This window comes from Pseudomonas sp. NFACC10-1, from assembly GCF_900119195.1.
Classification (GTDB): domain Bacteria; phylum Pseudomonadota; class Gammaproteobacteria; order Pseudomonadales; family Pseudomonadaceae; genus Aquipseudomonas; species Aquipseudomonas cerasi.
In genome coordinates this window covers 57,672-415,860 of sequence record NZ_FPJB01000006.1, presented here as the reverse complement: position 1 = coordinate 415,860, position 358,189 = coordinate 57,672, and the positions used below count along the sequence as shown (strand labels likewise).

The 358,189-nt window shown below is 59.9% G+C and carries 258 protein-coding genes, 2 tRNA genes and 4 pseudogenes (1 of these 264 running past the window's edge); 107 read left to right on the top strand and 157 right to left on the bottom strand.

Translation table 11 applies throughout. The features are described from left to right. From syrE to adeC, 3 genes are all read left to right on the top strand, one after another. A partial coding sequence (gene syrE, locus BT119_RS19035) for a syringomycin E biosynthesis non-ribosomal peptide synthetase SyrE (protein WP_072366644.1) occupies window positions 1-22,569 on the top strand: 22,569 nt, incomplete at its 5' end. A gap of 224 nt (window positions 22,570-22,793) precedes the next feature. Beyond that, complete coding sequence (locus tag BT119_RS19030) at window positions 22,794-23,624, top strand: helix-turn-helix transcriptional regulator (protein WP_058417193.1); 831 nt, start codon at window positions 22,794-22,796, stop codon at window positions 23,622-23,624. Then, a complete protein-coding gene (gene adeC / locus BT119_RS19025) occupies window positions 23,621-25,039 on the top strand; it encodes an AdeC/AdeK/OprM family multidrug efflux complex outer membrane factor (protein WP_058417192.1) in 1,419 nt (472 codons plus the stop codon). Before BT119_RS19030 ends, adeC begins: the two co-directional genes overlap by 4 nt. Before the next feature lie 334 nt (window positions 25,040-25,373). Here adeC and BT119_RS19015 read toward each other — a convergent pair. From BT119_RS19015 to BT119_RS19005, 3 genes and pseudogenes are all read right to left on the bottom strand, one after another. Continuing rightward, window positions 25,374-25,992, bottom strand: a pseudogene (locus tag BT119_RS19015) (helix-turn-helix domain-containing protein); the annotation flags it as partial. Window positions 25,993-26,090: 98 nt separating this feature from the next. Continuing rightward, window positions 26,091-26,696, bottom strand: coding sequence for a LysE family translocator (locus BT119_RS19010; protein WP_003372924.1), 606 nt, complete (start codon window positions 26,694-26,696; stop codon window positions 26,091-26,093). Between the two features lie 256 nt (window positions 26,697-26,952). After that, window positions 26,953-28,128 (bottom strand): efflux RND transporter periplasmic adaptor subunit, encoded by a 1,176-nt coding sequence (locus BT119_RS19005; RefSeq protein WP_003433923.1) that lies wholly within the window; start codon window positions 28,126-28,128, stop codon window positions 26,953-26,955. A gap of 681 nt (window positions 28,129-28,809) precedes the next feature. On the opposite strand from BT119_RS19005, the gene BT119_RS18995 reads away from it, so the two are divergent. Then, entirely contained in the window at window positions 28,810-29,583 is a 774-nt protein-coding gene (locus tag BT119_RS18995; RefSeq protein WP_003433924.1) for a helix-turn-helix transcriptional regulator, read from the top strand. A gap of 1,041 nt (window positions 29,584-30,624) precedes the next feature. Further along, the gene (locus tag BT119_RS18990) at window positions 30,625-31,479 is read left to right on the top strand and encodes a helix-turn-helix transcriptional regulator (RefSeq protein ID WP_003372919.1); all 855 of its coding nucleotides are present in this window, start codon (window positions 30,625-30,627) and stop codon (window positions 31,477-31,479) included. Window positions 31,480-31,910: 431 nt separating this feature from the next. On the opposite strand, the gene BT119_RS18985 is transcribed toward BT119_RS18990, so the two are convergent. Together BT119_RS18985 and BT119_RS18980 are read right to left on the bottom strand one after the other, a co-directional pair. After that, window positions 31,911-32,933, bottom strand: a complete 1,023-nt coding sequence (locus tag BT119_RS18985; protein ID WP_044308095.1) for a zinc-dependent alcohol dehydrogenase family protein — start codon at window positions 32,931-32,933, stop codon at window positions 31,911-31,913. A gap of 234 nt (window positions 32,934-33,167) precedes the next feature. Beyond that, the gene (locus tag BT119_RS18980; protein WP_003372915.1) at window positions 33,168-33,845 is read right to left on the bottom strand and encodes an RraA family protein; all 678 of its coding nucleotides are present in this window, start codon (window positions 33,843-33,845) and stop codon (window positions 33,168-33,170) included. Between the two features lie 237 nt (window positions 33,846-34,082). On the opposite strand from BT119_RS18980, the gene BT119_RS18975 reads away from it, so the two are divergent. Beyond that, window positions 34,083-35,060 carry a hydroxyacid dehydrogenase gene (locus tag BT119_RS18975; protein ID WP_054081400.1) on the top strand — a complete coding sequence of 326 codons (978 nt, stop codon included), beginning with the start codon at window positions 34,083-34,085 and terminating at the stop codon, window positions 35,058-35,060. A gap of 78 nt (window positions 35,061-35,138) precedes the next feature. Next, window positions 35,139-36,473, top strand: coding sequence for an MFS transporter (locus tag BT119_RS18970; protein WP_003433932.1), 1,335 nt, complete (start codon window positions 35,139-35,141; stop codon window positions 36,471-36,473). 82 nt (window positions 36,474-36,555) lie between these two features. Here BT119_RS18970 and BT119_RS18965 read toward each other — a convergent pair whose 3' ends face one another. The 3 genes from BT119_RS18965 to BT119_RS18955 all read right to left on the bottom strand — a co-directional run bounded on the left by BT119_RS18965 (window position 36,556) and on the right by BT119_RS18955 (window position 39,697). Further along, window positions 36,556-37,296, bottom strand: a complete 741-nt coding sequence (locus BT119_RS18965; protein WP_042931175.1) for an IclR family transcriptional regulator — start codon at window positions 37,294-37,296, stop codon at window positions 36,556-36,558. A 140-nt stretch (window positions 37,297-37,436) separates the two neighbouring features. Then, on the bottom strand, window positions 37,437-38,288 hold the full coding sequence (locus BT119_RS18960) for an SDR family oxidoreductase (protein ID WP_072366640.1): 852 nt from the start codon (window positions 38,286-38,288) through the stop codon (window positions 37,437-37,439). Then, complete coding sequence (locus BT119_RS18955) at window positions 38,285-39,697, bottom strand: flavin-containing monooxygenase (protein ID WP_072366638.1); 1,413 nt, start codon at window positions 39,695-39,697, stop codon at window positions 38,285-38,287. The genes BT119_RS18960 and BT119_RS18955 overlap by 4 nt, the downstream gene beginning before the upstream one ends. Window positions 39,698-39,916: 219 nt before the next feature. Between BT119_RS18955 and BT119_RS18950 the strand changes: the two genes are divergently transcribed. From BT119_RS18950 to BT119_RS18940, 3 genes are all read left to right on the top strand, one after another. Beyond that, window positions 39,917-40,984, top strand: a complete 1,068-nt coding sequence (locus BT119_RS18950; protein ID WP_003372903.1) for an AraC family transcriptional regulator — start codon at window positions 39,917-39,919, stop codon at window positions 40,982-40,984. A gap of 146 nt (window positions 40,985-41,130) precedes the next feature. Next, the gene (locus tag BT119_RS18945) at window positions 41,131-42,198 is read left to right on the top strand and encodes an NAD-dependent epimerase/dehydratase family protein (RefSeq protein ID WP_072366635.1); all 1,068 of its coding nucleotides are present in this window, start codon (window positions 41,131-41,133) and stop codon (window positions 42,196-42,198) included. A 72-nt stretch (window positions 42,199-42,270) separates the two neighbouring features. Beyond that, entirely contained in the window at window positions 42,271-43,188 is a 918-nt protein-coding gene (locus BT119_RS18940; protein ID WP_042931183.1) for a LysR substrate-binding domain-containing protein, read from the top strand. On the opposite strand, the gene BT119_RS18935 is transcribed toward BT119_RS18940, so the two are convergent. Genes BT119_RS18935 through BT119_RS18920 form a run of 4 tightly spaced genes read right to left on the bottom strand, consistent with a single transcriptional unit; the run spans window position 43,161 to window position 47,187 of the window. Further along, entirely contained in the window at window positions 43,161-44,387 is a 1,227-nt protein-coding gene (locus BT119_RS18935) for an aminotransferase class III-fold pyridoxal phosphate-dependent enzyme (protein WP_044308104.1), read from the bottom strand. The two genes, BT119_RS18940 and BT119_RS18935, sit on opposite strands and share 28 nt — an antisense overlap. Window positions 44,388-44,412: 25 nt before the next feature. Next, entirely contained in the window at window positions 44,413-45,699 is a 1,287-nt protein-coding gene (locus BT119_RS18930; protein WP_054081406.1) for a TRAP transporter large permease, read from the bottom strand. Beyond that, the gene (locus tag BT119_RS18925) at window positions 45,696-46,190 is read right to left on the bottom strand and encodes a TRAP transporter small permease (protein ID WP_003372892.1); all 495 of its coding nucleotides are present in this window, start codon (window positions 46,188-46,190) and stop codon (window positions 45,696-45,698) included. The genes BT119_RS18930 and BT119_RS18925 overlap by 4 nt, the downstream gene beginning before the upstream one ends. Window positions 46,191-46,194: 4 nt before the next feature. Next, on the bottom strand, window positions 46,195-47,187 hold the full coding sequence (locus BT119_RS18920; protein WP_072366633.1) for a TRAP transporter substrate-binding protein: 993 nt from the start codon (window positions 47,185-47,187) through the stop codon (window positions 46,195-46,197). A 256-nt stretch (window positions 47,188-47,443) separates the two neighbouring features. Here BT119_RS18920 and BT119_RS18915 point away from each other — a divergent pair, with 256 nt between their 5' ends. The 4 genes and pseudogenes from BT119_RS18915 to BT119_RS18900 all read left to right on the top strand — a co-directional run bounded on the left by BT119_RS18915 (window position 47,444) and on the right by BT119_RS18900 (window position 50,090). Next, entirely contained in the window at window positions 47,444-48,436 is a 993-nt protein-coding gene (locus tag BT119_RS18915; protein ID WP_072366630.1) for a SphA family protein, read from the top strand. Window positions 48,437-48,486: 50 nt separating this feature from the next. Further along, window positions 48,487-48,702 (top strand): annotated as a pseudogene (locus tag BT119_RS18910) (helix-turn-helix domain-containing protein); the annotation flags it as partial. A 45-nt stretch (window positions 48,703-48,747) separates the two neighbouring features. Continuing rightward, complete coding sequence (locus tag BT119_RS18905) at window positions 48,748-48,972, top strand: hypothetical protein (RefSeq protein WP_054081409.1); 225 nt, start codon at window positions 48,748-48,750, stop codon at window positions 48,970-48,972. Next, entirely contained in the window at window positions 48,972-50,090 is a 1,119-nt protein-coding gene (locus tag BT119_RS18900) for a metallophosphoesterase (protein WP_003372883.1), read from the top strand. The genes BT119_RS18905 and BT119_RS18900 overlap by 1 nt, the downstream gene beginning before the upstream one ends. A gap of 7 nt (window positions 50,091-50,097) precedes the next feature. Here the strand turns inward: BT119_RS18900 and BT119_RS18895 are convergent, their stop codons facing one another. The 27 genes and pseudogenes from BT119_RS18895 to BT119_RS18770 form a co-directional block, all read right to left on the bottom strand. Next, window positions 50,098-55,299, bottom strand: a complete 5,202-nt coding sequence (locus tag BT119_RS18895) for a DUF4011 domain-containing protein (RefSeq protein WP_072366628.1) — start codon at window positions 55,297-55,299, stop codon at window positions 50,098-50,100. 306 nt (window positions 55,300-55,605) lie between these two features. Next, entirely contained in the window at window positions 55,606-57,210 is a 1,605-nt protein-coding gene (locus BT119_RS18890; protein ID WP_072366626.1) for a putative bifunctional diguanylate cyclase/phosphodiesterase, read from the bottom strand. Between the two features lie 273 nt (window positions 57,211-57,483). After that, window positions 57,484-57,912, bottom strand: a pseudogene (locus BT119_RS27930) (methyl-accepting chemotaxis protein); the annotation flags it as partial. Between the two features lie 111 nt (window positions 57,913-58,023). Beyond that, window positions 58,024-58,746 (bottom strand): annotated as a pseudogene (locus BT119_RS27925) (PAS domain-containing protein); the annotation flags it as partial. Between the two features lie 196 nt (window positions 58,747-58,942). Continuing rightward, window positions 58,943-59,593, bottom strand: coding sequence for an RraA family protein (locus tag BT119_RS18880; protein WP_003433962.1), 651 nt, complete (start codon window positions 59,591-59,593; stop codon window positions 58,943-58,945). After that, the gene (locus tag BT119_RS18875) at window positions 59,584-60,363 is read right to left on the bottom strand and encodes an IucA/IucC family C-terminal-domain containing protein (protein ID WP_003433964.1); all 780 of its coding nucleotides are present in this window, start codon (window positions 60,361-60,363) and stop codon (window positions 59,584-59,586) included. Before BT119_RS18875 ends, BT119_RS18880 begins: the two co-directional genes overlap by 10 nt. Further along, window positions 60,360-61,151 (bottom strand): ABC transporter ATP-binding protein, encoded by a 792-nt coding sequence (locus BT119_RS18870; protein ID WP_003372869.1) that lies wholly within the window; start codon window positions 61,149-61,151, stop codon window positions 60,360-60,362. Before BT119_RS18870 ends, BT119_RS18875 begins: the two co-directional genes overlap by 4 nt. 10 nt (window positions 61,152-61,161) lie before the next feature. Beyond that, on the bottom strand, window positions 61,162-62,193 hold the full coding sequence (locus BT119_RS18865; RefSeq protein ID WP_003433965.1) for a FecCD family ABC transporter permease: 1,032 nt from the start codon (window positions 62,191-62,193) through the stop codon (window positions 61,162-61,164). Continuing rightward, window positions 62,186-63,175, bottom strand: a complete 990-nt coding sequence (locus BT119_RS18860; RefSeq protein ID WP_054081417.1) for a FecCD family ABC transporter permease — start codon at window positions 63,173-63,175, stop codon at window positions 62,186-62,188. Before BT119_RS18860 ends, BT119_RS18865 begins: the two co-directional genes overlap by 8 nt. Then, the gene (locus tag BT119_RS18855) at window positions 63,172-64,077 is read right to left on the bottom strand and encodes an ABC transporter substrate-binding protein (protein WP_054081418.1); all 906 of its coding nucleotides are present in this window, start codon (window positions 64,075-64,077) and stop codon (window positions 63,172-63,174) included. Before BT119_RS18855 ends, BT119_RS18860 begins: the two co-directional genes overlap by 4 nt. After that, window positions 64,067-65,950 carry an IucA/IucC family protein gene (locus tag BT119_RS18850; RefSeq protein ID WP_003433969.1) on the bottom strand — a complete coding sequence of 628 codons (1,884 nt, stop codon included), beginning with the start codon at window positions 65,948-65,950 and terminating at the stop codon, window positions 64,067-64,069. The genes BT119_RS18855 and BT119_RS18850 overlap by 11 nt, the downstream gene beginning before the upstream one ends. A gap of 3 nt (window positions 65,951-65,953) precedes the next feature. Beyond that, window positions 65,954-66,727 carry an HpcH/HpaI aldolase family protein gene (locus BT119_RS18845; RefSeq protein WP_003433971.1) on the bottom strand — a complete coding sequence of 258 codons (774 nt, stop codon included), beginning with the start codon at window positions 66,725-66,727 and terminating at the stop codon, window positions 65,954-65,956. Next, entirely contained in the window at window positions 66,727-68,592 is a 1,866-nt protein-coding gene (locus BT119_RS18840) for an IucA/IucC family protein (protein WP_072366620.1), read from the bottom strand. The genes BT119_RS18845 and BT119_RS18840 overlap by 1 nt, the downstream gene beginning before the upstream one ends. Window positions 68,593-68,613: 21 nt before the next feature. Continuing rightward, on the bottom strand, window positions 68,614-70,020 hold the full coding sequence (locus tag BT119_RS18835) for a DHA2 family efflux MFS transporter permease subunit (protein WP_072366618.1): 1,407 nt from the start codon (window positions 70,018-70,020) through the stop codon (window positions 68,614-68,616). Beyond that, entirely contained in the window at window positions 70,017-71,225 is a 1,209-nt protein-coding gene (locus BT119_RS18830) for a type III PLP-dependent enzyme (RefSeq protein WP_054081422.1), read from the bottom strand. Before BT119_RS18830 ends, BT119_RS18835 begins: the two co-directional genes overlap by 4 nt. Then, a complete protein-coding gene (locus BT119_RS18825; protein WP_044308133.1) occupies window positions 71,218-73,002 on the bottom strand; it encodes an IucA/IucC family protein in 1,785 nt (594 codons plus the stop codon). The genes BT119_RS18830 and BT119_RS18825 overlap by 8 nt, the downstream gene beginning before the upstream one ends. A 195-nt stretch (window positions 73,003-73,197) precedes the next feature. After that, entirely contained in the window at window positions 73,198-74,574 is a 1,377-nt protein-coding gene (locus tag BT119_RS18820) for a diaminobutyrate--2-oxoglutarate transaminase (RefSeq protein WP_072366616.1), read from the bottom strand. Between the two features lie 348 nt (window positions 74,575-74,922). Then, entirely contained in the window at window positions 74,923-77,331 is a 2,409-nt protein-coding gene (locus BT119_RS18815; protein ID WP_072366614.1) for a TonB-dependent receptor, read from the bottom strand. Between the two features lie 69 nt (window positions 77,332-77,400). Beyond that, window positions 77,401-78,366: a FecR domain-containing protein gene (locus BT119_RS18810; protein WP_058396923.1), complete on the bottom strand. Its 966-nt coding sequence runs from the start codon at window positions 78,364-78,366 to the stop codon at window positions 77,401-77,403. Next, on the bottom strand, window positions 78,363-78,872 hold the full coding sequence (locus BT119_RS18805) for a sigma-70 family RNA polymerase sigma factor (protein ID WP_003318943.1): 510 nt from the start codon (window positions 78,870-78,872) through the stop codon (window positions 78,363-78,365). The genes BT119_RS18810 and BT119_RS18805 overlap by 4 nt, the downstream gene beginning before the upstream one ends. A 280-nt stretch (window positions 78,873-79,152) precedes the next feature. Continuing rightward, the gene (locus BT119_RS18800; protein ID WP_003433988.1) at window positions 79,153-80,328 is read right to left on the bottom strand and encodes an MFS transporter; all 1,176 of its coding nucleotides are present in this window, start codon (window positions 80,326-80,328) and stop codon (window positions 79,153-79,155) included. A gap of 22 nt (window positions 80,329-80,350) precedes the next feature. Continuing rightward, window positions 80,351-80,971 carry a hypothetical protein gene (locus BT119_RS18795; protein ID WP_003372840.1) on the bottom strand — a complete coding sequence of 207 codons (621 nt, stop codon included), beginning with the start codon at window positions 80,969-80,971 and terminating at the stop codon, window positions 80,351-80,353. A 10-nt stretch (window positions 80,972-80,981) separates the two neighbouring features. Further along, window positions 80,982-82,463, bottom strand: coding sequence for an aspartate aminotransferase family protein (locus tag BT119_RS18790; protein ID WP_072366611.1), 1,482 nt, complete (start codon window positions 82,461-82,463; stop codon window positions 80,982-80,984). Then, on the bottom strand, window positions 82,460-83,143 hold the full coding sequence (locus BT119_RS18785) for a class II aldolase/adducin family protein (RefSeq protein WP_003372838.1): 684 nt from the start codon (window positions 83,141-83,143) through the stop codon (window positions 82,460-82,462). Before BT119_RS18785 ends, BT119_RS18790 begins: the two co-directional genes overlap by 4 nt. Beyond that, window positions 83,140-84,768 carry a xylulokinase gene (locus BT119_RS18780; protein WP_072366609.1) on the bottom strand — a complete coding sequence of 543 codons (1,629 nt, stop codon included), beginning with the start codon at window positions 84,766-84,768 and terminating at the stop codon, window positions 83,140-83,142. The genes BT119_RS18785 and BT119_RS18780 overlap by 4 nt, the downstream gene beginning before the upstream one ends. A 10-nt stretch (window positions 84,769-84,778) precedes the next feature. Beyond that, on the bottom strand, window positions 84,779-85,660 hold the full coding sequence (locus BT119_RS18775; RefSeq protein WP_003433995.1) for a TorF family putative porin: 882 nt from the start codon (window positions 85,658-85,660) through the stop codon (window positions 84,779-84,781). A 28-nt stretch (window positions 85,661-85,688) separates the two neighbouring features. Then, a complete protein-coding gene (locus BT119_RS18770; protein ID WP_072366607.1) occupies window positions 85,689-86,114 on the bottom strand; it encodes a DUF2147 domain-containing protein in 426 nt (141 codons plus the stop codon). Between the two features lie 161 nt (window positions 86,115-86,275). On the opposite strand from BT119_RS18770, the gene BT119_RS18765 reads away from it, so the two are divergent. The 3 genes from BT119_RS18765 (at window position 86,276) to BT119_RS18755 (ending at window position 89,604) form a co-directional block, all read left to right on the top strand. Continuing rightward, window positions 86,276-86,959, top strand: coding sequence for a TetR/AcrR family transcriptional regulator (locus BT119_RS18765; RefSeq protein WP_003433998.1), 684 nt, complete (start codon window positions 86,276-86,278; stop codon window positions 86,957-86,959). A 181-nt stretch (window positions 86,960-87,140) separates the two neighbouring features. Next, window positions 87,141-88,577, top strand: coding sequence for a coniferyl aldehyde dehydrogenase (locus BT119_RS18760; protein ID WP_072366605.1), 1,437 nt, complete (start codon window positions 87,141-87,143; stop codon window positions 88,575-88,577). 358 nt (window positions 88,578-88,935) lie between these two features. Further along, window positions 88,936-89,604 (top strand): helix-turn-helix transcriptional regulator, encoded by a 669-nt coding sequence (locus BT119_RS18755; RefSeq protein ID WP_003434001.1) that lies wholly within the window; start codon window positions 88,936-88,938, stop codon window positions 89,602-89,604. 117 nt (window positions 89,605-89,721) lie between these two features. Here the strand turns inward: BT119_RS18755 and BT119_RS18750 are convergent, their stop codons facing one another. Both BT119_RS18750 and BT119_RS18745 read right to left on the bottom strand, forming a co-directional pair. After that, a complete protein-coding gene (locus tag BT119_RS18750; RefSeq protein ID WP_072366603.1) occupies window positions 89,722-107,502 on the bottom strand; it encodes a non-ribosomal peptide synthetase in 17,781 nt (5,926 codons plus the stop codon). Continuing rightward, entirely contained in the window at window positions 107,499-116,996 is a 9,498-nt protein-coding gene (locus BT119_RS18745) for a non-ribosomal peptide synthetase (RefSeq protein WP_072366601.1), read from the bottom strand. Before BT119_RS18745 ends, BT119_RS18750 begins: the two co-directional genes overlap by 4 nt. A gap of 289 nt (window positions 116,997-117,285) precedes the next feature. Between BT119_RS18745 and BT119_RS18740 the strand changes: the two genes are divergently transcribed. Further along, entirely contained in the window at window positions 117,286-118,059 is a 774-nt protein-coding gene (locus BT119_RS18740; RefSeq protein WP_003369600.1) for a helix-turn-helix transcriptional regulator, read from the top strand. Window positions 118,060-118,148: 89 nt separating this feature from the next. On the opposite strand, the gene BT119_RS18735 is transcribed toward BT119_RS18740, so the two are convergent. From BT119_RS18735 to rpiB, 3 genes are all read right to left on the bottom strand, one after another. Further along, on the bottom strand, window positions 118,149-120,524 hold the full coding sequence (locus BT119_RS18735) for a glucose/quinate/shikimate family membrane-bound PQQ-dependent dehydrogenase (RefSeq protein ID WP_072366599.1): 2,376 nt from the start codon (window positions 120,522-120,524) through the stop codon (window positions 118,149-118,151). 69 nt (window positions 120,525-120,593) lie between these two features. Next, window positions 120,594-121,574, bottom strand: coding sequence for a sugar-binding transcriptional regulator (locus BT119_RS18730; RefSeq protein WP_003369595.1), 981 nt, complete (start codon window positions 121,572-121,574; stop codon window positions 120,594-120,596). Window positions 121,575-121,641: 67 nt separating this feature from the next. Further along, window positions 121,642-122,103 (bottom strand): ribose 5-phosphate isomerase B, encoded by a 462-nt coding sequence (gene rpiB / locus BT119_RS18725; protein ID WP_003434010.1) that lies wholly within the window; start codon window positions 122,101-122,103, stop codon window positions 121,642-121,644. A gap of 278 nt (window positions 122,104-122,381) precedes the next feature. On the opposite strand from rpiB, the gene BT119_RS18720 reads away from it, so the two are divergent. The 7 genes from BT119_RS18720 to dhaL all read left to right on the top strand — a co-directional run bounded on the left by BT119_RS18720 (window position 122,382) and on the right by dhaL (window position 129,701). Then, window positions 122,382-123,869: a sugar ABC transporter ATP-binding protein gene (locus BT119_RS18720; RefSeq protein ID WP_003434011.1), complete on the top strand. Its 1,488-nt coding sequence runs from the start codon at window positions 122,382-122,384 to the stop codon at window positions 123,867-123,869. Beyond that, entirely contained in the window at window positions 123,866-124,843 is a 978-nt protein-coding gene (locus tag BT119_RS18715) for an ABC transporter permease (protein ID WP_003369589.1), read from the top strand. The genes BT119_RS18720 and BT119_RS18715 overlap by 4 nt, the downstream gene beginning before the upstream one ends. A 43-nt stretch (window positions 124,844-124,886) precedes the next feature. Beyond that, on the top strand, window positions 124,887-125,897 hold the full coding sequence (locus BT119_RS18710; protein WP_054081434.1) for a substrate-binding domain-containing protein: 1,011 nt from the start codon (window positions 124,887-124,889) through the stop codon (window positions 125,895-125,897). A 208-nt stretch (window positions 125,898-126,105) separates the two neighbouring features. Continuing rightward, window positions 126,106-126,861: an SDR family oxidoreductase gene (locus tag BT119_RS18705; RefSeq protein ID WP_003434013.1), complete on the top strand. Its 756-nt coding sequence runs from the start codon at window positions 126,106-126,108 to the stop codon at window positions 126,859-126,861. Window positions 126,862-126,889: 28 nt separating this feature from the next. Then, complete coding sequence (locus BT119_RS18700) at window positions 126,890-128,005, top strand: erythritol/L-threitol dehydrogenase (protein WP_003369582.1); 1,116 nt, start codon at window positions 126,890-126,892, stop codon at window positions 128,003-128,005. A 40-nt stretch (window positions 128,006-128,045) separates the two neighbouring features. Then, window positions 128,046-129,047 carry a dihydroxyacetone kinase subunit DhaK gene (locus BT119_RS18695; RefSeq protein ID WP_010202455.1) on the top strand — a complete coding sequence of 334 codons (1,002 nt, stop codon included), beginning with the start codon at window positions 128,046-128,048 and terminating at the stop codon, window positions 129,045-129,047. Between the two features lie 3 nt (window positions 129,048-129,050). After that, window positions 129,051-129,701, top strand: a complete 651-nt coding sequence (gene dhaL / locus BT119_RS18690; RefSeq protein WP_003434015.1) for a dihydroxyacetone kinase subunit DhaL — start codon at window positions 129,051-129,053, stop codon at window positions 129,699-129,701. 12 nt (window positions 129,702-129,713) lie between these two features. Here the strand turns inward: dhaL and BT119_RS18685 are convergent, their stop codons facing one another. Genes BT119_RS18685 through BT119_RS18675 form a run of 3 tightly spaced genes read right to left on the bottom strand, consistent with a single transcriptional unit; the run spans window position 129,714 to window position 133,317 of the window. Next, window positions 129,714-130,799, bottom strand: a complete 1,086-nt coding sequence (locus tag BT119_RS18685; protein WP_003434017.1) for an aromatic ring-hydroxylating oxygenase subunit alpha — start codon at window positions 130,797-130,799, stop codon at window positions 129,714-129,716. Continuing rightward, a complete protein-coding gene (locus BT119_RS18680; protein ID WP_003434019.1) occupies window positions 130,784-132,400 on the bottom strand; it encodes a GH3 family acyl-acid amido synthetase in 1,617 nt (538 codons plus the stop codon). Before BT119_RS18680 ends, BT119_RS18685 begins: the two co-directional genes overlap by 16 nt. Then, window positions 132,400-133,317, bottom strand: coding sequence for a fatty acid desaturase family protein (locus tag BT119_RS18675; protein WP_003434020.1), 918 nt, complete (start codon window positions 133,315-133,317; stop codon window positions 132,400-132,402). The genes BT119_RS18680 and BT119_RS18675 overlap by 1 nt, the downstream gene beginning before the upstream one ends. A gap of 137 nt (window positions 133,318-133,454) precedes the next feature. Here BT119_RS18675 and BT119_RS18670 point away from each other — a divergent pair, with 137 nt between their 5' ends. Beyond that, complete coding sequence (locus tag BT119_RS18670; RefSeq protein ID WP_175550593.1) at window positions 133,455-134,321, top strand: metal-dependent hydrolase; 867 nt, start codon at window positions 133,455-133,457, stop codon at window positions 134,319-134,321. 24 nt (window positions 134,322-134,345) lie between these two features. Beyond that, window positions 134,346-135,293, top strand: coding sequence for a hypothetical protein (locus BT119_RS18665; protein ID WP_003434024.1), 948 nt, complete (start codon window positions 134,346-134,348; stop codon window positions 135,291-135,293). Here the strand turns inward: BT119_RS18665 and BT119_RS18660 are convergent. Together BT119_RS18660 and BT119_RS18655 are read right to left on the bottom strand one after the other, a co-directional pair. Beyond that, the gene (locus BT119_RS18660) at window positions 135,241-136,356 is read right to left on the bottom strand and encodes a hypothetical protein (protein WP_003434026.1); all 1,116 of its coding nucleotides are present in this window, start codon (window positions 136,354-136,356) and stop codon (window positions 135,241-135,243) included. The genes BT119_RS18665 and BT119_RS18660 overlap by 53 nt on opposite strands. Further along, window positions 136,350-137,015, bottom strand: a complete 666-nt coding sequence (locus tag BT119_RS18655; protein WP_003434027.1) for a hypothetical protein — start codon at window positions 137,013-137,015, stop codon at window positions 136,350-136,352. Before BT119_RS18655 ends, BT119_RS18660 begins: the two co-directional genes overlap by 7 nt. Before the next feature lie 232 nt (window positions 137,016-137,247). Here BT119_RS18655 and BT119_RS18650 point away from each other — a divergent pair, with 232 nt between their 5' ends. Continuing rightward, complete coding sequence (locus tag BT119_RS18650) at window positions 137,248-138,696, top strand: fatty acid desaturase (protein ID WP_072366596.1); 1,449 nt, start codon at window positions 137,248-137,250, stop codon at window positions 138,694-138,696. Between the two features lie 320 nt (window positions 138,697-139,016). Here the strand turns inward: BT119_RS18650 and BT119_RS18645 are convergent, their stop codons facing one another. Next, window positions 139,017-139,430 (bottom strand): (R)-mandelonitrile lyase, encoded by a 414-nt coding sequence (locus BT119_RS18645; RefSeq protein ID WP_003434032.1) that lies wholly within the window; start codon window positions 139,428-139,430, stop codon window positions 139,017-139,019. 102 nt (window positions 139,431-139,532) lie between these two features. Between BT119_RS18645 and BT119_RS18640 the strand changes: the two genes are divergently transcribed. Next, window positions 139,533-140,423, top strand: a complete 891-nt coding sequence (locus BT119_RS18640) for a LysR family transcriptional regulator (RefSeq protein ID WP_054081437.1) — start codon at window positions 139,533-139,535, stop codon at window positions 140,421-140,423. An 82-nt stretch (window positions 140,424-140,505) separates the two neighbouring features. Here BT119_RS18640 and BT119_RS18635 read toward each other — a convergent pair whose 3' ends face one another. The 11 genes from BT119_RS18635 to BT119_RS18585 all read right to left on the bottom strand — a co-directional run bounded on the left by BT119_RS18635 (window position 140,506) and on the right by BT119_RS18585 (window position 152,016). Further along, window positions 140,506-141,303: a phosphodiesterase gene (locus BT119_RS18635; protein WP_072366594.1), complete on the bottom strand. Its 798-nt coding sequence runs from the start codon at window positions 141,301-141,303 to the stop codon at window positions 140,506-140,508. Between the two features lie 120 nt (window positions 141,304-141,423). Beyond that, the gene (locus BT119_RS18630; RefSeq protein ID WP_072366592.1) at window positions 141,424-142,011 is read right to left on the bottom strand and encodes a peroxidase-related enzyme; all 588 of its coding nucleotides are present in this window, start codon (window positions 142,009-142,011) and stop codon (window positions 141,424-141,426) included. Continuing rightward, a complete protein-coding gene (locus BT119_RS18625; protein ID WP_072366590.1) occupies window positions 142,011-142,538 on the bottom strand; it encodes a CMD domain-containing protein in 528 nt (175 codons plus the stop codon). Before BT119_RS18625 ends, BT119_RS18630 begins: the two co-directional genes overlap by 1 nt. A 70-nt stretch (window positions 142,539-142,608) precedes the next feature. Next, complete coding sequence (locus BT119_RS18620) at window positions 142,609-144,174, bottom strand: ABC transporter substrate-binding protein (protein ID WP_065349859.1); 1,566 nt, start codon at window positions 144,172-144,174, stop codon at window positions 142,609-142,611. Window positions 144,175-144,225: 51 nt separating this feature from the next. Further along, on the bottom strand, window positions 144,226-145,239 hold the full coding sequence (locus BT119_RS18615; protein ID WP_003434043.1) for an ABC transporter ATP-binding protein: 1,014 nt from the start codon (window positions 145,237-145,239) through the stop codon (window positions 144,226-144,228). Further along, complete coding sequence (locus BT119_RS18610; RefSeq protein ID WP_003369566.1) at window positions 145,229-146,242, bottom strand: ABC transporter ATP-binding protein; 1,014 nt, start codon at window positions 146,240-146,242, stop codon at window positions 145,229-145,231. The genes BT119_RS18615 and BT119_RS18610 overlap by 11 nt, the downstream gene beginning before the upstream one ends. Further along, the gene (locus BT119_RS18605) at window positions 146,239-147,159 is read right to left on the bottom strand and encodes an ABC transporter permease (protein ID WP_058417146.1); all 921 of its coding nucleotides are present in this window, start codon (window positions 147,157-147,159) and stop codon (window positions 146,239-146,241) included. The genes BT119_RS18610 and BT119_RS18605 overlap by 4 nt, the downstream gene beginning before the upstream one ends. Further along, window positions 147,156-148,130 carry an ABC transporter permease gene (locus BT119_RS18600; RefSeq protein WP_003369562.1) on the bottom strand — a complete coding sequence of 325 codons (975 nt, stop codon included), beginning with the start codon at window positions 148,128-148,130 and terminating at the stop codon, window positions 147,156-147,158. Before BT119_RS18600 ends, BT119_RS18605 begins: the two co-directional genes overlap by 4 nt. Continuing rightward, window positions 148,127-149,587 carry an NAD(P)-binding domain-containing protein gene (locus tag BT119_RS18595; RefSeq protein ID WP_058396949.1) on the bottom strand — a complete coding sequence of 487 codons (1,461 nt, stop codon included), beginning with the start codon at window positions 149,585-149,587 and terminating at the stop codon, window positions 148,127-148,129. Before BT119_RS18595 ends, BT119_RS18600 begins: the two co-directional genes overlap by 4 nt. 315 nt (window positions 149,588-149,902) lie before the next feature. Beyond that, window positions 149,903-150,853: a LysR family transcriptional regulator gene (locus tag BT119_RS18590; RefSeq protein ID WP_072366588.1), complete on the bottom strand. Its 951-nt coding sequence runs from the start codon at window positions 150,851-150,853 to the stop codon at window positions 149,903-149,905. A 107-nt stretch (window positions 150,854-150,960) separates the two neighbouring features. Next, the gene (locus tag BT119_RS18585; protein ID WP_054081446.1) at window positions 150,961-152,016 is read right to left on the bottom strand and encodes a GGDEF domain-containing protein; all 1,056 of its coding nucleotides are present in this window, start codon (window positions 152,014-152,016) and stop codon (window positions 150,961-150,963) included. Window positions 152,017-152,418: 402 nt separating this feature from the next. Between BT119_RS18585 and yghX the strand changes: the two genes are divergently transcribed. Then, complete coding sequence (gene yghX, locus BT119_RS18580) at window positions 152,419-153,306, top strand: YghX family hydrolase (protein ID WP_003416575.1); 888 nt, start codon at window positions 152,419-152,421, stop codon at window positions 153,304-153,306. Between the two features lie 145 nt (window positions 153,307-153,451). Here yghX and BT119_RS18575 read toward each other — a convergent pair whose 3' ends face one another. Next, a complete protein-coding gene (locus tag BT119_RS18575; protein WP_072366586.1) occupies window positions 153,452-156,499 on the bottom strand; it encodes a D-2-hydroxyglutarate dehydrogenase YdiJ in 3,048 nt (1,015 codons plus the stop codon). A gap of 151 nt (window positions 156,500-156,650) precedes the next feature. Here BT119_RS18575 and BT119_RS18570 point away from each other — a divergent pair, with 151 nt between their 5' ends. The 4 genes from BT119_RS18570 (at window position 156,651) to BT119_RS18555 (ending at window position 161,247) form a co-directional block, all read left to right on the top strand. Beyond that, the gene (locus BT119_RS18570; RefSeq protein WP_003369550.1) at window positions 156,651-157,556 is read left to right on the top strand and encodes a LysR substrate-binding domain-containing protein; all 906 of its coding nucleotides are present in this window, start codon (window positions 156,651-156,653) and stop codon (window positions 157,554-157,556) included. Between the two features lie 24 nt (window positions 157,557-157,580). Continuing rightward, entirely contained in the window at window positions 157,581-158,492 is a 912-nt protein-coding gene (locus BT119_RS18565) for a LysR substrate-binding domain-containing protein (RefSeq protein WP_072366584.1), read from the top strand. Window positions 158,493-158,680: 188 nt separating this feature from the next. After that, window positions 158,681-159,991, top strand: a complete 1,311-nt coding sequence (locus BT119_RS18560; RefSeq protein ID WP_072366582.1) for an MFS transporter — start codon at window positions 158,681-158,683, stop codon at window positions 159,989-159,991. Beyond that, window positions 159,988-161,247 (top strand): metal-dependent hydrolase family protein, encoded by a 1,260-nt coding sequence (locus BT119_RS18555; RefSeq protein ID WP_072366580.1) that lies wholly within the window; start codon window positions 159,988-159,990, stop codon window positions 161,245-161,247. The genes BT119_RS18560 and BT119_RS18555 overlap by 4 nt, the downstream gene beginning before the upstream one ends. Window positions 161,248-161,254: 7 nt before the next feature. Here the strand turns inward: BT119_RS18555 and BT119_RS18550 are convergent, their stop codons facing one another. After that, a complete protein-coding gene (locus tag BT119_RS18550; RefSeq protein WP_072366578.1) occupies window positions 161,255-162,157 on the bottom strand; it encodes a polysaccharide deacetylase family protein in 903 nt (300 codons plus the stop codon). After that, window positions 162,154-163,302, bottom strand: a complete 1,149-nt coding sequence (locus tag BT119_RS18545) for a GNAT family N-acetyltransferase/peptidase C39 family protein (RefSeq protein ID WP_003434063.1) — start codon at window positions 163,300-163,302, stop codon at window positions 162,154-162,156. Before BT119_RS18545 ends, BT119_RS18550 begins: the two co-directional genes overlap by 4 nt. A 93-nt stretch (window positions 163,303-163,395) precedes the next feature. Between BT119_RS18545 and BT119_RS18540 the strand changes: the two genes are divergently transcribed. Beyond that, window positions 163,396-164,982: a RimK family alpha-L-glutamate ligase gene (locus BT119_RS18540; protein WP_003369538.1), complete on the top strand. Its 1,587-nt coding sequence runs from the start codon at window positions 163,396-163,398 to the stop codon at window positions 164,980-164,982. Window positions 164,983-164,986: 4 nt separating this feature from the next. Further along, window positions 164,987-165,916 (top strand): magnesium transporter CorA family protein, encoded by a 930-nt coding sequence (locus BT119_RS18535; RefSeq protein WP_003369536.1) that lies wholly within the window; start codon window positions 164,987-164,989, stop codon window positions 165,914-165,916. Between the two features lie 4 nt (window positions 165,917-165,920). Here BT119_RS18535 and BT119_RS18530 read toward each other — a convergent pair whose 3' ends face one another. The 5 genes from BT119_RS18530 to lexA are packed head-to-tail and all read right to left on the bottom strand — an operon-like array spanning window position 165,921 to window position 172,580. Next, the gene (locus BT119_RS18530) at window positions 165,921-166,772 is read right to left on the bottom strand and encodes an urea carboxylase-associated family protein (RefSeq protein ID WP_003369534.1); all 852 of its coding nucleotides are present in this window, start codon (window positions 166,770-166,772) and stop codon (window positions 165,921-165,923) included. A gap of 55 nt (window positions 166,773-166,827) precedes the next feature. Further along, window positions 166,828-169,923, bottom strand: coding sequence for an error-prone DNA polymerase (locus tag BT119_RS18525; RefSeq protein WP_072366576.1), 3,096 nt, complete (start codon window positions 169,921-169,923; stop codon window positions 166,828-166,830). Then, complete coding sequence (locus BT119_RS18520) at window positions 169,920-171,335, bottom strand: Y-family DNA polymerase (RefSeq protein WP_072366573.1); 1,416 nt, start codon at window positions 171,333-171,335, stop codon at window positions 169,920-169,922. The genes BT119_RS18525 and BT119_RS18520 overlap by 4 nt, the downstream gene beginning before the upstream one ends. Window positions 171,336-171,342: 7 nt before the next feature. Next, complete coding sequence (gene imuA / locus BT119_RS18515; RefSeq protein ID WP_044308242.1) at window positions 171,343-171,963, bottom strand: translesion DNA synthesis-associated protein ImuA; 621 nt, start codon at window positions 171,961-171,963, stop codon at window positions 171,343-171,345. Then, window positions 171,963-172,580, bottom strand: a complete 618-nt coding sequence (gene lexA / locus BT119_RS18510) for a transcriptional repressor LexA (protein WP_044308171.1) — start codon at window positions 172,578-172,580, stop codon at window positions 171,963-171,965. Before lexA ends, imuA begins: the two co-directional genes overlap by 1 nt. A 204-nt stretch (window positions 172,581-172,784) precedes the next feature. Between lexA and BT119_RS18505 the strand changes: the two genes are divergently transcribed. Next, on the top strand, window positions 172,785-173,780 hold the full coding sequence (locus BT119_RS18505) for an aldo/keto reductase (RefSeq protein WP_072366571.1): 996 nt from the start codon (window positions 172,785-172,787) through the stop codon (window positions 173,778-173,780). Window positions 173,781-173,796: 16 nt separating this feature from the next. Here the strand turns inward: BT119_RS18505 and BT119_RS18500 are convergent, their stop codons facing one another. Further along, window positions 173,797-174,483, bottom strand: a complete 687-nt coding sequence (locus BT119_RS18500; protein WP_032609586.1) for a hypothetical protein — start codon at window positions 174,481-174,483, stop codon at window positions 173,797-173,799. A gap of 474 nt (window positions 174,484-174,957) precedes the next feature. Here BT119_RS18500 and BT119_RS18490 point away from each other — a divergent pair, with 474 nt between their 5' ends. Genes BT119_RS18490 through BT119_RS18480 form a run of 3 tightly spaced genes read left to right on the top strand, consistent with a single transcriptional unit; the run spans window position 174,958 to window position 177,527 of the window. Next, window positions 174,958-175,968, top strand: a complete 1,011-nt coding sequence (locus tag BT119_RS18490; RefSeq protein ID WP_058396959.1) for an aliphatic sulfonate ABC transporter substrate-binding protein — start codon at window positions 174,958-174,960, stop codon at window positions 175,966-175,968. Continuing rightward, a complete protein-coding gene (locus tag BT119_RS18485) occupies window positions 175,965-176,810 on the top strand; it encodes an ABC transporter permease (protein WP_003369517.1) in 846 nt (281 codons plus the stop codon). Before BT119_RS18490 ends, BT119_RS18485 begins: the two co-directional genes overlap by 4 nt. A gap of 3 nt (window positions 176,811-176,813) precedes the next feature. Then, a complete protein-coding gene (locus tag BT119_RS18480; protein WP_072366569.1) occupies window positions 176,814-177,527 on the top strand; it encodes an ABC transporter ATP-binding protein in 714 nt (237 codons plus the stop codon). 6 nt (window positions 177,528-177,533) lie between these two features. Here BT119_RS18480 and BT119_RS18475 read toward each other — a convergent pair whose 3' ends face one another. Further along, window positions 177,534-178,613, bottom strand: a complete 1,080-nt coding sequence (locus tag BT119_RS18475) for a polyamine ABC transporter substrate-binding protein (protein ID WP_003434083.1) — start codon at window positions 178,611-178,613, stop codon at window positions 177,534-177,536. 389 nt (window positions 178,614-179,002) lie between these two features. On the opposite strand from BT119_RS18475, the gene BT119_RS18470 reads away from it, so the two are divergent. Then, on the top strand, window positions 179,003-179,269 hold the full coding sequence (locus BT119_RS18470) for a DUF1652 domain-containing protein (protein ID WP_003420677.1): 267 nt from the start codon (window positions 179,003-179,005) through the stop codon (window positions 179,267-179,269). A 10-nt stretch (window positions 179,270-179,279) separates the two neighbouring features. Here the strand turns inward: BT119_RS18470 and BT119_RS18465 are convergent, their stop codons facing one another. From BT119_RS18465 to BT119_RS18395, 15 genes are all read right to left on the bottom strand, one after another. Then, a complete protein-coding gene (locus BT119_RS18465) occupies window positions 179,280-181,772 on the bottom strand; it encodes a UvrD-helicase domain-containing protein (protein WP_058417135.1) in 2,493 nt (830 codons plus the stop codon). Between the two features lie 129 nt (window positions 181,773-181,901). Then, the gene (locus BT119_RS18460) at window positions 181,902-182,825 is read right to left on the bottom strand and encodes a 2-dehydro-3-deoxygluconokinase (protein ID WP_054081459.1); all 924 of its coding nucleotides are present in this window, start codon (window positions 182,823-182,825) and stop codon (window positions 181,902-181,904) included. Between the two features lie 27 nt (window positions 182,826-182,852). After that, window positions 182,853-184,055, bottom strand: a complete 1,203-nt coding sequence (locus tag BT119_RS18455; protein ID WP_072366567.1) for an amino acid deaminase — start codon at window positions 184,053-184,055, stop codon at window positions 182,853-182,855. Window positions 184,056-184,071: 16 nt separating this feature from the next. Then, window positions 184,072-184,836, bottom strand: coding sequence for an IclR family transcriptional regulator (locus BT119_RS18450; protein WP_044308177.1), 765 nt, complete (start codon window positions 184,834-184,836; stop codon window positions 184,072-184,074). Window positions 184,837-184,918: 82 nt separating this feature from the next. Continuing rightward, window positions 184,919-185,305 (bottom strand): RidA family protein, encoded by a 387-nt coding sequence (locus tag BT119_RS18445; protein WP_003369497.1) that lies wholly within the window; start codon window positions 185,303-185,305, stop codon window positions 184,919-184,921. 40 nt (window positions 185,306-185,345) lie between these two features. Next, window positions 185,346-186,131, bottom strand: a complete 786-nt coding sequence (locus BT119_RS18440; protein WP_072366565.1) for an amino acid ABC transporter ATP-binding protein — start codon at window positions 186,129-186,131, stop codon at window positions 185,346-185,348. Further along, window positions 186,128-186,790: an amino acid ABC transporter permease gene (locus BT119_RS18435; protein WP_003434088.1), complete on the bottom strand. Its 663-nt coding sequence runs from the start codon at window positions 186,788-186,790 to the stop codon at window positions 186,128-186,130. The genes BT119_RS18440 and BT119_RS18435 overlap by 4 nt, the downstream gene beginning before the upstream one ends. 9 nt (window positions 186,791-186,799) lie before the next feature. Next, window positions 186,800-187,462, bottom strand: coding sequence for an amino acid ABC transporter permease (locus BT119_RS18430; protein ID WP_003345502.1), 663 nt, complete (start codon window positions 187,460-187,462; stop codon window positions 186,800-186,802). Between the two features lie 63 nt (window positions 187,463-187,525). Beyond that, window positions 187,526-188,377, bottom strand: a complete 852-nt coding sequence (locus BT119_RS18425; protein WP_003416527.1) for a transporter substrate-binding domain-containing protein — start codon at window positions 188,375-188,377, stop codon at window positions 187,526-187,528. Between the two features lie 359 nt (window positions 188,378-188,736). Further along, entirely contained in the window at window positions 188,737-189,096 is a 360-nt protein-coding gene (locus BT119_RS27545; RefSeq protein ID WP_072366563.1) for a 2-oxoacid ferredoxin oxidoreductase, read from the bottom strand. 48 nt (window positions 189,097-189,144) lie between these two features. Beyond that, window positions 189,145-189,588, bottom strand: coding sequence for a hemerythrin domain-containing protein (locus tag BT119_RS18415; RefSeq protein WP_003369485.1), 444 nt, complete (start codon window positions 189,586-189,588; stop codon window positions 189,145-189,147). A 115-nt stretch (window positions 189,589-189,703) separates the two neighbouring features. Beyond that, complete coding sequence (locus BT119_RS18410; protein WP_003369482.1) at window positions 189,704-190,129, bottom strand: DUF3830 family protein; 426 nt, start codon at window positions 190,127-190,129, stop codon at window positions 189,704-189,706. A 70-nt stretch (window positions 190,130-190,199) separates the two neighbouring features. Continuing rightward, window positions 190,200-190,823 carry a glutathione S-transferase family protein gene (locus tag BT119_RS18405; protein WP_003369480.1) on the bottom strand — a complete coding sequence of 208 codons (624 nt, stop codon included), beginning with the start codon at window positions 190,821-190,823 and terminating at the stop codon, window positions 190,200-190,202. A gap of 30 nt (window positions 190,824-190,853) precedes the next feature. After that, window positions 190,854-191,399 (bottom strand): GNAT family N-acetyltransferase, encoded by a 546-nt coding sequence (locus tag BT119_RS18400; RefSeq protein ID WP_032609627.1) that lies wholly within the window; start codon window positions 191,397-191,399, stop codon window positions 190,854-190,856. A 109-nt stretch (window positions 191,400-191,508) separates the two neighbouring features. Further along, window positions 191,509-192,210: a DUF3053 domain-containing protein gene (locus tag BT119_RS18395; protein WP_003369473.1), complete on the bottom strand. Its 702-nt coding sequence runs from the start codon at window positions 192,208-192,210 to the stop codon at window positions 191,509-191,511. A gap of 458 nt (window positions 192,211-192,668) precedes the next feature. Between BT119_RS18395 and BT119_RS18390 the strand changes: the two genes are divergently transcribed. The 3 genes from BT119_RS18390 (at window position 192,669) to BT119_RS18375 (ending at window position 196,021) form a co-directional block, all read left to right on the top strand. Then, on the top strand, window positions 192,669-192,806 hold the full coding sequence (locus BT119_RS18390) for a hypothetical protein (protein WP_003369471.1): 138 nt from the start codon (window positions 192,669-192,671) through the stop codon (window positions 192,804-192,806). A 414-nt stretch (window positions 192,807-193,220) separates the two neighbouring features. After that, window positions 193,221-194,057 carry a lipopolysaccharide biosynthesis protein gene (locus tag BT119_RS18385; RefSeq protein WP_072366559.1) on the top strand — a complete coding sequence of 279 codons (837 nt, stop codon included), beginning with the start codon at window positions 193,221-193,223 and terminating at the stop codon, window positions 194,055-194,057. A gap of 374 nt (window positions 194,058-194,431) precedes the next feature. Beyond that, window positions 194,432-196,021: an ABC-F family ATPase gene (locus BT119_RS18375; RefSeq protein WP_003434092.1), complete on the top strand. Its 1,590-nt coding sequence runs from the start codon at window positions 194,432-194,434 to the stop codon at window positions 196,019-196,021. Between the two features lie 63 nt (window positions 196,022-196,084). Here BT119_RS18375 and BT119_RS18370 read toward each other — a convergent pair whose 3' ends face one another. Then, window positions 196,085-197,224 (bottom strand): lactonase family protein, encoded by a 1,140-nt coding sequence (locus tag BT119_RS18370; RefSeq protein WP_072366555.1) that lies wholly within the window; start codon window positions 197,222-197,224, stop codon window positions 196,085-196,087. A 163-nt stretch (window positions 197,225-197,387) separates the two neighbouring features. On the opposite strand from BT119_RS18370, the gene BT119_RS18365 reads away from it, so the two are divergent. Together BT119_RS18365 and BT119_RS18360 are read left to right on the top strand one after the other, a co-directional pair. Next, entirely contained in the window at window positions 197,388-198,572 is a 1,185-nt protein-coding gene (locus tag BT119_RS18365; RefSeq protein ID WP_175550592.1) for an MFS transporter, read from the top strand. 267 nt (window positions 198,573-198,839) lie between these two features. After that, window positions 198,840-201,530: an autotransporter family protein gene (locus BT119_RS18360; protein ID WP_054081463.1), complete on the top strand. Its 2,691-nt coding sequence runs from the start codon at window positions 198,840-198,842 to the stop codon at window positions 201,528-201,530. A 30-nt stretch (window positions 201,531-201,560) separates the two neighbouring features. Here BT119_RS18360 and glgB read toward each other — a convergent pair whose 3' ends face one another. Genes glgB through BT119_RS18345 form a run of 3 tightly spaced genes read right to left on the bottom strand, consistent with a single transcriptional unit; the run spans window position 201,561 to window position 209,147 of the window. Next, window positions 201,561-203,786, bottom strand: a complete 2,226-nt coding sequence (gene glgB / locus BT119_RS18355; RefSeq protein ID WP_003434097.1) for a 1,4-alpha-glucan branching protein GlgB — start codon at window positions 203,784-203,786, stop codon at window positions 201,561-201,563. Then, a complete protein-coding gene (gene treS, locus BT119_RS18350; RefSeq protein WP_003434099.1) occupies window positions 203,783-207,109 on the bottom strand; it encodes a maltose alpha-D-glucosyltransferase in 3,327 nt (1,108 codons plus the stop codon). Before treS ends, glgB begins: the two co-directional genes overlap by 4 nt. 19 nt (window positions 207,110-207,128) lie before the next feature. Further along, the gene (locus tag BT119_RS18345) at window positions 207,129-209,147 is read right to left on the bottom strand and encodes an alpha-1,4-glucan--maltose-1-phosphate maltosyltransferase (protein WP_003434101.1); all 2,019 of its coding nucleotides are present in this window, start codon (window positions 209,145-209,147) and stop codon (window positions 207,129-207,131) included. A gap of 294 nt (window positions 209,148-209,441) precedes the next feature. Between BT119_RS18345 and BT119_RS18340 the strand changes: the two genes are divergently transcribed. Beyond that, the gene (locus BT119_RS18340; protein ID WP_072366551.1) at window positions 209,442-209,600 is read left to right on the top strand and encodes a hypothetical protein; all 159 of its coding nucleotides are present in this window, start codon (window positions 209,442-209,444) and stop codon (window positions 209,598-209,600) included. A gap of 48 nt (window positions 209,601-209,648) precedes the next feature. Here BT119_RS18340 and BT119_RS18335 read toward each other — a convergent pair whose 3' ends face one another. From BT119_RS18335 to BT119_RS18285, 11 genes are all read right to left on the bottom strand, one after another. Beyond that, complete coding sequence (locus BT119_RS18335) at window positions 209,649-210,395, bottom strand: SDR family oxidoreductase (RefSeq protein WP_072366550.1); 747 nt, start codon at window positions 210,393-210,395, stop codon at window positions 209,649-209,651. A 112-nt stretch (window positions 210,396-210,507) separates the two neighbouring features. Then, on the bottom strand, window positions 210,508-212,619 hold the full coding sequence (locus tag BT119_RS18330) for a putative bifunctional diguanylate cyclase/phosphodiesterase (RefSeq protein WP_054081466.1): 2,112 nt from the start codon (window positions 212,617-212,619) through the stop codon (window positions 210,508-210,510). 167 nt (window positions 212,620-212,786) lie between these two features. Continuing rightward, on the bottom strand, window positions 212,787-214,250 hold the full coding sequence (locus BT119_RS18325; RefSeq protein ID WP_003369448.1) for an efflux transporter outer membrane subunit: 1,464 nt from the start codon (window positions 214,248-214,250) through the stop codon (window positions 212,787-212,789). Next, a complete protein-coding gene (locus tag BT119_RS18320) occupies window positions 214,247-217,354 on the bottom strand; it encodes an efflux RND transporter permease subunit (RefSeq protein ID WP_003369446.1) in 3,108 nt (1,035 codons plus the stop codon). The genes BT119_RS18325 and BT119_RS18320 overlap by 4 nt, the downstream gene beginning before the upstream one ends. Next, window positions 217,351-220,461: an MdtB/MuxB family multidrug efflux RND transporter permease subunit gene (locus tag BT119_RS18315; RefSeq protein WP_072366548.1), complete on the bottom strand. Its 3,111-nt coding sequence runs from the start codon at window positions 220,459-220,461 to the stop codon at window positions 217,351-217,353. The genes BT119_RS18320 and BT119_RS18315 overlap by 4 nt, the downstream gene beginning before the upstream one ends. Next, window positions 220,458-221,762, bottom strand: coding sequence for an MdtA/MuxA family multidrug efflux RND transporter periplasmic adaptor subunit (locus tag BT119_RS18310; RefSeq protein WP_054081468.1), 1,305 nt, complete (start codon window positions 221,760-221,762; stop codon window positions 220,458-220,460). Before BT119_RS18310 ends, BT119_RS18315 begins: the two co-directional genes overlap by 4 nt. A 153-nt stretch (window positions 221,763-221,915) precedes the next feature. Next, window positions 221,916-222,416 carry a thiol peroxidase gene (tpx, locus tag BT119_RS18305; protein ID WP_003369437.1) on the bottom strand — a complete coding sequence of 167 codons (501 nt, stop codon included), beginning with the start codon at window positions 222,414-222,416 and terminating at the stop codon, window positions 221,916-221,918. Window positions 222,417-222,505: 89 nt separating this feature from the next. After that, window positions 222,506-223,423, bottom strand: a complete 918-nt coding sequence (locus BT119_RS18300) for a LysR family transcriptional regulator (protein ID WP_003434111.1) — start codon at window positions 223,421-223,423, stop codon at window positions 222,506-222,508. A gap of 119 nt (window positions 223,424-223,542) precedes the next feature. Further along, entirely contained in the window at window positions 223,543-227,232 is a 3,690-nt protein-coding gene (locus BT119_RS18295; protein WP_072366546.1) for a translocation/assembly module TamB domain-containing protein, read from the bottom strand. Then, window positions 227,229-228,953, bottom strand: a complete 1,725-nt coding sequence (locus BT119_RS18290; RefSeq protein ID WP_003369431.1) for an autotransporter assembly complex protein TamA — start codon at window positions 228,951-228,953, stop codon at window positions 227,229-227,231. Before BT119_RS18290 ends, BT119_RS18295 begins: the two co-directional genes overlap by 4 nt. 59 nt (window positions 228,954-229,012) lie before the next feature. Further along, a complete protein-coding gene (locus BT119_RS18285) occupies window positions 229,013-229,684 on the bottom strand; it encodes a GNAT family N-acetyltransferase (RefSeq protein WP_003345438.1) in 672 nt (223 codons plus the stop codon). Window positions 229,685-229,876: 192 nt separating this feature from the next. Between BT119_RS18285 and xthA the strand changes: the two genes are divergently transcribed. Further along, window positions 229,877-230,689 carry an exodeoxyribonuclease III gene (xthA, locus tag BT119_RS18280; protein WP_003369429.1) on the top strand — a complete coding sequence of 271 codons (813 nt, stop codon included), beginning with the start codon at window positions 229,877-229,879 and terminating at the stop codon, window positions 230,687-230,689. Window positions 230,690-230,843: 154 nt separating this feature from the next. Beyond that, window positions 230,844-232,187 carry a substrate-binding domain-containing protein gene (locus tag BT119_RS18275; RefSeq protein WP_072366544.1) on the top strand — a complete coding sequence of 448 codons (1,344 nt, stop codon included), beginning with the start codon at window positions 230,844-230,846 and terminating at the stop codon, window positions 232,185-232,187. Between the two features lie 11 nt (window positions 232,188-232,198). On the opposite strand, the gene BT119_RS18270 is transcribed toward BT119_RS18275, so the two are convergent. Next, complete coding sequence (locus tag BT119_RS18270) at window positions 232,199-233,428, bottom strand: acyl-CoA dehydrogenase (protein WP_058396970.1); 1,230 nt, start codon at window positions 233,426-233,428, stop codon at window positions 232,199-232,201. A 184-nt stretch (window positions 233,429-233,612) separates the two neighbouring features. On the opposite strand from BT119_RS18270, the gene BT119_RS18265 reads away from it, so the two are divergent. The 3 genes from BT119_RS18265 to BT119_RS18255 all read left to right on the top strand — a co-directional run bounded on the left by BT119_RS18265 (window position 233,613) and on the right by BT119_RS18255 (window position 236,028). Continuing rightward, window positions 233,613-234,542 (top strand): LysR family transcriptional regulator, encoded by a 930-nt coding sequence (locus tag BT119_RS18265; RefSeq protein WP_003434117.1) that lies wholly within the window; start codon window positions 233,613-233,615, stop codon window positions 234,540-234,542. A gap of 164 nt (window positions 234,543-234,706) precedes the next feature. Continuing rightward, window positions 234,707-235,099 (top strand): MerR family transcriptional regulator, encoded by a 393-nt coding sequence (locus BT119_RS18260; protein ID WP_042930746.1) that lies wholly within the window; start codon window positions 234,707-234,709, stop codon window positions 235,097-235,099. A 29-nt stretch (window positions 235,100-235,128) separates the two neighbouring features. Beyond that, on the top strand, window positions 235,129-236,028 hold the full coding sequence (locus tag BT119_RS18255) for a hydroxymethylglutaryl-CoA lyase (protein ID WP_058396971.1): 900 nt from the start codon (window positions 235,129-235,131) through the stop codon (window positions 236,026-236,028). A gap of 285 nt (window positions 236,029-236,313) precedes the next feature. Here BT119_RS18255 and BT119_RS18250 read toward each other — a convergent pair whose 3' ends face one another. Continuing rightward, window positions 236,314-236,571 (bottom strand): hypothetical protein, encoded by a 258-nt coding sequence (locus tag BT119_RS18250; protein ID WP_003369416.1) that lies wholly within the window; start codon window positions 236,569-236,571, stop codon window positions 236,314-236,316. A gap of 216 nt (window positions 236,572-236,787) precedes the next feature. Between BT119_RS18250 and BT119_RS18245 the strand changes: the two genes are divergently transcribed. The 4 genes from BT119_RS18245 to BT119_RS18230 are packed head-to-tail and all read left to right on the top strand — an operon-like array spanning window position 236,788 to window position 242,408. Continuing rightward, window positions 236,788-237,951, top strand: coding sequence for an isovaleryl-CoA dehydrogenase (locus BT119_RS18245; protein WP_003434122.1), 1,164 nt, complete (start codon window positions 236,788-236,790; stop codon window positions 237,949-237,951). Between the two features lie 13 nt (window positions 237,952-237,964). Further along, window positions 237,965-239,572, top strand: a complete 1,608-nt coding sequence (locus BT119_RS18240; protein WP_072366542.1) for a carboxyl transferase domain-containing protein — start codon at window positions 237,965-237,967, stop codon at window positions 239,570-239,572. A 14-nt stretch (window positions 239,573-239,586) separates the two neighbouring features. After that, the gene (locus BT119_RS18235; protein ID WP_058397038.1) at window positions 239,587-240,462 is read left to right on the top strand and encodes a gamma-carboxygeranoyl-CoA hydratase; all 876 of its coding nucleotides are present in this window, start codon (window positions 239,587-239,589) and stop codon (window positions 240,460-240,462) included. Next, window positions 240,459-242,408, top strand: a complete 1,950-nt coding sequence (locus tag BT119_RS18230; RefSeq protein WP_072366541.1) for an acetyl-CoA carboxylase biotin carboxylase subunit — start codon at window positions 240,459-240,461, stop codon at window positions 242,406-242,408. The genes BT119_RS18235 and BT119_RS18230 overlap by 4 nt, the downstream gene beginning before the upstream one ends. An 82-nt stretch (window positions 242,409-242,490) precedes the next feature. On the opposite strand, the gene nfuA is transcribed toward BT119_RS18230, so the two are convergent. The 3 genes from nfuA to BT119_RS18215 all read right to left on the bottom strand — a co-directional run bounded on the left by nfuA (window position 242,491) and on the right by BT119_RS18215 (window position 246,670). Continuing rightward, window positions 242,491-243,084, bottom strand: a complete 594-nt coding sequence (gene nfuA, locus BT119_RS18225; RefSeq protein WP_002553665.1) for a Fe-S biogenesis protein NfuA — start codon at window positions 243,082-243,084, stop codon at window positions 242,491-242,493. A 70-nt stretch (window positions 243,085-243,154) separates the two neighbouring features. Continuing rightward, a complete protein-coding gene (locus tag BT119_RS18220) occupies window positions 243,155-244,177 on the bottom strand; it encodes an acyltransferase family protein (RefSeq protein WP_003369396.1) in 1,023 nt (340 codons plus the stop codon). A gap of 180 nt (window positions 244,178-244,357) precedes the next feature. Next, the gene (locus tag BT119_RS18215; RefSeq protein ID WP_072366539.1) at window positions 244,358-246,670 is read right to left on the bottom strand and encodes a fatty acid cis/trans isomerase; all 2,313 of its coding nucleotides are present in this window, start codon (window positions 246,668-246,670) and stop codon (window positions 244,358-244,360) included. Window positions 246,671-246,827: 157 nt separating this feature from the next. Here BT119_RS18215 and metH point away from each other — a divergent pair, with 157 nt between their 5' ends. Next, entirely contained in the window at window positions 246,828-250,547 is a 3,720-nt protein-coding gene (gene metH, locus BT119_RS18210) for a methionine synthase (RefSeq protein WP_072366537.1), read from the top strand. A gap of 11 nt (window positions 250,548-250,558) precedes the next feature. On the opposite strand, the gene BT119_RS18205 is transcribed toward metH, so the two are convergent. Then, window positions 250,559-251,659 carry an ABC transporter substrate-binding protein gene (locus BT119_RS18205; RefSeq protein ID WP_003434136.1) on the bottom strand — a complete coding sequence of 367 codons (1,101 nt, stop codon included), beginning with the start codon at window positions 251,657-251,659 and terminating at the stop codon, window positions 250,559-250,561. 553 nt (window positions 251,660-252,212) lie between these two features. On the opposite strand from BT119_RS18205, the gene BT119_RS18200 reads away from it, so the two are divergent. Next, window positions 252,213-253,871 carry a nitrite/sulfite reductase gene (locus tag BT119_RS18200; protein WP_060707711.1) on the top strand — a complete coding sequence of 553 codons (1,659 nt, stop codon included), beginning with the start codon at window positions 252,213-252,215 and terminating at the stop codon, window positions 253,869-253,871. Continuing rightward, window positions 253,855-254,349 (top strand): DUF934 domain-containing protein, encoded by a 495-nt coding sequence (locus BT119_RS18195; protein WP_003369387.1) that lies wholly within the window; start codon window positions 253,855-253,857, stop codon window positions 254,347-254,349. The genes BT119_RS18200 and BT119_RS18195 overlap by 17 nt, the downstream gene beginning before the upstream one ends. 463 nt (window positions 254,350-254,812) lie before the next feature. Here the strand turns inward: BT119_RS18195 and sohB are convergent, their stop codons facing one another. After that, a complete protein-coding gene (gene sohB / locus BT119_RS18190; protein WP_060707710.1) occupies window positions 254,813-255,835 on the bottom strand; it encodes a protease SohB in 1,023 nt (340 codons plus the stop codon). Window positions 255,836-256,040: 205 nt separating this feature from the next. Here sohB and BT119_RS18185 point away from each other — a divergent pair, with 205 nt between their 5' ends. The 6 genes from BT119_RS18185 to BT119_RS18160 all read left to right on the top strand — a co-directional run bounded on the left by BT119_RS18185 (window position 256,041) and on the right by BT119_RS18160 (window position 261,326). Continuing rightward, complete coding sequence (locus BT119_RS18185; protein WP_046719451.1) at window positions 256,041-256,751, top strand: histidine phosphatase family protein; 711 nt, start codon at window positions 256,041-256,043, stop codon at window positions 256,749-256,751. A gap of 55 nt (window positions 256,752-256,806) precedes the next feature. After that, on the top strand, window positions 256,807-257,124 hold the full coding sequence (locus BT119_RS18180) for an SCP2 sterol-binding domain-containing protein (RefSeq protein ID WP_003369381.1): 318 nt from the start codon (window positions 256,807-256,809) through the stop codon (window positions 257,122-257,124). Window positions 257,125-257,338: 214 nt separating this feature from the next. Continuing rightward, a complete protein-coding gene (locus tag BT119_RS18175) occupies window positions 257,339-258,406 on the top strand; it encodes a phosphotransferase family protein (protein ID WP_044308207.1) in 1,068 nt (355 codons plus the stop codon). Between the two features lie 27 nt (window positions 258,407-258,433). Beyond that, entirely contained in the window at window positions 258,434-259,201 is a 768-nt protein-coding gene (locus BT119_RS18170; RefSeq protein ID WP_003434139.1) for an SDR family oxidoreductase, read from the top strand. 104 nt (window positions 259,202-259,305) lie between these two features. Continuing rightward, window positions 259,306-260,454: a Gfo/Idh/MocA family protein gene (locus BT119_RS18165; RefSeq protein ID WP_058396976.1), complete on the top strand. Its 1,149-nt coding sequence runs from the start codon at window positions 259,306-259,308 to the stop codon at window positions 260,452-260,454. A 92-nt stretch (window positions 260,455-260,546) separates the two neighbouring features. Beyond that, window positions 260,547-261,326, top strand: a complete 780-nt coding sequence (locus tag BT119_RS18160) for a TSUP family transporter (RefSeq protein WP_003434141.1) — start codon at window positions 260,547-260,549, stop codon at window positions 261,324-261,326. On the opposite strand, the gene nudC is transcribed toward BT119_RS18160, so the two are convergent. Both nudC and BT119_RS18150 read right to left on the bottom strand, forming a co-directional pair. After that, window positions 261,294-262,130 (bottom strand): NAD(+) diphosphatase, encoded by an 837-nt coding sequence (gene nudC / locus BT119_RS18155; RefSeq protein ID WP_003369368.1) that lies wholly within the window; start codon window positions 262,128-262,130, stop codon window positions 261,294-261,296. The genes BT119_RS18160 and nudC overlap by 33 nt on opposite strands. Window positions 262,131-262,168: 38 nt before the next feature. Then, window positions 262,169-262,981 carry a crotonase/enoyl-CoA hydratase family protein gene (locus tag BT119_RS18150; RefSeq protein WP_003369367.1) on the bottom strand — a complete coding sequence of 271 codons (813 nt, stop codon included), beginning with the start codon at window positions 262,979-262,981 and terminating at the stop codon, window positions 262,169-262,171. A gap of 220 nt (window positions 262,982-263,201) precedes the next feature. Here BT119_RS18150 and BT119_RS18145 point away from each other — a divergent pair, with 220 nt between their 5' ends. Both BT119_RS18145 and BT119_RS18140 read left to right on the top strand, forming a co-directional pair. Beyond that, window positions 263,202-264,686 carry an ATPase domain-containing protein gene (locus BT119_RS18145; RefSeq protein WP_032609592.1) on the top strand — a complete coding sequence of 495 codons (1,485 nt, stop codon included), beginning with the start codon at window positions 263,202-263,204 and terminating at the stop codon, window positions 264,684-264,686. Next, window positions 264,683-266,707 carry a response regulator gene (locus BT119_RS18140; RefSeq protein WP_072366535.1) on the top strand — a complete coding sequence of 675 codons (2,025 nt, stop codon included), beginning with the start codon at window positions 264,683-264,685 and terminating at the stop codon, window positions 266,705-266,707. The genes BT119_RS18145 and BT119_RS18140 overlap by 4 nt, the downstream gene beginning before the upstream one ends. Before the next feature lie 69 nt (window positions 266,708-266,776). On the opposite strand, the gene BT119_RS18135 is transcribed toward BT119_RS18140, so the two are convergent. The 5 genes from BT119_RS18135 to BT119_RS18115 form a co-directional block, all read right to left on the bottom strand. Next, window positions 266,777-267,154, bottom strand: coding sequence for a response regulator (locus tag BT119_RS18135; RefSeq protein ID WP_003318062.1), 378 nt, complete (start codon window positions 267,152-267,154; stop codon window positions 266,777-266,779). Between the two features lie 101 nt (window positions 267,155-267,255). Beyond that, window positions 267,256-268,437: a hybrid sensor histidine kinase/response regulator gene (locus tag BT119_RS18130; RefSeq protein WP_003434146.1), complete on the bottom strand. Its 1,182-nt coding sequence runs from the start codon at window positions 268,435-268,437 to the stop codon at window positions 267,256-267,258. Then, entirely contained in the window at window positions 268,431-269,045 is a 615-nt protein-coding gene (locus BT119_RS18125; protein WP_003369357.1) for a chemotaxis protein CheB, read from the bottom strand. The genes BT119_RS18130 and BT119_RS18125 overlap by 7 nt, the downstream gene beginning before the upstream one ends. Then, a complete protein-coding gene (locus BT119_RS18120) occupies window positions 269,042-269,863 on the bottom strand; it encodes a CheR family methyltransferase (protein ID WP_003369355.1) in 822 nt (273 codons plus the stop codon). The genes BT119_RS18125 and BT119_RS18120 overlap by 4 nt, the downstream gene beginning before the upstream one ends. Window positions 269,864-269,912: 49 nt before the next feature. Beyond that, complete coding sequence (locus BT119_RS18115) at window positions 269,913-273,431, bottom strand: response regulator (protein WP_072366531.1); 3,519 nt, start codon at window positions 273,429-273,431, stop codon at window positions 269,913-269,915. A gap of 332 nt (window positions 273,432-273,763) precedes the next feature. On the opposite strand from BT119_RS18115, the gene BT119_RS18110 reads away from it, so the two are divergent. Continuing rightward, window positions 273,764-274,135 carry a response regulator gene (locus BT119_RS18110; protein ID WP_003369350.1) on the top strand — a complete coding sequence of 124 codons (372 nt, stop codon included), beginning with the start codon at window positions 273,764-273,766 and terminating at the stop codon, window positions 274,133-274,135. Next, window positions 274,128-275,462, top strand: coding sequence for a glycosyltransferase (locus BT119_RS18105; RefSeq protein WP_003369348.1), 1,335 nt, complete (start codon window positions 274,128-274,130; stop codon window positions 275,460-275,462). Before BT119_RS18110 ends, BT119_RS18105 begins: the two co-directional genes overlap by 8 nt. Here BT119_RS18105 and cobF read toward each other — a convergent pair. Further along, complete coding sequence (gene cobF / locus BT119_RS18100) at window positions 275,459-276,217, bottom strand: precorrin-6A synthase (deacetylating) (RefSeq protein WP_044308244.1); 759 nt, start codon at window positions 276,215-276,217, stop codon at window positions 275,459-275,461. The two genes, BT119_RS18105 and cobF, sit on opposite strands and share 4 nt — an antisense overlap. A gap of 119 nt (window positions 276,218-276,336) precedes the next feature. Between cobF and BT119_RS18095 the strand changes: the two genes are divergently transcribed. The 8 genes from BT119_RS18095 to BT119_RS18060 all read left to right on the top strand — a co-directional run bounded on the left by BT119_RS18095 (window position 276,337) and on the right by BT119_RS18060 (window position 285,758). Further along, window positions 276,337-277,242 (top strand): AraC family transcriptional regulator, encoded by a 906-nt coding sequence (locus BT119_RS18095; RefSeq protein WP_003434154.1) that lies wholly within the window; start codon window positions 276,337-276,339, stop codon window positions 277,240-277,242. Between the two features lie 240 nt (window positions 277,243-277,482). Continuing rightward, on the top strand, window positions 277,483-278,805 hold the full coding sequence (locus BT119_RS18090) for an ABC transporter substrate-binding protein (protein WP_003369339.1): 1,323 nt from the start codon (window positions 277,483-277,485) through the stop codon (window positions 278,803-278,805). A gap of 87 nt (window positions 278,806-278,892) precedes the next feature. Continuing rightward, window positions 278,893-279,825, top strand: a complete 933-nt coding sequence (locus BT119_RS18085; RefSeq protein ID WP_003369337.1) for a carbohydrate ABC transporter permease — start codon at window positions 278,893-278,895, stop codon at window positions 279,823-279,825. 10 nt (window positions 279,826-279,835) lie between these two features. After that, complete coding sequence (locus BT119_RS18080) at window positions 279,836-280,669, top strand: carbohydrate ABC transporter permease (protein ID WP_003369336.1); 834 nt, start codon at window positions 279,836-279,838, stop codon at window positions 280,667-280,669. 30 nt (window positions 280,670-280,699) lie between these two features. Then, window positions 280,700-281,806, top strand: a complete 1,107-nt coding sequence (locus BT119_RS18075) for an ABC transporter ATP-binding protein (protein ID WP_003434157.1) — start codon at window positions 280,700-280,702, stop codon at window positions 281,804-281,806. A 17-nt stretch (window positions 281,807-281,823) separates the two neighbouring features. Further along, window positions 281,824-283,305, top strand: coding sequence for a mannitol dehydrogenase family protein (locus BT119_RS18070; protein WP_003434160.1), 1,482 nt, complete (start codon window positions 281,824-281,826; stop codon window positions 283,303-283,305). Between the two features lie 10 nt (window positions 283,306-283,315). After that, window positions 283,316-284,797 (top strand): xylulokinase, encoded by a 1,482-nt coding sequence (gene xylB / locus BT119_RS18065; RefSeq protein WP_072366529.1) that lies wholly within the window; start codon window positions 283,316-283,318, stop codon window positions 284,795-284,797. 22 nt (window positions 284,798-284,819) lie between these two features. Beyond that, entirely contained in the window at window positions 284,820-285,758 is a 939-nt protein-coding gene (locus BT119_RS18060) for a carbohydrate kinase family protein (RefSeq protein ID WP_003369326.1), read from the top strand. A 100-nt stretch (window positions 285,759-285,858) separates the two neighbouring features. Here BT119_RS18060 and BT119_RS18055 read toward each other — a convergent pair whose 3' ends face one another. Then, complete coding sequence (locus BT119_RS18055) at window positions 285,859-286,413, bottom strand: hypothetical protein (RefSeq protein WP_003369324.1); 555 nt, start codon at window positions 286,411-286,413, stop codon at window positions 285,859-285,861. Window positions 286,414-286,580: 167 nt separating this feature from the next. Then, the gene (locus BT119_RS18050; RefSeq protein WP_371857182.1) at window positions 286,581-289,472 is read right to left on the bottom strand and encodes a bifunctional diguanylate cyclase/phosphodiesterase; all 2,892 of its coding nucleotides are present in this window, start codon (window positions 289,470-289,472) and stop codon (window positions 286,581-286,583) included. Window positions 289,473-289,720: 248 nt separating this feature from the next. Between BT119_RS18050 and BT119_RS18045 the strand changes: the two genes are divergently transcribed. From BT119_RS18045 to BT119_RS18035, 3 genes are all read left to right on the top strand, one after another. Beyond that, window positions 289,721-290,797, top strand: a complete 1,077-nt coding sequence (locus BT119_RS18045; RefSeq protein ID WP_003434168.1) for an NAD(P)-dependent alcohol dehydrogenase — start codon at window positions 289,721-289,723, stop codon at window positions 290,795-290,797. Window positions 290,798-291,101: 304 nt separating this feature from the next. Continuing rightward, entirely contained in the window at window positions 291,102-291,500 is a 399-nt protein-coding gene (locus BT119_RS18040) for an NUDIX hydrolase (protein ID WP_003369317.1), read from the top strand. A gap of 89 nt (window positions 291,501-291,589) precedes the next feature. Next, window positions 291,590-292,651: an SDR family oxidoreductase gene (locus BT119_RS18035; protein ID WP_003434169.1), complete on the top strand. Its 1,062-nt coding sequence runs from the start codon at window positions 291,590-291,592 to the stop codon at window positions 292,649-292,651. A gap of 135 nt (window positions 292,652-292,786) precedes the next feature. Here the strand turns inward: BT119_RS18035 and BT119_RS18030 are convergent. Then, window positions 292,787-292,863: transfer RNA gene (locus tag BT119_RS18030), tRNA-Val, on the bottom strand. A gap of 660 nt (window positions 292,864-293,523) precedes the next feature. Then, window positions 293,524-293,600, bottom strand: a tRNA-Val gene (locus BT119_RS18020). A gap of 182 nt (window positions 293,601-293,782) precedes the next feature. Here BT119_RS18020 and BT119_RS18015 point away from each other — a divergent pair. Continuing rightward, window positions 293,783-295,066, top strand: coding sequence for an NAD(P)/FAD-dependent oxidoreductase (locus tag BT119_RS18015; protein ID WP_003369311.1), 1,284 nt, complete (start codon window positions 293,783-293,785; stop codon window positions 295,064-295,066). A 59-nt stretch (window positions 295,067-295,125) separates the two neighbouring features. On the opposite strand, the gene BT119_RS18010 is transcribed toward BT119_RS18015, so the two are convergent. Then, complete coding sequence (locus tag BT119_RS18010) at window positions 295,126-295,821, bottom strand: hypothetical protein (protein WP_003434171.1); 696 nt, start codon at window positions 295,819-295,821, stop codon at window positions 295,126-295,128. 220 nt (window positions 295,822-296,041) lie between these two features. Here BT119_RS18010 and BT119_RS18005 point away from each other — a divergent pair, with 220 nt between their 5' ends. After that, the gene (locus BT119_RS18005; RefSeq protein ID WP_044309624.1) at window positions 296,042-296,224 is read left to right on the top strand and encodes a hypothetical protein; all 183 of its coding nucleotides are present in this window, start codon (window positions 296,042-296,044) and stop codon (window positions 296,222-296,224) included. Between the two features lie 120 nt (window positions 296,225-296,344). On the opposite strand, the gene BT119_RS18000 is transcribed toward BT119_RS18005, so the two are convergent. After that, window positions 296,345-297,103, bottom strand: coding sequence for a TerC family protein (locus BT119_RS18000; RefSeq protein ID WP_003369306.1), 759 nt, complete (start codon window positions 297,101-297,103; stop codon window positions 296,345-296,347). 34 nt (window positions 297,104-297,137) lie between these two features. After that, a complete protein-coding gene (locus BT119_RS17995) occupies window positions 297,138-297,380 on the bottom strand; it encodes a hypothetical protein (RefSeq protein WP_003369303.1) in 243 nt (80 codons plus the stop codon). Between the two features lie 131 nt (window positions 297,381-297,511). On the opposite strand from BT119_RS17995, the gene nhaR reads away from it, so the two are divergent. After that, the gene (gene nhaR, locus BT119_RS17990) at window positions 297,512-298,414 is read left to right on the top strand and encodes a transcriptional activator NhaR (RefSeq protein WP_003369301.1); all 903 of its coding nucleotides are present in this window, start codon (window positions 297,512-297,514) and stop codon (window positions 298,412-298,414) included. On the opposite strand, the gene BT119_RS17985 is transcribed toward nhaR, so the two are convergent. Continuing rightward, complete coding sequence (locus BT119_RS17985; RefSeq protein WP_003434173.1) at window positions 298,411-299,565, bottom strand: MFS transporter; 1,155 nt, start codon at window positions 299,563-299,565, stop codon at window positions 298,411-298,413. The two genes, nhaR and BT119_RS17985, sit on opposite strands and share 4 nt — an antisense overlap. Window positions 299,566-299,997: 432 nt before the next feature. Next, on the bottom strand, window positions 299,998-300,507 hold the full coding sequence (locus tag BT119_RS17980) for a DUF1993 domain-containing protein (protein WP_003369297.1): 510 nt from the start codon (window positions 300,505-300,507) through the stop codon (window positions 299,998-300,000). 153 nt (window positions 300,508-300,660) lie between these two features. Here BT119_RS17980 and BT119_RS17975 point away from each other — a divergent pair, with 153 nt between their 5' ends. After that, window positions 300,661-301,335 (top strand): YceH family protein, encoded by a 675-nt coding sequence (locus BT119_RS17975; RefSeq protein ID WP_003369295.1) that lies wholly within the window; start codon window positions 300,661-300,663, stop codon window positions 301,333-301,335. 22 nt (window positions 301,336-301,357) lie between these two features. On the opposite strand, the gene BT119_RS17970 is transcribed toward BT119_RS17975, so the two are convergent. After that, window positions 301,358-302,173, bottom strand: a complete 816-nt coding sequence (locus BT119_RS17970) for a shikimate 5-dehydrogenase (protein WP_054081494.1) — start codon at window positions 302,171-302,173, stop codon at window positions 301,358-301,360. Between the two features lie 211 nt (window positions 302,174-302,384). Here BT119_RS17970 and BT119_RS17965 point away from each other — a divergent pair, with 211 nt between their 5' ends. Both BT119_RS17965 and BT119_RS17960 read left to right on the top strand, forming a co-directional pair. Next, window positions 302,385-302,741, top strand: coding sequence for a hypothetical protein (locus BT119_RS17965; protein ID WP_003410180.1), 357 nt, complete (start codon window positions 302,385-302,387; stop codon window positions 302,739-302,741). Window positions 302,742-302,913: 172 nt separating this feature from the next. Next, window positions 302,914-303,096, top strand: coding sequence for a hypothetical protein (locus BT119_RS17960; protein ID WP_003434175.1), 183 nt, complete (start codon window positions 302,914-302,916; stop codon window positions 303,094-303,096). Window positions 303,097-303,192: 96 nt separating this feature from the next. On the opposite strand, the gene BT119_RS17955 is transcribed toward BT119_RS17960, so the two are convergent. Beyond that, entirely contained in the window at window positions 303,193-303,753 is a 561-nt protein-coding gene (locus BT119_RS17955) for a hypothetical protein (RefSeq protein WP_003369287.1), read from the bottom strand. Window positions 303,754-304,021: 268 nt separating this feature from the next. Here BT119_RS17955 and pbpG point away from each other — a divergent pair, with 268 nt between their 5' ends. After that, the gene (gene pbpG, locus BT119_RS17950; RefSeq protein WP_003369285.1) at window positions 304,022-304,957 is read left to right on the top strand and encodes a D-alanyl-D-alanine endopeptidase; all 936 of its coding nucleotides are present in this window, start codon (window positions 304,022-304,024) and stop codon (window positions 304,955-304,957) included. Between the two features lie 71 nt (window positions 304,958-305,028). Here pbpG and BT119_RS17945 read toward each other — a convergent pair whose 3' ends face one another. Further along, complete coding sequence (locus tag BT119_RS17945; protein WP_054081495.1) at window positions 305,029-306,459, bottom strand: NAD-dependent succinate-semialdehyde dehydrogenase; 1,431 nt, start codon at window positions 306,457-306,459, stop codon at window positions 305,029-305,031. Window positions 306,460-306,709: 250 nt separating this feature from the next. Here BT119_RS17945 and BT119_RS17940 point away from each other — a divergent pair, with 250 nt between their 5' ends. After that, complete coding sequence (locus tag BT119_RS17940; protein ID WP_072366522.1) at window positions 306,710-309,481, top strand: RHS repeat domain-containing protein; 2,772 nt, start codon at window positions 306,710-306,712, stop codon at window positions 309,479-309,481. 107 nt (window positions 309,482-309,588) lie between these two features. On the opposite strand, the gene BT119_RS17935 is transcribed toward BT119_RS17940, so the two are convergent. Together BT119_RS17935 and BT119_RS17930 are read right to left on the bottom strand one after the other, a co-directional pair. Next, window positions 309,589-310,449, bottom strand: a complete 861-nt coding sequence (locus BT119_RS17935; protein WP_010411343.1) for an SDR family oxidoreductase — start codon at window positions 310,447-310,449, stop codon at window positions 309,589-309,591. Window positions 310,450-310,561: 112 nt separating this feature from the next. Next, on the bottom strand, window positions 310,562-311,701 hold the full coding sequence (locus BT119_RS17930) for a glutathione-independent formaldehyde dehydrogenase (RefSeq protein ID WP_003318011.1): 1,140 nt from the start codon (window positions 311,699-311,701) through the stop codon (window positions 310,562-310,564). Between the two features lie 271 nt (window positions 311,702-311,972). Between BT119_RS17930 and BT119_RS17925 the strand changes: the two genes are divergently transcribed. The 6 genes from BT119_RS17925 to BT119_RS17900 all read left to right on the top strand — a co-directional run bounded on the left by BT119_RS17925 (window position 311,973) and on the right by BT119_RS17900 (window position 316,935). Continuing rightward, the gene (locus tag BT119_RS17925; RefSeq protein ID WP_005757904.1) at window positions 311,973-312,563 is read left to right on the top strand and encodes an amino acid synthesis family protein; all 591 of its coding nucleotides are present in this window, start codon (window positions 311,973-311,975) and stop codon (window positions 312,561-312,563) included. A gap of 53 nt (window positions 312,564-312,616) precedes the next feature. Continuing rightward, window positions 312,617-313,465 (top strand): alpha/beta fold hydrolase, encoded by an 849-nt coding sequence (locus tag BT119_RS17920; protein ID WP_046719465.1) that lies wholly within the window; start codon window positions 312,617-312,619, stop codon window positions 313,463-313,465. Beyond that, window positions 313,462-314,943, top strand: coding sequence for an aldehyde dehydrogenase (locus BT119_RS17915; protein ID WP_072366520.1), 1,482 nt, complete (start codon window positions 313,462-313,464; stop codon window positions 314,941-314,943). The genes BT119_RS17920 and BT119_RS17915 overlap by 4 nt, the downstream gene beginning before the upstream one ends. Before the next feature lie 13 nt (window positions 314,944-314,956). After that, window positions 314,957-315,442, top strand: coding sequence for a flavin reductase family protein (locus tag BT119_RS17910; RefSeq protein ID WP_003434184.1), 486 nt, complete (start codon window positions 314,957-314,959; stop codon window positions 315,440-315,442). 175 nt (window positions 315,443-315,617) lie between these two features. Continuing rightward, window positions 315,618-316,370 carry a GntR family transcriptional regulator gene (locus tag BT119_RS17905; RefSeq protein ID WP_003369267.1) on the top strand — a complete coding sequence of 251 codons (753 nt, stop codon included), beginning with the start codon at window positions 315,618-315,620 and terminating at the stop codon, window positions 316,368-316,370. A 1-nt stretch (window position 316,371) separates the two neighbouring features. Next, window positions 316,372-316,935, top strand: coding sequence for an NUDIX hydrolase (locus tag BT119_RS17900; RefSeq protein ID WP_003369265.1), 564 nt, complete (start codon window positions 316,372-316,374; stop codon window positions 316,933-316,935). Window positions 316,936-316,967: 32 nt separating this feature from the next. Here the strand turns inward: BT119_RS17900 and BT119_RS17895 are convergent, their stop codons facing one another. Further along, a complete protein-coding gene (locus tag BT119_RS17895; protein WP_003434186.1) occupies window positions 316,968-317,258 on the bottom strand; it encodes a DUF1330 domain-containing protein in 291 nt (96 codons plus the stop codon). 94 nt (window positions 317,259-317,352) lie between these two features. On the opposite strand from BT119_RS17895, the gene ribBA reads away from it, so the two are divergent. From ribBA to BT119_RS17870, 5 genes are all read left to right on the top strand, one after another. Continuing rightward, on the top strand, window positions 317,353-318,462 hold the full coding sequence (gene ribBA, locus BT119_RS17890) for a bifunctional 3,4-dihydroxy-2-butanone-4-phosphate synthase/GTP cyclohydrolase II (protein WP_058416163.1): 1,110 nt from the start codon (window positions 317,353-317,355) through the stop codon (window positions 318,460-318,462). Window positions 318,463-318,752: 290 nt separating this feature from the next. Next, window positions 318,753-319,778: an ABC transporter substrate-binding protein gene (locus BT119_RS17885; RefSeq protein WP_058416162.1), complete on the top strand. Its 1,026-nt coding sequence runs from the start codon at window positions 318,753-318,755 to the stop codon at window positions 319,776-319,778. Next, on the top strand, window positions 319,763-320,719 hold the full coding sequence (locus BT119_RS17880) for an ABC transporter permease (protein ID WP_072366517.1): 957 nt from the start codon (window positions 319,763-319,765) through the stop codon (window positions 320,717-320,719). Before BT119_RS17885 ends, BT119_RS17880 begins: the two co-directional genes overlap by 16 nt. A gap of 6 nt (window positions 320,720-320,725) precedes the next feature. After that, window positions 320,726-321,541: an ABC transporter permease gene (locus tag BT119_RS17875; RefSeq protein WP_003369256.1), complete on the top strand. Its 816-nt coding sequence runs from the start codon at window positions 320,726-320,728 to the stop codon at window positions 321,539-321,541. Next, window positions 321,538-322,692: an ABC transporter ATP-binding protein gene (locus BT119_RS17870; RefSeq protein ID WP_072366515.1), complete on the top strand. Its 1,155-nt coding sequence runs from the start codon at window positions 321,538-321,540 to the stop codon at window positions 322,690-322,692. The genes BT119_RS17875 and BT119_RS17870 overlap by 4 nt, the downstream gene beginning before the upstream one ends. A 16-nt stretch (window positions 322,693-322,708) precedes the next feature. Here BT119_RS17870 and BT119_RS17865 read toward each other — a convergent pair whose 3' ends face one another. After that, complete coding sequence (locus BT119_RS17865; RefSeq protein ID WP_032609599.1) at window positions 322,709-323,623, bottom strand: LysR substrate-binding domain-containing protein; 915 nt, start codon at window positions 323,621-323,623, stop codon at window positions 322,709-322,711. Window positions 323,624-323,747: 124 nt separating this feature from the next. Here BT119_RS17865 and BT119_RS17860 point away from each other — a divergent pair, with 124 nt between their 5' ends. Beyond that, window positions 323,748-324,842 carry a tartrate dehydrogenase gene (locus tag BT119_RS17860; protein ID WP_175550591.1) on the top strand — a complete coding sequence of 365 codons (1,095 nt, stop codon included), beginning with the start codon at window positions 323,748-323,750 and terminating at the stop codon, window positions 324,840-324,842. On the opposite strand, the gene BT119_RS17855 is transcribed toward BT119_RS17860, so the two are convergent. Continuing rightward, window positions 324,839-325,714: a putrescine utilization regulator PtrR gene (locus BT119_RS17855; protein ID WP_003434195.1), complete on the bottom strand. Its 876-nt coding sequence runs from the start codon at window positions 325,712-325,714 to the stop codon at window positions 324,839-324,841. The genes BT119_RS17860 and BT119_RS17855 overlap by 4 nt on opposite strands. Before the next feature lie 101 nt (window positions 325,715-325,815). On the opposite strand from BT119_RS17855, the gene BT119_RS17850 reads away from it, so the two are divergent. Next, complete coding sequence (locus BT119_RS17850; RefSeq protein WP_003434197.1) at window positions 325,816-327,207, top strand: aldehyde dehydrogenase family protein; 1,392 nt, start codon at window positions 325,816-325,818, stop codon at window positions 327,205-327,207. A gap of 397 nt (window positions 327,208-327,604) precedes the next feature. On the opposite strand, the gene BT119_RS17845 is transcribed toward BT119_RS17850, so the two are convergent. Next, on the bottom strand, window positions 327,605-328,189 hold the full coding sequence (locus tag BT119_RS17845) for a flavin reductase family protein (protein WP_003369242.1): 585 nt from the start codon (window positions 328,187-328,189) through the stop codon (window positions 327,605-327,607). Window positions 328,190-328,329: 140 nt separating this feature from the next. Between BT119_RS17845 and BT119_RS17840 the strand changes: the two genes are divergently transcribed. Next, window positions 328,330-328,953 carry a nucleotidyltransferase family protein gene (locus BT119_RS17840; RefSeq protein ID WP_072366511.1) on the top strand — a complete coding sequence of 208 codons (624 nt, stop codon included), beginning with the start codon at window positions 328,330-328,332 and terminating at the stop codon, window positions 328,951-328,953. Here BT119_RS17840 and BT119_RS17835 read toward each other — a convergent pair. The 4 genes from BT119_RS17835 to BT119_RS17820 are packed head-to-tail and all read right to left on the bottom strand — an operon-like array spanning window position 328,934 to window position 333,794. Then, a complete protein-coding gene (locus BT119_RS17835; protein WP_003434200.1) occupies window positions 328,934-329,902 on the bottom strand; it encodes an XdhC family protein in 969 nt (322 codons plus the stop codon). The two genes, BT119_RS17840 and BT119_RS17835, sit on opposite strands and share 20 nt — an antisense overlap. Before the next feature lie 2 nt (window positions 329,903-329,904). Continuing rightward, a complete protein-coding gene (locus tag BT119_RS17830; RefSeq protein ID WP_003434203.1) occupies window positions 329,905-332,121 on the bottom strand; it encodes a xanthine dehydrogenase family protein molybdopterin-binding subunit in 2,217 nt (738 codons plus the stop codon). Between the two features lie 9 nt (window positions 332,122-332,130). Then, window positions 332,131-333,114 (bottom strand): FAD binding domain-containing protein, encoded by a 984-nt coding sequence (locus BT119_RS17825; RefSeq protein ID WP_003369235.1) that lies wholly within the window; start codon window positions 333,112-333,114, stop codon window positions 332,131-332,133. Next, a complete protein-coding gene (locus tag BT119_RS17820) occupies window positions 333,114-333,794 on the bottom strand; it encodes a (2Fe-2S)-binding protein (protein WP_003369233.1) in 681 nt (226 codons plus the stop codon). The genes BT119_RS17825 and BT119_RS17820 overlap by 1 nt, the downstream gene beginning before the upstream one ends. 888 nt (window positions 333,795-334,682) lie before the next feature. On the opposite strand from BT119_RS17820, the gene mqo reads away from it, so the two are divergent. The 3 genes from mqo (at window position 334,683) to BT119_RS17805 (ending at window position 337,633) form a co-directional block, all read left to right on the top strand. After that, entirely contained in the window at window positions 334,683-336,326 is a 1,644-nt protein-coding gene (gene mqo / locus BT119_RS17815; protein ID WP_003369230.1) for a malate dehydrogenase (quinone), read from the top strand. A 156-nt stretch (window positions 336,327-336,482) separates the two neighbouring features. After that, a complete protein-coding gene (locus tag BT119_RS17810) occupies window positions 336,483-336,719 on the top strand; it encodes a hypothetical protein (protein WP_003369228.1) in 237 nt (78 codons plus the stop codon). A 536-nt stretch (window positions 336,720-337,255) separates the two neighbouring features. After that, a complete protein-coding gene (locus tag BT119_RS17805; protein ID WP_003434210.1) occupies window positions 337,256-337,633 on the top strand; it encodes a response regulator in 378 nt (125 codons plus the stop codon). Window positions 337,634-337,692: 59 nt separating this feature from the next. Here BT119_RS17805 and BT119_RS17800 read toward each other — a convergent pair whose 3' ends face one another. The 3 genes from BT119_RS17800 to BT119_RS17790 form a co-directional block, all read right to left on the bottom strand. Beyond that, a complete protein-coding gene (locus tag BT119_RS17800; protein WP_058397004.1) occupies window positions 337,693-341,013 on the bottom strand; it encodes a type III effector HrpK domain-containing protein in 3,321 nt (1,106 codons plus the stop codon). A gap of 248 nt (window positions 341,014-341,261) precedes the next feature. After that, window positions 341,262-341,996, bottom strand: coding sequence for a DUF72 domain-containing protein (locus tag BT119_RS17795; protein WP_058416156.1), 735 nt, complete (start codon window positions 341,994-341,996; stop codon window positions 341,262-341,264). Beyond that, window positions 341,993-342,424 (bottom strand): hypothetical protein, encoded by a 432-nt coding sequence (locus BT119_RS17790; protein WP_060707697.1) that lies wholly within the window; start codon window positions 342,422-342,424, stop codon window positions 341,993-341,995. The genes BT119_RS17795 and BT119_RS17790 overlap by 4 nt, the downstream gene beginning before the upstream one ends. Window positions 342,425-342,843: 419 nt before the next feature. On the opposite strand from BT119_RS17790, the gene BT119_RS17785 reads away from it, so the two are divergent. After that, the gene (locus BT119_RS17785) at window positions 342,844-345,663 is read left to right on the top strand and encodes an ATP-binding protein (protein WP_058416154.1); all 2,820 of its coding nucleotides are present in this window, start codon (window positions 342,844-342,846) and stop codon (window positions 345,661-345,663) included. Between the two features lie 142 nt (window positions 345,664-345,805). Here BT119_RS17785 and BT119_RS17780 read toward each other — a convergent pair whose 3' ends face one another. The 13 genes from BT119_RS17780 to BT119_RS17720 form a co-directional block, all read right to left on the bottom strand. Further along, complete coding sequence (locus BT119_RS17780) at window positions 345,806-346,852, bottom strand: EscU/YscU/HrcU family type III secretion system export apparatus switch protein (RefSeq protein WP_003434215.1); 1,047 nt, start codon at window positions 346,850-346,852, stop codon at window positions 345,806-345,808. Beyond that, on the bottom strand, window positions 346,852-347,667 hold the full coding sequence (sctT, locus tag BT119_RS17775) for a type III secretion system export apparatus subunit SctT (RefSeq protein ID WP_003369214.1): 816 nt from the start codon (window positions 347,665-347,667) through the stop codon (window positions 346,852-346,854). The genes BT119_RS17780 and sctT overlap by 1 nt, the downstream gene beginning before the upstream one ends. A 6-nt stretch (window positions 347,668-347,673) precedes the next feature. Beyond that, window positions 347,674-347,943, bottom strand: a complete 270-nt coding sequence (locus tag BT119_RS17770) for an EscS/YscS/HrcS family type III secretion system export apparatus protein (RefSeq protein ID WP_003369212.1) — start codon at window positions 347,941-347,943, stop codon at window positions 347,674-347,676. 4 nt (window positions 347,944-347,947) lie between these two features. Beyond that, the gene (sctR, locus tag BT119_RS17765; protein WP_003369210.1) at window positions 347,948-348,604 is read right to left on the bottom strand and encodes a type III secretion system export apparatus subunit SctR; all 657 of its coding nucleotides are present in this window, start codon (window positions 348,602-348,604) and stop codon (window positions 347,948-347,950) included. Further along, window positions 348,601-349,659, bottom strand: coding sequence for a type III secretion system cytoplasmic ring protein SctQ (gene sctQ / locus BT119_RS17760; RefSeq protein ID WP_058397006.1), 1,059 nt, complete (start codon window positions 349,657-349,659; stop codon window positions 348,601-348,603). The genes sctR and sctQ overlap by 4 nt, the downstream gene beginning before the upstream one ends. Then, window positions 349,656-350,165, bottom strand: a complete 510-nt coding sequence (locus tag BT119_RS17755; protein ID WP_003369203.1) for a hypothetical protein — start codon at window positions 350,163-350,165, stop codon at window positions 349,656-349,658. Before BT119_RS17755 ends, sctQ begins: the two co-directional genes overlap by 4 nt. Before the next feature lie 102 nt (window positions 350,166-350,267). Next, window positions 350,268-351,596, bottom strand: coding sequence for a FliI/YscN family ATPase (locus BT119_RS17750; protein ID WP_054081506.1), 1,329 nt, complete (start codon window positions 351,594-351,596; stop codon window positions 350,268-350,270). Continuing rightward, window positions 351,593-352,189 (bottom strand): FliH/SctL family protein, encoded by a 597-nt coding sequence (locus BT119_RS17745; RefSeq protein WP_003369199.1) that lies wholly within the window; start codon window positions 352,187-352,189, stop codon window positions 351,593-351,595. Before BT119_RS17745 ends, BT119_RS17750 begins: the two co-directional genes overlap by 4 nt. Beyond that, window positions 352,182-352,805, bottom strand: a complete 624-nt coding sequence (locus tag BT119_RS17740; RefSeq protein ID WP_072366507.1) for a type III secretion protein — start codon at window positions 352,803-352,805, stop codon at window positions 352,182-352,184. Before BT119_RS17740 ends, BT119_RS17745 begins: the two co-directional genes overlap by 8 nt. Then, window positions 352,802-353,581: a type III secretion system inner membrane ring lipoprotein SctJ gene (gene sctJ, locus BT119_RS17735; RefSeq protein ID WP_058416151.1), complete on the bottom strand. Its 780-nt coding sequence runs from the start codon at window positions 353,579-353,581 to the stop codon at window positions 352,802-352,804. The genes BT119_RS17740 and sctJ overlap by 4 nt, the downstream gene beginning before the upstream one ends. A gap of 3 nt (window positions 353,582-353,584) precedes the next feature. Beyond that, window positions 353,585-354,016, bottom strand: coding sequence for a hypothetical protein (locus BT119_RS17730; RefSeq protein ID WP_032609606.1), 432 nt, complete (start codon window positions 354,014-354,016; stop codon window positions 353,585-353,587). A gap of 9 nt (window positions 354,017-354,025) precedes the next feature. Then, entirely contained in the window at window positions 354,026-354,244 is a 219-nt protein-coding gene (locus BT119_RS17725) for a hypothetical protein (protein ID WP_003369190.1), read from the bottom strand. 20 nt (window positions 354,245-354,264) lie between these two features. Beyond that, window positions 354,265-354,876: a hypothetical protein gene (locus BT119_RS17720; protein WP_003369189.1), complete on the bottom strand. Its 612-nt coding sequence runs from the start codon at window positions 354,874-354,876 to the stop codon at window positions 354,265-354,267. 175 nt (window positions 354,877-355,051) lie between these two features. Between BT119_RS17720 and BT119_RS17715 the strand changes: the two genes are divergently transcribed. Continuing rightward, entirely contained in the window at window positions 355,052-355,834 is a 783-nt protein-coding gene (locus tag BT119_RS17715; protein WP_042930740.1) for a tetratricopeptide repeat protein, read from the top strand. A 2-nt stretch (window positions 355,835-355,836) separates the two neighbouring features. Here the strand turns inward: BT119_RS17715 and BT119_RS17710 are convergent, their stop codons facing one another. The 3 genes in view from BT119_RS17710 to sctV are tightly spaced (at most 12 nt apart) and all read right to left on the bottom strand, a layout consistent with a single transcriptional unit that may run on beyond the window. Continuing rightward, window positions 355,837-356,253 carry a hypothetical protein gene (locus BT119_RS17710; RefSeq protein WP_003369187.1) on the bottom strand — a complete coding sequence of 139 codons (417 nt, stop codon included), beginning with the start codon at window positions 356,251-356,253 and terminating at the stop codon, window positions 355,837-355,839. Between the two features lie 12 nt (window positions 356,254-356,265). After that, complete coding sequence (locus BT119_RS17705; RefSeq protein WP_003369185.1) at window positions 356,266-357,582, bottom strand: type II and III secretion system protein family protein; 1,317 nt, start codon at window positions 357,580-357,582, stop codon at window positions 356,266-356,268. Next, a protein-coding gene (gene sctV / locus BT119_RS17700; RefSeq protein ID WP_072366505.1) for a type III secretion system export apparatus subunit SctV crosses the window boundary here: on the bottom strand, window positions 357,579-358,189 show its final stretch. Its footprint extends 1,537 nt past the window's final position; 611 of the gene's 2,148 nt are visible here — the last part of the coding sequence; the start codon falls outside the window, past its right edge; the stop codon is at window positions 357,579-357,581. The genes BT119_RS17705 and sctV overlap by 4 nt, the downstream gene beginning before the upstream one ends.

Sequence of the window (358,189 nt, the reverse complement as noted above, 5' to 3'; positions counted from 1 at the left end):
GACCCGTTTTCCAGCGATCCGCAGGCCCGCCTGTACAAAACCGGCGACGTGGGTCGCTGGCTGGCCAATGGTGCGCTGGAATACCTGGGCCGTAATGACTTCCAGGTGAAGATCCGCGGCTTGCGTATCGAGATCGGTGAAATCGAGGCCGCTCTGGCCAAACACCCGGCGGTTCATGAAGCGGTGGTCACGGCTCGTGAAGATGTCCCGGGCGATAAACGTCTGGTGGCTTATTACACCCTGATCGCAGAGCATGCTTCGGTAGACATCGAAAACTTGCGCGACTGGCTGCAGGAACAACTGCCGGCTTATATGATCCCGATGGCCTATGTGCTGCTCGAGTCAATGCCATTGACGCCGAACGGCAAGCTGGACCGCAAAGCCTTGCCAGCCCCACAAGCCGATGCACTGATCAGCCGTGCCTATGAAGCCCCGCAAGGCGAAACCGAAACGCAGATCGCGGCTATCTGGCAAGACCTGCTGGGCATCGAGCAGGTAAGCCGTCACGACCATTTCTTCGAACTGGGTGGCCACTCACTGCTGGCCGTCTCGCTGATCGACCGTCTGCGCAAGCAGGGCCTGAATCTCAGCGTAAACACTGTATTCACTGCGCCCAGCGTGCGTGAAATGGCTCTGGCTATCAGCCAGGACAAACAACCCCTGTTCCAGGCACCGGCCAATCGCATTCCTGCCCACTGCACGCAATTAACGCCAGACATGTTGCCGCTGGTGGAACTGAGCGTTGATGAGATTGAACTGATTACCTCGGCCGTTCCGGGAGGAGCCGCCAATATCCAGGACGTCTATCCGCTGGCACCGCTTCAGGAAGGCATCCTGTTTCATTACCTGCTGAATCATGAACGCGACGCCTACCTTGTGCGCTCGACGATCGAGTTCGACAGCCGTGCACGTCTTGACGCCTTTCTTGAGAGCCTGCAAACGGTTATCGACCGCCATGATGTCCTGCGCAGTTCGGTGCATTGGACCGGCCTGCCGCAAGCGGTGCAAGTGGTGCACCGCCAGGCGCAATTGCCGGTACATACGCTCACCCTGACGCCCGATGAAGATGCATTCAGCCAGATGGATCGTCTAAGTGATCCCAGTCGTCTGCGTCTGGACCTGCGCCAGGCACCGCTATTGCTCGCCTACATTGCTGGCGATCCAAACTCGGATCGTTGGCTACTGGCGCTGATTGATCACCATATGATCAGCGACCACGTCACCCTGGAACTCATACTCGAAGAAATTCGCCTGCTGATGCGCGGCCAGAGCGCAGACCTGCTGCCACCGCAGCCTTACCGGGAGTTTGTCGCGCAGACCCTCGCCAGCCCTTCAAGTGCCCACGAAGCCTACTTCACCCGCCGCCTGGCTGATGTTGATTCACCCACCGCTCCGTTCGAACTGCTGGAAGTTCAGGGTGACGGTAATGACGTCGAAGAGGCCGAACTGGCATTGAGCAGTGACCTCTGCGCACGTATCCGGACTCAGGCCCGGGAGCTCGGCATGTCCCCGGCGGTGCTGTTCCATGTCGCCTGGGCCCAGGTGCTGGCCCGTTGTACCGGTCGCGATGATGTGGTGTTCGGCACGGCGGTCACCGGCCGCCTGCAAGGTACGATAGGCGCCGAGCGAGCCATGGGCATGTTCATGAACACCCTGCCGGTTCGCGTGCAACTGGCCACGCAAGGCGCCCACGAACTGGTCATGGCCACCCACCGTGATCTCAGCGAGTTACTGAGCCACGAGCAGGCATCATTGGCCCTGGCTCAGCGTTGCAGTAGCGTGGCCGCGGGAGTGCCGTTGTTCTCCAGCCTGCTCAACTACCGGCACCAGAGTGAGGACAGCCAGTTGCAATGGCCGGGCCTGCGCCTGCTCGACAGCTCCGAGCGCACCAATTACCCGTTATGCCTGTCAGTCAATGATTACGGCAGTGACCTCAGCCTGATGATACACGGCGTTCAGCCCGCGGATCCGCAACGTCTGGGCGCCATGATGCAGTGTGCGCTGGAGCAATTGACCGACGCACTGGCGCACACACCACAGATGGACGTTACGCAGCTGGATGTGCTGCCCGCCGCCGAGCGCAACCTGCTGCTGGAGACCTTCAACCAGACCCGCCAGGACTACCCGACGGACCTGTGCATTCAGCACCTGTTTGAGGCACAGGTACGCACGCAACCTGACGCCATCGCCGTGGCTTCCAAGGGTCAGCGCCTGAGCTATGACGAATTGAACCGTCAGGCCAACCGCCTGGCTCATCACCTGATCGGCCTGGGTATCGGCCCGGATGACCGGGTAGCGATCTGCGTCGAGCGCGGTGTGGAAATGATGGTCGGCCTGCTCGGTGTGCTCAAGGCCGGTGCTGCTTATGTACCTCTTGACCCGGCCTACCCGGCTGAGCGCCTGGCCTACATGATCGAAGACAGTACGCCGTCGGCGTTGCTGACACAGAGCCACTTGCAGGAGTATCTGCCGACTCTGACCTTGCCACTGGTATTGCTCGACGACGATCAGCACAGCACGTTTACCGAGCGTGACGACAACCCGGTGGTTGAAGCCCTCGACGTGCGCAATCTGGCCTATGTGATCTACACCTCGGGCTCCACCGGTAATCCGAAGGGCGTGATGATCGAGCATCGCGGCCTGGTCAACTACAGCGTCGATGCGGCGCGGCTGTTTGACTTGTCCCCCACCGACACCGTGCTGCAGCAGAACACCCTGAATTTCGACCTGTCGGTGGAGGAAATCTTCCCGGCCTTGCTGGCGGGTGCCACTCTGGCCCCGAGCCGCGAGATCTTCGGCAGCGAAGGGACTGAAGATTACGGTATTCATCCGACTGTCCTGCACCTCACCGCCGCGCACTGGCACACGCTGGTTGGCGAGTGGCACAAGCAACCGCAGGTGGCGGCTCAGCGCCTGCAACAGGTGCGTCTGATCAACGTCACTGGCGATGCGCTATCAGCACAGAAGCTCAAGCTCTGGGACGAGATGCGCCCGGCGCACACTCGCCTGATCAATACCTATGGCCCTACCGAAGCGACAGTGTCCTGCACCGCCGCTTATGTCAGCCATGACGCCGTGGCTGGCAGCGAAGGCAGCGGCAACGCGACCATCGGCAAGCCGATGGCCAACACCCGCATCTACCTGCTTGATGCCCGTCAACAACCGGTTCCGTATGGCGTGGCCGGTGAAATTTTCGTCGGTGGCGACGGCGTGGCCCGCGGTTACCTGAACCTTGCAGAGGTCAACGCCGAACGCTTCCTGGCGGATCCGTTCAGCAGCAGCCCTGATGCCAGGATGTACAAAACCGGAGACCTGGCACGTTACATGGCTGACGGCCGTATTGAATACCTGGGCCGTAACGACTTCCAGGTCAAAGTACGCGGTTTCCGTATCGAACTGGGCGAAATCGAAGCCCGCCTGGGCAATTGCACCGGGGTCAAGGAAGCGGTGGTGGTCGCCCGGGAAGATAATCCGGGAGACAAACGCCTGGTGGCCTATGTGGTTGGCCAGCCGCAAAGCCAGCTTACAGCTGCTGAACTGCGTGCCGAACTGGCGCCGCAACTGGCCGAGTACATGCTGCCGAGCGCATTCATGATCCTCGACGCCTTGCCGTTGACGCCGAACCGCAAGCTCGACCGCAAGGCCTTGCCAGCCCCGGACGCTGATGCACTGATCAGCCGTGGCTATGAAGCCCCACAAGGCGAAACCGAAGAGCGGATCGTGGCTATCTGGCAAGACCTGCTGGGCATCGAGCAGGTCGGGCGTCACGACCATTTCTTCGAACTGGGTGGCCACTCACTGCTGGCCGTCTCGCTGATCGAACGTCTGCGCAAGCAGGGCCTGAATCTCAACGTAAAGACTGTATTCACTGCCCCCAGCGTGCGTGAAATGGCCCTGGCTATCAGCCAGGACAAACAACCCCTGTTCCAGGCACCGGCCAACCGTATTCCGGCCCACTGCACGCAATTAACGCCGGACATGTTGTCGCTGGTAGAACTGAGCGTCGATCAGATTGAACTGATCACCTCGGCCGTTCCCGGCGGAGCCGCCAATATCCAGGACATCTACCCGCTGGCACCGCTTCAGGAAGGCATCCTGTTCCATCACCTGCTGAATCTTGAGCGCGACGCCTACCTGATGCGCTCGATGATCGAGTTCGACAGCCGCGCGCGTCTTGACGCCTTTCTTGGGGGCCTGCAAACGGTTATCGACCGCCATGATGTCCTGCGCACTTCGGTGCATTGGCTCGGCCTGCCGCAAGCGGTGCAAGTGGTGCATCGCCAGGCGCAATTCCCGATACATACCCTCACCCTGACACCGGATGAAGACGCACTCAGCCAGGTGGATCGTCTCACTGATCCCAATCGTCTGAGCCTGGACCTGCGACAGGCCCCGCTGCTGCTCGCCTACATTGCTGGTGACCCCAACTCGGATCGTTGGCTACTGGCGCTGCTTGATCACCACATGGTCAGCGACCACGTCACTCTGGAGCTCATACTCGAAGAAATTCGCCTGCTGATGCAAGGCCAGGGCGCAGACCTGCTGCCACCGCAGCCTTACCGGGATTTTGTCGCGCAGACCCTCGCCAGCCCTTCAAGTGCCCACGAAGCCTACTTCACCCGCCGCCTGGCTGATGTCGATTCCCCCACCGTTCCGTTCGACCTGCTGGAAGTTCAGGGCAACGGCAATGACGTCGAAGAGTTCGAACTGGCATTGAGCAGTGACCTCTGCGCATGTATCCGGACTCAGGCCCGGGAACGCGGTATGTCCCCGGCGGTGCTGTTCCATGTCGCCTGGGCCCAGGTGCTGGCCCGTTGTACCGGTCGCGATGATGTGGTATTTGGCACCGTGGTCACCGGCCGCCTGCAAGGTACGGTCGGCGCCGAGCGGGCCATGGGCATGTTCATGAACACCCTGCCGGTTCGCGTGCAACTGGCCACGCAAGGCATCCACGAGCTGGTCATGGAAACCCACCGTGATCTCAGCGAATTACTGAGCCACGAGCAGGCGTCATTGGCTCTGGCCCAACGTTGCAGTAGCGTGGCCACGGCGCTGCCGTTGTTCTCCAGCCTGCTCAACTATCGGCACCAGGGGCAGGACAGTCAGTTGCAATGGCCGGGCCTGCGCCTGCTCGACAGCTCCGAGCGCACCAACTACCCGTTGTGCCTGTCGGTCGACGACTACGGCAATGACCTCAGCCTGATGATACACAGCGTGCAGCCCGCGGATCCGCAACGCCTGGGCGCCATGATGCAGTGCGCGCTGGAGCAATTGACCGATGCGCTGGCGCACACACCGCAGATCGCCGTTACGCAGCTGGATGTGTTGCCCGCCGTCGAGCGCAACCTGCTGCTGGAGACCCTCAACCAGACCCGCCAGGACTACCCGACGGACCTGTGCATTCAGCACCTGTTTGAGGCACAGGTACGCACGCAACCTGACGCCAGCGCCGTGACTTTCCACGGGCAGCGCCTGAGCTATGCCGACCTGAATCGTCAGGCCAACCGTCTGGCTCATCATCTGATCGGCCTGGGCATTAGTCCGGATGACCGGGTGGCGATCTGCGTCGAACGCGGTGTGGAAATGGTGGTCGGTCTGCTCGGTGTGCTCAAGGCCGGTGCTGCTTATATGCCACTGGACCCGGCGTATCCGGTCGAGCGTCTTGCTTACATGATCAATGACAGCCAGCCAGCGGCGCTGCTCACTCAGCGCGGCTTGCAGGAGCGTTTGCCCACACTGTCGATGCCGCTGGTATTGCTCGATGCCGATCATTGCCAGGACCTCACCGAGTGTGATGACAACCCGGTGGTACCGACACTTGGCGTGCGCAACCTGGCGTATGTGATCTATACCTCCGGCTCCACCGGCAATCCAAAGGGCGTGATGATCGAACATCGCGGCCTGGTCAACTACAGCGTCGATGCGGCGCGGCTGTTTGACTTGTCCCCCACCGACACCGTGCTGCAGCAGAACACCCTGAATTTCGACCTGTCGGTGGAGGAAATCTTCCCGGCCTTGCTGGCGGGTGCCACTCTGGCGCCGAGCCGCGAGATCTTCGGCAGCGAAGGAACTGAAGATTACGGCATTCATCCAACTGTCCTGCACCTCACCGCCGCGCACTGGCACACGCTGGTAGCCGAATGGCACAAACAGCCGCAGGTGGCAAAGCGACGTCTGCAGCATGTGCGCTTGATCAACGTCACTGGCGACGCATTGTCGGCGCAGAAGCTCAAGCTCTGGGACGAGATGCGCCCGGCGCACACTCGCCTGATCAATACCTATGGTCCTACCGAGGCGACAGTGTCCTGCACCGCCGCGTATGTCAACCATGACACCGTGGCTGGCAGCGAAGGCAGTGGCAACGCGACCATCGGCAAACCGATGGCCAACACGCGCATTTACCTGCTCGACGATCATCAGCAGCCAGTGCCCTATGGCGTGGCCGGTGAGATTTTCATCGGTGGCGACGGCGTGGCACGCGGTTACCTGAACCTTGAAGCGGTCAACGCCGAGCGCTTTCTCGCTGATCCGTTCAGCAACAGCCCTGATGCCCGGATGTACAAGACCGGCGACCTGGCGCGCTACATGGCCGACGGCCGTATCGAATACCTGGGCCGTAATGACTTCCAGGTCAAAGTGCGCGGTTTCCGTATCGAACTGGGCGAAATCGAAGCCCGTCTGGGTAATTGCAAAGGGGTCAAGGAAGCGGTGGTGGTCGCTCGGGAAGATAACCCGGGAGATAAACGCCTGGTGGCCTATGTGGTTGCCCAGCCGCAAAGCCAGCTTACAACCGCTGAACTGCGTGCCGAACTGGCACCGCAACTGGCCGAGTACATGCTGCCGAGCGCATTCGTGATCCTCGACGCCTTGCCGTTGACGCCGAACCGCAAGCTGGATCGCAACGCCTTGCCGGCTCCGGAAGCCAATGCCTTTGCCAGCCGCGAACACGTGGAGCCGCAAGGTGAAACCGAGATTGCGCTGGCGCAGATCTGGCAAAACCTGCTCGATCTGGAACAAGTGGGCCGTCATGATCAGTTCTTTGAACTGGGTGGCCACTCCTTGCTGGCGATGCGTCTGATTTCCCAGGTGCGCCATCAATTGGGCGTCGAACTGGGTCTGGCCGCGCTGTTCGCCCACCCCGAACTGAGTACCCTGGCCGTAGCCATCGCTCAGGCCGGGCGCAGCAACTTGCCGGACATCGTGCCGGTGGCACGCGATCAGGCGTGGCCATTGTCATTCGGCCAGCAACGTCTGTGGTTCCTCGCTCAGATGGAAGGCGCCAGCGCGGCCTACCACATACCTGCCGGTCTGAGCCTGCATGGCGAACTGGACCTCAAGGCAATGCAACGGGCGCTGGAGCGCCTGGTTGCACGCCACGAAGGCTTACGCACCACATTCATTCAGGGTGATGACGGACAGCCGGTACAACGCATCAGCCCGGCGGATGCCGCTTTCAACCTGCAACTGCACGATCTGCAAGGGCTGGCGGATGCCGAGGAACAACTTCAGGCGCTGGCCAGCGAAGAGTCGCTGCAAAGCTTCGACCTGCAACAGGGCCCGCTGATTCGTGGCCGCCTGATTCGCATGGCCGAGGACCATCACGTCCTGTTGCTGACCATGCACCATATCGTGTCCGATGGCTGGTCGGTTGATGTGTTGACCCGCGAATTGTCTGCTCTCTATGCAGCATTCAGGCAGGGCCAGGACGACCCGCTGGCGCCACTGGAGCTGCAATACCTGGACTACGCCGTGTGGCAACGTCGCTGGCTGAGTGGCGATCTGCTGCAACAGCAAAGCGACTACTGGCAACAAACCCTTGCAGACGCTCCGGCGTTGTTGATGTTGCCCACCGATCGTGCGCGTCCGGCGTTGCAGGATTACGCCGGCGCAGCACTGCCTGTCATTTTCGACAAAGACCTTACCCATAGCCTCAAGGCGTTGAGCCAACGTCGCGGCAGTACCCTGTTCATGACGGTCATGGCCGCTTGGGCCGGGCTGCTGGGACGCTTGGCGGGTCAGGAAGATGTGGTCATCGGTACGCCAGTGGCCAACCGCACACGCAGTGAAGTCGAAGGGCTGGTGGGCCTGTTCGTCAACACCCTGGCCATCCGCGTTGACCTCAGTGGCAAGCCTACCGCAGAGACTCTGCTGGCGCGGGTCAAACGGCAGACTCTCGATGCACAGGCGCATCAGGACTTGCCGTTCGAACAAGTCGTGGAAGCCATCAATCCGCTACGCAGCCTCTCCCACAGCCCGATTTTCCAGGCCATGTTGTCGTGGGAGAACAACGAGGCGTCTGATCTGACGCTCGGCGACATGACGCTGAAAAGCGTCGAATTGGCCGCTGATACCGCTCAATTCGACCTGACGCTGGACATGGCCGAGGTGGATGAGCAACTGGTCGGCACGCTGGAGTACGCCACAGCGTTGTTCGACGAGAGCACCATGCGGCGGTATCTGGGCTACTTCCAGCGTGTGCTGGAGGCCATGGTCGCCGACGATCAACAGGTGCTGGAACACGTGACCTTGTTGGGGGGCGATGAACGTGAACATCTGCTGGCAGGCCTCAACGCAACAGAGGCGCCCTACCCGCAGGACTGCGCGATTCATCAGCTGTTTGAGGAAAGGGTTCAGGCGCAGCCCGACGCCATCGCCGTGGCCTGCGGGGCGCAGCGCTTGAGTTATGCGGAGTTGAACCGCCAGGCCAACGGTCTGGCGCATCATCTCATCAGCCTGGGCATCAGCCCGGATGATCGAGTGGCGATCTGCGTAGAACGCGGCGTGGAAATGATCATCGGCGTGCTCGGTGTACTCAAGGCTGGTGCCGCCTATGTACCACTGGACCCGGCCTACCCTGCTGAGCGTCTGGCCTACATGATCGAAGACAGTACGCCGTCGGCACTGCTGACCCAGCGTGGTGTGCAGGAGCGTCTGCCGACGCTTGACGTGCCGCTGGTGCTACTCGATGACGATCAACGCGATACCTTCTCCGAGCGTGACCACAACCCGGTTGTGGAAACCCTCGGCGGGCACAATCTGGCGTATGTCATCTACACCTCGGGCTCCACCGGCGTGCCGAAAGGCGTAATGGTCGAGCATCGCGGATTGCTCGCCGTCAGCGCGGCGTGGAAGCAATTGTATCCGTTACACGCGCCACTCAATCACTTGCAGATGGCCGGGTTTTCCTTCGATGTGTTCAGCGCCGACCTGATCCGCTCACTGGGTTTCGGCGGCACACTGGTGCTGTGCCCACGCGAGACCCTGATGGACCCGCCTGCGCTTTACCGCCTGCTGAGCGAGGAGTCGATCGGTTTTGCGGATTTCGTGCCGGCCGTGCTCAATGCGTTGCTGGCCTGGGTGGAAGAGACGGGTAACGACCTGTCGTTCATGCGCACCGTGGTCTGTGGTTCGGATATCTGGACCGCGCACAGCGCCCGGCAACTGCGCAAGTTTTGTGGCGATCACGTGCAGATCGTCCAGGCTTACGGTGTCACTGAAGCCAGCATCGACAGCACCTGTTTCGAGTTCGAGGCAAGCAGCCAGGTCGACGGGGTCTTGCCGATTGGCCGTGCATTGGCCAACACACGGATTTATCTGCTCGATGAGCTTGGCCAGCCGGTTCCGCCGGGCGTTGCGGGCGAGCTGTATATCGGCGGCGCAGGTATTGCACGCGGCTATCTGAACTTGCCGCAACTCACCGCCGAACGCTTCATGGACAGCCCCTTCGTGGCGGGCGAACGGCTTTACCGCAGCGGCGATATGGCGCGCTACCGGGCTGATGGCAATATTGAATTCCTCGGCCGCAACGACTCCCAGGCCAAGCTGCGCGGGCTGCGTCTGGAGCTGGGCGAAATCGAAGCACGTCTGGCCGAGGTCGCGGGTATACGCGAAAGCCTGGTCGTAATTCGCGAGGACAGCAGCGGCACGCCGAAACTGGTTGCGTATTTCGTGGAATATGCCACCCGCGAACCTGCCGGCCCTGCCCTTACCCCGCGCGCGCTTCGCCAGCACCTGCAACTCAACCTGCCGGAATACATGATCCCGGCAGCGTTCGTGCGCATGGACGCATTGCCGCTGAGTGCCAATGGCAAGCTGGATCGCAGAGCGTTGCCCGAACCGGACGCCGCAGCCTTCGATCAGCATGATTTCGAAGCAGCCGATGGCCCGCTGGAGACGGCAGTCGCCGCAATCTGGGCCGATGTGCTGGGCGTCGCGCAAGTCGGTCGGCATGATGACTTTTTCGCGCTCGGCGGTCATTCATTGCTGGTCATGCGTGTGCTGGCCCAGGTTCGTCAGCAATTGAATCTGGAGGTTTCACCGTCAGCGTTTTTCGCAGCGCCGGTTCTGCGGCAGTTCGCAGAGCGGCTGAGCAACACGCAGGGCAACGCTCGCCTGGCGATCACGCCTGTGCAACGTTCGGGTGCGCTACCGTTGTCGTTTGCCCAACAGCGCCTGTGGTTCCTCGCGCAACTGGAAGGTGGCAGCGCCGCTTACCATATTCCAGTTGGGTTACGTCTGCGCGGCAGCCTTGATCAGGCGTCGCTGCAACGCGCACTGGACCGTATCGTGGCCCGCCATGAGGCGCTGCGCACGACCTTTGTACAAGAGCAGGGACAGCCTGCGGAGCAGCGTATCTCTGCCACTGAAACAGGTTTCAGACTGCAACTGCAGGTACTGGCCGGGCAGACCGATGCCGAAGACAAGCTGCTCGCCATCGCTGCACAAGAGGCCAGCGAGCACTTCGACCTCGTCAATGGCCCGTTGGTGCGCGGGCGTCTGGTGCGCATGGCCGATGACGACCACGTGTTGCTGGTGACCATGCACCACATCGTCTCCGATGGCTGGTCAACCGGGGTGTTGAACCGCGAGCTGGGCGCGCTCTATGCAGCCTTCAGTGAGGGGGCGGAGGATCCGCTGCCGGCGTTGCCGGTGCAGTACGTCGACTACGCACTGTGGCAACGTGACTGGTTGAGTGGCGACGTGCTGCAACAACAGCGTCAGTACTGGCAGCAGGCACTGGCCGGTGCGCCAGCCTTGCTGACCCTGCCGACCGATCGGCCACGTCCGGCGCAACAGGACTACAGCGGGCAGACGCTGGAGCTGGTGCTGGATACGCAATTGACCCATGGCCTCAAGGCTTTGGGCCAACGATATGGCAGCAGCCTGTTCATGACCGTGATGGGTGCCTGGGCCGCGCTGTTGGGACGGCTGTCCGGTCAGGACGACGTGGTGATCGGTACGCCGGTTGCCAACCGAATGAGCGCCGAGGTGGAGAACCTGATCGGGTTCTTCGTCAACACCCTTGCTGTACGGATCGACCTCTCGGGGGCGCCAAGCGTCGAAGCGCTTATGCTGCAGGTCAAACAGCAGACCCTGGCTGCTCAGGCAAATCAGGACCTGCCGTTCGAACAAGTGGTTGAAGTGGTTCGACCACAACGCAGCCTGTCTCACAGCCCGATTTTTCAGGCGATGCTGTCATGGCGAGACAATGAGGACGACGCCCTGGTGCTCGGCGACATAAGCCTGCAAGGCGTTGCAGTGCCCGGTGATGCATCAAAATTCGACCTGGCGCTGGACATCGGTGAGGTAGACGGACAACTGATCGGCACGCTGGAGTACGCTACGGCGCTGTTCGACGAAAGCACCATGCGACGTTATCTGGGCTACTTCCAGCGTGTGCTGGAAGCCATGGTGGCCGACGATCGGCAAGTGCTGGAGCAGGTGCCGTTGCTCGACACGGCGGAGCGCGAGTACCTGCTGACGGATATCAATGCCACAGAGCGCGCCTACCCGCTCGGTCAGTTGATGCATCGCTTGTTCGAGGCCCATGCCGAAGCTGCACCGCAGGCAATTGCAGTCCGCCAGGGTGAGCAGACACTGACCTACGCCGAGCTCGACAGCCGCGCCAACGCCTTGGCTCAGCAACTTCGCCAGCACGGCGTGGTGTCTGGAACCCGGGTGGCGATCCTGCTGGATCGTTCGGTGGAGTTGCTGGTCAGCATGCTGGCCATTCTCAAGTGCGGTGCGGCGTATCTGGCGCTGGACCGCCTGGCCCCTGAAGAACGCCTGCGCTTCATGCTCGAGGACAGCGAAGCCATCATGCTGCTGAGCCGCAGCGACCTGACGGCACCTGAAATGACGCCAAGACTGGATCTGGACAGGCTGGATCTGTCAGCGCTGAGCCAAGGGCCAGTCGTGCTTGCAGATGACGTCGCAGGCGAGACCCCCGCGTGCATCATTTACACCTCTGGCTCCACCGGTCAGCCCAAGGGCGTGATCGTGACCCACAACGGCATTGTGCGTCTGGTTCAGGACAACGGTTACTACGACTTCTCGGCTGAAGACCGTGTGGCGTTTTCGTCCAACCCGGCATTTGACGCCAGTACTCCGGAAATCTGGGGTGCGTTGCTCAATGGTGGCCAGTCGGTGATTATCGAGCCCCATGTGCTGCTCGAGCCGGTGGCGTTCGCCGCCCTTCTGAAACGCCATGGTGTAACAGCCATGATCAGCTCGACCGCCCTCTTCAACCTGTATGCCGGGTTGATTCCAGAGGCCCTGGCAGGCTTGCGCATGATCATGTGTGGTGGCGAGCGCGCTGATCCGGCCTCGTTCCGTCGGGTCCGTGAACATTCCGCTCAGATACGCCTGTTCAACGGCTACGGCCCGACCGAGGGCACCACCTGTGCCACCAGCTACGAAATTTTCGAGGTACTGCCTGACACCCTGAGTCTGCCGATTGGCAAGCCCAATGCCAACGTGCGGGTCTATGTGCTTGATGCCCGGCGCGAACCGGTGCCGATGGGGGTGGTCGGCGAGATCTACATCGGTGGTACTGGCGTTGCACTCGGCTACCTGAACCGTCCCGAGCTGACCGCCGAACGCTTCAGTGACGACCCGTTCACTCGGCAGCCAGGCGCGAGACTCTATCGCACCGGCGATCTCGCGCGCTGGTTGCCGGACGGTAACCTTGAATACGTGGCGCGTAACGATGGGCAGGTCAAGGTCCGCGGCTTCCGCGTCGAGCTGGGCGAAATCGAAAGCGTCCTGCACTTGTGCGACGGCGTGCGCAACTCCGTGGTGGTGGCGCACGAAGCCAGCCCGGGTGACACCCGTCTGGTCGCCTATTACACCGTGCATGCGGGCGTTGAAGCACCTGACCCGGAGGATCTGCGTACGCAATTGAGTGGCGGTTTGGCGGAATACATGGTGCCGAGTGTGTTCATGCGTCTGGATACCTTGCCGCTGACACTCAATGGCAAGGTCGACCTGAAAGCACTGCCGGCACCGGACCTGAATGCCATGTCCGAGCGAATCTACGTTGCGCCGGAGAGCGCCACCGAACAGGCCCTCGCGGAGATATTCCAGGAATTGCTGAGCCTCGAAAGAGTGGGTCGCCATGACGGCTTCTTCGAGCTTGGCGGCCACTCGCTGCTGGCTGCACAACTGGTTTCCCGGGTGCGTCAGCAACTGAACGGCGACATGGCGCTGCGCCAGCTGTTCAGTCATCCGACCGTGGCCGAACTGGCGAAGGTGGTCGATGGCCTGCAAGCGGTCGATTCCGATAGCATCGAACCCATCGGGCGTAACGCGCCGCTGGCACTGTCCTTTTCCCAGCAGCGCCTGTGGTTTCTCGACAGGCTCGACCCTGGCGCCAGCAGCGCCTACCACATGCCGATGTCGCTGCTGCTGCGCGGCGAGCTTGATCACAGCGCGCTCAAGGCTGCGCTCGACCGTCTGGTCGCGCGTCATGAAAGCCTGCGCACTACGTTCGAGTTGCACGGCGAACAGCCGGTGCAGGTCATCGCAGCGGCGGATAGCGGTTTCGCCCTGGCAGAACAGGACTTGCGCTCGCAGCCTTACGAACAGGCCAGCCTCAGCGCTTCACGCATCGCCGACAGCGAGGACGCTGCACCGTTTGACCTGCGCCAGGGCCCGCTGATTCGCGGGCATCTGCTGCGCCTGACCGATAACGAGCACATGCTGTTGATCACCCAGCACCACATCATCTCCGACGGCTGGTCGGTGGGTGTACTGGTCAACGAGTTCGCCGCCCTCTACCAGGCCTTCAGTCAGCATCGGCCTGACCCGTTACCTGCCCTGTCAATCCAGTACGCCGACTACGCCGCCTGGCAACGCCGCACCTTTACCGGCGAGCGCCTTGCCGAGCAGGCCGACTTCTGGCGTGAGCACCTGGGTGGTGCACCGACGCTGATGTCGCTGCCTACTGATCGGCCACGTCCGGCGGTGCAAAGCTACCGCGGCGGCGCTGTGCCATTGACAATCGATGCAGCGCTTCATCAACGTCTGGAGCGCTTCTGCCAGACCCACAACGTCACCCTGTTCATGGGGCTGCTCAGCGCCTGGTCGGTCCTTATGGCGCGGCTAAGCAACGAGCGCGATGTGGTGATAGGCGTGCCGAGCGCCAACCGTGGCCGCACCGAAACCGAGAATCTGATCGGTTTCTTCGTCAACACCCTGGCGCTGCGCGTCGATCTGGCGCAGAACCCGAGCGTGGCGCAGCTGCTGGAACAGGTCCGCCAGACCACGCTGGCGGCCCATGAGCATCAGGACATTCCGTTCGAGCAAGTGATCGAAGCCTTGCAGCCGCCACGCTCGATGAGCCATAGCCCGCTGTGTCAGGTCGCCCTGTCGCTGGATAACACCAGCGTTGGTGGCGAGTTGAGCCTGCCGGGCCTTAGCCTGCATCCGATGTTGCAGGCCCATGAAACCGCGCAATTCGACCTGATGCTGATGCTGGGTAGCGAAAACGGCAGGCTGACCTGGATGATCGAATACGCCAGCGACCTGTTCGACCACGCGACCGTCGAGCGTTTTGCCGAGCATTTTCACACGCTACTGGAGGCGATGGTCGAGGATGTCGCGCAACCTGTGCTCAGCCTGCCGTTGCTCAGCCAGGCGCAGCGCCTGGCCTCGCCAGCGCTATTGCAGCCCAAGGCGGTATTCGCATCGGGTCTGATGGTGCATCAGCGCTTCGAACAGTTCGCCGCCGCCCACCCGCAGGACATCGCACTGGTCTTTGGCGGGCATGAGGTGAGTTACCAGGCGCTCAATCGCCGAGCCAACCGTCTGGCCCATGAACTGCTCGCCCAAGGCGTGCGCCCCGATGACCGGGTAGCGATCCTCGCAGAGCGAGGCACACAGATGGTCTGCGCGGTGCTGGCCGTGCTCAAGGCCGGTGCAGCCTATGTACCGCTGGATCCGACTTACCCCACCGAGCGTCTCGGCTACCTGCTGGCAGACAGTGCGCCGGTAGCGTTGCTGGCCCAGTCGGCCTGCCTCGACGTGCTGCCGGTACACAGCGTGCCGGTACTGACCCTCGGCGCGGACAACGACAGTGCCGATTTGGCAGATGAATCGCTGGACTGCAACCCTGAGCCTGCTGCTCTGGGTCTGTCTCGCGAGCACCTGGCTTATGTCATTTATACCTCAGGGTCTACAGGCCTGCCCAAAGGTGTACTGGTGGAGCACGGCAACGTTGCACGCCTTTTCGACGCCACCGCCAGGCAATTCAACTTCGGCCGTGAGGATGTCTGGACGCTGTTCCACTCCTTTGCCTTCGACTTCTCGGTCTGGGAAATCTGGGGCGCGCTGTGCTACGGCGGCAAACTGGTCATCGTCCCGAGTGAGGTGGCGCGTTCGCCGGATGACTTCTATGCGCTGGTCTGCGAGCAGCAGGTCACCGTTCTGAACCAGACGCCAAGCGCTTTCCGCCAGTTCATCCAGGCCCGCGAACGCAGCCCACAGGAGCATGCGCTGCGTGAAGTGGTATTCGGGGGTGAGGCTTTGGACTTCCGCAGCCTGCAGCCCTGGACCGCACGCACACCGCTGTCGCGTACCCGTCTGGTGAACATGTACGGGATCACGGAAATCACTGTGCATGCCACTTACTACCCGATCAGCCAGGCAGAAATCGACACAGCCATGCCAAGTCTGATCGGTCCGGCACTTGATGACCTGTGCCTGCGTATCCTCGACGACTATCAGCAGCCGGTGCCGGTGGGCGTCAATGGCGAGATTTACATCGGCGGTGCCGGTGTTGCCCGGCATTACCTGAACCGCACGGAACTGAATGCCGAACGTTTTATTGCCGACCCCTATGCGTTGCAAAGCGGCGCACGGCTCTATCGCACCGGCGACGTTGCGCACTACCGCAGCGACGGCGGCGTGGTCTACGTCGGCCGCAATGACTCGCAAATCAAGATTCGCGGCTTTCGTATCGAGTTGGGCGAGATCGAGGCGCAATTGCTCGCCTGCCCCGATGTCCGTGAAGCGATGGTCATCGTGCGTGAGGATCGCCCCGGCGACAAACGCCTGGTCGCGTACCTGATTGCCGAGGAAGGCGCCGCTCCCGAGTCAGCGCTCCTGCGCAACCAACTGGCCAGCGTGCTGGCCGAACACATGCTGCCCAGTGCCTTTGTGACCCTCGAAAGCTGGCCGTTGACCACCAACGGCAAGCTGGACCGTGCCGCCCTGCCCGCGCCGGACCAGTTCGCGACGGTGAGTCGTGACTACGAAGCACCGCTAGGCGCTATCGAAACGACCCTGGCCGCTGCCTGGCAGGAATTGCTCGGGGTCGAACGTGTCGGTCGCCAGGATCACTTCTTCGAACTGGGTGGTCACTCTTTCCTCGTGATTAACCTGATAGAGCGCTTGCGTCAGATCGGCTTGGTACTGGATGTGAGCACGGTGTTCTCGGCGCCAACCCTACAAGCCATGGCCGCGGTCCTGGCGGGCGGCACTGCGGCGGAACGGGTCGCCCCGGCGAACCTGATTCCCGTCGATTGCACGGCGTTGACCCCGGACATGCTGCCGTTGGTGAAACTGACCCGGCAGGAACTGGAGCATATCGTTGCCGATGTGCCAGGCGGCGTCGCCAATGTTCAGGATATCTACCCACTGTCGTCGTTGCAGGAAGGCATCCTGTTTCACCATCTGTTGCAGTCAGAAGGTGATGCCTACCTGATGCGCACCATAGCGACCTTCGACAGCCGTGCGTTGCTCGACAAGTTCCTCGGCGCGCTGCAAGTGGTCATCAACCGCCACGACATCATGCGCAGCTCCCTGCGCTGGCAAGGTCTGCCGCAACCGGTACAGGTGGTGCATCGCCAGGCAACGTTGCCAGTCATTGAACTCGACACCGCGCCGGGTGAAGACGCCTTGCAGATGCTGCGCGACCGCACCAATACCTACCATATGCGCCTGGACCTGCAACAGGCACCGCTGATAGCCGCGTATATCACGTACGATACCCGGCAGGAAAAGTGGCTGATGGCGTTGCTGGACCATCACCTCATCAGCGACAACGTCACCCTGCGCCTGATCATGGGCGAGATCCAGGCAGTGATGGACGGACGCGCCGACGCCCTGCCGCCATCCCAGCCGTACCGCAACTTCATCGCTCAGGCCGCATGTGTTTCCCAGGCCGAACATGAAGCCTACTTCCGTCAACTGCTGGGGGATGTCGATACCACCACTGCGCCCTATGGCGTGCTCGATGTGCGTGGCGGCGATGCAACAATCCTGCGTTCGGTGCAGGATCTGAGCGACGATCTCAGCGCGCGGATCCACAGCACCGCTCGGGCCCAGGGCGTACCAACCTCGGTGCTGTTCCACGCCGCATGGGGCTTGGTGGTGGCCGCCACCAGCGGCCGCGACGACGGGATTTTCGGTACCGTGCTTTCGGGACGCTCCCAGGGCACATCCGGCGCCAACCATGCGCTGGGGATGTTCATCAATACCTTGCCGATGCGTATTCGCCTGCAACAAAACAGCGTGCGCGATATCGTTCAGGACGCCTACCAACAGCTCAGCGGCCTGCTGACCCACGAGCAGGCGCCTCTGGCCCTGGCGCAGCGCTGCAGTGCAGTGGATGCATCGCTGCCGATGTTCACCGTGATCCTCAACTGTCGTCACGGTGATCTGGTGAACACTGCCGGGGAAAACATCGAGGACATGGGCGAGGAGCAGGAAGGGGTTCATTTCCTGGGCTCCGAAACCCGTACCAACTACCCGATCGAAATTGCCGTAGCCAATGAGGCCAATGGTTTTTCGCTGACTGCGCAGTCTATAGATGGCATCGACCCGCACCGGATTGCCGCCTACCTCGGTCAGGCGGTCGCCGAGCTGGTCAATGCCCTCGAGCAGGATCCGCAACGTCTGGCAAGCAGCCTGGAAGTGGTCCCGGAGGACGAGCGGCAACGGCTGCTCAATGACTTCAACGACACCGCCAGTGAATTCGCTCCGGCAGTGCCGATCCATGCCTTGTTCGAACACCAGGTCCGCTGCAACCCCGAGGCTGTAGCGCTGGTCTACGAAGACCGCCAACTGAGCTATCGCCAGCTCAACCGCCGTGCGAACCACGTGGCCCGGCAGCTGCTGCAACTCGGTGTGCAGCCGGACGAGCGCGTGGCCATCTGCGCCGAACGCAGTCTGGACATGATTGTCGGCCTGCTGGGCGTGCTCAAGTCCGGCGCTGCTTACGTGCCGATCGATCCTGCCCACCCGGCTGACCGCATGGCCTTCATGTTGCAGGACAGCCAGCCGCGTGCGCTGCTGACCCAGAGCGCACTCAGTCTGCCGGCTGGCGACATACCGCCGATGTTGCTCGACAGCGCTGAATCGCTGCTGGCAGCGGACGATCAGGCGTTCGACGCCAATCCAGTGGTCGACGGCCTGACGGCGGAAAACCTGGCCTACGTGATCTATACGTCAGGCTCCACTGGCCAGTCAAAAGGTGTCATGGTCGAGCACCGCTCGGTGTTCAACTTCTGGAACGTGCTGACCCGCACCACCCATCAGCATTGTCCGACACCGGCCACCGTGGCGCTGAACGCCGGCTTCTTCTTCGACATGTCGATCAAAGGCATCTCGCAATTGTTCTCCGGCCACACGCTGGTGATCATCCCGCAACTCATTCGTGCCAACGGCAGCGAACTGCTGGACTTCCTCGAAGCCCATCAGGTTCATGCCTTCGACTCAACACCATCGCAGCTCGACACCCTGCTTTCCGCCGGTTTGCTGGAACGCAGCAGTTACCAGCCGGTCAGCGTGCTGTTGGGTGGCGAGGCGATCAACGCCAGCACCTGGGAAAAGCTGCGCAACTGCCAGACCATCCGCTTCTACAACATGTATGGCCCGACCGAATGCACAGTGGACGCGACCATTGACCTGATCCGCGACCTGGGTGAAAAACCAAGCATCGGCCGACCCATCGCCAACGTTCAGGTGCATGTTCTGGACGCGCGTGGCGAGCCTGCACCACTGGGCGTCGCCGGGGAAATTCACATCGGCGGTAGCGGTGTGGCTCGTGGCTACCTCAACCGTGACGAGCTGAGTGCCGAACGTTTCATTGCTGACAGGTTCTCCAGTAACGCCAACGCCCGCCTTTACAAAACCGGCGATCTGGGTCGCTGGCTGGCGGACGGCACGCTGGAATACATGGGCCGTAACGACTTCCAGGTGAAGGTTCGCGGTTTCCGTATCGAGCTGGGTGAAATCGAAAACGTTCTGCTGGCCGTACCAGGCATCCGCGAGGCGGTGGTGATTGCCCGCAACGACAGCCAGGGTGATTCGGACAGTCAGCGCTTGGTCGCTTATGTCTGTGGTGAATCGGTTGCGGCCGAGCATTTGCGTAGCGAGCTGCTCAAGCATCTGCCGGAATACATGGTGCCCAGTGCCTTCGTCCATCTAGATGCCCTGCCGCTGACTTCAAACGGCAAGCTCGACCGCCGAGCGCTGCCGGCACCTGGTCAGGATGCGTTGGCCAGCAAGGCTTACGAGGCGCCGCAAGGCGAAACCGAAGAGGCCATCGCCGAAATATGGAAAGCCCTGCTGCATCTGGATCAGGTCGGCCGCAACGACGGCTTCCTTGAACTGGGCGGCCATTCGTTGCTCGCCGTGCAATTGCTGTCGCGACTGCGACGCAAGCTCGGTACACGAATCACCTTGCGTGAACTGTTCGACGCACCGACCGTGCGTGGCCTGGCCTCATTGGTCAACGCCACGGCGCCAAGTGAAGCGCAATCAATTCCAAGGGCGGATCGCTCGGGCCGTCTGCCACTGTCATTCTCCCAGCAACGCCTGTGGTTCCTCGATCATCTGGATCATGCTGCCGGTGCGGCCTATCACTTGCCGATGGCCTTGCGCCTGACAGGGGCACTGGACACGGCTGCCTTGCAGGCGACGCTTGATCGTCTGGTTGCACGCCACGAAACCCTGCGCACGCGCTTTGAGTTGGTTGACGGTGAACCGGTGCAGAAGATCGCCCCGGCCGATACCTGCTTTCCTCTGTTGCAACAGGATCTGCGCGGACTTTCCAGTGAGGAGCGCACGGCGACCCTGGCCCGTCTGGGTCAGGAAAATGCCACGCAACTGTTCGACCTGACTCAGGGGCCTATGCTGCGCGGGCATCTGCTGCAGGTGGCGGATGCCGAACATGTGCTGTTGATTACGTTGCATCACATCGTCTCCGACGGCTGGTCCAACAGTGTTCTGGCCCAGGAAGTGAGTGTGCTTTACAGCGCTTTCAGTCAAGGCCAAAAGGACCCGCTGCCAGCGCTGCCGCTTCAATACGTGGACTACGCCGCCTGGCAACGGAAATCCCTTGACGGTCCTGCGCTGCAAGCTCAGGTCGACTTCTGGCGTACGCATCTGGAAGGCGCGCCAAGCCTGCTGAACCTGCCACTGGACCGTCCGCGTCCAGCTATCCAGAGCTACACCGGCGGGATGATCGAGTATGTGTTCTCGCCAGAGCTGAGTGCCGACGTGCGCGCGTTCAGCCAGGCTCAGGGCAGCACACTGTTCATGGTTCTGCTGGCAGGCTGGTCGATGCTCATGAGTCACCTCAGCGAGCAGAATGATGTGGTGGTCGGTACGCCTGTCGCCAACCGTCAACGCCCGGAACTGGAGCCATTGATCGGCTTCTTCGCCAATACACTGGCATTGCGTGTGGCAACCTGCCGAGAGACCCGAGTGAGTGATGTACTCGGCCGGATCAAAGACATCACGCTGTCTGCCTACAGTCATCAGGATCTACCGTTCGAGCAAGTGGTAAGCGCCTTGCAGCCAACCCGCAGCATGAGCCACAGCCCGTTGTTCCAAGTGATGCTGAGCCTGGACAACACGCCCCCTTCGCTGTTGCAACTGCCCGGTCTGGAAGTCGAGTCGCTGGACAGCGCTCATATCACCACTCAGTTTGACCTGTCTTTGTCACTCACCGATACCGGCGAAAGCCTGAGCGGCGGTCTGCAATACTCCAGCGACCTGTTCGACAAAACCACTGTGCAGGCCATCATGCAGTTGTTTGCCACAGTTCTGGAGAACATGGTGACTGATGCACAGCAGTCGATCGGTCAGGTGCTGAACAACACGCCGGCGCTGCCGCGCTCGGCGCATACCGCGACTATCACTGCGACGGCCGAAAGCGAACAGCCTGAAGACCTGCCGTACGAAGCGCCCGAAGGCGACACCGAGATCGCCCTCGCCAACCTCTGGAAGGAGTTGCTCAAGCTGGACAAGGTCAGTCGCCATGACGACTTCTTCAAGTTGGGTGGCATTTCGCTGATGGCGGTGCAGATGGCCTCGCGCCTGCGCAAGGTGCTCGGCAAACCGATCGCGGTCCGCGATCTGTTCATCGAACCGACCATTGCCGGTTTTGCCAGAACCCTGGACGGCCAGGCACGTCCCGGCAAGCACAGCAATCTGGTGCCTGTCCGTCGCACTGGCTCGCAAACCCCGTTGTTCCTGGTCCACCCGCTGGGCGGCGAAGTGCAATACGTGCGCGATCTGGCCGCGGCAATCGACCCACAGGTGCCGCTCTACGGCTTGGCCGCCAGCGGCCTGGCAGCTGGAGAGAAGCCGTTGTCTGACGTGCCGGCCATGGCCGCGCGTTACCTGGCAGCGATTCGCCAGGTACAACCAAAAGGGCCTTACCGGATCGGCGGCTGGTCTGCAGGTGGTCTTATTGCTTATGAAATGGCCCGCCAGCTGCAATCCAATGGTGAACAGCTGGAGTTCCTCGGCATCATCGACACCTCCGCGCGTCTTGAGCAGCAAACGCCTCAGGCATTGAGCGAAGGTCAATTCCTGATGAGCTGGCTACCCGAGCAGTTCGACCCCGAGGTGTTCCGGCAACTCACCGAGCTGGCCAGCACGGATGCCGTCGATGAAATGCTCGCACTGTGCATTGCACACCGCCTGCTTCCGGAGGAGCTGCCACAGGACGTCGATGCCACCTTGTTACGCAGCCATCTCGCGGTGGCCTATGCAACCAATAGGGCAATCGACGCCTATGTCAGCCCACCCGCTCCGCTCTCGGTGACGCTGTTTACGGCCAGCGGGCAGGAGCGCAACGATCCGCTGCTGGGGTGGAGTGAGTTGCTAGAGACCCCGGTGAGCATGACAGCGCTTCCCGGGACCCACGAGACCCTGGTCCGGGCGCCTCATGTCAGCGCACTGGGCCAGGCGATCTCCCGGGCGCTGAACAAGGAGCCGGCCCACAAGACCTTCAAAGCCGAGGTTTCACGTTCGATAACAGCGTCAGCTGAGTAGTAACCGCTCGGTTGCGCAGGATGTCCCGGTATCCCGTGACAGACTTTTCCTGCGCAACTCAGCTTAATGGGAACCTCGAGCTGAATCGTTTTTTGTGAAGACATTCACGCGTGATACCGGATTCGATTGATGTCAAGGGGCAAAGGATTTGAGCGTGCGGAGGACGGAACTCACAGTCTGATCGACAGCATTGCACGCAACTTCTGATCTGCAGGAATAGACATATGAACCGACAAGCGAATGCCAAAGATGAAGTGAAATCGCACATTTATCTGGAACTCGGGAAGTTGGTGGCCAGCGTCGGAAATGACATGTTTCTGAGCAACATGCACCAGTTCATCAATACATCGCTGGCCGTCAGCCGTGTCGAATTGAGCGAGTGGACCGTTGACGACAATCAGTCGTCGGTGACAGATGTGCAGTTGTTGGGCTATGCGGGCACTGAGTTGAATCCGCAGTTGCAGACGTTGTGTCCGACACACGCCAGGCACCGCCACGACCACCCGTTGGTCAAGCGGGTGCTGGAGGTGGATGACGACCTGCTGATTCACCTGAATGCCCGGATGAAAAACGAAAAAGGCAATGACTTTGTCGGTACCTCGCACCAGTGCAGCATGATCTCGCGCAAGGCCAATCGCTGTTGTGTGATCTCGTTGCACCGCCCGCAAGCCGACAAAGATTACTCGTTGCAAGAGCTGTCTTTTTTGAAATACCTCTCGGAGACCCTGCTGCCTTTATCGGAGCGACACGCACGTGCCCATCGCCAATCCGGTATGAAAAGTGCTGGACGCACACTGTCGCACGGCCCGCTTTCCGATGAGTACAAGCACCTGCAAAGCGAGTTTAACGAACGCTTGCGTGCCTGCGACGTTTCGCTCTCCGCACGGGAGAAAGAGGCCTGCCTGGAGTTCCTCGCGGGCGGCACAGTTCCCGAGATCGCAGAGAAACTTTGCGTCAAGAGCAGTTCTGTCGAAACCTACCTCAAACGTTCCGCCGCCAAGCTGGGTATCAGCGGTCGACATGGGTTGGCCAAGTGGATGGTAGGCGCAGAATGAACAAATTCCTTGGCCCCTGGCTGTTTGCTGCGCTGTCCCTGAGCGGCTGCTCGTTGATTCCTGATTATCAGCGCCCGGCAGCACCGGTTCCCGCACACTACCCACAATCTTCCAGCTACGCGCCAGCACTCTCAGGACCGCTGGCGGCGGATATGGGATGGCGTGACCTGTTCCGCGACCCGACGCTGCAACAGCTTATCGAAAGCGCCCTGCTCAACAATCGTGACTTGCGTGTGGCAGCGCTCAACGTCGAGGCCTATCAGGCGCAATATCGCATTCAGCGCGCCGATCTGTTCCCCGCGATCAGCGCCACGGGCAGCGGTACCCGGCAGCGCCAGCCGGCCAGTATCACGCAGACCGGCGCCCCGGTGACCAGTGGTAGTTATTCGGCGACGTTGGGTATCAGCTCCTACGAGCTGGATTTGTTCGGACGCATACGCAGCCTCAGCGACCAGGCATCGCTCACCTATTTGTCCAGCGAAGAGGCCCGGCGCAGCACTCAACTGAGCCTGGTGGCGAGTGTCGCAACTGCCTACCTGACCTGGCGTGCCGACCAGGAACTGTTGGCCTTGACTCAGGACACGCTGATGTCCTACGAAAAGAGCCTGAAGCTGACCACTCGCAGCCAGCAAGTGGGCGCTTCTTCGTCACTGGACCTGGCCCAGTCGCGCACGTCGGTGGAGAGCGCACGGGCAAGTCTGGCGACGTTCCAGCGCCAGGTCGCGCAGGATCTCAACAACCTGACCTTGCTGGTGGGCACCACGGTTGCGGACAGCGCGCCCGACCGCCCGTTGTCTTCGGAATGGCTCGCCGAAGTGCCTGCGGGGCTGCCTTCTGACCTGCTGCAACGACGCCCTGACATTCTCGAGGCCGAATACCAGTTGCAGTCGGCCAACGCCAGCATCGGTGCTGCGCGAGCGGCATTCTTCCCGAGCATTACCCTGACGGCCAATGCCGGTACATCCAGCACCGAGCTGTCCGGCCTGTTTAAAGCCGGCTCTGGAGGCTGGGTGTTTTCGCCGCAGATCGATATCCCGATTTTCAACGCCGGCAGTCTGCGGGCAAGCCTGGATTACTCGAAGATCCAGAAGGATATAAGCGTTTCAAAGTACGAAAAATCGATACAGACCGCCTTTCAGGAGGTCTCCGATGGCCTGGCTGCGCGTCAGACCTACAAGCGTCAGTTGAAGGCGCAGAGCGACCTTGTACAGGCAAACCAGAAGTACTACCGCCTTGCCGAACGTCGTTACCGTATCGGCGTCGACAACAGCCTGACATTTCTCGACGCCCAACGCTCTTTATTCAGCGCTCAACAAAACCTGATCACCGACCGATTGTCGCAACTGACCGCCGAAGTCAATCTCTACAAGGCGTTGGGCGGCGGCTGGACGGAGCGGACATCAAAACCCTTGTGAGGAGGAACTGAAGATGGGCACATTCGAACCTGGAGCACATGTACGCCTTCGCTCGGGCGGCAAAATCATGGTGGTCAAGCATGAACCCGCGATTATCCCTCTCCCGGACACTCTGCTTGTGATGTGCGAGTACCGGTCAAAGAATCGCCTGGTGCAGGGTTTTTATTCGCCGCGTGATCTGATACATGCGCGCCGCGAGCCAATGGCCAATCATGGCTGAAAGCAACCCGGCGCAGCGGGCTGCGTCTCATCAGTAATCCTGTGCGCGCCGGTATTCAGTTCAGGCATTTCAGCCAAGGCGGATACCGGCTTTCACTTGATCTGATCCAGCGTCCTGCAGGTAATTCAGTTTGCCATGCGGTACCGGATCGGACAGGTGCTCCCTCGAGAGCCGTGGTCGGGTGTGCTCCAAAGCCTGTACCTGGCGTTGCTCATCACAACGGAACACCAACGCCTTATTCGGGCGTTTCGGATATACCTCCGCCAGTCTCCCCGGATTCATCTTCAATACCCGAATCGCTGGATAGTTTTGACGCGTGTGTCAGGTGCGGCTTTATGTCATGGGCGGCCCAGATGCGCTGGACGCTGGCCGGCGATATACCGACGAGTTTCGCCATGCTTCGACAGCTCCATCGGGCGTGGCCGATACATGGCTGGGTGACTTGATCAAGGATTTGTTTCAACGCCTCGGCTGGCAGGGATGCCTTGCGACCTCGTCCAGGAAGATCCACCAGGCCTGGCAGACGCAGTTCTCGAAAACGCTTGCACCAGCGTGTGACTGAAACAACCGATAGCCCGGTCAACCTGGCAATCTCGTTACGAGAACAGCCTTGTGCAGCGAGCAAAATCACCTGCGCCCGGCGGCCTTCGCGAGGGCTGATCGTCGCTGAACTCACACGTTGGCTCAACTCGATTTCTTCCTCGTCGCTGAGCACGATGTCTCGATAGCTCACCTGACTACTCCAACATTTACTAAGCACATAAGCACAATCAACGTTAGATACATCGTTAAGAGATGGCGCAGTGACGGAGCACCACCGGGGTGGGAAGTTCAGGTGAACATCGTTGTAGCAGCGACGTTATACAACGCAATAATCGCGAACAGTCCTATCACCAATGACACTAATCGGTTGACTCGATTGCCCGATATTATCGACGGTAGTTTTCGACCAAATACAGCACCCAGCGCAACCCATGTCATACCGACAGGAAGAACGACCAGGGAAAAAACCGTCATGAATGAAAGATAGCTTTCCACGTGCAAAAACGTCCCGGCGGGGGCTACGAGCGTGGCGAAAAACAGCCCTTTCGGATTATTGAGTGTTGCCAAAAACAACGCGGAGACCGAAATCGGCGATGGCTTTCCGTCGGGGTCCTGGTGAATCGAAAACCACAGTTTCAGAGAAATGTAGAACAGGAACATCACGGCCAGAACCTTGGTCGTCACCACCACCCAACCATAGTGTTCGATCAGCGCATCAATGGATAAGCCCCACGCGCTGATCTGAATCACATAAGCCGCCCATTCGGCCGCGACCAGCTTCAGCGAATACAGGCTCAGCCCGCGACTGATCCCTGACTGCAGCAACAGCGAATTGGTCGGCCCTGGCACGAGCAGCACGGTGAGCATTGCAATTGCAACGTAATACATGGCCATACCTAACACTCCAGAATAGGTTTATTTTCAAGCCCGCCTGGTTTCCAGGAATGAAAACGACTGGCGAATGAGCAAACGCTGACGGCGTCAGGAAAGTACTGACGCAGGCGTCGCCTGTTAATCCACTGTTGACCTGACTTTTGAAACACACGCCCAATTCATTAATCAGACGCCAGCAACGTGCCCGTTATCGATTTAACGTCGGCTTACAACTGTGCTGGATGTTCTTATTCTCCAGCACCTCCTTGTCATACGCTCAAACACCTTCCACACCGCCCCGCTCTCCGATGACAACCCTGTCGCCTGCTTGAAGCCCCGAACGTATTTCGACCCTGACCTTATTATTGATACCCGGCTCTACGTACGCTGTTCTGACCTCGGTACCTTCGCCCAGCACTCTTACGCTGTAGGTGCCGTCTTCCCGCCGATCACCCAGTGCGGCAACAGGAATCGTCAACACGCCTTTCTTTGCCTCGAGCACAATTCGCACGTTAGCGGTCATGTTGATGTAGAAGCGGTTTTCAAGGTTGGGGACATCGAAAAGAGCGTTGTAGAAGACGGCTTTGCTGTTTTCGCCTGTGGTGCCAGACGGGCTTGCGGCGTCCACAGGGCCCGGCTCGATCGCCTTGAGGGTGGCGTCATGGTGTCTGTCAGGATCGCCCGGGATAGTGAAGTAAACCGGAAGACCGGATTGGATCTTGAGCACATCGGCTTCGGAAATCTGTGCTTTCACGATCATGGTGTCGAGTTGTGCCATCTTCAGAATGACAGGTGCCATTTGGTCTGCGATGACCGTCTGGCCCTCCTGAGTAACGATGGCGAGGACCTGACCGTCCATTGGCGCGAAGATTCGTGTGTAATCGAGCTTGATGCGCGCAGCTTCTTCCTTCACATGGGCCGTGTGTAATTGTGCGGTAAGCGATACCAGGTTGGCGCGTTGGGTCTCCAGTTCGAACCGGGCCTTGTCCTGATCCGCTTTGGAAACCGCCTCCGTGGAGCCAAGCTCCTGATATCTGCGATCATTCGACTCGGCAAGTTTCAATTTATGCAGCGTCGCGTCTCGCTCCGCATTGAGTTGTTCGACTTTGACAACCGCCTGGCGCAAAGCGTTTTTGGCGGGCAGTGGATCGATCTCTGCCAATAGCTGGTTTCTTTTGACCTTGTCACCTGGTTTGACTTTCAGGGACTGCAATTGCCCGGAAACCTGGGCTCCCACGTCCACTTGATTGCGGCCCTGAAGCACGCCCTGTGCCGATACGGCGTACTCAATGTCCGTCACTTCTGCTGCGGCTGAGAGAAAGACCGTCTCTTCTTCCCCGCTGGCGCCCCTATACAAGGCATAGCCAGCCAGCGACACCGCCAGATCGATCAATACGATCCTCAAAAGGATTTTGCGGATATTCAATTTCCGGAAAAAGCCGACAATGCTCACTGTATTCCCCGCTCAATGGGCGTCACGGATCTCGGATGAATCAGCGGCTCAACACTGAAATAAAGGGCGTGCATGAGAATCTCTACTTCTCCACGACGACGATCCTGCGAGGCAGGTATTCATCCTGCAGCCATGTAGTAATGGAAACATCAGGACCCGTGTGCGTCTGTCCCCGCATTCAGGGACATTTTCGCGGAGACCTCACCGCGTCTGGAGCGCAAAACGGAAATATATTTTGAGCACCCTAAAGCGACGGCGTCAGGCCATGCACTCGGCGGTATGAAGAACCTTATTTTCGAGACAACTGGCCAGCCGGTTTTCGCTATAAACCTTATTTCTGGTTAGTTACAACACGGCGATTTTCCGAAACGGTGAGCCGCTAAAGGATCCTTTATTCCGAGACATCACACTGGGTTGGCCCTTATAGGATTATCCGGTGCTATCGGACACTGTCAGCCCTGGTGCACTGGCGTGTAGCGAGACGTTTGTCCCCCTTTTCCCCGACAGACTGGGAATAGCCCCTATGTGTACATTCTTTAATGCGCCAGTAATATTGTCCTACAATCAGACATTATGCTCATTACTAGGCATCGAGAGGGCTGCCCTGTATGCGAGGTTGCTTTTGGTTGGGCTGGAGACTAACGCCATGGGGGCAAATGTGTAATGGAAGCCAATCTACAAATGACGGGAAATCAGTCAGCGTATTTTCTGGAATTGGGAAAGTTAATCGCAAGCGTGGGTGATACAGGATTTGCCGCGAACATGTACCAGATCATCGCGGCCACCGTCCCCATCGATTTACTTGACCTGAGTGAATGGACGATCGACGAGAACGAAGGAAACGTGATCAGCATTCAGCCCCTCGGGCAAGAGAATGCGGACCAGAAGCCGTTCAGTCTGAGTGTCTCGCAGAACCAGGAGATGCTGCTCGCTCGAATGCTCAATGTGGACGATTTTCTGCTCGTTCATCTCAAGCCACCCTGCAGCATGGGTTCTTCCGGGACCTATCACTGCAATCTCGTGTCGCGCAAGTCGAACAGGCGCTGCGTCATTTCCTTGCACCGCGATCATCACCAACGTGACTTTTCACTTCACGAATTATCGTTCTTGAAAAACTTTTCAGAGGCCCTGTTGCCCCTGCTGGAGCGACATGCCCAGACGACCCGTACCTTGTGCACTGCGCATGCTGACAACGAAGCCGTTACACAGGGCGGCCACCAGCTTCAACGTGAATTCAACGAGAAGCTGAGTCGATCCGAGGTCCGGCTGTCGTTGCGGGAAAAAGAAATATGCCTTGGCATATTGGCTGGCGCGACGGTTCCAGAGCTGGCCGACAAGCTTCACGTCAAGAACAGCTCCATCGAGACCTATCTGAAGCGGGCCGGAGCGAAGCTTGGCGTGAAGGGGCGACACGGTCTGGTCAAGTGGATGACGGGCGTATCCCAGACAGGGTGACCACCCTGTGCTGCAGAAGGTTACCTGTTTGCTCGTCTCACCCGGCGGGCGGCCGAAGCTAACCGGCATCATGCGCTCGACGAGGCTGTCCGTGCTGCACGGTCAACCAGCCATCCATCGGCTAAACCGAGCGAACCTACTGTTGTGCGGCGAATAGAATTATAAAATGCCTGTCGAGCAACCAGCAGAACGTAAAATAAAAATAAGCGTGCCCTGATGAGGGGTGTTGTTAGGCGCATTTGCTGTGCACTAACGTACCGATGAGTACTCATTCACTTGCTATCAAGCCCGATAAATAGTAAAGCGGCTGGCCGAAGCGTCATGCGCTTCTTCCCGCTGCGCAGCGTATCCGGTAATACTGCGTCGAATGCCCCCGTCCCAGCGATGTCGCTGTGCATAGTGTGAAATCTATCGCGTGTTGATTAAACTTTTTTTATTGCAATTGGAGCGTGAAACATGAACTATATGGTTAGTTTTCGGTCACACCGGTCAGTTGGAGTTTATTAAAGCTCTTTGCAATGTATATGATCACCTTAATATAAACACGCCAGTGCTGCACGACCCGTATCGCCACGCCCTGTGCGTATGCGTTAACAACATGGATAGGGACAGGAGTTGAACGTCATGCCAACGTTACTGGATACCTCTGCACTTTCAACACAGGCCAGGCGCTGCTGCGCTGTGGTAAGACGATCGTCTGCCGGCCTTTCAAGTATTCAGAGTGATTCGCATTTACCCCCTGTCCCACAGGGAGCGTCAGACTCAATAAACATCGATAAAAAAGTTGCTGCTATTAAAGAGTGCCTTGCTTAGGGTTAGCGTTCTCGCTTCTCGTAACACGATTGACTTTTTACTACTGCAAGCTCTCGGGCGTCGTTGTCGCCTAACTTTCAAACTCCTGTTCAGCCCGCTTGAATGTTGTATTGCGGTCTACATATAACCTGTCTGACCGCAGGAATCGAAGAAACAGAAGACTTACTTAATTGCTGAATCAAGGCTGCGCCTTGGCGTGTCTCTCTATAAACGGAAAAAGGAACCCCGATGAACATGCAACAGCTCTTTCCGCATCTCGGCAAAGTGATCTCCGGTATCGGAAGCCGCCAGTTCGCCCGCTTGCTCCACGAGATGATCACCGCTTCGCTGCCCGTGGATGCGACTCATGTCATTCAGGGACTCAGTCGATCCACGAATGAAGTAACCGGCACTCACGCCGTTGGTGCCTTTGGTGGACATCTGCACCAGGTGCTCAACCCGGGGATCGACAGCAGACGTCTGGAGCCTGTTCTGTTGAGCCCGACAGAACTGGCAGACACTCGCGTCGACAGATCCATCAGGTTTGAGTCGCCCTCCTACAACGCACAGGAAAAGCCAGGTCATCTGCTTCCTCACGCGTCTTTCCCCCAGGTACACCTCGCTTACCCAGGCAAGGGGGAGTATGTGCTGTCGGTTTATCGATCCCCTTCTGCCAAGGCATTCACCAGTCAGGAGCGCGCCCGGCTCAAGGATCTGTCCTGGGTGGTGTTGCCCATCGTAAAGCAGCATATTGCGACTGTGACGCCTACCCTTGTTTCTACAATCCCCTCGCCTGTCACAAAAAGCCTTAAAAACAAAGATGCCATGGAAGGCCTGCGCCAGCGCTTCCTGGGTCGCCTGGAAGCCTCGGCACTGAGCCTGTCTTCGCGCGAGACCGAAGTGTGCGTCGGGCTGCTGGCCGGTCTCACTGTGCCTCAACTGGCGGACAGGCTTGATCTGAAAGTCAGCACGGTGGAAAGCTACTTCAAGCGCGCGGCAGTAAAAATGGGCATCGCGGGTCGCAGTGCGCTACTTCGCTGGTTGCATGCCGAGCATAGCGTGCAGCACCCCACCCCTGTAGAAATGTTTCAGGCGGCAGTCTGAGCCGAGGGCAGTTTCATTGTTGTTCCATATTCAGGGATTTTCCCGCCATGCAGCGGTGCGGTCTGTGGATCGGTTGATGTCCGTCTAGACCGCTACCGCCGCGCCATCCGGCATACGTCGTACATCCCCAGCGCGGCGCTCGACTGATCAACGTCGAGGGTAAACGACCAACCGGTTCAGACGATGTGCGCATTGCGCCATTTCTTGCGCCCATAAAAAAACCCGCCGAAGCGGGTCGTTTTTCTATCAATACCATTCCAACATCCTGTCAGTAGCCATCCCGGCAATGGTGATCATCCCTGACCTCCGAAGCGCCTCCTGCGCAACGGTTGATGGGTATAGATTGCTACTTCGCGAGCATGTCGTACAGGGCTGATTCACCTCGGCGTGTGTAAGCCTTTCGCTATATGTTCAGCTAAGGCGCGGTAACCTCACCCCTGTTCAAACTCGATCAGTACCTTGCCAATGTGCCGCGCGGCGGCGAAATATGCGTAGGCTTCGGGGGCATCGGCGAATTTGAATGTCCTGGCGACTACCGTTTCAATTCCATTGGCCTCGATGGCTCGAATAAGGTCGACAAACATCTCGCGGCTGCCGTTGGCGATGCCTCTGATTGTGACGTTTTTGAGGATCAGCGACAGGTAGTCGGGAATCGGCGAGTGCTGACCTGGCGTCACGCCTATCACGGCAATACGGCCGTTGACGGCAGCCGCCGCGATCGATTGTCCCAAGGTGTCCTGCCCTCCTGTCTCGATAATGATGTCGGCACCGGCGTTATCACTGAGCGCCATGACTTGCGCCGCCCAGTCCGGGTGCGTGCGGTAATTGATCGTGATGTCGGCGCCAAGCTGACGCGCGATGTCCAGCTTCTCGTCACTCGATGAGGTGATCGCCACGCGTGCGCCGTGAAGCCTGGCCAGTTTCAACGCGGCCAGCGCCACTCCGCCGGTCCCCAGACACAGGACGAGTTCACCCGGTTTGACCTTGCAGACCTCCATCAGCGCGTTCCAGGCTGTCAGACCGGCAGATGCCAGTGCGGCAACGTCCTTGTCAGCCAACGCGTCCGGTACGTGAATCAAGGCAGCGGCGGGCAATACGACTTTTTCAGCCAGCCAGCCGTCATGGGTTACACCGACATCGTGGGCGAACACGCTGGTGCGAAATTCGCCCTGCAGCCAGCCGGGAAAGTGACCGCAGATGACCCGGTCGCCCGGTTTGACCTGGCTGACGCCCTCGCCTACGGCGATGACTTCACCCACGCCTTCGGACATGGGAATGCGCTCTGGTAATTGTCGGGGGCCGTATGTACCACGCAGGATTTGAACATCCCGGCTGATAAGGCTCACCAGGCGAGGCGCCACGATGGCCTGCCCCGGCCCGGCGATCGGCTCGGGCCGAGTGGTCGCGGTCAGCGCGTCCAGGCCTTGTTGAGATCCGATCTGAAAAGCTTTCATGAACATAATCCTTGTGCCGTCAGCGCCATGAGGTCTCTGCATCGCGCCTTGAAAATATCGTGTCGCCCGGTTCAGGGCCGCGGGTTTTTCAACGTGTCGCCTACACGATACCTGCTCAGCGCTGAGCATCAAGTCCGGCACTCGCATCCCGGCCGTCTTGGTCTGCTGCCTGGCGTGGCGTAACGGCACGGCGCAGCGTTGCGCCACGGCCGTGCTTACGCCTGATGTACCGAGTTATTGTGGTAGCTGGCAGCCCTTTTTCTTCAAGGATTCCAGGACCCAGGAGCGATCGTTTTCTCCCCTGGCGATCTGTTCCAGTTGCTTTTGTTCGGCATGGTGCTTGGCCGCGGCTCGATCATAGACGTCGGCGACATGCTCGTACGGTACGCACAGCAAGCCATCCTCGTCGCCTATGACCAGATCACCCGGTTCGATCACCATACCGTCGATCGCAATGGCCACGTTGATCTCACCCGGTCCGTCCTTGTAGGGGCCCCGGTGGGAAATGCCTGCTGCAAACATCGGGAATGTCCCTGCAGCAATGCTCCCTGCGTCCCGAATCGCGCCGTTGATGACGATGCCCGCCACGCCACGCTTCACCGCATAGGCCACCATCATCTCGCCGATGAGCGCGTTACTCAGGTCTCCCCCCGCATCCACCACGATCACATCGCCCGGTTCGGCGATATCAATGGCGTAATGCAACATGAGGTTGTCACCGGGCCGGGCTTTCACGGTCAGAGCAGGTCCGGCCAGCACGCCTTCGCGGTGCATCGGACGCAGGCGAGCGCCGCTTGCGGTCATTCTATTCATCGAATCGCTGACATTTGCGACGGGTACGTCGCGATAACGTGATACCCACTCAGCGCTGACTTTGCGGGCTGCTTCGAGGACTCGGAATCCAATCGTCATGGGGCATGGCTCTCTTGAAATTATGGGTTGCCGCCGAAAGGCTGGGAGAAGAATTTTCAGAATCACATTTCATTTTGTATCAATCAAGCGGTAAAAAATAATTAATAAACTTTTTTAGTCCGATAAAAATCATGATAGTGAAATGGCATTTCATTATGGTAGGGTTTGGATAGCGGGTTGAAGTCGCTGCCCGGTCGCACACCAAACGCGACGCAAACAAGAACAAGGTACGCATCCATGACCCGCAAGATTTTGCTGACGGGCCCCGCCCTGGCACACAACGCGATGAGCTATGCGAATGATCTGGGCATTCAGATTTTCCCCACCACCCCCTATCTGCCGGCTGAAGAGCTCACTTCGCTCATCCGCGACGTGCAGCCCGACGCGATCATCGTCAGGCAAGGCAAGCTCACGCGAGAAATGATCGAAGCGTCCCCCAGGCTCAAGGCGGTCGCCAAGCATGGGGTCGGCTACGACACCATCGATATTCAGGCGGCGGCAGAGAAAGGTGTCCCTGTCATGATCGCCCTCGGGGCGAACGCGCAATCCGTGGCCGAACATGCCTTTGCGCTCATGTTCAGCGTGGCTCGGCAAATTGCCTGGCTGGATGCCCGTACACGTCAGGGGCATTGGGACAAGGCCACCGCCAACGGCATCGAGTTGTCCGGCAAGACATTGGGGTTGGTTGGCCTTGGGGCGATCGGCAGCATCCTGATGGATCTGGTTGCGCCCTTGCAGATGAAGGTCAAGGTGTTCGACCCTTACCTCAAAACGCTACCCGAACGTTCAAACGTCGAGCGTGAAACCGACTTTGACCGCCTGATCGAATCCAGCGATATCATCAGCCTGCATTGCCCGCTGACTGACGAAAATCGCAACCTGATCAGTACCGCGCAACTGAACCGCATGCGCTCCAACTGCATCCTGATCAATACTGCCCGTGGTGAACTGGTCGACACCCAGGCGCTTATCCAGGCGCTGCAAGCCAACAGAATCGCAGGTGCGGGGCTGGATACGTTCAATCCGGAGCCACCGTCTGCCGACAGCGCGCTGTGGCAGCTGCCAAATCTCGTTGCTACACCGCATACGGGTGCCAATACCACCGAATCCCGTGATCGCGTGGGACTGCTGGCCGTTCAACAGATCGTGAAAGTGTGGGGAGGCGACGCGCTTGATCCTCGCTGCGTCGTGAATCGCCAATTGCTCGATAGCTGATCCGGCTTGCGCCCCGCTGCCTGGCCGGCGGGGCGAACATCTACCGTTTCTCCACAAAAATAAACACAGGAGAGCACCATGGCCCGCCCCCAAGCGACTCAACCGGTCACCGAACTCGAGCGCACTACCATGCGCAAAGTTGCATGGCGACTGCTTCCATTCCTTATCCTCTGTTACCTGATTGCGATCATCGACCGCGGCAACATCGGCATGGCATCGCTGCAGATGAATCATGACCTGGGCCTCAGCCCGACGATCTTCGGTTTCGCGAGCAGCCTGTTCTTTGTTTCCTACTTTCTGGTCGAGGTGCCGAGCAACCTGGCACTGCAGAAATTCGGCGCGCGCATCTGGATTGCACGCATCATGATCACCTGGGGGCTGATTTCCGCAGGTACGGCTTTTGTACAGGGCGCCAACTCGCTATACGTCATGCGCTTTCTGCTGGGCGCTGCCGAGGCAGGTTTTTTCCCGGGGGTGCTGCTGTACATGACTTACTGGTTGCCGTCAGCCTATCGAGCACGCATGGTGGCGATCTTCATGGTCGCTATTCCAGGTGCAAACTTTCTGGGCTCGCCGCTTTCGGGCTACCTGCTAACACTGGACGGCTGGATGGGCATGAGGGGCTGGCACTGGCTGTTCATTCTTGAGGGGATCCCCGCGGTACTGCTGGGAATTGCCTGCCTTTTCATTCTCACGGATCGTCCCGCTCAGGCTCGCTGGCTGAATGACGCGCAGCGCACCTGGCTGGTCAACAAGCTGGACGAAGAGCGCAAGCTCAAGACCAATATCGGCCATATCTCGCTGTGGAAGCTGCTCAAGCACAAGGACATATGGGTCATGGCGCTTATCTATTCAGGCGCGTCTGCAGCAGGCAGCACCATGAGCGTATGGGCACCGCAACTGTTGAAAAGCTTTGGCCTGAGCAATCTGGAGATCGGCTTCGTCAATGCCATTCCCTACGGTATTGCATCGGTTGCCATGATCGTCTGGGGGCGCAGCTCGGACCGCAGCAATGAACGTCGCTGGCACACCTCCGCCACGTTGTTTTTGATCACGGCAGGTCTGCTGCTGGCGCTGGTCACATCCTCTCTACCCGCCACTGTGATGATGCTGACCATGGTGCTCATCGGCGCCTACTCGATGAAAGGTCCGTTCTGGGCACTGGTGTCCAACTGGCTTTCGAGCAGCACGGCAGCTGCCGGACTGGCGGCCATCGGCGCTCTGGCGAATCTGATCGGAGGCGGGATCATGGTCAACGCTTATGGCGCTATCCATCAGGCCACGGGAAGTTATGCGATCGCTCTGTTGCCTCTGGCCGCGCTGTGCACAGCCGGTGCAATCGCCGTGCTTGTGATGGGCAGAAGCCGCAAGCGTGAAGCGCTTGAGGATGCCAAATCCGTAGAGGTCAGTTGAGGCGCGGCAATAACGATTTGAAACGCTGCCTGACGCAGCGCTTCAAGTCGGCTGTTTATGGAAGTGGCTACTGACGCCGGCTTCAGACCGCTTCGTCTACCGCCGTCGCGCGGTGTGTGACCTTCTCCTCGCCGAAGCTTTTCCCTCCGAGGCTGCGCGTCAGGTCGTCAGCCACCTCGATGAAGATCGACCGGATCGCTTTTGCGTAGTCAGCGGTCAGTCGCATGGACGGGCCCGAAAGTACCAGTGCTCCGATGTTTTCATGCAGCGGGCCAAAAATGGGCAAAGCCATCGAGGCAGCATGCGGGTCAGTCGCACCGCTGGAGTAAAAAGGCTCCAGCCCATCCTTCGCACGGGCATACGGGGTACGCAATGCTTCGGCACTCGCCGCACCGTCCATGGGGCGCATGTCTCCAGGCTGCATATGCAATCGCAGCCGGTGAGGAGAGTTGACCCGGTACTGGCACAACCGATAGGCGCCGTGTTTCACATAAAAAGAGGCCGTCTCGCCGGTTTCACCGGTCAACTTGTGCAGTCTTGGCAACACATGCCGCTCAAGATCCAGAGCATCCTGGTACACCGCATTGAGGCGCATGACCTCGCTCGCGAGCATATAGCGACCGTCTGCAAGACGATTGACGAAGCCATAGGTTTCCAGGGAAACCATCAAACGCATGATCGTGCTTTTGATCAGTCCGGTGCGCTCGACCAGTTCCACAAGGCTCAAGGCCGAGTCTCCGATCTGAAACGAAGACAGAACGGTGAGCACTCTATCCGCTGATGCGACTCCATTCACGGCGGGACGTGGACGCGTTTTGACCATCATTATCTCCTGTGCGGCAGATTGCAGCATGAACCTCGAACTCGCAGCATTATCCGTTAGCTGAAAACGGATAGCCATGAAACCCTTGGTATCAGCCGCGCTGCAAAGGTCAAAAAAACGCCGCCGGCCCAATGTCGGGTTTACTGCTTCAAACGCCAGACACCTTCCACCTGGTGCGCCAGACCTCGCTCGCCCAATGATTCGATATATTTCTGCATGCCCTTTTCGCCACGTTTTTGTAGCAGGCGGATGGCCCGCGGCAATAGATTGGGGAACAACATGGCCAGACTGGACGCCCAGGATTCACTCGGTTTCGGTGATCGCTCCAGGCAGGGCTTGTCGAGCATGAGCATTACCTGACGTGCGACGTCATCCGGCGATTGCGGCGGCGCGATGAACTGCAAGGCGTTGCCGCCCTCAATCGCTTCCTTGCGCAACATTTGTGTGTCTGTCGCAGTGGGCAGGATCGAGCCGACCTTGATGCCCTTCTCTGCCAGATCCAGCCCGATCGACAGCATGGCGCCACGCAGGCCGAACTTGCTGGCGCAATAGATGGGTGATTCCGGCGTGGGAAATACACCGCCCAGCGAAACCGTGGAGATTATCCGGGCGTCAGCCGAGCGCTTGAGCAATGGGATGGCGAGGCGCGTAAGAATCAGGGGTGCAACGAGATTGATATTGAGCTCTCGGCTGATGCTGTCCACCGAGCGTGTATCGAACGCCTCGACCACCGCGATGGCGGCATTATTGATCAGCACGTCCAGTCGGCCAAACTCTGCTTCTATATAGGCCATCAAATCAGCCAGGGCTTGCTGATCGGTCAGATCAACCACATAGGGATAAGCGCCTTCCCCCAGTTTTTCTGCCAGCGAACACAATTGTTTTTCGTCGATATCAGCCAGGACCAGTTGCATCCCCCTTCGGATCAGCTGGGCACAGATGGCCTGGCCTATGCCACCGGCCGCACCGGTAATCAGGACCACCGTTTTCATGAGCACGTCTCCTGAATGGCGGCCGTTTGCTGGAGCAGCGGCGCAGCCACATAGCCGGCACCTCTGCGCAGGTTCTTGTAGTAGCCTTCCTCGACCATTGGCCAGCCCAGCCCATGAGACAACTTGCGCAGGTATTTCTTGAGCGTATGAGCCTCCAGGTACACCTCATGGCGTTGGGATTTGACGAACGTGATCCCCCCGGAAAGATCCGGATCGTCAGACGCAATCAACCGATCAAATTGACGAGCTCTGGCTTTTTGCTGCAATTGGTCGCGCAAGTAACAGGCCACCGCGTGGGCCTCGCTGTCGAACAGCTTGTAGGCGCTGGAGTTGGTTTCAACGTAACCGATGCCAAACAGGTTGTGGTGCTCGCGGCTGAAAATCGACAGGTATAACCGGGGCCGACCGCCCTTCCACTCGAAATAGTTTGCGGCGTATTTGCAGCTCCATTTATAACCGGTGGCGTAAAGCACCAGATCCAGCGCCTCGCGTGTGCCATCCTTGAACACCACGTACTGCCCCTCATAGTGCGAGACATCCGCTTTGACCTGAATATCACCGTGCTGCAAACAGTGCAGCAACTGGGTATTGAGCAACGGGTGGCTTTCAAACAGCTTGTGGTCAGGTCTGGGTAAGCCAAAACGGCGCGTGTCGCCATTGATCACGCGCAGAATCGCCTGAAATATCGGCCGCGCCAGCCATATTGGCAGTTGCGGCCCCTTTTCGCCGAACTCATCAACCGGCATTCCGAACAGATGCTTGGGGATGAAGTGATAGCCGCGGCGCATGCTGATAAAGGCTTTATCCGCATGCCTGGCGGCGTCACAGGCAATATCTGCACCGGAGTTGCCCGCACCGATGACCATTACCCGTTTGCCCTTGAATTCGTCGGCATGCTTGTAGGTTACCGAGTGCCTGATGGTGCCTTCGAACTGACCTTTCACCTCGGGCATGTTCGGGTCCCAGTTGCACCCTGTGGCGCACACAACCGCGCGATAGCGGCGTCGTTCACCGTTGGCCAGTGTCACCAGCCAGCGGCCGTTTTCTTCCTTTTCGACATTGTCGACGGCGGTGTTGAAGCGGATTTTGCCGTACAGGTCGAACGCCATTGCAAAGGAGCGGACGTACTCGAAAATCTGCCGATTGCTCGGGTAGTCGGGAAAGTGCGCGGGCATCGGGTAATCAATGAAGCCAGACTGATCGCGCGAAGAGATAAAGTGCGCCGAATGGTACATCGGCGTTCCGGGGTTATTGATATCCCAGACACCACCCACTTCACTGTGTCGCTCGAATTGTTCGTAATCGAGTCCCTGGCGCTTGAGCGCCCTGGCCATGCAAAGCCCGCCAGGCCCGCTTCCGATAATGCACACCGCGTCGGCGCAATCGTGAATCTTGTTGTCGTTGCTCACTTTGTATTCCTCGGGTTCTACAGCGAGAACCCTAAGTTAGCCAAGGAGCCGTAGCGCTAGCAGGGGGTTTATGGACGTTAAAGGGGGTGATAACGGACTTGTCCGACAGGCACTTCAAGCCGATAAAAATGAACGTTTACACGGATGTTTCAGCTGTTTTTTCAGGCATGCTGTGATTCGATGGGACAAAAATACCTGCACGTGAAGGTCTGGATCAATATGAAGCTCATTGCCGACCCACTGTTCTCCGAAGCCTCTGCCCCGCCACAGGTATCGCGTATGCTTCTGCAGTACGCGACCGATCGTGGCGTCAATACCCAGTGGCTGTGCCGTGGCCTGGGTTTCGCGCCTGATGACCTGAAGAAATCGGGTTATTTACTGTCGCACCGGCAAAGCAACCTGCTGGTGCGCCGGACCCTTTCGGAGTTGGGCGATGATGGCTTGGGGTTGTCGGTCGGCCAGCGCCAGACGGCCGTGTCATGGGGTATCGTCGGATTGGGCATGCAGGCCAGCCCGACGCTGGGCGATGCGCTCAATCTGGCCATCCGCTATCAGAAACACGCCGGCGCCCTGCTCTCCCACCGTATGGAGTTTCACGAGGGGCGTTGCCTGACGTATATCGTGCCGCAGTTCTTCGACCCCGATGTAATCGGTTTCTATCTGGAAGAGGCGTTCGCCAGCGCGATGGCGATCGTTCGGCACCTGAGTGGCCGTCATGATCTGGTTCCCAGTCGTGTGGAACTTGAATACCCGGAGCCCGAGCACGCGCATCGGTACAAGGAAGTGTTCCGCTGCCCGGTGGTATTCGCCGGTACGCATAATCTGATCGAGTTCGACGCCCGTTGGCTGGAAACGCCATTAGTCACGCGTGACGATTTCGTCGCGGCCGAAGTGGCCGAGTTGTTGGACAGCGCAAACTGGGAAGATAAAGGCACGTCTGATCTTGTCGAAACCGTGCAACGGGAAATACGCAAGCGGCTCTGCGCGCCGCCGTCACTCAATGAACTCGCGCAGCAACTCAATATAGGCGAGCGCACCTTGAGGCGGCGTCTGGATGAAGCCGGACAGTCTTATCAGGGCGTCATCGATTCACTGCGCCGGGCAAAGGCACTGTCACTGCTGAGTCACCGCGAAACGAAGCTGATCGACGTGGCCAGCGAAACCGGCTTCAGTGATATTCGTGATTTTCGCCGGGCATTCAAGCGCTGGACCGGGGTAACGCCGCGAGAGGCCAGGCACGAGATGCAGCAGTTCCGCAAAGATATCCAGCGCCCGACATCGCCCTGATGTTTCGCGTGATCCGCAGTCTACAGCGTATTGACGGAAGTCCATCGCCGCCCCCTTTCGCGTCCGGTTCAGCCCTGATCGTTCTGTAAACGATTGTTTAACGTAGCCCTGCTCTGCATAACCAATCAAACAAGAGATGGGCTGCCATGACCGATCGAGTTCTTGTTACCGGAGGTGGCGGGTTCGTTGCCTGCCACCTTATTCAGCAATTGCTCGCCAGCGGTATTACCGTCAATACCACCGTGCGCAATCTCGCCAACGAGGCAAAAGTGCTGCCTTTGCGGACGCTGCAAAAGCAGTATCCGGGCAGGCTTTATCTGTTCGAGGCGGACCTTCTGGCAGAGGGCGCATTTGATGCGCCCATGCGCGACTGCAGCGTGGTCCATCATGTGGCGTCACCTTTCCTGTTGCCCGATAAAATAAAAGACGGTCGCCGGGAGATGCTTGAGCCCGCACTGCAGGGCACTCGGAATGTCCTGCAGAGCGTCGATAAAACCCCCAGCGTGATGCGCGTGGTCATGACCTCCACGGTCGGGGCAATCTTTGGTGACTACATCGATGTGCTGCAGATGAGCAACAAGACCCTCACCGAGGAGTATTTCAATACCAGCAGCACACTCAAGACCAATCCCTACCATTACGCCAAGGTCGAAGCCGAGAAAGAGGCGTGGCGAATCTGCGAAGCGCAGAGCCGCTGGAGCCTGGTGACGATCAATCCCGGCATGATTCTGGGCCCGTCTCTGACACCCGCCTCGGAGTCCGGAAGCCTCTTCCTGCTGGATGAGATGTTCCGTGGCTACTTCTTTTGCGGGATGCCCGACCTGAGCCTTACGACGGTCGACGTCCGGGATGTGGCGACAGCCCATATCACCGCGGCCAACAAGGCTGACGCTCATGGACGTTACATCCTTGCCGAACAACGAATGATCTCTTTCGTGGAGATCGCCGGCATTGTGCGACGTCTGCATCGACGTCCCTGGCTGCTGCCCCGCTATCAGATCCCCAATGTGCTCGTGCGCTTGATCGGTCCGATGTTCGGGCTCACTCAGGCTTACCTGAGCAAGCATCTGGGCATCCGTTTCAGCGTGGATAACCAGCGCAGCGTGAATGATCTGGGAGTCAGGTATCGCTCGATCACCGAAACGCTGACCGACCACTATCAGTGCTGGGAAGCGCAGCGCCAGCTGAAAGGTCAGGCGGCCCGAAACCGTTAGGTTGCCCCATCTGTGTAAACGGAATGGAACATGCATGGTTATCTGCCATCACGTTTCACCCGAGGTCTTCCCATGCGCCATCTCGATACCGATTGCCTTGCCGCTTTTGTTGCTGTCATCGACTGCGGCGGGTTTACCAACGCCGGTGAGCGTATCGGCAAGACCCAGGCAGCGGTAAGTCTGATGCTGGGACGACTGGAAGCCAGGGTCGGGCGCAAGCTGCTGGAGCGCTCTCGCCGTGGCGTCACGTTGACGGAGCATGGCGAAAGGCTGATCGGCTATGCCCGGCGCATCCAGATGCTTGAGGATGAAGCGCTTGCCGCGCTGGATTGCGGGCAGGAGGCTGCCCGCGTCCGTATCGGCATGCCGGATGACTACCTGGAGTCACTGGGGTGCGAGCTGATGCAGGCGTTCGCCCTGCGCCACCCGCATCTGCAGGTGGAAATCATCTGTGATTTTTCTTCTCGCCTCGAGGCGATGATTACGGAAGGTAGCATCGACCTGGCGATCATCACCCGCGCCAACACCAAGGTACAGGGTGAGTTACTCCGGTGCGAGCCGATGTTGTGGTGCGCAGCGCCGGGGCATTTTCCCGAGCAACAGAAGGTTGTGCCGCTGTCATTGTTTACCGACAGCTGCCGGGCGCGTCCGCAGATCATCGAGGCGCTGGATCTGCTAGGCACGCCCTGGCGAGTGGTCAGTTCGTCATCCCATCTCCCGGGCGTCATGCATTCGGTTCGATTGGGCACCTCGGTGACGGTATTACCCGCTTCGGTCGTGCCGTCCGGCTGGCGCATTCTGCACTGCGAGCAATTGCCCGAGCTGCCGAGCATCGAGCTGGAGCTTGTAGTGCCCGAACATGCCCTGCTGAACACGCGCCGCCTGGCACATTTCGTTCGCGACTGCTTCAAGGCCGAAAGCCTCTCGGAAAACAGCTCACAAGTCACTTCTAAAGGCACGATTCAAAGCGAGGCGATGGCCGCCTTGTAGCCTTCCAGCAAGGCCTGCAATGCCTGCTCCTGATGGGCAAAGGTCAGGTAGGTGCGGCCGAAAGCAAACGGCATGCTCATGACCCTCTGCCGACGCAGCGCCTTGTGCAAGGCCAGCGTCCAGCGACTGTCAGCCATTTGCGCTGCATCAGCGTAGTCTTTGGGCGGGACTGCCGACGGCCATAAGGTGAACACCGACCCGTAACCCGTGCTGCTTACCGCCATGCCCTTGTTGGCAAAGGCTGCCACCAGTTGCGCGCGCAACTGATCGCCGCGTCTCAGCAGTGCGGGATAGTCCGCAGTGGCCAGTTGCTTGAGGGTTGCCAGTACTGCGGCGCAGGCCGGCGGCGCTCCGCTGTAAGTACCGGCACGGACGATTTTCCCCTGTTCGAACAAACCCATGTATTCGGGCTTTCCGACCAGTGCAGCGACGGGAATACCACTGCCGATGGCCTTGCCGACCGTGGCGAGGTCGGCCTCGGCACCCAGCAACGTGCCGGTCAGCCCCGGGCACAGGCGCAGCCCCATCAGCACTTCATCCAGAATAATGAGCGCGCCGTTGCGGTGGGCCAGATCGCTGAGGTATTTCAAGTACCCGGCTGCAGGTTCGATGCAACCCGCATTGGCCAGCACTGGTTCCAGCACCAGAGCGGCAATGTCGTGGTAGTCGCGAAACAGCTGCTCGGCGTCGGCAAAATCGTTGTAGCGCAGCAGCAGTACACCGTCCCTTTCCGGACGCTGCGTACCGGCCATCAGGGCCGATGCCTGTCCGGCGTTGCCAAAGGCGACCGAGTCGTACCAGCCGTCATAGCCGGCAGCGAACTTGACGATACGCTGGCGGCCCGTCGCGACGCGGGCAGTCCGGCAGGCCAGGTGCACCGCTTCGCTTCCGGTATTGACGAATATCACTTGGCTGAGATCGCCGGTGAACGCTGCCAACGCCGCCGCCGCAGCCTCCTCGTCTGCGTGGGCGAAGGACGGCATCGGGCCATTGATCATCGCAGCACTGGCTGCAGCCATGACCTGCGTCTGGGCATGACCGAGCATGGTTGCACCGAAGCCCATTGCCGTGTCCACGTAGCGAATCCCCTCGCTGTCCCACAGCCATGGGCCACTGGAACGCGTGACATTGAAGACCTGGCCATCGATTTCAGGCAAAGCGCGGCCGCCGCTGGAAATTCCACCGATCAAATGTTTCATCTTTTTTCTCAGGAAATGGGAGGGATCAATAGCCCATGACGCGGGGCAACCATTGGGTCAGATTCGGGAAAAACACGAGCAAGGCGATGGCAAATGCCGTAGCGATCCAGAACGGTATCAATCGTCGTGAGACGGAGCCGATATCAATACGCCCGACATTGCACACCACAAAGATGTTGGTTCCGATAGGCGGAGTGAACAGCCCCCAGCCCAGGGTCATGGTGAAGATCAGACCGATCTGGTAGGGCTCGAAACCTGCCGCCTTGGCAACGGGAACCAGAATGGGGGCCAGGATAATCATCGCCGGGCCCAGGTCCAGCCAGAAGCCAACGACCTTGAGCACCAGAATTACCAGCAATATGGTGATCAGCGGTCCGGTATGCAGGCCGACGATCCAGGTCGCTACGGTATGCGGTACCAGTTCGAAGGTCAGAATCCAGCCGAACGGCATCGCCACGGCCATGATGATCATTACCGAGCCAGTTGTGGTGACCGCTTCGGTCACGGCCGGGAACAGGTCACGCCAGCGCAATTGGCGGTAGACGATGGTGCCGACGAACAGCGCGTAAAGAACCGACAAAGAGGCTGCTTCAGTGGCCGTGGCAAAGCCGGTCACTATCGTTCCCAACACCATGAACGGCATCAGCAATGCTGGTAGCGCGCCGGCGGTATCACGCAGGAACAGGCCCCAGTCCATCTTGCCTTCGGCTTTTGGAAAGCCCTCGCGAACCCCTACTATATAAGCGGTCAGCATGAAGACTGCGGCGAGCATCAGGCCGGGGATCACGCCGGCCATGAACAGACCGCCGATAGACGTATTGGTCAGCACGCCGAACATGATCAGGATGACACTCGGTGGCACGATAATACCCAGCGTTCCGGAAGCAGCGGTGACTGCCGCGGCGAAGGCACGAGGGTAGCCTCGCGCTTCCATCACCGGAATCATGACCTTGGCAACGGTGCCGGTATCGGCCGTGGCCGAGCCGGTCAGGCCGCCATAAACGAACGCAGTGGCCACGTTCACCAGTCCGAGTCCACCACGCAAACGTCCGAAGCAATGCTCTGCAACGCGCATGATGCGCAGCGTGAGGCCGCCACGGTTCATCAATTCTCCGGCCAGCAGAAACAACGGAATCGAGGCCAGGGTGGATGAGTCCGCACCGCGCAGTGTCTGCTGGGCGAGCCAGGCCAGCGGCATGTGCAGATCGCCCCATAGCAAAGCCGCGATACTGCCACCGGCCATCGCCCAGACGACGGGCAGGCCAGCCATCAACAAACAGAAAAACGCCAGAAAGAGAATCAGCACGGTCATGGGCGTACTCCGTTGCGAATCAGCCGTGCCAGGCGCACAACGGCCAGTATCGCGAGCATTGCGGCAGCGCTGATCAGCGCCAGTGAACTCAGTCCTGCCGGCCAGCGCAGCACCGGGGTCGGCATCCAGCCTGTGCGTGAAATAAATGCCACACCGCTGCTCAGCAGCCACGCGCTGATTCCCAGCAAAGCCACGCTCGCAAAGGCATCCAGGGCCTTTTGCAGAGCGGCCGGCAGCATGCCTGCCAAGCCTTGGAATCGCACGTTCTCCTGCCTCATTTCAGCGATCACCGCGCCAGTAAACGTCACCCAGATAAACCCGATGGTGGCGATCTCGAACGACCATTCGAAGCCATGCAGGTTCAGGTAGCGGGAGAAGACGCCCGCCAGAATGGACAGAAAGGTGACGGCGAACATCAACGCGCCGAATACAGCAAGGCAGCGTTCAGCCAGGCTGCTGGGTGGTTGGTCGGGATGCGGGCTGATAGACATGGCGTCACTCGCCTTGCGCGTCGTGTCGCAGCTGGCTGACGAAGTCTTCGCCCCAGATCTTGCCGAACTGCGTATAGACCGGATTGCTCAGCTCGCGAAACGGCCGAGGGTTGACGTCGTTGAACTTCACGCCCTTGCTCTGCATTTCCTGCTGGATTTTGCTGTACACCGCTTCCAGCTGTGAGCGATACCAGGCGGTGGTGTCGACCACCGCCTTGTCGAGAGCCGCCCGCTCCGTTGTGCTCAGGCTTTCATACTTATCCTTGTTGATGAACCAGAAGTTTGCCGACCACACGTAGTTCGAGAGCGAGACATACTTGGCGACCTCGTACCACTTCTGATCATGAAAGTCGCGCAGTTCAGGCTCGACCCCGTCCACTACACCCGATTGCAGCGAGGTATAGACCTCGCCAAACGGAATCGACTGCCCCAGCCCGCCCAATTGCTTGATGGTTGCCAGAATGACCGGGTTGGGCGGCGTGCGTATTTTCAGGCCGCTAAGGTCCGCTGGTTGCAATATCGGGTGTTTGCTGTTGGCGAACTGACGAAAACCCGAGTCCAGTGCCGAGAGCATGACGAAACCGTGGTCCTGGCCCATGCTCAGAAATTTCTTGCCGGCTTCGCTATCGAGGTAGGCATGCACGGCGACAGAATCTTCGAACAGAAATGGCAGTGACAATGCATTCAGGCGTGGATCGATGCCGTCGGTCGAGCCGCCCAGGCCAATGTCGATGGCACCGGCGCCGACCGAGTCGACGATAGGCGCTTCGTCGCCCAGTTGGCCGTCCGGATAGACCTGTACGTTCAATTCACCTTTCGTCTCGGCGCTGACCTCGGCGGCAAAACGCGTCATCGCCTGGTTGATCAGACTGTCGGAGCTGGAGGCATGGGCCAGACGCAAGGTCTGCCCGGCCATTGCCAGGTTGGTACCCACGAGAAACGCCAGACCGGCGATGGCCTGAAGTACTACGGTTTTACGAGACAGGGATCTGAGCATGGCGGCGAACTCTCGTTGATAGCGTTGAAGCTATTAACCATGAGCCGCTGCTGCAGCGTCAATTGAGAGATGGCTTTTTGCGATTAAGATGCGTAATACATCCATACATATATTTATTTATGGGCACCCTCTCCGCCATCCTGGCGCTCTCAGTCAACTCTGGCCGCCCCACTCAAGTATTGCGATAACCCGGTGATTACAGTCGAGGTGCCAAGCGAAGCCTTCTGCTCACAACTCCAAAAATAGAGCCGCGCCGATGACACTGAAAATATCCTTGCCAGCCTGCCTGGTGCTTAGCTTCATGCCGTTCGTTGCCCACGCAGCAGATGGCCCTCCTCCGCCCTCGGTCAGCCAGCCCAGTGGTATCAATCTGGGCGGCACGAGCTTTTACGACGGTTTTGCCGGACCGCCTGGCCTGACGCATCAGACCTATCTGAAGTTCAGCACGGCAAGCAGCATCAGAACCAACGGCGGCAAAGACAACAGCGCCTTCGAAGACCCGAAGATCAATGTTGTCACGATGATCAATCAGTTGAGCTATTACTCGCCAGAGAGCATTGGTGGTGGTGCGCACCTGGGCTGGAGTCTGCTGGTGCCGGTGGTCTCTCTGGACGGTGACTTCGGTGACAACGGTGCCACACTCAAAGACAACGGCGCGGGGCTGGGCGACGTTACGGTCGGGCCTCAGGTGCAGTTCGACCCAATAATCAACGCCCACGGAAGGCCGGTTTTCGTCCAGCGTGTGGCTTTCGATACCATCGTGCCCACGGGCAAATACGACAAGCACAAAGACCTGAACCCTGGCTCTAATCATTTCTCGCTGAACCCCTACTGGGCGGCCACCTGGATGCCTGCGCCGCGCTGGGAAATGAGTTGGCGCCTCAACTACCTGTACAACTTCAAGAACGACGACCCGGCGAGCAGTTGGCAACAGTTTTTCGACGGACAGTCAGTGCGCAACACCCAATCCGGCCAGTCGGCGTGGGCCAACTTCACCGCGTCGTATGAAGTGTTCCCCAAGGTTTCCGTCGGCATCAACGGCTACTACTTCAGGCAGATATCGGATGATCAGGTCAATGGCAGCCGCTTGAGTGACTCCCGGGAAAAAGTACTCGGCATCGGACCTGGCCTGTTCTGGAAAATAAGCGAACCGCAGGCGTTCTGGCTGAACACCTACAAAGAAACCGGCGTCGAGAACCGCTCACGCGCAGATTACATGGTGCAGGTTCGTTACGTTCATACGTTCTGACCGATGTCTGTGTCCGCCCGTGCACGGTGGGCGGCCCCTTTGTAGAGGTAATGAGTGAATATATCTGGCAACGACGCCTGTCGCGTTGCGCCGAAGAGTTGCGCAGCAATGAGCATGCCCATCGTTCACTGACCGATATCGCCTATGCCTGGGGCTACGGCAGCAGTTCGCATTTCAGCAGGCAGTTCAAATCGACATTCGGTATGTCGCCCAGGCTGTTTCGAGAGATGGCTCGCGGCAGGGATAAGCCGTCGAGTGCCGCCTGACAGCTGCAATCAAGCGACGGTTTCAGACCGGTTTCGAGCCGTGCAATGCCGGCAAAAGCACGTCAGCTCGACAATCGGCGCGCGTTGCAAGAAACTTGGCAGCACGGTCTGCTCGTATCGGCATTCCGCCTCGGCACCATGACCTCCAGCATCCCTGCTCACCAATACGCTGCAACGGGCGGCGTTCGGCAGGACCAGATCGACCTCATTACTGCCCGTGCCGTTGACGCAGTTATCCACTTCATCGATATCGCCAACGGAGCACGTTAATGTTTCATGTCATGTTCAGCATGCCCTGCCTGTACGTCATCGCCCGATTCCTATGGCCGATGCCATGGGCGTTATCGGCGAAAATCGCCGTTGCGGTGCTGCTTGTCCTTGCCTCGCAATATCATCTGTATTGCCGGTTTTCCTCCGGCAGCGTGTTCTCGCCGGAATTTCCACGCTACATCGTGATGCTGTTCAACTGGGCGTTCGGCGCGATCCTGTTGCTTGCGGTACTGCAAATCATCGTCGACATCGGCACATTGCTGACGATGCTGGTGCGCCGGCAGACGCTGAGCATTCCGGCCAATCTGCGTTATTTCATCGGTATGGCTGCCTTGGTGCTGGCGGCCATCGGCGTCCAGCAGGCCGTGCGCGTGCCGCCAGTGAAAGACATCCAGATCGCGATTAAAAACCTGCCTCCGCAATTCGAGGGCTACAAGGTATTGCAACTGACGGACATGCACATCAGCCGCCTGTTCGATGCGCCCTGGACCCGGGCTGTGGTGCAGCAGTCCAATGCGCTGGGGGTTGACCTGATCGTCATCACCGGCGATCTCATCGACGGCTCGCTCAACGACCGGAAGCAGGATATCGAGGCGCTGCGCGATTTGCGTGCGCCGGATGGCGTGTACGTCATCCCCGGCAACCATGAGTACTTTTTCGATAACCAGGCGTGGATGCAGCACTTCGTCTCGCTGGGCATGATCCCTCTCGCCAACAGCCACACGCTGATCGAGCACGACGGTGCACGCATCGCTCTGGCCGGCGTCACCGATGTCACGGCGCCGAAAACCGGCTTCCCTGCGCCAGACCTGCAGAAAGCCATAGCAGGCATCGCGAAAGACACACCGATCATCCTGCTCGACCACCAACCCAGAAACGCCGAGGAAACAGCGACTCACGGCATAGCGCTGCAACTCTCCGGGCATACCCATGGCGGCATGATCTTCGGTCTACACCGGCTGCTGGCCCTGGCCAACGGCGGATTCGTATCCGGGCTTTATGATGTGGGCGGGATGCAACTGTACGTCAACAACGGCACCGCACTCTGGCCCGGGTTTGCCATTCGTCTTGGCAAACCTTCGGAATTGACCCGGATTACGCTTCGGCGGGCGCTTTAGCGTTCCATCAGTGGGGCGTTGGCTGTTCGTTTAGTGGGTCTGCTGTCTCCTTCCGGGATTGAGCCAAAAGATCGTTCAACGCTGCATTCAGCCTCTGCAATGCTCCCTCTTTGTCTACCCACCATTCCGTGGACCATAGCCGCACCAGATTCCAGCCGAGACCGCTGAGAATTGCTCCGCGGACCTTGTCCCGATCCCGAGCAGTGGCAGCGCTGTGATAGGTAGCACCATCGCATTCGACGCCAGCCAGATAGTCACCCGGACGATCGGGATGAACAATTCCCAGATCAATGCGGAAACGAGAGACTCCGATCTGCGGAATCACTTGCCACCCAAGACGCCTCAGGCCCTGAGCGACTGCCTCCTCGAACGGCGAGTCGTAACCACCGACCGAGCCTTGTACCGCCTCGGCCAAAGCTTTTGGTCCGCGCTGGGCAAACTCTATGAAATGCTTCAAGTCACGGACTGCGCGGGCATTGGTGCGGTTCAGGTCGATCATTGAAGGATCAAAGGATGAGAACACCAACATTTCTCGGCGAGACCGGGTGATCGCCACGTTAAGCCTGCGCCAGCCGCCGTCCTTGTTGAGGGGACCGAAGTTCATGGACATAACCTGCGCGCCGGGCTCGGTAGGACCGTAGCCTATCCCGAGCATAATCAGGTCGCGCTCATCGCCCTGGACTGTCTCCAGATTCTTGACGACAACCGGCTCGGTCTGTGTGTCCTGAAAAAACGGCTCGATCTGCGGGTACTGCTTGCGGGCATTGTCCAACAGATCATTGATCAGTTTTTGCTGATCGGAGTTGAGCGTGATAATACCGATCGAATGGCCAGCAGCCACGAACGCGGGATCGGTAAGGCGCCTGACTGTCTCGCTGACAATGGCTTCGGCTTCAGCCTGGTTGTAGCGCCCTTTGCCTTTTGCATAAACACCGTCAACCCTGCGCCACTCGACGGCACTCGCGCGAGTCTCTGCTGCCGGAAAGGTAATGAGATTACTGTCGTAGTAACGATGATTGGAGAAGGCAATCAGGCTTTCATGGCGACTCCGGTAGTGCCAGCTCAGACTGTGGCTCGGCACCCCTGCTCCCAGGCATTCGTCCAGAATGCTTTCCATGTCTTCCGCGGTATCGTCGTCGCTGGCATTCGGGCCACGGTTGAAAAAGTTCGTCGGCGGCATTTGACGCGGGTCACCCGCGATAACCACTTGCCTGCCGCGAGCTATCGAACCGATTGCGTCCCATGGAGCAATCTGCGAAGCCTCGTCGAAAATGACCAGATCGAAAGGCGGTTGATCGGCGGGCAGGAATTGCGCAATCGACAGCGGGCTCATCAGCATGCAAGGCGCCAGGCGATTCAGCGCGTCGCCCATTTCGACAGCCAGTTGCCTGACAGGTTTGTGCCGGCGAGACTTCTGCAATTCATGTTTGAGAATGGCAAAGCCGCTGCTCTTGGGTATGTCATTTTTGGAGGGGATCAAGCCACACAGTTTGGCCCGGATGTAACGCACCGTCAGTTTCGCCATTTCGTCGTCCAGACGAACGAAAGCCGCAATATCACTCATGTGCTCGGCAGCCACAAAATTCCGCAACAGAGGTTCGCCGTCTATACCCTGCGTAGCGAACCAATGGGCATAGGCCGTGATGAAGGTTTCCTCGCTTGCTGCAGGTGACAGACTCCCTGCCTCGAGCGCACGCGCCAGACTGGCTAACCCAGCCTCACCAGCCTGCTCGCGAACCCGGCACCAATCGCACCATGCCTTGAGCTGCTCTTCTTGTTGCTGGATTGAGAGCGAAGTAGCCCTCAACACGCCAACGCTCGGTTGTGTATCTGTACCGGCTGCAGATAATTCGGCAAACAGTCGAGCGGCGTCTTCATAGCGAGACAACGCCTGTTGCAAGGCTGATAACGCTACGCCGATTTGCCCGCCCGGCGCCAACATTTCGTTCGCCTCAACGACCAGTCGCGCGACGGCACCGTGTAGCGAAACGAGGTGGTCCGGTGATTGGGCCAGACCGCTTATCAGCCCGCGCAGACGTTCAGCCATTGAGGCTGCACGAAATATCTGTGACACGTCACTGGTCAGGCCCTGCCAGCCCGGGATCGATTGCAGGCTGCCGGCCAATGTATCCAGTTCGTTCAGTTGCGCGTGCAGGCGCTCGAAAATCGCCAGGTCGCCAAGCGTGTCCGGCAGGCCTGCTGCGCCACCTGAAGAGGCCAGCTTCTTCGCGACCTTTTTCTTGGCGAAAGTCGCCAGGAACCAGAACTTTCCTTCGGCATCTCGCCATTCGCTGCGCATCGCCTCAACGGGAATGCGACGGCAGGCTTCGTCCGCATAATCCAGCGACAGACCTTCCTCAAGCTCTCGATAGCTTTCGATTAACTGGCACGCGCGCCGGGCGGCTTCAATACGCGCGACGGCGTCGGGTGCAAAAGCGAATGAGAGGTTCAGTCCATAGGACTCCACGACCAGAGTCGCCAATTCGCCAAGGTGCTGAACCTGCGCCACTTCGGCTACAGGCAAGTCAAGGTGCGTCAGGACAAGAAGCCTTTCACTCGCCGCATTCAGCGCGTCAAGGGCCTGCGGCAGCTCACGTGCGGCATTCGCAATGTGTGCCTGCCAGGCGTTCGACCACTGAGTCTGCGCCAGAGCGCCGAATTTGCCTGACAAATTACGTGCGGCATCACCGTTCAGGCCTAACCGGCGCGACAGATCCAGCAACTGGCTGTACTCGGCAGCATCATGCTGCGTGTCTGATGGCCAGGTCAGCCTGGGTGTTTGAGGGCCATGATCACGAACCACACGACCAATCGCCTGATGCAGGGAGAGCCCGTTGCTCCAGCGTCGGTGCAGTACCGCGACCAGCTCGTTGAGTCGCGAACGCAGTGTCTGCAAACGAGTGGCTTCACGCTCCCATTCGTCGGCGCTCAATGCGTCGCTGACGTCCCAGGCGCGGTCCAGTTGTTTGAGTACTTCAACTTTAGAGGCCTTGCTTGAATGCAGTTCCAGGCAAAACTCGCCCAGCCCCTGTTCTGCCAGGCGACGGTAAACCACGTCCAGTGCCGCGCGCTTCTCTGCCACGAACAGTACGCGGCGGCCCAAGGCCAGATTGTGGGCAATCATGTTGGCAATGGTTTGCGACTTGCCGGTTCCCGGAGGCCCATCCATGACGAAACTATGAGTACCGGCAGATGCCACCACGGCAGATAACTGTGAAGAGTCGGCCGGCAACGGGGCGAAAAGCGTGGCGGGCGTTACTGACGAGTCCAGATGCTCTGGTCTGGGAAACTCGTCTGAGCCGGAGAAGCCCTCATCGCCCTCAGCGGGGTCCAGCAAATGCTTGACCAAAGGGCTTTGCAGCAGCTGTGCTGCGTTGGCATTCAGGTCTTTCCACATCAGGTATTTGGCAAATGAGAAGGTTCCCAACACAAGTTCGGTACTCACCTCGAAACCCGGCACGTCACGCACTGCTCGCCGCACCATGTTCCAGATACCCGTCACATCAATGCCACTTTCATCGCTGGGCAGTTCGCCGTCCAGTCCGGGAATTACCAACTCGAAGTCATGGCGCAGCAGTTCAAGCAGCGTCAGATTGAAACGTGGTTCCTCATCAAGCAGGCTTAGCGTTACCCCGGACAAGGCACTTTTACGTTCAAGTTTTACTGGCAGCAAGATCAGGGGCGCGGAGTAAGTTTTCGGGTCGTCGGCACTCTTCTTCCATTTGAGAAAGCCGATGGCCAGAAACAGTGTGTTTGCACCGCCCTCTTCCAGATCGCTACGCGCCTTTCGGAACAGATCAATCAGGGTGGCTTCAAGTTTGACGTTTTCCAGCCCGGCGAGCACTTCACCACGAGCAAGAGCCTGACGAGCAACTTCGTCGACCAGGTTTTCATTATTCTGCTGTTCGTACAGCGCCACATCCCGGCCACTGCTTTTCAGGTCAGGCATCGGCAGCACGCGAATTCGCTGACCACTGGAGAGAAGGTCTTCAACCGCTGCCGGATCGGGGCACAACAGGCGTACGCCTTTTGCGCTGTCCGGGAGGTGCAGGAGACGGTTGCGGGTCGTCAGATCGAGGAGTTTGCGTTGCCACAGCGTCAGTTTGCCGGCAGGACCTTCGCTGTCGGTATTTATTTCGACATCGAACCCCGGGAGTGCCGGCGCCTCCTCCAGTCCTTCAATAGTGGGCGGAGCATCGGCTGTCGCATCAGATCCTTCTGTTACTGATATGAGCGCCATCGGACGAATCTTCTGCATCCGGGCACGGTGCAAATCGATGGCCATGATGAACTGCTCATCATCGAGTTGCCGCTCGGCAGCTGCAATGGCCTGGGAGAACCCCGGCGCAGGTGTCTGGGTAGAAAGGGTGGTTTCGAAGACCACCATTTCCTTCAGATCCAGGCGTTTACGTACTGCCGACGCCTCATCGGTCAAGAATTGGGAAAACTCTTGAGGCTGCAACCATACGCCTGCAAATGCATGTCCCTTGGTCATGATCAGCAGAGCATTCAAGCCCGCCTGCTCCAACGCCGCAGCAAACAGCAATGCAGTGTCCAGACAGGTCGCCACGCCGTTTTCCAGAACCACACTCGGAGGCCTGACTTTTTGGCCCTGCTGCTCAAAACTGGCCGGAGGTAATGCATAGCTCAACTGAAAGCTGCACACTCCTGACCAAATGGCAGAGGCAAGCTCCCAGGTTCGCGTACGCGACTTGCTTTCATAGCCGTCAATGCCATCTTTCTTGCCTGCGCGCCGTAATACCTGTGAAGCTGCCTTGAGTACGCGATCTACCGCGGGATCATTGGGCATGCAGAAAGCTGCAAGCAACTCCGGCATTGCGCTCAAGCCGCCCCATTCTGTTCGCGCCAGGAGTTCTATAGGGAAGCGCTGCTCGACGAGCACGTTGTCGCCCTGGGACAAGCGCATCACCACGTCTGCGCTGAGGCTTTCAGTCAGCCCGGCCAAATAACCCGCATTAAGCTTGATATCGCGCTCGGAGATGTTGAGGCGATCACCTGCATGGATGCGATCTATATGCCAAGTCCGGCTTTCTACGAAATCGGGGTCGGTGCTTAAACTCAGGGTCAGGTTTTCAAAACCGGTTTCTTCCTGGTTCCAGATACTTAGTTCACGTACCAGCGGTACGGCGTTCTGGTGAGAGGCGAAACCGATCTTCCGGGCGATCAGCGCCTCAATCTCGATGTTCATTCACGGGCTCCTGAAGCTGCGAGCGCTTGCCTCATAGAGGCAGCCAAAATGCGCATATACTCCATGAGTCATCGACAATAAGGAATGCTTATATGTGAATGGAACGCCTTATTCGCAGCAGCACCTCACGTTGACGCGATCGGCGCCAATCCCGATCACAGTTCCAAGAGGGTGCCGCAGCTCGCTGTACTGGCAGAAAGCCGCAGGGTTTATTGAGCGCCAAGCACTAGAGAACTCTCATCGTCTCTGGTGAATCCAAAGTTCCGCATTGAAGTTCGAGAGCGCCTGACTTGAAGCACATCCCCCTTATTTTCCAGGAACCGCCAACGCCCTGACCGGCCCTTTAGTCTCACTCATTGTCAGCAGCTCTGTTACCTGAGCCAACGGTAAGGGCCGTCCGAACAGGTAACCTTGGGCAAAGTCGCACTCATGAGTGGCAAGCCAGTCAGCCAGTCGCTCGTGCTCAACACCCTCGGCGGTGATTTTCATCCGCAGGCTTTTCCCCAGAGCGAGGATGGCCTTGACCATCTCGTTCTGGTTCTCGAGCGTCGTGTCGAAGAACGATCTGTCGATCTTGATCTTATCGATGGCAAGTTTGGTCAGGTGGTAAAGCCCTGAATAGCCGGTCCCGAAATCGTCCAGGGCGACGCTCACGCCCATCGCGCGCAGACGTTCGAGATTCAGGCGGGCACTGTCGACATTGGCGACGAGAGCGTTTTCCGTCACTTCCACTTCAAGCCGACTCAGCGGGAATTTTCCTTCGCTGGCCAACTGTTCCAGCCAGTCCGGAAAGTCGGGACTTTCGATCATCAGTGAGGTGACATTGATTGCCAGCGTGAAGTCGCTTGGCCAAGCGCGTGCCTGATCGAAGGCCTGAAGCAAAAGGGTCGCGGTGAGTGGCTTGATCAGCCCCAACTGTTCTGCCACGGGTATGAAGTCAAGCGGCAGAATGATTCCACGCTCCGGATGCAGCCATCGCGCCAACAGTTCGAACCCGGACAGGCGCTGCTCGGGAAGGCTGACAATGGGCTGATAGAACGGTTGAATATCCTTCTCTTCGATAGCCAGGGTGAGTTCCCGCGCGAACTGCTCCTGCAGGCGCTGCTCGCGCTCGAAGCTGACTTCATAGAAATGAAATGTGGCTCGGCCACCGGTCTTGCCGCGGTACATGGCGCTGTCAGCACGTTGCAGCAAGAGGTCGGCGTCTGAGCCGTCCATTGGCGCAATGGCAATGCCGAGGGTTGCACTCAGGACCACACGCGGCAGGCCAACGCTGGATGCCGCGATTTTGGCCAGAATGTTTTCAGCGAGCGGCCCCAGTTCGGCATGGCTGAAGTCACCGCTGACCGCCAGGCCAAACTCGTCGCCACCCAGTCGCGCAACGGAAGCCTGCCACCCGACAGTGGCGTCGCGCAGGCTTTCGGCAACGGCGCAGATCGCCGCGTCTCCCGCCGCATGCCCGTGGGTATCGTTGATGAGCTTGAATTTATCCAGGTCGATCAGAAAAACCGCAGTGTGTGTCGCTGGCTGCCGTAAGCGTGCAACCAGTTGCTCGTGAAACACACGCCGATTGAGCAAGCCGGACAAAGGATCGTGGCGGGCCAGAGATTCGCTGAGCGCCTGTGACTCGAGCAAATCGTTGTAGCTGCTATGGAGCCGTTGCATCAGGCGTTTCAGAAGAATGAACGGTATAACCATCGATAACACTGCAAAGCCTGTCGAGGTCAATACAAAACGCCAACGCTCGGCGTTTTCGAAGTCCTGGTCGTAGGGTAAGCCCATTGCGACCATGGCGACGGATTCAAGTTCGAATTCCCACGCGATGGCCAACAGGAAAATAGAGAACACGTAAAACCACAACAAGGTGTAAAGGTACTTACGAACCATGTGTGGGCTGCGCAGGAAAGTCATAATAACGATGCTCGAAATGACGGCGGGTGCAACGGTTATAAGCAGGGTATCGGTAGCCGGCTATCAGTCTTGAGGCAGTAGCACAGTGATTCCGATAGTGGGCGCCTTGCGCGAGTGCTGTCCCATCGATTTAATAAAACACACTCATTTAAAACTTTTATACGCAGGTGGCTCTGCACAGATCAGTACACTTCCTTTCCTGTTTAACTGCGCAGTGAGTGACTCAGGGCAGCACACCTTTAGTGTCCCCTGAGTCGACCCGACTGTTCACACTTAACTGGAGCGCTGGTCCACAAACCGGCTGACTGCCCGCACTACCGTGTTGGCACCTTGCTGGATTTCCTGGATCACACGGTCTGCGTCGTTGGCCAATACCAGCGCCTCGGAAGCCTGTTCGGTGCTGCGCACAATGACGCCTACTGCGTCTGAAGCCAGGCTTTGGTTGGTCTTCACGACGTTTACGATTTCTTCCGCGGCTTTTGTCGTGCGGGAGGCCAGCTGGCGCACCTCATCGGCCACTACGGCGAACCCCCTGCCCTGTTCGCCAGCCCTGGCGGCTTCAATCGCTGCGTTCAGCGCGAGCAAGTTGGTTTGTTCGGCAATACCGCTGATGGTTTTAATGATTGTCCCAATCACCTGACTTTGCGAATCCAGTGCTTCGATACCTCGTGTAGCCTCTGCCATCGAAATGGTCAGCTGGCCGAGCATATGCAGCGTGTCCTTGATGACTTTTCGGCCTTGCTGCGCGCTGCTGTCAGTATCGATAGATGTTTGATAAGCCATTTCCGATGCTTCGGCGACGGCTTTCTCGCGCTCGACCTGTTCAGTGATGACCGTCGCGAACTTGGCAATTTTATAGAGTTTGCCGTTGGCGTCGGTAATCGGGTTATAAGACGCCTCCAGCCATACATCACGACCACCTTTGTCAACTCGACGAAAACGATCGACGATAAACTCACCTCGGCGCAGTCTTTCCCAGAACTGGGTATACGCGTCAGAAGCGGATTCTTCAGGCAGGCAGAAAATCTTGTGATGTTTGCCCTTTATCTGATTGAGTTCGTAACCCATCGCCTTCAGAAAGTTGTCATTGGCGCCTATGACAATGCCATCGAGGGTGAAATCGATAACGGCGGTGGAGCGCTGCAGTGCGTTGACCAGGGCCTCGTTCTCACGCGAGGCTTCAATGGTTCGCGTCAGAACACTCGAGTACAGGGTGATCTGCTCGACGCCGCCGGTTTCATTTTTATAAGGAACGACAATGGTTCTCAGCCACACCCTCGATCCGGCCTTGCTGACTAGGCGCAACGTGCCGCTGAAATGCTTGCCGTCGCGAATCGCGGTCAACGCGCGTTTCTGGTGAACGTCACCGCTCAGTTCCGGCGGGCTCAGTTCAGACAGGTTGCGTCCGACAAGCTCTGCTTGGGCGTAGCTCATCTCCGTCTCGAACAACGCGTTGACGGTCTGTACCTTGCCCGTGCCATCCAGAACGACGGCGACTGTCTCCAGATTGAGGATTTGCCCTGCTTGCTCAAGCATGGCGAGGCGGCGCTCCAATGCCTTATTGGTATTTTTCAAATGCGAATTGAACATTGCGGCTATCCGGGACAGTTTGGGTTTGCAATCTGCATCGGTCATCGAACCGCAATCTTGAGCAGTGCCGGCGAACTTAATACGTAAATGGCCTGCCTATTGTCTGATTGTCGATATTAGGATCCAAATATTAAACATATTGTCATTGCCGACTTCTGATTTCCGGCTGCTGCCCCTTAAGTCTGTCGAGCAACTCCGCCCGTCTTTTTCTGTCCGCACTCTCCTTGCCAAGCAACTCGGGTAACAGTTCGTTCGCCTGTTGCGGACTCAGGATAAACACCCCGTCATCATCCCCGACTGCGATATCCCCCGGCTTTACATCCACGCCGCCTACATTGATCAGCCCATTGAGCTCGCCGCTTTCCCCGAGACTGCGCGTCGTCATTGCGCTGACTCCCCGGCTGAACACGGGCAGACGATGTTCGCGCAAGGCGGCGACGTCGGTAACCGTACCCGAGATGATGACGCCGGCAAGCCCCTTGATGAGCGCGGCCAGGGTGCGCAGTTCGCCCCAGCAGGCACAATGCTCGTCGCCGACGCATTCAATCACCAGCACATCCCCGGGCAGGCTGTTCAGCAAAGCGTCGCGCAGGATGCTGCCGTCGGGCAGCTGCAGTTTGACCGTGACAACGTTGCCGACCAGTCTGGCACCCTCGAACAGCGGTCTGATCCCACGCAGGTAACCCACGTCGGTCAGATGGCCAATGGTTGACGCGGCAACATCACGGTATTGCTCTATGACCGCGTCGCTGAGCTGTTGCTGGCGGTGGGCGATCTGCTTGTTCATCGACATTTTTTGGGCCTCAGTAACGGGCAGGTCGAGCAATACTCGACAGGGTTGCTGGCGTCATAATAGAAGCAGCAGGTACGCCGAAAACGGACGCTTTTGCCTTCGCCTTCGAGCACAATCGGTGGACGGCGGAAGTGTTTGAGCGGGTTGTAGGTCAGGCCGAACAGCGCCGGATCGGCCTGATGCAGCAGCCAGTCGAAATCGGCTTCACAGCGCTGCCGGATCACCAGGTCTTCAACCGTGTCCATGCGCTTGTCGTACAGCGAATAGACACGTACTGCGGTGTTTTCCCACAAAATGCGTCGGGAAATGCCAGTGACACGGTTGAAGGTTTCCCACAGCGGCTGAAGCAGGTCGCGGAACAGGGTGGCGACGAGCACATCACGCCACGCCTCACGAGCCCCCGGTGCGTAACCCACAGGCGTTGTATCGAGCAAGGGCATTGAAGAGGTCCAAAGGCCGTTATCGTGCGCGTATTCAACCACGCTATTGTCCAGCGACAGGGCCAGGCCCTTGTCGTAGACCGACATCGCGTACAGACAGGCACCGGTGCTGAGGAAGGAAAAGCGCTTGGCCAGCAATGACGCGGTGATTGCCTGGGTCGGAGAACCGATCACCGGCCCCAGCACGCCGAGCAATTGCTCGCAGACGGCGTCGTCCAGCAGCGCTCGGGCCGGGAGTGAGCGCGGATCGTGTTCACCTGCCGGCCTGAGCCGCAGCGCCCCGGACAGCAACGCCCACTCGGACTCGCTGAACGCCTGCGCCAGACTCATTGCGGCAGTTCCCGGCCAAAGGGAATGCACAGCGGCGTACCAAAGAATGGATCGGCGATGATCCGGCAGTTGAGGCCGAAGACCTGCTTGACCAGCGCCTCGCTGAGGATGTCCGCCGGACGTCCCTGGGCAAAGGCGCTGCGTTCGTGGACAGCGACCATGTGATCGGCGTAACGGCAGGCCAGATTCAGGTCATGCAGGACCATCACGATGGTCTTGCCCTCTTGCCGATTCAGGTCGCGCAAGAGGTCCAGCACTTCGATCTGATGAGCCAGATCGAGAAAGGTCGTCGGTTCGTCCAGCAATACAATGTCGGTATCCTGCGCCAGGGTCATGGCGATCCATGCGCGCTGACGCTGACCACCTGACAGGGCATCGACAGGTCTGTCGGCCAGTTCCTGCATGCCGGTCTGCGCCAGAGCCCGTGCGACCATGGCTTCATCCTCGGCGGACCATTGCTGCATCCAGTTCTGATAGGGATAACGCCCCAACGCCACCAATTGCCGTACGCTGATGCCTTCCGGTGCGCTGGGCATCTGCGGCAGAATCGCCAGTTCACGCGCGACAGTCGCAGTGGACTTCTGGTGAATGTCGGCACCGTTGAGTACGACGGTGCCTTGCTGGGGTTTGAGCAGGCGCGCCAGGGATTTGAGCAAGGTGCTTTTGCCGCAACCGTTACTGCCGATCAGCACGGTCACCTGGCCTGCGGGTAGCTGCAGATCAAGGCTGTCGATGATCACCTGCCGCTGGTAACTCAGGGTCAGGTCGTGGGTTGCGATTGACGCCATCCGTAATTCCTTAATGCCGCTGGTTGATCAATAGGTACAGAAAAAACGGTGTGCCCAGCACCGCGACAAAAATCCCTGCGGGCAGATCCAGCGGCAGGAACAGCGTGCGTCCGGCCAGATCGGCAAGCATCACCAGATTGGCACCGATCAGCGCCGCCATCAGCGCCTGACCGACGAACCCCGGCGGCATCAGGCGTTTGGCGATATGAGGCGCTATCAGCCCGACAAAGGCAATCGCCCCGCCCCAGGCGACCGCCAGGCCGGCCAGCGCCACGCTCACCAGCAGCAAACCGGCACGCAACCATTGCACGCGCACGCCGATGCCCTGGGCCAGCGCGTCATCCAGTTGCTGCATGCGCACCTGACGGGCGAGCAGCGCCAGCAGCGGCAACGTCAACAATAGCCAGCCGGCCAGCGCGCGGGGCTCCGGCCAACTGGCACCATACACGCTACCGGTCAGCCAGACATAAGCCGACAAGGTGGTGGTCAACGGGCTGAACACCAGAATGAACGTGGTGACCGCAGCCAGCAAAGCCGACACCCCTACCCCGATCAACACCATACGCAAGGGTGAAGCGCCCTGATTCCAGGCCAGCAGATAAATGACCAGCGCCGCGAGGCCTGCGCCGGAGATCGCCGCCAGGGGCAGAAACTGCGCGCCCAGTGCAGCCGAGAAGAATGACAGGTACAACACGGCGGCGGCGCTGGCACCGCTGGTGATGCCTAACAGATCCGGTGAGGCCAGCGGGTTGCGAATGATGCTTTGCAGGATCAGCCCGGACACCGCCAGGGCCGCACCGACCAGTGCGGCCAGTGCGAGCCGGGGCATGCGCAGTTGTTCAACGATGAACACCAGGCTGGCGTCCGCCTGGCCGGTAAAAACACTCAGCAGGGTCGTGGGCGACAGGTTGATCTTGCCCACCGCCAGCGAGATCAAGGCAACCAGCAGCGTCAGCGCCAGACCCGTAAGCAAACGCGTCAACACTGTCAGGCTGAACTGCCGGGAAAAGCTCCGGTAGCGCACGGTGACATGCTTATCCATAGCGCGCCCCCCGCCGAACCAGCGCAATGAAAAACGGCGCACCAAACAGCGCAGTCATTACACCCACCGGCACTTCCTGAGGGACAATCACCACTCGTGCCAGGGTGTCGGCCAGCAACAACAGCGTCGCGCCCAGCAACGCACAGCCGGGCAGCAGCCAGCGATGGTCGATGGACAGCGTCTTGCGCACCATGTGCGGCACCAGCAGACCGATGAAGCCGATACTGCCCGCCAGCGCCACGGCGCTGCCTGCCAGGGCAATGATCACCACGCTCATCATCAGGCGAATCAGCCCCGTACGCTGTCCCAAAGCCGTCGCGATGGATTCCCCGGTGTTGAGCACATTGACCTGCCCAGCCAGCACCAGTGCGCCGACAAGCCCCATGACCACGCAGAAGAGCAGCGGCGCAGCAGTGCTCAGTTCGCGCTCCGACAAGGAGCCAGCCAACCAGAACAGCACGGTATCCAGACCGTCCTGATTGACCACCAGCAAGGCCTGACTGAATGCGGTAAACAAGGCAGTGATCGCTGCGCCAGCCAATACGATGCGCAATGGATTGAGGCTGCCCTGCCCCCGGTTGCCGATGACCCAGACGATCGTGCCCGCCACCGCAGCGCCGATGAACGCGCACCACAGCCATTGGCTCATGGACGACAGTGAAAGCAGCGACGAACAGGCGATGATGGCAAACGTCGCGCCGGCATTGATGCCGAACAGGCCAGGCGATGCCAGCGGATTGCGCGTCAGCGCCTGCATCAGCGCCCCGGCAACCGCCAGACTAGAGCCCACTGCGACGGCCATCAGGGTGCGTGTCAGCCGTGTGTCGAGCAGCACGTGCTCGATAGCGCTCAGCGCATCGGGCTGCCAGGCACTTCGCACAATGGCAGCGGGCGATATCCAGGTGGCCCCGGTGGCCAGACTCAGCCCCATGCACGCTACCAGTACCAACAGCCCCAGGCCCAGTTTTACCGCAGCCGTCATGAGGCGCTATCCGCCAGCGCCACGCGAGCGATTTCATCAAGCATGCGGTTGGCGCCCAGAATGCCGCCGGACAGACTCCAGGCGACGGCATCGACGCGCCATACCTGAACGTCGCGTACTGCCCGCAACTGTTGCCAGAACGGGTTCTGTACCAGCTTGTCGTAAGTGTGTTGCGCGGCGGTGCTGTCCGCGCGCTGAAAGACGAAGAACAGGTCCGCATCGACCACAGGCAAACTCTCTTTACTGCTGAGTTTAAGGGACACGCCCGTGGCTTGGCGGGCCGCGGGCGTCCAGGCAAAGCCCAGTTCACTGAGCACCGAGCCAGCAAAGCTGGCCGGCAGATAGCTACGGATATGGTCTTCGCGAATGTCGAGCACCGACACGGTGATTGGCCAGCGTCCGGTGAACTTCGCCTGCAACTGGCCACGCAGCGCTGCCACACGCTGTTGCCATTGCCCGAGCAGCGCGATGGCCAGTTGTTGACGCTGCAGGGCCGCACCCATCATCGCCAGGGTGCGCTTGAATTCGAACACCTCTTCAAGCATCAGTACCGTACTGATCTGTTCCAGCAACGGTGCAATGCGCTGATGACGAAAGCGTGAGGCGACGATCAGGTCCGGCTTGAGCAGCACGATATCTTCAAGGCTCGGCTGGGTTTCCAGACCCACATGCGGTACCGCCGCCAGCGCCGGGCGCAGGTAGCGATACATCGGTTTTTCGCTCCACGAATCCACCACGCCGCAAGGCGTCACGCCCAGAGCCACGGCAGTATCGGACGCCCCCTGAAACAGGGTGACAACGCGTAGCGGCGCTGCCCGGGCAATGCCAGGCAGCGCCAGTAACCCCAGCGAAAGGCGCAACACTGTGCGCCGCGAAGGATGCAGGGTTCGGTCAGGTTGCACGGCGTAACCTGTGGAACGGGTTGACCACTTCGCCCTTGCCGAACGGCATGCTGCCCGGACCGCCCGCGCGCTCGATCATGGGTGTCAGCAGAAGTTTCTGCGGCCAGTTGGGGGCTTCGAACAGTTGTTGCCTGATCATGCCACGCGCCTCGTCGTCAAATTCGATGGTTGTGATCAGATTATCCAGAACATCACGCAATACGGTCCACAGCGCTGTGACAGGCACGTCATACACCTGCGCCAGCGTATCCATGATTGCCCGCACGTTTACCTGAATACCCAGTGTCTGCAGCCAGAACAGCAAGTCCTCGGGACGGTCATGATAAAGCGTATTGGCATGACCTTTCTTGATGCGATACTCCGGGTCGTGCATGCCGTTGCGCTCCAGCCAGGGCACGAAAATACGCAACGAGTCGTGGTCACGCAACAACAGCCCTTGCGCCTGTCCGGCTTTCCAGACCATGACCGCGTTCTGGCCATGCACTTCGCCGAGCATCCCCAGGCGGAACATGCGCAGGTTGATGTCGAAGAAACTGTGGCTCAACTCGCGAAACAGTGTCAGTACCGAAGCCTGATTGCGCGGCAGGTCGCGATAGTCCATCCACTCGTCGAAGAAATGCCGATTGCTCCCCGGTAGCGGTGTGCCCAGTGCCGCCATGGGCAGCAGGCGGCACTCCGGATCATCGAGCAAGGCGGCCGGATAGCCGCGCACCATCGCCGAAAGATGCCGAGGCCCTTCGTCGAACAACGTGGCTTGCGGCGGCATGAATGCCCACCATTTGCGCTCGTCGCACAAGTGCAGCGAACGGCCCAGGGTTTGATCCTTGTCGACCACCTGGCGCAGCAGTTTTTCGCTCAGCCCGCCGTTGATCATTTTGACCGCTGGCAGGTAACGCGAAGCGCCGAGCGAATAAATTGCCATGGGCAGCTTCAGGTAGTCAGCGCTGTTGAAGCACGGTGTCATCGAACGCAGCGACGAAGTGGCGTGGACCTGCGCCTGATTGAAGTCAAGCCGCTGGCAATCGCCCTTGGCGAACGCATCGCCCAGCTGGGCCTGCAGAACATGCTCGAACTGCCACGGGTGAACCGGCAGCGCAACATGGCTGCCGGCAATGCCACGCGTCTGCATCTCCTGGTCAAGCTCCGCTTGCAGGTGCTCGGGCAGCAGATAGCGGGCCGGAAACGATGCGTTCAAGTCCTCTACGCCGTCGCCGCATTGCAGCAAGGTCTTGTCGACCGCCACCCAGTTCAGCGCTACCGGCCGGGCGAACTCGGCCTGATAGTGTAAGTATTCCTGTTCATTCAAGCCTTGTTTGGCCTTGGCCAGCGGGTGATACGGGCGATCACGCAGCGACGCCCACTGCTCCATGGTCCTGAAGAACGTTGCGCCGTCCTGAGCCATCAGGTTCTGCTCGTCGACTTTGTGGTCCAGCGACAGCGCGGTCTGCCAGACACTGATACGCAATACCTCGAGAAACAGCGCGATACCCTTTTCGTTGTCCTGGCGCTCGCTGTCCTGAAGCAGCGTTGCCTTGCCGGCGAACACCCACTTCATGAAGTCTTCCGGCGACAACTGCGTCCAGCGCTCGTCCTGTCGCCCCAGTACCGGCGTACCGGGTACTTTTTCCCATTGCTGGGTAATACCGGCGCGCAACGCGATGCTGATAAAGCGCTGCTCCGAATCATCGCAGCACCATTCCCAGATTTGCTGCGCACTGCCCTGCTCCACCAGTTGCGGAGCCTGTGGATGGCGCAGTTGCCATTGGCTGCTGTCCTGCAGGCGCAATGGCTCGCGACCAAAGAAATCTTCAGCCAGCAGGCAATCGACCAAATCCTGCATGACCAGGTCAGCGGCGAGTGAAGTGAAGTTCATGGTTTATTTTCCTTCTGCTGAATGTTGAGCCAGGCGGGCCTGAAGCGCGCGAAAGGCAATGCCGCGCTCATCCCCGAGGACAAAGGTGTTGACCCCGCGAGCCTGCCAGCGGGCAGCGTCACCGGGTTGACGAGGGATCGCGCAATAAGCGATGCCCGCCGCGTCGGCGGCTTGCCAGGTTGCAAGCAGCGCGTTTTGTACATCTGGTTGATCGATCTGCCAGGGCATGCCCAGTGACTGCGACAGGTCTGCCGCGCCTTCAAGAATCATGTCCAGCCCCGGCACGCTGGCGATCTCGGCGGCACGTCGCACGCCTTCGGCGCTTTCGATCATCGCCACCACCATGATCTGTTGATTGGCGGCCTCCACGTACTGCGCCAGGCTGTGCTTGCCGAAAGAGCCGGGACGTCCGGCATTGAGGCTGCGACGACCCAGCGGGTAGTACTTGCAGGCGGCAATCGCATCTGCCAATTGCTCAGGGCTCTCGATCATCGGCAAGACGATGCCCTGCGCGCCGCCATCGAGCAGGCGCAGCAGGGTTTTCGGGTTGAGATCGGCGACCCGCACCAATGGTGTAAGGCCGTAGCTCTCTGCCACACGGATCATGTTTTCCACGGTTTCCGGGTTGATCAGGACGTGCTCCATGTCGATGATCACGAAGTCGAACCCGGCTTCAGCGATCAACTCGATGGCGGCCGGGGCCGGAATCGAACTGATCACCCCGTGTGCCGGCTGTCCGTCCGCAACTCTGCTTTTGAGCGCATTGGTCCTCAGCATCATTGCGGCCTGTAGGTATGCAGTGGGTTAGGTACCGAGCGGAAGCGGCGCTCGCCATCTCCCAACAGGCGGCGCTTGGTCAGCTCTTCGACTTCGTACGAGGGCGCAAACACGTCAAACAGCCCGAAACGGTCGCGGTGCTGCGGGTGAGCCTGCTGATAGTCAAGAATGACGTCGGCGGTCATCTGCCAGAACAGTGCTTCGTCCAGCTGGTATTGCTGGCGCAGGAAAATCGCCATTTCGGCCAGGCAGATGAAGAAGAAACAATCGCAGGAAAAGTCGCGCACCGCGTTGACGTCGTCGGTAATGATGAACGAGTTGCGGTTGAGCTTTGCGTGGCTGGCGGGCAGCGGCACTAGCTCCGGGCACAGTTCGGGACGCCCGAGGTGCTCAGGTGAATAACGCACGCCGTCATGGAAGTCCTTGAGGGCGATGCGCTGCGGCCAGCCCTGCTTGACGATCAGCACGATGTTCTGGCCGTGGGACTCCATGCCGATGCCTTCGGCATAGAGCATGTGAATGATCGGCGGCACCGTGACCTGCAGCAGTTGCCGGGTCCATTCCTTGAGCCCGTACTGGCTGACCCATGCGTCTATGAAAGGCGTCTGCTGGCCATCACCGTAACGATTTTCCACATGGCTGAGGCCGTTGAATGGCACCGCCTGCTCGTCGTCCCGGAGGTATTGATGCAGGCTTTCCCGCCAAATCGCACCCAGCGTGCCGTAGGTCTGCGCCGAACGTGATTCCGGCAGATGGCGGTAATCGAAACTCACCCCCGCCACCTCACCGAGAATCACGAAATCCAGCGCGCGAGCGGTGCTGTCGGTTGCGATCAACTGGTGCAGCCAATCGGTGATGATCGGGCCGTTCAACACCGTGTGACGCGCCAGAATCCGCGTGCTGGAGGTATTAGTCATGCTCATCGCCAGCTTGACGTATGGGCGCTGTGGCTGACTGGCGTTGGCCAGCGTGCGAATCGACTGCTGAGCCTTGTAGCGATCGGTCGAGGTGCCCAGATAAATCAGCTCGCCGCTGGCCAGTTCCGGGTAGAAAGTCGACACCGTGACGTTGTCCCACTGCCACGGATGCACCGGCATCAGTTGATAGTCGTCGATGGACTTGCCCTGCGCAGCCAGTTCTCGAGTTATTTCCTGCCAGCGTTGTGTACCCAGCTCCTGACGGATGAACGCCTGAAAATCCATGCTCCGCGAGTGGCCGACCGAGGCGCTGGACTTCGCCACGGCCAGCCAGACCACCGCGAAAGGCGTGGCAAATTCTGGCCCGTAGTGGCGGTTGTCAGCCAGGGAAAAGCCGATCCGCGACTTGTAGCACGGGTGATAGCTGTGGGCATCCATGAAGTGCTGCTCCAGCGCATCGACATCCAGCTGATGCGCAGGCCTGGCGGACTGATACCCCTGATTACGGGCCTGCAGGTCCTTGAGCTGGGTCTGTTCGATTTCCTGGATGAAGCGCGTCAGGTGCGGGCTGTCCTTGAACGGGCTCAGCAGCTCGGTCAACGCCAGATGCAGATCCGGCACGCTGCGTTCGCCGGTACTGTCCACCCGCTCAAGCGTGGCGTGATCGAGGCGGATCAGCTCGAAGCTGGTGCTCAGCAGACCGTCGCAGTGGTATTCCACACCGCCACTGACGGCCACGGCAAAACGATGCCGATGATCATCCAGCGGCTCACAGCGGTAAGGCAGCGCCGCCTCGTACAGCAGGGTTTGCAGCAACTGGCCGATCACGCGGCGTTGCACTTGCTGATAGCGCTCGGCGCTGACGTGGGCCAGCCAGGCACCCGTACCCGTCGTTGTATTTGTCGTTGTCGAAGCGGCGTTACGTTGCAGCGGTAAAGGGGTAGCCATGTTCATACCTCGAACGAAAAATTATCGGGATTCGACCGCGTCGGGCTGGGCCTCGGCGCGCTCGTCGTTAAGGGGGAAACGCCAGGCACAGGGCAGTGCCAGCAGGATCAGCAGGCCGGTGGCGATGAACACTTCACTGATGGCCGAGGGCGTGGCGGCCGGTCCCGCGGTGTTGAAGCGGAACTCCAGCCACAGCGACGCAATGACGATGGCCAGCGACGCGACCAGACGGCGGGAAATGTTGTTCATCGCGGCGCCCTGAGTGACCATCGGCTCGGGCAAGGCATTGAGCCCCGCCGTGGTCACCGGCATGTAGGAGAGCCCGAGACCGGCGCCACGAATCATCATCAGCACGAACACCACGCCGATTGCGGCATCGGCCTTGAGTATGCCCAGCGCCAGGGTCGAAACGCCGGTCAACAGCAGGCCGACGGCGACGACGGTGCGCGGGCCATGGCGGTCCAGTGCCTTGCCGCCCCACTGCCCGAACAGGCTCGCGAAGCTGGCGGTACACAGCAGCGCCAGGCCGGTCCAGATCGGGTTGTAGCCCAGCACGCTCTGCACCAGCAGCGGCAACAGCACCAGACACTCGAACATGCCGACCGATTGCACCACGGCGATGATCACGCTCAGACGATAACCGCGCAGGTTGAACAGGCGCAGATTCAGCAGCGGTGCCTGGCGACTCAACTCGACGCGGACGAACGCCAGCAGACAAGCCACCGCGACCAGCACCATGGCCTGATTGACTGGGTCGAGCAGCGCCTGAGCATGGTGCATGCGGCTGATGGCGATCATCAGCAAGCCAATGCCCGACGCCACCAGCAGGTAGCCGATCAGGTCGAACGGCTTGCGCTCGGCAGGCTCGGAGTCCGGCAGCACGCCGACGCCCAGCAACAGTGCCAGCAGACCAATGGGCACATTCATCAGGAACAGTGAGCGCCAGCTGAACCACTCCAGCATCAGGCTGCCACACAGCGGACCAAGCGCCGGTGCGAGCATTACTGCTGCGCTCCAGAGCCCGGTCACCCTGCCCCGTTCGTGCTTTTCATACACCGAGAAGATGATCGCCAGCGACAACGGGATCATCAGCCCGCTGGCAATGCCCTGTACCACCCGTGCGGTGATCACCAGTGCGATGGAGTCGGCCAGCGCGCCCAACAGCGAACCGCCGATGAACAGCGCCACACCCCACAGATACAGGCGTTTGCGTCCGATGCGCTGACTGAGGAAGCTGGTCAGCGGCATGGTCATGCCCATGCTGGTCATGAACCCGGCGACAATCCAGGTGGCCAGCAGAGGGCCGATCCTGAACGCATCCATAAAGGTCGGCAGCGCCGGGTTAAGCGAACTGTTGCTCAGGCTGACCGTCAGCGTACCGAGCAGCACGTTGAACACCACCCAGCGGCGTGGGACGTTGAAACTCATTGGCGAACCCGTTCACCGTTGCGCACGAAGTGCTGTGACGGTCGTGGATGGCAGAGAAAGTCGGCGTGGGAGATGTTGTAGCCATAGGCTCCCGCCAGCGGCAGGACCAACAGGTCACCAATGTTCACACCTTTGAGTGGCTGGCGACGGCTCAGCACATCCTTGGGCGTGCACAGCTGCCCGACAATGGTGTAAGCCTGCTCTGACGACTCAGTGCTCTGCGGTGCATTCGGCAGGTGGATCACCGGATGGTCATGGCTTTGCGCGACCGGCAGGCGAAACTGGTGAGTACCGCCTCGACAGACCAGAAAATGCTCGCCGTGGCTGGTTTTGCTGTCCAGCACCTCAATGGCGTAATAGCCGCAATAGGCACTGATGAAGCGTCCCGGCTCGAAGCGCAGGATCGGCGCGTCGTGCTGCTCGCCCAGGCGTTTTTCCAGATAACGGCACAGCCGCTGCCAGTCGAACTGCTGACTGTTGAGGTAATCGACGCCAATACCGCCGCCGACGTTGAAATGGGTGAGTTGGCTCGGATCGCGGGCCAGAGCCTTCCATTCCTGCCAGCGCTGCAGGTAGAAATCGAGCAGTTGCTCATGACGTTCAACCGACATCTGATGCGACATGGCGTGTACGTGGAAGCCCTTGAGCGTCAGGTGACTGGCGTTGTCCACGCGTCTGACCGCCTCGGCCAGATCAGCTTCGTCAATCCCGAACGGTGTCGCGGTCCCGGCCATCGCCAGCCTGCTCGATTGCGCAGCGGGCAGTTGCGGGTTGATGCGCAGGAACACCGGCTGCACGCGCCCCGCTTGTTCTGCCAACTGTTGCAGACGCGCGATTTCGTTGAGGCTCTCCAGGTGGATGGCTTCAACCTTGTTCAGCAACGCCGAACGCAGATCGGAATCAAGTTTGCCTGGGCCCGAGAACACGTAGGGCTTGCGTGTCGGACAGGCCATCACCCGCTCGATCTCGCCCCCAGAGGAAATTTCAAAGCCACTGACCAGCGGGGCCAGGGTTTCCAGCATCAGCGCTTCGCTGTTGGCCTTGATCGCGTAATACAGCTCGACACCGGCGGGCAGCGCCGCCATGACTTCACTGACATGCTGCTGCAGCGCGTCCAGATCGTAGACAAAGGCCGCCAGCGGATCGGCTTCCAGCGCCCGAGCCTCCTTGATGGCCGCCAGTACGGTTTCCGGCACCTTATGCATAACGTGCCTCCGTGGCCCACGGCGACGCAAGACGCACATAGTTGGCTTCGCGGTCGGCCTTGGCGGCGAGCCGGACCTTGAGGTTGGTTTTGCAGGCAATCGACTGGCCTGCGATCAGCGCGTCCAGCTCGGGCGCAGGCAGCACCAGTTCGTCACGGATACGCTGCAATTGCCGCTCGACGCGCTGCCACATCAGTGGTGCCAGGTGCGGACGCTCCCAGCTCAAGGCCAGCACGGCTTCGGACAGGTTGTTGATCAGCAGGCAATAGGTAATGCGGTTCCAGCCCTGTTCGCGGCTGTAGAGCAGCGACTGGCGAATTCTCGGGTGCAACCCCACCTGAATCGCCTTGATGCCCAGCTCTTCGGTCAGCTTGACGCCTTCAAAGTCGCGCAACAGCAGCTGTTGCGGGCGTCCGTTGTCGTGAATCAGCACCGCATTCTGCAAGTGCGGCTCCATCACGATGCCGTGATTGAAGAACAACGCCATGACCGGGTTCAGCAGCAAGGCCTGGTACTCATCGAACCAGTCCAGCAGATGCTGGTCCTCAAGCTCCCCGCCATTGAAACGCTGGAGGAAGTCGTGCACCAGTGGGCGTGAACGCAGATCACGAGCGAACAGTGTGCCCGCCATCACGCTGCTGTCGGCGCCGGAGCGGCGGCAGAAGTTTTCCCGCAGAATGGCGCCGGTCTGCTCGCGGAACCAGTGACCGTCAGCCTCGCTCGCACCTTTGGGCGCCCAGCTCATCGAACCGGGTTCGGCGACTGTGGACAGCCCACCGAGGGTTTCCGGACGAGTCTGCTGCAGGCGCTGAAACAGTTCGTCGATGATCAGCGTGCTCTCCAGTTCATACCATGCGTTTTTCCTCACACAGTTGGTGATGCGCACATTCAGCGAACCCTTGATGAAGTAGTCGTGCCCCTCGATGTACCAAGTGCGCATCGACGCCGTCGGGCTGGCCAGCAGCCCACTGGCACCCAGGTCCGAGATATCCCCCAGCTCAAGCAGCCTTTGCACGCGGCGGTCCTGCATGAACAGTTGCGCCTGTACCGGATGCATGCAGATCAGCGCATGCCCGGGCCGGGCCCGCGATTGGTCCGCGAAGCCTGACATCACCTCGGCTTCGCTCAAGCCATTGGAGGTGATTCGTAGCCCTTCCAGCGGCACTTCGAACAGATGCAGCGCGGTCTGCGCCTGAAACTCCGGGGCGTAGGTCTCCTGCGCCAGATGCTCAGGCCACAGGCGTGCCTTGGGTGCCGGATGGTTGGGGTGGCCGAACCACAAACCCTGCTCACTGGCCAGATAGCCGCTGAGCGGTGCCGGATGCTGACCGGTCATGTTGTGCGCAACGATGGCAGCAGTCAGGTGCTGGCTTTGCAGGACCTGATCCAGCAGTTCGTCATTGCTGGCACGGGTCATGTGCTCACAGGCGGTCAGCAGTTGCCGGGCGAATTCGGCGAACGCCAGGCAGCGCCAGGTGCCCTGCCCCTGACGAGCGTAGACATCGGAAAGGTAGCGATGGCTGCCCAGGTGGTCGCGGCGGTCCACCAGAACAAAGAACTGCTGCTGATTGGGCAGGCTGATGGTGAGCGGAATGCCCTTCCATTGCCCGCCATCGACGAAACTGCCTGGCGCTATGCCTTGCATGCCTTCAGGCCAGGTGTAATGCAGGCACTCTTCCGGCAGTGCGAATTCCTTGATCAGGCAATTGAGTAACGCGCGAGTGGTTGCCAACTCGCTCACCATGTTTGATAAGACGGTGCGATCGGTATTAGTCATGTCTGCTCCACAGTCGCCTTTACGCTGACCGTTCAAATGACGTCGCAACAAACGTTGATTTATCGCTTGCGGCACAACAATCGAGCTGTCGAGGGGCGATAAGTTCGCCCAGCCAAACGTTGTGTGCGGTGTTGTTTCAATCGTGATATCAGTGCCACGATGATGGGCTGTTTATGCCTTGCTTATTACAAACTTTTATTTACGTAGCTGGGACAGTGCCGCCTTGAGCGCTTGTTCAAAACGCTGGATCACCAATTGGCATTGTTCTTCGGTAATGATCAACGGAGGCAATAAGCGAATGACGTTGCCATTGCGACCACCGCGTTCAAGTAACAACCCCTGTTTGAAACAATGCTGCTGAATGGCGACAGCCAGGTCCGGGTCCATCGGCAGGCTGCCGAGGCGGTCAGCCGCTTTGCGCTCATCGACAATCTCGATGCCCAGCATCAGGCCGCGGCCGCGCACATTGCCGATCGCCGGATAGCGTTGCTGCAACAGACCGAGCTGTTCCTTGAGCCAGTCGCCACGTTTTGCGGCCTGGCCAGCGAGGTTCTGTCGCTGCAGCACTTCAAGGGTCGCCAGGCCGGTGGCCATGGCCATCTGGTTGCCACGAAAGGTGCCGGCATGATTGCCCGGAGACCAGGCGTCGAACTCGCGTTTGAAACCCAGCACTGCCAACGGCAGACCGCCGCCGACCGCCTTGGACATGACGATGACGTCGGGTTCGATCCCCGCGTGTTCGAAGGCAAACATCTTGCCGGTACGGCCAAAACCGGCCTGCACTTCATCCAGAATCAGCAGAATGCCGTGCTTGCGGGTGACTTCGCGAATCTGGCGCAGCCATGCCGCAGGTGCCGGATTGACACCGCCCTCGCCCTGCACCGCTTCCAGAATTACCGCGGCCGGGAGCGACACACCACTTTCCACGTCTTCGATGAACTGGGTGAAGTAATAACTCAGTGCTTCAGTGCCGGCCTCGCCGCCAATGCCCAGCGGGCAACGGTATTCGTGGGGATACGGCAGGAACTGCACACCGGGCATCAGGTTAGCGACAGCGTTTTTTGGCGCCGTGTTGCCGGTCAGCGCCAGGGCGCCGTGGGTCATGCCATGGTAGGCGCCGGAAAAGCTGATGATGTTATGGCGGCCGGTGGCGGTCTTGGCCAGTTTGATCGCGGCTTCGACGGCGTCGGCCCCGGACGGACCACAGAATTGCAGGCAGTAATCACGCCCCTGCCCTGGCAGCAGACTCAGCAGCGTTTCGCTGAAGGCGTCCTTGACCGCAGTGGTCAGGTCAAGGGTGTGCATCGGCATGCCCGAGGTCAGGAAGCCGTCGAGACTGGCCATGATAGCTTCGTGATTGTGTCCCAGTGCCAATGTTCCGGCGCCGGCCAGGCAGTCCAGATACGTGGTGCCTTCGACATCCGTGACCCATACGCCATGTGCCTTGGCTATCGCCAATGGCAACTTGCGCGGGTAACTCCTTACATTCGATTCAAACTTGCTCTGCCTGTCCAGATAGTTGGCATTGGTTTTCTGCGACGTTGTAGAGTGCAATAAGCCATTATTCAACATCTGTAAGTCCTCGCTGGATTTCTGGATGCAAATTATTATCATTTACCTAAAAGTGCAACCCATTATTTCGAAAACAAAGATGAAATTTAAATGAACGTTTCTGCGCGCCTGACAATGAATAAGGCACGCAGTTATACCGACAGAATTAATCGGTATAACTCAATGTGCCACTATTGAAAGTGGCCATTTGTTATTCTGGCATATGACAAAGCAGTCTATTTAAATAACAAACTGTGGTGTCGCCGTGTTGAGGTTGATTATTTAATACTGCACACAGGTTATCCCTCGATGAGGACTGCCGGTCGTTCGCTATACACGTGAGCCCTTCCCTGGGCGTCGCGTATCCACTCAGAAACCGATGGTGGCCGACAACAGATAGGTGCGCGGTGTCGACAGGGTCAGCCCCGGCTCGCTGTCATCCGACGCGCCGGCCGAGCTCCAGTAGTACTTGTTCATCACGTTCTCGACGTTGGCCCGCAGTGTGATGTCCTTCTGATCGACCTTGAAAGCATACCGCGCACCGACGTCGAAACGCTCCGATGAGTCGATGCTTTTGCTGTTGGCCTGATCCAGATACTGCGAGCCGGTGTAGATGCCCCGTCCGGTCAGGGTCAGACCGTTTACGCCCGGAACGTCCCACTCGGCCCCCAGATTGACGTTGTATTTGGGGGTAGCCGGTGCGCGGTTGCCGTCGAATGTGCCATTGACGGTGTTGGTCAGATCGCTGTCGATGTACATCACCCCGCCCAGCAGACGGAAGCCCTTCATCGGCTCACCGAACATGGTCAGCTCGACACCGTCGTTACGGCGCTTGCCGTTCGGGCCGAACACACGGGAGGTGGTATTGGTCTCGTAGGCCGGTTGTTTGATACGGAATACGCTGGCGGTGAAGGCGAATGACCCCAGGTCATATTTGGCGCCGACCTCGACCTGACGACTGACGAACGGCGGGAAGATCTGGTCTTCGTTCACCGAGGTCGACGGAGCGATCTTGCCCTGGCTCAGGCCTTCCATGTAGTTGGCGTACACCGAAAAGTCGTCGGTCACCTTGTACAGGATGCCGCCTGATGGTGAGACTTTTTCCTCATCGTAGGCGGTGTCGCCTTTCACGCCATCGGTCCAGTCATCAACCTTGACACGCTGCCAGCGGGCGCCGAGTGTCAGCAGCAGACGGTCCTCGAAAAACCCTAGCGTGTCAGTCAGCGCCACACCGCTGAAACGGTTCTCGGTGTAAACCTTGGAGTCGGCCCGCGTGGGATTCGAGGGTGTCGGCGTGTCGACCGGGTTGTAAAGATTGCTCGGCGCTGCCGCATAGCGTGCACCACCGTTTTCAAAGTCCATATAGAAATAGCTGGCAGCCAGGTTGACCTCGTGGCTGACCGGCCCGGTAGTGAACCAGCTGCGCGCGCCGGCAGTGGCTGTGCGCACATTTTCGTCACGGGTGAAATCGCGTGGTTGAACGCTGAAGTCGCCTGCATCGTTGGTGACCGGTACCGCATGGCGCAGGAAGTCATGGTTACTTTTGCGCGCGCCGACACCGCCGTAGAGCATCACCGAGTCGCTGAGGTCATATTCGGCATTCACTGCGCCGAACGTATCCTTGGTGCGCGCCTTGCTCCAGGACTGCGCATAGTTGTCACGCACATCGTTGGCGTTGGGCACCTTCGCGTTGGCACCGACCTGCACGCGTTCCTGCGGAGCATCGGTGTCGCGTTCGGTGTGCCCGATGTCCGTCGACAGACGCAGGCGATCACCACGGAAATCCAGGCCCAAAACGGCCATGTCGCGATCAACGCTCTGGTGATCCCATTCAGTGTCGCCGGACTGCTTCACGCCGTTGAAACGAATCCCGAACTTGTCGTCTTCGCCAAACCGACGGGCTACATCGACTGCAGCACCCACCTGCCCCTTGGAGGCATAGCTGGTGGTGAGCTCGGTGATCGGTTTATCCGTCGCGCGCTTGGGGACCACGTTGATCCCGCCGCCGACACTGCCTCGCGGCGAAATGCCGTTGATCAACTGGCTCGGCCCCTTGAGGATATCCACCCGTTCGGCCATTTCCATGTCGATCGTGTAAGTGGGCAGAATGCCGTACAGGCCGTTGTAGGAAACGTCGCTGTTGAACAGGCTGAAGCCGCGAATCGTGAACTGCTCGTAACGCCCGCCTGCGGGGTTGGTGGCACGCACTGACGGGTCACTGGCGATCAGGTCGCCCAAGGTTCGGGCCTGCTGGTTTTTCACCGCGTCCTTGGTGTAGGTGGTCATGCTGAACGGCGTTTCCATGAAGTCGCGCGAACCCAGCATGCCTTGCGAGCCTTTGCGTGCCACTTGGCCGCCTGCGTATTCCTGGCCATCCGTAGAGCCGCTGTCACCGACAATCGAGGTGGGTGCAAGTTGCAGGCCTGCGCTGGCGCTGTCAGGTGCCGGGATCAGCGTGTAGGCCTGCTCCCCGACGGGCATCAGTTGCAGGCCGGAACCTTGCAGCAGGCGCGCAAAGCCTTCCTCGACCGCGAACTCGCCGGACAACCCCGAACTGTTCCGTCCATTCACCAGCGCAGGGTCTACCGACAGGTTGACCCCGGCCTGCCCGGCAAAACGGGTGAGCGCAGCGCTCAGGCTGCCGGCCGGCACCTCATAGGCGCGTCTGCCCGATGTGTCGGCCCAACTGGTCGAGACCAATAACGGACTGGAACTCAACGTCAGCAACAGGCTGAAATGCAAAAGTGGACGCAAACGGTAGGAAGACACTGCGGACATAGAGGGAAGCTCTCGTATTTTTTGTGCACTTACCTGGAATGACCAGCGAGACAAAAAAAAGGGACAGCATTACGCACTATTTTTTGTCGAAATGTTTTTTCGAGGCACCAGGGTCACCCAATAACGCGTGCGCATCTGCACGTCCACCGGCAGACTGGCCGCCAGCAAGGACAGCACGCGGTCGGTATTGTCGAGCCTGAAACTGCCCGTCACTCGCAGGTTTTCCAGTTCAGGTTCCCAGCGCAGCAGGCCCGGACGGTAACGACTCAGCTCGCGAAGGAAATCGCCCAGTGACTGGTTCTGCGCGCTCAGCACATCGTCGCGCCAGCCAGGCAGCAAGGCGTCGAAGGCACTGACAGGACCGATGCCGCTCTGCTTCAGCGTGACCTGCTGCTGCGCATTCAAGGCCAGCACCGGCCCGCGCAGGGGATAAAGCTGCACCGTGCCGCTGACGACCGAGACCCTGCAATCGCTGGCGTTGAGACGCACACAGACTTCACTCCGGCCAACCACGATGCGCCCGTAAGGACCGTTGATGGTCAGCGGCGCGCTGCCAGGCACCTTGAGGGCTATTTCGCCCCGTACAAGGGTGATTGCCCGGGCGCCCATATCCACGTTCACCGCACTGTCGGTATTCAGTTGCAACATGCTGCCATCGGCCAGCGACAGGCGCTTGTGCTCGCCGACTGCGGTTTGCAGGTCGGCACGCCAGACATCCAGCGGCAATTGACGCCCCAGCAGCCAGACTGCAGGGACCAGTGTCACGGCCCCCAACGCTCTTTTTAGCGTCGCACGCCTGGCCTTGTCAGGACGATCCAGCGTCGCCATGGCGAGGTTGGCAGGCAGACCGAAAAAACGCTGACGCAGCTGTTGGGCCTTTTGCCAGGCGCGTTCGTGACTGGCGGAGCTGTCACGCCAGTGTTGCAGCATGGCGTGATCTTCATCGCTGGCACCACCGGATTCCAGAAGCGCCAGCCACTGCGCCGCTTTGCGTACTACCTCGCGTTCTTCGGTAGAAGGTGCCGGGCGAATCACCAGTCCACCAGCAAACAGTGCTCGTAGGCTTGTGCCATATAGCGTTTGACGGTGCGTTCGGAAACACTCAGGCGTTCAGCGATTTCCCGATAGCCCAGCCCCTCAAGCTGACTCCAGAGAAACGCCCGCCGCACCACTGCCGACAGACCATCGAGCAGCTCGTCCAGCGCCTGCAGGGTTTCCAGAAGCAACCAGCGCTGCTCCGGCGACGGCACGCTTTCTTCGGGCAACTGCGCCAGCGCTTCCAGATAAGCCTGTTCAAGGCTGCGGCGAGTGTAGAAATTACTCAGCAGGCGCTTGCCCACGGTCAGCAGGTAGGCACGCGGCTCCTGCATATCGGCGATCTGCTGGGAGCTGGAGAGCACGCGCAGGAACGTATCCTGACTCAGGTCAGCCGCATCCCAGGCATTGCCCATGCGTCTGCGCAGCCAGCTTTCCAGCCAGCCATGATGATCGCGGTACAGGGAATGCAAGGTCTGCTGTGATAGCGTCGCTGCTTGAGTCATGTCAAAAGCCTTGAGCGATGGGATGCGCCAAATGAGACTGATTCTAATTAGTGTTATATCCCGAGTCCACGCTCTTTTTTTCAAAAAGCCCATCGCCACTGCGTGAAATCGGGGCTGTCAGCCCGCAACACGTTGATCCGCGCTGCATCCGGGCGATTGACCTGCACGACAAATTAGCGCTGAAAAAGCGCCCCTTGTGTCCTGTTTGTACGTTTTCCGAGACAATGCCTGCCGGGATGGGTGAATCGGCTACTCCCATTACTGTTAAGTACGCCGCCAATCAAACCCCGCCCACAACCCCGACCCTTCTATCAACTGCCCGCCGGTGCAGCAGCGCTATCAGGCACAAAGCCGATACCGACAGCCAGACGCTGACCAGCAGTACCGGTTGAGCATTGTCGCCAGACACCCATTGCGACGCCAGCAGCGGTCCGAATGCGCAGCCCAGCAGTTGCATGCCGGGAATGAGCCCGGCGATGCGTCCCGAGGGGTCTATCTGCAGCGCAATGCGCACCTGAAACGGGGTCAGCATCAGGTAGATCAGGGCAAACAGCGCGCACAGGCCCAGAAATACGTTTACCCCCTGATCGGCTGTTATGTACATGCCCAATGCAATGCCGGCCAGAAGAAACGCGGCGGTAGCCAACATCGAGTAATCAGGCACCCTGCGTACCAGCAGAATGCCCAGGCAGCCGCCCAGAACCTGCATGAATAACATCGCGGACACCAGCAATTGCGCCGCATGAGCGCCCAGCCCTGCGTGGATGCCCAGCGGCTCCAGATACGCCCACAACCCGCCAACGGCCGAGAGCTGCATGAACACCAGCATCAGCAGCAGCACTTGCTTCAAATTCCATCTGAAACCTGATGTATCCAGCTGTCTGTCAGGCTGCTGCGGCAAGCGTCCTGGTAACCAGACAACGAACAGCACTGAGCTTGCGGTCAGCATTCCCAGAAACACGAACCCTGCATGCACGCTACGATCAGGCAGTATCAGGTACGCAAGCGCTGCGGCCATCAGTGCCTGAGCCAGGGTCTGGACGACCATGAACACGCCTGCCACCCGGTCTGGCGCAGGCCCCTGAACGATAAGGCTGACGGCGCCCCAGAGCAGTAGGCCCTCGGCCAGCCCCGCCAGCGCGCGTGCAGCGGTCAACGGCCCGTCGCCGGTGACATTGGCCGTGACCAGATCCATTCCGGCAGCGCACAGGATGGCGATGACCGTCAGCAGGCGCAGGTTGAGCATCGAACGCAGCAGGTCGCCCAGCACCACACCGAGCCCCAGCGCGACGATTTCACCCATTGCGACCAGCCCGACACCTTCCAGTGATACGTGGTCTTGCGCCAGTAACTCGCCAAGAAGCAATGGTTGCAGCCCTACCATCAGCACCGCGACAGAGCCCAGTGCCAAGGCGGCACTCAGGTGCCTGCGAGTTACAGCGGACGACGTTTGCATGGCATGCGCCTCTTCGGAAGTTTCAGTAACCGCGGGTTTCAGGCGGAATACGGCCTTCGGCAAAACACTGCGCCGCCCGCTTCTCGTCTTTCATCAGCCTTCCGTTGGCCACCAGCACCACCCACCAGGGCAGTAACGTAAGGTGCGTGCCACATGCCTTGGCCAGCGTATAGGCCTTGGCGCATTTTTCGAACAACTCTGCATTGAGGACCATTCGCGCCCCTGTAGTACCCATCACCACCGGTGTGCTGTCGATCACCGCAGCATTTCCCCCACGCTTCAACAGTCGCGCCAGTGGTTGCTCGGAACTGGCAGGCGTAGCCATATGGCCTATATGGCGTGCCTGCTCATCAAATAGAATCGGCAGGACTCCGCCAAAATCCACCAGGCTTTTGGCGAAGGCACCGCCGCCGAGCAGAACGGCGCCGACGTCAGCTCGGGCGCGGTAGATCGCCGCGTGCGTCTGGCCGTCGCCCGCTGCCGAGTCGTTGCAATCAACCACCTGCGGCGCCAGGTCGTCGAGCTTGCCCAGCCACATGCTCTGTTCGCCCGGCAATCGCAACGACACACTGCTGTGTGAGTCCACCTGCCCCATCAGGCGTTCACGCAGATCAAACCACTGTTTTCGAAGTGAATCGCGCATGCTGCTCACCTCACACCAACTGAAAGACAGCGTCGAAGCGTTCGAGCGCGTCGTCGATGACATCGTCGGTGTCAGCCAGGCTGGTGTACAAGCGGCTCCCGGCCAGCGTGATCAGGCCGTGAGCGGTATACGCGGCGCCCATCTCTTCCATCATGTGCTTGCGAGTCTTGGCTTCATTGCGCGCCCTCAGCAGCTTGAGCGGGTTGCCGGTATCGAGCAGCAGGACGCCGGACGTCTGCAGGTGAACGATGGAGCCCATGTTGTACGCCACGTAGGGCAAGCCGCGCCGATTGATGATCTCTTCCAGTCCTGCGCGCATACGGTCGCCCGCCCTTCCCGCCAGCGCCGGCGCGTTCAGGCGGCGGGCTTCGATTAGCGCGTAATAACCAGCGACGCATGACAACGGATTGGCCGACAGCGTGCCGCCGACGAACGCCCGTCGCGAGGATGTGCCGATGCCACCGGCAAGCAGTTGCATCACGTCCCGGCGCCCGCCAATGGCACCCGCCATCGGATAGCCCCCGGTCAGGCATTTGCCCAGTACCGTGATGTCCGGCATGACATTGAAATAAGCCTGTGCGCCGCCCAGACCGGCACGGAATCCGGTGACCACTTCGTCGAAGATCAGCAGGGCATCGAATTCGTTGCACAGCGCACGCAGCTGTCGGTTGAAGTCGGCGTGCACCGGACGCGTGCCACTTTCCGGGCCAAAAGGTTCGACCATAATGGCTGCGGTGCCACCACGCAGACGATTGATTTGCAGCCTGCGACGCAACGCATCGAGATTGTTGGGTGGGCTCTCCTGAGTGTTTGCGGTGGCGCCTCGCGGGATTCCCACTGCCTCCATGCGCCCGGTGCCCGGCAAGCGCATGCCATAGACCAACTGGTCGCTCCAGCCGTGGTAGGCGCCGCCGATCTTGATCACCCATTTCTTGCGGGTATAGGCACGGGCCAGGCGAACCGCGGCCATGACCGCCTCGGTGCCCGAGCCCAGCAAGCGCAGCATGTCGACGCCCGGCATCGATTGGCAGACCAGTTCCGCCAGTTTGACTTCATATTCATGCAGCAAGCCGGTCACCGGCCCGCACTCATCGAGAATCCGGTCAACCTGTTCGCGAATGGCCGGATGGTTGGAGCCCAGCAACGTCGGGCCGCCTGCCTGCAGGAAGTCGGTGTAGCGATTGCCATCGACATCGGTCAGGTGCGCACCGTTAGCCTGGGCGAAGGCCAGCGGAAACGGATAGTTGAACGCCAGGTTATGTTGCACGCCTCCCGGTATGACCTTTTTCGCCGCCTCGGAAAGCCGCTTCGAGCCTTGGCAGCGCTCGTCGAAATAGCCCATGATCTTGTTCATCGCGTCGCGCTTGATCGGGCGAATCGGCTGTTTCACCAGCTCATCGAAGCGGCGATACAGTGAATCGACATCGGGCCATTGCGACACGGCCGATGCGGGAATGTCAGGGATGTTGGCAGGATCGAGAGGTCTGTTCATGATTGAGTCTCTGAAAAAGTCTGAGGGCTGAGGGCATGCGAGCCGGCACTGGTCAGGGCGTCGATCAGGCGTGCTATTGCAACGCGTGATTCGGGTTTGCCACGGCTGTTGGCTTTGATCTGGTTGAGAAGATGGTCACGACAGAATGTTTCCAGGTCCTCCAGGCGCTTCAGGGTGGCTTCTATGTCCGGGCCACAGCACAGAACGCCGTGATTGCGCATCAGGTAGGCGTTTTGGTCAGGCCGGATGGTCTTTTCCAGCTTGCCCGCCAGCCAACCGGAACCGGACGGCGCATAACCCACCAGCTGAATTCGCCGGCCCAGCGATTGCCACAGCGGCGGGTATGGCACTTCCAGCGATTTGCCGAACAATGTGCAGGCGCTGGCCAATGGTTGATGGGTATGAATGCTGCAATTGACGTCCGGGCGACTGCGCAGGACTTTCGCGTGCAGCTCGCTTTCAACCGAGGGCGAACGTTCACCCGACAGCTGCTTTAGGTCCTTGAGTCGCAATACGCAGACGTCCTCTGGCCGCATGCTGAAGTAGTCGGTGGCCGACGGAGTGACCGCGATGTGCAATGCGTCGATACGCAGCGCAAGGTTGCCGCCGGTTGCGGCAAAGAAGCCGCGGCGTGACAGATGCCGCGACAGGTCGACGATCTGCTGTTGAACATTGCTCATGGTGCCGTCTCCTGCGATGGGTTCAACCTGCGATAGAGCGGCGCCAGACGTTTGCGGACTTCCTTGAACGTGGCGAAGCGGTCGTCATACAGGTTTCGGGTTGATTCGGAGGGTTCGTACAGCCGATGCGGCCGTTGCAGGGCCGGCAGATCGTTGAACTGCAGTTTTTCGAGCGCTACTGCAGCAATGAAGGCCGCACCGCGTGCGTTGGTCTGAATCGGGTTATGCGGTTGCTGAATGACTCGCCCGCAGACATCGGCCATGATCTGGCACCACACATCCGATTGCGCTCCGCCTCCGGTGGCGACGATGACTCCGCGCGACTGGCCGATAAATTGCGAGAACGGTTCCAGCATCCAGCGCGTGTTGTGCGCGACGCCCTCCATGAAGGCCCGGATGATGTCTTCCCGCGAGTGCTCGAGTTTCAGGTTGATCAGGCCGGCACGCAGGCTCGGATCACCTACCGGAGAGCGCTCGCCACACAGCCATGGCGTGTAGATCAGCCCCCTCGAACCCGGTGGCACTCGGGCGGCGATACGGTCCAGCAAGGCGTACACGTCCGGCTGCTGCTCATCGCTCAGCAACTCGTCCGGGTGATACAGCACCTTGTCGCGCAGAAACGACAGATTGGCGCCCGCCGCCGATTGCATGGCCATTGCCAGATACCGGCCCTTGACCGCACTGGGTACCGCAGCAATGTGGTGGCGAACACTGGATTTCTTGAACGGCACGTGAGCGCCGACCCACGACGAGGTGCCCAGATAAAGATGCGGAGCGAAGTCGCGCACGGTGGCGCCAACGGCCACCGCCGAGGTGTCCACAGCACCCGCCACCACAGGTGTGGATCGAAGCAGCCCCAAAGCATCGGCGAGCTCGGGCTTCAAGGTGCCGATGACTTCCGTCGAGCCCACCAGCTCAGGCAGCTTGCCTGCGTCGATACCCAGAGCCCTGATCAGGCTGGCGTCGTAACGGATGTGATGAGGATCGCGATTGTCGGTTACCCAGGCGGTCAGCATCGAGTCACCTGTGGCGCAGAAACGCCCAGACAAGCGCATGTTCATATAGTCGAGCACATTCAGAAACTTGTGCGTCTGGTCATACCTTGCCGGATCGTGGTCAAGGATATAGGCCATGTGCCCGGCCGAATCCATGCCCGACAGCGACGCTACCCCGCCGGTCAGTCGCAGCGATTTCCAGAGTTTGAGCGGCCCGTAGCCGCCCAGATTGCACCAGCCTCCGCCCATGCGTTTTTTGATCGAGTCGGCGCCGCGTTTGTCCAGCCACAGCAGCGCCCGGCCAATCGCGGTCCCGTCGCGATCGACACAGACCGTGCCTTCGCTTTGCGTCGAGCAACACACGGCCACCACCTGACGACGCCTGAGCGGGTCGGCTGCCAGCAATTCGTGGGCACCAAGCAGAAACGCGTTCCACCAGTCCTCGGGTTCCTGCTCGGCACTCAGACCACTGACGTGCAGCGGTACACCGTGAAACGCCCAGGCGCGGATGTCTCCCTCCATGGAGACCAGCGCGCACTTGCAGCCGGACGTTCCCAGGTCGATCGCGAGGACGAGTTGCTCCAGGCCGGTAGCCGCCTCAGGCGTCCGGGAAATGAAAAGCGAAGTCATAAAGGTCTACTCAGAATGTGCGGGAAATCGACGCTACCCAGCGACTGCCGTCCGTGGTGCGCACATGTCCGTCGTCCTCGGCCATATACAGCTCGCGCGCCCTGGTCTTGGTCGTCACCCAGTCAAGCCCCCAGTCGAAGCCCCACCAGTGGTGGACCAGACCTGCGCCATAATCGGCAAAGTCGGCTTCCGAGAAGTTTTCGATCTGTTGATAGCCGGCGTGCAGCTTCAGGTTGGTGTTGATGCCCAGCGCGTATTTGTAATCGAGGTCATAGAGCATGCTGCCCCGGGAGTTGCGGTCACCCTTGGCATAGCAATCGAGGCCTTTGGTCGGGTCATCGCGGAACTGCAATTGCGCGCCGCATACCCCGCCACTGTTGGCACCCCGGTAGTTTTTCGAGAGCACCCGGGCGATTCGCCCTTCGAGCGCGCCGTAACCGATTTCAAGCACGGCGAACTGGCTGTTGTAATTGGTCGAGTGCTCTTCACCTGGCGTGAACGTTTCGAAATCGAACCGGTTGGGTGCCTTGAACTGAGCCCCTGGAAACATCTCGGCCGCCAGCCCGACGCCATAGTGCCAGGCATCCGGATCGCCGAAGCGATAACCGCCCGCCAGCAATACACCTGCACCGTCGCCGTCGAGGAACTGTTTCTTGCTGACCGTGGTAAATTCGGCAAGCGCCACCAGGCCTGTTTCATGGGCGACCTGGAGGGTCACCTTGGCCCCGGGCCGATTCAGAGAATCGGAAATCCCGCGGGTACGAATGTCCGAGCTGACCTTGGCGGTAACATCCACTGCGTAGCTCGACATTTCATCGGCGATGGCAAGAGTCGGGCCTGCTGCGCAGCACAGGGCTGCAGCCATTACATAACGGGTTGTATACGTGCGCATGATTCTCTCCCACGCTAAAGGGCCGGATTTACGATTTGCAAACCGGGGCAGGAGGCAGTGTTGCGATTCGCTCGAATTGCTCTGTCTTGCCGAGAACTTCGGTGCCGACAAAAGCCCTTACATTGAGGCGTCCATCCTTGACTCGAACGGCGCCCTTATATTTTTTCTGATCACGGGGGTCATACACCCAGCCATCGCGCCAGGCGTCCTGTTCGTAGCGGGTCAGCTGCAGAATCTGTACGCCGCAGTCACTCGACGTCGAAGCAGCATCCTTGACCCAGACAATCTGGCCGCAGATAGCGCCGGTCTTTTCTGCGCAGTCGTCAAGCCTGACTACCGCGTCCTTTTCCGCCGTCAGCCAAAGGCCCTTGGCCTCAAGCGGACCGGCAGCAGCATGAATGCCGGTGGAGCACATCAGAACCGAAGAGAGGAAAAGCCACTGCCGTACGTTCATAGCGTCACCTTTTTTTATTTTTTGTTTTGACAGACCGTCACAATAACGACGCTTCAGTTATGATAGTCATCGCTACACGATAGTTATAACTATCATTTTATCGTGCAGCAACTGTTTTTTTGATCGTCATGCTGGCGCCCCATTCTTCTTGACAGGTACTTATGGCCAGGCTGAAAACCGAAACCCTTCCCGAGCAGATCGCCGGGAAAAGCGTTGAACGCAAGAAGTTGCCCGCGCAGCAGCGTGCTACCGAAACCTACGAACGCATTCTGGTCGCCACGGCAAACACCCTGTGCGAGGTCGGCATAGAACGTTTGTCGACCAATCTGGTATGCGAACGGGCCGGCCTTACGCCGCCCGCGTTGTATCGCTATTTCCCCAATAAGTACGCGCTGTTGACGGTGCTGGGCGAACGTCTGCTCGAGAAACAGAACGAGCGGATCGATCACTGGATCACCCCCGAGCTGATCGCAGGTCCGCCTCAGGCGCTTGAGCAGGCGCTCGCCGAGCTTATTCTGGATACGTACCGGGTCACCGATGCCACGCTGGGCGGCATGTGGACGCTCAAGGCACTGAGGGCGGTTCCCGCGCTGGAGCATGTGCGGCTCGACTCCCACCGCAGGGTTTCCAAGGCTCAGGCCGCCATCATCGGCAGTGCTTTTCCAGACGCGGCGTCCGAGGACATCGCCATGGTTGCCCGCGTTGCGGTGGAAATGATTCACGCGACCATTGAGTTGTTGTTCGATGAACCGCTGGAGCCCGCGAAAACCTGCGCGATGGTGGCAGCGATGATTGTCAGTCATCTGGATCGCCTGGCGCCCGAACCTGTGCATGGCGAGCAATGATTGCAATACAGGTTGGCCGTTCCAGCCACTTTAACCGGCCGGATCGCCCCTCCATTGGCTTTGCAGTGTCCTATACGGTTAGGTGAGCCAGGACATCGACACATTACCGCTGACACGCCTGCACTTGCGGCAGGTTCGGTCGCAGTGACTATAAAAAACACGCAGCCACAGGAGCAGCGTCATGAATCAACCCGCCAGGGTTCCGCCAGGTACCACGTTCCACGCTGCCGGGCTAACCGAGCTGTTCGAGGCACAGCAGGCTGCATTCCGTGCTCAGGGCGCACCTTCCTACGATCAACGAATCGCAGACCTCAACGCCGTCCTGCGTATGGTCAGCGATAATCAGGACAGGTTGCTCGAGGCGGTCAGCGCAGACTTCGGCAACCGTTCGTTCGACGAAACCCGGCTCGGTGAATTGATGCCGGTGGTCAACGGCATCAAGCACATCCGCTCGCACCTCAAAGCGTGGATGCGTCCGTCCCGGCGCAAGGCGGGTGTTGTCTTCAGGCCCGCCGCAGCACGGGTGGTTTATCAGCCGCTGGGCGTCGTCGGCATTCTCGCTCCGTGGAACTACCCGCTGACGCTGACGCTGGTGCCCTTGATAGAGGCGCTGGCTGCAGGTAACCGGGCGATGATCAAACCTTCGGAACTGACACCCCGAACCTCCGAGCTGCTCAGGCAGTTGCTCGGCGAAACGTTTCCCGCCGAGCAGGTTGTCGTGGTCACTGGCGACGCCACGCTGGCGGGCCAGTTCAGTGAGCTGCCTTTTGACCATCTGCTGTTTACCGGCTCGACCCACGTGGGCCGCCAGGTCATGGCGGCGGCGGCACGCCATCTGACACCGGTCACACTGGAGCTGGGCGGCAAGTCGCCAGTCGTGGTCTGCGACGACTTTTCGATCACGAAAGCCGCTCGGATGATCGCTATCGGCAAACTGTTCAACGCCGGTCAGACCTGCGTAGCACCTGACTATGTCCTCGTCCCGCGCGAACAGGTGGACAGCTTTGCCAGCGAGTGGCTGGCTGCGGCAAAAAAACTTTACCCGACCCTCGATGGCAATCCGGACTACACCTCAATCATCTCCCAGCGCCACTACGACCGGCTTATGGCGATGGCCAGTCAGGCCGTCGCGACGGGGGCGAAGGCGTGGCAACACAATGCGCCTGCAACGGCGGGCGAACGCAAGATTGCACCAATGGCACTCACTCAGGTGTCCCTGAACGCAGATGTCATGGGCGAAGAGATTTTCGGCCCGCTGCTGCCGGTGCTCGCGTATGACTCTCTGGATGAAGCCATCGCCTTTATCAATGCTCGTCCGGCACCGCTGGCCCTTTATTGCTTTTCCAACGTTCAAACGTCTGTGGACAGGGTGCTGAACCGCACGCAGTCCGGCGGCGTGACCATCAATGGCACCATGCTGCACGCAACCCAGGATGACCTGCCCTTTGGCGGTGTCGGCGACAGTGGCACCGGGGCCTATCACGGCTACGAAGGCTTCGTTCGCCTGTCCCATGCCCGCGGCGTTCTCAAGCTCGGTCGTTTCAACATGTCCGACAAGGTCTCGGCACCTTACGGACGGCTTACGCGTCTGGTCACCCGACTCATGATCGGGAAGTAGGCGCCTGCCGAACGATGTTACCCCGCCATATCACGACGTTTACATGCATATGCGCGGGGGGTTTATTCACTTTCTACTTCCCGTCACAACATCAGGCAGCATGAGCTAACGCCGGCCAGCCCGCCCCACTTCTGCGACGCCATTGTCCGCGGTCCGACCGCTGACCATCACTCTTTCTGATAGTGAAGTATTTAGGTAACCTCAGGACGATACTCTTTGCTGTACTCCACTAGAGATGCTCTAGTGGGCATCTAACGCTGATCTCGCGCCGAAAACGCCAGCGACTAAGTTGATGTGACTGCGCCATGCTTACAGCGTCTATAACATTGTCAGCAGTTCTAAACTCATGGATGACTAAATGCCTCACACACTACTTCCGCAGATTGGCAGGGCCATCGCCAGCATCGGTAGCGGGAATTTTTCCAGCATGTTCCACAAGCTGATCGATACTCAGCTTGCCGTAGATGCCACGCACCTCTCATCACTGCCGCAGCCCTGGCAAACGCCGCCTGCCTCTGCACCAACGGTCTTTAACGAGACCGTCACATCATCGCGGGGCACGCTGTTGCTCAGTGACTCCATTCATCTTTACCCTGATCAGGCCTCGGAAAGCTTTAGTTGTAAAATAACGGTATTTCGGGCGCTTCCCGCGCACGAATTCTCAGAAAAGGAACGCCGGCAGCTGGGCGACATTTCCCCTCTGCTGTTTTCGATACTTGAAAAACATGTCAATGCTCTGCAATCGGCAATGCCCGGCATCGAGCATAAAAAGCCCGAAAGCATTGAGAAGCGCTTCCAGGAACGACTGCGCGAAACGGGTCTGACGTTGTCCGAACGCGAAACCCAGGTGTGCCTTGGGCTGCTCGCCGGTCATACCGCGCTTGAGCAGGCCGAGCGGCTCGCACTCAAGGTCAATACCGTGGGCAGTTACCAGCGCCGTGCGGCGATCAAACTGGGCATCAGCGGTCGTAATTCACTGATGCGCTGGATGTATGGCTCATCAGCGGGCGTTTTTTCAACCTGCTGACCGCCAGTCGATGCAACGGACGGGGCGATACCGATCGCCCCTCCCGGATCCACCCTCACCGCCTCCGATGCAAGACCTCCCTGCGCCTGCAATCACGCTTTATCAATACCCACCAAGTCATTGCGTTTCCCCCACACCGACTGTCAATCCGTCATACCACCAGGCCGCCAGGCTGTAGACGTCCGGAGCTTTCAGGACGCTGAAGTGGTTACCCGGCCCCTCCCAGAGCGAAAGTTGCGGCAGCAAATGCTGCCATTGGCTTGCGCAAGCGGCATGTTCGAGTTGATTGTCCAGCGCATCCAGATGCGGGTCATTCACCAGTACCAGACTTGCCCTGCCGCTGTAGCCTCCCGGCTCAGGTCGATAGACCGTGCGCAAGGCGCTGGCAAACGTGCGGACGATCCCTTGCAGGGCCTGTGCCGCCAGACGTGGCGGCAATAACCCGACGCGCACCATGGCCTGCTGAAGCAGGTGCATTTGCGCGACCGTGTCGCTGTCGGCAAACGCCAGTGGGTCGAGCTCCAGGCTTCTTCCACTGGACAGCTGCAGCGCCTCGATCAGGCGTTCCAGCACGGCGGTGGCGGTATAAGGCTTGCTGCTCAGACCCTCGCCGCCAGGCGCCTCGCTGTCGATCAAGGTCAACGAGACAACCTCGCGGCCTCGGGCCTGAAGCTTGACCGCCATGGCGTGCGCCGCCCAGCCTCCGAACGAATGCCCAACCAGATGCAGCGGGCCTTTCGGATACAGCGCTTCGATGGCTTGCACATGGCTCTGCGCTGCCGCTTCCACCCTGCTGTGCGGAACACTGCGACCGTCCAGGCCGCGCGGTTGCAGGCCGTGGATCGGCCAGTCCGGCCCCAGCGCCTCTGCCAGGCCAATGAAGCTGGTGACGCTGTCACCGGCGCCCGGTACACAAAACACTGGCGCATGCCCGTCACGCCCGCTCTGGATCGCCAGCAGCGACTGATGAGCCGGTGCCGGCGGTGGCGTGGCGGGCACGCTGTGCAACGCCTGAACGATGCTCCGACCGAGCACGGCCACGTGCGGTGCCTGCATCATCGTCATGTGGTCCCCCGGGACATCGACGCACTGCAGTTGATTTCTGGAGAGAATCTCACCCCAGCCCAGGGTCGAACTGCTTCCGATCGGCGCCATTGGACGCTGTTCGGCGCGGAACAAATGGATCGGCAGGCTGAGCGGTTCCAGCTGGTAATGCGCCAGGGCCTGACCATGCGCCACTTCCCGGTCCAGGTAATGGTGCAACTGCTGATCGCTCGCCAGCGCCAGCTCCTCGTACAACAGACCTTCGTCGCGGCACAGTTGCAACAGCGTCGCGAAGTCCGGCAGCGGTGCTTGCTCGCTCAATGAGGTGAGGCGCGCCAACCTGGCGGCACCCTCACCCGCCTGGGCTTGCCAGTGCGCAGTGCAGTGCGAGAGCAATTGCCGCTCAAGCAAGTCAGGTCCCTGCCAGCGTGCCTTGCCCTGATCGGTCAGGCGTGGCACATAGCTGTCGATCAGGCCGAGGAATGTGACGGCCTCGTCCATGCCCAGCAGTTGAGTAGCCACTTCGTAGGCCATAACCCCACCAAACGACCAGCCGGCCAACCGATACGGACCGCGCGGCTGGACCTGACGAATGCGCTCCACCATCCGCGCAGCCAGGCACTCCATGGTGCGTAATTGCTGCTGCCCAAGGCCAATGCCCGGCAAGCCGTAAATCGGAAAGTCGCCCTGAAGATGTTGCCCAAGCACAGGGAAATAAGCATCCAGCCCTGTGAAATCGTGGAGCAGAAACAACGGTGACTCGCTGCCACCGGCACGCACTGTGATCACCTCACGAGCTTCGTCCGGTGATCCTGGACGCTGGTCGAGCAACCCTGCCAGTGCTGCGACGCTAGGGTGCTGAAACAGCTCGGCCAGCGTCAGTGACACGCCTGCTTTTTGCAGCAGGCTGACCAGACGGATGGCCGATAGCGAATGGCCGCCCAATTCGAAGAAGCTGTCGTGCCTGCCTATTTTTCCGACTTCAAGAACCTCGGCCCACACCTCCGCCAGACGCTCTTCCAGCGCTGTCGAAGGCGCTTGGTAGGCGAGGTTCGCAAGAGCGGCCAGGTCCGGCGCAGGCAACGCCTTGCGGTCGACCTTGCCGTTCTGGGTCAATGGCAGCGTATCAAGACCTACAAATACCGCAGGCACCATGTATTCCGGGAGCTGCCCCAACAGATGCGCACGCAAGGCGGCACTGTCGAGCGATGCATCGCGACGGGTGAAGTAGCCCACCAGACGCAACGAACCATCGTCCAGACGCTGGGTGGTCACCACCGCTTCGCCGACGCCCGGGCATTGCGCCAGGTGCTGTTCGATCTCTCCCGGCTCGATACGCACGCCACGGATCTTCACCTGATCATCGTTGCGGCCCAGGTATTCAAGCGTCCCGTCGGACAGCCAGCGCACCAGATCGCCGGAGCGATACATTCGGGCGCCGGGGCTGTCGCTGAACGGATCGTCGAGGAAGCGTTCTGCGGTCAGGTCCGCACGGTTCAGATAGCCGCGAGCCACGCCTGTGCCGCCGATGTACAACTCGCCGGGCACCCCGAGTGGCACTGGCTGTCCACGCGAATCCAGTACGTACAGTCGGGCATGAAAAACCGGCTTGCCAATGTGCAGCACCTTGCCCGGCTGCATCCGGCCAGAGCTGGCCACCACCGTGGTCTCTGTCGGGCCATAGTTGTTGACCACGGCGAAACCCGGATCACGGTTGAAATGGCGTAAACGATCACCGCCAATCAACAAAGTCTGCAGCGTAGGATGGTGTAATTCACGGCTGAAGGCGTATTCGGCCACCGGGGTCGGCAGAAACGCCACCTGCAGCGGCTGAGCCAGCCACCAGTCGAGCAGCACATCGAGCTGTTCGTTGCCAATCTCAGCTGGCGGCAGGTGCAGCACCGCACCGGCACACAGCGCAGGCCAGACTTCCCAGGCCATGGCGTCGAAACCAAACCCGGCAACGCTGGCGGTATGACTGCCGGCACGCAGGTTGAACGCTTCACAGTGCCAATCCACCAGATTGTTCAGCGTGCGGTGCTCGACCATCACGCCCTTGGGCAGCCCGGTGGACCCCGAGGTGTAAATCACGTAAGCCAGATGGTGCGTGGTCATTTCCGGCACGGACGGGTTGTCGGTGCGCTGTGACCAGTCCGGGCGATCAAGCGCGATCACCGGCACCTGCAGTTCGGGCAGACGCGTCAGCAGGTCGAATTGAGCCAACACCACCACGGGCGCGCTGTTCTCCAGCAGATAGCTGATGCGTTCATCCGGGTGGGCCGGATCGACCGGTACGTAGCTCGCCCCGGCTTTCAGCACTGCCAGCAGCCCCGTCAGCGTCTCCAGACCGCGCCGCGCGACCACCGCCACCCGGTCGTCAGGACGTACGCCCAGTCCGATCAGATGATGGGCCAATGCGTTGGCACGGGCATTCAACTCGCCGTAGCTCAAATGCTGGTCGCCCGCCTGAGCAGCCAGTGCGTTCGGCTGGTCAAGCGCCTGCTGTTCGATACGTAGGTGAACGGGCAGCGGGTACTCCGCCGTAAGGCGATCGGCATTGAAGCCATTGAGCAGTTCGGTTCGCTCGGTGCCGGGCAGAATATTCAGGGTTTGAATCGGTTCCGCCGGTGACTGCTCGAGGGCATCGACCAGCCCGTTCACGGCACTGGAAAGGTACGCACAAATACGTCGGGCATCGATACCTGTCGAGGTCAGCGCCGTCAGGTCGAACGCTTCGCCCAGATCATCGACGCTGAGCGTCAACGGATAGCTGCTGCGCTCGCCGGACTGCAACAGCTCGATACCCTGCCAGGCCTCGCCGGCAGCCTCGTTTACCTCACTGGGCACCGCGCTGTGGCGGTAATTCAACAGCGCACTGAACAGCGGTACGCCCGCAGGCAAGGCGCTGCAACGCTGAGCGATTGCCAGAGAAGCCTGTTCGTGGGCAAGCAATCCGGTCAGGCGGCGGTGAGTCTGGGACAGAGCATCGCGTGCACTCTGATCGGCCAGGTCGATGCGCAGCGGCAAGGTGTTGATGAACACCCCGAGTGTACGTTCTGCACCCTCGCTGCCATTCAAGCGACCCAGCAGTACGGTGCCGAACACCACGCTGTCACGCCCGGACAATCGGCCCAGTACCTGCGCCCACGCCAGGTGCATCAGGCTGGCAGGACTGACACCCAGCTGCCGCACCTGATGGCGTAGCCGCCTGCTCAGGTCCGCATCCAGACGCACTCGGGCCTCGCCTGCAACCTCCGGCCCTGGCAACCAGGTCTGAGCGTACGCCAGGGTCGGCTCATCCAGATCGCCCAATTGCTCGCGGAAGAACGCTTCGTGCGTGTCGTCCCCCGCCCCCAGCAAGGTCTGCGCGATGTAGTTGCGGTAAGGCACTGGCGCAGGCAGTTGCGCTGCCTGATCGAGCAGTACCGCCTGCAATTCCTGGCTCAGCAGGTCCAGGGCAACGTGGTCCATGATCAGGTGATGGAACAGCAGGACCGCGACGATACGCCCGTTTTCCGGGTCATCGGCATGAACCAGACGCAACAGCGGTGCACGCACGAGCTCCAGCGGCTCGGGCGCATCCAGCGCCGCCAGCGGCACCTCGATCACCGGCAGATCGGCATGCCGCCAAACCACTTGCACAGGCGTTTCCAGACCTTCCCAGCACAGCGAAGTCCGCAACACGTCGTTGCGGGCGATGACCTGTTGCAGCGCCTGGCTGAAGGCATCCAGTCGCGAGCGGTCGGCAAAGGCGAAGCGTGCCTGCAAGCGATAGGGATCATCCTCAGCGGCGGACAGGTAGTGATAGAAAATGCCCGCCTGCAGAGGCCCCAGCGGGTAGATGTCCTGAATATTGCTCGCCCCCCCGGTAACGCTCGCGACAATGCGATCAATCCCTGCCTGATCCAGTTTCACCAGCGGCAACAGGTCCGGGGTGATTGATGTGCAATCCACACCGATCAGGTTGGCCGGAATCTTCACCTGAGCGCCGCTGCCGACGGCACGCGCCAGGGCGGCCAGGGTCGGCTGGGCAAACAACACGCGGATATCGGCATCCATGCCACGGCGACGCATACGCGCGATCAGGGTAACGGCGAGCAGTGAATGGCCGCCGAGTTCGAAGAAATGATCGTTGCGCCCTATTTGCTCGACTTGCAGCAGATCGCTCCAGATGTCGGCCAGGGCCATTTCCAGCTCGCCTTGCGGCGGCTCGTATTCGCGCCCTGGCATGGCGTCGCGATCCGGCACTGGCAAAGCACGTCGATCGACCTTGCCGTTGGCGGTCAGTGGCCACGCATCAAGGCGCACGAATGCACTCGGCACCATGTAGCCCGGCAGGCGGTCCAGCATGTCGGCACGCAGCCTGGCGATATCAAGCGCCGGGCGCGGGCCTTGTTCAATGAAATACGCCACCAGACGTGACTGTCCAGGTTCGTCCTCGCGCGCCACCACCAGCGATTCCTCGATACCCGGCAACGAGGTCAGTTGCGCCTCGATTTCGCCCAGTTCGATGCGCATACCACGGATTTTCACCTGATCGTCGTTACGCCCCAGATAGTCCAGCGTGCCGTCGGCATTCCAGCGTGCCAGATCACCGGTGCGGTACATGCGCGCCTGCGGGTGCTCACAGAACGGATCGCTGAGGAAGCGCTCGGCAGTGAGTTGCGGCTGATTCAGATAACCGCGCGCTACGCCTTCTCCGCCGATGTACAACTCGCCAGCAACACCGGTCGGCACCAGTTGCTGGTGCTCATCCAGCAGGTACACGCGGGTGTTGGCGATCGGCTTGCCGATGTCGAGGCTGCCGTCAGTCAACAGACGACCGGAAGTGGCGACCACCGTGGTTTCGGTCGGGCCATAGTTGTTGATCACAGCGAAACCTGGCTCGCGGTGGAACTGCCGCAGGCGGTCGCCACCGATCAGCAGCGTGTGCAGCGTTGGGTGATAGAGCTCGCGGCTGAACGCATATTCAGCCACCGGTGTCGGCAGAAACGCCACGTGCAGCGGCTGCGTGAGCCACCAGTCGAGCAGCAGATCGAGCTGTTCATTGCTGATCTCGGCGGGCGGGATATGCAGCGTTGCCCCTGCACACAGCGCCGGCCAGACTTCCCAGGCCATGGCATCAAAGCCGAAACCGGCCACCGTGGCCGTGTGACTGCCGACGTGCAAAGCGAACGCCTGGCAATGCCAGTGGACGAGATTGGCCAGCGTGCGGTGTTCGACCATCACGCCTTTCGGTTGCCCGGTCGAGCCGGAGGTGTAAATCACATACGCCAGATCGCCGGGCGTCAGCCCCGACACCAGCGGATTTGCCGGTTGCTCAGGCCATTGAGGTCGATCAAGCGCGAGCAGCGGCACTGTCAGTGCAGGCAGGCGCGCCATGAACGCCTGTTCCGCGAGCACCACTGCTGGCGCGCTGTCGGTCAGCAGGTAGCTTATGCGCTCATCGGGGTGCGCCGGATCCACCGGCACATAGCAGGCACCGGACTTGAGCACGGCCAGCAGGCTCACCAGCGTGTCCAGCCCACGACGCGCCACCACCGCGACGCGATCATCCGGGAGCACGCCCAGGCTGATCAGATGATGGGCAAGGCTGTTGGCCTGACGGTTCATCTGCGCGTAGCTCAGTGACTGCTCGCCGACCCTGGCGGCAACGGCTTCGGGTGTGCCTTCGGCGCGTGCTTCTATCAGGGCATGAATGGTCTGACCTTGCGGCAGATTCACCTCGCTGGCGTTGAGGCTTTCGAGCAGATACTCGCGTTCCTGCTGGCCCACCAGCGGGATATCAGCAAGCACCACCTGCTGGTTATTCACTAGCGTGCGCAGCAACTGTTCGAAATAACCGCAGTAACGCTGCACTGTTGCCTCGTCGAACAGCGCAGTGGCGTAGTCCAGCGTGCCGAACAAGGCATCACCCTGCTCGCCGAGGTTAAGCGACAGATCGAACTTGGAGACCTGACTCTGCTGCTCGACCGTCGTCAGCAACAGCCCGTCCATCTCCGGTAACGTCGTTTCCCCGGCCAGCCAGTTCAGCGTCGTTTGGAACAATGGACCGTGGGCCAGACTGCGTGTCGGGCGGACGATTTCCACGACCTGCTCGAACGGCAGGTCCTGATGGTCCTGAGCCTCCAGTACTCGCGTCCTGACCTGTGCCAGCAGCGCCTCACCGGTGGGTGCCGATGCCGTGTCGATGCGTATGGCCAGCGTATTGACGAACAGACCGATCAGCCCTTCCAGCTCGGCCCGACCACGGCCCGCGATCGGGCTGCCGATCACCACCTCGGCCTGACCGGAAAGACGCGACAGCAGTGCGCCCCACGCAGTCAGCAAGGTCATGTACAGCGTGACACCTTGCCGCTGTGCCAGCGCACGCAGACCTGCGGTCAGTTGCCCATCCAGCCGCACGTTGAGGCTGGCACCGGCGAAATCCTGCTGCGCCGGACGCGGCCGGTCTGCAGGCAGGGTCAGCAGTGTCGGTGCGCCTTCCAGCGCCTGCCGCCAATAGGCAGCCTGATGTTGCAGACGTTCGCCGCTCATCCAGCCCTGCTGCCAGACCGCATAGTCGGCGTACTGGATGCTCAGCGCTGGCAGTGGATCGGCCTCGCCGCGACGCAGCGCCGGGTACAACGCCAGTAATTCGCGGGTCAGAACTCCCATCGACCAACCATCGGAGACGATGTGGTGCACGGTCAGCAACAACACGTGCCGCTCGTCTTCCACCTGTAGCAGGCAGCCACGGATCAGCGGCCCACGCGTCAGATCGAACGCTGCGGTGGCCTCTGTTACGACGCGTTCGGTCAGGGTGTGCGGGTGTTGACGCAGGTCTTCGATAGGCAGGAACGACATGGCCGTCGCAGCTGTAAACACCACTTCGGCACCCTCCTCGCGGGCGATGAAGCGGCTGCGCAGGGTTTCGTGGCGCTCGACGATCCGCCCAAGCGCGGCCGTCAACGCTGCCACATCCAGCGATCCTTGCAGACTGAGGGCCAGCGGGATGTTGTAGGCCTGATTGCCACCCTCCATTTGTGCCAGAAACCACAAACGCTGCTGGGCAAACGACAGCGGTAGCGACTGATCACGCGGCGCAGGCAGGATCAGTGACAATTCACTGCGTCCGGTACCAGCCAGCGCACTGGCCACGGCTGCCAGTTCGCCCAGCGCGAAGAGTTCGCCCAATGGCAATTCCATCCCCATCTGCTGACGCACCTGCGACACCATGCGCATGGCCAGCAGGGAGTGCCCGCCCAGATCGAAAAAGTGATCATGGCGACCGACCCGCTCGAGCTGCAGAACTTCAGCCCAGATCTGCGCCAGGGCGATTTCAATCTCTCCCTGCGGTGGCTCGTAGGCCAGCCCCAACAGCGACGAATGATCCGGTTTGGGCAGTGCACGGCTGTCCAGCTTGCCGTTGGCCGTCAGCGGCAGAGCGGTCAGCTCGACAAAGGCTCCAGGCACCATGTATTCCGGCAGGTTGGCCTGCAAGTGAGCCCGCATTTGCTCTGGTGCAGGCGCTTCGGTGTCCAGTCGGCTGGTGAAATAGGCAACCAGACGCACATTGCCCGGCTCATCCTCGCGCGCCAGAACCACAGCCTCCCTGATGCCCGGCAACTGGTGCAGGCAGTTGACGATCTCGCCCAGCTCGATACGGAAACCGCGGATTTTCACTTGATCGTCGTTGCGTCCCAGACATTCCAGCTGGCCGTCCTCCAGCCAGCAGCCCAGATCGCCGGTGCGGTACATCACCGCGCCGGGCTGATCGCTGAACGGGTCGGCGATAAACTTCTCTGCGGTCAGGTCCGGACGATTCAGATAGCCCAGCGCTACACCGTCACCACCAATATAAAGCTCGCCAATCGCGCCCAACGGCGTCAGGTGCTGATGAGCATCGAGTACGTAGACCGTCGTGTTACCGATAGGCCTGCCGATCGGTATTGATTCGGCATTATCGCCCAGCGTTCGTACATCGCTGGCGGTCGCGAAGGTAGTCGTTTCTGTGGGGCCATACACATTCAACAAGTGCAGGCCCGGAGCCTGGGCAAGCAGCGTGCGGAAGCTCGCCGTGTCGGCACGCTCACCGCCGGAAAGCAACAGCCGAAGGCCGCCGAGTGCCTCGGGGATCAGTTGCACGTACTGGTTGAACAGCGCGCTGGTCAAAAACAGCACGCTGACATTGCCCTGACGCAGGGCTGCACTGAAACGCGTCGGGTCGATCAGCGTGGTGTGTTCGATCACCAACAGTTGCCCGCCGTTGAGTAAGGCACCCCAGACTTCCATGGTGCTGGCATCGAATGCCGGGTTGGAGGCAAAGGCGATGCTGTCCTGCTCGTTGAAGTCGGCATAACCGTTGTTCAATACCAGCCTGGCAATGCCGCGATGGGCCACGCGGACGCCTTTCGGGGCGCCCGTCGAACCGGAGGTATACATGACGTAAGCCGCTGTGTCGGACGCCTGTGGCAGGCCCGGGTCATGCGCAGGCTGGTCATCAAGGTTCAACCGGTCCAGATCGATGCGCTGCACCGTCGAGCCCATCGAGATGGCGCTCTGTGTCAGCACACATTTCGCCTGGCAGTCATCGAGCATGTAATGCTGGCGCTCGGCAGGCGCGTTGACGTCCAGCGGCACGTAGGTCGCTGCGCACTTGCAGATCGCCAACTGGCTGATGAGCAGCTCCAGCGAGCGCGGCAGCAGGATTGCCACGTGTTCGTTCGGCCGCACACCTTGTCCCAGCAGGTAGTGAGCCAAGTGGTTGGCGCGTTCGTTCAACTCACCGTAAGTGAGTGAACGACGGCCATGTACGGCAGCCACTGCATGCGGGTGAAGTGCAGCGCGGCGTTCGAACAGAAGGTGCACGGGCTGTTCGCGGGGGTAGTCACGCCGGGTATCGTTGAACGTTACCGACAGACGCTCGCGTTCTGCCTGCGGCACCACTGACGATTCGATCAGGGCCGCTGCCGATTGCTGCTCCAGGGCCTGCACCAGGTGGACAAGGGCTTGTTGTACGTAGACGCAAATCCGTTGCGGATCAATGCCCGGCGCAGCCTGGGCTGTCAGGCTGAAACCATCGCCGAAGTCATCGATACTCAAGGTCAGCGGGTAGTTGCTGCGCTCCTCTGCATGCACCACCTCAATCCCCTGCCATGCCGTGTTGTTCGCCTGGTCATCGACCTCAGGCACAGCGCTGTGGCGGTAATTGAGCAGCGTATTGAACAGTGGCGCGCCAGCCGGCAAGGCACTGCAGCGCTGGGTCAGAGCCAACTGAGCGTGCTCGTGGGCAAGCATCCCGACCAGACGACCATGAAGGTCGAGCACCGCACTGCGCGCGCAATGCCCGCCCAGATCCATGCGCAATGGCAAGGTATTGATGAACACACCCAGGGCGCGCTCACCGCCTTCACCGCCGCGTAACCGTCCAAGCAGCACGGTGCCGAATACCACGCTGTCACGCCCGGACAACTGGCCCAGTACCTTCGCCCAGGCAAGGTGCATCAACGTGGCAGCGCTGACCCCCAACTGCCTTGCCTGGTCGCGAACCTGACGGCACAGGCCGCCGTCCAGCGTGAGACGGGCTTCGCCAGGAATCTGCTCTGCGGATGCCGTTAACAGGCCGTAAGGCAAGGTCGGCTCATCGATATCGCCTAACTGCTCGCGGAAGAACGCTTCATGAGCGTCGTCGCCAGGCCCTTGCACAACGTGGGCGATGTAGTTCCGGTAAGGCACGGGCGCTGCGAGCTGAGCTTCGTTGTCCAGCAGTATGGCCTGCAACTCATGGCTCAATATATCGAGGCCGATATGGTCCATGATCACATGGTGGTAGCGCAGCACTGCTGCGATCCTTTTGTTGGCTGGATCATGGGCATAAACCAGCTGCAACAGCGGCGCCTGCGTCAGGTCCACGCGTGGTGCATTGAAAAGGTCCTGCAAGGCGGTCTCTTCAACCCGCAATGGCGCCTGACGCCAGACCACCTGCACCGGCGCTTGCAAACCCTCCCAGAACAACCCGGTGCGCAGGATATCGTTGCGCTCGATCACGCGCTGCAAGGCATGGCAAAAAGCGTCGAGACGCGAGGCGTCGGCAAAGGCGAACTGCGGCTGCAGCAGATAAGGATCGCGGTCCCCGGCTGTCAGGTGGTGATAAAGAATACCGGTCTGCAACGGGCCCAGCGGGTAGATATCCTGCACATTCGCAGCACCGCCCGGCACCCGCGCCACGATACGGTCGATAGCGGGCTGATCCAGCGCCACCAGCGGCAGCAGTTCAGGAGTGATGCGCTGACAGTGCGCATCGATCAGGTTGGCTGGCACATTGATTTCAGTGTCGCAACCTACGGCCGCAGCCAGCGCCGCCAGCGTAGGCTGGACAAACAGAACGCGAATGTCCGCACGCATGTCCAGACGACGCATGCGCGCAATCAGGGTCACGGCCAGCAACGAGTGGCCGCCCAGTTCAAAGAAATTATCCTGACGACCGACCTGCTCCACATGCAGCAGCTCGGCCCAGAGGCTCGCCAGGGCGGTTTCGATCGCCCCTTGCGGCGCTTCATAGGCGCGGCTGGCAATGCTGTCGCGATCCGGTGCCGGCAGGCTCTTGCGGTCCAGTTTGCCGTTCGCCGTCACCGGCAGGCTGGCCAGCCGTACATAGGCCGCAGGCACCATGTAATCGGGGAGCAGGCCCGACAGCCAGGCACGCAACTGTTCGATATCCAGCCCGGGTTTACCTTCACCCGAGGTGTAATAGCCAACCAGTCGTTTGTCACCCGGCACATCCTCGCGCGCCACCACCACAGCGTCGATAACATCTGGATGATCGTTCAGGCGAGCGGCGATCTCACCCAGTTCGATACGAAAACCACGAATCTTGACCTGTTCGTCATTACGGCCCATGTATTCCAGGCTGCCATCGGCCAGCCAGCGGGCCAGGTCACCGGTACGGTACATACGCGCATCAGGGGCGTGGCTGAACGGATTGTCGAGGAAACGTTCGGCCGTCAGTGCTTCACGGTTCAGGTAGCCGCGTGCCACACCGGCGCCGCCGACATACAGCTCGCCAACCACGCCCATCGGCACCGGCTCGCCGCGGGCATCGAGGACATACAGCTGCAAGTCGGGAATGCGCCTGCCAATCGGGCTGGCGCCAAGGCGCTGAGCGTCTTCGGGCTGCAACGGGTAATAGGTCACATGCACGGTGGTTTCAGTGATGCCGTACATGTTCACCAGTTGTGTGCCGGCATTCACGTTGCGGGCATACCACGGCTTGAGTATGACTGTGTCCAGCGCTTCACCGCCAAAGATCACCTTGCGCAACGCATGCGCCTGGCCGTTCTCGCCCTGTGCAGCAATCAGCTGACGGAACGCACTCGGCGTCTGGTTGAGCACCGTCACCCCGGCGCGGCACAGCAACGTATAGAAGTCTTCGGGCGAGCGGCTGACCAGTTGCGGCACGATCACCAAATGCCCGCCATGCAGCAACGCGCCCCAGATTTCCCAGACCGAAAAGTCGAAGGCGAACGAATGGAACAGCGCCCAGACATCCTGCTGGTTGAAACCGAACCATGCTTCGGTGGCCGAGAACAGCCGCGCAACGTTGCGGTGTTCGATCATCACGCCTTTGGGCTTACCGGTGGAACCGGAGGTGTAGATCACATAAGCCAGGTTGCCGGGCTTTACCAGCACCTGCGGATTGCAGACGGATTCGTCCTGCAAGTCGTCGTCGAGACTGATTACCGGCACTTCCGAGACCGGCAAGGTGCCCTGCACTGACCGCTGACTCAACAACGCCACCGGTGCGCTGTCCTCGAGGGTATAAGCCAGACGTTCAAGCGGATAAGCCGGGTCCAGCGGCACGTAGGCGGCACCGGCTTTGAGGATCCCCAGCAGGCCGGCGATCATCTGCAGGCCGCGAGGCGTGCAGATGGCGACTCGGTCGTCCGCACCAATGCCCATGCCAATCAGGCGATGCGCGATCCTGTTGGCCTGGGCGTTAAGTGTCGCGTAGCTCCAAGACTCCTCTTCATAGCTGACGGCAATCGCTTCCGGCGTGCGCTGCGCTTGCGCTTCAAACTGACTGTGCAGCGTCTGCTCTTGCGGATAAACCGCATCGGGTGCATTGAAACCTTCGGTCAATTGCAGACGCTCGGCCTCCGACAGCAGCGGAATGTGGCTCACAACCGTCTGGCTGTCAGCCACCATGGCGCGCAGTATCGCCTCCAGATACCCCAGATAGCGTTCGATGGTGCCCTGGTCAAACAAAGCCGTGGCATATTCCACGATGCAGCGGAAATGGTCGGGGCCATCGCTGACGCTCAGCGCCAGGTCGAATTTCGCAAAAGCGGCCTGTTCATCCAGCGGTTCGAGCTGCATATCGCCCAGTTGCAATTCCAGCCCCTGGCTGCCGTCCCAGGTCAGCGATGCCTGGAATAACGGGCTGTGCGCGAGGCTGCGCGGCGGCCGCAGGCGCTCTACCACTTGTTCGAAAGGCAGGTCCTGATGGTCCTGCGCTTCCACCACGCGGGCCTTGATGCGCTCCAGCAGCGTCACCACATCCGGCTCGCCCGACGTGTCGACACGCACGGCCAGGGTGTTGACGAACAGACCGATCAAGCCTTCGATTTCAGCACGACGGCGGTTGGCAACCGGCATGCCGACGACCACCTCTTCCTGTCCGGACAGCCGCGCCAGCAATACGGCCCATGCGCCCATGAACAGCATGAACGGTGTCATCGACTGTGCCTGGCAGAAGGCTCTGAGGTCGTTGCTCAGACGCGGATCGAGATCCAGCGCGACGCTGGCCCCGGTGTAGTCCTGATGCGCAGGACGTGGACGGTCGGTGGGCAGGGTCAGCAATACCGGCGCCCCCGTCAGGGTCTGCTGCCAATAATCGGCCTGATGACTCAACCGCTCGTCGTCCAGCCAGTTGCGTTGCCACACGGCGTAATCGCCATATTGCAGCGCCAGCGCGGGCAGTGAATCGTCCTGCCCTTGACTGAACGCCTGGTAGAGCGCGGTCAGCTCGCGGGTCAGTACGCCCAGCGACCAGCCGTCAGCAACGATGTGATGCACGGTCAGCAACAAGACGTGACGGTCTTTAGCCAGACACAGCAAACGGCCACGGATCGGCAGGTCGTGTTGCAGGTCGAAGGGCTGCGCGGCCTCTTCCCTGATCACTGCCTGCAGCGCTTGCGGGTCCTGATCGCGTAAATCCTGCCAGCAGATGCGCGGCACTTCATTCACCGGCGCTGCCTGTACCCAGGCATTGTCGTCTTCCTGGCTGAAGCGGCTGCGCAGGCTGTCGTGGCGGGCCACAATACGTTCCAGCGCACGCGTCAATGCTCGACTGTCCAGCGGACCGCTCAGTTTCAGGCCCAGCGAGATGTTGTAGGCGCTGTTGGCATCTTCCATTTGCGCCATGAACCAGATGCGCTGTTGAGCAGAAGACAAAGGTACAGGACCATTGCGTGGCTGCACTTCGATGACCGGCAACTGACTGCGCGCGGCAGCGGTCAGGCAGTGTGCGACCGCGATCAGCGAACTGTCGGCAAACAGGTCGCCAAGGGCCAGTTCCAGTGACAGGCGCTGACGTACCTGAGAAACCATGCGCATGGCCAGCAGCGAATGACCGCCCAGCTCGAAGAAACGGTCATGACGCCCTACTCGCTCGACCTGCAGCAATTCGCTCCAGATCAGGGCCAGTGCGCTCTCCAGATCGCCTTGCGGGGCCTGGTATTCGCCGGTCGACAGCGCGGCGCGGTCGGGTACCGGCAAGGCACGGCGGTCAACCTTGCCATTGGCCGTCAACGGCCAGCTGTCCAGGCGCACCAATGCACCGGGCACCATATAACCCGGCAGACGGGCCAGCAGCGCGGTACGCAATTGTTCCACGCTGCTGGCGACAGCGCCTGCACGCTCGGTGAAGTAGCCCACCAGCCGTGGTTGCCCCGGTTCGTCTTCACGAGCCAGTACCAGTGCTTCCTCGATACCCGGCAACTGGCTGAACTGGTTTTCGATTTCTCCCAGCTCGATGCGCACCCCGCGAATTTTCACCTGATCGTCATTACGACCCAGATATTCCAGGGTGCCATCAGCATTCCAGCGCGCCAGATCCCCAGTGCGGTACATGCGCGCCTGTGGTTGCCCGGCGAACGGGTCATGCATAAAGCGTTCTGCTGTCAGTTGCGGTTGATTCAGATAACCGCGGGCGACACTGTCGCCGCCGATATACAGCTCGCCCGGTACCCCGAGCGGGACCAACTGTTGGCGTTCATCAAGCAGGTAAATCGAGGTGTTGGCGACCGGTTTGCCGATGTCCAGGCTGCCGTCGGGTAGTAAGCGACCGGAGGTGGCGACCACCGTGGTTTCGGTGGGGCCATAATTGTTGATCACCGCAAAGCCGGGATCGCGATGGAACTGGCGTAGCCGGTCACCGCCGATCAGCAGCGTGCGCAGGGTTGGATGACGCAGATTGCGACTGAAAGCGTATTCGGCCACCGGAGTGGGCAGAAAAGCGACCTGCAGTGGCTGGGCGATCCACCAGTCAAGCAGCGCATCGAGCTGCTCATTGCCGATTTCGGCCGGTGGCAGGTGCAGCGTCGCCCCGGCGCACAAGGCCGGCCAGATTTCCCAGGCCATGGCGTCGAAACCGAAGCCCGCCACACTGGCGGTATGACTGCCCGCGTGCAGATCGAAGGCCTCACGGTGCCAGTCGATCAGATTGTTCAGCGAGCGGTGTTCGACCATCACGCCCTTGGGTTGGCCGGTCGAGCCCGAGGTGTAGATCACATAGGCGAGATGGGTCGCATCGAGCGTGGCGATATGAGGATTGTCTTGCTGCTCCGGCCAGTTTGCCAGGTCCAGCTCGATCAGCGGGGTGTTCAATCCCGCCAGGCCCAACCCTTGCAGGCGTTCGACAAACGCCGGTTGAGCCAATACCGCAACCGGCGCGCTGTCGCCGAGCAGATAGGCAATGCGCTCATCCGGGTGCGCCGGATCGACCGGCACATAGCCCGCACCGGCCTTGAGCACCGCCAGCAAGCCGACCAGCGTCTCCAGGCTGCGCCGCGCTACCACCGCCACACGGTCATCGGATTGTACGCCAAGACTGAGCAAATGATTGGCGAGCGCATTGGCCCGCGCGTTCAGCTCGCGGTAGCTCAGGTGTTGTGCACCTACCCGTGCGGCAATGGCGTCAGGCTGCTGCTCTGCCAGCTGTTCGATACGCTGATGAATCGTCAGCCTGCGTTCGTAGTCGGCACGTCGGTCATTGAAGTCCAGCAACAACCGCGCACGCTCGCTGGCAGGCACGATATCAAGCTGTTCGACCGGCATCTGCGGCGTCTGCTCCAGCGCATCGACCACGCTTTCCATGGTCCATTGCATATAGGCGCAAATGCTTTGCGGGTCGATGCCTGCGGTGGCTTGTGCCGTCAAGCCAAAGGCTTCACCCAGATCATCGACGCTCAGTACCAGCGGATAATTGCTGCGCTCCTGAGCCTGTAGCACTTCAATGCCTTGCCATGTTTCACCGGACGCCTGCGCCGGCGCACTGTGGCGGTAGTTGAGCAACGCGTTGAACAACGGCGTCGGCGCCTTTACCCCACTGCAGCGCTGCGCCAGTGCCAGCGGTGCGTGTTCGTGGCGCATCAGCGCGGTCAGGCGCTGATGGGTGGCGCGCACTGCGGCTTGCACGCCCTGCTCAGCCAGATCGAGGCGCAGCGGCAATGTGTTGATGAAGATGCCCAGCGCCCGCTCTGTGGCTTCGGCACCCAGCAGGCGTCCCATCAGCACGGTGCCGAATACCACCTGCGATTGTCCGGCGAGGCCCGCCAGCACCCGTGCCCAGCCCAGATGGAACAGGCTGGCGACACTGATGCCCAGGGTTCGCGACTGAGCGCGCAGGCGCTGACACAACTGCTGATCGAGCGTGACGCTGTGCTCTTCGATGGCATCTCCCTCACCGCTCAAATCCTGCAGGCCGTAGGCCAGTGTCGGTTCGTCGAGATCACCCAGCATTTCGCGAAAAAACGCTTCATGCTGAGCTTCGCTGACGCCCAGCAGCGCCTGTCCGACATAGTTGCGAAACGGTACCGGTACGCCCAGCATTTCGGCTTGCCCTGACAGGCAGGCCTGTATTTCATGGCGCACCACCTCAAGGGCACTGTGGTCCATGGCAATGTGGTGGAACAGCAGCGTAGCTTCGACCCGTTGCCCTGCCGCAGGGGCATGGCAGACCAGGCGCATCAGCGGCGCCTGGCCCAGGTCCATCGTCAGGTCTGCCGCGAGCGGCGAGCGGTCGACCTTCAGTTCAGCGTGGCGCCAGACCACCTGCACCGGGGTTTCCAGCCCCTTCCAGTGCACCGACGTACGCAGAATGTCATGCCGGGTAATGACGGTTTGCAACGCCTCGGCGAACGCGTTCAGACGTGCCTGATCGGAAAAGGCGAATTGCACCTGCATGACATAGGGATCGCCCTGGGTGGCGGTGACGTGGTGGTAAAGAATGCCCTGCTGCAGCGGCGCCAGCGGGTAGATGTCCTGGACATTCGCGGCACCTCCCGGTATCGCGTCCATCAACAGGTCGATAGCCGCCTGATCAAGGTCCACCAGCGTCACCATTGCGGGGGTGATTAGCTCGCAACCCTGTTCGATGCCGTTGGCTGGCAATGCCGGTGCGCCGCGCTTGCCGTTCTGATAATCGCCCTGTTCGATGAGCTCGATCAGCGCCGGCTTATGCTCACGCAGATGTTCAAGTAGCCCGTTCTCGGTCAAGGCACGGCGATTGCCCTGTACCACCAATTGACCGTCCTTGACCGTCAGGTGGATTTCGTGAGCTTTGAGTGTCGCCAAGAGTTCGTTGATGCTCACAGGGTAATCTCCATGTTCTCTGTGATGGCTGCGTAGCCCGCCAGCGTAGGTTGTTCGAAAAGCGCCCGTACATCGGCCTCGATGCCTTCCTGGCGCAGGCGCGCAGTCAGACTCACCGCCAGCAGCGAATGACCGCCCAGCTCGAAAAAGTTGTCATGACGGCCGACCTGCCCAACCCCGAGCAGTTCGCTCCAGAGCCTGGCCAGCAAGGCTTCGGTTTCGCCTTGCGGTGCTTCATAAGGGCGGGTCAGGAGCGCATCCTGCCCGGGCGCAGGCAGCGCCTTGCGATCCAGCTTGCCGTTGGGGCTCAGGGGCATGGCATCCAGATGCACGAACAGTGCGGGCACCATGTAATCCGGCAACTGCGCGCGCAGCACCTCACGCAAGGTCTCGACCGGCAGCTGTGTGCCGGTGTAATAGGCCACCAGCCGCTGCCCGCCCGGTTGCTCGTCGCGCACCAGAACGATTGCCTGTTCGATACGCGGATGGTTGATCAGGCAGGCCTGAATGTCGCCCGGTTCGATACGCAATCCGTGGATCTTCACCTGATCGTCGTTGCGGCCAAGGAACTCGAGGTTACCGTCTGCCCGCTGGCGTACCAGATCGCCACTGCGGTACAGGCGATCACCCGTCACGAAGGGGCTGTCGATAAAACGCTCGGCGTCGGTCTTTGGCAGGTTCAGGTAGCCACGCGTCACCCCGGCACCGCCGATATGCAGCTGGCCGATAACCCCCTGCGGTACGGGCTGGTCATGGGCATCGAGCACGTAAAGCCGCGTGTTGCTGATCGGACGCCCGATAGGCAAGGCGCTGTCCGGCACAGCTTCGTTGGGTCGCAGCGTCCAGACACTGCAATCGACGGTGGTTTCGGTCGGGCCGTACACGTTGTGCAGGCGTACCTCTGGCAAACGTTTGCGTAGCTGCGCGGCCATCTCCACGGTCAGCTCACCGCCCCCGCAGACCACGTCGGTCAGGCTGCTGCACGCGCTGCTCTGCGGCAGATCGAGGAACTGCTGTAACAGCGCAGGAACGAACTGCACCACGCTGACCTGGCGTTCCTGAATCACTTGCGCCAGGTAGGCAGGATCGCGCTGGCCGTCAGGACGCGCGAGCACCAGCGCAATACCACTGCTCAGTGGCCAGAAGATCTCCCAGACCGAGGCGTCGAAGCTGATCGGGGTCTTTTGCAGCAAGACGGTGTCCGAGCTGGGTGGGCACAATACCGAGCTCCACTGCACCAGGTTGCTGACGTTGCGGTGCTCGACCATCACTCCTTTCGGCGTGCCGGTGGAGCCCGAGGTGTAGATCACATACGCCAGATGCTCCGCGGTCAGGCCGGTAACGCGCGGATTCTGATTACGCTGTGCGTCCCAGGTCACGCTGTCCAGATCGATCCGCAGGGCGTGCTCGTCGTCGAGCAGATCGCGGGTGCCGGCTTGTACCAGCAAGGCGACCGGTGTGCTGTCCTTGACCATGTACTGCAAACGCTCGCGCGGGTAGCTGGGGTCCAGTGGTACGTAAGCGCCACCGGCCTTGAGGATCGCCAGCAGACCGATCACCATCGACAGGCCGCGCTCGACGCAGATCGCGACCCGTTGATCGGGCCGCACGCCCAGATCGATCAGGTGATGAGCCAGGCTGTTGGCCTGTTCATTGAGCTGGCGATAGCTCAATTGTGCACGTCCGGCGCGCAGGGCTATCGCCTGCGGCGTACGCACCGCCTGGGCTTCGAACAGCCCGTGCAGGGTTTGCTGAAGATCGTGGTGGATCGCCGTGGCGTTGAAGTCGACCAGCGAACGCTGCCGCTCTTCAGCGCCGAGTACCGACAGGTGCTGCACCGGTAGATCCGGCTGGCCTTCAAGGGCGTCAAGCATGGTCACCAGCGTCTGCTGCACATAAGCACAGATACGTTGCGCCCCTACCCGGGGTGGCACGGTAACGCTCAGACGCAGGCTGTCGCCCAGATCGTCGACGTTGAGGCTCAACGGGTAGTTGGTGTGCTTCTCGCTGGTCAGAATCTCCAGGCCTTGCCATGCATCGAGCTGCGCATCCTGGCGCGCCTGGCCTGCTGCGTGTCGATAGTTGAGGATTGCACTGAACAACGGCAATGGCGCTGCCACCCCGCTCCAGCGCTGTGCCTGAGCCAGGGATGCGTGCTCATGGCCAAGCAGTGCCGCCAGTCGGGCATGCGTGGCACGTGCGCCGTCGCGCACACTGAGGTTGCCCAGATCGACCCGCAACGGCAGCGTATTGATGAACATGCCCATACCACGGTCGGCACCCGCACCGCCCTGCAAACGACCCAGCAGCACAGTGCCGAATACCACGCGGTCATTGCCGGTGGCCGCGCCCAGAACCCGCGCCCAGGCCAGATGCAACAGGCTGGCGACGCTGACACCCAGTTGCCGTGCCTGACTGCGAAGGCGCTGTAGCAACGCATCGGGCAGCACCTGCTGGGCTTCCTCGATGCAACAGCCGTCACCCTGCACATCGCGCAGATCGAATGGCAACGTCGGCTCGTCTATATCGCCCAGTTGTTCGCGGAAATATGCCTCATGCTCCGCCTCGCTGACACCCAGGCGTGCCTGAGCCACATAGTTGCGATACGGCACAGCGGGCTGAGTCGGGCCCGGCTCGCCGCGCAGATGGGCGAGCATTTCTTCGCGCATGACTTCGAGTGCAGTGGCGTCCACCACAATGTGATGGAAGCGCAGCGTTGCCGACAGGCCTGGGCCTTCCGCGTCCGGGCAGTAGGCCAGGCGGATCAGCGGCGCACAGCTCAAGTCCATACGCGCCGCGCCCGCCGGGGTGTCGATTTGCGCCATTGTCACACGCTCGACAAGCAGATCCGCCTGGCGCCAGACCACCTGTTGCGGCGTTTCCAGGCCTTCCCAGACGATCGCCGTGCGCAGACTGTCGTGCCGCGCGATGACCTTGCGCAAGGCAGCGGCCACTGCCTCCAGACGCTCCGGGCTGTCGACGTTCATGCGCAATTGCAGCAAGTACGGGTCGCCCTGCTCGGCAGTCAGGTGGTGATAGAGGATGCCTTCCTGCAGGGGCGCCAGCGGGTAGATTTCCTGAATATTGGCCGCACCGCCAGGCACCGTGGCGACAATGCGCTCGATGGTCGTCTGGTCGAGCTGTGACAGGCTCAGCAGCTCTGGCGTGATGTGGGTGCAACCGGCCGGAACGCGATTGAGCGGCGTCGGGACTTCACGCCCTTTACCCACGGATGCGGCCAGCGCGGCGACGGTCGGCTGGCCGAGCAGGACACGTACATCGACGCTGAGTCCGGCGTTGCGCAGGCGCTCGACCAGACTGACCGCCAGCAGCGAGTGGCCGCCCAGTTCAAAGAAGTTGTCATGCCTGCCGACTTTTTCCAGGCCAAGCACGTGCGCCCAGAGATCAGCCATAAGGATCTCCGTTGCACCCACGGGTGCCTCGTAGGCCTGACTGGTCAGCGCTTCCAGCTCCGGGTCCGGCAAGGCACGGCGGTCAAGCTTGCCATGGCTGGTCAGCGGCAGCGCGTCCAGGCGTGTGAAGGCCAGCGGCACCATGTGCGCGGGAAGACGTGCACGCAACGCTTCGCGCAGCGCTTCGGGTTCGACAGGAGCGTTTTCGGTGAACCAGGCCAGCAAACGTTCACCGCGCACCAGCACCACAGCGTCCTGCACCTCGGCCTGACTGGCCAGCGCCGACTCGATTTCGCCCAGCTCGATGCGCATGCCGCGAATTTTCACCTGGTCGTCGTTACGCCCCAGGTAGTCGAGGCTGCCATCGGCATTCCAGCGCACCAGATCGCCGCTGCGATACAGGCGCGCCTGCGTTGCGGCACTGAACGGGTCGGCAATAAAACGCTCTTCGGTCATTTGCGGACGATTCAGATAGCCACGGGCAACCCCCGCGCCACCGATATACAGCTCGCCGACGACACCCACCGGCACCGGCTGCAACTGCTCGTCCAGCACATACACGCGAGTGTTGGTGATCGGGCCGCCGATATGCAACGGGCCGCCCGGCTGCACGGCACCAGAGGTCGCCACCACAGTGGTTTCAGTCGGGCCGTAATTGTTGATCACGGCGAAGCCAGGGTCGCTGTCGAACTGGCGCAGACGGTCGCCGCCGATCAGCAACGTGCGCAGCGTCGGGTGCTGGCGCGGGCGTCTGAAGGCCTGCTCGGCCACCGGGGTGGGCAGGAAACCGACCTGAAGTGGCTGTTCCAGCCACCAGTCGAGCAGTTCATCGACGTGCTCGTTGCCGACTTCGGCCGGTGGCAGATGCAGCACTGCACCGGCACACAGCGCCGGCCACACTTCCCAGGCCATGGCGTCGAAGCCGAAACCGGCCACGCTCGCCGTATGACTGCCAGCCTGCAGAGCGAACGCCTGACAGTGCCAGTGCACCAGATTGACCAGCGTGCAGTGCTCGACCATGACGCCCTTGGGCTGACCGGTGGAGCCGGAGGTGTAGATGACGTACGCCAGTTTTTGCGCATCAAGGTCCGCAACGCAGGGGTTATTGCCGGAAGAGCCAGGCCAGTCAGCCTGCTCGATGTTCACCCGGGCAGTATCGCCGGCCAGATCATGAGTCAAGTTTTCAGTCAGAACCACGCGGGGCGCGCTGTCCTGTAGGAGGTAGGCAATACGCTCAGCCGGATAGACCGGGTCGACCGGCACGTAGGCCGCACCGGCCTTGAGCACCGCCAACATGGCAACCAGGCGTTCGGGACCACGGTGCAGGCACAGGGCAACGCGTTCATCGGTTTTGACGCCCAGCCCCATCAGATGGTGGGCCAGGCGATTGGCGCGCTGGTTGAGCTGAGCGTAGGTCAGGACATGGCCGCCCTGAATCACCGCTGGGCTGTCTGGCTGGCTGGCAGCCTGCGCTTCGATCAACGCATTCACGGTGCAGTCCTGCGGGAACGGCTGCTCGCTGCCATTGAAATCGAGCAACAAATGGTTGCGCTCTGCCGCATCGAGAATCGCTACGTTCTCCAGCCGCAGCGGCAGCGCCTGTTCCAGAGTGTCCAGCAGATGCTCCAGCGTGTTGAGCACCCAGCCAGCGATACGCTCGGCTCCCATACCCTGCTGCGCCAGCATATGCAGGTCGAAACCTTCGCCCAGATCGTCCACGCAGAGGGTCAGCGGGTAGTTGCTGCGTACATCGCCACCGAGCACCCGCACGCCTTGCCAGAGCCCTTCGCCGTCCTGCGGTTTTACCTCCCCGCTGTGGCGATAATTGAGCAAGGCACTGAACAGCGGGGAACCTGATGCCACCGCACTGCAGCCTTGGGCGAGTACCAGTGAAGCCTGCTCGTGAGCGATCAGCGCAGACAGCTTCGTGTGGACCGCTTTGACGGCTGAACGAGTGTCCTGCGCCGTATCCACGCGCAGCGGCAAGGTATTGATAAACACACCGAGTGCCCGATCAGCGCCCTCACCGCCCATGCGTCCCAGCAACACAGTGCCGAACACCACGTCGCGACGATTGGCGAGCACGCCCAGAACCCGCGCCCATACGACGTGCATCAGACTTGCAGCGCTCACCCCGAGCTGGCGTGCCTGTTCGCGCAGCCGCAGCGCCAGCTCAGGGTCGAGGGCCCGTCGCTCCTCCTCGATGCCACTGCCATCGGCGTGTACGTCCTGTATGCCAAAAGGCAGGGTTGGCTCATCGACGTCACCGAGCATTTCAGTGAAAAACGCTGTGTGGCTTGCCTCATCATTGGCCAGGCGTACTTGCGCGACGTAGTTGCGATACGGCACTGGCGTTTTCAAGTCATAGCGGTGGCCGAACAGCAACGCTTGCATCTCGCGGCTGACGATCTCCATCGCCGTGTTATCCAGCACCAGATGGTGGAAGAGCAGAATGGCGACGGTTTCGCCGCTCGACGATTGCTGGGCATGCACCAGACGCATCAAGGGGGCCTGGGTCAGATCCAGTCGATGATGACGAGCGTCGAACTGGCGTTGCAGACGGTCGATGACAGCCGTTTCGGGGTCTTCGGCCTCGAACTCGATGGCTTGTACTGTCAGCTCGGCATTGCGCCAGACCACCTGTTGCGGGCTTTCCAGGCCTTGCCATACCACTGAGGTGCGCAGGATATCGTGGCGGTCGATAACCTCCTGCAAGGCCGCGGCCCAACTATACAGGCGCTCCGGCGTGTCGAACGCCAGGCGCCATTGCAGCAGATAGGTATCGCCGTGCTCTGCGATCAGGTGGTGATAGAGAATGCCTTCCTGCAGCGGTGCCAGCGGGTAGATATCCTGCACATTGGCAGCACCGCCCGGTACGCTGGCGACGATGCGGTCAATGGCTGACTGTTCGAGCGCCACCAGACTCAACATGCCCGGAGTGATCTGCTTGCAGCCTGCCGGAATAAGGTTTGCCGGCACTTTGAAGGTGTTGACGTCCGTCTGAGATGCCGCCAGAGCGGCCAGTGTCGGCTGGCTGAGCAGCACATGCACATCCGCCTTGAGTCCGGCCTTGCGCAGTTGCTCTACCAGACTGACGGCCAGCAGTGAATGGCCGCCCAGTTCGAAAAAGTTGTCGTGCCGCCCTACGCGCTCGATGCCCAGCACTTGTGCCCAGATGACCGCCATGGCGATTTCCACTTCGCCCTGTGGTGCTTCATAAGCGTTGCCGAGCAGGTACGCCGGGTCGGGATCGGGCATCGCACGACGGTCAAGTTTGCCGTTGGCCGTCAATGGCAGCGACGCCAGCCGGGTAAAGGCACGCGGCACCATGTAGCCCGGCAGACGTGCGCGCATTGCCGCTGACAGCGTGTCGGTGTCGACCGTGGCGGTTTCGGTGAACCAGGCAAGCAGATGGAGATCGCGAACCAGCACGACTGCGTCTTTCACACCGTCCAGACTGGCCAGCACCGACTCGATTTCGCCCAGCTCAATGCGCATGCCTCGAATCTTCACCTGGTCGTCGTTACGGCCCAGGTAATCCAGAGTCCCGTCGCCGTTCCAGCGTACAAGATCGCCACTACGGTACATACGTGCCTGCGCGACATCGCTGAACGGGTCGGCAACAAAGCGCTCGTCGGTGAGTTGCGGCTGGTTCAGATAGCCCCGCGCAACACCCTCACCGCCAATGTAAAGCTCACCGGGTACTCCGACGGGCATCGCTTGCAAGTGCTTGTCGAGTACGTAAACACGGGTGTTGGCGATGGGGCCGCCAATGTGCAGCGCGCCATTGGCCTGCACCTGACCGGAGGTGGCGACAACGGTGGTTTCGGTCGGACCATAGTTGTTGACGACGGCATAACGGCGGTTGTGAGTGAACTGGCGCAGACGATCGCCGCCGATCAGCAGCGTACGCAAGGTCGGATGGTCGTGATTCTGGCTGAAGGCGTACTCGGCCACCGGGGTGGGAAGAAAGCTCACGTCCAGCGGTTGCGCGCGCCACCAGTCGAGCATGGCTTCAATGTCCTCACCACCGTCCTGGACCGGCGCCAGATGCAGGGTTGCACCAGCACACAGGGTCGGCCAGACCTCCCAGGCCATCGCGTCAAAACCGAAGCCGGCCAGGCAAGAAGTATGACTACCCGCCTTCACATCGAAAGCCTGACAGTGCCAGTCAACCAGATTGGCCAGGGTTCGATGCTCTACCATCACGCCTTTGGGCTGGCCTGTGGAGCCGGATGTGTAAATGACGTAGACCAGATTGTCGCTGCCCAGCCCCGCTACCTGCGGATTATTCTCGGCACCCTGGCCGCCGGTGCAATGGTCCAGCTCAATCAGCGGCATTGCCAGCGGCGGCAGACGCTCGGCCAGCGAAGACAGGGTCAGCACCACCACCGGCGCGCTGTCACTGAGCAGATAATGCAGGCGTTCACGCGGGTGCGACGGGTCGATGGGCACATAAGCCGCCCCCGCCTTGAGGATGGCCAACAGCCCTACCAGGGTTTCCAGGCCACGGCGCGAAACGATTGCCACGCGATCGTCAGGGCGTACGCCCTGGTAGATCAGGCGCTGAGCCAGGGCATTGGCCTGCCGGTTGAGTTGCGCGTAGGTCAGGTGTTGCCCCTGGAATATCGCCGCCACGGCATAGGGGCGAGTACGGGCCTGCTGTTCGATGCGTCGATGAATCAGTTGCTCGTCGCCCACAGCCGTTTCAGTCTGATTCCAGGTCTGCAGTTGCAATTGCTCGGCACGTGCAGACAGGTGGAAGTCCTGAATCTTCAAAGCCGGGTTTTCCAGCCCCTGTTCCAGAACGTGCAGCAAACGTCCGGCAATCGACGAGGCCTCGTCGTCATCGATCCAGGCACGGTGGTGAACCAGGTGCAGCGAGGCATCGTCGTTGCAACTGTTGCTGCGCAAGTGGATGGCCAGCGGCGTCGCCTCGTAACCATTGGACACTTTTACCGTCCGCGCCTGCGCATCGGTGTAGCAATAACCGTGGTCCTCCAGCTCGTAGGACACCGAAACTTCGAACAGTTGCGCCCGTCCCTCACGCGACAATTCGAGGCTGCGATTGAGCTCGCTCAAGGGGAAGCGCTGATGACGGAAGTCACGTTTCAGTGCGTCACGCACCTCGACCACCAAGGCAGCGAAGTCCAGCCCGTCGTCGAAAGCCATGCGCACGGCACTGACCTGAGCGAAGTGACCCAGCGTCGCCTTGAAGCGCGCGCCGCTGCGGTTGAGCAGCGGCAGCCCGACAATCCACTCGTCGCGTTGCGCAGTGCGCGTGAAATAGACATGCAGAACCGCCAGCAGTACATGAAACGCAGAGGCGTTGTGGTGCTCGGCAAATTGTTTCATGCGCGCATGTAAGGTGCCGGGAAGCGGCTGCACCCAGGCATGGGACGGCGCCGGGTCAGTCGCCCGGCGGTTGTGATAGCGCGACACCAGCAACGGCTCCGGCAAATCGCGGTATTTCTCCAGCCAATAGGCCCTGTCCAGCGAATAGCGTTCTGACGCCTGATACCGGGCATCGTCTGCAATGAAGTCGCTGTACCCCGGTGCAACCAGTTCGAGGTCTTTACCTGCCATCAATGCGCTGTAAAGCTCACCCAGGGACTTGAACAACTGTGCGAAACCCCAGCCATCGAGAATCAGGTGGTGGGCCTGGCCTGCCAGCCAGTGGCGATCATCCGCCAGACGGATGAGGCAAAAGTCGAGTAGCGGGCTGCCGTCGAGCACGTACGGGCGGCGCATGTTGTCGTTGATCAGTGCTCGCGCTGCCTGCTCCGGCTCGGGGTGGCTGCCGAGGTCGTAAAATGGCAGTGACACCGGCATGGAGGCCGCATAAGTCTGAAGCGGCACGCCATCCGCTCCGGCACCCGGCATCAGCACCGTGCGCAGCGCCTCATGTGCACCAACCAGTTGCTCCAGCGCCTTGTGCAGGGTTGCCGGGTCAACCGCTCCGGACAGTTGCAGATAGCCGCCAATGTTATAAAGCGGAGAGTCACCGCGGCTGATCTGATCAAGCCAGACGTCGCGCTGAGCAGCAGTCAATGGGAATGTTGCGGCGCTGGAGGCGAGCATGACTCAAGGTCCTTCTTGGCAGGTAGGCAGCGGATTAAGCACTGCCGTCCCAGCTGTGTATGGCCCCTTAAACCCGGACAGTGCCGTACGGCCAAATGCCAGCGCAGATACACTTTCGGCGGATTGCAATCCTGTCCCTGTTTTTTGTTACAGACGCAGGATGAAAGCTTAGGCTGAATACCCAAAGACCAAGTGCCATCATCAGGCTTATCAGTAAGTGCAATCAGTAGTTGCCGCGCAGCAGTCGACATGGTCCGTCTTTGCGCGGTCGGAATCAGGAAAGCTCAAGATGAACACGGCGCAACATTTCGAGTACAACGACGACCCACGCTTTTATCTGCAACTGGCCAAGCTGGTATCCAGTACAGGCGACGACACTTTTGCCGGGCACATGCTGCAATTGGTGGATTCGCTGGTGCCCATTCACGGGCTTGGCCTCAGTGAATGGACGCTGGACCTGCGCGAGAGCAGTATCAGTCGTATCAATCTGCTGGGCAGCGCGGGCCTGCAGCATGATCCTCCCCACAGCGAGGACACCGGCCATCCTCTGCTCTCGAGCATTCTGAACATGCAGGACCCGCTGCTTGTCCAGCTCAGGACCCCGCTGAGCGCGCAACACCCTCAGCACAACACCCACCAGTGCAATCTGGTGTCCAGCCACGGTGAACGTCGACTGATCATCTGCTTTTATCGGCTGACCGCGCTGCGGGCGTTTTCCCTGACTGAGCTGTCCTTGCTCAAGAGTCTCTCCGACACGCTGCTGCCACTGGTCGAGCATCACGCACAGAGTCTTGCTCAGTCCAGCAGCAACGCCGCGCGGCTCGAGCCGGAACCTGGTTCGCTGGATCAGGCCTTCAGTGGCAGGCTGGCACAGGACTCGGTCACACTTTCAGCACGCGAGCAGGAAGTCTGCCTGGGCTTGCTGACCGGCGGCACCGTGGCGGAAATGGCACAGCGCCTCAAGGTCAAGAACAGTTCGGTGGAGACCTACCTCAAGCGCGCTACCGCCAAACTGGGCGTCAGCGGACGACATGGTCTGGCACGCTGGATGGCGGGTGATTGAAGCTCGCATGTTCTGGTGCCTGACCGGCAGCGATACGCCCCACGAAAAAAGGGCCATTAGAGGCCCTTCTCGCGCATACGCCTCTGCCTTCAATCAATCCGAAAGGCAATCACGCTGTCGCCCAATGTCGTACCGAGCGATCCGTGACCGCCGGCAGCAATGACCACGTACTGCTTGCCGTCGTTGCCGGTATACGTCGAAGGAATGGATTGTCCGCCTGCGGGCAACTCATGCTCCCAGAGCATTTCGCCATTATTGACGTCATAGGCGCGGAAAAAGTTATCCGCCGTTGCACCGTGAAAGGCCAATCCGCCTGCTGTCACCATCGGACCGCCATGGGCGACCATGCCCATTGGAAAGCCAACCGGGAAACGCTCCTGCATGAAGCTGGTCTTGAGGTTTTTGGTCGTGCCGACCCGGCGCATCCATTGGGTCTTGCCGGTCGTGAGATCGACCCCGGCCATGGTTCCCCACGGTGGCGCTGTGCACGGGATGCCAAGGCTTGAGGCGAATCTGGAAATACGGATGGCATAGTCCCCGTCGAAGTTCTCGTTCCAGTAGGGTTTGCCTTCCTGAGTGAACAGACGTTTTTCCTGGGCCTGCTCGGGGCGCTTGATCAGGTTGTAGACATACGCCAGACGTACCGGTGCGGCGATCAGCACCTGGCGGTCAGGATCGACGGCCACCGAGCCCCAGTTGAACACGCCTATGTTGCCGGGATAGATCAATGATCCCGACTCGGTGGCCGGTGTCCACGGATTGCCGTCATAACGAAGTCTGTTGTAGGCGATCCGGCAAGCCATCTGGTCAAAAGGCGTAACCCCCCACATGGACTTCTCGGTCAGTACGGGAGGAATGAAGTTAAGTCGCGAGACCGGCTGGGTGGGTGCAAAGCGCTCGCCGTCGACACCACCCTCGGTGCGCACACTGACCTGATCGACAGGCACGATCGGCTCGCCGGTCAGTCGGTCAAGCACGAAAATATTGCCGACTTTGGTCGGTAATACCACCGCGGGCTGGCGGTTGCCGTCCTTTCCCAGGTCCAGCAGTGAGGGCTGTGATGGGTTATCGCGATCCCAGAGGTCGTTGTTCGAAGTCTGGAATCTCCAGCGCAGCGCACCGGTTTTCAGGTCAAGAGCCACCAGCGCATCGCGAAACTGCTCGGTATTGCTGTCAGGGTTACGCCGAGTGCCGGTTTCGTCGGGCGAAGCGTTGCCGAACGGGACGTACACCAGACCGTTTTTGACATCGGCGCTCAGGGTTGCCCAGGCGACCGGCGTGTCCTGCGGATAGCTCTGGTCAGCCGCTATGGGTTGGGTGTTTTTCGGATTTTGCGGATCGAAATTCCACACCAGCCTGCCAGTGATGACGTCGTAGGCGCGAATCACTCCGGACGGGTTGCCGTCGTTATAACCGTTATCCATGATCGAACTGCCGATCACGATCAGTTCGCCCGCAATCAGTGGCGCGGAGGTCTGCATGAGCGCGTGCGGGCGGATGGTGCCCATGTTGACGCTCAAGTCGATCACACCGCCGCTGCCGAAGTCGCTGCACAGGTTGCCGGTGTCGGCATCAAGCGCTACCAGTCTGGCGTCTGCGGTGGCGGTAATGATGCGTTTGGCGCATTGAGCAGGCTGTTGTGGCTGGCCAGCCGGGCTGGAGGCCGCAGAATAGTAGCTGACGCCGCGGCAGGTCTGGTGCTGCTGCAGGTACGAGCGTTTTTTCTCGGGGGTGTATTTCCAGGCCAGTTGCCCGGTCTGCGGGTTCAGTGCATGCACTTCGTTATGAGGCGTGCACACGTACACCCGATCGTTGATCTTGAGCGGCGTGGCTTCAAAGGTGTACTCACCGGCGTCCTTGTCCTCATCACGCAGGTCGCCGGTATGGTATTCCCAGGCCACCGACAGCTTGCCGACGTTGTCCGGGGTGATCTGATTGAGGCTGGAGAAACGCTGGCCCGCGTTGCTTCCGCCATACGCGGCCCAATCACTGCCTGCCGAGTCGGCGCTGCGGGTGGTCGCCACGTTGTCGATCCTCCCCTGCTGCGGGTACGGATCGTGAAACATCAGCGCAATCACGATCAGCAGCATTGCGCAAAGCGTTCCGCCAAGCAACGGGTGAAAACGACGGTTATCGGTACTTGAGCGCGCCTGATAAAGCGGCCGCACTACCCAAGGCATGGCCAGCCACAGGCCGATCAGTCCAAACAGATCGCCGCGAGGAATCCACTGCCATTTGTCGAGGCCGACTTCGTAGATGATCCAGATCAGAATCCCCCACATCATCACGGCATACAGGGTAAGCGCCGATTTTCTTTTCAGGAATACCAGGGTTGCTGTGGCCAGCAAACCCAGGGCAATCACCGAGTAGGCCGGTGAACCGCCAGCAGCCACCAATTGCGCGCCCATTAACAGCAGAATGAGGCTGAGTATCGCGATCACGATACCGGTCACTTTGAGAATCATCTTCCTTGCCCTTTATTGTTATTCAATCTTGCGCCGCGACATTTTCGACCACGGATTTCGTCCGTAGTGTCAGTTTTTGCGTGTCGCGTCATCCAGGGCAAGGATGGTGTGGGCGTTGGTGACGGTGGTTGCCAGGGTGTTGATCACGCCTGAACGCAAGGCGCCCAGCGTGGCGGCGGCCTTGGTGTTTTCGCTGGCAATGGCCACTACATCGGGGATACGAAACAATTCCTGCACGGTAAGGCCGATTACCCTGCCCTGTATGGCATTGACCGCAGGCTGGCCGTGAATGTCGATGAAGTCATAGCCCATCATGTCGCCCACCGTGCCGGACAGCCTGGCCTGAGCGATTTCCTGCGGAGAGAACCAGCCCATGCGCACCATGTTGCTGTTTTCGCTCATGTCACCAATGCCGATCAGCGCCATGTCGGCACGCCGTGCGCGGTCAAGCGTCGAGCGCACAGTGTCGTTGCTGATCAGAATACTGCGCAGCTCAGGGTTGGCGACCAGCGCCGGAGCGTACAGGCTTTCGCTTTCGCCACCGAACCGCAGCGCCAGACGGCGGCAAATGTGGTCGGGGTTCATGTACTCGCCCGCCTTGAGCGAGCCGCCAATAGCACAGACAAATGTGCAGTTGCGCGTCACCGGCAGGAACACGTTGTCCGCGACCGCACCCACATTGCGGCCCATGCCCACGGCGACGATCATGCCGTCACCAAGGGTCTTGTTGAGGTAGTTGGCAACCAGACTGGCGACCGCCGAGCGCTGAGTATCCGGGTCACTGTGGTCGACTGCAATCAACGCCCTGTCCAGCTGAAACCGTTCGACCAGCGCCAGTTCCAGCTCGTTGTTCATCGCCGGGTGCTGCAGCACCCGTACTTCGACAATCCCTTCATCGCGTGCGCGTTTGAGCAGTCGGCTGACTTTTGCGCGCGACAGGTCAAAGCGTTTGGCGATGGCTTCCTGAGTGACGTTCTCAAGGTAATAGAGCATCGCGACTTCAGTCATCAGATCGATGTCGCTGGCCATGCGCTGGGTACTGTCACTCATGTGGACGGGCTTCCGTTTCGGCGTCAAAGGCACATTCTCCCTACTCGCGCCCTGTCCCGTCCACTGACTATTGATGCCCGTCACGCTCTATCGCGTTGATGCGCTCGACCTTGGCGCCGGAGCGCGCGGCTTCGAACTCCGACTCCAGGAACGATTTGACGATGCTTTTCGCCAGTTCCGCGCCGATCACCCGTGCACCGATGGAAAGAATTTGCGCATCGTTGCTCTTGCGCGCCCGCTCAGCCGAGTAGGTGTCGTGGGCCTGGGCCGCACGAATGCCTAAGACCTTGTTGGCGGAGATGGCCATGCCTATTCCGGTCCCGCAGACCAGCACGCCAAGCCGCTGCTGCCCGGCATTAATGGCTGTGGCCACGGCCAGGGCGATGTCCGGGTAAAGCACCGGTGCCGTGGAATGAGTACCGAAATCGGTCACCGGATAACCCAGCGACTCGATATGGCGCTTCAACAATTCCTTGAGTTCATAACCCGCTTCATCACATCCGATAGCCACCGGGAAAGGTGTGTTCATGGCATCAGGCTCCGCTGCCGAGGTCTTATTATCTGACCAAATGTTCAATCGGTGAAATTCCGATCAGTCATTTCTGAAACATTAGCCTGGTTCTGTCAAGCAAGTTTTCCAACAAATCCTGAACAAAAGCTCAGAACTGCCGCAGGATTGCCTTTAAACGAACACTTGAAAACTTTTACAGGAAACAGATTGACTGATCAGAATTTCATTTGGTACACATATGCTCACTGAGCAACGCATCAGCACCTAATAAGAATTCACAGCACGAGGACACGCCAATGGCCAAGCCATTACTGCTCCAGGCTGAACACGTCACCAAGGCTTACGCTGGCATCCCCGCCTTGCGTGACGGGCGTCTCTCATTGCGAGCCGGAAGCGTGCACGCCCTGTGCGGCGGCAATGGCGCGGGCAAGTCCACTTTTCTGAGCATTCTGATGGGCATCACCCAGCGCGATGCCGGGACCATCCTGCTCAACGGCGAGCCAGTGCAGTTCAATCGCCCCGGCGATGCCCTGGCTGCCGGGATTGCGATGATCACCCAAGAGCTGGAACCCATCCCCTTCATGACCGTCGCCGAGAACATCTGGCTGGGCCGCGAGCCGCGTCGGGCCGGGTGCATTGTCGACAGCAAGGAACTGAACCGACGCACCCGTGCACTGCTGGACGAACTGGAATTCGACGTCGACGCCACCAGCCCCATGCATTTGCTGAGTGTGGCGCAGATACAACTGGTGGAAATCGCCAAGGCCTTCAGCCATGACTGTTCGGTAATGATCATGGACGAGCCCACTTCGGCCATCGGCGAGCGTGAGGCGCAAACACTGTTCAAGGCCATCCGCCGGCTTGCCGCCCGGGGCGCGGGCATCATCTATGTTTCCCACCGCCTCAGCGAACTGGCACAGATTGCCGACGATTACAGCATCTTTCGAGACGGCGCCTTTGTCGAAAGCGGACGCATGGCCGATATCGACCGGGCCCACCTGGTGCGCGGCATCGTCGGCCAGGAATTGCAGCGTATAGATCACAAGGTCGGCCGAGAATGCGCGGTCGAATGCTGCCTGAAGGTCGAGGGCCTGAGCCGCAACGGCGAGTTCGAAGACATCAGCCTGCAAGTGCGTCACGGCGAAATTCTCGGTATTTACGGGCTGATGGGCTCGGGTCGCAGCGAGTTCCTCAACTGCCTGTACGGCCTGACCACCCCTGACGCCGGCAGCGTCACCCTGCAAGGCAAGCCAATGCCGGTCGGACTGCCCAAAGCGACCATTCGCGCGGGCGTCTCACTGGTTACCGAAGACCGCAAGGACAGCGGCCTGGTACTCAGTGGCAGCATCCTGTCCAACATCGCGCTGTCGGCTTACCGGCAGCTGTCGAACTGGTCGCTGATCGATGCCCGCAAGGAACACAAGCTGGCCGAAGACATGGTCAAGCGCCTGCAGATCAAGACGACGTCGCTGGATCTGCCCGTCGCGTCGATGAGCGGCGGCAACCAACAGAAGGTCGTCCTCGCCAAATGCCTGTCGACCGAACCGGTGTGCCTGCTCTGCGACGAGCCGACCCGGGGCATCGACGAAGGTGCCAAGCAGGAAATCTATCACCTGCTGGATCAGTTCGTACGCGCTGGCGGAGCCGCCATCGTGGTCTCTTCAGAAGCGCCGGAACTGCTGCGCCTGAGTGACCGAATCGCCGTGTTCAAGGGTGGCAGGCTGGTGACTATCAGCAGCGATGCCGATCTTTCCCAGGAAGTCCTGTTGAGTCTTGCCTCATGAATGCCAAAACCATCATTGCCCCAGCCTCCACGTCTCCACGCAGCCGCCTGCGCCTGTCTCTCGACCGTTTCGGGCTGCCGCTGGTGTTCATTCTGTTGTGCCTGGTACTGGCGTTTGCCAGCGAATATTTCATGACCTGGCGCAACTGGATGGACATCCTGCGCCAGACCTCGATCAACGGCATTCTCGCGGTCGGCATGACCTACGTGATCCTGACCAAGGGCATCGACCTTTCGGTCGGTTCGATTCTGGCGTTCGCTGGATTGTGCAGCGCCTTGGTCGCCACCCAGGGCTATGGTTTGCTGGCAGCAGTCAGTGCGGGCATGTTCGCCGGCGCCATGCTCGGCGTGGTCAATGGCTTCATGGTTGCCAATCTTTCGATTCCACCGTTTGTAGCCACCCTGGGCATGCTCAGTATTGCCCGCGGCATGACCTTCATCCTCAACGACGGCAGCCCGGTGACCGACCTGCCCGAAGAATACCTGGCGCTGGGTATCGGCCGCGTCGGCCCGATTGGTGTGCCGATCATTATCTTCGCGGTGGTCGCGCTGATTTTCTGGATGGTACTGCGCTACACCACCTACGGCCGTTACGTGTACGCCGTCGGCGGCAACGAAAAGAGCGCACGCACCTCTGGTATCGGCGTACGCAAGGTGATGTTTTCGGTGTACGTGGTTTCCGGGCTGCTCGCCGGACTGGCAGGTGTAGTGCTGTCCGCCAGAACCACCTCCGCCCTGCCCCAGGCTGGCATGTCCTACGAGCTTGACGCCATCGCAGCAGTGGTCATCGGCGGCACCAGTCTGTCCGGAGGCACCGGCAGCATCGTCGGCACGCTGTTCGGCGCACTGCTGATCGGCGTAATCAACAACGGCCTGAACCTGCTCGGCGTGTCCTCCTATTACCAGCAGGTCGCCAAGGGCCTGATCATCGTGTTTGCAGTGTTGATTGATGTGTGGCGCAAGAAAAAACGCTAAACCGGCATGAACGACTGACTACAACAATAACGAGGTTCTCATCATGAAATTCGGTACATCCCTGGCCGCGGTCGCGGCGTTCTCCCTGCTTGCCAGCAGTATCTCCATGGCCGCCGATGGCAAGACCTACAAGATCGGCGCGGCGGTGTATGGCCTCAAGGGCCAGTTCATGCAGAACTGGGTGCGTGAGCTCAAGGAGCATCCGGCGGTCAAGGATGGCACCGTGAAAATCACCGTGTTCGACGGTAACTACGATGCGCTGACCCAGAACAATCAAATAGAGACCATGATCACCCAGCATTACGATGCGATCATTTTCGTGCCCATCGACACCAAGGCCGGCGTCGGCACTGTGGCCAGGGCAATGGAAAACGACATTCCGGTCATCGCGTCGAACACCCGGGTTGCCGGCAACAAGGTGCCTTATGTCGGCAACGACGATGTCGAGGGTGGTCGGCTGCAGGCGCAGGCCATGGTCGACAAGCTCAAGGGCAAAGGCAATGTGGTGATCATCCAGGGACCGATTGGCCAATCGGCGCAAATTGATCGGGAAAAAGGCGAACTGGAGGTCCTGAGCAAACACCCGGACATGAAGATCATCGAGAAGAAGACCGCCAACTGGTCCCGGGCCGAAGCCCAGACCCTGACTGAAGACTGGCTCAACGCGCATCAGAACGGCGGCATTTCCGGGATCATTTCGCAAAACGACGACATGGCTCTCGGCGCCCTGCAAGCGGTGAAATCCCGCAATCTAAAGCCTTCCGATGTGCCGATCACCTCCATTGACGGCATGCCTGACGCCATCCAGGCGGCGAAGAAAAACGAAATCACGACCTTCCTGCAAGACGCCCAGGCCCAGTCCCAGGGTGCCCTCGATGTCGCGCTTCGCACCCTGGCCGGGAAGGATTACAAGCCGCAGTCAGTGATCTGGGAGCGCTATGCCAAGGACGTCAAATGGGGCGATGGCACCGACAAGAACTACATCCTGCCCTGGGTGCCAGTCACCGATGCCAACGCCGACGCGCTGTACAAGCAGGTCAGCGGCGGCAAGTAACCGGTCTGAGATTCCCGCTTCTGCCCGAAGGGTGTGGGAGCGAACCGGGCGACGCTTCGCTTGTTCGCGAAGACAGTATTTCAAACGACGCATTTTCGGCGGTCATACCGGCCTCTTCGCGAACAAGTTCGCTCCCACGGCCTTCGGCCAGAATCAAAAGCTAACGTGTTTGAATCTTCAAAAAAACAGCGCTACAGGAGTCATCTTCATGTCTGAATTCTGGAACAAGGCGTTCGATCTCAATGGCCGTTGTGCGGTCATCACCGGCGGAGCAGCCGGGATTGGCCTTGCCTGTGCCAGCCTGCTGGTCGCACGCGGGGCGCGGGTCGCACTGCTGGACCGTGATCCGGCAGTGGCCGAGGTTGCCGCCGGCCTGGGCAGCGGGCACCTCGGTATTGCCGTCGACCTGCGCCGGATCGATCAGGTCAACAGCACCATCGACAGCGTCTTCGAGCATTTCAAGCGCATCGATTATCTGGTCAACAGTGCCGGAGTTGCCCTGCTGGACAAGGCTGTCGACGTCAGCGAAGAGGCCTGGGACACGACGCTGGACATCAACCTCAAGGCCAGTTTCTTCGTCGCCCAGGCCTGTGCGCGACACATGCTCGGCCAAGGCAGCGGACGCATCGTCAACCTTGCCTCGCAGGCCGCGGTCATTGGCCTGGACAGGCACGTCGCCTACTGCGCGAGCAAGGCCGCAGTGGTCGGCATGACCAAAGTCCTGGCCATGGAGTGGGCGCCGCACATCAACGTCAACGCCATCTCGCCCACCATCGTCGAGACCGCGCTGGGCAAAAAAGCCTGGGCGGGCGAAGTCGGAGAACGGGCCAAAACGCAGATCCCGGCGGGCCGCTTCGCCCAGCCGGAGGAAATAGCCGGGCTGGCCCTGTACCTGCTCAGCGACGCCGCCAGCATGATCACCGGCGAAAACGTAGTGATCGACGGCGGCTATAGCATCCAGTAATTCATTTTCTGTCGTGAGGTTCATCGTCATGTCCACCGTCACCGAACGCACTGCCGAACAACTTTCACCGGTCATCCCGAAAACCATGCAGGCCGTGGTCTGCCACGGTCCGGAAGACTACCGGTTGGAAACCGTGGATGTGCCGACTCCCGGCCCCGACGAAATCCTGACCAAGGTCGAGCTGTGTGGCATCTGCATGGGCGACATCAAGACCTATCGCGGCGCACCCTCGTTCTGGGGCGATGCCGAGCAGCCTCGCTACGTCAAACCACCGATGATTCCCGGCCATGAATTCGTCTGTCGCGTGGTGGCGCTCGGCCCTGGTGCCGAAAAGCGTGGCGTGCAGATCGGCGACCGGGTGATCTCCGAACAGATCGTGCCGTGCTGGGGCTGCCGCTTCTGTAACCACGGACAGTACTGGATGTGCCAGAAGCACGACCTTTACGGCTTTCAGAACAACGTGCAGGGTGCCATGGCCCAGTACATGATTTTTACCAGGGAAGGCATCATTCACAAGGTGCCCGACTCGATCGCCCCGGACGAAGCCATTCTCATCGAACCTCTGGCCTGCTCGTTGCACGCAGCCGAACGGGCCGATGTCGACTTCGACGACATTGTAGTCGTCGCCGGTGCCGGCACACTGGGCCTCGGGATCATTGGCGCAGTACGCATGCGCAACCCGAAAAAGCTCATCGTTCTCGACATGAAGCCCGAGCGCGCTGCCCTCGCCCTGCGCATGGGCGCCGATGAGGTGTGGAACCCGGCCGAGGTCGACGTGCAGGCGAAAATCCGCGAGATAACCGACGGCTACGGCTGCGACATCTATATAGAGGCCACCGGACACCACAAGGCCGTCAATCAGGGCCTGGCGATGCTGCGCAAACTCGGACGCTTTGTCGAGTTCAGCGTATTCAACGATGAAGCCACGGTGGACTGGTCGATCATCGGTGACCGCAAGGAACTGGACGTACTCGGCTCTCACCTCGGCCCCTACATGTACCCGCGCGCCATTGATTTTATTGGCAACCGCAAGATCGACATGCGCGACGTCGTCACGCACAAATTTCCCCTGGCGGAGTTCAAGGAGGCGTTTGCCGTCATGGAGCGCGGCGATAAATCATTGAAGGTGGTTCTGGAACCCTGATCCGCCCGATCCTTATAAAAAGAACACAGGAAATCGCGTTATGAACCGAGTGATAAACGATCCGGACCAGGTGGTCGAGGACATGCTGCGCGGCATTCTGGTAGCGCACCCCGAACTGTCGCAAAGTGACGGTAATCCACGGGTCATCAGCAAAACCCGGCCTTCGGAGCAAGGGCGCGTCGGTATCGTTACCGGCGGCGGCTCGGGTCATGAACCGGCCTTTCTCGGCTATGTCGGTCCAGGGCTGGTAGATGCGGTAGCGGTCGGCGAGATTTTTTCCTCGCCTACTGCCAAGAGCTTTTTCGACGCCTTTCGCGCGGCCGATCACGGGGCAGGCATCGCCTGCCTGTACGGCAATTACGCGGGCGACAATATGAACGTGAAGCTGGCGATGAAAATGGCCGCCAGCAAAGACCTGCAAGTGCGCACCGTGGTAGCCAACGACGATGTGGCCTCGGCGCCGAAAGCCGATATCGCCAAGCGACGCGGAGTGGCCGGGGAAATTTTCATGTGGAAGGTCGGCGGCGCTGCGGCCGCGCACGGTTACGATCTGGACGGTGTGATCCGTGTCGCGCAAAAGGCCGTGGATCAATGCCGATCCATCGGTATCGGCCTGACGCCCTGCACCATCGCGGCGGTCGGCAAACCCAACTTTCAGATCCCCGACGGCAAAATGGAGCTGGGCATCGGTCACCATGGCGAACCGGGTATCGAAGTCATCGACATCGAGTCTGCGGCGGCCATGGCAGAACGCATGCTCGCGCCGATTCTGGCCGACCGGGATTTCAGCGTGGACGACAGCGTAGTCGTGCTGGTTTCAGGCCTCGGAGCAACACCGGTAATGGAACTCTACGTGTTCTACGCCGAAGTGGAGCGTCTGCTGAAGGCTCGGGGCTTGAAAATCCATCGTTGCTACGTGGGCAATTACTTCACGTCGCTGGAGATGATGGGGGTAACCCTGACGCTGCTTGGCCTGGACGCCGAACTGAAAACCCTGATCGACCACCCTTGCCGTTCCATCGGAATGACCCAGGCGGAGTGAACCATGAGCGAGCAATTCTCTACCCAACATGGCACTGCCATCGTTGCCGACCTGGTGAGCGTGATCGTCGCCAACCGCGAATACCTCAGCGAAGTGGATGGCGCGATCGGTGACGGCGACCATGGCATCAATATGGCCAAGGGCTTCGCCCACTGCGGCCGTACCATCGAAGACCGCCAATTGAGCCTCGCCGAGGCGCTGGATGAGCTGACCCTGAGCCTGATGGAAGGCATCGGCGGATCCATGGGCCCGCTGTATGGCAGCCTGTTTATCGGCATGGCCGATCAGGTACGCGGCTGCGAGGAGATCGATGCCGCGGCCTTCGCCAAACTGCTGCGTGGCGGCCTCACTTCACTGCAGGACATCACCGAAGCCGGCGTCGGCGATAAATGCCTGATGGATACACTGATTCCGGCCGTCGAAGCCTTCGAGCAGGCCCACGCCCGGGGTGAATCATTCAGTGCAGCGCTCGATGCAATGAAAAGCGCAGCATCACAAGGGCGCGATTCCACCCGCGATCTGATCGCGAAGATAGGCCGGGCGAGTCGCCTCGGCGAACGCTCGCTCGGCGTGCTGGATGCAGGCGCGGTGTCGTGCTGCCTGATACTGACGCAACTGGCGGATTCAGTGCAGCCGAGGCTGAAAGACCGTTAAAACACCGCACTATCAAAGCTCGAATCGAATCCGCCGCTCGCGGCGCTGTGCTTCCGGCAGCGCCTCGCCGCGCCGGACCGCAGCAAGCAGTTGCTCGACGCCCACATGGATTGCATCGGCAGGCACATTGCACGGCTTGAAACCAGACGCATTGTCGAGCCCTTCGCGATGCGCCCGAATGATTCTGACGTCCTGTTGAATCACAATGTGCGTGTACAGATGGATAAAAGGACGCAATATCCTCAGCACCCAGGCTGGAATCGGAAAACGATAGGCAATGTAGGTGTAGACGCGCGACTGGCGATCATCGACAGGCGTGATCTGGCTCACGATCAGGAAGCCTGAGCGCACTCCCCACAGGTAATCACAAAACGTCACGTTAGGCGCCAGAAAACGATCCGTATGCACAAGCGGCTCGGCGTCCGGGTTGGTCAGCCATTGCATCATCCCTATCTCGTCGACTTCGTCGTGATAGACAACCTCGATGCTCTGAGCCTTACAGGAGAGCGTCGCTTCCATGGCTCGACCACTGCTGGAGCGAAAAATACCCTCGTGAACGAACACCGTGTGCGGCACGTCCAGAAAATTCTGCACTAGACTGCCGACATCGGCGTCGAAGGTGTTGATCATGAAATAGGATTGCCACGGCCGTTCGCCATAAGCAGGCAGCCGGAATATCGGTGTTTGGCGAGCATCGCGCGCGCCGGTGTAAACCCAGACCAGGCCATCCTGTTCGCAGACGGCAAAATGGCGCTGTCGGTAGCGATACTCAGGCGACTTCGCTGCGCCCTGCTTGGCGTCTACGCTGGGAATATGCACCACCTGACCGTTCGCGTCATAGCGCCAGCCATGATACGGGCACACCAGACAATCATCGGTGATTTTGCCAGCTGACAGCCTTGTGCCACGGTGCACACACTGGTCCAGCAATGCAGCGGGCTGCCCGTCGCGCTGGCGAAACAGAACGATATTCAGGCCGAGTATCCTGGCCCTGTATGGCTTGCCTTTGCGCAACTGTTTCTGCGTGCACGCCACATACCACTGCTCACGCGTGCCGTCGTCACGGGTATCGGTTTCACTGATCAAGGTTGCGGGCATTCAGATTCTTCCGTGATTGCAAGAAGCGCGTCAGCCGTGTCCAGACGGCTGATCAATGCACGCGGCTTGACGTCGCCTGCACGAATACCCGTCGACTCCGCAGCGCGCTGCAGCAATTCTGCGAGTTTTTGCGCCCCCCCACAGACAAAACGCAGACGCACCGGGCCCAACTGACCCAGCGTGCGCGCATGTGCATAGTGAAAGGAGCGCTGCAGGACCATTTCAATATTGTTGGCCAACGCATTGCGGCAAATGCTTGCCAGTGTCGTCGTTGAGGTACACAGCAGCACCACATAATGCGGCAGTGTACTGCTGGAGTCGGGTATCAGGCATGCGCTGTCGGCTACGTCTATGCATTGCGCAAGGGCTCGCTCGACCAGTTGCTCATCGAGCTTCTCGCCCACCAGGTCACAGGCACTTGCGCAACGCCCGACAAATTCCACACGCGGCGTCCCGGCGAGCTTACCGACTACGCGCACCCGATCACCCAATGCATACCGGTAAAGACCTGCACCGGTAGTCAGCAGCACTTGCGCGGTTTCACCCATGCGCAGGGAGTGAGCCTCTTTTGACAGCCCGTCGTCCCCGATGAATTCCAGATAATGACTGCCTATCGCCAACGGGCAGCCAGCCCCTTCGCCAAACGGGAGGCTGACCACGCCTTCGGTCGCGAACAATCCTTTGGCTAACCAGCGTGCCTGAGGGAAAAGCGAAGCCAGTTGCTGGGCGTATACTCGACTCGGCCCGTCCATCCAGCAACTTACCGCCGCCAGACCAGGCCACAACTCGGTGAATACTCCGTGAGTAAGGGCGTGACGCAAGGCTTTCTGGCGATTTGCCGGCAACCTTTTTTCAAGCCAAGCAACTATCTGCCGACTTTTAGGCGATTCAGTGTCGAGCAGTGGCTGTAGCAGGCTGGTCAGAAACGTCGGGCTCCACACGCTGATAAAGCTCAGCCCGGCATCTGCAATCAGGGCGAGCAGCGTTTGTCTGCGCCAGTGCGCCACGTCGCTGGCCAGTTCAGGAATCAGCAATGTGCCGGCCAGCCCGGCGATTGCGCTGCCTTGCAGATATTGCAGATCGCTGACACTGCCGATCGGTATGCCATTGGCCGTCATTGCCGGCTGCTGCATGGGCGGCGACATGGACCAATACCCGCTGCCGTGGCTAATTTCCGGGACCTGGCGGTACATATCGGCCAGCCATACCGTCAGGGAAGCCTGCAATTGGCCAAGGAATTCCTGCGTATAAGGGATGTGTTTCTGCAGTGCACTATTGCCGCTGCTGCGCTCGAAGAATAACGGCGCACTGGCGGTCAGTATCGGCCCTTGTTGATGCTGCGCACGCTCGATCCAGGGTTGCAATTGGGCATAGCTGTGTAGCGGCACCCGCTTGCGAAACTCTTCGGCATCGCGGATTCCGGCAAAATCATGGGCTTGGCCGAAGGCGCAGTCACGGTTAGCCGACAGCATACGCAGCAGTAAACGCTGCTGAGACTCCTCAGGCTGCTCGAACAGACGCTGCCAGTGATCGAGCGTGGCGTTAGCACTGCCCATGAACGAGCGCCACAAGGCCCTTTTCACATCATCACCCACAAGCATCAAAAGTAGGTCTTGTCGAGCTGGGTCAGGTCATCGGGCAGTCGCTGCGGAGGCATGAACACCTGCAGCCAGCCGAACCACAGAGGTCGGGTTTCCTTTGGATTGGATGCCGCATGCATGTGCTGCCAATGCATCTGTGAATGGCGGTGGTGAGTCAGGTTGTAATTGAAGTTGAGGAAAGCCCAGCGGACCATGCGCGGCGCGCGCATGTTGTAGGCACCTTCCACGACATCTATCGGGGTGCGCATGTGATAGACCCATTGCAGCGATGACCAGGAAAAACCGAACGCGATATAGGCAATCAGAACCACTTCCCAAGACCAGCCAAACAGGTAAGCACACGTCAACCAGACGATAATGCCGATGATGACTTCCTTACGGATGCGCCGAAAGTCGCTGATCGAGAAATCCCTGAATGCTGCGGCGTAAGTATTGACCTCACCGCTCTGCGACCATCGATCAGCTATACGTGGCGGCAGCAAAGGCAGCAGCAGGCTGCCGACGAACGCCGCCAACCAGATACCACCGAGCACCGCAAAATAGTATTCCAAACGTTTACGCAGCAGCGATTCATCCGGCATCGCAAAATCGGCCAGTTCGGCACGTGTGCGGTTGCGTGAGTGGTGCCCGAGGTGATTGATGTGGATCAGCGTCGCGGATGCCCCAAACAGGGTCGAGGCCCACCACATCATCAGGTAATTGACAGTTTTGTCGCTGTGCGCAAGGCTGTGAAATGCCTCGTGCATCATCGAGAACACACCCTGCATGACCAGACAGAACGGAATCAGGATCAGCCATTTCCATGGACCTGCGCCGGTGTTGGACAGCCAGGTAAGCGTAGTGCCCCAGAACAGCGTCTGCAGCGCCAGCACAGCCAGGTTGGCCTTGTCGAAACGGCGTGCCGGGTGAATATCCATATATAACTGCGCCTGAATGACCACATTCGAAAGCACGGAAGTATACCTGCCCTAGCGCCAGTATGGTTATTCGGCAGTTTCAAGCCTGCCGGAGTCTGGCACACTGTGCACCTTGATATCACGGTAAGCCGAGCCCCATGTCGCTCTTCAAACGCATCCTGTCCAGGCGCTCGGCGGCCATGCTCTCCCCGCAGGCGATCAGGCACCGATCAATACGCTTCACCTTCGATGACAGTATCCCGCGCTACTGGCATGGCGGCCGGACGCATACCACGCGCTTTTTCGATTGTCTGTCGTTCATGTTTCCTCAGGGGGAAAAAATCTTCATCGAGAGTGTGGTGCACTTTCGCCACAAGCTCGACAAAGGCAGCGTTCTGGATAAGGCCGTCGACGATTTCGTCTATCAGGAGGCGTCGCACATCCGCGAACACCGTGCCTATAACCTGCTTCTGGGCGCACAAGGCGCGCCGGTCGAAAAACTGGAACGCATGCTGCTGCGACGCAGAAAGGAAAGCGAGCGATTACCGGCCAGCTTTCGTCTGGCGTTGACGGCCAGCCTTGAACACATCACCGCAATACTGTCCGAGCAGATTTTGCGAAACCCGGCATTCATGGCAGGCGCCGACCCGACGATGGCGCGCCTGTGGCGCTGGCACGCAATGGAGGAGATCGAGCACAAGGCGGTCGCCTATGACGTGCTGTGCAAAGTGGAACGTAACCCGCTACGGCGTTACCTGCTTCGTTGGGTGGCGATGACGAGCCTTTCGGTGTATTTCACTTTCGACCTTACTTACTTTACCTATTACCTCGTGCGCGGGGACCGGCAACACCGCAACTGGCGCGAATGGCTGCGCCTGCAGTGGTGGTTGTTCGTCAATCCCGGCCTGCTTTCGCGCATCGTGCCTGCCGGGCTGTTCTGGTTCGTGCCTGGCTTCCATCCTGACCGAATCGACACACGCGAACTGCTCGACAACGCTCGCCAGGCACTTGATGAACAGCGCTGAAGGCAGCTTTCGGGGCCGGCTCGCATGAGGACGATCTGGAAACCCGAGGGCTTCGAGGAATGGCAAAGGCATTTCCCGGCTACTGCGTTCGTGCGTCATCCTGCGGAGCTGGACTGGACCGATCTGTTCCTGCAGCGCTGGCAAGCGCCCTTGCCCGCTCTGCCAAAGGACACCCTGGTCGTGCTGGTTGCAGGTCTCTACTCGGAATTCATCCTCTACTGCAATCGCGCCTGCGCCCGGTCCCTCACCTCTGCGGGCCACGATGTCCTGCGTATGCCGGTGCGTTCCTCTCGCGGTGTGATCGCGCAAGGCAGGCACATCGCGACCCTACTCGGCAACCGACTCAAACCAGGACAGCGTTTTGTGGTGCTGGCTCATAGCAAGGGTGGCCTGGATACACTGGCAGCGCTGTCACAGAACAAGCATCTGCTCGACGCCTGTGACGGCATCGCTCTGGTGCAGCCGCCCGCTGGGCCATCGCCGATCATCGATGCGCTGCTGGGTCACGGCGCCGCTGGCGCTGGCCGAGGCTATCGCATGGACAGGTTCCGTCAAGTGATGATCAACAGCGCTCCGCTGGCTGCGGGTACCCGGGACATCAGCAGCCGCCGCGACCCACAGGTTGCCAAAATGCTCTCCGCCCTGCCCGACACGCTGCACTGCCTGCATGTCGTCAGTTGGTCCGCTGCGCGGCGCTCACATTTCGATACTCATCATCAGCGCCTGAATGCATTGCGTCCCGGGCATGCACATGACGGTCAGTTCTACATGGAACACCTGGCATTGCCAGGCGTCCCGCAGGTCTGCCTGCCGGACCTGGATCATGGTCAGCCAATACTGGGCGGCCCCGGCTTTGACCCGGCGAGATTCTGGCGGACATTGCTCGACATCCTTCACCAGACACGTGCGCCAGAAGGCTCTACACCAGATAGATTTCGAAGCCCGGAATACTCGCCGCACAAGCCTCGGTAAACTCGGCTGCGTGGCCACCGCAGGGTGCCGTGTAAAGGTCCATCGGCAAGGAAAAGGCGTGATACCGATGCATTGCCTTCCACAGCGGGTCCTGATCGTACAGGCATAATTGCATCAGCGAGTAGTCGTTGCGTACCTGCTTCCAGGCAATATCCATCAGTGCGCAAAATACCTCGGGGTCACGCTGGCGAACCTGCAGGTGGGTCAGGTAGATATCCCGCAGTGCCTGGCCAGGCGCGGCGATACCCGGTCGGCCTGCCAGAGGGGCGAGCGCATTGTAGCCAAGGCGCAGTAACTGCTGCGTCAGGGGCATCTGTTCGACGACGATACGTTTTATCTTCCCGGCGTCCCAAGGCGCGACGCAGCCAAGCAGGTTGTCGCGGTCATCGACAGCCAGCAGAAACGAGTCAATGCCGAAATCCGGCCACTGGCTGAGCCTGCGCTCAAATTCCGCCTCGGTGAACACACAGCCGAACGATTGTCGGGATGACTCGCTATCGAGAAACGCCCTCAGCGCATCCAGATACCGGGGAGCTGCCCGTACCACCCTCACCTTGGCGCTCGTACGGGGAACGCTACTCAAGCCACGCTGGCCGTACACTGAGACATTACTGTAGCCACGCCAGTGTGCGAGTTTCAGCGGGTTTGCTCGTCGTCTTCCCAACAGTGACTGGGTTGCCAGAGCGTTATTGCGGATGATGCAGCAATAGGCATGCTGTGCGCCTGTTTCACGGGAAAGATCCGCCAGACGCGCCTCTACCTCAGCCATCCATGACCGGGACAACCTGCGATCGGGCGTCAGTCGGAGATCGCCCAGATACGCGACCGGCTCGACACCACCGTGCAGGTAACCATCACGTACCACCAGACTGGCCGAGCCGCGCAGCTCGCCCTCCGGACCTTCTGCGATCCAGGTGCGCTGATCGTCGGCATGACAGCGATGCAGGGCGAAATAGTCCGGGCTACGATCAAAACGCAGCGGCATGCTCCCGCGCATCGTGTGCCGCCGTTGAAAGTCGAGAAGTTGCGAATTGTCCGCCGCACCGGCCCGACGAATCAGCACGTCGAATACTGCTCGCTCACAAACAGCCGTCGAGCCAGCGGTCGCAGGTTTTCGGGGTCAAGACGACACAGGCAAACCAGTTCGTCGCCCTCGGCGTAACCAGGGTTCTTTTGCAGGAAGTACTCGACTTCCGGCAGCTTCGCGTGATTTTCCGAGATCAGTGCAAGCTCCGCGCTGAGGCGCCCCTGCGGTGACTTGAATGACAGCACGCCGGTGGCCGGGTCGTAGGCATCGCCAAAACGCGCATGTGCCAAGTGATCCATCAGGGCCTGAACACGAGGCGCTGTCGAATGACCCGCACGCGGTGCGTAATCCAGTACCATTGCCCGCAGATAGCGATAGGTTCGATGCCCCTTGCAGATCAGAAACCAGTACAGGGGGACATCGGGAGACTGACGCCACAGGTCGCCCACCAGTCGTGACCAGGCGAAGGCGAGTTGTTGGCTGCCCCAGTGTTCAGGGGTGATGATAGTGTCTCCGGAAAAGACGAATTTGCAGGGCTGGTTGTCCCAGCTCATTTCAAACAGTTTCAGCGTCGTGAAGCCCATGATCGTGTCATGGGTGTCACGCAAAACGACACAATGCGTTTTGTCATCCAGATCCTGCTCGAATCGAACCCGGCAGGTATCCTGATAGCAGGCAGAATAAATCTCGAACATCCGATCGATATCGACCGATCGTAAATCGGGGCGCCCAACGGCGGTCGCGCACAAACTCATGGAGGCCTTCGATGTATGGAAACACAATGACCGGATTCTGAATCGCCGGGCCGCCAAGGGCAACCAGTCTCTCGGCACAATGTCCCGATTCTTCTGAAAACATCGCTGCGCATAGTCTGGCCTGTCCGGGTGTTCGCTTGCGCACGTATCGAATGAACCAGGCTTCGCACCCATGTATCCTCATCACTGCGCCACGTCCAGCACTGATCGTCCCGTCACGTGGCTGTTGGCCTACCTGCTGGTCACCGGCCTGCTGTACTTTCTGGTCACACACGTTCCAATGGGCGCTGTAAGACTCGTCGAGCCTGGCATTGTCGACGCTCATATGCCCTTGCTGCCGTTCACGCTGCCGCTGTATCTCAGCTATACGCTGGTGATGCCAGTGCTTGTGTACATGGGGCGCCAGTCATCATGGCTGTTGCCGGTGTTTTTCGCTGGTGCCCTGGCCGCCGGGCTGTGCCTGGTCAGCCACCTGTTCTGGCCGACCATGATCCTGCGTCCTGAAACCGGTTCCGCGTGGCTCGACAGGCTGTACCGGCTCGATGCGCCACTGGCGGCCTCACCCAGCGGGCATGTGGCGTTACCTGTTGCAATCAGCATGGTCATGGGCGGGTTGCGGCTGCGATCGGCCTGGGTATTTGTCCTCTGGAGTGCAGTGCTCATGCTGACGGTGATGACCACCGGGCAGCATGTCTTCACCGACATGGTCTCAGGCTTGGTCATTGGCGTGGCCTGCGGTATCACGACTCTGGTCCTCAGGCACTGTGCGGTGGACATGCGCACTCTATCGGCACTGCTGCTCGAATGGCTGTGCATACTGGTCACGATTCGTGTCGCGATTTACCTCGCAGACTGGCGCTTTTATCTGCTGGCTGTGCTCGTCGTGGCAGCAAGGCAGCACGCGTTGTTCGTTCTGTATCACGATGCGACCCATTACCACCTGACTCGACAGCGCAGTACCAATGACTTCCTGATCAACCTGGCTATCGGTGTCCCGGGCCTGGTGCCGATCGAATTCTACCGCCCCCTGCACCTGGACCATCACCAGCACGCGGGTACCGAACAGGACCCGGAACGACGCTTTCTCTATTACCGCCAGCCTTGGCATTTCCGGCCGTTAACCACGAAGCTGCTGGCCAGACAACTGCTGGGCGACTTGCTGCTGATCAATACGCTGCGCAATATTGCCGCCTACAAGGCCGCAGGAGGCGCGCCGCCAGCGATCACCCGCCCGCTGATTTCGGCAGCGCTGGTCTGGCTGGTGATTGTCGCCGCGCTCATCTGGCAATGCTCGGCGCAAACGTTCTGTTTGGTGGCGATGCTGTGGTTTCTGCCCCTGATAACGGTCGGCACCCTGCTACAGAAAATTCGCAGCATGGCCGAGCACAGCGGCGGCCCCGGCGTCACGCCTGGCTGGGAAGATTGGACATACGCCTGGCGCATCGGCTGGCTGGGACGATTTTTCATCTGGCCCTACCACATCAACCTGCACTTGCAGCACCACCGAACCGCCAGCATACCGTGGCATGCCCTGCCCTCTGCAGTTCGAGCCGAGGAACAGCTCATGGCATCCCGCTCGCTTGCCTCGCTGATGTGGTCGAGGCTCAAGCAGAAATACTGATGCCTGATTGTATGGACGTCCTCTTCAATGTTTACTCATGAGCTGAATTCATGAGCCTATCCGATCACGCTCTATTGTTGACGAAATGACAGGCCTATAAGGTAATCCGGTCATCACGAGGCGGATTTGCACATGCGGATTCGCTCGAGTTTTACCGAGAAACTGTTCATGCGAAACCCGAAAAAATTATCTTGGTCATCGGTGCAGGCTCCACAGGGCAAGCCATCGCCCGCGGTGTCAGCGCGGGCAGACCGTTGGCGAAGTGATCGCCGAAGGCGATTCGGGCCTCGTATTGATATGGCGACCTGGCCCCGGCATGGTTACTCGCCGTTATTGGCGGCGTGGTAGTCGACATCCGAGACCTGCTCCATCCAATCAACCACCTCGCCTTCCAGCACCTCAGCAATGGCGATGTGGGTCATGGCCGTCGTTGCGGTTGCGCCATGCCAATGCTTGACGTTGGGCGCGATCCACACAGTATCGCCGGGCTTGATCATACGAACCGGCTGGCCTTTTTCCTGCACCAGCCCCGCGCCTGCTGTGACAATCAGCGTCTGCCCCAAGGGATGGGTATGCCAGGCCGTGCGTGCGCCAGGTTCGAAGGTGACGGTAGCACCGCTGATTCTGGCGTCTTGCGACCCCTTGAATGGCGCATCAACACGCACGGTGCCGGTGAAGTAATCGGCCGGGCCGCTGGCTGATGGCTGTGAGCCGCTGGAATTGATGACAATCATGGCAAATCCTTAAGCGTTATTGGAGAGTGCTCCAATCTACCCACCGAGAACTATTGCGACTATCCACTACAATTCGAAAATACTTATCGACAGGACTCATCAATGCTTCGGGAAAACGCCGCCGATCTGCTTGCCTTCCTCGCAGTCGCTAAAGAGCGAAGCTTTACCAAGGCAGCTGCCAAACTGGGTGTTTCACAATCAGCATTGAGTCATACCGTTCGCAGCCTGGAAGCGCGCCTTGGCCTGCGTCTGCTGACACGTACGACGCGTAGCGTATCGCCCACGGAGGCTGGCGAACGCCTGATCCAGAAAGTCGGCCCGCACTTCGATGAAATTGAAATCGAGCTGGCAGGACTGAGCGACTTGCGCGACACCCCTGCCGGCAAGATCCGTATCAACGCGATGGATCACTCACTGGACCTCATCATCCGGCCAGTGCTCAACACCTTTCTGCCCAAGTACCCTGACATCAGTGTTGAAGTGTATTGCGACTACAGCTTCGTCGACATCGCCGCCGAGGGGTTTGATGCGGGGGTGCGGCTGGGTGAAGCCGTAGCAGACGGAATGATCGCCACCCGCATAGGCCCGGACATGCGTCTGTCGGTAGTCGGCTCTCCAGCCTACTTCGAAGGCCGCACGAAACCCGAGACGCCCAGAGACCTTACAGCCCATCGTTGCAATAATCTGCGACTGCCTACCAACGGCGGGCTGTACGCCTGGGAGTTCGCCAAGGATGGTGAGAGCCTGAACGTGCGTGTCACCGGTCAGGTCACGTTCAACGGGGTCTATCCACTGCTGGATGCTGCACTCGATGGCTTCGGCCTGAGTTACATCCCGCATGACCTTGTCGCCCAGCATATCGAAGCCGGACGCCTGATTCAGGTGCTGGAAGACTGGTCACCGACCTTTGCCGGCCTCCACCTCTACTACCCGAGCAGACGCCAGGCATCACCCGCATTTGCCCTTTTGCTGGAGGCATTGCGCTACCGGTGATTGATTGCGGCCGTCATTCTGTTCAATCTCATTAACGACCAAGTGGCCTGACGGCGCTTGGCTGCCAGGCTGATGCGGCGGCTCAGGCGAAGGCGAACGGTCCTTCAAATCGGCCTATCGGCACCCAGTGGGTAATAAGGCCGGTGTCGGCCTTCCAGTGGTGCAGCAACAGCGCGGGAGGCTCGACATAGGAAGCGTCGGCAGCATCCGGGCGCAGTTGCAAGGCAATGGCCGTCGTCGTGCTCGGGGCCGTGCACATCAGCGTGCCGCCAAAGCGCAGCTGCATGAAACGATGAATATGACCGCAGACGATTCGCTCGACAGCCGGGTATCTGGAGACCACCTCGGCCAGCCGCTCGCCCCTTTCACAGCGATAGGCGTCGATGCAGTGAATGCCACTTGAAAACGGCGGCTGATGCATCATGATCAACGTCGGTTTGTCAGGCTCCAGCGCCAGTGTACGATCCAGCCATTGGGTGGCGGTATCGGTCATGTCGCCGTGGTGCTGGTCGGGCACGCTGATATCCAGCCCGATGATGCGCATCGGCGCGGAACCCGAGTCGACGAAGCTGCAGTTTTCCTCATTGATGAAGTAATCGTGCTCCGGGAAGGCACTACGCAGGTTCTGCCGATGATCATGGTTGCCCGGTATCATCAAAAACCTCTGGCGCAGCGGCTGCAGCAGCTCTCGGGCCATTGCGTACTCCTCGGGTCGCCCCTCGTCCACCAGATCACCGCTGAACAGGATCAGATCAGGCGCCGGATCCAGGGCGTTTATCGTTTCGACGGCAGCCGCCAGCATTGCATTCGAATCGACAACGCCTTGATAGAGTAGCCCTCTGGGTCGTACATGCGTGTCAGAAATGTGCGCTATCAGCATTCCATTACCTCAATCGTGACCAGGTCGCTTATCCACTAGTACAGCGAACCTGCAACGACCGGGCCAGACTTCGCCCCGGCCATTACTGAAGCGCGGCAGCGATTGAGAACACCGCAGTCTTTAAACCTCTGGAAACACTGGTTCTCCCAGATTGAGCATCAGCCGGTTCGCCCACGCAAATATCGAGATGGCGTGAATCAGGTCCAGCACCTGCGCATCGTCCAGCCCTTGCTCGCGCAGTGCATTGATGTGCCCGGCGTTGAGCGAGTCCGGTTCGAGCGTCAGGTCGATGGCGAACTGCACGATGGCTTTTTCACGCGCGGTCGTACCTGCCGTATGGGGGTCGGCAAATACCTGGGCGATAACATCATTGCGCTTGGCCAGTTGTTCGAAGCGTTGCGCGTGCACTGACGCGCAGTACACGCAGCGGTTGATCCGCGACACGACAGTGCTCGCCAGCTCCCGCTCGGCGCGCGACAGGCCACCCGGTGCGTACATGATCGCGTTGAACGCCTGTGAGCGCTGACGAAGGATGTCAGGGTGATGTGCCAGGGTCAGATAGTAATCCGAGGTCTTGGCCTGCGGGTGGCTTTCTTCAAGCACAGCGACCTGCTCGGCGCTTGCGCTGTCGAGGTCCACGGTGGGCAGCCAGGCTTTCCAGCCCAGTACCTGATTGGTGAAACCTTCAATTTCAATCAGTTCGCTCATCAGGCTGCTCCGGCAGACTTTAACGCATCCAGCCCTGCGGCCAGACGCACTTGATAGGACAGGAATGCGATCAGTTGTGCCAGCACTACGATTTCAGCGGTGCTCAGGCCCTGATGTTGCAGCGCCTGCAACGCGCTTTGATCGCCGTGTACCGGAGACTCGATCAAGGTCCGCGTGAAGCGCAGGATCGCCGCCAGACGTGGGTCTTCCAGCAGATCGATTCGGCTGGCGTCCACATCGGCCAGCACATTTGCCTCGGCGCCTGCCGTCTGCAACTGCGACAGGTAATACCCGCTCAGAGTCGGCTGCGCGCTCAGCAGCGTTGCGTAATACGCCACCCAAAGGCGTTCGCTCAGTGACAGGTTGTGCGCCAGTGCCGGGTCGAAAAACAAGTCCTGACTGCCCTGGGTTGCCAGGGCCACCTTGTCCCGCGCATGACGAACCGCGTGCAGCGGGCTGTCGGGTGCAATGCCCAACAGGCTATCGAGGGTGTCCGGAGTCGTTGAATGTTCAGTGGTCGATGTCATGACAGGTCCTGCAATGCTGTGGTTGCATTCGCGCAGCCGCTGGCAAAAGCGGCGCGTTCATGAAAGAGAATCAAGGCTGCTCGGTGACCATGGTCGCTGCAGTGCGGTCGCTGACCAGCGGCTCGACCTTGAGGCCTTTGCGCGCGGCCCAGATGTTCTGGTAATGGAACAGCGGGATGATGCCGACGTCGTCACTGACAATCTGCACCGAGTCCTGGAGAATCTTGCGGCGCTTGGCCTCGTCGAACTCAGCGGTCGAATCAGCCAGGGCCTTGTCCACCAGCGGATTGCTGTAATGCCCCCAGTTGGAAGCGCCCTGCCCTTTGCTGCTGTCGACCGTGGTCAGAATATTGGTCAGGGCATACGCCGCCTCGCCGGTGCCATTGCCCCAGGCAATCACGCTGATCGCCAGTTCATTCTTGTTGGCCTTGCCCGCGTACACCGCCCACGGCAATACCTCCAGCTGGACCTTGACGCCGATCCGCGTCCAGAACTGCGCCACTGCCTGCATGACTTCCGGCGCTTGCGGGTAACGGTCGCCCGGTACGTGAACGGTCATTTGAAAGCCTTCGGGAAAGCCTGCCTGCGCCAACAGATCCTTGGCCTGTTTGACGTCATAGGGAATGTTCTTGATCTGCGGGTTGTAACCGAACGTATTGGCCGGCATCCATTGATTGGCCTCGGTGACGGTACCCTGCATGATGCGTTCATTGATGGCCGGGCGGTTGATCGCCAGGGACAGCGCCTTGCGCACCCGCACATCCAGCAGCGGGTTTTCGGCCAGCGGCTTGCCCGCGTTGTCGCGAATGAACTCGTTCGGGCCGGCGCGGAAACTCGGCTGAATGATCAGCGCACGCAGCCCCTGATAGGCGAAGACATTGACGTTCGGCGTTTTGCGCAGGCGCTCCACATCAGTAGGCGATACCTTGTCGATCACGTCGACATCGCCCGCCAGCAAGGCTGCAGTACGGTTGGCGGCGTTGGCGATGAAACGGAAATCAACCTTGTCCCAGGTCGGTTTGCCACCCCAGTAACTGTCATTGCGAGCGAATATCGTGCGATCACCCGGCACGAACGAGACAAACCGGTAAGGTCCGGTGCCAATCATCGCCTTGCCCGAGTTGTAATCGGCGCTGCTGGCTGCCGCACCGGCGTGGCGACTGACGATATAGATCGAATCGACGTCCGGCAGCAGATTGGCGTTGGGCGAACGGGTCTTGATGATCAGTGTGTGATCGTCCTTGGCCTTGACCGATTCCACGGTACGCATGGCCCCTGCGTAAGAGGCCACGCTGCCGGGTACGTTTCGCGCGCGCTCGAAGGAGAAGACCAGATCATCGGCGGTCAGCGGCGTGCCATCCTGCCATTTGACGTCATCACGCAGGGCGAACTCCCAGGTGGTGTCGTCCACGACCTTCCAGCTCTTGGCCAAGCCTGGCAGGGTCTTGTCATCACGGCGGCTGACCAGCGATTCGAAGGCATGCAACGCTACCGAACGGTCTCCGGCATAGTTATTGAGCTGTGGATCGAGGGACGAGACCGGGTCGGCATAGCCGATGCGCAAGTCCTGTGCCGTGACACTGCCGGCGGCCAGCAGCAGGGCCGACGCTAACAACGAACGAACGAGTGGTTTCATGGGTGATTCCTTGTACGCAATGGCAGAAGGTGACGGGTTTGAGGTGCCCGTTCAGCGTTGGTCATTCAGGTGACAGGCGCTCTGGTGATTCGGCGAAACCTCCCGCAGCGCTGGAACTTCCTCGCGACAGCGCGCCATGGCGTGCGGGCAGCGAGGGTGGAAATGACACCCGGCAGGCGGGTTAAGCGGGCTGGGGATTTCCCCTTGGATCGCGTCATAACGGGTACTGCGAATATCGAAGCGCGGGATCTGCGCCAGCAAAGCCTGGGTGTACGGGTGATTGGCCCGCGCGAACAGGTCATCGACCGATGCTGTCTCGACCACACGACCCAGGTACATCACGACGACGCGGTCGCAGAGGTGCTCGACGACGCCCAGGTCATGGCTGATAAACAGATAGGTCAGGCCCAGTTCGTCGCGCAGGTCCATGAACAGATTGAGGATCTGCGCCTGAATCGACACGTCCAGCGCCGCCACCGACTCGTCGCACACCAGCAGTTCCGGTTGCACCGCCAGCGCACGGGCAATCCCGATGCGCTGACGCTGGCCACCGCTGAACTGATGCGGATAGCGCTGACGCAATTGCGGGCTGAGCCCGGCACGCTGCAATTGCGCACTGACGTAATCATCTGCGCCCTTGCGGTCGGTCAAGCCGTGCAACAGCGCACCTTCGCCAACGATCCGGTCGACCCGCAGACGCGGGTTGAGGCTCGACGACGGGTCCTGAAAAATCATCTGCACTTTCAGGCGCAGCGCCTTGCGCTCACGTGTGGTCAGGCTGTCCAGCGGCCTGCCGTCCACCGACGTGGTGCCTGAAGAGACCGGCAGCAGCCCGGCAACCATGCGCCCCAGGGTCGATTTGCCACAGCCTGACTCGCCCACCAGCCCGACCACTTCACCGCGCATGATGCGCAGATCGACACGATCCACCGCATGGGTCAGCGGTTTTGCACGGGTAAGGTGCAGCCGTTGCAGGAGCCCCTGAAGGGAGCGCTTATCCACGGCTTTGCCGAAAGTCTTGCTGACCTGATGCAGCTCGATGAGGGGAATCTGATCACTGGGCATCGGCCGCTCCTGGGTGAAAACAGCGAACCATCTGGCCCGGTCGTGCCTCGTGGGGTTGAGGCTCCTGCGCACAGACCTGCGAGGCTCTGGGGCAACGCGCCGCGAAAGCACAACCGACCGGCATCGACAGCAGGTCGGGTGCCATGCCCGGGATCTGCCGCAGGCGCTGGCCGCGCTGGTTGCGACTTGGCAGGCTGTCGATCAGCCCTTGTGTGTAGGGGTGTTGCGGGCGATCCAGTACATCGGCGACCGAACCCTGCTCGACGATGCGTCCGGCATACATCACCGCCACATCGTCAGCCAGCCCCGCGATCACGGAAAGATCATGGGTGATCCAGATCAGCGAGGTGCCCTGCTCGCGCACCAGCTTCTGCACTTCACTGAGAATCTGCGCCTGAATGGTCACATCCAGCGCCGTGGTCGGCTCATCGGCAATGATCAGGTCCGGCGCATGCAGCAGCGCGATGGCAATCGCCACCCGCTGGCGCATACCGCCAGACAACTGATGCGGATAGGCGCGCAGACGTTCTTCCGGGCTGGCGATGCCCATCAGCGCCAGCGTGCGGCTGGCATGTTCGCGGGCCTCGCGCTTGCTCAGCGGGCTGTGCGCACGTACGGCCTCGATCATTTGCGTGTCGACCCGCAGCACCGGATTGAGGGTCATCATCGGGTCCTGAAAGATCATCGCTACCCGGTTGCCCTGAATGTCACGCAGTTGCGAGGCAGACAGCCTGGTCAGATCGCGCCCCTTGAACAGCACCTGGCCGCCGCTGATGCGCCCAGGTTCATCGACAAGACCGAGGATCGAAAAGCCGGTGACCGACTTGCCCGAACCGGACTCACCCACCAGGCCCAGAATGCGTCCCGGCTGTACCCGCAGCGAAACGTTGCGCACCGCTGGCAGCACACCGGCGCGGGTATGAAACGAAGTGCACAGGTCGCGCACATCGAGGGTCGGCTGTTGGGCTGCGTCAGGTGCAGGCGACATTTCAGGCACGCTCATCGCTGTAACCTCGGGTTCAGGACATCGCGCAAACGGTCACCGACCAGATTGATCGCAACGATAGTGATCAACAGCGCCAAGCCCGGAAACAGGCTGATCCAGTATTCATTGCTGAGCATGTATTGAAAGCCGTTGGCAATCAGCAGCCCCAGAGACGGCTCGGTGACCGGTACGCCCAGGCCGAGAAACGACAGGGTTGCTTCCAGCGTGATGGCGCGGGCGATCTGCAAGGCGCCGATCACGATCAGCGGTGGCAGGCAATTGGGCAAAATGTGGCCAACCACAATACGCAGCGGCCCCACGCCCTGCCCGCGCGCCGCATCGACGTATTCACGGCGGCTTTCGGTCAGCGCCTGACCGCGTGCGGTGCGCGCGTAATAGGCCCATTCAAGCATTATCAGAGTCAGCATCACGTTGCCGACGCCCTTGCCCAGCCAGGCAAGAATCATCAGCGCCATGAGAATCACCGGGAACGACAGCAGCAGGTCGACCAGACGCATCAGCAAAGCATCGAGCCAACCGCCGACATACGCAGACACCAGCCCGAGCAGCGTACCGATCACTGCCGCAATCAACGCCGAGCCAATGCCTACCCACAGACTGATGCGCAGGCCATAGATAATCGCCGAGACCAGATCGCGGCCCTGCCCGTCGGTACCCAGCCAATAGATGTAACCGCTGTCCCCATTGAGGCTGCCAGGCGGCATGCGCGCGTCCATGACGTTGAGCTGCATCAGGTCGTAGGGGTTCTGCACCACAATCCACGGCGCCAGGGCTGCAACCAGCACAATGAGCAGCAGGACCACCAGGCCCGTCACCGCAGTGGGCGAGCTGAAGAACTCGGTCAGCACTCGTCGCCAGGGTGACTGGGCCTGCAACAGCGTGCTGCCGATCGGGGCTTTTTCAATGACATTCATCGGGAGGCCTCGATGCGTACACGTGGGTCCAGCAAGTAATACAAGCCGTCGACGATCAGGTTGAGCACCACGAAAATCACCACGACCACCATCAGGTAAGCGACCACCACAGGGCGGTCAAGCATGTTGATGCTGTCGAGAATCAGCTTGCCGGCACCCGGCCAGGCGAAAATGCTTTCAGTCACTACGGCATAGGCGATGGTCGAGCCCAGTTCCATGGCCAGCACCGTCACCACCGGAATCATGGTGTTGCGCATGACGTGCATGCACATCACGCGCATCGGTGACAGGCCCTTGGCGCGGGCGAATTTGACGAATTCCTGGGGCAACACTTCGCGCACACCGGCTCGGGTCAGGCGCAGCACCAGGGAAATCTTGAACAACGCCAGGTTCAGCGCTGGCAACAGCAGGTGCTGCAAGCCGTCCAGCGTCAGCCATGACCATTGCACGCCCAGCCACTCACGGGTCTCGCCCCGACCGCTGGCCGGTAGCCAGCCCAAGGTGATGGAGAAGAGCATGATCATCATCAATGCGACCCAGAAGGCTGGTAGCGAGAAGCCGACAATGCTGGCGGCCATCATCAGCCGGGACAGCGGATGCTCGGGGTACATGCCGGCAAACATTCCCAGCGGCACACCGATGACCACTGCCAGAAACAGGGCGCTGAACGCCAGTTCGAAGGTTGCAGGCAAACGCTGCAGAATCAGGCGCATGGCGTCCTCGTGATACACGAAGCTTTGCCCCAGATTGCCGTGAACCGCACCCTTGAGAAAAATCAGGTACTGCTGCCACAGCGGCTGGTCCAGCCCCAAATGCGCGATGGCCTGCAGACGCTCGGCCTGATTGAGGTCTTCACCCACCAGAATGTCCATTGGGTTGCCGATGGCATTGAGGCCGACGAACACCACCAGCGTCATCAACAGGATGACCAGCAATGATTGAGTCAGCCGACGCAGCGCCCAGCCGATCATTGGCGCAGCTCTGCAGCGCCTGGCTGGCTGGCGACCCACTCATCGCCCAGCAGCTCTGGCTCGGCGTAATCGAGCATGGTGTCGAAATGCAGGGCGATGTCCTCGTTGAACAACTGCCCGACCAGGGCATGGGCCAGACGTTTGGAGCCCTCGCTGATAGCAGGAATGTCACCGGACACCGCGCCGTAGCTCAATGCTGCTGGATAACTGAAGCAGTGAATGTGGTTCAGCCCCGGGCAGGCGCCTGGGGTCTTCTCCTGAAATTCGAAGCAGTTGCCCAGATCCGGCAGCGCAGCCAGTTCGGCATCGGTTTCGCCGCTCGGTGCCTGGAAGCGATCCTGCCAGACGCGGATCTGCGCAGAGAATGGCGCAAATTCCGGGCGCTGCCGGAAGTCGGTGCGAAACCCGGTGGCAAATACCACGAAATCTGCTTCGATACGGGCCTTCGGCGTATTCAGCCAGACGCCTCCAGCAGCGCTCTCCTCGACGGAAAGCACCGGACTGTCGAGCATGAACCGCGCCTTGCCGGAAGCGGACACTCTGAGGGTACTGCCGCGCGGCGGTGGGACCTGCTGGGTATTGAGGTAGTGGCGAATGCGCCATTTCCAGACGTCGGGCAGGCGCCAGTAGCCATGGACCATACCGGGATTGCCGACGCCCTTGCCTTTGTTGATGCGCGGCAGCTCGGCACGCCGGATCAGCAGATCGACCCGCGTTGCGCCAGCCTCCAGCGCCGTGGCAGCGCTGTCCATCGCCGAGGCGCCACCACCGATGACCGCAACGCGTCTACCGGCGAACCAGCTGTCCTGCAAACCCGCCGCCGAGTGTGTCCACAAGTGCTGCGGCAACTGCCGGGCAAAATCCGGCACCCAAGGACCGCCCAGACCGTCCCGACCCGTGGCGAGCACCACATGGCGGGCCAGCAGGAATTGCGTCTGCACCGGCGTGACGACATCCAGCTCAATCAGACCGTCCGTTCTGGGCGCTACCCGGCTTATGCGGTGCTCATTGCGTACGTCCAGGGCCAGCACCTTGCGATACCAGCGCAGGTACTCGGCCCATTGCAGACGTGGAATCTTGTCCAGCAACGCCCAGCCGTCGACACCGAATTGCGCTTCGTACCAGGCGCGAAATGTCAGCGCTGGCAAGCCCAGCGCCGGCCCGGTCAACTGCTTTGGCGAGCGCAGGGTCTCCATCCGTGCGGTGGTGGCCCAGGGGCCTTCGAAACCTGCTGGTGACTGATCGAAAATGACCGCCGCTACGCCGAGGTTGCGCAGCTCTGCGGACAGCGCAAGACCGGCCATGCCTCCGCCGATGATCGCTACGTCGAGCACGGCCTGCCCTGCGCTGATCCTGGGCTTGACCCATGGCTTGGCGGGCAGATCCAGCCAGGCCAGATCCTGCTGCAAGCGAGCTTCCAGAGCGGCCAGGCCAGTGGGTGCGTTCACATCGGACATTGATCGGTACTCGAAAAAATGATCGGGCTACAAGCCCGAGCTTGATTCAAAGCACTTCAAGAATCATTCCAATATTGTTTTAAATGAATTCTTAAAGCCTTTGAATGCTTAATTCGAATAGTAAAAGCCGATTTATATTCTCGCAACGCGCAAAAAAGCATATTTATATTCCAAAATGGAATTTGGGCGAGCTTTGCGTACCGAGAAACAAGGCGTTACGGAGGCTATTCATGGACGCGCTGCGTCCGGCTTTCAGTCTTGTGCGACGACAGGCGTTATCAGCAACCGGGCCTGAATGCTGCCTGCATGGCCCGCTCACTCGGCATAAATGCTCTGTAACAGGGCATCGTGCGCGCTGGCTTCGTGCATGATCATTTCCGGCAGCAGGATTTTTGCGCTGTCGGCAATTTCATCGATCAGCGCGCTCGCCACATCCGACAACGGGCTGGCGAAGGCTGAAATCAGCCCGAAGAAAAACGGAATGTTGCAGGCGATCGGTCTGACGACCAGGCCTTGTACCGGCACCCCCAGCGCTGTGAACGGATCGACCAGTGCAACGCCCAGCCCGACCCTGGCCATCTGCATGGCAATCAGCGACGTATTGGTGTCCAGCATGCGCGGCGGCTGACCACCCGCCTCCTGAAACGCCTTGTCGATGCGTCGACGAAAGCGATACGGGTTGGCCATGGTGATCAGCGTTTGCTGACGCAGCAGCTCCATCGACAGCACCTCATGAGCGGCCAGCGCCGAATCGGCTGGCAATACCGCCACACAAGGCGCCTCGCCGATCCAGTGGATTTCCAGACCACGATGCTCAAGCGGCAGGCTGACCGCGCCCAGGTCCATGGTTTTCGACAGGACAGCCTGAACCACGTTCTCCGGAGACATGCTATGCAGCTGAATATGTTGCGGACGCAGGTGCGCGGGCAGGCGCGACAATGCAGCAGGCAGCAGGCCAGCCGCCAGGGCCGAGATCGCCACCAGCTTGATCTGATGGTTCTCCTCCTGGGCAATGTGCTGCGCGCGCTGGCGGATGTTGCGCACCCCCAGCAGCGCACTCTCCACTTCGCCATACATCATGAATGCCTTGTGGGTAGGCGTGACCTTTGGCCCGCTGCGCTCGAACAACGCAAAGCCCAGTTCCTGCTCGAGCTCCTGAATGGCCCGGGTGACCGAGGGCTGAGATCGGCCGAGCATTTTCCCTGCCGCCGTGACACTGCCTGCCGACATGACTGCCGCGAAGGCTTCGAGCTGACGCAAATCCATAAGCATGCCTTGATCGATACACTGCCGATGAGAAAGCACGACGCTGTGCTCCCCGGTTCAAAGCGCGAAAGTCTACACGCTGGTAGCGCCTGACGTGAGCCAGCACCTCATCCGGCGATCATTACCCGGTTTCGGCCCTGCTGTTTGCCCATGTACAGCGACGTGTCGGCGCGATTGAGGGCCAACTGAAACGCCTCGCCCGTGGCGATGGTCGCCACAGCGACTGTGGCGCTGACGGCGATAATGCGCTCGTTGATCAGACCGGCCTCTTCGGCGATACGCCGCCAGATACGTTCTGCCGCGCGCAGTGCGTCTTCGGGCGTAGTGTCAGGCATGAGCACCAAAAATTCCTCGCCGCCCCAGCGCGCTGCCATATCACTGCTGCGCACGCTCGAACCGATGATCTCGGCGACCCGTTGCAGAACCACATCGCCGGTTTCATGCCCGTGGATATCATTGATCTGTTTGAAATGATCGATGTCGAGCAGGATCAACGAAGCCGACAGCCCCTGCCGTCGGCCTTCCAGCTCGCGTATGCGATGCAGCACTCGTCTGCGCGTATAAAGATTGGTCAGGCTGTCGCGGTTGGCGATATGAAACAGGCTCAGTTGCATCGACGAGGTGAAACGTACCGACAGTGCAGTGGCGTAAATCGACAGAGTGGTCGCAGAGAGTACGTTGACGATACCGAACGCATCGAGCACGTTCTGGCTGAGACCGGATCCCTGCCCCGTGTATCGGCGAAAGGCAAAGCAGCCCACCAGCGACAGCAGAATCGCCACGCTGTAGGCAATGCGTCTGATGACGTTCAGTTGAAACGTGAAGGCAATGACGGGAATCACGCAGAATATGTAGAAACTGAAGTTGCTTTCCCAGCCCAGCTGCCACGTCGCGAGCACGGCATGGCCGATGATCTCCAGGCACATCAGTTGTCCGGCTTGTCGATGCCGACGCCTGCGGATCAAGTAGATGCAGTTGACGTAAACCAGCGTGCTGACGATGTTCGCCATCCACATGATCTTCATGCCCAACCCCAGGAACACTGTCAGCCACACACAGTGAATGCCCAGAGCGACATAAACGATCGGGGTGATGTGTTTCCAGAACTGGATAGCCGTGTCCTTGAACAGCTGGGTGCGGTCTTCCGTCGGAAGGCTCATCATCACGTTATCTCGAAATGCAGGTGGAATATGACCATCAGCGTAGGGGCGAGATCATGATGTATTGTCGGCCTGAACCGACGCCGCTTTATACAGCGACTGGATAATATATTTGTCTGCAGCGCCCGAACCCCGTGAATGCCGGAAGGACTCAAATGGACATCATTGAGACCGTGTAGTGCAATCCCGTGCCTGAATTTTCATAGTCAGCTGGCCGTCGGCAGCGTCCGGCAATATGCAGTGAGCTTGCACTCCGGGCAGCGTATGGCGGTTTTTCGTCGCTTTACGGTAGCGATCCTGATGCTCCGGAAATACTATCGGGAGCGGACCTTGTGTTGATCACGTATTGCTCGTCAGCCCGCCAAGATGCAGGCAGCCCTGAATGATTCGGAAGGAAGCTTACCGATGGAACGTCTCACCGCAAAAGACTTTGCTCCTGAACTGCTTGAGCTTTATGACTACTACGCACACGGCAGGATCAATCGGCGCGAGTTTCTCGATCGTGCAGCGCTGTTCACCTTTGGCGGCCTGACCGCCAGTGCGCTGCTTGCCTCGCTGAGCCCCAACTATGCGCTGGCCGAACAGGTGGAATTCACCGACCCGGACATCATTGCCGAGTATGTCTCCTATCCTTCGCCCAAGGGGCATGGTCAGGTTCGCGGCTATCTGGTACGTCCGGCCAAAGCCGCCGGAAAAGTACCCGCAGTGGTTGTGGCACACGAGAATCGCGGCTTGAACCCTTACATCGAAGACGTGGCGCGCCGCGTTGCCAAAGCCGGTTTCATTGCGTTGGCACCTGACGGGCTGTCGTCGGTCGGCGGCTATCCGGGCAACGATGACAAGGGCCGTGAGCTGCAACAGACGGTCAACCCGGAAAAGCTCATGAACGACTTCTTTGCCGCCATCGAGTGGCTGATGAAGCATGACGCGACCACCGGCAAGGTCGGCATCACCGGTTTCTGCTACGGCGGCGGTGTGGCCAATGCTGCGGCGGTTGCGTACCCGGAGCTGGGCGCTGCGGTGTCGTTCTACGGGCGTCAGCCCAATGCCGAAGACGTGGTGAAGATCAAGGCGCCGGTGATGATTCACTACGGCGAACTGGATACCCGCATCAACGAAGGCTGGCCGGCCTATGAAAAAGCCTTGAAAGCTGCGGGCAAGACGTACGAAACGTACATTTATCCGGGCGCCAATCATGGTTTCCACAACGACTCCACCCCACGTTACGACGAAGCCGCGGCCAAACTGGCCTGGGACCGCACATTGGGATGGTTCAACAAGTACCTGGTCTAAGTTCTGGCCGAACGGCGCGGCACAGATCTGTGACGCGCAGCATCACGCAAGGCATTCCCACGCAGGAGCGTGAGGAACGATAGTCCTGTAACTATCGTGCCCATGCTCCGCGCGGGCATGCCGTTCTGGACGCTCTGCGTCCTCTCTATAGTGCCCTCACCCGTTCCAGCAGTACCTGTAGTGGATGCTGCACCACTTTGCCATCCTGGCGCTTGACCTGGCTGCGGCATGAGTAGCCATCGGCGACCAGTCGACCTTCACCGCCATGCCGCGCCACCAGTGGCTGCCAGGACTGACGATAGATGATGTCGCTGGTTTTCGCGTTTCGGGTTTCATGCCCATAGGTGCCGGACATGCCGCAGCAGCCGCTGGCCAGCACTTCCAGCTTGAGCCCGGCGCGGGCGAAGGCTTTCTGCCAGAGGCCGACACTGGCGGGCTCGTTGGTCTTTTCAGTGCAATGCGGCAGGAAGTAGTACGTCTCTTCCGATGCCCCATCACGACCTTCCTCGACCGTGGACGCCAGCCATTCCTGCGGCAGCATGACCTCGGGTACATTCTCGCTGCCCAGCGTCTTGCTGTACTCCTGGCGGTAAACCAGGGTCATGGCCGGGTCCAGACCGATCAGCGGGATGCCGTACCCGGCCAGCTTGCCCAGCGACTGGCTGTTGAAACCGGCAGCCCTCTCGAACGCCTGCAGAAAACCCTGCACCTGCAGCGGCTTGCCATTGGGCGCAAACGGTGCGAGGTAGACCTGATAACCGAGACGCGAAATCAGCTCCAGCCAGTCTGCCGCCAACGGGGTTTCGAAGTATCGGGTGAATGCATCCTGAACCAGCACCACCGTGCGCTTGCGCTCCTCCTCGCTCAACGCGGCCAGGCGCTGCGGCGTAGCGATGCCGACATTCCAGCGAGCGCAGGCCGCGCGGAAGTCGGTCAGGCTCAATAACGGGCTGTCGACCATGCCTGCCACATGCTCAAGCAGGTAACGCACCAGCCTTGCGCCCATGATCGCGTTATACAGCTTCGGAAAGCGCGCCAGGTGCGGGATGCTGAACTCCAGCGAGCCAATCAGGTAATCCTTGATCGGGCGCAGGTAGCGGCTGTGGTACAGCTCGAGAAAGCGCGAACGGAACTCGGGCACGTTGACCTTCACCGGGCACTGTCCCGCGCAGGACTTGCAGGCCAGGCAACCGGCCATGGCGTCGTAGACTTCATGGGAGAAATCCTTCTGCCCCGCAACTCTGGCGACGCTGTTGACGGTTCTCTCGGCAAGACTTTTCAGCACATTGGCACTGCGCGCCCTGGCGCTGGCGGTGAGGACATTGACGTCCTGCTCGCCTTGCAGACGCAGCCATTCCCTGACCAGCGAAGCGCGGCCCTTGGGTGAGTGAATACGGTCACGGGTGGCTTTCCACGACGGGCACATGGCATCGTCGGTGTCATAGTTGTAACAGGCGCCGTTGCCATTGCAGTGCAGCGCGCTGTCGTAGCTTTGCCAGACGCGTTCATCGATCGTGCGATCCAGGTCACCACGCAGTGTCACTTCATCCACCAGCGTCAAGCGTGATTCCGGCACCGTCGCAGGCGTGGCGATCTTGCCGGGGTTGAGCTGGTTGAACGGGTCGCAGGCGGCTTTGAGGGCCTGCAATGCGGGATATAACTCGCCGAAATATTCAGGCACGTATTGCGAACGCAAGCCCTTGCCATGCTCGCCCCAGAGCAGCCCGCCATAGCGTTTAGTCAGCGCGGCGACGGCGTCGGAGATTGGCCGAATCAACGCCGCCTGCGCGGGGTCCTTCATGTCTAGAATCGGTCGCACGTGGAGCACGCCGGCATCCACATGGCCAAACATGCCGTATTGCAGCCCGTAGCTGTCCAGCAGCGCACGGAACTCCTGAATGTAGTCGGCGAGATTTTCCGGAGGCACGGCAGTGTCTTCGACGAACGGCTGCGGCCTCGCTTCACCCTTGACGTTGCCGAGCAGCCCCACCGAGCGCTTGCGCATGGTGTAGACGCGGTTCACCGCTGCACTGCCAGCCGCCAACGTGTGGCCGAGGCGCACCACCGATGTGTCAGTCTGCAAGTGCGCAACGAACGCATGAACGCGCTGTTCCACCTCACTCAACTCATCGCCGCTGAATTCGATCAGGTTGATGCCCAGCGTCGGCGTCGCAGGGTCCTGGGGGAAATACTCGGCGACGCCATGCCAGACGATATCCTGCATGGCCAGCATCAGCACCTTGGAGTCCACGGTCTCGATGGACAGCGGTTTGTGCGCCATCAGCGCCTTGGCGTCCCGCAGGGCGTCCATGAAACCGGCATAGCGAACATTGACCAGAATCGAATGTTTGGGGATCGGCAGGACGTTGAGTCGGGCCTCGACGATAAACCCCAGTGAACCTTCGGAACCGCAAAGTACGCTGTTGAGGTTGAAACGCCCGTCTTCCTCGCGCAAGTGCGCCAGATCGTAGCCGGTCAGGCAGCGGTTAAGCGGCGGAAAGACATCCTTGATCAGTTGTGCCTGCGTATCGGCGATCTGCTGCGCGCAACGATAAACGTCGCCCGCGCGGTCGACGCGTGCCTGCTCGCTGGCCAGTTGTTCGACATTCAGCGCATGGCTGTTGACGTACGAACCGCCCAGCAACACCGTGGACAGCTCAAGGACGTGGTCACGGGTCTTGCCGTAGGTGCAACTGCCCTGCCCGCTGGCATCGGTGTTGATCATGCCGCCAATCGTGGCGCGGTTAGAAGTCGACAGTTCCGGCGCGAAAAACAGCCCGTGCGGCTTGAGCGCGGCATTGAGCTGGTCCTTGACCACACCGGTCTGCACGCGCACCCAACGTTCCTCGACGTTGATCTCAAGAATAGCGTTCATGTGCCGCGACAGGTCGACCACCACGCCGTCGGTCAGCGACTGCCCGTTGGTCCCGGTGCCGCCGCCACGCGGGGTCAACACCACCTGTTTGTGCTCGGGCCGCGCCGCCAGCCGGGCGACGATTGCGACGTCATGGCTGTCCATCGGGAACACGGCAGCCTGCGGCAGGCGCTGGTAGATGGAGTTGTCAGTGGCCAGCACTGTGCGCGCACCGTGGTCACGGGCTATTTCGCCACGAAAGCCGCCCTCCGCCAGGGCATTGAGGAAACGGTCATAGTGACCGACCTGCTCGGAAGTCGGTTTCAACAGCGCAATCATGGGTGGTGTTCCTCGCTAGGCGTTTTATATGCAAAGCACGTATGCTTCGAAACGCTCGAATGCATGGCGTTATCAACGGTTAGCGTGATTCTCCGGCCTGTCATGCTTCAGTGCAAACGTAAAACCTGCCGTTTTTCCATGAGCTTTATGAATGAACACCCGAAGACTGACGCCCTCCATGTCGCTGCTGCTTGCCTTCGAGGCGGCCGCCCGGCATGGCAGCTTCACCAAGGCCGCAGATGAACTGGCCCTGACCCAGAGCGCCGTCAGCCGGCAGGTGCAGGCGCTGGAGGCACAACTGGAAGTCGAGTTGTTCAAGCGCGATGGCAGACGCATCGAGCTGACCACCGCAGGCGCGCTGTATCAGCATGAGCTGGCTGCCGCACTGGGCCGCATCCGCAGTGCAACCCTGCAAACCATCGCGCACAAGGCCGAAGGCGGCACGCTGCATCTGGCCGTGCTGCCCACCTTCGGCTCGAAGTGGCTGCTGCCACGCATGAATGACTTTTACACCCGGCATCCGGGCTATGTGGTGCACATCCATTCACGCATCGTGCATGCCGACCTGACGCCCGCGGCCAGCGAAATGAACGCGATCATCTGTGCCGGCAACGGCAACTGGCCCGGTTACATCGCTCATCCGCTGGTCAGTGAAAAACTGGTGGTCATTGCCAGCCCGGCAGCCCTTGCCGGCTACCAGTCGATGACTCCGGCGCAGGTGGCCCAGCATGCGTTGCTGAGCGTTGTGTCGCGGCCCAATGCCTGGTCGGACTGGTTCGACAGTAATCGGCTGGACCACCACATCATGCGCCCCGGCCCGAGTTTCGAACTGACCTCGCACCTGATCCAGGCCGTCGCGGCCGGCATTGGTATCGCACTGGTGCCGCGCATTCTGGTGCAGGACGAAATCCACAGCGGCGAACTGGTCACCCTGTTCGAGCCTCTGGACAGCGGACGCAATTACTATCTGGCCTACGCGACGCGCTTTCAGAACCTGCCCTCGCTGTGTGTGTTCAGGGACTGGCTGCTGGCGACGCCGTTTCCCGACCCTTTGTAAAACCTGCCCGCAACAGGAGCCACTGTGCGTATCGAGCCCCTTCCGCCGCTGCAGAACCTGATCGCTTTCGAAGCTGCCGTCCGGCATGGCAGCTTCACGCGTGCCGCCATCGAACTGAACCTGACTCAGAGCGCGATCAGCCGTCAGGTCGCGCAACTGGAGGAATTTCTCGGCCGCGCGCTGTTTCGTCGCGAGCACAAGCGCATTCATCTGACGGTCGCCGGACAGATTTACGCCGAGCAGATCCAGCGCGTACTGACCCTGTGCGCCGAAGCCACCGCACAGGTGATCACTCACAGCGGTGATCAGCAACTGACCCTGGCCTGCTCCAGTGGCGTGGCGGCCTTGTGGCTGGGGCCTTTGCTGGGACGTTATCGCGATGCCTTTCCGGCCGTGGATATCCGACTGCGCGTGGTCGATGGGCTGGATTCGCTGATTCGCGCCGAATTCGATCTGGCGCTGTATTTTCTGCGTGAAGTCTCACCGGCAGGTCTCGACAGCCGTCTGCTGTTCGCCGAATCGGTCAACGCCTATTGCTCGCCCGACTACCTCGGCGGGCGCCTGCTGGAGCCCGCGCAACTGCTGGATCATTGCCTGCTGATGCTCGAAGACGGCCAGCGTCAATGGCTGTCCTGGGGTGACTGGTTCGGCCGCCAGGGTGTCGATGCCTCGCTGATCCGCAAGCGCATGACCGTGAACCTGTATCCGGTGCTGGTCGATCTGGCGGTCGCCGGGCATGGCATCGTGCTCGGCTGGCAGCCGATGATCGACCGCCACCTACAGTCCGGCGCGCTGGTGCCCGCGTGCCGCAAAAGCGTCGGCGCGGTAGGCGGCTATTATCTGCTGACACCCAACGACAAGACGCCTCGGCGTGCCGCGCGTGCCTTCGAGAAATGGCTGGCAGACGAAATAGCCACACTGGCTCCACCGCTCTGAATCCTGCATGCGTTTGGCGCATGCAAATCTGCGTAATAAGCGTTTTGTTAAAATCGGCCCAGCGCCTACTCTCGACTGAAACGGGCAAAAAGACCTGACTCGGCCGCACTCACACACACCCTGCCCCTCAATCAATGCAACCGATGCAGGGGGTTTCCCTGCGTGTATCGCATGCAGGAGCCTATCCAGTGAGCACATCACAATCCTCTGCTTCACGCCCCCATGAACAAAAGGCACGCCGCGCGGTGGTTGCCACGGTCATCGGCAATGGCCTTGAATGGTTTGACTTCACGGTCTACAGCTTCTTCTCGGTGATCATCGCCAAGGTGTTCTTCCCCACCGGCAGCGAACTGACCTCTTATCTGCTGGCGCTGGCGACCTTCGGGGTCGGCTTCTTCATGCGTCCGGTGGGTGGCATTGTGCTGGGCATCTACAGCGACAAGCGCGGGCGCAAGGCGGCATTGTCGCTGACCATCCTGCTGATGGCGCTGGGGACACTGATCATCGGGCTGACACCCGGCTTTGCGCAGATCGGCTATCTGGCACCCCTGCTGATTGTCCTGGCGCGTCTGCTGCAAGGCTTCTCTGCCGGTGGCGAGATGGGCAGCGCCACGGCGTTTCTCACCGAGCATGCGCCTGAGGGCAAAAAAGCCTTCTACTCCAGCTGGATTCAGGCCAGCATCGGCGTCGCGGTCCTGCTGGGTTCCGCGCTGGGCGCGGTGCTGTCCAGTTACCTGACCCAGGCACAGCTCGAAAGCTGGGGCTGGCGGGTGCCGTTTCTGATCGGCACGCTGATCGGGCCGGTCGGCTTCTATATTCGCAGCCGGGTTGACGAGACACCTGCCTACAAGGCTGCAAAACCGGTCGAATCGCCGCTGCGCGAAGTGATCAAGACCTACCCGCGACAGACCCTGATCAGCTTTTCGCTGGTCGTGCTGTGGACCGTCTGCACCTATGCCATCCTGTTTTACATCCCCTCCTACGCCCAGCGCGTGCTCGGCCTGCCGTCATGGATAGGCTTCAGCGCCGGCATGATGGGCGGCGCGGTACTGATCGTCGCCACACCGATTGTCGGCGCCCTGGCCGACCGCAGCGGGCATCGCACGTGGCTGCTGGGCTCGGCCATTGCCATCTTCCTCAGCGCCTACCCGATGTTTCTGTTCATCAACCAGATGCCGGGGCTGTTTTCACTGTTGATCTTCGAGCTGGTGCTCGGCCTGCTGATTTCCGCTTACATCGGCTCGATCCTCGCAGCCTTCGGTGAATTGCTGCCAACCCACGTGCTGTCCACCGGGCTTTCGGTGGCCTACAACTTCGCCGTCACGATCTTCGGCGGGTTTGCCACCTTTACCATCACCTGGCTGATTGCCTCGACCGGCAGCAACCTGGCGCCGGCCTTTTACATCATGTTCGCTGCCATCGTCAGCGGTATTGGCGCACTGCTTTATCGCGACCGTGCGCCCGCGGCTCACCCCCCCTTGTCTGGAGCTTACCAATGAGTACCACTGAAGCCACACGCCTGATCCTGCGCAACGGCCGCCTGCTGGACGTGCAACGCGGGCAATTGATTTCGGGCCAGGAGGTCGTGATCGAGGGTGAGCGCATTGTCGAAGTACGTGCCGAGGGTGAACCGGCCCCGGCTGGCGCTCAGGTCATCGATCTGGGTGGCAGAACACTGATGCCCGGCCTGATCGACTGCCATGTGCACGTGCTGGCTTCCAACGCCAATCTGGGCATGAACGCCCTGCAACCCAACGCAATCATCATGTACCGCGCCTTGCCGATTCTGGCGGCGATGCTCGACCGTGGTTTTACCACCGTGCGCGATGCCGGGGGCGCTGACTGGGCACTGGCCCGTTCGATTCAGATGGGGCTGATTCCCGGCCCGCGCATCTTCGCATCGGGCAAGGCACTGTCGCAGACCGGCGGCCATGGCGACATGCGCGCACGCGGCGAATTGCTGCTCAACGAGCCCTGCTCCTGTTGCTTCCGCGCCGGGGCCATCGCCCGCGTGGTGGATGGCGTTGACAATGTGCGCCTGGCGGTGCGCGAGGAGCTGCAGCAAGGCGCCAACCAGATCAAGATCATGGCCTCGGGCGGTGTGTCCTCGCCAACCGACCCGATTGCCAACACCCAATACAGCGAAGCTGAAATCCGCGCCATCGTCGACGAGGCCGCCGCCGCGAACACCTACGTCATGGCGCATGCCTACACCGCTCGGGCGATTCGCCGTGCCATCGAGTGCGGTGTCAGAACCATCGAACATGGCAACCTGGTCGATGCCGACACCGCGCGGCTGATGGCCGAAAAAGGTGTATTTGCGGTGCCCACCCAGGTCACTTACGAAATGCTCGCTGAATACGGCGAACGCTTCGGGCTGCCAGCTGACTCGGTCGCCAAGATCGAGGATGTGCGTCAGGCCGGGCGCAATGCCCTGCTGCTGTTCGCTGAAGCGGGTGTACCGATGGGCTATGGCTCGGATTTGCTGGGGGAAATGCATGAGTACCAGACTCATGAATTGAAGATTCGCGCCGAACTGCTGGGTAATCTGGCAGCGCTGCGCAGTGCCACAAGCGTGGCAGCGCAGATCCTTCAGCGCGAAGGCGAACTGGGCTGTATCGCCGCCGGCGCGATCGCCGATCTGCTGGTGGTGGATGGCGACCCGCTGAGCGATATCAGTTGCCTGGTCGGTCAGGGCGAACATCTGGCAATGATTGTCCAGGGCGGTCATGTGCGCAAGAACACCCTGGTCTGACGCCTGGTCAGTGCGCGTTGTGGTCCCAGATCCAGTTCCACACACCGGGCAAGCTGACAAGCTCGCCCGCCTCCTTGACCGTCCTGGCCAGTGCTGCGCGCTGCAACTGCGTACTGTCGTCGTAGAACGGCTTGTCGGCGAGCCTTACGCCAGTCTGCCCGGCACTGTCGACCAGAATCTGCAGGTACTCCCGCGCATGCCGCGCGGTGTAGCGGTTCAGGTCGTGGAAGGTCACCACCACCGGAATCACGCCATCCACCGCAGGCAGCTCTCCGGCGGCAATGCGTTCGCGCACTTGCGAGAGCTGGCTGACCATGTTGGAACGGCGGCGCAGGCTGAAGTTATAGCCCCAGATCTTGCCGTCATTGGCACTCAGGTCAGTGAGCAGTACCTGCAGATGGTGGCGCTGATAGGCGCTGAACGTGCGTTTGTCGTAGTTCCAGAACGGCGGACGCAACAAGGTGGTCGGCACACCGGTGATAGAGGCGATGATCGCGCAGCCCTGGGTCAGGGATTGCTCCAGTTCCTCATCGCTCAGTGAACGGTGGTTGGTGTGGTGCGGCGTGGCAGTGTGAAAGCCCAGCAGGTGCCCTTCTTCATGCTGACGGCGCATGATCGCCCGGCCCTGATCACTGTTACCCGCACCGGTTGCGCCGGTCTGCACGAAGAACACCGCCTTGATGCCCGGCTGCAGCGGATTGTCGGCCAGGCTGTCGAGCACGGTGATGCTGGGGTTGTAGAACGTCGAGGCGCTCGGGCCATCGTCGAAGGTCAGCAGAAAGCGCACCGGTGGCTGTTGCTGCAGCTGCGCGGCGGTTTTCGCGGTCAGCGGGATCGGCGCGCTGATGCAGGCCGACAGGCTTGCAGCGATGGCCAGTACGCAAAAAGCCTTGAGCACGAACTTAATCACGATGGGGAATCCTGTGGCCGGTCTGCTGAAGCGCCCGCATCATCATCCACAGGCGCGGCAAACACAATCACTGCCGCCCGAAGTTTATCGGCACCGAAACAACTCATGCGATTGAAATCGGCATGGCTTACCGGCATATGCTGGCAGTCGATGGCCTGCCGATGCAGGCTGTGATCAATATCGGGATCGTGCAGGTAGACGAAATCGCTGTCGCAATCGGTGACCATCACCCAGTGCGGTGCCTTGGAACGGGTCAGACGGTAACTGCTGATCAGCACCAGCGGCTTGCCGCCCTCGGCCAGTAAGCGCGGCAGGTTCAATGAGCGGTTGGGCAGCGTCTCTACACCGCAGGTTCGCAGCTCATGACAGAACTGCTCATGAACCAGGCGAATCACCTGTTTCTTGTTGTCGCTGCGCACGCCGCCCAGAAACAGCGGGCCCGAGACCGACACCAGCAACTTCACGGCAAAGCCCCGTCGCCGGGCAGCCAGCGCCAGCCCCTGAGGACTGCAGCCGCCGTGGCCGGAGGTCATAAACACGGTGGTCGCCTCGCGCCAGATCTGCAGCTCTTCGGCACGCCCCATCGAACGCGCAGGTTGCAGGGCTTTCATGGCCATCAACAGACAGGCCGGGCCGCAGGTGAACTCCAAAGTCTGCTGGTAGTAAGGCACTGAGCGACTGTCCAGCCGGGCGTGCTCAACGATACGTTTCTCGTAGCGCAAGGCCGGGGCATGGTCCTGGTAATAGTCGTCGACCTGAGCGAAACGCCGGTAACCATTACGTTCGTACAGCCCAATAGCCGCGTGGTTATCAGGGCGCACCTCAAGGCGCAGGTAAGCGCAGTCGCGGCCCACGGCCTTCTGCTCGGCACGTTGCAACAACTGCTTGCCCAGCCCCTTGCCCCGCGCCGCATCGGCAATCGCCAGCGAATACAAACGCCCCAGCGAGGTGCCCCGATGAAACAGCACCAGCGCATAGCCGGTGAGCTGTCCGGCCTGCTCGGCGACGATCAGGCTGGCATTGGCGCGGCGAATCATCCAGTGAAAGCTGCGCTCGGTCAGACGGTCGCCGTCAAAACACTGGTTCTCCAGAAGCAGCAAATCATCGACATCGGTTTCAACTGCATCTCGAAATATAAAGTCCATCTCCACCGCCGTAAAAGTTGTGTAACGAAACGGGACATTTCAAAAAGCACATGCTTAATAGAAAGGACTTGTTTCCCATCGGATCGATTACACATGTCAGCGGCACAGGTGAAGATGAACGAAGTATCTGCGCAACTTGCGCTTTCAGCAACAACCCGACGAGCAGACCCCACAACACTCTTTGCAGCGCAGAGGCAACTGGTGATTATTGTCGAACGGCTCGAAGACTGGGCATCGTACTTCCCCAGCGAAGACTTGATCAGCGCCCAGGACTATCTGGAAAAACCGCTGAAAGCCACGGCAGGCAAGCGTGTGCAAGTCATCAACCTGTGCCGCAGCTACAAATACCTGGGCCATGGTTATTACTGTTCCCTGCTGGCCGAAGCGCGCCAGCACAATGTCATTCCCTCGGTAAAGACCATCAGCGAATTGACCCGAAAGTCACTCTACGGCCTGGCACTCGATGACCTGGACAAGTTGCTGGAGACCGCACTTGAGGACCATCCCTATGACGACACCGAAGGGTTTACCCTGACACTGTACTTCGGTCAGACCACACTTGAGCCGTTGAAGGATCTCGCCCGTCAATTGTTTGAAGTCTTCCCCTGCCCGATCCTGATGGTGGAGTTTCGCAAGCGCGACAATTGGCACATTGCCGGTATCAAGGCCGGAGCTCTGCCGCGTCTGCGCGAGGATCAGCAGGATGAGTTCGCCACGGCGCTGGAGGGCTTCAGCCGCAACGTCTGGCGCCAGCCCAGTTCGCGGCGAATGGCCCGCTACGACCTGGCGATTCTGCATGATCCGCAGGAACAGCTGCCGCCCTCCAACCCTGAGGCGCTGGCCAATTTCATCCGCGTCGGTCAGCGCCTGGGCATCGATGTCGAGCTGATCGAAAAGAAAGACTACGCCCGACTGGCCGAGTACGACGCGCTGCTGATTCGTGAAACCACCAGCGTTGACAACCACACCTATCGCTTTGCCAAGAAAGCCGAAAGCGAGGGGCTGGTGGTCATGGATGACTCAACCTCGATCCTGCGCTGCACCAACAAGGTGTACCTGACCGACCTGCTCAAAAGCCATGATCTGGGCATGCCGCGAACGGAAATCCTCTACAAGGACCGCCCGGAAGAACTGCAACACGTGGCCACACGCCTGGGTTTCCCGCTGGTATTGAAGATTCCCGATGGCTGTTTTTCCAGAGGCGTGATCAAGGTCAGCACACCCGAGGAAATGCACACGGCAACGACCCAGCTGTTCGAGCACTCGGTATTGCTGCTGGCTCAGGAGTTTTTCTACACCGAGTACGACTGGCGCATCGGTATTCTCAATCGCAAACCGATATTCGCCTGCCAGTACTTCATGTCCAAGGGGCATTGGCAGATCTACAACCACAAGGCGATCGGTGCCGAGGTGATTGGCGAATGCCGCACGCTGGCGGTGCACGAAGCGCCGCGCGCCGTGGTCGAACTGGCGCTCAAGACCGCCAACCTGATTGGTGACGGCTTGTATGGCGTGGACCTGAAACAGTCAGGCGATCACGTGGTGGTGATCGAGGTCAACGACAACCCGAACCTGGATGCCGGCATCGAAGACGCTTATCTGCAGGATGATCTTTACAGCCTGGTGCTGGAAGAGTTCGTCCGCCGTCTGGAGCTCAAGCGCCTCGGTCAGGCATGGTGAAACGATGATTCAGGGCCTGAAACTCGACAACAACCAGTTGCTGGCATGTGATCCGCAAAAGGCTCAGGTGCTGTGGTTCAGCAAACCCGATGCCGGGGAACGCAGATTATTGCTGGAGCGATTTCACCTTGATGAGCATGCCGTTGCCTCGGCACTCGACCCGGACGAAATTTCGCGCATCGAGTTTCACCCTGATGCGTTGTTCGTCATCTGGAAACGTCCCGAGAACTATTCGGGCAAGGACAGCTTCTCGTTCGACGTTTCGTCCTTTGGCGTGCTGTTGAGCCGGGACCAGTTGGTGCTGATCTGCGATGACGAGCAACCCTTGAGCGCGCTGGGGGCTCACCGCCCGTTGGACCAGCCGCTGGATATCCTTCTGGAGCTGCTGTTCAACAATATTCATCACTATCTGGGCCATTTGAAAGTCATCAAGATGGTCGCCCGGGAATTGCAGCAGAAATTCAACTCTTCCCTGGAAAACCGCCATTTGCTGCAGATGTTCAACCTCAGCGAAAGTCTGGTGTATTACATCAATGCCATCCACAGCAACGGTGCGGTCCTGACGCGTCTGCGCAACCATGCGCAAGGCCGGCAATACGCAGCCGACAGCCTGGCGCTGATCGACGACATGATCATCGAGAACGATCAGTGCTACAAACAGGCCGAGATCTATTCCACGGTGTTCGCCGGGTTGATGGATGCGCGCGGCAATCTGGTCAACAACAGCACCAACACCCTGCTGCGCAAACTGACCTTGATCAATGTGGTGTTTCTGCCCCTGAACCTGATTGCCGGGATCGGCGGCATGTCGGAATTCAGCATGATGACCGCCCCGCTGCACTGGTGGGTGGCTTACCCGGCACTGCTGCTGGCGATGCTCGGGATGGGGGCGGTGATGGTCTGGGGACTGCGCAGAATGGCGCGCGCAGCCTGAGCGGTTATTGCTCCCACTCGGCCTTGGCGATCTGCAGACCATGCAGGCCGTTGTAAGCTGCGCGCTCGGGGGACTGCCAGCCGTCCAGCAGCGACGCATCGAGGTCATAGATCTCGACGCCCAGCGGTCGGCAGACGCTCAACGGGTCCTGCGCATCAGGCCCCCACATCGGCAATGACAGGTCGCCACCCGGACACGTCGACAAGGCGCATAGCAGGTCGATTTCCGCGAAGAACTCCAGATAGTCGCCCTTCTGCGCCGGGCAGGCTTTCATGAAATACAGGTCGTCATGGTTCAGGCCGGTGCACTGGAAGATGTTCAGCACATCGTGCACATCGAACTCGGTCAGCCCGTGCGGCAGCACTGCGCGGGTCAGGTTGGAATGGCAGTGATGGTGAAAGTCTTCGCCGGTCAGCATCTTGTTGACGTAGGGATCGCAACGCGTGCCGAGCAGGTCATGCAGGCGGCCGCCGTGTTCGTCAGTTCCGTAACTGGCCAGACTGTCATCGGTGATGGTGACCAGCGGCCGTAAAAACGGCAGGTTCGACCACAGCCGGTCATGGGTGCTGACATGCGCGCCCTGCAATTGCCGCGTGCGCGCAGCCCACAGACGCTCGCGGGGGTCGTTGGCGTTCCACACATTGAAATCACCCACCTGCGGGCCCACCGGTGTGGTGACCCGAAACACCTGACCGGCCTTGACCTTCCAGGCCCGCCCGGTACGAATCGGTACTTCGAACTGTTCGACGAGGGTGCGTTGCTGCGCATTCGTGCGGATGCGCTCATAAAAGGCAGTGGCCACTTGCAGCGCCGCGCCTTTGCTGACCTGGTAAGCGGCTGGATAGTCTTTGTACATACAGGGCTTCTCGGTGGCAGGATGTACCGATTGCTACTGCAAATTACAGGCCCGATTACTGGAAGTCCCGACTGCGCACATCCAGTCCGGTCAACAGCGGCGTCAGGTCATACAGCCGCTGGGCGATCAGGTGCCGTACGCCGCTTTTTGATTCCAGGCGCCCGAACACCTGCAGCAGTTGCGAGCCCACCAGCACCTTGCGCTGACGCTCGGCCAGGTCGCGCCAGACCACGACGTTGACCATGCCGAATTCGTCTTCCAGCGTCACGAAGGTCACGCCACTGGCGGTGCCCGGTCGTTGACGGCCAATGACCAGCCCCGCCACGCTGAGGGTCCGGTCGTTTTCCAGGTGTAACAAGTCTTGTGAGCTGCGAAAGCGCTTGGCAGCCAGTTGCCGGCGCAGCAAGGCCAGCGGGTGCGGGCCCAGGGTAGTGCCCAGCGTTGTGTAGTCGGCCACCAGGTCTTCGGCCACAGTCGGCAGTGGCAAGATCACTTGGGTTTCTTCGCTGGGCAGGTCGTCGAACAGCGGGCGCTGGGCCTCAACCCCGGCCACTTCCCAGCGCGCCCGGTGCCGATGGCCGATCAGGCCGCGCAAGGCACCGGAATCCGCCAGTGCTTCGGCGGCGCGCGAGTCCAGTTCGGCGCGCAACGTCAGGTCCGTGGCATCGACAAACGAGCGTTTCGCGCGCGCGACTTCGATGCGCAAGGCATCTTCCTCACGAAAGCCACGGACCATGCGCAGCCCGAGGCGAATCGCCAGGTTGCGTGTGCGGTCGGGATGATCGAGCGGCTCCAGCGAACAATCCCAGTCGCTGTAGCGCACATCCACTGGGCGGATTTCAATGTGGTGGCGACGTGCGTCTTGTAACAATTGATCCGGGCTGTAAAACCCCATCGGCCAACTGTTGATCAGCGCACAGGTGAACGCCGCCGGCTCGTGGCATTTGAGCCAGCAACTGGCGTAGGTCAGCAAGGCGAAACTGGCGGCATGGGATTCGGGAAAACCATAACTGCCAAAGCCCTTGATCTGTTCGAAGATCCGGTCGGCAAAGTCCGCTTCATAGCCGTTTTTCAGCATGCCCGTACGCAGCCGTTCGCGATGTGGCTCCAGCCCGCCGTGACGTTTCCATGCGGCCATCGCGCGGCGCAACTCGTCCGCTTCGCCCGGCGTGTAGTCGGCAGCGATGATCGCCACTTCCATGACCTGCTCCTGGAACAGCGGCACACCCAGGGTGCGCTTGAATACGGATTCAAGCTTGGGCGGATAGGTGACTGCCTCTTCGCCATTGCGCCGCCGCAGGTACGGGTGAACCATATCGCCCTGGATCGGCCCTGGCCGGACAATGGCGACTTCGATGACCAGGTCGTAGAATTTTTCCGGTCTGAGGCGCGGCAGCATGGCCATCTGCGCACGCGACTCGATCTGAAACACGCCGATGGTGTCGGCGCGGCTGATCATTTCGTAGGTTTTCCGGTCGTCGCCCGGCAGACTTGCCAGGGCCCAGCGTTTGCCCCGGTGCAGATGCACCAGATCGAACGTGCGGCGCAAGGCACTGAGCATGCCCAGCGCAAGAATGTCGACTTTCAGCAGGCCGACCAGGTCCAGGTCGTCCTTGTCCCACTGGATGATGGTGCGGTCGGCCATCGCGGCGTTCTCCACCGGCACCAAGGTCTCCAGTGGGTGTTCGGAAATCACGAAGCCACCCGGGTGTTGCGACAGGTGCCGGGGAAAACCGATCAGTTCGCCGGTCAGCGCCAGCACGCGCTTGAGGATCGGCGTGTCGGCATCGAAGCCGTATTCGCGCAAGCGTTCAGGCGACGGCAATGAATCGCTCCAGCGGCTGAAGGCTTCGGCCAGGGCATTGATCTGGTCTGGCGGCAAGCCCAGCACCTTGGCCACGTCACGCATCGCGCCGGAGCCGTGATAAGTGCTAGCGACAGCAGTCAGCGCCGCCCGGCCCCGGCCATAGCGCCGAAAGATGTACTGAATGACTTCTTCGCGGCGGTCATGCTCGAAATCCACGTCGATGTCCGGTGGCTCGTTGCGCTCTCTGGAGATGAAGCGCTCGAACAGCAGATTGCTCTTTTCCGGATTCAGCTCGGTGATCCCCAGCGCATAACATACTGCCGAGTTGGCAGCCGAGCCGCGTCCCTGACAAAGGATGTGCTGGCTGCGGGCAAACTCGACGATGTCATGCACGGTCAGAAAGTAGCTGTCGAACTTCTTTTCCGCGATCAGCGCCAGTTCCTTCTCGACCTGCGCACGGGTGGCTGGCGTCAGCCCCTTCGGCCAGCGTTTTCGGACACCGCGCTCGGTCAGTTCACGCAGCCACGACGTAGGTGTCTGGCCTTTGGGGACCAGCTCGTGCGGGTATTCATATTTCAATTGTTTGAGATCAAACGTGCAGCGCCGGGCAATACGCACCGATTCGGCCAGCAGCCAGTCCGGGTAATGCTCGGCAAGCGCATCCAGTGGCCGTAAATGGCGCTCGCCGTTGGCAAACAACAAGTGCCCTGCTTCGGCCACGGTCGTGTGATGGCGAATGGCAGTCATGGTGTCCTGCAGGGCACGCCGGCCGCGTGCGTGCATGTGCACATCACCACTGGCTACTGCCGGGATACCCAATAATTGAGCCAGCGCCAGCAAGTCGGCCAGACGCTGCTCGTCATCCGCGCCGCGATGTAACTCCACGCCGAGCCAGAGGCGCTCGGCAAAGCGCTCACGTAACCAGCGTCCATGCGCCAGACAGGCTTGCGCGTCGCCTTCGATATCCGGCAGCCATATGGCCAGCAACCCGTCCGGCGCAGGCTCGAAATCTTCACGCAACAACCGGTATTCACCTTTTCTGGCTCTGCGGCGTGCCACCGTGATCAATTTGCACAGCGCCTCATAGCCTGTCTGGCTTTCCACCAGCAGCACGGCTTTCGGCCCGTTCTCGATGTGCATTTCGCTGCCGATGATCAATGGCAGGCCGGTGCTGATGGACGCCTGCCAGGCACGTACGATACCGGCCAGCGTGCACTCGTCAGTGATGGCCAGCGCCTGGTAGCCGTGGCGCAAGGCTCGTTCGAACAGCTCACGGGCGCTTGAGGCGCCGCGCTGAAAACTGAAGTTGGACAGGCAATGCAGCTCGGCGTATTCGCTTGTCATGCGAACCAGCCATGCAGCAGCAGTTCACCCTGCTCGCCCACGCTGCGATAGGCCCAGGCGCGCTGGCCGCTGGAGGTTTCGACCAGATAGTAGTCGCGACGTACATCGCCGCCGTCCCACCAGCCTGATTCGATTCGCTCGGGCCCCGCCACGATGCGCGTGGCATGAAGTGGCAGCGGCTGGGGTTCTCGCAGCAACCAGCCCGGGCGCGTACAACCCTTGCTCGGCAAGACCGGTTTGCTTGTGCTGTGCGGTTGCCAGGCGCATTCAGGGCGGTGATCGGCCTGAGCGCGTAAGCCATTGACCGACTCGTCGCCCAGACGCGCCCGCAGGCGCTCGCGCAGTTGCTCCCAGGGCAAGGTTTGCTGCACGCGCTCATCGAACAACTGACGGTGCGCCGGGACAAAATCCGGCAAGTCTCGCGCCAGCAGGCGCACGGCACGTACCGGCGACGCGACCAGCACCTGCTCCAGCCTGCCGCGGGCCAGTTCGAACAGCATCGAAGCATCGCGCTCGGCACTCAGCAGTCCGACGGGTACCACAGTCTCCGGACCTTCAACATGCTCCAGATGCAGGGAAAATCGCTGCACACCGCTGTCGCGTCCGGCGAGGAACAAGGCCAGATCGGCGATCAGCCGCTTGAGCGGAAACAACAGGGCCTGATGGGACTCGACATCGAAATTCAGCTCGATGCGTACATCGAAAAAATCCGGCGGCGTGTAGCATTCCAGCGCCACGGGGCGCTCGCCGAGCAAGGTGTCGAAGTGCTGCAGCACGCTGGCCGGAAACCGCCGTGCTAGCGTATCGCGGGGCAGCGCCAGCACCTGCCGCACGCTACGCAGCCCCATGCGCGTCAGGGCAGTAGCGGTTTCGCGGCTCAGGCCGATGCGTTCCAAAGGCATCTGCTCCAGACGGCGGCGCAATTCATGTGGACAGTCGATGCTCAGCCCGTCATGCATGTTGGCCAGCATTCGCGCGGCTATCGGGTTGGGCGCGACCACGATGCGATGGCGGAAACCCTGCGTGGTCAGCTCTTCACGCAAACGCGCCTCGAACACTGGCCAAGGGCCGAACAGCCTGAGGCTGGATTCGATTTCCATCAGCAGTACCCGCGGGTACTTGAGACTGACATTGGAGCTGAAACCGTAGGCCCAGGCCGCGAGCAGTTGCTGCAAACGCTCGATATCGGCCGGGTCATGCTCGATCGTGGTGAAGTTCGGCACCAGCGCCTGTGCTGCGGTCAGCGACTGCCCGGCTTTCAGCCCCAACGCACGCGCAGCCGGATTGACGCTCTGCAACACGCGACGTTGAGCGCTGCCGCTGATCAGCGCCAGCGGTTCATCGGGGTTGCCGTGACGACGCATGACGCCGTCCAGCGCCAGTTGTGGCAGCAAGACACAGGCCCAGAGCATAAGAACCTCAAGCGTCGGTCGGGAACGGAATGGGGAAAGGCGGCGCAAGTCCGCCCCGGCATTTGAGCACCCGCAACTGTGCCGGGCGGGTATCTATAGCTATGCGCAGGGCTGCGGGTGAAGGGTTGGCGGCGGCCTGCTGCGGGCGACAGGCAAAAGCCAGGGTCTGCCCGGTTTCGGCAGCCACCTGCAAGCGTCGCAGCGCACGGTCATCGACCATGCCGGGCCAGCACACGACCGCGCCACAACTGCCGGAACGCAGGCATTGCTCGGCGGCCCACAAGGCATCACGGGGACTCGCCTCGATCACCACCAACTGGCGCAGATCGACACCGGCGGCCAGCCAGGCCTGTGGATACGGAATATAAGGCGGTGCGACCAGCACAATGCGCTCAGCGATTGCGGAAAGCCGTGCCAGGCTTGGCCACAGCAGGCGCAGTTCGCCGCTGCCATTGGCCGGAATGAGGATTTCAGTCAGGGCCGCTGCAGGCCAGCCGCCGGTGGGCAATGCAGCATCCAGCAACACGTGGCCACTGGGCTGCGGGCTGACCGGTGGCGCGCTCTGCTGGCGCCCTTTCCAGACCCTGCGCTCATCCAGCAAGGCATCCAGGCTGACCACCGCGCCCATCATTCGCGGCGCACCAGCCCGCAGAACACACCTTCGATGGCGAAGTCCTGATCGGGCGTGACGATGATCGGCTCGTAGGCCGGGTTGCGCGGCAACAGGCGCACCTGCTCGGCGCGGCGTTGCAGGCGTTTGATGGTCACCTCGCCGTCCAGCCGGGCAACCACGATCTGCCCGTCACTGGCCTGCGGGTTACGGTGCACGCCCACCAGATCGCCATCGAGAATACCGTCCTCGATCATCGAGTCACCCTGCACACGCAGCAGGTAGTCCGGCACACGGGTAAAGGTGCTGCGGTCCAGGTGCAGCGTGCTGTGTATATCGAGGTCAGGCCCGATAGGTGCGCCCGCCGCCACGCGCCCCAGTACCGGGATTTCCAGCAATTCGGGGCGTGGCTCACTGTTCAGCAGGCGAATGCCCCGGGCCTGATGCGCTACGACTTCGATCAGCCCGGCCTCGGTGAGGGCCACAATGTGTTTGCGCGCCACGCTGCGCGAAGCAAAACCGAAAGCCTCGGAAATTTCCGCCAGGCTCGGTGATTGCCCCTGCTGCGCGATGCGATCGCGGATGAAGGTAAGGATGGCGCTGCGTCGAGGAGATAATGTGCTCATGGAGTACATTTGTACTCCATTCGACATTGCGTGACTAGCGCGCTTTGTCGGATTCGAGAGGCGCGGTGTTGCATGCCCAACGACAGGCGATGAACACCGCTATGGGCGACATTGTTTGGATTTCAACAACAGTGAAATAAGAAACACCCGGTTTATTGAGCTTGGCAAAGAGGCGAAACTCGACCGCTCTTTCAACGATCAGGAGCACTCATTGTGATCACGCGCCAATTGGGTCAACTCGGTCCGCACGTATCCGCCGTCGGGCTGGGCTGCATGGGAATGTCGGACTTCTACACCACCGGCATCGATGAAAAGGAATCCATCGCCACCTTGCACCGCGCACTGGAGCTGGGTGTCACCTTTTTCGATACAGCGGACATGTACGGCCCGCACACCAATGAAGCCTTGCTTGGCCGGGCCCTCGAAGGCAAGCGTGAAGGTATTTACCTGGCCAGCAAGTTCGGCATCGTGCGTGGCGACGATCCGCATGCACGTGGCGTCAATGGCAGCCCGACGTACATTCGCCAGTCCATCGACGCCAGTCTGAAGCGGCTGAACACCGATTACCTTGATCTCTATTATCAGCACCGCGTCGACCCAAAGGTGCCCATCGAGGACACCGTTGGCGCCATGGCCGAACTGGTCAAGGCTGGCAAGGTTCGCCACATAGGCATCTGTGAAGCCAGTGCAGCGACCATCGAAAAGGCCCACGCGGTGCATCCGTTGGCAGCTGTGCAGAGCGAGTACTCACTCTGGTCACGCGATCCGGAACAGAATGGCGTGCTTGCCACCTGCCGTCGCCTGGGCATTGCCTTCGTGGCTTACAGTCCGCTCGGCCGGGGGTTTCTGACCGGTGAATTGCGCACCCCGGACGATTTCGCGGCCGATGACTATCGTCGCTTCACCCCACGGTTTCAGGGCGAAAACTTCAATCGCAATCTGCAATTGGTCGAGAAGGTCAAGGCACTGGCTACGGCCAGAGGCATCAGCGCGTCGCAACTGGCGCTGGCCTGGGTGCTTGCCCAGGGAGAGGACATCATTCCGATCCCGGGCACCAAACAGCGCAAGTACCTGGAAAGCAACGTGGCCGCAGCTTCATTGACGCTGAGTACCGATGACCTTGCCCAGCTGGAAGCGATTTTTCCGGCTCAGGGGTCGGCATCCGGCGAGCGCTATAGCGCGGAGTCGATGAAGTCCCTCAATGGCTAACGCTTGCGATTCGAGATCAGGTCGCCTCAGGGCAGGTCTCGGTGCCGTTGTTGAGGCCCTGTTTTTGATTCTTGTAATCGAGCGTGGCCTTGCCATCGACCCATTTCAGGGTGACGACAATCACTGAGTCGAAATCATCGTTCGTCCAGTCATCCAGCAGGTTAGTGCTCTTGCCGGACGCTTCTTCAGCAACCTTGTTGATCAGCTCCGGCAGGTAGCCATGCGACCAGGCGGTGTAGATAACTGCGTTGTGGTACTTGTCCCGCATCAGCTCATCGGCCAGGTCGGCGGTGTCGTTGGCACCAAAGTCGAGGTTGACGGGCAGACCCAGTTTGATTGCGCTGGGCCCTACCGTCATCAGCGGACGCACGTAGCTGTAGGACTGATCGCCCTCACCCTCTTCCACATGTCGGCTCGGATTGGCAGCGAAAATGAAGTCAGCCTTGCCGAATTCCCTGGGCAGGACTTCCGACAGTTCTATCGCCCTGTTGAGCCCCTGACAGTTCAGTTGCCCCAACCCCATGGCCGGTTTTTCGGCATGCCGAAGGAATACCAGTGTCTGGGTGCCATTCTTGGGCTCTGCGTGCACGCCTTTGCCCATGGTGAACAGGGCCAGGGCCGAAGCCACCAGCAAGGAGGGGAAGAAGCACCACGCAAGACGGCGCTGAAGTCGGGTGATGGAAGGCATTTTCGGCATATTCATTATTTTCTGAGTCCGGTGCGCATTTGAAAGGGGACAGCCATCTGGCTGGTGCGAATACGCAGGCTTGTGCAGCTCGCCCTGGAAATTTCTGCGGATCAGTCAAACAGGGTCACGCGCGAATCTTAGTGCGCACATGTTTCGAAATTAAGAATGTGGACGATTAAGAGTGTCAAAAAACGATTCTGTTGCAATACCGGCAAAAAAAATCGTCTGACAAGCAGAGAAAATGTCAAAAAATCGTCGAAGATGGGTCATCAGACCGACTGTTTGCCTGGCAACAGCCATTCAACAGACCGCTGTCAGATCAACATCACGGACGTCGGAAAACTGCGTAAAGCTCCGGAATTCAAGCCCCTGCTGTTTGGCATAGAGCGTGCAATATTCCTGTTCTGAATTTCACGCCCTGCGAACTGCCTGTTTTGGAATATACCAGCCGATCGCTGCGGCTCTAGTTTTCCTGACCTGGATGCCACTATGCCACAACCCTCCGTTTCCTTTCGGTTGCTGTCTCCCCGTGCGCTGATTCGCTGGATGGCCAACACCTGCGTATTGGCGTTGAGCCTCAACGGCGCGGTGCAGGCCGCCGAGGCCGTACCTGCCGAAATCCGTCTGGACTATGCCTACTATTCGCCGGTCAGCCTGGCGCTCAAGCATTTTGGCTGGCTGGAGAAAGCCCTGCCGGAGGCGAAAGTCACCTGGGTGTTGAGCCAGGGCAGCAACCGCTCGCTGGAATACCTGAACAGTGGCAGCGTCGACTTTGCATCGTCGGCCAGCCTGTCTGCGGTGCTGGCCCGGGCCAATGGCAGCCCGATCAAATCGGTGTATGTCTACAGCCGGGCAGAATGGACGGCTCTGGTGGTGCGCAAGGATTCTCCCCTGCAATCGGTTGCCGAACTCAAAGGCAAGAAAATAGCCGCCACCAAAGGCACCGACCCTTATCTGTTCACCTTGCGTGCGCTGCAGAAGGCCGGGCTGAAAAAGGATGATGTCGAGTTGCTGCACCTGCAGCATCCCGATGGACGCACCGCCCTCGAAAAAGGCGACGTAGATGCCTGGGCTGGGCTTGACCCGCACATGGCGGCCAGTGAAATACAGTCCGGCTCGCGCCTGCTTTACCGCAACAAGGACTTCAACAGCTATGGCGTACTGAGCGTCACGGAAACCTACGCCAGGGAACATCCACAGGCGATCAGAACAGTATTGAGCGCTTATGAGCAGGCTCGGGAATGGGCAGTGAAAAACCCTGACGAGCTGGCCAGGCTGCTGGCGACCGAGTCGGGTTTGCCGCTGGAAGTCGCCAGGCTGCAATTGACCCGCACAGACCTGAGCAACCCGCAACTGAGCGCGAAAGACATGGAAGCGTCCAAGGCCGCGGCGCCGATTCTGGTTTCCGAGGATCTGGTGCGCAAAGGCGTCAATGTCGAGCAGGTCATCGATCAACTGATCACGCCTGAATTCTCCAAAGCCGTGATCGCCACTCCATGACCAGCCGGGACAAAGCGTTGTCTGCATCAGCGCAGGCAGCACCGGACAAGTCGCAACCAACGCTTTGGCAGCGCTACCGAACGCCACTCAAGGGCCTGGTGGTGCCGGCGGCGATCATCGTCCTGCTGGAAGTTATCGTCCGTATCGGCTGGCTGCCTGCCTACCAGATGCCAGCGCCCAGCGAGATCGTGCTGACCCTTCGCGATCTGGCGGACGGTGCGTTGTGGAAGCACATCAGTGCCAGTCTGTTGCGTGTGCTCAGCGGCTTTGTGATCGGCGCGAGCCTGGCCCTGGTGTTTGCTGCGTGGGTGGGGCTCAGTCGTGAAGCAGAGGCGTATCTGGAGCCGACGTTCGCCGGGCTTCGCTCCATTCCAAGCCTGGCTTGGGTGCCGCTTCTGCTGTTGTGGCTGGGCATTGGCGAAACATCGAAAATCGTGCTGATTGCCATCGGCGCGTTCTTTCCGGTCTACCTCAACGGCGTGGCTGCGATTCGAGGCATTGACCGAAAGCTGGTGGAAGTCGGCCAGATGTATGGCTTGAGCCGCTATCGCCTGACCCGGCGCATCCTTCTGCCCGCCGCCCTGCCCGGCCTGTTTACCGGTTTGCGCAGCGGCATGAGCCTGTCGTGGATGTTTCTGGTGGCCGCCGAGCTGATCGCGGCCACCAAAGGCCTGGGCTACCTGCTCAGTGACGGACGCGAAACCTCGCGCCCGGACATCGTGCTGGCGGCCATCATCGTTCTGGCCACACTGGGCAAACTCAGCGACGGTCTGCTGGCAAACCTTGAAAAACGCTTCCTGGCCTGGCGCGACACATTCAACGGGCAAAGCCGTGAGGGTTGATAGATGCCGGAATCACTGATGGACATACGCGTCGACCACAAGGCATTTGCGGGCAATACCGTACTGCACGGCATCGATCTGTCGCTGCAGTCGGGGGAAATCGTCAGCCTGCTGGGCCCCAGCGGCTGCGGCAAAAGCACGCTGCTGAGAATTGTCGCCGGACTGGAGCAGGATTTTCGTGGCTCGGTGCGGCGCATTCAGGGCGAAGTGGCGTTCGTGTTTCAAGAGCCGCGCCTGATGCCCTGGCTGACCGTCGCACAGAATATCGGTTTCAGTGATGATGACCGCTACGACCGCCGCTGGGTCGGTCAATTGATCGAAGAAGTGGGCCTTTCCGGTTTTGCCGACGCCTTGCCCAAAGCGCTGTCAGGTGGCATGGCGCAGCGTGTGGCGATCGCGCGCGGCCTGTATTCGCACCCGGCGGTGTTGCTGCTGGATGAACCGTTCAGCGCAGTCGATGCGTTTACCCGGATGAGGCTTCAGGACCTGCTGCTGCAACTGGCTGCGCGCCATGCCATCACCCTGTTGCTGGTGACCCATGATGTCGACGAGGCGTTGTACCTGAGTGACCGTGTGCTGGTGATGGGCAGCCGTCCCGGCACAATCACCCACGATTTGCCGGTCGGGCTGCAGACGCCGAGGGATCGTCGCGATCCGCTGCTGGCGCGATTGAAGGCTCAGGCGCTGACCGAGCTGCAGCAGGCCCATGTCATCTGAACAGCGTTACCTGCCGGCCCTGAATGTGTCCCAGAGCTTCTCGCGCAACGTATTGATAGTGTCCGAGACCTGAGACATCACGAACAGGCGGCTCAACATGTCGGCGTCCGGGTACACCGTGGTATCGGTCCACAGGCCGGGACCGATCAGCGCGTCGGCCTTTTCATTGCCATTGGCGTAATGCACCGTATTGGTGATGTTGGCGATCACTTCGGGGCGCAACAGGTAATTCAGAAACGCGTAGGCGCCCTTGGTATCGGTGGCGTCAGCCGGTATGGCGACCATGTCGAACCACATGGGTGCGCCCTCCTTCGGAACGACATAATCGATGGTAAAGCCATTGCCTTCTTTCTGCGCCTGCTCCTGAGCCTGGGAAATATCCCCGGAATAGCCCACTGCGACACAAATACTGCCCTTCGCGAGGTCGGCGATGTAATCGGCAGAGCTGAAATTGCGTATGTACGGCCGTACGCTGTCCAGTACCGCCTTTGCCTGACGGTAGTCGTCAGGCACTTCACTGTGCGGCGGCAAGCCAAGGTAATTCAGGGTGATCGGCAGAAGAGCCGGTGCGCTGTCGAGAAATACGACACCGCATTGGGCGAGTTTTTTCATGTTTTCCGGCTTGAGCACCAGATCCCATGAATCGAGCGGTACATCCTTGCCGAGGATGGCCTTGACCTTGGCTACGTCATAGCCGATGCCGGTACTGCCCCACAGATAGGGGAAACCATGCTGATTACCGGGGTCACTGCCCTCCAGCGCCTTGAGCAGGACCGGGTTGAGGTTTTTCCAGTTGGGCAATTGACGCTTGTCGAGGGTTTTGAGCAGCCCACTCTGGATTTGTCTTCCCATGAAATGAATGGACGGAAAAACCACATCGTAGCCTGAGTGGCCGGCCAGCAGTTTTGCGTTCAGCGCCTCATTGGTTTCAAAGGTTTGGTAAGTGGTCTTGAAGCCGGTGGCGGCTTCGAAATTCTTCAGGGTGTCCGGCGCTATATAGTCCGTCCAGTTGTAGATATTGACCGTCTCCGCCGCGTGACTGGTGGAGGCCAGCAACACCAGTGCGGCAAGGGATTTTCTCAGCATGTGCAGTTCCTCGGGTCAATAGCGACAGCTTGCCCCAGACCCGGCACGAAAACCATCCTCGTCACGGCAAATTCAGTCCGTTGAAGGACTTGCGGCAGCGGCTCGGCAGATGCATGGAGCGTGCCCATTGATACCTTCGAATGACACCGGTCATATAATTGATTTTTTTATGCTGCGTCATAAAAAATTTTTCCAGAACGGCACTGGCAAATGCTATTTTCAGTATTCGTCAGACCGCTCAGCGATCCTGCTGGAAAGCAACTTGACCGACCGATGATGCGTACTGCTGGTCATCGTCTCGTCATCATGGCTTTACCGGACGCATTCTGGCTGTCTGCCTACCCATTGGAGCAAGGGAAGTGCTCGATTGATTCAGGTGGGCCATCGTCATGACTAAAGTCACATTCCCCAATGCATGCCAACTGATGCGCTGGCACTTCCATCCCGTGGGCTTTGAAGCCTCGATGGATGCGCCAGGGAGCATGATTGCGCGACTTTTCGACCGTGCCAGCGGTGAGACCGTGGTCGCCATTGCCGGCCTGCCCTGTTCTACCGTGATGAATGCCGCAGACGTGGAGCGCATCATCGAAGCGATCGAGGACGAGCTGGAGTTATTCGGCACTCAGACGCAACGACAGATCGCCGGTTTCATCTGACATGAACGCCTCAGCCAGCACGAACCCTGTTACGCAGGTCTTCGAAGAAAGGCTTGTCGCGGGCAATCCTGTCTGACGCTTTGGGCACCTGAACTGCTTCTCCCGAACTGGCGCTTTCATCGATATACCAATAACAGTGCCGCGCCGAGCGAGTAATGGCGACATAGGCCAGACGCAAGACTTCATCCTTCTGTGCTGTATCGAATGGCTGAAGATCACTCGCATCACCCAGCCCTGCCAACCGGTAAACCTGATTCTTGTATGGCGAGACGGTCAGATGCTGACAATCGCCCAGCAGAAATACGGCATCCGCCTGCAAGCCCTTGGAACTGTGGTAGGTCAGCGTTCTGATGCGGCGATTCTGCGCGCCATTTGCCGAATCAGCGTCGATCAATACCTGCAGGCGCGTCGAGAAACGTGCCTTCTCGCTGCCCTTGCGGTACAGCAGCAGGATCGAGTCGCCATCGTGATAGTGCTCGGCGACCCGCTCGGCAAGCTCGTCCTCATCGCGATCCAGTACCTTGACCGGCAGCAGCTCCTGGAGCGTGCCACTGGCGCGGGCCTTCTTGCCGGGGATAGCCGGGGCCGCACGGACGATGTGCTCGGCGGCGTCGATGATGTGCTGATGACTGCGAAAATTGTCGCTGAGCATGACCCTGGTGGTCGCCGGGGAGGAAAACTCCTTTGCGAACTCCATGAAGTATTTCGGTGAACTGCCGCGCCAGCCGTAGATCGACTGCCAATCGTCACCGACACATAACAACGATGAGTGCTGAGCGATGCGGCCGGTGTGCAATGCCGGACCACGACGCCTGATTTCGCGCAGGCTGGCGCGTAGCCATGAAACGATCTGCGGCGAGACGTCCTGGAACTCGTCGATCATCAAATGCGCCAAGGGTCTGAGCATCGGGTCACTGACGTGCTTGAGGTTCTCGGGAGACGTTTCGCCGAACAAGGCAAACATGCGGTTGTAGGTCATGATCGGCGGCGATTGAGCCAGCAGGTGCGTTTCGAAGGCTTTCCAGAACAGGCTGAGCGCTTCGAAGAAGAAACGGTCCGGGTCATCGCTGGCAAAACTCATCTCGGATACAGCGCTCGGCACATCCAGCCCGAGGTTCTCGATGAAGCTGGCAGCCGTGACAAAACAGTCAAGCAAGGGTGCCGCACCGAGCTCGCCCTTGACCCGGTAATCGAATCCAGGCCCCGCGACGGCATCGCCTGCCAGGGATTGCAAAACCTGATTGGCTGACTGGTAATTATCCATCCATATCAAAGGCTTATTGCAGAAAGCTTGAAACAGGGTGCGCTTTATGACGCCCTCTGCCCACACCGGTAACTTGGCGCCAGGGCGCTTGAGTTGCTGGTCCTCACTGGCGTCCAGACCCAGCACAACCCAAGCATCCAGCTCAGCGATATAGCCGTGAAACGAAAATGAAAAACCATTTATTTCAACAGCTTGGCGCATGGGCTCAATGCCCTTTATAGGCCAGGCCCCGGCGCGGATCCACAAGTCTTCAACGGTGTCACACCACTCTTCATCGCGTTTCGAGGACAATTCGGTCACGGCGACCCGTTTCTGCACATCAGGGTGATCGCGGTCCAGTTCCTTGAGCTGCAGGGCATGGCGATACAGCGGCGCCATGACTTCGCGAAAACGCTCATTGCCAGCGTACAGATCGCGATAGCAGAGATTGAGTTGCTGGCGCTGCGCATCGTTGATCCGCAAGTCGAAGGGGTTGCTGTCCGCCTCTTCCAGACCGGAAGACTGGCTGCTCAGGTTCTCGAACGCGCGCAGCTGCTCAAACCCCGGCAGACTGCGCACCAGCGGCAGAATGCGTGAATGGAAGGTGCGCACTACCTCGCGCGCCTGCTTTTGCTCCAGCGCATGCCCCCAGAGGGCCATGATGTCGATCAGTTTGCTGATGAAGTCCTTGCGCGACTCGCGGGTGAAGGTCACCACCGTCATGGCGTTCAGTTCGAAGCCCAGGTAGTGATGCAGCAGCAGAATCCGCAGTACCAGCGACGTGGACTTGCCCGCGCCCGCCCCGGCAATCACGTAGGTCGACGGCGTGTCGCTGAAAATCATCTTCCACTGTGCCGTGCTGGGCTGGGCATGTGCGGGGAGCTTTTCGGCGACATCGGCCTTGATGCGCTTTTTCAGTTCAGGTGTGAGTGCCAGTCGCCAGTCATCGAACAGATGATCATCGACCTTGGGGCCACGATGCCGTGCTGGCCGGGTATCGCTGATGACCAGCACCTGACGGCCCGACTCTTGGCCATCCAGATAACCCTCTTCATAGCCTTCACGCACGCCTTCGATGTGGCCGTTCAGATAACCGTCGGCATGCCCCTGCGACCATGAGGGCGCGTGCTGCGAGCGCAGTCCGGTAAGACCACGCCCCATCAGCCGCGCCAACAGGCGTCGAAAAAACGGCAATTGCCGGGGCGGTACAAGGTCGACATCCAGGTCATGAGGAAGCGCAGAAGGCAGGTCGTCAGGCACGCAGACTCCGGTGGTGGGCTCGCAGGCGAAAAGGTCGCCTATGGTGGCCGGATTTTCGCGCGGGTTCCAGCGAAATGCTTGTCTGTCAGTGTGTTAGCCGATCAACTGCATGTTCTGTGGCAAGTGCTATCAGACTGGCATGACCGACTTGGGCACCAGCGCGCCTGGGTGCTGGATCACGATACTGGCCAGACGATGCCCTGCTTCCGCCGCCTGCAGCGGGTGGTCACCCGTGAGCCGGGCCGCGAGATAGCCGGCACTGAAGGAGTCACCCGCTGCCGTGGTGTCGACCACACGCTCGACCTTCTGCGCTGCGATGTCGAAACGTTCGCCGCCGGCTTCGACGAGGCAACTCTGCGCGCCACGCTTGACGACGATTTCACCGATGCCGCGCCCGCGATAGGCGGCCAGCAGCTGTTCGCTGTCGGCATAGCCATACAGTGCCTGCTCGTCGTCTTCGGTCAGCAAGGCCAGATCCACATGCTGCAGACACGCACGGTAGGCTTCGCGGGCTTGCTCGACACTGGCCCACAGACGCGGACGATAGTTGTTGTCGAAGGCGACCCTGACTCCGCGCTGACGCGCACGCGCCAATGCCTCCAGTAGTTTGGCACGCCCCTGCTCGCCAAGCACTGCCAGGGTAATGCCGCTGAAATACAGCACGTCATAGCTGGCCAGCGCTGCCAGGATCGGCTCGGCCGCCGGGGTCATGAAGCAGTCCCGCACGGCAGCTTCGTTGCGCCAGTAGAGAAAGCGCCGCTCACCATTGGCGTCGGTCTGGATGCAGTAGAGTCCCGGCAAGCGTCCGGGCAGGCGCTGCACCTTGCCCAGACCGATGCCCTCGTCCGCCCAGATCCGGCACATCGCGTCGCTGAAGCTGTCGTCACCCAGTGCCGTAACGTAGTCGACCTTGGCCCGCTCACCCAGCAATCGGGAAAGGTAAACCGCCGTATTGAGTGTGTCGCCGCCGAAGCTCTGGCGCAGACTGCCATCGGCATGTTGTTGCAGTTCGATCATGCATTCGCCGATCAGGGCGACCCGTGGAAGGCTCATGTGACGATACTCCTGCAAATACTTTGACTAGAAATATGTACTGAAAGACTCGATCACGCGCAGGTCATTATCCACCAGGCAACCTGAACGCCACTTGTCGAACGTCAGACACGGGTGCGAGGTGCCGAAGGAAATGATATCGCCGACCTTCAACTCGCATCCGGGTGCAACCGTCATGAACGCGTGCTGGTCCATAACCGCCGTCACCTTGCAGGCGCTCACATCGTCGCCAGCCGATTGCACGCCTGGCTTGTAACGCAGCAGCGGGTTGGGCAACCCGGCGTCGTAGGCAACATCGCGCTTGCCCATGGCAATCACTGCAAAGCCCGGTTCCGGCAGGGATTGCACATGCGCCCAGACCTCCAGGGCCGGGCGCAGTGCTTCGCTCAATTCGGCGCGCCGATCCAGCACGCAGCACTGCGCCTCCTTGTAGATGCCGTGGTCATGCACCACATAGCTGCCGGGCCGCAGCACGCTGAGGAAGCGCTCGCGAACAGACTGGGCATCGAAGGCTTCGGCGATCAGGTCATACCAGGCCGAGCCGGAGGCTGTGACGATCGGGCGATCCAGGGCGAAGGCGCCCTTGTCCTGCAGGTCGACAGCCAGGCGCACCAGCGATGCGGCAAAGGCCTTGATGCCTTGGATGGCGTGGTCGCCGTGAATGACGCCCTCGTACCCTTCAATGCCGGTCAATGCCAGCGCCGGCTGTGCCAGAACAGCGTCGGCCAGCGCCAGCACCTGCTCTTCGCTACGGCAGCCGCAACGCCCGCCAGGTACGCCGTATTCGATCATCACGTTCAAACGCAGGCCACGCGCAGCGAAAAACTCGCCCAGCGCAGTGACATTGTCCGGATGGTCGACCATGCAGTGAAACTCGAACATGGGATCAGCCAGCATGTCGGCAACGATTGCCATGTTCGGCGCACCGACCAACTGGTTGGCCATCAGCACCCGGCGCACGCCATGCGCATAAGCGGCCTGCGTCTGGACCGCCGTGGCGAGGGTCATGCCCCATGCGCCTGCGTCCAGTTGCCGGCGAAACAGCGCGGGCACCATACTGGTCTTGCCGTGCGGTGCCAGCTCTGCACCGCTGTCGCTGACAAACTGCTGCATCCAGCGAATATTGTGTTGCAGCGCCTGATTATGAATTACCAGTGCGGGCAGGCTGACATCACTGACCAGGCTGTCACCCGGCTGCGCAGTACCCTTGTCCATTACGGCGGTGCTCATCGATAATCTCCTGCGGTTATTCATTGATACGGCGAGCCAGGCCATTGGCGCTTTCGATCAGCACCCGCCGATAGTCATCGTAGTGGGTCTTGGCGTCGGCACGCGGCGCGACGATGCACAGCGTGGCGATGCACTGACCGTGTTCGTTGTTCACCGGAGCGGCGAAGCAGTGGGTGAAGGTGTCAGCCACGCTATTGAAGGAAAAGAAGCCCTCCTCGCCGGCCTTGCGGATTTCCCGAAGAAAGGTCTCCAGCGGCAGACGTTCGCCCCCCGGCAGAATGAAGTCGTCGGGGTCGATCAGGTCGATGATCTGCTGATCGCTCAGGTGACTGAGCAACAGACGTCCGGACGCCGTCCATGGGATGGGCGCGTTCTCGCCGATGTCCGAAGAAATCCTGAAATGACGCTCACCCTCCTTCATCAGCGCCACGGTATATTTGCGACCATTGAGCAGGCACATCTGCGCAGTTTCCCGCGTCTGGCTGACGATCTCGCACAGGCAGGCTTCGGCCTCGCGAGTGAAATCGAAGTGCCGCAAGTGTGCCTGCCCCAGGAAATACAGCTGACGGCCAAGATAGACATGCCCGTCCTTGCCCACCGTCTCCAGAATCCGCCGCTCCAGCAACGATGCCACCAGCTCGTAAACCGTCGATTTGGGGCTGCCGATCCCGCTGGCAATCTCATTGGGGCGCATGGGCCTGGCCTTTTCCTTGAGAAAATCCAGGATATCGAACGCCCGGTCCAGTCCACGTGCCCGGCGCTTGATAGTGTCTTCGGTCATGAGATTCGTTCCTTGGGAAAGCGGCAAGCCAAAAGCCTCAGGTGATCGGGCTTCCGGCTTGCAACGTGTGGCTGCACGTGTGCTATTTGCGTTTGTAGGCAATACAGTCGATTTCGACCTTGCAGTCGACCATCATGCTGGCCTGAACGCAAGCGCGTGCCGGCGCATGCTCGGGGGTGAAGTACTCACCGAATACCTTGTTGAAACTCCAGAAGTCCCGCGGGTCCTCCAGCCATACACCGACCCGGATCACATCCTTGAGCGCATAACCGGCCTCTTCAAGAATTGCGATCAGGTTGCGCATGGTCTGGTGCGTCTGCTCGACGATGCCGCCGACGATGATCTCGCCATCCAGCGCAGGTACCTGGCCGGAAACGTGCAACCAGCCGTCAGCCTCGACGGCGCGAGCGAATGGGCGTGGCTGGCCGCCTCCTGCTGTGCTGCCTGCGCCATAACGGGTAATAGTCATGAGTTTTTCCTTGTCTTGAAGCATTGGACGTAGTGAACGTTTAAAAACGGATGTTCTTGAGAAACTCGCTCAAGCGCGCCGACTTCGGCTGCTCGAACAAGGCCTTGGGTGGCCCCTGCTCTTCGATGCGGCCCTGATTCATGAACACGATCTGGTCCGACACTTCGTAGGCGAAACGCATTTCGTGCGTCACCAGCAGCATGGTCATGCCCTCCTCGGCCAAGTCCTTGATGACGCTCAGCACTTCGCCCACCAGCTCCGGATCGAGTGCCGAAGTGACTTCGTCAAACAACATCAGGCTGGGGTTCATGGCAATGGCGCGGGCAATCGCCACACGCTGCTGCTGCCCGCCGGACAACTGACCGGGGAAGTGATTGCGCCGCTCCAGCAGGCCGACCCGGTCCAGCCACTTTTCGGCCAGCGCAACGGCTTGATCCTTGGGCATCTTCTTGACCTTGAGCAAGCCCAGGGTGACGTTCTGCAAGGCGCTGAGGTGCGGAAACAGGTTGAATTGCTGGAAGGCCATGCCGGTCATTGCCCGGTGTTGCGCGATCAGACGCTCCGGATGGCGGGTGCGCTTGCCGTCTACGTTGCTGTAGCCGATGTCCTGCCCCTCAAGACGGATATGCCCGCCCTGAAACTCTTCCAGCAGGTTGACGCAGCGCAGCAAGGTGGTCTTGCCCGAGCCGCTGGAACCGATCAGGGTCACGACATTGCCTTTCTGCATGCGCAGATCGACGCCCTTTAGCACCTCCACTGCGCCGTAGGATTTATGCAGGCCCTCGATGCTGAGCAGCGCCGGGCTGGGGTTATGAGTCTGTGTCATGGCAATGCCACCCGTTTTTCGATTTGCCGCCCAAGAAGCTCGATGGCGTAGTTGATGAGAAAGAACAGGAAACCTGCAAACAGGTAGAACTCCAGGGTCATGAACGTGCGCGCAATCACCTGCTGGGTGCTGAGCAGCAGTTCAGCCACACCGATCACCGAAAGCAGCGTCGACGCCTTGACGATCTCGGTTGAGGAGTTGACCCAGGTCGGCAGGATCTGGCGCATGGCCTGAGGCAGCAACACATAGCGCAGCGACTGGCCGAAGCGCAGACCGATGGCCTTGCCGGCTTCCAGTTGGCCACGGGGAATGGCCTGCAGGGCGCCGCGCACGATTTCCGAAACGTGAGAGCCGCAGAACAGCGTCAGGCCTATTGCGCCGGCCTGAAACGCGCTGATCTGCCAACCCAGCGCCGGCACCATGTAAAAGACCGCCAGCACTAGCACGAACACCGGGGTACCGCGAATCAGATCCACATAGAGCCGGATCGGCAAGCGCGCGAAAAAACCGCCGTAGGTCAGCACCAGACCGGCCAGCATGCCGATCAGCGTACCTGCGGCAATCGCCAGCGCCGAGCACTGGATACTGGTCAGAAAACCGGACCAGAGCACTTCCCGCGCATTCCACAATTCCTGCAGCCAGCCAGGGGGTTGATACATGACAGCCTCCTAGCGGCGAATCGCCAGACGTTGTTCGAGGGTGCGCAGAAGCAGAGCGATCACGTAGCAGGCCACCACATAGAGTGCTGTGGTCACCAGCCAGGTTTCGATCACCCGGTAGCTTTCGACGTTGATCTTGCGCGCGTAGTAGGTCAGCTCCGGCACGGCAATGGCGGCCGCCAGCGAGGTGTCCTTGAACAGCGAAATGAAGTTGTTGGAGAGTGCCGGCAATACATTGCGCAACATCACCGGCACGATGATATAGGCCCGCACCTGCCATTCGCCCAGGCCGATCGCCAGCCCCGCTTCACGCTGCCCTTTATGGATGCTCAGCAGCCCGGCCCGGAACACTTCGGTCAGATAGGCACCGGCGTACAGCGACAACGTGACGATGAATGACGCCAGCTTGTCGAGTCGAATGCCCAGCCCGGGCAACGCGAAGTAGATCAGCAGGATCAACACCAGGATCGGCGTATTGCGTACCACCGTTACATAGATCGACGCGACGATACGCAACGCCTTGTAACGTGACAGCAGCGCAAATGCATTCGCCAGACCGATCACACAACCAATCGCGATCGAGATCAGGGCCAGTTCCAGGCCAAGGCCCAACCCCGCCAGAAGGCTGGGGAAGTCGCGCCACACGGCATCAAAATTCAATTGGTAATTCATGCTTGCCCGTACCTGGCAGGGAAAGCCCGAGGGCCTGCCCTGCCGCTGAAGGTCAGAGTGGACTTATTTGTATTCCATCGGAAAGCCGATTGCAGGCACCGGCAGATCGACACCGAACCACTGCTTGAAAGACGCCGCGTAAGCCGGGAACTCGACACCGGTCATGGCTTCATGCAACGCGGTGTTGACGAAGTTCAGCCAGTCCTGATCGCCACGCTTGACCGCGCAGGCATAGGTTTGCGGGCTCCAGGCAAAGGCAGGCGAACGGTAGCGACCAGGGTTCTGCACCATCAGGTACTTGACCGAAGACTGATCGGTGGCCGCTGTATCGGCACGCCCGGAGTTGATCGCCTGGTACATCAGGTCGACGCTGTCGTACTGATCGACCTTGGCCTTGGGCAGTGCCTGATGCACCAGTTCCTCGGCGTACACGTTTTGCAGGACGGCCACGGTCACATCGTCACCTGCTGCCTTCAGGTCATCGATTTCCTTGTACTTGCTATTGGCAGGCAACAGCAGCGCCACACCCTCGCGGTAGTAGGGCAAGGTGAATGCCACCTGCTGTGCGCGACTGGCGGTAACGGTGATGAACTGGCAGCTGATGTCGACCTTGTCGGTCAGCAGGTTGGGGATACGTGCATCCGAGGACTGCACGACAAATTCCACCTTGCTCGGGTCATTGAACAGGCCTTTGGCGATGATTCTGCCAATGTCGATATCGAAGCCCTGCAACTTGCCGTCCGCGCCCTGAAAGTGCCACGGGGCATTGGTACTGCCCGTGCCTACCACCAGATTGCCACGTTTCAATACGGCATCCAGCTTGCTGCCTTCGGCTGCCTGCACCGTATTGGCCAGCATGAATGAAGCTGAAAGAACAAAGGCACAAGCTTTCACAAAGGAAGGTCCGCGATGCATGACTTAAACTCCGCCGAAGTATTCGTTATTCCGCTATAGCGGATACAGGTATGTAACAACGGAATAGACAGCAGAAAGTGTGCCACAGAGGACGCGCGGAGAACACCGCATGAAAAAGTCGAAATAAATCAACAGACTGGAATTTTGGCTTGAAGCGGAGACGCGGGGGCGCATTGCGCAGGTAACGCTACCGATTGCCATATCTGAGTGCTAGGGCCCCACTCTTGTGCATATGCGCTGTTATCGGGCGTGGAGTATCGACCCGGTCAAGCCCGAAGCATGAGTGGGCGCACGCAACGCGTCCAGAACGGCATTCCCACGCGGGCGCATGGGAATGAGAGGTGTCAGTGTGAAAAGACTTAAAGGCAGGTAGCAATGGCCGCAGAGCGCAATGCGGCCTGAGCATCGCCTTGCGGGGCATAGAACTCAACGGCAGTGGTCGGGCCCTTGCCGCGCACGTCAGCGAAGTAGGTCGACTCAGTGGTAAACACGGTAAAGCCGCCGCCGGAGAGGTCATGAAGGAACACGTCAGAGGACGTGCCGAACATGGCTTCGTTCTGCCAGGTCACCTGAATGCACTGGGCAACGGCGGCATCCTGCTTGGCGCTCGACAGGACCTTGTAGGGTCCTGCGGCACGTGCAGAACTGGAAGGCGCTGCACACCCGGTCAATAAGGTTGCCGCAATCACCGTCGCGCTTGTCAGAAACAGAAACTTCATGTCATGCCTTCGCTGATAAAAAGCCGATTCTAGCACTGCACAGCGCTATCAACCCTCAGCCAATTGCTCTTCGTATTCCTTCACGTATTCGCCGGCCAGACTCTGTTTCTGCTTTTCGTCGAGCAATTTGCCCGCCATCTGGAAGAACTTCTGCTCTTCTTCTTTCAGGTGGTGGTGCACTTTTTCCGACAATTTTTTCGCAGTGGCCAGCCAGGCCGGGCTCGACATTTCAGTTTCATCGAGCTCTTCCATCATCTCGTCCATCTCATGATGCTCGGAAATGGCGTGACGGCTCAGGTCCACGCCATTGTCGTGGGCCATCAGAGGAATGTAGAAAAACCGTTCTTCGGCCGTTTCGTGGGCCTGCAGTTCTTCCTTGAGCTGTTTGTAGGCCTTCTCGCGCTCGGCGCTGTCGCCACTGGTCTGGATCAGGGCATCAGCGTAGCTGCGTTGACGGTCATGGCTTTCGCGCAGGGCTTCGAAAATATTCAAGGGCGTGTCTCCAGGTCGGCTTCCGGGAGCTGGAAGCATCGTGGACTAGACCCCTGGCGAAGATCAGCAGTTCCACCAAATACTGGCAAATGCGTATCGCGCAATAACGGCAGACTCAAGCACGCTCGAAAACCACATCCTGAGCGCCCTCCCAAAGCGTCTTCACGCCCAGCTTGCGCAGGTTTTCCTTGCCCTGAGTGATGGTCAGAAAATGGTTGCCCGCCAACTGCCCCATCTTGCTGGCGAAACAGCAAGAACCGTAGGCAAGGATAATCTCGGTTTCGCTGTAACCGCCCGGGTAGAAAAGAATGTCGCCCACCGAAGGATGGCTGGTTGCGTTCTCGAAACCGATCAATGCGTCATCCAGCTTGAGCTGATAATCATCCAGCGGCACCCAGCAGCCCTCGCCGCTCCAGCGTACATGGATGAATTTCTGCCGATAAGGCAGCAGCTTGAGAAACGCTTCCACCGTTTGCGGCGCGTCCGGATGGGTTTCGGCGAGAAACTCGTATCCGCCCGCGGTGATTTTGATGGTGGTCACTTCAACGACTCCTTAACAGACAACAAGGCTCAGAATGGTGCCCAAGGATAAACGCGAGCCCGACAAGCCGTCACGGAGTTCCGTTACGCCCATACAGAAGGTAGCCGGAGCGATGGCTCAGGCGTTCGTAATACGCATTGACGGCGGGCAGGTCGGGATGCTCGAGAGGCGTCTCGAACCAGCGATTGACTGAAAGACCGATAGGGATGTCAGCCAGGGTAAAACGCTCGCCGCAGACATAGGCGCCAGTCTTTTCCAGTTGCCTGTCGAGTATTTGCATATGCCTGGCCCACTGGGCACAGGAAGCGGCTATGGCGACAGGGTCCTGGTGCTCGCTCGAGCGTCGCACCAGTGACATGAAGGCATAGCTCCATGATCTGTTCAGATCCGAGCCTTGCCAGTCGATCCACTGATCGGCCTGCGCTCTGGCACGTGGATCCAGCGGATAAACAGCGTCGCCAGCATAACGGTTGGCCAGATAGCGAACGATGCTGTTGGACTCCCAAAGCACGAAGTCATCATCCACGATAACCGGCACCATGGCATTCGGGTTGAGCGCGACAAACTCGTCCGTGTTGGCAGGTTTGAAGCCTGACCCCCAGTCTTCCTGAGTGAAGGGTATCTTCAGTTCCTCGCAGGTCCAGAGTACTTTTCGTACGTTGATCGAGGAGGTCTTGCCCAGTATGCGCAGCATTCAGCGTCCTTGTTGCACAGCAACGTCGTGTCAGTCAGTGGTCATCAGCGATTTGGCAAACAGGTGATTCTCATGTGTCTCGCCCTGAAACACATAGTGCGGAGCACCTTTCAATTCATAGCCTTGACGAGGGTAAAACGCCAGCGCGCGCGGGTTGCCAACCCAGACCGTCGCCCATAATAGCGAGGCGTGACGGCTTGTTGCACGCCGCTCGGCGGCTTCGAGTAACAGCCGCCCTGCTCCACGCCCTGTAAAACGTTCCTGCACATAGAGCCGTTGCAACTCGGCAGCGGTCGATACGCCCAGCATTGCATGATCGGTGCGCAACGCGACCTGAGCAAAGCCAATCAAATGCCCTTGCGACTCCGCAACGATGATCAATGTCGTCGGCTCGATGAGCAGTTGTGCGAAGTTCGCAGGCGAGAAAGCTTCCAGCGCTTCGCGGGCGATGGATTGTCGAATGCCCTGCGTTGCGTAGGTGTCGAGAAAAACCTGCATGCCGAGCGCCGCAAGGCACAACGCGTCCGCAGAGGCAGCATCACGCAGGGTAATGGTCATTGAAGAGGGAGTGATCATCAGACGGTGGATTCCCGGCGTCAGGTAGACAGATGGCGGAATCATACCTGACACAAGGATCGGCCCGGCAGCAGGACCGGGCCGTCACTTCAGACGCAGCAGCTCGTTATCAGCGGCCGGTCATGAGCGATTGCAGTTTGGACTGGGCTTGTTGCGCGTTCTTGCCCTGCTCATTCAGCTCTTGCAGCAGTTTGTTGAGCTCGGTCTGTACCACCGGGTCCTTGACGGTGATCGTCGAACCCGAGATATCGATCTGCGATTTGTGCGCGTCCACATAATCGGCAACCTTCAGGCCACTGGAAAAGGTGCCCTTTATCTGCGGCAGCACTTCACGGAAGGTGTTGGCGGGTACGCTGACAGTTCGGTCGTAGGCCTTGTCGTAAACCACCTTCAGGTCTTCTGGCTGCTTGAGTTTCGCACGTGCCGCGTCTGCCTTGCCCTGCTCGATGGTCAGCTTTTCGCCCACTTCATCGAGGCCCGTCTGCACGGCGGCCAGGTCTGCACGGCGTTGAATGACATCGCTGACCGAATGAAAGGAGCCTTTCTGCATCAAGCCGGCGAGTGGCTGCACCGCAGTGTCCATACCCGCGCCGAAGTCGGAGATGACCGCGTAGTGCGAGGTGTAGTCACCAAACGCTTTCTTTTCTTCATCCGTCAGCTTGGGCACATGCACGCCCGGCTTGTCGACAATTCGGGTTTGCAGGAACTGAGTGAACGCAGTGCGCTGCTCGGGTTCCTTGTCTCCGCAGCCAGCCAGGAACAGGGGTAAAGCGACAGCCAGCAGCAAAGCTGGACGGAAAAGGGACTTCATGTCAGTAACCTCCGGGATCATAAGAATGCACGTTCACAGGCCACGCCTGCTGAACGCGAGCGTGCTTATAGTCTCGTCATCGCCTCATCTAGTTCCACGACGGCATTGAAGATACTTGTCGGAATGCCAGCTGACCGTTGAGGGTTTCGGGTGATGGGCGGTGCAAACGTCACGCGGTGCGGGTCCTTCGAAGAGCAGCAGGATGCCGGTCGAACCCGGTTTCAGATAAATATCGCGTGTAGCTTCAGCGCGTCATCCTGGCAAAGTCAGCGCGCGACCGCACTGGTTCGGCGGAAGGAAACCGGGCATCTGCGCCCGGATCGTGCGTACGTCTGCATGGCGCCGGGTCCTCTCTTGAAGCCACTGCGGGAAAGTTCCTTAACATTTCTTCATGAGGTGAAACGTTTCAGCGACTAGTCTTCAACGGACCGACAAAGTGACAACAGGAGTCAATCACTATGTTTGCACACGAAGGGCTGGGTCTGATCCTTGTCTCCATCGTCTTTCTGCTCGGAGCGATTGCGATGTTCATTCACCCTTTCCATGCGCTGGGAAGCTGGTTCAGGAGGAAAAAGCAGGAAAGGAAATCCGACTAACCGTCAACACGCACCAGAAATGGCGGGCCCGGTGATCACCGGGCCTTGCAGAAAAAACCTTTTGTGACCGACTTCGTCCAACTTATCCTCTGCAAATGTATCGTCCTGATACATATTTCGATCTTCTCGCCGCGCATCTAAAGTACAGAATATTTTGCCAGAAACAGAAGCCGATACAGTCGCCATCAAATAGTGGCTAATCAGTATTAAATCAATATCATCGACCTGACCTTACATCCGAAAACCATCTAATGAATAACGCGTTTTCGTGAATCGGCGCCCTTGCTATGTAGCCAGTTGTTTCCAGTGTGATACTCTTTTCAGACCCTTTGATGTTGAATTACTGGCCACCAGCCAATAACATCCTGCGCAATATGCCCCAACTAATTTGCCACTAGTGCCTACAGGGTAGTCATGACTAGTCAATCAATTAATTCGACGCGCTACCTACGCAATGCTGTTGACGAGCACATGCCTGAACCGACGCGCGTGCTTGATTTCAGTACATGCAGGGACACTAAAAAAGGGCCGGTCTTCCTGATTGGCTCTGGGAAGTCAGCGAAGGATTTCCCGATCAAAGAGTTCTCGCACATCCCCATGATCACCATGAACGGTGCGTTCTCGATGTTCGCAGGCACGAACATAAAACCGTTGTTCTACGTCTGCTCCGACAGGGATTTCCCCAACCAGCAGCCTGAGCTGTTCGCCGCTGCAATGCGCTCCAGCGAGAATGTAGGCCTTTGGGAAGATCAGTTTCGCGGCGACATTCCCAGACCTTCCGGACGCGCTTATGCACTGAAGAAATCGCCCAGATTGTCGACGGTTGCAGCGCTGTGCTCCCGGGAAAATGCACTGGTCAGAAAACTTTCGTTATGGAGTAGCAGAAGCCGGGATATCGGCTTCAGCAAGAATCTGGAACTTGGTTTTTTCGACGCCCGAACGGTCATGTATCTGGCGCTGCAACTGTCCTATCACCTTGGTTTCGACGACGTCTTTCTGGTCGGTTTCGATATGAATCAATCCGTGGGCCGGTTCTATGAATCATCCAGCGACAATTGCTCACCCTGCGGTCTGGATCAGCATTACGAATCAAGAATTCTTCCCTCGCTGGAGCTGATGTCGAAACAGGTCGTCGGGAGCGACTTCCAGGTATTCAATGTCTCCAAGAGCTCGCGAGTGCCGCACGAGGTGATTCCCAAGTTGAGCCTTGACGAAGTTCGCCATAAAGTCAGTTGCGCACTTCAAGGATAGTACATCGCCACTATAGAGAGCGACGCCTGCAATGCACCTGTTTATCTTGAGGCATACGCAGTTGCCCGCAGCGAAGGGTGCTGAAACGGGCGCCAGCCCTGCCCCGAACCGTTAAACTCGGCAATCCTCTGCCGTCCACCATGTCACTGCCGCCCGACCTATGCGACAATGCGCGCCAATGTCTGGCGTGAACCCCCACATTCATATCCCGGCAACGCAGTCGTGGCAGGCTGCCGTTGCGGTAGACGTATGCCCGTTGGGTCAGCTCATGCTCGGACGGAGCGGACTGAACTGCTTGGGTGGGGTCCTGAACACCACACCCCTGACGCCAGCGCTCCCCCGGTTATTGCCCACGTTATTGATAGGTAAAGTAATTGATCTCCACAGCTAACATCACCATGCAGTTCGGCCCCAAACCCTTGTTCGAGAATGTCTCGGTCAAGTTTGGCGCCGGTAACCGTTACGGCCTGATTGGCGCGAACGGCTGCGGCAAGTCCACGTTCATGAAAATCCTCGGTGGCGACCTCGAGCCTTCGGGTGGGCAGGTGATGCTGGAGCCGAACGTGCGTCTGGGTAAGCTGCGCCAGGATCAGTTCGCCTATGAAGAGTTCACGGTGCTCGACACCGTGATCATGGGTCACGAAGAGCTCTGGAAGGTCAAGGCCGAGCGCGACCGCATCTATTCTCTGCCGGAAATGAGTGAAGATGACGGCATGGCCGTTGCCGAGCTGGAAACCGAGTTTGCGGAAATGGACGGTTACACCGCCGAGTCCCGCGCCGGTGAACTACTGTTGGGTCTGGGTATCGGCATCGAACAGCACAATGGTCCGATGAGCGAAGTATCGCCGGGCTGGAAGCTGCGCGTTCTGCTCGCTCAGGCACTGTTCTCCGATCCGGAAGTACTGCTGCTCGACGAACCGACCAACCACCTGGACATCAACACCATTCGCTGGCTGGAAAACATCCTGACCCAGCGTAACAGCCTGATGATCATCATCTCCCACGACCGTCACTTCCTGAACAGCGTGTGCACGCACATGGCCGACCTGGATTACGGTGAGCTGCGTCTGTTCCCGGGCAACTATGACGAGTACATGACCGTGGCGACCCAGTCCCGCGAGCAGTTGCTGTCCGACAACGCCAAGAAGAAAGCGCAGATTTCCGAACTGCAATCGTTCGTCAGCCGCTTCTCGGCCAACGCCTCGAAAGCCAAGCAGGCCACCTCCCGGGCCAAGGCGATCGACAAGATCCAGCTGGCCGAGGTCAAGCCCTCCAGCCGTGTCAGCCCGTTCATTCGTTTCGAACAGACCAAGAAGCTGCACCGCCAGGCGGTCATCGTTGATCGCATGGCCAAAGGCTTCGACGGCAAGACCCTGTTCAAGGACTTCAGCTTCCAGGTCGAAGCCGGCGAACGCGTGGCCATCATCGGCCCGAACGGCATCGGCAAGACCACCCTGCTGCGCACGCTGGTCAACGAGCTGCAAGCGGATGCCGGCACGGTCAAGTGGACCGATGCGGCGGAAATCGGCTATTACGCTCAGGATCATGCTCACGATTTCGAGGATGACTCCACCCTGTTCGACTGGATGGGTCAGTGGACCCAGGGCGGCGAGCAACTGGTACGTGGCACCCTGGGCCGCATGCTGTTCTCCAACGACGAGATCCTCAAGTCGGTGAAGGTGATTTCCGGTGGTGAACAGGGCCGCATGCTGTTCGGCAAACTGATCCTGCAAAAGCCCAACGTGCTGGTGATGGACGAACCGACCAACCACCTGGACATGGAATCCATCGAGTCGCTGAACCTGGCGCTGGAAAACTATCCAGGCACACTGATTTTCGTCAGTCACGACCGCGAGTTCGTGTCCTCGCTGGCTACCCGCATCATCGAACTCAGCCCAAGCGGCGTGGTCGATTTCAGCGGCACCTATGACGACTACCTGCGCAGCCAGGGCGTTTCGTTCTAAGCCTGTCAGCCTGCAATAGCAAAAAGCCCTGTCTTGTGACAGGGCTTTTTGGTTTCAGAGCGCTTATTCGCTCGGCTGGCTGAGCATTTCAATCCACAGCGCACCCTTGCCCGAAGGCGCCTCGCCGACCCGTTGCAAGGCACCCTTCTCGTCGATGGCGTAACTGCCGACCTTGTCGCTTTTCTCGCCACTCACCAGCAACCAACGTCCATTGGGCGACACCGCGATGTTGCGCGGCTGCTTTTCCTGAACGGGATAATTTTCAACGAACGTCACTTTGCCGCTGGTGGGATCAACGTTGAACACCGACACGCTGCTGCTGGTGCGCTCGCTGATGAACAGCCATTTGCCGTTCGGCGCGAGGCGAATATCCGCAGCCCAGATGCGCGGCGTCGGGTCATCCTTGAGATCGTTGTTGCGCGCATCACGGGCCTGCCCCGTTGCCAGGTTCAAGCGTTTGGGAATACCGTCTGCCTGACTGGTCTGCTTCAACGCACCGGTTTTCTGATTGATCGCGAAGGCCGTGACGGTGCCACTCATTTCACCGACGACATACAGAAACTTGCCATCGGACGAAAAGGTCAGGTGGCGTGGGCCGGTGTTGTCGGGAACGACGACGTAGCCCTCGCCGATGGGCACAAGCTTGCCGTTGCCGTCCTTGGGCTCCAGGCGGTATTGCAGCACACGATCGACGCCCAGGTTACCGGCGTACACAAACCGGTTGCTCGGATCGGTGCGCACCGAATGCGCGTGCATGCCGGTCTTGTAAGTCTGAATGCTGTCGCTCGGGCGGTGCTGCGCGTCGATGGGCTGGACGCTGAGCAAGTCGGCGCCATAGGACGCACCAAACAGGAAGCGTCCGCTGCGATCGGTAGACAGGTAGGCCAGACTCTCGGCCAGCGGCGCCTGACTGAGGGGTTTGAGGTGCCCGGTGCCAGGCTCGATGCTGAAACTCAGCACCTGATAGGGTTTGGCGCGCAGCGCGGCGAATAACGCTTTGCCATCCGGCGTGATGGCCATCGGATTGACCTGATCACCTGCCTTGGTCTGCTCGACCAGGCTGAGCGCCCCGCTCTGCTCATCGAGACGGTATTGAGAGATCAGCCCATCGATGGGGCTGGAAATGTAGGCGAAGGTGGCTGCGTGGGCGCTCAGGCCGAATGAACAACCAACCGCAGCGGCCAGCAACAGAATATTTTTCATGACAAACCTTTTTATTATTGTGATGTGATCAGTCATCCTATGAGTATCTCCTCACAACGGCAACTGTCTGATAAGCAGCCGCATAATACCGTTAGCCTGCTTTCATTTATCCACGACGCACGCCATGATGGGGCACTCCCACCGCCTGCCAGCGAAGAGACCAATGCCTGCCGCACAACCCGGTTCCATGACGATTACGCTGCAGATCGTCTCTATCGTCTTTTACACGTTCATCGCCTTCCTGTGCATCGGCCTGCCTATTGCGGTGTTGCCCGGCTATGTTCATGACCAGCTCGGTTTCAGCCCGCTGATTGCCGGCCTGACCATCGCCTCGCAGTACCTCGCAACCCTGCTCAGCCGGCCTTTCGCCGGCCGCGCGACAGATACGCTGGGCAGCAAGCGCTCCATCGTATTCGGGCTCTGGGGCATCGTCATCAGTGGCAGCATGACCTTGCTGGCCACACTGCTGCACGAGTTTGCCACGCTGAGCCTGTCAATTCTCATCGTCGCGCGGCTGTTCCTCGGCGTCTCTCAAGGGCTTATCGGGGTCGGCACTATCAGTTGGTGCATCGGCAAGGTCGGCCCGGAGCACACTGCCCGCTCAATCTCGTGGAACGGTATCGCGTCCTATGGGGCGATTGCCATCGGTGCACCGCTGGGCGTAGTGGTCATCGATAGCATTGGTTTCAACAGCCTGGGTATTGCCCTGATGGTGATGGCAGGTCTGGCGCTGAGTCTGATTCGCGACAAGCCTTCGGTGCCCATCATTGTCGGTGAGCGCCTGCCCTACTGGTCGGTATTCGGCCGGATCGCACCCTATGGTCTGGGCCTGACGCTATCGTCGATCGGCTATGGCACGCTGACCACCTTCATCACCCTGTTCTATCTGAATCGTGGCTGGGAAGGCGCGGCCTATTGCCTGAGCATGTTTGGTGTGTGCTTTATCCTCGCCCGCCTGCTGTTCATCGGTGCCATCAACCGGCTGGGCGGCTACAACGCGGCCATTGTGTGCATGGCGGTAGAAATCTGCGGGCTGTTGATGCTCTGGCTTTCGTCGAGCAGCGGCGTTGCCCTTGCAGGGGCCGGATTGACCGGCGTGGGGCTGTCGCTGGTCTACCCGGCGCTCGGCGTAGAAGCCATCAAGCGCGTACCCACCCCTAGCCGCGGCGCAGGCCTGAGCGCCTACGCGGTGTTCTTTGACCTGGCATTGGCAATCGCAGGTCCGGTGATGGGCGCGATTGCCTTGGGCCAGGGTTATGACTGGATATTTTTTTACGCTGCCCTGCTATCGGTTTGCGCGCTGGCCCTGACAATCTGGTTGTCGAGGCGTACCGCTCGACTTGAGTAAATCGCCCTCGACAATGGCTTTGCCGCATAAGCTTTTCGTTTGTAGTTCCAATAGTTAGTAGATAAAGCTTAAATTCTGCCATCGGTCGGTCAACTTCTTGACGCATTCAGCAACGACTTCTTGACTTGATACTGCGAGCCTCGAAACAGGCTTGCAAAGCGATTGTCAGCCGCCTTGGCGTGACGCCGCTTTGCGTAGCAGTCAGGCACCTCGATCCCTCTCGATTGCCTCCGCCTCCCTGCTGCCAGCCTGGACGGGAGTGCTGTCATGAAAATCCGTTGTGTCCATCTTTACCAGACCTGCAACGTGCTACCGGTAGTGATACTGGCAACCATCCCTTCCTGGGCCGAAGGTGCCTGCAGCCTTTCCTCCCTGGCATCGGCAGGCGTTCAGGTCTGCGACAGCGGCAACAGCGGGCCGTTTAGCGCGCTGAGCGGTGACCACGTGCTGATATTTCCGGCCGGCGGAACGGGCACCGTGTCCGGCAATATCCTGTTCGGTCCAGGAATGGACAGCGTGGACCTGCAGTCGGGGCGGATTCTGGGCAACGTCACCCAAGCGGCCGGAATCGACCGTTTCACACTCTCCACAGGTGAGGTCAGCGGCGATCTGAACCAGGGCGATGATCCCGACGATTTTGTCATGAGCGGCGGCACGCTGAGCGCTCTGGCCCAGGGGGATGGACGGGATACCTTTCTGATGACGGGCGGCACCATCACCCGCGCGTTCGAGGATGGTGACGTGGCGGTGATGAGCGGTGGCAGCATCGGTCGCGTGGACATGAAGCTGGACAACAATGTATTCGAGATGTCCGGTGGCACCATCATCAACAACCTGGTCACCGGCTTTGGCCGGGACACGATCACCTTGTCGGGCGGCATTGTTGGCGGCAACGTCAGCGTCAGTGGCGGCGACGACCAGATCACCCTCAGCGGCGGCGAGATTCGCGGCGAAGTTCGCACCAGCGTTGGCAATGACAACTTCAACTGGCTGAACGGCGGTTACGCACGCAGCAACGTGTTGATGGCCGACGGCAACGATACGGCACGCCTGTACAACCTGAGCGAATACTACCTGAGCGCCAACCCGCTGCTCGACGGCGGCGCGGGCAACGACGTGTTGACCTTCGATAACACTGTATCGTCGCAGCCGGGTCGTTATGCCAACTGGGAAACGATCAATGTGAGCAACGGCTCGCAGCTGGACCTGGCCAGCGCGCTGGTCCTTGGTGACAACGTGAGTAACACCGGCGTTCTGAACATCGATTCCACCAGCACATTGATCTCGACTTCGGGCAGTATTCTCCCCTTCAGCGCCGGATCCCTTGCGTTACTGGAGAATGCGGGAACGCTGGACGTCAGCGATGCAGGCCGTTCGCTCACTGGCACATTGACGGTGACCGGCAATTACACCGGCCAGAACGGACGGCTGCTGTTGCTCTCGGCACTGGGCGATGATGCATCCGCCAGCGACCGACTGGTGGTTGCACAGGGTCGTATCAGTGGGTTTACGCGCATGATCGTCAGCAACTCGGGTGGGCTGGGCGCCCTGACCCGTGGCAACGGCATTGAAGTGGTACAAACCATCAACGGTGCAACCAGCGATAGCGGCGCCTTTTCGTTGCAAAATCCGCTGCCTGCAGGCGCTTATCAGTATTACCTGTTCAAGGGCGGCGCCACTGCCGGCTCGGAGAACAGCTGGTTCCTGCGCTCTGCGGTGATTGCTCCGCCAACGCCAACGCCAGCGCCTGTCGAGCCCACCCCAGAACCGGCACAGCCAACGCCACTGCCAACACCTGTCCCTGTTCCCGAGCCGACACCTACACCGCAGCCTGAACCTGCTCCCGAACCTGCACCCACGCCACAACCTGTACCTGCCCCTCCCCCAAACCCTGAGCCTGGGCCGAACAGCCCACCCCCTGTCCTGCCAGCAGCCACACTGCCGGTGCCTGCCATTGGAACCCCGCCACTACCTGAACCCGTTCGTGGAGCCGCGCCCATCGCGCTGTACCGACCCGAGGTCGCCAATTACTCCGTCCTGGCGCCAACTGCTGCGGTACTCGCACTGAGTTCACTGGGCACCTTTCATGAGCGTCAGGGTGATCAAGCCCTGCTGACACAAAACGGCGCGACGTCGGCAGGCTGGGCACGCGTGTTCGGCAGTGATTTCAAGCAACGCTGGTCCGGAGACGTGAGGCCTGGCCTGGACGCTTCATTCAAGGGTTATCAGATTGGCCATGACCTGTATGCCTGGCAACAGGACAGCGGACAGACTCAGCGCGTCGGCCTGTTCGTCGCGCATAACCGTCTGGACGGCAAGGTGAAGGGTTTTGCAGACGGTTTCAGCGACTACGAAACAGGGCGTCTGAAACTGCAGGGAGAAAGCCTGGGCGCGTACTGGACGCTGACCACACCGAGTGGCGGATACGTCGACGCAGTAGCGATGGACACACGCCTGGATGGCCGCAGCCGCTCTGTCAGGGGCATCGGTGTCGACACTGAAGGCCACGTCATGAGCCTGTCTGTCGAGACAGGTTATCCGCTGCCGCTTTCACAGCGCTGGGTTGCCGAGCCGCAGTTACAGATCATCTACCAGCGCGTAGACCTGCAGGATCAGGATGACGGCATTGCCCATCTCGGGTTCGACAGTCAGGCCTACACCACAGGGCGCATCGGCGTGCGTTTCAAGGGACGCTATCAATTGAGCAGCGTACCGATAGAGCCTTATCTGCGGGCCAACCTTTGGCACACCAAAGACGGCCATGACACGCTGACCTTCGATCACGCAGAGCAGATAAAAACCGCGCATCGATCAACGACGGGCAGTATTGGCGCAGGGATGATAGCGACATTGAGCAGCAACGCCAGTCTGCACTGGAGCGCTGATTACCTTGGCGATCTGAACGAGCGTGGAGCGGAGGGAGTGAACACCAGCCTGGGGTTCAGGCTGGTGTGGTAACGCGACCATCAACGCGGGGACGCGCCTTGGTCAGTCTTTCTTCGGTTTGAGGATCAACACCGCAAGTGGTGGCAGATTCAGCACCAGCGAATCTTCCATCCCATGCGCCGGCTCGGCTTCAGTCATGACCTCGCCACCATTGCCAAAGTTGGAGCCTGCGTAGGTTTCCGCATCACTGTTCAACAGCTCCGTCCAGGCACCTCGCATCGGCGCGCCGAGACGGTAGTCCAGGCGCGGCACCGGGGTCATGTTGGCGACCACCAGCAGCGGTTCACCCTCGTTGCTCCAGCGCAGGTAGGCAAACACGCTGTTGGCACTGTCATCGCCGACCAGCCACTGGAAGCCGGCAGGGTCTGCATCGCGCTCGTGCAGCGCCTTTTCGTCTCGATAGAGGCGGTTCAGATCGCCGACCAGATTCTTCACGCCCACGTGCTCGGCGTATTGCATCAAGTACCAGTCCAGCTCCCTGTCGTGGTTCCACTCGCGCCATTGGCCGAATTCGCAGCCCATGAACAGCAGCTTCTTGCCGGGATGCGTCCACATGAAAGACAGATACGCGCGCAGGTTGGCGAATTTCTGCCAGCGATCACCCGGCATCTTGTCGATCAGCGAATGTTTGCCGTGCACCACTTCGTCGTGGGAAATAGGCAGTACAAAACGCTCGGACCACGCATACACCAGGCTGAAGCTCAGCTTGCCATGGTGATGCCCGCGGTTGATCGGGTCCTCTTCCATGTACTGCAGCGAGTCATGCATCCAGCCCATGTTCCACTTGTAATTGAAGCCAAGCCCACCCTGCTGGGTCGGCTCGCTGACGCCCGGCCACGCCGTCGACTCTTCGGCAATCACCATGGTCCCGGGGGCTTCCAGCGCAACCACGTCGTTCAAATGACGCAGGAAGTCGATGGCCTCGAGATTTTCGCGGCCGCCGAAGCGATTCGGCACCCATTCGCCCGCATTACGCGAATAGTCGCGGTACAGCATCGACGCCACTGCATCCACGCGCAGACCGTCGATGTGGTAATGCTTGAGCCAGTGCAATGCCGAGGCCAGCATGAAGCCGTGAACCTCAGTGCGCCCCAGGTTGTAGATCAGGGTGTTCCAGTCCTGATGGAAGCCTTCCTTGGGGTCCGCGTACTCATACAGGCAAGTGCCGTCGAACTGCGCCAGACCGTGGGTATCGGTCGGAAAATGCGCGGGAACCCAGTCAAGAATGACGCCGATCTCAGCCCGGTGGCAGGCATCGACGAAGAAGGCGAAATCTTCCGGCGAACCGTAGCGGGCAGTTGGCGCGAACTGGGCCAGCAACTGATAGCCCCACGAACCACCGAACGGGTGCTCCATGATCGGCATCAGCTCGATGTGCGTGAAGCCAAGTTCCTTGACGTAAGGAATCAGGCGGTCAGCCAGTTCACGCCAGTTGTACTGCCGCCATTGATTGTCGTCGACCTGCTCCATCTGCCAGGAGCCTGCGTGCAACTCGTAGATCGACAAGGGTGCAGTCACTTGGTGACGGCCTGCCCTTGATTGCAGCCACTCCTGGTCATTCCACTGGAATTGCAGCGGCGCAGAGATCTTCGACGAGGTGTCAGGCGGCAACGTGGTGGCCAGGGCCATCGGGTCGCTTTTCAGCGGCAGAATGCCGTGAGCGCCGAGAATCTCGTACTTGTAGAGCTCACCTGGCTGCAGACGCGGGACGAAAATCTCCCATACGCCGGTCGGGTGGCGCATGCGCATCGGATGGCGACGGCCATCCCAACTGTTGAAGCTGCCAACGACAGAAACACGACGCGCATTGGGCGCCCAGACCGCAAAACGCACACCGTCCACGCCATCGACGCGGGTGACTTGTGCGCCCAGACAGCTGCTCAGGTCGCGATGATTACCCTCGGCAAACAGGTAAAGGTCCATCTCGCCCAGCAGCGGGCCAAAACTGTAAGGGTCTTCGGTGATCTGTTCACCACCGGCCCAGTTGATTTTCAGCAAGTAAGGCTGCGGGTGCTCAAGGTGGCCGACGAAAAACCCCGGCACTTCGCTCATTTCCATCTCGCCCAGTTCACGACCGTCATCTCTGGCCAGCAAGCGCACACTCAAGGCTGCGGGCAGATAGGCGCGAACGAACTGCCCGCTGCCGCCATCGCCATGCGGGCCGAGGACAGAGAACGGATCACGATGTTCAGCACGGATCAGCGCGTCGAGGTCCACAGCAGCGGGAATCGCGCGGCGGCGCGTGCCGGTTTTGTCAGGCGCATTCATATTGACTCTCCATCAGACGGTTGCAGCAGTCCACGCAAGCCTTGCAAGGGAACGGCCAGCCACGCTGGACGGTTCTCGGCTTCGTAGATCACTTCATAAGCAGCTTTTTCAAGGGTGAACAGCTCGAGTGCAGCGTCCTCCCCTTTCGCATCTTTCCAGGCATGGGCAATGCCGGTGGTCGCCGAGCGATAACCTTCGATGAAGGTTTCTCGCGCCTGCGCCAGGTAGGTATCGGCAACACGTTTGCGCGCGCCGGCAGCCTCGGGAGACGTGTCTACGCTCTGCGCACTGCGTACAGCCATCGCCGCAGCGTAGTCGAAGGAGCGCAGGACACCGCTGACATCCTTGAACGGGCTGTGCTTGGCACGGCGCTCTTCGAGTGCGCGGGCCGGCTCGCCCTCGAAATCGATCAGGTAGGCATCGCCCTTGACCACCAGTACCTGCCCCAGATGCAGATCGCCATGCACACGTATGCGCAGGCCACCGGCCGAGCGCTTGGCCAGGCCTTCGACGCGCTGACGGATCTGCTTGCGCTGCGCGAGCAAGTCTTTGACCAGTTGCTGATCGTCCGGCTCCAGCTCGCCCATGCGCTGCTCCAGCAACTGCAAGGCGCGCTCGAGCTGAGCGTTGACGCTGGCACCCGAGGCCTTGCTGTCCTGACTGCTAGTGACCTCAACGGCAAAGTCGGCATTGTCGGTGGGCGATGCCAGAATCTGATGCATCTCACCCAGGCGCTGGCCAAGACTGCGCGAGAAGTCCGCGAGTTCGAGCAACGCGTTGTAGTGCTGTTCCTGGCCGGAAACACCATGTGCCAGCTCGTCGCGTACCGCACGCTCGAGATTGTTCTGGGTCCATTCCCACGCATCGCCCTGATTGCTCAGGTAGCCTTGGGCGATCATCAGCAGGTTGGGCTGACCGTCCTTGCCGACGCGTACCAGAGAACCCAGCAGCGGTGAAATGTTCTTGAAGCCGGCATGAGTCAGGAATGCGCCCATTTCCAGCTCGGGGTGCGTCCCGGCACTGACTTTGCGAATCAGCTTGAGCACCAGGCTGCTGCCCACCACCACTGAACTGTTCGATTGCTCGGCAGACAGGTAGCGCACTTCCGACTCGGCGTTCAGGCCGAGGGGCGCCAGCTGCGAGCTTTGCTCAAAACGCAACTCGCCGTCGGCACAGGGTATGACGGTATCCGACTGCATGCCCTGAATCACGGCACGGATGAAGGTTTCCAGAGTGAATGCATCCGTGATCAACCCGACATCGCGGTTGCGACGTACTCGGGCGAGCGCCAGCTGCTGCGGCAATGCACTGCTGATGTCGTCTTCGGCCAGCAAGCCGAACGGCAATTGATAGCGATCGGTCTGCCCGCCTGCGGTGACTTCTATTTCACTGAGCAATACCGGATTCGCTTCGTCGCCGAAGCGCACGGCGTAGGCAATGCTGACCTGCTCGATCGCCTTGTCCTTGCCCGCGAACCAGCGTCGTTTGGGCAGGTAAACCGCCAGCGAGGTGTTTTCCATGGTGCTGCGCAGTGGCTCTTCGAGCAACTCTTCCAGACGCTTCTTGAGCACCAGGGTCGGGAAGTCCGGCATGCTCTGCGCGGGTTCAACGTGCCAACTGGGCATTTGATTCTCCGAAGCCAGTAAAAACCAGTAAAAGCCGTACGGCGGCAGCGTCAGCAGGTAGCTTAACTGGCCGATAGGCGGGAATGCGCTGCCGCCGAGCATTTCCACCGGCACCGTGCCTGCATAGGCAGACAGCTCAAGCTCTGCAGCCTGGGCAGCGCTGGAAACGTTGGCGACACACAGCACAACTTCACTGTGTCCGTCAGGCGCTGTGTATTCGCGGGTATAGGCAAGAATGCGGCGGTTCGACGGCGAGAGCATTTTCAACGTGCCACGCCCGAATGCCTTCTGCTGTTTACGCACGGCGAGCATGCGCCGGTTCCAGTTCAGCAGAGAATGCGGATCACGTTCCTGGATTTCGACGTTGACCGACTGGAATCCGTACATCGGGTCCATGATCGGTGGCAACACCAGACTGGCCGGGTCGGCGCGCGAAAAGCCCCCGTTGCGGTCGATGGACCACTGCATGGGCGTGCGCACACCGTCCCGGTCGCCCAGGTAGATGTTATCGCCCATGCCGATCTCGTCGCCGTAATACAGCGTCGGTGTGCCGGGCATCGACAACAACATGCTGTTGAGCAGCTCGACCCGACGGCGGTCGCGATCCACCAACGGCGCCAGGCGCCGACGGATGCCCAGGTTGATCCGTGCACGGCGGTCGGCGGCGTAGTAATTCCACAGATAATCACGCTCACGATCAGTGACCATTTCCAGGGTCAGTTCATCGTGGTTGCGCAGGAAAATTGCCCACTGGCAGTTTTCTGGAATCTCCGGCGTCTGCCGCAAGATATCGGTGATCGGAAAACGATCTTCCTGAGCCAGCGCCATGTACATGCGCGGCATCAACGGAAAGTGAAAAGCCATGTGGCATTCATCGCCATCCGGGCCTTTGCTGTCGCCAAAATACAGTTGGGTGTCTTCCGGCCATTGGTTGGCCTCGGCCAGCAGCATGCGGTCAGGATAATTAGCGTCGATCTCGGCACGGATGCGCTTGAGCACCTGATGGGTTTCCGGCAGGTTCTCGTTGTTGGTGCCGTCCCGTTCGATGAGGTACGGAATGGCATCCAGACGCAAGCCGTCAATGCCCAGATCCAGCCAGAAGCGCATGACTTCCAGTACCGCATCCAGCACGTGCGGGTTGTCGAAGTTCAGGTCCGGCTGGTGCGAGTAGAAACGGTGCCAGAAGTACTGGCCGGCAACCGGGTCCCAGGTCCAGTTGGACGTCTCGGTATCGAGAAAAATGATCCGCGTACCGTCGTACTTCTGATCAGTGTCCGACCACACATAGAAATCCCGCGCCTTGGAACCGGGCTTTGCATTGCGGGCTTTCTGAAACCATGGATGCTGATCGGACGTGTGGTTGATGACCAGCTCGCTGATCACTCGCAGGCCGCGCTTGTGTGCCTGGGCGATGAAACGCTTGGCGTCGGCCATGGTGCCGTAGTCGCTGTGCACATCGCGGTATTCGGAAATGTCGTAGCCATCGTCCCGGCGCGGCGACGGATAAAACGGCAACAACCAGATGGTGTTGACGCCCAGCGCGGCAATGTAGTCGAGCTTTTCGATCAAGCCCGCGAAATCGCCGATTCCGTCGTTGTTGGAATCAAAGAACGATTTCACGTGAACCTGATAAATCACCGCATCCTTGTACCAGAGCGGGTCTTTGATAAATGTCGCGTCACCGGGCTTTTTGGCCATTATTGACTCCTCGGGAGTGTTATTGCGCGGCCTGGATACGCCAGATTCCAAACGGTTGAGCTGGATCGAGACGCGTGTGCTGATACTTGCCATACCAGGTCCAGCGGTGCCCTGTCATCAGGTCTTCACCCGACGTAGCGGCGTCATCCGGCAGACCCATTTCCCACAGCGGCAACTCGAAATCCGCTTCCTGTGCGTTGTACGGGTCAAGGTTGACGGCAACCAGAATGAAGTTGCTGCCATCCGCAGAGCGCTTGCCGAAATACAGGATGTTGTCATTCCACGCGTTATACAGCTTCAGCCCCAGGTGCGTTTGCAGCGCAGGGTTCTGCCGACGAATACGGTTGAGCTGAGCGATCTCGGCAATGATGTTGCCCGGCGCCGCGTAATCGCGAACCCGAATCTCATACTTCTCCGAGTCCAGATACTCTTCCTTGCCAGGGATTGGTGCCGCTTCGCACAGCTCGAACCCCGAATACATGCCCCACAGTCCGGAGCCCATAGTGGCCAGTGCCGCCCGGATCAGAAACCCAGGGCGACCGGACTCATGCAGGAAGCGCGGGTTGATATCGGGCGTGTTGACGAAGAAATTCGGGCGATAGCAATCACGCCACGGGACTTCATTGAGCTGAGTGAAATACTCAGAGAGTTCCGCCTTGGTGTTGCGCCAGGTGAAATAGGTGTAGCTCTGGCTGTAACCGACCTTGCCCAGGCGTGCCATCATTGCCGGCTTGGTAAAGGCTTCGGCCAGGAACATCACCTCAGGGTGCTGACTGCGCACTTCGCCGATCATCCACTGCCAGAACGGCAGCGGTTTGGTGTGCGGGTTGTCGACGCGGAAGATTTTCACCCCTTCGTTGACCCAGCCCAGAACGATGTCGCGCAACTCCGTCCACAGGCCGGGGATGGCGTCTGGTGCGTAGAAATCGACGTTGACGATGTCCTGATACTTTTTCGGCGGGTTTTCCGCATAACGGATCGTGCCGTCCGGACGCCACGAGAACCAGCCCGGATGCTGCTTGAGCCACGGGTGATCCTGGGAACACTGAATGGCGAAATCCAGCGCGATTTCCAGACCATGGTCGGCTGCAGCTTTCACGAGATTACGGAAATCTTCACGGCTGCCCAGCTGTGGGTGAATGGCTTCATGGCCGCCATCCCCGCTGCCAATTGCATACGGGCTGCCCGGATCATCAGGTCCGGCGGTCAGGGAGTTGTTCGGCCCCTTGCGGTGGGCACGGCCGATAGGATGAATCGGCGGGAAATACAGCACGTCGAAGCCCATGTCGCGAATGATCGGCAGACGCGAATGGACGTCGTTGAATGTGCCGTGGCGCGCCGGATCGTCGGTCATCGAACGGGGAAACAGCTCGTACCAGCTGGCAAACTGTGCTAGCTCACGCTCGACATCAAGCGGGAACTCGACGCTGCGGCTCAGGAAGGCCTGATTGTCGGCCAGCTTCATCAGGCTGGCGGTTTCGCTGTGCAACAGTAGCGCTACTTTCTCGTCTTTATCGCCCTGTTCAAGCTGACCCAGCAGACTTTCGATCTGCTGGCGCTGTTCGTTCTGGCTGCGCTCGGCGGCGTGGACCAGATGAATGCGGCCCTCTTCCAGCTCCAGATCGACAGGAACGCCAGCGCCGAACTTCTTTTCCAGTTCATAGCGGTAGCTGCCGAACTGATCGATCCAGGCTTCGAGGCGAAACACATGACGGCTTACGGAGGTCGGGGTGAATTCACCAACCCAGCTGTCATTGCCCAGTTCGCGCATTGGCGCGCTGTGCCAGTGTTCTTCATCGGCAGCACGCCAGCGGATATTCACCGCCATTTTGTCGTGCCCATCGGCATAGACCTTGCTGGTCACGGTAACCGGTTGCCCGATGATCGCCTTGGCCGCAAACAGGCCACCGTCGATCACCGGCAACGTGTCTTCGATCACGATGCGGGGTAATTGCAGCGCCTGGGTCAGTGACAGCGGAAGGGTTGCTTGCGGGACATCGGTGGCCAGGGAATCCGGACCGTATGGCTGTTCATTCATCGAGCATCACTCCTCACGCCCCAGGGACGCTCCTGTGCATTCCATGCAATGGAAAAATTGACGGTATGGCAGCGTACGATCGCACTGTGCTGGCGACTCGTCTATTTCCGCTGCCTAGGTTCCGAGCGGTCAACGAGGGTAAAGTTCAAAGGTTTTGAGGATGTTTGGTGGTCGTGCGCAGAGATGAAGCAGCCATCGAGCGGATCAACGAGGCGACTGTAGCGGGAAGCAAATCAATTGAATCATCGGCCCTGCCGGGCGGTCGTAAACAGGGTCGACAAGGAGGCTGCAACCATGACCCTACCCAATCCGGTAGAAGTACCCGATCCAAACATCGATGACCCCGCCCTGCCCGAGCCAATCCCCGAACAGGAGCCACCGCCATCCACGCCACCACCCAATGAAACACCAGTCGGCGACCCGCCTGCCAATGCGCCACCGGTTACGGTGTGACGAGTCAGTAAACGGGATCTGAAGGCGTCTGTCCGAGCATGGACACCTTCAGCGCCCTCCCGCTACATCGATGAACGTTCCCGTCGTATACGACGCATTGTCCGACAGCAACCAGAGAATGGCCTCGGCCACTTCCTCCGCGGTACCGCCACGGCCCATGGGCAATGCACCCTCAAGCTTGCTGACGCGGCACGGATCGCCGCTCAGGGCGTGAAAGTCGGTGAAGATGAAACCCGGACGTACTGCGTTGACGCGCACGTTTTCCGCCGCGACCTCTTTGGAGAGTCCGATAGTGAAGGTGTCCAGTGCTCCTTTGGATGCCGCATAGTCGACGTACTCGCCTGCCGAGCCGAGGCGCGCCGCGAGCGAGGATACGTTGACGATGCTGCCGCCGTGCCCCCCGTGTGCCGGCAACATGCGCAACAAGGCGTGTTTGCTGCACAGCATCGGGCCGACGACGTTGTTCATCATCATCTTCAACATGCGAAATTCCGACATGTCCTCGACTCTGGAAGCCTGCGCCAGGGTGCCCGCATTGTTGACCAGATGAGTGACTCGACCGAGTTCGGCGTCGACCCGGGCAAACAGCCGCATGATCTCATCTTCGTTGCTGACGTCGGCTTGCACGGTGATCGCTCTGGCGCCCATCGCCCTTACCTGGACTGCGGTCTTTTCGGCGGCGGCATGATCCGACAGGTAATTGATGCAGATCCGATAACCCTGTGAGGCGGCCAGACGCGCCGTGGCAGCGCCGATCCCGCGCGAACCACCGGTGATAATGAGGACTTTTTCCATGGAGTGTCTCGTGTTTTTTTAAAGGCCGACATCAGGATCCAGCCAACCCTCGCAGGTTAACCAGCCGGTTCAGATCGTGCCAGCCTTTACCGTCCAGCGCCATCTGTGCGTTTCAGAAATCGGATTGCCCGGTATCGGACTCATCCACCGCAGCTTTTGCCTCAGCAGCATGGATTTCTTCGAGAAACTGCTGGGCCGGCAACGGATAACCCAGCAGGAAGCCCTGCAGCGAGTGGCACCCCAAATGAGTCAGGAAACGCTGCTGAACGGCGGTTTCGACGCCCTCGGCGACTATCCGCAGATTCAGCGCCTGCCCTACCGCCACGATGGCCGAAACAATGGCAGCGTCGTCGGTGTCATGCTCCAGATCGCGGACGAAGCCTCGATCAATCTTGATTTCATTGGCAGGCAATCGCTTCAGGTACATCAGGCTGGAGTAACCGGTGCCAAAATCATCGATCGACAGGTCCACACCCATTTCCGAAAGCCTTCTCAACACCGCCAGGCTGGCATCCGCATCATGCATGGCAGTGGTTTCGGTGATTTCCAGGGTCAGGCAGTTGGCCGGTAACTGATGCCGCGCCAGTGTGTCCGCCACTGCCGTGACCAGCCCGGAATGACAGAACTGCAAGGCTGACAGGTTGACTGCAATGCGCCAGTGCGAGTAACCCTGCGCGTACCACTCACGCATTTGCCGACAGGCTTCATCCAGGACCCACTCGCCGATCTGAATGATCAGACCGGTTTTCTCTGCCATGGCGATGAACAGGTCGGGAGCGAGGATCCCCTGTTCCGGATGGTTCCAGCGCAACAACGCCTCTGCCCCTACGGGCAGTCCGGTCATGGCATCGAACTTGGGCTGGTAATAGATACAGAACTGTCGATGCTTGATCGCCTTGTGCAAATCCTGCGACATTTGCAGCTGATTGCGGGCGTTACTGTTCATCGACGCATCGAAAAAGCTGTAGCCGTTCTTGCCGGCAGCCTTGGTGTGGTACATAGCGGCGTCGGCATTGATCAGAAGCTCATGCTGGGTGCTGCCATTGCCCGGGTAGATGCAGATGCCGATGCTCAGTGAAATCTGCAACTGATGTTCACCAATGGTGAACGGGTTGCCGACTTCGTTGACCTGTCGTCTGGCAACGGCCAATGCATCCTCAGGGTGTTGAAGCTCCACCAGCAGGACGAACTCATCGCCGCCGACTCTTGCCAGCGTGTCACGCCGCTGCAGGCTGTTGCGAAGACGCAAGGCGACCTGCCGCAACAGCAGGTCGCCGGTGTGGTGGCCGAATGCATCGTTGACCGGTTTGAAGCCATCGAGGTCCATGAACATCAATGCAAAGCACCCACCCGTCTCATTGGCCCTCTTCATTGCCCGATCAATGCGCTCCGTCAACAACGCACGGTTTGGCAAACCGGTCAGGTTGTCATGCAGGGCCAAGTGGGTCAGTTCCAGATTGGCTTCAGTCAGGGAATCGGCCAGAACCGCGGTACGTGTTTCCAGGTGAGAATCGAGAATGCAGCTGAACAGCGCAATCCCCAGAATCGACAGGCTGGCGACCAGCACGAATCTGTCCAGCCCGTTGCTGCTCAGCCCCTGCGGCAGCGCCCCGCAAAAGCTGCCATCAGCAAAATTCGCAGCGGCCATACCGGTGTAATGCATGCCAATGACAGCCAGCCCAAGCAACAGTGCCGCCGAGGCGCGTAGGAGGTAGACCCTGGGGCGTCGCTGGCGAAGATGGAAGGCTATTCGCAGTGCTGCCGCGGACGCAGCGACAGCGATCACCAACGAAAGTACCAACAGCCACGGCGTGTATTGAATCCCCGGCTGCATGCGCATGGCCGCCATGCCGGTGTAGTGCATGGCGCTGATGCCAAGCCCCAGCAACAACGACCCAAGGCTCATTTGCAGGGCGGGCAATCGCGGCTGGGTGGCGAGCCACAGGGCGAACCCTGAAAAGCCGATGGCGATCAACAGCGAAAGCAGCACCAGTGGCACGTCATAGCCAAGGTTGATGGGCAATACGAACGCCAGCATACCGATGAAATGCGTTGACCAGGTACCGACGCCCATCGCGATCGCGCCTCCCGCGATCCATACGTGAACGGCACGGCCTCTTGCCGAGACGATGCGGCCAACCAGATCGAGGGCCGTGTACGCAGCAAGAATAGCGACGAGAATCGAGATTACGACGAGTGAAGGGATGTAACTGCCAATCAACATAAACGCACCTGGAAACCAATGAGCGCGTCCATGCCGATCTTGTGCGGGTGATTGTACGCATTCGCGGCAGAATGTCGCGGCACTTGGTCGCAAAGATGGCGAATAGCTATTATTTTTCCGATTACTGCGAACAGCTCACTGAAAAAGTGTGTTTGAACCCGAAATATTTACTCCCGGAGCGTCAGGCCTGTCTCGGCATTCCAGCCCCCGCCCAGTGCGGCGATCAATTGAACGCTGGCAATCAAACGGCTTTGCAGCACGCTGAGCACACTGCGCTCGTTGCTCAATGCGGTGGCTTGGACATTGACGACGTCCAGGTAACCGATCAACCCGGCCTTGTATTGATTGTTGGTCAGGCGCAGCGAGTCACGAGCCGAGACCAGCGCTTCCTGGCGTACCGCCGCTTCCTGCTCGTATACCTTGAGCTGAACCAGATAGTTTTCGACCTCCTGGAAGCCGTTCAGCACGGTCTGCCGGTACTGGGCGACAGTCTGGTCATACACCGCTTCGGTGCGATCGACCTCGGCCGAACGTTTTCCGCCGTCGAACAGGGTCAGCGCCAACTGCGGGCCCACCGACCAGAAGCGGTTGGGCAGGCTGATCCAGTTGGCAAAGGTACTGCTGCTGTAACCGCCGCTCATGCTCAGCGTGAAGTCCGGATAATAAGCCGCCTTGGCCACGCCGATGTTGGCATTGGCGCCCATTACCGAGCGCTCGGCTGCGGCAATGTCAGGGCGGCGCTCGAGTAACTGCGAAGGCAGGCCTGGCGGGATTTGCGGCAACTGCGGAATTGAAGTGGTGACGGGCAGATTGAAGTCTGCCGGCGCCATGCCCATCAGTACGGCGATGGCATTCTCGTATTGCGCCCGTTGCCAGGCCAGGTCAATCAGATCGGCCTGGGTACTTTTCAGTTGCGTCTGTGCCTGCGCAACAGCATCACTTCCGGAAATACCGGCGCGGTACTGGTTCTGCGTCAGGGTCAGGGAGCGCTGGTAGGCATCCACTGTGGACTCCAGCAGGCGTTTCTGTTCATCGATCACGCGCAATTGCAGGTAATTCTGCACCAGTTCCGATTGCAGGCTCAGGCGCATCGCCGCCAGGTCGGCAAGACTCGCCTGCGCATTGGCGGTGTCGGCTTCCAGCCCACGACGCAGCTTGCCCCAGACGTCGGCCTCCCAACTGACGCCCAACTGCGCGTTGTAACTGTTGCGAATCCCCGAGGCACTGGTGCCGGTGTTCGAGGTGCCAGTGCCCTGCCCCGAGCGCGTCTTGCCGGTCGTCAGGTCGAGGGTCGGCAGGAAGGCAGCCCTGGAGCTGCGCACCAGTGTCTGTGCCTGTCGATACTGCGCGTCGTACTGGGCGACTGTCTGGTTGGAGGTGTTGAGGCGCTCGACCAGAGCGTTCAACTGCGGGTCCTTGTACACCTCCCACCATGCACCTTTGGCCATCCCGTCACTTGGCGTGGCCGCACGCCAGCCCTGCGCAGCCTTGAACTGCGCGGGCGCGGCCATCGACGGCTTCTGGTAATCCGGACCCACAGCGCAGGCGCTGAGCAGCACGACGCAAAGCCCCAGCGCGAATGGACGAATCAGCCCTGTCGGGCGGGAGGTGAATGCCAGGCGTTCGGTCATAGCGGAGTTTCCAGAGCAGCATCGGTGCGCACGCCACGCCATTTGTTGTAACGATGGCGCAGACGGTCGAGATAAAGGTAAACCACCGGGGTGGTATAGAGGGTCAGGACCTGGCTGAAGATCAGGCCACCAATGATGGTCAAACCCAGCGGCTTGCGCATTTCGGCACCTTCGGCGGTACTCAGCAGCAGCGGCAAGGCACCCAGGATGGCGGCCATCGTGGTCATCAGAATGGGCCGCAGGCGCTGCAGGCAGGCGCTGCGAATCGACTCTTGCGGCGTCATTCCCTGTTCGCGCTCCAGATGCAGGGCAAGGTCGATCATCATGATCGCGTTTTTCTTCACCACGCCAATCAGCAGGAACAGCCCCAACAGGGAAATCAGGCTGAATTCGCTGCCCAGCACATAGATCGTCAGCAATGCGCCAACGCCTGCGGACGGGAGCGTCGAGAGGATCGTCAGCGGATGAATGTAGCTCTCATAGAGGATACCCAGCACCAGGTACACCGCCAGCAACGCACCGAGGATCATCCACGGCTGACTCTTCTGCGTGGAAGCGAAGGCGTTGGCGGTCCCGGCCATCTTGGAAATGATGTCGGATGGCAGCCCGATGGCGGCAATCGCCCGTTCTATCGCCACGGTGGCCTTGTCGAGGCTGGCCCCTTCGGCCAGATCGAAGGAGATGTTCTCGGCCGCGAACTGACCGTCATGCGATACCCGGTCATTGGCCAGGCTGCGCTCGTAATGGGCGATGCTCGATAGCGGTACACGCTGCCCGTCTGCGGTAATGACCTGAACCTGCTCCAGCGTCACCGGGTCCTGGGCGTATTTTGGATTGACCTCCATCACCACCTTGTACTGGTTGAGGCTGTCATAGATGGTCGATACCTGGCGCTGGCTGTAAGCGTTGTTGAGCACCGCCGTGACCATGTTCATATCGATACCCAGTCGCTTGGCCGTGTCACGGTTGACCACCAGGGTCACCTGTTGTGCCCCGCGCCCTTCCCGTGCGTCGATGGCGGTCAGCTCGGGCACCGACTTGAGCGCTGCGACAATCTTGGGGTACCACAGACGCAGACTGCCCAGATCAGCGCTCTGCACGATGTATTGATACTGTGAACTGGTCTGCTCGCGACCGCCGCCCAGTTGCAGGTCCTGATCCGGGGCCAGGAACAACCTGCCGCCCGGCACATGCGGCATGTTCTTGCGCAGGCGCTCGACCACTTTCTCGGCAGACAGCTTGCGCTCGGCAATCGGCTTGAGGCGCACGATCATGAAGGCGTTATTGGTGCCACCGCTGCCACCGATAAAACCGGCAACGCTTTCCACCGCAGGGTCAGCGAGAATCGACAGGCGGAAGGTCTCCATTTTCGGCTGCATGACCGAAAACGAAAGACCGTCGTCACCGCGAACAAAACCCATCAGTTGCCCGGTGTCCTGCTGCGGCAGAAAGGTCTTGGGCACCACCACATACAGCGCGATATTGACCACCACCGTAACCAGCAGGCTGAGCAGCGTCAGCCGTCGATGCCGCATCACCCAGCCCAGCGAGCGGTCGTAGCCTGCCACCATTCGATCGTTGACCCGCTCGCTCCAGCGCTGAAAGGCGTTTTCCCCATGGGCTTCGCGTGGCTTTAACCAGCGCGCGCACAACATCGGCGTCAGGGTCAGGGACACAATCAGCGAGACGATGATCGCTACCGACAAGGTGATGGAAAACTCGCGAAACAGACTTTCGACCAGACCGCCCATGAACAGGATGGAAATGAACACCGCGACCAGCGAGACGTTCATCGACAGCAAGGTGAACCCCACCTCCTTGGCGCCCAGAAAAGCCGCTTTCATGGGGTCGAGGCCGTTGTGAATATGCCGGGATATGTTTTCCAGCACAACGATGGCATCGTCCACCACCAGACCGGTCGCGAGGATCAACGCCATCAGTGACAGGTTGTTCAGGGAGAAGCCGAACAGGTGCATGATCGCAAAGGTGCCGACCAGCGATACCGGAACCGCCAGGGTGGGGATCAGCGAGGCGCGAAAACTGCCGAGGAACAGGAACACCACCATCACCACCAGCACCACGGCAATCAGTAGGGTCATTTCGGCTTCGTGCAGCGTCGCCTTGATCACCGGCGAGCGGTCCATCGCGATATTGAGACTGACACTGGCCGGCAGCACCGCTCGCAGCGCCGGCAACTGCGCCTTGATCTGCGCCACGGTTTCAATGATGTTGGCGCCCGCCTGGCGGTTGACGACCAGCAGCACGGCACGGTCATTGTTGTAGAACCCGCTGTTGTAACGGTCTTCCACGGCATCGCTGACTTTCGCCACGTCCTTCAGGCGCAAGGTCGCTCCGTCCTTGTAGCGAATGATCAGCGGCGCATAATCCTCGGCGGTTTCCAGCTGGTCGTTGGCCTGCACCTGCCAGTTATGCTGGTCGTCCTCCACAAACCCCTTCGGCCGTCGTACGTTGGTGCCAGTGATGGCAGTGCGTACGTCGTCCAGCGATACACCGTACTGGGAGAGCATCTGCGGCTCCAGTTCGATACGCACAGCAGGCAGCGAGCTGCCGCCGATCTGCACTTCGCCGACCCCGGAAACCTGTGACAGGCTCTGTGACAGGATGGTGGACGCCAGGTCGTAAAGCTGGCCCTTTTCCAGCACCGTCGACGTCATCGACAAGACCATGATCGGCGCCTGGGACGGGTTGACCTTCTTGTAGGTCGGCATACTGCGCATACCGCTGGGCAGCAGATTGCGTGAGGCATTGATCGCCGCCTGCACTTCCCGCGCGGCGCCGTTGATGTCGCGATTCAGATCGAACTGCAGAATGATCCGCGTGGTGCCCTGGCTTGAATTGCTGGTCATGGTGTTGACACCGGCAATACTGCCCAGCGATCGCTCCAGCGGCGTTGCCACCGTGGACGCCATCACTTCCGGACTGGCACCGGCGAGGCTGGCCGAGACCACAATCACCGGGAAATCCATGTTCGGCAACGGTGCCACCGGCAACAAGCGAAAGCTCACCGCGCCCAGCAGCATGATCGCCAGGCTTAGCAGAACGGTCGCAACGGGGCGACTGATGAACGGCGCTGAGAGGTTCATGCGTCAGCCCGTTCCAGTCGGTCCGGGTCAGCCGGTTTGCGACTCCAGAGACGGCCAAGGCGGTCGAAATACAGGTAGATGACCGGCGTTGTGAACAGTGTCAGCACCTGACTGAGCAACAGTCCGCCAACCATCACCAGCCCCAGTGGTTGCCGCAATTCGGCGCCGGAGCCACTGGCGAGCATTAGCGGGATGGCGCCGAACAATGCGGCCAGGGTGGTCATGAGAATCGGCCGGAAGCGCAACAGTGCCGCGTCGTAGATCGCCTGCTCGGGCGCAACACCGCGGTTGCGCTCCGCGTCGAGCGCGAAGTCGATCATCATGATTGCGTTCTTCTTGACGATGCCGATCAATAGAATGATGCCGATGATCGCGATCATCCCCAGATCGTTGCCGCTGATCAGCAGAGCCAACAAGGCCCCCACTGCGGCCGACGGCAGGGTCGAGAGGATGGTGATCGGGTGAATGTAGCTCTCGTAGAGCACGCCCAGCACGATGTACATGGTGACCACCGCCGCCAGAATCAGCAGCAACGTGCTGGACAACGAAGCCTGAAACGCTTCGGCAGCGCCCTGGAACTGAGTCTGCACGCCGATCGGCATGCCGATCTCCTGCTCGACCTCCTCGATCACCTTCACCGCCTTGCCCAAGGCAATATCGGGCGCCAGGTTGAACGACATCATCACCGCCGGAAACTGCCCGAGGTGGGCGATGGCCAACTGTGCCTGGCGCTGCTCGACACTTGCCAGGCTGGATAGCTTCACCTGCGCGCCATCGGTGGTCTTGACGTGGATCTGCTCGAGCGCCGCCGGGCCGAGTTCACTGCCCGACGCAGCCTGCAGCACCACGCGGTACTGGCTGGCCTGCGTGTAGATGGTGGATATCTGGCGCTGACCGAATGCGTCGTACAGCGCTTCGGTAATGTTCGCCACCGTGACCCCGACCCGGCTGGCCGCATCACGATCGATGTTCAGGTACACCTGCAAACCTTTATCCTGCAGGTCGCTGGCCACATCCGTCAGCTCGGGCCGCTTGCCGAGCGCGTCTACCAGTTTTTCGCTCCACAGCGTCAGCAGCTCGGCGTCGGGCGACGACATGCTGAATTGATACTGGGTGCGACTGACGCGGTCTTCAATGGTCAGGTCCTGCACCGGCTGCATGAACAGGCGGATATCCGACAGCTTGTCGACCTCGGGTTGCAGGCGCTGGATCACCTCGGACGCGGTCAGGTCGCGCGCTCCGTGAGGCTTGAGGTTGATCAACAGGCGCCCACTGTTGAGCGTGGCGTTGTCACCGTCGACACCGATGTAGGACGACAGACTGACCACTGCCGGGTCCTTGAGAATGATGTCGGCAAGTGCCTGCTGACGCTGGCTCATCGCTGCGAACGACACCGACTGCGGCGCTTCCGAAATACCCTGAATCACTCCGGTGTCCTGCACCGGAAAAAAGCCTTTGGGTACGACGATGTAAAGCAACACAGTCAAGGCCAGGGTGGCCACGGCAACCAGCAGGGTCAGTGGCTGATGCTTGAGCACCCAGCGCAGTCTGCCCGCGTAGATGTCGATCAGCCAGTCGATCCAGGCACCGCTGGCCCGGTAAAAACGGCTCTGCTCTTCTTCCCTGGGCTCGCGCTTGAGCAAGCGCGCGCACATCATGGGCGTCAGGGTCAGCGAGACCACCAGCGATATCAATATCGCGACCGCCAGGGTAATCGCGAACTCGCGGAACAGCCGCCCGACCACGTCGGCCATGAACAACAGCGGGATCAATACCGCAATCAGCGACAGGGTCAGGGAAATCAGGGTGAAACCGATCTGCTTCGCGCCCTTGAGTGCGGCCTGCAAGGGCGTCTCGCCCTCTTCGATGTGTCGGGAGATGTTTTCCAGCATGACGATGGCGTCATCGACGACGAAACCGGTCGCAATGGTCATGGCCATCAGCGTCAGGTTGTTGACCGAAAAACCGGCCAGGTACATCACGCCGAACGTGCCTACCAGCGACAGTGGGACGGCGATAGACGGAATGATCGTCGCGCTGAAACGACGCAGGAACAGGAAGGTGACCAGCACCACCAGGACGATCGCGATCAGCAGTTCGTGCTGAACATCGGTCACCGACGCACGGATGGTCTGCGTACGGTCCGTCAGGACCACGACGTCGAGCCCTGCCGGAAGGTTTTCGGTGATCGACGGCAGCAACGCCTTGATCCGGTCGACCACCTCAATGACGTTGGCGCCCGGCTGACGCTGAATGTTGAGCAGCACCGCCTGGCTCCGGTTGGCCCAGGCCGCGAGCCGCTCGTTTTCGGCACCATTGACGATTTCGGCCACATCCTTCAGGCGCAAGGGTGCGCCATCCTTGTAAGCCAGAATCAGGTTGGCGTACTCCTCCGGAGACTTCAGCTGATCGTTGGCATCCAGCATCGAAACCCGGGTCGGCCCGTCGAAATTGCCCTTCGGCTGGTTGACGTTGGAGGCGCTGATCAGGGTACGTACATCGGACAGGTTGAGACTGTTGGCGGCCAGCGCCTCCGGGTTGACCTTGATCCGTACCGCCTGCCGCTGCCCGCCGGCAATGCTGACCATGCCCACACCGCTGATCTGCGAGATCTTCTGCGCCATGCGCGTATCGACCAGATCATTGAGCTTGGGCAACAACATGGTTTTCGAGGTGATCGCCAGGGTCAGAACCGGTGTGTCGGCCGGGTTGACCTTGTTGTAGACCGGAGGCGCCGGCAGATCGGTCGGCAGCAGGTTGGTGGCCGCGTTGATCGCCGCCTGCACCTGTTGCTCGGCGACATCCATATTGATTTCAAGGCTGAAGCGCAACGTAATGACCGACGCACCGCCAGAACTGGTCGAGGCCATCTGGGTCAGGCCGGGCATCTGTCCGAATTGACGTTCAAGAGGCGCAGTCACGGAGCTGGTCATCACCTGCGGGCTGGCGCCCGGGTACAGGGTCATCACCCGGATGGTCGGATAATCGACCTGGGGCAACGCCGAAACAGGCAGCAAGGTATAGGCGATCAGACCCGCCAGGACGATTGCCAACATACTCAGCGTGGTGGCAACCGGACGCAGGATGAACAGGCGTGACATGTTCATACGCTTGGTTTTTCCACCTTGCCGAGCGCCGCCGACTTGTCGGTCTTGCTGTCAGGCTTGCCTTGCAGCTTCTGAGCCGGGCCGGCCGGCACTTCCTTGCTGTCGTTGACGACTTCGACTTCGGCACCGTCGCGCAGGCGGTCGGTACCTTCGAGCACCACCCGCTCGCCGGCTGCCAGACCTTCGGTAATCACCGTGGATGTCTCGTCGCTCGGGCCGGTCTTCAGCAGCTTGAGTTTGACCTTCTTGTCACCGTCCAGCACATAGACAAAGGTCCCGTCGGTGCCGAACTGCACCGCCGCAGTCGGTACGAGCGTGACTTTTTTCAGCGTGTCGGCGCGCAGCCGTACATTGACGAACTGATTGGGGAACAGGACCTCGTCACTGTTATCGAAACGCGCCTTGAACTTCAGTGTGCCGGTGGCCACGTCGATCTGGTTGTCGAGGCTGGCCAGTACGCCGCTGGCCTGCATCTTCGTATCGCCACGGTCCCAGGCTTCAACGGGCAGCTTGTCGCCGGTGCGGTAGCGGGAAATGACTTTCGACAGGTCCTTTTCAGGCAGCGTGAACGCCACGGATATGGGCTGGGTCTGGGTAATCACCACCAGTGCAGTGGTGTCGTTGGCGGCAACCAGATTGCCCACGTCCAGCTGTTTGAGGCCGACACGCCCGGCAATCGGGGCACGGATGCGAGTGAAGTCCAGGCTCAGTTTTGCGTCAGCCACAGCAGCCTGATTGGTCTTGATCGTGCCCTTGTATTGATTGACCAGCGACTCGGCAGTGTCGAGGGTCTGCTTGGCGATGCTGTCCTCGGCAAACAAGCCTCGGTAACGCTGCACATCGAGCTGAGCATTCTTGAGCAGCGCCTGGTTAGTGGCCAGCGTACCTTCGGCCTGCTGCAACGCCACCTGATAGCTGCGCGGATCGATTTCAGCCAGCAGATCACCGGCCTTGACCATCTGCCCTTCCTGGAAATAAAGCTTGACCAGCTCCCCCGCCACGCGACTGCGCACATTGATGGTGTTCATTGCCGTCACGGTGCCAAGCGCCTTGTAGTAGATCGGAAAATCACCTTCGGTAGCCGGGGCCACACGCACCGGGACCGCGACAGCCGATCCGCCGAAGCCAGGTCGTGCCATGCCGCTTGCAGCCGGCTTCTTGTTGCTCTCGGCCCCCTTGCCGGCAGTGGACGCAGGCCAGAACCACCAGCACAAGGCAACAATGACCAACAGGACCAACAAACTGATCAACCAGCGACGGGATTTACGGGAGCCAGACAATTGCATGAATAAATCAACCATTACAGGTGGGGGTTTGTTCAGAAGGCTGAACAATAAGCACAGTTACGTTACAAGCAAAGCGGCTTTACCAAGCGCTTACTTTGGATAAACGTATGACGCACAAACAAAAAAAACGGCCTGAGCGGATTCAGGCCGTCGACAGGTTGCGGAAAGTTACTTCAGCACAGCCAATGCAGCGTCATAGTTGGGCTCGCTGCCAATCTCGGCAACCAGTTCGCTGTGCAGTACCTTATCGTTCTCGTCCAGAACGACCACGGCGCGTGCTGTCAGACCCGTGAGCGGGCCGTCTGCAATGGCAACACCATAATTTTGAGCAAAATCGGCGCTGCGGAAAGAGGACAGGTTCTGGACATTTTCCAGACCTTCGGAGCCGCAGAACCGGGCCTGGGCAAACGGCAGGTCAGCCGAGATGCACAGAACAACGGCGTTGCTCAGGTCATTGGCCTGGGTGTTGAATTTACGTACCGAGGTGGCACAGGTCGGCGTATCGACGCTCGGGAAGATGTTCAATACCTTGCGCTTGCCGGCGAAGGACGCCAGGGTCTTATCGGCAAGACCTGCGCCAACCAGCGTGAAATCGTGTGCCTTGCTACCGACTTCAGGCAGGTTGCCACTGACCTGAACGGGGCTGCCTTTGAGGGTCACTTGAGCCATGAAACACGTTCCTTTTCAAAATGGATGAAAGAGCCGGAAGTTAAACACGAAAGTGTGCCGCGGCCTATATGGGATAATTCTGAATTTTTTCAGGAAACCAGTCTGTCCCTGATATCTGTGTGGGCACACAATTCCACCAGCCAATCAACGAATACCCTCACTCGTCGTGACAACTGTCGATGCGGGGGGTAAAGGGCCGTCAGTGGCAGTGGCGGCGGACGATGCAATCGCAGCACTTCCACCAGCACACCGCTACGCAATTGCGCGGCGACATGGTAGCGCGGCACCTGAATCAGGCCGAATCCCGCTTCGCACGCCGCGACATAGCCATCGGCACTGTTGACAGCGATCGAGCAGGCCGAGGCATGCTCAACGTCCATGCCATCGGCCATAAACTCCAGGCCATAGCGCTTGCCGGTACTGGTCGAAAAATATTCGATTACCTGATGTTGCGCGAGCTCATTCAGGTTCCGGGGCGTGCCGTATTGCTCCAGGTATTCACGACTGGCGCAGGTGATCTGGGTCAGACTGCCCAGCGGCCTGGCAACCAGTGTTTCATCCAGTGCGGCGCCGGCACGCAGCACGCAGTCCACGCCTTCGCGGATCAGATCGACCGGCCTGTCGCTCATGCCGATTTCCAGGCGGATCTGCGGATAGCGCCGGCTGAATTCAGGCAACGCCGGGATGATGATCATGCGCCCCAGACTGACGGGCAGATCGACACGCAGCAACCCCTTGGGCTCGGCCCCCGTCGCCGAAAACGATGCTTCGGCATCGTCCAGATCGGCCAGCAGGCTGACGCAGCGCTGGTAATAGGCCTTGCCGTCAGGGGTGGCGCTGACCTGACGCGTCGTACGCTGCAAAAGCTGTACGCCCAGGTGCGCTTCCAGCTGCTTGATCAGGATCGTTACCGAAGCACGAGGCATGTGCAGACTCTCGGCCGCCCTGGCGAAACCGCCGAGTTCGACGATACGGGTGAACACGCGCATGGCGTTGAATCGATCCATGATGACCGGCAACCTGAAGGTAAATGACGTGTGAAGGGACTTGCAGTTGCAAGAGGGACGCTCGAGAAAGGCCAGGCGGTTCGGCACAGGGCCGCGCCGTTACCGCCACCAGCCCTCGCCTAGAAGTCCCTTTTATAGAAAATATCCAGCGAGCTGGCAACACCACTCGCGGCCTCGAGGTACACGCGCTTACTGAGCAGGTAGCGCAAGGCAATGGTATTGGCCGGTTCAAACACGCCTACGCCATAACGCAGGCTGAGCTTGTCGGTGATCTTGCCGCTGGCAACCACATTGGTCTTGTCGCCGGTTCCCGAAGTGTCCAGCTCGAAATCCTTGATACCCAGATTGTCCGCGAGCTTGCCGGTGGTCGACGAGCTGCCCGCAACACCCAGTGCCAGCGCAGCCTGAGCGACCATGTTGTTGTCTTCGCCGGAAGTGCTGAGCGGTCTGCCCATGACCAGATAGGAAAGCGCCTGCTCCTGGCTCATCGCAGGCTCGGAAAACACCTCGGTGGTGGGCTGCTCGGCGCTGCCGGTCAGGCGGATACCGGCAATCACGTCGTCGGTCTGGCGAATCGCCTCGATGTCCAGATAAGGCTGGTCGACCGGGCCGGCAAACAGCAAACGCGCCTTGCGTATGGTCAGCCGTTGACCGTAGGCACGATAACGACCGTCGTTCAGGTTGAGCTCGCCACGAGTGTCCAGATTGTCACCAATGTGTACATGCCCGACCAGATTGGCGGTGAGCCCGAACCCGCTGAAACTGAGCTTTTCCTGGCCGACTTCCACATCGATATCCATCGCCACGGCCAGCGGCGGAGCGCCCTCCTCGGTCTGCTGTCCGACGATCACTGTGTCACCGGAGAGCTTCACAGTGGACGGCGGCAACTCGCGTACGGTAATCGCGCCCTTGGGCACCAGCACCTTGCCGGAGATCGCCAGTCGCTCGCCCTGCATGGAGATTTTCAGGTCAGGCGCCGCCTCTACCGCCGCATAGGGTTCGACATTGATCGGCAGGCGCGAGCCCTTGAGGCTCACATCGACATTCAGGCTTTGCCCCCAAGCCACCTGACCGCCTATGTTGCCCTGCCCGGTGCTGCCACTTTTCCAGCCACCGTTGAGCTGTACACTTTCTCCGGCAATCAACGCCTGGACCTTGAGGTCATGCAGTTCCATAGGCAGCTCTGCCCCCGCCACTTCACCCCCTTCAAGCGTCACGTTGCCGTTGACCAGCGGCGCCAGCAACGTGCCTGACAACCGGCCATTGCCATTCAGACGCCCATTGAGTTTCTGCACCATCGGCGCGAAAGGACGTGCCACCGAGATATCCAGCCCCGAGAGATTGAAGTCGCCCGCCAGGGTCTTGTCCTTGGCCAGCGGGTCGATCTGTGCGTTGAGCAACAGCCTTCCCAGCTTGCCGCCCTCAAAGTCAAGACGCGTGTCGATGCGTTTGGGCGCCAGCGTGGTGGCCAGTTTCAGCGTCTGATAAGGGAAGTCCAGCCACTGGTTGTTGTTGCGTACCCGCAGCGTGCCGCCTCCGGCGTCAATCGTGACCTTGCCGCTGGGGCCAGCTGCCGGAATGTCGAGCTGCACGTCTGCATTCAACGCGCCCTTCCAGGCAAAATCCTTGGGCATCCATTGCGCCAGGCTGTCCAGGGGGAAATTCTTGAGCTGATAACGCAGATGGGGCTCCGGCATCAGGCGCTGATCGCCGCCACACAGGCTGGCGCCCCCGGACAACCAGCAATGGGCACCGAAGTTGAGCCGGCCATCGGCCAGACGCTCGATCTTCGCCGGCTGCTGCAAACGCCAGTTCTGCCCGCCGCTCTGCACCGTACCGCTGGCCAGTCGGCCTCGCCAATCACCCTTGTCCAGGCCACCGTCAAGGCCGATGGCCAGCTTGAGCAGCGGTCCTTGCAGATCCAGCTTCAGCTGCTGGCTCTTGAGTGTGCCCTGACCGTCTACCAGCAAGGTGCCCAGCTGGGTATCGCCAGCCTGAATACCGGCACCTTTCAGGTTGATGATCGCGCGCTGCGCCTGATCCAGTCTGGCGTTGAGCGTGAGGGTCTGCAGACGATTGTCCTGCAAGGCGAGCTGGCTGCCCTGCAAGGCCAATTGCCCTTGGGGCGCCTGTAGCGTTCCGGCCAGGTCCAGCCGGCCTTTGACTTGCCCCTGCAAGCGTGGCCAAAGCTGGGCCAGACGCGGCAGATCCAGGTCCAGCTGCCCCTTGAGACGCTCCTGCAGGCTACCCGCACCTTGAATACGGTTGTCGCCGAGGCGGATGCTCAGGCTGCTGACATTCCATTGCTGATCATGGCCGTCAGCCTTGGCTTGCAGCAGCGCCGGCTGACCACGCAAACGCCCTTTCAAATCGAGGTCTGCGCTGAGTTCAAGCTGCGCGTTGCGCATCTGACCTTTGCTGCGCAACGGGCCTGCCAGTGTGCCGGGCAGTTCGGCAACCCAGAATGAAGGGTCCAGCGCACTCAGGTCCAGAGCCGTATCCCAGCCGATGCCGTCAGCGAATTGCAGGTTCAGGAAACCGCTGGCCTTGCCCTGCCCTGCGACCAGTTCCAGTTGCGGCAGATGGATCTCTTGCAGATTGCCGCTGAACGGGCTGACCAGGGTGAATGCACCGGCAGGCCCTTTGAGGCTGGCGTTGAAATTGCCGAGGTATTTGCCATCGGTATAGGAAATATCGCCCTTGAAGGCATGCAATGCCACTTGAGGCGCTGACGCCAATGGATACAGGCGCTGCCAGGGGAAATCCAGCCAGTCGATGCTCGCATCTGCAGAAAAACCGTTCTGCCAGTTCATCTTGCCGTTGATGGCCAGACGCTGCTGATCATCGGCGGCCAGATCGAGTCCGGCGATGGTTGCGCCGTTGGCATCCACGTTTCCTTTCAATGACAACGCGACAGGACCTTTCTCTGCGGGAAGGTTGGCGCTGCCATCTATCAGATAGCCCGAGTCAAGATTGCCTTCGGCGGTCAGCAGCAACTGGTCCAGTTGCAACGTATCAGGCAATGCAGCACTGGGTTTGAAGCGCTCGGCCGTCAGCTTGATGCGTGCAGGAAGATGTTCGGCCAGGGGTTGCAACTCGCCGGTCAGCAAACCCGGCAGGTAGCCGCTGCTGTCCGCCTTGAGTTGCAGCGTTTTCAGCAGGTCGCCCTGAATATCCAGCGCCAGCGCCCAGGGCTGGCCATCCTGTGGTGGAAGTTGCAGTTGACCTTGCACGCTGAGTGGCCAGTCGCCCTCGGGTTTCAGCAGGCCATTGAGGTCCAGCACAAGCGCATCACGTTGCAGGTGCGCACTGTCGATCTTCAAGCCTTCGGCTGTCCAGTGCGCTGCCAGCTTGAGATCGCGCAATTGTTCGACGCCATCCAGTTGCAGACCACCCAGCTGTATATCACCCAGTTGCAGCGCCAGCGGTAACCTGAGCGTCGGTAACTGGATCGGGCCGTCGCTGGCGGGCGTATCGCTCGGCGGGAAGTGCATCAGCACCTGCTGCGCATGCAGACGGTCGATGCACAGCGTCATCTTCAACAGGCAGGCAGGCGTCCAGGCGAAATCGACGGATTGAACCTCGACACGGTCTGCGCCCTGCTGCCATACCAGACGCTCGGCGCTCCACTGGCTACCCAGTCGCCCCTGAAAGTTTTCCAGCTGTACGCCGGGTACCCGAGCCAGGGCCCACTGGCTGCCCGTGTGGGTGCCCAGCAGCAGCGCGACAATAATGACCACAAGCAGCAGTAATGCGACAAGTCCCAGCCCGACGACCTTGGCTCCGCGGGAGATGTTCGACGTGTTCAAAGCTCCGGCCCCATCGAAAAGTGCAGACGGATTCCGCCGTCATCGTCCAGCGCGTGTGCCAGATCGAGACGCAGCGGGCCCACTGGAGATACCCAGCGCACGCCGAAACCCACCCCGGTTTTCAGGTCTGGCTTGTCCAGGCTGTTGAACGAGTTGCCCTGATCGATGAAGGTCGCCAGGCGCCATTTGTCAGCAATGGAATATTGGTATTCGACGCTACCGGCAAACATATACCGGCCGCCGATACGGTCGCCGTCAGAATTGGTCGGTGACAGCTTCTGATAGTCATAGCCGCGCACGCTTTGATCGCCGCCGGCAAAAAAGCGCAGCGATGGCGGTATCGAGGTGTAACCGTCCGTAAGGTTGCCGCCAAACTGCACGCGACCGAGAAAGCGGTGATTTTGCGCGACGGTGGTCAGCCCTTTGAGCAGCACATTGGCATGCACCAGGTTAGCGTCAGACAACATGCCCTCCTTGGCCACCTGCGTATCGAATTGCAGGCGATAACCCTGGTGCGGGTCGATGCGATTGTCACTGCGCAGATACGAGTAACTGATACCGGGCATCAGCAGCGTACTGAGGCCGGCGTCATCACCCAGGCGATATTCTTCACGCTGCCATTTCAGGGATATGACCCGTTCCCAACCGCTGGGCAGCTTGCTGTGCCATTCCGGCCCGGCAGTCAGCAACTTGCTGAGGCTGTCGGTTCCGGCAATCTCTTCGTACTGATACCCGCCGGCGTAGCGCAATTTGTCGGTCAGCGGCGGATCAAGTGGCACGTCGTACCACAGGCCGATATTCTGCCGTGGCGCGGATATCTCGGATTCGAAACCGTAACTGTGGCCCTGAGGGTTGGCCCAGTGCCGGGTCCAGTTGGCTTTGCCGCGCGGGCCGACGTCGGTCGAATAGCCCAGACCCAGGCCCATGGTGCGAGGTTTACGGGTTTCGAGCTGGACGGTCACCGGAATGACCTGGTTTTGCGCTGCGGTGGGCGCCGCATCGACCCGTACGCCCTCGAAATAGCCGCTGCCCTGCATCGCCTGGGTCAGTTCGGCAATCAGTTGGGAGTCGTAGGGCGTGTTCTCCTTGAACGGCACCATGCGCTTGAGCAGATCGTCATCAAATGGCGCGTCGCCGCTGAACATGACCTTGCCGAGCGTGTAGCGCGGTCCGCTTTCATAAACCAGTTCGATATCGGCCACACCGGCCCGCGGATCGATGGCCAGACGCTGACTGGTGAAATGGCCACTGAAAAATCCGTAGCGCGAGGCCTGATTCTGGATCAGGCGCTTGGCGTCTTCATAGTTGCCGTGGTTCAACACCGCGCCGCTTTTCAGCGCGTCGCTGCTCGGCACACGAAAGGCCTTCATTGCTGCCGCCGGCCCTTCGACCCGGATCACCACGTTACGCAGGTGAATGGGCTCGCCCGGCTGGATGTTGATCACCAGGCTGGGTTGATCTCCGTCCTTGATCTCACTGTCGATCTGCGCCTGGTAATAACCCAGCGCCTGAGCGGCTTTTTCCGCCTGTTGCTCAGCGCCGAGGCTGAAATTACGCAGCGCCTGGACGTCACGCTCGCCCAAATCACCGACATACCCTTCGACGTTGGCCTTGAGTTGCGGATTGGCAGGCTTGATCCTGACGTCGAGGCGGGCCTGGGCAAGCGCCGCCGCACTCATGGTCATCAGGAACACGCTGCTGAATAGTCTGAAAAGCTTCATGGGCGTAGATGCTACCACGATCGACAGGCTGCACTGGAAGCCCACGAATTGTCGGATATTCAGGCCATTACGTCAGGGACCGGCAGTGAAACCTGAGGGTTCGGATGAAAAAACACATGCTCTCGGACAGGGCCTACAGCAATTTCACCGATCTCTTCGTAGCCCTGTCGCTTATAGAATTCCAGATAACGCGGATTGCCGGTATCGACCACGATGCCCTGGGAGTGTTCATCCACTGCGCACCAGTCATGCAACGCTGCCAGCAGTTGCTCGCTCAGGTCCTGACCGAGCTTCTGCCCCTGGAACTCCGGATCAAGGCCTATCAACGGCAGCACATGCACGGTTTCCGACGGCACACAGGCGAGCACTGCGTTGTAATAGGCCAGATAGCGTTGAGTACAGCCCAGACCGGTGTCCATCACCATGCGCAGACGCCAGGCCCAGCTTTCGGTGACACCCAGACGACGCTGCGGCGGTGCGATCAGCGCTACGCCGACCAAACGGTCCTGCAGGAACAGGCCCAGCGCAGGCTGGTTTTGTAGAAAGTGTTGTTTGACCAGCTGGCGAATGGTCGCCAACACACGTTGCTCATATCCCTCACGCTCGGCGTTGAACAGATAGGCAAATGTCGGATCGTGCCGGTAGGCCCTGAACAGCAAGGAGCGGGTTTCACGGGAATAACCACTGTCGAGTTGGCGAATTTCACCCGTGATGGCAGCAGGTAGGGACATAAAGGGCCTCGTGTTAACGGAACTGCGTCTGGCGCAGCGGTTTTGGCAAGCAGGCTTTCGAGTGATGGCCATTGATAACAGTTCCAACGAATTATCCAGACACCCCCTGGCCTGCGCTTCCGACACGGCACTGGTCCTGAAACCACAGGTCGGCTAGCATCGCTGTTTGTTTTTGCTCAGGACCGCTGCTTTATGAAAATCGTCTCGTTCAACATCAATGGTCTGCGCGCTCGACCGCATCAGCTGGCGGCGCTGATCGACAAACATCAACCTGACGTGATCGGTCTTCAGGAAACCAAGGTTTCGGACGAGCAATTCCCCCAGGCGGAAGTCGAAGCGCTGGGCTATCACGTTCACTTCCACGGCCAGAAAGGCCATTACGGTGTCGCTCTGCTGTCTCGCAACGCGCCACTGGCCCTGCACAAGGGTTTCGAAGGCGATGACGAGGAATCCCAGAAGCGTTTCATCTGGGGGACTTACGCCGACAGCAACGGCCAGCCGGTAACCATCATGAATGGCTACTTTCCACAGGGCGAGAGCCGCGACCACCCGACAAAATTCCCCGCCAAACAGCGCTTTTACGAGAACCTGCAAACACTGCTCGAAGGCCACTTCAGTAACGATCAGCCGCTGATCGTCATGGGCGACGTGAATATCTCTCCGCAGGATTGCGATATCGGCATTGGCGCCGACAACGCCAAACGCTGGCTGAAAACCGGCAAGTGCAGCTTTCTGCCTGAAGAGCGGGAGTGGATGGAGCGCCTGAAAAACTGGGGGTTGGTGGACAGCTTTCGGCACCTGTATCCGGAAGTCGTCGACCGCTTCAGCTGGTTCGACTATCGCAGCCGTGGCTTTGAAGACGAGCCCAAACGCGGCCTGCGCATCGATCTGATCATGACCTCTACCGGTCTGCAGCCACGCATCAAGGAAGCGGGTGTGGATTACGATTTGCGCGGAATGGAAAAACCGTCCGATCACGCGCCCATCTGGCTGGAACTCAGCTGACTGATCCCCTCCCAGGCTCCTCCTGCGCGATCCTTCCTTATAAGGGGTGGGTCGCGCTGAAAACTGAAACACGCACAGACCCTGAAATTGTCATATTCCGGCAATCTCTCTGACTTATTCTCCCGGCACCCTCCCGTGATTCATGGTGACGCCGATGCTGCGCGCTTTGCTTACGGCGCTCATTCTGTCGAGCGCCACCCTGCCCGCTTTCGCGCAAGCCGCACTGCCGCTGCCTGCTGGCGATATACCGGCGTTGCGCATTCAAGGCTCCAACACCATCAATGCCCAACTCGGACCTGCGCTGGTCGAAGGATTGATGCGCCAGCAAGGTCTGCAATCGGTACAGACCCTTCACGGCAACACCCTCAATGAACAGCGCGTCATCGGAACCACGGCCGCCGGTCAACCCGTCAGTGTCGAAGTCGCCGCACATGGCTCAGGCACCGGTTTCACTGCGCTGAAAGCCGGCAGTGCGGATGTCGCGGCCTCCTCTCGACCGATCAAGGATCAGGAGGCCAAAGATCTGGCCAGCCTCGGTGACCTGAAAAGCGCAGCCAGCGAGCAAACCATTGCCATCGACGGCGTTGCAGTGATCCTGCATCCCGCCAATCCGCTGAGACAACTGGATACCCTTCAACTGGCGCGCATTTTCAGTGGCGAAGTCAGGAACTGGAGTGAAATCGGTGGCAATCCAGGCGCCATCCATCTCTATGTTCGCGATGAAAAGTCCGGCACCTACGAGACGTTCAAGGACCTTGTACTGAGCAAATACGGTAAGACCCTGCTCGGCAGCGCCGCGCGATTCGAATCCAGCGAACAGCTCTCCGACGAAGTCAGCAAGGACATCAATGGCATCGGCTTCATCGGCCTGCCTTCCATCCGCCGCGCCAAGGCGGTGGCCATAGCCGACGGCGATTCCAGGCCCATGCTGCCGACCGTCAGCCTGATTGCCACCGAAGACTATCCGTTGTCGCGACGACTGTACTTTTATGTGCCCACCTCGGCCCATCAGCGCTGGGCGCAGGCGCTGGTCCGTTTCGCGCAGAGCGCCGACGGCCAGGCCATCGTCGCGCAGAGCGGTTTTGTCGCGCAGACCGTGCAGGTGCTCAAGGTGCAGCCTACCGCGCAGATGCCCGCCGATTACCAGGCGCTGGCACGCAAGGCCGAACGCCTGTCCGTCAACTTTCGCTTTGCCCAAGGCAGCGCACGCCTGGACAACAAGGCGCAGCAGGACCTCAAGCGGGTCGCGGATTACCTGAAATCCAGCGACAAACTGGACCGGCATGTGACGCTGGTCGGCTTCGGCGACGCCAAGAGCGACCCGGAGCGTGCCGCCCTGCTTTCCAGGCTGCGTGCCATGGCCGTGCGCCGGGAACTGCTGAAAAGTGGCGTGACGTTCCGCGATATCGTTGGCCTGGGTGACGAGATGCCGGTGGCCACCAACGATATCGACGACGGCCGGATCAAGAACCGTCGCGTCGAAGTCTGGGTGCAGTAATTGGCTGACAGCTAGAGTCGGCTGCGCGCCAGATCTGCCGGCATATATTTGCCCAGTTCATACTTGCCGACGGCAGCGCGATGCACTTCATCCGGGCCGTCAGCCAGACGCAGGGTACGCTGCATGGCGTACATGTAGGCCAGCGGGAAATCATTGGAAACCCCGGCGCCACCGTGCATCTGAATCGCTCGGTCTATGACCTTCAGCGCCACGTTGGGGGCAACCACCTTGATCTGCGCGATTTCGCTTCTGGCAACCTTGTTGCCGACGGTGTCCATCATGTACGCCGCTTTCAGGGTCAGCAGGCGTGCCATGTCAATCTCCATGCGCGAGTCGGCGATCAGGTCGATATTGCCGCCCAGCCTGGCCAACGGTTTGCCGAACGCAACGCGGTCAATGGAACGCCTGCACATCAGCTCCAGCGCCCGCTCCGCCATGCCGATCGAGCGCATGCAGTGGTGAATGCGCCCTGGTCCTAGCCTTCCCTGAGCGATTTCAAACCCTCGCCCTTCACCAAGCAGCACGTTTTCGAACGGGACCTTGACGTTTTCGAACAGCACTTCGGCATGGCCATGGGGCGCATCGTCATAGCCGAACACCGGCAGTGGCCTCACGATCTTTACGCCGGGCGTATCGACCGGCACCAGAATCATCGAATGCTGCTGATGGCGCGGCCCCTCAGGAGTGCTCAGGCCCATGAATATCAGGATTTTGCAGCGCGGGTCGCAGGCACCGGAGGTCCACCACTTGCGCCCGTTGATGACCCATTGGTCACCGTCACGCTCAGCGCGCGCGGCCATATTGGTGGCGTCCGATGAGGCCACGTCGGGCTCGGTCATGGCAAAGGCAGAGCGAATTTCACCGCGCAGCAGCGGTTCGAGCCAGCGGGTTTTCTGGTCCTCACTGGCATAGCGGACCAGTACCTCCATGTTGCCGGTGTCGGGCGCCGAGCAATTGAAGGGCTCGGGACCGAGCAGTGAGCGACCCATGATTTCCGCCAGCGGCGCGTACTCCAGATTACTCAGGCCGGCGCCAAACCCGGAGTCTGGCAGGAACAGATTCCATAAGCCTTCCGACTTGGCACGGGCCTTGAGCTCTTCCATGATTGCCGTGGGCTGCCAGCGATCCCCTTCGGCCACTTGCCGCTCGAAAACCGGCTCGGCCGGATAGACGTATGCATCCATGAACGCCGTGACGCGCTCACGCAGGGCCTGCACCTTCGGGGAATACGCAAAATCCATGGGGTCGCCACCGTGTCGATCGGGTTGTCGAAGTCATGAACGCGATGCTAGAGAACCGCTGCACATTTATCTAATCTATTCTCAGCGTGTATAAACATTCATAACCGATATATGATCCATCACCATTGCGGCATTACGCCCCTCTAAACAGTCAATCACAATAACGGCACGAGGCGCCCCATCAATGAACCTGAACAAGGTCGATCTCAACCTCTTCATTGTCTTCGACGCCATTTATACCGAAGCCAATCTGACCCGCGCCGGACAGATTGTCGGCATCACCCAGCCTGCGGTCTCCAACGCACTGGCGCGGTTGCGCGAGACCTTCAATGACCCGCTGTTCGTGCGCACGGCACAAGGCATGGTGCCGACACCGATGGCGCAGAACATCATTGGCCCGGTGCGCAATGCGCTTTCGTTGCTCAGGGTATCGGTGCAGGAAAGCCGCATCTTCAACCCGTTACAGGCCAACAAGAACTACCGCATCAGCATGACCGACCTGACCGAAGCGGTGATCCTGCCCGCGCTGTTCCAGCGCCTGCGACGCCTGGCACCTGCGGTGACCATCGAAAGCTTTCTGTCCAAGCGCCGGGAAACCACCAAGGAGCTGGCTGCCGGGCGCCTCGACTTCGCCGTGGACGCGCCGCTCAACACTGACCCGCAAGTGCGGCATGTGAAGCTGATGGAGGACCGTTATGTGTGTGGCATGCGCAAGGGCCATCCATTGGCGAACAAGGCCATTCTGACCCTCGACGATTACCTGAGCCAGGCGCATATCCATATTTCCAGCCGCCGCAGCGGGCTGGGTCATGTGGATCTGGCGCTCGGCAAGATGGGCATCCAGCGCAGGATCGCTTTGCGCTCGCAGCATTACATGATGGCAACTCAGGTGCTGCAGCAGACCGACATGGTCATGACCGTACCCGAGCGCTTCGCCCGTCGTAACGACTTACACTATGTCTACCTGCCAGTCGCCGATGTTCCCTCGGTCGAAACCCACCTGTACTGGCATGAAAGCACCGATCAGGACCCGGCCAATCGCTGGATGCGAGAACAGATCATCGAGCTTTCGCAGCGGGTTGTGGCGCAGGAGCAGAGCCTCGAAAAGACATGAAATAGAAAATACAAGCCAATGATTTATAAGCATTTAAATCGTTTAGTTAATGTGATTTCTAAGTGCCGGAGTGTGACCTCTCGACCTTTGGCACCGCCACACAGCTTGACGTATACGTAAAGCAACCCTTAGCTTTGCGGCTGTATACCTTTCCGAGCCACGCCATGAGCAGTCAGACCTACAGTATTTCCGAGCTCGCCCGCGAGCTGGACATCACCACCCGCGCCATACGCTTTTACGAAGAGCAAGGCATGCTCAGCCCTGAACGCAAGGGCCTGGAGCGTATCTATACGGCGCGTGACAAGGTCACCCTGAAACTGATCCTGCGTGGCAAACGCATCGGTTTTTCCCTGGCCGAGTGCAAGGAACTGATCTCGTTATACGACCCTGCCGGCGGTAACCAGAAGCAGTTGCAGACCATGCTGGACAAGATCGCCGAACGCCGTGATCAGCTGGAACAGCAGTTGCTGGACATCCACCAGATGCAGCTGGAGCTGGACACCGCCGAAGAGCGCTGCCGAGCCGCACTCGATAAAACCGCTGCCGCCCCACTCTGACCATTCGCACTGACTACAAAGGCGCTGCCATGTCCCTTCCGCAAAAGGTGAATCTCGTTGAAGTCGGCCCGCGTGACGGCCTGCAGAATGAAGCACAACCCATCAGTGTCGACGACAAGGTGCGTCTGGTGGATGACCTGACGGCAGCCGGGCTGGGCCATATCGAGGTCGGCAGTTTTGTCTCGGCCAAATGGGTCCCGCAGATGGCGGGCTCTGCACAGGTGTTCGAACGCATCCAGCGTCGTGAGGGCGTCATCTACTCGGCGCTGGCGCCAAATCTGCGTGGCTTTGAAGATGCCTTGGCGGCCGGCGTCAGGGAGGTCGCGGTGTTCGCGGCGGCGACCGAAGGGTTCTCGCAACGCAACCTCAACTGCTCGATCAGCGAAAGCCTGGAGCGCTTCGCGTCTGTCATGGAAGCAGCACGCATGCATGGTGTGCAGGTTCGAGGGTATGTGTCATGCGTGCTGGGCTGCCCTTACGAGGGCAGCGTTTCGCCCGAACAGGTCGCGACGGTCGCCAACGAACTGCACGCGATGGGCTGCTATGAAATTTCCTTGGGCGACACCATCGGAACCGGCACGCCGGGCGCTACACGGGCATTGTTCAACGCCGTGGCTGCGCAGATACCGCGCGGCAAGCTGGCTGGCCACTTCCATGACACCTATGGCCAGGCATTGGTGAATATCTACGCAAGCCTGGAGGAAGGCATCCAGGTGTTCGACAGCTCCGTGGCCGGCCTCGGTGGCTGCCCTTACGCCAAGGGCGCCAGCGGCAACGTGGCCACTGAAGACGTGCTGTATATGTTGCAGGGGCTGGGTATCGAAACCGGCGTCGATCTGGACCAGGTCATCGCGGCGGGCCAGCGCATCTGCAACGTGCTGCACCGTAGCAATGGCTCTCGTGTAGCAAAGGCCAGATTGTCTGCGTAACGCTGTCGTCGTCTGTCGGTAACAGGGTGCGACAACTTGCCACAGAGTGTTACTCTGCCCCGCGTCGAGTCGAGACAAACGGGTAACACGGAAACACTCGGCCGCAGAATCAAACGGTCCGATGCCGGAAAAACAAGGTCATCCCCCGGTATTACAGGGGTTTTGAAAAACTGGCACGGGTCCTGCTATACCCTTCGTACAACAAAAATAAAAACACGCAGTAACCCAATAAAAACAACACGTACCGGCTCTGACATAACAAGAACAACACGGACAGAGACGTAGCTAACAGATTTTTTTGAAGTGGATAGCTTTTCTGAACCGCTTGCCTGGCAAGTCGTTCGCAGCCAGACAGAGAACAATAAAACTGCCCCAAGGCAGCTGCCGAACTGGTTGGATCACTACGATGAAAGTGTCATCAGCGCTCAAAAAAATACGTTTGCTCTTGGTCCCGCATGCGGATCGCTCAAAAAAGATGTGAAGGGCCAGGTCGCCAAAAACAACAACAGGCCTCCCGAAAAACAAAAAAGAGCATAGCAACATACCTTGAAGGGGAGCCCAGGCTCCCCTTCGTGCTTTCCGGCGTTCCGCCCTCTTCTCTCATGATTGAACACTACAGTCCGATCACGCTTTGTTCACATCGGCATCGGCGTTGACAGCACAATCCTACAGGTTTACGTTAACGTAAAGGTCATAGCTGGTACACGCCACAACCGACCCACGAACAAAGCGTCATTCAAGAACAAAAAGGAACGCCCCATGAGTTACCCCAGCCTGAATTTCGCCCTGGGCGAAACCATCGACATGCTGCGTGATCAGCTGCAGTCTTTTGTCGCCGCAGAGCTTGCCCCGCGCGCCGCGCAGATCGACAAGGACAACCTGTTCCCCGCCGACATGTGGCGCAAGTTCGGTGAAATGGGCGTACTGGGGATTACTGTCAGCGAAGAATATGGTGGCGCGGGCCTGGGTTATCTGGCTCACGTCGTGGCGATGGAAGAAATAAGCCGTGGCTCGGCATCCGTGGCGCTGTCCTATGGCGCCCATTCCAACCTGTGCGTTAACCAGATCAATCGCAATGGCAGCCCGGCGCAAAAGGCCCGTTACCTGCCCAAGCTGATCAGCGGCGAACACGTTGGCGCACTGGCCATGAGCGAACCCAATGCCGGCTCGGACGTGGTGTCGATGAAACTGCGCGCCGACAAGCGCGGTGATCGCTATGTGCTCAACGGCAGCAAGACCTGGATCACCAACGGGCCGGATGCCAACACCTACGTGATCTACGCCAAGACCGACCTGGAAAAGGCAGCCCACGGCATCAGTGCGTTTATCGTCGAACGCGACTGGAAAGGCTTCTCGCGCGGCAGCAAGTTCGACAAGCTGGGCATGCGCGGCTCCAACACTTGCGAACTGTTTTTCGATGATGTCGAGGTGCCCGAGGAGAACCTGCTGGGCGTGCTTGATGGTGGCGTCAGGGTGCTGATGAGCGGCCTCGATTACGAGCGCGTCGTGCTCTCCGGCGGTCCCACCGGGATCATGCAGGCGTGCATGGACGTGGTGGTGCCCTACATTCACGACCGCAAGCAGTTCGGCCAGAGTATCGGCGAGTTTCAGCTGATTCAGGGCAAGGTCGCAGACATGTACACCCAGCTCAATGCCAGCCGGGCCTACCTGTACGCGGTGGCCCAGGCCTGCGACCGCGGCGAGACCACTCGCAAGGACGCTGCCGGGGTGATCCTGTACAGCGCCGAGCGCGCCACGCAGATGGCGCTGGAAGCCATCCAGATTCTGGGCGGCAATGGCTACATCAACGAGTTCCCGGCGGGCCGACTGTTGCGCGACGCCAAACTCTACGAGATCGGCGCAGGCACCAGTGAAATCCGGCGCATGCTCATCGGTCGCGAACTGTTCAACGAAACCCGTTGATTGCGGAGCCACCATGACCATCCTGCAGACCCGAATCAACACCCGCTCGCCCGAATTCATCCTCAATCGCGACGCCCTGCTCAAGCAGGTCGAAGCACTGCGCTCGCTGTTGAGCAACGTCCAGCAAGGGGGCGGCCGCAAAGCCCAGGAGCGTCACACTTCACGCGGCAAGTTGCTGCCGCGCGAGCGTATCAACCGCTTGCTGGACACCGGCTCGCCGTTTCTGGAAATCGGCCAACTGGCTGCGCATGAGGTGTATGGCGAAGAGGTGCCGGCCGCTGGCGTGATCGCCGGAATCGGCCGGGTCGAGGGCGTCGAATGTATGATCATCGCCAACGATGCCACGGTCAAAGGCGGCTCCTATTACCCGCTGACCGTCAAAAAGCATTTACGCGCACAAACGATCGCCCAGCAGAACCGCCTGCCATGCATCTATCTGGTGGACTCAGGCGGCGCCAACCTGCCACGTCAGGATGAGGTGTTTCCGGATCGCGAACATTTCGGACGGATATTCTTCAATCAAGCCAACATGAGTGCACAAGGAATTGCCCAGATCGCGGTGGTCATGGGCTCCTGCACCGCCGGTGGCGCATACGTACCGGCTATGGCCGACGAGGCGATCATGGTCCGCCAGCAGGCCACGATCTTCCTGGCCGGCCCGCCACTGGTCAAGGCAGCGACCGGCGAAGTGGTCAGCGCCGAAGAGCTGGGTGGTGCCGATCTGCACTGCCGCACGTCCGGTGTGGCCGACCACTACGCGGACAACGACGATCACGCACTTGCATTGGCGCGACGCAGCATCGCCAATCTGAACTGGCGCAAGCAGGGTCAACTGAACACGGTCGCGCCCATTGCACCGCTGTACCCCGGCGATGACCTGTACGGCATCATCCCCGTCGACACAAAACAGCCCTTCGATGTACGGGAAGTCATCGCACGCCTGGTGGACGGCTCAGTACTCGACGAATTCAAGGCCCTGTTCGGCACCACGCTGGTGTGTGGCTTCGCGCGTCTGCACGGCTACCCGATCGCGATTCTCGCCAACAATGGCATCCTGTTCGCAGAAGCAGCCCAGAAAGGCGCGCACTTCATCGAGCTCGCTTGCCAGAGAGGCATCCCCCTGCTGTTCCTGCAGAACATCACCGGCTTCATGGTCGGCCAGAAGTATGAAGCCGGCGGCATCGCCAAGCATGGCGCCAAGCTGGTGACCGCCGTGGCCTGCGCCAGGGTGCCGAAATTCACGGTGATCATTGGCGGCAGTTTCGGCGCAGGAAACTACGGCATGTGTGGCCGCGCTTACGACCCGCGCTTTCTATGGATGTGGCCCAACGCGCGGATCGGCGTGATGGGCGGCGAACAGGCTGCCGGCGTGCTGGTGCAGGTCAAGTGCGAACAGGCCGAACGGGCTGGCCAGGCGTTCAGCGCCGAACAGCAGGCCGAACTGAAGCAGCCGATCCTCGATCAGTACGAGCATCAGGGTCATCCTTACTATTCCAGCGCCCGCCTGTGGGACGACGGGGTCATCGACCCGGCACAAACCCGCGATATTCTCGCGCTTGCCCTCTCCGCCTCGCTCAACGCGCCCATCGAACCTACCACTTTCGGCCTGTTCCGAATGTGAGCCGGGAAATGACCATGACTTCGACCTCCTTCGCAACCATAGAGCTGATCAACGACCCACGTGGCTTTGCCACGCTGTGGCTGAATCGACCAGACAAGAACAACGCCTTCAACGCGCAGATGATCCGCGAGCTGATTATCGCGCTGGAGCAGGTGCAAGGCGATGCCAGCCTGCGTTTCCTGCTGTTGCGCGGCCGTGGCCGGCATTTCAGTGCCGGTGCCGACCTGGCGTGGATGCAGCAGGCAGCAGACCTGGACTACAACACCAACCTGGATGACGCCCGCGAACTGGCAGAGCTGATGTACGGCCTCGCCAAGCTGAAAATCCCGACGCTCGCCGTGGTACAGGGCGCAGCATTCGGCGGTGCGCTGGGCCTGATCGGTTGCTGTGACATGGCCATTGCAGCGGTGGATGCGCAGTTCTGCCTGTCCGAAGTGCGCATCGGCCTGGCGCCAGCGGTCATCAGTCCTTTCGTGGTACAGGCCATCGGCGAACGCGCCACGCGACGCTACACCCTCACGGCCGAGCGCTTCGACGGCCAGCGGGCGCAGCAGATCGGCCTGGTCGCCGAGTGCTACCCGGCTGCAGAGCTGCAAGACCAAACGCAGCAATGGGTCGACAACCTGTTGCTCAACAGCCCGCAGGCCATGCGCGTCAGCAAGGAGCTGCTGCGCGAAGTCGGCAACGGTGAGCTGACCCCCGCGCTGCGTCGCTACTGTGAAAGCGCCATCGCGCGCATCCGTAGCAGTGCCGAAGGACAGGAAGGCCTGCGAGCCTTCCTGCAAAAACGTACGCCCGGCTGGCAGCCAGTCAACCATCAGCCACCTGGCGATCCCGTTGCCGTAGCCTCGGCAGCCCGGCACGATCCACACAAGGACTCGCAGTCATGAGCACGCCCGAGTTGACCACGCTGCTGATTGCCAACCGCGGCGAGATTGCCTGCCGCATCATGCGCACGGCTAAAAACATGGGCCTCACCACGGTCGCCGTGCACAGCGCCATTGACCGTAACGCACGACATAGCCGCGAGGCCGATATCTGCGTGGACCTTGGCGGCAGCAAGGCCGCAGAGAGTTATTTGGCGATAGACAAGCTTCTCGAAGCCACCAGGGCGAGTGGCGCGCACGCGATCCATCCCGGCTACGGTTTTCTGTCTGAAAATGCCGATTTTGCGCGCGCCATCGAAAACGCCGGGCTGATTTTCCTCGGTCCACCCGCCTCGGCCATCGATGCCATGGGCAGCAAATCCGCCGCCAAGGCATTGATGGAACAGGCAGGCGTGCCTCTGGTGCCTGGCTACCACGGTGAAGCACAGGACATCGAAACATTCCGCGCTGCGGCCGAGCGCATCGGCTATCCGGTGCTGTTGAAAGCCACCGCAGGTGGCGGCGGCAAAGGCATGAAAGTGGTCGAGCACATTGGCGAACTGGCCGAAGCGCTAGCTTCCGCGCAACGCGAGGCGCTGTCCTCGTTCGGTGACGCGAGAATGCTGGTGGAGAAATACGTGCTCACCCCGCGCCACGTCGAGATACAGGTATTTGCCGACCGGCATGGCCACTGCCTGTACCTCAATGAGCGCGATTGCTCCATTCAACGCCGACACCAGAAGGTCGTCGAGGAAGCACCAGCGCCCGGCCTGACAGCTACATTGCGCAAAGCCATGGGCGAAGCCGCAGTGAAAGCCGCGCAAGCCATCGGCTACGTGGGTGCAGGTACAGTCGAGTTCCTTCTGGACGCACGCGGCGAGTTTTTCTTCATGGAAATGAATACCCGCCTGCAGGTGGAACACCCGGTCACCGAGTACATCACGGGGCTGGACCTGGTGGAATGGCAGATCCGCGTCGCCAGAGGCGAATCGCTGCCCATCACCCAGGAGCAGGTGCCCCTGACCGGCCACGCCATCGAAGTCCGTCTATACGCCGAAGACCCGGCCAACGACTTTCTCCCGGCAACCGGCACCCTGGAGCTCTACAGAGAGCCTGCCCCCGGCCCCGGCAGGCGGGTGGACAGCGGCGTTGCCGAGGGCGACAACATTTCGCCCTTCTACGACCCGATGCTCGGCAAGCTGATTGCCTGGGGTGAAGACCGCGAGCAAGCCCGTCTGCGCCTGCTGGCCATGCTCGATGAGTTTGCCGTGGGCGGAGTCCGGACCAACCTGGCGTTTCTGCGCAGAATCATCGCGCATCCAGCGTTCGCCGCCGCGCAGCTTGATACCGGCTTTATTCCCCGCTATCAGACGCAACTGCTGCCGCAAATCGATGAGCCAGACGAGACATTCTGGCAGGCCGCCGCCGAGGCCTTCAGCCAGAGCGAACCGGCACGCATCGACCGAGCCGATCCGTATTCGCCCTGGTCAGTCGGCAGTGGCTTTCGCGCCGGCCTGCCCGCGCAGACGGATCTGCGACTGAGCTGCAACGGTCAGACCCGCAACACCTGCCTGCACAACAGCAGCCCGTCGTTATTCACTCTGAGTGGCGAGCATCTGCAGGTCGAGCACAACGGTATGCGCCAACGACACCTGGCGATACGGCGCGGCAATACGCTGTACCTCGAATGGCAAGACGAGCTGCACAGCGTCATCCGGCTGGACGCCATCGCTCAGGCAGACGTCGGTGACGGTCAGCATGCAGGCCTGACGGCACCGATGAATGGCAGCATCGTGCGGGTATTGGTTGAAGTGGGTCAGGCTGTCGAATCTGGTGCGCAACTGGTGGTGCTGGAAGCCATGAAGATGGAACACAGCATCCGCGCCGCCAGCGCCGGGGTGATTACCGCGCTTTACTGTCATGAGGGCGAGATGGTCAACGAAGGCGCGATACTGGTGGAGCTGGACTGACGCTCGTCAACCGCCGCACATGAAAACGCCCTGAACAGTCAGGGCGTTTTCGTGCAGCAACTTCCTTGCCAAAAAGAGCCGCTTAGTAGTAGGCGTTTTCTTTCTGCGTATGGTCGGTAACATCGCGAACGCCCGACAGCTCGGGAATACGCTCAAGCAGTGTGCGCTCGATACCTTCCTTCAGCGTGACATCGGCCTGACCACAGCCCTGGCAACCGCCACCGAACTGCAGCACGGCGATATTCTTCGCCTCTTCCTCGACCACGTCGATCAGCGTGACCTGACCGCCATGGCTGGCGAGGCCCGGATTGATCTCGGTTTGCAGGTAGTAATTGATACGCTCGTTGATCGGGCTGTCGGCATTGACCATCGGCACTTTGGCGTTCGGCGCCTTGATGGTCAGCTGGCCGCCCATCCGGTCGGTGGCGTAGTCGACCACTGCATCGTCCAGAAAGGCCTCGCTGAAGCCGTCGATCCAGGCCGTGAAGCTCTTCAGGCCGATGGCCTTGTCTTCCGGTTTTTCTTCACCCGGCTTGCAGTAGGCAATGCAGGTTTCGGCGTACTGAGTGCCGGGCTGGGTGATAAATACGCGGATGCCAATGCCCGGGGTATTCTGCTTTTCCAGCAGATCGGCCAGATAATCGTGGGCGGCATCGGTAATAGTGATAGCGGTCATGAAAATTCCTCGCAGACGTGCGTGCAGTTTACGCCAATCGGCCGCTTCACACAAAGTCCTAGTATTTTTGTCAGGTTAATGCCTGCGCCTGACCGAGCGCCCGGCGTCCATCCAGCCAGGCTTTCATCCGGCGGTAGAGGCCCTTCTCGATCCACTCATAACTGACCCAGGCACCGATGGCGATGATCGGCACGCAGAACGCGAAAACCACATAGGGGCTGAGGCCAAAGCGCTGCGCCATCAGCAAGCCGCCGTACAGCACCAAAACGTGCAGCAGGTACACCGAATAAGAGCAGTCACCCAACACCTTGAGCAGGCGATTGCCCTGGAAATACGGTTCCAGCGAGATGCACGACAGCACGATCAAGGCACTCGGCAGGCCCCAATTGAGCAGGCGCTGCTCGTTGGTCAGGTTATTGATCGCATACAGCCCGACCGCAATGCCTGCCATCGGCAGCCACAGCGCCGGTTTGATCCAGCCACGGCGATAGAGGATGCCGATGCCGATACCCAGCAGGAATTCGTAAATGATGTCGTTGCCGTAGAAGCGGCTGATCAGCCCGGCGCGAGCCAGAACCTCACTGACCGCAAACAGCGCTGCGGCAATGATCAGCGGCCGGTGACGCTGTTGGAAGAGGAACACCATCGAGAACAGCAGGTAGAAAAACATCTCATAGTTGAGCGTCCAGCCAACGTTGAGCGTCGGGTAGAGACCATAACCACCGGGGTTTTCGGAAGGAATGAAGACCAGTGACAAGAGGAAGTTCTGCCACCCGATGACCTGATGCGGGAGCATCGGCGCTGCAATCAGCAGCAGCAACGCCATGGCGGCGGTGTACAGCCAATAGGCCGGAACGATGCGAATCAGACGATGCAGAATAAAGCGCCGTGCTGGCATGTCGCTGTTCTGCGTCGACAAGAAGATCACCAGACCACTGATGACGAAGAAGATATCGACGCCGACCGCACCCTTTGACACAAAGAACTGCCCTACCGGACCACTGGCCTTGAAATCGAAAAAAATCTGCATGAAGTGATGACACACCACGACCCACGCTGCGAACGCCCGTAGGGCCTGAACTGAAATCAACATCACTAAAAACCTCTACTTCCTGACTTTCAATCATGAGCCGCTGAATAAACCGGCCTATGACGCGCACCATTTCGGACCACCTTTTTGAAAAAAAGGTCGCGCAAGATACATTTCGTTCAGGAAGTAAAGATGGCCGCAGGCCATGTTGCACAAGGGCCTGCGGCGTGAAGCCCCGGTTTTTCAGAGGTTCTCGTAGCGATTCATGTCCAGCACGCCCGCTTCGCGTGGTTCAGTTTCCTGAACGTAGCGATTCAGATCGTGGAAGTAACTCCAGAACAGTGGATGAGTACGACGGATGCCCCAACGCTGGACGATTTGTTCGAAACTCGCCTGATCCTTGCTCTGCTGCATGGCATCGACAAAGGCCGGCACCTGTGCGACCGGAATATTGAAGATGAAATTCGGATAACTGCTGAGCACGCCCGGGTAGACAGTCAGTGTGTCCAGGCCCGGAATATAGCGGTACGACTCGCCCAGCAGAAACGCGACATTACTGTGCGCGCGGTTGCGCAACATACTGTAGATCACGCGCTTGCCATTGCCGCCCTCGATGCGCAGCATGCTCGCTTCCGGCAACTGATCGATGACCTTCAGACCCGCAGCAGGACGCGACGTCAATCGGCTCAGCGCCTGTTCTGCCTGGGCAAAGCTGCTGTCGAGGCCAGGCCGCGAGCAATACGCCCCGGTGCAGCGGTTGATCGGGTCAGGTGCGGCATTCAAAGTGCCGAAGCGCTCGATCAGCCTGGACGCAAAGTCACGCTTTGCGGCCTTTTCATCGAGCTTGATGCCTGTCGGCGTATCGTCGTCGATCTTCTGGTAATCCAGCCACATCTTGATTTTGCCGCCCTCCTGATAAAGATCACTGAGCATGTCTTCACGCAGGTCGGCAGGCATCAGGCGCAGGAAATTGATCTCGGCACCGTTGCGGATCAAATCGAAATACAGCCGCGTCTGGGCCTGATGTGAAACATTGCCATAGACATCGAAGTTCACCGCCAACTGATAATAGGTGCGCTCCAGCAGCGGGTAGTCGAACAGCCACATGGAGTGCGGCACGTCGCCAATCAGCCCTTTATTGACCGACGCACTGTCGAAATGGCGGAAAACGGTCAGCAAGGCATTGTCATTGCCTGCCCACAGCGTGCTCCAGCCCGGCGCTGGCATTTTCGCGTAGCTGTCGCGGCGCAGGTCTTCATACTCATTGCGCCGGTCGCGGTAGGACAGCCACAGGCTCAGCACGCTGCCCACGTCATCGTTCTGCCCCGGCATGGCCAGCAATGGCGTGGCCTCCCCGCGATACGTCGCGTCGGTGATGTAGCGATCGTGCGACGGGTCCTGGAACAGCACCCAGAACTGATCGCGAATCACGTCTGTGGCGATCTGCCCGCGACAGACCGGCCCGCGAATGAACGTGCGAACGAAATACTCGGCGTTGTCGAGCATGAACTGATAACGCGCCACCGCAGGGATGGCTTCGAAGGTCAGAAACGGATTGGCACGATGGCCAGGGCCGTAACCCGGCAATGCGCTGACTTTCCAGTCGGTCCCATAGAACAACTGCCTGACCCGCGCCAGTTTCTGCGGGCTCATGGCGTAGGTAATGTGGGTCTTGTGAACGATCACACCTTGCACGGGGATCAACCGGTAATAGAAGTCGCTGCCCGGATCGTCGTCGGGACGACGGGTAGCGATCAGGTCCACAGGTTTGCCGCTCGGAGTTCGCGAGCGCACCCATTGGAAGAAGTGCCCCGCCTCACCGCCTTCGAAATAGATGTGCGCCAGGAACAGATGCTCGAACAGCCAGCGACCGACCAGCGCCTGATTCGCGCCAGGTTCGTTGAGCTGCGCCTCCCAGGCATTGATCTGCGCGGCCTCGGTGACACTCGGGGTAATGGTCTGCTGCTCGACCGGCGCACCGGCGGCCAGCCAGCGCTGCAGGGTCTGGTATTCGGCATCGGTCAGTCCGGCGACCGCCAGCGGCATGCCCTGTTGCGCGTGGGCGGCCGCATAGGCATTGAATTCGCCGGGCAGCGGGCAGACGTTTTCCCGATTGATCCCCAGGGCGATGTCATCCGGAATCCTGCTGTTGGCTGGCAAAGGTGCGCTGCGGCCCAGATCAAGCATGCGCGTCATCAATGCCGCCTGACTGCCCTGGGCTTCCAGTACTGAATAGAAGCCCTTGCCGCGCCACGCGTCGGTATCACGTGCATCATAAAAGAGACGCGTCGGCGCAACCGCCTCGCTGCGTTCGCCCTGATAGACAGGGACTTTGCTGGCGCCACGGCTCACACCTTCGCCACTGCCCAGATTCAACTGGCAGGGAGCGTCATTGCAGGCGTGGCAGGCCACGCACTTCTCGGTGAGGATCGGCTGGATGTCCTTCACATAGGAAATCGCCGGGGATGCCGATATGACGGGGGGTGCAGGAGTCTGAGCCTTGGCAGCACAGCAGATAAAAAGCAAGGCGACGCTTGCCAACAAACGGTGCGGCATATCCCGTGGGCTCTGATATTAAAATGGCATAATTCTACAAGGGCATCACTCGCTCCAACATGAATGATTTTCATGCAAAAGGCGCAACAACACCAAAACCGTTCCGGTTTGCTATCATCCCGTTCTTTAAAGAATCGACCTTCTCAAGGTAGCCCCCATGTCTGACCGCAGCGCCCGCCATCAAGCCTTTCTCACTGCTCTGAAACAGCGGATCCTGATCCTCGATGGCGGCATGGGCACCATGATCCAGAGCTACAGGCTCGAAGAACAGGATTACCGCGGCAAGCGTTTCGCCGACTGGCCCAGCGATGTCAAAGGCAACAACGACCTGTTGATCCTGACCCGCCCTGACGTGATCGGCGCCATTGAGAAGGCTTATCTGGATGCCGGTGCCGACATCCTCGAAACCAACACATTCAACGCCACCCAGGTGTCTCAGGCCGATTACGGCATGGAATCGATCGTCTACGAGCTGAACGTCGAAGGCGCACGCCTGGCGCGCAAGGTCGCAGACGCCAAGACACTGGAAACCCCGGACAAGCCGCGTTTCGTGGCGGGCGTGCTGGGCCCTACCAGCCGCACCTGTTCGCTGTCGCCGGACGTCAACAACCCCGGCTATCGCAATGTGACCTTCGACGAACTGGTCGAGAACTACACCGAAGCGACCAAGGGGCTGATCGAGGGCGGTGCCGACCTGATCCTGATCGAGACCATTTTCGACACACTCAACGCCAAGGCGGCGATCTTTGCCGTACAGGGTGTATTCGAAGAAGTGGGCTTTGAACTGCCAATCATGATCTCCGGAACCATCACCGATGCCTCGGGGCGCACCCTGTCCGGCCAGACCACCGAAGCGTTCTGGAACTCGATCAGTCATGCCAAACCGATCTCGGTCGGCCTGAACTGCGCACTGGGCGCGAGCGAACTGCGCCCCTACCTGCAAGAGCTGGCCAATAAAGCCAACACCCATGTGTCCGCGCACCCCAACGCCGGCTTGCCGAATGCATTTGGCGAATACGACGAACTGCCGAGCCAGACGGCGAAGATCATCGAAGAGTTCGCCCAGAGCGGCTTCCTGAACATCGTCGGCGGCTGCTGCGGTACCACCCCGGCGCACATCAAGGCGATTGCCGAGGCGGTTTCGGGTTACTCGCCGCGGGAAATTCCGGACATCCCCAAGGCCTGCCGCCTGTCGGGCCTCGAACCGTTCACCATCGATCGCCAGTCGCTGTTCGTCAACGTCGGCGAGCGTACCAACATCACCGGCTCTGCCCGCTTCGCCCGCCTGATCCGTGAAGACAACTACACCGAAGCCCTGGAAGTCGCCCTGCAGCAGGTCGAAGCCGGCGCCCAGGTGATCGATATCAACATGGACGAAGGGATGCTCGACTCGAAGAAGGCCATGGTGACCTTCCTCAACCTCATCGCAGGTGAGCCGGACATCTCCCGCGTACCGATCATGATCGACTCCTCGAAGTGGGAAGTGATCGAGGCCGGCCTCAAGTGCATCCAGGGCAAGGGCATCGTCAACTCCATCAGCATGAAGGAAGGCGTCGAGCAGTTCATTCATCACGCGCGGCTGTGCAAGCGATACGGCGCGGCCGTGGTGGTCATGGCCTTCGACGAACAGGGTCAGGCCGATACCGAGGCGCGCAAGAAGGAAATCTGCAAACGCTCCTACGACATTCTGGTCAACGAAGTGGGTTTCCCGCCGGAAGACATCATCTTCGACCCGAACATCTTCGCCATCGCCACCGGTATCGAAGAACACAACAACTACGCCGTGGACTTCATCAACGCCTGCGCCTACATCCGTGACGAGTTGCCGTATGCGCTGACCTCGGGTGGCGTGTCCAACGTATCGTTCTCGTTCCGTGGCAACAATCCGGTGCGTGAAGCGATCCACTCGGTGTTCCTGCTGCATGCAATCCGCAATGGCCTGAGCATGGGCATCGTCAACGCCGGGCAGCTGGAAATCTACGACCAGATTCCCGCTGAACTGCGTGACTGCGTCGAAGACGTAGTGCTCAACCGCAATCCCGAGGGCACGGATGCGTTGCTGGCAATTGCCGACAAGTTCAAGGGTGATGGCAGCGTCAAGGAGGCCGAAACCGAGGAATGGCGCAGCTGGCCGGTCAATCAGCGTCTGGAACACGCGCTGGTCAAGGGCATCACCACGCACATCGTCCAGGACACCGAAGAGTCGCGCCTGGCATTCACCCGCCCTATCGAAGTGATCGAGGGCCCGCTGATGGCAGGCATGAACGTGGTCGGTGACCTGTTTGGCGCAGGCAAGATGTTCCTGCCTCAGGTGGTCAAGTCCGCGCGCGTGATGAAGCAGGCAGTGGCGCACCTGATTCCGTTCATCGAGCTGGAAAAGGGCGACAAGCCCGAAGCCAAGGGCAAAATCCTGATGGCCACCGTCAAGGGCGACGTGCATGACATCGGCAAGAACATCGTCGGCGTAGTACTGGGCTGTAACGGCTACGACATTGTCGACCTGGGCGTGATGGTGCCTGCAGAGAAAATCCTGCAAGTGGCCCGCGACGAGAAATGCGACATTATCGGCCTGTCCGGCCTGATCACGCCGTCACTGGACGAAATGGTCCATGTCGCCAGAGAGATGCAGCGCCAGGACTTCCACCTGCCATTGATGATCGGCGGCGCGACCACGTCCAAGGCGCACACGGCGGTGAAGATCGAGCCTAAATACAGCAATGACGCAGTAATCTACGTCACCGATGCTTCCCGAGCGGTCGGCGTCGCGACCCAGTTGCTGTCGAAAGAGCTGAAGCCGGCCTTTATTGAAAAGACCCGACTCGAATACGTCGAAGTGCGTGAGCGCACCTCGGCACGCAGCGCGCGCACCGAACGCCTGAGCTACGGTGCTGCGGTGGCCAAAAAGCCGCAGTTCGACTGGGAAAACTACACCCCTGCCCAACCGACGTTCACCGGCACCCGGGTGCTGCAGGATATCGATCTGAACGTGCTGGCCGAGTACATCGACTGGACGCCGTTCTTCATTTCCTGGGATCTGGCTGGCAAGTTCCCGCGCATCCTCACCGACGAAGTGGTCGGTGAAGCGGCCACTGCGCTGTATGCTGACGCCACGCAGATGCTGCGCAAGCTGATCGACGAGAAGCTGATCAGCGCCCGCGCGGTATTCGGCTTCTGGCCAGCCAATCAGGTCAATGACGATGATCTGGAAGTCTATGGCGACGACGGCAAGCCGCTGGCCAGGCTGCATCACCTGCGCCAGCAGACCATCAAGCCCGACGGCAAGCCGAACTTCTCGCTGGCCGACTTCGTTGCACCAAAGGACAGCGGCCTGACCGACTACATCGGCGGGTTCATCGCCACTGCCGGCATCGGCGCCGAGGAAGTCGCCAAGGCTTATCAGGACAAGGGCGACGATTACAACTCGATCATGGTCAAGGCGCTTGCCGATCGTCTCGCCGAAGCCTGCGCCGAGTGGCTCCACCAGCAGGTGCGCAAGGAATACTGGGGTTATGCGCAGGACGAAGCGCTGGACAACGAAGCGCTGATCAAGGAGCAATACATGGGCATCCGCCCGGCGCCGGGCTACCCGGCCTGCCCCGATCACACGGAAAAGGGCACCCTGTTCGCCCTGCTCGATCCACTGCCGGAAGGCAGCGCCGAACATACCGCAGGCAAGAGCGGCGTGTTCCTGACCGAGCACTATGCGATGTTCCCGGCTGCAGCGGTCAGCGGCTGGTATTTCGCCCACCCCCAGGCGCAGTATTTTGCAGTGGGCAAGGTCGACAAGGACCAGGTCGAAAGCTACACCGCCCGCAAGGGTCAGGACCTGAGTGTCACCGAACGCTGGCTGGCACCCAACCTGGGCTACGACGAGTAACGCCTGACCGGTTATCTGCCGCCTGAGTGGTCAGGCGGCAACATGCCTTTCAGCGAAAATGGCGACGCTTCGCCAGAAGTTTCCATATTGAATGCCTGGATATCGAGCCGGTAATGCTCGTCCCGGGCGGCATCCAGAAAGCGCTGCGCATCCTGTGGCTCGACCACGTGAATCACATCAATGATTCGTGTGCCGATCTGTTGCCGGGCCTGCCATTGAGCAGTGTCATAGTGGTGCAGGAGAATGATGGCCCACCCGCCCAGGGTGAAATGCCCTGAAGCCACGACACTCAGGCTGCCATTGAGCTGTGCCCGCAGTGAAAGCGACGTGCCGTTGATCGCACTGAACAGCACGTCCTGCCCCGGCTTGCCGCCGCTCTCGCGCAATGCATCCATCGCACCGAACGCCATTTGCTCGTTGGCAGCCCACACCAAGCGTGTCTGCGGATAGCGCTTGAACAGCACGCGCGCCTGCTCGAGCGCGCGATCACGGCGCCAGCCACCCAGCGCAATCTGCCGTAGATGCACCTCTGGGTGCTCTGACAAGGCCCGCAGCATGCCTTTTTCACGCAGCAGGGAAACGGGCGTGGTGTTGGTCCCGGAAAACGCGAGCATGTCGATGACCTGACCGTCTGCGCCAGGCGCCGCGAGACTGATAAGCCGCTTTGCCGTCAGATAGCCGCCCTGTTCATCGTTGCCCACCAGGCTGCCGATGAAGTCCGGATAACGCGATGGCAGATCACCGAGAATCCGAATCTGGTCCTCGGTCAGCGTATTGTTGACGGCAAACAGCTTGACCCCGCTGCCCACGGACATACGCAGGACTTCAGGGGCGATATTCAACTCATTGGAAAACAACAGGTAATCCGGGCGCTCATCCCCTTGCAGCGCCGCTCGCGCCAGATCGAGCAACTTGCGAGTGTCGCGCTCGGTATAGAGTATTTTCAGTGACATGCCAGTGGTGTCGGCAGCCGTCTGCATGACCCGGGAGTAACTCTGCCAATAGCCATCGGATGGTGCGCCGGGGTTCAGAAATACCACCGAGGCGGCATGTGTCGCCCCGCCCCAGAGACAACTGCACAGTAACAGCCAGCCAGCATGTAAAGCCTTCATATCAACGAACCTTGAAGCAGCAGGGATTTAGCACTACGAGCGTGTTATCGGCTGCGGCAGCAAGGTTCTGGAGACTCCGGCAGATTCTTTATCAGCCCTTCACTGGCTGCTGGCCCAGAACATCGCTGCGCCTACCGCCAGAATGACAATGAATAAAATGGCCCAGGTGTCCACGGATCTGCCTGGCTTGGCTACTTTCGGGTGCTTGCTCATCGCATCGCCTCTTGTCGGTCTTGTGGGTGATTGCACATGAATAGGAGTGTTCCGACACCTGCTCGGCATCGGTCAACGTTCAGTTAAGTCGAGTCTTGCCCACACGGCAAGCAGGGATATGCACGGACGCGGTTTTGCTTATCGCTTTTAGTGATTTGCATATATATAAACATCACTTTTATCGATAACTGCAAACTGCTATCGTCGCCTTCGCTCCCCAGGGAGTGCGCGGCCGTGCGCGCAGAATTGACCAGATGAAGCAGGAAACAACGAGCAGCGGGCTTTTTCCAGACTGACGCCACTGCCCTGCTTCATGACGAAGCCTGAGAACAGGACCTATATGTACGTATACGACGATTACGATCAGAAGATCATCGAGGACCGCGTCAAGCAGTTCCGGGATCAGACCCGACGCTACCTGGCCGGGGAACTGAGCGAAGAAGAGTTTCGACCGTTGCGCCTGCAAAACGGTCTTTATGTTCAGCGCTTCGCGCCCATGCTGCGCGTGGCCGTTCCATACGGTCAGCTGACCTCGCGCCAGGCGCGCATGATGGCGAAAATCGCGCGCGATTATGATAAAGGCTACGCGCACATCAGTACCCGCCAGAACGTACAGTTCAACTGGCCTGCGCTTGAAGATGTTCCCGATATTCTCGCTGAACTGGCGACCGTGCAGATGCACGCTATCCAGACCAGTGGCAACTGCCTGCGCAACGTCACCACCGACCAGTTTGCCGGTGTGGCGGCAGACGAACTGGTAGACCCGCGCCCATGGTGCGAGATCGTCCGTCAGTGGACCACTTTCCACCCCGAATTCGCTTACCTGCCGCGCAAGTTCAAGATCGCGATCAACGGCTCGACGAGTGACCGTGCAGCCATCGAAGTGCATGACATCGGCCTCGAGCCATTGCGCAACGAAGCGGGCGAACTGGGCTTCCGTGTTCTGGTGGGTGGCGGCCTTGGCCGTACTCCTGTCGTCGGTGCCTTCATCAATGAGTTCCTGCCGTGGCAGGACCTGCTGAGCTACCTCGACGCCATCCTGCGGGTCTACAACCGTTATGGCCGTCGCGACAACAAGTACAAGGCGCGAATCAAGATTCTGGTCAAGGCGCTGACCCCTGAAGTGTTCGCAGCCAAGGTCGACGCTGAAATGGCGCACCTGCGCGGCGGTCAGACCACCCTGACCGAAGCCGAAGTGCAGCGCGTTTCCCGCCACTTCGTCGACCCGCAATACAAGACCCTCAGCGATCAGCACGCCGAACTGGCAACGCTGGACGCTCAGCACCCCGGCTTCGCTCGCTGGCGTCAACGCAATGTGCTGGCGCACAAGAAGCCCGGCTACATTGCCGTGACCCTGTCGCTCAAGCCAACCGGCGTCGCCCCGGGCGATGTGACCGACAAGCAACTGGACGCCATTGCCGACCTGGCCGATCGCTACAGCTTCGGTCAACTGCGCACTTCTCACGAGCAGAACATCATTCTTGCCGATGTCGAGCAGAGTGAGCTGTTCACGCTGTGGAACGAGCTGCGCGACAATGGTTTCGCCACGCCGAACATTGGCCTTCTGACCGACATCATCTGCTGCCCGGGCGGTGATTTCTGCTCGCTGGCCAATGCCAAGTCGATCCCGATCGCCGAATCCATCCAGCGTCGTTTCGACGATCTGGACTACCTGTTCGATATCGGCGAGCTGGACCTGAATATCTCCGGATGCATGAACGCCTGCGGCCACCACCATGTCGGCCATATCGGCGTGCTGGGCGTGGATAAGAAAGGTGAAGAGTTTTATCAGGTCTCGCTCGGCGGCAGTGCCAGCCGTGATGCGAGCCTGGGCAAGATTCTCGGCCCTTCCTTTGCCCAGGAGGCGATGCCGGACGTGATCGAGAAGCTGATCGACGTCTACGTTGAAAAACGGACTGAAGACGAGCGTTTCATCGACACCTACCAACGTATTGGCATTGACCCTTTCAAGGAGCGCGTCTATGCAGCGAATCATTAAGAACAACGAAGTCATCGATGAAACCTGGCATCTGCTGCCCAAGGATACTGCCTTTGACAGCCTGTCGAACTGCGACGACCTGATCGTGCCGCTGGCGCTGTGGCGCGAACACGCGCATTCGCTGAAGGCACGTGACGGCGGTCTGGGTGTGTGGCTGGACAGCGATGAGGAAGCCGAGGAGATCGGCGAGGACGTCGACCAGTTTCAGGTCATCGCCTTGAATTTCCCGGCGTTCACTGACGGCCGCAGCTTTTCGAATGCGCGCCTGCTGCGTGATCGTTTTGGCTACAAGGGTGAATTGCGCGCCATCGGCGACGTGTTGCGTGATCAGTTGTTTTACATGCGCCGCTGTGGCTTCGATGCGTTTGCGGTGCGTGCCGACAAGGATCCATACGAGGCGCTGGAAGGCCTGAAGGACTTCTCGGTCACCTATCAGGCCGCGACCGACGAGCCGCTGCCGCTGTTCCGCCGCCGCTGATTCAGGCGACGTTGAGTCATCGCCCCGGTGTTCACCTAAGATGACTATCGTTCCCACGCTCCAGCGTGGGAGCGCAGTTCTGGACGCTTTGCGTCCTCGTTTGTGGCGTTGCGCGTCACAAAAGGGTTCTTCGATGCCAGGTAGATTCAGATAAGACTCAAGCCCCCTTTTCGCCTCTCGGCACCCTACTTTGAGGGACCAAAGTAGGCAAAGTCCTCGCTCCTGTTTCCGGCCCGACTTCGTCGGGTTCCTTCGCCCCGTCACTAACGTCGCACTCTGCGTCGTCAGTGCCATCGTGGTTGAAAAGCACTTTAAAGCAAGTGGCTAAAGCACGGCTTAGATACTAATGACGATCGTGCCGACGCTCCGCGTCGGCATGCAGTTCGTGACGCTCTGCGTCACACAGCGGCTCTGTGATATCGGGTAACTTGAGGCTCGGCTCAGGCCACCTTGCCATCCACACCTACCAGAACCGCTGCTGAGTCAAACGTCCCCACCACTTGGTGGCCAGTTGATCCGCTGAGGTGGCTGCCGCCATCCCCATGCGCTCTTGCAGGCTCTTGCGTTGCACGTAGTGCAGGTGGAACACGTCGGCATCCTTGGCGCGCTCGGCCAGGTACTCGTCGCTGGTCTTGAGTTCATCGACCAGCAGCTTGTCGACCGCCGCCATGCCCAGCCATACCTCGCCAGTCGCCACTTCGTCGATGAACAGTTGCGGGCGGTAGCTGGCAACGAAGTTCTTGAACAGGTCGTGGGTGATGTCCAGGTCCTGCTGGAATTTCTCGCGGCCCTTCTCGGTGTTTTCGCCAAACACGGTCAGGGTGCGCTTGTATTCACCCGCGGTCAGCACTTCGAAATCGATGTCGTGCTTCTTCAACAGGCGATTGACGTTGGGCAGTTGTGCTACCACACCAATGGACCCGAGGATGGCGAACGGTGCGCTGATGATCTTGTTGCCTATGCACGCCATCATGTAGCCGCCGCTGGCCGCGACCTTGTCGATGCACACGGTCAGCGGGATGCCCGCCTGACGAATGCGTGCCAGTTGCGAGGACGCCAGGCCGTAGCTGTGGACCATGCCGCCGCCGCTTTCCAGGCGCAGGACCACTTCATCCTTGTCGGTGGCCAGGGTCAGCAACGCGGTGATTTCATGACGCATGCTTTCAGTGGCAGATGCCTTGATGTCACCGTCGAAATCCAGCACGTAGACGCGGGCCTTGGGCTCGGCCTGCTTTTTCTCTTTCTTCAGCGCCTTGCCCTGCTCCTTGCGCAGCGTCTTGAGGCGCTCCTTGTCGAGCAATGATTGCTCGAGCCGTTCGCGCAGGCCCTTGTAGAAATCATTGAGCCGGGTGACCTGCAATTGACCGGAAGACTTGCGACGGCCTTTGCCACGCATGGACGCAATGGCAACCAGTACCACAACGATGGCGATCACCAGCGTCACGGTCTTGGCCAGAAAACTTGCGTAATCGACAACGAAATCCACGAATATCCCTCATTAGTGTCAGGCCCTTACCAATCAAGGGCTGTGATGAATGCAGCATACCGACGCCCTGTGCAGTGCACCAGCCAATGACCCGTTACAAACCATTAAAACGATGATTTCAAACGAGCGTATGTTTTTTCATTGACAGTCCCCCGGCATCCCTCATAACCTCGGCGAACCTTCAACGTACCGAGAAGAAACGGACGTGGGCAGCATCTACCTGATACGACATGGCCAGGCCTCATTTGGTGCAGACAATTACGACGTGCTGTCGCCCGTGGGTATTCGTCAGTCTCAGGTATTGGGTGCCTACCTTGCCGAGCAGGGCCTGAGCTTCGATCGCTGCGTGTCCGGTGAACTCATGCGCCAGAAAGACACCGCCCAGCATGTACTGGGCCAGTACACCGAAGCAGGCCTCGATACGCCTGCCGTGCAGCTGGACAGCGCGTTCGATGAATTCGATGCCGAAGGCGTGATCAAGGCGTTGATACCGGCGATGCTCGAAGACGAACCACAGGCGCTGGATATTCTGCGCGACGTTGCCGCAAACCCTGCAGGGTTCCAGCGCCTGTTCAACCTGATTACCGGGCGCTGGCTGAGTGGCAATCACGACACACCGGGCCTGCAAAGCTGGCAGGCGTTCGTGGCCCGCGTCGAAGCAGGCCTGAAGCGGATTCTCCAGGCTGCCGGCCCGCATGAGCGTATCGCGGTATTCACCTCCGGAGGCACCATTACTGCCCTGCTGCATCTTGTTACCGGAATGCCTGCATTGAAGGCACTGGAGCTTCACTGGCACATCGTCAATACGTCGTTGCATCAGCTTAAATTCAAAGGCAACGACGTGACCCTGGCTTCCTTCAACGGTTACACACATTTGCAACTGCTGAAGGCGCCGGAGCTCATCACCTATCGCTGAGCCCGGCCAATCGCGTCCTGTCGGACGCTGGCACTCACTCTAAAAGGATCACCTCATGACCTCAGTAGCAGACGCCGTACAGACAATGAAAGACAAGTTCAACCCAGCTGCTGCTGCCGGTCTGGACCTGGTCTTCGGCTTCAACATCACCGACGAAGATAAACACTACGCGCTGATCGTCAAGGACAGCACCTGCCAACTGGAGGAAGGCGAAAACCCTGACGCCAACGTGACCCTGGTCATGGACAGCCAGACCCTCAAGGGCATCGTCAGCGGCGAGACCGATGGCATGCAGGCGTTCATGGGTGGCAAGCTGCGTGCCGAAGGCGACATGATGCTGGCCATGAAGCTCAGCGAACTGTTCCCGGTATAAACCTGCCGCACACGGCAGACTGGACTACCTGAGACCGAAGCCCCGCCGGCTTCGGTTTTTTTATGCACGCACCTTTCTGTAAAACAGCGATCAGAGCTACTGATTGCCCGGCAACACGCTAGCCTATAAAGCGCCCATGCGCTTGATCGCGGATTGGACGATCATTAGATTAGTCAATAGTTTGCGCTGACCATAATAAACACAAGGGATACGTATGGCACTGACTGACCAGTCCACCGAGGTTCGCAGCGGCGAAGAACTGGACGCCTTCCGAATCGACGCGTATTTGAAGGCGCACATGGCGGATCTTCACGGCACGCCGGCGATCAGTCAGTTTCCGGGCGGTGCATCGAACCTGACCTATCTGCTTCAGTACCCTGAGCGGGAACTGGTACTGCGTCGTCCACCCTTCGGACACAAGGCGCGTTCGGCCCATGACATGGGCCGCGAGTACCGTATTCTCAATCAGCTCAAGGAAGCCTTTCCCTACTGTCCCGAGGCTTATCTGCACTGTACGGACGAGTCACTGATCGGCTCGGAGTTCTACGTCATGCAGCGCGTCAAAGGGGTTATCCTGCGCTCCGACCTGCCGCCGGAACTGGCGCTGGATGCCCGACAGACCGAACAGCTGTGCAAAAACTTCATCGACAAACTGGTAGACCTGCATCGCGTCGATTATCAGGCCTGTGGCCTGGGTGACCTCGGCAAGCCGCAAGGCTATGTGCAACGGCAGATTTCCGGCTGGTGCGAGCGCTATGAGAAAGCACTGACCCCGGACGCTCCGGCGTGGGAGCAGGTCAAGCGCTGGCTGGTCGCCAAAATGCCTGCCGACTCCCCCACCTCGAGCATCGTGCACAACGACTACCGTTTCGACAATGTGATCCTCGACCCCGCCAACCCGATGCACATCATCGGCGTGCTGGACTGGGAGCTGACCACGCTCGGCGATCCGCTCATGGACCTGGGCAACACCCTCGCCTACTGGATACAGGCCGACGATCCGGCTCCGGTGCAACTGATGCGCCGCCAGCCGAGCAATGCGCCGGGGATGCTGACCCGCCAGGCTTTTGTCGACTATTACGCCGAGCGCGCCGGCGTGCGCATCGACAATTTCGATTTCTACTACACCTACGGCCTGTTCCGTCTGGCCGGTATCGTGCAACAGATCTATTACCGCTTTTTCCATGGCCAGACCCAGGACAAGCGCTTTGCCCAATTCATTCACATGAACAGGCTGCTGGAGCAGATGAGCCTGAGCGTAATCGAAAAATCCAGCCTCTGACCGCCAGCGCCAAGACAAGGAAATGACATGTCCAGAACCCAGCTCTTCGACCTTGATGGCAAGGTTGCCTTCGTTTCAGGTGCCAGCCGAGGAATCGGTGAAGCCATTGCCCGGCTACTGGCCCAGCAAGGCGCGCACGTTATCGTCTCGAGTCGCCGACTCGAGGGTTGCCAGGCGGTAGCGGACGCCATCGTCAGCGAGGGTGGCAAGGCAACAGCCATTGCCTGCCACATCGGTGAGCTGGAACAGATAACCCATGCATTTACGCAGATTCGTCAGCAGTTCGGGCGCTTGGATGTATTGGTCAACAACGCCGCCACCAATCCGCAGTTCTGCAACGTGCTGGATACGGATCCCGGGGCCTTCCAGAAGACCGTCGACGTCAATATTCGCGGTTACTTTTTCATGTCCGTGGAAGCTGGCAAGCTGATGCGCGAAAACGGCGGCGGCAGCATCATCAACGTGGCGTCCATCAACGCGGTATCGCCGGGCGCCTATCAAGGCGTCTATTCGATGACCAAGGCAGCCGTGGTCAACATGACCAAGGTGTTTGCCAAGGAGTGCGCTGAGTTCGGCATCCGTTGCAACGCCCTGCTTCCCGGTTTGACCGACACCAAGTTCGCATCGGCACTGGTCAAGAATGACGCGATCCTCAACATGGCACTGTCGCAGATCCCGCTGAAACGCGTTGCCGCTCCCAGCGAGATGGCCGGCGCGGTGCTTTACCTTGCCAGCGAGGCCTCCAGCTATACCACTGGCGTCGCACTGAACGTCGACGGCGGCTTTTTATCCTGAAGCCCCACCTGGCCTGCAGAAAAAAAGAAAATGAATTAATTTTCCAAAATTAAAATAATTGGAATATATTTTCCGCATAACAACAATCCTTTTTGGAGAATGTCATGCGGGAATCCCTTTCCACATCGCCTGCGCAACTGGGTATCGGACTGATCGGCACCGGCTTCATGGGCCGCGCTCATGCGCTGGCGTTTGGCAACGCCAACGCTGCGCTTGACCTGCCTGCACGTATACGACTCTCCGCACTGGCGGACGCCGACAGTGCACGCGCCGAGCGATGCGCAAGCGCCTGGGGCTTCGACCGCAGCCACGCTGACTGGCAGCAATTGATCAATGATCCGCACGTACAGATCGTGGCGATTACTACCCCCAATCACCTGCACTTCCCCATGGCCATGGCCGCCATCGCCGCAGGCAAGGCGGTGTATTGCGAAAAACCGCTGGCCGTGAATCTCGCCCAGGCCGATGAAATGCGCCGCAGTGCCAAGGCTGCGGGTGTCGTCACCCAGGTTGGCTACAACTACCAGCACAACCCGATGATCGGACTCGCCAGGGAAATGATCGAAGCCGGCGAACTGGGCGAGATCGTCAGCTTTCAGGGTGAGTTCAGTGAGGATTTCATGGGCGATCCGGCGTCCCCCTGGTCGTGGCGCTGTGAAGCGGCGCACGCGGGCGGTGCGCTGGCAGATCTGGGCAGCCACTTGCTGGCGATGGCGCGTCATTTGCTGGGCGACGTCGAATCAGTCTGCGCCGACTCCAGCACCGTGCACCGTGAACGCCCGGCGAACAGCGGCAGCCAACAGATGCGCGCCATTGCAGTGGACGATCAGACCCACGCGCTACTGCGCTTTGCCAGTGGTGCGCGCGGGACGTTCAGCAGCAGCTGGCTCAAACACGGCTACAAAAACCACCTGAGTTTCGAGATCAGCGGCACCAAGGGCACGCTGGCGTTCGATCAAGAGCGGCTCAACGAGCTGCACCTCTACCGCACAGGCACAGCCGGACGCGATGGTTTTCAGCGACTGCTGGCCGGCCCTGCACAACCGGGTTACGCCGCGTTCTGCCCGGCCCCTGGTCACCAGTTGGGTTACAACGAGCTCAAGGCGCTCGAAGTACAAGCGCTCATCCAGGCCGTATGCGGTCAGCGCAGGCGTGGCCCGGACTTCGAGGAAGCGTGGCAGATCGAGCGCCTGGCGACGGCCATTCGCGTGGCCGCAGCCGAGCAGCGCTGGGTCGCGCTCGCCGACATCTGACTTCCTGCAAACGTTGCACTAGGGGTAGAATGCGCCACGTTTGGGCAGCCATTCTGCCCCCTTGCCGTCCTCGCCATAAGCCCCCTGCCACCATGCCCTTTGAACTCAGCGTCGACCTGACCACCCTCGCCATTCTTGCCGTGGTTGCTTTCATAGCGGGATTCATAGACGCCATCGCCGGTGGCGGCGGACTGCTGACCACCCCGGCGCTGATGACCGCCGGCCTGCCGCCGCATCTGGTGCTGGGCACCAACAAGCTCAGTTCGACCTTTGGTTCAGCGACGGCCAGCTTCACCTTCTACCGTCGCAAACTGTTCGATCCGCGCCAATGGCTGCATGCCGTGGTCGGCACTGCGATCGGTGCCGCGCTAGGCGCTGTGATTGCCCATTACCTGCCAGCCGAATGGCTGAACCAGATGTTGCCGGTGATCGTGTTCGGTTGCGGACTGTATTTGTTGTTTGGCGGCACGCCCAAGGCCCCTCTGGACAGCAACGCACCGATCAAAAGGAAATGGCAGCTTCCCCAGGGAGTGAGCCTGGGTTTCTACGACGGTGTTGCCGGACCGGGTACCGGCGCGTTCTGGACAGTCAGCACCCTGCTGCTCTACCCGGTTGATCTGGTCAAGGCCAGCGGCGTGGCGCGCAGCATGAACTTCGTCAGCAATGCCGTGGCGCTCTCGGTATTCATGTTTTCCGGCCAGGTGGATTACATCATCGGCCTGAGCATGGGCCTTGCGGTGATGCTCGGTGCCTACTTCGGTGCAGGCACCGCGATCAAGGGCGGTGCCAAATTCATCCGCCCGGTGTTCATCACCGTGGTTCTGGGCCTGACCGTGCGCCTAGCCTGGCAACACTGGTTCGGGGGCGCCTGAGCGCTCGGCTAGATACGCCTCGATCAGGTAGCGGGCAATCGACCGATTGGCCGGCAACGGCGGCAGGTCATCGACATGAAACCAGCGTGCGTCTTCAATCTCTTCTGCCTGGGGCACGATTTCACCGCTTTCGTATTCGGCATGGAACCCGAGCATCATCGAGTGCGGGAACGGCCAGCACTGGCTGCCGCGGTACTTCAGGTTCTTGATGCGCACCTGCACCTCTTCCATCACCTCGCGATGCACGCAGTCTTCGGCAGATTCACCCGGCTCCACGAACCCGGCCAGTGCGCTGTACATACCGGTGACGAACCGCGGTGAGCGCGCCAGCAGGATTTCATCGCCACGGGTGACCAGCACAATCATGCTGGGCGAAATACGCGGATACAGCCGCAGGTTGTCATGCTCGCAGAACATCGCACGTTCGCCGCGAATCTGCACCGTCGCACGACCGCAGGCACCGCAGAAACGGTGTTCCCTCGCCCATGTGCTGACTTGCGCGGCGTAGCCGAGCATCTGGAAAACAGCGAAGTCGCCTTCCAGCATGAATTGACGCAAGCCTTGCCAGGCGCAGCCCTCGACGGCAACCGAGCGTTCAAGCACCAGAAGGTAGACAGGCTCACCCTCGAAATAGCCTATGCCGTGCTCGCTCTGCACCGGCAGGTCCAGCCCGTTCAGCCAGCCTCTGGGGAACATCACCCCATTGGCATCCAGCAAAAAACCCTGATCACCCTGAACCACAGCCAAACCGCCAGGGGCCTCGACATCCAGAACTGCAGTTGTCCAACGCTCCGGGCGCGACATTAGAAACTCCTTCGCTCAGACTCGAGCCTTGTCATGTATCAATTATCGAAGACCGGCTTCTGCTTGCTCATCTGCGCAGCCATCGCCAGCTTCAGGTCAGGTGATTGCAGCATGGCTGCGTTCCAGATGGCAACGTGTTCGAGGCCGTCTTCCACTCTGTGATCGCGCATGTAGCTGATCATTTGCTTGGTGCCTTCGATGGCGATGGGCGATTTGCCGGCTATTTCCCGAGCCACCGCCAGAACACCCTGCAACAGACCTTCAGTGTCCTCGAAGGTGCGATTGACCAACCCGATCCGTTGCGCCTCTTCAGCGCCGACGCTACGCCCGGTGTAGGCCAGTTCGCGCAGCACACCATCACCGATGATCCGCGGCAGGCGTTGCAGCGTGCCGACATCGGCGGCCATGCCCATGTCGATCTCGCGAATGGCGAACTGCGCGTCAGCCGCCGCATATCGCATGTCACACGCAGAAATCAAGTCGATGGCACCGCCCAGGCAGTAGCCTTGAATGGCGGCAAGAACCGGTTTGCGGCAATTGTCCACGGCCGTGAACGAGGCTTGCATGTCGCGGATCTTGCGCCGCAACAGACGGGCATTGCGCCCTGCGTCCTTACCCAACTGGCTGGCGACCGAAGCCAGCAATGCCAGATCGATGCCAGACGAAAAGTGCTTGCCTGCACCGCTGAGCACCACAACGCGCACCTCGTCGGTACGCTCTATCCAGTCGAAGATGTCGATTATCTCCGTCCAGAACGACTCGTTCATCGCGTTGAGTTTTTCAGGCCGGTTGATTTGTACGTGAGCAACGCTGTCGCCCAGCTCGACCCGGAAACTTTGATAATCGGTCACGACGTGATCCCTCAAGCAGGTGGGTGTTCAGGCGCAGGACTATAACAACTGCAACAGACACATCGTAACCGGACTGAAGTGACATTTGCAGGACCCGAAAACTACCCGCCCGGCTATATTGGATATGGACGTTCCCCTCAAATAGGGGGAACGGTCGCAGTACCTGACGGTCCAGTGATGAGGCATTAACAAAACCTGTACGGTTATCAGAGGGCGATACTTGAATACGTCAAAAGCGGCAACCGGCATTGAAGGCCTGGATGACATCCTTGCAGGGGGTCTTTCACGCAGTCATGTGTTTCTTCTTGAGGGAGAACCCGGAACCGGCAAGACAACCGTGGCGCTGCATTTTCTGCAGGCCGGGGCGGCAGCGGGCGAAATCTCGTTGTATATCACTCTGTCCGAGACTGAAAGCGAGTTGCGCTCGGGTGCAGCCTCGCACGGATGGCAGCTCGACGAACATATCAATATCTTTGAACTGACACCGCCTGAAAGCCTGCTCGATGCGGATCATCATCAAAGCCTGCTCTACTCCTCTGACCTGGAGCTGGGTGAGGCGACGCGGCAGATATTCGAGGTGGTCGAGCGTGTCAAACCTACTCGCGTCGTCATCGACAGCCTCTCGGAAATCCGTCTTCTGGCGCAGAGTTCGTTGCGCTACAGGCGCCAGATTCTGGCCATCAAGCATTACTTCACCCGCTACAACGCGACAGTGCTGCTGCTCGATGACCTGACCACCGAGGCACTCGACAAGACCGTGCACAGCGTTGCCCACGGGGTGATTCGCCTTGAGGCACTGACACCTACTTACGGTGCCGAGCGCAGGCGTCTCAAAATCGTCAAGTACCGCGGCCAGAAGTATCGCGGTGGTTTTCACGACTTCACCATTGCCGAGAATGGCATACACGTCTTTCCTCGCCTGGTAGCCGCCGAACACCGTTCCAACTACTCGCGCACTCAATTGAGCAGCGGAATCCAGGAGCTGGATAACCTGCTCGGAGGCGGCATCGAAGGTGGCTCCAGCACCCTGATTCTTGGCCCGGCCGGGACCGGGAAATCGCTCATCTCGCTGGTTTTCGCCGTGCAGGCGGTCGCACGCGGTGAGCGCGTCGGTCTGTTCATATTCGATGAGGAAATGGGCCTGCTGTTCGAGCGCATGCTCAAGCTGGGGATCGACCTGCGTGCACTGCAGGAAACCGGCAATCTGGTGGTCGAGCAGATCGACGCCGCAGAGCTGTCCCCTGGCGAGTTCGCACACCGTGTGCGGCGTGCAGTCGATAAAAAGCAGATAAAGACCGTTGTCATCGACAGTATCAACGGTTACCAGGCTGCAATGCCTGAAGAAAGCGCGCTGGTTCTGCACATGCACGAGCTGCTGCTCTACCTCAATCGCCAAGGCGCCTCGACCTTCATGACCGTTGCGCAGCACGGACTGGTCGGCGATATGCGCTCGCCAGTAGACATCACCTACCTTGCCGACAGTGTGATTCTGTTGCGTTACTTTGAAGCATTGGGTCAGGTACGCCGTGCGATATCGGTCATCAAGAAACGCACCGGCACTCACGAGTCCACAATCCGTGAGTACCGCATCAGTTCCAGCGGATTGAAAATAGGCGAACCGCTGGAGGCCTTTCAGGGTGTACTGCGCGGTGTGCCGTCGTACATGGGCGACAAGAAACCGCTGCTTGAGGATGACGACCTGTGAGTACCCCAGGTCTGTTATCAGAGCGCGCGATCATTCTCGCCCCACGCGGGCGGGACAGTCAGATCGCCATGCGTATTCTCGACGAAGCAGGTTACCCCGCGACGGTCGCCTGTGACGTGCCCGAACTGGTCAGAGAGCTGGGGGCCGGTGCCGGTCTGGCGATCATCGCCGACGAGGCACTGCGCAACACTGATATGACCCCATTGCTGGAGCTGCTTGGCCGTCAGCCGCCCTGGTCGGACTTGCCTATCGTCTTGCTGACCCACGGACCTGATCACAACCCCTCTGCGCGCATGGGTAATCTATTGGGCAACGTGACCTTTCTCGAACGCCCTTTCCATCCGGTGACGTTGGTGAGTCTGGTGATGACAGCGGTGCGCGGCCGTAGACGCCAGTATGAAGCTCGCGCGCGCATGGAGGATCTGCACGAAAGTGAAGGCCGCCTGCAGAATGCCCTGAAGGCCGGCAGGCTGGGCTCATGGGTTCTGGAAGCCGAATATCTCAAACTGACCTGTTCGGACATCACCAAAAGTCACTACGGCCGCGACGAGCAGAACACCTTCGGTTACGACGACTGGCTGGCCGCCGTTTATTTCGAAGACCAGCCCCGAATGCAATCGGCGTTGCAGCGCAGCCTGGACACCGGTGTCGATCTGATCATCGAATACCGGAATATCTGGCCGGACGGCTCACTCAACTGGGTGGATGTGCGCGCCCGTGCCACGCGCGGCAAGAACGGCCTGGTCGGCTCACTGGCGGGCGTGACATCCGACATCACCGAGCGCAAGCAGGCCGAGTCGCAATTGCGCCGCCTCAATGAAACGCTCGAGCAACAGGTTGAAGAGCGAACCTCGCAGCTACGTCACAAAGAGGAAATTCTGCGCCAGTCACAGAAAATGGAGGCAGTCGGCCAGTTGACCGGCGGGATTGCCCATGACTTCAACAACATGCTGACAGGGATCATCGGCAGCCTCGAGTTGATAAGACGCCGGCTGGCGCGCGGGCGTGTCGAGGACCTGAACGGCCTGATCGATCTGGGGGTCACCTCGGCAAACCGCGCCGCCGCCCTGACCCATCGTCTGCTGGCCTTCTCACGGCGTCAGTCGCTGGACTCCAAGCCGGTCGAAATGAATCATCTGGTCAACGCCATGGATGAACTGCTACAACGCAGCGTTAACGAGAGCATTCATTTGCAGTTGCGCCTGGCACACGATCTGTGGACCGCAGAGGCCGACCCCAATCAGTTGGAGAGTGCCCTGCTCAATCTGGTACTCAACGCCCGCGATGCCATGCCTGACGGCGGCACGCTGGTGGTCGAGACGTTCAACCAGCAACTGGACAGATCCTTCACCAATGCCCATGAGAACCTGCTGCCGGGTGACTATGTCGTACTGAGCGTCAGCGACAATGGCTGTGGCATGCCTGAAACCGTCATCAGTCGAGCGTTCGACCCGTTCTTCACCACCAAACCCATCGGCCAGGGCACGGGTCTGGGTCTTTCGATGATCTACGGCTTCAGCAAGCAATCGCATGGCCACGTCCTGATCAAGAGCGAAGTCGGCGTCGGCACTACCGTACAACTGTTTCTGCCGCGCTTTCAGGGGCTGGCGGATGAGGCCGAGCAAAGCTTCCAGAGCAATGCCGTTTACGCCGAGAACGGCGAGACGGTACTGATCGTTGAGGACGACCCTGCCGTGCGCGCGCTGGTCAGTGAAGTGCTTGGCGAGCTGGGCTACACCTTTATCGAGGCTGGCGAGGCAGCGGACGCAGTACCCATACTGGAATCCGGACGGCGTATCGATCTATTGATCAGCGATGTAGGCCTGCCAGGCATGAACGGCAGGCAACTGGCGGAAATCGCGAGGCAACTGCGGCCGGAACTCAAGGTGTTGTTCATCACCGGTTATGCAGAACATGCGGCGGTGCGCGGGGGCTTTCTGGACACAGGAATGCAATTGATCACCAAACCCTTTGCGTTCGATCACCTGACGTCAAAAGTACGGGAAATGATAGAAGCCTGAGCAAGACTCAGGCTTCAGGCAGCGCAGATTTATCAGATTGCCCGCTCACTCGTCGGGCAGGCAGGCCGCTCAAGCCAGTAGTTTCTGGATCTGGGTGTGCAGGGTGTCCATGGTGAAGGGCTTGGCGAGAATAGGCGCCTTCAGCGCGATGGGGCTGCCCGAATCGAGTATCTCTGCCGGGTAGCCGCTGATGAAAATCACCTTCAACTCGGGCCGCAGCATGATCGCAGGCTCGGCAATCTGTACGCCCGAGACGCCGCCCGGCAGCCGATAATCGGTGATCATCAGGTCGAGATGGGGTTTGGTCGCCAGAATCTCGAAAGCCTGCTCGCCGTTCTCGGCTTTCAGGACACGATAACCCTCACCCGACAGATAATCGGCCAGAAGCATCAGGATCAGGGGCTCGTCTTCGACGATTAGTACGACGTTTTCTGCATCAGCGCTCATTGAACTGCCTTTGATCTTATAAATAGCTGCCATTACGACCACGGCACGCGTGGGAGGTTGCGCCAACGTGTGATTAAACTTGATCGCCGGAGGCGGCGACCTTACAGAGGCAGACAGATACGAAACACCGAACCCTTGCCCTCTTCACTCTCCACTTCGATGCGACCGCCGTGAGCCATGACGATCTGATCGGAAATGAACAGCCCAAGACCCAGCCCGGCAACAGCGTGATTAGTCGACACCCGCTCGAACTGCTGAAAGATGCGCTTCTGGTTTTCGGCCGTAATGCCAATACCTTGATCCCTCACTTCAATGAAGGCCTCGCTGTCCTTGCTGTACACATGCACTTCTATCGGCTTTCGCGCGCCGTAGCGCAGCGCGTTGGTCAGCAGGTTGGCAACCACCTGCTCAATGCGGAACTCATCCCAGACGCCTATTACCGGCTGCTCGGCGAACCGGGTGATCGTGGAATTGGCGGCGGCGATCTGCGCGGCAAAACTTTCCAGCAGTTGAGTGACCAGCTCGCTCAGGTCGAACGGACTCGGCCTGATCGACAGCTTGCCGGTACGAATCCTCGATACATCGAGCATGTCTTCGATCAGGCGGATAAGGCTCTGAATCTGCCGCTCATCGCGATCGACCATGGCGCGTAGCTTTTCCATGGTAAACGCCGCTGCGTTGTCCTTGGCCAGGTGCAACTTGCGCAGCTGGGTCTCCAGAATCAGGCCGTTGAGCGGCGTGCGTACCTCGTGAGAGACGATGGACATGAAGTCATCACGCATACGAATCGCATGCTCCAGCTCGCTCTGGGTCGACTGCAGACGCTTGAGCAAGGCCTCCTGCTCCTGGCGACTGCGCTCAAGTTCCTCGACCTGTATCTTCATGGCCTTGCGCTGCCGGTAAAGATCGACGAACACATTGACCTTGCTCTTCACCGCGTGAATATCCAGCGGCTTGTGCAGGAAGTCCACGGCACCGCTTTCATAACCCTTGAAGGCGTAATTCAGCTCTCGCCCGGCGGCACTGACGAAGACGATTGGAATGCTTTTGGTCTTTTCCGTGCTGCGCATCATCTCGGCCAGTTCGAAGCCGTTCATCCCGGGCATCTGCACGTCGAGGATGGCCATGGCGAATTCGTGCTGCAGCAGCAGTGACAGCGCCTCATCGGCAGACAGCGCCTTGTAGACGATTCGATCACCGCGCTTGATCAACGCTTCGAGCGCCAGCAGGTTTTCCGGCAAATCATCGACGATAAGCAGTTTTGCCTGAATTTCACTTAACATGCGGTTCGTTCCAGCTCGACCAGCAAGCGGCCAATATCGTTCAGGGAAAGGAGGTAATCGGGCGAGTGCAACGCCAGGCCAGCTTCAGGCATGGTAGAAGCCTGGGCCTGCGAGGGGTCCTGAATCACCGTGAAACCACCGTACGTCTTGATCTGCAGCAACCCGTTCGCACCGTCATTATTGGCACCGGTCAACAGCACCCCGGCCAGTCGCGACCCATAGGCATCAGCAGCCGAACCGAACAGAATGTCGATACTGGGCCTTGAATAAAACACTTTGTCCTCCTGACTCAACGACAGGGAAAAGTCGGACTCCACCGAGACGTGATAGCCCGCTGGCGCAACATACAAAGTGCCGGGCACTATGCTCTCCTTGTCGTCGGCTTCCTTGACCGGAATCGCCAGACGGTTCTGAAACACATTGGCCAACTGGCTATGCCGGTCATCAGGCAAATGCAGAACCATCAGGATAGGCAACGCAAAACCCTTGCGCAGGCCGCTGAATATTTTCAGCAAGGCTTCCACGCCGCCGGCCGATGCGCCGACCACAATGGCATCGACCACGGGCAACGAGTGACTCAAGGCGTCATCGCCAAACGTGGTTTTCATGATTTCCGGTAAATCCGCTCGGGTTTCACCAGCGCCTCGAAAGCGCCCCCGTACGCTGAGAATTCCAGCGTCTCCTTGCTGCCCAACGCCAGAAAACCACGATGACACAGCGAGTCATGAAACAGCCCGAACGCTCGATCCTGGAGCTTTTTGTTGAAATAAATCAGTACGTTACGACACGAAATAAATTGCGTTTCGGAGAATACACTATCTGTGGCCAGACTGTGATCGGCAAACGTGACGTTCTCGCACAGCGTCTTGTCGAAGATCGCGTAGTCATAGGCGGAAGTGTAGTACTCGGCAAAATCGCGCTGCCCTCCCGCCTTTCGATAGTTCTCGGCGTAGGCCCGCACACTGTCCATGGAAAAGATGCCCTGCTTGGCCTTCTCCAGCGAGCTGGGATTGATATCGGTCGCGTAAATGATGGTTCGCTCCAGCAGCCCCTCTTCACGCAACAGAATAGCCGTGGAATAGACCTCCTCGCCCGTACTGCAGCCGGCAATCCATACCTTGAGTGACGGGTAGGTACGCAGCACCGGTACGACCTCATTACGGATTGCCAGGAAGTGCGAGGGATCACGGAACATCTCACTGACCGGGATCGTGAGAATCTGCAGCAATTGCATGAACGCCGCAGGGTCGTGGATCACACGTTCCTGCAGCGCGGAGATGGTTGCACAATCGAACTGGCGCAACGCATGGATCACGCGGCGCTTGACCGAAGCGCCGGAGTAGTCACGAAAGTCGTAGCTGTACTGAAGGTAAATCGCCTCGATCAGCAGGCGCAACTCAATGTCCATGCTTCGATCAAGCTGCATGGTGCCGCCCGGGCTTGCCATTGCAGACGCCCCTCCACTGAAGCCTCATTCAGATACGCTCCATCTTCGGCAGCCAGACGCGAATCAGCGAAAACAGACGATCCAGATCAATGGGCTTGGCCAGGTAATCGTTGGAACCCGCCTGCAGACAACGCTCCTGATCATCCTTCATGGCCTTGGCCGTGACGGCGATGATCGGCAGCTTGCGCCAGCGCGGGTCCTTGCGGATCTCGATGGTCGCTTCAAAACCATCCATTTCAGGCATCATCACGTCCATCAGGACCAGATCGATGTCTTCCACCTCATTGAGCCTGGCAATCGCCTCCAGACCATTGCGGGCGATTTCCACTACCGCACCCTTATGTTCAAGGGCGCTGGTCAGCGCAAAGATATTGCGCACATCGTCGTCGACCACGAGGATCTTGCGCGCCTCGAAGACCTTGTCACGGCTACGTGCGGTCTTGAGCATCTTTTGCCGTTCGTTGGACAGTTGCGACTCGACCTTGTGCAGGAACAGCGTGACCTCATCGAGCAGCCTTTCAGGCGAGCGCGCACCCTTGATAATGATCGAGCGCGAATACTTCATCAGCTCGGCTTCTTCATCGCGGGTCATGTTGCGGCCGGTATAGACAATCACCGGCGGGAAGGCGCAGATGTCCTCCATCGACATGCGCTTGAGCAATTCATTGCCGAGCATGTCCGGAAGCTTGAGATCAATGATCATGCAGTCATAGACATGATCGCGCAGCAGGTCCAGCGCCTCCTGGGCAAAGCCTACCGCAGTGATTTCAATATCGTCATCACCGATCAGGCGCGCGATGCTGTCACGCTGCAACGCATCGTCTTCGACCAGCAGGATACGTTTGACCTTCTGCGTCAGCTTGGCTTCCAGCTTGGCGAACACGTCCTTGAGCTCTTCACGCGTGGTCGGCTTGACCGCGTAGCCAATCGCGCCCATGTGCAAGGCGGCTTCCTGGCGATCCTCGACCGAGATCACGTGTACGGGAATGTGCCGGGTGGGCGCCAGCTCCTTGAGACGCTGCAGCACGGTCAGGCCCGAATGATCCGGCAGGCGCATGTCCAGCAGAATGGCATCGGGCGTGTAGCGGGACGCCAGGTTGAAGCCATCGTCAGCAGCATGCGCGACCAGACAGTCGTAGCCCAGCTCGTGGGCCAGGTCGTAGAGAATCTGGGCGAATCGCACTTCGTCTTCGATCACCAGGATGCAACGACGCTCGAAGGGCGCCTTGTCCCGGTCGTCGGCAAATACCGGCACCGGCGTATCCATCGGCACGGGTGCCGGTACCGGCTGCGGGATGACCGGAAGCGCAGCCACAGACAGCGGCAGCGCAGCAGGCGCTGGTGAGATGAGCAGATCGCTGTCCGGCTCGCGGCCGTCCTGTTCGACGTATTGCTCCGGCAGCACGAGGCTGAAAATACTGCCCTGCCCCGGTGCGCTGGTCACACTGATCGATCCGCCCAGCAATGCCGCCAGATCACGCGAAATCGACAAACCCAATCCGGTGCCACCATAACGCCGGTTGGTGGTGCCGTCTGCTTGACGGAACGCTTCAAAAATGCCCTGCTGGTGCTCCTCGGCGATGCCGATGCCCGAATCACGCACGATGAACGCGATACCCGCGCCCGGATGACGCGAAACCACCATGCTGACCGAGCCTGCTTCAGTGAACTTGATCGCGTTGGACAGCAGGTTCTTGAGGATCTGCTCAAGACGCTGGCGATCCGTGAACAGCATGGTAGGCGCACCGGCCTGGATGTCGACAGTAAACGCGAGCTTCTTCTCGGCGGCCAGCGGCTGGAAGAGCGTCCGCAGACCTTCGACCAGTCGGGGAACGCTGCTGTTTTCCGGGCGCACTTCCAGCTTGCCGGCCTCGACCTTGGAAATATCCAGAATGTCGTTGATCAGATTCAGCAGGTCATTGCCCGCCGAATAGATCGACTCGGCAAACTTGACCTGTTCGGCGGTCAGGTTCTCGCCCGGGTTCTCGGCCAGCAGTTTGGCGAGGATCAGTGAGCTGTTGAGCGGCGTGCGCAGCTCGTGGGACATATTGGCGAGGAACTCGGACTTGTACTTGCTGGCGCGCTGCAGTTCGTCTGCCCGCGCCTGCAACTCGGCCTGAGCAATATTCAGTTCTTCATTGTTGCGATCCAGCGCATCGCGCTGCTCGGCCAGTGCCTGACTCTGGTCGGCGAGTTGCTCGTTGGTCTGCTCCAGCTCAGCCTGCTGGGTCTCCAGATGGACCTGGGACTCCTTGAGGATGCGCGATTGCTCCTCCAGCTCTTCGTTGGCCGTACGCAGTTCTTCCTGCTGCACCTGCAGTTCTTCGTTGAGCTGCTGGGTCTCGGCCAGCACCTCCTGCAGACGCTGGCGATAACGGGCGGCTTCAATGGACGTACCGATGTTGTCCGCCACCAGCTCAAGAAACTCGATATCGCGCTCGGTCAGGGTGCGCAGAAAGCCCAGTTCGATCACGCCGTTGACCTGATCGTCATTGCTGGTCGGCACCACCACCACGCTGCGCGGCGAGCCGTCGCCCAGGCCGGAGGCGACCTTGAAGTAGTTATCCGGCAGTTCATCCAGCGTAATGATGCGGTCCTGCTGGGCTGCCTGCCCCACAATGCCTTCGTCACTGTGAATGGTCTGATCCTGCTGCTCCTGTTCGCGGGAGAAACCATACGAGGCAACTCGCGTGAGGCCGCCGTGGTCCTGGCGGATGTAGACAGCGGCCACCGACGCGCCCAGGTGTTGGGTCAGAAACTGGAGGATATTCCGGCCCAGCATGTTCAGCGTCAATTGCCCCAGGACCTGCTCGGCCAGCTCGCTCTGACCATTGCGCAGCCAGGCCACCTTCTGCAGGCGCTCGGCATTGACTTCCTGCAGTCTGAGGTTTTCGCTGTAAGTGTTCGACAGCGAGATCAGATCCCGGCGACCGATATAGGCCAGAATTGCGCTGACAATCACCACGAATATCAGATAAAGGGTGACGGAAAGAATGGTACTGCGCGTGACTTCCGCATTGCGGGTCAGGCGCAGTTGCTGCTCCATTTCCACGGCCTGATCGTATTCGGTGCGGATCTGATCGGTAATTCGCTTGCCACGTCCGGCCAGCACCGGCGTCTGATAATCGGCGTTGGTGCGCCGCAACGTAATCATCTCCTGGGCGAACGCATTCCACTCCTGTTGCAGCGTGGCCAGACGCCTGAACCGATCCAGTTGCGTGGGGTTGTCTTCTACCAGTTCCTCCAGCCCCTGCAACTCGGCGAGCAACAGCGGCTTGGCGACTTCATAGGGATCGAGAAAATGCTGATCACCGGTGAGCAGGAAACCGCGCATGCCGGTTTCCATGTCTATCGACAGTTTCATTGAGCGGTTGGTGTTGTTGATCACCCGGTCAGTGTGCTCGACCCACTGTATTGCAGTGAGCAGATAACTGATCAGCAGAATGAAGAAAACTGCGCTCAATACACCGACGCCCAGGGGCAAGCCAACGTTACGCCCCAGCAATTTTCGAAAGCGTTGTTCATCGACAACAGACGTCCGATTCATGAAATATCCCTGACGAGTGGATCAAAACCGTAGAGTTTGCCGTAAACCTACGAAAAACACTCTTATTTCTGACATAGAGGATTGAAATTTCACACATAAATGCGCGATAAGCTCACGCCTGTATTCATTAATGACGCCAACCCGTGAGCCGCCCTGTCGATTTACGGTATTTGTGCCTCGATTGAACTTCCACCCGGTTTTTATTTACTGATACAGGGACTGTATCAACCGCGGACAGGCCCTCGCTCGGTTACCCTGAGTTGACGGGAAAGGATGCGTAAAATTCCACACTGTCTGCACCATCGCCATTATTCAGGTTTAAGGAGTCAACCATGCCCGACACAGCCCGCACCATTCTCGTGGTCGAAGACGACGCCATTGTGCGCATGCTGATTGTCGACGTGCTCGAGGAGCTGGAATACAAGGTACTGGAAGCCGAGGACGCTACGTCGGCACTGACCTTTGTTGCAGACGATTCCAATCACATCGATTTGTTGATGACTGACCAGGGGCTGCCTGACATGAAGGGCACCGCACTGGCCAAAAAGGTCATCGAACTTCGCCCGCAATTGCCGGTGCTGTTCGCCAGCGGTTACTCCGAAAATATCGACGTGCCGCCAGGCATGCACTCGATCGGCAAGCCGTTCTCCATCGACCAGTTGCGTGACAAGGTAAAAAGCATTCTCGGGAACAGCCTTGACTGACATCGACGCAGTCTTCAACCGTACCGACAAGCCTGTCAGCACCCGCCTATTGATCATCGGCTACGTGTGGCCAGAACCGCGCTCCTCGGCCGCGAGCGGGCACATGATGCAATTGATTCAATGCTTTCTGGAGCAGGATTGGCAGATCACCTTTGCCAGCCCTGCCACTGAAGGCGAGCACCGCGCCGATCTGCTCGGCCTGGGCATCCACGAAGTGCACATTGCGCTCAACGACAGCAGTTTTGACGTGTTTGTCAGCGAATTGCAGCCTGACGTGGTGCTCTTCGATCAGTTCATGATCGAAGAGCAGTTCGGCTGGCGTGTCGAGCAGCAGTGTCCTGACGCGCTGCGAATTCTGGAGACCTCGGATTTCCAGAGCCTGCGCCACGCCCGCCATCAGTTGTTGAAGGACGCGCTGAACAGCGATTGCCCCGAGGCTGCGCCGGGCAGTGTGGACATTTCAGCGCCGCAGCTTTTCCGGCAGATAGCGTCCAGTGATCTGGCGCAACGCGAAATCGCTTCGTTGTATCGCTGCGATCTCAACCTGATGACGTCCGATGTCGAAATTGCACTGCTGAGCGGCCCTTTCGGCCTGCCCGAGACGCTGCTGCACTGGTGTCCGCTGATGATCGACGGGGCGCCCGACAGCTTCCGGCCTTTTGCACAGCGTGCACACTTCCTCAGTATCGGCAACTTCCGTCATGCGCCCAACTGGGATGCGGTGCTGTGGATGAAAACCACTATCTGGCCGCTGATCCGTCAACAACTGCCCGAAGCCCAGTTGCACATCTACGGTGCCTATACGCCACCCAAGGCCGCGGCGCTGCACAACGCCGCTCAGGGCTTTCATGTGAAGCACTGGGCCGAGGATGCGCTGGAGGTCATGTCCAATGCGCGAGTGTGCCTCGCGCCATTGCGTTTCGGGGCTGGCATCAAAGGCAAGCTGATGGACGCGATGCTCTGCGGAACGCCATCAGTCACCACCCCGATGGGTGCGGAAGCCATGAGCGGCGGGCTGCCGTGGCCCGGCATCATTGCCGATAAGCCAGCCGACATCGCTGACGCTGCGGTCAGGCTGTATCAGGAGCAGAACCTCTGGCTTGAAGCGCAACATGCGGGTCAGGCGTTACTGCAAGCGCGCTTCCAGCATCGGCAACACTGTGCGACCCTGATCGAGCGCATCGAGACCCTTCGCAACGGACTCGCGGAGCATCGCCTGGCGAACTTCACCGGCGCCATGCTGCGGCATCACCACCACAAGAGCACCAAATACATGGCGCAGTGGATCGAAGCGAAGAATCGCAACAAGGATGAAAAACCGGCTTAGGCCGGTTTGCGTAGCAAATAGGTATCCATGATCCACCCCTTGCGCTCGCGTGCCTCGCTGCGCAGCCGCCTGATTTGCTCGCAGACCTCATCGAGCCGGCCCGACACCAGTATCTCGTCCGGCGTGCCCAGATACGCGCCCCAATAGATGTCCAGCCCCTGCCCCACATAACGCTCGAATGTGCAGTGCGCGTCGAGCATCACCACGACGTTGCCGAGGTGCTCCAGCGGAGCTGTCGCCATGCGTCGGCCGGTGGTGATAAGAATCGACTCGCCGATGCGATTGAGCGGGATCCGGTGCCGCGCGACCAGGCTCTGGACGCTGGTGATACCGGGAATCACCTGATACTCGAATACCTCGTTGCGCCGCGCCAGGACCTGATCAAGGATGCGCATTGTGCTGTCGTAGAGCGACGGGTCGCCCCAGACCAGAAACGCGCCGACTTGATCCACACCAAGCTCATCGGTCAACAACCGCTCGAAGAGTATTGCGCGCTGTTCGTGCCACCCCTCGATGCCGCGCTCGTAGGCCTGCGGATCATCTTCACGTCGAGGATCCTGAACTTGCACCAGACGGTAGCGTTCATGAGTGATATAGCGCTGACAGAGCTCTTTGCGCAGCCTCAGCAACTGATCGTCGACGTACCCCTTGTCGAGGATAAAGATCACCTCTGCACGGTTCAGTGCCGCGACAGCCTGCAGGGTGATCTGCTCGGGATCACCGGCCCCCATACCGATCAGCAGGATCTGTTTCATCGGGCAACGCCTCCACTGTGCAGGGGCCTGATCGTAGGTGATTTTTGCCAACGACCGGGCATTGAACTGAAAAATCAGGCACATTACTCTTTTGGCAACGGATGAACATGACATCGCCAATGAATAAAACAACAAGAATCGCCGACCCTTCCTACGAATTGATGGACGACCACAACGGTCTGTCGATCATCTACCGCGAGCACGGTTTTCCCTGCCCGCTGGTGCGCTGGCACTTCCACAAGGAATACGAGCTGCACCTGATTGTCGCCAGCTCGGGCAAGGTGTTTGTCGGCGACTACATCGGCAATTTCAATCCTGCCAGCCTGTTTCTCACCGGCCCCAACCTGCCGCATAACTGGATCAGCCAGATCGACGATGGCGAGGTGGTGCCCAAGCGCGACATGCTGGTCAACTTTACCGACGAGCTGCTGGAAAGCGGCAATCAGGTGTTTGCCGAACTCAAGACCCTGACGCCTTTACTGGAGCGCGCCCGCTACGGCATCGAATTTCGCTGCAAACGCACGATTCGTCAGGCCATGAAGCAAATGCAGAAGATCGCCGACTCACGAGGCATCACTCGCCTGGGCCACTTCTTCATCCTGCTCGAGCTGCTGGCCGCCAGCGACGACTACCAGCTGCTGTCAGGCACGGCGGTGGCCCACACGGCGGACGAGCACAGTGTGGATCGCACCAACCGGGCGGTGGATTATATCTTCACCCACTATGGCCGCGAGCTGCCGCTGGAGGAAGTCGCCGAGTATCTGGGCATGAAGCCGACCTATTTTTCCCGGGTGTTCAAACAGGCTACCGGGCGCTGCTTCGTGGAGTTCGTCAATCGGCTGCGCATCAGCAAATCGTGTGAACTGCTTGCCGACGGCGACAAACCGGTCACCGATGTGTGCTTCGAGTCCGGATTCAACAATATTTCCAATTTCAATCGGCGCTTTCAGCAACTCAAGGGCATGACCCCGTCGCACTACCGCCGCCTCGCCGTTCAGCGTCTGACCGAACAAAACCTGTACTGATTCGCCCCGCTCTCGCCCTCATCGTCTACGCTGAAGATGCGTCGAAGCCGTCCTATGGGCGATTCGGCGCTGTTGGCTTTTCGCACCCGAGTGCAAAAAAGTATCAGTCAGAGTGCGGCGCAGGATTTGTCTTTCAGACCGAACGCCGGTGTAATCAGTACACATCTTCCTCACCTCCGGAAGAGAAAAAAACAATAACCATCCTTCTACAGTCCTTTGGGCGTGGAAGAGGAGTGATCAATGAAGAACTCAGCAAAACTTCTGCTCGCCAGTTCCGTCCTCAGTACCTGTTTCGTGTTCAGTGGCAGTGCCACAGCGGGGACCGTGACCATCGCCACGGTCAACAACAGTGACATGATTCGCATGCAGCGCCTCTCCAAGACCTTCGAAGAACAGCACCCCGACATCAAGCTCAACTGGGTCGTGCTGGAAGAGAACGTCCTGCGCCAGCGACTGACCACCGACATCGCCACCAAGGGCGGCCAGTTCGACGTGCTGACCATCGGCATGTACGAAGCCTCACTCTGGGGTCAGAAAGGCTGGTTGCAGGAAATGAAAGACCTGCCTGCCAGTTACGAGCTGGACGATGTGTTCCCTTCCGTGCGTGACGGCCTGTCGGTGGACGGCAAACTGTTCGCCCTGCCGTTCTATGCTGAAGCTTCGATCACTTACTACCGCACCGACCTGTTCAAGGCGGCCGGCCTGACCATGCCAGAGCGCCCTACCTGGACGCAGATCGCCGAGTTCGCCGGCAAACTGACCGACAAATCCAAGGAACAGTACGGTCTCTGCCTGCGCGGCAAGGCTGGCTGGGGCGAGAACATGGCGCTGATCACCACGCTGGCCAACGCCTTTGGCGGACGCTGGTTCGATGAGAAGTGGACGCCACAGTTCGATCAGCCAGAGTGGAAGAATGCGCTGAACTTCTACGTCAACACCATGAAGCAGTCCGGGCCGCCGGGCGCCTCCAGCAACGGTTTCAACGAGAACCTTGCGCTGTTCAACAGCGGCAAGTGCGCCATCTGGGTCGACGCCAGCGTTGCCGGTTCATTCGTGACCGACAAGAAGCAGAGCAAAGTGGCCGACAGCGTCGGCTTCACCTACGCCCCGCATGAGGTGACCGACAAGGGCTCGTCGTGGCTGTACTCGTGGTCGCTGGCGATCCCGACCAGCGCCAAGAACACCAAGGACGCTGCCGAGTTCACCCAGTGGGCCACCTCGAAAGAGTACGCCAAACTGGTTGCCGATACCGACGGCGTGTCCAACGTACCGCCGGGCACCCGCGCCTCGACCTACACCGACGAGTACAAAAAGGCAGCACCGTTTGCCAACATCACGCTTGAGTCGTTGAAGAAGGTCGATCCCAAGTCGCCAACCCTCAAGCCCGTGCCTTACGTCGGCATTCAACTGGTCACCATTCCCGAGTTCCAGGCCATCGGCACCAGCGTCGGTCAGCAGTTCTCCGCAGCACTCATAGGTCAGTCCACTGTGGATCAAGCCTTGCAGAATGCGCAAACCGCTACCGCGCGCGACATGAAACGAGCGGGTTACCCGAAAAAGTAACCGTCACGCACCAGGGCGAAAGCCGATGCTTTCGCCCTGCCGCTCAACTGCGCAACAACTCTGGTGCAATCCGGTTCGGAGCTCCCCATGAATACCTCAGCCTCCCCTGAACGCACGGACTTGTCCGGCGAACAGCAACCGCTCAAAAGCCGTCGATTCAAGCCGGGCTGGTTTCTGGTCAGTCCTTCGGTGGCGCTTCTGTTGGTGTGGATGATCGTGCCGCTGGGCATGACCATTTATTTCTCGCTGATCCGCTACAACCTGCTCTCCCCTGGCGAAAACGAATTCGTCGGCCTGGAAAACTTCCAGTACTTCGTGACCGACAGCGGCTTTTTGCCGGGTGCCGGCAATACCTTACTGCTGGTCGGCAGTGTGCTGGCGATCAGCGTGATCTTCGGCGTGCTGATTTCGGCGCTGCTGGAAGCCAGTGAGTTTTTCGGTCGTGGCATCGTCCGTGTGCTGTTGATCTCGCCGTTCTTCATCATGCCCACGGTCAGTGCGCTGATCTGGAAAAACCTGATTTTCCACCCGGTGTCCGGCGTACTCGCGGCGGTCTGGAAGTTCTTCGGCGCGCAACCCATCGACTGGTTCGCCCATTACCCGATGCTGTCGATCATTATCATCGTCTCCTGGCAATGGCTGCCGTTCGCGATCCTGATCCTGATGACCGCCATGCAGTCGCTCGATCAAGAGCAGAAAGAAGCGGCGCGGCTGGACGGCGCAGGTCCCCTGGCAATCTTCTGGCACCTGACCCTGCCGCACCTGGCACGTCCGATTGCCGTGGTGGTAATGATAGAAACGATCTTCCTGCTTTCGGTATTCGCTGAAATCTTCACCACGACCAATGGCGGGCCGGGCTTTGCCTCGACCAACCTGGCTTACCTGATCTACATCCAGGCGCTGCTGCAGTTCGACGTCGGCATGGCCTCGGCGGGCGGCCTGATTGCAGTGGTCATAGCCAACATCGCGGCGATCATCCTGATCCGGATGATCGGCAAAAACCTCACCGACAAGTCATGAGGACCTTGCCATGATGACCCTCAAACAATCACGCCGTCTGCAAAGCCTGCTGCTCGGGGCCCTGTCCTGGATCATCGCTGCGCTGGTGTTCTTTCCGATCTTCTGGATGGTCCTGACCAGCTTCAAGACCGAGATCGATGCGTTCGCGACACCGCCACAGCTGTTCTTCACCCCGACGCTGGAAAACTACCTGCATATTCAGGAGCGCAGCGATTACTTCCATTTTGCCTGGAACTCGGTGCTGATTTCCTTCAGCGCGACGGTACTGGCGATGCTGATCGCGATTCCTGCGGCATATTCCATGGCGTTTTTCGAGACCAAGCGCACCAAAGGCACGCTACTGTGGATGCTGTCTACCAAGATGCTGCCGCCGGTGGGCGTGCTGATGCCGATCTATCTGCTGGCCAAGACCTTTGGCCTGCTGGATTCGCGTCTGGCACTGATCATCATCTATACGCTGATCAACCTGCCGATCGTGGTCTGGATGATTTACACCTACTTCAAGGATATCCCCGGCGAGATCCTCGAGGCCTCGCGGCTGGACGGGGCCAGCACCCGCCAGGAAATCTTTCGCGTGCTGATGCCGATCTGCAAGGGCGGCCTGGCGTCCACCGCGTTGCTGTCGCTGATCCTGTGCTGGAACGAAGCGTTCTGGTCGCTGAACCTCACCTCGTCCGCCGCGGCCCCGTTGACTGCCTTGATCGCTTCCTACTCCAGCCCCGAAGGGTTGTTCTGGGCCAAGCTGTCAGCGGTCTCGACCCTGGCCTGTGCGCCCATTCTGATTTTCGGCTGGATCAGTCAAAAACAACTGGTTCGCGGCCTGTCGTTCGGCGCTGTCAAATAGCCCGGCCCAAAGAACAAGAAGGAGTCCAACATGGCTAATCTGAGCATCCGCAATCTGCAAAAAGGCTTTGACGGTCACCAGATCATCAAGGGCATCGACCTGGACGTGAAAGACCGCGAGTTCGTGGTCTTCGTCGGGCCTTCGGGCTGCGGCAAATCCACCCTGCTGCGGCTGATCGCCGGGCTCGAGGAAGTGACATCGGGAACCATCGAGCTCGATGGCAGGGACATCACTCAGGTGACCCCGGCCAAGCGTGACCTGGCCATGGTGTTCCAGACCTATGCGCTGTATCCGCACATGACCGTCGGCAAGAACCTGTCGTTTGCGCTGGACCTGGCGGGCGGTGACAAGGCCGAGATCAAGAAGAAGGTCGATGAAGCCGCACGTATTCTGGAGCTCGGACCACTGCTGGAGCGCAAGCCCAAGCAGCTGTCCGGCGGACAACGTCAGCGTGTCGCGATTGGCCGGGCCATTGTGCGCAACCCGAAGATTTTCCTGTTCGACGAGCCGCTGTCCAACCTCGACGCCGCGCTGCGCGTGCAGACCCGCCTGGAGTTGTCGCGCCTGCATAAAGAGTTGCAGGCCACCATGATCTACGTGACGCATGATCAGGTGGAAGCCATGACCCTGGCCGACAAGGTTGTCGTCCTCAATGGCGGCAAGGTCGAGCAGGTCGGCTCGCCGCTCGAGTTGTATCACCACCCGGCCAACCTGTTCGTTGCCGGCTTCCTCGGCACGCCGAAAATGGGCTTCCTCAAGGGCAGGATCAGCCGGGCGGACAGCAGCAGTTGCGAAGTCGAGCTGGATGCCGGAACGCGTATCAGCCTGCCAGTCAATGGCGCAGGACAAAGCGTTGGCGCCGCTGTGACGCTGGGCATCCGCCCGGAACACCTGAACCTTGCCCAGAGTGAGGATTGCCAGTTGCAGGTGATTGCCGATGTCAGCGAACGTCTTGGCAGCGACACGTACTGTCACGTGCGCACCCGTTCGGGCGAGGCGCTGACCATGCGTATTCGTGGTGATCTGGCCAGCCAGTACGGCGAAACGCTGAACCTGCATCTCGACAGTGCCCACTGCCACCTGTTCGACGCTCAAGGTCTGGTGATTGCCAAAGCCTTGCAGACTGCCGCCGCCTGAGTTCCGGAGAGCCCCTCATGAAACTGAACAAAAACAATCTGTCCCGACTGGACGCCGACATTGCCCTGCCCGCCTACACCGTCGACAGCACTCGCCAGGGCATTGCCCATATCGGCGTCGGCGGCTTCCATCGTGCGCATCAGGCGTTTTACACCGATGCGCTGATGAACAGCGGCGAAGGCTTCGAGTGGAGCATCTGCGGCGTGGGCCTGCGTCCTGAAGACAAGGCCGTGCGCGACGCTCTGGCACAACAGGACTACCTGTACACGCTGTATGAACTGGGTGACACACCCGATACCCAAACCCGCATCATTGCCTCGATCAGCGGCATGCTGCTGGCCGATGACAGTCCGCAGGCGCTGATCGACAAGCTTGCCAGCCCGGACATCCGCATCGTCTCGCTGACCATCACCGAAGGCGGTTACTGCATTGACGACAGCAACGGTCAGTTCATGGCCCATCTGCCGCAGATCCAGCACGACCTGGCGAATCCGGATCAGCCAAAGACGGTATTCGGCTTCCTCTGCGCCGCGCTGGCGCGGCGCCGGGCGCAAAGCACGCCGGCCTTTACCCTGATGTCCTGCGATAACCTGCCACACAACGGCGCAGTGACACGCAAGGCATTGCTGGCATTTGCCACGTTGCGCGATGCCGAGCTGCACGACTGGATCAAGGCAAACGTCAGCTTTCCCAACGCGATGGTCGACCGTATCACACCGATGACCAGCGCAGCCCACCGTCTGCAACTGGCAGACGATAAACACATCGACGACGCCTGGCCGGTGGTCTGCGAACCGTTCGTGCAGTGGGTGCTGGAAGACAAGTTCGTCAATGGTCGCCCGGCATGGGAGAAAGTCGGCGTGCAATTCACCGATGACGTGACGCCCTATGAAGAGATGAAAATCAAACTGCTCAACGGCAGTCATCTGGCACTGACCTACCTGGGCTTCCTCAAAGGTTATCGTTTTGTACACGAAACCATGAATGACCCGCTGTTCGTGAGCTATATCCGCGCCTACATGGACCTCGACGTCACCCCGCAACTGGCGTCGGTGCCAGGCATCGACCTGGAAGGTTACAAAGACACCCTGATCGAGCGTTTTTCCAACCAGGCGATTGCCGACCAGCTGGAACGGGTCTGCTCGGACGGTTCGTCGAAATTTCCCAAGTTCACCATTCCGACGATCAATCGTCTGATCGTCGATCAGGGCAATCTCGAGCGTGCCTCACTGGTAGTCGCCGCATGGGCGCTGTACCTGAAGGGTGTTGACGAGAACGGCACAACCTACAGGATTCCTGACCCGCGTGCCGAGTTCTGCCAGGCGCTGGTGGCTGATGACGCGCTCATTGCCGAGCGCTTGTTGGCGGTGGAAGAAATATTTGGCTCGGCCATTCCGAAATCCGCAGCCTTCGTGGCGGCTTTCGAGCAGAACCTCAATGATCTGCGCACGCTGGGTGTGAGTGGCACACTGGAAAAACTTTTGACCGCCAGGGCCTGAGGGACTTCCCATGTTTCTTGGAATCGATTGCGGGACCCAGGGCACCAAGGTGTTGGTGCTCGATACCGAAAGCGGCAACGTGCTGGGTGAAGGCTCGGCGCCGCACAGCCTGATCAGCGACCATAACGGCCGCCGTGAACAGGACGTGCAGCAATGGCTGGACGCGCTGCAAAAGGCGACCCGCGAGGCATTGGCAGCGTCGGGCGTTTCCGGACAGCAGATCCAGGGCATCGGTGTGTCAGGCCAGCAACACGGCCTGGTGCTGCTCGATGCCCACGGCGAGGTACTGCGCCCGGCCAAGCTGTGGTGTGACACCGAGTCGGCACCGGAAAACCAGCGCCTGCTGGACGACCTGGGAGGCGCGCAGGGGTCGCTGCAACGCCTTGGCCTGGTCATCGCCCCAGGCTATACCGTGTCCAAACTGTTGTGGACCAAGGAGCAGTTCCCGCAGCTGTTCGAGCGGATCGACAAAGTGTTGCTGCCCCACGACTACCTCAACTATTGGCTGACCGGTCGCTGCTGCACCGAGTTTGGCGACGCGTCGGGCACCGGCTACTTCAACGTGCGCACTCGCGAGTGGGACCTGCCATTGCTTGCGCGCATCGACCCGAGCGGCCGGTTGGGCAAGGCACTTCCGCAGCTGTTGCAAGCCCACGAACCGGTCGGCGTGCTGCGTCCTGAAGTTGCCCGATTGCTGAGCCTGAACCCTGACGCTCTGGTGTCCAGTGGTGGCGGCGACAACATGATGGGCGCGATTGGCACGGGCAATATCCAGCCGGGGCTGATCACCATGAGCCTCGGCTCTTCCGGTACGGTGTATGCCTATGCCGATGAGGCACGGGTCAGCGAGCATGAATCGGTCGCGACCTTCTGCTCATCCTCCGGCGGCTGGTTGCCGCTGATCTGCACGATGAACCTGACCAACGCGACGACCGCCATTCGCGAGCTGTTCGCCCTCGACATCGCCGGCTTCAACCAAGCGGTCACCCAGGCGCCGATCGGTGCCGAAGGCGTACTGATGCTGCCCTTTCTGAATGGCGAACGCGTGCCCGCCCTGCCCGACGCTACCGGCAGCATCGTCGGGCTGGACAGCACCAATCTGAACCAGGCCAACCTGTCCCGCGCGGTGGTCGAAGGCACCACCTTCGGCCTTCGCTACGGTCTCGATCTGCTGCGCGACAGCGGTATCAAAAGCGAGAAGATCCGCCTGATCGGCGGAGGCTCGAAAAGTGCCGTGTGGCGGCAGATCGTAGCTGACATCATGAACACCCCGGTGATCTGCACCGACCACTCGGAAGCCGCTGCGCTGGGCGCTGCCATTCAGGCGGCCTGGTGCTGGTCGCACGCCAACGGCAAGGTTCAGGACCTGCAGCAACTGTGCGAACGCTGCGTAAGTCTCGATCAAAGCAGTGAGACGCACCCCGTGGTGCATAATGTGGCCGCCTATCAGCAGGTCTATCAGCGTTATCAGGCGCAACTGCGCAAGGTTTGAACCGTTTTTTCATGGAGCACTTATGTTTCTGGTTTGTGGCGAAGCACTGTTCGACATTTTCACCCGCGCTGATGACAGCGGTTCCCTGAACAGATTGGGGTTTGATGCGATTGCCGGTGGCTCTCCGTTCAACGTTGCGATCGGCCTGCGCCGCCTGGGTGTGGAAGCGAGCTTCCTGGCCGGGCTGTCCACCGATTACCTGGGCCGTCGGCTGCGTGCCGTGCTGGAAAAGGAAACCGTGAATACCGATCACCTGATCGAATTCGACGCACCCACTACACTGGCCATGGTCGCCGTGGGCAGCGATGGATCGCCAACTTACAGCTTTCGAGGCGATGGCTGCGCGGACCGCCAGTTGCGCCTGGAACACCTGCCGCAACTCGACGGGCAGGTACGCGGCATTCACGTCGGCTCGTTTTCACTGGTGGTGCAGCCGATTGCCGACACGCTGCTGGCGCTGGTAGCCCGTGAAAGCAGCACCCGCCTGATCTCGCTGGACCCCAATGTGCGCCTCAACCCGGCACCGGACATTCAGCGCTGGCGCAGCCAGGTCGCAGCATTCGCCGAGCATGCGCACCTGATCAAGGTCAGCGACGAAGACCTGCACCTGTTGTACCCGGACAGCGACCCACAAAAGATTGCCGAAGGCTGGCTCGGCAAGCGTACACAACTGGTCATCGTCACCCGCGGCACGCAAGGCGCCAGCGTCTTCACCCGTCAGCACGGCACCTGGTCGGTGCCGGCAAAAACCGTGGCCACCGCCGATACCGTCGGGGCCGGGGATACTTTTCAGGCCGCGCTGCTGACCTTCCTCAGTGAACGCCAGCTCGATACGCCGCAAGGCTTGTCAACGCTGTCACGGGAAACACTGGACGAGATGCTGAATTTTGCCGTCGGCGCGGCCGCGCTGACCTGCACAAAGGTCGGGCCGGATTTGCCGTACAGGCATCAATTGGGGTGAGAGGGCTTGAATACTACCTCCATACACCCGCATCAACTGCGGTGTATGGAGGTAGTCTTCGCTTGTTCACGAAAAGGTCATCAAAGTCGCCGAACAAACATCAGGCCACCATACCGGCCTTGATACCTCTGATGCGGGTGTTGATGTCATCCGCAACGTCGTTCTGCTTGTCCTTGAGCGCGTCCTGAACCTTCTGGTCAATGGCCAGTTGGTCCTGAGGTGCCATGGCGTCATAGTCTTTCTGGGTGATGCCCGTCAGCTTTTCGCGCACTTTCTCTTCGGCTGTCTGCTTCAGAGAGTCCATGAATTTCTGTTGTACCGAATCCGTCGATGCCGTGTCAGTGGTGCTGGTGGTACCAGCCACTGAACCGATGACACCATTGTCACGGTCAGCCGTCTTTTCCGACAGTGACGTATCACCGGCGGATTTCAGGTTGATCATCATCCGTGCAAAGGATTCGTTGTAACCACTGTTGTCCTGCTTGCTGTCCTGCGATGTCGAACTGCTGGTCTGCGCGGTAACCGGTGCCGAACCTGATGTCAGGCCAGCGGCAGCGACCGAGCTGAAGGCGTCCTGGGACACCTCGTCTACGGTCTTGCGCCCGACGACAGCTCGGGAAACAAGCTGCTCAAGCGCACTCGTGCCAATAATCATCTCTCACCTCCTGATGAACCTGTTGCGCAGGTTCAACAGCAAGTCCAGTGCCAACTGCCCTACAAATAATTAACCTGTTGATTTTAAAGATTAAATAAAAACAGGGCATACAGATCGCGTCAAAAAACGGATGCATCCGGCCGCCTGCGGCAAGCATTGGCCGAGCTTCAGCCTGCCGCACGGCCGGTGTTGATATTCAATAGCTCAATCGGCAGCGGCTCGGAAAAGTAGTAGCCCTGCGCCTGTGTGGCGCCAATCTCACGCAGCAGCTCAAGGGTTTCACGGTCCTCGACCCCTTCGGCAACCACGGTCAGATCAAGGGATTCGGCCATGCGCACGATGGCACGCACAATCGCGCGGCTGCGTACACTGGAAGCCAGGCCGAAGATAAACGACTTGTCGATTTTCAATCCGCTGAAATGGTACTGGTGCACGTAGCTGAGCGAAGAGAAGCCCGCGCCGAAATCGTCGAGCATGACCGACATGCCGTGCTCGGCCAGAAGCTTCATTGACAGGCGTGCCTGCTCGGGATCGGCCACCAGTGCGCCTTCGGTGAGCTCCAGGCACAGACGCTCGGGCGCAACATTGTGTTCGGCAAGCATCGCCAGCACTTCCGCCGCGAATGCCGGACGGGTGATGCTGTAACTCGAACAGTTCACATGCACGGGTGGCCAATGACCGTTTTCGGGTTGCGCCAGAATGGCAACCACACGCTTGAGCATGTAAAAGTCCAGACGGCCAATCAGACGCAGCCCCTCTAGCGCAGGTAGAAAGCTCTCTGGCCCGACGACTCGCCCATCCGGCATGCACCAGCGGATCAGCGCCTCGAACGCCAGCAACTTTCCGCTATTGACGCAAATCACCGGCTGAAAATAGGGAATCAACTGATCCGTACGTTTCAGCGCCGTGCGCAAGGCGCCCTCCTGCTCGACCTGATCCGATACCTCGCGACGCAACGCCTGATTGAACACCGCGAAGCTGTCCCGGCCGCCATTCTTGACCCGGTACATGGCGGTATCGGCATCGCGCAGCAGGTCAGCCGGCTCCTGATGGAAGCGGCTGTCGGCGCCCACCACACCGATACTGCAGGAAGAAAAAACCGTGTGATCATCGATCACGAACGGCTGCTCGAACGCCGTCAGTATTCGCTGGGCAATCTCCGTGCCGGTCTGCAACGGCGTGTCGATGCTCAACACGGCGAACTCGTCACCGCCCAGCCGCGCCAACAGGTCCTTTTCGCGCATGCAACTGCGCAAACGCTCGGCGGCCTGCACCAGAAGGATGTCGCCGCAGTGATGGCCAAGGCTGTCATTGATCATCTTGAAGCGATCCAGATCGATGAACATGACGATCAGTTGCTGGCCATCGCGGCAGAAGTCCTGCCAGGCATGCCTCAGGCGATATTGCAAATGGCTGCGATTGGGCAGCCCGGTCAGCGAGTCGTGGGAGTTTTCGTGCTGCAGTCTGGCGTTGGCCCGATCCAGCTCACGGGTCCTGTCTCGAACCCTGGCTTCAAGCAAAACATTGGCGGTATGGATCGCGTCTGCCGCGCTGCGCCGGGACAGTGCCGTATCGATGTGACGAGAAACAAAGGTGAGCAGTTCCTGATCGCGCAAGGTATAGCTGACGTCCTTGGAATAACTCTGCACCACCAGCACGCCGCGAACCTGTCCGCCGTCGAACAGCGGAATGCCCAGCCATGAAGAACAACGACCGGATTGTCGCTGGACCTCGATCTCGCCAAGGCTTTCCAGCCTGCGGGCTTCATCGTAATCGATCAGGCACGGTCGCCGCTGGCCTATCACATACTCGGTAAACCCTCGCTGCCCGCGTCGTGAACGCGGCGGCGTGGGCTTGAACTCGTCAATGTAATACGGAAAGGTCACTTCGCCCGTCGCGCTGTCGTAAAGCGCGATGTAGAAATTGAGCGCCACCAGCAGCTCGCCGACGATCATGTGCAGGCTGCGGAAAAGCTCGTTCATGTCGCCGGGCTGACTGGAAAGCTCGGCAATCTGGAACAGGGCACTCTGCAGATGCTCGGCACGCTCGCGATCCCTGACTTCCTGACGCAACGCGTCATTGGCTGCAGAAAGTTGTTGCGTGCGCAGGGCTACCACCTGTTCCAGGTCAGTTCGGCGCAACTGCCGGTCCAGTGCCATCGCCACATGGCGCGACACGACGGCGAACAATGCACGATCCTGGGCACTGTAGACACGAGACACATCGTAAACCTGCATCGCGACCATGCCGAAGACTTCATCCGATGCATTTTTCAAGGGCGCGCCCATCCAGAACTCGGGCAGACGTCCGACGCAGTAAAAGCGGTTCTCGGCTTTGGCCAGTTCGATGCAGGCGGCATCGAGAAACAAAGGCTGCCCGCTGCTCAAGACATACCCGGTCAGCGACATCCGGTCAGCGTCGATAAACTCGAACGTCTCGTGAGCCATCGCTTCGTCATCGAAACGGTCAATGTAATAAGGGTACGTGATCTTGCCGCTTTGCCGGTCATACAGCGCAACGTAGAAGTTCTCGGCATCGATCAGCGCCCCCAATTGCTCATGAATGCCTTGCAGAAAAGCGCCGCGGTCCAGCGTGGAGCTGGCCAGCAGGCTGATTTCATACAGAACCCGCTGAGTGTTCTGCGCGCGGATCAACGCGGCGGTCTGCAACAGCGAGCCCAGTCTGGCGGCCAGATCCACCAGCAGGGGGTGGTCTTTGTCGGCCATCGGTGCCAACACCCAGCCCAGCACGCCCTCGCCCTGCCCTGCGACCCGGCAATGCAGCTGCAATTGAGCGCAATACGCTTCGAAGTCTTCAGCCGCGATGTGTACTGGCCAGACAACGGTGTTGTCGCCCTGTCCGAGCAGGCATTTCAGTTCGCCAGCGGCGTATGCAGCCCAGGCAATATCCGCTGTCTGCTCGCGTGCGGCGCTGATGAGTGCTTCGATAGACGCGTGACAGGAGAATCGGTCGCGGTTGGCTGCCGAGGCGCTGCCGGGAGTACGTGAGGTGCACGCTACGCTTGGGCAAAGGCCCGTGGCCAGAAGTGAGACTTTCATGGAAACACCCAGATGCATGAGCCGACGGCGGTCATCCTTAAAATAATGACCAGAGATTACAAGCGTGTCAGGCATTGTTGCAAAGTTCATACCTTTTTGGCAGACCCTTGTATTCCCCTATGACGCTTGTGTGACGCAGGGCACTACACGGCTCCCTCATGTGTCAGATTCAGGTGCATTGCCGCGCAGCGAGGCTCGGCTATGCTGTCGTACGGCGTTACATTTATTCAATTGAACAGGTGACAGTAATGGTCAAGACGTACAGCTACGCAGCGCAATCTGCCCAAGACATACTCAAACCCCATCAATTCGAACGTCGCTCGCCCGGCGCTGACGATGTTCAGATCGACATCCTTTACTGCGGCGTGTGCCACTCGGACCTGCACACTGCGCGCAATGAGTGGCACAACACACTCTATCCTTCTGTTCCGGGTCACGAAATCGTCGGTCGGGTCACGGCGGTCGGCTCCGACGTCAAGCAATTCAAGGTCGGCGACCTGGCTGGCGTCGGCTGCATGGTCGACAGCTGCCAGCAATGTACATCGTGCGCCGAGGGTGACGAGCAATATTGCGAGAGCGGCTTCACCGGCACCTACAATGGCCCGGTATTTGGCGGCGAGAACACATTCGGCGGCTACTCCGACAAGATCGTGGTCAAGGAAAAGTTCGTCTTGCGCATCTCTCATGATGCCAACCTGGCCGCCGTAGCGCCGCTGTTGTGCGCGGGTATCACCACCTATTCCCCCTTGCGCCACTGGAAGGTCGGCCCGGGCAAGAAAGTCGGCATTGTCGGGCTTGGCGGTCTCGGCCACATGGGCGTCAAGATTGCCCACGCCATGGGCGCACATGTTGTGCTGTTCACGACCTCCCCCAACAAGCGAGAAGATGGCTTGCGCCTGGGCGCCGACGAAGTAGTCGTATCCAAAGACGCGGCACAGATGGCCGCTCAGGCCAACAGCCTGGACTTTATCCTCAACACGGTCGCAGCGCCGCATGATCTGGACGCCTTTCTGTCTCTTCTCAAGCGCGACGGCACCATGACACTGGTCGGCGCGCCGGCAGAACCGCATCCGTCACCAGCGGTGTTCAACCTGATCTTCAAACGTCGCAGCCTGGCTGGCTCGTTGATCGGAGGCATTCAGGAAACCCAGGAAATGCTGGATTTCTGCGCCGAGCACGGCATCGTTTCCGACATCGAAATGATCAACATGCAGGACATCAACGAGGCTTATGAGCGGATGCTAAAGGGCGACGTCAAGTATCGCTTTGTCATCGACATGGACAGCCTCAAGCAGGAAGCGGCTGCCGACTCGAACGCTGCCTGACGTGCAGCCAACAGCCAGGGAAGGCTGAGCGCACGGACATGCCGTACGTCGCCCCCGGTGAACCGAACGCGGCTAACCGCCCACTGATGTCCATACTCTAATGCAGCAAACGGGTTGCAGACCTCGGCAACCCGCCTGCTGTGCGTCTCGCTCTGGCTGTTTCACGCTAAGACCTGAGCGGCGCACCCGCCAAAATGAACTATTTATTACATTTTGGTGACTACCACTGACTGTCTTTGAGTCTCAAGTTCACGCAGTCCTTGCAGATACTCATGTCAACGGACGTTTAACAGGTGAACGGATTATGAAACAACGCGCGACAGTCATCTGCAAACGTGACGGCCAGGTCCTTTACGTGCGCAAACCGAAATCCCGCTGGGCATTGCCCGGCGGCAGGATTGAAGCGGGTGAAACGCCCTTCCAGGCCGCAGTGCGTGAACTGTGCGAGGAAACCGGGCTTGCCGACCTTGATCTTCTGTACCTCGATGTGTACGAGAAGGATCAAGTGGCCCACTACGTTTTTACCGCTCAGGTTCCAGCCTCCAGCGAGCCATCGCCGCAGAACGAAATTGCCGCCTGCAAATGGCTTGCGCCGCAGAAACTTGACGACCTGAAAGCCAGCAGTGCGACCAAAACCATCGTCAAGTCATATGCCAACGAGTCCGAAGACGTTTCCGGTGCACGGAGCCACGTGACGGGGTAATCGGGACAATCGGGTTGAACGGTATGGCCTGATTCTGTTCTGAGACAGCAGACGGTTCATTACTTTCTTCCCCGTCTCAGGAGACCCCTATGACTCAGACCGCCCTGGTTGTTGGCGCAAGTGGCATTGTCGGCAGCGCAATCACGCAGTTGTTACTGGAAAACGATTGGCAGGTTGCCGCCCTCTCCCGTAGCCCGTCAGCGCGGCCCGGCGTGATCCCGGTTGCTGCAGACCTGCAGAACCCGGAGTCCGTACGTGTGGCTCTGGCTGATTTAAAGCCCACCCACGTTTTCATCACGACATGGTCGCGTCAGGCCACTGAAGCAGAAAACATCCGAGTCAATGCCGCGATGGTGCGTAACGTGCTGGACGCTGTGCGGCCCGCTGGCAGTGTCAAGCATGTCGCGCTGGTGACCGGCCTCAAGCATTACCTCGGCCCGTTTGAAGCGTATGGCAAAGGCACCCTGCCGCAAACGCCGTTCAGGGAATCGCAGGCGCGCCTCGATATCGAGAACTTTTACTACGCTCAGGAAGACGAAGTCTTCGCTGCCGCAGAGAAGGATGGCTTTACCTGGAGCGTCCATCGTCCGCACACCGTGACCGGTGTCGCCGTCGGCAACGCGATGAACATGGCGACGACTCTGGCCGTTTACGCCTCGATCTGTAAAGCCACGGGCCGACCTTTCGTGTTCCCGGGCTCACGTGTGCAGTGGGACAGCCTGACCGACATGACCGATGCGCGGCAGCTGGCCCGCCAGCAACTGTGGGCCGCGACCACACCTGCAGCGGCCAATCAGGCGTTCAACATCACCAACGGCGATGTGTTCCGCTGGAGCTGGATGTGGGGACAGATCGCCGAATACTTCGGCTTGCAGCCAGCCGATTTCCCGAGCGAGCCAGCCCCGCTGGAAACGCAGATGGCCAACGATCAAGCAATCTGGGATGACATTGTTCGCGAGCATCAGCTCAAGGAAAGTGACATCAACCGCCTGATTTCGCCATGGCACAGCGATGCCGATCTCGGCCGTCCGATTGAAGTAGTCACTGACATGTCGAAGAGCCGCAAACTGGGCTTCACGGCATTTCAGGCCAGTGACGATGCGTTCTTCGACGTGTTTGAAAAGCTGCGTCGTGACCGCCTGATTCCCTGAAGCTGCTCACGCTCTCGTGCCAATGCTCGCATTGGCACGAGAGCTGGCACTTTCTACGGGTAACGCAAGCACAACAAAAAAGGGCCAACCTTTCGGTTGACCCTTTTTTTACCGCCCAGCAGAGCGGATTTTGTTTGGTAGGCGCGATTGGACTCGAACCAACGACCCCCACCATGTCAAGGTGGTGCTCTAACCAACTGAGCTACGTGCCTGCTGTGGGTCGGCATTCTACGGATATTCGATTGCCTGTCAAACGCTTTTTTGCAGTAACTCTCTGAATACGTGAATTTTTTAAGGCTCCTGCCAGTGATCACGCGACATCGGATTCCTTTCGCCTTACCGGCACGCTGATCGTGCGGCCTTCTTGTGTTCACCCACCTTTTGAAACCTTACCTAGCATATTTACCAGTATCACTCATCATCCAGCCCTAATAACGCTTGCTAGTGTCATAGGCGTCGACCTATGCATCACTCAGGAGAAAAAATCATGGACGATGACGTGGCCGCACTGGTGGTTGATAACGGATCAGGCCCGGTTCAGAGCGACAATGAAAGCAACGCTGCCTCCGAAGACGGGCCCGCTATCACGAATCGCTATGCAAGGCTGAGAAGTGACGGGATCGTCATTATGATTCAAGACATCCTGGGCCCGCCCCCGACGCCGGACTGGAAACTATGCAAGGTAGATACAAAGCCAGCCAGAGACTCGCCGAGCGGGTCGGATTTGAGTACGAAGGCACGCTTAGACAGGATCGCATGAGCATTCAGGGAGGACTGCGCAACACGCGCGTTTACTCGATCATTGGCAACACAAAAAAGGGCCAGCCTCTCGGCTGACCCTTTTGACACCGCCCAGCAGAGCGGATTTTGTCTGGTAGGCGCGATTGGACTCGAACCAACGACCCCCACCATGTCAAGGTGGTGCTCTAACCAACTGAGCTACGTGCCTGCTGTGGGTCGGCATTCTACGGATATGCGAATACCTGTCAATCTGTTTTTTTGCTAACCCTATGAAATACAGCGTTTTTTGCCAAACTACAGGCAACGACTCTTTTCGCCTGCTGCTGGCAGAGCTTTTATATCTCGGGTACGATTGCCGCCATCGTCAAGAATATTAAACGGAGTCTCAGGATGGCAAACACGCCCTACCCGCAGTCCTTCTATGCGGCTTCAGCCAATGCTGCCCCGGAACGTCCCGCGCTGCAGGGCGAAGTCGAAACTGACGTGTGTGTCATCGGAGCCGGTTACACAGGCTTGTCCAGCGCGCTGTTCCTGCTGGAAAACGGATTTCGGGTCACGGTGCTGGAAGCGGCCAAGGTCGGCTTCGGCGCATCAGGGCGTAATGGCGGGCAGATCGTCAACAGCTACAGCCGCGACATCGATGTCATCGAGCGAACCGTGGGGCCACGCCAGGCGCAGTTGCTCGGGCAGATGGCCTTCGAAGGCGCATCCATCATTCGCGATAGGGTTTCCCGTTACGGCATTCAGTGCGACCTGAAAGATGGTGGTGTATTCGCAGCGCTGACCAGCAAGCAACTGGCGCATCTCGAAGCCCAGCAGCGGCTCTGGGAGCGGTATGGGCACACCGGCCTCGAGTTGATGGACAAGCGCCGGATCAATGAAGTCGTGGCTTGTGATCAGTACATCGGCGGGTTGCTGGATATGACCGGTGGACATATTCATCCCCTCAACCTGGCGCTGGGTGAAGCGGCGGCCGTTGAAACACTGGGTGGCACGATCTACGAGCAATCAGCGGCCATTCGTATCGAGCGCGGGGCAAACCCTGTGGTGCATACGGCGCAAGGCAGGGTCCGGGCCAAGTTCATTATCGTGGCCGGCAATGCCTACCTGGGCAATCTGGTCCCGGAGCTGGCGGCCAAGTCGATGCCGTGCGGCACTCAGGTCATCACCACCGAGCCGTTGAGCGATGAACTGGCCAAGACACTTCTGCCGCAGGATTACTGCGTCGAAGACTGTAATTACCTGCTGGATTACTACCGCCTCAGCGCCGACAAGCGCCTGATCTTTGGCGGCGGCGTGGTGTACGGTGCCAGAGATCCTGCCAATATCGAAGCCATCATCCGGCCGAAAATGCTCAAGGCGTTCCCGCAGCTCAAGAACGTGAAGATCGACTACGCGTGGACCGGCAACTTCCTGCTGACCCTGTCTCGTCTGCCCCAGGTCGGACGACTGGGCGACAACATCTATTACTCGCAGGGCTGCAGCGGACACGGTGTGACCTACACCCACCTGGCCGGCAAGGTACTGGCCGAGGCGCTACGCGGTCAGGCAGAGCGCTTCGATGCGTTCGCCGACCTGCCCCACTACCCGTTCCCCGGCGGACAGCTGCTGCGCACCCCGCTGACCGCGCTGGGCGCATGGTATTACAGCCTGCGTGACCGACTCGGTTTCTAGATTTGCTGAACGTAAAACGGCACCTTCTCGGTGCCGTTTTTGTTCCTGCCGCGTTGATTTCATTTAACGCCGCGTGCCAGCGTTCTTTTCGCCTCGCCCGCCGCCTGCTCCTGTCCTGATGTCGATAACGCTTCGGCCGCCTGCAGCCAGCGCTGCGCATCGACATTGGCCGGCAACTGCCGGGGCGACTGAATCAGTACCGCCCAACTGCCCGCGTCCTTCCAGGCCGACGCGAAGCTGCTGAAACTCATTGAATAGCGACGATCCATGCCTGCGTTGAGCAGCACGGTCTCCTTGATGCGGTTATAGCCGATCAACACCGCATAACGCGGCCCTTTCCACAGCGCAGAGCCCTGGGCAAAACGCAGCATGACCGGATAACCCGCCGAGACCTGAGTCAGCAGGTCCTGTAATTGGCCATCAAGCGGGTAAACCATGAACCCGTATTCACGCGCGACTTTCTGCATGTTCTGTTCGAGCCGGTCCTCGGCACCCGGCAGTTGCAGCGGCTTGTCGAGCAAACCGGGCGTTGTCTGCACCTGCTGGTTGGCCAGCATGCTAGCCAGCACCATCGGGCCGCTTTGATAGGCATTACCCCGAAAGAACGGAATCGACGTCAGCTCGACCCGGTCCGGAAGGCGTTTCATCTCCGGCGTAACCATCGACGAACAACCAGCAAGGCCCGTCAGCAAGGCCGCAATCAACCATGAACGCAGTGCACCGGCAGTACCGGTATTGAAAGAAACCGACAGCATGTTCACCCACTTCAACTGTTATCGGGCAACCCGCGACCCGACCTGAGCACCGATGATAGAGCCGACCGGGTTCCGGGTATAGCCGCGCGCAGCACCCCGGTCAGCGGAATGGCGAAAATAATTCATAGCCCGATGCCACTGGTCAATTAACCGAAACATGCCCCGTACTAGACTGTCAGTTATCAAGACCGCAACAAAAAGCAGGAATGTGGAGGCACTTATGAGCCTGGAATTGACAATCGTGATGCTGATCGCCTCGTGGCTTGCCGTTGCCAGTGCGATGCTGTGGGGGGTGATGCGCGTATCCCGTCGCCATCACCAGCCACGCAGCGTCGAGTCGCGCGTGGCAAAGCGGCCAGTCCTTGCAAAACATCTCAAGGCTCCCGCTGTAGCAGCCAACTGACTTACAAGGGCGTGAGCAGCGTTTAGCTGATCTGCCCTCATCAGCGTATTTGCCAGCACCTTGAACGCGAAAGGTCGACCCTGTTGCCAGGGCCGACCTTTTTTACAGTTTCGCCAGCTATCAGTGCGTGGACACCTGAGTAGCGGCTTTCTTGCGTCTTGCCCTGCGTACCAGCATGTTCAAGGCTTCAACGGCTGCCGAGAAGGCCATGGCCGCATAGATATAACCCTTGGGCACATGGGCGCCGAAACCTTCGGCGATCAGCGTCATACCGATCATGATCAGGAAGCCCAGGGCCAGCATGACCACCGTCGGGTTGTCGTTGATGAACTTGGCCAGCGGGTTGGCGGCGACAAGCATCACCACGACAGCAGAGATGACCGCGATGACCATGATCGGCAGGTGCTCGGTCATACCCACGGCAGTGATGATACTGTCGATGGAGAACACCAGGTCCAGCATCAGGATCTGCACGATAGCCGCGCTCATGCTCAGCGCCACCACCGAACCCAAGGCTTTCTCTTCCTCGGTCTTGACGTCCATGCTGTGGTGAATTTCCGTCGTTGCCTTCCAGACCAGGAACAGACCACCGGCAATCAGGATCATGTCTTTCCATGAGAACGCCTGACCAAATACCTCGAAGACCGGCTCTGTCAGCTGCACGATGTACGCAACGGTACTGAGCAGGCCCAGACGCATCACCAGCGCCATGCCGATACCCAGCTTGCGAGCCTTCTCGCGCTGATGTTCAGGCAGCTTGTTAGTGAGAATCGAGATGAAAATCAGGTTATCGATGCCCAGTACAACTTCCATCACCACCAGTGTCGCCAGTGCGATCCAGGCTGCCGGACTTGTTGCGAGTTCCAATAGGTATTCCATAGATCACTGCCCTGCCTGCGCCAATAGTTATAAGTCAGATTTCTTTATCAGACGTGTTTTCGGTTTCAGCCGAGTTTGGTGGTGGCTCCTGCAACGAAAGTTCCTGCCTGGCCTCGTCCAGTGCCTGGGTCGCGGCTTTATGGGTGTCATCGACCACCTGTTTTGCACTGTCGGCGGCGGCGTTCACCACCTGCTTGGTGGAAGACTCTAGCTGATCGCATCCCGCCACTACCAGCAGCGAACCGCTCAGTAATACAGCGTAAAGGGCTTTGTTCATGGGCTCCTCGGTCGGTGAAGCCGGGCGGCCTGTTCAGCCCGGCATTGGAGCGAATTCTAGACATCTTGAAACATAAGGAAAATTCGATTTTATAAGGCATATACTTCGGTTTTACCGAATCGGCAGAAAATATGCTCAATTACCGCCAGCTTCACTACTTCTGGGTCGTGGCCAAGACCGGCAGCATCGTGCGCGCCTGTGAACAGTTGAATCTGACCGCGCAGACCGTCAGCGGGCAGATCAGTCTGCTGGAGGCGTCACTGGGGGTCGATCTGTTTCAGCGCGTCGGTCGGCAACTGGAAATGACCGAAGCAGGTCGCCTCGCCCTGCCCTACGCCGAACAAATGTTTCAGTTGGGCAATGACCTGGAAAACCTGCTGCGTTCGCAACCGGATGAACAGCAATTGCTGTTGCGCATTGGGGTGGCCGACGTCGTGCCCAAGTCCATTGTCTACCGCCTGATCGCACCGACCATGACGCTGGAAGAGTCAATCCGCATCACCTGTCGCGAGGACAAGCTGGAACGACTGCTGGCAGACCTGGCCATTCAGCGTCTCGACCTGGTGATTTCCGATAGCCCCATGCCGCCGCATCTGGACATCAAGGGGTATAGCCAGAAGCTGGGCGAATGCGGGGTCAGTTTTTTCGCCACGCGTGAAATGGCGGAGCGTATCGGGACGGATTTTCCACAGTGCATGCATGGCGCACCGCTGCTGATTCCAGGCCAGGAAACCGTGGTTCGAGGCCGACTGATGCGCTGGTTTGCCGAACAGAGCATTCAGCCGCGCATCATTGGCGAATTCGATGACAGCGCGCTGATGAAGGCGTTCGGCAAATCCGGCAGCGGCGTGTTCGTGGCGCCCAGCGTGATCGCCGACGAAGTGCAGAACCAGTATGGCGTACAAGTGGTTGGCCACACTGACGCGGTGACCGAATCGTTCTACGCCATTACCGTGGAGCGCAAGGTCAGGCACCCCGGCGTTGTCGCCATCGCCGAAAGTGCTCGGAACCAGCTGTTTACCGATGCAGGCTAAGCCGGGAGCGGCCCTGGATCACGCTTGATCAACAACAGCGCCAGCACAATCGCCAGCACAATGATGCCCGCAGCGGCAAAACCGACGTTGCCCAGCCCCAGGTGATCAATGACCCTGCCGCCGATCAACGCGCCGATACCAATGCCAAGGTTGGCGCCGGCGATGTTCAGTGATGCCGCGAATGCAGGTGCTTGTGGCGCGGCCTTGATCAGCCGCACATGACTGACCAGAAACAAGGCCGCCTGGGTAATGCCCCAAACGGCAAGCGCGAGTGGCAAGGCCACCACCGAATGAATGCTCGGCACCACCGCGACCATGCCGACGACCATGAAAGCGCAGAACACCAGGCTGGCAATCAACGGATGGCGGTCGACCATGCGCCCGCCCAGCGAGTTGCCCAGCAAGCCGACAGCACCAAAGCCCATCAGACACCAGCCCACCAGAGCGCCGTCGAAACCGGCAAGACGCTCGAGCATGTCCGCCAGGTAGGTATAGGCCGTGAACATGCCGCTGAACACCAGCACCGAGAGCAGCACGTGCCCCTGCATCATCCGGCTGCGCAAGATGCCGAACTGTTCAAGGATCGAGACCGGGTTCGGCCGGGCAACCGTTTTCGGCAGATAGACCGTCAACAACAGTGCCTTGGCGAACGCCAGACCGGCCAGCACCAGAAAGGCCGTGCGCCAGCCGAACGCGTCGGAGATCAGGGTACCGATGGGGATGCCGAACACCGTGGCGCAAACGATGCCGAAACCGATCCTGGCAATCGCCCGCCCAGCAAACTGCGGACCGACAATGTCCACGGCGGTCTCGCTGGCCAGCGCCCAGAACACCGGCAAGCCCAACGCGGGAATCAGCCGGGCGATACCCATCACGGCGATATTGGGCGCCAGCGCCGCCAGCACATTTGCAAAGCCGAACAGTACCAGGATGCTGACAAACAGGCGCTTGCGCTCGAAGCGCGAAAAGTAGGCGGTCAGAAAGGGACCAAAGGCGGCGACGGTGAACGCGAACAACGTCACCAGCAGCCCGGCCTGCGAGACCGTGACATTCAGGTCGCGGGCAACGGCTGGCAAAAGGCCAACGATAACGAATTCTGTAGTCAGCACGGTGAACCCGGCGGCTGACAACAGAAGGATGGGCAACAACATGAATACTCCAGAACAACATCAATACAGCCCGCTGCAACAGCGCGGCCTGCGGGAGGACAATTAAAGCGGCTTGAAGATGAGTGTCACGCCAATGCTGCGCATTGGCGTGCATTTCGTGAGGCTCTGCGTCGAAACTTCTCAATCCGGCAAGGCAGTGACTAAACAGTGCATCCTGTAAGAGCCGAAGCTCACGCCAAAGCTCCGTGAAAGCGTAACGAACTGCACCCATACGCTGAGCACGCGTCGGTGTAAACCAGCCCGTTTTTGATTCTGGCCGAGGGCCGTGGGAGCGGGCCTGCTCGCGAAGAGGCCGGTACAGCCCTCAGGAAAGAGGGCGCTCGATGCATCGACTTCGTGAGCAATACGGATCGCCGCCCCGGTCACTCCCACACCCTTCGGGCAGAAGCCTGTAAGCCCTTTATTTCGGGCGTTTTAGAACTTGCCCATGAAATCACGCTTGCCGATTTCAACGCCGTTGTGGCGCAGCAGATCGTAGGCAGTCGTGACGTGAAAGAAAAACTGCGGCAAGGCGTAGCTGAGCAGATAGGCCTGACCGTTCAGGCGCTTTTCCTTTTCAGTGCCGGGACGCAGGACGATTTCGATGCCTTCCTTGCCGTCGACCTGATCAGGGGTGATGCTGCCGATGAACGCGAGTGTCTTGGCAAGCAGAGCCTGCAACTCGGCAAAGGTGGTTTCGGTGTCATCGTATTGCGGGATCTCGACGCCTGCCAGGCGTGCGGAAGCACCCTTGGCAAAATCGACGGCGATCTGCACCTGACGGGTGAACGGCAGCATATCCGGGAACAGACGTGCCTGTAGCAGGGCTGGCGGCTGAATTTTCTTCTCGGTCGCGTAGGCTTCGGCTTTGGTCAGAACGTCGCTCAGCGCGTTGAGCATTTGCTGAAAGACAGGAATGGAAGCGGCGTACAGGGAAATAGACATGACATATCCTGATTGAGAAAGGCGCAATTATAGACCCACATGACGCCAAACGCCGTGACACTTTCAGCGCCCCTGCAGATCCGTGCAGCAGACACTGGCAATAATGTCCGCCACGCCCTACGCTGATCCACCGCCATCACTCAGGGAAGCGCCATGTCCATCGAATCGTCCTCCACCGAATCCTCCCCGAATGCCGAGGCGTTACAACTCAACGGCGTTGAAGTGCGCATTCTGGGCTGCCTGATCGAGAAACAGGCGACCAACCCGGAAACCTATCCGCTGACCCTCAATGCACTGGTGATTGCCTGCAACCAGAAGACCAGTCGTGACCCGGTCATGAACCTCACCCAGGGTCAGGTCGGCCAGAGCCTGCGAGCCCTGGAAGGCCGCGGTCTGACGCGGCTGGTCATGGGCAGTCGCGCCGATCGCTGGGAACACAGGGTCGACAAGGGGCTCGAGCTGGTCCCGGCGCAGGTGATACTCACTGGCCTGTTGCTGCTGCGCGGGCCACAGACCGTCAACGAGCTGCTTACCCGCAGTAACCGCATGCACGACTTCGAGGACAGCGAGCAGGTCGTGCACCAGCTGGAACGTCTGATCGCCAGAGGTCTGGCGATGCTCGTGCCGCGCCAGTCGGGCCAGCGCGAAGACCGTTACATGCACCTGCTGGGCGACCCGGAATCCCTGCAGGAGCTGCTTGCCGCCCGCCAGCACGCACCGGAGCGACCTTCGGCAAGTCCGGCGGCCAACTCGCGTATCGATGAGCTGGAGGCACGGGTCGCGGCCCTTGAAGAACGACTGGCCAGACTGGAGCACGCCGAGGAGTAACGCGCCCTGCCCGACATGCCGGCTAGCCGGCTCTGGCGAAGGCGGCCGCCTGCTGATACTGCTCGTCGGTCGGGCGCACCCCGGTATAGAGCACAAACTGCTCCAGTGCCTGGATCGCCGCCACTTCATCACCACTCACCACACGCTTGCCCAGGCGACGTGCAGCCTGGATCAGCGGCGTGTCGGCCGGGGTAGCCACCACATCGAAAACCGTTTCAGCGGCGTCGATGGCTTGCAGGTCAAACGACAGCTCGTCAGCTTGCGCGCCCTGCATCCCTAATGGAGTGACATTGACCAGCAAGGGTGGCCGCGCGCTGCCCAGCTCCGCTTGCCAGCGAAAGCCGCACGCCTCTGCGAGACGCCGGCCGGCCTGCTCGTTACGGGCCACGATCAGCCCCTCGGTGAAACCCGCATCACGCAGCGCGAACGCGACTGCCTTGGCCATTCCCCCGCTTCCACGCAGGGCAAACGCGCTGCGCGGCACCGCATGGCTCTCCATCAGTTGAGCGACAGCGATGTAATCGGTGTTGAACGCCTTCAGATGCCCATCGGTGTTGACGATGGTATTGATCGACTGGATAGCGGCAGCCGAGGCGTCCAGTTCGTCGACCAGCTCGATGCAGGCCTCCTTGAAGGGCATCGAAACTGCGCTGCCACGAATCCCCAGCGAGCGTATGCCGGCCACGGCGGCGGCGAGGTCTTTGGGGGCGAAAGTCTTGTAATAGAAGTTCAAGCCCAACTGCTGATAAAGATGATTATGGAAACGCACACCAAAGTTGCCGGGACGGGCGGCCATGGACATGCACAATAATGTCTCCCTGTTAGCAGTGACGGACATCGGGTGTTTCCTCCAGACGGTAATGGCTTGAATCTTCGATAGAAGCGTATGCTACGCACCAGCGAGCGCGAGGACATACGCGGCACACCTTACATAAAATTTACTCAGCACTTTCGCAGATTCTTACAATTTCGGTGTCATAGTGTTATCCCGTGGCAGTGCTTGAGAGTGATGCAGGCGCGCGACAACGGGTTGAGAGCGAGGAACAGTCATGATTCGTCAAATCCCCAAGATCGCCTTGTTTGTAGGTGCCTTGGCCCTTGCTGGCCAGGCGAATGCTGACCGTGGCTGGGGTGGCCCTGCCGTGGTAGGTGCTATCGTTGGCGCTGCCGTTGTCGGGGCGGCGGTATCTTCAGGTCGCGACAGAACGGTGTACGTCGAGCGCGAGCCGGTATACGTGCAACAGCAGCCGGTCTACTACGCGCCGCCACCGGTCTATTACCAGCCGGCCCCGGTCTATCAGGTTGTGGAGCGCTACCCACCGCCTCCACCGCCAGGCTACTACCACCGTTACGGGCCACCGCCAGGCCCCGGCTATTACTACGGTCCGCCACGCGGCCGTTGGTAACAGAACAAAAAACCCGCCTTTTAAGGCGGGTTTTTCGTTGCTGTGCTCACATAATTGGCTGCCAATGCAATGCGCCAAACCCTCGTTGTTATCAATGACCACTATTGAGAGCGTCGATTTCTGACTTGCCCGCCTGCCCTCTACAGTAGCGCCATGGATTGAGGAGGCACTTATGGCCAAGGTACACATCATGTCCGTCGTCGGTAGCGCAGTTCCAGCCCCGCTCAGAGAGCGCGGCCTGTTGGCCTGCTGGTACCTGATTCAGGATGGCGAACCCGTCAGCGGCCCGCTCGCGTCATTGCCTGTTGCAGAGGCCCTGTCGCGGCAACTGCAGTGTCAACCCCTCAACAGCTGACTTCTTCTGCAAACCTCGTGCGTTGCTCCGCACATCCCTTGCCCGCCTCTTCGATGGCGGGCTTTTTTTTGCCATGGAAAAAGCCGGTGACCAGACTCAGCCGCGCTCGGCCATGGCCGCGTTGACCTGACAGCGATGGGCCAGTTTCTGCAGGCGTTTCTCCAGCGCCATGAACACCACACGATCGGTACGGCCACTGTCGAGCTCATCGATCAGGTCATTGGCGACCTGACGCAATTCGTAAGCCAGCACCACGCGGTCATCGTTGAGGTCCTGTTTATGCGACTCGAACAGGCGATGCAGGTAATCCTGCAAGGTGTATTTCAGGCTATGCCGGTCACTGGCGCGCAGATGGGTCAGGTTGAGGCTGATACGGCCCTGCAGTTCGCTCAGCTCGCCGCACAGGTACTGCATGCGCCGCGCGTAACCCACTTCCCGGTCACGTATCTGCCTGTGCGCCAGTTCCGCTTCCTGCTTGCGCTGGATGGCCGGTACTGCCACAGCGGCCATCAGCCCGACGATCAGACCGATCGCCTGCATCCAGCCGGCCCAGTCACTCGGACGTGAGGTAAAGCCGACACCCAGCAGCAGAATGACGATCAATGAAGCGATGATCACCAGTACTGCGTAATCCTTGCTGACAAACCCCTTGAGCATTGCATGACTCCTGAATCGGTGACCTGAATGGCATGGAATGCTAATCGGTGCGGGCCTTGCGCACCACGAATATTCAATTCAGATGTGGTTTTTGGCAGGTTCCAGAGCAGAAAGCGACTTAACAGCAACTTAATGAATGACCGATTGCGTCATTTATTGCGCAAACGCCCACCCCAGCCCATCGACATACAGCAAAGTCTGCTCATAAAATGCAGCGTTTTGACGCGATCCCTTCCATTTACCACCTTTTATCGAGTGAGCCTTGCTCTTGAAAATCCGTCTGTCTTTTTTGGGCCTATTATTTGTACTTACCGGCCCGGTGCTTTCTACCCCTACGCTGGCAAATGAACCCGCTGTTCTGAACCGTGATCCTTCCAACCTGCACCTTGCCTCGGGCAGCGCAATGGTCATCGACCTGCAGACCGACAAGGTGCTGTATTCCAGCAACCCGGATGTGATCGTGCCGATTGCCTCGGTCACCAAGCTGATGACCGCGATGGTCGTGCTGGATGCCAAGCAGCCGATGGACGAAGTCATTCCGGTGAACATTTCCCAGACACCGGAAATGAAAGGCGTCTTCTCCCGAGTCAAGCTCGGCAGTGAAATGAACCGTCGGGACATGTTGCTGATCACCCTGATGTCCTCGGAAAACCGCGCGGCGGCCAGCCTGGCGCACAGCTATCCGGGCGGCTATCCGGCGTTCATTCTGGCGATGAACGCCAAGGCCAAGGCGCTGGGCATGAAGCACACGGCCTACGTCGAACCCACCGGCCTGTCGGTGTACAACGTGTCGACCGCGCGCGACCTCACCAAGCTGGTGATGGCGGCGCGCAAATACCCGCTGCTCAGTGAACTGAGCACCACCGAGCAGAAGACCGTGACCTTCCGCAAACCGACCTACACCCTCGGTTTCAGCAACACAGATCATCTGGTGCGCAAGGATAACTGGGACATCAAGCTGACCAAGACCGGCTTTACCAACCAGGCCGGTCACTGCCTGGTGCTGCTGACCAGCATGGCCAACCGCCCGGTTTCAGTGGTGATTCTCGATGCGTTCGGCAAGTACACGCACTTTGCCGACGCCAGCCGCATACGCAAGTGGATGGAGACCGGTCAGAGCGGCCCAGCGCCCGAAGTGGCCCTGCAGTACAAGAAGGAAAAGAATCTGGTCATGAGACAGACCGGTATTCAAGCCAGAGACTGAGTCACGCTGGCAACGAAAAACGGTCGCGATGCTTGCACATCGCGACCGTTTTTTATTTCCCCGAGCGACACTCAGTTGTATTGAGTGACCAGCTTGGTATTCAGGTAGGCCTCAATGGCCTCGGTGCCGCCTTCGGAACCGTAACCGGAATCCTTGATCCCGCCGAACGGTACTTCCGGCAAGCCGATGCCCTGATGATTGATCGACAGCATCCCCGCTTCGATAAAGGTACTCAGCGCTTGCGCAGTCTTCATCGACGTGGTGAAGGCATAGGATGCCAGCCCGAACGGCACGCGGTTTGACTCGGCAATCGCCTCCTCTAGCGTGTCGAAAGGCACCAGCAACGCGACAGGGCCGAAAGGCTCCTCATTCATGATGCGCATCTGCGGCTTCAGGCCACTCAACACGGTCGGCTCGAAGAAATAGCCCGCCCCCTCGACAGCCTTGCCACCGGCAGACAGCGTCGCGCCACCACGCACCGCGTCATCGATCAGATCGACCAGCGCAGGAATACGTCGATCATTGGCCACAGGGCCCATGGTGGTGCCCGCTTCCAGACCGTTACCCACCTTGATTTCGCGAGTCAGGCCAACGAATTTCTCGGTGAACGCGTCGAGTACCTTGCGCTGCACCAGAATCCTGGTCGGCGACACGCAGACCTGCCCGGCGTTACGGAACTTGGCGGTGGCCAGCACGCGAGCGGCGAGGTCGATATCCGCATCATCGAACACCAGCGCCGGTGCATGACCACCCAGTTCCATGGTTGCCCGCTTCATGTGCTTGCCAGCCAATGCGGCCAGTTGCTTGCCGACCGGCGTAGAGCCAGTGAACGTGACCTTGCGAATGACCGGATGCGGGATCAGGTAGCCGGAAATTTCTGCCGGATCACCGTAGACCAGACCGATGACGCCAGCCGGCACACCGGCATCGGCGAAAGCGCGAATCAGCTCGGCAGGCGACGCTGGCGTTTCTTCCGGGGCCTTGACGATGATCGAGCAGCCCGCAGCCAGTGCCGAGGACAACTTGCGCACCACCTGGTTGATCGGGAAATTCCAGGGAGTGAACGCAGCGACCGGGCCGACCGGCTCCTTGATGACTTTCTGTTCGATGGACACGCCCCGCGACGGCACGAGACGACCGTAACTGCGACGCCCTTCTTCGGCCAGCCAGTCGATGATGTCAGCCGCCGACAGGGTTTCCATGCGCGCTTCGGCCAAGGGCTTGCCCTGCTCCTGCGTCATGATTCGGGCGATGCTGTCTGCACGCTCGCGAATCAGGTTCGCCGCTTTCTGCATCAGCTTGTAGCGATCATAAGCCGAGGTGGCACGCCAGGTGGCAAAGCCACGCTCGGCCGCCGCCAGAGCTTCGTCAAGGTCGGCGATACCGGCATGCGCCACAGTGCCCAGCGCCTCGCCCGTCGCCGGGTTGATGACTGACAACGTGCGATTGTCGCGGCTTGCGCGCCATTGACCATCGATATAAAGCTGTACGTCTGGATACATGAACAATTTCTCCATAAGTCGCTGAAAGGAACGGTGTGACCGACGGATCAGACTCGCTGATCGGCACCGGCCATCGGCAAAAATGCCAAGCGCTACGGCTCGTCGATTTTGCGACGCGTCATGACGCGCGTCGACAGGCTCACAACACGTTTGAAGCCGGTGGTCTCATAGGCCTGCGCTATGCTGCACTTACGACGATACTTTACTTACATAGCCTGGACTCAAGTCACCAGTCAGGGATGACGTGATCATGAACGTACAGTCTGCCGCATTGCATCATCATACGCCCCGCCTGAGTGTCATTGAGCCACGCGGCCTGGAGATTCGCGCGATTGATTTTTGGCGCAACCAGGCCACGGACACGCCGGCAGTTCTTATAAACCGCGTGGCTCATGATGCTGCCGGGCATCCGGTCAACTGCTGGGATGCAAGGCTCTGGGAAAGCCAGGCTGCCGTCAATCTTGCCACTGTGTTTTCCCTGAGTGGTCAGGCGCTTCTCAGCGACAGTGTCGATGCCGGTTGGCGGCTGATATTGGCCGGTGACAGCGGCGCGGTCGTGGCTGGATGGGATGGCCGTGGGACTGAGCGGAGCGTGCAGTATGACGCCCTACTCAGACCCGTTGCCATCATTGAAAACGGACGCTGCGTCGAGCGGCGGCAATACGGCGGGCCGGATACCAAGGGCCATAATCAGTGCGGCCAATGTATACGCCATGATGACCCGGCTGGTTCGCGAATGGATAACGAGTTCGCCTTGGCGGGTGGCGTGCTTGAACAGACGCGGCATTTTCTCTTCAATCCCGAAAATGTCGACTGGCCAGAACCGCTGGCAGAACGTGACGCCCTGCTCGAATCTGGTCCAGGCGCGACTACGCGCTGGGCACACAGTCCACTTGGCGATGTCATCTCGCAAACGGACGCCCAGCGTAACGTCCAGACCTTTGCTCATACTGTGGCAGGTCATATTGAGGCCATTTCACTTAGCCTCCCCGGACAGACAGAGCGAGTTCTGGTTCACAGTATCGATTACGACGCTCAAGGCCACGTAACCTCGGAAACGGCTGGCAACGGCGTTGTGACCAAGGCGGTGCACGACGCCGCAGATGGCCGTCTGATTGAACTCAAAGGCACACGGGCAGATGGTCAACTGCTGCAACATCTGCTCTATGACTACGACCCGATGGGCAATGTCCTGCGTATCGAGGATCGCACCCAGCCGACACGGTGTTATGCCGGTCAGCGCATTGAGCCGGTGTCGACGTATCAATACGACACGCTGTATCAGTTGATCCAGGCTACGGGCACGGAGTCTACGAAACTCAATCAAGGCCCTGTTTTTCCATCCTTCCAGTGTCCGCTCGACCTGACGCAGCTGGCCAATTACACGCAAACCTACCGCTATGATGCGAGCGGCAATCTGTTGCAACTGACCCACACGGGCACCCAGTCCCACTCGCGCACCCTGATCACTTCGCAAACCAGCAATCGCAGCCTGCCGGTTATCAACGATCGACCGCCGGATGAAGCGGCCATCGCTGCCGCGTTCGACGCCAATGGCAATCTGAATGAGTTGCAAGCCGGGCAAGCGATGAGCTGGGACTGGCGTAATCAGTTGCAGCAAGTGCGGCCGGTGGTTCGGGCAGCGGGTGACGACGACAAAGAGCGCTACATCTACGACGCCAGTGGGCAACGCCTGCGCAAAATCCATACGACCAAGGCGAAAGCCGTTGTCCACAGTGCCGAAGTGCGCTACTTACCAGGCCTGGAGGTGCACAGCAACAGCGCCACAGCCGAGACTTTGCACGTTATCGTCACCCAGGCCGGGCGCAACGAGGCTCGGGTATTGCACTGGCAGGCGGGTCAACCCGAAGGACTTGAAAACGATCAGGTTCGCTACAGCTTCGCCGATCATCTGGGGTCCGGCACCCTGGAGCTGGATAACAACGCGCGCATCATCAGCCAGGAAAGTTACTACCCGTTTGGTGGTACCTCGTGGTGGGCAGGGCGCAGTACGGTTGAAGCCAGCTATAAAACCATTCGTTATTCCGGCAAGGAACGCGACGCGACGGGGCTGTACTACTACGGCCTGCGCTATTACGCGCCATGGTTGCAGCGATGGATCAATCCGGACCCGGCGGGCACAGTGGACGGGATGAATCTGTATCGTTTTGTCAGGAATTCGCCTTTGCGGTTTGCTGATCAACAGGGGGCTGCTCCCTACGACGTGCCCATTACCGTTGTCGTTGCAAAGGACCTTTCCGAGTTCGCGCCTGAGCAGCTATCCAAAATGTATGACGTTAGGGATGTTGCCGTTTCGTTATTGGAGTTCACGCGTTCCGAGCTGCTAAAAGCATCACCGAGGCGAGACGTAAACAAGGCTTTCGACGCAACCTTTGGCGCGCTGGATCCGAGCGCTCGCGCCGCTACGAGCATCGACGTGGAAGATTCGTTACGGCAGATGCAGGAGCTCATTGAGTCCATCGGCAGTCCAGACTCTGATCTAACGCTGTTTCTTTTTAACGGACCCGAGGACATTCTCGCATCGACTGATTTTCAAGGCGAGTTTCAGGAATCGGTCGAACGGATTGGGGTGTCAACCTCCCTTCTTGCCAACTACGATGTGCTGGAAGTTGCACGATCCCTTATTCACGAGACCTCCCATGTCCGCCTGAATACAGTGGATGCGTTTTATTATCTGACGGATGCCAGTAAGCGCCTCGTTAATGGAGCGGATGCCAAACAGGTTAAGACGTGGTCAGGCGAGTTCCGAAAGTCGTTAAGAAAAATCTCGACGCATGGCCCCAGGGAAAACCGATTCGATCCAGCCAACTATATACTCGCCATGCAGGCGTTGACCGAGAATGCGCACACCCGAGCAGAGCGAAAACAAGAGTTCTTGAGCAACACAACGACCCGAACTTCATTATTGCTGATGAATGCCGACACGCTTTCGTCGCTTGTCATGGCGACCGGACAGCCTGCCCGATATGCGCAGACACGGATGAATCAGTCTGGAAATTAGACAATCAATGGCAGTACCCGCTTGAGCAAATACAGAGTGTCATTGACGCCTGAAAAAACGGTGCCTGTTTGAGCACCGTTTCAACAAAAAAGGCGTTGTCGGGGTAATTACAGAATCGGCTTGCCGCCCGTCACTGCATAGCGCGAGCCGGAAATGTAACTGGCTTCGTCAGAGGCCAGCAGCACATAGATCGGCGAAACTTCCACCGGCTGCCCCGGGCGCCCCAGCGGTGTCTCGCTACCGAAGCTTTTCACATCTTCGTCGGTCATGGTCGCCGGGATCAACGGGGTCCAGATCGGACCTGGAGCAACGCTGTTCACGCGGATGCCCTTCTCGCCCAGCAACTGCGCCAGACCACCGGTGAAGTTGGCGATTGCGCCCTTGGTGGTTGCGTAGGCCAGCAACGTCGGCTTGGGCATGTCCGAATTGACCGAACTGGTATTGATGATCGAGCCACCCCGCGGCATATGCGGAACCGCAGCCTTGCAGATGCGAAACATCGCCGTGATGTTGATATCGAAGGTTTTGACCCATTCTTCGTCGGAGATTTCGTCCAGCGTTTCATGCGTCATCTGGAACGCAGCGTTGTTGACCAGCACGTCGATGCGACCAAACTCTGCAACGGTCTTGCTCACGATGTCTTCACATTGCTGCTTCTGTGCCAGGTCGCCCGGCAACAGCAGGCATTTACGGCCCGCCTCTTCGACCCAGCGCTTGGTTTCTTGCGCGTCTTCATGCTCGTTCAAGTAGGAGATCGCGACCTGCGCGCCTTCACGTGCAAAGGCGATCGCGACTGCGCGGCCGATGCCGCTGTCGGCGCCGGTGATCAGCGCGATCTTGCCCTGCAGGCGTCCGGAGCCCTTGTAGCTCTTTTCACCGCAATCGGGATAGGGGTCCATCTTGCCCTGCATGCCTGGAACATCTTGTGGCTGGCTGGCAAATGGCGGCTTTGGGTATTCTTCGTTCATCTGAATAAATCTCGTTGAATAAAATGTTCTGACTGAAGTGCTGACGCCCTTGTCGATCGCCTGTGGCAGATACGACAAGGGCTCTCAGGCAAGGCCTGGTCAACTGCGCTTATCACGCACCTGGCTTGAGCACGACCTTGGTCCAGCCTTCATCACGCGCATCGAAGTGCTTGTAGGCGTCAGGGCCTTCTTCAAGTTTCAGGCGATGGGAAATGATCTGCGACGGCTTGGCGCGACCGTGGTGTATCAGCTCGGCAAGGCGACGGTTATAAGCCTTGACGTTGGCCTGGCCGGTGCGGATCTGCTGGCCCTTGAACCAGAACGAACCGAAGTCGAAGGCCATCTTGCCTTCCTTCGCGAGGTCGCTTTTGGCGCCCGGATCCTGCGGCACGAAAACGCCCACGACACCGATTCCACCTGTCGCCTTGGTCGAGGCAACGAGATTGTTCATGGTGACGTGGTTGGCCTCGTGACCATGACGGTCGCAGCACTGATAACCGACGCACTCACAGCCACGGTCGGTGCCTTTGCCATCGGTCAGATTGAGGATCTGATCCACTGCGCCCTGCTCCAGCGAGTTGATCGGCGTCGCGCCCATCTTCGCCGCGAGTGCCAGACGATCTGGATGGTTGTCGACCACGAACACCTGCGACGCGCCCTTGATCATCGCCGAGTGGGCAGCCATCAGGCCGACCGGACCGGCACCATAGATGGCAACGCTTTCGCCAGGCAGCAGCCCGGCCAGTTCGGTGGCATGCCAACCGGTAGGAAAGATGTCCGAGAGCATAACGTAATCCTCTTCACGCTCGGCGGCATCTTCGGGCAACAGCAGGCAGTTGAAGTCGGCATACGGCACACGCAACAGCTCGGCCTGGCCACCTTCATGATCGCCCATGTCGGCAAAGCCGTAAGCCGCACCCGCGCTGCCCGGGTTGGCGGTCAGGCAATAACCGGTCAGGCCCTTCTCACAGTTTTCGCAAAAGCCGCAGCCGATATTGAACGGCAGGCACACCCAGTCGCCCACTTTGATGCGGTCGACGCCGGCGCCGACTTCGATCACCTGGCCGAGGTTCTCATGGCCGAAAATGCGCCCGGTCTCGAAAGACGTGCGGCCTTCGTACATGTGCAGGTCCGAGCCACAGATATTGGTGGAGGTCACTCGGACAAGAGCATCTGTTGGCTTCTGGATCTTCGCATCCGGTACGTTTTTGACACTGACGTCACGCGGACCGCCATAGACGATAGCTTTCATGTTCTGAGTCTCCTTGGGTGAAAAATTCGACAGGGCCTTTTATGGCTCACCGAATATCTGTCACGACCAGAAGACGCCTGTTCAAAGCGATTGCCTTCGTACCTGACGAATGGTCATTGATGAACGCGTGCCAGCGCTGCGCGCTCGCAGTGATTCGGGCAAATGAGGCGAGTCCCGACCCCTGTATTCACTGCAAAGAAAGCATTTGCACGCACGATCTTATGGTATACCATCAGACGAAATACAAAAGCACTCGCTCCGGGAGTCGTTCATGAGTTTTGAAATTCGCAAGATCGTCACGTACACCGAAGAAACCTTTATCGAGGGCGGCAAGGCCGCCGACAAGCCGGTCACCATGATCGGGCTGGCGGCCGTGATCAAGAACCCTTGGCTGGGCCGTGGTTTCGTCGAAGACCTGAAACCGGAGATTCGCGCCAACTGCTCCGCACTGGGCGAGTTGATGGTCAAGCGCCTCACCGATGCGATTGGCGGCGCACAGAACATCGAGGCCTACGGCAAGGCTGCAGTGGTCGGGGCGGAAGGCGAAATCGAACACGCTTCGGCCGTGATCCATACCCTGCGCTTTGGCAATCATTACCGTGAGGCCGTCAAGGCCAAGAGCTACCTGAGCTTCACCAACAAACGCGGCGGCCCAGGTACGTCGATCCAGATTCCGATGATGCACAAGGACGATGAAGGGCTGCGCTCGCACTACATCACCCTGGAAATGCACATCGAAGATTCGCCGCGTGCCGACGAAATCATCGTAGTCCTTGGTGCCGCCAACGGTGGACGCCTGCACCCGCGAATCGGCAATCGCTATATAGACCTGGAAGAGCTGGCGGCCGAAAAAGCCCAGTAACTCATGAAGGGCTCGTCGCCCGATCACCTTTGTCATCTGCGCAGGAGCGATCCATGATTCAGCTCACCGCTGAACACACCCCGGCGGGTACCAGCTATCTGGCTACCGGCCAAGGTCACCCCGTGGTGTTGATTCACGGGGTGGGCCTTAACAAGGAAATGTGGGGCGGCCAGATCGTCGGGCTGGCCACACAATATCAGGTCATCGCCTACGACATGCTGGGCCACGGTGCCAGCCCTCGCCCCCACCCGGATACGGGTCTGCCAGGCTATGCCGATCAACTGCACGAGCTGCTGACGCACTTGCAACTGCCGCAGGCGGCGGTCGTCGGTTTCTCGATGGGCGGACTGGTGGCGCGTGCGTTTGCGCTGGAGTTTCCCCAGCACCTGTCGGGGCTGGTGGTGCTCAACAGCGTCTTCAATCGCAGCGCGGAACAGCGTGCCAGCGTCATTGCGCGCACCAGTCAGGCTGCCGAGCATGGCCCGGACGCCAATGCGGGCGAAGCGCTGTCACGCTGGTTCAGCCGCGAGTATCAGGCGGCCAGCCCGGCCCAGATTGCGGCCATTCGGCACAACCTGGCCAGCAACGATCCGCAGGGTTACCTGACCACGTACAAGCTGTTCGCCACTCAGGATATGTACCGCGCCGAGGATCTGGGCGATATTCGCGCACCGACGTTGATCGCCACGGGCGAACTTGACCCGGGATCGACGCCCGAAATGGCCCGCGAACTGGCCGCGCGTATCCCTGGTGCCGATGTCGCGATATTGCCCGATCAGCGTCATATGATGCCGGTTGAATCGCCACGTCTGGTCAACCAGGTATTGCTCGGTTTCTTCGAAAAGATCGGCCTCGACAAACCGGCGTCCGCTCACCATTCGATCAAGGGGATTGTTGCATGAGCCTTACCCGCTTTCAGATGTGCATCGACGGTCAATGGGTCGATGCGTTGTCCGGCAAGACCTTCGACAGCCTCGATCCGGCGCGGGCCGAACCCTGGGCGCAACTGCCGGATGCTGACGAAGCTGACGTCGAGCGGGCCGTTCAGGCCGCCCAGAAAGCCTTCGAGGGTCAGGCCTGGCGCGGCCTGACGGCCACGGCACGCGGCAAGCTGCTGCGTAAGCTGGGCGACCTGATTGCCGAAAACAAGGAGCAACTGGCACAGCTGGAAAGCCGCGACAACGGCAAACTGATTCGCGAAACCCGCGGGCAGGTCGGCTATCTGCCCGAATTCTTTCATTACACCGCAGGGCTGGCTGACAAACTCGAAGGCGGCACTTTGCCCCTCGACAAGCCCGACCTGTTCGCCTACACCGTGCACGAACCGATGGGCGTAGTGGCCGGGATCATACCTTGGAACAGCCCGCTGTACCTGACCGCCATCAAGCTGGCCCCGGCACTGGCGGCAGGCAACACCATTGTCCTCAAACCCTCGGAACACGCCTCGGCCACCGTGCTCGAGCTGGCGCGTCTGGCACTTGAAGCCGGCATTCCACCGGGCGTGGTCAACGTCATCACCGGTTACGGCCCGACCACTGGCGCGGCCCTCTCCCGGCACCCGCTGGTGCGCAAGATAGCCTTCACCGGTGGCGCGGCTACGGCGCGTCATGTGGTGCGCAGCAGCGCGGAGAACTTCGCCAAACTGTCGCTGGAACTGGGCGGAAAATCACCCAACATCATCTTCGCCGACGCCGATCTGGACAGCGCCATCAATGGCGCCGTCGCCGGCATCTATGCGGCGTCCGGGCAAAGCTGTGTTTCCGGCTCGCGATTGCTGGTGCAGGACGAAATCTACGACGAGTTCGTCGAACGCCTGGCAGAGCGCGCCAGTCGTATCCGCATCGGCAATCCGCAGGATGAAGGCACCGAAATGGGTCCGATGGCCACCGCTCAGCAACTGGCCGTGGTAGAAGGCCTGGTGGCCGACGCGCTGGCCGAAGGTGCACGCCTGCGTCTGGGCGGCAAGCGACCGACGCTGGACAGCAAAGGCTGGTTCTATGAACCTACGCTGTTCGAGTGCGATCACAATTCGATGAAGATCATGCAGGAAGAAGTATTCGGCCCGGTGGCATCGGTGATTCGTTTCAAGGACGAAGCCGAAGCGCTGGCCATCGCCAACGACTCCCAGTTTGGTCTCGCCGCCGGAATATGGACCCGCGACCTTGGCCGGGCACACCGTCTGGCGCGGGATATTCGCTCAGGTATCATCTGGGTCAATACGTATCGAGCCGTGTCGGCCATGGCGCCCATCGGCGGTTTCAAAAATAGCGGCTACGGTCGTGAGAGCGGGATAGACTCCGTGCTGGCCTACACCGAACTGAAAACGGTGTGGATCAACCTTTCGCAGGCGCCCATGCCTGATCCATTTGTCATGCGTTAACGAGGCCGCTGCGATGATAGAACCCGGTATTTACAAAGAAGTCATGGCGTCATTCCCTTCGGGCGTGACCATCGTCACCACCCTCGACCCTGAGGGCAACCTGTTCGGTATTACTGCCAGCGCATTCAGTGCGCTGTCCATCGACCCGGCCCTGGTGCTGTTCTGCCCTAACTATGAGTCGGACACTTACCCGGTGTTGCGTGACAGCAAAAAATTCGCGATTCACCTGCTGTCTGCCGACCAGCAGATAGAAGCCTATGCCTTCGCCAGTAAGGGCAAGGACAAGACCAAGGGCATCGAGTGGCAGTTGAGCGAGCTGGGCAATCCGCTGCTGAGCAAGGCCACGGCGATCATCGAGTGTGAGCTGTGGCGGGAATACGACGGCGGCGATCACGCGATCATTGTCGGCGAGGTGAAAAACCTGATCCTGCCCGCGACACCGGTCACACCGATGGTCTATCACCGGGGCAAGATGGGTGCACTGCCAGCCATCGTCTGAGGTAGCTCAGGGCAGTCTTGGTGGTTGCAGGCACGGGCGTGATAAACTCGGCCGCGACCCGGGTTCATCCATCCGGGCCATGCAGCAGCCCGCGCGGTTTGCGGGTTGCCGACATGAGCGAGACGTTATTTCCAGTCACGTTTTTACTTTGACAGCCCCATTCCGAGCACACCCGATGAAACGCCTGCCTCTCGACGACACCTTCAAGGTCAACCGCAACCCCGTCACACTGCGCGAGATCGTGCTGGACAAGCTGCGCAGCGCAATCATGAACTTTCAACTGCTGCCGGGCGATCGTCTGGTCGAGCGTGATCTGTGTGACCGCCTCGGGGTAAGCCGCACGTCGGTTCGCGAAGCACTGCGCCACCTGGAATCCGAAGGCCTGGTGGAGTTCGCCGATGCCAAGGGCCCGCGTGTTGCAATCATCACGCTGGCTGATGCCTGCGATATCTACGAACTACGCTGCGTGCTGGAAGGCCTGATCGTTCAGCTGTTTACCCTGCGGGCCAAGCCCAAGGACATTCGCGCTCTGGAAAAAGCCCTGGAGGAAAATCGTCAGGCGCTCAAGGAAGGCGAACTGCAGCAGGTGATCGACTCGGTCCAGGGTTTCTACGATGTATTGCTGGAAGGCTCGGGCAACCATGTGGCCGCGACCCAGCTACGCCAGTTGCAGGCGCGCATCAGCTACCTGCGCGCCACCTCGGTATCCCAGGAAAATCGCCGCGGTGCCAGCAACAAGGAAATGGAGCTCATGGTCGAAGCGATCAAGAGCGGCGACCCGCTGGCCGCGCACCAGGCGTCGGTCGATCACGTACGCAACGCCGCACGTGTGGCGCTGGAATACCTCAAATCCAAGCAGGACGAAGACAGCAAAGTCCGTGACATCATCGCCCCCGTTGCGCTGAAAGAACCTCGCATAGGTCGCTGAAATGGCCACACCGCGCTTCTGTCCTCAATGCGGTAGCGCTGATCTGGCTCAGCGTGTCCCGTCTGGCGATACGCACGTGCGGCTGGTCTGTGGCGGCTGTCAGTATATTCACTACATCAACCCGAAGATCATCGCGGGTTGCATCATCGAGCAGGAAGGCAAGTACCTGCTTTGCCAGCGCGCCATCCCGCCGCGCCCGGGCACCTGGACACTGCCTGCCGGTTTCATGGAAAGCGGCGAAACCACCGAGCAGGCGGCGCTGCGTGAAGTCTGGGAAGAAACCGGTGTGCGCGCCGAGATCCTTTCGCCCTACTCTATCTTCAGCGTGCCGCGCATCAGCGAAGTCTACATTGTGTTCCGCGCCATCGCGCTGGAGGTGACCGGCCAGTTCGGCCCGGAAACCCTGGATTACAGATTCTTCGCCCCCGAAGACATCCCGTGGGACAGCATCTATTACCCCGCCATCCGCCAGATACTGGAACGCTATATCGAAGAACGTCAGGCGGGTGTCTACGGTATTTATATCGGTAACGACGACACCGGCAAGGTGCACTTTATCCGGTGAATGCCTGAAGCTTTCAGCTCGCAACTGAACGCTTAAAACTGCCCCTCGACGATCACGATCTCGGCCTTCGAAGCACCCTGCCTGTGGCTCATCGCATGCTGGTACTCGGGCGACCGATAACAGGCCAGCGCCTTCTCGTAGGATTCAAATTCGATAATCACCGTGCGCTGCGGCGTATCACGCCCTTCGAGCGCCTCGGAACGTCCGCCGCGCGCGAGGAACCTGCCACCAAACAGCTCGAAAGCCGCGGGGGCGCGCTGGGTGTATTCGCTGTACTGCTGAGGGTCGGTCACATCAACGTGTGCAATCCAATAGGCTTTCATCGCGGTCTCACTGTTTCATTGATAGGCAATCTGTGAAATATTCTGTCTTATGGTATACCACGATTCATCCACCCATAAAACCGGGAAACTGACTATGGCGTTCGATCGCATCGAAGACATCATCGAAGACTACCGCCAAGGCAAGATGGTGTTGCTGGTCGACGACGAAGACCGGGAAAACGAAGGCGATCTGCTATTGGCTGCCGATTGCTGTTCGCCACAGGCCATCAGCTTCATGGCCCGCGAAGCGCGCGGTCTGATCTGCCTGACGCTGACCGACGAACACTGCCAGCGTCTGGGCCTGGAACAGATGGTACCCAGCAACGGCAGCGTATTCGCCACCGCGTTCACGGTGTCCATCGAAGCGACCACAGGTGTGACCACCGGCATCAGCGCGGCAGATCGTGCGCGTACCGTTCAGGCTGCCGTCAACCCGCACGCAGTACCGGAAGACCTGGTGCAGCCGGGCCATATCTTTCCATTGCGCGCGCGTGACGGCGGCGTCCTGACCCGTGCCGGGCATACCGAAGCGGGCTGCGACCTGGCCCGGCTGGCCGGTTTCACGCCAGCGTCGGTCATCGTTGAAGTCATGAATGATGACGGCAGCATGGCCAGAAGACCTGACCTGGAAGTGTTTGCCAAAAAGCACGGCATCCGCATCGGCACCATCGCCGACCTGATCCATTACCGCCTGAGCACCGAACACACCATCGTCAGGATTGGCGAGCGCGAACTGCCGACCGTGCACGGCACCTTCCGTCTGTTCAGCTACGAAGACCGCATCGAAGGTGGCGTGCACATGGCCATGGTGATGGGCGACATCCGCCGTGACGCCGCCACGCTGGTGCGCGTGCATGTTGTCGACCCGCTGCGCGACCTGGTCGGTGCCGAATACAACGGCCCCGCCAACTGGACGCTTTGGGCCGCCCTGCAACGTATCGCTGAAGAAGGTCACGGCGTGGTGGTGGTGCTCGCCAACCACGAATCTTCCCAAGCGCTGCTGGAGCGCATTCCACAGCTCACCCAGCCGCCACGCCAATACACGCGTTCGCAATCACGTATTTATTCCGAGGTCGGTACGGGCGCACAGATCTTGCAGGATCTGGGCGTCGGCAAGCTGCGCCACCTCGGGCCGCCACTGAAATACGCAGGGTTGACTGGCTACGATCTGGAAGTGATTGAAAATATTCCGTTTCCCGGCTGAACAGGCAAACGCTTGGCGCGCGAGCCTGATAATCCACTGCCTTTAACCGAAGGCGCTGACCAAAAAAGCCACCGTGAAGGCGTTTTGACAGGGCAAAACGCTTGCAGAAAGTTTGGAATACCATAATATGACATTCCATAAATACAAGATCTGGTCAGACGCGCCCGGCGAGGGACAGCACTAATAACAGCACCTGACCTGTACAAGGTTTCAAGGCCCATTGGACCTACTGCTCCCGATTACGCGGGCAAGAAAAGCCCGCTCAAAACACAACAAATGAGGGCGTAAAAATGGTGTTGAACAAACGTGCAACAGCAGTCCTGGCCGCTGGCGTGCTGGCTTTCTCAAGTGTCGCCGCTACTGCCGCCGAGAGCGTCAACTTCGTGAGTTGGGGCGGCTCCACGCAGGACTTTCAGAAGGAGGCCTGGGCGGCACCGTTCAGCAAGGCCAGCGGCATCACCGTCGTGCAGGACGGTCCTACCGACTACGGCAAACTCAAGGCCATGGTCGAAAGCGGTAACGTGCAGTGGGACGTTGTCGATGTCGAAGCCGACTTCGCCCTGCGCGCCGCCAGTGAAGGCCTGCTGGAGCCTCTGGACTTCACCGCCATCAAACGCGACGAGATCGACAAACGTTTCGTGACTGACCACGGCGCCGGTTCGTTCTTCTTCTCCTTCGTGCTCGGCTACAACGAAAGCAAAGTCGGCGGTAAGGCGCCGGGTGACTGGGCCGCGATGTTCGACACCAAGACCTACCCTGGCAAGCGCGCGCTGTACAAGTGGCCAAGCCCCGGCGTGCTGGAACTGGCTCTGTTGGCCGATGGTGTAGCGCCTGACAAGCTTTACCCGCTGGACCTCGACCGCGCCTTCAAGAAACTCGACACCATCAAGAAGGACATCGTCTGGTGGGGCGGCGGTGCGCAGTCCCAGCAACTGCTGGCTTCCGGCGAAGTGTCGATGGGGCAGATGTGGAACGGCCGGGTCTACGCCCTGCAGCAGGATGGCGCGCCGGTGGGTGTGAGCTGGAAACAGAATCTGGTCATGGCTGACTTTCTGGTCGTACCCAAGGGCGCAAAGAACAAGGACGCTGCGATGAAATTCATCGCCAATGCAACCAGTGCCAAAGGCCAGGCGGACTTCTCCAATCTCAGTGCCTATGCCCCGGTCAATACCCAGAGCGTTGCGCGCCTGGACTCTACGCTGGCACCTAACCTGCCGACCGCGCACGTTGCCGATCAAATCACTCTCGACTTCGCATACTGGGCCAAGAACGGCGCTGATATTGCGACACGGTGGAACGAATGGCTGGTCAAGTAAAAATGACAGCGGTTGCTCCTCGTCAATCCATGCCGGCCGGGGGTGCTTCCAGCACCGCTGGCACGGCCAGCCAGAAGGCGCCGGGCATGCAGGCATCCCCTTCCCTCGCACAGCGCTGGCGTGGCAGCCGCAATCTGCTTCCGGCGCTGATCTTCCTCGGACTGTTCTTCTTCGCGCCGCTGATTGCCCTGCTGCTGCGGGGCGTGCTGGAACCGGTGCCGGGCCTTGGCAACTATGAGCAACTGTTTGCCAACTCGGCCTACTCGCGGGTGCTGCTCAATACCTTTTCCGTAGCCGGTCTGGTGACGCTGTTCAGCCTGCTGCTGGGCTTCCCGCTCGCCTGGGTGATCACCCTGGTGCCGCGCGGCTGGGGACGCTGGATTCTGAATATCGTGCTGTTGTCGATGTGGACCAGCCTGCTGGCCCGTACCTATTCGTGGCTGGTGCTGTTGCAGGCCTCAGGGGTCGTCAACAAGGCCTTGATGGCCATGGGCATCATCGATCAACCGCTGGAAATGGTGCACAACCTGACCGGTGTGGTGATCGGCATGAGCTACATCATGATTCCGTTCATCGTCCTGCCGCTGCAGGCGACCATGCAGGCCATCGATCCCATGGTACTGCAGGCGGGTTCGATCTGCGGCGCCAGCCCGTGGAGCAATTTCTTCAGAGTGTTCCTGCCACTGTGCCGTCCGGGGCTGTTTTCCGGAGGCCTGATGGTGTTTGTCATGTCGCTCGGTTATTACGTCACCCCGGCGCTGCTCGGCGGCGCGCAGAACATGATGCTGCCCGAATTCATCGTCCAGCAGGTGCAGTCGTTCCTCAACTGGGGGCTGGCCAGTGCCGCCGCTGCGTTGCTGGTGCTGATCACGCTGGTGCTGTTCTACTTCTACCTGAAGCTCCAGCCGGAATCACCGGTCGGCGCCAGCAATGCGAGGTAAACCGCCATGCTCCTGACACCCAATGCCATGAGCCCCGGCTTGCGTACGGGCCTGTACCTGACCACCGCCCTGATCGCGCTGTTCCTGTTGCTGCCGATCCTGTTCATCGTCCTGCTGTCGTTCGGTTCGTCGCAGTGGCTGGTGTTTCCGCCGCCCGGCTGGACGCTGAAGTGGTATCAGCAGTTTTTTTCCAATCCGGACTGGATGGCCGCGGCCATGTCCAGCTTCAAGGTCGCGATCCTGACCACCCTCGCCTCGGTGGCACTGGGCCTGCCCACTGCATTCGCACTGGTGCGTGGCCGGTTTCCGGGGCGTGACCTGCTGTACGGCATCTTCACACTGCCGATGATCGTGCCGCTGGTGATTATCGCCGTCGCGGTCTACGCGCTGTTTCTCAAGCTCGGCTACACCGGCACACTGTTTTCCTTCGTCGTCAGCCATGTGATCGTTGCCTTGCCGTTCACCATCATCTCGATCATCAATTCGTTGAAGCTGTTCGACCAGTCCATCGAGGATGCCGCAGTCATCTGCGGTGCCTCACGCTTGCAGGCCATCTACAAGGTGACCTTTCCCGGCATCCGGCCGGGCATGATGGCCGGTGCGCTGTTCGCGTTCCTGGTGTCGTGGGACGAGGTGGTCTTGAGCGTGATGATGGCCAGCCCTACCCTGCAAACCCTTCCCGTAAAAATGTGGACCACCCTGCGTCAGGACCTGACGCCAGTCATCGCCGTCGCCTCAACGCTGCTGATCGCCCTGTCGGTGCTGATCATGTTCATCGCCGCGACCCTGCGTCGCCGCAACGAAGCCAGGAGTACTTCATGAGTGCCTTGATCAAAGACCCCGCCCATCAGCGACAGAACACACTCGTCAGCCTGTGTAATCTGAACAAGCACTACGGAAGTTTCGCCGCCGTCGACGACATTTCCCTGGACATCCAGGACGGCGAATTCCTGACCTTCCTGGGCTCCAGCGGCTCGGGAAAAAGCACCACGCTGTCGATGCTCGCCGGCTTCGAAACGCCCAGCTCGGGCGAGATTCTGGTGGGCGGCAAATCGCTGGTGAATGTGCCGCCGCACAAACGCGACATCGGTATGGTATTTCAGCGCTACTCGCTGTTCCCGCACCTGTCGGTCCGCGACAACATTGCCTTCCCGCTGGCGATCCGCAAGTTGCCTGCGGCCGAACGCGAGAAGAAAGTCGATGCGATGCTCAAGCTGGTTCAGCTGGAAGCCTTCGCTCATCGTCGCCCGTCGCAACTGTCAGGCGGCCAGCAGCAACGGGTCGCCATCGCCAGGGCGCTGGTTTACGAGCCGCGCATCCTGCTGATGGACGAGCCTCTGGGCGCACTGGACAAGAAGCTGCGTGAAGACTTGCAGGACGAACTGCGTCAGTTGCATCGCCGGCTGGGCATCACCATCGTTTACGTGACCCATGACCAGGAAGAAGCCATGCGCCTGTCACAGCGCATCGCCATTTTCAGCCATGGCAAGATCGTCGGTCTGGGCTCGGGCTATGACCTGTACCAGGATCCACCGAATGCCTTCGTCGCCTCGTTTCTCGGCAACTCGAACTTCCTCAGGCTCAAGGCTCAGGGCAATGCCGTGGCGACGTTCGAGGGCAGCACACTGGCGATTCGCCTCACCGCAGGGCTGAAGACCGATCAGGACGTGCTGCTGATGGTGCGCCCGGAGAAAGCCCAGGCGCTGAGCGTGTCCCAGGCTGTGGCCATGCCACTCGAAGCAGGCTGGAACGAGGTGAGCGCCACGGTCCATGAAGTGCTGTTCCTTGGCGAGAGCCAGACGTGCTCGGTAGTCACTGCCGGAGGTACGGCCATGACGGTCAAGGCGCTTTCCGCGAACGGCATGTCGCTCAAGGCCGGCGACCCAGTGCACGTGCGCTGGGCCGCCGCAGACGCATGCATCTACACCGAGTGGACCGAAAGCGACCTGAACAAGGCGGCCGGCACCCACTGACAGTGCGTGGCGTGTCTCAGTGGTTGACCGGCGAAGGATGCAGGGCAAGGTAGTCGCGCAGAAACTCCACCGTGACGCGGACCTTGGCCGAACTCATCAGCGGCGAGGTATGCACCGCCCAGATGTCTGCATCCTGACGGTAATCCGGCAACACCTGAACCAGCCGGCCCTCGGCCAGGTCAGTGCGCACATCCCACAGCGAACGCAGCAATACCCCGCGTCCGTCCAGGCACCACTGGCGGGCGATTTCGCCGTGGTTGGTGGACAGGCTGCCGGTCACCTTGACGGTTTCGGCACCCTGCGGCCCGTTGAGGTGCCAGATGCCGAACGGCCGGTCGCGCTCCTTGATCACCAGGCAATCGTGATTGGCCAGTTCGCCAAGATTGAGCGGCGTGCCATGAAGGTTGAGGTAGCCGGGGCTCGCGCACAGAACCCGCCAGTTGCTGGCCAGATGCCTGGCGCGCAAGTGCGGAGCGATTTCGTTGCCGACGCGGATATCCAGATCGACGCCCTCCTCGATCAGATCGACCAGCCGGTCCTGAATGTCCAGACGGATATCCAGCTTCGGATAACGCGCGGCCAATTCCGACAACGCCGGCGCGACGAAACGACGGCCAAAGCCCTGGCTGCTGACCACGCGCAACAAGCCACTCGGTTCGCCATGCAGTGCCGCCACTTGGTCGCCCATCTGCTGCACTGAGTCGAGCATACCCCTGGCCCACTCGTAGACGCGCTCGCCATCTTCGGTAATCGACACCTGCCGGGTCGAGCGGTGCAGCAACACCACGCCCATGCCCTGCTCCAGCAAACGGATGCGCTTGCTGACGTAGGCAGCGGACATGCCCAGCTCATCCGCAGCCCCGACGAAGCTTGAGCGCCGGGCCACATGAACGAACACATTCAAATCATCGAGACTGGGGTATTTATTCACGATTCGTGTTTTCTCAGTCCATTAATAAGCTGATTATCTTTGTATCGTGTGCTTATAGCATGGATGGCCTGTGCAACTCATTCATCGCACACCCGTAATGGATCGATTCAGAGAGAGCGCCACCATGAACAACAAGAAACTGCGTATCGCTGCCATCGCCGGTGACGGCATCGGCCTGGAAGTGCTGCCCGAAGGGGTACGTGTGGTGCAGGCCGCTACCGCGCGGCACGGGCTGGACCTGGAGTTCGAATACTTCGAATGGGCCAGCTGCGATTACTACCTGAAGCACGGCAAGATGATGCCGGACGACTGGTTCGAACAGCTCAAAGGCTTTGACTCGATCTTCTTCGGCGCAGTCGGCTGGCCGGAAAAGGTGCCGGATCACATCTCACTGTGGGGCTCGCTGCTCAAGTTTCGTCGCGAATTCGATCAGTACGCGAATATCCGTCCGGTGCGGCTGTTTCCCGGCGTCCCCTGCCCGCTGGCCCATCGTAAACCGGGCGACATCGACTTTGTCGTGGTCCGGGAAAACACCGAAGGTGAATACTCGTCGCTGGGCGGGATCATGTTCGAAAATACCGACAACGAATTCGTGTTGCAGGAATCGGTGTTCACCCGTCGCGGCGTCGACCGCATTCTCAAATTCGCCTTCGAGATGGCCAGCAAACGCGAGCGCAAGCACGTTACCTCGGCGACCAAATCCAACGGCATGGCCATCAGCATGCCGTATTGGGACAAGCGCACCGAAGCGATGGCCAGCCAGTACCCCGGCATCAGTTGGGACAAGCAACACATCGACATTCTCTGCGCACGTTTCGTGCTGCAACCCGAGCGCTTCGACGTGGTAGTGGCGTCCAATCTGTTCGGCGACATCCTCAGCGACCTCGGCCCGGCCTGCGCAGGCACCATCGGCATCGCGCCGTCAGCCAACCTCAACCCCGAGCGTCACTTCCCGTCGCTGTTCGAACCGGTTCACGGCTCGGCCCCGGACATCTTCGGCCAGAACATCGCCAACCCGATCGCCATGATCTGGTCGGGTGCGCTCATGCTCGAATTCCTCGGCCAGGGCGATCAACGCTTCACCGCGGCCCATGACGAAATCATCACCGCCATCGAGCAAGTGATCGCCAACGGCGACGTCACGCCGGATCTGGGCGGCACGCTTTCGACTCAAAAAGTCGGTGCGGCGATTGCCGAGCGGGTTTGTGCAGGCCGTTAAACGCTCGCTGGCTCGTTGCGCTGTTCCAGCAACTCGACGAAGCGAGTCAGGCTGCGTGACACCGTGCCGCGGCGCCAGATCAGCCAGGTCTGCAGGTAGCGAAACTTCTCGGACAGCGGCCAGATACTGACCGTGGCGCAGCCGGGCATGCTATCCAGCATGCTGCGCGGCATCAGCGCCAGCCCGGCACCGGCGCTGACGCAGGCGAGCATGCCGTGGTAGGACTCCATTTCATGGATCTTGCCCGGCACTGCCGCGTCATCGGTGAACCAGCGTTCAAAGTGATGGCGGTACGAGCAGTTGGCACGAAACGCATAGATACTCTCTCCGCTGACATCCCGCCCGCGCTTGACCGGCGCATGATTGAGCGGCGCAATGATGACCATTTCCTCTTCGAAGACCGGCACGCCGTCAAGCGATGGATGCTGAACTGGCCCGTCGACGAACGCAGCGACCAGTCGACCGGCCAGCACGCCGTCGATCATGGTTCCGGACGGGCCTGTGGACAGGTCCAGCTCGACCTTGGCGTTCTGCTGGTTGTAGGCGGCCAGCAGCGCAGGAATCCTGACCGCAGCCGTGCTTTCCAGCGAGCCCAGTGCAAAAGGCCCCTGTGGCTCCTCACCGGAAACGGCGGAACGCGCTTCCTGCACCAGATCCAGGATGCGTCGCGTGTAGTCGAGAAAATTCCAGCCTGCGGGAGACAGACGCAAGCGGTGCTTCTCGCGAATGAACAGGTCGACGCCCAGATCCTGCTCCAGTTGCTTGATGCGCGTGGTCAGGTTCGAGGGCACCCGGTGGATGTGCTGCGCGGCGGCACTGATACTGCCGTGTTCAGCCACTGCCTTGAAGATCTCCAGCTGAACCAGATCCATATCATTCTCCAAACATGAACGTTACGATCATTATTATTCAGTTTTACAAAGCATTGCACGCCTATATGCTGGTCCCACTTCCACCTCAACAGGATGGCGCAATGACTACTGTCACCAGCAACACCCATGCAATCTCGATCAACCCTGCCACCGGCGAGCAGATCGGCCACTATGCCTTCGAATCCGCCGCCGCGCTGGATCAAAGCCTGTCGCGCGCCGCGGCCGGTTTTGCCGGCTGGAAGCGCACGCCGGTTCAGCAACGTGCGCAACTGATCATCGCCATGGGTCAGGCCCTGCGTGATGACGTCGACAACATTGCACGCATGATCAGTCAGGAAATGGGCAAGCCCGTCGCTCAGGCCCGAGGCGAGGTCGAAAAATGCGCGCAGCTGTGCGACTGGTACGCGGCACAAGGCCCGGCGATGCTGGTGGCCGAAGCAACTCAGGTCGAGAATGACAAGGCGCGGATCGAGTACCGTCCGCTGGGCCCGATTCTCGCAGTGATGCCATGGAATTTCCCGATCTGGCAAGTGCTGCGCGGCGCGATTCCGACCCTGCTGGCCGGCAATACTTACGTGCTCAAGCACGCGCCCAACGTAATGGGCTGCGCTTACCTGATGCTCGACGCGTTCAAGCGTGCCGGTTTTCCGGAGGGTGTGTTCGAGGTCATCAACGTGACCCCGGAAGGCGTTTCAAGCGCCATTGCCGACCCGCGCATCGCAGCCGTCACCCTGACCGGCAGCGTGCGTGCTGGCCAGGCCATCGGTGCCCAGGCCGGTGCGGCATTGAAGAAATGCGTGCTGGAACTGGGCGGTTCCGACCCGTTCATCGTGCTCAATGACGCGGACCTGGATCAGGCGGTGAAGGCGGCGGTGATTGGCCGCTTCCAGAACACCGGGCAGGTCTGTGCAGCGGCCAAGCGCCTGATCATCGAGCAAGGCGTGGTCGAGGAGTTCACCCGCAGGTTCGTCGAGCAAACGCGTCAACTGGTGACAGGCGATCCTCTTTCCAGCGAAACCTACATTGGCCCCATGGCGCGCTTCGATCTGCGCGACGAGCTGGATGCCCAGGTGCAGGACACGCTCGCCGAAGGCGCCACGCTGTTGCTGGGCGGCAAAAAGGCTGAAGGCCAGGGCAATTATTATCAGCCGACCGTGCTCGGTAACGTCACCGATAAGATGACTTCGTTCCGGCAGGAGCTGTTCGGCCCGGTAGCGTCGATCATCACCGCCAGAGACGCGCAGCATGCCCTGGAGCTAGCCAATGACAGCGACTTCGGCCTGACCGCGACGGTTTATACCCGCGACCTGCAGCTGGCCGAGCGCATGACCGAGGAACTGGAAACCGGCGGTGTGTTCATCAACGGCTACAGCGCTTCAGACCCGCGCGTGACCTTCGGCGGCGTGAAGAAAAGCGGTTTTGGCCGTGAGCTGTCGCACTTCGGTGTACGCGAATTCTGCAATGCGCAGACCGTGTGGCGGGATCGTCACTGAGGGTTCAGCAGGTACACAGCTGTTACCGGAGTGACCGGGGCGGCGATCCGCGTTGCTCGCGAAGGCCGCTGAATGTCTGCTGATCAGTCAGTCCGCCTTCGCGAGCAAGCTCGCTCCCACGGAGGCGGTGTGTGCTTGCTCATGACAAGGCTGGTGCAGCCGCTGACTATTTGCGGAGCAGTCAGTCCGCCTTCGCGAGCAAGCTCGCTCCCACGGAGGCAGTGTGTGCTTGCTCATGAAAAGGCTGGTGCAGCCGCTGACTATTTGCGGAGCAGTCAGTCCGCTTTCGCGAGCAAGCTTGCTCCCACGGGAACGATGAGTGTGCTTGTGTGGGAGTGAGCTTGCTCACGAAGAAGCCTTTACGGCCAGTGGAGATCGTCAGGGCCAGACATCGCGATCATTCCTCGCCCGTTTCCACCACCGCAGGCTCACCAATCGTGTAGAAATGCCCGCCCGCGACGTAATGCAGGCTGCGCCATTTCGGGTCGGCCTTTTCGAATTCCCAGTGTCCGTCGTTGAACACACGGGTATCGGCCCAGGCACCCACCACTTCACCAATGAACAGGTCATAGGTCTGTTGATTGTGCGGCTCGGGAATGACCTTGCAGATCAGCCACGCCGAGCAGCCTGCGACCAGCGGCGAGTCGTGGCCGTCGATGCGGAACAGGTCCACATTGGCCTTGTCCAGCTTGTCCGGGGTAAAGACCTTGCTCTGGGTGCCGACGTCGAAGGTCATCTGCAATTGATCCAGATTGGGCACCTGCAGGGCAAAGTAGCCACTCTTCTCAACCAGCTCGCGGGTCTTGGTCATCTTGTCGATGACCAGCGTCACTTTCGGCGGCGAGAAGTCCAGCGCACAGGCCCAGGCCGCAGCCATGACGTTATGCGTGCCCTCGTGGCTGGATGAGACCAGCACGGTCGGGCCGTGGTTGAGCAAACGGTAGGCTTTTTCCAGATCGACAGGACGAATATGATTGTCCACTTGAAACCCTCGAAAACATGATTCGTGCCGCTACCGGCAAGGCAGCGAAATAAGGCATTGTGCGTGCATCAGCAGAACTGCAGGGTGCGACGGGCAAGCCGCGTGCGCCCTCTCCTTTCACCCACTCATAAGGTTTCGGATTGAGCAGCATAGACAGCCAGATCCCAGAAGTGTTCGCCCTGGTCCTAGCAGCGGGGCGCAGCAGACGCTTTGCCGGTGACAAACGGCAGGCGCTTCTACCTTGCGGGCGGACCCTACTCACGGCAAGCCTGGAAAACGCGCAAAACGCATTCGGCAAAACGGCGGTGGTAGTGCGCCCTGATGACCAGGCGGATGCGCTGGGGATTGCCTCGAACGTCACGATCATCCGCAGCGAACAGGCCGAACTGGGGATGGGCCACAGCCTGGCGAGCGCCGTTGCGGCAGTGATGGACTCCTTTGCCGATGCGGTTGCCATTGTTCTCGCGGACATGCCCTGGGTACAGCCGCAGACCCTGCATGACCTGGCCAGAATGGCCGATTCCCAGCGCATCGTCCTGCCCATGCACAAGGGCCAGCGCGGCCACCCGGTGATTATTGGCCGCCGGTTCTGGCCAGCGCTGCTCAAGCTGGAAGGCGATCAGGGCGCGAAAGCACTGATCATCGATAACCCCGAGGCATGTGACGTACTGCACTGCGATGACCCTGGCATCCTGCATGACGCCGACACCCCGTCAGCGCTGGCAGAAGCCTGCCGGCAACACCTTACACCTCGGCACGACTGACACCGTTGGCCACCCGCAGGATATCGGCCATTACCGCAATGGCGATCTCGGAAGGGGTCTTGCTGCCCAGGTTCAGGCCGATGGGCGCGTGAATCCGGTCCAGGACCTGAGCGTCCAGCCCGCCAATCCGCCCCAGACGCTCCAGACGTTTGCTGCTGGTGCGCATCGAACCCATCGCGCCTATGTAAAACGCCTCGGTACGGACCGCCTCGAGCATGCTCAGATCGTCCAGCTTCGGATCATGCGTCAGAGCAAGAACGGCCGTCGAACTGTGGCAGCCGCCCTCGGCAATGAACACCGCAGGCAGCACGCCACGCACCTCGACACCCGGCATCGAGAACCCGGAAGTGACCTCGACACGAGGGTCACAAACGATCACCTCATACCCCATCGCAACGGCAAAACTGGCGCAGAACTCGGCCACCGGCGACAGTCCGGCGAGCAGCACGCGGTACACCGCACCCATGCGGATGCTGATCCGCTCACCGTCGACCTGTACGCGTGACTCGCCCATCGTCGCAGGCCCGATCTCCCTCTGCACGCCGCCCAGTTGCACCTGCCTGCTGACCAGCTCGCGACCGGCCAGCGCCTGCTCGATGGCCGCCAGATGAGCATCGGCTTCAGGGCCTGGGGCAATGAACTCGATCAACACATCCAGCACACCACCGCACGGCAAGGCCCGCGTCGGCGCGAAGCCGCCGTCGCCGTAACGAACCACCTGATTGACCGGCTCGAACTGGCTGGCAGCAACGCGCTCGAGAAAATCCTCTTCCACGCAGCCACCTGACAGAGAGCCGCGATGCTCGCCGCTGCCCAGCGCCACCAGCATCGCCCCCGGCCCGCGCGGGGCCGAGCCGAATGTGGAAAGAACCGTACACAGCCAGACGGCCTTGCCGCCGGCCAGCCAGTCACGCGCCTGTTGTACAACCTGCAAATCAAGCTGTTTCATGACTACAACCCTGCCATCAGTTTTTCCTTGCTGATCGGCAGGCTGCGTACCCGTTTGCCCGTCGCGTGATACACCGCATTGGCCACTGCCGCCGCCAGCCCGGTCACACCAATCTCGCCGATACCACGTGCGCCGAATTCACCCAGGTTGTAATCCGGATAATCGAGCAGCAGGACGTCGATGTCCGGCTGATCCGCATGCACCGGCACCACGTACTCGGCATAGTTGTTATTGACCGGCATGCCGCTACGCGGATCGTATTCACCGGCCTCGAACAAGGCCATACCGATGCCCATCACAATTGCGCCTTCCACCTGATTGCGTGCTGCCAGCGGGTTGACCACTTTGCCCACGTCAATGGCACTGACCACCCGCGAGACGCGCAGGCTGGAAATGCCCGGATCCCAGCGCACCTCGACAAAATGCACACCGAACGAGCGGAACGAGTACTTGCCCGCTTCAGGCATGCCGCTCTGGAAGGTGCCCTCGGCACGCGACAGGCGCTGACCGTTCAGCACATCGACGAAGCTCGCACGCTGCTCACCCATGACCAGTTGACCGTTCTCGACCTTGATCGATTCGGCGTCCTGTCCGGCGAACACTGCATCCTTGCTGACGGCGTACTGGCGCAGCTTCTGCAACGCTTCGCGGGTGGCACCGGCGATCGCCGGCATGACGCTGGCGGTGACCCAAGAGCCGCCGGATACCGGGCCTGCCGGGAACGACGAGCTGCCCAGTTCCACCTCGACGCGCTCCATGGGAATGCCGGTCAACTGGCTGACGGTCTGCGCGACGATGGTGTAAGTGCCGGTACCGATGTCCTGCAAGCCGCACTGAGCCAGGGCCGTGCCATCGGAACGCAGAATGACCCGCGCATCGGTAGGCACCTGATAGGCTTCCCAATTGCAGGCGCCCATGCCGTAACCAATGATTTCATCGCCTTCGCGCATCGAACCGACTTCAGCCTTGCGCGCGTGCCAGCCAAACCGTTCGGCGGCCTTGTCAATGGCTTCAGGCAAGTGATTACTGGACCACGGCAGGCCCGCGCTCTGATCCTTGTCAGAGAGGTTCAGCTTGCGGAATGCCAGAGGGTCCATGCCACTGGCCAGGGCCATTTCATCAATGGCCGACTCCAGTGCAAACAGGCCCGGGGCCGCGCCCGGCGCGCGCATGGAGGTCGGCGTGCCGCGGTTGATGGGGCTGATCTTGTGGCTGACCAGCACGTTATCGCAGGCATACAGGCTTTTGGTCACGCCACCGCAGTTTTCGGTGTAGTCATCGAGCATCGAGGTGTTGTTGAACGACTCGTGACGAATCGATACCAGCTTGCCGCTCGCATCGGTGGCCAGACGCAGGCGCTGGCGAGTTTCCGGACGGTGCCCCACCGTGGTGAACATCTGCGCACGCGGCAGCACTAGCTGCACCGGTCGCCCGGTGACTTTCGCAGCGGCGCACGCTGCGACCGAATGCGGCCACGGCCACAGCTTGCCGCCAAAGCCCGAGCCTATGAAGGGCGCGCGTACTTCCACCCGGTCGGGGGAAAGGTCAAAGACGTTGGCCAGCAGGTTGCGGTGGTTGACCACGCCCTGGGTGCTTTCATAGACAAACAGCTTGCCGTCCTGCCACCACGCGGTGCTGGCGTGCATTTCCATCGGGTTGTGCACTTCGACCGGCGTGGTGTAGGTCTGATCGACTTTCACTTTTGCACCGTCGAAGGCGCTGTCCGGGTTGCCCCGATTGTGCCCTGCGCCACCATCGCGGGCGCCGTTGACGCGCATACCTTCGTCAAGGTCCTTGACCGCTGGACGCTCGTCATAATCAACCGTCACGCGATAGGCCGCCGCCCTCGCCTGCTCGAAGCTTTCGGCCACCACCAGAGCGACAAACTGGCCAGGGTAATAGACCCGGTCATCCTCGAACGGCAGGCGATGCTCGTCGGCCTTGCTGGCCGAAAGCATCTTGGCGAAGCTCAGCTTGGTGTTCGGAGTACGGTGCAACGAGGGGAAGTTGTCGTGGTGAAAGATATCGACCACGCCAGGCATCGCCTTGGCCTGCTGATCCTTTATCGCCACCACGCGCCCGTTGGCGATGGTGCTGTAGACGCCATAGGCGTAAAGCATCTTGCCCATCGGATGGTCCGCGGCATAGCGCGCCTGACCACTGACTTTCTTGCCGCCGTCGATACGACGCTGCGGCACACCAATGATGTTTTCACTCATGAGAAATTCCTAGGCCGTGAGGTCACGAAGGTTGCGGACGATGACCTGCTGTCCCAGCGGGATCTTGAAGGCGTTGTGTTCATAGCCCCGCGAGCCCTTCATCGCTACCGCTGCGACCTGCGCAAAGGTATCCAGGTCGGCACGCTGACCGATCAGCGCACGTTCGGCGTCCAGGGCACGCCACGGCTTGGTGCCCACGCCGCCCAGTGCAATGCGCGCATCGGTAATGCGCTTGCCGTCCATCACTAGAATCACGGCGCTGGACGCCAGGGCGAACTGGTACGAAGTACGGTCGCGCAGCTTCAGATAAGACGAGCGGCTGCCTGACAGCGGGGCGTCGAGTGTCACATGGGTGATGAGCTCATGGGGCGCCAGCGCGTGTTCGCGCTCTGGCGTATCACCAGGCAGCAAATGAAAGTCAGCGAACGGGATATCCCGCGAGCCATTGGCGCCCTGAACGGTAATCTGCCCGCCGATGGCCGCCATGCCGACACACATGTCTGACGGATGCGTGGCAATGCAGTGCTCGCTGGTGCCCAGCACTGCGTGCACACTTCGGTTCATCCCGCCGATGGCTGCACACCCGGAGCCCGGCTGGCGCTTGTTACAGGCTGAAATACCATCGCGAAAATACGGGCAGCGCACACGCTGCATGAGATTGCCGGCGGTGGTCGCCTTGTTGCGCAATTGAGTCGACGCACCGGCAAGGATCGCTTCGGACAGAACCGGGTAGCGCTGCTGCACCAGCGGGTGGCTCGCCAGGTCGGTATTGCTGACCAGCGCACCGATGCGCAGACGGCCATCCGGCAGCGACTCGACCTGCTTCAACGCCAGATGATTGATGTCCACCAGCTGCTGCGGTTGCATCACGTCGAGCTTGACCAGATCCAGCAGCGTGGTGCCACCAGCCAGATAGAAGCGTTGCCCCTCACCGGACGCTGTGCTGAAAGCCTGCGCGGGCGAAGCGGCACGAGCGTAGTCGAAAGTTCGCATCAGGCAGCACCTCCCATTTTCGAGCGCGCAGATTGCACGGCAGACAGAATGTTCTTGTAGGCACCGCAACGGCAGATATTGCCGCTCATGGCTTCTCTGACGCTGGCGTCGTCGGACGGAATGTTCGGGTCCTTGAGAATCGCGACCGCGCTCATGATCTGTCCGGAGGTGCAATAACCACACTGGTAGGCGTCGTGTTCCCAGAACGCTTCCTGTACCGGGTGCAGCTTGCCGTCCTCTGCCAGCCCTTCGATGGTGGTAATGCTGTCGCCCTGATGCTGAACGGCGATGGACAGACAGGAGTTGATCGCCAGCCCGTTGACCAGCAGCGTGCAGGCGCCGCACTGGCCGTGGTCACAGCCCTTCTTGGTGCCGGTCAGTTGCAGGCGGTCACGCAGCACATCGAGCAGAACGGCATTGGCCGGCACGTTCAGGGTATGAACCTGGCCATTGACCTTCAACTGGATGCGCTGCTCACCCGCTGCGGGCGCGTCACTGTCTTCGACCACGGGGGCCGCAGGTGCCAAAGGCGCCGCCTGCAGCAGGCCGTCGGAGGGGATCCAGGTAGACAGCGTGGCCGCAGCAATGCCGGAGGCACCGAACTTCAGAAAGTTTCGGCGTGAGGGCTGCACGGCGCTGCTGTCGACAGCAGTTTCCTTGTGCTTCTTGGGTTCGGTCATCAGGATCACTCGGTAATAGCCGGCGCTGCTGTAAAGCGCCGGGCGTTATGGTGTGGTCAGCGGCCCGGGCGTACTCCTGCTCACTGACGTGCTGCCTTTATTTTCAGGGGGTAATCAAAGCCAAAACGCTATCACCCGTTATAAGTGTTTAACTGGTCTGCGCTTCTAAAGTTCCAACTGTTTGACGGACGTCTGTATCCGAACATTGCGACCACAGGCATGGCAGCCGTATACGGACCCTAACAGGAGGTCGAAGCGCTGATTAGTCAGGCAGATCCACACGCTGTTATGAGCCTGGCTCATGAATGCCAACGGCCGCATGAGCGCACTTTTCGGGGAGAGTTTCAGATCGAGTGAGGGCCATGTCCGCCTGACGGCTAAAGACCCGGGCGAAAAAGCCGATACAGATAGGCAGTGGAAGGCTGTGAAGTGTCTAAATCAAGGCATTCGTGGCTAATTTGATGATGGCATCTCGCAACGGGGGGGCACATTATGCGAAAATACCGCGTCTTTGCCGGTATGCCACCGAGAGTGTGTCGCAGTACGCGTACATAAAATTGCGCGTCGAGTGTGCCTCTATGCTCCGATGCGGCGTCTCAGACTCCGTGAACAGGCTGACCAGGTGTGTCTTCGCAAGTCGCTCAGGGGCAAGACCCTCGGGCATCGCAGCGCACCAACAGAGCAAATGTCACTCATGACGCTGAATCCAATGATGATAAGAAGTCAGCGCAGCAGGACATAAATTGAGGTCTCGAGCGGTATTATATTGGCCTTGTATGTCCACCTCTAGTCCCTGTGGGTGCGAGTGTTTGTCGCAGGCTTCAATGCATGTGACGAGCCGTTTCCCAGGAGTAGTCGGCGGATGGCGTTTATCAGATGGATGACAGAATGTTTAAAAAAGTGAACACGGCCCTCCTGGGTCTGGCCATTTCCATGGGCCTGATGCCCGTGCAGGCGGCTGAAACCAAGAAAGTCGACGTACTGCTCGTCGGCGGCGGCATCATGAGTGCCACCCTCGCCGTCTGGCTCAACGAGCTGGAGCCGAGCTGGTCGATGGAAATGGTCGAGCGTCTCGACGGCGTCGCCGAAGAAAGCTCCAACGGCTGGAACAACGCCGGTACAGGTCACTCGGCTCTCGCCGAACTGAACTACACCCCTGAAGACAAGAACGGCAACGTCGACATCTCCAAGGCCATCGAGATCAACGAAGCGTTCCAGATCTCCCGTCAGTTCTGGTCCTGGCAAGTCAAGACCGGCGTCCTGAAAGACCCGCGCTCGTTCATCAACTCCACTCCGCACATGAGCTTCGTGTGGGGCGACAACAACATCCAGTTCCTGCGCAAGCGTTACGCAGCATTGCAAGCCAGCCCGTTGTTCAGCGGCATGCAGTACTCCGAAGACCACGAGCAGATCAAGAAGTGGGTCCCGTTGATGATGGAAGGTCGTGACCCGGCGCAGAAGCTGGCCGTGACCTGGAGCCCGATCGGCACCGACGTCAACTTCGGCGAGATCACCCGCCAGTTCGTCGCCAATCTGAAAGCCAAGCAGAATTTCAATCTGCAGTTGTCGAGCGAAGTCGAAGACATCAATCACAACGACGACGGCACCTGGCGCGTCAAGTACAAGAACCTGAAAGACGGTACTGTCACCGAGACCGACACCAAGTTCCTGTTCATCGGTGCCGGCGGTGCAGCCCTGCATCTGCTGCAGGAATCCGGTATTCCTGAAGCCAAGGAATACGGCGGCTTCCCGGTCGGCGGTTCGTGGCTTGTCACTGACAACCAGACCCTGGCCATGCAGCATATGGGCAAGGCCTACGGTATCGCGTCGACTGGCGCGCCACCCATGTCGGTTCCGCACCTGGACACCCGTGTTCTGGATGGCAAGCGCGTGATCCTGTTTGGCCCATTCGCAACCTTCTCGACCAAGTTCCTGAAAAACGGTTCCTATTTCGACCTGCTGACCAGCACCACCACGCATAACGTGTGGCCAATGACTCGCGTCGGTATCGAACAGTACCCGCTGATCGAATACCTCGCTGGTCAGGTGATGATGTCTGACGACGATCGCTTCGCTGCCCTGCAGCAGTACTTCCCGAACGCCAAGAAAGAAGACTGGCGCCTGATGCAAGCCGGTCAGCGCGTACAGATCATCAAGCGTGACGAAGAGAAAGGCGGCGTCCTGAAGCTGGGTACCGAAATCGTTGCTTCCAAGGACGGCAGCATTGCCGGCCTGCTGGGTGCTTCGCCAGGTGCCTCGACTGCAGCGCCGATCATGCTGGGCGTGCTTGAGAAAGTCTTCAAGGACAAGGTAGCGACTCCGGAATGGCAGGCAAAACTGCACCAGATCGTGCCTAGCTACGGCACCAAGCTGAACAACAATCCGGACCGTGTTGCCGAGGAATGGGCTTACACATCCGAAGTTCTGCAGCTGACACCGCCACCACCGGTGAACAAGACAGGTAATACTCCAACACCTGCACCTGCTGCCCAGCCAGCGAAAAGCAATCCAGCCAGTGACATGGCGCTCTAAGGCTTTCACAGCTTGAGCAAAGCCCCGCCAGACCTTGTCTGGCGGGGCTTTTTTTTGCACGCCGTTGCGCGGGCAATCCCTGCCCACACGAAAACAGGTCGAACTCTTCGCGTCGTTCGTTCCTCCAACCAGAACGACACACACCGAGGAACTGCAATGAGCACGCATACCGACAAGCCTTCCAGCCACACGCCTGAACAGTCCGCGCCGACGACAGACCAGTCCGGCAAGCCGGTCGATGTGGTGCACAAGGACATTGCACACGAGAACCCCGCCACCGAAGGCGTGGACAAGGTCATTACCCCGACTTCCATCAAGGAAAAAGAGCAGGATGCCGAAACGCTTCGTGCTAAAAACCGTGAGCTTGAGCGCAAGCTGAATGGCCAGGGCTGATTGCCCAAGCGGGCCTATAGCAACCCAGTATTTGCCGATAACTCGCTAAAAAACGGCAGGCAGGGCCTTAAAGGCCCACACCTGCCAACTTGCAGGCATTTCCCCGCCATCGTCAGTTAAAGCTACGCGTCCAACGGGCACCTGTTATGGTGACCCACTTCCTTCCATCTCTGGCTTGTATCAGCAGAGCGCGTCATCCAGGTCTCCACGCCGCACTTTCGCGGCAACCCCGCATTTTCTTGCGCTGTCCATCCGGGCCGCTGGCCGCCCAAATTCCCGCTGCGGCCGACAGAAAACATCTGAATCGCGTTCAGCCTCGAACGACTGCACTTCGTATCAAGCAGCGGCTGGCTGTTCCCGGTTGAAAAACCCTATGGAAGGAAACAGGCGGTTGCAACCACCGTAAAAGTTGGCCTGCGCTTGATACGCCGCAACATCGAGCGAGAACTCAAAGGCCAGGCCGACATTCAGCTCGCCCTCACAGGGATCATCTGGTCAATGCTGATTCCCTGGCCAGACAAACCGGAAAGCCACTTATGAGCTCAGAATCGGAAGACCAGACCTCGCTCCCCAAAGTACTGTTGGTAGAAGACGAGACCATGCTCGCCACGTTGATGGAGATGATGCTCGATGACCTGGGTTTCGCGACCGCCTACCACGCCAGCACGCTGAACGAAGGCATTGAATATGCGCGTAACGGCGAGTACGACCTGGCCATCCTGGATATCAACATTATCGGCGGAGACTCGTTCCCGATAGCCGCAGCCATTGCCGATCGCGGCATACCCTTCATGTTTTGCTCGGGGTACGGGCGGCTGGGGATACCTGACGCGTGGCTCGACCGGCGATGCGTCGCCAAACCGTTCAGTGCCGAGCAACTGAGCCAGGCTTTGAGTGAGCTGCTTGAGACCTGACTCGCTACGTCGATCGGCGTCAGAAAGCAGGCCGGGGCGCTCCGGCCTGACCACTCCGATTATGAAGCGATGGTGGTTTCTTCCGGCCCCGGCCACTCGCTGTCCGGCACGTCCATGAGGGTGCCGTTCTTGACTCCATCGATCTCGTACTGGGTCAGGTAGTCCCTGAGGTGATCGGAAAACCGGTCGACACGGGTCTCCTGTTTGCCCTCCTCGATCATGCCGGGAATCAGCAGCGCCACAGCGCCCACCCCGGCGGCGGCCAGTCCCAGAGTGCCGGCCAGCAACGGCAAGGCGCGCACCACACTGCCCGTCAACTGCAGGACGCCTGCTGCGCCCTCTGCCGCTGATGCCAGACCGGCCATCGCGCCCAGGGACCCGGCCGTGATGCTCATACCGCCGGCGACCAGCTCGCCTCTCCTGATCGATTTCACACCGTCAAAGATGCCATAGGCCCCTGCGGCCACTCCGGCCAGGCCACCCAGCCCTTTGGCAGCGTTTTCCAGTTTCGACAGGTTGGTGGTTATTTCCTTGTAGATGTCCGGCTCGAGCATATCCTTGATGTCCTTGAACATCGTGGTGACATTCTTGACGCCGCCCTCGGTCAGCAAGGTAGCGCTTTGCACCGAACCTGTGGTGATGTCGACGATCTGCCGATCAGTCAGCGCCCCCGCGCCATTTGCCCCCTTGGCGATGGTGATGCCGGCCATGAACAGACCGCTGACACCATGCAGGACTCCGGCACCGGAAGCAGCCTTGATCGAAGAGTTGTCACTGAACAGGCCCAGTTCGGAAATGGACTTGGTGCCCTGACGCAACAGATCCCAATTCCCTCGGAATACGCCCAGAATCTGGTCGGACGTGGCCGGCTTGCCGTCGGCATTGGTCAGCAACTCGGGGTTGCTTTCACTGATCTGGTCGATCAGCGACCTGACTTTCGCTTCGTCCAGTGTATCGCCGCCATCCTTGCCAAAAGCCTTCTTCAGATCCTCGAAACTGGCGTCCTTGAAGACGTTGTTCTGGGCAATGGCGGTGTAGTTTTCAGTCAGCTTGTCGTCGTATTTCCCTGTGAACTCCGGGTTCAGCGCAGCGTTATACATCGCCACTTCCATGCTGAACTGGCTGGTTGCCACTTCGAAGCTTTCAGTCTTCAACAACTCGTTGAGTCGCTCGCCCGAGACCAGCGTTTTCTCGTAGAACGATTCGAAATCCTTATTGTGCGCCGACTTTTGCACGGCCTTTTGAATTTCACCCGGATCACTCAAACTCAGAGATTCCTGAACGCTTTGAGCCGAGCTGTAGAACCGGGCCAGAGCCGTCTGCTGATCGGTCTTGCCGTCCTTGGTGTTGGCGTCCCACAGCTTGTCGAGGGCCTTGCCGGTCTTGATGTCATTGTCGTAAGTGCCTTGCAAGGCGCTTTTCAGCGCGTCGCTGCCCTCCAGCACCTTGCTCAATTCGCTGGTCGCATTGTCGTTGTAGAACGTGACCACCTCGGGGTCCTTTTCGAGCAACGAGATATGCTCGTTGACGTCATCGAGCAGCTTTTGCGGGTCGGGATGACTGCCTACGTTGTTGGCAATCTGCACCTGAGACTTGTCGTCCTTCCACATCCCCGCACCGCTGCCCTCGACAATCAGGCTCTGGGCCGCCTTGAGTTCCTGCAGGACTGCGGCCTTCTGCTCTGCGGTGTAGTTCTGCGGATGCTCGAACACATCCTTGTCGAGCGCGTCGGTGTTGACCTTGTTGAGCAGATTGCCCTCTGCAACGGCTTCCAGCAGCGTGCCCACGGCACCGACGTCTTTTGGCGCGCTATTCTTGAGGAAAGCCTGAATGTCACCACGGCTGGCCTTGCCATCGGTGCCTTGCTCGAGCGGGCTTTTGGCATTATCGAGCAGCGCAAAGGCGCCGGGTTGCGACCAGAAATCCAGCGCTTCCCTGACTTCCTTGCCGAGCTGCGGATGCGTGTCCCGGTAGGTCGCCAGCGCCTCGGCGGTCAGGTCCGCAGAACCGGTCTTGCCCTTGATCGCGTCATGGTTCTCGTCGAGGATTGCTGCATAGCGGGCGATTTGCTTCGAGGCCTCATCAGCATCGGGGCTGGCTTTCAGAAAGTCCTTGTAACTGCTGATGTCTTCGGTCTTTTTCAGCGCCGGCAGTGCATCGAAGCCCAGTTTGCCGAAGTCCTGCAAGCGTCCAGCCTCGGTGCCATGCTTCGCTTCGGCGCCTTTGGTGAAGCCGTCGACTCGACTGTTGAACACATCGCCCCCAGACTGAATCTCACCCTTCTCGTTGTACATCGTCACCCGGTCGAGCACTTGGACCGCGCGAAAGGCAGCATTGGCGTCCTTTTCGAAATCTCCGACGCGTTCCTTGAGCATGTCCTTGACGCCGCTCTGATTGCCGAGATCCCTGAGCAACGGATTGGCGTCGATGATCTCTTGTGCCGAGCGCGTGTCGTCCTTGGGTAGCTCCCACAGAAAGCCCAGTTTTTCGGCCTGTTCGCGGGCCTGGGTGTTGTCGCCAGCCGCCGAAATATTGCTCAATTGACCCGAGAGGCTGGAGAAACCGTGCTTGCCAAAATCCTGCAGACGACCGGCTTCGGTGCCGTTACGGGCTTCGCCGCTTTTGGTGAAACCATTGATCCTGCCGTTGGCCACGTCACTGCCGACAATTCGTCCTCCACTGCTATCGAACTGTTCGATATGGGCCAGCACCTGAGTGGCTCGATAGGCTGCATCTGCGTCGGTATCGAAGTCGCCGACCTGCTCTTTGAGCATGTCCCTGACGTCACTCTGATTGCCCAGGTTTTTGAGCAAAGGGTCACCGTCGACGATACTTCTGGCGTCCCTTTCATCGCCCTTCGGCCGCTCCCACTGAATCCCGAGCTGCTCGGCCTGTTCGCGAACCGCAGGGTCATCGGCTGGCGATCTGATTTCGTGCAGTTTGCCCTTGAGGCTCGAGAAACCGTCCTTGCCGAAATCCTTCAGACGACCGGCCTCCGTGCCGTGCCGGGCATCGCTGCTGCTGGTGTAGCCGTCGATACGATTGTTACCGATGTCCTTGCCGGCCAGACGGTCACCGTTGGCGTCGAAGGTTTCAATGTGTTCGAGCAATTGCACGGCTCGAAACGCGGCACTTGAGTCCTTGGTGTAGTCACCGACCTGAGCAATCAGGTTTTCCCTGGCTTCCCTCCGGTCACCTCGCCCGCCGAGGTTTTTCAGCAGTGGGCTATCGTCGATGATCTGCTGAGCGGAGCGTTTGTCATCGGCAGGCAGTTGCCACTCGATACCCACCTCACGTGATTGCTGTACCGCCTGTTCCCAGGCTTTGGCATCGGTAGGATCGGTGGGTTTTTCAGTGCTGATCTTGCTAACAGTCGTCATTGTTATTTCCTTCCATTGGCCACCCGACATTCCATGGCGTTACAACGCCGCTCGTGCAGGCAGCGCGCGCCGCTACGGATTGGTCTGGTGCGAGACGGGCCTTTGCAGGCAGAGGCACGGAGCCTGGATAACTGTCAGGCGTCCGCTATCAATTACGATTAGAAAGACTTTGCATTAAGAAGGGATGACATCGCCGCGCAACTTGCCGTACACCAGACGACCGGATACGGCGCAGGAAAGAGGCGAACTTATCGTGCGCGGCTCAGCGTCTGAAGTAACAGGGCATCTTCGATTGCCGCACCGCTGGCCGTGTTATCGAATATGCACCATGTTTCGACGCCCTCTTCCACCGACGCCAGCGCCTGCCGGCCCAGAAACTCCAGCCGTTGAGGGCCGTAGGCACTGTGGTAAATCTTCGGTGAGCCGTGCAGCCGCCAGTAGCGGGCGCCTGGCCATCCGCCAGGAACATGGCCCGCGCTGATCGGCGAAGGATCGGCTGCGACTCGTGCAATACGCTGATCGACCAGAAGTGCCTCGGCCTGGCACCAGGATTCATGACGCGGCTCAAGAACAAGTGTGCCGCTGTAACGACTGCGCAGCGCTTTAAAAAAGCGTTCTGCGACATCCGGAATATAGTCAAGAGAAGGCGGTAGTTGAATAAGCAGGCAACCCAGTTTTTCACCCAGCTCACTGCACTGGGAAAGAAACACATCCAGTAACACTTCAGTATCCTGCAACCGTTGATCATGAGTAATCAGTTTGGGGATCTTTACCGAAAAGCGAAAATCGTCAGGCACTGACTGTGCCCAGCGCCTGTAAGTCTGCGGACGGTGTGTCCTGTAGAACGAACTATTGATTTCAACGGTGTTGAAGCGTGACGAATAACGTTGCAAATGAGTTCCGGCAGCGGAAAATTCAGCACAGTGCTCGCGCCCCAGACTCCAGCCCGCACAGCCTGTACGCAATGATAACGGGGTGTTCAATACAGCACCTTGCCGGCTTCACGCATGAATATCTCCACAGTCTTGGGGCCAATGCCGTTGAAGGCTGCCAGACGTTTCTCGAAGTCTGCGCGGTCTTCGCTCGCCTCGTGGAGATTGCCGATCGTGCCCGCGTAGTCAGCGTTGAGCCCGGCACACAGCGCCAGCAGTCTATCGGCCGTGGACTCGTCATAGCGCACGTAATGCGCTTCGCCGAGCATGCTGACCACCTCGCGATGGCTGCATTGGCCCAGTTTGCGTGGCGTGTCGCGGTCATGCTTTTCGATGATGACCCGGTACGCCTCACAGGCGATGGCCGACTGAATTCGCTTGCCCATCAGAAAACTTGCAATGAGCCACTTGAACAAGGCTTTTTCCCGGTCCTTGTCAAAGTCGATATGCAACTCTGCAGCATTGACGGTTCGATTCATGAGGTTCTCTGCAAGTGGACATACCGGTCGCATTAGTTCTGCAACCGTCATCTAAACGACCGTTCGGGCAAATGGCGTGTTGACAAAAAATCGTTACAAGTCGACCAACGGTAAACGGAGTGGCGGCTAACTGATGTCAATTAACGTGGGCGCGATTTGTGCATCGATCTCATAACAGTCATCTCATGTCACTAGACTTTCCGCTTTCCGGGCAGTCAACGCGTTAAATCAGGCATGCGGTCAGGCATTGGTGCACACCCGGTAACACGGAGTGTCCGCTCAGTTACAACTGATCTGCCGGAGGTCAACGGAGGCTGGCAGATAAACGGAACACTCATCACCACACGGACACAGATCGGGACCTTCATGCTCCTGCACGGTGCGGCGGCGCAGTTATTACTTCTGACACAGGTCTAAGCATGGATTTCGAAGCAAGCGGCCAGAATGAAATGGCCATTCAGGAAACAGGTGAGGCGTCGCGCAGCAACGAGGCCATTCACTTTGGCCCGTTCACCCTGCTTCCACGCGAATATTTGCTGCTCAAGGATTCACAGCCGGTGCCACTGGGCAGCCGCGCAATGGCATTGCTGGTCGCTTTTGCCACTCGGCCAGGCGAACTGCTGGAGAAAGCCGAACTGCTGGCACTGGCATGGCCCAGAGCGGTGGTCGAAGAATGCAACCTGCGTGCGCAAATCGTTGCCCTGCGCAGGGCACTGGATGCCGACGAGAATTACATTGTCACTGTGCCGGGCCGTGGCTACCGATTCGTCGCGCCGGTCAGTGTGCAGCAGGCGGTCCGCCACGAACCTGCGCCAGCGGACACACTCGCCAGCGTAAGCGTGCCGGCAATCAACCGTCAGGTGCTTGGGCGTGACGAACTGATAGAGCAACTGTCGGAACTGACACTCTCCCGGCGTCTGTTGACCCTGAGCGGTCCGGGCGGCGTCGGCAAAACGACCGTTGCGCAGGCACTGGCTGACAGTCTGGCCGCGCAATCGGGCCTCAGCACCGCGTTCGTCGACCTGACGCCGGTCAACGGCACGCAACCGATATTGGGCAGAATCGCCTCCGCACTGGGGCTTAGCGCCGAAAACGAACAACCGCTGCACGACATACCGCCATCGCTGGTCGGTCGCCCGCAATTGCTGGTGCTCGATAACTGCGAGCATGTGCTCGACGAAACCGCCGCTGCCGTCGAAGCGTTGCTGGCCAATGCACCGCTATGCTGCATCGTGGTGACCAGTCGCGAACCGCTGCGTGCGCAGGGCGAATGGGTGCATGAACTCGGCCCGCTGCAAGTGCCTGATGAGCACGAAGTGCTCACTGCCGCGCAGGCCATGGGCTATTCCGGGGTGGCGCTCTTCGTGACCCGTGCCAGAGAGCAGGACCCCGAGTTTGCCTTCAATGACGGTGACGCCGGAACGGTCGCCGCCATCTGCCGCAAACTCGACGGTAATCCACTGGCCATCGAACTGGCTGCTGCACGCGCCAGGACCTTCGGTATTCATGACCTGGTCGGCCTGCTGGACGGCAGTTTTCGACTGCAGATGACCGGCCTTCGCACCGCCTTGCCACGCCAGCGCTCGCTGAGTGCCACGCTGGACTGGACCTACGGAATGCTCACCGGGCACGAGCAGGCGTTGCTGCGCCAGCTGTCGATATTCAACGGTTCATTCACCATTGACGGGGTCATGGCGATCGTCAACATCGGTTTGCCGGACGTGCGGATGACATTGCCGATGCTCGAAAGCCTGCTGGAAAAATCGCTGCTCGGCGCCTTCGATCACAGCCAGGGCAAGCGCTTCAGGCTGCTGGAAACGACACGTCTCTACGCCCACGAAAAACTGGTGCAGTTCGATGATGTACCACGCCTGTGCCGCGCTCACGCTCAATGGGCACTGACGCTTCTGGAACAAGGCAAACAGGATCTCGAACAAATGCCCCAGGAGCTCTGGACCCAGCGTTACGGTATAGAGATCGACACCATTCGAGCGGCCCTCACCTGGGCGTTCTCGGCCGAGGGCGACCGCCAGCTGGGGGTCGAACTCACGCTGTGCAGTTCGCCATTGTGGCTGCGGCTGTCGCTGGTGCGCGAATATCAGGACTGGGTAAACCACGGCCTGCCCCGGCAGGTGGAAGAGGCACACATGGATCGTCGGCAGCGCATGCGTCTGCTGACCATGTCCGGCAGCATTCTGATGCTGACCTACGGTGCGGGACAGAAAATGCGCGAAGTCTGGCAGCAGGTCAGTGAAGATGCCGAAGCGCTGGACGACTCCGAATACCGCCTGCGGGCGCTGTGGGGCAAGTGGAACGACCACACCTGCAGCAACAAGCATCTGCAGGGTACGCAGGTCGCCTCGCAATTTCTGGCACTGGGCAAGGATTACCGCATTGCTGACTGCCAGTTGCTGGGCAGACGCATGCGCGCCACCAGCGCGTTCTATATGGGCGATATGAAGACGGCGCGTCAGGCCATCGAAGAAGCACTTGGCGCCCCGCGCTCGCCGTCCTCGCACATTATCGACATGCACTTCGACCAGCGTATTGCAGCGCAGTCGCTGCGGGCCCAGGTTCAGTTGCTGATCGGCAATACCGGCCAGGCGATGGTCGCCCTGGAAACCAATGTGCAACAGGCTATTGCACTGAGTCATCCTGCAACCTTGTGGTACACCCTGGCGATCAGTGCGATCCCGGCGACGCTGATTGCCGGTACGCTGCACAAGACGCGGCATTTCCTCAAGCTGCTCAAACAGAGCAGCGAACGTCAGCCCCTGCATGTCTGGCGCCAGCTGACCAGTTGCTATGAAAGCATTCTGGCGATTCGCGAAGGCGATGCCGCAACGGGTGTGCCGCTATTGGGAGAAGCCCTGCAGCAGTTGCGCAACCATGTGGAAACGCCGCTGCATGCGATGCTGCACACCGAGTACGCATCAGGTCTGGCGGCACTCAGACTCGAACCTCTGGCACTGGAAATTCTCGATGAGCTTCATATCGGCGCGGTAGAAAATCATGACCGCTGGTATTTGCCGGAGATCATGCGGGTCAAGGCCCAACTGATGCTCGACCAGCCGCATGACTACTCGCTTGAGGATGTACGCATGATGCTTGCTCAGGCACTGGACACGGCACGTGAGGACGGTACGCATTTCTGGGCATGGCGCATCAACACCGACCTCAACCGTCTGAAGGTGGTGCGCGGCACACCGGCAACCCGCTACAGTCCGATGGTGCACTGAATACACGAGGCTTGCCCCGGTGGTCAGCGTTGGCCTGTAGTTTCAAGCCGGGCACAGAATGTCCAGAACATGTTCACCGAGGCGTGAGGAGCGACAGCGCTGTCACCGTGCAGCGCGCCAGACACGTGCGAGGTGGCTGACATCAGATCAGCCGCTGGGCCACCAATGCATCGGCTACCGCCTGGAAGGTGTTTTCCGGCACCGGGTCGCCCGCCACGCTTCGCTTTGCAATCGACTCGGCAAGACTTGCGTCGGGCCACAGAGCAATGCCCAGTGGCGCGGCGTCGGCCAGCAATGCGGCGGACTCGTGCTGTGCGGCGCGACAGACCACTATCGGCACTGGCGTTTCGCCGCGAACATAACGCACGCCCACCACCCAGCCGCCAGCATCGCCAATCATCAATGAAGCCCGCGCCAACCCGAGCTTGGTCGCCAGGGCCTGCATTTCGCGCCGTTGGCGCTGACGTTCGCGTTTGATCATCGGGTCGCCGTCGACGTCCTTGCGTTCGCGTTTCTGCTCGCTGTGGCTCATTTTCATTTCTCGACCAAACAGCCAGCGCTGCATCAGCACATCCACTGCACCAACCAGCAGAAACGCCGCCAGCACGGTGAATACCAGCGGTTTGAGGACCAGATAAAACGTCGATTCAATGCAGCCCTCACCACAGCGCGACGACTCCATCAGCGCTTGCAGGGCCTGACGACCGACCACATAGAACGCCAGCCCCAGCAGTACCACCTTGACCAGCCCCTTGAGAAACTCAATCAGGTTGCGCATCGCAAAAATGCGTTTGAATCCCTCGGCAGGGTTGATGCGTTTGATGTCCGGCTGAATGGGCTCCACCGAAAACACCACCCCACGCATCGTCACGATGTTGGTCAGAATCACCGCCGCGACCGTTACCGCCACCACTGGCAAGGTAATGCCGATGACGATCTGCTCGGCATGATCGAGCAGCCGCGGCCAGACATCGTTGAAGGGCTCGATGTAAATCAATGCCGCGAGATCAATCAAGGCCTCGACCTGCGCACGCGCCTTGGGCAGCAGCACCGAAATACACAACGTACACAACAGAATGACCATGCCGGAGACCAGGTCCTGGCTTTTTGCGACCTGACCCTTCTTGCGCGCATCGCGCAGCTTCTTGTCCGTGGCCGGCTGGCTTTTCTCCTCGCTGGATTCGCCCATCAGCCGCCCTCGACCGCGAGCGCCTTGAGCACCTCGATGGTGCCTCGGAACTGTGCCAGTTGATCGATCATCACCGGGATCAGAAAGCCGATGTAGACCACCATCAACACCGAGAAAAACAGATTCTTGACCGGTAATGACAGGTCAAAAATATGCAGACTGGGGGCCATGCGTGACAGGTAGGCCAGCATCAGATCCGTGATCAGCATGGCGATCAGCAGCGGCGCGACCATCAACACACCGATGCGCATCACCTGATCGAGAATCGCCAGAATCGACGTCAACGCCGCGCTGCTGAACAGCGGTGTAAATTCGGTCACCGGCCAGAGTTGATAGCTGTGGTAATAGCCGTCCACCATCAGAATGAAGCCGCCGGACATGAAAAACAGCGTGATCAGCATAACGGTGAGCAAGGTCGCCATCACGCTCGCCTCCCCCTGTCCAAGCGGGTCGACCAGTTGTTCCATGGTCGACCCACGCTGCAGGTCGATCAGCTCACCTGCCACTTCGGCGGCCCAGAACGGGATGCCGAACAACAGCCCGATCAGCAACCCGATCAGCAATTCCTTGATCATCAATCCAGCCAGAAAGAATCCGCTGTGCTCGGGCATGGAGGTGAACGCGGAGAAAACGGGAAGGATCATCGGCACCGAGATGGCGACCGCCACACAACCCCGAATCATGCCGGTCAGGCCCAAACGGTTGAATGCCGGCGTGATGATCACCACACCCATGGCCCGCGACGCAGCCAGCGATGTCGAACTGATCACCGGGTAGGCAACTTCGATGAACGCGTTGGTCAGATCAGCGCCCATGGCTGTTCAACGCGTCCACAGCGGAAAATTGTCCAGCACCTGATTACCCAGCTCGGCCACCTGCCCTGCCAGCAACGGCCCGACGAATACGATGACCAGCAGCACGCCTACCAGTTTGACCACTTGCGGCAAGGTCTGGTCCTGAATCTGGGTCAGCGCCTGCAGCAGTCCCACGCCCAACCCCACCACAATCGCCACGATCAGCGCAGGTGCGGACAGCAGCAGCACAGTCATCAGCGCCTGATTCATCAGCGACAGAAATACGTCCTGGCCCATGACTTCAGCCCCCGTAGCTTAAAATCAGCCCGTGCATCAGGCGTGACCAGCCACTGAGGGCCACGAACAGGAATATCTTCAGCGGAATTGAAATCAATGTGGGCGAAACCATCGACATACCCATGGCCATCAAGACGTTGGACACCAGCAGATCAACGACCAGAAACGGGATGTACAGTAAAAAGCCGATTTCAAAGGCCCGAGTCAGTTCGGAGCTGACGAATGCCGGGATCAGTACCACCAGATCATCATCGCGCAGGTCGGCACGTGCCTCGGGTGACCAGATGGTTTCGGTCGCCTGCACGAAAAACCCGCGCTCGCTTTCGTTGGCGAACTTCGACAGATGTGCCTGCAAGGGCGGCCGCAAGGCGCTGCCCAATTCCTCGAGCTGCTGAACGTTCTGCAGACTCAGATCGCGGCCCTGCACCTGCCGATACATGTCGCCGATCAGCGGCGTGGTGACGTAGACCGACAGGATCAGCGCGATGCCGTAAAGCACCAGGTTCGGTGGTGTCTGCTGTACGCCCAGTGCGTTGCGGATCAGGAACAGCACCACGGATATTTTCATGAAACCGGTCAGGGTCACCACGGCCAGGGGAATCAGTCCGATGGTAGCAACGACCAGAATGATCTCGATCAAATTCGGCTGGTAACCGTTCATGAGCCGCTGAAGCCAAGCAGGCGCACGCCCAGACCGTCGCCGATGATCACCAGTTCACCACGACCGATACGGCGACCGTTGACCATCAGGTCCACTTCGTCATGCGCCTGGCTGGTAAAGGGCAGAACGCTGCCAGGGGCCATTTCGCGCAGCTGCGCAAGGGTCAGCTCCATGCTGCCCAACTGGCAGATCAGGGTCAGCGGCAAATCGTCCAGCGAGGCATCCAGATCGGCATCGGTGCTCATTTCACTCATCGGGTCATTCCTGTCAAAGGGATACGGAGAAAATGCAGGGCTGCCGGGACGCAACGCGCCTTGCCAGACCAGCGTGTCGCCCTGGCGTCTGACGACGGTCTGGCAGTGACGCCCCAGCCGCAGCAGCACCTGCGCATCGGCCAGGGTGTCGAGCATCACTACATCGCCTGGTAACAGGCTGCGCAGTTCGGCGTGAGTCAATGGCGCCTGCCCGGCTTCGACGCTCAACGCCAGACGCAAGCCTTGCAGCGGGTCACGCGTGACCGCGCAGTGCTGCTCAAGCAGCGCGCTCACCCGCTGGGCGCTGGCGGCGTCGAAATGGATTTTCAACGCCTGAGCCGGCTGATCGCCGGCGCGCACCTCGACGGCGACCTGCAGGCCCTTATGCGGTTGGTCGGACGTGCATGGCACTACGCGCAGAGGTTCGCCCAACAGCCCTTCCAGCGGCTCGATCAAGCTCAACCAGGCCTGTTCCAGCAGCAATGCGTCAGCGTCGGTTTCGATTGCTGCACCGGGCTGCCAGCCCAACCCCGAGAGCTCAAGCAGCCGCAGCGGGATATTCAGTTCGATCCGATGCCCGCCGAGCGCGATGGCCACACGCACCGGCTGCCGGCAATCGCCACTCGCGCTGGCCCAAAGCACCTGCACCGCTTGCCCGCCCAGCAGCACCGGCCAAGGCTTCAGGGCGCGGTGCAGCCGGTTGTGCAGGTCCAGTGCCTCACTGTCGAACTGCGCCAATCGCGCCTTGAGCACCTCGCGGCACGACGGATCGGCAGCAATCGGGCCGGCATACATCGTCATGGCTCGGTTCCTGATATCTGGGCAGATGTCACAGCAGTTGCAGCGGCACTGCCAGGCGCTGCTGGCTGATCGGCTTCGTCACGCTGTTCGGCCAGACGTGCATCACTTCGCACGCGCTGCTCCACCAGGCTTTGCCAGGCTTTGGTTTTCTGTTGCTGCTCCCTGTGAACGTGCCTGAGGCGCTCGCGGGCCTGCTCTTCGGTCTCAAGTGTCAGGGCCACGGCATCAGCATCGGCCTGCAACGCCACACGTTCATCATCCAGTTGCTGCAAGCGCTCCTGGGTCGCTCGCCAGGCGCTGACCGAAAGCCCCTCACTGAACCGGCCATATGCCTGCTCGGCTTCCCGAACGAGCTTTTCCCGGTGCAGACGCAAGGCTTCACGGGCCTGATCGAGCTCGCTGTTGGCCTCACGGCAGCGTTCACGTTGTGCAGCAAGACGCGCTGTGGCGCGCTGCTCACGCAGCACGCGCAGGGCCTGCAAGCTGTGCAAGTCAGCCGTTTTCATAAATCTTTCCCATGGCAAATGCCGTTCGGCATCGAAAGAGAACATGCATGCGATCAGTCATCACAGCGAGATGTGCAAGGGGTGAGCAACCAACGTTCCAATTCATGCCAGCACCTTGCGCATCTGCATCAAGGTCAGTTCCAGACTGTCATGCTCGGTGGCGGGCTGACGCAGAAAGGCCTCAATGTCTGCGTGCCGGGCAATCGCCTCATCGGCCAGCGGGTCGCTGCCGGCCGCGTATTCACCCACCTGAATCAACAGCTCGATCTCCTGGCGCCGGGCGATGAGCTCGCGCATCCGCGATGCCAGTTGCCGGTGTTCTGTTGTCGCGATGTGGTCCATCAGGCGGCTTCGACTGCGCAGTACGTCGATTGCCGGAAAATGATCACGCTGTGCCAGATCGGCGCTCAGCACGATGTGGCCGTCGAGAATGGAACGGGTTTCCTCAGCCACCGGGTCCATGCTCGCATCACCTTCGGTCAGCACGGTATACAGCGCCGTAATGCTGCCTGATGGTCCAGGGCCGGCGCGCTCCAGCAGACGCGGCAACGCCGAGAAAAATGACGGCGGATAACCGCGCCGGGTCGGCGGCTCACCCACCGCCAGACCGAGCTCACGCTGAGCACGGGCAAATCGGGTCAGGCTGTCCATCAGCAGCAGCACGCTGCGGCCCTGGTCGCGATGATATTCAGCCTGGGTGGTCGCCACGTAGGCCGCCCTGACCCGCTCGGCGGCAGGCCGATCCGAGGTGGCAACCACGGCAACCGTGCGCGCCCGCGCCGCGGCATCCAGCTGCCCCTCCAACAGTTCACGCACTTCACGTCCGCGCTCGCCGATCAGGCCGATGACAATCACATCGACATTGCTGTTACGCACGATACTGGCCAGCAGTGAGGACTTGCCCACCCCTGGCTCGCCAAAAATACCCATGCGTTGTCCCTGCGCCAAGGTCAACAGGCTGTCGATGGCACGTACCCCAAGCGAAAGTGGCTTGACGATGCGCTGACGACTGAACGGCGCGGGTGGCTCGGCATGCAAGGGGTAACGCTGCAAACCGCTGGCAACCACCGGTGCAGGACCGTCGAGAAACTCGCCCATCGGGCTGATGACCCGGCCCAGCAAGGCGTCGCCGACCTGCACGCCCAGCGCCTGGCCGGTAGCGATGATCTGGGTACGGGTCGACAACCCTTCCATGGAGCCGATCGGCGACAGAATCGCGTCATCCTCATCGAACCCGATCACTTCGGCCGACAGCTCTCGTCCGTTTCCAGGGTCGCGCAACATGCACAGCTCGCCAATCCGTACCCCGGCCACACTGGCGCGCAACAACACGCCGCGAATGCTGCGCAAGGTGCCGCGCATCGGTCTGGGCTGGGCGAGCTGCAAGCGCCGCTGAAGACCGGGCAGCAGCCTGACCAGGGCCTCATTCAAGAAGCATCCCCTTCTGCCAACGGCAACAGCGCACGCCGCAGGTTGTCCAGTTGCGCGTCCAGCCCGAGTTCAACGGAGCCCGCCGGGCTACCCAGCCGCGCTTGACCGGCTGCCAGCTGATCATCACCGACGACACTCAGCGACTTCAGTGCCGGCGGCGCCTCGTGGGCCAGCCGTCGACGCAACGCTTCGACGTCGGCACGCGGCACATACAGCGTCAGCGCCTGATCCTGACGAAACGCCGACAGTGCCTCTGCGGTGCAGCGCAGCAGGCGTTCGTGGTCATCCAGTTCGCCCAGCACCTGGCGGGCAATCCCCAGCGCCAGTTCAGCCAGCGAGCTTTCCAGCCCCGCCAGGTAACGCTCGACCTCGGCGCTGGTCTTTGCCAGCAACGCCGCGACCTGCTCGGCGCCGTCCTGACGGGCGCGCTCGAAACCTTCGGCGCGGGCCTGCTCCAGCCATTGCGCACTGTTTTCGCGAACCGACCGCGCCTCCTGATGAGCGGCCTCGACGAACGCGTAGCCGTCGATCCAGCGGGCCGCTTCGGCAGCGCGCACGATCCGTGAAGCGGGTCGGGTCGGCAGATCACTCATGGTCGTCGCTCCCGGTCAGCAGGCGGGCAACGGTTCGCACCACGGCCACCTGTCGTTCATCGCCTGGCTGAGGCTGATTTTGCGCAATGTCCAGACGCAGGCGCAGCCAGGCTTGCAATTCGATGGGTTGGGCCTCGAGCCAGGCGGCCACGCAGCGCGCACCATCGCGATCGATGGCCTGGACGAGTTCGACCGGTGTGCGCAGCAGGTTGGCGGCCCCGGCCAGTTGGCGCTGAGCGAGTGCCAGTGAAAAAGCATCGTCACCCAGCAATTGACGGTACTCGCTGACCACGTCACCACGAATTTCCCGACTCAGCGTGGCGGCATGCCAGACCGCGCCACACAAGCGGGGCAAACGTGCAAAATCTTCGTCGGTCAACAACAGAACAGCCAGGTCACTCTGCGCTGGCTGTTCCAGTTGCGGCAGTGGTTGCAGCTTGAAATGCGCATTCAACAGCTGCTCGAAGCGTGTAGCAAAGCGCGACGAATCGCGCAGTGAAGCCAGCGTGGCAGGATCGACATCGCGTTGCAGGCATTCGGCCAGCCAGCGTTCGCGGACATACGTCAAAGGCCGCTCGACGAGTGCCTGCCACTGCTCGGTCAGCGCAGCATTCATGGTGCATCGCTCAAGACATAGGTGCCCTCGACCCGGCGACGTTGCCAGAACTGACGACTCAGCAATCCGGCAAGCACCAGCGCAATCAGCAACAGGCTGCCGAACAGCCAGCGCGCCGCCGGAACATCATCCTCCAGCATCCACAGCCCGAAAAAGCTCGCCAGTTGCGGCTGCGCGCCGGCCTTGTCGGGGAGCGCTGCCTTGATGGCCGTCACCGACACACCGTCGTAGCCCAGCCCGGAAATACCATTGGCGACCAGGGTCTTGATCTGCGGTATCAGCACGTTGATGTCGGTGCGCGGGTCGTAGCGCACCAGCACCGAGGCCGAGGACGGTGAAATCACCCGCTTGAGCAGGTCATTGTCCGGCAGCACCACATGCACCCGCGCGGACAGAATGCCGTCGATCTGCGAAACCGTGTGTGACAACTCTTCACTGAGCGCATAGACCATCTGGGCGCGCTCCTGTACTGGCGAGGACACCAGGCCATTGCCCTTGAACACCTCGCCCATATTGGAGAAGCTCTGCCCCGGCAAGCCTGCATCGTCCAGTGCTGCCATGGCCTCGGCGAAGCGCTTTTCGTCGACCATGACCTTGAGCTGGCCGTTGTCCTGCACCTTGCGCGACGCCGGTATGCCGTCGCGCAGCAACACAGCCAGCATGGCATTGGCTTCTCGCTCGCCAAGGTTGGTGTAGAGATCGATGTCGCAGGCCTGCAACAGGCTGGCAAGCGCGGCCACGATCAGCAGGCGCAGGACACGGCAGCGTTTGGACATGATTCATTGACCTTTGAGAAGGGTGTTGGCGGAGCCGGATATCTGGGTCGCCCCGCGCACCACCATCTGGGTTTCGATGGAGTAGTCGAACATCCGCCCCAACGACTGCACGATCTGATCGACCTGCGGCCCACCGACTTTGCCGGTCGTCTGAGCAGCGCTCGCGGCAGTTGTTGGCGGCTGACTGGCCGCCTGCGGCGCGCTGCCCTGGGTCAAGGCGTCGGCACGCTGGGAGAACTGCCGAGAGCGGTCGATAAAGCCGTCCAGCCGCTCCATCAGGTTGGTGCCGATCTGATGCGGGCTGGCGCCCTGCGGCATCCCTTTGGACGTCTCGGCCATGTGTTCGAAGAGGTTCTGCGAAGCCTGCGGCCCCGCGCCTCCTCCCGGCGACGGCAAGGCAGCCGCCGCCGGTGACGCAGCTAGATTCACAGACATGGTCGTACCCTATTCGGAGTCGTCATCGGACTGGGCTTCGTTCAGCATTTCCTGAGCTCGCGGCATGATGATGAACTGCCCACCGATGGTGACGGCCTGAGTGATCAGCGCGTCGTTGAACTCACTGTCGCTGGAGGCCTGTTCGGCGTTCTCGACGGCGGCGTTGAAACGCGATTCCTGACTGGAAACATTGACGTCGACATTGCTATCTACGGAGTTGACGGACATGGGTAGTGCTCCTTTTGGGGTTACTGACGGTCGGTGGCGACTTGAGTGACGACACCGCCTCGAAACACCCGCACACCGCGTTCGCGCACCACGGGTGCGGCCTCGGCGACAGGTTGACGATCCACATGCTGCTGAATCTGCGCCAGATAAGCTGGCGGTCCGGACACGAACAGACTGTCGTTATCCGGGCTGACGCGACTGGACATCGGCTGGCCGGAGACCTGCAAGCGGGCCAGATAGTCCTGCAACTCTTGCAGCCGGGTGCCCTGCAGGTCGAAAACCCGCGTACCGACCTCATCAGCACCCGCGATGTGCAGAACGTTACCGTCGAAGTACCAGCTCAACTGATTGGCATCGCACAGGCGGCCAAGAAACTCTCCAGCCGTTTCGCCGCGTACCGTACCGCGGGCGTTGCCGCGCACCTTGTCGGAGAACACCACGATCAGGTCGAGGTTCTGCGCGAACTCGGTGAGTGCACCGCGAATATCCTGGTCGACCAACACATAGGCATAAGGCTCGGCGAACCACTCGGGTTCGCGCTCCGACGCCGCGTTCAACGCACCGGGCAGTGAGCACAGCAGAATCACCAACAGCCGTAGCGCGATGCGCCACTCAGCCTTGAACAACGGCATGGCGCCCTCCCTGCCGGTTGCGGCGCTGCCTCGAACGCTGGCCCGCAGCGACGCGAAAAACCATGCTCAAAAAACGGTCGCAATTCAGCGCCGGGGCTATAAACTGGCGCTCGCCCGCGAAGGCCGTCGACGGCTGAATTGCCTCGCCCCGTCCCCTTTCACAAGAGCCCTGTCCATGCCACCTCGTTCCATCTCCACGTTGTTGTTGCTCGGCTGCCTGACCCTGACGGCGTGCACGACCCAGCCCAAGACCGATGCCAGTTACGAGCGCTTCATGCAACTGGCAGCCGACCTGGAAAAACGCGGCGACTCGACGACGGCTGCGTCGTTCTACCAGCGCGCCACGCAACAGCCTGAAGCCGGCGTCGAATCGTGGCGTAAACTCGGTGCCGCACTGCTTGCCAGCAACGACACGCGCGGCGCGGAGCGCGCCTATCAACGTGCGCTGGAGCTCAAGGCCGATGACCCTGACGCCTTGTTGGGCCTGGGCACCGCGCAGTTGCGTCAGGGCAAGCTGCAACGCGCCGTCACCGTACTCAATCAGGCCGCGACTGCCCTGCAGCAGCCGCAGGCGTGGAACCGACTGGGCATCGCCTACATTCTCAGCGGTGAGGCCGACAAGTCCCAGAACGCCTTCAATACCAGCCTTCGTCTGGCACCGAACGATCTGGACACCCGCTGCAACCTGGCCCTTGCCTATGTGCTGGGTGACGACAATAAAAAGGCCCTGGAAACCATTGACCGCGTTAGCCAGTCGCCGCTGGCGCAACCCCGCCACCAGCGCAATCAATTGCTGGTGATGGTGCTCGCCGGTAAAGAGAAAGACCTCAAAAGCATGACCTTCGACGACATTCCCAAGGCCGAACGCAGCAAACTGATCGCCGAGGCTCGACGTATCAAGGCAATACCCGACCGTGCCGAACAGGCACGCGAATTGGGTCTGGTCGACGCTCGCTGAAATCATCGCGCCTCCCGAGTGTCGGTGTTGGCCTGCTGCTCCGCCTGACGGCGGCGCAGTTCTTCGCGGTCATAGCCATCGATGTACACCTGCGCGGCCCGCCCCACCGGGGCTGCCATCACCGGGCCGGTGCTACGGCCCTGCACCACGTCCGAGCGCTGCTCGACCATCTGCAACAGAATCAGATTGCTGGCGCAGCCCGGCGGCAGCAGCGGCTGAAAATCTTCCCCTACGCCAATGTCGTCCTGCGCAGCGGGCTGCATGCAGGCATCCGGCACCAGTTCCACGCGACCATCGGCGCGGGTCACCGCCGTGTAACCCGGCGAATAGCTGACCGGGTCAAGGTGAGTCTTGCAGCCTGCCAGCAGGCATAGCGTCATCAGAATCGGCAGGCGTGGCATGCTTGAAATGAGGTTCATGGCCGGTTCCTGTCAGTTCATGTAAAAGCCGAACGCGCCGCCACTGCGCGGTCCGGCCGCTGCGGTGCTGGCTGCGCGCTGCTTGTCCAACGGGGTGGCGGCCACACGCTCCTTGACCGGTTCGACCAGATAAGGGGTGATCAGAATCACCAGTTCGGTCTCGTTGCGCTGAAAGCGTTTGGAGCGAAACAGACTGCCAAGAATCGGCATGTCGCCAAGCATCGGTACCTTATCCATGTCCTGACTGCTCTCGCGCTGGAACAGCCCGGCAATGGCGAATGTCTGGCCGCTGCCGACTTCCACGCGGGTGTCGGCACGTCGCACACGGAACGAAGGCACCTGGTAGCCATTGACGTCCAGCGTGGTGGTGCTCATCAGGCTGCTGACTTCAGGACGTACTTGCAGGGCAATACGGCCGTTGGGCAGCAGCGTCGGGCTGAACAATAGCGAGACGCCGTAAGGCTTGTATTCGATACCGACCACCTCACGGTTGACGGGCACCGGTACAGCCACTTCACCCCCCGCCAGAAAGCTCGCCGTCTGCCCGGTCATCGCCGTGATGTTCGGCTCTGCCAGCACCTCAAGCACGCCATTGTTTTGCAACGCCTCAAGCATCGCATCGATGTTGACGTTACCCGAGGTGAGCCCGGCGCTGATGACGTTTGACGCGCCGCTTGCGGCATCGGCAGCCAGGCTGCCACCGGTCAGCAGGCCAAACGAAAAGGTGCCGTTATTGAACAGCGCATTCCAGTTCACCCCATAGCGCAGCAGTTCGGAGCGTGAAACTTCAGCGAAACGTACACGGATGTTGACCTGTGCCGAGCCTGCGTAAGTGGCGCTGTTGACCGTCGACTGAAAGTTCTGGCCCTCGGTGCTCAGCAAGGCATTCAGGTCGGTCGCTTCACCGACATCCTGGACGGCGCCGCTGGCGATCACACGGCTGCCGCTGGCATTGATGCGCGCCTGACTCTGCGGGTGCAGCGCCTTGAGCGGGCGGCTCACCGCTGCCGTGCCGCTGCTCACGGCGAGGCTCAGGGTCGCGGTTTCCCGACCCTCGCTGTCCAGCGCGATCAGGCTGGTCTGCCCGGCTGTTTTGCCGAACACGTAAATCACACCGGGCGATACCACCTGCAGGTCGGCAATGCCTGGCTCTGCGACCATGACCGAGTCCACCGGTGCCGAGAAATGCAGAACCCGGCCTTCGCCAATCGCCAGATCAACGGTGCCCTTGGCGCCTTTGGCGATGGTTTCGGCGTTCGCACCGCCAGCGATGAGCAAGGCACTGAGCGCCAGAAACAACAGACGAATTACAGAAGCGGAACGGATCATGAGGCAGTCGCCAGAGAGGTGGCCGCGTCAGCCTTGGGGGCCGGGCGCGCAGTGATATCGGTCAGGCTGACAGTGCCGACCGCTTGAAGGTTGTATTCGCTGGCCAGCTCGCGATACGACAGCACAGGCAACTGCAGCTCGCCACGCAGGATGATGCGGCGCAGGCCGCGACGCAGCTCGGGGTGTACCAGCAATACCGTCGACTCATCTTCGGGCAGCACAGCGCACAGGCGCCGCAATTGTCCAAGCACGGTCCGTCCAATGTCATCGGGCAGCGCGTCACGATTTCTGTCCTGGCGGCCCAACGCGGTACGCAATTTTTCTTCGAGGGCAGGGGCCAGCACAAATGCGCTGATCACCCGGTTGCGATCGGCATACTGGTGGCTGACCTGACGCGCCAGCGCTGCGCGCAGATGTTCAGTCAGACGCCCGGCATCGGCTTCGCGACCGCCCCACTCCACCATCGCCTCCAGCAATCCACGGCGGTTGCGTATTGACACACCTTCGGCAACCAGCAACCGCAATACTTCGGCAATACGTTGCAGCGGCAGGATGCGTAACGCCTCCTTGACCAGTTCTGCGTACTTGCCTTCAAGCTGCTCCAGCA

Coding starts and splice junctions, on each gene's coding strand:
- BT119_RS18790 (WP_072366611.1), bottom strand. CDS start 82,463: ATGAACAGACCTCTCGATCCTGCCAACATCCCTGACATTCCCGCATCG.
- BT119_RS18680 (WP_003434019.1), bottom strand. CDS start 132,400: ATGCTTGTGGGTGATGATGTGAAAAGGGCCTTGTGGCGCTCGTTCATG.
- BT119_RS17770 (WP_003369212.1), bottom strand. CDS start 347,943: ATGGGCCAGGACGTATTTCTGTCGCTGATGAATCAGGCGCTGATGACT.
- BT119_RS18215 (WP_072366539.1), bottom strand. CDS start 246,670: ATGCCGCACCGTTTGTTGGCAAGCGTCGCCTTGCTTTTTATCTGCTGT.
- BT119_RS18405 (WP_003369480.1), bottom strand. CDS start 190,823: ATGCTGCGCATACTGGGCAAGACCTCCTCGATCAACGTACGAAAAGTA.
- BT119_RS18915 (WP_072366630.1), top strand. CDS start 47,444: ATGACACTGAAAATATCCTTGCCAGCCTGCCTGGTGCTTAGCTTCATG.
- BT119_RS18880 (WP_003433962.1), bottom strand. CDS start 59,593: ATGTCGATGAACAAGCAGATCGCCCACCGCCAGCAACAGCTCAGCGAC.
- BT119_RS17930 (WP_003318011.1), bottom strand. CDS start 311,701: ATGAAAGCTATCGTCTATGGCGGTCCGCGTGACGTCAGTGTCAAAAAC.
- BT119_RS18545 (WP_003434063.1), bottom strand. CDS start 163,302: ATGGACTTTATATTTCGAGATGCAGTTGAAACCGATGTCGATGATTTG.
- BT119_RS18575 (WP_072366586.1), bottom strand. CDS start 156,499: ATGATTGCGCTGTTGAAACCGACTTCCGAGCAGGTCGGTCACTATGAC.
- rpiB (WP_003434010.1), bottom strand. CDS start 122,103: ATGAACACACCTTTCCCGGTGGCTATCGGATGTGATGAAGCGGGTTAT.
- BT119_RS18530 (WP_003369534.1), bottom strand. CDS start 166,772: ATGTACAAAGACTATCCAGCCGCTTACCAGGTCAGCAAAGGCGCGGCG.
- BT119_RS18900 (WP_003372883.1), top strand. CDS start 48,972: ATGTTTCATGTCATGTTCAGCATGCCCTGCCTGTACGTCATCGCCCGA.
- BT119_RS18820 (WP_072366616.1), bottom strand. CDS start 74,574: ATGTTGAATAATGGCTTATTGCACTCTACAACGTCGCAGAAAACCAAT.
- BT119_RS18995 (WP_003433924.1), top strand. CDS start 28,810: ATGACGGGAAATCAGTCAGCGTATTTTCTGGAATTGGGAAAGTTAATC.
- BT119_RS18015 (WP_003369311.1), top strand. CDS start 293,783: ATGGCAAACACGCCCTACCCGCAGTCCTTCTATGCGGCTTCAGCCAAT.
- BT119_RS18060 (WP_003369326.1), top strand. CDS start 284,820: ATGTTTCTGGTTTGTGGCGAAGCACTGTTCGACATTTTCACCCGCGCT.
- BT119_RS18115 (WP_072366531.1), bottom strand. CDS start 273,431: ATGAATCGGACGTCTGTTGTCGATGAACAACGCTTTCGAAAATTGCTG.
- BT119_RS18645 (WP_003434032.1), bottom strand. CDS start 139,430: ATGATTGTCATCAATTCCAGCGGCTCACAGCCATCAGCCAGCGGCCCG.
- BT119_RS18940 (WP_042931183.1), top strand. CDS start 42,271: ATGCGCCATCTCGATACCGATTGCCTTGCCGCTTTTGTTGCTGTCATC.
- BT119_RS18285 (WP_003345438.1), bottom strand. CDS start 229,684: ATGTCCCTACCTGCTGCCATCACGGGTGAAATTCGCCAACTCGACAGT.
- BT119_RS18245 (WP_003434122.1), top strand. CDS start 236,788: ATGAGTTACCCCAGCCTGAATTTCGCCCTGGGCGAAACCATCGACATG.
- BT119_RS17960 (WP_003434175.1), top strand. CDS start 302,914: ATGGCCAAGGTACACATCATGTCCGTCGTCGGTAGCGCAGTTCCAGCC.
- BT119_RS18460 (WP_054081459.1), bottom strand. CDS start 182,825: ATGAGCCTTCCACGGGTCGCCCTGATCGGCGAATGCATGATCGAACTG.
- BT119_RS18290 (WP_003369431.1), bottom strand. CDS start 228,953: ATGAAGCTTTTCAGACTATTCAGCAGCGTGTTCCTGATGACCATGAGT.
- BT119_RS18665 (WP_003434024.1), top strand. CDS start 134,346: ATGAGGACGATCTGGAAACCCGAGGGCTTCGAGGAATGGCAAAGGCAT.
- BT119_RS18765 (WP_003433998.1), top strand. CDS start 86,276: ATGGCCAGGCTGAAAACCGAAACCCTTCCCGAGCAGATCGCCGGGAAA.
- BT119_RS17740 (WP_072366507.1), bottom strand. CDS start 352,805: ATGAATGCTGCGCTGACCGAGCAGTGGCAGGCACTCGTCGAGCGGCCT.
- metH (WP_072366537.1), top strand. CDS start 246,828: ATGTCTGACCGCAGCGCCCGCCATCAAGCCTTTCTCACTGCTCTGAAA.
- BT119_RS18360 (WP_054081463.1), top strand. CDS start 198,840: ATGAAAATCCGTTGTGTCCATCTTTACCAGACCTGCAACGTGCTACCG.
- BT119_RS18455 (WP_072366567.1), bottom strand. CDS start 184,055: ATGAGCACCGCCGTAATGGACAAGGGTACTGCGCAGCCGGGTGACAGC.
- BT119_RS18925 (WP_003372892.1), bottom strand. CDS start 46,190: ATGTCTATCAGCCCGCATCCCGACCAACCACCCAGCAGCCTGGCTGAA.
- BT119_RS17805 (WP_003434210.1), top strand. CDS start 337,256: ATGAGCTCAGAATCGGAAGACCAGACCTCGCTCCCCAAAGTACTGTTG.
- BT119_RS18905 (WP_054081409.1), top strand. CDS start 48,748: ATGCCGGCAAAAGCACGTCAGCTCGACAATCGGCGCGCGTTGCAAGAA.
- BT119_RS17730 (WP_032609606.1), bottom strand. CDS start 354,016: ATGTCTGTGAATCTAGCTGCGTCACCGGCGGCGGCTGCCTTGCCGTCG.
- BT119_RS18035 (WP_003434169.1), top strand. CDS start 291,590: ATGACTCAGACCGCCCTGGTTGTTGGCGCAAGTGGCATTGTCGGCAGC.
- sctT (WP_003369214.1), bottom strand. CDS start 347,667: ATGGGCGCTGATCTGACCAACGCGTTCATCGAAGTTGCCTACCCGGTG.
- sctQ (WP_058397006.1), bottom strand. CDS start 349,659: ATGACGATGTATGCCGGCCCGATTGCTGCCGATCCGTCGTGCCGCGAG.
- BT119_RS18135 (WP_003318062.1), bottom strand. CDS start 267,154: ATGAGCGCTGATGCAGAAAACGTCGTACTAATCGTCGAAGACGAGCCC.
- BT119_RS17870 (WP_072366515.1), top strand. CDS start 321,538: ATGAGTGCCTTGATCAAAGACCCCGCCCATCAGCGACAGAACACACTC.
- BT119_RS18320 (WP_003369446.1), bottom strand. CDS start 217,354: ATGAACCTCTCAGCGCCGTTCATCAGTCGCCCCGTTGCGACCGTTCTG.
- BT119_RS18870 (WP_003372869.1), bottom strand. CDS start 61,151: ATGGCGTCAATCGCAACCCACGACCTGACCCTGAGTTACCAGCGGCAG.
- BT119_RS18610 (WP_003369566.1), bottom strand. CDS start 146,242: ATGAGCGTGCCTGAAATGTCGCCTGCACCTGACGCAGCCCAACAGCCG.
- BT119_RS17800 (WP_058397004.1), bottom strand. CDS start 341,013: ATGACGACTGTTAGCAAGATCAGCACTGAAAAACCCACCGATCCTACC.
- BT119_RS18325 (WP_003369448.1), bottom strand. CDS start 214,250: ATGACCGAACGCCTGGCATTCACCTCCCGCCCGACAGGGCTGATTCGT.
- BT119_RS18835 (WP_072366618.1), bottom strand. CDS start 70,020: ATGAGTTTCAACGTCCCACGCCGCTGGGTGGTGTTCAACGTGCTGCTC.
- BT119_RS18620 (WP_065349859.1), bottom strand. CDS start 144,174: ATGAAACCACTCGTTCGTTCGTTGTTAGCGTCGGCCCTGCTGCTGGCC.
- BT119_RS18330 (WP_054081466.1), bottom strand. CDS start 212,619: ATGTTGATTGGCAGTTACATCCCTTCACTCGTCGTAATCTCGATTCTC.
- BT119_RS18445 (WP_003369497.1), bottom strand. CDS start 185,305: ATGACTATTACCCGTTATGGCGCAGGCAGCACAGCAGGAGGCGGCCAG.
- BT119_RS18470 (WP_003420677.1), top strand. CDS start 179,003: ATGACTAAAGTCACATTCCCCAATGCATGCCAACTGATGCGCTGGCAC.
- BT119_RS17980 (WP_003369297.1), bottom strand. CDS start 300,507: ATGTCTATTTCCCTGTACGCCGCTTCCATTCCTGTCTTTCAGCAAATG.
- BT119_RS18500 (WP_032609586.1), bottom strand. CDS start 174,483: ATGAATATGCCGAAAATGCCTTCCATCACCCGACTTCAGCGCCGTCTT.
- BT119_RS18095 (WP_003434154.1), top strand. CDS start 276,337: ATGAATAAAACAACAAGAATCGCCGACCCTTCCTACGAATTGATGGAC.
- BT119_RS18710 (WP_054081434.1), top strand. CDS start 124,887: ATGAAATTCGGTACATCCCTGGCCGCGGTCGCGGCGTTCTCCCTGCTT.
- BT119_RS17720 (WP_003369189.1), bottom strand. CDS start 354,876: ATGCCGTTGTTCAAGGCTGAGTGGCGCATCGCGCTACGGCTGTTGGTG.
- BT119_RS17745 (WP_003369199.1), bottom strand. CDS start 352,189: ATGAGTGATCTGCCGACCCGACCCGCTTCACGGATCGTGCGCGCTGCC.
- BT119_RS18850 (WP_003433969.1), bottom strand. CDS start 65,950: ATGAACTTCACTTCACTCGCCGCTGACCTGGTCATGCAGGATTTGGTC.
- BT119_RS18265 (WP_003434117.1), top strand. CDS start 233,613: ATGAACCTGAACAAGGTCGATCTCAACCTCTTCATTGTCTTCGACGCC.
- BT119_RS18730 (WP_003369595.1), bottom strand. CDS start 121,574: ATGAGTGACAGTACCCAGCGCATGGCCAGCGACATCGATCTGATGACT.
- tpx (WP_003369437.1), bottom strand. CDS start 222,416: ATGGCTCAAGTGACCCTCAAAGGCAGCCCCGTTCAGGTCAGTGGCAAC.
- sctJ (WP_058416151.1), bottom strand. CDS start 353,581: ATGTCCAAACGCTGCCGTGTCCTGCGCCTGCTGATCGTGGCCGCGCTT.
- BT119_RS18175 (WP_044308207.1), top strand. CDS start 257,339: ATGGCACTGACTGACCAGTCCACCGAGGTTCGCAGCGGCGAAGAACTG.
- BT119_RS17920 (WP_046719465.1), top strand. CDS start 312,617: ATGATTCAGCTCACCGCTGAACACACCCCGGCGGGTACCAGCTATCTG.
- BT119_RS17910 (WP_003434184.1), top strand. CDS start 314,957: ATGATAGAACCCGGTATTTACAAAGAAGTCATGGCGTCATTCCCTTCG.
- nfuA (WP_002553665.1), bottom strand. CDS start 243,084: ATGACCGCTATCACTATTACCGATGCCGCCCACGATTATCTGGCCGAT.
- BT119_RS18120 (WP_003369355.1), bottom strand. CDS start 269,863: ATGCAGCTTGATCGAAGCATGGACATTGAGTTGCGCCTGCTGATCGAG.
- BT119_RS18240 (WP_072366542.1), top strand. CDS start 237,965: ATGACCATCCTGCAGACCCGAATCAACACCCGCTCGCCCGAATTCATC.
- BT119_RS18195 (WP_003369387.1), top strand. CDS start 253,855: ATGCAGCGAATCATTAAGAACAACGAAGTCATCGATGAAACCTGGCAT.
- BT119_RS18370 (WP_072366555.1), bottom strand. CDS start 197,224: ATGAAAAATATTCTGTTGCTGGCCGCTGCGGTTGGTTGTTCATTCGGC.
- BT119_RS18425 (WP_003416527.1), bottom strand. CDS start 188,377: ATGCATCGCGGACCTTCCTTTGTGAAAGCTTGTGCCTTTGTTCTTTCA.
- BT119_RS18595 (WP_058396949.1), bottom strand. CDS start 149,587: ATGTCCGATGTGAACGCACCCACTGGCCTGGCCGCTCTGGAAGCTCGC.
- BT119_RS18340 (WP_072366551.1), top strand. CDS start 209,442: ATGACCCTACCCAATCCGGTAGAAGTACCCGATCCAAACATCGATGAC.
- lexA (WP_044308171.1), bottom strand. CDS start 172,580: ATGTACTCCATGAGCACATTATCTCCTCGACGCAGCGCCATCCTTACC.
- BT119_RS17825 (WP_003369235.1), bottom strand. CDS start 333,114: ATGCGAACTTTCGACTACGCTCGTGCCGCTTCGCCCGCGCAGGCTTTC.
- BT119_RS18785 (WP_003372838.1), bottom strand. CDS start 83,143: ATGAGCAATGTTCAACAGCAGATCGTCGACCTGTCGCGGCATCTGTCA.
- nhaR (WP_003369301.1), top strand. CDS start 297,512: ATGCTCAATTACCGCCAGCTTCACTACTTCTGGGTCGTGGCCAAGACC.
- BT119_RS18110 (WP_003369350.1), top strand. CDS start 273,764: ATGCCCGACACAGCCCGCACCATTCTCGTGGTCGAAGACGACGCCATT.
- BT119_RS18480 (WP_072366569.1), top strand. CDS start 176,814: ATGCCGGAATCACTGATGGACATACGCGTCGACCACAAGGCATTTGCG.
- BT119_RS18625 (WP_072366590.1), bottom strand. CDS start 142,538: ATGACATCGACCACTGAACATTCAACGACTCCGGACACCCTCGATAGC.
- BT119_RS18005 (WP_044309624.1), top strand. CDS start 296,042: ATGAGCCTGGAATTGACAATCGTGATGCTGATCGCCTCGTGGCTTGCC.
- BT119_RS17940 (WP_072366522.1), top strand. CDS start 306,710: ATGAACGTACAGTCTGCCGCATTGCATCATCATACGCCCCGCCTGAGT.
- BT119_RS18760 (WP_072366605.1), top strand. CDS start 87,141: ATGAATCAACCCGCCAGGGTTCCGCCAGGTACCACGTTCCACGCTGCC.
- BT119_RS18070 (WP_003434160.1), top strand. CDS start 281,824: ATGAAACTGAACAAAAACAATCTGTCCCGACTGGACGCCGACATTGCC.
- ribBA (WP_058416163.1), top strand. CDS start 317,353: ATGGCGTTCGATCGCATCGAAGACATCATCGAAGACTACCGCCAAGGC.
- BT119_RS18715 (WP_003369589.1), top strand. CDS start 123,866: ATGAATGCCAAAACCATCATTGCCCCAGCCTCCACGTCTCCACGCAGC.
- BT119_RS17945 (WP_054081495.1), bottom strand. CDS start 306,459: ATGTATCCAGACGTACAGCTTTATATCGATGGTCAATGGCGCGCAAGC.
- BT119_RS19030 (WP_058417193.1), top strand. CDS start 22,794: ATGAACCGACAAGCGAATGCCAAAGATGAAGTGAAATCGCACATTTAT.
- xthA (WP_003369429.1), top strand. CDS start 229,877: ATGAAAATCGTCTCGTTCAACATCAATGGTCTGCGCGCTCGACCGCAT.
- BT119_RS18570 (WP_003369550.1), top strand. CDS start 156,651: ATGAACACCCGAAGACTGACGCCCTCCATGTCGCTGCTGCTTGCCTTC.
- BT119_RS18540 (WP_003369538.1), top strand. CDS start 163,396: ATGTCAGCGGCACAGGTGAAGATGAACGAAGTATCTGCGCAACTTGCG.
- BT119_RS18735 (WP_072366599.1), bottom strand. CDS start 120,524: ATGATTCTCAAAGTGACCGGTATCGTGATCGCGATACTCAGCCTCATT.
- BT119_RS18205 (WP_003434136.1), bottom strand. CDS start 251,659: ATGAAGGCTTTACATGCTGGCTGGCTGTTACTGTGCAGTTGTCTCTGG.
- BT119_RS18255 (WP_058396971.1), top strand. CDS start 235,129: ATGTCCCTTCCGCAAAAGGTGAATCTCGTTGAAGTCGGCCCGCGTGAC.
- BT119_RS18615 (WP_003434043.1), bottom strand. CDS start 145,239: ATGCCCAGTGATCAGATTCCCCTCATCGAGCTGCATCAGGTCAGCAAG.
- BT119_RS18430 (WP_003345502.1), bottom strand. CDS start 187,462: ATGAATTACCAATTGAATTTTGATGCCGTGTGGCGCGACTTCCCCAGC.
- BT119_RS18845 (WP_003433971.1), bottom strand. CDS start 66,727: ATGCTGAGGACCAATGCGCTCAAAAGCAGAGTTGCGGACGGACAGCCG.
- yghX (WP_003416575.1), top strand. CDS start 152,419: ATGGAACGTCTCACCGCAAAAGACTTTGCTCCTGAACTGCTTGAGCTT.
- BT119_RS18795 (WP_003372840.1), bottom strand. CDS start 80,971: ATGCGCGATTCACTTCGAAAACAGTGGTTTGATCTGCGTGAACGCCTG.
- BT119_RS17900 (WP_003369265.1), top strand. CDS start 316,372: ATGGCCACACCGCGCTTCTGTCCTCAATGCGGTAGCGCTGATCTGGCT.
- adeC (WP_058417192.1), top strand. CDS start 23,621: ATGAACAAATTCCTTGGCCCCTGGCTGTTTGCTGCGCTGTCCCTGAGC.
- BT119_RS18450 (WP_044308177.1), bottom strand. CDS start 184,836: ATGACCGAAGACACTATCAAGCGCCGGGCACGTGGACTGGACCGGGCG.
- BT119_RS18745 (WP_072366601.1), bottom strand. CDS start 116,996: ATGCTCGCCTCCAGCGCCGCAACATTCCCATTGACTGCTGCTCAGCGC.
- BT119_RS18985 (WP_044308095.1), bottom strand. CDS start 32,933: ATGAAAGCTTTTCAGATCGGATCTCAACAAGGCCTGGACGCGCTGACC.
- dhaL (WP_003434015.1), top strand. CDS start 129,051: ATGAGCGAGCAATTCTCTACCCAACATGGCACTGCCATCGTTGCCGAC.
- BT119_RS17880 (WP_072366517.1), top strand. CDS start 319,763: ATGGCTGGTCAAGTAAAAATGACAGCGGTTGCTCCTCGTCAATCCATG.
- cobF (WP_044308244.1), bottom strand. CDS start 276,217: ATGAAACAGATCCTGCTGATCGGTATGGGGGCCGGTGATCCCGAGCAG.
- BT119_RS18235 (WP_058397038.1), top strand. CDS start 239,587: ATGACTTCGACCTCCTTCGCAACCATAGAGCTGATCAACGACCCACGT.
- BT119_RS18040 (WP_003369317.1), top strand. CDS start 291,102: ATGAAACAACGCGCGACAGTCATCTGCAAACGTGACGGCCAGGTCCTT.
- BT119_RS18395 (WP_003369473.1), bottom strand. CDS start 192,210: ATGAAGTCCCTTTTCCGTCCAGCTTTGCTGCTGGCTGTCGCTTTACCC.
- BT119_RS17790 (WP_060707697.1), bottom strand. CDS start 342,424: ATGAATCGAACCGTCAATGCTGCAGAGTTGCATATCGACTTTGACAAG.
- BT119_RS18695 (WP_010202455.1), top strand. CDS start 128,046: ATGAACCGAGTGATAAACGATCCGGACCAGGTGGTCGAGGACATGCTG.
- BT119_RS17925 (WP_005757904.1), top strand. CDS start 311,973: ATGAGTTTTGAAATTCGCAAGATCGTCACGTACACCGAAGAAACCTTT.
- BT119_RS18890 (WP_072366626.1), bottom strand. CDS start 57,210: ATGACTTTCCTGCGCAGCCCACACATGGTTCGTAAGTACCTTTACACC.
- BT119_RS17725 (WP_003369190.1), bottom strand. CDS start 354,244: ATGTCCGTCAACTCCGTAGATAGCAATGTCGACGTCAATGTTTCCAGT.
- BT119_RS17905 (WP_003369267.1), top strand. CDS start 315,618: ATGAAACGCCTGCCTCTCGACGACACCTTCAAGGTCAACCGCAACCCC.
- BT119_RS18220 (WP_003369396.1), bottom strand. CDS start 244,177: ATGTTGATTTCAGTTCAGGCCCTACGGGCGTTCGCAGCGTGGGTCGTG.
- BT119_RS18875 (WP_003433964.1), bottom strand. CDS start 60,363: ATGAGTCTGGCGCAGGCGTTCAGCGAGTCCGAGTGGGCGTTGCTGTCC.
- BT119_RS18775 (WP_003433995.1), bottom strand. CDS start 85,660: ATGCGCACGTATACAACCCGTTATGTAATGGCTGCAGCCCTGTGCTGC.
- xylB (WP_072366529.1), top strand. CDS start 283,316: ATGTTTCTTGGAATCGATTGCGGGACCCAGGGCACCAAGGTGTTGGTG.
- BT119_RS18830 (WP_054081422.1), bottom strand. CDS start 71,225: ATGCATAAGGTGCCGGAAACCGTACTGGCGGCCATCAAGGAGGCTCGG.
- BT119_RS18485 (WP_003369517.1), top strand. CDS start 175,965: ATGACCAGCCGGGACAAAGCGTTGTCTGCATCAGCGCAGGCAGCACCG.
- BT119_RS18805 (WP_003318943.1), bottom strand. CDS start 78,872: ATGACTCAAGCAGCGACGCTATCACAGCAGACCTTGCATTCCCTGTAC.
- BT119_RS17970 (WP_054081494.1), bottom strand. CDS start 302,173: ATGTCCGTCACTGCTAACAGGGAGACATTATTGTGCATGTCCATGGCC.
- BT119_RS17935 (WP_010411343.1), bottom strand. CDS start 310,449: ATGAACGAAGAATACCCAAAGCCGCCATTTGCCAGCCAGCCACAAGAT.
- BT119_RS18930 (WP_054081406.1), bottom strand. CDS start 45,699: ATGACCGTGCTGATTCTCTTTCTGGCGTTTTTCTGTTTGTTGATGGCT.
- BT119_RS18390 (WP_003369471.1), top strand. CDS start 192,669: ATGTTTGCACACGAAGGGCTGGGTCTGATCCTTGTCTCCATCGTCTTT.
- BT119_RS18230 (WP_072366541.1), top strand. CDS start 240,459: ATGAGCACGCCCGAGTTGACCACGCTGCTGATTGCCAACCGCGGCGAG.
- BT119_RS18075 (WP_003434157.1), top strand. CDS start 280,700: ATGGCTAATCTGAGCATCCGCAATCTGCAAAAAGGCTTTGACGGTCAC.
- BT119_RS18440 (WP_072366565.1), bottom strand. CDS start 186,131: ATGACACAGACTCATAACCCCAGCCCGGCGCTGCTCAGCATCGAGGGC.
- BT119_RS18865 (WP_003433965.1), bottom strand. CDS start 62,193: ATGGATAAGCATGTCACCGTGCGCTACCGGAGCTTTTCCCGGCAGTTC.
- BT119_RS18315 (WP_072366548.1), bottom strand. CDS start 220,461: ATGAACATGTCACGCCTGTTCATCCTGCGTCCGGTTGCCACCACGCTG.
- BT119_RS17860 (WP_175550591.1), top strand. CDS start 323,748: ATGAACAACAAGAAACTGCGTATCGCTGCCATCGCCGGTGACGGCATC.
- BT119_RS18740 (WP_003369600.1), top strand. CDS start 117,286: ATGAACACGGCGCAACATTTCGAGTACAACGACGACCCACGCTTTTAT.
- BT119_RS18525 (WP_072366576.1), bottom strand. CDS start 169,923: ATGACAAGCGAATACGCCGAGCTGCATTGCCTGTCCAACTTCAGTTTT.
- BT119_RS17875 (WP_003369256.1), top strand. CDS start 320,726: ATGCTCCTGACACCCAATGCCATGAGCCCCGGCTTGCGTACGGGCCTG.
- BT119_RS17915 (WP_072366520.1), top strand. CDS start 313,462: ATGAGCCTTACCCGCTTTCAGATGTGCATCGACGGTCAATGGGTCGAT.
- BT119_RS18435 (WP_003434088.1), bottom strand. CDS start 186,790: ATGTATCAACCCCCTGGCTGGCTGCAGGAATTGTGGAATGCGCGGGAA.
- BT119_RS18990 (WP_003372919.1), top strand. CDS start 30,625: ATGAACATGCAACAGCTCTTTCCGCATCTCGGCAAAGTGATCTCCGGT.
- BT119_RS18700 (WP_003369582.1), top strand. CDS start 126,890: ATGTCCACCGTCACCGAACGCACTGCCGAACAACTTTCACCGGTCATC.
- BT119_RS17995 (WP_003369303.1), bottom strand. CDS start 297,380: ATGAACAAAGCCCTTTACGCTGTATTACTGAGCGGTTCGCTGCTGGTA.
- BT119_RS18685 (WP_003434017.1), bottom strand. CDS start 130,799: ATGCCCGCAACCTTGATCAGTGAAACCGATACCCGTGACGACGGCACG.
- BT119_RS18180 (WP_003369381.1), top strand. CDS start 256,807: ATGACCTCAGTAGCAGACGCCGTACAGACAATGAAAGACAAGTTCAAC.
- BT119_RS18945 (WP_072366635.1), top strand. CDS start 41,131: ATGACCGATCGAGTTCTTGTTACCGGAGGTGGCGGGTTCGTTGCCTGC.
- BT119_RS18050 (WP_371857182.1), bottom strand. CDS start 289,472: ATGAAAGTCTCACTTCTGGCCACGGGCCTTTGCCCAAGCGTAGCGTGC.
- BT119_RS17965 (WP_003410180.1), top strand. CDS start 302,385: ATGATTCGTCAAATCCCCAAGATCGCCTTGTTTGTAGGTGCCTTGGCC.
- BT119_RS18815 (WP_072366614.1), bottom strand. CDS start 77,331: ATGTCCGCAGTGTCTTCCTACCGTTTGCGTCCACTTTTGCATTTCAGC.
- BT119_RS18650 (WP_072366596.1), top strand. CDS start 137,248: ATGTATCCTCATCACTGCGCCACGTCCAGCACTGATCGTCCCGTCACG.
- BT119_RS17955 (WP_003369287.1), bottom strand. CDS start 303,753: ATGCTCAAGGGGTTTGTCAGCAAGGATTACGCAGTACTGGTGATCATC.
- BT119_RS18490 (WP_058396959.1), top strand. CDS start 174,958: ATGCCACAACCCTCCGTTTCCTTTCGGTTGCTGTCTCCCCGTGCGCTG.
- BT119_RS18165 (WP_058396976.1), top strand. CDS start 259,306: ATGCGGGAATCCCTTTCCACATCGCCTGCGCAACTGGGTATCGGACTG.
- BT119_RS17985 (WP_003434173.1), bottom strand. CDS start 299,565: ATGTTGTTGCCCATCCTTCTGTTGTCAGCCGCCGGGTTCACCGTGCTG.
- BT119_RS18590 (WP_072366588.1), bottom strand. CDS start 150,853: ATGGATTTGCGTCAGCTCGAAGCCTTCGCGGCAGTCATGTCGGCAGGC.
- BT119_RS18130 (WP_003434146.1), bottom strand. CDS start 268,437: ATGTTAAGTGAAATTCAGGCAAAACTGCTTATCGTCGATGATTTGCCG.
- BT119_RS18090 (WP_003369339.1), top strand. CDS start 277,483: ATGAAGAACTCAGCAAAACTTCTGCTCGCCAGTTCCGTCCTCAGTACC.
- BT119_RS18670 (WP_175550593.1), top strand. CDS start 133,455: ATGTCGCTCTTCAAACGCATCCTGTCCAGGCGCTCGGCGGCCATGCTC.
- BT119_RS17780 (WP_003434215.1), bottom strand. CDS start 346,852: ATGGGCGAATCCAGCGAGGAGAAAAGCCAGCCGGCCACGGACAAGAAG.
- mqo (WP_003369230.1), top strand. CDS start 334,683: ATGTTTAAAAAAGTGAACACGGCCCTCCTGGGTCTGGCCATTTCCATG.
- BT119_RS18275 (WP_072366544.1), top strand. CDS start 230,844: ATGCTGCGCGCTTTGCTTACGGCGCTCATTCTGTCGAGCGCCACCCTG.
- BT119_RS18045 (WP_003434168.1), top strand. CDS start 289,721: ATGGTCAAGACGTACAGCTACGCAGCGCAATCTGCCCAAGACATACTC.
- BT119_RS18125 (WP_003369357.1), bottom strand. CDS start 269,045: ATGAAAACCACGTTTGGCGATGACGCCTTGAGTCACTCGTTGCCCGTG.
- BT119_RS18950 (WP_003372903.1), top strand. CDS start 39,917: ATGAAGCTCATTGCCGACCCACTGTTCTCCGAAGCCTCTGCCCCGCCA.
- BT119_RS18200 (WP_060707711.1), top strand. CDS start 252,213: ATGTACGTATACGACGATTACGATCAGAAGATCATCGAGGACCGCGTC.
- BT119_RS18080 (WP_003369336.1), top strand. CDS start 279,836: ATGATGACCCTCAAACAATCACGCCGTCTGCAAAGCCTGCTGCTCGGG.
- BT119_RS17820 (WP_003369233.1), bottom strand. CDS start 333,794: ATGACCGAACCCAAGAAGCACAAGGAAACTGCTGTCGACAGCAGCGCC.
- BT119_RS17715 (WP_042930740.1), top strand. CDS start 355,052: ATGCCACCTCGTTCCATCTCCACGTTGTTGTTGCTCGGCTGCCTGACC.
- BT119_RS18960 (WP_072366640.1), bottom strand. CDS start 38,288: ATGAAAACGGTGGTCCTGATTACCGGTGCGGCCGGTGGCATAGGCCAG.
- BT119_RS17850 (WP_003434197.1), top strand. CDS start 325,816: ATGACTACTGTCACCAGCAACACCCATGCAATCTCGATCAACCCTGCC.
- BT119_RS18770 (WP_072366607.1), bottom strand. CDS start 86,114: ATGAACGTACGGCAGTGGCTTTTCCTCTCTTCGGTTCTGATGTGCTCC.
- BT119_RS18935 (WP_044308104.1), bottom strand. CDS start 44,387: ATGAAACATTTGATCGGTGGAATTTCCAGCGGCGGCCGCGCTTTGCCT.
- BT119_RS18720 (WP_003434011.1), top strand. CDS start 122,382: ATGGCCAAGCCATTACTGCTCCAGGCTGAACACGTCACCAAGGCTTAC.
- BT119_RS18310 (WP_054081468.1), bottom strand. CDS start 221,762: ATGGTTGATTTATTCATGCAATTGTCTGGCTCCCGTAAATCCCGTCGC.
- imuA (WP_044308242.1), bottom strand. CDS start 171,963: ATGGGCGCGGTGGTCAGCCTGGATGCCTTGCTGGATGAGCGCAGGGTC.
- BT119_RS17895 (WP_003434186.1), bottom strand. CDS start 317,258: ATGAAAGCCTATTGGATTGCACACGTTGATGTGACCGACCCTCAGCAG.
- nudC (WP_003369368.1), bottom strand. CDS start 262,130: ATGTCGCGCCCGGAGCGTTGGACAACTGCAGTTCTGGATGTCGAGGCC.
- BT119_RS17975 (WP_003369295.1), top strand. CDS start 300,661: ATGTCCATCGAATCGTCCTCCACCGAATCCTCCCCGAATGCCGAGGCG.
- BT119_RS18585 (WP_054081446.1), bottom strand. CDS start 152,016: ATGATGAGCCTTCCGACGGAAGACCGCACCCAGCTGTTCAAGGACACG.
- BT119_RS17785 (WP_058416154.1), top strand. CDS start 342,844: ATGGATTTCGAAGCAAGCGGCCAGAATGAAATGGCCATTCAGGAAACA.
- BT119_RS18920 (WP_072366633.1), bottom strand. CDS start 47,187: ATGCTCAGATCCCTGTCTCGTAAAACCGTAGTACTTCAGGCCATCGCC.
- BT119_RS18780 (WP_072366609.1), bottom strand. CDS start 84,768: ATGACTTCGCTTTTCATTTCCCGGACGCCTGAGGCGGCTACCGGCCTG.
- BT119_RS18635 (WP_072366594.1), bottom strand. CDS start 141,303: ATGCTGATAGCGCACATTTCTGACACGCATGTACGACCCAGAGGGCTA.
- BT119_RS18630 (WP_072366592.1), bottom strand. CDS start 142,011: ATGAGCGAACTGATTGAAATTGAAGGTTTCACCAATCAGGTACTGGGC.
- BT119_RS18975 (WP_054081400.1), top strand. CDS start 34,083: ATGACCCGCAAGATTTTGCTGACGGGCCCCGCCCTGGCACACAACGCG.
- BT119_RS18605 (WP_058417146.1), bottom strand. CDS start 147,159: ATGAATGTCATTGAAAAAGCCCCGATCGGCAGCACGCTGTTGCAGGCC.
- BT119_RS18655 (WP_003434027.1), bottom strand. CDS start 137,015: ATGTTCGAGATTTATTCTGCCTGCTATCAGGATACCTGCCGGGTTCGA.
- BT119_RS18010 (WP_003434171.1), bottom strand. CDS start 295,821: ATGCTGTCGGTTTCTTTCAATACCGGTACTGCCGGTGCACTGCGTTCA.
- BT119_RS17835 (WP_003434200.1), bottom strand. CDS start 329,902: ATGAAACAGCTTGATTTGCAGGTTGTACAACAGGCGCGTGACTGGCTG.
- BT119_RS18335 (WP_072366550.1), bottom strand. CDS start 210,395: ATGGAAAAAGTCCTCATTATCACCGGTGGTTCGCGCGGGATCGGCGCT.
- glgB (WP_003434097.1), bottom strand. CDS start 203,786: ATGAATGCGCCTGACAAAACCGGCACGCGCCGCCGCGCGATTCCCGCT.
- BT119_RS19010 (WP_003372924.1), bottom strand. CDS start 26,696: ATGGCCATGTATTACGTTGCAATTGCAATGCTCACCGTGCTGCTCGTG.
- sctR (WP_003369210.1), bottom strand. CDS start 348,604: ATGAACGGTTACCAGCCGAATTTGATCGAGATCATTCTGGTCGTTGCT.
- BT119_RS17855 (WP_003434195.1), bottom strand. CDS start 325,714: ATGGATCTGGTTCAGCTGGAGATCTTCAAGGCAGTGGCTGAACACGGC.
- BT119_RS17810 (WP_003369228.1), top strand. CDS start 336,483: ATGAGCACGCATACCGACAAGCCTTCCAGCCACACGCCTGAACAGTCC.
- BT119_RS18895 (WP_072366628.1), bottom strand. CDS start 55,299: ATGAACATCGAGATTGAGGCGCTGATCGCCCGGAAGATCGGTTTCGCC.
- BT119_RS17705 (WP_003369185.1), bottom strand. CDS start 357,582: ATGATCCGTTCCGCTTCTGTAATTCGTCTGTTGTTTCTGGCGCTCAGT.
- BT119_RS18475 (WP_003434083.1), bottom strand. CDS start 178,613: ATGCTGAGAAAATCCCTTGCCGCACTGGTGTTGCTGGCCTCCACCAGT.
- BT119_RS17755 (WP_003369203.1), bottom strand. CDS start 350,165: ATGAAAACGGCTGACTTGCACAGCTTGCAGGCCCTGCGCGTGCTGCGT.
- BT119_RS18520 (WP_072366573.1), bottom strand. CDS start 171,335: ATGCTCTGGGCCTGTGTCTTGCTGCCACAACTGGCGCTGGACGGCGTC.
- BT119_RS18675 (WP_003434020.1), bottom strand. CDS start 133,317: ATGGATATTCACCCGGCACGCCGTTTCGACAAGGCCAACCTGGCTGTG.
- BT119_RS17710 (WP_003369187.1), bottom strand. CDS start 356,253: ATGAACCTCATTTCAAGCATGCCACGCCTGCCGATTCTGATGACGCTA.
- BT119_RS18385 (WP_072366559.1), top strand. CDS start 193,221: ATGACTAGTCAATCAATTAATTCGACGCGCTACCTACGCAATGCTGTT.
- BT119_RS18755 (WP_003434001.1), top strand. CDS start 88,936: ATGCCTCACACACTACTTCCGCAGATTGGCAGGGCCATCGCCAGCATC.
- BT119_RS18600 (WP_003369562.1), bottom strand. CDS start 148,130: ATGATCGGCTGGGCGCTGCGTCGGCTGACTCAATCATTGCTGGTCATC.
- BT119_RS18400 (WP_032609627.1), bottom strand. CDS start 191,399: ATGATCACTCCCTCTTCAATGACCATTACCCTGCGTGATGCTGCCTCT.
- BT119_RS18825 (WP_044308133.1), bottom strand. CDS start 73,002: ATGACTAATACCGATCGCACCGTCTTATCAAACATGGTGAGCGAGTTG.
- BT119_RS18160 (WP_003434141.1), top strand. CDS start 260,547: ATGCCCTTTGAACTCAGCGTCGACCTGACCACCCTCGCCATTCTTGCC.
- BT119_RS18250 (WP_003369416.1), bottom strand. CDS start 236,571: ATGTTGCTATGCTCTTTTTTGTTTTTCGGGAGGCCTGTTGTTGTTTTT.
- BT119_RS18055 (WP_003369324.1), bottom strand. CDS start 286,413: ATGATTATTGGCACGAGTGCGCTTGAGCAGCTTGTTTCCCGAGCTGTC.
- BT119_RS18970 (WP_003433932.1), top strand. CDS start 35,139: ATGGCCCGCCCCCAAGCGACTCAACCGGTCACCGAACTCGAGCGCACT.
- BT119_RS18170 (WP_003434139.1), top strand. CDS start 258,434: ATGTCCAGAACCCAGCTCTTCGACCTTGATGGCAAGGTTGCCTTCGTT.
- BT119_RS17885 (WP_058416162.1), top strand. CDS start 318,753: ATGGTGTTGAACAAACGTGCAACAGCAGTCCTGGCCGCTGGCGTGCTG.
- treS (WP_003434099.1), bottom strand. CDS start 207,109: ATGGCCAAAAAGCCCGGTGACGCGACATTTATCAAAGACCCGCTCTGG.
- BT119_RS17830 (WP_003434203.1), bottom strand. CDS start 332,121: ATGAGTGAAAACATCATTGGTGTGCCGCAGCGTCGTATCGACGGCGGC.
- BT119_RS18085 (WP_003369337.1), top strand. CDS start 278,893: ATGAATACCTCAGCCTCCCCTGAACGCACGGACTTGTCCGGCGAACAG.
- BT119_RS18260 (WP_042930746.1), top strand. CDS start 234,707: ATGAGCAGTCAGACCTACAGTATTTCCGAGCTCGCCCGCGAGCTGGAC.
- BT119_RS18640 (WP_054081437.1), top strand. CDS start 139,533: ATGCTTCGGGAAAACGCCGCCGATCTGCTTGCCTTCCTCGCAGTCGCT.
- BT119_RS18705 (WP_003434013.1), top strand. CDS start 126,106: ATGTCTGAATTCTGGAACAAGGCGTTCGATCTCAATGGCCGTTGTGCG.
- BT119_RS18365 (WP_175550592.1), top strand. CDS start 197,388: ATGCCTGCCGCACAACCCGGTTCCATGACGATTACGCTGCAGATCGTC.
- BT119_RS27545 (WP_072366563.1), bottom strand. CDS start 189,096: ATGAAGTTTCTGTTTCTGACAAGCGCGACGGTGATTGCGGCAACCTTA.
- BT119_RS18535 (WP_003369536.1), top strand. CDS start 164,987: ATGATTCAGGGCCTGAAACTCGACAACAACCAGTTGCTGGCATGTGAT.
- BT119_RS18345 (WP_003434101.1), bottom strand. CDS start 209,147: ATGAATGAACAGCCATACGGTCCGGATTCCCTGGCCACCGATGTCCCG.
- BT119_RS18860 (WP_054081417.1), bottom strand. CDS start 63,175: ATGACGGCTGCGGTAAAACTGGGCCTGGGGCTGTTGGTACTGGTAGCG.
- BT119_RS18555 (WP_072366580.1), top strand. CDS start 159,988: ATGAGTACCACTGAAGCCACACGCCTGATCCTGCGCAACGGCCGCCTG.
- BT119_RS18270 (WP_058396970.1), bottom strand. CDS start 233,428: ATGGATTTTGCGTATTCCCCGAAGGTGCAGGCCCTGCGTGAGCGCGTC.
- BT119_RS18800 (WP_003433988.1), bottom strand. CDS start 80,328: ATGCAAACGTCGTCCGCTGTAACTCGCAGGCACCTGAGTGCCGCCTTG.
- BT119_RS18840 (WP_072366620.1), bottom strand. CDS start 68,592: ATGGCTACCCCTTTACCGCTGCAACGTAACGCCGCTTCGACAACGACA.
- BT119_RS18300 (WP_003434111.1), bottom strand. CDS start 223,423: ATGGATCGATTCAACGCCATGCGCGTGTTCACCCGTATCGTCGAACTC.
- BT119_RS18965 (WP_042931175.1), bottom strand. CDS start 37,296: ATGGTCAAAACGCGTCCACGTCCCGCCGTGAATGGAGTCGCATCAGCG.
- BT119_RS18980 (WP_003372915.1), bottom strand. CDS start 33,845: ATGACGATTGGATTCCGAGTCCTCGAAGCAGCCCGCAAAGTCAGCGCT.
- BT119_RS18000 (WP_003369306.1), bottom strand. CDS start 297,103: ATGGAATACCTATTGGAACTCGCAACAAGTCCGGCAGCCTGGATCGCA.